The organism is Paracandidimonas lactea, assembly GCF_021653995.1.
GTDB classification, from domain to species: Bacteria; Pseudomonadota; Gammaproteobacteria; order Burkholderiales; family Burkholderiaceae_B; genus Allopusillimonas; species Allopusillimonas lactea.
Map to the genome: position 1 here is coordinate 57672 of NZ_JAJJOZ010000002.1, position 455456 is coordinate 513127.

The window sequence follows — 455456 nt, forward strand, 5'->3', positions numbered from 1 at the left end:
ATTGCGCCACGAGCGCCAGCAAAAACGCCATGCCTTGTGCATGGCGTTTTTGTTTCTGCGTCTCAAGAGGCTATCCAAAAAAGTACGGGATCGCTTCTGGAAGTATGGCTGAGCATGGCGCCTTGCTGCTTATCGGAGCACGCTGCTGGGTGCCGCCTTCCGCCTCTTGTAGTCGGTTGTGCAGCGCAGTGCGGGCGGCGCGTGTTCTGCGCATGCTATCGTGAAGGCGCCGCACAAGGGGTGGCGGAGGCCGTTGGGCGACCGCTCCATGTTAAGGCCCATGACGATCAAACGGTCCGCGCCGCATGCCGCCATTGGTCTGGCCCATTGCGGTTCATGAGGAGAGACACGTGGTGGCGAATCTGCGCAGAGGGTTGATAGCGTTACTGGCTGTGCTGTCATTATTGGTGGCGGGTGGGGCATATGGCGCCCAGGATAGTGCGACGCCGGCTGCGGAAAGCGATACTTGCAACAGCGGGCGACCCATCAGGCTGGCCGACCAAACCTGGGAAAGCGCTTCCTTCACAATGCACGTCATCAAGGCGTTGCTCGAGGCCGCCTTCGATTGCAAGACAGAGGTGGTGCCTGGTACGCCCGCCGCGATAGAGACCGCGTTGGCGCAGAACGATATACAGATCATTGCCGAGATCTGGACGGGTCGTTCGGAGATCATGACCAAAGCCATCGAGGCCGGACGGGCACAAGTGGTTGGGGACACGCTGGCTGGCGGTGCGGAGCAGGGCTGGTACGTGCCTGATTATGTTGTGCTGGGCGATCCCGCGCGAGGAATTGCACCCATGGCCCCCGACTTGCGCAGTTGGCATGACTTGCCCCGTTACAAGGCGCTTTTTCGAGATGAGGAAGTGCCAAGCAAGGGTCGCTTCTTGAATTGCCCATCGGGGTGGGTATGTGAGAAGACCAATACACGCCTGCTGCAACTGCACGGCCTGGACAAGGACTTCAACAACTTTCGCGCAGGTACCGGCGCAGCGCTCGACTCGGCCATCAGCTCGGCGTATGACCGCGGGCAGCCCATTCTGTTCTACTACTGGCAGCCGGCAGGCCTCATGGCCAAGTATCGTTTCTTCAAAATCGACCTAGGGCCCTTCAACCAGCAATGCTGGGACGTCATTGTGAGCGGCAAGGGCACGCTTTGCGCGTCGGACTTCCTGCGAGCACATCTGGGTGTGGGTTTATCAGTGCCCTTTGTGCAAGGCAACCAGGCGATTGTGCGCTTTCTTGAGCGGCTGCAGTTTGAACCTCCTCTGCTCAATCGGATGATTCTGCGGATGGCGGAAACGCGCGCCAGTGGCGCAGATATGGCTGCGACCTTCCTGCGTGAGCAATATCAAACCTGGGCAGCCTGGTTGCCCGCAGAGCAAGCATTGCATGCGGCACGAAAGCTGCGCATCGCCGTCGCCTCGGGCGGCGAAACGGTGAATGTACCTGCGATATCCGCCGGCGATGGATCTGCCCTCAGCGCGGCCCCGGCCTCCTCGGCCAGCAGGGATGCGCAACGCGAGCAGAAGGCCACAGCTGAGGCGCCATCCAGCGTAGATGTGCAGCACACACCGGGTAGCGGCTTCTTCCCCAATTGGTCCGCGGCCCAACACGTGAACGAACGCCTGGCGGCCGCAGTAAAGGCCTATGGCGACAGCCTGCGGGAAGTGAGTGGCCTCATTCTCACCGTTGTGCTGCTGCCGCTCGAAGGCCTTATGCAGGCGGTGCCGCCGTGGTTTTTCCTGTTTATTGTGGCGCTGCTTTCCTGGCATGCTACGCGCAAGCCTGTCGCGACCGTCTTGTATGTTGTGTGCCTATACCTGATCGGTGCTGTCGGCTTGTGGGACAAACTGATGCAGACCTTTGCACTGGTGCTGGCAGCTACATTGTTCGCCATCCTGATCGGCATACCGGTGGGCATACTGGCGGCGGCAAATCGGCCGTTACGACGTGTGCTGACACCCGTCATGGATGTCATGCAGACATTGCCCAGCTTCGTGTACCTGATTCCGGTGCTGATGCTGTTCGGCCTGGGCAAAGTACCCGCCTTGTTTGCCACAGTCGTCTATGCGGTGCCGCCGCTGATACGGCTGACAATACTGGGCTTGGCCCAGGTCGATCGCGGGGTGACCGAGGCCGCGCAGTCGTTTGGCGTGACGCCGTGGCAAATGCTCACCAAGGTAACCTTGCCACTGGCCAGGCCCAGTATCATGGCTGGCATCAACCAGACGACGATGATGGCGCTGGCGATGGTGGTGGTGGCCTCCATGATCGGTGCGCGGGGCCTGGGTGAGGACGTGCTCGCGGGTATCCAGACACTGGACGTTGGTCGGGGGCTGCAGGCGGGCGTGGCGATCGTTATCCTGGCGATCGTGATGGATCGGATCACCCAGGCCTATGGGCAGCCTTTGCGCAGGCGGCAGGCGGTGCGGCGCCGTGCTGAGGCCCTGACGCAGCCCACGGCAGGCCTCGCGGCCGCTACCGACGCGCAGCGCACCGAGGTTTCCAGCGACGACGGCACGCAGTTGCCGCAGGCAGCCTGGGACGGTCAGGCTGGTACGGCGGCGAGCTCCGGCGCCGTGGATGCGAGTGCCGTCAAGATCGCGATCCGCGATGTTTATAAAGTATTTGGTCGCAATGAACAGCGTGCAGTAGGCTTGTTGCGCCAGGGCGCCGATAAATCCACCGTGCAGGTGCAGACCGGTGTTAACGTTGGCCTGGCCGGGGTTGCGGTAGAGGTGCCGGCGGGTTGTATTACCTGCGTCATCGGCCTGTCGGGGTCGGGCAAGTCTACGCTTGTTCGGCATCTAAACCGCCTTATCGATCCCTCTGCCGGTGAGATCCTGGTGGATGGCGAGAATATCCTTGCCTTGAGTATGCCGCAGCTGCGTGCGCTGAGGCGCCACAAGGTAAGCATGGTGTTCCAGGGCTTTGGCCTGTTGCCGCATATCAATGTGCTCGACAATGTGGCGTTTGGCCTGGTGGTCCGTGGCGAAACACGTCAACGGGCGCGTGAGGCCGCCGCACGCTGGCTGGAGCGCGTGGGCCTGGCGGAATACGCGCGCAGCTATCCCGATGAGTTATCGGGAGGCATGTCGCAGCGCGTTGGGCTTGCGCGGGCCCTGGCGACGGATGCCGACGTGCTGTTGATGGACGAGGCATTCTCTGCGCTGGACCCGTTGATTAGAGACGAGATGCAGGACCAGCTGCTGGCTTTGCAGCAGCGCCTGCACAAAACCATCGTCTTCATTACGCACGATATCGACGAGGCGCTGCGGCTGGGACAGCATATCGTGATTCTGCGCGATGGCCGCATCGAGCAGGCAGGTACGCCAGAGGATATCCGCAAGCACCCGGCCAACGATTACGTGGCGCGTTTCGTGAGGCGCAGGAGCGCACAACCGTAAGCGCTTGCCACAAGAAGCGTTCTTCCCGCTTCTGGGTGTGATGGTGCGCGCGATCCAGCCACGGGCGACCGTTCACAGCTGAACACAGTGTTGCCGTGTGACAGCTTTCTTGCGTTCAACGTGTCGTTGGTGGAAGTCATGGGCGAGCGTTAGCGTGCAGTGCTTTCGGCGCCCTGGCTTTATTCTGAGCCTAGATGAACACCGTGCCTGCTCAGGTGCTTCAGTACGCGAGCCTGGTCGGCGCTGGCGCATTCCTGCATCAAGGTGATAAGCCGATTGGTCACTTCGGGATGCTGGCGCTGGCCACGTGCCGCGATGCCGATCTCGCGAAAAACGGTATCAGCGCCCATCGGCAGAACGCGTACCTGTTTCGAAAAGGGCAGGCAGGCGGACGCGGCCGGCACCATTGCCGCGCCTATGCCCATTTGAACCGCCCGAGCCAACCCTACAACCTCATCCAGCTCGATCGCCTCGTTCAGCGTGAGCTGCTGCCTGCGCAGGAAGAGGTCAATAGCGCGGCCGCCGAACGAGGATCGGTCATACCGGATGAACGGATACCGCATGAGCGCCTCACGCCAATCATTGCCTTCATGGCAGGCGGGCACCAACACCAAGAAGGGCTCGCGCAGCAGACTGTGCCAATGCACCTCAGGCGGTAGCACGTAGGGTGCGCGGATCATCACTGCCATGTCGAGCTCGCCGGTATCAACCTGACCCAGAATGTTGAGCGAAGCGCCCGGCAGCACGCGGACCGCGATGCCGGGAAACTCGCGCCGGAACCTGGCTAGTGCGTCCATGAGCCACGATTGCTGCGCCGAAGTAATCGCCCCGATGAGTAGGGTGCCGCGTCTGTCGTCAGCCGGCGCAACATCGCCAAGATGCGTAATGGCAGCGACGATTTCCAGGGCCCGTGCATGAACATCGCGGCCCATGTCGGTGAGGACGGCCTTGCGACCGGTACGGTCGAACAACTGCACGCCAATATGCTGTTCCAGGCGCTGAATCTGGCCGCTGACGGCTCCCTGCGTGAGGCCGATGTGAGCGCCGGCGCGTGCAAAGCTGCCGTGGCGTACGACGGCGATGAAAGTGCGTAGCTCTGTCAGCATGGTTTGGCTAGGGTCAGGGTGTTCATCCGCGGAACTCATCAGCAAAAATGATGATTAACATAAGAAATTATCGCTTTTTCTCTGCCAATTCTAATGTGAAACTGACGGTGAGCGGCATAAGCCCCTTATGGCGGCAAAAGCCCGTTACCACGGCAAAAGCCATGATCCCCCGCAAGCCGCCATCGCTTATGTCCCGTATCGCCAAAAAAAGATCCGAGAGGCCGGCGGCAGGCAGAGCGAGCGGCGGCCCGCCGTGCTGTATTCAACAACAGGAGCCCAGCATGACATTAGATAACCGGGCACTCGAGATCCTCCAGGAGGTGACGACTGCGACGATCACCACAGTACTGCTCAAGAAAGGCCTGCGCCACACCTGGCTGCGCGGTGCTCAGCCGCTGGCGCAAGGGCTGTCGCGCGTGGTGGGCCCCGCTTTCACGCTGCGCTTTATCCCGGCTCGCGAAGACTTGGCAACGCCAGAATCCTGGCGCTCGCCCACCTCTACCCGTGCAGCGATCGAGGCCATGCCGGAAGGCGTGGTGGCGGTGATCGACGCCTTCGGCACGACGGATGCCGGTGTCTGGGGCGACATTCTGTGCGAGCGTATGGTGCGGCGTAAGGTTGCGGGCATGGTGACCGATGGCGTAGTGCGCGACGCTGCAGGCGTGATCGCGTCGGGGCTGCCAGTGTGGTCGCGCGGGCAGGCGGCGCCGCCCTCCGTGGCAGGCCTGACGTTCGCCGGCTGGCAGGAGCCTATCGGCTGCGGCGGCGTGGCCGTTTACCCGGGGGACATCATTGTTGCTGACCAGGACGGTGTGGTGTCGATACCGGCTGCCTACCTGGACGACGTATTGGCCTTGGCGCCCGAACAGGAACGCCTGGAGGCATGGACCATCGAGCAGGTGCGCGCTGGCCATGCACTGCCAGGCCTGTATCCGGCCAACGAAGAAAACCTTGCGCGCTACGAGGCGTTCAAGCGTGGCGCGCAAGGTTAACGCATACAACGCATGAGCGTCCGCCAAGCACGACGCGGCCGACCCATTAATTTCAAGAGGCAAGACCATGGATTGGATCAGTGAAAAATTCAGGAAGCTGGGCACAGACGACGCGCCTGGCCAGGAGGTGCGGCAACAGAACGACAGAGCCGCACTGCAACTCAAGGGACACGACCTACCCGGCCGGCCGGTGGACTTCTCGCACGGCGATGTGGATGCATTCACGCCCATCCCGGGCGCCTTCGAAGCCTTTGCGGCAGGTGTTGAACGTGGGGGCGCACAAGCCTATACGGAATACCGTGGCGCTCTGGCGATCCGGCAGGATCTGGCCGCGAAGCTGACCGCCTTTACCGGCAGCCCGGTGCAGGGCGACGATGACATGATAATCACGTCGGGCACACAAGGCGCGCTGTTCCTGGCTGTGGCCTGCACAGTCGCGCGTGGCACCAAAGTGGCCATTGTCCAGCCCGACTATTTCGCCAACCGCAAGCTGGTGGAATTCTTCGAAGGCGACATGGTGCCGGTGCGCATGGATTACCTGGGCGCCCGGGCGGGTGCAGGCTTGGACCTCACGCAGTTGGAAGACGCTTTCAAGGCGGGGGTGAAAGTGTTTCTGTTCTCCAATCCTAACAATCCCGCCGGGGTCATCTACTCGTCCGGTGAAATCCGCGATATCGCATCGCTGGCGTCGCGCTATGGTGTCACGGTCATCGTGGACCAGCTATATTCCCGGCTGCTGTATTCCGATGCGGCCTACACGCATCTGCGCGCCCAGGCCGTCGACCAAGAGAACGTCATTACCATTATTGGCCCGTCCAAGACAGAGTCCATGAGCGGCTACCGCCTGGGTGTAGCGTTTGGCGCGCCCGCAATCATCAGCCGCATGGAGAAGCTGCAGGCCATCGTTTCATTGCGCGCGGCCGGCTACAATCAGGCGGTGCTCAAGACATGGTTTGATGAGCCAGCGGGCTGGATGACGCAGCGCATCGCATACCATCAAGCCATCCGCGACGACCTGCTGGCGCTGTTGCGGACGGTGGGTGGGCTCGAGGCGCGTACGCCCGAGGCCGGCAGTTATTTGTTCCCGCGTCTGCCCGAGCTGTCCATCCCGCCCGCCAATTTTGTGCGCGCCCTGCGTCTGCAAGCCGGGGTGACGGTCACGCCGGGCACAGAATTCAGCCCCCATGCAGCAAACAGCATACGTTTCAACTTTTCGCAGGATCACCAGGCGGCGGTACAGGCGGTCGAACGTACGGTTGCCCTGATCGCGCGATACCGTCGATAGGAACCCCACCACTCATGCCGCAAACCACCCAGTCACCCAAGCCGCAGGGCCGCTACGCGCCCGCCACCCGCGACGGCAACCGTATCTTCACCGCCGGCATGACGCCACGTCGTGATGGCGCCCTCATCATGCAAGGCAAGATCGATGCGCAGACGCCAGCCGAGCATTACCGGCCGGCGGTCGAGTTGGCGGCCGCCAACGCGCTGCGCGCTGCGCACGACTTGCTGGCCGATGGCGAGCGCATCGGCCGCGTGCTGAATATGACGGTATACGTGGCGGCCCAGGAGCCATTCACGACACATTCATCAATCGCCGATTTCGCTTCCGGCTATTTGTACGACACGCTGGGCGATGCCGGCATCGGCAGCCGCACCGCCATCGGCGTGCAGTCGCTGCCAGGTAATGCGCCGGTCGAGATCGCGCTGGTCGTGGCGGTGGCGGCGGGATGATCGGCCTGGCTGCCTGGCCCTTCCTCTTCAACTGAGCCCGGCGTCCGGCCGCCCGCTCATTCCGCCGTGGCAGCCCGGTTCGTCGCGTGCCTGTCGTTTTTCCACCAAGCAGGGGGGTGCGGGAGGGCGCAGCCGGCATTGCTGCTTGCTATCACCTATTGACTCATGCTAAATTACGAGGCTTAGCCAAAAAAGCTTTGGTTAAATAGATTCGTGTATGCAATGGCCCGCTGGTTGCACAGCGGGCGCATGTATACGGTAATTAGCCCCGACCAATCGCAGTCGGGAATGGAGAAAACAATGTCGAACCCGACACCTACGCCTGCCGCGCATCGGCTGGGCCTGGTAGGGCGTAAGGTCGGCATGACCCGTATTTTCACCGAGGAAGGCGAGTCCATCCCGGTGACTGTGCTGGACGTGTCGAACAACCGCGTTACCCAGGTCAAGTCGCCAGAAACCGATGGCTACGCTGCCATTCAGGTTGCCTACGGCACCCGTCGCGCCACGCGCGTGAACAAGGCCCTGGCAGGCCAATATGCCAAAGCCGGCGTCGAAGCTGGCAGCATCCTCAAAGAGTTTCGCCTCGATCCCGCCAAAGCGGCTGAATTCACAGCCGGTTCCGTTGTGGCCGTCGAAAGCGTATTCGAAGCCGGCCAAAAGGTCGACGTCACGGGCACCACGATCGGTAAAGGCTTTGCCGGTACCATCAAGCGCCACAACTTCAGTTCGCAGCGCGCGTCGCACGGTAACTCCCGTTCGCACCGCGTTCCGGGCTCGATCGGTCAGGCACAGGATCCGGGTCGCATCTTCCCCGGCAAGAAAATGTCCGGCCATCTGGGTGACGTTACCCGTACCGTTCAAAACCTCGACATCGTGCGTGTCGATGCCGAACGCGGTCTGCTTTTGGTCAAGGGCGCTGTCCCCGGCCACAAGAATTCCGACGTTGTCGTGCGTCCCGCCATCAAGATGTCGGCCAAGAAAGGAGCCTAAACATGGAACTCAAGCTCCTGAATGACAACGGTCAGGCTTCCACCGTTGCCGCGCCCGACACCATCTTCGGCCGCGACTTCAACGAAGCGCTCGTGCACCAGATCGTGGTGGCCTTCCAGGCCAATGCTCGTGCCGGCAACCGCGCGCAATTGACGCGCGCCGAAGTCAAGCACAGCACCAAGAAGCCATGGCGCCAGAAAGGCACGGGCCGCGCCCGCGCCGGTATGACGTCCTCGCCGCTGTGGCGTGGGGGTGGTCGCACATTCCCCAACTCGCCCGACGAGAACTTCTCGCAAAAGGTCAACAAGAAGATGTATCGCGCCGGCCTGCGTGCGATCCTCTCCCAGTTGGCGCGTGAAGACCGCATCGCCGTCGTCGACAGCTTCGCCCTCGAAGCCCCCAAGACCAAGCTTGCTGCACAAAAGCTGAAAGACCTTGGCCTGGAGTCGGTGCTCATCATCACCGACGCGCTCGACGAAAACGTTTACCTCGCTACGCGCAACCTGCCTCACGTTGCCGTGGTCGAACCGCGCTACGCCGATCCGCTTTCCCTGATCCACTACAAAAACGTGTTGATCACCAAGCCGGCTATCGCTCAACTCGAGGAGATGTTGGGATGAACGCCGCACGTCTGATGCAAATAATCCTGGCTCCGGTCGTGACTGAAAAAGCCACGTTCGTAGCAGAAAAGAACCAGCAGATCGCTTTCCGCGTCGTTCCCGACGCCACCAAGCAGGAAGTCAAGGCTGCCGTCGAGCTCCTCTTCAAGGTTGAGGTCGAGTCCGTGCAGGTCCTGAACCGCAAGGGTAAAGAAAAGCGTTTCGGCCGTTTTGTCGGTCGCCGCCGTAACGAACGCAAGGCTTATGTCTCGCTCAAAGACGGTCAGGAAATCGACTTTACGGAGGTGAACTAAATGGCACTCGTAAAAGTCAAGCCTACTTCGGCTGGCCGCCGCGGCATGATCAAGGTGGTACACCCTGAGCTGCACAAGGGCGCGCCCTACGCCGGTCTGGTCGAAAAGCAATCGCGCGGTTCCGGCCGCAACAACAATGGTCACGTCACGGTTCGCCACCGTGGGGGCGGTCACAAGCAACACTACCGCGTGGTCGATTTCCGTCGCAACAAAGACGGCATCCCCGCCAAGGTCGAGCGCCTCGAGTACGACCCCAACCGCACTGCGCACATTGCGCTGCTGTGCTACGCCGACGGCGAGCGCCGCTACATCATCGCCCCTCGTGGCCTTGAAGTCGGTGCAACGCTGCTCTCCGGCATGGATGCCCCCATCCGCGCTGGTAACACATTGCCTATCCGCAACATCCCCGTGGGTGCCACCATCCACTGCATCGAGATGCTGCCTGGCAAGGGTGCGCAAATGGCCCGTTCGGCCGGCGCATCCGCTGTGCTGCTGGCTCGCGAAGGCACCTACGCGCAGGTTCGCCTGCGTTCGGGCGAAGTCCGTCGCGTACACATCGACTGCCGCGCAACCATTGGCGAAGTCGGTAACGAAGATCACAGCTTGCGTCAATATGGCAAGGCTGGCGCCATGCGCTGGCGTGGTATCCGCCCGACCGTTCGTGGTGTTGCCATGAACCCGGTGGATCACCCGCACGGTGGTGGTGAAGGCCGTACCGGCGAGGGCCGCGAGCCGGTGTCCCCATGGGGTACACCGACCAAGGGCTATCGCACCCGTCGTAACAAGCGCACGGACAATATGATTGTCTCGCGTCGCAAGCGCAAGTAAGGGGCGAACACTATGTCACGTTCGATCAAGAAAGGCCCATTCGTCGATGCGCATCTGATCAAAAAGATCGATGCGGCCGTCGAAGGCAAAGACAAAAAGCCGATCAAAACCTGGTCGCGCCGTTCCACCATCCTGCCCGAGTTCATTGGGCTGACGATTGCTGTGCACAATGGCCGCCAGCACGTTCCCGTTTACATCAACGAGAACATGGTCGGTCACAAGCTCGGCGAGTTCGCGCTTACCCGTACGTTCAAGGGTCACGCCGCGGACAAAAAGTCCAAGAGGTAAGTGATGGAAACTACAGCAATTATCCGTGGCGTTCACATTTCGGCCCAGAAAACGCGCCTTGTTGCGGATCTCATCCGCGGCAAGTCCGTTGCCCAGGCGCTGAACATCCTGACGTTCACTCCCAAGAAAGCAGCGGGCATCCTCAAGAAGGCGCTGGAGTCCGCTATCGCCAACGCCGAGCACAACGACGGCGCTGACATCGATGAGCTCAAGGTCACGACTATCTACGTCGACAAGGGCGAATCGATGAAGCGTTTCTCCGCCCGTGCCAAGGGCCGCGGTAACCGTATCGAGAAGCAGACCTGCCACATTGTGGTCAAGGTCGGGGCTTAAGGAGTCGCAATGGGACAGAAAATTCACCCGATTGGGTTCCGCCTCGCCGTCAACCGCAACTGGAGCTCGCGCTGGTACGCCGACGACAAGCAGTTTGGCAGCATGCTCGGTGAAGATATCCGCGTCCGCGAATATCTCAAGAAGAAGCTCAAGAACGCTTCGGTTGGCCGCGTGGTCATCGAGCGCCCCGCCAAGAACGCACGCATCACGATTTTCTCGGCTCGCCCGGGCGTCGTGATCGGTAAGCGTGGCGAGGACATCGAAAGCCTGAAGTCCGATCTGCAGCGTCTGATGGGCGTGCCCGTGCACGTCAACATCGAAGAAGTGCGCAAGCCGGAAACCGATGCTCAACTGATCGCCGATTCCATTGCCCAGCAATTGGAAAAGCGCATTATGTTCCGCCGCGCCATGAAACGCGCCATGCAGAACGCCATGCGTCTGGGTGCCCAGGGCATCAAGATCATGAGTTCGGGTCGTCTGAACGGTATCGAAATCGCCCGTACCGAATGGTATCGCGAAGGCCGTGTGCCCCTGCACACCCTGCGCGCCAACATCGACTACGGCACGTCCGAAGCCCAGACGACGTACGGCATCATTGGTATCAAAGTGTGGGTCTACAAGGGCGACATGCTGCCCAACGGCGAATACCCCGCCGAGACCGCTGCACCGCGCGAAGACGAACGCCGTCCGCGCCGCCCCCGTGGCGAGCGCCCCGAAGGCCGTCGCCCCGGTGGCCGTGGTCGTGGCCCTCGTAAAGACGCTGGCGCACCGGGTGGTGCCGCGCCTGCCGCGTCCGAAGGAGAATAAAACATGCTGCAACCTTCCCGCAGGAAATACCGCAAAGAGCAAAAAGGCCGCAATACCGGTCTGGCTACGCGCGGTGCCCAGGTATCGTTCGGCGAGTTCGGTCTGAAGGCCACTGGTCGTGGCCGCCTGACGGCTCGCCAGATCGAAGCCGCTCGTCGTGCGATCAACCGTCACATCAAGCGTGGCGGCCGTATCTGGATCCGCATCTTTCCGGACAAGCCCATTTCGCAGAAGCCTGCCGAAGTTCGTATGGGTAACGGTAAGGGCAACCCGGAATATTGGGTCGCTGAAATTCAACCCGGCAAGGTGCTGTACGAGATGGAAGGCGTGAGCGAAGAACTCGCGCGTGAAGCTTTCCGCCTGGCCGCCGCCAAGCTGCCGATCAGCACCACGTTCGTGGCGCGTCACGTCGGCGCTTAAGGAGACCTGTAATGAAAGCCAGCGAACTCCGTTCCAAATCCGCCGCCGAGCTCAATACCGAGCTCGAAAGCCTGCTGAAGGCACAATTCAATCTGCGTATGCAGCGTGCCACCCAGCAGCTTTCCAACACCAGCCAGCTTGGTAAGGTTCGCCGCGATATCGCGCGCGTCCGCACCATCATGACTGAGAACGCAGGAAAGTAAAATGAGCGAAACCCAAACCAGCCAACCGGCTAAGCGTCAACGCACCCTCATTGGCCAGGTTGTGTCTAACAAGATGGACAAGACTGTCGTCGTGCGCGTTGAGCGCCGCGTCAAGCACCCCGTTCTTGGCAAGACGATCGTGCGCTCCAACAAATACAAAGCGCACGATGAAAACAACCAGTACAACGAAGGTGACACGGTCGAAATTGCAGAAGGTCGCCCGATCTCCCGCTCCAAGGCCTGGACCGTTGTGCGTCTTATCGAAGCCGCACGCGTGATCTAAGCACCGCTGTCAGGCTGGCCCCCAAGGCCCGCCGCACATCGCGGTACTGTGCTCCGCACAAAGAATAAGCCCTGGCATTTTGCCGGGGCTTATTCTATTGGGCCGGGGCCAATCAGGTATTCACGTGCAGCGTTACCGAGCTACCCGTCTTGATATCGCGCCTGTGTTGCTCCAGGAAATCGATGAATGCCCGCAAAGGCATCGGCATCTGCCGCCGGTTGGAGTAATGCAGGTACAGCGAACCGCGATAGCTCGACCATTCAGGTAGCAGTGGCACCAGGCGGCCATTGGCCAGGTACGCGGTAATCATGGGTTCGGGTAGGTAGCCGATGCCCATGCCTTCCAGTGCCGCCGTCAGCACCATATAGATGTCGTTCACGATCAGTGAGCCGTTGCCGTTGACGTCTAGTGTCTGCCCCGCCGCATTGCACAAACGCCAGCGCTGGATAGATCCATCCCAAGGCAGGCGCAGGCGAAGGCACTCATGCTGCTTTAGGTCTTCTGGCGTGGCCGGGTTGCCACGCCGCGCCAGGTAGGTGGGCGCAGCCACGGGCAACACGCGAAATGCTTTCAGGATGGGCACCGCAATCATGTCTTTCTCGATCTGCGGGGCGATGCGTATGCCGGCGTCGAAGCCGCTTCGCACAATATCGCGATTGCTGTCGTCGGCGGCGATCTCAAGCGCAATATCGGGGTACTGGGCCAGAAAAGCCGGTGCAATCTGTGCGATCAGCTCCGCAGCTACGGGCCGAATGGCCAGCAGGCGCAGGGTGCCTTTGGGCTTTTCACGAAACAGATTGACCCCTTCAAGTGTGTGATCAAGCAGGTTGAGCACCGATTGCATATTGGCTAGCAGGTTTTCCCCTGCTTCGGTGAGCGAAACGCTGCGCGTGGTGCGGTTAAGGAGCCGCACCCCCAACCGTTCTTCGAGCGCACGCACGGTCTGGCTGACGGTGGAAAGCGCCAGGCTGAGCTGGGCGGCGGCTTTGGTGAAGCTGCGCTGCTCGGCGACAGTGACAAACGTGTGTAGCTCGACGAAGTCCTGGCCTCGCATATTTGGTATCCATATTATGTGGTGTCATCGAATAGCGTATTCGTATTGTATGTCTATATCAAACAAATCACGCTCCCTAGAATGGTGACTCTTTTCGGAGGCCTGCCGTTGGGCAATACGCCTGGCGCTCGCGCCGCCGCGTCGCAATGATCTGGAGCCAATACGAATGACAGCAGCCGTCATCGCGGGTTATGCCCGTTCCCCCTTCACGCTCGCCAACAAGGGTGGGCTGGTGAAAGTACGCCCTGATGAACTCGCGGCCGAGGTGATACGGGCGCTGATAGCTCGCACCGGGGTCACACCAGCGGATATCGAGGATGTGCTGCTAGGCTGCGCCATCCCGGAAGGTGAGCAGGGGCTCAATATTGGGCGGCTTGCCGGCCTGATGGCGGGCTTGCCGCACACGGTCGGCGGCGCTACGATCAACCGCTTCTGCGGTTCCTCCATGCAGTCTGTACACCATGCGGTGGGTGCAATCGCGGCGGGTGCGGGCGACGTCTTCCTGTGTGCAGGGGTGGAGAGCATGAGTCGCGTCCCCATGACGGGGTTTAATCCTATGCCTCACCCGGGCTTTGCTAGCGCACACCCCCAAGCCTATATGAGCATGGGCCAGACGGCTGAGAACGTGGCCCGTCAGTGGGGGATCTCACGTGCCGAGCAGGAGGCCTTTGCGGTGGAGAGCCAGCGTAAGGCTGGCGCGGCGCAGGCACAAGGGTTGTTGAACGATGAAATTGCGCCGGTGGCGGGGGTGCACACAGATGGCTGCCTGCGGCCCGATACGACGTTGGACGACTTGGCGAGCCTGAAACTTGCCTTCGATCAGTTGGGCAGTGTGACGGCAGGCACGTCCTCGCCGCTGACCGACGGCGCAGCAGCAGTTCTGGTCACCAGCGAAGCTTACGCCAGGGAGCAGGGGCTGGATATCCTGGCGCGCGTGCGGTCGATCGCGGTTGCTGGCTGCGCACCCGATATCATGGGTATCGGCCCCGTGCCCGCCACCCGCAAGGCGCTGCACCGGGCCGGCTTGGCTGCGGATGCGCTTGACGTCATTGAACTGAATGAAGCCTTCGCCTCCCAGTCGCTGGCGTGCATACGCGACCTGGGGCTGGACGTCAGCCGCGTCAACATAGATGGTGGCGCAATCGCGATCGGGCATCCGTTGGGCGCAACGGGGGCTCGTTTGGTCGGCAAGGCTGCCTCTCTGCTCAAGCGCACCGGCGGTCGATATGCACTGGCCACCCAATGCATAGGCGGTGGCCAAGGCATTGCCACCATCCTGGAGGGTGCGTGATGGCGGGGCAAATCAATAAGGTTGCAGTCATCGGCGCGGGGGTCATGGGCGCGGGCATTGCCGCCCAAGTGGCCAATGCCGGGGTACCTGCAGTGTTGCTGGACGTGGTGCCCGAAGGCGCGGTAAACCGCAACCAGATTGCGGAGAAGGCGATCGCGGCATTGCTCAAAGCGCAGCCCGCCGCCTTCATGAGCAAAAAGGCGGCCCGGTTGGTAACGCCAGGTAATATCGAGGATCATCTGGCGCTGCTGGCCGACTGCGATTGGATCGTGGAAGCCGTGATCGAGAAGCTCGATATCAAGCACGCGCTGTACAAGAAAATTGACGCGTATCGCAAGCCCGGCTCCATCGTGTCGTCCAATACATCCACTATCCCCCTGGCCAGGTTGGTGCAGGGTATGGGCGACGCGTTTGCGGCCGATTTCTGCATTACGCACTTTTTCAATCCGCCGCGCTACCTGCGCCTGTTGGAGCTCGTCACCAGCCCTGCAAACCGACCGGAACAGATCTCCGCGCTGACGTCGTTCATCGACCTGGCGTTGGGCAAATCTGTGGTGCCCTGCAAGGATAGCCCGGGCTTTATCGCTAATCGCCTGGGCACCTTGTGGATCAAGGCTGCGCTTGCCAACGCGTTTACGCAGGGCATCGATGTCGAAGAAGCTGACGCCTTGCTGGGCAAGCCTTTCGGTGTTCCGAAAACAGGCATTTTCGGTCTGGTGGACCTGGTGGGGCTTGATTTGATGCGCTATGTGGACGCCAGCATGGCCGCGTTGCTGCCTGAGGGTGATCTGTTTCATCGTTTGGGGCAACCGCTGCCGCTGTTGGAAGAAATGGTGGCCGGCGGCTATACCGGCCGCAAGGGTAAGGGTGGCTTTTACCGCCTGAACCGCGAGGGCGGCGCCAAGGTTAAAGAGGTCATGGATCTTGCCACGGGTGTCTATCGCCTCCAGCGGCACGCCGCGCCGGCCTTGCTGAACGAGGCGCGCGGTGACTTGCGCGCCATCCTGTCGGCGCCAGATAAGTACGGCCGCTATACATGGTCGGTGATGGGGCCGGTGTTTGCCTATGCGGCCGCCTTAGTGGGCGAAGCGGCCGATGATATCGCCGCTATCGATGAAGCTATGCGCCTGGGCTACAACTGGCAGTACGGCCCCTTCGAGCTGATCGACCGCCTGGGTGCGGCTTGGGTGGCTGGGCGGCTGGCCGAAAATGGCATGCAGGTGCCTGCCTATCTGGCGCAGGCGGGTGAGCGCCCGCTGTATCAGGTAGCGCAGGGTCGCCGGCAGCACCTGGGTATGGATGGCCAGTACCGCGACCTTGCGCGGCCGCCGGGCGTGCTCATGCTCGAGGACGTGAAGCGTGTGTCCACGCCGCTGTTGCGCAATGCTTCGGCGGCGTTGTGGGATGTTGGCGACGGTGTGGCGTGCTTTGAGTTCACCAGCAAGATGAATGCACTGGATCAGGACATCCTCGCCTTGCTCAACCAGGCGATAGGCGTGGTCAAAGGTGGCTACAAGGCCATGGTTATCTACAACGAAGGCCGAAATTTTTCCGTCGGCGCTAACCTGGGCCTGGCCGCCTTTGCCGCCAACATTGCGGCTTGGGACATGATTGCGGAGATGGTAAGCGGTGGCCAGCAAACCTATCTGGCGCTCAAGTATGCACCCTTTCCGGTGGTGTCGGCGCCAGCCGGCATGGCGTTGGGCGGCGGCTGCGAGATCCTGCTGCATTCGGACGCGGTCCAGGCGTATGCCGAAAGCTATATCGGCCTGGTCGAATGCGGGGTAGGGCTCGTGCCGGCCTGGGGCGGCTGCAAAGAGATGCTGCATCGCTGGTCCACCAACCCTGCGTTTGCCAAGGGGCCGATGGCGCCCGTTGGCAAGGTGTTCGAGATGATCAGTACGGCAAAGGCCTCCACATCGGCCCAAGAGGCCAAAGAACTGTTGTTCCTGCGGCCAGGTGATCGCATCACCATGAACCGCTACCGCTTGCTGAGCGACGCCAAGGCGCTGGCACTCGAACTGGCGCAAGACTACGTCCCGCCTCAGCCACCCGAGCTGCGGCTGCCGGGCCCATCGGGCCGAGTCGCCCTCGAAGGGGCGGTGGACGATGCACGCCGCCGCGGGTTGGCAACCCGCCATGATGTCGTGGTATCCAAGGCATTGGCGGCGGTGCTCAGCGGCGGCGATGACGCAGATCCGCTGACACCGATGGCAGAGCAGGCGGTCATGGCGCTGGAGCGGCGGGCGTTTCTCAAGCTGTGCCGCCATCCCGATACCCTCGCCCGTGTCAGCCATATGCTGGAAACCGGTAAACCTTTGCGCAACTGAAGAGAATCGCCATGCCTCGATACACCGCTCCCTTGCGCGATATGCGCTTTGTACTGCACGAGCTGCACAATGATGCCGAGTTGGCTGCCCTGCCGGGTTATGCCGACATGACCGCTGATTTGATCGATCCTGTTCTGGAGGAGGCCGGCAAGTTTGCGGCCGAAGTGCTGCAGCCCCTGAATCGCTCGGGTGATGAGGAAGGCTGTCGTTTTGAGAACGGTGAAGTCTTTACGCCGAAAGGATTCCGGCAAGCCTACGAACAGTTCGCCGCCGGCGGTTGGGTCGGCATATCGTGTGCGCCCGAGCACGGGGGGCAGGGTATGCCGGTGTCGGTGCACATGATGATCGAAGAGATGATCAGCAGCGCCAACTTGGCCTTCGGCATGTATCCGGGGCTGACGCACGGCGCCTACAAGGCGCTCGAGGCGCATGCCACGCCCGCATTGCGCCAGATCTTTCTGCCCCGTATGGCGGCCGGGGAATGGGGCGGCACCATGTGCCTGACCGAGCCGCAATGTGGTACCGACCTGGGCCTGATCCGCACCCGCGCGGCGCCCCAGCCCGATGGCAGCTACCAGCTCACCGGCACCAAGATCTTCATTTCCTCGGGTGAGCACGACCTCACTGAAAACAATATTCATTTGGTGCTGGCTCGCATTGATGGCGCGCCCAGGGGTATCAAGGGCATCAGTCTGTTCGTGGTGCCCAAGTACCTGGTCAACGCCGATGGCAGCCTCGGCGCACGCAACCCCGTGGTCTGCGGTGCCATTGAACACAAGATGGGCATCAAGGCATCTTCAACCTGCGTCATGAATTTCGACGCGGCCACGGGTTGGCTGGTGGGTGAGCCCGACAAGGGGATGCGCGCCATGTTCACCATGATGAATGCCGCGCGCCAGGGGGTGGCCATCCAGGGCCTGGGTGTTGCCGAGGCGGCCTATCAGGGGGCGGTCGCCTATGCGCGCGAGCGCCTGCAGGGCCGTGCGCTGTCCGGCCCTCGCTATCCTGACCAGCCGGCCGATCCGCTGCTGGTGCATCCCGATGTGCGACGGATGCTGCTGACCATGCGCGCTAATATCGAGGGCGCACGCGCCCTGGGGGCCTGGGTGTCCAAGGCGTTGGATGTATCCATCAAGAGCGAAGACCCGGCTGCGCGGCAGGATGCCGACGACTTGGTCGCCCTGATGACGCCGGTGCTCAAGGCCAGCTTCACTGACATCGGCCTGGCATGCGCCAATATGGGCATGCAAGTGTTCGGCGGCCACGGCTACATCCGCGAGCATGGTATGGAGCAGCTCGTGCGCGACGCGCGTATCACGCTGATCTACGAGGGTACAAACGGTGTGCAGGCGCTGGATCTCGTCGGCCGCAAGCTTCCCGCCCATGGCGGGCGGCTGTTGCGTCAGTTCTTCCATCCCGTGTCGGCGTTCATCGAGGCGCATACGCAGGATGCCCAACTGGGTGTCATGGCGGGGCAGCTCGGCAAGGCGTTCGGGCGCCTGCAGCAGGCCACGGTGCACATCATGAAGGCGGGTCTTGTCACGCCCGAAGAGGCTGCGGCAGCCTCCAGCGAGTATCTGCGGCTGTTCGGCCTGGTGGCACAAGGGTATATGTGGGCGCGCATGGCGCAGTTGGCCATCCGCCACATCGAGGCAGGTGACGATGCCCAAGGCTTCTACCGCGCCAAGGCGGGCACCGCACGCTTCTTCTTCGAACGCCTGCTGCCCGAAACCGGCGCGCTGCTGTCCGCTATCCTGGCGGGAGGCGCCGCGATGCTGGAGTTTGACGACGCCTTATTCTGAGCCATGCCGCGTGCGCGCCACGGCGCGCACGCGGGGTCGTGTGGACGAAATGCGTTGGGTTACCGGCTTGCGCCCGCACTGAATGGGACGATGGGCACCCAGCAATGGCCGCAGCAATACGCCCAGCAATACGCCGCTTCACTGTGAAGCGGCGTATTCATTGATACTGGGCGTTATGCTTGTACTTTCTGTGTGCTGGCGACGGTATCGCGCTCGCCGTCCTTCAGCGCTCGCCGCAGCACCTTGCCCACATTGGTTCGCGGCAGGTCCTCGCGAAACTCTACGTATTTGGGCACCTTGTAGCCAGTAAGCTTGCTGCGCAGGTATTCGATGAGCATCTGTTCGGTCAGGGCCGGGTCTTTGCGGATGACGAACAGCTTGACCACTTCGCCGGAGTGTTCATCGGGCACGCCGATGGCGGCCGCTTCTTTCACGCCGGGGTGCTCCGCCGCCACCGCTTCGATCTCATTCGGATAGACATTGAAGCCTGAAACTAGAATCATGTCTTTCTTGCGGTCTAGCAGGAAGACGTAGCCCTCTTCGCTCACACGGGCGATGTCGCCCGTGCGCAGGAAACCGTCTTTGTCGAAGACCTTTTCAGTTTCATCCGGCCGATTCCAGTACCCCGGGGTAACCTGCGGCCCGCGCACGCACAGCTCGCCGCTTTCGCCCACGGGCATATCGTTGCCGTCCGCGTCGCGGATGGCGATGCTGGTGGACGGCACAGGCAGCCCGATCGAGCCCGTAAAAGTTTTGAGGTCGAGCGGGTTGATGGTGACCGCCGGCGAGGTTTCCGTCAGGCCGTAAGCCTGCGCCAGCGGCACGCCCGTGGCTGCCAGCCAACGCTGTGCGATAACCTCCTGCACGGCCATGCCGCCCCCCAGGGTGATCCTGAGCGTGGAAAAATCAAGTTTATTGAAGTCTTTATTGAGCAGCAGTGCATTGAAGAGAGTATTGACACCGGTAATAGCGGTGAATGGATACTTGCCCAGTTCTTTGACGACTGCGGGGATGTCGCGCGGATTGATGATGAGTAGATTGCTGGCGCCCAACACAACAAATACCAGGCAATTGGCTGTCAGTGCGAAGATGTGATAAAGCGGCAGGGCGGTAACGATAAGCTGGCGAGCGCCGCCCAGGTAGGGCGTTACCCATGCATGCGCCTGGCACACATTGGACACCATGTTGCCATGCGTGAGCATGGCGCCCTTGGCAATGCCGGTCGTGCCACCGGTGTATTGCAGCAGCGCCAGATCCTGGTGTGACAGCGTGGGCGGGCTGTAAGTGGCGCGCTCACCCTTATGCAGGCAATCCTTCAGGCGCAGGGCACCCGGCAGGGCGTATGGTTTTACCATTTTCTTGACATGCCGGATCACGAAGTTGGTGGCCATGCCTTTGATACCGCCCAGCAAGTCGCCGATGCCTGTGACAACAATCGTTTTGACGGCGGTGCCGGGCAGCGCGTCCTGCAGTGTATGAGCGAAATTTTCCGCGATGACGATAACCGTGGCGCCTGAGTCGGCGAGCTGATGATTGAGCTCGGAGGGGGTGTAGAGCGGGTTGGTATTGACCACCACCCCGCCCGCGCGCAGCACGCCGAACAGGCAGACCGGGTACTGGAACACATTGGGCATCATCAGCGCAACGCGATCCCCTTTGTTCAGGCCTATCGATTGCAGCCAGGCCGCGAAATAGCGCGAATATTCTTCGAGCTCGGCATAGCGCATACTGGCGCCAAGGCTGTAGTAGGCAGTGCGGTCAGCGTGCGCTGTGCAGCTTTCCTCGAACAGGGCGACCAGCGAACCGTAGCGTGCGGCGGCCTCGGTGATATCTGCCGGTATGCCGGGCGGGTAATGGTCAAGCCAGACGGGTTCCATGCTGTCTATCCTCTTTTATTGCCGTTGGCGCGCCGCGCCAGCCCCGGAGCGCCAACGACTCTCATCGACGCGATCATCAGAAACGGTACGATACCTGTACACCAATGATATTGGCATTCGAGTTGTATGTCCCGCGCACGATACCCTTGGTGGGGTCCGTATCGTTGTTGATGTCCGCGTCCCGCACGAAGAGGTGGGCATAGCCGATATCGATCGTGCCGCGCTCGCTGAAGTGATATTGTGCGCCGATCGACGCCCAGATGCGGTTGTTGTCAGGCAGCGAGGTGAGGCGGTAGGTTTCGCTGCGGATCGGAGACTGATCCCATGCCACGCCTGCCTTGAGCGTCCATGCCTGGTTCATGCGGTAGCGTGCGCCCAGTGCCAAGCGCCATGTATCACGAAAACGCAGTGTGAGGTCATCGGAGGGCAGAGGCCGTGTGTTCTCGATGTTCAGTGACTGCAGGCTGCTCCAGCCCGTCCATGAAATATCTGCCAGCACCTGCCATTGGCTGTTGATGTCATGGGCCAGGCTGAGCACGGCGGTGTCCGGTAGTGTGACTGAGGTGCTGGCCGCGACGCGCGCCAGGCTCCTGCCGCCCGCGGTATCAAGCTTGGTGTGTCCGTCGGCATCAATCTTCACGCGTGAGCGGTACGACAGACCGACGCGGGTAGCGGGCGTTATGTCATAGAGCAGGCCTGCGTTCCACCCCCAGCCGTCGCCGCGCAGGTTGGCCTGCGCACCCAGGTCGGGCGTACCCAGCGGCAGGCGCATGGCTGCCGCCGGGACGGCACGGCGGTATTCAGCATCGAGGTACATCCAGTTCAGCCCCGCACCCAACGACAGGCGATCAGAAACCTTATACGCGACTGAAGGATTGATATTGACGCTCTGGATCTCGAACTTGCGTGAATGATAGCGCCCGATCCAGTTGTCGTCATATTCGGTCATCAGCCCAAAGGGGGCGCCCACGCCCAGGCCTGCAAACCATTGAGGCGACAACTGCCAGGAGCCATACAGGTTGGGCACCACGCCGGCCGATCCGGCATCGCCGCCGTTGTTGGCGCCGAGCGGCATCCCGCCCGGGCCGCGGCTGCCATTGTTGTCGAACTTGAAGGACGGGCGTATTACATTGAATCCGCCCGATACATTGACGCCTTCCAGTTTGGTCATGCCGGCGGGGTTGTAATAGATTGTGCTGGCGTCGTCGGCCACGGCAGCCGAGCCTGCGTAGGCATTGCCCAACCCGCTGGCGTTCTGTTCCAGGAGCTGGAAGCCCGCTGCGTGGGCGCCGCCTGCGAACAGGCCTGAAATCAATACCGATACGACGCGCAGCGTTGCGCTGGTTTTCAGATCTTTCATGTGTCACCTCCTGTCTGCTTGCTTGATGAAAATACACGCTGGCGTTCTGTCCGCACCTTTCGCGTGGCGATGTTGATAATGACGATGCCGCCTGCTGCTGGTTTCATGCCGTGCATCGCTTGCGGCAATTTGCGAATCGATACGGCGCCTTCAAGCGGCACCGTCGGATCGTGTGGTAGATACCTGCGGCGGTGCATGCAGTGGGCCGCCCCTGAAGGGTGCGAAACCGGTGCCGAAAATTACTCCCGCGTCGGCAAGGTCTGCGTCGGCCACCACACCCTTGGCCAATTGCTCGCGCGTCTTTTCGATGAGGGGCGTGATCAGGCGTACGGCCAGGCCGTCTGGTACGGTGGTGGGGGTGTGCTTCTCCGGTTTGCCATCTTTCCAGCCATAAAAGCCTCGACCGGTTTTGCGGCCCAATTCGTTTCGGTGCAGATGTAGTGCAAGGCAGGCCGGCATGGCTGCCGCGTCCGATAGTTGTGCCCCCGCATCACGGGTGATGTCCAGGCCGACGGTATCGATCAGTTCGATTGGCCCCATGGGCATGCCCCAAGCCACCATTGCCGCATCAATGCTTTCGGGCAGCACGCCTTCGTCGACGCAGCGCATGGCTTCTAGCATGTAGGGGGCGAGCACGGCGTTGACCAGAAAACCAGGCGTGCTGTGCACCGGCAGGGGCAGCTTACCGATACGCACCACAAATCCGCAGGCTGCTGCGCGCGTCGCGCCAGCAGTGTCTTCGGTGTGTACGACTTCGACCAGCGGCATGCGGGCGACCGGGTTGAAGAAGTGCAGGCCGATGAAGCGTTCTGGCGCCGACAGTTCAGCCCGCAGCGCTTCGAGTGCCAAGCTGGAGGTATTTGTGGCCAGCAGGGCGCTGGGCTTCATGCGCGGCTCGAGCTGGCGATAGAGCGCGCGCTTGGCCTCGGCGTTTTCGGTGATGGCCTCTATGACGAGATCGGCACGGGGCACGCCATCGCCGTGTGAATCGGGTATCAGCCGGTCGAATGCGGCGCGTGCTTCGCGCGGGTTTTTCAGCTTGTGGGCGAACAGCGCGCCGGCGCGGCCCAGCGCGGCGGCGATGCGGGCCGCGTCCTGGTCTTGCAGCGTAACAGCTATGCCCCGCAGTGCGCACCATGCAGCGATGTCGCCGCCCATGACGCCTGCACCGACTACATGGACATGGCCCACAGAATGCGGAGGAGCCTCCCCCCGCTGCGGCTTGCCGAAAGCTTTGAGCCGTTCTTGAAGATGAAACACGCGCACCAGGTTGCGGGCAGTGGCGGAGCGCACGATGGCATCGATGCACTCAGGTGCTTCGAGCGCATTGCCGTCGTGGCGGGCCCAGATATCGAGAATGGCGCGGGGTGCGGGGTAATGCCCGCCTGGGTCGCGCTGCTGTACCTTGCGCACGGCCTGGCGCGCCACCAGCGGGCGGATGAAAGACAGGTTCAGCAAAGCCCCCACGCCGCGCGCCGTGCGGGCCTGGCGCCCGCTCAGTACTGTCATGGCGGCGGCCCGGCGGGCTAGGCGCTGCGGCACAAGCGCATCGGCCAGCCCTATGCTGACCGCGCGTCGCGCATCGGCGGAACGCCCGGTCAGCATCATGTCAAGGGCGATTGGCGCACCAACGAGGCGGGGCAGGCGCTGCATGCCGCCCCAGCCGGGGAAGATGCCCAGCATGACCTCGGGCAACGCCAGCTTGGTTTCGGGTTGATCTATCACCAGGCGGTAGCGGCAAGCCATGGCCAACTCAAGCCCGCCGCCCAGGCAATGCCCGTGGATCAGGGCGAGTGTCGGGTATGGGGCCGCAGCCAGCGTGTTGGCGATCCGCCATCCGCGTTCAACCAGCGCAATGGCTTGTTCACGCGTATCCAGCCCCGCGAATTCGCCGATATCCGCGCCAGCGATGAAGCCAGCCTTTTTGCCTGATCGAAGCACCAACCCTGCTGGCGGGTTGTTGGCGAGCCATTGCAGCGCGGCCTCGAGCTCGCGCATGACACCGGCAGACAACTGGTTGACGGTGTTGCCCGCGCAGTCGAACGTAAGCCAGCCTACATGCTGCTCGTCGGTGTGATAGCGGAAATTGACTAGCCCGAGGGTATCGAACGATGTGGCCATGTCAGACCTCGCTGTCGCAGGCTTCGACCATCATCGCACCGCCCTGCCCGCCGCCTATGCACAGTGCTGCCATGCCGCGCTTGAGACCGCGCTGGCGCAACGCCTGCAGCAGGTGCAGCACGATGCGCGCGCCGGAGGCGCCTACCGGGTGGCCGATTGCAATGGCGCCGCCATTCACATTCAGGCAGCCAGTGTCCAGCTCGCCCAATGCGCCGCGCCCCAAGTGCGCCTGGCACCACGCGTCGTCGCGCCATGCCGCCAGGCAGGCCAGCACCTGGGCTGCGAAGGCCTCGTTGATTTCCCAGAGATCAAGATCGTTCAGGCCAAGATGGTGGCGCTGCAAAATGGGCGTGGCGGCAAAGACGGGCCCCAAGCCCATTTCGGCGGGGTCAAGCGCGGCCCATTGCACGTCCGTGATGCGACCGATGGGCTGCAGACCCCACCGCTGAACGGCTGCATGCGATGCCAGCACCAACAGCGCTGCGCCATCGGTGACCTGCGAACTATTACCCGCCGTGATACTGCCCCAGGGCGGGTCGAATACGGGCTTCAACCTGGCCAGCCGCTCGGGCGTCGAATCATCCCGCACGCCGTCGTCGCTGGCGTATAGCTTACCTTGGCTGTCTATTAGCGGGACGATTTCGTCGAAGGCTCCATTCTGGCGGCCCGCCAGGGCGCGGCGATGGCTCAGTGCCGCATAGCGGTCCATCTCGTCGCGCCCGATGCCGAACTGATGCGCCAGGTTTTCTGCTGTCTGCCCCATGGAAAGGCCGACAACCGGATCGGTTAGCCCCCTGAGCAAGCCGATGACGGGAGCCAGCAACCTCGGCCGTAATTGCCGCAGCGCCCGCAGCCTCGCAGCTGCGCCACGGGCCTCTCTCCACGTGGCCAGCCACTTCACCATTTCATCGCTAAATAGCACCGGTGAGCGGGATAATGCATCGGTGCCGCCGGCCAGCACCACGTCGGAACGCCCCGTCTGGATGGACATAATGGCGGCATCGAGCGCTTGCATGCCAGACGCGCAGTTACGCATGACTGTCCACCCTGGTACGGCATGGCCGCAGCCCAGCCGCAGCGCGATGACGCGGCCGATATTGGTTTCGTCGGGTGACGGGGCGGCGCAGCCGATGATGACCTCGCTTAGATCGGTGGCGTTGAAACGCTGGCGCAGCAGCAGCGCCCGGCCGGCCTGTAGGGCGAGGTCAGAGGCGGAAAACGGCCCCGGTGCATTGCGCGCCTTCAGGAAGGGGCTGCGGGCGCCATCGATGACATAGACCGGTTGGAAAGCCATTTTCGCGTCCTTGCTCGTTAGGCTACCTGGCAGTGTGGATGCGCAGCGGCGTCGGCACCCGGCAAGGGTGCGCGCAACCCGCCCAGAAGAAAGCTCATCAGGCGGCCCTGTAGGCGTTGGATTGGGTCGCCGGCCTCGGCGCCCGAGGCCTGCCAGCCAATTGCCGTCTGCAGCACCTCGGTGCCCGCCAGCGCGTAGGAACAGGCGCCCAGCATGAAATGAAAGCGCCAGATGATCTCGACCTCGGGCACGCCGGGCAGGGCATGCAGCAGTGCCTGTTTGAAGCGGATGAACACGCTGGAGTGCTCATCGATGAGTGTGGCGCGGATGAAGCCCCCAGGGTCGGACATGCTGCGTTCGAGCAGGGGAACGAAGGCGCGGCCGTCGGATGTGCCGCTGTATGCATGGCGGATGAGCGGCCCGAAGAAGGCATCGACGATCTGGGACGGTTTGAGGGGTTCGCCGCCGGTTTCGTGCTCGAGCGCATCGAGCAGCGTCAGGCGCTCTTTATTAAGCGCTGCCACACGGCGCTGAAAGACGGCCTTGATCAAGCCGTCCTTGCTGCCGAAATGGTAGTTCACGGCAGAAAGATTGACCTGCGCGGCGCCGGTGATTTGCCGCATAGAGGTATTGTCGTGCCCATGCTGGGCGAACAGTAGCTCGGCAGCGTCAAGAATACGGCTACGGGTTGAATGCGTAGTGTGTTGTGTCATGCCGGATGTCTCGCTGTTGTTCTTGATTATGTGTTGATGCGTGACGGGATCAAACGCGATAAATCAAACGCAATAAATCAAACGTTTGTTTGAATCCTTGGGGTGTACTCTACCTTTGTGCTAGTACGTTTGGGTAGAGGGGGTTTGTACCTACGCGTGCCGTGCACGGAGCGTCGATGCCCGAGCGGAGGGGTCATCTGCACCTGCCCGCAAAAAAAAGCTACGCCGAGGCGTAGCCGTATTGGTTGGCGCTATTGGTGACCGGGCGTAGCCCGGCCCCTGCGTCTAGATGTGGGTGACGAACTTGGTAACGAGGTAGCCGTCGAAGGTTTCAAGGCCGCCTTCGCTGCCGATACCGCTGTCTTTAACACCGCCGAACGGGGTTTCGGGCAGCGCGCTGCCAAAATGGTTGATGTTGACCATGCCGGATTCGAGGTTATTGGACACCTTGGTGGCGGTCTGCAGCGAGTTGGTGAATACGTAAGACGACAGGCCGAAGGGCAGGGAGTTGGCTCGCCGGATCACGTCGTCGGTATCGTTGAAGCGCGTTATCGGCGCGATAGGCCCAAAGGGTTCTTCTGTCATCAGCATGGCATCTTCCGGCAGGTCGGTGACCACCGTGGGCGAGAAGAAATGCCCCGGCAGGTCGGGCGCATCGCCGCCCAGTACCACTTTGCCCCCGCGCTCGAGCGCATTTTCGACAAACTTGGCCATCATGGGTACCCGGCGCTCATGTGCGAGCGGGCCCATTTGCGTGTCGGCCGCCATGCCATCGCCTACTTTGATACCCTTGAGCGTGTCGACGAAGGTAGCCAGGAAGCGGTCGTACGCCTTGTCGTGCACATAGAACCGGGTGGGCGACACGCACACCTGGCCGGCGTTGCGGATCTTGAACTTGGCCAGCATCTTGGCGGCGCGATCGATATCGGCGTCATCGAACACCAGCACCGGCGAGTGCCCGCCCAATTCCATGGTGACACGCTTCATGTGCGCGCCGGCCAGCGCGGCAAGCTGCTTGCCCACCGGCACCGAGCCCGTGAACGACACCTTGCGCACAATAGGCGAACGGACGAGGTAATCAGAGACTTCGGCGGGCACGCCCCAGACGATATTCAGCACCCCGGGCGGGAGGCCCGCATCGTGGAACAGCCGCGCGATGGCCATCACGGCGCTGGGGGCGTCTTCGGGGCCCTTGAGAATGATGGTGCAGCCGGCGCCGACCGCGGCGCAGATCTTGCGGATGGCCTGGTTGAACGGGAAATTCCATGGCGTGAAGGCCGCGCACACCCCTACTGGTTCGCGCAGCACCATCTGCCGCACATCGGGATTGCGCGGCGGAACGATGCGACCGTAAATGCGGCGGCATTCTTCGGCGTGCCAGTCGGCGTGCTCGGAGCAGGTGGCGATCTCACCCACCGCCTCGGCCAGAGGCTTGCCTTGGTCTAGCGTAAGATTGCGGCCGATCTCCTGGGCGCGCTCGCGGGCAAGCTGGCCGACCTTGCGCAGGATCTCGGCGCGGTGCACGGGCGAGCTGTGGCGCCAGGTCTCGAATGCCCGGGCTGCAGCGGCCAGAGCGCGGTCCAGGTCTGCGGTAGTGGCGTGCGGCAACTGGCCCAGCACCTCGAGCGTTGCCGGGTTGGTGACCGGCTGGGTCTTGCGCCCATCGCCCTGAATGAACTCGCCGTCTATATATAATGCCAATGTCTCGTACATGCTGGTTCCTGCTCCTGATATGGATCTGAAGGTATCGATATAGTAGATAGATACGGGTGCCATGCGTTTGCTGTCGGCGCTGGCACGCAGCAAGCCACCATGCTACCGCGTAACGCCAAAATGGCGAAGCAGACAAAACACCACAGGCAAGCGGGCGCTCACCCAAAACGCGCCTAACTACTTGCAAACCAACGAAAACTAGAATACCATAGAGAACTTGCTGGCAAAAACCCGTGGTGCTTCATGCAGCATGAGCGCCGGCAAAGACAAAACGCGAAGCAAAACGCGGCACAATCTACGTGTTTTGAGCGCGATTTTTTAGCAAGATTTCAACCCAGGGCGACGGGCATTGGCCAATAGCCTGACGGGACCAAAACTGGTTGCGGGGAAGCCAATAGCCCTGGCGTCTCATGCAACTAAGTTGGAACAGGAAAAATCATGATCCAAATGCAGACCACGCTGGACGTGGCCGACAACACAGGTGCACGTTCAATCATGTGCATCAAAGTGCTGGGCGGCTCCAAGCGCCGTTATGCCGCAATCGGTGACATCATCAAAGTCAGCGTCAAGGATGCGGCTCCCCGCGGGCGCGTCAAGAAAGGCGAAATCTACAATGCCGTGGTGGTTCGTACCGCCAAGGGCGTTCGCCGCAAGGACGGCTCGCTGATCAAGTTCGGTGGCAATGCCGCCGTTCTGCTCAATGCCAAGCTGGAACCCATCGGCACGCGTATCTTCGGACCTGTCACGCGCGAACTGCGTACAGAAAAGTTCATGAAGATCGTGTCCCTGGCTCCCGAAGTGCTGTAAGGAGCGCACATGGAAAAGATCCGTAAAGGCGACGAGGTCATCGTACTGACCGGTCGCGACAAAAAACGCCGCGGCACGGTGCTGCAGCGCATCGACGCCGACCACGTGCTGGTCGAAGGCATCAATGTTGTCAAGAAGCATGTCAAGGCCAACCCGATGGCCGGCACGCAAGGCGGCATTGTCGACAAGACCATGCCCATCCACATTTCCAACATTGCGCTGTACAACCCCGAGTCCGGCAAGGCCGACAAGGTTGGCATCAAGGTTGTGGACGGCAACAAGGTTCGTGTATTCCGTTCCAACGGCGCTGTCGTTGGCGCCAAGGCTTAAGGGGCGTAGAACATGGCTCGTTTACAAGAGTTTTATCGCAGCAAGGTCATGGCCGACCTGCAAGCCAAGTTCGGCTACAAGAGCATCATGGAAGTGCCGCGCATCACCAAGATCACCCTGAACATGGGTGTGTCTGAAGCGGTTGCCGACAAGAAAGTCATCGAGCACGCTGTGGGCGACCTCACCAAGATCTCTGGCCAGAAGCCCGTCATCACCAAGACGCGCAAAGCTATCGCTGGCTTCAAGATCCGTGAAAACTATCCCATCGGCTGCATGGTCACCCTGCGTGGCCAACGCATGTACGAATTCCTCGACCGCCTGGTCGCCGTCGCGCTGCCGCGCGTACGCGATTTCCGCGGCGTGTCGGGTCGCGCCTTCGACGGCCGCGGCAACTACAACATCGGGGTGAAAGAGCAGATCATTTTCCCCGAAATCGAATATGACAAAATCGACGCCGTGCGTGGTATGAACATCAGCATCACCACCACTGCCAAGACCGACGAGGAAGCCAAGGCACTGCTGTCCGCCTTCAGTTTCCCGTTCCGCAACTAAGGGGCGATGACGTGGCAAAACTTTCCCTCATCAATCGCGATATCAAGCGCGCCAAGCTGGCAGAAAAATACGCCGCCAAGCGTGCTGCCCTGAAGGCTGTCATCGACGACCAATCCAAGTCTGACGAAGAACGCTACCAGGCTCGCCTGCAACTGCAACAACTGCCTCGCAACGCCAACCCCACGCGCCAGCGCAACCGCTGCGTCGTCACGGGTCGCCCGCGTGGCGTGTTCGCCAAGTTCGGTCTCACCCGTCACAAGCTGCGCGAAATGGCGCTGCGTGGCGAGATTCCGGGCATGACCAAAGCAAGCTGGTAGGAGAAATACACATGAGCATGAGCGATCCCATCGCCGACATGTTGACCCGTGTGCGCAACGCGCAGCAGGTCAACAAGACGTCGGTCAGCATGCCCTCCTCGAAGCTGAAGGCAGCCATTGCTGCCGTGCTGAAGGACGAAGGCTACATCGACGGTTTCCAAGTCATCGGCGAGAAATCCAAGCCTGTGCTGGAAATCACCCTGAAATACTACGCAGGTCGTCCGGTTATCGAGCGCATCGATCGCGTCTCGCGCCCCGGGCTGCGCATCTACAAGGGCAGCAAGTCCATTCCTCAGGTTATGAACGGCCTGGGCGTGGCTATTGTGTCCACCCCGCGCGGCGTCATGACCGATCGCAAGGCACGCGCCACTGGCGTGGGCGGCGAAGTGCTGTGCTACGTGGCGTAAGGAGAATCACATGTCACGTATAGCCAAGTATCCCGTTCCGGTGCCGCAAGGCGTCGAAGCCACCATCAGCGCCGGGCAGATCACGGTCAAGGGCCCACTGGGCACCCTGACACAAGACCTCACCGGCGACGTAGTGGTTCGCCAGGAAGACGGTCAGCTTACTTTTACTGTCGCCAACGATTCCCGCCACGCCAATGCGATGTCGGGCACCGTGCGCGCCCTGGTCGCCAATATGGTGACAGGTGTTAGCAAGGGCTTCGAGCGCAAGCTCAACCTGGTCGGCGTGGGTTTCCGCGCGCAGGTTCAAGGTAACGCGCTCAAGCTTCAGCTTGGTTTTTCCCACGACATCCTCCATCAGATGCCTGAAGGCATCAAGATTGAGTGCCCCACCCAGACCGAAATTGTGGTCAAGGGCGCCAACAAGCAGGTGGTTGGTCAGGTGGCCGCTGAGATCCGTGCATATCGCGAACCCGAGCCCTACAAGGGCAAGGGTGTGCGTTACGCGGACGAGCGCGTCATCATCAAGGAAACCAAGAAGAAATAAGCGCGCGGACAAGGACGAATTATGGACAAGAAACTCTCCCGTTTGCGTCGTGCGGTTGCAACTCGCCGGAAAATCGCCGAGCTGCGCGTACACCGTTTGTCGGTGCATCGCTCCAACCAGCACATCTACGCAAACATCATTTCGCCGGAAGGCGACCGTGTGCTCGTCAGCGCATCCACGCTCGAGCCCGAAGTGCGCAAGGCGCTGGTCGACCAGAAAGTCAACGGTGGCAATGCCGCCGCGGCTACGCTGGTGGGCAAGCGTGTTGCCGAAAAGGCAAAGGCGGCCGGCATCGAGCAGGTTGCATTTGATCGTTCGGGCTTCCGTTATCATGGCCGCGTCAAGGCGCTGGCCGAGGCCGCGCGTGAAGCCGGTCTGAAGTTCTAAGCAGGGGATTGTCAAATGGCTAAAGCACAAGGCAAGCACGCCGCCGAGCAAGAGCGCGACGACGGCCTGCGGGAAAAAATGATTGCGGTCAACCGCGTCAGCAAGGTGGTAAAGGGTGGTCGCACCATGAGCTTCGCCGCGCTGACCGTGGTTGGCGACGGCGATGGCCGTATCGGCATGGGCAAGGGCAAGGCCCGCGAAGTGCCTGTTGCCGTCCAGAAGGCGATGGAACAGGCCCGCCGCGGCCTGCTCAAGGTTGCCCTCAAGAACGGCACGCTGCATCACACAGTGGTCGGCAAGCATGGCGCCTCCACGGTTCTGATCTCGCCCGCTGCCGAAGGTACCGGCGTGATCGCCGGCGGCCCGATGCGCGCGATTTTCGAAGTGATGGGCGTACGCAACGTCGTTGCCAAGAGCCTCGGCTCCAGCAACCCCTACAACATGGTCCGCGCTACGCTGAATGGCCTGCGCGCCTGCTCGACCCCCGCCGAAATTGCCGCCAAGCGTGGCAAAACGGTGGAAGATATCCTGGGGTAAACCATGGCACAGAAGCAAATTAAAGTTACGCTCGTGCGCTCTGTGATCGGCACCAAGCAATCCCACCGCGATACCGTTCGCGGCCTGGGTCTGCGTGGCCTGAACAGCAGCCGCGTGTTGGTCGATACACCCGAGGTGCGTGGGATGATCCGCAAAGTGGATTACCTCGTCACCGTCTCGGAAGTCTGAAAGGAATCGGGATGTCACACACTCAACTCAATACGCTGAAGCCGGCCGAGGGTGCCAAGCACGCTCGTCGTCGTGTCGGCCGCGGTATTGGCTCCGGTCTGGGCAAAACTGCCGGCCGTGGCCACAAGGGTCAGAAGTCCCGCGCCGGTGGTTTCCACAAGGTCGGCTTCGAGGGCGGTCAAATGCCGCTGCAGCGTCGCCTGCCCAAGCGTGGCTTCACGTCGCTTAACCAGCATCTTTCCGCTGAAGTCCGCCTGTCCGACCTGCAGCGCCTGCCTGTCGACGAGATCGATGTCCAGGTGCTGAAGCAGGCCGGTGTGGTCGGCCAGCAGGTGCGCTATGCCAAAGTCATCAAGTCGGGCGAGTTGTCCCGCAAGGTGACGCTCAAGGGCATTGCCGCAACGGCCGGCGCGCGCGCCGCGATCGAAGCTGCTGGCGGTTCGCTGGCGTAAGGGGCGACGGTGGCTAAAGCTCAGGCTCAGGGTAAATCGGGTTCTCGTTACGCCGATCTCAAGCGGCGTATCGTGTTCCTGATCCTCGCCCTTGTGGTCTACCGGCTGGGCACGCATATCCCGGTGCCGGGCATCAATCCCGATGCCCTGGCAGACATGTTCCGCCAGAACCAGGGCGGTATCCTGGGGCTGTTCAACATGTTTTCGGGCGGCGCGCTCGAACGCTTCTCGGTGTTCGCGCTGGGTATCATGCCGTACATCTCTGCCTCCATCATCATGCAGTTGATGGCGGTGGTGGTGCCCTCGCTCGAGGCCATCAAGAAAGAAGGCGAATCCGGCCGCCGCAAGATCACGCAGTACACCCGCTACGGCACGGTGTTTCTCGCGTTGTTCCAAGCGGTGGGCATTTCGGTGGCGCTCGAATCGCAACCAGGCCTGGTCATCGATCCCGGCATGATGTTCCGCTTCACCACCATGGTGACGCTGGTGACGGGTACGATGTTCCTGATGTGGATCGGCGAGCAGATCACCGAGCGCGGCATGGGCAACGGGATCTCGATCCTGATCTTCGCGGGTATTGTTGCGGGTCTGCCTAGCGCGCTTACGGGTATGCTGGACTTGGTCCGTACAGATTCCATGTCTGTGCTGTCGGCGCTGTTTATCTTCGCCCTGGTGATTGCGGTTACGTATTTCGTGGTGTTCGTCGAGCGCGGCCAGCGCCGTCTCACGGTTAACTACGCGAAACGCCAGGTCGGCAACAAGATCTACGGCGGCCAGAGCTCGCATCTGCCGCTCAAGCTGAATATGTCCGGGGTGATCCCGCCCATTTTCGCGTCGTCGATCATTCTGCTGCCGGCCACGATCACCAGCTGGTTCTCGAGCAACCCGAACATGCGTTGGCTGGGTGACTTGGCCGCGGCGCTTTCGCCCGGGCAGCCCCTGTACATCACGCTGTACGCAGCCATGATCATCTTCTTTTGTTTCTTTTACACGGCGCTGGTGTTCAACAGCCGCGAGACTGCGGACAATCTGAAGAAGAGCGGTGCATTCGTTCCGGGCATTCGTCCAGGCGAACAGACGTCGCGCTACATCGACAAGATTCTGATGCGTCTGACACTGGCCGGTGCTATCTACATCACGGTGGTCTGCCTGTTGCCCGAGCTCATGCAGGCGCGCTGGAACGTACCGTTCTATTTCGGCGGCACATCCTTGCTGATTATCGTCGTGGTTGCCATGGATTTCATGGCCCAGGCGCAGGCTCAGATGATGTCACACCAGTACGAGTCGTTGCTCAAGAAGGCCAACTTCAAGGGCAATAGCCTACCACTGCGGTAAAAGAGCATGGCAAAAGACGACGTCATACAAATGCAGGGCGAGGTTCTCGAGAACCTTCCCAACGCAACTTTTCGCGTCAAGCTGGAAAACGGCCATGTGGTGCTTGGCCATATCTCGGGCAAGATGCGTATGCATTACATCCGGATCCTGCCGGGAGACAAGGTCACAGTGGAGCTCACGCCCTATGACCTGTCGCGCGCCAGGATAGTCTTCCGCTCTAAATAAGCGGCCGGTCACAGGAAACTAGGAGTCAACCATGAAGGTAATGGCATCGGTAAAGCGGATCTGCCGCAACTGCAAGATCATTAAACGTCACGGCGTGGTGCGCGTCATCTGCACTGATCCACGTCACAAGCAGCGTCAGGGCTAAGGCCGGGCGCAACGGATTTAACAAGGAAAAGTCATGGCCCGTATTGCTGGCATCAATATTCCGCCGCATCAACACGCCGAAATCGGACTTACCGCTATTTTCGGCATCGGTCGTACCCGTGCTCGCAAAATCTGCGAAGCAGCTGGTATCGAAGTTACCAAAAAGGTCAAGGATCTGACCGACGCCGAACTCGAGCGTATCCGCGAGCATGTTGGTGTGTTCACGGTCGAAGGCGACCTGCGTCGTGAAGTGCAACTGTCGATCAAGCGTCTGATCGACCTGGGAACTTATCGCGGTCTGCGCCACAAACGCGGCCTGCCCGTGCGCGGCCAGCGCACCCGCACCAACGCGCGTACCCGCAAGGGCCCGCGTCGTGCGGCGGCTTCCCTGAAGAAATAATCGAGGACTAGAAGATGGCGAAAGCTACTAACAGCGGCGCCTCGCGCGTACGCAAGAAGGTCAAGAAGAGCGTGTCTGACGGCATTGCGCACGTTCACGCTTCTTTCAACAACACGATCATCACCATTACCGACCGTCAGGGCAACGCCCTGTCGTGGGCAACCTCTGGTGGTGCTGGCTTCAAGGGTTCGCGCAAGTCCACGCCGTTCGCGGCGCAGGTTGCGGCCGAATCCGCGGGTCGCGTGGCCATGGAATACGGTATCAAGACGCTCGAAGTGCGCATCAAGGGCCCCGGCCCCGGTCGCGAATCCTCGGTGCGCGCGCTGAACGCGCTGGGCATCAAGATTTCCAGCATTTCGGACATCACGCCCGTGCCGCATAACGGCTGCCGTCCGCCCAAGCGTCGTCGTATCTAAGGGGAAGCATCTTGGCACGTTATATTGGACCTAAATGCAAGCTCTCGCGCCGCGAGGGCACCGACCTGTTTCTGAAGAGCGCTCGCCGCTCGCTGGATTCCAAGTGCAAGCTTGAATCCAAGCCTGGTCAGCACGGCCGCACCTCGGGCGCTCGCACGTCCGACTTCGGTCTGCAACTGCGCGAGAAGCAGAAACTCAAGCGCATGTACGGCGTTCTTGAAAAGCAATTCCGCAAGTACTTTACTGAAGCTGAGCGTCGCCGTGGCAACACGGGCGAGACCCTGATTCAATTGCTGGAATCGCGCCTGGACAACGTCGTTTATCGCATGGGCTTCGGCTCCACCCGCGCCGAAGCGCGTCAGCTGGTGAACCACCGCGCCATCGAACTGAACGGCCGCACTGCCGACATCGCCTCCATCATCGTGAAGGCAGGCGACGTCATCTCGGTGCGTGAAAAGGCCAAGTCGCAAGGCCGTATCCGCGAATCGCTGGATCTGGCCACTGGCCAAGGCCTGCCCCAGTGGGTCGAGGTCGACACCAGCAAGCTGGCTGGTACGTTCAAGCAGGCGCCGGATCGCGCTGATGTTGCACGCGACATCAACGAATCCATGGTCGTCGAACTGTACTCGCGCTAATTGTTGTATCCCACCGCCGGTTTGCGTGTTTATGCGCACACCGGCGGTGGTGCATTTTTTGCAGTCTTACCCCGCCGGTGTTTCGCCGGTTTTCCATCAGCCTTATCGGTGTAACGAGCCGAGGGTATTGAAAAGGAATATTCATGTCTCAAGGTTTTCTCAAGCCCCGCTCCATTGATGTCGAATCCGTTGGCAAGAATCACGCCCGGGTCATCATGGAGCCTTTTGAGCGCGGCTACGGCCACACGCTGGGCAACGCCCTGCGCCGTATCTTGCTGTCGTCCATGACAGGTTATGCGCCCACCGAAGTCCAGATGACGGGTGTGGTGCACGAGTACTCCACAATCGCCGGTGTGCGTGAAGACGTGGTCGACATTCTCCTGAACCTGAAAGGGGTCGTATTCAAGCTGCACAACCGTGAAGAAGTCACCCTGACGCTGCGCAAGCAGGGTCCGGGCGTGGTGGTGGCGGGCGATATCGAGCTGCCCCACGACGTCGAGATCATCAACCCTGATCACGTCATTGCAACGCTCACCGATGCCGGCAAGCTTGAAATGCAGATCAAGGTGGACCAGGGCCGCGGCTATGTGCCAGGCAACGTGCGCGCACTCGCCGACGATCGTACGCATACCATCGGTCGTATCGTTCTGGATGCATCCTACAGCCCGGTTCGCCGCGTCAGCTATGCGGTCGAGAACGCGCGTGTGGAACAGCGCACCGACCTGGATAAGCTGGTGCTCGACATCGAGACCAACGGCGTGATTTCTCCCGAGGAAGCGGTGCGCCAGTCGGCCCGTATCCTGATGGACCAGATCTCGGTGTTTGCATCCATGGTGGGTGATAGCGACGAATCCGTCAGCATGCCCGTCAGCGGTCGCCAGCAACAGATTGATCCCGTGCTGTTGCGCCCGGTGGACGACCTCGAACTCACGGTGCGTTCGGCCAACTGCCTCAAAGCCGAGAACATCTACTACATCGGGGATCTCATCCAGCGCACCGAGAACGAACTGCTCAAAACGCCCAATCTGGGCCGCAAGTCGCTTAACGAAATCAAAGAAGTGTTGGCCGCGCGCGGCCTGACGCTGGGTATGAAGCTCGAAAACTGGCCCCCGCTGGGCCTCGAGCGCCCCTGATCCCGGTGGGGCCTGCCGGCCCTCTGGGTTGCATCAAGCGGTGCATGCACCGCCCTTGTTTTAATGCCGTCCGCAAGCCCCAGCGTGGGCGGCATGCCGTACTGGAGCCCACGCCACTTTGTGGTAAAGTTCCACCCCTCAACCGGTCCGCAGCGTGCTGATAGAAGAGCCGGTTAACCGCGGATTCTCCGCTACCTAGATTCAAAGGAAATCACCATGCGTCACCGCAACGGTCTGCGTAAGCTCAATCGCACCAGCAGCCATCGTCTCGCCATGTTCCGCAACATGGCCGTCTCCCTCCTTACGCACGAAGCCATCAAGACCACGCTGCCCAAGGCCAAAGAATTGCGCCGCGTTGTCGAGCCGCTGATCACGCTGGGCAAAGAGCCCACGCTGGCCAACAAGCGCCTGGCATTTGCCCGCCTGCGCGACCGCGCTGCCGTGGTCAAGCTGTTCGAGGAAATCGGCCCCCGCTACAAGGCGCGCAACGGTGGTTACACCCGTGTACTGAAGATGGGCTTCCGCCAGGGCGACAACGCTCCCATGGCTTTCATGGAGCTGGTCGACCGTCCTGAAGTCGAAGAACAAGCGGCCGAGTAAAATCGGCAGCAGGCGGGCTTGCCCGCCACAGCAACACCTGAAGCGGGCCGCCTGGCCCGCTTTTTTGTTGTTCGCCGCTTCACCACGTTGTGGCGTTCAGCGCTCGCGTACCAGGGTGGTAGAGAACTGGTATCGATCGGCGGGGTGGTAAGAGGTTGAAGCGGCGATGACATGCTGTGCCGCGTCGCGGTACTGTCGCACGATGAACAGGCCCGGGGATCCGCGCGGTGCGTCGAGCTTGTCCGCCACGGCATCGGGCAGGATGCAGGCGCTGATATCTTGCTTGACCGATGCGATGCGCAAGCCGTATTTCTCTTCGATCAGCGAAGAGATAAGCGCGTCAGGGTTTGACCTGACGCGCTGCTTGATGCTGCCGTAGCGGCTGTCTACATAAACGTCGGTCAACACCATAGGCGCCCCGTCCAGCCCCTGGCGGGTCGAACTAAAACACACCCACCGGGTGCCCGGATCTACTTTCAGGGTGCGGGCGGTGTCCAGATCCATCACAACATCGCGCGCGGATTTCAACTGGCGCGGCTGCGTTGCCGCCAGCATCACCAGGTCTTCGAGCGAGCCCAGCGATTGCGCAAAGCCCGTTGGCGCAGTGCGGGCCTCGACCATGGTGCCGCTTCCACGACGTCGGGAAACGAGGCGGGCGTCCTGCAGCTGTTGAAGCGCCGCCCGGACGGTGTGGCGGCTGGTATCGAATTCGTCCATCAGGGCCTTTTCGGTGGGCATGAAGGAACCTACCGCGTAAAGGCCTTCGCTGATGCGACGGGCGAGAATGGCTGCAATATCGGTAAAACGCATCTGAAATTCGGGCAAGTGGAGAACGTGCAATATATACCGTATACGCCAGCAAACGGGCGCAGGCGCCGGCCTGCCGGTGCGACGCCAGACAGTATGCAGGCACGGGCGACTTCCGTCACGCGACGGCGCAAAAAAATTGACATGGCGCCCCGGCGCTATCTAAAATGTCCGAACAACTTATAAAGAGCGGACAACTAAATGTCGATTTCAATTCTAGAATCAAGCATCTTCAAGGACATGTTCGGCACCCCCGCGATGCGTGCCGTCTTTGATGATCAGGCAATGGTCGCCCGGTATGTCGAGACCGAGGTCGCGCTGGCCAAGGTCCAGGGCGAGATGGGCATTATTCCCGCCAGTGCCGCCCAGGCGATTGCGGAGCGGGCGGATGCATCGAAGATCGATTTCGACGAACTTAAGCGCGAAACCGAGATCGTCGGCTATCCGATCTTGCCGCTCGTGCACCAGCTTTCCAGGATCTGCGGGCGGGAGGGTGAATACCTGCACTGGGGCGCCACGACACAGGACATCATGGACACGGCAACAGTGCTCCAGGTGCGCGATGCGCTCGAGCTCGTCGACGCCGACCTGGCGGAGGTGGACGCGCTGTTGTCAGGGCTTGCCGGGCGGTATCGTGATACGCCCATGGCGGGCCGCACGCACCTGCAGCATGCCTTGCCGGTGACGTTCGGCTACAAGGCCGCAGTCTGGCTGCTGGCAGTGCGCCGCAACCGCGAGCGCCTGGCCCAACTCAAGCCGCGCGTACTTGTCGGCCAGTTCGGCGGCGCCGCGGGAACGCTGGCGTCGCTGGGTGACCAAGGGTTGGCCGTTAACGAGGCGCTCATGCGCGAGCTGGGCTTGGGGGCGTCGCCGGTCACCTGGCATGTGGCGCGTGACGGTTTGGCCGAAACGGTGCAGTTCCTGGGGCTGGTGACATCCGCGCTGGGAAAGATCGCCGTGGATGTGATGCTGATGATGACAAATGAGCTTGGCGAAGCATTCGAGCCGTTTGTGAAGGGACGGGGCGCGTCGAGCACCATGCCGCAGAAGCGAAATCCGATTTCCTGTGAACTGATCTGGAGCGCGGCCAAGACGGTGCGCCAGCATGCCGGCCTGGCCCTGGACGGCATGATGCATGATTTCGAACGCGCCACCGGACCCTGGCATATTGAATGGACTGCTATTCCCGAATCGTTCGTGCTGACGGCCGGCGCACTGAACCAGGCCAGGTTCATGCTTGCCGGGCTCGAAATCGACACGGAGCGGATGCGCAGCAACCTGGCATTGTCCGGCGGCCTGATCGTGGCCGAGGCGGTGATGATGGGCCTGGCCCCTCACCTGGGCCGCCAAACTGCGCACGACATTGTCTACGATGCGTGCCGTACGTCGGCAACGTCTCGCCAGCCGCTCGCCCAGGTTCTCTACGGCTGCGCCGAGGTAGCCGGCAAACTCGACCGCTCCACGATTGACCGGCTTTGCGATCCGGCGAACTACTTGGGCAGCGCCCCGGCGATGGTTGACCGGATGCTCGCATGGGGCGGCACCGGCGCTCGCACATAAATAAATGGCCCGGCAATCGGGCCACACTTGTACACACAGGAGACATACATGAAGAACTGGACCCGATTCATGGCGATCGCTGCCGCAACGGCCGCTTTCGCCGCCACCGCGCCCTCGTACGCAGAAGACAAGTATCCATCGCGGCAGATAAGCTGGATTGTTCCCTTCTCAGCGGGAGGGCCGACAGACTCCATGGCCCGCAATATCGCAAACCAAGTATCCCAGCGCTTGGGGCAGTCGATTGTGGTCGAGAATGCACCGGGTGCGGGCGGCACCATCGGCGCCACCCGCGCGGCGCGCGAGAAGCCAGACGGTTACACCTTCCTGGTTGGCCATATCGGCTACATGGCCGCCGCTCCGTCGCTCTATGAGAACCTGCGCTACGATCCCGTCAAGGATTTCGATGCTGTGTTTCGTTTTCCGGACACACCGCTTGTGCTGCTGGTAGGAGCAAAGTCGAAGTTCAAGGCCATTGGCGAACTCGTCGATTTTGCCCGGGCGAATCCGAAGGCGCTGAACTTCAGCAATGCGGGGGTGGGATCAACCTCACACCTCGTTGCGGCGATGTTCGCCAGCAAGGCCGGGATCGAGATACAGCCTATTGCCTATAAAGGCGCGGGGCCTGCGTTGAACGACCTGATGGGCGGCCAGGTGGATGCGATGTTCGACCAGACCAACACAGCCTTGCCTCAGGTAAAGGGCGGGCACGTGCGTGCGCTGGGGCTGACCTCCACCGATCGCATGCCGCAGTTCCCCGGTGTGCCTGCCATGACGGAAGCTGCGGTGCCGGGCTTCACCGTTGCCACCTGGTATGGCCTGTACGCACCGAAGGGCACGCCCCGGGAAGTCATCGACACCATGTATGCGGCATACCGGGAGGTCATGCGTGACGAGGCATTCACCAAATCGATGGCAGACCAGGGTATCCGGCTGCTGCCCGACGCCGAGTATGCGCCCGCCGCATTCCAGGCCTTCACCGCCGAAGAAGGCAAGCGGTGGGCGGAAGTGATAAAACAGGCGGGCATCCGGCTGAACTGATCGCACAGCTATTGCAAGCAGGCCCCACTTGTGCGCAAAAGGAGGCAGGATAGCGGGCCGCGGCCGGCCCTCTTGCCCACGCTGTTTGCATGCACGAGCATCTGTACCGGAGATAAGGAACGCATCATGGCACGTGGAATTGTCGAGGCCGAGGACATTGTGACCAGCATTGCCGCGGCCCTGCAGCACATCAGCTATTACCATCCAGCTGATTTCGTCCAGGCGCTGAAGCGCGCCTACGAGGCGGAACGCAGCGGGCCCGCCCGCAACGCGTTGATGCAGCTGCTGGTCAACAGCAAGATGTCTGCACGTGGCCACCGGCCGGTGTGCCAGGACACGGGGGTCGTCCACGTCTATGCCCGTCTCGGCATGGATGCGCGCATCGTCGATCGTTCATCGTCGCGCACCCCCAGCCTGCAGGCCCTGGCGAATCGGGCAGTGGCCCAGGCATACCTTGATCGGGCCAATCCCCTCAGGGCATCCATGATCCGCGACCCCCTCGGGGCGCGCACCAATACGGGCGACAATACGCCGGCGGTGCTGCACGTCGAACTCGTGGAAGGCGACTCGCTCGGTCTTACCGTGGTCGCCAAGGGTGGGGGGGGCGACGTCAAGGCCCGGTACGCCATGCTCAATCCCAGCGATTCCGTTGCGGACTGGGTGGTTTCGCAGATTCCCGGCATGGGCGCGGGCTGGTGTCCGCCGGGCGTGCTGGGAGTAGGGGTAGGGGGCAGCCCCGAGCAGGCGATGATGATGGCCAAGCAATCTCTGTTCGTACCGATCGATATCGACGAACTGAGGCGCCGGGGGCCGCGCGATGCGGCCGAGGCGCTGCGCCTGACCCTGTTTGAACGCATCAACGCGCTGGGCATCGGCGCCCAGGGCCTGGGGGGCGACACGACGGTGCTTGATGTGAAAGTCTCGCATGCGCCGTCGCACGCGGCATTGCTTCCCGTTGCGATCCTGCCCAATTGCGCCGCGACGCGTTACCTGTCGTTTGTCCTGGATGGCGACGGGCCGGCGCCTATGCCGGTCCCGGACCCCGCAATCTGGGCGGATATCCCCGACGAGATGCCGCCGCAAGGCGGGGTGCCGGTCGACCTGGACGAATTATCGGCGGAGACAGTGGCGCAATGGAAGGCCGGCGATGTGCTGTTGTTGTCGGGCAGGCTGGTGACGGGCCGCGATGCTGCGCATAAAAGGATGGCGGACAGCCTGGCGCGGGGCGAGCCCTTGCCGGTCGATCTGCGTGGGCGGGCGCTTTACTATGTCGGGCCGGTTGATCCGATCGCCGGCGAAGCGGTAGGCCCCGCGGGGCCGACGACGGCCACCCGCATGGACAAGTTCATGCCCGCGTTGCTGGAGAACGCGGGCCTGCTCGTCACCATAGGGAAGGCAGAACGCGGCGCCGTGGCAATTGACGCCATCCGGAAGGCGGGTGGCGCATACTTGATGGCGGTTGGCGGCGCGGCCTACCTTGTTTCCCGGTCGGTCCGGTCGGCGCGCGTACTGGCCTACGAAGACCTCGGCATGGAAGCAGTCTACGAATTCACGGTCGAGAACATGCCTGTGGTCGTCGCGGTGGACGCCACGGGAAAGGCGATTCACCGCACCGTGCCGATTACCCCCGCATCTTGACCTGGCGCAGGCAGGCGCGGCTCGCATCTGGGTACAATGAGGTTTGCCGCATTCCCGGAACCAGGTTCGTGAGCCCTAGTCCTACTTCTCAGGCTGATCCAGCCGGCGTCCTTCAATCTTGCGACGATGTCGTGGTGTTGTTGACCAACGCGCCAGACATGCTGCTCGCTAAGCGTATCGCCCATGTGTTGGTCGAAGAGCGCTACGCCGCGTGTGTGAACCTTGGCGCGCCGGGCCTGTCCATGTACATGTGGCAGGGGGGGCTCGAAGGTATCGAAGAGGTGCCCATGGTTATCAAGACCCATGCTTCGCGTGCGGAGGCGGCGGCGCAGCGGCTTCGGTCGCTGCATCCGTACGATGTGCCCGAGATCCTGGTGTTGCCGGTCGCCGGCGGCAGTGCCGCGTACCTCGACTGGGTGCGCGCGCAAACCGGGTCGGCGCATCCGCCTGGGGGCGGCGGCGTGCAATGTTGATCGCCCCCACCCTGCCAATACAGGTCTCGGCCTTTGCTGCGTGCAGCAACTCGGTGCGGGCGGGGCCATGGCGTTTCCGGGTTTTCAGCGCCAAGAACTCATCGATACAGGGATAAGGTAAAGATGTTGAATCCGCAGCTTGCTGCTAGAGCGATGCGGTCCGCTGGGCTGGCATTTTCTACGCGCTCCGGTGTCCAGTACGGCGAGTACGCCGACGCGCGGGGCAGTGCCCCCAGGGCGCGTATGCCAGGCGCGGAACGCTGGCGGCGGATCTTCGCGCTGCTGTGTCTGCTGTTGGCGGGCTGGCTGCATGCGGGGGTGGCTCAGGCCGAAGAAGAGTATCTGGATCCCGATAAGGCGTTTGCGTATTCGGCGGCGACGCAGCAGCCGGGTGAGCTGGCGGTGCATTTTGACATTGCGCCGGGCTATTACATGTACCGCAAGCGCTTCGAGTTTGCGGTCGAACCCGCCGGCGCTGCGGGCGCCGTGGGTGCGCCGGTATACCCTGCCGGCATTGTCAAGTATGACCCCACGTTCGAAGAGAACATGGAGGTGTATTACGACCAGGTCACGGTGCTGCTGCCGCTTGCCGCGGGCAAGGCGGCTGCGCCGCTCACGCTTTCGATCACCAGCCAGGGTTGCGCTGACGCGGGCCTGTGCTATCCGCCCGATACGCGTACGGTGACGCTGACGCCGGTGGCGGGCGGATACGCAGCCTCGGGCGACGGTATCAAGGCCAGCGTGCCACCGCCTGCGCCTCAAACCGCCAAGGGCAAGGGCAAAGGTGACGCGGCAGCGCCGGGGCTGGCGGGTGCGCTGAACCTCGGCGACACCGGTATCGCTTCGTATCTTGCCAGCGCGAGCGTGGTGCAGATTGTGCTGCTGTGCCTGGTATTGGGGCTGTTGTTGTCGTTCACGCCGTGCGTGCTGCCCATGGTGCCTATTTTGCTGGCGATATTGGCCGGCACGGCGGGTACGGGGCATAAGATATCGCGCTGGCGCGGCCTGTCGCTGGCGGCGATATTCGTACTCGGGATGTCGCTGGTGTATACCGTGCTGGGTGTCGTGGCCGGCCTTGTGGGCGCCGGCCTGGCGGCCTGGTTCCAGACACCATGGGTGCTGGGCGTGTTCGCCGTGTTGTTGGCGATCTTTGCATTGGCTATGTTCGATGTCTTCACGCTGCAGGCGCCAGCGGGCATGCAAACAGCATTGAACGCCCGGCTGTCGCGTATGCCGGGGGGCCACTACAGCGGTGTGTTCCTGATGGGCATGGTCTCCGCGCTGATTGTGGGGCCCTGCGTCGCCGCGCCGCTGGCCGGTGTGCTGCTGTTCATTTCCCAGACTGGCGACGTAGTGCTGGGAGGCTCGGCGCTTTTTGCGCTGGCCTGGGGTGAGGGCCTATTGTTGCTGGCGGTGGGGGCCTCGTCGGGGGTGCTGCTGCCCAAGGCCGGCCCTTGGATGAATGGCATCAAGTACCTGTTTGGTGTACTCCTGCTGGCAACGGCGTGGTGGATGGTCAACTCCGTGTTGCCGGGCTGGCTGTATATGCTTGGCTGGGCAGTCTTGGCGCTATGGAGCGCAGCCATGATGGGCGCGTTCCAGGCGGGAGCCGGCGTGGCAGGCCCCTGGGTGCAATTGCGCAAGGCCTTGGGCCTGCTATTGGCGGCCTGGGCGGTGCTGCTGCTGGTGGGGCTAGCCGCCGGTGGCCGCGATATTCTCCAGCCCTTGGCGCCGCTGGGCGCACGCGGTGGCGCCACCATATTGTCGGGGCAGGCGCAAGCTCCTGTGGCGGGTGGGCCAGTTCAGTTCACGCGGGTCGCCAGCGTGGACGAACTGGACAATCTGCTCGCCAATACCGGCCGGCCGGTGATGCTCGATTTTTATGCCGATTGGTGCGTTTCATGTGTCGAGATGGAGCGCTTCACGTTCAGCGACCCACGCGTGGCGCAACTCATGTCGCAGATGGTGCTGGTGCAGGCCGATGTCACCAAAAACAATGCGCAGGATCGTGCATTGCTCAAGCGCTTCAAGCTGTTCGGCCCGCCCGGGATTATTTTCTTCGATGCACAGGGCCGAGAGCTCACCGACATCCGGGTGGTGGGCTTTATGAAGGCCGCCCCGTTCGCCGCCAAGCTTGAGCAGGTGTTGGCCACCGGGGCTACGCGGCCGACAGGGGCGGTGGTGCCTGGTGCCGGTGCGGCGTCCAGCGCGGCGGTGTCGCCCGGTGTGCCGACGGGGCGTGACGCGGCAGTGGATGTGCCTACTCGTGACGGTGCTCAAGCTGTACTGCAGTTGGTGCGTTGACACCTGGCACTGGTGGCTCGCGGTGCCGCTGCGGCACTATGAACCTGCATCGGTTGATCAGCCGCATGCTGCCCATCACCGCGTGGTGCATGGCGGCCTTTGGGGCCCAGTACGAAGTGCCCCCCTTCCTCGTTGCGGCTAACTGCAGCCTCGTTAGCGGGCCGCTGGCGCGATAGGCACGCGTTTACTGGCGTAAGCGTCGCGCATCAGCGCGATGTGGTTTTCGGTGATGCGGGACTGCCCCGACGTTGACCAGATTAAATTTGTTACAGATTTCTGTGTGTGCGTAAATGGCAGGAAGCGGATATCGGCAATGCCGCTGCGCGCGAGGCAGGCCGGCACCAGCGATACACCCATTTCTTGCGACACCAGTGATACCACGCTGAGCCAGTGGCGCGACTCATACTTCACATTGGGCAGAAAGCCGGCATCCAGGCACATGGCCATCAGCGTCTCATAATAAACTGGAGAAAACGCGCGCGAGAAAAAAATGAAGTCATCACGCGCGAGATCGGCGAGGTCGGCATGCTTGCTGCGCGCCAGCCGGTGGTCGCGGTGCACGCAGATGCAGAACGGTTCGGCCACGAGCTGCACACACGATACGGTATCGGGCACGGGGTTGGCATGAATGAAGCCGATATCAAGGCCGCCGCGCGCCACCAGGTCGATCTGCTCGGCCGAGTTCAGCTCGTACAGGGCGTGGTCTACATTGGGGTATTGTTGCTTGCATAGCGCCAGCGCTTGCGGCAAGCCGCGGTACAGCATAGACCCTACGAAACCGACGGTAATCTGGCCTTCCAGGCCTGCATCGATACGCGCAATAAGGCTGCGCAGATCGGTGTCGCGCCGCAACCGGAAGAGAGCTTCGTTGTATAGCGTACGGCCGGCGGGTGTGAGTTCGACTTGCCGGCTGGTTCGGGTGAACAAGCGTGCACCCAGTTCTTCTTCGAGTTGCCTGATGGCATAACTGAGCGGCGGCTGCGAAATATGCAGGCGTGCGGCAGCGCGACTGAAGCTGAGGTCTTCGGCCACGGCTACAAAGTAACGAAGCAGGCGGGAGTCAATATCCATGGGCGCATGTATATTTTACAAGTATAGATTTGAATAAATATAGTATTTGTTCGAATAAATGTGGAGTCTTACCATGGGCTGATCCATAACCCGAGAGGCCGCCATGAATCAACCCGCTCCCCATCACGCCGTGCAAGTGGTCGAACCGGCGTCTAACATTCCCGATTCCGCCGGCCGGAATCTGTTCGGTGCCGATCCATTTGGGGAGGCCATGCTGCAGGCTTATCTGCCGGCTGACCTGTATGCACACCTGTTGCCGCACTTTACGGAGCTGGGGCGCTTGGCGGGGTCGACACTGGATGAGCTGGCAGCCGTGGCAGATCGCAATCCTCCTACACTTTCGGTGCGCAATCGCCGTGGCGTGGATGAGTCGCGCATTGACAAGCACCCGTCCTATGTGGAGTTGGAGCGGTATGCATACAGCCATTTCGGGTTGGCGGCCTTGGCGCACCGCCCGGGTGTATTGGGCTGGAACGCGCCCATGCCGCCAGCGGCCAAATACGCATTGACGTACCTGTTCGTGCAGGCCGAGTTCGGCCTATGCTGCCCTGTAAGCATGACCGATTCGCTGGCGCGTACGCTACGTAAGTTTGGCGATCCGGCGCTGGTCGAGCAGGTGCTGCCCCAGGTGGCGGCGCTGGATTTCGATGAGTTGCGCCAAGGGGCGATGTTCATGACTGAGCAGGCAGCCGGCTCGGACGTGGGCGGTACGCAGGCGCAGGCTGAAGCCCAGCCGGATGGCGGGTGGCGGCTGTATGGCGATAAATGGTTTTGCTCGAACCCCGATGCTGGCTTTGCCATGGTGCTGGCGCGCAGTGAGCCGGTGGAAGGGCTGGCGGGCGTGTCCCTGTTTCTGCTGCCCCGTGACCTGCCCGACGGCACGCATAATCACTACCGCATTTTGCGCCTGAAAGACAAGCTGGGCACGCGGTCCATGGCTAGCGGTGAGATTCGCCTGGAGGGTGCGCACGCGTGGCTGGTGGGTGAGCGCGGGCGCGGTTTTCAGCAGATGGCGGATATGGTCAACAATTCACGCTTGTCCAACGGCATGCGTGCAGCGGGGCTGATGCGTCGCGCGGTAGCCGAGGCGATGTATGTTGCTCGCAACCGGCGCGCCTTTGGTAAGCTGCTTGTCGAGCTGCCTTTGATGAAGCGCCAGTTGGCCAAGATGATCGTCAGCGCCGAGCAGGCCCGTTCGGTGATGTTCCAGACAGCACTGGCGCTGGAGAAGGCGGATACAGGTGATGCGCAAGCCAAGTCGCTGGCGCGCATTCTCACACCGCTGATCAAGTTCCGCGCCTGCCGGGATGCGCGCAAAGTGACGGGCGACGCCATGGAAGTTCGCGGCGGTTGCGGCTATATCGAAGAGTGGATAGAGCCTCGGCTTATGCGCGATGCGCATCTAGGGTCGATCTGGGAAGGCACCAGCAATATCGTGGCGCTCGATGTCCTGCGAGCCGTGCGGCGCAATAACTGTCTGCCCGCCTTGCGCACACATGTGGAACGTTTGCTGGAAGAGGGTAAGCCTTGCAGCGAAGCGCTGGCCGCGTTGCAGCGCGACAGTATAGAAAAGGCCTTTGCGCTGGCCCTGCACGCGGCGCCGGATGCCAATTCGCCGCTCGCGCGGCAGGCGGCATCGGCGTTGTACAACGTGGTGTCGCTGGCTGCCATGCGCTGGGAGGCCACCCGGCCTGGTCTGGCCGCCCGCGGCAGGCTGGCCGATATGGTGCTGGTGCACAAGCTGGCACCCTATGACCCTTGCGCGGCGACGGAAGATACCGGCCTGGACGAACTGCTGCATGAGGCCGGTTGAAGGCGGGTGATACTCGCATCCCACACGGGGCAACGCACCCTGTGTACCCAAGGCGCGTGCCTGGGCGTATGGCGCTGGCCGTACGACCACCTGGGCCGTCCACGACAACATCAAGGAGACAAACATCATGTTCAAAAAACTGCTGACGGCTGTTGCCGTCGCGGCTGTGACGCTGGCAGCGGCCGTACCTGGCCACGCGGCCGAGGCTTATCCAGATCAACCCATCCGGCTGATCGTGCCATTTCCGCCTGGGGGGCCGACCGACGCAATGGCCCGCCGGCTTGCCGAAGGTTTGGTCAAGCCGTTGGGGCAGACAGTAATCGTGGAGAACAAGGCGGGCGCTGGTGGCAACATCGGTGCCGAATACGTAGCCAATGCCAAGCCCGACGGCTACACGCTGCTATTCGGTACCTCGGGTCCGTTGGCCATCAACATCAGCCTGTACAAGAAGCTGGGCTACGATCCGCGCACCAGCTTTGCACCGATCGTACGCATCGGCTACCTGCCTAATATTCTGGTGGTCAACCCCAAGGTGCCGGCCAAAGACCTGAAGGAGCTAGTGCTCTACGCCAAGGCGCATCCCGATACGCTGAGCTTTGCGTCCTCGGGCAACGGTGCGTCGTCGCATTTGGCCGGCGTGCTTTTCAATGAGCTGGCGGGCACGAAGATCCTGCATGTGCCCTACCGCGGCACGGGGCCGGCGCTCAATGATTTGCTGGGCGGCCAGGTGTCTATGGCCTTCACCGATATCCTGACCGCGCTGCCGCACATCAAGAGCGGCACGCTGCGCCCCATAGGTTTGGCCACCGCCCAGCGCTCGCCCGTGCTGCCGGATCTGCCCACCCTGGCCGAACAAGGGCTCAATGGCTACGACGTCAGCGTCTTTTTTGGCATCGTTGCCCCCAAGGATACGCCCGCGGCGGTGGTTCAGAAACTGAATGCTGCCTTCAACCAGGCCATGTCGGATCCCGAAATCCAGAAGACATTGTCCGCGCAGGGGATTGTGCGCGCCGACGATACGACGCCCGAAGGTCTGGCAACCTTCATTGCCCAGGAAGTGGATAAATGGAGCAAAACGATCAAGTCGGCACACATCGCCTTGAACTGACCGAAAGCCGCCGGGTTGGCATGGGCGATGGCCGATGATCGCCCGGTTGGCCGCATGATGAGTGAATCGACTGCAGTGCTGTGCATGCCTGTTGCCGTGCGGCACTGCTTATGTATTGAGCGGAGCGACTGATGAACCAAACGACCGAAACGCACGGTGCCCTGCATGGCTGCAAGGTCGTGGACCTTTCCCGCGTGCTGGGCGGCCCTTACTGCACACAGATCCTGGCTGACCATGGCGCGGAGGTGCTCAAGATAGAGCCACCGGCGGGCGATGAGACGCGCGGCTGGGGGCCGCCGTTTCTGAATGGTACGGCCTCTTACTTTCTGGGCGTCAACCGCAATAAATATGGCCTGTCGGTAGACTTATCGCAGCCGGATGGGCAGGCGTTCCTGAAGGCGCTGCTGACGGACGCCGATGTGCTTGTGGAAAACTTCAAGCCGGGCACGCTGGAAAAATGGGGTCTGGGCCCTGACGTGTTGCGCGAGGCATTCCCGCGCCTGGTGCATTGCCGCATCAGCGGCTTTGGCGCCGACGGCCCGCTGGGCGGCCTGCCAGGCTATGACGCCTGCGCCCAGGCCATGTGCGGGCTCATGAGCGTAAACGGCGAAGCGGATGGCCCGCCGACGCGGGTGGGCCTGCCAGTGGTGGATATGGTGACGGGCCTGAACGCGGCGGTGGCGATCCTGATGGCGATCAATGAGCGTCAGCGCAGCGGCCTGGGGCAGTTTCTGGACATCACCCTGTTTGACTGTGCGATCTCGCTGCTGCACCCTCACGCGGCCAATTACTTTTTGAGTGGCAAGGTGCCGGGCCGCACTGGCAACGCGCATCCCAACATCGCGCCGTATGAGTCGTTCGCCACGCGCGTGGGCGAGATATTCTTGGCCGTGGGCAACAATCGCCAGTTTGCCCTCCTGGCGCAGGTGCTGGGCCAACCCGGGCTGAGCCAGGACGTGCGCTTTCTGGACAATGCAGATCGTCTGGCCAACCGGCCCGCGCTGCGCGAGGCCCTGGGCGCCCTGCTGGCCGGCCATGACGCCGCCGAGCTTGCGCAGGCGCTGCTGCGCAAGGGCGTGCCCGCCGCGCCCATCTTGAATGTAGAGGAGTTGCTTCAACATCCGCATACACAGCATCGTGGGATGGTGCTTGAATCGGGCGAATATCGTGCGATTGGCTCGCCCATCAAGCTGTCTCGCACGCCCGCCACACTGCGCCACCTGCCACCGGCGCTGGGGGAGCACACAGAAGCCATCCGCGCACGCACAACCCTTAAAGCATCTGATAGATAGAAAGCTTGCGGGCACGCATTACGCGGCGGTGCGTGCAATGCATGCCTGTTGCAAAGCGCTTGCAGGCTGCGGTGTCGAGCGGCCAGTGGATGGGGGCAGCGCCCGCCAGCGGGCGCGCTGGCGGTTGGCGAACTGCACCGATCGGCGACGCCAGCTTACTGCGCCTTGAGCAGCTTGGCCGCCTCGATGGCGAAGTAGGTAAGGATGCCGTCGCCACCCGCCCGTTTGAATGCGAGCAGGGACTCCATCATCACCTTGTCGTGGTCGAGCCAGCCATTGTTGCTGGCGGCCTTGATCATGGCGTACTCGCCGCTGACCTGATAGGCATAGGTGGGCAAGCCAAAGGCGTTCTTGACCTCGCGCAGCACGTCCAGATAGGGCATGCCTGGCTTGACCATAACCATGTCGGCGCCTTCACGGATGTCGGCTGCGACCTCGCGCAGGGCCTCAAGGCGGTTGGCCGGATCCATCTGGTAGGTGAACTTGTTGGACTTGCCCAGATTGGCGGCCGAGCCCACGGCGTCGCGGAACGGGCCGTAGAAGGCGCTGGCGTACTTGGCCGAGTAGGCCATGATGCGTGTGTAGATATGGTTATCGGCCTCGAGCGCTTGGCGAATGGCGCCGACGCGCCCATCCATCATGTCGCTGGGGGCGACGATATCGACGCCGGCCTGGGCCTGCACCAGAGCCTGGCGGGTGAGGATCTGCACCGTGGGCTCGTTGAGGACATAGCCATTGGTGTCGATCACGCCATCTTGCCCGTGGCTGGTGTAAGGATCGAGCGCGACGTCGGTGAGCACGCCCAATTCGGGAAAGTGTTTTTTGAGTGATGCCACAACGCGTGGCATCAGGCCCTCGGGGTTGGTGGCCTCGATGCCGTCTGGCGTCTTGAGCGAGGCATCAATCACCGGGAAGAGTGCCAGTACGGGTATGCCCAACGCCATGCATTCTTCTGCCACCTTGAGCACTGTGTCGGGCGAATAACGCACGATGCCGGGCATGGACGGGACGGGCTCCAGCACGCCCTGGCCCTCGCGCACGAATACTGGATAGATCAGGTCACTGGTGGTGAGTACGTTCTCGCGAACCAGGCGGCGCGAGAACTCATCGCGGCGGTTGCGGCGCAGTCGGGTGACGGGAAAGTCGGTGTGGGGCAGGAAAGCGGTCATGGCACTACCTTGGGTGAAATCCAGTTTTCGATTTGTTGCGTTGCTTCTTCCAGGCCGATGCGTTCGGTGGCGGAAAATGGCAGGGCGTTCAGGGCACCAATATCGGCCAGCTCTTTGCGTACGCGCTGCACAGCCTTGATGCGCTGGCCATAGGGCAGTTTATCCGCTTTCGTGAGCAGGGCGAGTACGGGGCGGCCAGACGGCGCCACCCAGTCCGCCAAGCGGCGGTCCAGCGTCGTGACACCGCGTCGGATGTCGATCAGCATGACAATGCCGGCCAGAGAAGGCCGCGCGCGCAGGTATTCACCCAGCACGTCGGCCCATTCTTCACGCGCCTCGCGGGCGACGGATGCATAGCCATAGCCAGGCAGATCGACCAGAAAGCCCAGAAAGGCGCCGGGTTCGACGGGATCGGGGATGCCGAACATATTGATCAGGCGCGTGCGGCCCGGCGTTTTGCTGGAAAAGGCCAGCCGACGCTGATTGGTGAGCACGTTGATGGCAGATGATTTGCCCGCATTGGAGCGGCCCACGAAGCAGACTTCGGCCGTGGTGGGCGGAGGAAGCTGATCGAGTCGGGCAGCCGACGTGGTAAAAGTAGCGCGGTGCAGAATGGACACGTAGTAGATCCAGAGGCGGTTTGTTTCAACCGCTATTGTATAATCGCGCATTTGAAACTGTTGCGTCTTTTCCCCGGTTGCGCATTTTAGGCGTCTCTCGGTTGCGAAATGGCGTCGTTACCGTGGTGTCTTGGCACCTTGATCGTCCATCGATCGTCCGTCGATCGTCGAGGTATTCATGAAGCACATGCTTTCCAGTATTGTCATGGCCAGCGGCTTACTGCTGGGTTCTTCGCTCGTTGCCACGGCGTGGGCCGCTGGTGCGCAGGGCGCCCCCAAGCCCGATGCGGCCAAAGGCGAGCAGTTGTACACCAACGGTGACCCGGCGCGCGGTATCCTGGCCTGTGTATCCTGTCACGGCGCGGGCGGAAACAGCGTCATTCCGCTCAATCCCAACCTGGCTGCCATGCCGCATGAGTACATCACCAAGCAGTTGGTCGATTTTGCGCCCAAGGGTGACACCGCACCCGCGCGTGGCGGTGCAAACGGCGCGCCGTCTGTCATGACGCCTTTCGCGTCGGCCCTGAACGAGCAAGACAGGCAGAACATTGCGCTGTATCTGGCTCAGCAGCCGCTGGATCCCGCCACTGCGGCCACTGCCACTAAAGAGGCAACCATGGAACGCGGCCAGAAGATCTGGCGCGGCGGCCTGCCCGACCGCGGCGTACCTGCCTGCGCGGGCTGCCACTCAGCCAACGGCGCCGGCCTGCCGGCCAGCTATCCCCGCCTTTCCGGCCAGCATGTCGAGTACCTTGCCACCCAACTCAAGCTGTTCCGCAGCGGCGAACGCAAGAACAACGACGTCATGACTGCCATCGCCGACCGCATGTCTGATGCCGACATCGCGGCGGTGGCCGACTACGCAGCCGGCCTGCGCTAGGCACGCATCCGCGCCGTGGGCGCGCAGGCCCGGCCTGATGCCGGGCCAAAACGTACCAACCAAGGGGAGGCTGAAGCCGGCGCTCCCCTTTTTTCATGAAGCTTCGATCTGTGTCTCAATCTTCTCACACGCGGCGTATTGGCCCCGATCTGATCGAACTGCTGGGTTCCATGCGGTTTGCGGTCAGCCTGTTGGTGTTTATCTGCGTGGCCAGTCTGATCGGCACGGTATTGCAGCAGAATCAGCCCGCCAATACCTATATTGATCGCTTCGGGCCATTCTGGTTCGAGGTATTCGACAAGTTCTCGATTTGGCAGATTTACAACAGTTGGTGGTTTCTGCTGATCATGACGTTTCTGGTGGTGTCCACCACCATTTGCGTGTTGCGCAACGCGCCCAAAATGCTGCGCGATGCGCGCACTTTCCGCGAGTACGTGCGCGCCAGCAGCTTGCGCGCTTTTCATCATCGCGTCGAGGCCGACTCTGGCCTGGCGCCTGATGCCGTGCTGGAACGCGCGCAGGGGTGGCTGCGCGCCAATGGTTATCGCTACAAGGTGCGCCGCGACGAGGCAGGCATGATGCTGGCCGCCAAGAAGGGGGGCGCTAATCGTTTGGGCTACATTTTTGCGCATACTGCAATCGTGGTGATCTGCCTGGGCGGCCTGCTTGACAGCGAGCTACCCGTGCGCATCCAGGCATGGTTGGGCGGCAAATCGCCGATCACCCAGAATATGCTGATCTCCGAAGTGCCAGAAAGCGGCCGGCTGCCAGCCGCCAATCCGAGCTTTCGCGCCAATATGATGGTGCCCGAGGGTTCCCGCAGCAGCACAGCCATTGTCACCGTCGACAACGGCGTATTGGTGCAGCCGCTGCCGTTCACGCTGAAGTTGGACAAGTTCCTGGTGGACTACTATTCCACCGGGATGCCCAGCAGCTTCAAGAGTGAGGTGGAGGTCACCGACCCTCAATCCGGCGACAGCTTCCGCCGCACGATCGAAGTCAATGAGCCGCTGCGCTACAAGGGCGTGACAGTGTATCAATCGGGTTTTGACGACGGCGGCAGCAAGCTGCGGCTTACCGGATACCCGCTGGTGGGGCCCGGCAGCGCACCCTTTGATGTGAGCGGTATCGTGGGCGAGGGCGCCGAGATCACGCCCACCGGCCAAGCCAAGACCGGGCCATTGCAGGTGAAGTTTACAGGCTTGCGCGTCATCAACGTGGAAAACCTGGGGACAGGCGAGGCGCCTCAGGCCAAACCCATGATGGAGCATGTGGCGGCCGTAACAGGCAGCGCGGCGGGCAGCAAGAACGAGAACCTTATTAACGTGGGCCCCAGTGTGCAGTACAGCATCACGGGCGCAGACGGGCAGTCGCATGAGTTTACGTCGTATATGCTGCCGATGACGCTCGACGACTCGTTGGTGTTTCTGGTGGGGGTGCGCAGGTCCGCCGCCGAACCGTTCCGCTACGTGCGCATCCCCGCAGATGAAAAAGGCTCGATGCGAGAGTTCATGCAATTGCGCGCCGCGCTGGCCAACCCGGCGCTCGTGGATGCCGCTGCACGGGGTTTCGCCGCGCGCAATGCCAATGGCACTCTGCAGGCCCCATTGCTTGAAAAGGCGGCCAAGGGCGCCTTGGATGCCTTCCGTACCGAGGGCTTTGACGGCATTATCGCGCGCGTGCCCGAACAGGAGCGAGAGCGGGTGTTGGGTTTCGCGGTCCCCATGATTCAGTTGTCTTTGGCCCAATTGCGCGATATCGTAAGGGAGCAGAACGGGCTCCCGCCGATCGATACCGCAGGCGACGGGGCTATTGCGGCAGACCGCTGGGTGCAAAGCGCACTGCTGGCGCTGGCCAACCTGCCCGATTTCCCCGCACCGGTGCTCATGACACTGACGTCGTTCGAGCATGTTCAGGCCAGTGTCTTCCAGGTTGCGCGCAGTCCGGGCAAGAATACGGTGTATCTGGGCAGCCTTTTCCTGATCATCGGTATCTTTACTATGTTCTATGTGCGCGATCGGCGGATCTGGATCTGGATCCGTCGGCGTGACGAGGGCAGCGGGCTGCTGGCGGCGATGACCTCCCAGCGCCGCACGCTCGATTTCAATCACGAGTTCGAGCGCTTCCGCGAGGCTTTCAAGCGCATCGTTACCTGAGAGGTTTATATGTCCGAGTCTACATTGCAAGGTCACGCGCCCATGTGGGAATCCACCATGTCGGCCAGCGGCGACGCGCGGGGCCGGCGCGGCCGCCCCGACTGGACGGATGCGGTTTTCTTCCTGCTGCTTGCCGTTGGCGCTGGGTTTGCCCTGTCGCGCTTTGGCTATGCCATGGATTATTACGAGAAGCTTATCCTGGCAGGCGCGGTGGTGCTGTTGTCGTGGATGGCCTGGCTATGGCGGCCATTGCGCACGTTAATGGTGGCCAGCGGCCTGAGCGCGCTGTTCGCCATCTGGCTATACAGTGCGGGCGGCGCTTTGGATCAGGGCGATATTTCGCGCGCCGAAAACGTGTTCTTCCTCAAGTACCTGTTTTCATCGCAATCGGCCATCCTGTGGATGTGTGCGCTCTTCGTGCTGGCCACGGTCTGTTATTGGGTCGGGTTCTTTAGCACCACCGCTGCATGGCTGGGTTCGGTTCTCACCTGGGGCGCTGTTTATGCAGGCACCACCGGTCTGCTTGTGCGTTGGCGCGAAGGCCATCTGCTGGGGCCCGACATCGGCCATATACCGGTCAGTAACCTGTACGAAGTCTTTGTGCTGTTTGCCCTGATCACTGCTTTGTTCTACTTGTATTATGAACGCCGCTACGCTACCCGCGCACTGGGCGGTTTTGTGCTGATGGTCATCAGTTCGGCGGTGGTTTTTCTGCTGTGGTATTCATTCACGCGAGATGCTTTCCAGATCCAGCCCTTGGTGCCGGCGCTCAAGAGCTGGTGGATGAAGCTGCATGTGCCTGCCAATTTCATTGGCTACGGCACGTTCTCGCTGGCGGCCATGGTGGGCTTTGCCTATCTGGTCAAAGAGCATGGCCAGACGCGTTCACTAGCCAAACTGGTACCCCTGTTCGTGCTGGGCGCCGTACTGTGCGCCGAACCCATGGTTTTCGGCTCGCGCGAGCTGTCGCCTACGTGGATGCTTTATTTTGGCTTGGGCGCCATTATCGTCGGTGCCATCCTGGCGTTGCGCGGCCCGATTTCGGCACGCCTGCCTTCGCTCGAGATACTGGACGACATCATGTACCGCGCTATCGCGGTGGGTTTTGCCTTTTTTACCATTGCTACTGTGCTGGGGGCGCTGTGGGCAGCAGATGCCTGGGGCACGTACTGGCAATGGGATCCGAAGGAAACCTGGGCGCTGATCGTGTGGCTGAACTACGCCGCCTGGCTGCATATGCGCCTGATGAAAGGCCTGCGCGGCACCATGGCGGCCTATTGGGCGTTGGCGGGGCTGCTGGTCACCAGCTTCGCCTTCCTGGGCGTGAATATGTTCCTGTCGGGCCTGCATTCGTACGGCGAGCTGTAAGCAGGCTGGCCCGGGCAGCGTCGGGCCCTACACAGGCACGGCTGCGGCCCGTCGCCGGGCCCGGCAAGCCGTTTTGCCGAATCGGTGCCTGATGGATGCCGGTGGATTAGGCCGCGCTTTGGCGGCCCATCGCACCTCAGGGCAGCACGGATTCGTTCTCGAACAGGCTGTCGACCGTTTCACGCGGGCGTACCACGTGCGCCTGATAGCCATCTACCATGACTTCGGCCGCCCGCGGCCGCGTGTTGTACTGACTGGACATGGTGAATGCATAGGCGCCTGCCGACATGACCGCCAGCAGATCGCCCTGTTGCAGCGCAAGGCTGCGGTCGCGCGCCAGCCAGTCGCCACTTTCGCACACCGGCCCGACCACGTCGTAAACGGCGGGCTTGGTATCGATGCGCGGCTTGACGGCCTCGACATCGTGCCAGGCTTCGTACAGCGTGGGGCGGATAAGGTCTGTCATGGCAGCATCGACAATGGCGAAATTCTTGGCGTCGCTGTGCTTGAGGTATTCGACCCGGGTCAATAGCACGCCGGCGTTACCCACTAGCGAACGGCCAGGCTCCAGCACCAGTTCGAGATGGCCCAGGCTATGGCGGTCGAGCATGGCGAACACCTGCGTGAGCAGCGTCGTGGGCGAGAGCAGGGTTTCGTCGGTATAGCGGATGCCAATGCCGCCGCCCAGATCCAAGTGGCGGATATGAATGCCTTCGCCGGCAAGGGCCTGGATCAGGCGGATTAGTTTGTCGAGCGCATCAAGGTAGGGCGCTGCCTCGGTAATTTGCGAGCCGATGTGGCAGTCGAGCCCGACGACCTTCACATTGGACATGCCGGCTGCACGCCGGTAGACGCGCAGTGCCTCGTCGATGGCAATACCAAATTTGTTTTCTTTCAGGCCGGTGGAGATGTAGGGATGTGTCTGGGCATCGACATCGGGGTTGACGCGCAGCGACATGGGCGCCACCAGACCCATCTCGCGCGCAACGGCGTCAAGACGTTCGAGCTCGGCTTCGGATTCGACATTGAAGCACTTGACGCCCGCCTTGAGCGCCGCCTGCATTTCCCAGACTTGCTTGCCTACACCCGAAAACACCACGCGGGCAGGATCGCCGCCGACGGCCAGCACGCGCGCCAGCTCGCCGCCCGAGACAATATCGAAACCCGAGCCCAGATTCTTGAACTCGTTCAGCACGGCCAGGTTGGAATTGGCTTTCATACCGTAGCAGACAAGCACCTTGCGGCCTTGGGCGGCGTCTTGGTAGGCCTGCCAGGCATCGCGCAATGCCTGGCGCGAATATACATACAGCGGCGTGCCGAACTGGTGGGCAAGCTCTGTGAGGGGGACGTTTTCGGCGTGCAGGACGCCATTTTGATGCTGGAAGTGCGGAGCGACGGTCATTGGGTATAGCCGGATGGAGCGGGAGCGGGCTGGGCCGCGGGTTGTACGGGCGAGGTTTGGACAGAGGATTCAGGCACCACATCGGGCGGCGCGGTGAGTGTTGCGCTGGGCGGTGGTGGAGGCGGGGGCATATAAAGCGGGCCCTTGTAGCCACAGGCAGCCAGGCCGGCCAGCAAGCCGGCCGCGCCGACATAGCGTACCGTGATCGCGGCCGCGCGGCGGTGCAGGGTAAACATGATGGATACTCCGGATTAAAGGATGATTATGCACTGTACGGTGGTGCTTTGTCCTGTGGGGAGGGCCGCAATAAAAAAGGCCCGCATCGCGGGCCGGAAGCCGTGGCGCCGGATCGGCGTCAGAAGGGCACGTTTGGCGGCGGTGGAACGTTGCCGCGGCGGCCTAGTTGGTTGAGCAGGTCGCCAATGCCGTCGAGCACGCCACCACGACCACCGGTGCCGGGCACAGGGAAGGTATCGACGTCGGACGGCGCGGGCAGGCCGACGCGTGCCACAGCCTGCCCTGGCGGGAACTCCGAGAAGTAGTAATCGCCGTTGATCTTGCTGAGCCCTTCGGGCATGGGACCGGGCTCTGTGGGCGGCACACGCTTCAGGGCCTCGTGCATATAGCCTGCCCAAATCGGCAGTGCGGCACCGCCGCCGGTTTCACCCTGGCCCATGGAGCGCGGCTGATCGAAGCCCATCCAGGCAATGCCGACCAGCTTGGGCGTGAAGCCGGCAAACCAGGCATCGTTGGAATCGTTGGTAGTGCCGGTCTTGCCACCGATATCGGTGCGTTTGAACTCCCGGCCTACACGTGCGGCGGTGCCGTATTTGGTCACGCCACGCATCAGGTCGTTCATGACGTAAGCCGTACGCGGGTCGATGACCCGGGCGGCGGCATCGCCGGCAACAACCGGTTTGGCCTGCATGATGACTTTGCCACTGCTGTCGGTGACGTGATCGATGAGATAGGGCGGAACGCGATAGCCGCCATTGGCGAATACCGAGAAGGCGCCCGCCAACTGAAGCGGCGTGACACTGCCCGCACCCAGTGCCAGTGGCAGCACGGCAGGCTGGCGCTCGCGGTCGAAGCCAAAACGGGTGATGTAGTCTTGCACGTATTTGGGGCCGACCGCCTGCATGATGCGGATGGACACCATGTTTTTCGATTTGTAGAGCCCTTCGCGCAGCGTCAGCATGGGCTCGTACTTGTTGCCGTAGTTCTTGGGCGTCCAGGCCTTGGAGCCCGTTTGCGCGGCTGTGAGCATGAAGGGTTCGTCGGAAACCTGCGTTGCCGGCGTCAGGCCGCGTTCGAGCGCCGAGGCGTAGATGAAGGGCTTGAACGCAGAGCCGGGCTGGCGCCATGCTTGTGTTACGCGATTGAATTTACCCTCGGCGAAGTCGAAGCCGCCCACCATGGATTGGATGGCGCCGTCTTGCGGGCGCACTGAGACAAATGCCGCCTGGATGGTTGGCATGTTGATGACTTCCCAGTGGTCGCCGTTCTTGTGTACATACACCACCGAGCCGCGCGAAATGCGGTACTGCTCCTTGGCGTTCTTGCCCAGGCCGCGGGCGACAATTTTGAGCGCGTCTTTGTCAGTGATCTCGATGATCTCTTTGGCCGAGCGCGCCACGCGGATTTTGCTGGGGTTGGCCTCGAGCACCACGGCTGTCAACAGATCGTCGTCGTCGGGGTATTTTTCTTGCAGCCCGTCGATCAGCGCATTGAACTCTTCGGGCTTGTTTTCAATGCCCGCAGGCAGGTCGATGGTTTCTTCGGGCCCCGGGTACACGGCGCGCCGGGTGTAGTCGAGAATGCCATCACGCACCGACTGGTAGGCGGCTTCCTGGTCGGTGGACAGCACCGTGGTATAGACGTTGAAACCGCGTGAATAGATGTTGTCTTGGTATACCGAGTAGAGTAGTTGGCGTGCCAGCTCGGCGACGTAATCGCCGTGGATGGCATAGCCGCCCGCAGGCGTGCCGGGTGCCGACTTGAGGATGATTTCTTGGTTTTTGGCCTGCTCGTATTCGGCATCGTTCAGGTAGCCCAGGCTGTGCATGCGGCTGAGCACATAAAGCTGGCGATCACGCGCGCGCTGGAAGCTGGCGATGGGGTTGAGCCGCGACGGGGCCTTGGGGATGCCGGCCAGCATGGCGGCTTCGGCGGGGGTGATGTCGGCCAACTGCTTGCCGAAGTATGTGCGCGACGCCGCTGCGAACCCGTATGCACGATGACCCAGGTAAATCTGGTTCATGTACAGGTCGAGGATCTGGTCTTTGGTGAGCGTGGCTTCGATCTTGAAGGTAAGCAGCAGCTCGTAGAACTTGCGGGTGTAGGTTTTTTCGGATGACAGGTAGAAATTGCGCGCCACCTGCATGGTGATGGTGCTGGCGCCCTGTGTCTTGGACATGTGGGTAAGGTTGGCCAGCGCTGCGCGCGCCACGCCGGTCCAGTCGATGCCGCCGTGCTTGTAAAAACTGTCGTCCTCGGCTGCTAGAATGGCCGATTTCATGACATCGGGGATTTCATCGAAACGCAGCACGTTGCGTCGCTCTTCGCCGAATTCGCCTATAAGGACTTTGTCGGCCGTATAGATGCGCAGGGGCACCCGGGGACGGTAGTCGATCATGGCGCTCAGGTCGGGCAGATTGGGCCATGCGAGCGCCAGCGCAAGCGACAGCAGTAATGCGCCGCAGACGCCTAGCCCCACCACGAAGATGGCCGCCTTGAACACGAAGCGGCCGATCCATGAATGGGGCGTGCCGGTGCTGTCGTTTTGGGAATTTGTAGAAGAACTCATCAAGGGCGATTTTAAGTCTAACCGCGATCAGACTATGATTTGCACAACAGGTTTATGTAACCGAGTGATGCTGGAAGGCCGGGACGGGCGGATTGCAAGTGGGATAATACACAAATGACTCATTCTTTACCTGACGGCGAGGCGGGGCCACAGCGCCAGCCTGCCACACCGGCCGCTAGCTGCCCGATATTTCTGGTTGGCATGATGGGGGCGGGCAAAACCACCATCGGCCGCCAGCTTGCACGCTTGCTGCATCGCGAGTTCATCGACCTGGATCATGAACTAGAAGCGCGCTGCGGCGTACGGGTTACGCTGATCTTCGACATTGAAGGCGAAGAAGGGTTCCGCAAACGCGAATCCAGTGTCCTCGAAGAATGCACCCGGCGCCGCGATATCGTACTGGCCACCGGCGGCGGCGCCGTGCTGGCACCTGAAAACCGTCGTCATCTCAAAGAGCGCGGGCTGGTCGTGTACCTGCGCGCCAGCGCGGATGAGCTCTATCGTCGTGTGGCGCGCGATCGCAGCCGCCCCCTGCTCCAGACGGCAGACCCAAAAGCGCGCCTGCGCGAACTGCTGGCTCAGCGCGAGCCCCTTTATGAAAGCGTGGCCCACATTACGGTCGACACCGGCGACACCCCCGTGGCGCAGATCGCCCGCAACCTGCTTACCTTGCTGCAGCAACATGAGGTCGAAACATGATTACCGTGCCTGTTGACACGCCGGGCGGCGCATATCCCATTCATATCGGTGCAGGCCGGCTCGATGCCCTGGCCCAGAGCATCCCGGCCGATGCTACCGCGATCGCCATCGTCACCAACCCCACCATTGCTGCGCTGTACGGCACACGTGCCGAGCGTGCCCTGGCGGCCGCGGGCAAGCCGGTGATCCGCATCGAGCTGCCCGATGGCGAAGCCCACAAAGACTGGCAGACCCTGAACTTGATCTTCGATGCGCTGCTGCGACACAAGTTCGACCGCAAGGCGGTTCTGGTGGCGCTGGGTGGCGGCGTCATCGGCGACATGTGCGGCTTCGCGGCCGCCAGCTATATGCGCGGCATCCGCTTCGTCCAAGTGCCCACCACGCTGCTGGCGCAGGTGGACTCCTCGGTGGGCGGCAAAACAGCCATCAATCATCCTTTGGGCAAGAACATGATCGGCGCGTTTTATCAGCCGATCGCGGTCGAGATCGATACAGACGTGCTGGCCAGCCTGCCCGCGCGCGAAATCTCCGCCGGCCTGGCCGAGGTGGTGAAGTATGGCCTGATCATCGACCGCTCGTTTTTCGAGTGGTGCGAGGCAAATGCGGCGGGTATGCGGGCCCTGGAGCCCGAGGCAATCGCCTATGCCATTCGTCGCTCATGTGAACTCAAGGCTTACGTGGTGTCGCAGGACGAACGCGAATCCGGACTGCGGGCCATTCTCAATCTGGGCCATACCTTCGGCCATGCGATCGAATCCGGCCTGGGCTATGGCGTATGGCTGCATGGCGAAGCCGTGGGCTGTGGCATGGTTCAGGCTGCGGAACTTTCCGCGTTGGAGCTGGGTCTGCCGCAGGCCGATGTGCAGCGGGTGCGCGACATGGTGCAGGCCATAGGCTGCCCTGTCTCGCCGCCTGATCTCGGCCTGGCCCGCTGGCTTGACTTGATGCAGGTGGATAAAAAGGCAGAGGGCGGGCAAATACGGTTTGTGTTGCTGCCCGAGGTCGGTAAAGCCTGCGTACAGCCGGCCGCCGAAGCGGCGCTGCACGAAGTGCTGGCCCGAGCGGGCGCGCCGGCCTGACGCGCCGGAGGCAAGAATGATTATGCTGGCGCCCTATGCGTGTCATCCCGAAGCCTCCCGCGGCCGTCGCCATACCGAGCCGCCTCCCACCGGGCGCAACGCCTTTCAGCGCGACCGTGATCGCATCATTCACTGCAACGCATTTCGCCTGCTCGAGTACAAAACCCAGGTTTTCATCAACCACGAAGGGGATCTGTTCCGCACACGGCTCACGCACAGCATCGAGGTGGCGCAGATTGCGCGCTCGCTGGCGCGTAATCTGGCGGTGCACGAAGACCTTACCGAGGCTATTTCCCTGGCGCACGATCTGGGTCATACGCCATTTGGTCATGCGGGCCAGGATGAGCTCAATGCCTGCATGCGCGAGTTGGCGCCGGAAGCAGGCGGTTTCGAGCACAACCTGCAGAGCCTGCGTGTGGTCGACGAGCTCGAAGAACGGTATGCCGCCTTCAATGGGCTGAACCTTTGCTTCGAAACGCGTGAAGGCATACTCAAGCATTGTTCGGTGTCGCATGCGCGCCTGCTGGGCGATGTGGGCGAGCGCTTCCTGCAGCGCACGCAACCGTCGCTGGAAGCCCAGATCGCCAACCTGGCCGATGAGATTGCCTACAACAATCACGATATCGACGACGGCGTGCGTTCCGGGCTGATCACTGTGGATCAACTGCTGGTGCTGGAACTGTTCGCCACACACCATGCCCAGGTGCGGCGCAAGTACCCCAACATCGACGACCGCCGCCTCGTGGCTGAGGTTGTGCGAGCCATGATCAATACGCTGGTGATCGACCTGACCGATACGACGCTGGCAAACATACGCCGCCATGGCCCGGCCAGCGCCGACGACGTGCGCGCGGCGCCGCCGTTGGCCGCCTTCTCGCCTGCGATGCGGCGCCAGGCCGACGCGCTCAAGCGCTTCCTGATGGACAATCTGTACCGGCACTACCGCGTGATGCGCATGACAACCAAGGCGCGGCAGATCGTGCGCGAACTCTTCACCGCCTTCATCGATGACCCCCGGCTACTCTCGCAGCAGTACCGTCGCGATGACGAAGTGGCGCAGGCGCGCGCCATCGCCGACTATATCGCGGGCATGACAGACCGCTTTGCCATTCGCGAGCACACCCAGTTGTTCAGGATGGGTGGTGACTCTCACCTGTAGAGGTCGGCACCGGGCCTGGTGAGGGCGTGTCTTGGTGGCGCCGCAGCAGCGGTGCAAGATAGCGGCCGGTGTGGCTGCCGGCCGTGGCTGCGATATCGCGCGGCGTACCCTGTGCAATGATGCGCCCGCCTCCGTCGCCGCCTTCGGGGCCCATGTCCACCACCCAATCCGCCGCCTTGATCATGTCCAGGTTGTGCTCAATGACGACAACCGTATTGCCGCCTTCCACCAGCTTGCGCAGCACATCCAGCAGCAGGGCAATATCCTGGAAATGCAGGCCCGTGGTGGGTTCGTCGAGAATGTACAGGGTGCGCCCGGTGCTGCGCTTGGATAATTCCAGCGAAAGCTTCACGCGTTGCGCTTCACCGCCCGACAGCGTGGTGGCGCTTTGGCCCAGCCGCAGATAAGACAGGCCAACGTCCATCAGCGTTGTCAGCTTGCGCGCCACCGAAGGCACGGCGTCGAAATAATCCAGCGCCTGCGCGACGGTCAGGTCCAGCACCTGGTTGATGTTGCGGCCGCGGTAGCGGATATCCAGGGTTTCGCGGTTGTAGCGCTTGCCGCTGCATACGTCGCAGGGCACATACATGTCGGGCAGAAAGTGCATCTCCACTTTGACCACACCGTCGCCCTGGCACGCTTCGCATCGGCCGCCCTTGACGTTGAACGAGAACCGGCCCGGGTCGTAGCCGCGCGTGCGTGACTCGGGCACACCGGCAAAGAGTTCGCGGATGGGTGTGAACATGCCCGTATACGTGGCCGGATTGCTGCGTGGCGTGCGGCCGATGGGGCTCTGGTCTACGTTGATGATTTTGTCGAAATGCTCCAGGCCTTCCAGTGTGTCGTAGGGCGCTGGCTCGGTCTGGGCGCGGTGCAGCTTCTGTGCCACAGCGGTGGCCAACGTGTCATTGATCAGGGTGGATTTACCCGACCCTGAGACGCCCGTGATGCACACCAGGCGCCCGGCGGGGATGGCCAGGTCGACGTTCTTCAGGTTATTGCCGCGCGCGCCCTTGAGCACCAGCCAGTCCTGGTCTGGTGTAACGGGCCGGTGCGTGCCGATATTGATACGGCGCGCGCCGGTAAGGTATTGGCCGGTCAGTGAGTTGGGGTTGGCGGCGAGCTCGATGGGGCTGCCTTGCGCCACGATCTGCCCGCCATGCTCGCCTGCGCCAGGCCCCATGTCCAACACAAAATCGGCGGCCCGTATCATGTCTTCGTCGTGTTCCACCACGATCACGCTGTTACCCAGGTCGCGCAGGTCATGCAGGGTGTGGATCAGGCGATCGTTGTCCCGCTGGTGCAGGCCGATAGAGGGCTCGTCCAGTACGTACATCACGCCCGTCAGGCCCGAGCCGATCTGGCTGGCCAGGCGGATGCGCTGCGCTTCGCCACCCGAGATCGTGTCGGCACTGCGGTCGAGCGACAGGTAATTGAGCCCGACATTATTCAGAAACTGCAGCCGAGCTTCGATTTCGCGCACAATGCGTTGGGCGATTTCTTTCTTGGCGCCCGTTAGCGCCAGATTCTGGAACCACGGCAGGCAAGTCGCCAGCGACAGTGCCTCGATTTCGTAGATCGCGCGACCGCCGTCGCCGGGCCCGCCGCCCAACAGCACGTTGCGTGCTTCGGGCCGCAGACGCGAGCCGTGGCAATCGGGGCACACTTTGATTTGGCGGTATTTGCCCAGCTCTTCGCGCACTGCGCTGGAGTCAGTTTCGCGCCAGCGACGCTCCAGATTGGGCAAGACGCCTTCAAATGGGTGCTTCTTGACGGTGGTGCGGCCTTTCTCGTTGATGTACAGAAACGATATCTGCTCGTCGCCCGAGCCGTACAGCACCCGCTGGCGGATGTCTTCCGGCAGCGCCTCAAAGGGTGTGTCCAGGTCGAAGCCGTAATGCGCGGCCAGGCTGGCAAGCAGCGTATGCGTAAAGGCATTGCGCTTGTCCCAGCCGCTGATAGCACCGCTGGCCAGACTAAGCTCAGGGAAGGCGACCACCCGCCTGGGATCGAACACTTCAACGACGCCCAGACCGTCACAGGTGGGGCAGGCGCCGATGGGATTGTTGAAACTGAACAGCCGCGGCTCGAGCTCAGTGAGGCTGTAATGGCAGACGGGGCAGGCGTAGCGGCTGGAAAACGGTATTTCCTCACCGTTGTCCATGTTGAGCGCAATGGCGCGCCCATCAGCCAGCTTGATTGCAGTTTCAAAGCTTTCGGCCAGGCGCTGCTGGCTTTCGGGCCGTATGCGCAGACGGTCCACCACAACGTCCAGGTCGTGCTTTTCGGTTTTCTTGAGCGGCGGCTGCTCGTCGATGGACACCATTTCGCCGTCGATGCGCAGGCGCACAAAGCCCTGTGCCTGCAACCCAGCGCATTCTTCTTCGAAACTGCCCTTGCGCGCGCGGGCAATGGGCGCCAGGATGGCCACCCTGGTTTCGGGAGCCAGAGCCAGCACCTTGTCGACCATCTGGCTCACACTCTGCGCCTGCAGGGGTAAGGCGTGATCAGGGCAATAGGGGGTGCCCACACGGGCGTACAGAAGGCGCAGGTAATCGTGGATTTCTGTGATCGTGCCCACAGTGGATCGCGGGTTGTGGCCCGCGGACTTCTGTTCGATCGAAATGGCCGGCGACAGGCCCTCGATCAAGTCCACGTCAGGCTTGTCCATCAGTTGCAGAAACTGGCGCGCATAGGCCGACAGGCTTTCGACGTAGCGCCGCTGGCCCTCCGCGTACAGCGTGTCAAATGCCAGCGACGACTTGCCCGAACCCGACAGCCCCGTGACCACGACCAGCTTGCGCCGGGGCAGATCCACGGAGATGTTCTTGAGGTTGTGCGTCCGGGCGCCACGGATGCGTATCGATTCCATATGCTTGCTGTCTGGCTCTGTCTGGCTGGTTGCGTGCGGGGATTTCAAAAGGCCAACTTGTTACTATAACGCGCCGGGCCATCCATCGCCCGTGCCACCCTGGCCGGCACGCGCGCGGCGGGCCTTATGGTTTAATTGATCGTTCCCTTATGAGCACGCACAACTCCTCCTCCACGCAAAGGCCTCGCGCCAAACTGCGGCTTACGCCTACAGAGCGCCGGGCCAGTGTCATGCTGGCCATGCTGTTTGCCGCCCGTATGCTGGGCCTGTTTCTGCTGACGCCGGTGTTCGCCGTGGTGGCGCAGACGCTGCCGGGGGGCAACGATGCCGCACGTGTCGGCCTGGCACTTGGGGCATACGGCCTTACCCAGGCTGTGATGCAGATTCCGCTCGGCATGGCGTCCGACCGCTACGGCCGCCGTCCGGTCATCATCTTCGGGATGCTGTTGTTCATCATCGGCGGGGTCATCTGTGCGCTGGCCGAAAACATCAACTGGGTGCTTGCCGGGCGCATCATCCAGGGCCTGGGCGCCGTATCGGCGGCCATCACCGCCTGGGTGGCCGATGCCACCCGCCCCGAGGTGCGCACACGCGCCATGGCCATGGTGGGCGGCTCTATCGGCATATCCTTCGCCGTATCGCTTGTGCTCTCGCCCATGCTGGTGGGCGAATTCGGCCTCTCGGGCCTGTTCTGGGCCATTAGCCTGCTGGGCTTCGCCTGTCTGTTGATCGCCGCCTTCGCGGTGCCGTCCGTGCCCCAGGCTGGCACGCCCATCGTGCAGGCCAGCCCGCGCGATGTACTCGGGCACACCGACCTGCTGCGCCTGAATTTCGGTGTGTTCTGCCTGCACTTCATCTTGATGGCGCTGTTCATCGTGGCGCCCGGCCTGCTTGAAAAGCTGGGTGGGTATGCGTCGTCCAGCCTATGGGAAGTCTACCTGCCTGTCATTTTGCTGTCCTTCGTGCTGATGGTGCCTGCGGTGTTCTACACCGAAACACGGCACGCCCACAAAGTCGCCCTTGAGATCTCGGTGGCGGCGCTGGTCGTGGTGCTGGCGCTCATGCCGCTGGCCAGCCAGAGCTTCCTGGCCATTGTTGTGGCCCTCATCGGTTTTTTTATCGCTTTCAATATTCTCGAAGCGCTGCAGCCTTCCCTGGTGTCGCGCGTTGCGCCGCCTGAATACAAAGGCTTGGCGCTGGGCTTCTATAACACGGCCCAGTCCCTGGGGGTTTTCCTGGGGGGCGCCACTGGCGGGCTACTGGCCGCGAGCGGCCGCAGCTCGGCGGTATTCCTGCTGGCCTCCGGCCTGGCTTTCGTCTGGTTTCTCACCTCGCGCGGCTTCCGTCAACCCAACTGACCAGGCGGGGCTGTTTTGTCATGCGTGCTTGTACCAAGGCTGGTGGAAAGGCGCGGATTTATCGTCGATAATGATGCATTGGCCGGCCGTGGTTTTCGCCCGGTCTTCTTCAAATAGCCGTCGTGGTTATTGCGCGCGCCGGTTTTCCAGTTCTCATAGGTATTACTGTCATGGCCTCAGTCAACAAAGTCATTCTCGTCGGCAACCTCGGCCGCGACCCCGAAGTCCGCTACAGCCCCGACGGCGCGGCTATCTGCAATGTTTCGATCGCCACCACATCGACATGGAAAGACAAGGCCACCGGCGAACGCCGTGAAGAAACCGAGTGGCACCGCGTCGTGTTCTACAACCGCCTGGCCGAAATCGCCGGCGAATACCTGCGCAAGGGCCGTTCCGTCTACGTCGAAGGCCGCCTCAAAACCCGCAAGTGGCAAGACAAAGAAACGGGGCAAGATCGCTTCAGCACCGATATCGTTGCCGACCAAATGCAGATGCTCGGCGGCCGTGAAGGCGGCGAAATGGGCGGCGGCGGTGGTGGCGGCGATTTCAACCAGGCACCTCCCCAGCGCAGCCAGCGCCCGGCGCAGCAGCAGCAACGTGGCGCCGCACCCCAGTCCGCCCCCGCAAACCTGGCCGACATGGACGACGATATTCCGTTCTAAGGTAGCCCCGGGGCAGCGTCGCGAACCAACCACCGGCGCGCCTTGGGCTTATGGTCTACGCCCCAAAAATTGAACATGGCTTCAATTTTTGGGGCGTTTTGCATGCAAAATGCGATAAAACGCCGTGCTGGGTGTACTTGAGCTTCATGCTCAGGTCATCAACCACCCGCCCGCCACATCCAGTATCTGGCCCGTTACAAACCGCGCTTGGTCTGACGCAAAAAAAACGCAGGCGTCCGCAACCTCCTCAGGCGTGCCCAGGCGTTTCAGGGCTGTGACCTGTGCGACAGCATCGTTGGTTTCCTGGGATACCATTTTCAGCAAGGGCGTGCTGATGCGGCCGGGCGCCAGGCCATTGACGGTGATGTTGTATTCGCCCAGGTCAGCGGCCCAGTGCCGTGTCGCTCCGATCAGTGCCGCCTTGGTGGCGGCGTAATGGGCGGCGACGATATCGCAGTAGGCCTTGCCTGCCACGGACGACATATTGATGATGCGCCCTTCGCGCTTGCGCATCATGTCCGGCGCGGCGAGCCGGGTCATATAGAAGGCGCTGTTCAGGTTGACCGACACCACGGTATCCCATTCCTGCGGCGGCATCTCCCAGACCTTTAATGCCCTGCCGTTCTGTTTGGGCGAGATGCCTACGTTATTGACCAGGATATCGACGGCGCCAAGCTCTGCCTTGATGGCGGAAAAAGCCGCTTCGCATTCGGTAAATTCGCCAACGTTGGCGCTTACGTACAGCACTTTGTGGCCGGCCGCCTTCAGTTCCGTTTCCAGGGCCTTGCCTGCACCGGCATTGGTGTCGACCATGCCCACGCGGGCGCCTTCGGTGACTAGGGCTCTGACGATGGCGGAACCGATGCCGCCCGCGGCGCCTGTGACCAGTGCAGTCTTATTCTCGAATTTCATGCTTCATCCTTGATGTTCAGCGCGGTCCTGCCGATATGCCGGTTGCTCGCCGCCGCCGCCGCCGTCGCCGTCGCAAATGGTCATGATCGATGCTTGACTGGCTTCAGCATGTTTACTTCCCGCTTGCTCTTAGTGGCCCAGATAGGCCTTTTTGATATGTGCGCTGCCCAGAAGCTCTTCACCGGTGCCCGTCATGACGATGGCGCCGTTCTCGAGTACGTAGCCGCGATCGGCCAGGCGCAGCGTCTTGAACACGTTCTGCTCAACAAGCAGTACAGTCACGCCGTGGTTGGTGATGTCGCGCACAATATCGAACATCTGTTGCACCAGAATCGGTGAGAGCCCGAGCGAGGGCTCGTCGAACATGAGCAGCTTGGGATCGGCCATCATTCCGCGTGCGATGGCCACCATTTGCTGTTCGCCGCCCGACAGGGAGCCTGCCAACTGGTTCAGGCGCTCCTTGACCCTAGGAAAGAGTTGCAGCACCTCTTCCATTTTCTGGTTGACGATAGGCCGTGCCGAGCGTTTGAACGAACCCATGATGAGGTTGTCGCGCACGGTGAAGTTGGGAAACAGCTGCCGCCCTTCAGGAATCATGCTGATGCCGCTTTCCACGATGTCATGGGTGTTTTTGCCGGCCAGATTCTGGCCTTCGAACTCTATGGTGCCCGACATGGCGGGAATAACGCCGCATAATGTTTTCAGCGTCGTAGTCTTGCCCGCGCCATTAGCGCCGATCAAGGTGACGATCTCGCCTTTGTTGACTTCAAAATTCAGGCCGTTGAGTATCTGTGTCTTGCCATAGCCCGAATGCAGATTGGAAACCTTAAGCATCGGCGAACTCCTTGCCCAGATATGCTTCGATGACGGCCGGGTTCTCGACCACTTCCTTGGGTGGCCCACTGACCAGAACTTTGCCTTCATTGATGACGATGATCCGGTCGGACAAGGCCATGGTGGCCTGCATCATGTGCTCAATGAGCAAGATGGATACCCCCGAGTCGCGGATGCGGCGCAGCATCTTGACGGCTTTTTCCAGGTCCGCTGGGTTCAAACCTGCCATGACCTCGTCCAGAAGCAGGACCTTGGGGCGGATGGCAAGCGCGCGGGCGATCTCCAGGCGCTTCATGCCGCCCACGGTCAGATTGCGCGCTTCGGTCTGCAGATACCGGGTCAGGTCGGTTTGCTCGGCGATCCGCAGGGCGACCTGTTCCGCCTCATCGCGATTGGAGGTGTTGATGAAGGCGCCCAGCATAATGTTCTCGAGCACCGTGAGCCCTGTGAATGGCTTTGCTGTCTGAAAGGTGCGGCCCAGCCCTCTATGTGCGAACTCGTCCGGTGTCTTGCTATGCACCCAGTTGCCTTCACGGTCGAGCAGCGAGACCGTGCCTTTGTCTGGCCGCAGAAACCCCGACATCTGGTTGAAGACTGTAGTCTTGCCTGCCCCGTTTGGCCCGATGATCGCCAGGATCTCGTTCTGATACAGCTCCAGAGAGACATCATCGGTAGCCTTCAGGCCGCCAAAGCTCTTGAAGAGCCTGTCGGCTTTCAGCACCACTTGCCCACGGTTTATGACATGGCCACTGGCCATTTCTTCCTTGTGCTCAACCCGTGTGGGCCGGGTGCCCAGGTAGGGAAGCCTGTTCAGCATCCGTTCGATGCGGGGGCCAAACGCACCCGCCAACCCATGGGGAATGGTCAATACCACGACGACCAGGATGATGCCGTAGACCAGGCCATGCATACCGTTGCCCACGGCGCTCAGCCAGCCGCGCGCAAGTTCCGCGACGGGTACGACGAGGAACGCGCCGGCAATTGGCCCCGAGATGGTACCCAGCCCACCAATCAGCGCGAACATGGCGATCTGGATCGACAACTCCAGCGAGAAGGCAGAGGCAGGATCGACAAAAGTCAGGTAGGTAATGTGGAAGGTGCCGATGACACTGGTGAGCATGGCGGAAATCACAGCGGCCCGGATCTTCATCCTGGCCGTTGCGATGCCCACGGCCATGGCGGCGTCCTCGCGTTCGCGAATAGCAATAAGGTAGTGGCCCATGCGCGACTTGCGCACCATCCATGAGGCCCATACGACCATGACGAAAAGAAAGAACGCGATGTAGACGTAGTTCATCTTTTCGCGGAACACGATCCAGGCCCAACCGATGTTAAGGGGCAGGCTGATGCCGCTCGAACCGCCCGTCCAGCTTTCTTCGTGGATCACGAGCAGACGCACCACCTCAAGGATGGCGATGGTGGCCAGGGCAAAGAAAGGCCCTTTCAGGCGCAAGGTGGGGTAGCTGATGATGACGGCCACCGCGCCTGAGATGATGGCGCCGGCAAACATCCCCACCCAAGGCGTGATACCAAAGTTTTGGGTGAGCAGTGTGGCGGTGTACCCGCCTATGCCATAGAACACGGCGTGCCCGAGCGATAGCTGGCCGGCGTAGCCGCCCACGATATTCCACGCTACCGACAGGGCGGAGAAGACAAAAAGCAGGACAAATAGATTGGTCCAGAATGCGGTGCCCATGATCACAGGGATCAGGAGCATGATGGCCATCAGAATGACGCTGACATAGGCCTTGGGGCTGCGAAAGTCGGGAAACAAGGCTCGCTCCTATTATTCTGTGCCAAAGCCGAACAGACCGTTAGGCTTGACGACAAGTATCAAGAGGAAAATGCCGAAGTAGACGACCTCCTTCAGGTCGGGAGCGATGTAATAGCCAGCCAACGTGTCAACGATACCGATGATCATGGAGCCGGCGACGGCGCCGTACAGGCTGCCCATGCCGCCCAGCACCACGATGACAAATGCGGTCAGAACAAAATAGGTGCCCACCGTCGGAAAGACGGGATACTGCGGCGCCAGCAAGCCTGCGGCGATCCCGACGAAGGCGGTGCCCAGCCCAAACGCGATGATATAGACATGCTTGACGTTCACGCCCATTAGCATGGCGGCATAACGATGCTGGGCCACGGCGCGCAGCGCGCGGCCAAGATAGGTGCGGTGCATGAATATATGCAGCAGTACGGCCAAGCCTATGGCTACCAGAAAGGTGAGGATCTGGCCCGAGACCATGGTATAGCCGCCGACAGAAATTGGCGTGATCCCGGTTTCGACGGATGCCCGAAACACGTTTGCCCCAAACACAACCAGTGCCAGGTTGAGCAGCATGGTGGACAGGCCGACCGTGGCGAAGATCTGTATGCTCTCGTCGGCGTCGAGCAGCGGCTCGATGATGACTTTCTGCGTGAGCGCACCCAGCGCAAACAGAATGATCGCTATGGGGACCAGGCCTGCATAGGGGTGAATTCCGATATTGGCGGCAAGCAGGTAAACCATATACATGCCGATCATCAGAAACTCACCGTGGGCAAAATTGACGACCCGCACGACGCCAAAAATCAGCGTCAGGCCGAGGCTGATGATGGTGTAGGCGCCACCCAACAGCAGTCCGTTGATGAGCAGCTGGATGAAGATATCCATGGCACAACCTCAAGTAATCAGAAAAAACCAGGCATCCCGAAGGATGCCCATGTTTTTTAAAGCGCAGCGATCATCATTGCTTATTGAAAATAGGCTTGCCCAGAGCGAGATCGGGAGGTGCAATAGTGACCAGTTTGTTATCCTGCCATTGCATCAGGTAGAACGTGGAGGCGTTGTTCTGGCCGTCTTCGCCGAATGAGAAGGCCCAGCCGTTGGCCGTGGTGCCAGGTGCTTTCTTGTATGCGAGGACGGCTTGGCGGATCTTGTCCGGGTTGGTGGATTTTGCATTGGCCATGGCTTCCAGAAAGGCTTTTGCGCCGACATAGTTGGCCAGGCTGTGACCCGATTGGGGCTCGGCGTTGTAGGCGGCCTTATAGGCGCTCAGGAACTCCTTGAGGCCGGGCGCGCCTGCGGGGTTGATCGATGCCTGCGGGAAGTCGAGATCGAACACGCCGTTGATGCCGGGCCCAACCGCCTTGGCAGTGTCGGCCAACGAATAACCGCCACCGGCGCCGATGATGATCTTGGGCTCGAAACCTGCTGCCTTGGCCTGGCTGAAGAACAGGATAGCGTCGTTCTGATATGCCGTGTGAAGCACGACGTTCACATTGGCGCCCTTGAGCCGCAGTATCAGGGATGATAGGTCAACGGTTTTGGCCGAATAGGGCAACACTTCGGCAACCTTGTAGCCCAGCTCGGCCGCGCGAGCTTTTTCGGTGGCTGCGACGTCGGTGCCGTAGGGGCCATCTTCGTGGATGATGCCGATGACGATGTTGTCCTTGTTCATGCCCATGCCCGGGGCAATGGTTTCATGCAGCGCATTGACGACGGAAACGCCATACAGCCCGGTATTGGGGTTGCTGCGGAACAGATACTTATAGCCCCGCGTCGTGATCTTGTGTGCTGTGGCCCCGAGCTCGAAATAGGGAATGCCTGCCAGCTCGGTGACGGGCGTTGCGGCATACGAAATACCCGAGGCGTAGCTGCCGAACACCGCCGCTACCCCCTGCGAGGTAAGCCGCTTGGTTTCGGATACAGCTTGCGTAGGATCAACGGCGTCGGCCTTGATGATATCGATCTTCTCGCCATTGAGCCCGCCGGCTTTGTTGACTTCGTTGACGGCGATTTCCAGTCCGCGGAAGCTTTCCTGACCCAGCAAGGCAAGGGCGCCGCTGAATGGATATACCGCACCGATCTTGACATCGGCAGACGCCGCGGTCGTCACGAGGACGCCACAGGTTGCGAATGCCAGCGCAAAGCTCTTCAACTTGATCATCATCTGCAGGCTCCTTTGTTCGTATGTAAGGTCAGCGAATTGCATCCCTACGTTTGTCTCAGAATATATGATATATGTTTATCAAAGGCACACCACCTCTTTCTTCATTCTAGTTATGGAGACATACCCGCGAATCGGGAGTTTCCCCTAGCGTTTGCGAGGAGCCTTTTTTGCACGGGCGGCGCCCGCCGGGGTGTCTGCAAGTACCTGCTCGGCTTCCCGCTCGGCCAGCCAATCGACCATTATTTTTCCACCCCACACCAGGTCTGCCTGAATCGCTTTTCTGGCCGCTTCGGGATCGTGTGCTTTAAGCGCATCAAGCACAGCCTCGTGGCGGTGCTTTCTGCCTGAGTAATCCAGGCCCGAGGTCTTTACGTGGAATATTTTCAGTATGGGGCCGGTAATCACCCAGAATGTCTCAACCGTGCTGATCAGCGTCGGCATACGGCTCGCTTCCAGGATGGCGAAATGAAATTTGCGATTCAGGTAACTGGCACGACCGGGGTTGGTTGAAGTCAGACTGATGAACTCGGCCTGTAGGGCCGTTAGATCGTCGAGCTCTTTGGTGGTGATCTTGCGCGCGGCCTCGGCGGCACCCATGCCTTCAAGATGAAAGCGGATCTGCTGGATTTCGGCCAGGCGCGCCGAATTCACAAAGGGCACATAGACTGCGGTAGCCGCCTGCATTTCCAGCCCTTGCTCGCTGATCAGGCGGAAAATGGCTTCGCGCACCGGAGTGATGGAAACCCCCATCTCGCGTGCAAGCTCGCCAATGACGAGCCGTTCGCCCGGCTCGTACTTTCCGTTAATCAGGGCCTCGCGTATCTGCTTATAAACCCTTATGGAAAGGTTTTCTTTCTGTATAGGCTTGAGACTGGGCATACGAAATACATTGAAGAATTGATCAGATTTTATCCGTATTCAATTTGCAATACGAGAACACCGTTGTATATCATATATCTTCGTGGGGTTATGTGCCCAATCATGCTTGGGAGCACAATAATCAAATCTCAACAGGAGGCAAGTAATGATACAAATAACGGGCCAAACAAAGCTGTTTGGCATCTTGGCGCACCCCATCCACCACGTGAAAACCCCGCAGCGCATGAACGAGTATTTTTCGCGCATTGGATACGATGGCGTGCTGGTCCCTTTTCATGCGACGCCGGAAAATCTGGCGACTGTCCTTGAAGGCTTGCGGCGACTGGAAAACCTTGTGGGTGTTATCGTCACCGTGCCGCATAAAACAACAGTGCTGGAACTGTGTGATGATGCCTCGGATACCACCCGCAAGATTGGCGCCGCAAATGTGGTGCGCCGCGAACCCGACGGCCGGCTGACCGCCCATATGTTGGATGGCGAAGGCTTTGTACGCGGCCTGCAGTCCTGTGGGCACGATATAAGGGGCAAATCGGCTTATATGGCGGGGGCCGGCGGTGCGGCCAACGCCATTGCCTTTGCGCTGGTGCAGTATGGGGTCAGCCGCCTGACGATTGCAAACCGTACCGCCGCCAAGGCCGAAGATCTCAAGGCACGCATTCTTGATATGCATCCGCAAGCGCGCATTGATATCGGCACACCCGACCCATCCGGCCATGATTTGGTCATCAATGCCACGTCGCTGGGGTTGAAGGAGGGCGACGCGCTGCCCATGGACGTCAACAAGCTGGAAGCGCGTCAATTGGTCTGCGACGTGATTATGCAGCCGGAAGAAACCGCGCTGCTGCGCGCCGCTCGCGAGCGTGGCTGCCCTGTGCATTACGGGGCGCCGATGTTGGCCTGTCAGATTGAGCTGATGGCCGAGTTCCTTGGTGTCTCGGCTGCGAAATAAATTATGGCCGATTACGATTACGTCATTGCAGGTGGCGGCACCGCTGGCTGCATCCTCGCCAACCGCCTGACCGCGTGCGGCCGGTATCGGGTTTTGCTACTTGAGGCGGGGCGCGACGCCAGCTCCATGTGGGTGCATATACCGGCCGGCTTCAGCAAGCTCATGGTCGATTCCCGCTTCAACTGGGGCTTCCAGACCGAGCCCGAAGATAATGTGCATGGCCGCAGCATTGCCGTGCCGCGCGGCAAGGGCCTGGGAGGCTCCACGCTGATCAACGGCATGATTTATGTTCGAGGCCAGGAACAGGACTATGACGCCTGGCAGGCTGTGGGCGCGCGGGGATGGGCCTTTGGCGATGTAGAGCCGTATTTTCGCAAGCTCGAAAACTATGCGAGAGGTGGCGAAGCGCGAGGCCATGACGGCCCCATGCATCTGGAGCAGGTAGCTGAACGTTTTCCGATAGCCGATGCCTTCCTGAAGGCGGCCGATGAAGACGGCCAACCGCGCAACGATGACTACAACGTCGGTGACCAAGAGGGTTTTGGCTACTATCAGGTGGTGCAGCACCGCGGCAGGCGTTGGAGCGTTGTTGACGGCTACCTGAACCCTGCCCGCCACCGCAAGAACCTTGTGATCGAGTGCGATGCGCATATTCTGCGGCTGACGTTCGAAGGCAAGCGGTGCTCGGGCCTGGTTTATCGCAAAAACGGGAAAGACGTAAGCATCAAAGCGGGCCGCGAGACGCTGGTGTGCCTGGGGGCGGTCCAGACGCCGCAATTACTGGAGTTGTCGGGTGTGGGTGACCCCGATGTTCTCCAAGCCCACGGAATCCCGCTGCAGCATGCGTTGAAAGGGGTGGGAAACAACTATATCGAGCACTTTGCCACGCGCATGAACTGGCGTGTCCGCAATACAACGACGCTCAATGAAATGTCGCGAGGCTGGTCGCTGGGCGGCCAGGTCGCGCGCTACTACCTGCAGCGCAAAGGGATACTGACACTCGGTACCGGCCTGGTCCATGGCTTCGTCAAAACTTCGAAGCAGCTCGAGACACCGGACGTGCAATACTTTTTTGTGCATGCAAGCTATGCCAACGCGGCCAATCGCGTGCTCGATAAAGAACCGGGCATGACAATAGGGGTTGCGCAGCTGCGTCCCCAGTCGCGCGGAACCATACATATCAAGTCGCCCGATCCATTCGCCAGCCCGGCCATCCGGCCCAACGTCCTGGACGTTGCCGCCGACCAGGAATCTCTTGTCAAAGGCATGCAGATCGCACGCCGTATCGTGGGCCAGCCGGCGATGCAGCGTTATGTGGCATCTGAAATGAACCCGGGCAAGGCCGTCAATACCTTCGATGAGTGGCTGGAGTTTGCGCGGCAAACTGGGCAGACCATTTACCACCCCATCGGTACATGCCGGATGGGCGTGGATGATGGCGTGGTTACTGATCCGCGCCTGCGGGTCAAGGGCATGGAGGCCCTGCGGATTGTCGACGCTTCCGTCATGCCGCTAATGGTGTCAGGCAATACCCAGGCAGCCGTCATGATGGTAGCCGAGAAGGGCGCCGACATGATCCTGCAGGACGCAAGATCTTAGGCTTCGTCCCGCCCGGGAAGTTGCCGGCTGGCTTCTGCTGCGACAACTAGGCGGGCGGGAACGCCAGATACGTGTTCAGACGCTCCGCCGCCTTGCGCAAATGGGTTTCAGCCGCCTTGGCCGCAGCCTCGGGATCCCTGGCCTCGATGGCATCGACGATGGCTTGATGTTCCTTCTGCACTTCTTCCACGAGATCGTGGTGATACTGCGCTGTATTGCTTCGGGCACTGCGGATCAGATGCCGAACATGCCGCTCCAGGTATTCGTTGAGCGCAATGAAGTGGGGATTGCGTGCTGCATCGACAATAGCCTGATGGAATGCGTAGTCTTCGGTGTCGCCCAGTTGGTCATTGACGATGGCGTACTGCATGCACACCAGCGCCCGCTTGATGTTCTTCAGGTCGTCCGATGTGCGGCGCAAGGCCGCGAGCCGGGCGGCAGCCACTTCGATTGCGATCAGGAGCTCCAGCACATAGGCCACGTCTTCCTTGTCGTCCAGGCGAGTGGGATCCAGCCTGAATGTCTGTCTGGTGCCCCGCTCGTTCACAAACACGCCCCGCCCCTGCTGCGAGATCACCAACCCTTCGGACTTCAGTTGCGATACGGCTTCGCGAACAACTGAGCGGCTGACGGAAAACTGTTCGCCGAGTTGTTTTTCGCTGGGCAGCTTGTCGCCCGGTTTAAGACGTTGTTGTTCTATCTCTTGGATCAGCCATTCGACAATAGGCGTGGTAAGAGAGGGCGTCGATGTGGAAGTGCTGCGGTCGTCCATGGCGTGTTGTGTTGCTTCGTTCTTGCGGGAGGCTCCCGGTATTGGCAGACGATCAGACGATATAAAGCCCGCCGTTGACGTGTATGGTTTCCCCGTTCACGAAACTGGCCAGTTCGGAACACAAAAACAAAATGACGTTGGCGACTTCATCGGCGCTGCCGAAGCGCTTGAGTGGCGTCGCCTCAATGAGGGCCTTGCCTTTCTGCTGCATCAGGCTGGACGCCATAGGGGTATCGATGATCCCGGGCGAAACAATATTGACGCGGGTCTTCGGGGCCAGCTCCAGTGCCAGGCTTTTGCTCAGGCTGGTCACCGCGCCTTTGGATGCGGAATAGTGAGCGTGCGAATGGCTGCCGCGGTGCCCCGCCATGGAGGCCAGGTTAACGATGGAGCTGTTCTCGGCAAGGTAAGGGATGACGGCTTGGCACATATGGAAAGTGCCATTCAGATTAATGCTCATGAGACGACCCCAATCATCCTCCGTCATATCGGCGACCAGCTTCTCGGGGTAAATGCCGGCGCAGTGCACAAGGTGATCGATCTTGCCATAGCGTTGCGCAACGTTGGCGACGGTCTGCTTGCAGGATTGTGCGTCGGCTACGTCTGTGCGGTATGCATTGACCGAGCCGGTGGCCCCAATTTCTTTGCGCACTGCCTCGACGGCCTCCAGGTTCACGTCGCAGATAGCAAGCTCGGCCCCGAGCGCTGCCATCTTCTTGGCTACTGCGTGGCCAATTCCGCCGGCTGCGCCGGTGATGAGTACCGTTTTTCCGGTGAAAGAAATCATTTTTGATGATTAGGGGTTTATCCCTATCCTCTCTAACTTATTGTTCTGAAAGAAAAATCAGGGTTTTTGGCTGCGAATGCCGTGCTTTCCGCAATCTGAGCTTTGACATGGTTTTTTCGCATACGTAGAATTTCTCCGCAACTTGTCTGATAAGTGAAAAATGTTATCAGACAAATAGAAAAATCAGAAGGTCGTGCCCTATGCACTGCATTTTTTTTAGAAGAGAACAGGAGATAACAGCATGAACTTTACCAAATTGACCTTGCCGATTTCGATTTGCGGCATGATCGCAATGGCTTCGGCCCAGGCCGCACCCCTGAAGATTGCCCTGGTTGAAACGCTTTCGGGTCCGCAGGCGTCGACGGGCCTGATGTATCGCAGCGCAGCCACCTACGGCCTGCAGCAACTGAACGACACAGGCGGCTGGAACGGTGCACCCATCCAGATAGCCGAATATGACAACCAGGGCGGGCCGGCTGGCGCATCCGACAAGGTCAAGGCGGCCATTGCCGATGGCGCCCGCATTATCATCCAAGGCTCTTCTTCCGCTGTCTCAGGGCAAATCACCGAGGACGTGCGCAAATACAACCTGCGCAACCCTGGCAAAGAAGTGCTGTTCCTGAATATGGGTGGCGAGGCGCTCGAACTGACGGGCGACAAATGCCACTTCTATCACTTCCGCTTCACGACGAATGCGCCTATTCGTGTCAAGGCGCTCGTCAATGCCATGAAGAAGTCGGGCGACCTGGGCACCAAAGTCTATTCGATGAACCAGAATTATTCCTGGGGCAACGACATGCAGACCTCAATCCAGGAATTTGCCAAAGAAGGTGGCTACGAGGTCGTGGAAAGCACGCTGCACGACGTCAACCGCATACAGGACTTCTCGCCCTATGCCGCCAAAATCAAGGCCAGCGGCGCGCAGACTGTCATGACAGGAAACTGGTCCAACGACTTGCTGCTGTTGATGAAAGCAACGCGCGGCGCCGGCCTGAATGTGCGGTTCGGCACGGTGTTTCTGGATCAGCCTGGCAACTTGGCCAATGCGGGCGAAACGGCGCTGGGCCACTATATCGCCAATGCGTTCAATATGGCTGCCAGCCCCGAAACCGAGAAATTTGGTGAAGAATACAAAGCCAAGACGGGGCACTATCCCACCTATATCGAACCGCAAACCGTGTTTGGCATCGAGATGCTGGCCGAAGCCTTGAAAGCGACGGCGCCGAAGAATGGCGAACTCGATGTAACCCAGCTTGCCCTGAATCTCGAGAAGGTCAAGATCACCACCCCCATGGGGGAGACATCGATCCGCGCCGAGGATCACCAGGTGATTCTGCCGATCGTGGTGTCCAAAGTCACCAAGGATGCCAAGTACAAGGCTGACGACACTGCCATGGGCTTCGAGGTGGTGGCGAAGTTCGCCGGCCCTGACGCGGTAAACCCGCTGCAGAAAACCTGCAAGATGAAGCGTCCCGCCTGATGTCGGTTCCGGCACTGGCGCAAGCCAGTGCCGGCAAGGTGAAGCCAGCGGCAGAAAGGTGCAATTATGGAATTTTTTACGGTTTCCCTATTGAATGGCACCGTGTATGGCTTATTGCTGTTCATGGTGTCAGCGGGGTTGACCCTGATCTTCGGGATGATGGGCGTCCTGAACTTCGCTCATACGTCGTTTTATATGGTGGGTGCCTACCTGGCCTACAGTCTTGAAAAAGTACTGGGGTTCTGGCCCGCGATTATTATTTCGCCGCTGATTGTGGGCGTGCTGGGTGCCGTGGTCGAGCGCTATCTGCTGCGCCGCGTCCATCGCTACGGCCACGGCCATCAGTTGCTGCTTACCTTCGGCGTGTCATTCATCATTGCTGAAGTCATCAAGCTGTTCTACGGCAACTATCCCGTCAATTATCGTGTGCCCGAGTCGCTGTCGTTCTCGGCCTTTTCGGTGTTTGGTGCGGACTATCCTTTCTATCGCCTGCTCATCGGCGGTACGTCCATCCTGATGTTCGTGCTGATTTACCTGCTCTTGACCAAAACAAGAGTGGGTATTGTGGTGCGCTCAGCCATCTATAAACCGCGCATGGTGGAGGCATTGGGACATAACGTGCCCATGGTATTCATGGGCGTGTTTGCCATCGGCGCTGGCTTGGCTGGCCTGGCAGGCGCTGTCGCGGGCGCGTTTTATACGACCAACCCCAATATGGCGCTGGAGCTTGGTGTGCTGGTATTCGTGGTCGTCGTGGTCGGCGGCCTGGGGTCGCTAGCGGGCGCCATGGTCGCATCGCTGCTTATCGGGCTGATCACCTCATTCTCCGTGGGGATCGACCATAGCCTTGCCGACTTGCTCGCTTATGTTGGCGCGCGTGAGTGGGCCGAAAGCGTGGGCGGCGTACTGACGCTGAAGGTGTCGTCACTGTCGGCAACGATTCCGTTCTTCCTGATGCTCTTGATTCTGATGCTTCGCCCATCCGGGCTCATGGGCGACAGGGAGTAGACAGATGAAATTATCACGACTCATTATTCTGTTGATCCTGTCCGGTTTGCTGCTGGCCCTACCGTTTTACCTGTCTGCCTCATTGGTCAATGCGGCGATTCAGATGCTGATCGCGGCATTGTTTGCAACGGCGTTCAATGTGCTCGCCGGGCAGGGAGGGATGCTCTCGTTTGGGCATTCCGCCTATTTCGCCATTGGTACGTTCGCAACCATCCATGCGATGAATGCCCTGGAAGGGACGGGCTTGCTTCCCACCCCCTTCATGCCCTTGATGGGGGCGCTGGCCGGTTGCGGTCTGGGGCTTGTCGCGGGATGGTCTTCAACGCAGCGTAGCGGCGTGTATTTTTCGATGATCACGCTGGCGTTGGCGGAGCTGCTGCATACGCTGGCACCCCATTTGAAGGGGGTCTTCGGAGGCGAGGGCGGCGTATCGGCAATGCGCATGCCTGCCTGGGGCTTGACGTTCGGCACGTCGGTCGAGGTGTATTACCTGACCTTGGCGTGGGTGGCGCTGGGTATTGCGCTTCTGTACTACTTCACGCGGACGCCGCTCGGCAGGCTGTGTCTCGGCCTGCGCGAGAACAGCCACAGGCTGAAGTTCCTGGGCTACAACGTGCACAAGCTGCGCACGCTGGTCTTTACCATCTCGGCCACATTTTCGGGGCTGGCCGGGGCCTTGTTGGCCATGAACAATGAAGCGGCCAACTATGTTTTGTTTGACATGAACCTGTCGGCCCAGGTCGTGCTGAACGCTTATATCGGCGGTATAGGTGCTTTCTTTGGGCCGGGGCTTGGCGCCGCCGTCATGACCTTCTTTGGGTATGCGGTCTCTGACATGACGCGCACCTGGTTGCTGTACCAAGGGGTCATTTTCGTCCTGGTCATGATGTTCATGCCCGCCGGCCTGTTCAGCGTAGGAAAGTGGTGGGGCGACAATCGGCGCCGCTTCAGTACCGCGCGATTGGCCAGCGTGCTATCGGGCTGGGTCATTGGTTGCATTGTGGCGGCGGCAGGCTTTGTGTTCCTGGTTGAGTTCCTTGCCTTGATACTGGCGCTTGATTATCAATCCAAGTTGGCGCCTGGGGCTGCCTGGCCTGGGGTGATGCTGTTTGACCATCAGTGGTTGCCGGGCGCATTCATGACATGGCTCGTGCCTATTGTCTTGATGGTTGTGGGGATCGCAATCATCCTGTACGTGAACCGCGCATGGCGGTTGCTGTGCGAGGAGAACGCATAATGAACCCATCAGTGAATGACGCCGGCAATCAGCCGGTGCTGAGCTTGCGCAATGTGCACAAGTCGTTCGGTGACACACAGATCATTCGTGGTGTGGATCTAGCGCTGCGCCAGGGCGAGCGCCATGCCATCATTGGTCCCAACGGCGCCGGGAAATCCACATTGTTTCATCTGATCTCGGGGCAGCTCCGGCCGTCTTCAGGCGAGATCTTTCTGCATGGAAATCCCATACACGGCCTGGATGCGCGCGTGATCAATCGCCTGGGCATGGCGCGCTCCTTCCAGATCACCAATATTTTTCCCGGGTTGACCGTATTCGAGAACCTGCGGTTTGGCGTCATGCGCCGGTACGGCCTGGAATACAACTTCTGGCGGCGTATTTCGGGTGCACGCACAGTGACGCGGGAAACCGAGAAATTGCTTGAGCGGGTCCGCCTGACACGGTGCCGCGATACGCTGGGCGGCGAACTGTCGTATTCCGAGCAGCGCTCTCTGGAAATCGGCATGTCGCTGGCATCGGATCCGCAAGTGCTGTTGTTGGACGAACCCATGGCGGGCATGTCCCGCGAGGAAACCGAGTACACCGTGGGATTGATACGCGAACTATCAGAAGGGCGGTCGCTGATGCTGGTCGAGCACGACATGGAGGTTGTGTTTTCTTTGAGCGACCGGATCAGCGTGCTGGTGTATGGAAAGATTATCGCTACCGGTGCGCCGGATGAGATCCGCAACAACGCACAAGTCCAGGAAGCTTATCTGGGCACGGAGGTAACGGCATGAGCGGGACAGGCGCAATGCCTTTGCTGTCGGTGCAGGATTTGCATGTGCACTATGGCAAAAGCCATATTCTTCACGGCGTGAGTTTTGATGTTCAAAAAGGCGAGGTCATGAGCCTGCTGGGCCGTAACGGCTCGGGGCGCTCGACCACGATCAAGTCCATCATGGGTCTCGTGCCACCCACTTCAGGCCAGATCAGGTTTGATGGTCAGGACATAGCGGGTGCACCGCCATATACGGTGGCACGGGCCGGCATGGCCTATGTGCCGGAGGAGCGTGATGTATTTGCCAACCTGACGGTAGACGAGAATCTCGTCATGGGCATGCAGCGTGCGCGCGATGGTGTTCCGGCATGGACCATCGAAGAAATGTTCAATTACTTTCCGCGCCTGAAAGAGCGTCGCAATACGCGGGCGGGCAACCTGTCCGGGGGAGAGCAGCAGATGCTCACGATCTGCCGCTCCTTGCTGGGGAATCCGCGGCTGATCATGATCGATGAACCGACCGAGGGTCTGGCGCCCAAGATCGTGGCGGTTGTGGGTGAAGCGATTCAGGATATTCACAGGCAAGGCGTGTCAGTCATACTGGTTGAGCAGAAGCTCACTATTGCCATGAAGATCTCCACGGCCGTGTGTTTGCTTGGCCATGGCAAGATCGTTTTTCGTGGTGGGCCTGATGAGCTGGCTGGCAACCCGCAACTGCTGAAGGACTGGTTGGCCGTATGACTGAGCAAACTATCGCTGCGCAAGTACTTGCCCGCCTTGCACAAGGCAAGGCGTTCCATGATCTTGCCGACAAGGTGGTATTCATTACCGGTGCTGGCAGCGGCATCGGGCTGGCCATGGCACGGGCATTTGCCGCGTGTGGCGCGCGCCTGGCGCTGCTGGATATCGACGATGCCGCGTTGCAGGCCGCATGCGTGGCCCTGCGGTCGGAATTCCCAGGCGTGCAGGCGCAGGGCTGGGCCGCGGCTGTCAATGACGAGGCTGCGGTAAATGATGCAGTCCGCGCGGCCCATGAGGCCTTTGGCCGCATCGATGTGTTGCTGAACAACGCAGGCATATCCATGAACCAGCCAACACTCGAGCTATCCGGCGCACAGTGGCGCAGGGCCATGGATGTCAATGTGAACGGTGTCTTTTACTGTGCCCAGGCGGTGGGGCGCTACATGGTCGAGCAGGGTAGCGGCGTCATCGTGAATATGTCGTCTATGTATGGCGTGGTTGCCGCACCCGAGCGAGCAGCCTATTGCACCAGCAAGGCCGCAGTGGCCATGCTGACGAAGGTTCTGGCGATTGAATGGGCCAGGCACGGCGTCAGGGTGAACGCCATTGCACCGGGCTACGTCAAGACGGCCCTGGTTGATGAATTGGTGGCTGCGGGTCGGATGGACCTGGGCGCCCTGTCACGGCGCACACCCGTCGGCCGCCTGGGCGAACCACACGAAATCGCCATGCTGGCCGTGTTTCTGGCCTCGGAACATGCAGCATTCATCAATGGCCACGTTGCCGTGGCCGACGGCGGCTGGTCTGCCTACAGCTATACCTGAATTTGAAGTACTTCGTCCGGAGACGACACTCATGCCTAAGATAATTGAACTTTCCCCATCATCCAGATGGGTTGAGCTGCACACCCTCAAAGAAGACTGGAAAAAGGCCAACCCGAAGCTGCTGGGGACGTTGCTGGTCCATATGCACCTGATCAGGGCATTTGAAGAGACGGTGCTCGACCTGGCCATGCAAGGGTTGGTGCATGGCCCGGCCCACTCCAGTATTGGCCAAGAGGGCGGCGCGGCAGGCTCAATCGTATCGTTGACGGTTGCAGACCAGGTCAATGGCTCGCATCGCGGCCATCACCAGTTCCTGAGCAAGGCGCTCGCATTTCTTACGCCGGGCGGGATTGACCCCAGGCTGGAACTGTCCGCCGATATCGATATGCTGCTGCAGCGTACGTTGGCGGAGATTATGGGCCTGGCCCAAGGGTTCTGCCGGGGGCGCGGCGGCTCGATGCACCTGCGCTGGGACGAAGCAGGTGTGCTGGGTACCAATGCGATTGTGGGCGGCGGCGTCCCGCTTGCCGCTGGTGCGGCCTGGGCGCACAAGCATGCAGGCACGGATGCGGTGGCTGTAACGTATTTCGGGGATGGCGCCACCAATATTGGCGCCGTCCTGGAAACCATGAATCTGGCCGCGGCATGGAAGCTGCCGTTGTGTTTCTTCATTGAGAACAACCGCTATGCGGTTGCTACACACGTTGAGGAGGCTACGGCGGAGCCTCGCCTGTCGGCGCGCGGTCAGGCCTTCAATATCCCGAGTTGGAAGGTTGACGGGATGGATCCGCTGGCGGTGCATCTGGCCATGGAGCAGGCGCTGCTTCACATGCGCGCGGGCCACGGGCCCACCATCATTGAGGCGGATGTATACCGCTACTTCCATCAAAATGGCGGCTTCCCTGGCAGCGCGTTCGGATATCGGACCAAAGAAGAAGAGCAGGCGTGGCGCCAGCGAGATCCGCTGGATGCGCTCGGTAAGCAGATGCTTGCGCGCAAACTGATTACCACCGAGGAAATCGCCGCGCTGCGCCAGCGCATGCAAGTGTCAATGCAGAAGGCGGTGACGGCGTTGACCGAGGCCGATCCTGACGGCAAGCGTGGCAAGAAGCGCATACGTCCCGACCTGTGGCCCAGTGCGGATTTCCGTGACGTAGGCATACGCGGCGACTTGTCAGAACTCGATGGTGCGCGGACTGAAGAGCAGGCTTCCTATCAGGGCAAACTGGCAGAACGCAAGTTCATCGATGTGGTTGCCGACGTGATGGCGCGGCGCATGGAAACGGATGAGGGTGTTGTCGTGATGGGCGAGGATGTGCATCGCCTGAAGGGCGGCACCAATGGTGCAACGCGTGGCCTGAAAGAACGGTTTCCGGGTCGGGTGCTGGGTACGCCCATCAGCGAGAATGCGTTCGTGGGGCTGGGCGGTGGTATGGCGATGGACGGGCGTTTCAAGCCTGTGGTCGAATTTATGTATCCCGACTTCATGTGGGTGGCCGCCGATCAGGTATTCAACCAGATTGGCAAGGCGCGTCATATGTTCGGCGGCGACATAGAAATGCCGTTGGTGCTGCGCAGCAAAGTGGCCATGGGCACGGGCTATGGGTCGCAGCACTCGATGGACCCCGTCGGCGTTTTCGCGACCAGCCCAGGCTGGCGCATTGTGGCCCCTTCCACGCCTTTCGATTACATAGGCTTGCTGAATGCCGCACTGGCATTGAAAGACCCCGTTCTGGTGATCGAGCACGTCGATCTCTATGCATCCAGCGGCATGGCGCCCGTTGATGATCTGGACTACCAGATCCCCTTTGGCAAGGCGGCTGTACGCCGCAGCGGCAGCGACGTGACGATTCTGACGTATCTTTCCATGGTTGCGCACAGCCTGGAAGCCATCGAACAGACCGGTGTGGACGCCGAAGTCATTGACCTGCGCTGGCTGGACCGCGCCAGCATCGACTGGGACACCATAGGCGCCAGCATACAGAAAACCAACAATGTGCTCATTGTGGAGCAAGGTGCTCAAGGTACTTCGTATGGCGGCTGGCTGTCGGACGAAATCCAGCGCCGCTTTTTCGACTGGCTGGATCAGCCCGTGCAGCGCGTCACGGGTGGCGAGGCGTCCCCGAGCATCAGCAAAGTGCTTGAACGGGCAGCATGCGCCCGTACCGAAGAAGTCGTTGCAGCGCTGCAAGCGTGCATGCGGGCGCAGGGCGCCGGCAGTGACAGAGCCTGAGGAGACAACCATGACACTGGAAATGGCATCGCCGCTCGAAGTCGGCATAGCCTGCCGCGATCTAACCCGGATGCGCAGGTTCTACGAGCAGGTACTGGGTTTCAGCTTTATCAGTGAATATCATGTTGCGGCCGATAAGGCGGCGGAATCGGCGTTGTCGGCGGGAAGCTACACGGTAGTCCGGCTGCAAACATCGAACGGTGAACGCATCAAGCTGCTGGCGCCCGCCACGCCCGTGCCGGCGGAGGCGCCGGCGGCTTACATCCTTGATAAATCGAACGCGACCTATCTGACGTTCATCATTGAGGATATTCAGGCGGCTATTGCACGACTCTTGCAGGAAGGCATCGTGTTCATGACCGGAGACAAGCCAGTGGAAGTGCGCCCCGGCGTTTACCTGGCCTTTTGCAGGGACCCCGAAGGCAATGTGCTTGAACTGGTGCAGTACGAAGACATCTCCACCTACCGCACCGATCTGAAACAAAGGAACTTCTGACATGGCGATTCTCATACGTATGCCCGAAGTGGCTGCCAACACGGATTCCGCTGTGATTGTGTCCTGGGCCAAGCATGAAGGAGAGGCGGTCGCACCGGGTGATTGCCTGGCGGAAATCGAAACCGAGAAAGCTGTCATTGAGTTCAACGCGGAAGATTCGGGCGTGTTGGGGAAGATACTGGTCCCGGCTGGCCAGGCAGCCGACGTGGGCACGCCTATTGCCGTTTTGTTTGCGCCGACAGAGACGGATGTGGATATCGCCGCACTGTTGTCTGATGGTGCCGGCGTGGGCAACGCCCCAGAAGCCAGGGTGGCGACGCCTGATACGGGCGGCGGGCAGCCAAACGCGCAGTCACCAGCTCCCGTCGCCACGGCCAGCCAAACGCGCATCTTCGCCAGTCCGCTGGCCAGGCGCCTGGCGGGTGCCGCCGGGATAGCGTTGTCAGGCCTGCGCGGCAGCGGCCCGAAAGGACGCATCGTCAAGCGCGATGTGCTGGCGGCGCAGTCTGCCAGCCGGGCGACGGAGGCTGTCATTCCGCTTCCTCACGCGACAGGCGGAGCAGTGCAGTCTTATACCGATGTCCCGCACACAAGCATGCGCCGCACGATTGCGCGCCGCCTGAGCGAGAGCAAGCAGACTGTGCCGCACTTCTACCTGCGTGCCGATTGCCGCATGGATGCCTTGCTGGCCATGCGCGCCCAAATAAACCATTCGGTCTCTCGCAAGGTTTCCGTCAATGACATCATTGTGAAAGCAGTGAGCGTCGCTTTGCGCGACCTGCCCGGGATGAACGTAAGCTGGACCGAATCCGCCTTGCGTCAATACCAGGACATTGACATATCGGTGGCTGTCTCTACGCCGGGCGGGCTGATCACGCCGGTGGTGAAGGGGGTGGATACCAAGCCTTTATCGCGTGTCAGCCTCGAGATTGCCGACTTGGCGCACAGAGCGCGGGAAGGCAAGCTGGCGCCGCAGGAGTATCAGGGCGGCAGCTTTACGGTCAGTAATCTGGGCATGTATGGCGTTCAGGAGTTCGCGGCCATCATCAACCCGCCGCAGGCAGCCATTCTTGCGGTAGGCAGTTTCGAGCAGCGGCCAGTCGTGGCCGACGGGACGCTGGGCATTGCCTCAGTCATGACTGTCACTTTGTCAGTGGATCATCGCGCCATCGATGGCGCGCTGGCGGCGAAGTGGCTGGGCATCTTCAAGTCGATTATCGAGAATCCTGTGGCCGCACTTATCTGAGCAAGACGTATGAAACCAGAGAATTTTGATGTCGTTGTCGTGGGCGCAGGCCCGGGCGGCTATGTGGCTGCAATCCGCGCAGCCCAGCTTGGCATGCGCACCGCCATCGTCGAGAAGTCGGAGTTGGGCGGCATATGCCTGAATTGGGGCTGCATTCCAACGAAGGCAATGCTGCGTTCGGCCGATGTGCTGCGTCTCATGCGACAGGCCGGCGAGTTCGGCATCAAGGCTGGTGAACCCGCAGCCGATCTGCAAGCCATCGTGGCACGTTCCCGCAAGGTGGCGGCACAGCTTCAGCGAGGGGTCGGCCATCTAATGAAGAAGAATGGCATCACCGTGATAAAGGGCCAGGCCCGGCTGGCGGGCAAAGGGCGTTTGGCCGTCTCGGGCGACGGCACTGACGCACTGATTAGTGCTTCGCATATTGTGTTGGCGACGGGCGCGCGGGCGCGGGTCTTGCCGGCGCTGGACGCGAACGCCGATAGCGTGTGGTATTACCGCGAGGCATTGACGCCATCCCGCCTGCCCCGGAGCATGCTGGTGGTGGGCGCGGGCGCCATCGGCATTGAGTTTGCCAGCTTCTATCACGCCCTGGGTGTGCAGGTGCAGGTTGTCGAGATGGCCGATCGCGTACTGCCGGTGGAAGATGCCGAGGTGTCTGAGTACGTGGGCCAAGCCTTGCGTAAGCAAGGCTTGGCGCTGCATCTGGGCAGTGGCATTGCCGACACGCAAAAGCACAGCGGTGGCTGGAAAGTCAAACTTGATGGCCAAGGCGGCAAAACGCTCGACGTCGAGGTCATTCTCGTTGCCGCCGGTATCGTCGGTAACGTCGAAGGGCTGGGCTTGGAAGGCACGGCCATCAAGGTAGAAAAAAGCCATATCGTCACAGACAGCTACGGTGCCACCGACGAGCCAGGCGTGTATGCCATTGGCGATGTGGCGGGCGCCCCGTGGCTGGCCCACAAGGCCTCGCACGAAGCCATGGTCTGCATTGAAAAAATTGCGGGCCTGTCACCGCAAGCCATTGATGCAAGCCGGATCCCCGCCTGCACTTACAGCCATCCGCAGGTGGCTCATGTAGGCCTGACTGAGCAGCAGGCCCGCGACGCGGGGCATTCCATAAGGGTGGGCAAGTTTCCGTTCTCGGCAAATGGCAAGGCCATTGCGTTGGGGGCGACCGAAGGCTTCGTCAAAGTGGTGTTTGATGCCAGCAGCGGCGAACTGCTCGGCGCCCACATGGTGGGCGACGAGGTCACCGAGATGATTCAGGGATACGTGGTGGCTAAACAGCTCGAAACCACTGAAGCCGAACTGATGCATGCGATCTTTCCGCACCCGACGCAATCCGAGGCCATGCATGAGGCGGTGCTGTCGGCCTATGAACGTGGCCTGCACTTTTGAACGCCGTGTCCGCTCGCCATACGTCCGCTTGCTGGCCGGGCGTGCCACACGACATTGCAGCATTGGTCTGTCAAGCGTAGCTAGGCCGCCAACGGTGCAGTGATGTCTGGCATGGCGGCCGCCTCATGCTTCAGCACGCTCGCTCGCGCGTCGGTCAAGGTGTCGGGCCAGTCGCAGTTGCAATGCGCACCGCGGCTTTCGTGGCGGGTGATGGCGCTGCGCACGATCAGTGCGGCGACTTGCAGAAGGTTGCGAAGTTCCAGCAGTTCGCGGCTCACGCCTTCGTTCCGCCACTGCCTGGCTGTGATGGCTTCCCATTGTGCAATGTGTTGTTCCGCGCGGGTCAGCGAGGCGTTGCTGCGCACGATGCCCACGTCGTTGCTCATCAGGGCCCGCAGGGCCTGGCGGGTGTGGGCGATTGTCTCGTCGGGCCGCTTGTCGGCCCGCATGTGCCAGGCCGGGGCATCAATGTGCGGCGCGTCAGTCGCCGTGGGCTGCTTGTTAGCCGTCATGGGCTGCGCCCGGATGGCCTGTGCAGCGGCCCGCCCCATCACCACACACTCCAGCAGCGAATTGCTGGCCAGCCGGTTGGCACCGTGCAGGCCCGTGCAGGCGGATTCTCCGATCGCATACAGGCCAGGTATGTCGGTTCGGCCATCCGGGCCGGTGACAATCCCACCGCAGGTGTAGTGGGCGGCGGGCACGACGGGGATCGGATCGGTGGCCATGTCGATGCCCTGACTCAGGCAGTGTGCGTAGATGTTGGGAAAGTGTGCCAGCAAGAAGTCGCGCGGCCGGTGGCTGATGTCCAGGTATACGCAGTTCAGGCTGTGGCGCTTGATTTCCCGGTCGATGGCGCGAGCCACGATGTCGCGCGGCGCCAATTCCGCGCGCGTGTCGTAGGCGGGCATGAAGCGTGTCCCATCGGGCAGGCGCAGCAGGCCGCCCTCGCCGCGCACGGCCTCGGAAATCAAAAAGGCATCGTCTGCAGGCGGGTACAGGCTGGTGGGGTGGAACTGGATGAATTCCATGTTGCTGACGCGGCAGCCGGCGCGCCAGGCCATGGCAATGCCGTCACCCGTTGCGATGGCGGGCGTGGTGGTGTGCGCATATACCTGCCCCGCGCCGCCGGTGGCCAGCACCACGTGCGGCGCTGTCAGGGTCGCGATGCGGCCATGCAGCAAGTCCAGCACATGCAGGCCTGCGCAGCGCACGCCGTGCGCGCTCGCGAGGTCGATGGCGCAGTGGTGTTCCATCAGGGTGATGTTGGGGTGCCGCCGCGCCTGTGCGGCCAAGGCGGCGACGACGACTCGACCGGTGGCGTCGTCGGCGTGCACGATACGGCGGCGGCCGTGGCCGCCTTCGCGGGTCAGGTCCAGCGCATCGCGACTGGAATCATCGGTGGAGAAACCTGCACCCAGGCCTTGAAGCCAACGGATGGCATCAGGTGCGCCGGCGGCAATCAGCCGCGTGGCCTGCGTATCGCACAGGCCCGCGCCGGCAACCAGGGTGTCGCGCACGTGTTCGTCCACGCTGTCTTGCGGATCCAGCGCAGCAGCGATACCGCCTTGCGCGCGATTGCTTGCGCTGTCATCGAACGCGCCCTTGGCGATGAGGGCTACGCGTTGATGCGGCGCCAGCTCCAGCGCAGCAGTCAGGCCCGCCAGGCCGCTGCCGATGATGATTGCGTCGTAGCGCATGCTGTGGGGCTCCTTGCGTCAGGCGGGGCCGACGCTGTCGAACAGTGCCATGTCGCGGGCAAGGTCGCCGCTGGCTTGCACGCGCTGCTTGCGTTGCTCGGCAAACGCAAGCATGCGGTCGATAGGTAACTTGGCGCGCCGGCCGAGCGCCGGATCCAGGGTGACTTCACCACGGCCGTGTTCCAGTACGTCGGCCAGGCCTGCCAACTCGTTCATGGCCATCCAGGGGCAGTGCGCGCAGCTTTTGCAAGTGGCGCTGTTGCCGGCCGTGGGGGCGGCAATAAATGTCTTGCCGGGTGCGGCGGCGCGCATCTTGTGCAGAATGCCTTGGTCGGTTGCTACGATGAAGGTTGACGCATCGCGCTTGCAAGCGGCGTCGATCAATTGCGTGGTCGAGCCCACCACATCGGCCTGAGCCAGCACAGATTCTGGCGACTCGGGATGCACCAGCACCTCGGCCCCGGGGTGATGTGCACGCAGTACTTCCAGCTCGGTGCCTTTGAATTCGTCATGGACAATGCAGGCGCCCTGCCACGAAATCATGTCGGCGCCGGTCTGGCGCTGTACATAGCTGCCCAGGTGTCGGTCAGGCGCCCACAGAATGCGTTCGCCGCGCGCGTGCAGGTCGGCCACCACATCCAGCGCGATCGATGAGGTGACGACCCAGTCCGCCCGTGCTTTGACCGCCGCGCTGGTGTTGGCATAGACGACCACGGTGCGATCGGGGTAGGCGTCGCACCAAGCGGTGAAAGCGTCGTCGGGGCAGCCGAGGTCCAACGAACAGGTGGCCTGCAGGTCTGGCATCAGGATGCGCTTGTCGGGACTCAAGATCTTGGCGGTTTCGCCCATGAAGCGCACGCCGGCCACCACCAGAGTTTCGGCTGTATGATCGCGGCCAAAGCGCGCCATTTCCAGCGAATCGCCCACGCAGCCTCCGGTGGCTTCAGCCAGATCCTGAAGGTCTGCATCGACGTAGTAGTGCGCCACCAGCACGGCGCGCTCGCGCGCTAGCAGCGCACGAATGCGTTCAATCAGCGCGGCCTTTTGCGCTGCCGGCACAGGCTGTGGCACGCGGGCCCAGGCCAGGCCCACTGGCGTGGGGCAGCTCGCGCCCGCTTGGTCTACTACCGCGGGCAGGTCGAATTCAACGGGGCGGGTAGCTAGCGATTCCATAGAGCAACGTCTCCTGGGGTGGGCAGCCGATGCGACTGCCAACTTATGCTCAGTTAGAGTATTTATGCGACAAAAAAGAAGCGCGTTGATGCGCGAATAGTTATGCTACTTCTGAGCATAAATCAGTGTCAACCCATCTTGTCGTTATGAACAGGATGGTGTTGCGTGGCAGGCGGGCATATAATTAATTCAATAAACGTTGTATTATTGAACAATGAATGAAGCGCAAACCGTTCGTGCACTCAGCGCCCTGGCCCACACACAGCGGCTACGCGTGTTTCGCGCCCTCGTCGCTCAGGGGGGCGAGGGCCTTACACCCAGCGCGCTGGCAGACCAGTTGGGCGTGGCCCGCAATGCCTTGTCTTTTCACTTGAAAGAGCTTGCCAATGCTGGTCTCGTCACGGTCGAGCAACAAGGCCGCAACCTGATCTACCGTGCCGATTTCCCGCAAATGAACAACCTGCTCGGTTATCTCACAGCGTATTGCTGTCAGGGCGAGGCCTGCGAGGTATCGGATATCTACAACAGCCACCCAGTGTCGTAAACACCTACCATGTCACACACACCCTATAACGTTCTATTTCTCTGCACGGGCAATTCCGCCCGTTCCATTCTTGCCGAGGGCATTCTCAATGGCTTGGCGAGCGATCGCTTTCACGCCTATTCCGCCGGCAGCATGCCTAAGGGGCAGGTGCACCCCATGGCCATCGGCACACTGAATGACTTGAGGCTGCCTGCGGAGGGTTATCGCAGCAAGAGCTGGGATGAGTTCGCGGCGTCGGACGCACCGCGCATGGATTTCATCATTACAGTGTGCGATAACGCGGCGGGTGAAGTGTGCCCTGTCTGGCCGGGCCAACCTATCACCGCGCACTGGGGTGTGCCCGACCCTGCCGCCCACACGGGCACCGAGGCGGAGCGAATCCAGGCCTTTCATGATGCCGCGCGCATGCTCAAGCGCCGTATCGAGCTGCTTCTTAGCCTGCCCTTCGAACGCCTGGATGCCATGTCGCTCCAGGCCGAATTGCGCGGCATTGGTCAGACGCGAGGTTGAGCCATGCAAGCAGGAGCGCAGAATGTCGCAACACTGCCCCGTCCGCAGCCGGCCATGAGCGTCTTTGAACGCTATCTCACGCTGTGGGTATTCTTGTGTATCGTACTGGGCGTCACATTGGGCCAGTGGCAGCCGTCAGCCTTCCAGGCGCTCGGGCGCATGGAAGTCGCGCAGGTCAACCTGCCGGTCGGCATCCTGATCTGGGTGATGATCATACCCATGCTGCTGAAAGTGGATTTTGGCGCGCTGGGCCAGGTGCGTCAGCATTGGCGCGGCATTGGCGTGACTTTGTTCATCAATTGGGCGGTCAAGCCTTTCTCCATGGCCCTGCTGGGCTGGCTGTTCATCCGTCACGTGTTCGCCCCCTGGCTGCCTGCGGGCGAGCTGGATAGCTACATTGCCGGTCTCATTCTGTTGGCGGCCGCTCCGTGCACGGCCATGGTGTTTGTCTGGAGCCGCCTCACTGGCGGCGACCCGGTATTCACGCTGTCTCAGGTGGCGCTCAATGACACCATCATGGTGTTTGCCTTCGCGCCCATCGTCGGCCTGTTGCTGGGGCTGTCGTCCATCACCGTGCCTTGGGATACGCTGCTCGTGTCCGTAGGGCTGTACATAGTGGTGCCTGTCATGCTGGCGCAATGGTGGCGCCGTGCGCTGCTGCGCAAGGGGCAGGCAGCCTTCGACGCGGCACTGGCGCGCCTGGGGCCACTGTCTATCGGGGCGCTGCTGCTCACGTTGGTGTTGCTGTTCGCCTTCCAAGGCGAAGCCATCATCCGCCAGCCGCTGGTCATTGCCATGCTGGCGGTACCCATCCTGATCCAGGTGTTCTTTAATGCCGGTCTGGCATACTGGCTCAACCGACGCGCGGGCGAGCAGCACAGCGTGGCCTGCCCCTCCGCGTTGATTGGCGCCAGCAACTTCTTCGAGCTGGCCGTAGCGGCTGCGATCAGCCTGTTCGGCTTCCAATCCGGGGCCGCGTTGGCTACTGTTGTGGGTGTGCTGATCGAAGTACCGGTGATGCTGCTGGTAGTGCGCATCGTCAACCAGAGCAAGGGTTGGTACGAAGCGGGCGCACAATGCGGGCGCACGCAGGCAGGCAGCGGTACGCCGTAAGCGCTAACACAAGCGGTGGCAGAGTCATGGCCCCGCGCGCGGTGTGCGTCATGCAATACACAGCGCGCGGTATGCTATTGCAGGCGTGCAAGCGTGCGCCGCACAGAAGCGTTCACTTCCCTCATGCAAGGAGATCGCCGTGGCATTGCTCATCATTGGCTGTGTATTGTTTTTCGGCGTACATTCGCTGCAAATCGTCTGGCCCGGCATCCGCCCGGCCGCGATTGCAAGGTTTGGTGAAGTACCCTGGAAGCTGGCGTATACGCTAATCGCCATAGCAGGCCTGATCGCCATTATTGTTGGATACGGCCAGGCCCGGATGGCCAGCACGCCGCTATACGCACCCGTTGGCGTGGGTCGGCACATCGCCATGTTACTCATGTTGCCTGTGTTTCCGCTTTTGGTAGCCGCCTATATGCCCGGCCGGATACAGCGCGCCATGCACCACCCGATGCTGTGGGCGACCGTACTTTGGGCCGGGGCGCACCTGCTGGTTAATGGCACGGTGGCAGACGTGGTGCTCTTTGGCTGTTTCGGCGTTTGGGCGCTGGCCGACTTGCTGTCCTTCACGTGGCGTGTTGCCCGCCCCATCCAGCAGGCGCCCGCCTGGCGCGGCAACGATGTGGTGGCCGTCGTGGCGGGCCTGGTCATCTACGCCGCCTTTGTGCTTACGCTGCATGGTTGGCTGATCGGCGTGCCGCTTTTTGCACGATGACCTCGCACTGCCCGTCGCGGCAAGGGGCCGATCCGTAACAATCGCCCTTGGATGATTGTCATTTTGTAAGTCGGCCCATGCGCTGCGTGCAGCCAGATTCCCCTCTTGATTTGGGCCATTCATCGGGGGGAGTCTGGCCGATTGTGGCGTTTCTTTCAATTACATTACAGTGCATGTGAGTAACACATGTATTGCTATGATTTTTAAGCGAAAACCGCCTAGCTTTTGCGGTTCTGCGCTATACGCGTCAATAACCAATACTAACAGCGCATCCTCGTTCCGCTCGCTTCAAAAACCACGCGAGCAAAAGGCCGGTTTCGTACATCGACCCTCACATCGACGCAAGTATTCAGAGGCCAGCCTCTGACGATATGAGTATGGCCAAGGGATGCCCCTGGGCCGATGATCGTCAACCATAGCCATTCGAACGTATTCATTTCCATTCGCAGCGTGACGCTGCGCGCACATCGTCGCCGATTGCTTGCCGCACTCTGTGTGGCAGGCGGCATGCTCGCGCCGCAAGCGCTGCTCGCCGCAGAGCGATCCCCGGCCGATAACTATGCATCTGCTGCGACGCAAGTGGCTTACCTTGATCTACCCGACAGTGCAACGCTGCCCGAGCCTGACAAGGACGGGTTGGCGGAAGAGGCACTGCAGTCGCTGGCTGATGAGGCCAGCAAGCAGGCGCAAACAAAGTATCTGGCGGCAAAATGGCGCAAGTCGCCGAACACGGTGCGTAAGTATGTGAATCTCGCCTGGGCGGAAGCGGACAAGCGCGAGGGGCTGGAGCCAGAGCTGATCATTGCAATCCTTCAAAAGGAAAGCGCATTGCGGCCGAATGTTCAAAGCAGCTACGGCGCGCAAGGCTTGATGCAGGTGGTGCGCCGGTGGCATCGGGACAAGGTCCAGCCATCGGAGTCGCTGTTTGACCCGGCGGTGAATATTCGCGTGGGGGCGCATATTCTGGAGGAGTACCTCGACCAGGCGGACGGGAACCTTTCCAAGGCGCTTGCGAAATATTCGGGGAATGCGCGGGGGTATGCGACGACCGTCATGAAGGAATCGCGCAAGCTCGCCCGGGTGGCAGAGCATGCAGCGGCGACGGTGGCTGCGGCGCAGAGTGCGGCTGCTTCAGGGTAAAAGGCCTTGTGGTTCCTGTTTTGAGCCGAGACGCTGCGATAAGCAGGCCAGGCGCTTAAGCCGCTCGCCCCCCGCTGCGAAGTGCAGCGAGCCATCCGCCGCCAAAAAAATCAAGACGGTGCCTAAGCCCTTGCTTACTACGATGGCGATCCATTCGCGACGTGACATCGAATAGATGCCTACGAATGGGAGGTACGTATCGATGGTGCCTCCTTCATGAGTGGACTCTCATGCATCCAGCTTCGCCGACTGACGCGACACTGAAACGGCTCGCCGATTTAGTGGAAGGTAGCTTGCATACTGATATTGGCTTGGGTAACTGGCTGCCGAGGCGAGGTTGAGTCGGTTCTATTTCACCGGTGCGTTCCGGTGGTATCAGTTGAAACCCAACCTCAACAAAGGGGATCATGATGAAGCAGTTTCAAGGTTTGGATTTTGCGTCGGAGCTTGATAGCCTGCGCCCCGCGCTGCGGTTGGATCGCCGGGGTTTCATCGCTGGCACGCTGGCGAGCGGTTTCGCCCTGGCGGCGGGGCCGGTGTGCGCTGACACCGTGGTCAAGACGCCCGATACCGGGCTGGAGACGGGGATGGTGGACGTGCCCGCGAAAGACGGAAAGCTGCCCGCCTACTATGCCATGCCGGCAGGCAAGACGGGGTTGCCGCTGGTATTGGTGGTGCATGAGATTTTCGGCGTGCACGAGTACATCAAGGATGTCTGCCGCCGCCTGGCACACCAAGGTTATATGGCTGTTGCGCCGCAATTGTTCTTTCGCCAGGGCGACCCATCGCGATACACCGAGATTGCGCCCTTGTTTCAGGAAGTCGTAAGCAAAGTACCCGACGCACAAGTCATGGCCGATCTCGATGCGTCAGCCGCCTGGGCCGGTGTCAATGGCGCTGATACCAGCCGGGTGGCCATCACAGGTTTTTGCTGGGGCGGACGTATTGTGTGGCTTTATGCGGCGCACCGCCCGGGCCTGAAAGCGGGGGTGGCCTGGTATGGCCGCCTGGATGGCCGCTCCGACGACCTGCACCCCAAGCAACCCGTGGACGTGATCGGCGCGCTGAAAGCGCCTGTCCTGGGGCTATACGGTGGAAAAGATACGGGCATCCCCGTCATGTCTGTCGAGGTGATGGAGATGAAACTGATGGATGGCTCGGAGGCCGCCGCCGACAGCCGCTTTCATATTTACCCTGAGGCGGGCCACGCTTTTCACGCCGACTATCGGCCCACCTATCGCAAAGATGCGGCCGAGGACGGGTGGCGACGCACCCTGGCCTGGTTTGGCGAGTATCTGTAGAGCTTGCGGTAATCGTACGTATCAGCCCCAAGGCGGCCGAACCGGCCGGTGCACTGAGACGGCGTATCAGGCCGCACTGCGGCCTGGCATACGATGCATCAGGCTGTCCAGTATGGAGGCCTCGGCTTCGCGTGTGAAGGCGTCGGCTTCAATCATGGACCACAGTTCTTTGACTGATACCAGCCTTATATCGCTGACTTCTCCGTCTTGGTTGGCAGGGCGGATGCCGTCGGCCAGCACGCAGTCACTCACCAGCACGTCTTCGACCTGATAGCCTTCGGGCAGGCGGCGATGGATGCGCACAACCATGCGCAAGGCACCACGACGGCTGATGTCAGGGGCGTTCAGGCCCGCTTCTTCGTGGCTTTCGCGCAACAGCGAGGTGTCGAGATCTTCGGCGGCGCTGGCGAGGCCGCCCACCAGGGTATCCCACATGCCGGGATCGGTGCCCTTGGTAAGCGCGCGCCGCGCTACCCACAGCCGGCCATCGCTCGACCAGGCATTAAGATGCACGGCCTTGGTCAGCAGGCCGAGCGGGCGAACGGCGGCGCGTTCAATGACGCCCAGACGACGGCCTTCGCCATACACATCGAGCAATTCATTGCGCCATGCACGCAGGCAATCGTTATCGCGCAGTGTTGTGGCGACCCGCTCCAGTACTGCGTCCAGGCGCATACGCTCGTGGGGGGCGGCGTTGATACGTACGGCTTCGTGTTCGATGCGCACACCCGGCAGCCCACGCAGGCAATCTGTGGCTCGCGCGGTGATCCAGCCCGCAACACGGCCCGCCACGGTAAGCGGCCGGCAGCCGATGGGTGGCAATTGTTGTATGCGCGGAGCGAGCTTGCGCTGACGCACGGCCAAGCCGTCGAGCGCGCTAGCGGGAAGGGAATTCATGCCGTAATTGTAGTGTATGCATGGGTGTGCGGTGATGCCGAATCGGGCGGCAACCATACTGCCACCGATGCTAAAACCCCACAGCGAATGTGAGTTCGCTATAATTCCGGCGGTCTTTACGTAAATTCGAGCAGGTATTCCCAGCAATACTAATTTTAAGCCTGCCATCCAATAATTCAGTGTTCTCCCGGGTTGATTTCGTCAGCAACCTTTGACCAGAATCAACCTTTGGTGAAGACACGCCGTAATCGAGGTCAGCATGAAGAAGTGGAGAGGGTGGTCCGGGGCGAGTGCATTGCTGATGGCAGGCATGGCGCAGGCGCAAGTCCAGGATATGCCGGGAGGCCCAAGAGTCAACCAGCTCAACCTGCACGAAGGTGTCACGGAAATTTCCCGGGACATCATGTGGGTGCACTGGATGATGATGATCATCTGTGCGGTGATTTTCGTCGTTGTATTTGGGGTGATGGTTTATTCCATCATCTATCACCGCAAGTCGCGCGGCGCTGTGGCATCCAAGTTCCACGAGCACGTCGGCATCGAAATCGCCTGGACGGTCATCCCTTTCCTGATCGTCATCGGCATGGCGCTGCCAGCCACGCGCACGGTGGTGGCCATGAAAGACACCAGCAGCGCCGACCTCACCGTCAAAGTTACCGGCTATCAGTGGAAGTGGGGTTACGAATACCTCGATGGCTCGGCACAGGGGGTGAAGTTCCTGTCCAACCTGGCAACGCCGCGCGATCAAATCGAAGGCAAGGCGCCCAAGGGCAACCTCTACCTGATGGAAGTCGACCGCCCGCTGGTCGTGCCGGTCGACAAGAAAGTACGTATCGTGCTCACAGCCAACGACGTCATCCACTCCTGGATGGTGCCTGAGTTCGGCGTGAAGCAGGATGCCATCCCGGGCTTCTTGCGCGATACTTGGTTCCGCGCCGAAAAGATCGGCACCTATCGTGGCCAGTGCGCGGAACTCTGCGGCAAGGATCACGCCTTCATGCCCATCGTGGTCGACGTCGTATCCCAGGCAGACTATGATAAGTGGGCCGCCGAGCAGAAAAAGGCCATGTCCGCGGTGGCGGACGATCCCAATAAAGCGTGGACTAAGGACGAGCTGATGGCTCGTGGTGAGAAGATCTACGCTACCACCTGTGTCGCCTGCCACCAGGCAAACGGCAAAGGCCTGCCCAACACCTTCCCTGCGCTCGACGGCAGCAAGATCGTCATGGGCGCCAAGAAAGATCAGATCCACACCGTGCTCAACGGCGCCCCAGGTACTGCCATGGCAGCGTTCAAGGATCAACTGAATGACGTCGAGATCGCCGCCGTCATCACCTACACCCGCAATTCCTGGGGTAATGCGGGCAAGGGTACCGATCCGGTCGTGCAGCCCAAGGATGTCACCGCGCAGCGTTGATGCGGCGCAGGTAAATACGAATTTCAACGATTTTCTGAAGGGCGGCGCCATCCACAGCCCGCCTGGTGGAGCAGGAAGGAGTACACAATGAGCAGTGTTACCGCCGATCACGTCCCGGCGAGTCACGGGCACGAAGATCACCACGATCACAAGCCGCATGGTTGGCGGCGTTGGCTGTTTGCCACCAACCACAAAGACATCGGCACGATGTATCTGTTGTTTTCGTTTTGCATGCTGCTCGAGGGCGGTGTGCTGGCGTTGCTGATACGCACGGAGCTGTTTGCGCCGGGGCTGCAGTTCTTCCAGCCTGAGTTGTTCAACCAGTTCACCACCATGCATGGCCTGATCATGATCTTTGGTGCGATCATGCCGGCGTTCGTGGGCTTCGCCAACTGGATGATTCCGCTGCAAATCGGGGCGTCCGACATGGCGTTTGCGCGGATGAACAACTTCAGCTTCTGGTTGCTGCCGATCGGCGCCATTCTGATGACGGTGTCGTTCTTCGTGCCAGGGGGGGCCAATGCCGCCGGCTGGACGATGTATGCGCCGCTGACGCTGCAGATGGGGCCTGGCATGGATTTCACCATCTTTGCCGTGCACATCCTGGGTGCGTCGTCCATCATGGGGGCGATCAATATCATCGTTACAGTATTGAATATGCGCGCGCCCGGCATGACGCTCATGAAGATGCCGTTGTTCTGCTGGACCTGGCTGATCACGGCGTATCTGCTTATTGCCGTGATGCCCGTGCTGGCCGCCGCCGTTACGATGCTGCTGACGGATCGCCACTTTGGCACCTCGTTCTTCAATGCGGCAGGCGGGGGCGATCCTGTGCTGTACCAGCACGTGTTCTGGTTCTTCGGCCACCCCGAGGTCTACATCATGATCCTGCCGGCCTTCGGGATCGTGTCGGCCGTGATTCCGGCCTTCGCCCGCAAGCCGCTGTTCGGCTATGCCTCCATGGTGTATGCCACCGCCGCCATCGCCATCCTGTCCTTCCTGGTGTGGGCGCACCACATGTTCGCTACCGGCATGCCTGTCACCGGTCAGCTCTACTTCATGTATGCCACCATGCTGATCTCCATCCCCACCGGGGTGAAGGTGTTCAACTGGGTGGCCACTATGTGGCGCGGTTCGCTCACATTTGAAACGCCCATGCTGTTCGCGGTTGGCTTCATCTTCGTGTTCACCATCGGCGGCTTCACCGGCCTGATCCTGGCCGTGGCGCCCATCGATATCGCGGTGCACGACACTTACTACGTAATTGCGCACTTCCATTACGTGATGGTGGCGGGCTCGCTGTTCGCGATGTTCGCGGGCGCCTATTACTGGCTGCCTAAATGGACGGGCCGCATGTATGACGAGAAACTGGGCAAGGTCCACTTCTGGTCGAGCATGATCTCGTTCAACCTCACTTTCTTCCCCATGCACTTCCTGGGCTTGGCCGGCATGCCCCGTCGCTATGCGGACTACGCCGCCCAGTTCACCAACTTCAACGAAATCGCCTCGATCGGCGCGTTCTGGTTCGGCCTGTCGCAGCTGCTGCTGCTGTACATCGCCGTCAAAGCCTGGCGCGGCCATGGCGATCCGGCGCCCGCCAAACCCTGGGAAGGCGCTACGGGCCTGGAGTGGACGGTGCCCTCGCCCGCGCCCTTCCATACGTTTGTCGAACCACCCATCGTGAAATAAAGGAGCAGCCATGACGCCTGAACAACGCCGCAAGAATCGCAACACTGCACTTGTTTTGGTGCTGGTGGTGATCGCGGTAGTCGTCTGGGCGGTCTGGCGCGGCGTGGGCACCGGCGGTTGATTGGTATGACCGATGACATCAACCGCCTCGCGCGGCGCAAGCTTAATTTCTTCCAGACGATGAAGGCGGTAGCGTGGGGTTTTTTCGGGGTGCGCAAGGGCAAGGGCTACAACGAGGATATCTCCAGCCTGAACCCGGTGCACCTCATCATTGCGGGCGTCATTGCCGCAGTGGTGTTTGTGGTGGGGCTGGTCCTGATTGCACGCTGGCTGACGTCCAGTCTGGCCTGAAACATTAAATTATTCGAACATTCGCAGGAGAACACCATGAGTGCAAGTCACTCGGCTCAGGGGAAAGAGGCACCTTACTATTACGTGCCGGCCGATTCGAAACACCCGGTTCGTGCAAGTTTCTGCTTGCTGCTCACACTGTTGGGCGCGGCGATGTGGATCAACAGCTCACAGGTTGGCTTCTGGCTGTTCCTGGTCGGTATTCTGGGCCTGTTCACCGTGTTGTATGGCTGGTTCGGCGATGCGATTCGCGAATCCGAAGGCGGCCTGAACAGCGCGCGCGTCGATCACTCCTACCGTTGGAGCATGGCTTGGTTTATCTTTTCCGAGGTCATGTTCTTTGCCGCTTTCTTCGGTTCGCTGTGGTATGCGCGCGAAGTCACGACGCCCTGGCTCAGCGACCTGGATCACCAAACGCTGCTGTGGCCAAACTTCAGCGGCGCCTGGCCGAACTTCGGCCCGGCCGGTACGGTACCCGAATTCCAGACCGTAGGCCCGTTCTGGCTGCCCACCATCAACACCGCGCTGCTGCTGACGTCGGGGCTGACGCTTACGATTTCGCACCATGCGCTGCGTGCCAGCAACCGCGGCAAGGCGATCTTCTGGCTGGCGCTCACCGTCATTCTGGGCGCATCATTCGTGGCGTGCCAGGCGTATGAGTACCACCATGCCTACACCGACCTGAACCTGCGGTTCAATTCAGGTGCTTATGGGTCGCTGTTTTACATGCTGACGGGCTTCCATGGCTTCCACGTGATTCTGGGCGCCACCTTTCTTACTGTTATTCTCGTGCGCCTGATCAGGGGCCACTTCACAGCCGACCATCACTTCGGTTTCGAAGGCGCGGCCTGGTACTGGCACTTTGTCGACGTTGTGTGGCTGGGCCTGTATTTGTTCGTATACTGGTTCTGACGGGCAACCGGTTGCCGCCCTTGGGGCGGCGGGCATTTCACACGCTAAGGCCGGCGCCGCCGGCCTTTGTGCTGCGTAGCGTATACAGCCTAGCGGCCTGGGATGCCGGTGCTGTCGATCCAGCCCATATGGTGCGCGAACAGCACAAAAAGAAACAGCGCAATCGAGAGGCCGATGCGCACAGTCAGCGCATTGACGGTGCGGTTGGTACCGCCCTTGTCGCGCATCAGGTAAACCAGGGCGGAGCCCAGGCTCCCGATAATGCCCAGGAAAACCAAGATGACGATGATGCGCATTATTTGCCTCCGAGAAATTTGAATTATCACAGACATGGTACGCCCACACATACGTTCTCGCACACTGGCCGCGCTGATAGTGCTGGCCGTGATGGCAGCCGTGTTTGTGGCGCTGGGAAACTGGCAGTTGCGGCGCGCCGCCGAGCGCACCGCCTTGCGTGCAAGCATTGAAGCAGGCCGCGCCGCAGCGCCGTTGGTGCTGGACGCGGCCACGCCGCCTGCCGCGCTGCAGCCCTGGCGGCCGGCAAGCGTGCGCGGCACATGGCGGCCTGAGCTAACGGTGTTGCTGGAAAATCGCAATCATGAAGGGCGTCCCGGCTACTGGGTGGCAACACCACTGCTGCTGCACGCGCACGAAAGTACAGCCGTGTTGGTATTGCGCGGTTGGCTACCCCGCTTTGGCGGCCCTGGGCCAGTTGGGCAGGCCGGGCAGCCGTCGGTGCAGCAGCCTCAAGAGGCGTCGGCTGCTCAGCGCCCGGCTGCGCGGTCGAATGCCTTTGGGGCCGAGGCTGACGCGCTGCGCGCCGATGCCATTGCACCCGGTTCGGGCGAGCACACCATACAGGGCGAACTGCTGGCGCGCGTACCGCGCCTGTTCGAGTTGGCATCATGGGCCGGCGGCGGCGCAGGGCTGCCCGTGCGGCTGCCGCGCGACAATGGCACCCTGCCCGTGCTTCAGAATCTAGACTTAGCCGACTACCAAGCTGCTACGGGTTTAAAATTGTTGCCAGCCGTGCTGGCGCAGACTGCGCCGCAAGACAGCGCGGCTTCATCAACGAACCAACCTGTATTGGTTCGCGACTGGCCCCAGCCTTCACTGGACGCCGACCAGAACCGCGGCTATGCGCTGCAATGGTTTGGCTTTGCCGCCATTGCTGCCGGGGCGTGGCTCACCATCGCCTGGCGCGCCCTGCGCCGGGCGCGCAAACCCTGACTTTACAAGGATCCATTGTGTCCAGCACGAACTCCCAGCCTTCGCAAGGCGCGCCGCGACAGCGCTCGATGCTGCCGCTGTACCTGATCGTCTTGATCTGCCTTGCGCCCATTGCATTTGCCCTGTTGGCTTATTACGTGCCGGCCTTGGGCTTGCGCCCCGAGGGCCATACCAATTATGGCTCCTTGGTTGACCCACAGCGCCCGATGCCGGCTGCCACTGCACTGCCGCTCAAGACGCTGCAGGGTGAAGCCTTTGATCTGGCGAGCCTGAAGGGGCAGTGGGTGCTGGTAAGCGCCGACGCCGCAGCCTGCCCGGAATCGTGCGTGCGCAAACTGTTCATTCTGCGCAACTCGCACGCCAGCCAGGGCAAGGAGGTGGAGCGTTTATCGCGCGTATGGTTTGTGCTGGATGATGGCCAGGTTCCTGAGCAAGTGCTTGAGGCATACCAGGGTACGCACATGGTGCGTGTGCACCCAGACCGCCTGGCGGCCTTCCTGGCGCCTGATGCCACGCCTGCGGAGCGCGAGGCGGCTCTCAAGCAGCCAATGTGGATCATCGACCCGCTGGGCAACCTGATGATGCAATACCCAGCCGATGCGGAGCCGACCGCCGTACGCGACGACCTGCGCAAGTTGATCCGCAATTCACGCATAGGCTGATTCACGCATGTCCCGCATTTTGCAGCGCTATCGCAAGACGGTTTTCCTGACGTGGTTTCTGACGCTGGACCTGATCATGTTCGGGGCGTTCGTGCGCCTGACTGATTCCGGGTTGGGCTGCCCGGACTGGCCGGGTTGTTACGGCAATGTCACGCCGTTCGGCGCCAGCGAGCATATCGAGCAGGCGCTGGCGTCCATGCCCTATGGCGCGGTCAGCCATTCCAAAGCCTGGATCGAGATGATCCACCGCTACGCGGGGTCCATCCTGGGCATGCTCATCATTGCCATCGTGTACATGGCCTGGCGCTATCGCCGCGAGCTGGGGCATACGCCTCGGCTGGCGGCCTGGACGCTGGTGGCCGTGTGCGTGCAGGGCGCGTTTGGCGCCTGGACGGTCACACACCAGCTCATGCCGCTTGTGGTCACTACGCACCTGTTGGGCGGCATGCTGCTGCTGGGGCTGATGACCTGGCTGGCCGCCCGCGAGAAAACGCACGATTCGGTGCCGGCATTCGCGCTGCGTTGGCGCCCCTGGATTGCCGGCGCTCTGGTGCTGTTGTTTATACAGATCGCCCTGGGTGGCTGGGTCAGTACCAATTATGCGGCGCTGGCCTGCATGGATTTTCCCACCTGCCATGGGCAATGGGTGCCCGAGATGGATTTCCAGGGCGGCTATTCGCTGGTGCGCGGCCTGGGCGTGCTGCCATCGGGGGAGATGATCTCCCAGCAAGCGCTCACGGCTATTCATTGGGTGCATCGTAATTTCGCGTTTGTGGTGTTTGTGTATATGGCTGCGCTGGCACTGCGCCTGCAGGCCATACCCGGCCTGCGTGGGCCAGCCCGCCTGTTGCTCGCGCTGCTGTTTGTGCAGCTGCTCACAGGCCTGACCACAATCTTCTTTCAGTGGCCGCTGCTGATCGCGGTATTGCACAATGGTGGCGCGGCCGGGCTGACACTGGCCACCGTTACGTTGATGGTGCGGGTTTCACGGGCCGGGGAGGCTAAAATAGCGTCATGACTACCGCCACTCTTTCTCACCAGTCGCTGCTGCGGCAGTACTTGGTGCTCACCAAGCCGCGTGTTACGCAACTAGCTGTATTTTGCGCCGTGATCGGTATGTTTCTTGCCACGCCGGGCATGCCCGACCTATGGCGCGTGCTGGCTGGCACTGTGGGCATCTGGCTGCTCGCCGCTGCCGCGTTTGCTGTTAACTGCCTGATCGAACAAGAAATCGACGCTCGCATGCTGCGCACCGCGCGGCGTGCCACGGCCCGCGGCACGATCAGCAATGTTCAGGTGCTCATGTTTTCGGGCCTGTTGGGCGGCCTGGGCATGCTGGTGCTCTACACGTTGGTCAACCCGCTCACCATGTGGCTCACGTTTGCCACTTTCGTGGGTTATGCCATCATCTATACCGTCATTCTCAAGCCCCGCACCTCGCAAAACATTGTCATCGGCGGCTTGTCGGGCGCCATGCCGCCGGCGCTGGGCTGGGCTACGGTAGCTGACGCGGTGCCGGCCGAGGCATGGATACTCGTCCTGATCATCTTTATCTGGACGCCGCCGCATTTCTGGGCACTGGCCCTCTACCGCAACAACGATTATGCCAAGTCGGGGCTGCCAATGCTGCCTGTCACGCATGGCCAGTCATTCACGCGCCTGCACATCCTGCTCTACAGCCTGACACTCTTCGCCGCAACCATGCTGCCCTTTGTCGTGCGCATGAGCGGGCTGTTCTATCTTGCCTGCGCTGTTGTACTCAGCGGCACCTTTGTGGCGTACGCATGGCGCCTGTATCGCAATTATTCCGACGCGCTCTCGCGCACGCTGTTTCGTTTCTCTATCTTGTATCTGGCGCTCCTGTTCGCAGCCTTGCTGGCAGACCACTGGTTGGCGCTGGTATGACCCTCGTGCGCCCAAGGGCGCATCCCCGGTTTTTTGTAGTGGAAGGTTTCATGTCTCGGTTCAATAGCAGGTTTTCTCAGGGGCGCCGTCTTCTGGCCGCTGCCACCGTAGTGTTAGCCACCGGGCTGGCAGCCTGCGGTGAAAAACCGCCGGCGTTTCGCGGCACGGATATATCGGGCACGCATTTGGGCAAGGATATGGCCATGCAGGATACTGCCGGCCAGCTACGTACACTGGCCGACTATAAAGGCAAGGTAACAGTGGTTTTCTTTGGCTATACGCAGTGCCCCGATGTCTGCCCAACGTCAATGGTCACGCTGGGCCAGGCCGTGGAGACGCTGGGTAGCAATGCCGGCCAGGTACAGGTGCTGATGATCACGGTGGATCCGGACCGCGACACGCCTGAAATCCTCGATGCCTACGTCAAGGCATTCAATCCGGCTTTCGTGGGCCTGCGCGGCACGCCACAGCAGACTGCTGACACGGCAAGATCATTCAAGGCCTTTTACGCCAAAGCCAAGGGCGCTGCGCCCGACCAGTACGCCATGGACCACGCGGCGTCGTATTACGTGCTGGACAAGAAGGGCGAAGCGCGGGTGCTGATCAGCAACAATGCGTCGCCTGAAGACATCGCGCACGATCTCAAACAGCTGATGTAAGCGGTGGTTGCCGCCGTTTGTTGTTGAGGCTGTGGCGCGGCCAATGGCAGTGCCACGCCGCCTGGCGTCACAGCTTGTTTACGACGGCTTCATCGCTTGAAGACGGGTTCGCCGGCCAGCCAATGGCCGTCTCATCGCTCGCCGGCGATGCATTCCCGGGTGGCTCATTCAGTTCGGGCAGCGGCTCGTGCTGACGTTCGCCCGACTGGAACTCGCGCCATACCTCCAGCGCGCGCAGGCGCTGCTTCACGATGGTGTCGATGCGCTCTTTAAGCGCAGGGTTGCGCTCCAGCAGCGTGTTGAAATCTTTTTCGCGCAACATCAGCAGGCGGCTGTAGCCTAGCGAGGTTGCCTTCAGCTCAAACGTCGAACCAGTTGCCAGGCTGATTTCGCCAAAGATTTCACCCGTGCCGAGCTCGACGGTGGAGTGGTCGGGCAGGTGCAGTGTGACCGCGCCAGAGGCGACGATGTACATAGCCCGGTAGCGCCCGAACTGCATCGTAATTTCCTGGTCGGGCACTGCTAGCCTGGGCTTGAGCACTTTGCACAGCGCCTGGATCTTCTCCTGCGGCAGCCTGTCGAACATAGGCACGCGCTTGATCAAGTCCGCCGCGGTCATGGCGATGTCGAGGCTGGGGCGTTGTTGCACGTGCTCCCAGCGCGCTTCTGTTTGTTTGATCAAGTCTGCATACATTTCACCTGTGATCAGAAACTGCGACAGCATGTCGCGGTAGCGCAGGCGCTCCAGGGCCCGCGCCATGCGGCCCAGGTAGGCTTCCTGGAGCCACAGGGCGAACTTGGGATACTGCAGGCTCATGGCCTGCAGGGCATGGTCGATCTGGGCCAGGCGGAATCTGTGTACGTCGGTGATCATGACGGTGGCCTCATCGCCCAGCAGCGGGGTGACTTCTTTCTGTGCAAACTCCACGATGTGGCGTGCCACGGTGCGCTTGCTCATCAGGTTGGTGAAACGCTTGGCCAGTTCACTGGCCAGCCAACCCTGGAAACCGAACAGGTAATGCACGCGCAAGGCCATCCTGAAGGCTGGCGAATAGCGAAGGTCTGCCGCAACGGCCGAATGAAAACCTGCCAGCCCGCCTGCACGCACGGCGTCGCTCATGCGTTCCGCGCGCGCTAGCAGGGATTCGGCTGCGCGCCAGTCCACAACCTGCGCCTTGAGCGTGTCGTAGAACATTTCTTCTTCGCGAGCAGCCAGTATGCCCAGCCCGATCGCCACTTTCTGGTCCACCGTCAGGCGCACGAGCTCGCCGCCGTCAATGCTGGCTTGGGTAGCGTCGAACACCGCGTCCACACTGTTGCGCGCGTTATCGCCCAGGTGCTCTTGGCGTGCGATCTCGGCGGTGTGTTCGCGTATGTCCTCCAGCGCGACCACAACGGCTTGATTGCGCAGCACGCGCTCCAGCAGCGGTAGTTCGTTGAGCCGCAGTTTGCGGATGAGCGGCCGCAGGCTTGTGCCATTGACGAACAGGGTCAGCAGCACGAAACCAGTGGTGGCCACGGCGATGAACTGACGTGCTTCATAAGGCACGTTGTGCTGTTCCGTTACCGCTAACGCCAATGCCAACGATACAGCGCCGCGCAGCCCGCCCCACCACATCACGATGCGATACGAGCGGCTTACCTTGGTGCCGAAGCGCGTAAGGCCCAGCAGCGGCAGCATGCCAAATACCATGAAGCCGCGCGCCATCAGGGTGACCGCAAACAACAGCACGATCAACAATACCTGGGTCCAACTGATGTCGGCCATCATCCTGGGGATGAGCATGGCCGCGAACACAAAGATCAGCGAGTTAGCCCAGAAACCCAACTGTGCCCACGCGGCAGCCAACTGTTCGAAGGTGGCCGGCGACATGCGGGTGCGCCCTGTGGTGCCCACGACCAAGCCTGCAATCACGGTTGCCACCACGCCGGATACACCCAGATAGTGCTCGGAGATATAGAACGCGAGATAGGCCAGCGCGATGGTAAGGGTGATCTCGGCTGTAGGCCAACCCCGCAACGCAATGAACAGCCCGCTGGCCAGCCGACCCATGAGCAGGCCCGCCAACCCGCCGCCCAGGAAGCTGACGACAAAGCTGGAGAATATCTTGCCCGTGGAGATAGGCCCGCCGCTGAAAATGACCGACAGCAGCACTGTATAGAGCGCGATGGACGCGGCGTCGTTGAACAAGGATTCGCCTTCGACCAGCGTGGTCAAGCGCTTGGGCGCGCCAACATCGCGAAAAACGCCTACCACGGCGGCCGGATCGGTGGTGGCAACGATGGCGCCCAGCATCAGGCACACCACCAGTCCGTAATCCGACACCATGCTCAGCGACATGCCGACTGCGACGGTGCAGACCACGACGGCGACGATAGCCATCATAAGGATGGGCCCGATGTCGTCCAGCAGGCGGCGCACGTTGAGCGCCAGCGCAGTTTCGAACAACAGGATGGGCAGGAAGACGAACAGGAAAGTCTCGGAAGAAACTTCGAAGTTCTGCAGGGAGTCGAGGAAGTCGGACATGACGACCGGCGCCCAGCTGTGCACGTGAATGATGAGGCCCAGCACAATGCCAACGATGGCAAGGAGTACGGAATAGGGCAAGCTGAGCCTGCCCGCGAGGGGCGGCATGAACGAAACCAGTGCGAGCAGGCCGGCGAGGCCAAATACCACGTGCCCGATATCCATGTGTAGCGGCGTTTAGTATGCGAGGAGTCTCAAGCATACTTTCTTTGCCAGTATGGTGGCGGTGCGGACGGGCATAAAAATGGGACACCCATGCAGGTGTCCCAAAAACATCCACTTCAATAGGGAGGGGAAGAGGAGAAGCCGAAGTGGATGGAGAACAATGGCTCGCGCATCGCAGCAGAAGCTTTGTTCACAGTGAATTAGGCTACGCGGGAATGGGGAAGTTCAATTTTTTGGGGCGAATGAGTAAGATATTGTTTCTCAATTCAATCCGTGGGCGACCCCGAAGGGGCAATACGCACGGGTGCGGGCGCTGCCGCAGCCTGCCCCGTCATGGCGCTCGGGTTAAGAAACGACATCTTCGGGCAATAAAAAAGGCCGCACTTGTTACCGAAGCGCGGCCGGGAAGCTGGGAAGAATCAGGCCGTGAGCGCAGTGCGCAGCTTTTTGAACGCGGCGGCTTCGATTTGGCGGATGCGTTCAGCGGAGACACCGAATTCGGCGGCGAGCTCATGCAGCGTGGCACCGCCCTCGTCTTGCAGCCAGCGTGCCTCAACAATGCGGCGCGAGCGGTCGTCCAATACACCCAACGCGTTGGCCAAGCCTTCGCCTTGCAATGTGTAGTAGGCATTGCGTTCAAGCACAGCGGAAGGCTCATGGTCGCCGTTGTCGGACAGGTACGAAATGGGCGCAAACGATGCGTCGTCGTCATCGCGGGTCTCGAGGGCCATTTCCTGGCCCATCATGCGCACCTCCATTTCGGAGACGTCCTGTGGGCGAACGTTGAGCTCGCGGGCGATCGCGTCTACTTGGTGCGAATCGAGGCTTTGGCCGCTGTCTTCGGGCCGCATGCGGCGCAGGTTGAAGAACAGCTTGCGCTGTGCCTTGGTGGTGGCTACTTTTACCAGCCGCCAGTTGCGCACGATGTATTCATGGATCTCTGCTTTGATCCAATGCACCGCGAAGGATACCAAGCGTACCCCGCGGTCAGGGTCGAAGCGCTTGACTGCCTTCATGAGGCCCACATTGCCTTCCTGGATCAGGTCGGCGTGCGCAAGGCCATAACCCAAGTACTGCCGGGCGATGGATACGACCAGGCGCAGGTGCGCGGTAATGAGTTGGCGTGCGGCATCGAGATCGGATTCGTCGCGCAAGCGCCGCCCCAGTTGCATTTCCTCGTCGTGGGTCAGCATGGGCAGGCGATTGACGGCACTGATATAGGCTTCGATCGTGCCGAGCGCACCAGGATTGGAAACGGCAACCGCCAACTGGGCGTTGGACAGGGCCAGCGAATGGGAGGATTGCGTCATCGTTATGGGTGTTCCTTACGGAAGTTCATAGCCAATATTAGCACTCTATGCGATCGAGTGCTAATGCCTGGAAAGAATTCAAAAAGATACCCATAAGAGCAGTTTTTTGATGAAAAAGTTCCGTTTTGAAGGGTATTTGTGTGCAGAATGCGCCCCAAACCAGCAACCCGTCGCAAGGGCTGCTATTAGCGAACCTGGGTAGTGATCCTTCGATGTTCCTTATGTCCGTATCGCCCACCAACTCGATCAGTTGGAACACCACACTGATGCGGTCGATTCTGCGAGTGCGGGGGCCGTACTTGAGGTATCTTTAGTGTTTCCCGGTTTCCTCATTATCTTGAAGGCATTCCCATCATGCGACTGAAGTTCCTGGCCTGCGCCACTGTACTGGCGGCCCTGGCGTCCGCTCCCGCGTTGGCGCAAGTAAAAATTGGTGTTATTACCTCGTCCACCGGGCCTACCGCTATGGTGGGCATCCCGCAAAAGAACGCAGTGGCCCTGCTGCCCAAGAAGTTCGGCGACCTGTCGGTTGAGTATATTTCTCTGGACGACGCGAGCGACACCACGCAGTCGGTCACCAGTTTCAAGAAGTTGATCACTGAAGAGAAAATCGATGCGCTGATCGGCCCCACGGGTTCGCCCAATATCATGAGCATGATCCAGTTCGCGGCCGAATCGGGTACGCCTGTGCTGGCGCCGGTAGGTACGGCTGCGGCGGTGCAGCCGATGACGCCCGAGAAAAAGTGGGTATTCAAGACCACGCAGAATGATGACATTATTGCCGAGGCCCTGGTTGGGCACATGGTGCGCAAGGGCGTAAAGACGCTGGCGTACATTGGTTTTAACGACGCCTATGGCGAAAACTGGCTGAAGGTAATCACAGGTCTGGCGCAAAAACATGGCATCAAGCTTGGGCCGGTTGAACGCTATCAACGCTCCGACAGTTCTGTCACCGGGCAATCGCTCAAGATCCTGGCGGCCAACCCCGATGCGGTGCTGGTGGGTGGCACGGGCACGGCAGCGGTGCTGCCGCAGGCCACCCTGGTCAAGCAAGGCTACAAAGGTCAGGTCTACCAAACCCACGGCGCGGCGCTGCCGGCCTTCCTGAAGATGGGCGGCAAGGACGTCGAGGGCACCATACTGGCGGCCAGCCCCATGCTGGTGTTGTCCGAGGTCGATGACAGCAATCTGTCCAAGAAGGTGGCCGAGGAGTTCGTCAAGCGCTACAAGGCGATCTATAACGAGCAGCCCGCAACCTTCGCTGCCAACGTATACGACGCTGGCTTGCTGCTTGAGCAGGCGGCGCCGCTGGCGGCCAAGGCGGGCAAGCCGGGCACGCCCGCATTCCGCAGTGCATTGCGCGATGCGTTGGAGCAAACCAAGGGTTTGGTGGCCACACAGGGCGTCTACAACATGACGCCGGAAGATCACAGCGGCTTCGACGAGCGCGGCCGTGTGCTCATTACGGTCAAGGACGGGCAGTGGCGTTTGCTGAAGGACTGAACGCCTGTAGAGGGGGCGGCGGGCGGTAAGGCCGCCGCCTGGTTCGTGGTCGGGGTTGATTAAGCGGGCCGGCCCGGCGCGTCAGTTGTGGCCCGAGCGACCGACGCATACCGTTCAGATGCCGCCGTCGTGGACACGGCGGGCGGCGTTGGTTATTTCGACGCTCAGGCCGGGTCAGAACTGGTGGAACAAACCGATCGCAACGCCGGACTGGTGGGTTTTGCCGCTGTCCAGTTTGTAGGCCGCGCCGCCGGTGTCGGAGGTGAAGCCCAGGTTGATGGGGCCGCTGCGGGCATGCACGGCCATCAAATAGACGTTGGTGCGCTTGCTGAAACGGTGCATGGCGCGCGCGGCAAACTGTTGCCAGGTGTCGTCCGTCAGGCCCAGGTACCCGGTGGGGGCGTTCTTGAAATGCTCGCGATAGTAGGCCAGCTCGATGCTATTGGCGGGCGTGAATTGATACATGGCGCCAAGCGAGAAAAAGTGGCTGACAATGTCCGCGGCTTGGCGTTGTTCAATTTCGCGATAGCGGTAGACGCCTGAAATCTTGTATGAGCCGAATTTTGCCTGCAGGCCCGCGAGATAATTGTCCGTGTCGCCGGTGCGTGTGGATGTCGGCGTTGCCTCCAGGTGGTCATAGCCAAGCATGGCGCGGATGGGGCCGAATTTATAGCTTGCCGCCGCGCCATAGGCGGACGTCTTGCCGGCATCGTAGCGCATCTGGTCTTCCTGGCTGCGGAAGCCGTAGTAGGCGCTGGCATCCAGTTTCTCGAAAGTACCGCGATACTTTACCGAGTTGTTGGAGCGCGAGGTCACATACCGTGAAATCGGGTCATACTGGCCAGACCATCCGAACGGTGTGAACGCGCCGGTGATGCTGAAGGCAGAGGTGTATTGCCGGCCGAGGGTGAGTTCGCCCCACTCGCCCTTCAGGCCGACCATGGATGTACGATTGAACAACCCGCTGCTGTCGCCCTTGCCGGTGCCGACGTTGAAGCCGCTCTCCAGGCGGAAAATGGTTTTCAGGCCATTGCCCAAGTCTTCGCTGCCATGCAGCCCCCAGCGTGTACCGCGCTGGCCGCTGGAGCGCATGCCTGTTTCCGTGCCGCCGGGCGCATTGTTGTAGCTTTCCACGCCGGCATCGACAATGCCATAGAGCGTTACCGAGCTGGCCTGGGCCATGCTGGCGGATGTCAGGCCGCACAAAGCCAGTGCGGCCACGGTGGCCGCGTTCGTGTACTTCATTGTGATGTCTCCCTGTGTTTATCGGAGGCGCCCGACGGAGAAGTCCGGATATGGGCGTTTGCGGGGAGGCCTTGCCTTTGCGTCAGGGCGTATCCCTTGAAGGGCCGCAATCTTGGCATCCGGAAAATAGCGTGGCAATCACAACCGCCCGCAATTCCGCACAGTGAAAATTTGAAGCTTCAGACACAGTAGAAACCCGTAGCCCCCGTAGCTTGCCCATGTGGTCTGCCGTAGCAGGTGACGAAACATGACGCCGTAGGACGCGAGACGCCACGGCTCCGGAAGTCGGACACAGGAAGATGCTAGTTGCTTAAATAATTTATAGGGAAAATACTGATATTTAAATATCAATAACTTAAAAGAGCTTCTTCCGCACAGCGGTATTTGATGGAAGAGTGTTTGGTGTTGTCGCAGTGCGCTGGCATTCTGACTCCACTTTCCGGTGGCGGGTTGCGTAGGCGCACAACAACCCCTTCCGTATAGTGAGATAAGACATGATCAAGCGCGCTGAGCACCAAGTCATTAATGCCGAAGAGTCCGAGCGTCGCAGTGAGCGCAAGTTTGTGACGGCGCTGGCCCGCGGGCTGCAGATTCTGGAATCATTTCATGCCGACCGTGAACTGGGTAACCATGACATCGCGCAACGCACAGGTCTGCCGCATACGACGGTGACACGATTGACCTACACCCTGACCGAACTGGGCTATTTGCGCCGGGCGGGGCACCACGGCAAGTACGTGGCGGGCGCGGGTTTTCTGGGCCTGAGCGCGTCGATCAACCGCAACCTCGGTGTGCAGCGTGTTGCCAGGCCTTATATGGAGCGGTTGTCGTCCAAGCTCGATTGCTCCGTCATCCTTGGCATGCGGGATCGGCTGTCGATGGTGTTTCTGGAAGTAGTGCGGCCCCAGCGCAGCCAATTGGTGGTCAACACGGATATCGGCTCTCGAGTGCCCATCACGACGACCGCGATTGGCTTGGCGTATTTGGTGGGCGCGCCCTTGGCGGATCGCACTCGGCTGCTCGCGCAGTTGCAGGCGGAGAGCAATGAGGACTGGGCGGAGGCGCGTGGCCGGATAGAGCGAGCCTATGCCAACTATGACCGCAGGCGCTTCGTGTTGCACGAGAAATCATGGTCGCGGGAAGTCAGTGCGGTTGCGACGCCGCTGGTGCATGGCGGAGACGGCAATGTGTATTCGTTCATGTGCGGTGGCCCCAGCAGCGCGATGACGCGCGCCAGGCTGATCAATGAAGTGGGGCCGTGCCTGGTCACGGCTGTCAATGAGATACGTGCGGCGCTGGCGCGTACCTCTATTCCGAAACTGCCCGCCGATACACATGTGGCATACGGGCGGCAGTAAACCGTTTGCAGGATTTTTACAATTTCGTTAGCAGGATTAGTACATCCATGAATCCCTATCGCTTTCCCGATTATCAGGTAACCGGCGACGCCGACACAACAGTGTTTCTGCTGCACGGCGCTTATGGTTCCAAAACATATTTCGAGCATGAGATCAACACCCTGGCGAGCAACGGCTACCGCGTTGTGGCCTGGGATGCACCGGGCTACGGTGTGAGCCCGCTGCCTGCGGACGGCTTGAGCATCGAGCGTCTTGCCGATACCGCAGCCACAATGGTGGAGCGCCTTGGCACCCGCCGTAATGTCGTGTTGGGCCACAGCATGGGCGGCATCATTGCCCCCGGCGTTGCGGTTCGCCTGCCCGGCAAGGTGCACGGGCTGGTGGTGTCGGCCACCGTCGCCAGCTTCAGCCGGAAAAGCGAGGAAGACAAGAAGACGTTTCTCGAAGAGCGCATCGCGCCGCTCAAGCAGGGCAAGTCTTTCCGCGAAACGGCGATGCCGGTGATCCTGTCCATGTTTGCGCCGGGCTCGTCGGGGCCGATGGTAGACCTGGTGCAGCGCATTGCCGCAGGCACCCACGCCGATACATTCTGCGCCGCAATCACAGCCATCACAAACTATGACGGGCTGGATACGCTCAAGCAGGTTGCTGTGCCGACATTGCTGTTGGCGGGGGCGCACGACAAGGTCGGCCGTCCAGATGGTATGGAGCAGCTTACCGAGCTGATCCCGCACGCCGAGTTCGTGTGTATTCCAGATGCGGCCCACTACGCTTTCGCCGAGCAGCATGATGCGTTCAACAGCCATGTGCTGCGGTTCTTGTCCGCGCTGAACTAAGCAGATTTTCCAGCCATTCTTCTGATTTATTGATGCGGCGAGATGCCGCACTGCTCAACCACCATGAAACTGTTCAATGTTAAGTTCGCCGCGGCGTTGGTCGCGGCGGTAGGGGGCTTTTGCGCCATCCAGCCCGCTTTTGCCGACGATGCCGCTACCTGGCCCACGCGCGATGTGCGCATGGTGGTGCCTTATCCTCCCGGCGGCCTGGCCGATTCAGTGACGCGTATTATTGCCGAGCAGATGGCCAAGGATACGGGGTACGGAGTCGTTGTCGAGAACAAGCCCGGCGCCAATGGCCAGATTGGCTTGAATGAAGTGATACGCGCGCCCAAGGATGGGCATACGCTTGGCCTGATCGTGCCCGCCACGATGATCACCCTGCCGTTGACGGACCCTAACTACAAAATCAAGCCGCTGTCGCAGCTCGAACCCCTGACCATCGCTGTCGATACGTACCTGACGTTGGTCGTCAACCCCGAAAGCGGGGCGAAGTCGATCAAGGAATTTGTCGAGTATGCCAAGTCCCAGAAGGAGCCGCTGATGTATGGCATCCCTGGCATCGGCTCGAGCTTTCACTTCAACAACGTGACCATGGCCCACAAGCTGGGCTACAAGGCGACCAGTGTGCCGTATACCGGCGAGTCGGCCATTTTGATCGACATCGCCGGCGGCCATATCGACTACGCCCTGGTGAGCAATGCCGGAAAGACGTATATCGAGGGCGGCAAAGTCACGCCGCTGGCTGTGACGTCCCGCAAGCGTGTTTCGGCGCTGCCGGATGTGCCGACCTTTAAAGAGCTCGGCTACGACTTTGTGTCTGACGGTTGGGTAGGGTACGCGGCGGCCGCCGGCACGCCGCAACCCGTGCTTGACAAGGTTAGCGCCGCGCTCGTCAAGGCACTGAAAGCGCCCCGCGTGCAGGAGCTGCTCGGCAACATGGGCTATACGGTGACCGCGAACTCGCGCCATGAGCTGACCGAGCTGATTATTGCACGCGGCCGCAGCTACTCCGACGTGATCAAGTCGGGCCAGATTGTACTGAAGGAAGAATAACGCCGGTCAGTATTCGGCGCATCGAGACAGCGACAACGTCGCCATTACTAAGCAAGGAAGAGACCATGTACGAAATAATCAACACGGTTGCCAGTTCATTGGATCCCAATACCGACCACCCGTTTCTGCGCGGCGCGTTTCAGCCCCAGTTCGACGAGGTAACGGCAAACACCGACACCATGAAAGTCATCGGCGAAATTCCAAAGGATCTTGCCGGCATCTACATCCGCAACACGCACAACCAGGTGCATGAGGCGCTGGATATTTATCACCCCTTCGATGGCGATGGCATGCTGCACGCCATGCATTTCCAGGATGGCAAGGCGACGTACCGCAACCGCTTTGTGCGCACCACCGGCTTTCTGGCGGAACAGGCCGCTGGCAAATCGCTGTGGCCCGGCATTCTGTCGCCGCAAAAATACACGCGCCGCGGCTGGGGCTCAATGGGGGCCATGAAGGACAACGCAGGCACGGACGTGATGGCGCACTGTGGCAAGCTGCTGGCGTCGATGTCGCAGGGCAGCGAGCCCTGGCGCCTGGATCCATTGTCGCTGGAAACGCTGGGTGTGGACGGCAACTGGGCTCAGCGCGTACCCGACGGCGTGGCGTCGCACTACAAAGTTGACCCTGCGACGGGCGAGATGATGTTCTTCAATTACCCTGAGCGCTGGCCGCACATGCACTACGGCGTGATCGACAAGAACAACCAACTGGTGCACTACGTGCCCATCGAGCTGCCCGGCGCGCGCTGGCCGCACGATATCGGTGTCACCAAGAACTACACCATTTTGCATGACCTGCCCTTCTTCTTCGATCCCGAACTGCTCAAGAAGGGCCAACGCAAGATTACGTTCTTCCCCGACGTCCCTGCCCGCTTCGGCATTCTGCCGCGCCATGGCGACAACTCGACCATCAAGTGGTTCGAGGGCACGCCCTGCCACATTCTTCACCTGGCGAACAGCTACGAGGACGGCGATGAAATAGTGATGGACGGTTGCATCATGCCCAATCCGCACAAGCCGGCCGTCGGCCAGACCGAAGGCGGGCGGCAGGGCGCCTACCAGCGCATCCGCGCGCACCTGGACAAGCACAACAACCCGACCCATATGTACCGCTGGCGCTTCAACCTGCGGACGGGACAGACGCGCGAAGAAATGATCGACGACGAGATCACCGAGTTCCCCGTGATCAGCAACGATTACGTTGGCCGGCCGTATCGCTACAGCTACAACGTGCTGTACGAAAAGGGCGAGTGGCTGTTCCGCGGCCTGAAGCGCTACGACATGCAGGATCGCAAGACGCAAACCTTCGAGTACGGCCCGGGCCGCTACGGTAGTGAGCCGCAAATTGCACGCCGCATCGGCGCCAAGGCGGAGGATGACGGCTATCTGCTGACCTTCCTGAACGATATGAACCTCAACCGTTCGGAGTGCCTGATCCTGGACGCCAGCAATATCTCGGCCGGCCCTGTCGCCCAGATCATTCTGCCGCACCGTATTTCGGCCGGGACGCACGCGTGTTGGGTGGAAGCCGATCGCATCAGCGGAGAAGGCCGCGATCCGGCTTACATTCCGGGCTAAGCCATGAAAACGCTCGTGTTGATTCCCGGCCTGAACAATACAGGCGCGGTATTTGATGGTGTGGCGGCGGCCATGCGTGAGTGTGCGGATGTTCGCACGCCCACGTGCGACGCGCTGCCGAGCGTTGAAGCCATTGCGGACGCGCTGGTGGTGGACTTGCCCGACCGTTTCTGGCTGGGCGGGTTTTCTTTCGGCGGCTACGTTGCCCTGGCGATGCTGGAGCGCTATCCGGAGCGCATCGAAGGCATCGCGTTGATCTGCACTGCGCCGTTCGCCGATGCACCGGCCCAGAAAACCCGACGCCAGCAGGCGATCGAACGGGCGCGGGCCGGTGGGTACAGCGAAATGATCGCGCAACAGGCTGCCAATGCGTTTCACCCGGACAGCCTGGCCGATGCATCACTGATGGCGGCGCGTTCGGCCATGGTTGCCGACTACGGTGCGGAGCGTTTCATCGCCCATACCGAAGCGGTCATGGCGCGGCCGGATCGGCAGTCGCTGCTGACGGGAGACATCCCGACGCTCGTGGTGGCGGCCAGCCATGACAAGGTATTTCCGCCTTCCAGCGTGACTGGCTTTGGGGCGGCGATACCGGGTGCCACCGTGGCCTGCATCGAGGGCGCAGGGCATCTGGCGCCGATGGAGCGGCCCCAAGCGCTGGCGGACACCTTGCGCGCCTGGATGAATGCCTGACCGCAAGACGCCACTTCGTCCCATTCACCGCGTCTGGTGGATGGGACACATTCAATGAAAAGTTAGGAGATAACGAGATGCAAAGGCGTGCCTTTTGCGTTGCCGCTGTCGTGGCGGCAGCTTCGATAACGTGGACGAGTGCGGCGCTTGCCGCATATCCTGATAAACCGATACGCGTTGTGGTGCCCTATCCGGCGGGCGGCGCCGCCGACACCATTGCACGGGTATTCGGCGAACGTCTGGCTGCCATTGCGGGCCAACCGGTCATTGTGGAGAACAAGGGCGGCGCATCGGGGATGATCGGCGCCGAGGCAGTTTTGCGAGCCGAGCCGGACGGATACACACTGTTGCTCACGCCGACCACGCAGTTGACCAACACAGGTTTCAATATCAAGCCGTCTTATGATGCCGTGGATGATTTCGCGCCTGTGGTCGGCCTCACGCGTGCGCCTATGGTGTTGGCGGCGGGCAAGCAGTCGGGCATCACGGATCTGGCCAGCTTGGCCGAAGCGGGCAAAAAGCGTCCGATCGCCTATGGCTCTTACGGCGCAGGCACCTCGACCCATATTGTGCTGGACGTGCTTAGCAAGCAACTAGGCCTGGACAGCACACATGTGCCGTACAAAGGCGAGGCGCCGATGCTCAACGACATGCTGGGTGGCCAGATCGACATTGGCCTGTATTCGGTCAGCGTTGCGCGCGCCCAGGCGCAGGCGGGCAAGCTGAACCTACTCGGGCTGCTGGGGATCGCGCGTAGCCAACTGCTGCCGCAGCTTGCCACTCTGCAAGAACTGGGGCTGCGGGACATGGACTGGCAGTATGGCGTGGGTGTGTATACGTCCTCCCGTGTTCCGGCGGCGCAGTTGACGAAGCTGCAGGCAATGTCGATGCAGGCTGTCCGCTCCGATGAGGTGGGTAAACGCTTTCAGGATCTTTCCCACGAGCGCTGGGCAGGCTCGCCCGAGGAGATGCAGGCATTGCTGATCAGTGACAGCAAGCGATGGGCCGCATTGATACAGCATGTTCAAGCAGGAGAACAGAAATGAGTGGAAACGGTGGCGAGGATCGTATGGGCGGCGGGCTGCCGCTGCCTGCAATGACACCGCAGGCTGGATATCGGCTGCTTGTGGTGGGGGGCTGCGGGGGGATGGGACGCCAGTTGGTTCGGGCCGGTGTGGGCCTTGGCCTGGACATCTGCGTGCTGGATCTGGAGGCTTCGTGCAGCCAGACGGAAAAGATTGCTGGCGTCGAGTATATCCCTTGCAATGTGTCCAGCGAGGCGGATGTGACCGCCGCATTTGCGCGGATCGGCGAGAAATGGGACGCCTTGGATGGATTGGTGAATCTGGTCGGCTATACCGGCGAGCGGGTTGCACTTGAAGACATGGAGACCGATGGCTGGCACGGCATCATTGATGCCAGCCTGCATGGCATGTTCTACGTGGCGCGGGCGGCTGCGCCACTGCTGCGGCGTGCACAAGAGCAGGGTCGACAGCCGGCTGCCGTGCTGGTTTCGTCGACGTTTGGCGTCCGCGTTGCGCACACGGGCTATGCCGCCTATGCGGTCGCCAAGGCGGGTGTGATGAATCTGGTACGCGCGTTAGCCAGCGAATGGTCGCCGGCGATTCGTGTCAACGGTATCGCGCCGGGCGTGATCGAGACAGCGTTCCTGAAAGGTGGAACTGGCCGCCCCGAGAAAAAGACACATCTGGATATTGATCGCTTTATGCATACCGTGCCAATGGAGCGGTTGGGCCAGCCAGAGGAGATCGTCTGGCCGACCCTGTTTTTGTTGGGAGCGGGCGCAGGCTATATCACTGGCCAGACGCTGCATGTGAACGGTGGAACATGGATGGCGGCATGATGCACAAACTTTCGATACCTGAGATTGTCACCAGCTATATCCAAGGTGGCTGGGAACCTGCGGGCAGCACGCGGCTGCCTGTGCTCAATCCTGCCACCGAAGAAACCATTGCCTGGGTGTCCGAAGCGGATGAAGCGCAGACCGCGCGTGCCGTCGAGGCCGCCCACGCCAGTTATCGTGCGGGGGTCTGGTCGCGGATGCCGGTCGCGCAGCGGCGTGCCGTATTCCGCCGCATTGCCGAGCTTACCGCGCAGCACTTTGACGAGCTGGCGGGCCTGGAGGTGATCAACACAGGCCTGCCCTTTGCATATGCGCGCAACCGGCAAATTCCGCGCATTGTGCGCAACTTTGAATTTTTTGCCGACTGGATGTCGCAGAACACAGAACGCAGCGGGATCCAGGACGATGCCTACCTGCGCTATGTGGTGCGTGTTCCGGCAGGCGTTGCGGCGCTCATATCGCCCTGGAATGCGCCGCTTGCGCTGGCGTCGACCAAGATTGCCGCCGCCCTGGCCTTCGGCAACAGTTGTGTGGTCAAAACGGCTGAGCAGACACCGCTTGCGGTGGCGCGTTTCATGGAGCTGCTGACTGAAGCGGGCGTGCCGCCGGGTGTGGTCAATATGGTCAACGGACGGGGCGATGTCACGGGCGATGCGCTGGTGCGTCATCCGCTGGTCAACGTCGTGTCGTTTACCGGCGGCACTCATACCGGCCGCATGATTGCTGCCGCCGCGTCGCCGCAGCTCAAGCGCGTGGATCTGGAACTCGGCGGCAAGTCTGCCAATATCATTACTGCGTCGGCTGATCTGGATGCGGCCCTGGACGGCGCCTTGAGCGCTATCTACACCAATAACGGCCAGCAATGCTTTGCGGGCTCGCGCATCCTGGTGCAGCGTGAGATTGCCGACGCCTTCATCGGTGCTTTTGTTGAGCGAGCACGCAGCATCCGGGTGGGCAGCCCCGACGACCCGGACACCGAATTGGGGCCTTTGGCGAACGCGCAGCACTATGCGCGTGTCATGTCGTTTGTCGAAACCGCCAAGGCCGAAGGTGCGCGGATTCTCACGGGCGGGCAGCGCCCCGCGCACTGCCCCAAGGGTTACTACATCGAGCCGACAGCGGTGCTTGTGGACTCGAATCAAAGTCGACTTTGCCAGGAAGAAATCTTCGGGCCATTTGCGGCAATTCAGATCTTCGACACATTTGACGAAGCAATCCGCATTGCCAACGACTCGGCGTTCGGCCTGGTTTCGTACCTGTGGTCCTCCGACCTGGAACAGTGTATGCGAGCCGGCAATGAGATCGAGGCGGGTGTGGTGCTGGTCAATACGCCGATGCTGCTTGACCTGCGCTTCCCTTTTGGTGGGTTCAAGGATTCGGGGTTGGGCCGCGAAGGCATAGAAGGCATGCGGCATTTCTATACCGAAGAGAAGACGGTCACGATTGCCCTGCGCAGGCCCGACATGGTCAGGTTTGGCGCATAAGGCTCGGGTGCCGGGCGCTGTGATCGCCCGGTGCCTGGCGCCTGGCATCGGGCGGGTGGGCAGCATGTACCGCGGCCCATCCGGCCTTGGTTTGCCAATCAGTATTCCGACGACTTGCCCGTCAGGGCCACGCCGATGCGCAGCATGAGGTAGGATAGGCCATCGATGAAGTGGCCGATTCTTCCGCGACGTTGTAGATCGGTGGGTGTGACGCGGCGTGCGTTGCGTGCGATTTCCTCTTCCAGTGTGCGTGCCAGTTGGGCGGCAAAGGCATCGTTGCGCACATATACATTGGCCTCGCGCGCGAGCAGCAGGCTGAACGGATCCAGGTTGGAGGATCCCACTAAAGCGCAATTATCGATGGCGGCTACTTTGGCGTGCAGATAACTGGCCGTGTATTCATACAGCTCAATCCGCGCGTCCAGCATTTTCCAGTACATGTATCGGGTGGCCCGATATTGCAGCAGGTATTCCGCATGCCCCTGCAGCAGCAGGCGCACGCGTACGCCGCGCGCCGCCGCATCAGCCAGGGCTTTGCGCAGCCGGCGGCCAGGCAAGAAATAGGCGTTGGCGATCAGCACGTTGTCTGTGGCGCTCGCCAGCGTGGCCAGATATACATGTTCTACAGTCTGGCGGTGCAGGATGTTGTCGCGCAGCAGCAGGGCCGCGCGCACGCCAGGCGTGAACACCGGCTGCTGCCGGCCCGCGCGCAACTGGCGCCCCTTGAGCCAGTTGCGGGTGCGCTGGTAGAACGCGGCCCAATCGTCCCGCCTGCGCCAGGCCATGCGCAGCCACAGCGCGCCCTGGGCGCGTATCAGGTCTTCCACAATGGGCCCCCGCAGGCACACGGCATAGTCGAAGCGCGGCTCAGGCCCACGGCCATTGTCGGGAAGGTCTGCGTAGTCGTCCAGGATGTTGATGCCGCCCACGAAGCCGGTCTGGCCGTCGATCACTGCTGTCTTGCGGTGCAGCCGCCGCAAGATGCGCATATTCAGCCGCACATGCCGCAGGCGTCGCGGCACCGGGCGGTAGACGCGGTATTGCGCCCCCATGGCTTCCAGGCGTGCGCAAACCTGTTCGACGTGGTCGCTGCTGCCGAAGCCGTCAATAACCACGCGCACCTTGACCCCGCGTTGGCATGCCCGCTCCAGGTGGTCAAGCACGGAACGTGCCGTGCGGTCGAACGAAAAAATATAGGTTTCCAGATGGACCAGGCTGTGCGCCCTGTCTATGGCGTCACACAGTGTAGGGAAGAACTGAACGCCGTTATGCAGCAGCGTAATCTCGTTGCCGTAGTGCCAGCCCAGGCGCAGATGTCGAGACGGCATCGTCTAGTCAATTGGCGCGCCCGCCAAGCCCCATGCTATGCAGGATGTGCCGGCTGATGGCTGACTCCACCTTCCGCAGTGCCATCAGCACATTAAAGTGGCTGGCGCCGGCCACTTCCAGCAGCGTCGCGGGGTAGCCAGCATCCAGCCATGCCTGGCCGTAGGCACGGCTCTGGCGCTTGAACTCATCCGTTTCATGTTCGCCCCAGGCCACCAGCAATGGGCGGCCGCGTTGCGGCAGGTGAAACTGCGGGCTCAGCGCAATGGCGGTGCGTTCATCCAACTGCGTCCATGCGTTGACATGCGTACCGATCAGCGGACGCAGGTCGAACAGCCCGCTGATCGGGCTGGCACTGTGCACGACGCTGTCGGGCAGGCCCAGGTCGGATTGCCAGCCGTCGGCCAGGAGCATGCCAGCCAATTGGCCGCCCGCTGAATGGCCGCTGACGTGTATGCGCGCCGGGTCGCCGCCGTAATGGGCGATGTTTTTCCATGTCCAGGCCAGTGCGCGACGGCACTGGTCAAGGATATGTGACAGCGTGACGGCGGGCGCGAGCGAATAATTGATCGTAACGACCATGGCGCCTGCCGACGTGAAAGCAGGTGCTATGAAGCTGGCATCGTCTTTTGACAGCGCTCGCCAGTAGCCGCCGTGGATAAAAAAGAAACAGGGTGCGGCGGCAGACCCGGGCGCGGGAAAGATGTCCAGGATTTCGTCAGGGTGGTCGCCATAGGGCACCGACTGCCAGCCGTCCACGCGCGACCAAGCCTGTGCGCTGAGGTCGGTGTACTCGCGCAATTGGTGCTCGCTATCGGGCACTGCGGCACGGGCATTGTATTGGCGGTCCATCTCTGCGGGCGAGTAGCCCATCGGATTGGCAGGCGGGAGGAGGCGGTTGGCGCCGGACGTTGGTGGGATGGACATCGGGCAGCGCTCCTGGTCAAGGGAGTTCAAGTTCCGCAAACAGCGGCGCGTGGTCGGAAATCTGTCGCCACGGCGCACCCTGCAGCACGCGCGCCTTGCGCACGGCAAACCCGCGTTGATAGATGCGATCGAGCCGCAGCCAGGGAAAGGCGGCGGGGAAAGTGCGGGGCGGTGGAGTAAGGCGGGCGGCGCCGTTTACACCGAGTTCGTGGATCGTTTTGGCGACTTGGGTGCGCTGCGGCATTTTGAGCAGCTTACTGACGGAATAGCGCAGTCGGCGCGGCGCGGTGTCATTGTGCGGGGCGATGGCGAAAACCTCGTACAGGCCTAACTGTTGGACGAACAGTGGCGCCAGGCGATTGTGCCAGTCGTTGAAGTCGCCCGCGATGAGCATGGGCTCGTCATCGGGCACCAGGCGGCGTATGCGTTCGACCAGCGCGGCCACCTGCCGTGACCGGCTGCCAGCAAACAGCCCCAGATGTACGACCAGGCAGTGTACGGGGGCGCCGTCCACGTCCACCACCGCATGTAGCAGGCCGCGCTGCTCCAGCCGATGGTCGGAGATATCCTGGTTTTCGTGCTTGAGGATGGCGAACCGCGACAACAGGGCGTTGCCGTGGTCAGTGCGGGTGCGTATGGCATTGCAGCCATAACAGGCGTTTAGCCCCAGGGCCGCGCCCAGCGATTCGTGCTGGGCGTTGAGGCTGAAGCGCTGCTCGTTGCGCCCCTGGATTTCTTGCAGGAAGAGCAAGTCGGGGCGCAGTGAATAAAGCCCAAGGCGCAAGTCGGCAAACGATTCGCGGGCACCGGTGGCGGAACGCCCTTTATGAATGTTGTAGCTGACGACCCGGATGACCGACACGGCGACCTCCTGAAGTGTTCTCCCTTACTTTACCTCTGTATTGCGCAGACGGATATGAAGCTCGCGCAATTGTTTTTCGTCTACCGCCGAGGGGGCCTGGGTAAGCAGGCACTGGGCGCGCTGCGTCTTGGGGAACGCAATGACGTCGCGGATAGACTCGGCGCCCGTCATCAGCGTGACCAGGCGATCGAGGCCGAATGCCACGCCGCCATGCGGCGGCGCACCGTACTGCAGCGCGTCGAGCAAGAAGCCGAACTTGACGCGTGCCTCTTCGGCGTCGATGTTAAGCGCGCTGAAGACTTTGCGCTGGATATCGGCGCGGTGGATACGTACCGAACCGCCGCCCAGTTCCCAGCCGTTGAGCACCATGTCGTAGGCCTTGGCCAGCGCTTTGCCGGGATCGGACTCGAGCAGGTTCTCGTGGCCGTCTTTGGGGCTGGTGAACGGATGGTGCGCGGCGAAATAGCGGCCTTCGTTCTCGTCGTATTCGAACATGGGGAAATCGATGACCCAGAGCGGCTGCCAGCCCGCTTCGAACAGGCCGCTTTCTTTGCCGAACTCGCTGTGGCCAATCTTGACGCGCAGCGCGCCAATGGCGTCGTTGACCACCTTGGCCTTGTCGGCACCGAAAAAGATCAGGTCGCCGCTCTGGGCGCCGGTGCGTTCGATGAGCTGGCGCAGCGCGTCGGTGTGGATGTTCTTGACGATGGGCGACTGCAAGCCTTCGGGAATGGCGGCGGCGTCGTTGACCTTGATGTAGGCCAGGCCCTTGGCGCCGTAGATGGCCACGAACTTGGTGTAGTTGTCGATCTCGCTGCGGGGCATGCTGGCACCGCCGGGCACGCGCAGGGCTACGACGCGGCTGGCCGGATCGTTGGCGGGGGCCGAGAACACCTTGAAGTCCACATCCGTCATCAGGTCGCCGACGTCGGTGAATTCGAGCTTGACGCGCAGGTCGGGTTTGTCGGAGCCATAGCGGCGCATGGCCTCGCCCCATGTCATGAGGGGGAAGGGGCTGGGCAGTTGGGTGTTTTGTGTGTTGGCGAAAACCTGGCGGATCATGCCTTCGAAGATCTCGCGGATCTGCTCTTCGTTCAGGAATGAGGTTTCGCAGTCGATCTGGGTGAATTCGGGCTGGCGGTCGGCGCGCAGGTCTTCATCGCGGAAGCACTTGGTGATCTGGTAATAGCGGTCGAAGCCCGACACCATGAGCATTTGCTTGAACAACTGCGGCGATTGCGGCAAGGCGTAGAATTCGCCAGCGTTGACGCGCGAGGGCACGAGGTAGTCGCGTGCGCCTTCAGGTGTGCTCTTGGTGAGCATGGGGGTTTCGATGTCGATGAAGCCCAGGGCGTCAAGGTATTTGCGCACTTCCATGGCTACGCGGTAGCGCAGCATCAGGTTGTTTTGCATATGCGGGCGGCGCAGGTCCAGCACGCGATGCGTCAATCGGGTAGTTTCAGACAGATTGTCGTCGTCGAGCTGGAACGGCGGCGTGACGGACGCGTTGAGCACTTCGATTTCGCGGCACAGGATCTCGACTTCGCCCGAGGCCAGATCAGTGTTGGTGGTGCCTGCCGGGCGCAGGCGCACCAGGCCAGTGACGCGCACGCAGAATTCGTTGCGGATGTTCTCGGCGGTGGAGAAGGCTTGGACGTTGTCGGGATCGACGACGATCTGGGCCATGCCAGCGCGGTCGCGCAGGTCGATGAAGATGACGCCCCCGTGATCGCGGCGGCGATGAACCCAGCCAAACAAGGTGACTGTCTGGTCAAGGTATTGTTTGTTGACCTCGCCGGTGTAGCAGGTACGCATCGAGGAATACTCCGTAGTGAAATTCTGGGTGGTGTTGGCGTGCGGGCGGCGGGGTGCTAGGCGGTAGTACCGGCGCTGCTGCTTGTGCTGGGGGCGGAGCTGGCTGAAGCATCGCTGGCGGTGCTGCCGGCCGATGCGCCGCCTTCGGTGGCCGACGAGGATGCGCTGGTGCCCTTGCTGCCGTTGTTGCGGAAGTCGGTTACATACCAGCCGGAGCCTTTGAGCTGGAAGCCGGCGGCGGTAACCTGTTTGGCATAAGTGCTTTGCCCGCATTCGGGGCAGACGGTGAGGACGGGGTCAGAGATTTTCTGCAGTACGTCTTGGGCGTGGCCACAGGCGGTGCATTTATAGGCGTAGATAGGCACGGTGGAAATCCCGAAAGATCCAGTAAGGCGCGCCTGTGACCGCCTACCGTGCTGAGAAAAACGGGCGAAACGCGGCTAGGCGCAAAAACATTGATTTTACCGTTTTTGAGGCAGGATCGCATGAACGCAGCAGCAGGACGAGTTTTGTGCCCCCGCAGGTTTCTTTGACCGGTCGCCGGCTTCGGTTTTCTTTCTTGACCCGTCGCTGTCGCCGCGCACGGGTTGGGGACCACTGCGGTGGCCTTTCAGGCTATCCGCGCAGGTGCCCTGAGCCGAGGCGCCCGGCAAACTCGGGCGATCAAGCGTCCCCCGGACACTCGAAAACGCCGCACTCAAACCGTACCGCGCTTGCACCCTCGTCCCAGGGCACCTAGGCGGCACCTACGTTAACCGCCCCGCCCCGCCACGGCGCCCTGGCTAAAGAACCCAGATCGCCGCAAGCACAAAACAAACCGCCCCGCTAAAGAACCCAAAAACCGGGTGGTATTCACGCACAATCCAGATTAAAATGTCTTTGGAATCATGAACATGCCGGCAGCGACCAGCGTGGGGACAATGGCCGCGCCCAGAAGCTTGATGGGAGAGATGGCACCGTCGGGGAACGTGCCCTTGAGGATGGCGAAGCCGGCCGGGTTGGGCGCGTTGGCAATCACCGTGAGGCCGCCGCCCGTGACCGCGCCGGCAACCAACATATAGCGCCAGATCTCATCAGTGCCCTCGACCAACGAACCCAGATAAGTGAGCGCCGCATTGTCAGTGACGGCCGTGAGCGCGGTAGCGCCCCAATACAGCACGATCGGTGACAGCCCGGCAAGCAAATCTTGCAGCCACCATTTTTGCAGGCCGCCGAGCAGCACCAGGCCCGCCAGAAAAAACCCGACCATCAGGCCTTCACGAATCAGCAGCGGGTTCTGGTAGCGGGCGTAAGCATGGGCGTAGCCGATAAAAAGCATCAACAGACCCAGGAAAATGACCGTATGGTGGGCGGCCAGCACAATGCCGACCAGGAATGCCGTATGAATGGCCATAACGATCACCGGCACAGGCGGACGCTCGCGGGTTTCGGGGCGCCGGCCAATTTCGCCGTCAAGCAGGTGCTTGCGGACGATGAGCGTGAGCAGCGCAGCGTTGATGATGACAGCCGCCGCAGCGCGCCAGCCGAAGTGGGAGAACATATAGGCGGTATCCCAGCCGAACGTACTGGCGACCATTAGCACGGGCGGCGCCGCATAGGCGGTGAGCACGCCGCCGATGGATACATTGACGAACAGCACGCCAAGGGTCAGGTACTTGAAGCCGGCCTGGCCGGAGCGGCCGAAGTAGGCATCGCGCAGCAGCAGGGCCGCCAGCGTCATGGCGGCCGGCTCGGTGATGAACGAACCCGCGAGCGGCACGAACGACATCGTGACGAAATACGTGGCCAACTCCTGCCGCACCGGCAGCACGCGCGAGAGCGCGCGCACGCCGATGTTCACCATTTCCAGGATCGGCCGGCTCGCCGCCACAACCATAATGGCAAACACAAATGCCGGTTCCGTGAAGTTGCGCGTGTCGACATACTCGACGGCCGTTCCCAAGCCCGACACCAGCGCCATGCAGGCCAGCATCACACAGGCCCAGACGCCGAACACGGCCTCAACCTCGGAAAGCATATGCCAGAGCCCCGAGTGAGGGCCATTGCGATTCGCCAGCCGGGCGAACACAGGGACGGAGAACGTATGGATAATGGCCAGTGCGAACAGTGCGGTGGCGAGATACTCGATAAACGTCGTCATGTCTGCCTTTTTGTTATGTCAGTGCTTGGATGCGCCACAGCCCCCGTGGATGCGATCGGGATGCCCTGGACGCACGGGTGGCGGCCGCGGCCGTCAAGGCGATGCTGCAAACGGTAACACGGTACCCGCCAGTGCGGCAGCCAGCAGCATGACGCCAACCGCCATATTGGACCGGAACAACATAAAGCTGCGATCTGGGCGAGACAGGCTGAACACACTCATCTGCCAGACGAAGTGGGCCGCGATCGCGCCGATAACCACGAAATAGGGCCAATGCATCCGCATCGCCCAGCCGCCATACGCCCACAGCACAATGGTGGCAATATAGAAGCCGCTGATCCAAACGCGGCCGTTGGTGCCAAAGCGCAGGGCGGTCGAGTGCAGGCCAAGCTTGATGTCGTCGCGGACGTCGACGTAAGCATAGATAGAGTCATAGCCCACCTGCCACAGCACCGCGCCCAGCCACATGGCCACCGCGGCGAGCGGCACCGTATTCTGCGTGTCGGACCATGCCATCAGCATGCCCCAATTGAAGGCAATGCCCAGCACAACCTGCGGCCAGTACGTGAAGCGTTTGCAAAGCGGGTAAATAATAGACAGCGGCACCACCGCAATCGCCAGCCATCGGCTGTATTCATTGATGGCGAACAGCAGCAGCGCGCACACGACCAACTGGCCCAACACAAACCACAGCGCGTTGCGCAGCGTCAGCTGGCCGCTGGTAAGGGGACGAAAGCGCGTACGCTCGACCTGATTGTCGAAATTGCGGTCGAAGATATCGTTGAAACTGCAGCCAATGCCCCGCATGAGCAGCGCGCCCAGCGAAAACACAATCACACGCAGCAGTGTGGGCCAGCCCTCAGCGGCCTGAACCAGTGCGGCCAGGCAGGGTAGCAGCGTGAGCCATGTACCCACCGGGCGGTCGATGCGACACAGGCGGGCGTAGGGCCCCCAAGAGCGAGGCAGCCAGCGCTCGACCCAGTCGTCGGGGCGCATGTCGGAAAGATCCGGCACGCCGGGCGTCTTGGCAAAGTTGGAGTTTTTTGGGGATGCGTCGCGAACCGGAGTCATGGGTGCAGGCAAAACCCGGGGCGTGCGCCCCGGGGTGGGTTATCAGCTTTCCTTGATCAATTGGCCCAGGATGGCGATGCCTTCGCGGATGCGCGCCTCGGATACGGTAACGAAGCTCAGGCGCAGCGTGTTGGCCTGTGGCTCGACACCGGCGAAGAACGGGGCGCCGGGGACGAAGGCAACGTTGCGTTCGATGGCGCGCGACAGCAGCTCGGACGAATCGATGTGCGCCGGGAGCGTCACCCAAATGAACATGCCGCCTTCAGGCCGTGTCCAGGTAACCGTATCGGGGAAGTCGCGGTCCATGGCGTCGAGCATGTAGCCGCACTGGTCTTGGTAAAGCTTGCGCACGACGGGCAGGTGTTCTGCCAACAAGCCGTCCTTGATGGTTTCGTAGACGGCCATCTGCGTCAGCGTGGCGGTATGCAGGTCGGTTGCCTGCTTGATCTGCACCAGCTTGGAGATGATGGGGCGCGGCGCGACGATGTAGCCCAGGCGCAGGCCCGGGGCCAGAACCTTGGAGAAGGTGCCCAGGCGGATCACCGTGGCGCCCACGGCGCGGCCCAGGCCCAGCAGGCCGGGCTGTGGCTCGCCGGCGTAGCGCAACTCGCCATAGGGGTCGTCTTCGATAATGGGCAGTTGCAGCGCCGCGCCGCGTTCGACCAATGCCTTGCGGCGCTCAAGGCTGAGCGTGAGCCCCGTGGGGTTCTGGAAATTGGGCAGCGCATAGATAAAGCGTGCACCAGCGGTGTGTTCGGCCGTGAGGGCTTCGGGGATCATGCCCCCGCCATCAGTAGGCACCGACACGTATTCGGGTTCGAACAGCGAGAACGATTGCAGCGCGCCAAGGTAGCTGGGCGCTTCGACCAACACTTTGCTGCCTGGATCGATGAACAGCTTGCCAAGCATGTCGAGCGCCTGCTGGGAGCCGGACACGATCAACACCTCGCCAGGCGAGATGTTGTCGGCACCGACACGTTTGAGATCCTGGGCGACCCATTCGCGCAGCGGGGCGTATCCTTCGGTGGGGCCATACTGCAGGGCGGATTCGGCCGATGCGGACAGCACGCGGTCGTAGGCTTGCTTGATGGCGTCTACCGGAAAGCCTTTGGGCGAAGGCAGGCCACCCGCAAACGAAATGACTTCAGGGCGTTCGGTGACTTTCAGGATTTCTCGGATGGCCGAACTGGTAAGTTGCTGTGCGCGTTGCGAAAACGTGTAGGGAAGGGTGTAGGAATCCATGATCAAGGCCGAGAGCCGCAAAAGAGCAAGTTGAAACGTGTAGAGTACCGCAAGTCATCGCGACCTGCAGGGAAATGTCGGGGATTTTGGGCGCCAGTTCACGTGATTCGGGTGCTGCTTCGCGTATCGGCGGCGCTGTCGGCGTGTGCCTGGTGTGGCTGCGCCGGTGTGGGTTTGCTGGCGTTGCCTTGGCGCTCGCGGCGCAGGCTGCGCACCAGCCAGGTGAACAGCGTCAGCGAACAGACCAGCCCCAGCGCGAAAATGGCCAGCACGATCCATTGGCCTGTCGTGATTGTCGTCATGCCTTCGTGGGCGTGGAAACGCCAGTAACGTGGAAACACGGGAACCAAATACCCCCGCGCTGACATGCCGAGCTTGGCCTGCGCGGGCAAGGATGCCGCATCTCTATATCTCATGGCCCGCACGGGCGCCTGCTCAGTATGCAGCATCGTTATTATTGTACGGCACGCGTTCAGGGTCGCCCGCCCTTCGCGTGGCGCATGGACGAAGCGCGCGCTTCGGTTTACGCTACTCATGCCGCTTGCCGGCCTTGCGGGCGGCGCCACTGCGCGGGTGGCTCAATATTCCCGTCAGAAGGAACACTCATGACTGCTCCCAACCAGAATCCCTTTGTGCTCCCCGGCCTGGGCCAGGGTGGCGATACCGCCAGCAATCCCTTGCTGGCCAGCATGGAAATGATGCGCCAGGCTTGGCAGGCTATGGCAGGCCTGGGAAGCCGGCTCGAACCAGGGCTGGGCGTACCCATGTCCGTAGAAGACCTCGATCAGCGCATCAGCGACCTGCGCGCGGTCGAGAACTGGCTGCGGCTCAATCTTTCTATGCTCTCCAACACCATACAGGGCCTGGAGGTGCAGCGCGCCACGCTGGCCACCTTCAAATCATTTATGGGGAGCGCTATGTCTGGTGGCGATGCGGGCACACATGCCGGCACCGCCGCAGCCGGTGCGGGGCGCTCGGCAGAGCCGGGCACCGGCGGCACGGCGGAGGCAGGCGCACCGTCGGCCGCCTCAATATGGCCGAACTGGCCCGCAGGCGCGGGTGATGATGTGCCTGCCTGGGCGCCGCCTGCCAATGCGGGGCCGTCGTCGGGCGCTGAAACGCCTGCTGGGGCGCAGTCGGCGGGCACGGCAGCCGGCGCGGGGGCCGCCCAAGGCGCTCCGGGGGCGGCGCCAGCGGGTGCAGGCAGGCCGGCAGCCGGCGCCCAGGCGGGCGACGCATCCGCCATGGCCGGGCTGTCGCCCGCGCTGGCCGAGCAGGCCATGGCCGCCTCCAAAGGCTGGTGGGATATGCTGCACACCCAATTCGATCAGCTCGCCGCCGCTACGGCTGCGACGCTGCAGGGCGCAGAAGCCGCCAAGGCGGGCCCGGGTGGGGCGGCACCGGCAACGCCGAAGGGTAGTGCCGGCAAGGCAGCTGCTGCAACGCAAAAACGTGGCGCTGGTATGAAGGGTTCATCCACGCCAAACGGGGGCGCCGCCAGGACGGCGTCCGCAGGCAGTGCGCCGCCAGAGGCAGCCCCGCAAGCGGGGCCAGCGGCACGCTCACGCAAGCGGGCCGTAACAAAACGCACCGCGAGCAAGGCAACAGCATCGGGCGATGCCGTCGCGCCTGCAGCCACGGCGCGTCGGCGTCCGGTGCGCAAAACGGGGGCATAGCCCAGCCGGGCGCCGGGGCCGGCGAATCGTCTGCCTGCGCCGGGGGCGTTCCCCCTGTTTCCCGGCGGGGCGCTATCTTGGGGAGGATGTTGCCGAGCAGCGGCTGGCCGTTCATGCACCAGCGTAACGGTTCACCCGTCCCGGCCGTTGTCGCCATGGCCTCTGTGCATGGTTCTCCACCGCGTGCGGGGTGATATGCGTGTGCGAGCCGCGTATGGTTGGCCGGCGCTACGCGGTGCGCCGCCCCGAAACAAAACCTTGCGTTTGAAAGGTTCCTGCCCATGCAGGATGCGGCGGACGCTGTGTATCATCTAGGCTGTCTCACACCACTACACGGCCAAATCACTCAATGCTGAACATCGTTATCCTGGCTGCCGGTCTAGGCAAGCGCATGCAATCCGACCTGCCCAAGGTCCTGCACCCACTGGCGGGCAAGCCTATGCTCGCCCATGTGCTGGACAATGCCCGCGAACTGAACCCCGACCGCGTTATTGTGGTGGTTGGCCATGGCGCCGAGCAGGTGCGGCAGGCGTTCGAGGGCCGAGAGGGCGTGGTGTTTGCCCTGCAGCGTCCGCAGCATGGCACGGGCCACGCGGTGCAGCAAGCCGTGCCCAGCCTGCTCCAGGGCGCGGCTGACGACGTCACCCTGGTGCTGTACGGTGACGTGCCACTGGTGCAGCCCGCCACGCTCAAGGCGCTGCTTGCAGCGCGCGAAGGCGGCATGGCTGTACTTACTGAAATACTAAGCGACCCCACAGGATACGGGCGCATTGTGCGCAACGCGCGCGGCGAAGTCGAACGTATTGTCGAACACAAAGATGCCAGCGCCGACGAGCAGCGCATCACCGAGGTCAACACAGGCATCATGGCGGTGCCCACCGCGCAGTTGAAAGACTGGCTCACTCGCATCGACAACAACAACGCGCAGGGCGAATACTACTTGACCGACGTGGTCGCGCTGTCCGTGCGCGATGGCATGCCCGTGCACGCGTCGCATCCCGGCGCATCGTGGGAAACACTGGGCGTCAACAGCCGCATCCAGCAAGCCGAACTCGAGCGCCGCTGGCAGGCCGAGCAGGCCCGCCGCCTGCTCGAGCAGGGCGTCACCATCGCCGATCCGGCCCGGTTCGACCTGCGTGGCAGCCTCACTTGCGGCCGCGACGTCTATATAGATGTTGGCTGTGTCTTCGAGGGCAAGGTCGAATTACACGATGGCGCTCGTGTCGGCCCGCATTGCGTACTGCGCGACGTGGTGGTGGGCAAGGGTACGCAGATCGATGCGTTCAGCCACCTCCAGGAGGCCACCATTGGCACGGATGCGCGGATCGGCCCCTACGCACGCCTGCGCCCGGGCGCCGAAATCGGCAACAGCGCTCATGTTGGCAACTTCGTCGAAATCAAAAAGAGCTCGCTGGGCGAGGGCGCCAAAGCCAACCACCTTGCCTACGTTGGCGATGCCCGGGTGGGCGCGCGCGTCAATATTGGCGCGGGTACCATCACCTGCAATTACGATGGTGCCAATAAATACCTCACCGTTATTGAAGACGACGCCTTCATTGGTTCGGACACCCAGCTCGTCGCGCCCGTCACGGTTGGTCGCGGCGCAACACTCGGTGCGGGCACCACATTGACGAAAGACGCGCCCGCAGGCAAGCTCACGTTATCTAGAGCCTCCCAGAAAACGATCGAAGGCTGGAGTCGCCCGGTCAAAAAAGCCTGAAGTGATCAACACCGAGATCCACGCCGAACAGCCTTCTATTTCTACAGTCACTCGCGGCGGCGCCGGCGCGCAGCCGCATACGACCTTATCGTCGCCCCCTGAGGGCGGCCAGGCGTCTGCCCGGCGCCAGCAGGGTGCGCGGTTATCAGAGCACACCCTGCCCGACGGCTTGCCCAAGCCCCGGCGCTATTGGGCGGCGGCCATGCTGCTGCTGGCCATTGCCATCACAGTGCTTGATGCCACCATGGTCAATGTGGCGCTGCCGGAAATCAGCCGTTCGCTCGGCATCGATCCGGCGCTGGTCGTATGGATCGTCATTGCTTACAGCCTGGTCGTGGTAACCAGCCTGTTGCCACTGTCCGCAGTGGCCGAAAGGGTCGGCTTTCGCCGCATGTTCGTCTGGGGTCTGGTGCTGTACATGCTGTCGTCCGTCACCTCGGCAACGGCTGCCTCGTTCACGTGGCTTGTGTTGTCGCGCATGGCGCAGGGCCTCAGTTCCGCCATGCTCATGTGTCTGTTTGGCGGGCTGGTGCGCAATATCTATCCGCTGCGCGGGCTCGCAAAGGGCATAAGTCTGAATGCCATGACGGTGGGCGTCATGGCGGTGCTGGGCCCTACCCTTGGCGCTTTTATTCTTGCGGCCGCGTCATGGCACTGGATCTTTCTGGTCAACGTCCCCTTATGCATTGCCGCTTTATGGGGTGCGCGCCACCTGCCCGATGTGCCGCGCAACGCGGGCCGGTTCGACTGGTGGGCCTGCCTGCTTAGCGTGCCGGTATTCGGGCTGTCGATTGCCGGCCTCGATATCCTGGTCACGGCGCCGGCTACCGGTATGTTGTGCCTGATGGGCGCCACGCTGGCCGGCTGGCTGCTGGTGCGACGATCGCGGGGCCAGCCGGCTCCATTGATGCCGGTCGACCTGCTCAGCATTACCCCCATTGCCTATGCCGTGGGCGCGTCCGCGTTTTCGTTCGCGGCGCAAATGGCTGCCTTTGTCGCCCTGCCGTTCTACTTCCAGAAAACGCTGCAGTATTCCTACGCCGAAGTCGGCATCCTGCTGGGCGCCTGGTCAGTGGGGGTGGCTGTTATGGCGCCGGTTTCCGCCGCTCTGTCCGAGCGTTATTCGATCGCGTTGCTTTGCGGCATCGGCGCGGGCAGTATGGCGCTGGGGGTAGGTTGGCTGCTGCTGTTCGGACCCGGGGTGGCATTTACTTGGCCCATGGTGGCCATGCTGCTTGGCGGTGTCGGGTTCGGCTTTTTCCAAACGCCCAATAACCGCGCCCTGCTGGGTGGCGCGCCCCGGCATCGCAGCGGTGCTGCCGGCGCCATACAGGCCACCACCCGCGTATTCGGGCAAAGCCTGGGGACGGCGCTGGTCGGTGTCGCTTTCACGGTAGGGCAGGCCGACGGGCTGATGTTGGGCGTGCTGGTTTCAGTAATCTGCGCCCTGGTGGCGATGGCAATCAATATTGCGAGGATGCTCAGCCCTGTTCCTGATCAGGAACTGTAAGGTCATGAAGATTCTGCACCTGAACTTCGAGCGTGGCTGGCGCGGCGGCGAGCGGCAGACATTGCTGTGCCTGCACGAAATGCAGGCTGCGGGCCACGAGGTGGCGCTGCTCGCCCGCGAAGGGGCCGAGCTGGCCACCCAGGCTCGTGCGGCGGGCTTTACCGTGCATGCCTTTGCGGGTGTCGCGGGCGTGGCCTGGTATTTGTTGCGCCACGGGCGGCAGTACCAGATTCTGCATGCACAAACCGCCAATATGGTGAGCTGGCTAGCCCTGCTCAGGCCCTGGCTGGGCACATGCGTGTTTACGCGCCGCACCGCTTTTCCCGTTAAATCCGGGCGCGAGGCGCGCACCGCCTGGAAGTGGCGGCGCGTGGATGCGGTGGTGGCTATCAGCGAAGCAGCCGCCGCCGAGCCACGGCGCCTGGGCCTTGACGTACACGTGATACCCAGTGCCGTGCCGGTGCGTCAGTTGGACCCGGCCCGCGCACGCGCCTTCGCTGCGTCCTTGCCGCTGGAGGGGCGGCGCGTGCTGGCCACCGCCGCTGCACTCACCCGCGAAAAAGACCCCTGCACCTTGCTGCGCGCTGTGCACCGCCTGCGCCAGCAACGCGACGATTTCGTATTCCTGCACCTGGGGGCGGGTGGCGATGCCGAGGCGCAGGCGCGTGCCTTGCATCACGAGCTTGGTCTGCAAGGCAGCTATATTTTTGCTGGCTTTCAGCCCCAGGCCGAAGATCTATACCCACTCATGGATGTATTCGTGCTGTGTTCACGCCACGAGGCGCTGGGCACCAGTGTGCTCGATGCATTTTTATACGGCGTGCCTGTGGTGGCCACCCGTACCGGCGGCTTGGCTGAAACCTTGGATGGCGGGCGCGGGCTGCTGTGCGAGGTGGGCGATGACGCTGGCCTGGCGGCGGCAATCAACCAGGTGCTGGATGATGATCGCCTGCGCGCCGACATCATCGCGCGAGCGCGCGACTACGTGCGACGCGAACACGACCCGGCGGCCATGGCGGCCAAGTATCTTGACCTGTATGCGCGGCTTATACGGGGATAATGGCGCGCGTCTCGAACTTCACGCGGTTGATTGAGAAAAAGCTTCGCACATTACGCACATTGGCTTGCGACGTAAACACCTCATGCGCGAGCGTATGGTAGGCGGGCATATCCGCCACCTGGGCGATCACGATAAAGTCGGGCCCCGGTGATACACGGTAGCACTGCAGCACCTCGCGCACGGGGGCAATCGCAACCTCGAAGGCGTCGTAGGCTTCTGCCGTCTGCACATCCAGTGTGATTTCAATGATGGCCGTTAGGCTGCTGCCTATCCGTGCCGGGTTTACCAGGACTACCTGCTTTTCGATAACGCCTTCTTCTACCAGCCGCCGCACCCGCCGCAGGCAGGTGGGCGCCGAGGCGTGCACCCGTTGCGCCAGCTCCTGGTTCGTCAGGCCACTGTCGGTTTGCATTTGTTCCAGAATGCGTCGATCCAGATCATCCAGAATCGTGAAATTGTCTTTGTTTGACATAATAATTAAAAGCAATCTTTATTATGAAATAAAATTGCGTAGTTATATGATACAGAAATAAAATATCAGATTAATGCAAAATAAGAAATCAAATTTCTTATGATTGCCCGCACAATAGCCCCGTCCTTCATTACTTACGGAGCTGTCTCCATGTGTGGCATTGTTGGCGCCGTTGCGCAACGCGACATCACCCCCATCCTGCTCGAAGGCCTCAAGCGCCTCGAATACCGCGGTTATGACTCCTGCGGCGTGGCCGTACATGCAGATGGCAAGCTTAGCCGCGCGCGCAGCACCGAGCGTGTTGCCGAGTTGCAAGAACAGGTCGCCAAGGATCACATCCAGGGCTACACCGGCATCGCCCATACCCGCTGGGCCACCCACGGCGCACCCGCCACGCATAATGCCCACCCGCACTTCTCGGGCCACGGCAAGGCTGAGGCGCGCATCGCGCTGGTGCACAACGGCATCATCGAAAACCACGACGAACTGCGCGAAGAGCTGCAGGCCGCCGGCTACGAGTTCACCAGCCAGACAGACACCGAAGTCATCGCCCACCTGGTGGACCACCTGTACAGCGGCGACCTGTACGAAGCGGTGCGCCAGGCGGTGCGCCGCCTGGCCGGCGCCTACGCCATTGCTGTCTTCTGCCGTGACGAGCCGCACCGCGTCGTCGGCGCACGCCAGGGCTCGCCCCTGGTCGTGGGCTTGGGCGAAAGCGAAAACTTCCTGGCTTCCGACGCCCTGGCCCTGGCCGGCACCACCGACCAGATCATCTACCTGGAAGACGGCGACATCGTCGACCTGCAGCTGGCGCGCGTGTGGATCACCGACCACGACGGCCGCCGCGTGGAACGCACCGTGCATACTGTGCAGGCACACACCGGTGCGGCCGAGCTCGGCCCCTACCGGCACTACATGCAGAAAGAAATTTTCGAGCAACCGCGCGCTGTTGGCGACACACTGCAAAACATCGAAAGTGTCACGCCCGAGTTGTTTGGCGACGCTGCCTACAAAGTATTCCAGGAAATCGACAACGTACTTATCCTCGCCTGCGGCACGAGCTATTACGCCGGCCTCACCGCTCGCTATTGGATAGAATCCATCGCCAAGCTGCCTGTCAACGTCGAAATCGCCAGCGAATACCGCTACCGCGACAGCGTGCCCAACCCGCGCACTTTGGTCGTCACCATCTCGCAGTCGGGCGAAACCGCTGACACCTTGGCGGCGTTGAAGCACGCGCGCGGTCTGGGTATGCAGCACACCCTCACCATCTGTAACGTCGCCACCAGCGCTATGGTGCGCGAGTGCAAGCTTAATTACATTACCCGCGCCGGCGTTGAGATTGGCGTGGCCTCAACCAAGGCATTCACCACACAGCTGACCGGCCTGTTTCTGCTCACCATGGCCCTGGCCCAAGTCAAAGGCCAATTGGATGACGAACGCGAAGCCGATATGCTCAAGGCCCTGCGCCACCTGCCCGTCGCCATCAGCGCCGTGCTGGCCCTGGAACCCCAGATCATGGCCTGGGCCGATCGCTTCGCCAGCAAAGAAAACGCCCTCTTCCTGGGGCGCGGCATGCACTACCCCATTGCCCTCGAGGGTGCGCTCAAGCTCAAGGAAATCAGCTACATCCACGCCGAAGCCTACCCGGCCGGCGAACTCAAGCACGGCCCGCTGGCCCTGGTAACCGAAGCCATGCCCGTCGTTACCATCGCCCCGCGCGACGAGCTGCTGGAAAAGCTCAAGTCCAACATGCAGGAAGTGCGCGCCCGCGGCGGCGAGCTCTACGTCTTCGCCGACGCCGACACGCGCATCAACAGCAGCGAAGGCATGCACGTGATCCGCATGCCGGAGCACTACGGCAAGCTGTCGCCGATCCTGCACACGATTCCGTTGCAGTTGCTGGCCTATCACACGGCATGCGCGCGAGGTACGGATGTGGACAAGCCGCGGAATCTGGCGAAGAGTGTGACGGTGGAGTGAGGAGGTGCATAGCTTACGCAGGCGCTGCAGCCGAGCGCCGCCGCCAATGCAATACCAAGCCAATCAGGATCAGCGCAAAACCCGTCGCATTCGCGATAGACCCCGGATAGACCAGCGCAAATCCAGCCACGATCATCAGCAGACGCTCCAGCTTGGTGCTGCGCTGCAGCAGCCAGCCCTGAAACCCCACCGCCAGCGCGAAGATGCCAACTGCCGCTGTTGCAGTTACCTGCAGGATTTCCAGCCAGTTCGCTGCCGCCAGTGCCTTGGTGGACCCCATCAGCAACAGGCTTTGTCCGCTGGGGTCGAGCACAAAGATGAAGGGCACCAGGAAGGCGGGGATGGTGTATTTCCAGCATTGCATGGTGGTCTTGTAGGGATCGCCGCCGGTGATGGCTGAGGCTGCAAAGGGCGATAAGGCGGTGGGGGGCGACACCTCCGACAGCACGGCGTAATAAAAAATGAACATGTGGGCCGCAAAATCCGGCACGCCCAGTTTGATGAGCGCGGGAGCGGTGATAACAGCGCAAATGATGTACGACGCGGTGACCGGCACGGCCAAGCCGATGATCCAAACCACCAACGCGGTATAGATGGCTGTCAATAGCAGCGAGCCGCCGGCGTAGTCGATGACGATGCCGCTGAATTTCAGACCCAGCCCGGTCAGTGTTACAACGCCCACGATGATGCCTGCACCGGCGCAGGTGGCGCCCACGCTCAACATGCCGACCGATCCCGCTCGCAGCGCCTGGATTAGCGGCGATTGGAAGAAGGTTTCTGACATGCTTCCCTTGCCTCGGAAGAAGTCATACGAAATCATGGCGGTATCCGATCGCAGAAAACTGGTCACGCCTGAAACGATGGTGGCCCAGAACACCGACATCACCGGCGAAAAGCCCCACATCATGAAGCCGACGATGGAGATAAGCGACAGGAAATGAAACCAGTAGCGCCGAGTCAGGTTCCAGACGGTATCGGCTTTCTTGAAGACAATGGTGCCCATGCCGTACTTGCCGACATCGATTTGCACCATCAGAAAGAGTGCAAGGTAGAACAGCAGGGTCGGGATGACCGCCATGAGCAGCACATCAAGATACGAGATCTTCAGGAACTCGGCGATGATGAAGGCAGCGGCTCCCATGACGGGGGGCGAAATGATGGCGCCCAACCCGCCGGCCGCCAGCAGTCCGCCCGCCGCGTTGCGTTCGTAGCCGACCTTGGCCAGCATGGGCCAGGCCACGGTGCCCAGGGTAACTGTGGTGGCGACGCCCGAGCCAGATGGGCCGCCCAGCAGGAAAGAGGCCAGCACGACAGTGCGCCCGGCGCCTGCGGGCTTGCCGCCCATGGCAGAAAACGAAAAATCGATATAGAACTTGCCCGCGCCCGAAAACTGCAGAAAAGCGCCGAAGAGCGTGAACAGAATGATCAGCGATGAGGAGACGTCGACGGCCACGCCGTAAATGCCCTCGAGCGTCATGTACATGAAGCCGACGACGCGCCCGATGTCGTAGCCCTTGTGGGTCCAGGGTTGTGGCAGATAGGCCCCCAGGAATGCATACAAGAGGAAGCAGATCGATATGGCGGGAAGTATCCAGCCTATCGTGCGGCGCATGGCTTCAAGCACAAGCAGGATCAGCGCTGTGCCGAAAAAGATGTCCCAGGCATTGGGCAGCGTATTGCGATCGGTAAACTCATCGCCACCTGCGATCAGGTACACGACGATGGCAATGGCCATGAGCGCCACCAGCCAGTCCCACCACATGATGCGGTGGCGGAAGCGCTTGCTGACGGGGAACAATAAAAAAGACAAGAACAGCACGAAGCCAACATGCACCGGGCGCAGCGTCTGGGTGGGCACGATGGCGTAGGCCGCATACATATGAAACAGCGACATGATGACGGCGGCGGCCGAAAGGGATACACCCAGCCATCCGCCGATGCGGTTCGCCGCGCCTTCTTCCTCTTCGATGTACTGTTCCGCCTTGTGCAAGGCTTCTTCGCTGATTATGGTGTCCGCATCCGATTCGATCCGTTCGCTCATGCTTGGGGGCCTCGTTAAATCAGCCAAAAGAAAACCCCAACCGTGCGCGGGTTGGGGCCGTGGGCAGGGCGTTTAGTCGAGTTTGACGCCGCGTTCGGTGAAATACTTGATGGCGCCAGGATGGAATGGAACGGGCGTTGCGGATGTCTTCTGGTTTTCGAGCTTGAACTCTGCCGTATCCTTGTGAACGGCAATCAAGTCGTCGCGGCTTTCGAAGATTGTTTTAACGATGTTGTAGGCGGTCTGGTCGCTCATTTTCTCGCTGGCGACCAGTATGTTCATGACCGTGGCCTGCTTGTTGTCAGCGTCCATGCCACGATAAGTGGATTTGGGTATGGTGTCGGCGACATAAAGATTTCCGTATTTCTTGTTCATGGCAGGAACCAGGTCGGCGTGGTCCAGCATTTTGATCTTGGTTCCCGGTGTGTTGGCCAGGTCGGTGACGGCGGCTGTGGGCAGGCCGCCCACCCAGAAGAAGGCATCGATCTTGTTATCTTTTACGCCATTGACCGACTCGGCCACGCTGAGCCGTTCACGTTTGACGTCCTTGTCTTTGTCCAGGCCTGCGGCCTCCAGCACGCGAAAGGCCATCACTTCGGTCGCACTGCCTGGCGAACCGGTAGAGATATGCTTGCCTTTCAGGTCTGCCATGGTATTGATATCGCGCCCGTCGACCGTGACCACATGCATGCGGTTGGGATACAGGATCATCAGTGTGCGCAGCGGCACTTTATGACCTTTGAATTTGTTTTCTCCTTTGTAGGCGTCCTGGCTCGCATCGGCCATGGCCAGCCCGATGTACGAGGTGTCGCCGTCGATCAGCTTGAGATTATCGACCGAGCCGCCGGTGACTTCGGCTGTGGCTTGCATGCCGGGGACTTTCTTGGACAATACCGAGGCAATGCCACCGCCGATCGGATAGTAGACGCCGCCGGTGCCGCCGGTCGCAATGGAGATGTTCTCTGCCATCGAGGGCTGTAAGGCCGCCAGCGAAAAACACAACATAAAGGCGAACTGCTTTACTGAGGTCTTCATACTGTCTCCTGGAGCGCTGCGGTTGATGTTGCGTTGTGTTGCGCAACAATTCTTCTACGAGTTATTCGAGCAATCCGATGCAAACTGGAGTGAGGCGTTTTTGTGTGTAACCCGTAGGGTTTGCCGCGTCAATTAGCGTTTGTATGGTGCCGGGCCGTGGGCGGCGAAGTGGGCGCCGTATGGTGGCAAATACAAAAGTAAATCTGGGCATAATGACTTTGCGTCTGATACTGGCGTTTATCATTGTGTTTCCCCCCGCACCTGCTCGATCTGGTATTTCGCCAATACGGTGGGGCGCGCTCCACATGTAATATGCGAGGCCACACGCCGTTTTCGTTTCGGCTAATATTTGTTTTCTTAACCGCTAGCGCTAGAGGGCGGCATGAGGCTGCTCATCGGGAGTTACAGGAAGAGCTCTTGCCGTGTGCCTTCGTCCTAACTTACGCTATCGTATGTCGCCTTATTCCACCGCACACCATTCATGAAAGCCATAAACAAGTCGGGCAAGCTGGCTCACGTTCTCTATGACATCCGGGGTCCCATCATGGATCGCGCCAAACAGATGGAAGATGAGGGCCAGCAGCTTATCAAGCTGAACATCGGCAACCTTGCCGTGTTCGGTTTCGATGCGCCGGAAGAGATCCAGCAGGACATGATCCGCAATCTGCCCAACTCGGCAGGCTATTCGGACAGCAAGGGCATCTTTGCGGCACGCAAGGCAGTCATGCATTACACACAGGCGCAGGGCATCCAGGGCGTTACGCTCGAAGACATCTATTTGGGCAATGGTGCATCGGATTTGATCGCGATGGCGACCAACGCACTGCTCGACGACGGCGATGAGCTGCTGCTGCCGGCGCCCGACTACCCCCTGTGGACGGCGGTTGCAAGCTTGTCGGGCGGCACGCCCGTGCACTACCTTTGCGACGAAGCCAACGGCTGGATCCCTGACCTGGACGATATCCGCGCGAAGATCACGCCGCGCACGAAAGGCATCGTGGTCATCAACCCCAACAACCCCACCGGCGTGCTCTATCCCGATCATGTGCTTCAAGAAATCATCGCGATTGCACGTGAGCACGGGCTGGTCATTCTGGCGGATGAGGTCTACGACAAAGTGCTGTACGACGGCGTTCAGCACACGGCAATGGCCAGCCTGTCCACCGATGTGCTCACGCTTACCTTCAACTCGCTGTCCAAGAGCTACCGTGCCTGCGGCTACCGGGCGGGCTGGATGGTGGTCTCAGGCGACAAGCGCGTCGCCCGCGACTATATCGAAGGCCTGAACATGCTGGCCAACATGAAGTTGTGCGCGAATGTGCCTGGGCAGTGGGCGATCCAGACCGCGCTGGGTGGCTACCAAAGCATCAACGACCTCGTGCGCGAGGGTGGCCGCCTGCGGGAGCAGCGTGATTTGGCCTACGACTTGATCACCGCCATTCCGGGCGTCACCTGCGTCAAGCCCCAGGCCGCGCTCTATATGTTTCCCCGGCTCGACCCTGATGTCTATCCTATCGAAGACGACCGCCAGTTCTTTCTGCAACTGCTTGAAGCGACGCGCGTAATGCTGGTGCAGGGCACAGGGTTCAATTGGCACCGTCCCGATCACTTCCGCATCGTGTTTTTGCCGCACGGGCCTGATTTGCGCGAAGCCATTGGCCGCATCGCCAAGTTCCTTGAAGAGTATCGGCTGAAGCAGCGCAGGAAAGCGCCACTGGCAGTTGCTGAAAACGAACAGTAAAAGTAGTTGAGGCGCCGCGTTTCATCTGCGCCTCTCGGGGCAGGCTTAGTCCCTGGAAAATGGCTTGCCTGTGAAGTCGACCGTAACCAGATTACCGTCTAGTTGGCCCATGCCTGGTGCATTCAGGGGCATGCCAGGCGCCGCCACCCCTTTCACCGATGAGTCGGCCAGCAGCTTGTTGACAACACTGGCCGGTACATGCCCTTCTATGATTTGGCCGGTAGCCTGAACCACACCGGTATGGCACGAACCAAGCTGCGATGGCACGCCGAGTTTCTGCTTCACCGAAGCCATGTCCGCAGTCTTGATTGCGGTGACGTTAAAACCAGCGTCACGCATATGCTCGACCCAGCCGTGACAACAGCCGCAGTTAGGGTCTTGGTATACGGTGATGGCGGTGCCCGACGCATACGAGAAGGATGATGCGGCCATCAACGCAGCAGAAGCCAGCCATAATTTCATGGAAACGCGCTCCAGAGAGGATGTAAATGTCGAAGTGTTCATAGTAGCGCGAAGACTGCGTGCGAGCAGTTTAGTTCTGTCGCTGCAAGGTTATGTCCAACCCCAATTCCAGCTCTGACGGCCCAGTCGGCGCATAGTACAAACATTCTAAACCGTTAGGGGGAATCGGGCTCACGGCGGGGAAATGGAAAATCGAACAAAGGCACGGAAAGTTCACCCATGTCGCAACGATTGATGACACGCTGGGTAGCTATTACGGCGTTAGCGCCAATATTGGTGCGAAGAAGGCCGGATCAGCGCAAGCCTTGTCAAAAGGAAAGGTGTCGCTCGTACTAACGGGGAAAGGCAAAGGATTTGACCTTGGCGTGGCTGTCAGCAGTTTTACGCTCAGCAAGAAAAGTGCGGCGCAGTAAATATCCAGAAAAAGCGTCGCCCTGCGCATTACCCGTGCGCTGTCGTTTCAAGAGCGCTGCTATCACATGAATGAAGGCTATTCCGTGCTTCTTGCACTCGAATTGCGGCGCATGAGCGAACATACACACGCGTCGGGTCTATACTGCCCAAACGCCCGTAGAGGCGGGCCATGATCAGCGCTCATATTCATTGGTGCGGCAGATCCTCGGCGATTTTTACCCCGAAAGACAGATCAAGAACCTGGCCAGGCCGGAGCGGCTGAATATGACGCGCCTTGTGTTTGGCTAAGGCGTTGGGCCGATCCGCCGCAATGAAACAACCGCCTAGCTCAACTGTCGGGTGATATGCGTTGCAAGATCCATGAGGCGTGGGACCAGTTCGTCTTGTAGAAAACGTTGGGTAATGATGAATGACGGCCCGCTGATCGATATAACGATCAGGTCAGTTCCGCCTTTCCAGTAGATGGGTGTTGCCGCTGCATTGACGTCCGAATTCCATTCGCCAAGGGAAAGGCAATGGCCTTCCGTTTCGAATCGCAGGAATTCTCGTTTTAACGCTGCCTGGTCCCGCGCATCGGCCTCCGGGTCGCTCTTCTGCCGTAGCGCCGAAAGTAGATATTCGCGCTCTTTATCAGGCAAGGCTGCAAGAAATGCCCTGCCTATCGAGGTGGTGACGATGGGCATCCGCACGCCACGCCGCATCTTTAATGTCATCGTGGTGTCGCTCGAGCAGGCTTCGAGATAAAGCATCGAAAGGCGATCTCGCGTGGCAAGCGAAATAAGGGCGCCGGTCGCATCCGCAAGCGCCTGCATATGGGGTCGAGCGATATCAGCCACGCGCAGGTTTGCCAATGCCGAGTACCCCAAGGCCAAAACTGACGGTCCTACGAAGTACTGCCTGTTCTTGGCGTCATGTCTCAGGTAGCCTAACTCCACCAGCGTTTTCGTCAGGCGAGAGACTGTTGACTTTGGCAACCCGGTGTGCATCGCCAGCTCACTGTTTGACAGACTGGGTTCGCGTGCCGAAAAGCATCTGAGGATCTCCAGCCCACGGGCCAGCGCGACGACGTTGGATGGGGAGAATACCGAATTTTGTTCCGTCATACGGAATTAGTTCCTTATTATGACCGACGAATGGAACGAAATTATAGATATACTACAAGCGCAAAAGCTATCCATTACATGAATAATTAACCAGTTTTTGAAGGGGGCTAGGGAAATAAATAATCAGCCAACTCAATGGCATCATGCCAAAGATTGTTTTTTATAGATAATGGGGACAAAAGTGAGTATTCAAAAGAAGTTTCTGAAAGCAGGTGTATTGGTTGCAATATGTGCAACGGCATTTTCCATGCCAGCGGCTGCGCAGGTAAAAATAGGTGTCATTAATAGCCTTTCAGGCAATTTTGCTGCGTTTGGCCAGCGATACAATACAGGCATGCAGGTAGCGTTGGAGGAAATCAACGCAAACGGTGGTATCAATGGAAAGAAGCTTGAATTAATCGTGCAGGATGATCGATCCGAAGCACAAAGCGCATTGGCGGCAGTAGAATCGCTGAATAAGCAAAATGTGCCGCTGATCATTGGCTCGTATGCATCCGGCATTACTGGCCCGGTATCGAAGCTGTCTACACGTCAGAAAATCCCGTTGATTGTGCTGGGTAGTGCCGATGATTCAATCACAAAGCCTGGCTCGGATTGGGTGTTTCGTGCCAAGCACAACTCTACGATCGTTGCGAACGTTTATTTTGATTATTTCGATAACCTGCGTAAAAACAATCCCGATCTGAAGAAGATTGCCGTTATGTATGGTAACGGCGCATGGCCTACATCCGTCAGCGAAGAGGGTATCCGCCAGGCAGAGAAACGTGGCTACAAAGTAGTTGGCAAGCAAGCATACGATCAAGGGACCACGGATTTCAGGCCCATCCTGAACAAGTTTCGCGCCGAGAGCCCCGATATTTTGCTGACGAGTTCTTACGCCGATGATGGCATTGCCATCGCCCGACAGATCAAGGAAGTAGGCCTTGATGCAAAAGTAGTGGCGATCGATACGGCCTCGTCAATGATCAGCTTTATCGAGCAAGTCGGCAAGCAATCGGAGAATATCGTTTCCGCGGTAAGCTGGAGCCCCGACGTCAAGTACGAAGGCACACCTGCGTTGTATAAGCGTTTGAAAGAAAAGGCGAAAGAGGAGCCGTCTTTCTATGAGGCTGAAGGATACCTGGCTTTAACCGTCGCCGCGGATGCACTGCGTAGGGCAAAATCCGAAGATCGCCAGAAGGTTCGAGACGCGCTCGCAAGCACCAACCTGAAGACCCCGGTCACCGATGTCAAGTTCGAAAACTATGACGGCTTCAAGGGACAAAATCCCATCAAGAGCGTGATCATTCAGATCCAGGATGGCAAGCACGTCACCGTTTATCCTGAAAACCTTGCATCTCAAAAGGCAAGGTTTTCCAGCCAGTAAAAATAAAAACTAAGCTCCGCATGCTGGCTTGCGCTGGCATGCGGCATCAGATCTACTGGCTGGCTTTTCGTCGCACTCATTTGTCCGGCTCATTCAGAACAGCCAAAGGACTTTCATGATCGATTATGTTTCTTTTTTTCAGAATCTCTCGAACGGGCTTCTGATCGGGGCTGTCTACGCGTTGATCGGCGTGGGGCTCACATTGGTTTTCGGTGTCATGCGAACCATTAATTTTGCCCACGGCGATTTTGTGGTGCTTGGCATGTACTTTGCCGTGGTGTTTAACGGAGTATTCGGTTGGGATCCGTATCTCAGCTTGGTTTTTGCAATTCCTCTTGGATTCCTGGTTGGCGCGCTTATACAAAGAGTTGTATTGGCACGGGTAATCGATGCAAAACCCGAAACGATGATGCTGGCAACACTGGGGATTTCCTTGGTGATCGGAAATTTCTTGTTGCTCGTCTTTGGTGGCGAGCCTAAGTCGGTGAATGTCGCTTATGCATCCAGCACACTGTCAGTGGGTGAAGTCAGGGTCTCCGTCGTGCTTCTGTTCGCTGGTTTGGCCACGCTTGCCGTTATTCTGGCACTGTACCTTCTATTGAACAGAACGGAAGTGGGGAGAGCCATCAAAGCGACGGCTGAAAATCGTCTAGGTGCAGAGCTCGTTGGGATTGATACTAAAAGAATTCAGGCCATCGTTTTCGGACTTGGAATGTCGTTGGCTGTTACCGCAGGGGTTTCTCTGATCCCGCTGCTGTTCGCATCACCTGTCACGACCGGAGCATTATTCACCCTGAAGGCCTTTGTCGTAACCGTACTGGGAGGTCTGGGGAATATTGGGGCGGCAATTATTGGAGGCCTGCTTCTGGGCGTTGTTGAGGTTATAGGCGCATCCTACCTGGATTCCGCTTACCGAGATGCATATGGGCTTTTGGTATTTATTATCGTGCTGTTGATCAAGCCGGAAGGCCTGTTTGGTAAATCGGTGAAGAGAGTATGAACAAAAATATACTGTTTCTTGCTGGGCTGGTTGTCCTTGCCGCCCTATATCCGATCACATCGTCAGCGTACATTACCGTTGGGATTTCGGTGCTGCTTTTCACGGGTTGGGCTGCTTCCTGGAATCTGTTGGGCGGTTGGGCAGGTCAGCTTAGCCTCGGCCACGCCAGTTTCGTAGGATTGGGGGCATACATCGTCGCGATCGGGGCTTCGCAATTTGGTTTGGCGCCTTGGTGGTCGATCTTGATCGCCCTAGCTGCCTCGGCGGTTATGGCCTACATATGGGGGAAACTGACATTCGGTTTGCGCGGCCCTTATTTTAGTCTGTCCACAATAGCGATTGCAGAAATCCTCAGGCTTGCTGCCATCAATGAAGGATGGCTCACTGGCGGTGCGTCGGGTGTTTTTATCGATACCTTACCCGAACCGTATGGGATTGATTTGTTTGACAAGACTACCCAGTATTACCTGGCTTTGATTTATGCAGCGATCACGATAGCCATCACGATATTTATATCAACGCGAAGATTTGGCTATCAGTTAAAAGCAGTGAGAGATAATGAAGAGGCCGCCATGGCGGCTGGGATAAATCCCAGCGCAGTGAAGCTGAAAGCCTTTGTTTTGTCGGGGATGTTGACGGCGTTGGGCGGTGGGGTCTATGGGATATTTCTCTCGTTCATAGAGCCTCATATCATATTCAATCTACTGTTTTCTATTCAAATTGCATTGACAGTGATTATTGGTGGGCGCGGAACCATCTGGGGGCCGGCGGTAGGGGCCGCCATACTGGTGATATCTGGTGAAGTTTTCAGAACTGTGTTTGCGCAAGCGAATATGCTGGTTTATGGAGTGCTGATATTGGTAGTTATCCTTGCGCTGCCACGCGGCATTGTCGGGGAGTATGCACATAAGCTAATCAGGAGAAAGTATGCCAACCGTGCTTAAGGCTGACAGTATAAAAGTTCAGTATGGCGGGTTGGTCGCCGTGAATAATGTATCTCTTTCGCTGGATCAAGGGCGCATACTCGGTTTGATTGGCCCTAATGGTGCTGGAAAGTCGACATTGTTTAACGCCATAACTGGGTTCGCGCCTATCAGCTCGGGCACGATCACGTTTCTTGATCAAGATGTCACGCGACTACCGGCGTACGTACGAACCAGAAACGGTATGGGGAGGACTTTTCAAACGGAGCGGCCCTATGAAGACCTGACTGTTCTGGAAAACGTTCTGGTGGCTGCTTTTTTGAAGAACCCCAAGCGCCAAGACGCAGAACGGGTGGCATTGTCTTCACTGGAAAAGGTTGGTTTGCTGGACAGGGCGAATCAGTTGTCGTCCGACCTGAATTTGGCGAGATTACGGCGACTGGAGCTGGCCAAAGCGTTAGCCCTCGAACCCCGGGTCTTGTTTCTGGACGAAATCATGGCAGGGCTAAACCCGCCGGCGCTGAAGGAGATGATTCAGTTTCTCCGCACGCTCACGGGGACGGGTATCTCAATCGTAATGGTCGAGCACATCATGGAGGCAATCATTCAACTTGCTGACCATGTCATTGTCCTCGCAAGTGGCAACAAGATCGCGGAAGGGACAGCCACTGATGTTATTAACGATGAAAGAGTTGTCGAGGCTTATCTGGGGACGGACTGACTCATATGAACAATGATAATGAAGTGGTATTGAAGATCGAAGGTGTTGATCTCGGATACGGTACCCTGCAGGTCGTCTTCGGTGTTTCTCTGGAGGTCCGGAAGAACGAGCTTGTCGGTTTGGTGGGCGGTAACGGCAGTGGTAAATCTACCATGTTGCGCGCTGTTTCCGGGATGATCCGGCCCTGGAAAGGGCGCATATTGTTCAAGGGTGAAGAGATCTCCAGGCTTGAGCCCCACCAGATGGCGGAAAGAGGCCTCGCGCACGTGCCAATGGGCCGCCAGCTATTTCCCAATCTTTCGGTCAGGGACAATATCCTGCTTGGCGGCTACCTCCCTCGATTGCGGGAGAACAGAAAAAGAAACCTCGACAAGGTGTTTTCGTTGTTCCCGGATATCCAGAAGTTCGCCAATACTGAAGCGGGGGCGCTGTCGGGCGGGCAGCAGCAGATGGTCGCCATTGGGCGTGCCTTGATGCTTGAGCCAGACTTGCTGATCATGGACGAACCAAGCCTTGGCCTCTCTCCTTTATATGTAAAGCAGGTCATGCACGCCATTCGCCAGATCGCAGATCTGGGTTTTCCTGTTCTATTGGTGGAGCAGAATATCAAGCAGGTGCTTCAGTTCAGCCATCGCACGTATGTTCTCGAAAATGGGAAGCTCGTTCTGGAAGGGCCGTCTGAAATGTTGCAAGGCCACCCCATGATTCGGAAAGCATACCTAGGTCTATAAATCCCTAGTCATTCTGTTTAATTTAATTACGGAGACGGAAGTAATGAACGATTTGCCGTTGGATCCATTCAGCGAGCGTGGTTTGGAGGGCTTTGCAGCAGACTTCCGTGCGGGGAAGGTGAGCTCGGAAGCAGTCACCAAAACCTATCTTGAGCGTATCCAGAAACTGGACGCAAAGCTGGGCGCGTTTGAATCGGTTGCACACGATAGTGCGCTGTCCACCGCCAGGGCGATGGATATATTGATCCGGTCAGGCACTGACCTGGGGCCGTTGATGGGCGTTCCCATCGCCATTAAAGATGTGTTTCGTATTGCAGGGATGCCGGCGCCTAAAGTCGGCTCCAATATGAAGCTTCCCGATATCCTCGGATCTAAAGAAGCGACGTTTATTCAAGCCCTTCGCAGAGCGGGCTGTGTGTTTCTGGGGCAGACCAAAGCGGTGGAGCTATGCCTGGGCATCACCGGCCACTCGTCACCGCGGGGCACGCCATGGAACGCATCTGATCTGGAAAATCATCGCGCGCCAGGCGGTTCGAGTTCTGGGTCTGCAGTCGCTATGGCCGCAGGGTTGTGCGCACTTGCCATAGGGTCGGATTCAGGCGGTTCCGTACGGGTCCCTGCAGCGTTCAACGGTGTGTTCGGCTTGAAAACAACCGCTGGTTTTTGGCCTGTGGACGGTGCATTCCCGCTGGATCCCCGGGTCGATACGATCGGGCTGCTGACACGGTCGGCAAAGGATGCGCTATTGGCGTTCAATACTGTTACCTCGATTCTGCGCGGATGCGCTTACCAGCCTCGCCCGTTAGGAGTCCGGCTGAATCGCCTGTGCCTCGGGGTGCCCAAGAATCATTTTGGCGAGAATGTTAACCCGCAAATCAGTGATGCGTTCCAGAACGCCAATCAGCAACTGCAAGACAAGGGTTGCATGCTGGAGGACGTGGTTGTACCCGAAGCGCCGGAACGTGCGGGATATTTTCCCGTTTCGATGCCGGCATCGTTGCTATCGGTGCTGGGCAAAGAGAACTTTCTTGCACAGAAGCATTTGATGGATCCGGTGATTGCAAAACGCGTGGAGTCGGGGCTCGAGGCGAAGGCATATGAGTTTCTTGCGCTGGAAGACAGGAGAACCAGAAGCAGGGAAGCCGTAGTTGATCGGTTTGTCGGATTCGACGCCTGGGTTAGCCCCACGGCTACGGATTTTCCGCCGTTGCTCACCGAGCTTGAGGAGCCTGAAAAAGGTATGCGTCTGGCCTTGGGCATGACACAGAATACGCAGCCAGCCAATTATCTCGGGTTGTGCGCGATATCCTTGCCATTGCCTGTGGACGGGCTGCCCATCGGTTATCAACTGATGGGCGCGCCGAACAACGATCAGAAATTGCTGGAAATCGCTGTTGAAATCGAGGCGTTGTTGGCCTCGCGTGTATGAGATGAGATATCACGGCGGGGCCGCGCGGCATATTCGGGCTGCGCGGTAGAGGGTGATGTTTCGCCAGGCCCGCCGCCAGCGCCGACCAATACCCGTTACCTCACCCGCCCCAAGCTCTCGCGCAGCAATACCCGGTGCGCCAGCGGCTGGGCGGGCGCTGGCTCGCGCCCTTCGATCAAGGCGACCATGCGGTGGGCGGCTTGTTCGCCGATTTCGCGGGCGGGCAGGCGTATGGTCGACAAGGCTGGCTGCATGAATTCGCCTTCCTCAATGCTGTCGAAGCCCAGTATCGATACCTCTTTTGGTACGTGCACGCCCATGCGGCGGGCTTCATACAAGGCGCCGATGGCTTGAAGGTCGGTGCCGAACAGGATGGCAGTGGGCCGCTGCGCTTGCGACCAGAGTTGGCGGAAGGCGTCGCGGCCGGCTTGGTAGGTGAGCGGTGTTTCCAGTATCCATGCGTCGGGCATGGCCAGGCCGTGTTCCGCCATGGCGGCCACGACGCCATTGCGGCGGCCGCGCGCTCGCTCGTTGTGGGCGGAGTATCCGCCGCAGACGGCGATGTGGCGGTGCCCGTGTTCCAGCACGACCTGGGTAAGGTCGTACATGGCCTGGAAGTTGGAGATGCCGACGCAGTGCGGGTAGTGCGATTCGTCGGTCGACCACGTAAGCACATAGGGCAGGTTGTGCTGGCGCAACAGTGTGTACACCTCTTCGCTATGGTCTGTACCCACAATAATCAGGCCATCTACACCGCGCTCCACAGTGGCGCGGATGACGGCCGGCTCGTCGTCAGTCTGGTATTCGTGGCTGGCGATGAGCAACTGATAGCCCAAACTCCACAATGTCTGCTGCATCGATTGCGTCGAGTGCGCGAAGATGGGGTTGTTCAGCGTGGGGTAGATCGCGGCAATGGTATGCGTGCGCCGGGACGCCAGCGCGCGTGCGGCGCCGTCGCGGATATAGCCCAGCTGCATCACGGCGCGTTCGACTTTTTCGCGGGTGGCGGGCTTGACCTGCTGCGGCATCGACAGCGCATGCGACGCGCTGCCCAGCGATACGCCGGCCAACCGGGCGACATCGGCCAAGGTGGGGCGGCGCTCGCGGGGCTTTTGCTTGGGCTTGGGTGGGTTCATGGTGTGGCTCGTTACAGGCGGCGCGTCAGTCGCCATCATACCGCCTCTTGAAGCGCTTCATTTTTGCTCTGCCCAACCAGTCTGCGCAATGGACGACATGCGAAGCCGTGCAGTACCCCCATCGCTATAAGGGTGGCCGCCGGCCCAAAAAGGTCGCGGGTGTTATGGTGATCGAATCAAGCAAAAACCACCATGCCGCCGGCCAACACCCAATCGGGCGTTTTGCCCGGCTGACGCCAACAGGAGCAATCATGCTGGTAAGTGCCATTTTGCCGATCGCGCGTAGAAGGCTGGCAACACTCGATGCGGCGGCGCCTGTCATCGAGGCGGCCAAGCTGCTCAGCCTGCCGGATATCCACCTCGTCGTGGCCTGCAGCCGAGAGGGGACCATGTCTGGCGTGTTGACCAAGGCGGATATTGTCCGACAGATCAGCCATTGCACCGGATGCGGCTGCACCGAGGGCGTGGCAGACATCATGACGCGTGCTGTCATCCATTGCATGCCTGAGGAAGACCTGCGTGCGGTATGGAATGTGATGAAAGACAACACCCTGAAGCAGATGCCGATCACCGATGCGCATGCGCGGCCGCTGGGCGTGCTGTATGCCAATGATGCATTGCAGGAACTGCTGAAGGAGGCGCAGCACGAAGAAGGCCTGTTGCGCGATTATGTGATGGGTGTTGGATATCGCTAGCGCGCACCGATACCTGTTGTGCCGAGGCGTTGGCAGTGGGCGGTTCCGCGAGGTGAACCCTTGGGCGAACGTTATTGGCCGGCCCGCTCCTCCATCAGTGTCCTGACGAACGCGCGCGCGTGCTCGGGCAGCGCGGCCATGGATCTGACCACAACCATCTGGTTGCGTTTTGCCCAGGGCTCGACCAACCGCACAATGCCGACCAGACCGCGGTCTGCCCAACTCTGGGCGAGAGAAAGCGGGACCATGCAGATCCCCGCCCCTTGTTGTACGCACCGCAACGCGGCTTCGAAGCTGGGCATGTGAACCCTTACCTTCAACCGCTTGCTCAGGTTTCCTGCAACCTGTTGAAGATACAGGAAGTTGCTGCTTTGTTTGCCCACGGACACCATTTCGTAATCAAGGGCCTTATCGATTGAGACACGTTTCCGGTGCGCGAGGGGGTGATCGAGCGCTGTCACCAACACGAGTTCATCCTGCGCGTACTGGAACGCTTCAAGGCGACTCAAGTGAGTGACGCTCGCGACCAGTCCGATATCGGCGATCCCCTCGTGCACGGCGCGTACGCTGACTTCGCTCAAGTGCTCTTCGAGTTCGATGTTGATGGTTGGGAACTTTGCCAGAAAGCGGCTCAGCGGGATGGGTAGGGCGTTCAGCGTGCTGCTGTTGGCGAAGATCTTTATATGCCCCGTGACGTCGGAATGGTACTTTGCCATCTCTGTTTGCAGCCCGTCTGCCTGGGCAAGCATGGCTTCGCCGTAGCGGTAAACGGCCTCACCGGCTGACGTCAGCGACATGCCTCTTGCTGTTCTCTCGAACAGCGAGACACCCAGGGAATGTTCGAGATTTTTTAATCTATAACTAGCGGACGGGGCGGCCATATGCATCGATACGGCGCCCGTCGTCAAGCTGCCGGCGTCCGCGATCGCCATGAATACGCGAATATCGGTTAGTTCGTATCGCATGTCAGCCTTCTGTTCCTCCTCTGGGAAAACCAGGGTAAAGGCATATGGTATTCGAATTTATCTAACGGGTAGCAGGATATTTCAACTGGACTGAGCTTGCAGTGCATCGATATATTGGTGGCGAACGTCTACGGGTCAGCGCACCAGCATAGATTCGACAACACCATACCAATACGAGGGGAACATGAAAGGCTTCATCAAGAAATTCTTGCCGGCGATTGCGCTGGCTTCGTTTGCACTGCCGGTGGCGGCGGCTTATCCCGACAAGCCGATCAAGCTTGTCGTTCCGTATGCGGCGGGCGGCCCGACTGACACATTCGCGCGTGTACTGGCCGATGTATGGGGCCAAAAGATCGGCGGGACATTCATCGTCGAGAACAAGGCGGGTGCGGGTACGGTTATCGGGACGGATTATGTCGCCCAGGCGCCGAACGATGGCTACACGGTGCTGATGTCGACCGTGGCGCATGCCGTGAGCCCAAGCCTGCATAAGAAGCTCAACTTTGATCCCGTGAAAGACTTCTCGTCAGTGGGCCTGGCTGCGAAGGCGCCGCTCGTGCTGGTCGTCAATAAAGACCTGCCGGTACAGAATCTGAAAGAGTTCATGGCGTACATTAAAGCGAACGCCGAAAAAACCGATTATGGTTCGGCTGGCATAGGCAGCGCGCCCCACCTCGGCGGCGCACTGCTGAATCATATGGGTAAATTCAAGGTGCGCCATATTCCCTACAAAGGAAGCGCACCCGCCATGGCGGATTTGATCGGCGGGCATGTGCAGTTCATGATGGACAGTGCGCCGACCGGGTTGGCGCAGGCCAACGCCGGTACCGTTCGCCTGATTGCCACCAGCATGCAAGAGCGCTTGCCGCAGACACCCGATACGCCGGCCATCGCGGAATTGCTGCCGGGTTACGAAGCATATACCTGGAATGCCATGCTGGTTCGGGCCGGTACGGATGCGAAAGTGATAAACACGCTGCGCGCAAGCCTGGAGCAAGCGCTGCACGACAAAGGCCTGAAGGCCAAGGCCGATCAAATGGGCCTGATGCTGGAACAGAAGCCGGATCCGAAGGCATTGGATATGTTTATTGCCGAGGAAATCAAGAAGTGGAGTACGGTGGTCGGCGCATCCGATATGCGTTCGAACTGATTGGCCAACGCGCAAGCCCCGACAACAACCAGAGAAAGGAAAAATACTCGTGAAGTCCCATTCGTTATGTGAGCAGCGCTACTTTGAAGATTTCAGGATAGGCGAGCGTTTCAACATCCCCTCACGGACGATGACCGACGCGCTGTTCGCGGCCTTTCAGATGGCCAGCGGCGATAACCACCCGGTGCATTACGACGTAGAGTACTGCCGCGCGCACGGCATGCCGCATATGCTGGCGCATGGTTTTCAGGTGCTGATTCAGTCCGCGGCGGGTGCCGGGCTTTTCCCGCACGCTGTTGAAGAGTCTCTGAAAGCCTTCATTGAGCAGAGCAGCAGGTTTCTCGCGCCAGTGTTTGTGGGCGATACGTTGTACCCCTCGCTGGAGGTTGTCGAGCTTGCTCCCAACCGTACGACGGGTGTGCTGGTGATGCGCTCCACCATCTATAACCAAAAGGATGTACTGGTCATGGAAGGCACACAGAAGTACCTGCTGCGCAAGCGCAACCCCGCCACACAAGCTTAGGCGTGTCCGGCAAGCAGCATTAAGGCAAGAATCGTCGGACGAGAGGCGGAAGTCATGTATCCATTGAAAGGAATACGCGTTCTGGACCTGAGCAAGGTGCTTGCGGGCCCTTTGTGCGCTCAGTACCTGGGTGACTTGGGGGCGGATGTCATCAAGGTCGAGCCACCCGGCGCGGGCGATGAAACCCGCAGCTGGACGCCCCAGCGCGATGGCGAAGCCGCGGCATTCATGGCGGTCAATCAGAACAAGCGCGGCATCGCGGTTGATATGAAGGTGCCGGAAGGGCTGGAGATCGTCAGGAAGCTTGTGCGCGAATCCGACGTCGTGATCCAGGGGTTTGCATCGGGCACTGCGCGCAAGCTGGGCGTGGATTACGAGTCGCTCAAGCAGGTGAACCCGCGTATCGTCTATTGCGAGATATCAGGCTATGGGCGCGAAGGGCCGATGGGCAATGAGCCCGGCTACGATGTCATGCTGCAGGCGTTCAGCGGGATGATCAGTACGATGGGGCAGCGCAATGGCGCGCCGGCCCGCGTGAGCTTTTCGCCGGTTGACCTGGGAACCGGTATGCACGCAACATCGGGCATCCTTGCGGGGCTCATGAACCGTGGCAATACCGGTGAAGGCTGCTATGTCGAAGTGTCTCTGCTGGATACCGCTATGGGGTACATGGGGTATATGGCAAGCAACTATTGGTTCTCCAATCGGGTTCCATCGCGCATGGGCACTGCGCATCCTTCGCTCTGCCCATATCAGGTTTTCCAGACTCGCGACGGTGAATTCATGCTGGGCGTTGGAAATGACCGGATGTGGAGAAAATTCTGCGCCGAGGCCGGCCTTGGCGCGTATGTGGAAGACGCGCGCTTCAGCACAAATGCGCAGCGCGTGGCGAACTTCGATGCGACATGCGAGATCGTACAGGCCAAGCTGCTGGAAGATACGACTGATGCGTGGATAAGCCGTTTGCGCGCCGCCGGCGTGCCAGTCGCGCCGCTGCATACGCTGGATCAGGCGCTTGCCCATGAGCAGGTCAGGGCGCGCAATCTTGTCGTTGAAAGCGAGCACCCGCGGCTTGGCACCCTCAAGCACGTGGCCTATCCGGTAACGTTCAACGGCGATAGTCGTAAGGTTCAACGCACGCCGCCCATGCTTGGTGAGCACACGCGCGAGGTGCTGCGCGAGTTGGGTTATTCGCAGGAGGCCGTCGATGCGATGGCCGGGGCGAGGGTCATTGCTTGCCAAGCCCATGCCGCCAAGCAATTCGACACGGCTTCTTGATCCCCGGATCTTGCCTGCCTGCGGACTGGCGCAAGGCAGGCGGTGTGACTGCGCGATCGCATGCTGCTGTCGCTGAGGCATCGGCGCGGGGCTGCGCCGCCCGCCGCCTGATGTGCATAGCGCCGCGTCAGTTGGGGTGGCTGCTCCTTACATGATGCCTCACCGCATCCGCGGAAACCCCCAGCTTCTCACCCGCGCTGAGTATTTCCTCCCAGGTGGTTTCATCCACGGGGATGCCGTCGGCATTGCGCTGGGCCAATGACTGGCGTTCGGGTTCGCCCGCGATGAGAACCCGTTCTACACCTGCTTGCGGCGGCGAGGCAGTGACCCACGCCAGGCAGGCTTCGGTTTGCTGCGCAAAGATTTCCGGATCCGCAATCTTGTCCGGATCGATCAGCACAGTGAGCATACCGTTCAGGATGCGCCGCTTGCCATCGGCCGGCCCGGTGGCCGCAAGGCCGGCCGCCAGCGCGCCGCCCAGAATCTCGCAGGCCAGCGACAAGCCAAAGCCTTTGTGCTCGCCGAAGGGGAGCAGGGCGCCCAAAGGGGGGACTACGCCATAGACGGGGTTGGTCGTTGGGCGGCCTTCGTTGTCCAGCATTTGGCCGGGCGCAAGCCCTACCCCTTTGTTGTAGGCGACGCGGGTTTTACCCTGGGCGATGATGCTGGTGGCAAGGTCGAGCACAATGGGTGCGGCGCCCGTGCGCGGGATACCGATCGCAAACGGATTGGTACCCAGCCGTGCGTCGGTGCCGCCCCACGGCGCCACAATCGGCCGTGAGATCACATTGACGAAATGAACGGACACCAAGCCTTCGGCAACGGCCATTTCCGCCCATTCGCCGATGCGGCCGAGGTGGTGTGTGTTGCCGAGCGCCATGATGCAGGTGCCCATTTCCTTCGCGCGGCTGATGCCCAGCCTCATCGCTTCGCTGCCGATGGCTTGCCCGAAGCCGGCCTGCCCGTCGAGCGCGATCATTGTCCCGTGATCGATGCAGGTTTTGATACGGGCATTGGGCTGCAGGTTGCCTTCCCGGTAGGCGTCGACATACCTGGGCAGCATCCCGACCCCATGTGAGTCATGGCCCATCAGGTTGGCGCGAACCAGATTATCGCTGACGAGATCAATTTCGCCGGGCTCGCTGCCGAACCCGCGCATGACTTCCTTGACTGCGCTTCGCAGCTGCGTTGGTTTGAATAGATGGACATTCGCCATATGTAATCCTCTTCGGTATCGATGACTGCGCACGATGTGGAAGCGTACATCAGCCAAGGTTGGTGTGTGGTGGGGCGGCCGCTACCCGCGCAATATCGTCACCCGCAATCCTGGCCCGAAATCGCTGGCTGCCTCGCGCATGCTGAACTGCACGATCAAGCCATGGTTCTGAGCGATCCGGCGGGCAATAGAGACGCCCAGGCCACTGCCGGACTCTTCATTGCCGGCGGCGCGCAGGAAGCGGTCTCCGAGCCTGGGTAGTACATCCGCCGCAACGCCTGTGCCTTCGTCGTCCACAAAGATGCGTGTTGCCGAGAACGTCAGGCGGACGCGACCGTGTTTCGGGCCGTATCGGATGGCGTTATCCAGCAGATTCTTGAGCATGATGGCCAAGGCGTCGGCATCGCCCGTGATCGGTAGCGGCATCTCGCCGGAGGTCGGCCACTCTAGTGCGATGTCGACATCGCGGCGATCAGCGATCCATAGGCAATCGCTGACGGCCTGCTCGGCCACAGCCCGCCAGTCGACCGGGCTGCCGAAACCCGTCATATTGGCGTTATCCAGCCGAGCCATGGTCAGTAGCTGAGAAACCAGCCTGTCCAGCCGCTCGATACCGCGCGTCACGCTTGCCTGCGCCTGGCGGCGCGCATCTGGATCGTGGGTTCTTTGGGCGACATCCCACTGCGCGCGCAGGGCGGCCAGTGGCGTGCGTAGTTCATGGGCCGCATCCGCGGTCAGGCGTCGTTCTTGGTTGATGAGTGTTGCGACGCGCGCCAGGAGGCCGTTCATTGCCTCCACCAGCACCTTAAGTTCGGCCGGCGTTTTCTCGGTGGGCAGCGGGCGCCCGTCATCGGGGCTGCGGTGCTCAAGCTGCGCGGACAGGTCGCGAACGGGCTTGAGTGCCTGCCGCACAGCCAGGATCATCAACGCGATCAACACCGGTAATACCAGAAGCCAGGGCAGGATCTGGCTGGCGATATATACCATCATCAACTCATGGCGTTCGCCAATGCGCTGGCCAACCGCCACACGAATCAGGCTGGAGTCATCGCCCAGGTAGTACAGCCGCCAGGGTACGCCATCGACGGTTTCGTTGAGAAAACCTGTGCTTGGCGCGTTGCGGGGAAGCTGGATCTCGCCGGGATTGGGCTGCAGGAGGGCATCGGGCCCGCGCCAGATGGCCACGGAGAAGTCGCCCAGGCCTGCTTCGCCCGAGTCCGCAGGCAAGTGTGCGGCAGGCCCTGGCGGGCGGGGCGGGGTTGACGGGGGGAGCAGCGCAGCTACTGCGAGCGTCTGCTGTGCGAGCCGGAGCATGTCGGTGTCGTAGAGTTCGTCGATCTCGTGCGATGCCCGCCAGTATGTCCCCGCCATGGCGAGCAGCCACGCCAGCGGCGCAGCCACCAACACCGCGATGATGAGCCTGCGCTGAAGCGTCATGAGTCGGCGTCCACGTGGCCAAGCGCGTATCCCGATCCGCGCACGGTGCGCACAATCTTGGGATGAATCTTCTTGCGCAGGTGATGCACGAAGACTTCCAGTGCGTTGCTTTCGAGCTCTGTGTCCCAGTCGTACAGCTTGTCGCGGATGAAATCGCGCGTTAGGACGCGGTGCGGATGCGTGAGGAACAGTTCCATCAGCAAGGCTTCGCGAGTCGTCAGGTCAACCCGCCGGCCTTTCCAGTGCACTTCGTGCGTAGCCGGATGGTAGTCAAGCTCGCCGTGTCGCCAGACGGGTTCAGGTTTTCCGGCGCCGCGTCGCGTCACCGCACGCAGACGCGCGGCGAGTTCGTCGAGGGAAATCGGCTTGATAAGGTAATCATCCGCGCCAGCGTCCAGGCCTGCAATGCGGCTTTCAACGGCGTCGCGGGCCGTCAGAATGACGACGGGTACGGTTTTGTTGGCGTGGCGCCAGCGGGTAAGGAGCGAAACGCCATCTTCGCCGGGCAGCCCGAGGTCGAGCACTACGGCATCGTAGTGCACGACGCGCAAGGCATTGTCGCCCTCCTCGCCGCTGGCAAAGCAGTCGACGGCATAGCCGAGCAGACGCAGGCCGTTCGTCAGGCCGTCGCCGATAAGCGGATCATCTTCAATGATGAGAATTCTCATTTGCTTTCTCTTGCCCCGCTGAGGTGCTGGGCAGCGCCGACGCACGTCGTTAATGTCCGATTAAGGTTGCTCGTCTACGCTGCGGTACATCATAAAGGGAAATGAATGACGCTCCTACCGCAAGCCCGCATGACGCAGTCCCGGCTTACCTCGCACCCCGCATGGCAGGCATCCGCCGTGCGGCGCCCGTCCCAGCCGTGCGCGCTGCATATCCATCAACCCGATGATCCGCTTCGCCCGCTTGTCGAATCATATATCCGCCAACGTTATCACCAACGGTTTGGTGCTTGCCTGAAGGAATGGATGCCAACCCTGGTCAGTGTGCAGGCCAATGGCGAAATTCTTGCCGCAGCCGGCTATCGTGGCGGCAGCGATCCGCTGTTTCTCGAGCGTTATCTTTCGGCACCCATTGAGCACTATCTGCGCGACAGCGGTACGCCCGTGGCGCGCCACCTGATCGTAGAGGCAGGGCAGTTCGCCGCGGTGCAGCCCGGCGCGGGGCGCCTGCTCGTGCCGTTGTTGGCGCAGCATCTGCGACAGCAAGGCTTTGACTGGGCCGTCAGTACCCTGACGAGTGAGCTCCACCATCTTTTCTTGCGCATGGGGTTGGCGCATCAACCGCTGTCGGCAGCCACGATGGAGCGTTTGGGCGAACACGAACGCGGAGATTGGGGAACTTACTACGCGCATGCGCCCCAGGTTTTCGCAGGACGACTGAGCGCCATTTTGGCGCGTTTTCCGGGGAACCGGGCATGAATACCATTGATTTCCTGGCATTGCTGGATAGCCCTGCCCGCAGTGGCCTTTCTGCGATACAAACAACATCGGAAACCATCAGCTACGGCGCATTGAGCGAGCGTGTACGGGGCCATGCCGATCGGCTCGTAGCGCATGGCACACGCGTTGCGGCGTCATTGCTGGACAATGGCCCTGGCTGGATCATCCATGATCTTGCCTGCCTGCGTGCCAGTGTTGTCCATGTGCCGCTGCCCTTGTTCTTTACCCCCGAGCAGTGGGGCGCCACGCTGAACGCTGCGGGTGTCGATACGGTCATCGCATCCGGGCCGCTCGGTGCCGTGCTTGCCGCGTTCGGGTTTGAAAGGGCAGGCGCGCTGCCGGCCGGTCAGTTTCTGTTCCGGCGTACGGCCGACGCATCGCTGCCTGCCGGTACCGCAAAGATCACGTTCACTTCGGGGTCGACAGGCAGCCCCAAAGGCGTGTGCCTGGCGGCGAGCGACATGCTCGCCGTGGCCGCAGGCGTGGCACAGGCGACGAAGCCGCTTGCCGTCCGGCGCCACCTGACGGCCCTGCCCTTGGCGATATTGCTGGAGAACATTGCTGGCGTCTATGCGCCCTTGATGGAAGGTGCCGCTGTCGTTGTGCGGCCGTTGGGCGAGGTGGGTTTACAGGGATCCTCGCACTTTGACCCGGGCCTGTTCCACGAGGCGCTCAACGGTTGCGGCGCTCACAGCGTCATTGTGATGCCGCAAATGTTGCGCGCATATGCCGGCTGGCTGCAGGCGGCGCGTGCCGCCGCGCCGGGAGCGTTGCGGCTGATGGCGGTCGGTGGTGCAGCAGTGGGCGCGCAGGTGCTGGGTGCGGCGCGCAGCCAGGGCATTCCGGCTTTCGAAGGCTATGGCCTGTCGGAAGCGTGCTCGGTACAGACCTTGAACCTGCCCGACGCCGACTGCTCGGGCTCTGCCGGTCGCCCTTTGCCGCATACGCGCGTGCGCATCGCCGACGATGGTGAAATAGAAGTCGCGGGCTGTCAGGCGCTCGGCTACCTGGGGCAGCCTTTTGCGCGTCGTGAGTGGCTGGCGACCGGCGACCTTGGTTTCCTGGATGATGCGGGCTTTCTGCATATTCGCGGCCGCAAGAAGAATGTGCTGGTGACCGGCTTCGGGCGGAATGTGTCGCCTGAATGGATAGAAGCCCAATTGGCCAGTCAGCCCGCCGTTGCCCAGGCAGTTGTACTGGGGGATGGCCAGCCGGCGTTGGGTGCCGTCCTTTGGCCGCTTGGTGATGCGAGCGATGACGTGCTCCGTGCCTGCATCGACCGTGTGAACCAGGACTTGCCCGACTATGCGCGCATCGGCCCATGGATGCGCGCGCATGCCGATTTTTCTACGGCCAGCGGGCTGGCAACCGCCAACGGCCGGCCGCGCCGCGATGCCGTGGCAGCGATGCACGCCGAACTTTTCCCGCGGGTTTCCGCTTAATACATGGCCTGAATCACTATGTCTTTCTATCAAACATTGCTCAAGAGGACCGAGGACAGCCGAGCGTCGCTGGTTGGTACGCCGATCATCCAGGACTGCCTGCATGGCGAGGTTGCGCTGCCGTCCTACATCGCGTTCCTGCGCGAGGCATATCACCATGTGAGCCAGACTGTGCCACTGATGCATGCCTGCCGCGCGCGTATTCCGCAGCGCCTGGGATGGCTGCACGCCGCGCTGGATGAGTACGCTGATGAGGAGATCGGGCACGATGAGTGGATACTGAACGATCTGCGCGCGCTGGGCCAGGATGCCGACGCGGTGCGTCGTGCGGGGCCGGGCCCCGACACCGAAATCATGGTGTCGTACGCGTACGACACGATCGCTCGCAAGAACCCGATGGGCTTCTTTGGTATGGTGCATGTGCTGGAGGGCACCAGCGTGGCGCTGGCGCTGAACGCCGCGGACCAGATACAGCGTTCACTCAATCTGCCGGCTAATGCCTTCAGCTATCTGCGATCGCATGGAGCGCTCGACGTTGGTCATACCGCGCATTTCGCCGAGTTGATGAACCGGCTGGACGACCAGGGGGATCGCGATGCGGTGATTCATGGCGCGCACATGTTCTATCGGCTGTACGGCGCCATTTTTCGTTCACTGCCGCGCGCCGTGGCGAACGAGGCATCAGCATGAAGGCCGCCGACGCATCAGTTGTCCTGACGGGCGCCTCGGGCGGCCTGGGCAGCGCCATTGCGCGCCAGCTTGTTGGTGAAGGCGCAAGCATGCTGCTGGTAGGGCGCAGCGCCGGCCCGCTACTTGAACTGGCCCAATCACTTGATGTGGGCGCGCACCGTCGTTCCCGCGTCGATGTGTTGATCGTGGACGTGACGACTGAGCACGGACGCGCCGCCATTATCGACGCGGCGGCGGCGCGGCGGGCCAATGTGCTGATTAACAATGCTGCCGTCGCCGCCTTTGGGCCCGCCCACGACCTGCAGGCCGATCATGCCAGGCAGATAGTCGATACCAACATTCTTGCGCCCATGCTGCTGGTTGCCGGCATGCTGCCCATGCTGCGGTCCAGGCCGCGGGCACAGATACTCAATATCGGTTCCACGCTGGGAAGCCTGGGCGTGCCGGGGTTCTCCGCCTACGGCGCAAGCAAGGCGGCGCTGCGGATCTACACGGAAGCGCTGCGGCGCGAACTGGCGGGCTCCGCGATTCGCGTCCAGTACTACGCGCCTCGAACCATTGATACGCGTTTCAACACGCCGCAGGTGATGGCTTTCAACAAGGCCACCGGCTCAACCAGCGACTCTCCGCAAGCCGTTGCGCGGCAAGTTGCGCGCATGCTGCGCACGGAATCGCGGCAGCGTTTTGCGGGCGGCATTGAGCCGCTGATTGCCCGCTTGAATGGCTTGTTTCCAGAATGGCTGGATGGCGTATTTGCCCGGCATCGGAAAGCGCTGGAATCCTTGCATCTACCTCCTGGAGCATCCTTATGATCCGAGATTTTCTTTTGCGCGGAATAGCCGCGACCCTGTTGGCGGGGGCATCCCTTTCATACCCGGCACACGCCCAAACTTCCGCCAGCGGCCTCGACGACGGTATCCGCACCCTTCAACAGGAATGGGCTGTCATTCAGTACAAGGTTCCGGAAGGGCAACGGACGGCCCGCTTCGAGGCACTGTCGCAGCAGGCACACGGGCTGACCAGCCGCTACGCCACCCGCGCCGAGCCGCATATCTGGGAGGGCATCATCCTGAGTTCGTGGGCTGGCGCCAAAGGCGGTACAGGCGCACTGGGCTTGGCCAAGCGCGCCAAGACAGAGTACGAAACCGCCATCCAGATCGACAGCAAGGCGCTGGATGGATCCGCCCTCAACAGCCTGGGCGTGCTCTATTACAAGGTGCCGGGATGGCCTATCGGCTTCGGCGACAACAAGAAAGCGGAAGTATTGCTCAAGCAGGCACTTGCCGTGAACCCCGACGGCATCGATCCCAATTACTTTTATGCCGACTACCTTGTCTACCGCAACCGTAAGGTTGAGGCGATCCCCTACCTTGAGAAGGCGCTGAAAGCGCCGCCCCGGCCAGGCCGGAAAGTGGCCGATGAGGGGCGGCGGGAGGAGGTGCGGGCGTTGCTCAAGAAAGTGCGCGGTTGAAGCGGAGCTGGGTGCCGCGGCCCTGAGGATATAGATTTATTGTTATTTTCGCAGCGGCAGCACCCTCTCGCTACAGCGTTTCTTCCGTACCCAACACCGCCGTGGACTGGCTGGATAGCGTACCGCCATTGCCGTTGACGACGGCCAGTTTCGCGTCTTTGACTTGGCGTTCGCCGCAGTCTCCCCGCAACTGGCGCACGGCTTCGATCAGAATGAAGATGCCGTACATGCCGGGGTGCACGCACGATAGGCCGCCCCCATTGGTGTTGACGGGCAGGCGTCCGCCCGGCGCGATGGCACCGTTGCTGACGAATTCACCACCTTCGCCCTTCTTGCAGAAGCCCAGGTCTTCCAGGAACAGAATGGTATTGATGGTGAATGCGTCGTACAGTTCCACGACATCGATGTCGGACGGCTTGACGCCTGCCATTTCGAAGGCGACGCGGCCGGACTGCTGTGCCGCGGTGACGGTAAGGTCATGCATGGACGAGATCTGGCGATTCCACACGGCGGTGGCGTTGCCCAGAACATAGACCGGCTTCTGCTTGAGCGAGCGGGCGCGGTCGGCGCGCACCAGCACATAGGCTCCGGCGCCATCAGTAACCAGACAGCAATCGCGCACAGTGAGCGGATCGGAAACCATGCGGGCGGACATGACGTCTTCAATGCTGAGCGGCCCGCGATCTTGCGCTTCGGGGTTGAGTTGCGCCCACTTGCGGGCAGCCACGGCGACTTCGGCAAGCTGCTCGCGGGTGGTGCCGTACTGGTGCATGTGGCGGCGTGCCGCCAGCGCATAGGAACTGAGCGGGTTCAGCGGGTTGTAGGGCTGCTCGTAGGGTTGTGGGTCGAGCTTGCGGCGTGCGGCCCCGATCTCGGCGCGGTTCAGCGTGGAGGTGCGCTGCGTGCTGCCGTAGCACACCAGTACGGCATTGCACTGGCCCGATTCCAGCGCCTGGATGGCCGGCATCAAATGCGCCACAAAGCTGGAGCCGCCCAGCATGGTGCTTTCGATGAAAGTGGGCCGGATGCCCAGGTGTTCGATCACCGGCATCGCCCACATGGTGGATGCGACGCTGGCGGTACAGATGCCGTCGATGTCCTGCATGGTGAGCCCGGCATCGGTGACGGCGCGATGCGCGGCCTGCACCAGGATTTCCATTTCGGTGTAGCCGTTGGCCTGGCCCAGCCCCGCGTGGCCAACGCCAACAACCGCGGCGGCGCCCCTGAGTCGTTCATTGATCATTATTTATCCCCCGCCACCGTGAACACGACCATCTTTCCGTCGCCGCCATCGACAACGCCCGCCTTGACCGGCATGCCGATCTGCACCGCGTCAGGTGCGATCCCGTCGACACGGCTCATCATGCGCACGCCTTCTTTAAGATCGATCAGTGCGACGTTGTAGTCGCCGCCGTGCTCGGGCTTGCGCCGCACGATCGTGGTCGAGTAGACCTCGCCTTCGCCCGAAGGTGTGTACCAAGTGAGATTGTCGCTGCCGCAGTGGGGGCAGAGCATGCGCGGATAGAAAACGCTGCGCTCACAGGACGCGCAGCGTTGGATCTGAAAGCTGCCCTGATCCAGTTGTGTGCGGTAGTACAGGTCGGCGCCGATATCTGACTGCGCATGCGAGGGCGATGCGTCTTGTTTGCTGGACATGGTGATTGGCTCGTTGAGAGGTGTTGTCATCGAATTGGTCGAGTTTTACTGCAATAGGCCGGTATGGCAATTTTGTTTTGCTTAGGCGGGGGTTTTGGCCTAGTTAACGAGTACAGGGCTGAGTACAGCGTCGCGAGTGGCCGCCTCGCTGCACTTAAGCCATACTTAACGGAGAGTTTTTGAAAGCCGAGTTCAGCCGGCGCTGGTTTTACCCTATGCTGGAACGCGGCCTGCGACAACGTCCGCCCTGTTATATGGCGTCGGGGCATATTTTGAACTGTATACACCAAGGAGATGGACATGAGTGGTTTGGTAGACGGTAAGGTGGCAGTCGTCACCGGCGCCGGGGGCGGAATCGGCCGGGGCATCGCGCTGGGCCTGGCTGCGGCGGGTGCGCGCGTGGTGGTCAATGACATCGGCGCCGAACCCGCCCAGCGCGTGGTCGATGAAATCAAGGCTGCCGGCGGTGAGGCGATCGCCAACACCGACAGCGTGGCAGGTCGCGAGAGCGCCCATCATATCGTCCAGGCTGCGGTGGATACCTTCGGCAAAATCGACATCATTGTGAACAATGCCGGTAATCTGCGCGACCGCTTGTTCCACAAGATGTCGGATGAAGAGTGGTCGCAGGTGCTGGACGTGCACCTGAACGGTTCTTTTTATGTCAGCCGCGCCGCGGCGCCGTTCTTCCGCGAGCAGGAGTCGGGCGCATATGTGCACATGACTTCCACTTCTGGCTTGATCGGCAATTTTGGCCAGGCGAATTATTCCGCCGCCAAGATGGGCATTGTGGGCTTGTCCAAGTCCATCGCTCTGGATATGTCGCGCTTCAACGTGCGCTCGAACTGCATCGCGCCGTTTGCCTGGACAGCCATGACCAGCTCCATTCCAGCCGAGACGCCCGAAGAAAAACTGCGTGTGCAGAAGCTGCAGAAGATGGAGGCCGGCAAGATTGCGCCGCTGGTCGTGTACTTGGGCAGCGATGCTGCCCGCGAAGTCACCGCCCAGATCTTCTCTGTGCGCGCCAACGAGATCATGCTGTTCAGCCAGCCCCGCCCGGTGCGGTCGGTGCATATGTCCGAAGGTTGGACGCCCGAGGGGATTGCCGAGATTGCCATCCCGGCCATGAAGAACAGCTTTTACAAACTGGAGCGCTCGCCCGAGGTGATCGGCTGGGATCCCATCTAAGGAGTACGCCATGCCGCTCGACTATGACCTGATCAAGAACTGGCATTTCCCCGAACTTCGTCATACGTACACTGAAAAGGATGTGATCCTTTACGCGCTGGGCATCGGCCTGGGGCATGATCCCATCGACCGCGACCAGCTTAAGTATGTCTACGAGGAGAACCTTGAGGTGTTCCCGTCCATGGCCGCGGTCTTGGGCTACCCGGGCTTCTGGATGAAAGATCCCAAGGCCGGCATATCGTGGATGAAGCTGGTGCATGGCGAGCAGCGCATGCATTTTCACGCGCCGTTCCCGGCCACCGGCACAGTCGTGGGCCGCAGCCACATCTCGCGCGTGATCGACAAAGGCGCCGATAAGGGTGCGCTGGTGGTTACCGAGCGCAAGGTGCACGACGCCGTCACCGATGCCCTGCTGGCCACTGTGGAGCATGTTACCTTCTGCCGCGCCGATGGCGGTTTTGGCGCGGGAGACGAGCCGACGGAAGCGCTGCCCAAGGTGCCAGACCGCGCCCCCGATGCGGTCTGCAAGCTGCCTACGCTTGCCCAGGCTGCGCTCCTGTACCGCCTGAGCGGTGACTACAACCCCCTGCATGCCGACCCGTCCGTGGCCGAGAAGGGAGGCTTTGCGCGTCCGATTCTTCATGGGCTGTGCACATACGGTGTGGCCGCGCACGCGCTCGTCAAAACGGTTTGCGGTTACGATAGCAAGCGCCTGGCCTACATGCACACGCGCTTTTCTTCTCCGGTCTATCCGGGCGAAACCCTGGCTGTCGAGATCTGGAATTCTGACGGCGGTGCGGTGCATTTCCAGGCGAGGGCGCTGGAGCGCGACGTTATCGTATTAAGCAATGGAATAGCAGGAGTCAGGTAATGGATGGCCGCAAGGCACCGCTGGACGGTGTGAAGATTCTGGATTTGTCTCGGGTGCTCGCGGGGCCGTGGTGCACGCAGAACCTGGCGGACTTGGGGGCCGACGTCATCAAGGTGGAGCGCCCGGGCGGCGGCGACGATACGCGCAGCTGGGGGCCGCCCTATCTGAAGGACGAGCAGGGCGCCGACACGACCGAGGCGGCGTACTATCTGAGCACGAATCGCAACAAGCGTTCGATCACGATCGATATCGCCACCCCCGAAGGCGCAGAGCTGGTGCGCAAAATGGCCGCCAAGTGCGATGTGCTGGTCGAGAACTTCAAGGTGGGTGGGCTCAAGAAGTACGGGCTCGATTATGAAAGCATCAAGGCGATTAACCCCTCGCTGGTGTACTGCTCGATCACTGGCTTCGGCCAGTCCGGGCCCATGGCCTCGCTGCCGGGCTACGATTTCATGATCCAGGGCATGGGGGGGCTGATGAGCATCACCGGCGAACGGGACGACCTGCCCGGCGGCGGCCCACAAAAGGCCGGCGTTGCAGTGACAGACATCATCACTGGCATGTATGCCACCGTTGCCGTGCTGGGTGCGTTGCACGAGCGGCATCGCAGCGGCCTGGGTCAGCATATCGATCTGGCCCTGCTGGACTGCCACGTGTCGATGCTTGCCAACCAGAACCTTAACTTCATGACCACCGGCGTCGCGCCCAAGCGTGCAGGCAATGCCCACCAGAACGTGGTGCCATACCAGGTGTTCGCGTCCAGCGACGGCCACCTTATCGTGGCAACGGGCAACGATTCGCAGTATCGGGCCTATTGCGGCGTCATCGGGCGGCCCGACCTCGCTACCCACCCCGACTACGTCACCAACAGCCAGCGGCTCAAGAACCGTGTGGCGCTGATTGCCGAGCTCGAGGCCATCATGGCCACGCGCAAGCGCGATGAATGGATTGCCGAACTGCAGAAGGTGGGGGTGCCCTGCGGCCCGATCAACAATATTGCGCAGGTGTTCGACAACGAGCAGGTCAAGCATCGCGGCATCTGGAAAACGCTGCCGCATCCGTTGGCGGGCACCGCGCCCACAACGGCAAGCCCCATGCGGTTTTCGGAGACGCCGGTGGAATACCGCATGGCGCCGCCGCTGCTCGGGCAACACACCGACGATATCCTTCGTGAGCTGGGCCTGCAAGGAAGTGCGGGCGCGAGCGCACCGGCCTGATGGGGCCGGTTTCCGGGCCGCAGTCGCGGGCCAGGCTTGCCGGCGCCCTCGCGCCGGATGGGCCGGCCTGATGCGGTGAGCCCCGGAAACCGCCACCGGCTCGAAGTAGGGGTACGGCAAACAATTCTAATCACCAGGGGAGACAACATCATGAATCGCATCAATCGGCGTCAGGCGTTGGCAGGCTTGGGGCTAGGCATGCTGGGCGCCGCCCTGCCCGGCGCCCGGGTCTGGGCCGCACAGGAAAAATGGCCCGGCAAACCCGTCAATTTCATCATTCCGTTCCCGGCGGGCGGCCCCGTCGACACCAGTGCGCGCTTTGTGGCCAAACCGCTCGGCGAAATGTGGGGACAGGCCGCAGTCATCGACAACAAGGCGGGCGCAGGCGGGATTGTGGCCGCGCGTCTGGCGGCCCGCGCCGCGCCGGATGGCTATAACTTCTTCTTCCCGGCAATTCACCATGCCGTCCATCCCAGCCTGCGCAATGATCTGGGCTACGACATCCAGGCCGACTTCGATCCCGTCGGCAAGGTTGCCCGCTTCCCCATTATTTTGTGCGCCCATCCATCGCTGGGCGTCAAGACAGTGCAAGACCTGGTGGAGAAAGCGAAGGCCAAGCCGGGCGACATTACCTTCAGTTCGTCGGGCACCGGTGGCGGCACACACCTGGCGGGTGAATTGTTCAACAGCCTGGCTGGTGTGAAGCTGCAGCACGTGCCTTATCGCGGCAGCGCGCCGGCCATGCAGGACTTGGTGGGCGGGCAGGTGGACCTGATGTTTGCCGATGCGCCGTCCGCCCTGCCGTTCATCGAAGGTGGCCGCATTATTCCGCTCGGCGTCGGCAACCCTGAGCCATCGGTGCTGGCGCCGAATGTGCCGCCCATCGCGAAAGCGGGCGTTGATGGCTACGAAGCGTATTCGTGGACGGCGCTGTGTGCACCCAAGGGTACGCCCAAGGAAATAATCGCGCAGCTCAGCGGCCAGCTTCAGTCGATACTCAAGGACCCAAAAATCGGGCCTGCCATGGCCGCGGCAGGCGCCGAGCCCATGCTGGGCACGCCTGAAGACTACGCGGTCTTCCTGGACGGGGAAATCAAGAAGTGGGCGAAGGTCATCAAAGAAGCCAATATCAAGATTGAGGGCTAAGGGCTAAGGGCTAAGGGCTAAGGGCTGAGGGCTAAGGGCTGAGGGCTAAGGGTTGAGGGCTAAGGGCTGAGGGCTGAGGCGCCCACCTCTTTATCTCTGGTACAAGGCTATACGCCCCACGTTCCGGACTTCGGTCCGGTGCGTGGCGGCGCTTTTCATGGGAAGGCGGGCATTGGCCAACCATGCGCCGCTGCAGTCAGCCAGCAGGCCGGCTTATCGCCAACAGATGCTCGTGGGCGCTTTGCATGCAGCCTCCAAACGTTAATCGACGCGGATGCCGGCCTTCTTGATCACATCGGCCCACAATGCATATTCTTTTTTGGCCCGCTCATGCAGGGCCGCGCCGCTGTATACATCGATCGTATAGCCGCCCTGCTTCATATTCTTCACGAATTCAGGATTCTTCGTGATGGTCTTCATCGCCGATTCGAGCCGCGCGCGCACATGCTCGGGCAGTTGTTTGGGCCCGATGAGTCCATACCAACCGGTTACGGCATAGTCTTTGACGCCGGCCTCGATCATCGTCGGCACATCGGGCAGGCCCTCGTTGCGTTCGCGCGATGTCACCGCCAGCGCCCGCACTCGGCCGCTGTCGATGTAGGTCTTCGCGGTGCTGATGATGTCGAACATGAAGGTGATCTTGCCACCGATCACATCCATCATGGCGGGCGAGTTGCCGCGATAGGGCACATGCAGCATGTTTGCATCGGTCTTCTGCTTGAGCAGTTCGGCCGACAGGTGATTGGATGCCCCCACGCCGGCCGATCCGAATGACACCGTATCGGGATTCTTTTTCGAGTGCGTGACCAGTTCCTGCACATTCTTGATCGGCAGGTCTTTGTTGATTACCAGAACATTGGTGTAGTCCACCATGGTGCCGATATAGGAGAAGTCATTGTCCAGATCCAGGCGGGCGCCTTTCTGGATGAGCGGCGTGATGGTCAGCGTCGGGCTGGCGACGAAATTGATGGTATAGCCGTCTGCAGGCGCGCGGGCGGTGGATTGTGCGGCGATCATGCCACTGGCGCCGGTGCGGTTCTCGACCACAACAGTCTGGCCGAGCTCTTCGCTCAGATACTTCGCAAAGGTGCGTGCCGTCGTGTCGACCGGGCCGCCGGGCGAATAGCCGACAACCAGCGTGAGGGGTTGGGTGGGCCAGTTGTCCGCGGCCTGCGTACCGCCTATCGCTATGGCGCCGGCACAGGCCAGCATCATGCATTTCCAGTTCATGAGTGTCTCCTTTCTACTTTCTAGTGAGGCTGAATCTATTCTTCTGGCTTGCCCGCGCGGCGATATTCCATACAGGCTGCCGCATGGGTAGGGTCTTGGTAAACCGGCCGCCTTCTTAGGTTGCGCACGTTGTGTGCAGCTGTTGCAGTGTGGAACGCTGGCCGGCGCTTGGCAATTCGGCTTTGATGAAGTGAGGTTCTTCTCCTGCCGATTTCCGTGATTACCCTGCTTTCACGCCTTGCGCCGGTTCGCTGCGCAATTCCCCGATGATGCGTTGCGACGGCGGAACGCCTGATTCTGGAAAGAGACGTTATTCGTACCCTTGCATCTTGCCAAAGGCACTATCGCCTTGGATATGGGGCGCGGCCGGTCGTTGCCAGTTGATTTCGTGTTCGTGTATCTGTGCGCTGATGTGGTCCATCAGGGCGCGGGTGGCGAGCGTGGGATAGCGATTGGGCGCAGTCAGTAGATACAGGCTGTCGCCGACGCCCTCTGGCTCATATTGGGGAAGGACTTCCCGCAGCGTGCCGGCTTGCAGTTGCCGCCATACGGCGTAGCGCGGCAGCAGTGCGATGCCCAGCCCGGCCAATGTGGCTTCCAGCAAATAGGGGTAATCGCCTGATTGCAGGCGTGGCGCCACGCGCAGCAACACGGGCGTATCGTCCATGTCCAGCTTGAGATCGAAGCTGCGGCCCATGGACGCGGGGGCAATCAGTGTGCGACGTGTGAGGTCTTGCAGCGTGACCACCGGCCCTGTCTGCGCCAGGAACGCGGGTGTGGCGCACAGGCACCAGGCAACGTCGCACAACTTGCGTGCCACGTGGTCGTCGGGCGGTGTGGACGAAATCTTGAGGGCGAGATCCACTTCGGCACCAATGAGATCGCCAATGTAGTCATTGATATGCACCCGCAGGCTTACATCGGGGTAGGCGTGTGCAAACTGCAGAAGCACCGACGCCAGGTAAAGGTGGCCCAGGCCGGTGGGCAGGCGGATGCGCACATCGCCGCGTACGGACTGCCCCAGGCTGTCGATCGACGTTTGGGCGGTATGGGCCTCTTCCAGAATACGCAAGCCATGCCCATACAGGATGCGGCCGGCCTCTGTAACCTCGGTATGGCGAGTGGTGCGCCTGAGCAGTTGGGCGCCAGTGGCGACTTCCAGCGCTTTGAGCTGGCGCGATGCGTTTGATCGCGTCATGCCGCAGCGCCGTGCGGCGGCGCTGAGTGTTTGGGTTTGCACCACGGCCACGAAGAGGCGTATCAGGTTCAAGTCGAGATCATTGTCCATTTTTTCTCAACACTCATGCCAGTTTATTTGGAATTGTAGACGGAGAGTGCCGATGCTAGGATGGTTTTACACCGTTATCACCCCGTTTATTCGTACGCATGCAAGCTGATCTGCCTTTCACCGGCCTCCGTATTCTCGATCTCAGCCAGGGCATCGCCGGGCCTTATTGCACCCAGATGCTCTGGCAGCAGGGGGCGGACGTCGTCAAGGTTGAACCCCCCCAGGGCGATTGGGGGCGGCATGTGGGCGTGACGGCCGCCGGGCACAGCGCCTTGTCGGTCAGCTATAACGCCGGCAAGCGCAGCCTGTGCGTCGATGCGCGTGTCGATTCAGGTCGTGCGCTGCTGCGCCGTCTGGCGTCGGGCGCGGATATCGTAGTGCAGAATTTTCGCCCAGGTGTTGCTGAACGCATGGGGATGGGATACGACGTGTTGGCTGCGGATGTGCCGGGTTTGATCTACGTGTCTATCAGCGGATACGGTGAAGACGGGCCTTGTGCCCAGGCGCCCGCGTCGGATTCAGTGATGCAGGCGGATTCGGGCCTGATGTTTGCCAACCAGGATGAGCACGGCATGCCGCGCCGGGTTGGCATCCTGCTGGCCGATATTGCCACCGCGCTTTATGCAGCCCAACAGACATCGGCGGCGTTGTACCGGCGCGCCCTCACCGGCCAGGGCGCGCATGTGCGCCTGAGCTTGTTCGAGGCATGCGCCGCGCTGCAGATCAATGATATTGCGGCCTACGCCCACACAGGCAGTCGGCGAGCCGAAGCAGTCAGTGCGCCGAACGGGGTCTTTGATACGGCTGATGGCCGGATCTCCGTGCTTGCGCTCAACGACGACCAGTTCGGCCGGCTCTGTCGGGCGTTGGGGCGCGAAGCCTGGCTCGATGATCCCCGCTTCGCAGGCAACGCGCTGCGCATGGCGCAACGCGACGTACTGCACGGCGAGATTGCGGCGCAGTTGAGTACGGCATCCACCGCGTCCTGGGTTGCACGCTTTGCGCAGCATGACGTGCTACATGCGCCGGTGCGAGATTACGCGCAACTCGCAGACCATCCGCAGGCCGGGCATCTGGGCGTGTTTCAGGACTTCGCCCAGCCGGGTTGGGGCATGGTGTCGTTGCCGGGCCTGCCCGGGACCGAATTGCGCCGGCCAATGCAGTGCGCCCCCGCCGTTGGCGAGCATACGCTGCAGATTTTGCAGGAAGCTGGCCTCGCGCGACATGAGATCGATGAACTGCTCGGCAGCGCGGTCGTGCGCCAGGCCGAGCCCGCCATACAAGAGGAATGACGGCATGTTGGCATTGCAGTGTGACGCGTTTGGCCCGGTGCAGGGCGTGCAACTGCGCGAATGCGCGGACCCCGGCGCGCCCGGCGCAGATGAGGTGGTCATTGATGTCTCCTATGCCAGCGTGAGCCATGCGACTGGCCTTATGGTTGAAGGCCGCTACCAGACCAAGCCGCCGCTGCCCTTCATTCCTGGTACGGAAGCAGTCGGCACCGTCGTGAGCGCAGGCGCGCGGGTCAGTCACGTAAAACCGGGCGATGCGGTGGTGGCCATTGCACGGTGGGGCTGTTACGCGCAGCGGCTGCTGCTGCCGGCCTACACGGTGTATCCCTTGCCCCAAGGGTTGCCACCATTGGCGGCGCTGCCTGTGCCTATTTCTTATGGCACTGCCTACACCGGCTTGATGTGGCGTTGTGGCTTGCAGCCGGAGGAAACCGTATTGGTGCTGGGCGCGGGCGCCGGCGTGGGCTTGGCTGCCGTCGAGATTGCGGCCCAGGTGGGCGCGGACGTTATTGCGTGTGCAAGCACACAGGCCAAGCGTGAGGCGGCGATGGCCCGCGGGGCGCGCGCGGCACTTGAGCCCGGGCCCGAGTTGGCGACGCAGGTGAAAACGCTGACCGCTGGCCGGGGTGCGGATGTCATCGTCGATCCGGTTGGCGGCGAGCTATTTGGCTATGCCGTGCGGGCCGCCGCACATAATGCGCAACTGCTCAGCATCGGTTTCGCCAGCGGCAGCATGCCAGCGGTGCAGCCCAATCTGCTGTTGGTCAAGAATTTGACGCTCCATGGTTTCTTCTATGGGCGTTATATCGGCTGGACACCGGCCGATGAGCGTGCCGTGCATGCGCCTGCACTGCAGCGCGCCATGCGAACGCTGCTGAGTTGGGCACGTAATGGGCGCATACGGCCCGAAGTAAGCAAGGTGTATCCAATGAACGGATTGCCCGATGCGCTGGCGGCGCTTCATGGCCGTCATGTCATCGGCAAGCTTGCACTTTCTATAAAACAGGAGACGACAACATGACTATTTTTCCCGTACAGACACTCAAGCGATGGCTCGGTGGATGCGCCGTGGCGGCACTGAGTCTGGCCGCCGCGCCGGCGCTGGCGCAGGGCGCCGACGCCTTTCCGGACAAGCCGGTCAGGATGGTGGTGCCGTATCCGCCCGGTGGGCCCACCGATCTGATGTCGCGTGCGGCGGCCCATGCCATGGGCAAGCAGATGAACCAGTCTGTGGTGGTGGAGAACAAGGCCGGTGCCAGCGGCATGATAGGCGCCGAGCAGGTGTCGCGTTCCGCGCCCGACGGCTACACCATTCTGGCCAATGCTTCACTGCATGTGATCAATCCACACGTCTACAAGAAGATGCCCTACGACTCCTTCAAGGATTTCGTGCCGGTAACGCAGCTAGCCGCGGTGCCGCTGGTGCTGGTGGTGCCGGCCACATCGCCGATCAAGTCGGTGTCTGATCTGGTGGCAAAGGCGCGGGCCAGTGATGCAGGGCTGAACTTCGGTTCGGCAGGCAGCGCCTCCGCGCAGCATTTGTCGGGCGAGTTGTTCAAGCACCTGGCCAAGCTCAAGATGCAGCATGTGCCCTACAAGGGCAGCTCGCCCGCATTGACAGACCTGGTGGGCGGCCAGCTCGACCTGATGTTCGACTCGATGCCCTCGGCCATGTCGTTCATCAAGTCCGGCAAGCTGCGTGCCATTGCAGTCACCACGCCCAAGCGCGTAGGGGTGCTGCCTGATGTTCCCACTATGGCCGAATCGGGTTTTCCTACCTTTGATACCAGCACCTGGTACGGCATCTGGGCGCCTGCGGGCACACCCGACGCTGTGGTGCGCAAGCTTGCGGATTACGCCCGCGCAGGCCTGAAAGACCCCGATCTGATCAAGCAATACGAAAGCCTGGGTGCCCAACCCGTGGGCAGCACACCGCAGGAGTTCTCCGCCTATAACAAGTCAGAGGAAAAGAAATGGGCTGAACTCATCAAGCTGGCTGGCGTACAGCCCCAGTAAGCAAGGAGCCCAGTGTCCGCCCTGCGTTCTGGTATTTGCCCTAATATTTGCCCGGGCGAAACAGCGGCGCGGCGGGGATGGGCTGTGTAGTCTCTGGTTGCAGCCGAAACTTTCGCAGATAATGTCCAAACTCGCGCGTAATGACGCGGGCACTATTCAAAGAACGAGACAGGAGACCGGGATGACTCCCATTGCACGCACGCTTTCGATCGGGCTTGTTGTTGCCGCTGCCATATGGGGGCAGGTGGCGCATGCCAAAGATGTCGCCATTGGCGCACTGTTTCCCATGAGCGGCCCCAATGCCACCTACGGCGATATCTTCGGCTCGGGCGTCAACCTGGCCGTGGAGCACATCAATGCGGACAAGCTGCTCGACGGCACGCTGTCCGTCAAATACGAGGACAGCCAAGCCTTGCCGCAGCAGGGCGTCATTGGGATGAACAAGCTGGTCAACGTCGAAGGCGTTCCTTATGTGCTTTCCGCCTTCACGGGCGTGTCCAAGGCGATTTCCACCACTGCCACTCGCACCAAGACGGTTGCCGTCAATGGCGGCGGCGTGGGGCCTGATCTGGCCAAGCTCGGGCCGTACTTCTGGAACGTGATCCCGCTGGCCAACGACGAAGTGCGGGCCATGCTGCCCTACCTGGTCAAAGAGCGCAAGCTTAAGCGCTTCGTGCTGGTGTATGTGGACGACCCGCTGGGCGCGGCGGTACGTGAGGATATCGGCACCGTGCTGCCCAAGGTGGGCGGCGAGCTGGCCGAAGCCTTGTCGGTGCCTACCACGGCGCAGCAGTTCAGCGGCATTGCCGCGCGGGTGCGCGCCGCCAATCCTGATGTGGTCTACATCGCATCGTATGGCGCCCAGCAGGCCCAGATCGTCAAGCAGTTTCGCGACAACGGCATCACGCAGCCGCTGGTCAGCTACAGCGCGTTTTCTATCCCGCAGATGATGACGCTGCCCGAAGCCAAGGGCGCCCTCTACACCACGCAAAGTGTGGATTGGAAGTCGTCTGATCCGGTCACCCAGCGTTTCGTGAAAGACTACGAGGCCAAGTACAAGAAATCGCCCACCGCGTACATCGCCAACTACTACAACGCTACGCGTCTGTTTGGCCTGCTTGGGCAGGCGCTGCAGAAAAAGGGCGAAGCCATCACCGGCGAAAACCTGCTCAAGCAGCGCAAGGAAACGCCTACGTTCGACATGGTGGGCGGCAAGCTCACGTTCCAGGATAACGGCACGGTGATCAGCCCCATGCAGATCAATGAAATCGTGGGCGGGGCTGAAGGCAGCAAGATCGTGACCGTCGTATCCGAAGCGCAGTAGACGGTTCATCATGCTGCTGCTTCAGTTGCTGGTCAATGGCGTCCAGGCGGGCGCCATGTATGCGCTCATTGCGGTCGGGTTCTCGCTGATCTTCGGCTCGACCCGGGTTTTCCACTTTGCGCACGGGGCCACATTCACCATTGCCGCCTATCTTTTCTATCACTTTTATTCGGTCGCTCAACTGCATTGGGTATTGGCGGTGCTGATCGCGGCTGCCGGCGCGGTGGCCTTCGGGGCGGCGATGGACCGCTGGGTGTATGCGCCCATACAGCGCCATGAGGGTTCCTTTTTCACGGTGTTCGTCGCTTCGCTGGGGGCAGGCATCGTTGTTCAGAACGTGATCGGTATGGTGTTCGGGCGGGGCTTCGTGTCCGTTTCCACACCGCTGTCCATGAGTATCGAGATCATACCGGGCCTGTTTGTGTCGCCGCTGTCCGGCATTGCCATACTTTGCGCGTTGGTGTTCTTCGCCGCGCTGCATGTGTTCCTGATGCGTACGCACATGGGGATGGGTTTGCGCGCGCTGTCTGAGAACCCTGATCTGGTGCGCATCTACGGTTTGAGCCCCAGGCGTCTTTCCACGATTGTTTTTGCACTGGGCTCGCTGTTGGTGGTGCCGGCCGCCATCCTGGGCGCGGCCAGCACCGGGCTTAATCCAGCCATCGGCCATCACATCGTGCTGGTCAGCCTGGCCGCTACGATTGTCGGCGGTGTCGGCAGCCTGCGCGGCGCCGCCTGTGCGGGCCTGCTGCTGGGTTTGAGCGAAAACCTGGCGCTGATCTACCTGGGGTCGCAATGGAGTGAGGCCGTTACTTTTGTCGTCCTGTTCCTGTTCATCCTGTTCCGCCCCGCTGGCTTCTTTGGCCGCGCCACCGTGTCCTGAGGAAATGCCATGCTCGCCTACATCCTCAACCTCGTTACCCTGATCAGCATCAATGCGGTACTCGCCATCACGCTGAATTTCATTATGGGCTACGCCGGCATTTTCTCGATGGCGCATGCAATCTTCTTTGGCGTGGGTGCATACACGGCGGCGTTCATGGCGCTGCATTACACGGCTTCACTCTTCCTGGCCGTACCTGCCGCCATGGTGGTCGCCGCGCTGCTTTCATTGGTGCTGGCGCTGCCTGCGCTGCGGGTGCGCGGCGAATACTTTGTTGCCGCCTCGCTGGGCCTGCAAGTACTCGGCGTTACCATCTTTGCCGAATGGAAGTCTTTCACGGGCGGCCTGGGCGGCATCATCGGCATCCCTCCAGTGGATATCTTTGGGTATGCCTTGGCGGATCCGAAGCAGTTCACGCTGCTCGCTGTTGCCTCGCTCGTCGTGGTCATCCTTATCACCAACGTCTTGCTGCGCTCCAGTTTTGGCCGCAATTTGAAGGCAATACGCGACAGTGAATCCGCCGCCCACGCATTTGGCAAGAATGTGGCCATCATCAAGACGCTGTCCGTGATGATCTCGTCGGCGCTCGCGGCCATTGCGGGCGCACTGTATGCGTTCTACCTGGGCTTCATCAATGTAGAGAGCTTCACGCTGGATACTTCGGTGCTGCTCATGGCCATGGTCATCATTGGCGGTACGGGAACGTTATTCGGTCCAGTGGTCGGTACGCTGATACTGGCGCTGCTGCCCAGCGTGTTCAGCTATATGTGGTTTCTGCCTTCCACTGAGGTCGGCGCAATTCAGCAGATCGCCTATGGCACCGCCATGGTGCTGCTCATGATCTTTCGCCCCGGCGGCCTGGTTGGCTCGTCCCGCCACAAGGAGGCGTCATGAGCGCGGATGACCGCGAGGTGCTGCTGCGCATCAGCAATCTGCGCAAGAATTTTGGCGGACTACAAGTGACCAATAATGTGAGCCTGGACATGCGGGCTGGCATCATCACGACGCTGGTGGGCCCCAATGGCGCAGGCAAGACCACGCTGTTCAACCTGATCACCGGCTATCTGCAGCCGACCGGCGGCGATATCCTCTGGCGAGGGCAGTCCATTGTTGGCCAGTCGAACTGGCAGATCGCCCGCAAGGGCATTGTGCGCACCTTCCAGGACCTGCGCCTGTTCGACCACATGACGGTGCAGGAAAACGTGCTGACGGTGATGGAGCCTGTATCGTGGCTGTGGCAGCCGGGCGGTCGCGCCGGGCGCAAAATGCGTGAAGAAAAAGTGGCCGACATCCTGGCGCGTGTGGGCCTGGCCGGCAAGGCCCGTTCTCGCGCCATTGATCTGGCCTATGCCGAGCGCAAGTTCCTGAGTATGGCGCGCATCATGGCCTCCGATGCCCGCATGTGGCTGCTGGACGAGCCCGCGTCGGGTCTGGATCGTGGCTCTTACGAACGCTTTCTGCGACTGTTGCGTACGGAGGTCGAGCAGGGCGTCACCGTATGCATCATCGAACACAATCTTGATATCGTCGTGAGCGTGTCTGACCGCATCGCCTTCCTGGACCAAGGGACGCTGCTGGCGGACGGCGATCCGGAGGCTGTGCTCAAGGATCCGCACCTGGCGGCTATTTATTTCGGAGAGCAGGCATGACGGCGCCGGTACTGCAAACCCGTGGGCTGGTGGTCGGCTACGGCGGCCGTCCGGTATTGGACGGCTTTGATGTCGAGCTTCGTGCGGGCGAAGTGCTGTGCCTGATCGGCCACAATGGCGCGGGTAAATCCACGCTGCTCAAGGCGCTGTTCGGCCTGGTGCCGCGCCAGGGCGGCGATATTCTTCTGGATGGCACGCCGCTCGGCAATATTCAGCCGCGCCAGCTCACCGCTGCCGGCTTGTCGCTGGTTCCGGAAGGCCGGGGAGTCTTCCCGGGCCTCACCGTTGCCGAGACGATGAGCATGGCCATGTGGGCCGCCGGCATCCCCAAGGATCAGCGCGCCGAAAGGCTGGATTGGGTAATGTCAGTGCTGCCGGCGATGGGGCAGTTCTATAGGCAGCGGGCGGGCACGCTATCGGGCGGGCAGCAGCAGATTGTGTCGCTTGGCCGCTCGCTGCTCAGCCGGCCGCGCTGTCTGCTCATGGACGAGCCGTCGATCGGCTTGGCGCCCAAGCTGTTCCAGGACTTGCTGCAACCCATACGCGAACTGCAGCAGCAGACCGGCATGTCTATTTTGCTGGTGGAGCAGAATGTGAAAGAAGCGCTCAAGATTTCGGATCGTGTCATCGTCATGAAGTCGGGCCGCATCATTACCGAGGCCTTGCCACAGGATCTGAGCGACAACGCAAAACTCATGGAGCTGTACTGAGTACGGCGTTCTATTGCACCCCGGGGGTAGTGCCTGAATGGCTTTGTTGACGAGTTTGCCTGAGCTGCTTGCACGCCAGGCTGCGCAGCGGCCCGACGCCGTTGCCTTTATCGAGGATGGCCGCGAGATCAGCTTCGGGCAGTTTGCGGCGATGTGCCGGCGTACCGCAGTGTGGCTGGCGCAGCATGGCATCGGACGGGACGACAGGGTCGCCGTGTGGATGGTGAACCGTGTGGAGTGGCTTGCACTGTACTTCGCGCTCAGCCACCTGGGCGCGGTGCTGGTCACCGTCAACACGCGCTACCGGGCGCACGAACTGGCTTTCATCCTTCAGTGCTCGCGCGCCCGCATGCTGGTGCTGGAGCCGGGTTTCCGCAAAATCGATTTTCCCACCGTGCTGTCGGGGGTGGATCCATCGGCTGCACGCCTGCTGGAATGTATTGCTGTGGTGCGGGCGCAAGGGGATGCCGGCCTTGCGCAGGCGGCGGCCGTACTGGGCCGCCCGGTGGTTGGATTCGATCTGGACAGCCTTCCCGATGGCGAGCCGCCATGCGCCGGCCATAGCCAGGCGTTCAATATTCTCTTTACCACCTCGGGTACGACAAGTGGCCCCAAGCTGGTGGTTCACCGCCAGTACAGCATCGCTGTGCACAGCCAGCATGTGGCCCATGCCTTTGGTCTGGGCCAGTCGGGCAGTGTGCTGCTGTCTACCCTGCCGCTATGCGGCGTGTTTGGCTTCAATGGTGTATTGGGCGCGTTTGCGGGTGGCAGGCCGACGGTGATCGCCAGCACTTTCGATGCCAATGAGGCCGCGCGGCTGGTGGTACAACACCAGGTCACCCATCTGTTCGGCAGCGATGAAATGTTTCATCGGCTCGTGGAGGCGGCGCCCGGCGTACGTCCTTTCCCTTCGTTGCGGGTGTGCGCATTCGCGTCCTTCCACCCCGGTGCGCAAGCGCTGGGCAATGAAGCTTGGGCACGGGGGATCCCGCTTACCGGCCTATACGGCTCCAGCGAGGTGCAGGCCCTGTTTTCATACAACCGGCAGGATCTGCCCATGGAAGAACGGCTCAAGGGGGGCGGGACGCCCAGCAATCCCGGCGCGCGCCTACGCATCCGTGACGCCGATACCGGCGCTTTGCTTGCACCCGGAAAAAGCGGCCTGATCGAAATCAAAGCCGACACCAACTTTGCGGAATACCTGGACAATCCGCAGGCCACGCGGGCCGCTATTGACGACGACGGTTATTTTCATACCGGCGATATCGGCTATCTGCGCGATGACGGCAGTTTTGTCTACCAGACTCGCCATGGCGACGCCATACGGCTGGCGGGTTTTTTGGTCGATCCGACCGAAATCGAGGAAGTCATCAAGCACCAGGCCGGTGTGGCCGACGCGCAGGTTGTCGCGGTCGAGACGCCCGGTGGGCAGCGGCGCTGCGCCGCTTTTGTCATTGCCAAAGCGGGTATTGCGCTGGATACCGCCGCATTGCAGGCGGCGCTTGCAGGCCTGCTGGCCGCATTCAAGGTGCCTGCATACATCTGGCAGGTGCAGGAATTTCCATCCACTCAAAGCTCCAACGGGGTGAAGATACAGCGTGCAAAGCTGCGCGACATGGCGCAGGCACGCATCGAGGACATGTGATGAGCACACACTATTTTGAAGACTTTTCACCGGGGCAGGTATTTGAGAGTGGCGGACGCACCCTGACGGAGACCGACCTTACTTTCTTTTCGATGCTGTCGGGCGATTGGAACCCTATCCATGCCGACGCTGAATATGCACGCGGCACCCGCTATGGCCAACGCGTTGTGCATGGTGCGCTGGGTATTGCCGTGAGTACCGGCATGCTGCACGAACTAGGGATTTTTCATGGCTCTGTGATCGCCATGCTGGGCTTTCGCAACTGGAATTTTCTTGCACCATTGCTGGTCAATGACACGATCCATCTGCGTCTGACCATTCTCGACGCGACGCTGGGGAAAAGCGGCCGCAGCGGTAAAGTGGGGCGGCGCTTCGAACTCATCAACCAGCGCGGCGAGGTTGCCCAGGAGGGTGAAAGCGACGTGCTGGTGCATACCCGCCACGGGGCTCAGGAAGCACGCACTTGATGCGCGGTGCCGCCCTGAAGGGTGGTGGCAACGTATTAATGCGGTCTACGAATGTGATCCACACACCTTGCTCAGGCGCGGCCGCAGCCAATGTGCGATGTTAGGCCGCACCTCGCTTGGTGCGGCGTGCCAGCGCCAGCACTGACTGCAGGAAGGGCGCATTGTCGTTGCGGCGCCAGCTGAGCATGATGGGTGAGGTGAAATCCGCATCGCGCACCGGCACGTAGCGGACGTCTTCGCGGTGCAGGGCGCGCACGCCGTCGGGGACGATGGCCACGCCCATGCCGGCGGCGACAAAGCCGATGGCGGTCTGCAGCTCGTTTACTTCTTGGGCGATATGCGGCTTGCACCCGTGTTTCTGGAACAGGGCCAGGATGTGGTCTGCGTAGCTGGGGCGGGGGCGCGCGGGGTACAGGATCAAGGGTTCGCTCTGGATTTCGCCCGCAGACACGTGCTTGCGGCGCACCCAGCGGTGGGTGGCGGGTATGGCCAGCGCAAGCGGCTCTTCCCACAGCACGAGGCGTTCGATTTCGTCGTCTTCGAGCAGCATGCGGCCGATGCCAATATCGATGCGTCCGGTTTTGAGCGCATTGAACTGCTCAAGCGTGATCATTTCGACAAAGCTGATTTCGGCATCGGGATCCAAGCTGCGCAGCTCGCGAATGAATGCGGGCATATAGCCATACAGGGTTGAGGGCACGAAGCCTACCCCAAGTCGCGGCCGTTGGTGGCGGCCGATGCGCTGGGTGGCCTGCACGGTTTCTTCGAGCTTTTGCGTGATGAGCTCGGTTTGGTCGCGGAAGTAGCGGCCCGCTTCGGTCAGCCGGATGCCGCGGCCGACGCGTTCGAACAGGTCTACGCCCAGGGTTTCTTCGAGCATTTTGATCTGCCGGCTGAGCGGGGGTTGCGCCATGTGCAGCACCTGAGCCGCCCGCGTGAAGCTGAGCTCGTCGGCAACGCACTGAAAGTATCGTATCTGCCTGAGGTCCATAATCCATACCCGATAGGTATCAATGATAACCAATATAGTCTTAGACATCGCCCGGACGCATGCGGATAATCCGCAACACATCTGCAACGTATTTATATGGGGCGAGTACGTACTGCCGGTCGTCGCAGAACCAGGGCAGCGATGTTGCGCTCCATCATATGCGCACCACGAAAGGAGAGAGTTGTGAGCATTATTCGTTCTCAGGAGACGGTGAAAACCATTATCGGCAAGGCGCGTCGCCACCTGTCGCTGTTTGCCTTGGCGGCTGCGATGGCCGCGCTGGCACAACCGTCTGCGTATGCCGCCGACGCGGCAAACTATCCTGACCACACCATTTCGTGGATTGTGCCCTTTCCGCCGGGTGGCGCCATGGACGCTATCGCGCGCGTGATCGGCGAAACGATGAGCAAGGAACTCGGCCAGAGTGTGGTGGTTGAAAACAAGCCGGGCGCCGGTGGCAATATCGGCGCCAGCTACGTCGCCAAAGCAGCGCCCGATGGCTATACCATCATGATCGCCGCCAATGGCATGGCGGTGAACTCCTCACTCTATAAAGCATTGAACTACGACCCGATCAAGGATTTCGAGCCCATTTCGCTGCTGGCGGCAGTCCCCAATATTCTCGTTACCCAAGCAAGCCGCGCGGATGTGAACGCGCTGCAGGACGTGATGCAGCAGGCGAAGGCAAAGCCGGGGCAGTACACCTATGCATCGGCGGGTGTGGGTACGTCCATTCACCTGGCGGGCGCCCTGTTCACTTACATGAGCAAGCTGGACATGCTGCACGTGCCCTACAAGGGTAGCGGCCCCGCTGTTTCCGATCTGGTGGGAGGCCAGGTGGATTACATGTTCGACAGCATCACCTCATCCAAGCCCTATATTGAATCGGGCCGCCTGAAGGCGTTGGCCATCACCACGGCCAAGCGGTCATCGGCCCTGCCCGATGTGCCCACCATGGCCGAAAGCGGTTTGCCGGGCTACGAGCTCACGCCCTGGTTCGCCGCCTTCGCGCCAGCGGGTACGCCGCCGCAGGTCATCGAGAAGCTCAACCAGGCCATGCTTAAAGCCATGGACAACGAGCGCGTAAAAAAGGTGTTTGCTACCATTGGTGCGGAACGCATCGGCAGTACGCCCGCCGAGCTGAAGACCTATCTGGCTGACGAAACCGGCAAGTGGCAGAAGATCATCAAGGAAACGGGGATTTCCATCAATTGATGGAAGCGCGGCGCGTGCTGTGCTTCAATGAAGCGGCACGCCCGCGGGCATGCCCGCAACCCCAACCCGCAACCCGTAACCCTCCGCAACCCGTAACGCGTAACCCATAAGGCAGACAGAAAATGTTGTTCATGGTTGAAATGACGGTCAATCTTCCCGCCGATATGCCGGCGTCCCAGGCAGACGACATCAAGGCGCGGGAAAAGGCGTATTCGCAGGATCTGCAGCGCGCCGGAAAATGGCCGCACATCTGGCGTATTGTGGGCGAGTACAAGAACGTCAGCATTTTCGACGTCGACAGCAATGACGAGTTGCATGCCCTGCTGAGCGGCCTGCCGCTCTTTCCCTACATGGATATCAAAGTAACAGCGCTGTGCCGCCACCCCTCCGCGATATGATGCGGCCGGCCTTTACTCCGGAGCTTGTCGCATGACTTCAGCCATGATCAACGGCGCGCAGTGCGCCTATACGCTGCGGGGGCCGGCTGGCGCGCCCGTTCTGGTGTTCTCAAATTCGCTGGGTGCCGACCAGTCCATGTGGGCGTCACAGGCTGTCTTGCAGGACGAGTTCCAACTGCTCACCTACGATACGCGGGGGCACGGCCAGTCCGGTGCGCCGGCTGGGCCGTACTCGCTCGAGCTTCTGGGGCGCGATGTGCTGGGGCTGCTTGATCATCTTGGCATTGGTCAGGCGGCCTTTTGCGGGATATCTATGGGCGGCTTGATTGGCCAGTGGCTTGGCATCTACGCGCCTGATCGGTTGTCGAGGCTGGTGGTGGCCAATACCGCCGCACGCGTCGGCAATGAGCAGGGCTGGCGTGATCGTGCCGCGCTTGTTCGCGCACAGGGTATCGGCCCTGTGGCCGACAACACGCTGCCTCGCTGGTTCACCCCCGGGTTCGTGGCGACGCAGTCCCCTGTCATTGCCGGCATGCTGGCTGTTCTGCGCGGCGTGTCGCCCGAGGGCTATGCTGCATGTTGCGATGCGCTCGCCGTCGCCGATCTGCGCGCGGATATCGCACGCATTTCCGTGCCAACACTGGTTATCGCGGGCGCCTTGGATCCGGTCACCACGCCTGCCGATGCGGACTTCATCGCGCAGCAGGTGACGGGTGCAAAGCGGGTAGACATGCCGGCATCGCATCTCTCGAATGTAGAAGCGCCTGAGCCGTTCAACCAGTCCTTGCGTTCGTTCCTTCAGGGCTGATCGGGCGCTTATATGCGCGACCGAACCCGAACGGTGTCCGGTTCCGCACAGTGCGTTGAAGCGAAAGGAGCGCCTTCTTCATGCTGAAGAAGGCGTTTTTTTATTTGGAGGATAGGAGGCGCCTGTGCAGGCGCCTGCGGGATCAGCCGCGCAGGTAGTGCTTTACCTTGTCTTCGTCCAGTGCGATGCCCAAGCCGGGGTTTCGCGGCAGCGTAAGCGTGAACTCGCTGTAGTCCAGCGGTTCGGTGAGGATGCTGTCTTTCATGAGCAGCGGCCCGAAGAGTTCTGTGCCCCATTCGAAGCTGTTCACTGTAGCAAATACGTGCGCGGAGGCGATGGTGGAAATCGGCCCTTCGAGCATGGTGCCCCCATACAGCGTGATGCCCGCCGCCTGCGCAATGCCAATCAGCTTCTGTGCGGCGCGCAAACCGCCGGCCTGTTCGATCTTGATGGCATAGACATTGGCGCACTCGCCTGTGGCCAGCGTCAAGCCGTCTTCGGGGCCCTTCAAGGCCTCGTCGGCCATGATGGGCAGTATCCCCAGCGCCGTCAGGCGCCGCATGCCGTTGAGGTTTTTTTCAGCAATCGGTTGCTCGATGAGGTCGATGCCTGCGTTGGCCATTGACCGCAGTGCCTGTTGGGCCTGCGTTTCGGTCCATCCCTGGTTCACATCGACACGGACACTGACATCGTCACCCAACGCAGCCTTGATGGCGGCGCAATGCTCGATATCCTCACGCAGCGGCCGCAGGCCGATCTTCAACTTGAAGATCGTATGGCGTCGGCGCTCAAGTAACTGCCGGGCTTCGGCAATGTCCCGCTGCGTGTCGCCGCTGGCCAGCGTCCAGGCCACGTCGAGTTTTTCATGGACGGCACCGCCCAGCAAGGTGCTGACGGGCACGCCCAGCCGCTTGCCGAGCAGGTCATAGAGTGCAGTTTCCACAGCGCTCTTGGCAAAGTGGTTGGCCTTGACCACCTTGTCGAGCCGGTTGCGCAGGGCGGCCGGGTTGTAGGACGGGCTCCCCACCAGCACAGGGGCGAAGTAGGTATCGATGTTCGCCTTGATGCTTTCAGGGCTTTCCGCACCATAGTTCAGCCCGCCTATTGTCGTGGCCTCGCCGATGCCTTCCAGGCCGTCGGAGTTTTTGATGCGCACGAGCACCATGCTTTGGTGCTCCATCGTTGCAACCGAGAGTTTGTGCGGCCTGATGGTGGGGATGTCGAGTATATGTGTGCTGACGCTGATGATGGTGGCTTTCATAATGCTTCTGTGCGGGATGCTGCGCGGGCTCCGGTATATGTCTGTTGTAGAGTCGGAGTATAGGTACGACGTCGCACAGGGTCTAATATGGATTTGGTCACGAACCATACTTTTAAGGTATGGGATTGGGCAGACAGATCCTCATTCCACACTTGGCTTGCAATCCGCGCTGCTTGTTCCCATCATGTCGCTGTGCCGAGAGCCCAAACCATGCGCACAAGGCGATTCAATACCGGGCGCGGCTATGCCCTTGGCATACACCACGGCAAACTCAAGGAGGAGCGCAATGTCGATGGCGTTCAACGAGGCGGCGGGAGAGCCGCGCGCGGGCATGAAGCGCCGTTCGTTTCTGAAGGCAGCCACCGGCGCCGCGGCGCTGGCCATGCCCATGATCTCGGGCGCGCGTACAGCGGCACAGCCGCATGTTGTGGTTGTGGGCGGCGGTTTCGGCGGTGCCACGGCCGCGAAATACCTGCGCTTGCTCAGCAAGGGCAAGCTGCGGGTAACACTGGTCGAGCCGGCCGCAGCGTTCGTTTCCTGCCCGATGTCCAATCTGGTGCTTGAAGGCCGCCTGGCAATGGCGGATATCTCGCGCGGCTATGATGGCCTGGCCCGACACGACGTCAGGCACGTGCGTGACCGCGCTGTGGGTGTCGATGCCGACAGACGCCGCTTGTTGCTGGCGCAGGGCGACGCCATGCAATGGGACAGGCTGATACTGGCCCCCGGCATCGGTTTCATGTTGGAAGACATACCCGGCCTTGCGTCCGACGCGGCCCGCCGCGCCATGCCGCACGCTTGGCAGGCAGGGCCGCAGACGCAGCTGCTGCGCGATCAGCTCGAGGCGATGCCCGACGGCGGCCGCTTCATCATTGCCATCCCAGAGGCCCCTTACCGTTGCCCACCCGCCCCGTATGAGCGCGCATGCCTCGTGGCGTCCTATTTCAAGCAGCACAAGCCGCGCGCCAAAGTCCATATATTCGATGCGAACGCAGACCTCACCGCCGAGGCCGCGCAGTTCCGGGCGGCATGGGATGATCGCTATGCAGGCATGATTGAATACTTTCCCGCCTTCAAGGCTGTGGACGTGGATGCGAACACGCGTACAGTGATCTTTGAATTGGGCGAAGAAGAGCAAGGCGATGTGGTCAATGTGCTGCCGCCTATGCGTGCGGGCGACATCGCTGTGCAGGCGGGGTTGGCCACCGCCAATGAGCGCTGGTGCGAGGTGGATTTCCTGACGTTTTCATCCATCGTCGAGCCGCGCATTCATGTGCTGGGCGATGCCATACAGATCGCGCCGGTCATGCCCAAGGCCGGCCATATGGCTTGGCAACATGGCAAGACGTGCGCGGCCGCCGTCGCCGCCCTGCTGCTGGGCGGCAAGGTCAATGACGATCCCGGCTATGACAGCACTTGCTACAGCTTCGTGGATGCGCGGCAGGCCATGCATGTCGCGAGTATGCACCGCTACAGCGCCGAACAGCGCACCATGCTGCCCGTGCCGGGCGCGGGCAGCGTTTCGCCGGCGCCTTCGGCTCGGGAAGGTGAGCAAGCCTTCGATTGGGCGCATGCCATCTGGGACGACATGCTGACATAAGTGCGTCCGCAGCCTTCCCGCAAACCGGGGGCGGCCTGCGCGCCGCCGGGGCGATGCGACGTCGTCCGCTTCGGCGGCGCAGCCTTGGATGACTCCCCAAGTCACTTAATGCCTACTTAATCTTTAATGCATAAACTTTATAGGCATTGGAAATTTGATACTGCAAAAGTTTCCATGCCGGATATGCAGGGATATCCCTTGTTTATATCTAAAAGTTATGTGCATATATTAATAAAGCAGTTGACAACTCATCCGGGAGCATCGAGTGAATCGGAGAGGAGACAAGCGGCCAGTTCCTATTGGCCGCCTCAGAAAGGCGCCGGAGAATTTCGTTCCCGACAGCCTGGCTACTGAAATCAACGCCAAAGGTGTGGACGATGTTCGCCGAGATTTTCTACGGCGCAGCTTTCTTGCGGCCGCCGCGGCCGCGACGACACCCGCGCTTGCGCAAGCTGCGGGTGCTGCGGCCGGCGATCCCATGATTCTGGAGCCGCGCCCCTGGAGTACCAAGCTTGGCAACCCAGTGGCCTTCCACCCCTACGGCCGGCCTTCGCCCTTTGAGGCCAACCTGCAGCGCAGGCAATCGCCGGGGCTTACCCAGACGCCCCAGGCATCGGTGGCATTTGCGCCGCTGCAGGGTTTCTTTGGCATCATCACGCCCTCGGGCCTGCACTTCGAGCGCCATCATCAGGGCTGGGTGGATGTGGACCCTGAGCAGCACAGGTTAATGGTCAACGGCATGGTGAAACAGGCCAAGGTCTATACCATGGACGATCTGATGCGCCTGCCGTCGGTATCGCGCATCCACTTCATCGAATGCGGCGCCAATACCGGCATGGAATGGGGCAATGCCGCAGTGCCCACGGTGCAGTACACGCACGGCATGCTGTCCTGTTGCGAGTACACAGGCGTGCCACTCAAGGTGCTGCTTGACGATTGCGGCGCTGACCTGAAGAACGCACGATTTGTGCTTGCCGAGGGCAACGACGGCTCCAGCATGACACGCACCATTTCGATGGACGCCGCGCTGGATGACGCCATGGTGGCGTGGGGCATGAATGGCGAGATGCTGCGGCCCGAAAACGGTTATCCGCTGCGCCTCGTCGTGCCTGGCGTGCAGGGCGTCTCATGGGTCAAGTGGCTGCGCCGCATCGAAGTCGGCGACAAGCCCTGGAATACCAAGGATGAGACCTCGCATTACGCTGATCTGATGCCCGACGGCATGCATAGGCAATACACCTCCATACAGGAGTGCAAGTCTGTCATCACGTCTCCGTCGGGCGGCCAGGCACTCATGGGCAAGGGCTACTACAACGTCAGCGGGCTGGCCTGGTCTGGGCGGGGCAAGATCAAGCAGGTGGATGTTTCCTTCGACGGTGGCAAGACATGGAAAACTGCGCGCCTTGAGACGCCTGTCCTGGATAAATGCCTGACACGCTTCAATATTGATTGGGTATGGGATGGCGGGCCAGCCATCCTGCAAAGCCGGGCCATTGACAGCACGGGCTTTGTCCAGCCGCGCTACCGGCAGTTGCGCGAGGTGCGGGGAACGCGCTCCACGTATCACAACAATGCGATCCAGTCGTGGCAAGTCGCGCAGAGCGGGGAGGTCTTCAATGTTCAGATGGACTAATCGCGCGTTGCTTACCTGCGTGCTGGGCTCGGCGCTCGGCGTTCCTGCGTCGCTTGCGCATGCCGCAAATGCGGGCGTCCCCGATGCAGGCACCCCTAATGCGGACGCCGCGGTCACTGCAGCGTTCAATATCGGCCGGCCCGCCACCGAGGCGGAAATCAAGGCCTGGGACATTGACGTGCGCCCTGACTTCAAAGGTCTGCCGCGTGGCAGCGGTACGGTCGATCAGGGGGCCGATATCTGGGATGCGTCCTGCGCGGCCTGCCATGGCTCTTTCGGTGAAAGCAATTCCGTGTTCACCCCACTGGTGGGTGGCACTACGCCCCAGGACATCGAGACCGGCAATGTGGCAGCGCTGAAGGGTGGCGGCCACCCTTCGCGCACCACGTTCATGAAAGTGTCGACCGTCTCCACGCTGTGGGATTACATCCATCGGGCCATGCCCTGGGACAACCCCAAGTCGCTCAAGCCGGACGAGGTCTATGCCGTGCTGGCCTATCTACTCAACCTGGCCGAGATCGTGCCGTCAGATTTCACGCTGAGCGACCAGAACATGGCCAAGGTGCAGGAAAGCATGCCCAACCGTAATGGCATGCAGTTCTGGGAAGGCCTGTGGACAGCTGATGGCAAGCCTGACACTGCGAATACGGCCTGTATGAAAGATTGCGCTGCGAGCACGGTGCCATCTTCGACGCTGCCTGATGTTGCGCGCGACGCACACGGCAACCTGGCGGCCCAGATGCGTATCGTGGGCCCGGTTCGCGGTGTGAACACTCTCGCGCCCGCACTGGCGGGTACGTCGGACCAGAATGTGGAGCAGGTGCGTGAACATGCGCGCGGCACGCTGGCTGCGGCGCAGCCGCCGACGTCCGCCGGCGCGAAAGACGCTCAGCCTGGTGATGCCGCGGGCGGCGACTTGGCTCTGTTGACGGAGAATGGCTGTATGGCCTGCCACGCCAAGGACAAGAAGATTCTGGGGCCGTCTTTTGCCGATATCGCCGGCAAGTACAAGGGCCAGGACGACGCCGCGCCGAAGCTGGCTGAAAAAGTGTTGAAGGGCGGTTCGGGAGTATGGGGTGCCGTGCCTATGCCCCCGCATCCGACGCTGCCGGCCGACAAGGCCAGAGAGATGGTCGACTGGATACTCGCCGCACCGGCGCAATAAGAACAGGCATGTGCGACTGGCGCACGGGAAAACCGCGGGCCGTCGCGCCCGATATTGAATCTATACAGCATGTGAAGGATCAGAGGAGACACCGCATGAATAAGCAGCGTAGAAACATACTCAAGCTGGGCACCGTTCTGGGCCTGGCGGTGACCGCCGGCATATTGCGCCCCGAACAGGCCTGGGCCGTACAGCAAGAGTGGAACAAGGATGCCTTTGCCGCCACCAAGGTGGACGACGTGGTGAAGGCGTTCGGAGGCGGGCAGGCGGGCGAAAGCGACAAGATCAAGCTTGTGGCCCCCGATATCGCCGAGAACGGTGCGGTGGTGCCGGTGAGCGTGGTCAGCGACCTGCCAGGCACCTCCCAGATATCAATCCTGGTGCCCAAAAACCCGAACGCGCTCAGCGCACATTTTGAGCTTGCCGCGGACACGATGCCCGAGGTGGCGACACGCATCAAGATGGGCGGCACGTCCGACATCTATGCGCTGGTCAAGGCTGACGGCAAGTTTTATACCGTGCACAAGGAAGTCAAGGTAACGCTGGGCGGCTGCGGCGGCTGAGCGGCGCACCAAAGGCATCTATATATATACAGAGGATAGGGGAGCAATCATGGCAACCAGACCCATGCGCATACGCGCGGTAGAAAAAGACGGCGTCACGGAAGTGAAAGCATTGATGAGCCACATCATGGAAACGGGGCAGCGCAAGGATAGCGAAGGCAATCTCGTGCCCGCCCACTTCATCGACTTGGTCGAAGCAAAGTGCAATGACAAGACCGTGCTGTCGGCGCAGTGGGGGCCAGCGGTCTCGCGCGACCCTTTTCTGTCGTTCAAGTTCAAGGGTGGCAAAAAGGGCGACAAGGTGGCGATCTCCTGGCGCGACAACAAGGGCGAGAGCCGTACAGACTCGACAGAGATCCGCTAGCTGAACCTGCCCGCGTAGACAACAAACAAAAGCAGCTGCGCAATGGGGCATAAACCAGGGAGTAGGAGACATGCGCATGAAACTGAGCAACGCCGCATTGATGGCGTTGGCCGCGGGTGTGGGGCTTGCCGCTCCCGCCGCCGCCGCGCCGCAGAGCACCGCTGATGGTATTGCGGAATACCGTGAAATGCTGGGCGAAGGCGGCAACCCCGCCGAACTCATCGAGATGACGGGCGAGGAACTGTGGGCCGAGAAGCGCGGGCCCAAGAAAGTGTCGCTCGAACAATGTGACTTGGGGATGGGGCCGGGCGTGATCAAGGATGCCTATGCCCATCTTCCGCGTTATTTCGATGATGCGGGGCGTGTCATGGATCTCGAAACGCGGCTGGTGCATTGCATGACCACGCTGCAGGGCATGAACGAGAAGGATCTCATCAAGAAGCCATTCTCGGGCCGTGGCGATTATGCGACCGACCTCGAGGCGCTGGTAGGTTATGTGGTCGGGCAGTCGCGGGGTACGCCGCTCGCCGTGCCGCAGGACCATCCGCAAGAGAAAGCGGCCTACGAACGCGGCAAGCAGATTTTCTATTTCCGGGGCGGGCCGTATGACTTCTCTTGCGCGTCTTGCCACAGCGTGGATGGCCAGCGCATTCGCCTGCAGGAACTGCCCAACCTGACCAAAGCGGAACCGGCGCGCGAGGCGTATACATCATGGCCCGCGTACAGAGTCTCCCAGGGTGCGCTGCGCTCTATGCAGTGGCGCCTGAATGACTGTGTGCGCCAGCAGCGCATGCCGTTTCTAAAGTACGGTTCGCAGGCGTCCATCGACCTGTCGATGTTTCTGGCGGTTAATGCCAACGGGGGCGATATGGATGCGCCCGGTCTGAAACGTTAAGCGGGGGCACTCATGAATAAATTCAACATCATGCCGTGTGCCGCGTTGGCCGCGACGCTGTGCTTGGCACCCGCCGCGCATGCCGATGAGCCGGTGACGGGAACCTCGCGCGAAGATGTGCTGGCCGTACTCAAAGCATCGTTTGAGCCCAAGGGCATTGCTGGCATGGACAGGCTCGATCAGTCGGCCATGCAGCAAGCCTGCTCGAAGGCGGAGATGACACGCACTGCGCTGTCAAAGGAAGAGGCTGCGAAGATTACGAAAGAAGCGCTCGCGTCTGTGAAACAGCCTGCCGATGGCCAGTATATGGGCGATTGGAAGGCCGGCGAGAAGGTTGCGCAGAACGGGCGCGGGCTGCAGTTCAGCGACAAACCGGGCGGCGTCAATGGCGGCAACTGCTACGCCTGCCATCAAATGACCAAGGCCGAAATATCTTTCGGCAACATTGGCCCCTCGCTGCTGCACTATGGCAAGCTGCGCGGATCTTCCAAGGAAATCGTGCAGTACACCTGGAACAAGATCTACAACTCGCATTCTTATGCGGCCTGTTCGACGATGCCGCGTTTTGGCGCCGCGGGGATCCTCACCGAGGCGCAGATCAAGGATGTCATGGCCTTGCTGTTCGACCCGGCTTCACCCGTAAACAAGGATGGCGGCACGCAATAGCCAGACACGCGGACACGATATGAGCATGTGGAAATCAGGTTGGTCGGCGAGCGTTCCTGCGCTGGTGCTGGCGCTGGGTGTGAGCCTGGTGACGGCCCCGGCGTGGGCCGCCGTCACGGTTGGTGACCAGGTCACGCTGCCGGAAATCAGGCTGATAGATGGCACGGTGCTGCCGACAGGGCATTTCAAGGGCAAGCCAGTCATCGTCGAGTACTGGGCGTCATGGTGCCCGTATTGCGCGCGCCAGAACCCATACATGCAGAAGCTCTGGCAGGCCGCGCAGGGTTCGGGGCTGGAGATCCTGACCGTAAGCATAGACCGCGTCGACAAAGACGCGGCGGACTACATGGGCAAGCATGCCTATACCTTTCCAGTCGCCATGGAAACGCCGGCATTGCGCGCGGTGCTGGGCAAGGTGAAAGTCATTCCCAATATTTATGTCATCGAGGCGGACGGCCGGGTGGCTGAGGTGATTCCCGGCGAGATGTTCGAGGAAGACGTGCTGGGCCTCATCAAGTATGCACCGCGCACGGCCAGCAAGCCCTGAGCGTTGCACGACAGCCCGGTCGGCGCCGCCGGCCTTCTTCGACCTTATTCAATACACAGGAAGTCGTTGTTATGATCAGCCGTCGTGAGTTTCTGCAAGTGCTTGGTATTGCCGCCGCGGGCGGGATGAGCTTTTCTCATTCCGCACGCGCGGCCGAGGCGGCTGCCGCCAGGTTTTATGATCTGCCACGCTTTGGCAATGTGCATTTTCTGCACTTTACGGACTGCCACGCGCAGCTGCGCCCCATCTACTTTCGCGAGCCTGGGGTCAATATCGGTTTGGGGGCCGCACTGAATCGGCCGCCGCATTTGGTGGGTGATCATTTCCTGGCGCACTACGGTGTGAAGCCAGGCAGCGCACAAGCCTATGCCTTTACGTGCGCGGATTTCAGCAATGCCGCCCGCCAGTACGGCAAGGTAGGCGGATTCGCGCACCTTGCCACGCTGGTCAAGCGGCTCAAGGCCGACAGGCCGGGCGCGCTGCTGCTGGACGGCGGCGATACCTGGCAAGGGTCGGCCACCGCGCTATGGACCGACGGCCAGGATATGGTGGATGCCTGCCTGGCGCTGGGTGTGGACATCATGACCGCGCACTGGGAGTTCACGCTAGGCGCCGAGCGCGTCGAGGAAATCATCGACAAAGACTTCAAGGGCAAGGTCGAATTCATTGCACAGAACGTCCAGACGGCGGATTTCGGCGATCCGGTATTCCCTTCGTATTCGCTGCGTGAGATGAATGGCGTGCCGGTGGCGATCATCGGGCAGGCATTTCCGTACACGCCGATCGCCAATCCCGGCTATATGGTGCCGGATTGGACCTTCGGCATCCGGGAGAGCGAACTGCAAGAGGTCATCGACGAAGTGCGCGGCAAGGGTGCACAGGCGGTGGTGCTGCTGTCTCACAACGGGATGGACGTGGACCTGAAGCTGGCATCCAGGGTGCGCGGCCTGGACGCCATTCTGGGCGGGCATACGCACGATGGCGTGCCCGAGCCGGTCATTGTGCAAAATACAGGCGGCAAGACGCTGGTCACCAATGCCGGGAGCAATGGCAAGTTCTTGGGTGTGCTGGATTTTGACGTGAAAGATGGCAAGGTCGCCGATTTCCGCTACAAGCTCCTGCCGGTGTTCGCGAACTTTCTGGATGCGGATCCTGAGATGGACGCGCTGATCGGCAGGATGCGTGCGCCGTTTGCAGACAAGCTGGCGGAAAAACTGGCCGTCACCGACGACCTCCTGTATAGGCGCGGCAATTTCAATGGCACCTTCGATCAACTGATTCTCGATGCGCTGATCGCACAGAAGGACGCGCAGATTGCGTTCTCGCCCGGTTTTCGCTGGGGTACCAGTCTGCTCCCTGGATCGGACATCACCATGGAACACCTCATGGACCAGACTGCGATCACCTACCCCCACACGACGCTCACCGAGATGCCGGGCAGTCAGATCAAAGTGGTGCTGGAAGACGTTGCGGACAATCTCTTCAACCCGGATCCCTATTATCAGCAGGGCGGGGATATGGTGCGGGTCGGCGGGTTGCAGTATGCGATTGATCCGCATCAGAAGGCGGGCCAGCGCATCAGCGATATGCGGCTGGATGGCAAGCCGATAGAGGCCGACAAAACCTACAAGGTGGCTGGCTGGGCGCCGGTGGCGGAGGGTGTCCAGGGCGAGCCCATCTGGGATGTCGTGGCCCGCCATCTGCGCGACAAAAAGACCATCTCGGCCGTCGCGCTGAACGAACCCTTGATCAAGGGCGTGGAGAACAATCAAGGCATTGCATGATGCAATGCTGCTTTTACAGGAGTAAGCCCTGATATGAACAAGATCGCTTCTTTTGCATTTGCGCTGGGCCTGGCGCTCTCGGGCGCACCCATGTTTGCGTCGGCGGCGCCGGGGGCGGGCGCCGCCGGCCAAGCCAAGGTCATCTATCACATCAACGATGCGGAAAGCCAGGCGCTGTCCGCCTTGCGCAATATGCGCAATCAACTCGATACCGCACCGGACACAAAGATCGTGGCGGTGACGCATGCGGACGGCATCGAGTTTCTGGAGACCGAGTACAAGGATGCCGCCACCGTCGGTCCGCTCATCGCGGGGCTGGCCGCGCGTGGTGTGACATTCGAAGTGTGCGAAATCACAATGAAGCGCAAGAACCTGAACAAGGATGACTTCGTGATGGAGGCGGAGTTCGTGCCCTCGGGCGTTGTGCGCATCACAGAATTGCAGGGCAAGGAGGGCTACGCGTACATCAAGCCCTGACGGGCATGATTTGGTAATCAAATTGCCATGAAATGATACAAAGTCGTTTCAAAGCCGTGCGCTGGTGTCAGGCTTTTTTCAGTGCGCTACAAACCCGCTGAAATCGCTTGTGGCGGATTGCCACAAGGCCTACGCTTCAGGCCGATGCCATTTGAACAGGAGCACGGCATGAATATTCGACAAAATCTGGGGCGTGTCACCATATTGAGCGTGATCGCGATTGCCCTGGCTGGCTGCGCCCCATACCATCAGCAGAGCCGCAAGACCAGCAATACGGTAATTGGCGCGGGCCTGGGCGGCGCCGCAGGTGCGGTGCTGTCTGGAGGCGACCCACTGACGACGGTGGGCGGCGCGGCGGCCGGCGGCCTGCTTGGCAACATCCTGACTGACGATGATCGCCGTTATGAGCGCCGCCGCTACTATGACGATGATTATGATGATGATCGCCGCTATCGCCGCCATCGCCGGCATTACCATGACGATTGATTGCCAAGGCCGCGCGCCAGGCGGGTGATGTCGGTGGCTTTTTCGGTGCTCAGGCCGGCCGCCGCATCCTCGCGGCGCATACGGCGTATAGGCTGGCTTCGGATGTAAGCGCCGATCTGCGCCCGCACCTTATCAACAAGCGCCTGATTCGAATTGCGGCTGGTCGTATCCATGCCGACAAGTTCGTCCAATCACTGACGGGCAGCCAATGCTTTTTCAACCTTGATTGAGCCCTTGATGCAACAAGAACGGCGACGGTGAAATGCCCTGCTTCGCCGGAATCTGGATTAAACTTATCATCGCCTGGGCTGAGGTGATTTTTTCTTCTAGTATTACAGGAGTACGGGCGGAAATATATTCCGCACTGCCTCGGCAGTAACAAGGTCTGGCGTTTTATTCCTCGTGCGTGCCACCAGGGTTCAACGCCATATCTTCATCACCCTCGATACAGAAACGTGGCAGTCATGGTCCTGTGCAATCAGATCGAACGCATTCTCAATCCTCGTTCGGTGGCGGTGATCGGCGCGTCTGGCGACTCTACAAAATGGGGCGACAGTGTGCTGGCCCTGATACGTGACGATGCCATGCTCAAGGGCCATATTGCGCTGATCAGCCAGAGCGAGGCACTGACAGGCGCCATGCTGGCGCACGCCTACGATATCGGCGCAGGCTTCAGTTTCTGCGTGTCGCTGGGCGATCAGGCTGACCTGGAAACCTGCGATTTTCTCGAATACGCCATTGCGGACGCCAACACCAAGGTGATGGCGCTGTATATCGAAGGCCTGAAGAACCCCGCACGGTTCAAGGCGCTGCTCGAGGCCGCCAGGCGGGCAGGCAAGCCGGTGCTGATCACCAAGGCCGGGCGCACGTCGTCAGGCGCCCGCGCCGTGCATTCGCACACCGCCAGCATGGCGGGCGCCTATCAGTCCTTTCGCGCCATGGTCGAGGGCCAGGCCGCCACCATCATCGACGACCCGCTGCAACTAGTGGCCGAGGCGGCCGTGTGGGATGCGCACCGGCCCATGCGAGGCGCCCGCGTTGCGGTGTTCTCCAGCTCGGGCGACGGCGGAGTGCTGGCTGTGGATGCGCTTGAGGACGCTGGCCTGATGGCAGCGACACTGTCTGACACCGGCGCACTGGCCCTTGGTCGGCTCGCTTCGTTGGCGACGGCCAGGCTGCCCCTCGATATTGGCGCAGTGCAAAGCAGCTTGCAGAAGACGGTGCACAGCGATAGTTGGCTCCAGGACGTGCTGGCCACCGTTATGGACGATGCACAGGTGGATGCTGGCCTGTACCTGATGACCACGCAGCCCGACATGGAGGGCGTCGCCAACGCCTTCGTACAGGCGCAGCACGCCAGCGCCAAGCCGCTGGTGTTTATCAACGCAGCGAGCAGTTGTGGCATCGAGGCCGTGGCGCGGATCAAAGCGAGCGGGCTGGCCCACTTCGCCAGCCTGCCGCAGGCCGCGCAGCATTTGCGCCATCGCTACCGCTACGCCAGCCACTGTGCCGACTTGGCCAACCCGGGGTCGTTGCCGCGGCTCGATGCGCAGGCACTTGAAAAGACGGTGGCGAAGCTGCCCGCTGGCATTGTGTCCGAGCCGCAGACCAAGGCGCTGTTGCATGCGGCGGGTGTGCCTGTCGCCCTGGGCCGGGTCGCCACGTCGGCGCCGGATGCCGTGGCGGCGGCGGAAAGCCTGGGCTACCCGGTGGTGATGAAGGTGGTGTCGCCGCAGATCACCCACAAAAGCGATATCGGTGGCGTGCTGGTGGGTGTGCGCACTGCCCAGGCCGTGCAAGAAGGCTTCGAGCGTATCCGCGGGGCGGCGGCTCGCGTTCCGGGTGCTCGGTTCGATGGCTGCCTGGTGCAGCGGATGGCTACGTCCGAAGCGGAACTGTTGGTGGGTACACACTGGGATGCGCAGCTGGGCGCGTTTCTTACCTTCGGGTTTGGCGGCACGCTGGTCGAACTGCACCGCGATACTTGCCTGCTGCCTGCCGACGCCGGCCCCGCGCAGGTGCGGCGTGCCTTGCCATCGCTGCGGCTGCATCCCACTCTCACCGGTTATCGCGGCCGGCAGCCGGCCGACCTGGAGGGCCTGGTCGACGTTATCTGCCGCATGGGCCGGCTTGCCGTTTATTTTGGTGAACGGCTGCAGGAATGCGAAGTCAATCCTTTGATGATCAACGGCGCGACGATCGTGGCCGCTGATGCCCGTGCTGTCTGGAAACCATGTCGATGACCCTGATCTCTTGCAAAGTCCGCAGCAACATCGCCCGCATCTGCCTGTATCGCCCCGAGCGGCACAATGCCATAAATACGCCTATGCAGCGCAGGCTGGCCTGCCCCACATAGGCAAGTTGAAGCGTCTGATGACGAGGCTGGGTGCCATAGATGGCTTCGTCGCTTATACATTTCATCGAGGATACTGTGGTTGAAATCGACAAAACCGACCGTGCGATACTGAAGATACTCCAGGAAGACGCCACGATTTCCATTGCGTCGTTGTCCGAGCGCGTAAATCTGTCGAGCACGCCATGCTGGCGGCGCATCCAGCGCTTGGAAAAAGAAGGCGTGATCAAAAAACGCGTGACGCTGCTGGACGCTGAGAAGATCAACGTTGGGGTCACCGTATTCGTTGCAATCAGGACGCAACAGCACAACGACAAGTGGCTGAAGAAGTTCAATGACGTTGTCACCGCCATGCCCGAGGTCGTCGAGTTGTACCGCATGAGCGGCGAGAACGATTACCTGCTGCGTGTGGTGGTGCCTGATATCAAGGCCTACGATGGCGTGTACAAGCGGTTGATCCGGGATATGGACTACCTGGACATTAACTCCAGCTTTGCGATGGAACAAATCAAGTTCACCACCGCGCTGCCGCTCGATTACACCGCGTGACCGAGCAAGGCATACGCCGCGGCTTCGCATCGAGGCGCGCCCGTATGGCGCGCATCACCGTCGCGGCGTGATGGCGCTTTGACGAGTTTCTGCGCGCGAAGCAATGGACAGAAAAGATCGCGCGCTGGATGTGATTTCTCGTGTTTCCGTGCGCCTGAAGCAATGGTTGAATGATTTTTTTTATATCGTTCCAATCGCGGAATAATTTTCTTCGAACGGCGTTCAGGCAAGTGTATTTTGACAAAAATCACCCAGGCCGCACATCTATACTGAACTTGTACTTTTCGCCGGGCCGGCATGGTGCCGTCCCGCGGCCCACACCATACAGGTTCTGCCATGAAAGAATGCACGCGGCTCGTGAATGCCGGTCGGGATCCCCAACGGTTTGAAGGCGTCGTCAATACGCCTGTTGTGCGCGGCTCGACGCTGCTCAGCCCCACGATGGCACATTGGCTCGACAAGCAGCACCGGCAGGCCGATGACGAGTTCGGCGTCAGCATTTATGGCCGTTTCGGAACTGCCACGCATCATGCCCTGCAATCGGCGATTTCGGAACTCAGCGGCGGCTACCGCTCCTTGCTTTATCCGTCGGGGCTGGCCGCTGTTGCGCACGTGCTCACCGCGCTGGTGTCGTCAGGCGATCATGTGCTGCTGACCGACAGCGTATATTCGGCCACTACGCAGTTTCTGGCGCGTACGCTGCAGCGCTTCGGTGTTAGCGTGACACGCTACGATCCGCGCATAGCGGGAGGTGTTGCCGCGCTCATCCAGCCTAACACCCGCGTCGTGTTTGTCGAATCGCCCGGCTCCGAAACCTTCGAGATGCAGGACATACCCGCCATTGCGCAGGCTGCGCACGCGTGTGGCGCCTATGTGGTGATGGACAACACTTGGGCGACGCCGCTGTTCTTCAAGGCATTCGAGCATGGCGTCGATGTGGCCATCCAGGCTGCCACAAAATATATCGTGGGTCATTCCGATGCCATGCTCGGTGTGGCAACCTGCAATCGCGCCACCTGGGACTTGGTGCGTGCAAGCTCGCAAGACTATGGTCAAACGTGCAGCCCCGATGACGCGTTTCTGGCGCTGCGCGGGCTGCGTACCATGGGCGTGCGGCTGCGCCAGCACTGGGCGTCGGGGGTTGAGGTGGCGCAATGGCTTGAGAGCCGGCCCGAAGTGGAGCGCGTACTGCATCCTGCCCTGCCCAGCCATCCTGGCCACGCGCTGTGGAAACGTGATTACACCGGCGCGCCTGGCCTGTTTGCCATGGCGCTCAAGCCTGTGCCAGAGCCGGCCCTGCACGCATTCATCGACAACCTGGCTTTGTTCGGCCTGGGGGTGTCATGGGGCGGCTATGAAAGCCTGGCGCTGCCATTCTCGCCCGTTGGCCGCACCACCACCCAATGGCCCTACTCAGGCCCAGGCGTGCGCCTGCATATCGGCCTTGAAGACCCGGCTGACCTGATCGCCGATCTCACGCGCGGGTTTGAGGCAATGGCCGAGGCTGCGTACGGGCACCGCAATCTTGATGTTCTGGCAGCAAGTGCATGAACCTGCTTGCTTAATTGCGTGACATGAGGCTGGCGCGCCGGAGATCAATGCCATTGACACGCCTTGTAGGCCAGCTTACTCTGCCGACAAATATTCCAGAACAATGGCCCGCCACACGGGCCCGGAGGAGATCACAATGCAAGTAGGCCATTGGTTGAAATCGTTGGCGCTCGCGGCGGTATTGTGCACAGGCGCAGCGCACGCACAGGTTAGCGTCATGCTGCCCGCCAATCCTGGTGGCGGCTGGGACAGCACCGGGCGGCAGGCCTTCCAGGCCATGAATAAAGCAGGCATTTATACCGGCACGGTAAATTTCACTAATAAGGGCGGCGCGGGCGGTACCATCGGCTTGGCCGATTTCCAGCGCTCGCAGCAAGGCAAGCCCGATGCCTTGGCCGTGTTTGGCGCTATTACAGTGGGGTCCATCACGCTGAACAAGTCGCCGGTCGATCTCAGCAAATTCAAGCCTGTTGCGCGTCTGACCGCAGAATATCTGGTGCTGGCGGTCAAGGCCGACGCGCCCTACAAAACGCTGGGCGAGTTCGTGTCGGCGCTCAAGCAAAATCCCGGCGCTACCGCGGTGGGCGGCGGGTCGGCAGGGGGCGTTGACCATATCGCCCTGGCCTTGCTGGCCAAGAGTGCGGGCGTTCCTGTGCCATCGCTGAACTACATTCCGCAGGCCGGGGGCGCGGATACCGTCATTGGCATCGTCAACGGAACACTCAAGGCGGGTATTTCAGGCGTTTCCGAGTTCCAGCAATTCGCCAAGGATGGCCGTATACGCATCCTCGGCATTACCACGGCCGAGCGCATGAAGGCGCTGGCCGACGTGCCCACATTCAAGGAAGCAGGGTACGACGTTGAAATCGCCAACTGGCGCGGCATTCTGGGGTCGGTGGACATGCCCGAAGCCAACTACAAAGAGTGGGTAGCGCGCTTTACCAAACTGAATGACAGCGACGCCTGGAAGTCAGTGCTGAAGACGCAAGGTTGGGAGGCCTATTTCCTGGCGGGAGAACCTTTCGGCGCATTCATCCAAAGCGAAAGTGCCCGCATTAACGCAATCCTGAAAGATGCAGGCCTGAGCAAGTAAGCCGCCGGCATGGGCACAGGCATGTCGATCGCATTGCTGCGCAAGGGGCCGTGGTGGTTGGGGCTGGCCGTGATGCTCATGGGGGCGGTGTGCCTTTATGCGTCATCCGAGCTGGCCGCCACCGCGCAATACGCGGCCATCGGCCCTGGCATGTTTGTCACCGGGGTGGGTGCCGGCCTGATCGGTTTGGGTGTATTGCTGTTGCTCCAGATCGCACGCGGTGAAGTATTCGAGCCCGAAGATGCGGAGCACGCCATACCCGGTCAGCCCATGGACAAGCGTGCATTCTGTACGGCATTGCTGGCGGCCATTGTGCCCGCGCTGACGATTCAAACCTTGGGTCTGCCGATCACCGCCATGCTGTCGTTCATGCTGGTGGCGCGTGCATTTGGCTCCAAACGCCTTGCCTCTGATCTTGTCGTCGGTCTGGTGCTGGGCATTGCAAGCTGGTTTCTGTTTGGTCGCCTGGGCCTGCAACTGGGCGGCTTCTTCCCACTGGCGGGTGTGTAATGGATACGCTGGCGCTGCTGATGCAGGGATTCGAGGTGGCGCTGACGCCCGCCAACCTGCTGTGGGCGCTGGTAGGTTCACTGTTGGGCACCGCTATCGGCATTTTGCCGGGCATCGGGCCTGCGCTGACGATTGCCTTGCTATTGCCAGTTACCGTATCGGTAGGGCCGGTATCGGCCTTCATCATGTTTGCGGGAGTGCTGTACGGCGCCATGTACGGCGGGTCGACCACCTCGATTCTGATCAACACGCCCGGCGAGGCGGGGTCAATGATGACGGCGCTCGAAGGCAACAAGATGGCGCGAGCGGGGCGGGGTGCCGCGGCGCTGGCGACGGCGGCCATTGGCTCTTTCGTTGCGGGCACTATCGCGACCATTGCCCTGACGTTTGCGGCGCCTGTTGTGGCGGAGTTGGCGTTTTTGCTCAAGCCCGCCGATTATTTCGCGCTTACTGTTCTTGCATTCACATCGGTGGCTGTGGTGATGGGGGCGTCACGGGTGCGTGGGTTCGTGTCACTGTTTATCGGCCTGGCCCTGGGCGTGATCGGCATTGATGCCATGACCGGGCAGCCGCGCATGACATTCGGCCTGCCAGCGCTGCTCGATGGCGTCGAACTCACGGTGGTGCTGGTGTCGCTGTTTGCCGTGGGAGAAATCCTGTACGTTGCCAGCCGCTACGTCCAAGGGCAGGACGAAATCATACCCATCAAGGGTAAGGCGTTCATGACACGCGACGACTGGCGACGCTCCTGGAAGCCATGGCTTCGGGGTACTGCCATAGGCTTCCCCATTGGCACAATCCCGGGTGGCGGCTCGGAAATTCCGACCATGCTGTCCTATACGCTGGAAAAGAAGCTGTGCCGAAACCCCGATGAGTTCGGCAAAGGGGCGATCGAAGGGGTAGCCGGGCCCGAGGCGGCCAACAACGCCTCGGCGGCCGGCGTCCTGGTCCCGCTGCTGACGCTGGGCCTGCCTACCTCGGCCACGGCGGCTATCCTGCTGGCGGCATTTCAGAATTATGGCTTGCAGCCTGGGCCATTTTTGTTCAGCAGCAAACCGGAGCTGGTCTGGGGCTTGATTGCTTCTCTGTACATTGGCAACGTTATGCTGCTGGTGCTGAATCTGCCCTTGGTGGGCATGTGGGTGAAGCTCTTGCAGATTCCACGGCCGCAACTGTACGCGGGTATTCTGGTGTTCGCCGTTATTGGTATCTGGGGGGTATCGGGCTCCGTGTTTGAGCTGGGGCTGATGGCGGGCCTGGGTGTGCTCGGCTATGTGATGCGAGTGTATGGCTTTCCGATCCCCCCCTTGCTGATTGGCCTGATCCTGGTGCCGCTGGCCGAAACCCAACTGCGTACTGCGCTGGCTGCGGGCCAGGGCAAGGTGTCGGTGTTGTTCGAAACCCCTGTTTCCGTGTCGCTCCTTCTGCTGGCTTTTCTTTTCCTGTTCGTACCTGCGCTGCTCAGCCGCCTGAAGGCGACAGCGTAGCGATTTAATGTCGATACGTTTGACTTGAAACAAGATACCCTACAGTGCGTACGGTATTCTAGCGACAGGCTTTTCTCCAGGATTGACCGCTATGTCAAGCATTCCCCTGCCCAGCCGTACAGACCAGCAACGCGCCCTGGTGCTCAGTACAGTAGCTTTCACAGTTTGCTTCGCCGTATGGACACTTTTTTCCATTATCGGCCTGTCGATCAAGGACGAGCTGGCGCTTTCCGAGTTCGAATACGGCGTTCTCATCGCTACGCCAGTGCTGACGGGGTCGCTGTCTCGCCTGATTCTGGGTGTGTGGACTGAACGCTATGGCGGGCGGCTGGTGTTTGCGATCCAGATGGTGCTGGCCGGCGCCGCCACTTTCGCACTGACCTGGGCCGACAGCTACCCTACCTTCCTGTTGGCCGCGCTCGGGGTTGGCCTGGCGGGCGGCGCCTTCATTATCGGCGTCACCTACGTCACAAAATGGTATCCACAATCCCAGCAAGGCACTGCGCTTGGCGTATTCGGCATGGGCAATATCGGCGCGGCAGTGACGACATTCCTCGCGCCCTTTGTGCTGATCTCCTGGGGCTGGCAAGGGGTGGCGCAAATCTGGGCGGTCGCGGTCGCCGTCACCGGCATCCTCTTTTTTCTGTTGGCCAGAGACGATCCTGATTTTGCGGCGCGGCGCGCTCAAGGCATCGCGGCTCCCAGCCTTGCGGAACAGTTCGCCCCCTTGAAAAAACTGCAGGTCTGGCGCTTTTCGCTTTATTACTTTTTTGTTTTCGGGGGCTTCGTTGCCCTGGCGCTGTGGCTTCCCTACTACATGGTGCAAGTCTATGGCGTAGACGTGCGCACGGCGGGTGTTGCCGCGTCGCTCTTCAGCCTCGCGGCCAGCCTGTTTCGCGCCTATGGCGGCGTCCTCTCTGACCGCTTCGGCGCCCGCGCCGTCATGTATTGGACGTTCGGATTTTCCCTGCTATTTCTGTTCATGCTGTCTTATCCGCCGACCGACTACGTCATCCGCGGAAAAGACGGCCCCATTGCGTTCTCGACAGAGGTCGGCCTGTGGCCTTTCGTCGCCGGGCTTTTCGGCCTCGGCTTCTTCATGAGCCTGGGCAAGGCAGCGGTGTTCCGGCACATCCCCGTCTATTATCCGAAACATGTCGGTTCGGTCGGCGGCTTGGTAGGCATGATAGGCGGGCTGGGTGGCTTCGTCCTGCCTATCATTTTCGGTGTGCTGCTTGATGTCACAGGCATCTGGACCTCGTCATTCCTGCTTCTGTTCCTGATAGTGCTGGTGTCGGTGAGCTGGATGCATCTGTCGATCCGGGCCATGGAGCGGCGGGCGCAAGGCCGTGCCCTGGACCGACTGCCGAACTTCCCCGAACTCGCGGATGTGCACGATCCGGAACGCACCGTCATGCCGCATGTGGTGCAGGACTGGCGGCCTGAAGATCCTGCATTCTGGAACGAAAAGGGCCGGCGTATCGCCAAGCGCAACCTGTGGATATCGATCCCGGCGCTGCTGCTTGCCTTCGCGGTATGGATGGTCTGGTCGGTGGTGGTTTCGAAACTGCCTTCCATCGGCTTCAAGTTCACACAAGACCAGCTATTCTGGCTGGCAGCCCTGCCGGCGCTGTCCGGGGCAACGCTGCGCATCTTCTATAGCTTCATGGTGCCGATCTTCGGCGGCCGGTTGTGGACCACACTCTCCACCGCGTCGCTGCTGCTTCCCGCGATGGGCATAGGGTATGCGGTGCAGGATCCCACCACGCCTTACTTGATCTTCGTGGTGCTGGCGCTGCTCTGTGGCTTCGGCGGCGGCAATTTCGCCTCATCCATGGCCAATATCAGCTTCTTCTTCCCACGCGCGGAAAAGGGCCACGCCATGGGCTTGAACGCGGGGCTGGGCAACCTCGGGGTCTCGGTCATGCAGTTCCTGGTGCCGCTGGTCATCACCGCTGGTGTATTCGGGGCGGTCGGCGGCGCGCCGCAAACGATGTCGGACGGCGGGCGCATCTGGATGCAGAATGCCGGCTTCATCTGGGTGCCCTTTATTCTCGCCTCCACCGTGGCCGCGTGGCTGGGCATGAACGACCTGGCCGACGCGCGCGCCAGCTTCCGAGAGCAGTCGATCATCTTCGGCCGCACCCAGACCTGGGTGATGTGCCTGCTGTATATCGGCACGTTCGGCAGTTTCATCGGCTATTCCGCAGGCTTCCCGCTGTTGTCCGGCCTGGTCTTCCCGCACGTTGACGCCTTGCAGTTTGTGTTTCTGGGGCCCTTGATCGGTGCGCTCAGCCGCGCCGGCAGTGGCTGGCTGGCAGACCGCATCGGCGGCGGTCGCGTCACTTTCTGGGTCTTTGTTGGCATGATCGTCTCCGTCCTGGTGGTGATCTGGGGGCTGCAGAACGCTTCCTTCAGCACTTTCTTCGCGGGCTTCATGGCGCTGTTCTTCTTCACCGGGATCGGCAACTCGTCCACCTTCCAGATGATCCCGGTCATTATGCGCAAGGAAATCGCCCGCCTGTATCCCGAGCAGAACGCCGACGCACAGCGCCGCCAGTCCGATCGCGAAGCAGCGGCCATTGTCGCCTTCACGAGCGCCATCGGCGGCTATGGCGGCTTCTTCATCCCCAAGGCCTATGGCACATCCATCGGCCTGACTGGCGCGCCGCTGGCAGCCTTGTGGAGCTTCTTCGCCTTTTACGTCCTCTGTCTATTCGTCACATGGGCCGTCTATACACGCCGCGGCGGCCTGTTGCATGACATCGAGCACCGCCGGCCCCTTCCCGTCGCGGTTTCCGCATAAATACACATCAATCCAGGAGAAAGCCATGAACCCAAGGAGACAGCCATGAGCCACTTGTTGGACCGACTGAACTTCCTGACTTCACTGCGCAAGGATACCTTCGCAGGCGGCCACGGCCAGACCACGATCGAGAACCGCGACTGGGAGGACGCCTATCGCCGCCGCTGGCAGCATGACAAGATCGTGCGTTCCACGCACGGCGTGAATTGCACGGGTTCCTGCTCCTGGAAAATCTACGTCAAATCGGGGATCGTCACCTGGGAGACGCAGCAGACCGACTATCCACGCACTCGGCCGGACCTGCCCAATCACGAGCCGCGCGGCTGTGCGCGCGGCGCCTCGTACAGCTGGTATCTGTACAGCGCCAACCGGATCAAGACCCCCCTGATTCGCGGTCGGTTAATGCGGCTGTGGCGCGAGAAGCGCAAGACCATGAGCCCCATCGAGGCCTGGGCCGCAATCCAGAACGATGCGGCCGCCCGCGCAAGCTATACGCGCACCCGCGGCAAGGGTGGTTTCGTGCGTGCAAGCTGGGACGAGGCGACTGAAATCGTCGCGGCCGCCAACGCTTACACCACACGCAAGTACGGCCCCGACCGCGTGTTCGGCTTTTCACCGATCCCGGCAATGTCCATGGTGTCCTATGCGGCGGGCACGCGCTACCTGTCCCTGCTGGGCGGCACCTGCATGTCGTTTTACGACTGGTACTGCGACCTGCCGCCCGCCAGCCCCCAGACCTGGGGCGAGCAGACCGACGTGCCCGAATCCGCCGACTGGTACAACGCGGGCTTCCTGCTGCTGTGGGGTTCGAACGTGCCGCAGACGCGCACGCCCGATGCCCACTTCTACACCGAGGTGCGCTACAAGGGCACCAAGAGCGCCGTGGTCTGCCCCGACTATTCCGAGGCCGCCAAGTTCTCGGACATTTGGCTCAACGCGAAGCAGGGCACGGATGCCGCGCTGGGCATGGCATTCGGCCATGTCATCCTGCGCGAGTTTCACCTTGACCGGCAAGTTCCTTACTTCGAGGAATACTGCCGCAAGTACTCCGACATGCCGATGCTGGTGTGCCTGGACCGCCAGGGCGGCCGGCTGGTTCCCGGAAGGCAGTTGCGGGCTGCCGACTTCGCCGATGATCTCGGTGAAGCCAACAATCCCGACTGGAAGACGGTGGGCCTGGATGAGCAATCCGGCAAGGTCGTGGTGCCAAACGGCTCCATCGGCTTTCGATGGGGCGAAACGGGCAAGTGGAATCTGGAGCAGAAGGCCGCGGGCGACGACGTTCGCCTCAAGCTCAGCCTGATTCTGGATGCAGACCATGACGAGATCGCGCCTGTCGACTTTCCGTTCTTCGGCGGCGCTGCCGCCAACGGCTTCGAAGTGGATGCGCGTGGCACGGTACTGACCCGCAATGTGCCGGCGAAGCGCCTCACGCTGGCCGATGGCAAAGAAGTGCTGGTTGCCACTGTCTTCGACTTGCTTTGCGCCAACTACAGCCTGGATCGCGATCTGGGCGGCGAGCATGTCGCGCGCGACTACGACGCCGATGAGCCGTTCACGCCAGCCTGGGCTGAGCGCATTACAGGGGTGCGCCGCGACAAGATCATCCAGGTTGCGCGCGAGTTCGCCGCCAATGCCGAAAAAACCAATGGCCGCTCCATGGTCATCATCGGCGCGGGTATGAACCACTGGTTCCACATGGACATGAATTACCGCGCTGTCATCAATATGCTGGTGATGTGCGGCTGTGTGGGCCAGTCGGGCGGCGGCTGGGCGCACTATGTGGGCCAGGAAAAGCTGCGCCCGCAAACAGGTTGGACGCCGCTGGCCTTTGCCCTGGACTGGGCGCGTCCCCCGCGCCACATGAATGCCACCAGCGCCTGGTACGCCCATACAGATCAATGGCGTTACGAAACCGTCAGCGCCGCCGAAATCCTGTCGCCCACGGCGCCTGCTGGCGATTGGAACAAGCTCAGCCTGATCGACTACAACATCCGTGCCGAGCGCATGGGTTGGCTGCCATCGGCGCCGCAATTGAAAACCAACCCGCTGGAAGTTGGCCGCGCCGCCAAGGCTGCGGGCGTCGATGTGAAAGACTACGTCGCTGAGCGACTGAAAACCGGCGCGCTGCAGATGTCCTGTGAGGACCCGGACGCGCCCGAGAACTGGCCACGCAACCTGTTCGTCTGGCGCTCCAACCTGTTGGGCTCCTCGGGCAAGGGCCATGAGTATTTCCTGAAGCATCTGCTCGGTACCGCGCACGGGGTGCAGGGCAAAGACCTGGGCGCCCAAGGCGGCGTGAAGCCCGTCGAAGCGGCCTGGCACGAAAATGCGCCCGAAGGAAAACTCGACCTGCTGGTGACCATTGATTTCCGCATGTCGACCACGGCCGTGTATGCCGACATCGTGCTGCCCACCGCAAGCTGGTACGAGAAGGACGATATGAACACGTCCGACATGCACCCCTTCATCCACCCGCTGCAGGCGGCCGTCGACCCGGCGTATGAGTCCAAGTCAGACTGGGAGATCTTCAAGGAGATCGCCAAAAAATTCTCTGAAGTCGCGCCCGACATCCTGGGCGTGGAAAATGACGTGGTGCAACTGCCTTTGCAGCACGACAGCCCGGGTGAATTGGCGCAGGGTGTGGTGCGCGACTGGAAACAGGGCCAATGCGAGCTGATCCCCGGCAAGACCGCGCCCGCCTACATCGCTGTTGAACGCGACTATCCCAACCTTTACAAGCGCTACACGGCGATCGGCCCCTTGATGGAGAAGATCGGCAATGGCGGCAAGGGTATCGCCTGGAACACAGAGACAGAGGTCCATCATCTCAAGGCCTTGAATGGCACCGTTACCGAGGAAGGTGCAACCAAGGGCATGGCGCGTCTGGACACGGCCATCGACGCCGCCGAGATGATCCTGATGCTGGCCCCCGAAACCAACGGCGAAGTGGCCGTCAAGGCGTGGGATGCGCTGGGCAAGGCAACCGGGCTGGATCATCGTCACTTGGCGGCCGTCAAGCAGGACGAGAAAATACGTTTCCGTGACATCGCCGCGCAGCCGCGCAAGATCATCTCCTCGCCCACGTGGTCGGGGATAGAAAGCGAAGAGGTCTGCTACAACGCCGGCTGGACCAACGTCCACGAACTCATCCCCTGGCGCACTGTCAGCGGACGCCAGCAGCTTTATCAAGATCATGAATGGATGCGTGCGTTCGGCGAAAGCTTTGTCACCTGGCGCCCGCCCGTAGACCTGAAAACTGTGGGCACGGCGGCAACGCGTTCACTGGCGAAAGACGAGCCGCACGTCGTCCTGAACTTCATTACGCCGCACCAGAAATGGGGCATACACTCCACCTACACCGACAACCTGTTGATGTTGACGCTGAACCGTGGCGGGCCCGTGGTATGGATCTCTGAAGTCGATGCCAGAAAGGCTGGTGTGGTCGACAACGACTGGGTCGAGGTGTTCAACACCAATGGTGCCATCACCGCACGCGCAGTCGTCAGCCAGCGGATGAAGGAAGGCTCACTGTTCATGTATCACGCCCAGGAGAAAATCGTGAACACCCCGGGCAGCCAGATCACCGGCCAGCGCGGCGGCATACATAACTCCGTGACCAGGATCGTACTCAAACCCACGCACATGATCGGCGGTTATGCCCAGCTCGCCTATGGCTTCAACTATTACGGCACGGTCGGCTCCAACCGCGATGAGTTCATCATTCTGCGCAAGCTGCCCAAAGTGGACTGGATGGACCAGCCCGTAACCGACATCGCGGAGGCAAGACAATGAAAATACGCGCCCAGATCGGAATGGTGCTCAACCTCGACAAATGCATTGGTTGCCACACCTGCTCTGTTACCTGCAAGAACGTCTGGACGAGCCGCGAAGGGGTCGAATACGCCTGGTTCAACAACGTCGAAACCAAGCCCGGCATCGGCTACCCCAAAGACTGGGAGAACCAGAAGCGCTGGAATGGTGGTTGGACCCGCACCAAGTCGGGTGCGCTGCACCCTCGGCAAGGCGGCAAGTGGCGCATTCTGGCCAACATTTTCGCCAACCCCGATCTTCCCGAAATCGACGATTTCTACGAGCCGTTCGACTTTGATTACGATCACCTGAAGTCCGCCCCCGAAATGCAGGCTTTCCCCACGGCAAGGCCGCGGTCGAAGATATCGGGCGAGCGCATGGAGAAAATCGAATGGGGCCCGAACTGGGAAGAAATCCTGGGCGGTGAGTTCGAGAAGCGCTCCAAGGACTACAACTTCGAGGGCATCCAAAAGGAAATCTACGGCCAGTACGAAAACACCTTCATGATGTACCTGCCCAGGCTGTGCGAGCATTGCCTCAATCCGGCCTGCGTCGCGTCCTGTCCATCTGGCGCAATCTACAAGCGCGAAGACGATGGCGTGGTCCTGATCGACCAGGAAAAATGCCGCGGCTGGCGCATGTGTGTCTCGGGCTGCCCCTACAAGAAGATCTACTACAACTGGTCTACAGGCAAATCCGAGAAGTGCACGCTGTGCTATCCCCGCCTGGAAAGCGGCCAGCCCACGGTGTGCTCTGAAACATGCGTGGGGCGCATCCGCTACCTTGGCGTCATGCTCTATGACGCCGACAAGATCGCCGAAGCCGCAAGCGTAGAAAACGAGAAAGACCTCTACGATGCCCAGCTCGGCGTCTTCCTTGACCCGCACGATCCTGAAGTGATTGCCCAAGCGCGCGCGGCAGGCATACCCGAGGACTGGATCAAGGGCGCGCAGAACTCGCCCATCTGGAAGATGGCGATGGAATGGAAGATCGCCTTCCCGCTGCACCCCGAGTATCGCACCCTGCCCATGGTCTGGTACGTGCCGCCGCTGTCGCCCATCCAGAACGCTGCCGAGGCGGGCAAGATTTCCGCACAGGATGACATGCCCGATGTCGGCTCGCTGCGCATCCCCGTGCGCTATCTTGCCAACATGCTGACAGCCGGGGATGAGGCGCCGGTCGTTTCCGCCCTGGAGCGAATGCTGGCCATGCGCGCCTACATGCGCGCCAAAACCATTGATGGCGTCATCAACCTGGGCGTGGCCCAGCGCGTCGGACTGAGCCCTCATCAGATCGACGAGATGTACCAGTTGCTGGCCATCGCCAACTATGAAGACCGTTTCGTCATCCCGACCACGCACCGTGAATTGGTCGAGGATGCCTACGACCTCAAGAGCGGATGTGGCTTCACTGACGGCAACGGCTGCTCGTCCGGCAGTTCGGGCACCTCAATGTTCGGCGGCAAGAAGAAGTTCCGCAGCCCGCAGGAGTTCATCGCATGAAGACGTTCAAAGCCCTGTCTTTGCTGCTCAGCTATCCCTCTACCGACCTTCAGCAGGCCATGCCCGCGATCCGCGAGCTGCTGGCTGCGGAAGGCATACTGGCACCCGCGGCCGTCGAGGCGCTAAACCCGCTGCTCCTGTCCCTGGAAACCGGCGATCTCTATGACATCCAGGAACGCTACGTCCTGCTGTTTGATCGTTCGCGCACCCTGTCGCTCAATCTATTCGAGCATATCCACGGCGAGAGCCGCGACAGGGGCGGCGCCATGGTCGACCTGCTCGCGACCTATCGCGCGGCCGGCTTCGACCTTGCCGCGTCAGAGCTGCCCGATCACCTGCCTGTGCTGCTGGAGTTTCTGTCCACCCGCTCGCTGGATGAGGCACGCGACATCCTGGCCGACGCGGGGCACATCCTCGTGGCCCTTGCCGAGCGCCTGGTACGGCGCGAAAGCATCTATGCCCCTGTGCTGCAGGCGCTGACGGCACTGTCCGCCGCTGATCCTGCAACCGAAGAGGCGCAAGCCCTGTTGACCCAACGGGACGACAACCCCGAAGACCTGGCTGCCCTGGATGCCGTGTGGGAGGAGGCCCAGGTTACCTTCGGCCCCGACCGGAGCGCAGGCTGCCCGAGCGACACCCAACCCATTAGCATCGTCCGCAAGAACCCCGCACCGGCTCCCGCCGTGCGCTGAACGGGAGGCTGGCATGAATAACTTCGTCTTTGGCATCTATCCCTATATCGCCCTTACCGTCATGGTGGTGGTCAGCATCGTCCGCTATGATCGCGATCCCTTTACCTGGAAATCAAAATCCAGTCAGCTTTTGCGCAAACGCCAGTTCGTCATTGGGTCGGTCCTGTTCCACGTTGGCGTGTTGATTATCTTCTTCGGCCATCTGGTCGGGCTGCTGACGCCGATCCAGCTCTTCGACATGCTTGGCATTGCCCACGGGGCCAAGCAAATCATGGCCATCGTCGTCGGCGGTGTGGCAGGCATTATGGCATTGGCGGGCGGCTGGCTGCTGCTGCACAGGCGCCTGTCCGACCCACGCATACGCGCCCACTCCACCTTCGCCGATACCGGCATCCTGGTGCTGCTGATGATTCAATTGGTGCTGGGGCTGGCGACCATCATCGTTTCACTGGGCCATCTCGACGGCAATGAAATGATCAAGCTGATGAACTGGGCCCAGGCAATCATCTATCTGCGTCCGGGCGCAGCCGCATACATGGCTGACGCGCACTGGCTGTTCAAGCTGCATATCATGATCGGCCTGACCATCTTCCTGCTGTTTCCCTTCACCCGGCTTGTCCATATTTTTTCCGCGCCTGTGCGCTACCTGTGGCGGCCCGGTTACCAGATCGTGCGCTCGCGCCGCGGCGCAAAGCCCGCGGCCAGCGGCCTGACGCCGCTGCCGCGCTCAGAAATGGGGCAAGGCAAATGAAAGTCGTCAACCATGCGCGCCAGCGGACTGGCGCTCCGGCCGGAGGCGTTGCTGTCGAGGGTGTTCCTGCAACGAGCGGCCCCGTCGGGGCAGAGTACATCCCCGCACAGCAGAGCCCTGCGGATGACACCATCGTGGGTGGCGTCGTCATCCCTGCCAAGCCGACTGTCATCCACCACGGCCATCCACCGGCCGGTGCCGCCGGCGGTGGGAATCACACTGCTGCGGCGCACCGAGCCATCCATCCCATCCCCGCACAGGCCGACATCACGGTCAATGATGTGACCATCGCCGCCGAAGCGATTGCTTCCGAGGCCCAGAACCACCCCGCGCCGCGCGGCAACCCCGGCTGGGCCCTGCAGGCGGCCGCCAAGGCGCTCGTGATGCGAGAACTCTTGCTGCAGGAGGCGGCGGCTTGCGGCATCGTGCCCGATCCCATCGAGCTCGAAGCCGGAAAACTGGAAACAAACGAGGAAGCGCTGATCCGCCAGTTGCTCGACCAGGCCATTGCGCCGGCAACCATAGACGATGCGCAGCTGCGCGCCGTCTATGACGCGGCGCCAGAACGCTTTCATGGCCCCTCGTTGTTCGAAGCCGCGCATATTCTGTTCCCCGCTCCCGCAGACGACCCTGCCGCGCGAGCGGCTGCACGCGAGCGCGCCACCGCTGTGCTGGACATACTGCGGCAGAAGCCTGACAGCTTTGCGTCGCTTGCCGCCGAACACAGCGCGTGTCCCTCGCGGGCCAATGGCGGCATGCTCGGCCAACTGGCATCGGGTGATACCGTGCCTGAATTCGAAGTCGTCCTCGGTACGATGGAAGAAGGAAGCATCGCTGATACGCCTGTGGAAACCCGTTACGGTGTTCACCTGATCCGGCTTGATGCCCGGATACGCGGCACACTATTGCCCTTTGATACCGTGCTGCCGCAATTGCGCGCCGCGCACGAGAAAGCCAACTGGGTGCGTGCCAGCCGCGCATACATCGAATCTCTGGCGGCTCGTGCCAAGATCACCGGGATAGACTTGGCGCAAACGCCCCAGGAAAAGGCGACCGCGCCGGCATGATCGCCGCGCGGCGCTTCTTCGGGATGTGAGTATCGCGATGAAACTTGGATACGTCTCCGTGCACGGCCGTGGCCGGATCGATCGTCTGCTCGCGGACGTTGTCGCCGAACTGGAAGCACAGGACGTCGCCCTGGCCGGAACCGTGCAGACCAATATCCATCGTGATGATCGTCCCGCATGCGATATGGACCTGCGCCTGCTGCCCGATGGGCCCGTGGTGCGCATCAGCGTCGACCTTGGACCCCATGCGCGCGGCTGTCGCCTGGACGCCGGCGCCCTGGAACAATCGGTGCTCTGGGTATCGGGCGCATTGGATGGCGCCGAGCTTGTGGTGATCAACAAATTCGGCAAGCGCGAAGCGGAGGGCAAAGGGCTGATCAACGTCATTGCCGACGCCCTGGAACGCGGCCTCCCCGTGCTGGTCGGTGTCAATCAACTGAACCTGCCCGCTTTCCTGGCCTTTTCCGCAGGCGCGGCCGTGGAACTGGCCCCCGAGGTCTCGCCCGTGACTGCATGGTGTCTGGCGGCGGCGGATCCAGGCCGGTCGTGATGACCTCGGTGGCTCTGGCGGGTACCTTGTTCGCGGCGCCTTCGAGGGCGCCGCGCTTTTCTGTGGAGAGGCCAGCCTAGTTGGTGGACGCGCCGGATTGCTTGACGGCCTTGCCCCATTTGGCGATTTCGCTGTCGATGAATTGGCGGCCCTGGGCCAGGTCGTACACCAGTGGTTGTGCGCCGCGGTCTTTCAAAGCCTTGTCGACGGCGGCCGATTTCAGGATGCCATTGATCTTGCCATTCAGATACGCAGTGATATCGGCCGGCGTTGATGCGGGTGCGAAGACGGCTGCCCAGCCTACTGCTTCGAAGCCCGGATAGCCTGACTCGGCCACGGTGGGGATATCTGGGATCTGGGCCACGCGCTCGCCTGTGGTAACGGCCAGTGCGCGTGCAGCGCCCGACTGGATATGCGGCAGTGCCGCCGTCACAGAATCCACCATGAGCGGCACGTGGTTGCCCAGGAAATCGGCCTGAGCGGGGCCGCTGCCCTTGTAGGGGATGTGGCGCATATCGATGCCGGCGTCGGCTTTGAACATTTCGGCGGACAGGTGCTGCGTACCACCTACGCCGGCGCTGGCGTAGGCGAGGTCGCCGGGTTTTGCCTTGGCACGTTCAACCAGTTGCGTCAGCGAGGAAATCCCGCTTTGAGGATTGGCCAGAAATACCAGCGGCACGGTAAAGATGCCGCCCACAGGCACGAAATCATTTTTCAGTGAATAGCCCGGATTGCTGTACAGCGTTTGGTTGACCGCGGCAGCGCTGCCACCGACCACCAGCGTGTAGCCATCGGGTTTGGCGCGCGCCACGAATTGCATACCGATATTGCTGCCCGCGCCCGCCTTGTTTTCGACAATGACAGACTGGCCTGTTTCGGTGGCCAAGTGTTCGGCGACAATGCGGGCGAAGATGTCGGTGGCTTGCCCCGGCGGGAACGGCACGATCATGGTGATGGGCCGATCGGGATAGGCGGCATGCGCCATCGTGGCGGATGCCGCCAACGCACAGGCCAGCAGTGTGCGGGTAAGGTTTTTGGATGTGGACATAAGCCAAGTCTCTCGTTGATGTTGTGATGTGTGATGCAGGGCGATTATAGGGAAGGCTGCATGTCGGGTCGGCGGGTGCGGCTCAGTGGTTCGGTTGGACAGCGTCTTCCCAGTCTACCCACGGCACATCATGGCTGGCCAGGTAGCCGCTGACGGCCTGGCCTAGGGTGGGGAAGAATCGCCTTTCGCCGAAGCGCTCGAACAGGCCGAAGCGTTTGAGTTTGTCCTTGACCGGGTCTTTCATTTCCGCGAAAACCAGCGTGATGCCGCGCGCCGCCAGGGCTTCGTCCAGCTCGGCCAGCATATCGGCCGAGGTGACGTCTACGCTGGTCACCGGCTCCGCGGCGACAACCAGCCACTTGATCGGCGTAGGGGCGCTGTTCACTGCGCCTTCCACCAGCCGGTGAAACCACTCTGCATTGGCGAAGAACAGCGGCGCGTCCCAACGGAACAGCAGCAGCCCCGGTACTTGCCTGGCATCCGGATGGCGCGTGATGTCGTGGTAGCCCTTCAGGGCGTGTACACGGCCAAGCACAGCAACATGCGGCCGCCAGCCGTCCCACAAGAACTCGATGATGGCGGCAACAATTGCGAGGCCGATGCCGGGGACGGGGCCAAGCAATACAACCCCTGCGGCGCAGCCTATCGACAACCAGAACTCCCAGCGCTGAATGCGGTAAATGCGTTTGAGGTCGGTAACCTCGAAGAGGGCAGCGGCCGAGAAGATGACGACGGCGGCCAGCGTGCTGGCGGGCAGGTGGCGCAGCAGGCCGGGTGCGAACATCAGCAAAGCCGACACAGCCAGTGCGCCCACGACGCAGGCCAACTGCGTCCTGGCACCCGTCGCTTCGGCAACGGGTGTGCGCGAGGCGCTGCTGCTGACCGGAAAGCCTTGGAACAGCCCCGCCGCCAGATTGGCCGCCCCCAGGCCGATCGCCTCTTCATTGGGTTCGACGCTCTCCTTGAGCTTTGCCCCATAGCTGCGCGACAGAATGCTGGTTTCAGCGAAGGACAGGACCGCTGCGGCTACACCACCCATGACGACAGGCCCAATATCTGCGGCAGCAATCAAAGGAAGGACGGGTGCGGGCAAGCCCTGCGGCAGCGTGCCCAACACGGCGACCCCATGCGCGCCCAGATCCATGAATTGCGCCAGCGCGGTTGTGCCGGCTACAGCCACCAGCGTGGCTGGGATGTACTTGCGTTTGCGCAGTGCTGCCATGATGGTAATGCTGATCAGGCCTATACCTACCGCCCATGCATTGGCGCTGCCATTCCAGATGCCCGACAGCGCACCCCAAAACCTTTCGGGAACACCTGGGGCGTTGACATCAAACCCGAACAGGGCGGGCAGTTGGCTGACCACCACCGTCAGGGCGATACCGTTCATGTATCCATAGCGGATGGGCTTGGAAAGCAGCTCTGTGACAAAGCCCAGCCGGGCAATGCCGGCCAGAACGCAGGTAATGCCGGACACGATGGCCATAGCCCCCGCCAGCGCGGCGGCGCGCGCTGGGTCGCCGCCGGAAAGCGGCAGGACGACGACCAGGATGATGGCGGCGAGTGCGGAATCGGGGCCGACGACCAGGATGCGGCTGGGCCCGAACAATGCATAGGCGAGAAGCGGAACGATGGTTGCGTAGAGCCCGTGGATGCCCGGCAGGCCGGCCGCGATGGCGTAGGCAATGCCCACGGGCACGAGCACAGCAGCGAGCGCAAGCCCCGATGCGATATCGTGGCGGAGCCAGCCTGCCTGGTACTGCTGCAAGACCCGCAGCCCGGGCATCCAGTCGCGCCAGCCCTTGCCCATCCCCGCTCCTTGTTCGTGCATCGTTATCGCATTGCAGACAGGGAGCGTAGCGCAAGACGGCGGTTGCCGCCACCGAGGATTCATCTATGACGAGGCAGGTGAAGCAGTGCCGGCCACAGTGTTGGCCAAGATGGGGCAGTAGCGGTGTAGCCGTCCGCCCGGCATGAAGATTGAATGGCGTGAGAGCCTTCTTCAGCCGCGGGCCCGGAAGCTGCTTTATACGGCGCCGCGCCGCAGGCGGCGCACGTTTTCCAGTGCTTCGGTCAGCGCCCGCTCCAGGTCTGCCAGTGCCCCGCCTGCGCCCATCCCCTCGCCGGTTGCGGCTGGCGTCGCCGACAATGCGGTTTGGGTAGCCGCCGGTGTGGTCGAGAGGCCCCGGGCGCGCCCAGCCATGGGTGCATGCTCTGGCAGGGCAAGCTGGATCTGTTCACCCCCTGGGTCCACATCCACATCGAACACCAGTTGCTCGGCCCGATGCCAGGTCGTAAACCACTCCAGCGGTTGCTCATGCTGATCCAGCCCCTGGCCCTCCAGCATCAGCAGGGGGCTGCCTTCCGTTACCCGCAGCACATGTGCCAACTCGGCGTCCGCGCCCACCGCACGGATTTGATTGCGTCCGCGCCCTGGCAGCAGCCCGTAGCGCTGGGTGATCGTGCGATGCAAAGAGGCATTGTGCAGTTCGTCGGCGCCCAGGCCGGGTACCCGCTGGCGTGGCAGCCAGGTGCGTACAAAGGCCAGCGGGCCGTCCCCCAGGCCGCGCACGCGCTCCAGCACCAGCGTGTCGTCGGTGCCGAAGAACGCGGCGACAGGCGGTGGTGGGTTTGCGGGTTCAAGCCGCAGCACTTGGGTGCGCAAAGCGGTGCCGGTGCTGGCGAATTGTTCGAACAGCCCGGTGGAGCGCTGCACAATGCGCCGATGCTCGACCGGTGCGGCCACAATCGGCGCGCGGCCCGCCTCGCGATGGATCAGGCCGCTGGCCGCCAGCTGGGCGAGCGCCTGCCGCACAACGCTGCGCGCCACGCCGAACTGCCGGCACAAGGTAGCCTCACTTGGCAAGGCGGCGCCAGGCGCCAGGCGCTTGGCGTCGATATCGTGGCGCAGGGCCAGCGCGATCTGCGCGTACAAGGGCTGTGCGCTGGAGCGATCCAGCGCAATGCCTGCCTGCGAGGCCTTATCCATGGCCTCAGCCGCCCGTGGTGTTGCGGGCGGTTTCCCACACATGCGACCAGCCCGGCGCCAGTGTTGCGGCACGTTCGGCTGCGAGGATCAGGCTGTCTTCACGCGCAATGCCTTTGCCGGCGATGTCGAACGCCGTGCCGTGGTCCACGGACACGCGTACAACGGGCAGGCCAACCGTGATGTTGACGCCATCGTCGCCATAGACCGACTTGAACGGGGCGTGGCCCTGGTCGTGATAGCAGGCGATGACGAATTTCCACTTACCGCGCACGGCCTGTGGAAACAGTGCGTCAGCGGGGATGGGGCCTGCGGCCAGAATGCCGGCCGTATTGGCTTCGGCAACGGCGGGCGCGAGGATCTCCGCATCTTCGGTCCCGAAGATGCCGTTCTCGCCAGCGTGCGGGTTCAGTCCGGCGACGGCAACCGGCTCATCCGCGCGCCCCAACGCTTGGGCGAACGAGCCGGCCAGGCGCAGTACGGCGCGCATGCGCTGTGGATTGACGTCTTCGATCGCCTGCCGCAGCGACACATGCGTGGTGGCATGAAAGATATACAGATCGCCGGCCGACAGTACCAGCGAGTAGGTTTTGACGCCGAACTCGTGCGCGAGCAGCTCGGTATGGCCGGGCCATTTGTGGCCGGCCAGGTGCATGGCTGCCTTGTTCAGCGGCGGCGTCACGATGCCATCGATGCGGCCTTCGCGCGCCAGGGCGCAGGCGGTAGTGACGAAACGCACCGAGCCGTCGCCGGCATCGGCACTCAGTTCGCCATAGGGCACGTGGGCCAGCGAAGGGCCCGCCTGCAGCACTTCGATGAGGCCCGGCGTGTTCTGTACCTGCTCGGGGCTGTCGACCACATGCACACGGCTTTCGTCCTGGCCCAGCAGCGCCACAGCCTTGCGCAGCGCGCCGGCATCGCCCACCACGAACAAGCGTGCGCGCTGGCGCAGATCGTCATGGCCCAGCAGCATCTTGGCGGTGATCTCGGGGCCGATGCCAGCGGCATCGCCCATGGTGACAGCCAGCAGAGGCAGGTGGCCGATAGTGTTTGTGCTCATCAGGTAAATCTCCGTTCCCGGACCGCGCGTGCGGCCCGGATCAATACATCATCCGCGCCAAAGCCACCGGCCTTGGTCACGATGGGCAGGCCGGCCGCCGGCCCGCCCGTCAGGGTGCCGACGGGTACGCCACCGGTCACTTCATCCGCCAGTGCAATGCCGCCGGCCTGCAGTGCATCGAGCACGGCGCTGGCGCCATCGCCGCCCGTGGCAACCACGCCCGCGGCGGAAAACGCCTGGATCATCCACCCGGCGAGAGCGCCCAGATGCGCGGCCACGGTATCCGCATCCACCTCGGGATGGCGTCCTTCGGGCGCCAGCAGCACCCATGGCGTCTGTACCGACGCCGCGACGGCCTCGTCGCACACCGTCGTGCGCCAGTCTTGCCAAGCCTGTTCGTCGGCGAGCTGCTGCAAGGTGGGCGACCAGACTTTTGCGCCCGCATCGGCCAGCGCCGCGGCCTGGCGGCGCGAGGCGCTGTGTTGCGATGTAATCACCACCAGCACAGGGCCTTGCGAGTCGGCTGCGGCCCACACACGCGCCAGCGGCGTTGCCAACCCGCCCGAACCCACCGGTAGGGCGCGCTCGCCGATCAGGCCGATGGCTTGCGCCAGTCTTTCCATGTCATCGGGGGTGACGGCGTCGACCGCTACCACGTTACCGACCTGTTCGATGCGCGCCGCCAGGGCATGGTGCGATTCGCCCGGGATGAGTGCCAAGTGCGCGGCGGCCAGCAGCGTGGGGATATGGCTTTCGGTGACTGGCGTTACCGGATCCGTTGCCGCGGACGTCTGGCTGACGGGTACGCCATCAACATACAGGATACCGTCTTTGACGGTACGGCCGGTGGCCGGGAAGGCCGGGCACACCACCGCGATAGCGTCGTCGCGCCAGGCCTGGCGCGCGGCGTCGATCTCGGCCTTGAAGGCGCCCCGCAGCGTGGAGTCCACTTTCTTGTACAGGCGGCGAACACCTGCGGCCCGCAGGGCGGCCAGGTCTTCACCCACCACCTGCGCGGCCTGCGCGGCCGGCAGTGCACGGCTGTGTGTGGTGACGGCCAGAACCTCGGCGCTGGCGGCACCCGGGTCGGCCAGCGCCTGCGCCGCGCGCCCCACCGACAGCTGAGTTTTCCAGCCGGCGCGCACGAACTGGACGGCGGTATCGCCCGAGCCGGTCAGGTCATCGGCCACCACCGCAATGAACGGGGTCGCCACAATCAGACCTTCGCGTCGGCCAGTTCGGTGGCATTGAAGTCGGCCGCCACGTCATCGGCCGGCTTCAGTTCACCCGCGCGCTTCAGGAAGTAAGAGGCGAGCACAGGGGCCAGGATAGAGCTGATCAGCACACATGCGGCCACCTGCGCAGTCGCGGTAGAGACATACTGCTGGAAGTTGGGGTCGGCCGCCGCGACCACGGCTGGCGTGGCGATCGCGTTGCCGGCTGTGGTGCCGGCCGCGAAGCCGATGCCGCTCTTGCCGCCGCGACGCAGAATGAAGCGATAGCCGAAGTAGACCAGCGCGCCAGTGATGGGGCTGATCAGCAGGCCCAGAATCAGGCCGGTTGTGCCGCCCGAAATGACCGCGCCCAGATTGATGCCGGTGCCCAGCGCGAAGGCGAAGAAGGGAATAACAATATTGGGGACGGGCTTGAGCGCATCGCGCCATTGCACATCCAGGTTGCCGACGACAACGCCCAGCAGGAAAGGCACCAGCGCGGCGACCAGTGCCACGACAGGGATGTCGGCCAGGCCCGATGCACCCAGGAACAGCAGGCTGAAGAAGGGGCCATCGTTGACTGCGCTGGCGACATAGGCGCCGCGGTCACGCTGGTCGCCATACTGGCCGGTATAGGCCAGCCACAGGCCGCCGTTACTGTTGTCGAACGCGGCCAGCATGGCAAGGATCGACACGCCGGCAATGCCGTTCAGGCCCACAAAGCTGCCCAGGATCACAATCAGCGTGGCGGGGATCAGCGTCTTGCAGAGCAGAATGGTGCCGGCGGTGGCCAGGATGGGGCCGCCCGTGCGCATGTTCACTTGGGTGCCGGTCGCGAAAATCAACAACGCGATCAGAGGCAGGGCGCTGTTCTTGAACAGGGCGGTGGTAAAGCCGCCGATGCCCAGGGCGTCGGGGAAAAACGTACCAATGATGGAACCAAGGATGAGCGGGATCAGCATGAGGCCGCCCGGCACCTTCATCATGGTGGAGTACATGGGGATACGTGAAACTTCGGTCGTCATCGGATGCTCCGGAAGCGACAGGACCTGGGAAGAGGCCTGGGAGGATAAAGGAAAGAAGCTTGAAAAATGGCGCAATTCTACACCTGTACGTACAACGTGTCCGTACAAAACTGCAGATTTGTGTCTAAAAATCACAACGCTGTCAACGCGAAGATATGCCAGGGGGACGATACGCGCCTTCCTAGCATTCATGGCATCATCGGGACGAACTACGCGTTCAACGACAAACGGGATGCGGGCGTGAGAGACATGGCCTATTCAACGTTTTTGCTGCGTCTGAATATGAATAATATGGTTGGCCACTTTTGCATTGAGCGCGGTGCCACCTGCTTCGGCGGCCTCCGGTTGTACGGCGCGCCGCACCGCCATTCTGAATGCGAACGCGCGGTTCAGATCCACCAACCAGGGTTGCCACTATGATGCACACGATTCCCGACGTCCTGTCCGCCGACCAGGTCGCGCAGTGTCGCACGGCGCTCGAACAGGCGCAGTGGGCAGATGGCCGCGTCACGGCCGGCCACGTGGCCATAAAGGCCAAGCACAATCTCCAGCTGCCGCTCGACCACCCGGTGGCGCGGCAACTGGGGCAGTTGATCATGGCGCAATTGGCCGGCAATACCGCATTCATTTCGGCGGCACTGCCGCTGCGCATACTGCCGCCGCGCTTCAATCGGTACGAAGGCGGGGGCAATTACGGCAACCATATCGACAATGCTATTTTCGGCGTGCCAGGCTCTGGCGAGCGCGTGCGCAGCGATGTTTCGAGCACGCTGTTCCTGTCCGACCCTGACGAGTACGACGGCGGTGAGCTGATCGTGGGCGACACCTTTGGCGAGCACCGCGTGAAGCTGCCGGCCGGCCATATGGTGGTGTATCCCGGCTCCAGCCTGCATCGCGTCACGCCGGTAACGCGCGGCACGCGCCTGGCGGCGTTCTTCTGGACGCAAAGCCTGGTGCGCGAAGACCACCGCCGCGCCCTGTTGTGGCAACTGGACGATGCCATACAGCAGCTCACAGCGAGCGCGCCGGACCACGGCAGCATCCCCGCACTGACGGGTGTGTATCACAACCTTGTACGCGAATGGTCGGAAACATGAGCGCGCCCGAACAGGCCGCGCCGCTGCCGCCGCTGGTGCGCATACCGTCCGACATCGCGGCCGTCACTGATTACGAACCCTACGCCCGTGACCGCATGACTGCATCCGCATGGGCGTACGTAAATGGCGGCGCGGCTGACGAGCTCACGCTCAACGATAACCAGGCTGCTTACCGGCGCATACGGCTGCGCCAGCGGGTGCTCAGGGACCTCGCTGGCGCGAGCACTGCGCTTACGCTGCTGGGCCGGGCCTTTGACAGCCCGATCATGCTTGCGCCTGTGGCCTGGCACAAACTGGCGCATCCCGAAGGCGAAGCGGCCACCGCACTGGGGGCGGCGGCGATGCGCGCCGGCATGGTAGTCAGCACTCAGGCCAGCCTCAGCCTTGAAGACGTGGCGCGCTTGGCCCAGGGGCCGCTCTGGTTTCAACTGTACGTGCAGACCGACCGTGCGTTCACCTTGTCGCTGGTGCGCCGAGCCGAAGCGGCGGGTTATGAGGCGCTGGTTCTAACCGTGGATGCGCCGGTCAGTGGCCTGCGCAACCGCGAGCAAAGGGCATGTTTCACGCTGCCTGCCGGTGTCGAAGCCGTCAACCTGCGCGGTATGAAAGCGCCCGCCCACACGGCGCAGGAAGGCGGCGGGGCGTTGTTCGGCAGCCCCCTGCTGGCGCATGCGCCTACCTGGAATGACCTGCACTGGCTGGCGCGGGCAACGCACTTGCCGGTGGTCGTCAAGGGTATTGTTCATCCCGACGACGCCCTGCGGGCACTTGACCACGGTGCCGCGGCCGTGGTGGTATCCAACCACGGTGGCCGCACACTAGATACGCTGCCCGCCACTATCGAACTGCTGCCCGGCGTCGTCCAGGCCCTCAACGGCCGTGCGCCAGTACTGGTCGATGGCGGCATCCGCCGGGGCAGCGATGTGTTCAAGGCGCTGGCGCTGGGCGCCAGCGCAGTGCTGGTGGGCCGCCCCTACATCCACGGGCTGGCTGCGGCCGGCGCGGCAGGCGTGGCCCATGTGCTGCATATGCTGCGCACCGAGCTGGAAGTCACTATGGCACTCGCGGGCACGCCCACCCTTGCCGATATCGATGCCTGCGCCATCCACCCGCGGGATCTCGCCGCGGTCGGCTATTCGTGGTCGTAGCAGGCGGCCTTTGGCAGAGAAGCCACGACGTGTCGTCTACCCGAGGCCATCGTAGTGCCTGCTGTCTTGTACAAGCACCTTCCCGCAGCGTTGCCGATAGACGAGCCGCGCGCGCCTGCCTGCGGGCGCTGGGCCGCGCCAAGACGCCGCCGGCCAAGTCACTATAGAATCACTCTCATACGATTACCCAGCAACTTACCGGCAACAACCACAGAAATGACGACGCAAACTTTCCTGGACAGCCTGGTCCAGCTTCTTGGCAAGGATATTGTTCTCACCAACCAGGCGGATATCGAACCCTGGCTGTCCGACTGGCGCGGGGTATACAAGGGGCAGGCGCAGGCGGTGGTGCGGCCGGTGAATACGCAGCAGGTGGCCGACTGTCTGCGTCTGTGCAACGAACACAAAGTGCCAGTGGTGCCGCGCGGCGGCAACACCGGGCTGTGCGGTGCGGCGACGCCGGATGCGTCTCCGGCCAATGTGATCCTGTCGCTGGACCGCATGAACGCAATTCGCTCGATCGATACGATTGCGAACACGCTGGTGGCCGATGCCGGCTGCATTCTCGGCAACCTGCGCCGCGCTGCAAACGAGGCGGATCGCCTGCTGCCACTGAGTCTGGCAGCCGAAGACTCCTCGCAGATCGGCGGTAATGTGGCCACCAACGCGGGCGGCGTCAATGTGGTGCGCTACGGCATGGCGCGCGAGTTGGTGCTGGGCATTGAGGCGGTGCTGCCCGATGGCCAGGTGTTCAATGGTCTGCAGACGCTGCGCAAAGACAATACTGGCTACGACCTGAAGCAGCTCTTCATCGGCTCCGAAGGCACGCTGGGCGTTATCACCGGTGTGGCGCTCAAGCTGCATGCGCCCACACACGTGCGGTCGGTGGTGCTGGTGGCGGTCGAATCCGCGCAGCAGGCTCTCGAGCTGTTTCGCCTGGTGTTTGGCGCCTGCGGTCCGCGTCTGCAGGCTTTTGAGTTTTTCACCGATGCCTGCCTCGATCTCGTGCTCACGCATGTCGATGGGCTTCAGCAGCCTTTTGCGGATCGCCATGGCGCCTATGTACTGATCGAGTTGGCCGATACGGCCAACGAAGAGGCGCTGCAGACACTGCTCGAAGAGGTGATTGGCCAGGCGCTGGAGCAAGGGCTGTGCCAGGATGCCGTCGTGTCGGCGTCGCTGCTCCAGCTGCAGACGCTGTGGCGGCTGCGCGAAGAAATCTCCGAGGCGCAGCGCGCCGACGGGCCGCACCTGAAACACGATATTTCGCTGCCGATCGAGCGCATCCCCGCATTTCTCGAAACGGCCGAACAGCGCCTGCGCGAGGTGGCGAGCGATTGCCGGCTGTTCATCTTCGGCCACTTCGGCGACGGCAACCTGCATTACAACGTGTCGCGCCCGCTGGGTGCGGACAAGTCCTGGGCGCACGATTGGGAAGAACGCATCGCTGACGTCGTGTTCGGTGAGGTGGCAGCCTATGCGGGCAGCATCAGCGCCGAGCACGGCATCGGCCAGCTCAAGCGCCGTTCTTTCCACCAGCATAAAGATCCGCTGCAAATAAGCCTGATGGAGCAGATCAAAAAGGTACTGGATCCGAACGGCATCATGAACCCGGGCAAGGTGCTTTGAAGGCCTGTTGCCCTGCTGTGCGCAGCCGTTGCCCGGCCCCGTGCAGCGGGGCTGCCGCATAATGTTTGGATGAGTGAATTGAACACAAAGCCGGGAGACTCTGCATGCGTGCAACGGTAGGGATGGTGGGCGTTGGCCTGATGGGCCACGGCATCGCAAAGAACATCGTCAGCAAGGGCTGGCCTTTGCAGTTCCTGGAACACCCGGGCAATCAGCCCGTGCAGGACCTGATAGCCAAAGGCGCCACATCCTGTGCGCACGTGGCCGAACTTGCGCAGGCCAGCAGTATCATCGTGCTGTGTGTGACGGGCACGCCCCAGGTAGAGGCAGTGCTGCTGGGTGAAAACGGCGCACTGGCCGCCATCCGGCCTGGCACCATCATCATCGATTGCTCCACCGCCATTCCCGCGTCCACCGAGGCCATCGCCAAGGCTGTGGCCCGTGCGGGCGGCCGCTTTATCGATGCCGCAATGACTCGCACGCCCCTGGAGGCCGAGCAAGGGCGGCTGAACCTGCTGGTGGGTGGAGAGCAGGCCGTCTATGAAGAGATGCTGCCGCTGCTGCGGGCCTTTGCCGAGAACATTTTCTATGCCGGGCCTGCGGGGTCGGGGCACAAGCTAAAGCTGCTGCACAATTATGTATCGCTGGGTTTTGCCACGCTTTTGGGCGAGGCGGCCGCCTGCGCGCGCGCAGGCGGCATAGACGCCAGCGTGCTGGTAGAGGCGTTGAGCCAAGGCGGCGGCTATGGCGCCGCGCTGGATCGCGTTGCGCCCTTCCTGCTGGAGGGCGATACGTCGCGCATGCAGTTCTCGGTGAGCAACGCCCTGAAGGACATCAGCTATTACAACAGCATGGCCGAAGGCTTGGCGGCCCAGCGCCACATCGCTGCGGGCTTGCGCGACGCGCTGTCCAGCCTGGTCGATGCAGGCTTCGGCAACGGCTACATCGCCGCTACGGCCGAGCAGTTCGGCAAGCTGCCGCAGCGCTGAGCCGGCCCCTTTTTCGCATACCGGCCTACGCGCGCCCGCTGCTAAGACGTCACGTGCAGATAGTGCCGGTGGCGTTCGTACTGGTCGAGGATGTCGCTGATGACGGCCTCCTGGCTCCAGCCCATGATGTCGTAATCCTGGCCGCCTTCGCGCAGGTGTACTTCGGCGCGGTAGTAGCGGCGCACTTCTTCGTCGCGTTCCTCGTCGGGCGTGAGGCTGGGGCGTATGAAGGCGCGCGGACGTACGGCATAGAAGAAGTCGAGATAGTCGCCATGCGAGACCTTCATGATGACGGAGCCGCTGCCCGCTTCCTGTTCGGTCACGACCACATACCCTTGCTGGCGCAGTTCTTCGGCAACAGCCTGCAGTGCCGGCAGGGCGGTTTCGTCGAGAAAGCGGCGCACTTGTGACTGGCCGGGCATGCGGATGATGTTGCGCAGGCGCTGCTCCCATGATGGCGCGCCGCGCATCGGGCGCGACAGCGCAAGCGATTGGTTGCCGATGCGGCGTTTGGTGGCGTCGAGCTTGAGCGCCCGCAGCAGGCCCCACACCGCCAGCAGCAGGATAATCGCAAAAGGCAGCGCGCTGGCGATAGTTGCGGTTTGCAATGCCGACAGGCCATCGGCCAGCAGCAGCGCAATGGCGACGGCGCCGGTGGACAATGACCAGAACATGCGTTGCCACACAGGTGTGCGTTCGGCGCCGCCCGATGCCAGCAAATCGACCACCAGCGCGCCCGAGTCGGCTGAGGTGACGAAGAAGATCACCACCATGGTGATCGCAACGAACGAGATGACGTTGCTCCAGGGCAGTTGCTCAAGGAAAACAAACAGCGCCAGCGATGAATCCGCTTTGACGACATCGGCGATGTTCTGCAGATGGTCGACCAGGATCATGTGAATGGCGGTATCGCCGAACACGGTCATCCACAGCAGCGTGAAGCCTGCGGGCACAAGCAGCACCCCCAGTACGAATTCGCGTATGGTGCGTCCGCGCGAGATGCGGGCGATGAACAGGCCGACGAATGGCGACCAAGCGATCCACCAGCCCCAGTAGAACAGCGTCCAGCCGCCTATCCAGTCGGTGGGTTCGTAGGCGAAGAGATTGAATGTCTTGTGGACGATATCCGAAAGATAGGCCCCCGTGTTCTCAACGAAGGTCTGGAGCAGGAACACGGTGGGGCCGAGTACCAGCACGAACAGCATCAGGATGACCGCCAGCGCCAGATTGATTTCGGACAGTATGCGTATGCCGCGGTCCAGGCCGCTGGCCACGGACAGCGTGGCCAGGCCGGAACTGAGGATGATGAGTACGATCTGCGCAGGGATGCCGACGGGTACGCCAAACAGATGGTTGAGCCCGCTGTTGATCTGCGCCACACCCAGGCCCAGTGAGGTTGCAATGCCGAGCACGGTGCCGATGATGGCGAAGATATCGACGGCATGACCGATGGGGCCATGAATGCGGTCGCCGATGAGTGGATACAGGGCGGAGCGCAGGGTGAGCGGCAAATTGTGGCGGTAGGAGAAATAAGCCAGCGTCAGTGCGACAATCGCATAGATGGCCCATGCATGCAGCCCCCAATGAAAGAAGGTGATGTTCATGGCCTCGCGCGCAGCGTCGGCCGTGCCACCCTCGCCCACAGGCGGCGCCATGAAATGCATGACCGGCTCGGCAACACCGAAGAACATCAGGCCGATACCCATGCCCGCCGAGAACAACATGGCGAACCAGGTGACATTGCGGTAGTCGGGCTCGCTATGGTCTGGCCCCAGTTTGATGTCGCCATAACGGCTGATGGCAATCAGCACGACAGAGAGCAAAATGATGGCGACAGCCAGGATATAAAACCAACTGGCGTTGCCGAGGATCCAGCCCTGCATGGCACTGAATACACGCTGCGCCAAACGCGGCGTTGTGATGGCGAAGGCGGTGAGCAGCAGGATGAATATCGCCGAGATGTAGAACACCGGCTTGTTGATAGTCATGCGGACTTGGGTCGGCATGCTGATCTCCTTGAAACCTCCCGGATACTGGTGCGCGACGCGGGCCGGGAGGGTGTTGAAACGTTTTTGTTGATTATGTTTCGCCTTGGAAACATTTTTGCCGGTCGCAGCCGTTATGGTAAAGGAGTCGGGGTGCGCTGGCGAGTCCAGCGAGCTCACGCTGACAGCAGTTTCCTTGCGCGCGGCGCTGCCGCATGCGCTACAAGCATTGTCGGGGGGGACGCAGCAAGCACATGGACAGTCCGAAACACGATCTGTGGCGACAGTACCAGGCGATACGCGCACATACTGAAAGCCTGGCGGCGCGGCTGTCCGCCGAAGACCAATGCGTGCAATCCATGCCAGATGCCAGCCCGACGAAATGGCATCTGGGGCATACGACATGGTTCTTCGAGACGCTAGTCTTGCGCGCGCACCTGCCGCATTACCAGGTGTTCGACAAAGACTTCCACTTCATCTTCAACTCTTATTACGAGTCGCTGGGCCCCAGGCAGCCCCGGCCGCGGCGCGGCATGTTGACACGGCCGGGGCGGGATGCGGTGCAGGCCTACCGCAGGCATGTGGACGCGGCCATCGAGCGCCTGCTGAGCGGCCATGAAGCCGTGGCGCTGGATGCGGTACGACCCGCGCTTGTGCTGGGTTTGCATCATGAGCAGCAGCATCAGGAACTGATCGTCACCGATATCGTGCACCTGTTTTCCTGTAACCCGCTGCTGCCCGCTTATCTTTCCACACCATTGCCTCGTTCCAATGCATGGGATGCCATGCACGGCGGTTCAGAACCCTCCACCGACCCCATCATCGATGCTGCGCCGTCCGGCAGCGCTGCGGCGAATGCCATCAACGTACCCGCAAACACGCGTGCAGGCGCCGTCCCCGCCGCTGGCATGCGGTGGCTGCATCACCACGGCGGCAAGGTGGACGTGGGCCATGCGGGCGCCGGCTTTGCTTTTGACAATGAAACCCCCCGGCATACCGTGTGGCTGCAGTCTTTCGACATCGCCGACAGATTGGTGAGTTGCGGCGAGTATCTGCGCTTCGTGCACGAGGGCGGCTACCGCAACGCGTCGTGGTGGCTGTCCGATGGGTGGGCCATGGCGCAGGATCAGGGCTGGCAGGCGCCCCCTTACTGGCTGTGCGCGAGCGACCCGCGTGTGCTGCATCACGCTGATAACGGGGGCTGCCAAGCGGCGCCTGAAGGAGGGCGGGACGACTGGGTGGTGTTTGGCCCTTACGGCGTGCAGCCGCTGGATCCCGATGCGCCGGTATCTGGATTGAGCTTTTACGAAGCTTGTGCTTACGCCGACTGGGCAGGCGCGCGCCTGCCCACAGAGTTCGAGTGGGAGGCCGCCTGCGATGCGGGCGGCATGGCCCAGGCCTATGACCATGTGTGGCAATGGACGCGATCTGCTTATGCGCCTTATCCGGGGTTTCGTCCGCTGGAAGGGCCGGCTGCGGAATACAACGGCAAGTTCATGGTGGGCCAGCAGGTGTTGCGCGGCGGCAGTGTTGCCACGCCGCCAGGGCATAGCCGCCCCACATACCGCAATTTTTTTCCGCCGTCGGCCAGATGGCAATTCACCGGCCTGCGCCTGGCGCGCGACGCCTGAGGGATAAACATGGATGTCCAGTCCACCGCCGCCACGGCACCCTGCTCCATCGATAGCGCCGCCTTTTTGCATGATCTGCTAGACGGCCTGGCCCGCCGTCCGCGCGCGATTTCACCCAAGTATTTCTATGATGCGGCGGGCTCGGCGCTGTTCGACCGCATCTGCGACCTGCCTGAGTATTACCCCATGCGCACTGAGGCAGGCATCCTGCGGCGCCATGGGGCGGACATCATGAGCAGGGTGGGTGCGGATATCGATCTTATCGAGTTCGGCGCCGGCTCGCTGGTGAAGGTGCGGCTGCTGCTTGGCGCGTGCCGGCGGCACATGCTGCCGGGTCATTATGTGCCCATCGATATATGCGGCGATCATCTGCGCGCTTCAGCGGCACGGCTGTCGGCCGAGTTTCCGACGCTCGATGTATGCCCTGTCGAGGCGGACTATACGGCGCTGGATGCGTTGTTGCTGCCGGGTGGAGAGGGCGCGCGCAAGGTGGGGTTTTTCCCTGGTTCGACCATTGGCAATATGGACCTGGATGAAGCGCTCGCCTTTCTGCACCATACCGCTGGCTTGCTAAGCGGGGGTGGGCTGCTGATCGGCGTGGACCTGGTGAAAGACCCTGCGCGTCTACATGCGGCCTATAACGATGCGCAGGGCATCACCGCGCAGTTCAACTTGAATGTACTGGCGCGCGCCAACCGCGAATTGGGTGCGGATTTTGACCTGGAGGGGTTTGCGCATTACGCGCTATACCAGCCGGTGATACGCCGCGTGGAAATGCACTTGGTCAGCCTTATGCCGCAGCGCGTGATGATCGCCGGCACGCCGTATGATTTCGACGAGGGCGATACCCTGCACACTGAGAATTCATACAAATACACGGTGCCTGGCTTTCAGGCGCTGGCGCGGCGCGCGGGCTACCGGCCCGAAGCGGTATGGCTGGATGAGGAGCGCCTGTTCAGCGTGCACTGGCTGCTGGCGCCATAGCGGCGCCGCTTGCATGGGCCGCCATCAACGCTGGCAGCTCGGCCATGTCGGTAAAGACAAAATGCACACCGGTCGCACGCAGTGCATCCGCATCGCTGTGCCCAGCGTTGCCGGGGCTGTAGCCGAACACCGTTGCGCCCGCCGCCACGCCCGCCGTGGCGCCGGTGACGGTGTCTTCCACCACCGCGCAGCGTACGGCCGGCACACCCAGCGCCTGCGCGGCTGCAAGGTACACGTCGGGAAATGGCTTGCTGCGCGGCATGTCCTGGCCGCTGAAGACCCGACTGCCGAAGCAATCCACCAGGCCAACTTTGGTGAGCTGCAGCCGCACTTTGTGCAGGTCTGCGCCCGAAGCTACCGCAATGCGGCCATTAAGCATTGCATGCAGTTCGCGCACGGCCTTCGGCGCGCCAGGGATTTCAGTGAGCTCGCGATCCAGCGCGTCGTTGCGTCGCTGGCGGAATTGCGCAGTCCAGGCGTCATCGATCTGCACGCCGGTGCGCGCGGCAATCAGGGCGGCTTCGTCGCGTACCGCCTTGCCGGCAAAGATGCGCATGCATTCTTCATGCGAGATGGACCAGCCCATCTCGCCCAGTATCTGGGCCAGTACGCGGTTGGTGATGGGTTCGGAGTCGACCAGCACGCCGTCGCAGTCAAACAGCACGGCATCGAAGGGGAAGTGTGTCATTGCAGATAAACGCGGCGGGTGCGCTTGCACAGGCCCACCATATATGTGCGGGGGAATGTCATAGCATAGCCGATACCGTGGCGCCCTGAGCCGTACGCGGGCGTGCGGCGGGCAGCCTGATGGTAAAGCAGGTTCGTATCGGGTCAGAGCTGGCGCTGATGGTGCCCGCATGCGCCTCGATGATGGACTTGACGATGGCAAGGCCGAGGCCGGCGCCTTCGCCGCCGCGCTGGCGCGAGGCGTCGGGCCGGTAGAAGCGTTCGAAAATATGTGGCAGGTGCTCAGGCGCGATGCCTGCGCCGGGGTTGGTCACGGTAATGCCGACGTGGTTGTCGTCCAGCGCCCGCAGTGTTACGGCTACTGATTCGCCGCGCGGCGTATGGCGCACGGCATTGGACAGCAGATTGCCCAGGGCGCGGCGCATCATCAGGCGGTCGCCCTCGATTTGTACGCTTGCGCCGGACAGCGCCAGATGGACGCCGCGTTCTTCAGCCCAGGCGTCGAAGTAGTCGAACAGGGCGCGCACCTCGTCGGCGAGGTCTATAGTGGCCAGCTCAGGCTTGAGCAGGTTGTTGTCGGCCTCGGCCAGAAACAGCATGTCGCCAACCATTTTTGCCATTCGCTCGTATTCTTCGAGATTGGAATACAGGATCTCGCGGTAATGCTCCACCGTGCGTGCTTGGGACAGCGCCACTTCGGTTTGTGTCTTGAGATTGGTGATGGGGGTGCGCAACTCGTGTGCGATGTCGCCCGAGAAGGCGGAAAGCCGCTGGAAGACATTCTCCAGGCGATCCAGCATGCCGTTGAATGAGTTCGCCAGTTCGGCCAACTCGGCCGGCACCTCGGCTGGCCGCAGCCGGATGTACAGCCGGCTGGAGCCAATCCGCCGCATTTCGCGGCTGATGCGCCGGATGGGAGCGTGACCGCGATACACGGCCAGCCAAGTGGCCGCGATCGCAATGAGACACGCCACCATCGTGGTGATCCAGAGGTAGGCGCGGAAGCTGTCCAGGTAATGCAAATGGAAGTCTATCCCCGTGACGACCGTGATGATGTAAGTGTGCCCGCTGGATGGGGGCCCGACGGGTACTGCCGTCACCGCCCCGCGGTAAGTCTGGCCAGCGTTTCGCCATATCCGCACTGTGCCAGTGGTGATGTGCGCCGTCACAGGCGCGCTGCGCGCAAGCGGCTCCAGATCAACCCCCGGCGTTGCATAGAGCGCCTCGCCGGTATCGGTGGCAAGGCGAAACAAGGCATTGTGATGCCCCGACACGGCGCCCGCCAGGCGCCGGCTCAATGCGGCTTCAGGTTCATTGGGCGGGGCAACAGCGAGCGCATGCGCGACCGCCTGCACCACGGCGTTGAGTTCATCGACGTCTTGCTTGATGAAGTGATTGTTGATGGAGCGCTGGATCAACCAGCCGAAAGCCAGCAGTACCACCGTGATTACCGCGCCGATCGAGACGGTCAGCCGGACTGCCAGCGAAGCGGGGCGCCGCATCGTGTCAGGTGCCCCGTGCGGCGTCGAGCACATAGCCCATGCCGCGTACGGTGTGGATGAGCTTAGGCTCGAAGTCGTCATCGATTTTCGCGCGCAGGCGGCGGATCGCCACATCAATGACGTTGGTGTCGCTGTCGAAGTTCATGTCCCATACTTGCGAGGCGATGAGCGAGCGGGGCAACACTTCGCCCTGGCGGCGCGCCAGCAATTCGAGCAGGGTGAATTCTTTGTTCGTGAGGTTGATGCGCACCCCCTTGCGCTGTGCGCGGCGGCGCGGGATATCAAGGACCAGGTCGGCCACCTGCAGCAGGTTGTCTTGTGCGGGCGTGGTGCCGCGCCTCAAGAGGGTGCGTACGCGCGCGAGCAGCTCAGAAAATGCAAAGGGCTTGACCAGATAGTCGTCGGCGCCAAGCTCCAGGCCCTTGACGCGATCCTCGACACTATCGCGCGCAGTGAGAAACAGGACAGGCACGTGCTGCCGAGCGGCACGCAATGCCTGGACGATGCGCCAGCCGTCGACGTCGGGCAGCATGACGTCAAGGATGATCAAGTCGTAGGCGCCCGTGAGGGCGAGATGATGCCCGTCGAGCCCTGTGCGTGCAAGGTCGACCACAAACCCGGCTTCGACCAGGCCCTGGTGGATATAGTCGCCGGTTTTGGTTTCGTCTTCTACAACAAGCAGCTTCATAGGGTGTCCTGGGCGATGACGCGCCGACTTGGCGGCGTGGGTGGCGCTGCCTGCGGGCGATGGCGCAACAATAGGCCATCGCGCATGACACGGGCATGACGCCAGCATCACGGGATTGTAATGTGCCAAGGATTACAAAAATGTAATGTTGAGGTCACCTTGGCGACAGCCTTCCGTGATTACAGTGGCCTCCAGGCGGTAAGCGCTGCCTGCCTGCTGCCGGGGCATATGGAAGCGTGTATGGTTGGCCAGGTTCTAGTGAAATAAGAATATGAGGCGCAAGGAATGGCCAGTAAAAAATGGATGATTTTGGTAGCGGGCCTTGCGGTGGCGGGCATCGCGTTGTTGTTGTATACCCTGCTGCGGGATCGGGGCCCCGCATTCATCGCCCCAACGGACAAAGCCATGGTGCTGCGGGGCAAAGCGCTCTATGCCGCCAACTGCGCGTCGTGCCACGGCGAAGCGCTGCAAGGCCAGCCGAACTGGCGCGAACGCCTGCCCAACGGCCGCCTGCCCGCGCCGCCGCACGATAAAACCGGCCATACCTGGCATCACCCCGACGCCATCCTGATCGATATCATCAAGCACGGGCTGGTGCCCGGCAGAACCGCCCCGCGCGGTTATCAAAGTGATATGCCAGCTTACGCAGGCATACTTTCGGATGACGAGATTATTGCCGTACTGGCTTACATCAAGGGCACTTGGCCGCCAGCGGTGCTTCAGGCACAGAAGGAAGTGACGCTGCAGAGCGCGCAGCGCTGAGCGTTGGGCAAAAGGTAGTGAAACGTGAAGCAGGCCGGATCATCAGGCTGGTCAGCGGCAGTGACCAGCCGTAGGCGGCATCGGCCCTGGAGGGCGCGTACATGCGCTCGATTGCGCCGTCCGGGCTGGCAATCAGACGGCGCGTGCAGGGTAGCCAGCCTCGCCCAGCGTTTTTTCGATCACCTCGCGCGGCAGCGTGGTGCTGATCTCGACGCGATGCGTGGGTGGATCAGCCTTTACGGTGGCTGCTGGGTCCACGGCGTGGATGGCTTTGGTGATCGTGGCCGCACAGTGGCCGCAGGTCATGTTTTCGACATGGAATTGCATCGCATTGCCTCATTGAACAAGATATATAAATGGGGATGTGAAATGCATGGTAAACCTTCCCATGGACGGAAGGTCAAGCGCGGGCCCGGCACCGTGCAGCGCGATGCCCAAGGCCCCAAGGCCTCAAGGCCCAAAGCCGTGGCAGCACGCATGCCCAACTAACTGCTAGGCGGCGAGCGGTCGGTGGAACGCGGCAGATGCCAACCCCTCACAGATTCTCGGGCGGCCGCAGATTGGCCTTCAGGAAGTCGATCAGCGCACGCGCCGCAGGGCTTTGATGTCGGGCCTGTGGCGTGATCAGAAAAATCTTCGAGCCGAACAGGCTGAGCTTGTAATACTCGAGCAAACGGGTAAGCACGCCGTCCCGCAATTCTTGCCTGATCATATAGCGTGGCAAGAAGCCCACGCCGAGGCCGCCCAGAATGGCCTGTTTCAGGAACAGGAAATTTTCGGACCGCAGCACGGGATCGAGTTCGACGCTGCGACTGCCGCCTTGGTAGCGGCCTTTTACCTTGAGGGCGGCATCGATGGCTGATGCGCACACGATATCGACATGCTGCAGGTCTTCCAGCACGGTAATACGCTTGCGCCCCTGTAGATAGACGGGGCTGGCGCAGGCCACCCATTCCACGTCGGCGAGCACGGTGGCGTTGACGTTGCGTGGCGGCACCGAGGTGACCCGCAGCGCGATATCGATGCCATCTTCCACCAGGTCAGCGATCTGGTTGCTGAAAACGACATCGAGCGTAACATCGGGGTGCTGGCGCTTGAAGGCAACAATAAGGTCCGACAGCACGAGATGCCCCAGGCCGGCGGACACGCTGAGCCCCACATGGCCGGCGACGGCGTTGGCCGCGCTGGACACCAGATCTTCCACCGCGGCCGCTTCGCTCAGCATACGGCGGCCGTGCTCATATATTTTTGCGCCAGTGTCTGTCAACTGCATGGATTTGGTGGTGCGCTGCAAAAGCTGTACGCCAAGTTGGTCTTCGAGCACCTTGAGCCGGTGGCTGAGATTGGCGCGTGACATCTTGCGCCGGCGCGCCGCAGCGCTCAGGCTGCCGGCGTCGACGATGTCGATGAAGAGGTGCAGGGCGTTCAGATCCATACGGGTGTGGCGATTAAGCAGAGACTGTCAAATTTTAATTGACAGTATGTTAAATCATTGAAAGGCCTGGTGTTTTGTCTATTATGGTGGGATCGCAAACTTTCAACAGGCCCAGCCATGGCTCTCGACGACGAAACCTTTTCCCTGCTGCGCGCCAGCGTGCAACGCTTTATCGACCAGCGCCTCGTACCCGCTGAAGACATTCTCGAGGAAACCGACGAAGTGCCGGCCGACATCGTGCAGGAGATGAAGGACATCGGCCTGTTCGGCATTTCCATTCCCGAAGCATACGGCGGCATTGGGCTGTCTATGGCGCAAGAGTGCGATGTCATCTTCGATATGGGCCATACCTCTTTTGCCTATCGCTCGGCATTCGGCACCAACGTCGGCATCGGTTCCCAAGGCATCCTGATGGATGGCACCGAGACCCAGAAAGCAGAGTGGCTGCCCCGCATCGCCTCGGGCGAGATGATCATCTCGTTCGCCCTGACAGAACCTGGCGCCGGCTCCGATGCCGCTTCGCTCAAGACCCGCGCCGTGCTCGAAGACGGCAAATATGTGATCAACGGCACCAAGCGCTTCATTACCAATGCGCCGCGCGCCCATGCCTTCACCCTGATGGCACGCACCGGCGACGAAGGCGCGGGCGGCATCACGGCCTTTGTGGTGCCCGCTGATTCGCCGGGGCTGTCGCTGGGCAAGCCGGACAAGAAAATGGGCCAGCGCGGCACCAAGACCTGCGATGTGATCCTGGACAATGTCAAGGTCGACCCCGCCAACATCATCGGCCTGAAGCCGGGCAAAGGTTTTTCCACCGCCATGAAGGTGCTGGACCGCGGCCGCCTGCATATTTCATCCCTTGCCTGCGGCATGGCCGACCGCTTGATCCGCGACGCGGTCGACTACGCCAAGCAGCGCAAACAGTTCGGCCAGCCCATCGCCGATTTCCAGCTTATCCAGGCCCTGCTGGCCGACAGCCAGGCGGAACTGTACGCCGGCCTGTCCATGGTGCGCGATTGCGCCCGCCGCTACGATGCCAACCCGGTCGGCCAGCGTAACAACGAACTGAGCATGCTGGCCTCATGCACCAAGATGTTCTGCACCGAAATGGTAGGCCGCGTGGCCGACCGCGCCGTGCAGATCCACGGCGGCTCGGGCTATATCAGTGAGTACAAGGTCGAACGCTTCTACCGCGACGTGCGCCTGCTGCGCCTGTACGAAGGCACCACGCAGATCCAGCAGCTCATCATCGCCAAGGAACTGTTGCGGCGTTAGGCGCGATTAGCGCACGGCCGGTCGCGGCGAGTAGAGCGTGTGCCGTGGGGCGGTATGGCCTTTCCCTCTCGTGCTCAGACTTCGCGGGCGCAGTTTCCAAGCACACGCTCCACCCAGGCGGCGTGGCTGAGCAGGGCGGCATCCTCTTTGACGTATCCAACAAGCTGTATCGCCAGCGGCAGCCCTGAGCTGCTGCGCGCTACGGGTAACGAAATTGACGGATTGTGCAGCAGGGACCATGGGCGGATGAATATCGAACTGCCGGTGGTTGATGCGGCGGGCGCCACTCCCAGCGTTGCCGGCATGACAATCGCGTCTAGATCATGAACAGCGTTATAAAACAAGCGGCGGCAGACATCGGCGGCGTCGAGCGCACGGGCGTAATCCTCGTCCGCATATCCCGCTCCTAGTTTCAGATAGGCCAGCAGTTCTGGATCGCAAAGTGCGGCATGGTTCCGCCTGATTTCCGCATACTCGCGATTCAGATCGTAGGCCATAATGACATCTTGAATGGCACCGATCTGTTCGAATTCGGCGGGCATGTGAAGGTCGGATGTGCTTGCGCCGGCCTCGGACAATCGTGCAACACTTCGTTCGAAGACTTGGATGGCTTCAGGCTCGGCGTCCTGCCAACCTTGGGGTCGCCATACGCCAAGCCGGCGGGGGCGGGCATGCAGCGAAGAGGGCTTGAACCTTGGGTCGCCCACGAAGGCATGCATGAAAAGCTGTGCATCCTCCACCGTTCTGGTTAGCGGGCCCACAACGTCAAGTGGGCGGGAGTACGTGCGTATCCCGACATAGGGGATCAGGTCGAGTGTAGGCTTGAAACCGACAGCACCGCAGAACGACGCCGGCCGCAGTATGGAGCCCGCTGTCTGCGTGCCGATCGATACCGGCGTCATGAAGTCTGCGACGGCCGCCGCGGATCCCGCAGAGGAAGCAGCGGGCGTTCGGCTGGTGTCATGCGGGTTTCTGCACGGGCCCGGCAGCATAATGGCATGCCGCGAAACGGTGTTTTTTCCAAGCAGTGCAAAGCCATGTCTGCGCGCTTGTGTGACGACGGGTGCGTCGATGGCGGGTTGGCGTCCGGGGAAAATCTCCGGATCTCCGAGCTCGGTGGGCATGTCCGCAGTGTCTATCGTGTCCTTCAAGCCCAGCGGTACGCCATCGAAAATGCCAGCACGGCCATGCTTGTCGCAGGCACGGGCATGCGCTAGCGCCGTGTCGGCGGCCACGTGAACCCAGGCCTTTACCACAGGGTTGCGCGCTTCAATCCGCTCCAGGCAGGCCGTCACCCATTTTTCGCAGGTCAGGCTGCCACTTTCCAGCGCGCGGATGCCTTCAGCCATGCTCATGGCGGCGATTGCCGAAGGGGCGGGACGAGTAGTCTGCCGGCCGCTGGGCGCCGATGCGGATGCGGCCGTTTCTGCGGCGGTATCGTCACGCATGTAAGTCTCCTTTATGGTTGGGGGATGCACCGCGGCCTATGTACAGGTCGGCCATTTCCTCATTGGCGAGAAGCCCGGCACCGGTATCCGTGAGCACGATCCTGCCCGAGTCCAGAATATAGCCGCGATCGCTGAAAGCCAGTGCCTGCCGTGCACGCTGCTCCACCATCAGCACAGCAACGTCCATGGCAGGCAGTCTTCGCACCTCGTCAAATACTTGGTTGGTCAGCGCCGGCGACAGGGCTGCGGAGGGTTCGTCCAACAGCATCAAGGCAGGCGATGGCATCAGCGCGCGTGCGAACGCCAATTGCTGGCGCTCGCCGCCCGAAAGGTTGCAGGCGTACGTTCCGCGTCGCGCAGCAAGCGCGGGAAATAGATCGTACATATCCTGGATGCGCTTGCGTTTGTCGGCAACCCGCTCAACCACCTGCAGGTTCTCCTGCACGGTCAGAGAGCCGAAGACATTGTGGACCTGAGGCACATAAGAGATACCATGGCTGATCCGGTCTTCCGTGCCTGTTTTGGTCAGGTCGACGAGGCGGAAATAGGCTTCGCCCGAGAGGCGGGGCAGCAGGCCCATAATGGCTTTGATGAGGGTTGACTTTCCTGCGCCGTTGGTGCCTGCGATAGTAACAATCTCGCGAGCACCGACGTACAGATCGATGCCGCAGATGATGTCGGTATCACCATAGCCACCCGAGAGATTCTTCAGACGCAGCAGGCGCTCGTCCGCTGGAGCCACATGTGTGGGGATGTTGGCGTTGTACGGGGTGGCACTCATATCACGCCTCCCATATAAGCTTCCCGGACGTCGTCGCGGCACAGAACGTTACTCGGCGTTCCTTCGGCGAGAACGCGGCCCCTGTCCATGACATACATTCTTGGTGTCAGGCGGGACAGTTCTTCGAGATTGTGCTCGATAACCAGTACTGTCATTCCTTTGCGATTGAGCGTCACGATGCGCTCGGCGATCTCCTGGATCAGGACCGGATTTACGCCCGCAAAGGGTTCGTCCAGCAGGATGCATAGCGGGTCTAGCATCAGCAGGCGGCCCAGTTCCAGCAGCTTTTTCTGACCACCCGAGAGCATGCCCGCCGGCTCATCCGCGACGCGGCTCAGATTCAGAAAGGCGAGCAGGTCGTTGGCCTTTTCCGCGTTTTCTGTCTCCTGACGCCTCACTGCACGGCCCTCGAAGAAGACAGAATACAGGCGCTCTCCGCGCGCATCGGGTACGGCTGCCATCATGTTGTCGAAGACCGTCAGTTGGGAGAACTCGCGAGGTACCTGGAACGTACGTGCAAGGCCGCGCCGGACGCGCCTGTGCACCGGCAGGGTGTCAATGTCTTCGTCGAGGAAATGGATAGTCCCGGCACGCTTTGGAATGTAGCCTGTGATCACTGAGAAAAGTGTGCTCTTGCCGGCACCATTCGTACCGATCAGGCCAAGCAGCTCGCCCTTTTTCAGCTCCAGGCTGACGTCGTCCAGCGCCAGAAACCCGCCGAAGCTTGCCTGTACGTTTTTTACGCTCAACATGGTCATGATTTTCTGCTCCTGACCGGTTTGCCGGCGAGGATGCCTTGAGGCCGGTACAGTACGATAAGAATCAGCGCCATGCCGATAATCCATATGCGGACGCTGGCCATCTGCACCTCCGATATCCCGCCCACAATGTCTGAGACAAAGCGCGAGCCTTCGAGAAAACCCATCAGAATGACGGTGCCGACGACAATGCCGCTCAGGCGGTTGACGCCGCCGATGAATACAGCGATCCAAATGTAGAAGGTGATCAGAGGCACGAACTGGTCGGGCGTAAGGAACGTGAGATAGTGAGATTGAAAGCCGCCCGCCAGGCCCGCCAACGCGGCGCCCAGTACCAGCGTGCGTGTTTTGAAACGCGCCGGATCCTTGCCTAGTGCTCGAACTGCCACTTCATTATCTCGTATGGCTTCGATCACGCGCCCGAAGGGGCTTTTTACTACCTTGGTCAGTAGCCAGAGCACGACCGCATTGGCGACCAGCAAGGCAATCAGTATCCAGAAATCGATCTGGTTTCCTGGCACGATACCGTCGAACATGCGCGGGATCCCAGGCAGACCGTGCATGCCGCGAGTGAGCCACTCTTCCGTTTGCAGCATATAGCGGACAGTTTCCGAGAATCCGAGTGTGACGATCGCCAGATAATCGCTGCCCAGCCGCAAAGCGATGATGCCCATTGGATATGCGCACGCTGCGGTCAGGACGACCGCAGCGGCCATGGCCAGCGGGATGGGTACGCCGTTTAAGGCCAGCAGAGCCGATGTATACGAGCCGATGGCAAAGAAGCCCACGTGGCCGAAGTTAACTAGGCCAGCAAAGCCGTAATGCAGTGAAAGGCCCAGTGCCAGCAGCAGGTAGATCAGAATGGCGATGGAGATTGCGATCAGATAAGCTTCCATATCCCTTTACCTCGCCGCCATCGGGCGTCCAAATATGCCCTGTGGGCGCACAAGCAGCACGAGAAGCAGGATTGCGAACGCCATGGGTATTTTGTAGGATGGGCCGACATAGAGGCTGGCAACCTCCTGCGCGATGCTGAATAGCAGCATGCCGATCACCGCGCCGATGGGGTGCCCGATGCCGCCCAATATGACCGCCGCGAACATGGGCATCAGAAGCTCGAATCCCAGATCCGGCACAACCACCGCTTTTATGCCCAGTAATACGCCGCCCAGGCCACAGAACAGGCCCGAAATCGTCCACAGCGACAGCATGACGCGTTTTGAGCGGATCCCGCTCGCCGCGGCCAGGTCGGCGTTGTCGGCCACAGCGCGCATGCGACGACCCAGCCCGGTGCCATGCAGAATATAGAACATGAGCGCAAGCGCTCCGGCCGCGACCAGCAGGATGTAAAGATCGGTGGGTAGGATGCGGATGCCGTTAAAGTTCCATGCGCGTACGAGAGGCATGCTGAGGTTGTATTGATCCTGGCCAGTAAAGAACGTGATGGTGTTTCGTACTACAAAGGCCACCCCAATCGACGCGATCAGCCTGGAAATGTTTGACCGCGAGGCGAGTGGGCGAAACACCCAGCCATAGAAGAACACAGAAACGGCGGCGGTCACGACTGCAGCGAGCGCCACGCTGGCGATCAGCGAGTCGCTGATGAAAGCCTGGGCGCCGACAGCACAGTATGCACCCAGCGTCATATAGTCGCCAGCGGCGGCATTAGGAAACCGGGCTATACCGAACACCATCGTGATGGCAAGTGCCGGCAGCGCCAGCAGCGTGCCGATCACGATGCCATTGATGACGGCGTTGATGAGGGTTATGGCATCCATTGTGTACGTCCCGATCCGTCAGGCCGAGCCTGGGATCGTCTCCTTGCGTACCAGTTCGCCGTTCTGTATCTCGAACACACCAAAGTCGGGCACGGTTTCGCCATGCGCGCCGAAATTCAATGCGGAGGAGGCACCTTCGTAGTTTATTTTTCCGCCTTTGCGCAAAATCTCTTTGCCTTGCGAGAAAGAGGATACTTTTTCACCATCACCTTGTGTTACGGTTTTGATGTGATTGTTGATAGTCTGGGTGTCGGCGTTTCGGCCCGCAGCCTCCATCGCCAGGGCAAGTGTCACCACCATGTCGTAGCTCTGTGCCGCAAATACATCGGGCTCCCGTTTCAATTTTGCCTGGATACGCTGGGCATAGCTTTGGTAGGCCGGTGAGTCGGTGTTGGCGACGTTCGAGATCGAAATAATGCCTTCCGTCGCTTCCTTGCCGATTGCCTTGACCAGATCTTTGTTCGCCGTCCAGCCCGGCATGATGAACTTGCATTCCTGGCCAGTCTGGAACCATTCTTTAAGAAGGATGGTCGCATCGGGCTTGTATGAACCCATTGCGATCACGTCGGGTTTCTTGGCCAATACTTTATTCAGCTCGGTGCGGTAGCTGGTCTGGTTGGGTTCATAGATCACCAGTTCGGCAAGCCTGTCGCCGCCGGCTTCCCAGGTTTTCTTGAAATAATCCGCAAGGCCCACAAAGGTGGAGTTGTTGAACGCCATGACGGCGGGCCGTTTGAAGCCTCGTCGGCGCGCAACTTCAGCAAACGCCTTTCCAAATACGGCATTGGATGCTTGAAACATCCAGGCTAGGCCGCGTTTGTTTTCTGTCTGCATTTCGGGGGCGCCGCATGTATTCATCATGATGAGGCCGGCATTGTTTGTGATCGGCATGACAGCCAGGCCGACCGCGGATGGCCAGATTCCTACGACAGCCTGGACGCGGTTTATCTCAATCAGTTTCTTTGCAGCCAGAACAGCGACATCTGCTTTGGTTTGATCATCTTCTGAGAACAGCACTATTTTTTTACCTGCTGCGCCACCCTGGCCATTGACCTCGTCAACCGCGAGGCGGATGGATTCGAGCATGGCCGGGCCATAGGGGCCGCCGATGCCCGTGATGGAGTTTAGCGAGCCGAGGCGGAACGTATCCGCATCCTGCGCGAACGCCCACTGCGGCAGCATGGCGGTGGCCGCCAGCGCACCGCCTGTGGAAAGAAAGTGGCGCCGCTTGGGGTTGGTGATCTGGTTCATGGTCTCTCCTTTGGTATAGGTATGCTTGTTATGTTGCGATAGCTCTATCGCCGGCATCGCTTGTCCGGTGCGCTATCGTCACTGTATTGCCATCGTTTCGCGCAGCTTGGCAATTCTGCTTTCCGACACACCGAATCTGCGCAAGACCTCTTCGGTGTGCTGACCGAGCAAGGGCGCGGGGCTGCGTACGCGTCCCGGTGTTCGGGAGAAATGGGACGGTACTCCTATCGTTTTCATACGGCCCAGCTTGGGATGTGTCACCTCCTGGATCATGCCGCGTGCCGCGTAGTGCGGATCGGACACCGCCTGGCCGAAGTCGTTGATGGGGCCGCACGGTACGCCGGCATTTTCACAGCGTGCGATCCAGGTTCCCGCGTCATCCTGCAAGAACACCTTCTCAAGAATGGTCTCCAGAGCTTCCACATTCGCCATGCGATCCGAGTTGGTGGCGAAACGCGGGTCGTTGATCAGATCCGGCCGCTCTAGGACATGTATGCAAAGGCTTTCCCAGGTGCGCTGGTTGGCCGCGCCGATGATGATATAGCCATTGCGAGTGTTGAACGCCTGGTAGGGGGCCGAGACGCGATGGCGGCTGCCGGTTGCTTGTGGCACCGTGCCTTCTGCAAAATAGGCGGCGGCTTCCCATACGAACCATGGAAGTCCGCACTCGGCCAGCGAGATGTCTATGTGCTGGCCCTCGCCAGTTTTCTGTTGATGCAGACAGGCCGCAAGGATGGAGTAGATAGCCGTGAGGCCGGCGCCCACGTCATAGATAGCGATGCCGGACTTGAGCGGCCGCCCGCCCGGTTCGCCGGTGATGCTCATGATGCCCGTCATGCCTTGTGCGACCAGATCGAATCCTCCGCGGCCCGCATATGGGCCGGTTTGGCCGAAGCCGGAAATGGAGCAATACACAAGCCTAGGGTTGATGCGGCTGAGCGATGCGTAGTCCACACCCAGCGAACGTGTTACGCCGACGCGGTAGTTTTCAACTACGACATCAGCCCAGCGAACCATGTCGTACAGGATTTCCCGTGCCGCCGGGTCTTTAAGGTTCAGCGAGATGCCGAGTTTGTTGCGATTGATCTGCGCAAAACAGCTTGATTCGCCATTCACATATGGTCCCATCTCGCGCGCATCATCACCTGTCAACGGTTTCTCGACTTTGATCACTTCTGCGCCCAAGTCGGCAAGCACCATGGTGCAGTAAGGGCCAGCCATAATCTGCGACAGATCGAGAACTTTCATACCTTCCAGCGGCGGGCGTGCGACGCCGCCATTGCCATTGCTGCTCATGGGTCTCCCCTCAATAACCTACAAACACGGGCTGGGTCTTGCTCAGAAATGCTTTCTGGCCGATACGGTAATCCTCGGTGTTGAAACACGCATACGCTTCGAGGCGATCCTGTGGGGTCAAGGAGGTTCCTTGAGCAAGCTGTCGCACAAACTTTTTGTGCCATCGATTTGTCAGCGGCGCCCCCGCGGCTATTCGCCGGGCTGTATCGTGAACGCGTTCAGCTAGATCTTCGTCGGGCACAACCTGGCTGAGCAGACCTTTGTGCATCGCCTCATCGGCACCGAAGATGCGGCCTTCCAGAAGTATCTCCAAGGTGGTGGCCGGCCCGACTAAGCTCACAATGTCATGAAGTTCGCGATGATCGAGTACGATACCGATTCGGTTCACAGGCACGCCGAAGCGTGCGCTATGCGCTGCGATCCTGATATCGCACAACGCAGCGATCTCGAGCCCGCCGCCCACGCACACGCCCTCGATGCATGCCACAGTGGGGTGGCGCGTCAGCTTCAGGCGGTCGGTGCAGTCGAGGGTGAGTTCGGCATACGCCCGAGCCTGTTCCGAGCCACTTCTATCTTCGTCAAAGGTTCCGATGTCGCTGCCGGAGCAGAAGGCTCCTCCGGCGCCGCGTATCACCACGCATCGCACGGCATCGTCGGCATCCAGCGCGTCAATCGCAGCGGCGAAATCGCGGTACATATCCAAAGTCATGGCGTTGCGCTTGGTTGGCCGATCCAGCCACACGGTCCATACGCCGGCCCCGTTGTTCTCTACGCGTATCGCCATGTCATGCATCCAGAAGCAGGCGAGTGCCGTCGAGCACGAGCTTGTCGTCGAGCCAGATTCGGGCCTCGGTGACGATCGTGTCGTAGTGGGCGGCCGCCTTGACCGTGCCGCCGATATATGCGCTCGTGCCCAATGCGAGCTGTACTGCGCCGTAAACACTTTCGTCGGATAGCATCGTGCCGTCGAGAGTGCAGTTCGGATTCATGCCTACGCCCAGTTCTCCCAGGTTGTAGACCTGAGGGTCGGCGAAGCTTTTCAGCATTTCGCGGAATCTCGCGGCTTCCCGTCCGCCCTCTATCGATACAGCAAGCCCCTTTTCGACCATGATCCGAACCGGCTCGTGTTCGATCAGCGAGACGCCGGGAATGCTTGCATTGACCACGATTACCCCTTCGGCGGTGCCCTCGACCGGCGCGAGACTGGCCTCAAGACAGTATCCCGCCGAAATATCGTCGGCGTTTGCAAAGCCGTGCAAGGCACGGCCACGGCGTCCCGCGATACTCATGGTTATATCGGTGCCTTCGCGACTGGTTACGCGTGCGGTTTTAGCCTGGGTGAGCGCCGCAGCCAAGCCTTCGATCTCGGGACGCAGACTGTTGAAATCGGCGTTCCAACCTTCGGCCATGAAAAAATTGGGTAGCGAAGATTCGGGCAGAACGATTACGCCCACACCCGCACGGGTAGCCTGTTGCCGTGCTTCAGTGTGGGCCGCATTGGCCTGGGTCAATGCAATAACCAGGTGGGACGACCGCATGGCCTGGGCGACGATGGGTGAGAACTGTTGGCCATGCCGCTTGGCGCCGGGTATTTGCAGCAGATGCAGGTTTGCGCCTGACTCCTGGACAGCGATGGCCAGCGCCTGTACGTTGTGCTCGGTGTGGAAGTCATACAGGACTAGCACATCCATACCGGGCTTGGCCGAACCCAGCAGATTGACTACTTTCCGTGCGTTATCCAGCTTCAGCAGTGTATTCATGCGGAAACCTCGGACGGTGTAGAGATGCCGACCGCTTGTATCGACGCGTCCAGAATATCCAGGCCCTCCTTGAGCTGATCGAGCGGGATATTGAGCGGCCCCAGAAAGCGCAGCACATTGCCCTCGGCACCCGCCTTCACCAAGATGAGCCCACGCTGATACGCATGCTCGACGATGCGGGCGGCGAGCTTGCCAGCGGGCTTGCGCGTTTCGCGGTCTTCGACGATCTCAATAGCGAGCATTGCGCCGAGACCCCGGACCTCGCCTATGATCGGATAGCGGTGCGCCCATTGTTCGAACCTGGCGCGAATGATGTTGCCGATGGCCCGGGCTTTTGCTGGATAGTCGTCGCGCTCCATGATGCGTAGGGTAGCCAGCGCAGCAGCGCACGAAAGCGGATTGCCCGCGTAGGTGCCGCCCAGCCCACCCACTTGTGGGGCATCCATCAGTTCGCTGCGGCCAACCACTGCGGCGATGGGCATGCCGCCTCCCATGGACTTCGCCAATGTGTACAGGTCCGCCTCAATGCCCGAGTGTTCGGTCGCAAACCATTCTCCTGTACGGCAAAAGCCTGATTGGATCTCGTCGGCGATCAATACGATGCCGTGCCGGCTGCAGTACGCACGCAATTGCCGCAGGAAACCGGGAGGAAATACGTGAAAGCCGCCTTCACCCTGGACGGGCTCGAAGATGATCGCTGCAACCTGCTGGGGCGTAATCTCGCTGTCGATCATGTGGGCAAAGTGCTCGAAGGCATCGTCGGAACTACCCGGAAACGGAGCGCGATAGACTTCGCTCGCCAAAGGCCCGAAGCCGCTCTTGTAGACGGGTGCCTTGGCGGTCAAGCTGAGCGCCATGAACGTGCGGCCATGAAAGGCGTTGCTGAAGGCGACGATGGCGGGACGGCCGGTGGCGCACCGTGCAATCTTGATAGCGTTTTCCACCGCTTCGGCGCCCGAGTTCTGCAGCATTGCTTTTTTGTCGGCCTGCCCCGGCACGCGCTTTACAAGCGCGTGGGCAAGATCAATATAGCCGGGGTACATGACGATATTGAAGCAAGTGTGCAGAAAAGCGTCGGCCTGGTCTTTGATCGCCTGCACCACTTCGGGATGTGCGTGCCCGACGTTGAGTGTGCCGATGCCACCGGCGAAATCAATGTAGCGGTGGCCGTCCAGGTCGACCAGTTCCGCACCTGCTGCAGACTTGGCGAAGATGGGCGGCCCGTTCGCTACGCCACGCGCAACCACGGTATTGCGTTGCTGCAGGTAGTCGGCACATGATGGTCCGGGCAGAGCTTTGCCGTGGGATGGATTCATGCTGATTGTCTCCTCTTGTCTTGAGTGTGCCGGCTGGAATTTTTGCTTTGGGCCGGGCGCTGATGCATACGCATTCGAGCGCATTATGTGGCTCAATACAATATTGTGTCAATAGTGCATGTTAACAACAATCCAAAATTGTGCACAATTCTGGATATAATAAAGCACGTCGAAAATCTCCTGTCCTGATACTATTGCCAGGCAAGTAACTACTGCAATTGCATATGGAAAATCGCATAAAGAACGTGTTGAAGGCAGGCCCCAAACCTGCGCGCGCTGCGGCCCAGAGTACAAGGTCTATCATCGCCGATCTGCGCCGCAGAATTTCCTCCCAGGAACTACTGCCGGGTTCCCGGATACCCGAAGAGGACCTGGCCGCGTCTTATGGCGTACCACGTGCCAAAGTACGCGAGGTGCTTGCCGTCTTGGAGGACAGGGGCTTGGTGGAGCGGATCCCTAACAAAGGGGCTGTCGTGTCATCTGTGGATATGGAAACCACATATCGCCTGTATGAGGTTCGCGAGGCACTCGATACGCTGACCGTGCGCCTGGCAATGCGCAATGCGAGCGATGACGATTGGCAGGAAATGGCCAACCTGCTGGGATCTGGGTTTGAAGAAAGCCTGCGTCAAGGCGATATTGCAACGCACGTAGCCGCGATTATGACATTCAGGGATCGCCTGAAAGAGATCGCCGGCAACCCGATTCTTTCAGATCTTATCGAGCGGGTATATGATCGGACCCGAGTAACGATGCGTCGGGTTGCGCTCTTGCCGGGCCGGGCAGAGATGGGTATTCATCAGTACCGCGATCTTCTGCAGGCCATGCAAAGTGGTGATATGGCTGCAGCAGACCGACGGGTGCAAGAACTGAATGAAAGCGCTCGTGAGTACATGGAGCGCTACAAGAATTACGTGCTTTAGCGGGGGCCGTTTTGTTTGAAGGCGGGGCCGATGGCACCGCCGCCGGGATTAAAACGTTGCCCACCCTGGCGCTGCCTGCACTAGCGCTTGGGCGGCAGCACCTGCAGCACGCGGTTCACGAACTGCTCGAACTCCACCATATACTTGCGCAGGAATTCTTCGGTCGCGGGGACGGTGACTGTGCCGTCGTCGGTGATCAGCCCTGGCGTGAAGTGGATGTAGGCTTCGGGCGAGTTCATCTGCGGCGAATTGCAGAAGCTGAGGGCGCTGCGCAGGCTTTGCTGCGCCACGGCGGTGCCGATGGACCCTGGCGAGGCGCCGATGACGGCGGATGGCTTGTGGGTGAATGAGTTGGTGCCATAGGGCCGGCTGGCCCAGTCAATGGCGTTCTTGAGCCCGCCGGGGATGCCGCGGTTGTATTCAGGGGTGACGAAGAGCAGGGCGTCCACGCCGGCAATGGCATCCTTGAACGCGCGTGCCACGGGCGGAAAATCGCTGTCGTAATCGTAGCTGTACAGCGGCAGGTCTTTGAACGAGATCTCGACGAATTCGAGATCCTTGGGCGCCAGGCGAATCAGCGCTTTGGCCAGTTTGCGGTTGATGGAGCCTTTGGCAAGGCTGCCGATCATGTAGCCGACTTTGTAGGTTGCCATGAACATCCCCTTTTCTTCGTGATGAGTACAGGTAGTGGAACCGGGTGTGCAAGCGTGGGCTCGACGCCGCTGATGCACAGTGTGCCGCGTCAGGATGACATTATCCTGAAGTCTGCCAGACGTGGTGGCGGGTGTATAGGCACACACGCGGCAATCGCTGTGCCTGGCGCCGCCGCGCACCCCTGGCGCATTGCCGTGAATACTGCCAAGCAGCTAACCCGCAGCCGGCAGACCCGCCGCGCCCGTCGCTTCCATGTGCCGCCTCAGCCGCCCAAGGCCTGGTCCAACCCCATTAGCGTGGCAGCAAGCACACGTGTGCCGTCCAGCAGTTGTTCAGGTTCAATCCACTCTTCCGGGCAGTGGCTGCGCCCGTTCAGGCAGGGGATGAACACCATACCCATGGGGCCACTGCAAGCCATATAGGCAGCGTCGTGGCCCGCGCCGCTGGGCATGGTGAGTGTGGCATAGCCCAACTGCCCTGCGGACTGCGTGATGGCATCCATGATCATTGGTGAGCAGGCAGTGGGGTGGGACCGGCTCAGCGCACGCATGCTCGCGGTGACGCGAACCTGTGCGAGCGCGCCACTATAGTCAGCCAGCAGGGCTTCAGGAAAGGTATCGAGCACAGCGTCGCTGTCGCTGCGCACTTCGAGCGTCAACACCGCTTTGCCAGGCACCGCATTGGGAGCGTTGGGGCTTATCTCGATGCGGCCCACCGTCGCCACGACATAATGCGGCTGGCCGCTCAGCGCACTAGCGCGCTGGTAGGCTGCGTCGATGAGCCGGGATGCCCCCACCAGCGCATCGCGACGCAGATCCATGGGCGTGGTGCCGGCGTGGTCGGGCTGGCCGACGATGTCGATCTGTACGCGGCGAATGCCGACGATGTGGCTGACAACGCCAATGGGAATTTGCCGCGCTTCCAGTACGGGCCCTTGCTCGATATGCAGCTCGACAAACGCCGCCGTGCCGCCGGCTAGCCTGGCGGGGGGTAAAAGCAGGCCCGGATTGGCGCCGATGCGCCGCATGCCTTGTGCCAGCGTTTCGCCATCGGCGCGTGTGCAGGCCAGCATGGCCTCGTCAAGCATACCGACAGCGCCGCGGCTGCCCACGCAGGAAATGCCGTAATCGCTGGGCTCCTCGGACAGAAAATCAACCACTTCGAAGGGGTGTTCAAGCGTGACGCTGGCGTCTTGCAGGGCGTGTGCCACCTCGATACCCGCCAACACACCGATAATGCCGTCGAACCGGCCGCCTGCGACCACCGTATCGCAATGCGAACCGGTGACGAGCGGGGCGGCGTCCGCGCGTGTGCCCGGCCGCCGTCCCACCAGGTTGCCGGCCGCGTCCAGCGCCACTCGCAGGCCTGCCGCCTCCATCTCCGCGCGCAGCCATGCGCGCGAGGCATCATGCAGCGGTGTGAAGGCGCGCCGTGTCCAGGGGCGGTTGGGTTCGGTGAAGGCTGACAGTGCCTCGATGCGGCGCCACAACCGTGCACTGTCCAGGTGCGCCAACACTGCAGCCTGCACGGTGGAGAGAGAATCGCGGGAAGGTGGTGTGTTCATAGCCGGTATCGTAATGTGCGCCGCTGGCGGCGAATGCCGCCGGGTGCACGCAATAGGTGTGTGCGATGCCTGTGTGCGATGCCGCGGGTCACGCCACTTGTGCGCGCGTCCATTCCACCAATGCGGCCGTCAGTGCGCCGAAGTCAGCCCGCAGCTTGTCGTATCCCGCACTCGGTCGCAGCAAAGCCTCGTCCATGTACAGCTTGCGGTTCACCTCGATCTGCAGGCTGTGGCGTCCCTGCGAAGGTTGGCCGTAGCGGCGTACGATCTCGACCCCTTTGTATGGATCATTCACGGCAACGTTGTAGCCACGCGCCCGCAGCCAGTCAGCCACAAAGGTATGAAATTCGGGGCCGGCGGTGGCGCCATCGCGGTCGCCCAGCACAAAATCGGGGTGGACCATGCCGGGTTTGTCGGTGGCGAACTGTGCCGCCACAGCGGGCATGGAATGGCAATTGATGTGCCATACCTTGCCGAAGCGTGCGTGGGCCGCATCCAGCGTTGCTTTGAGATGATCGTGATAGGGCACCCAGCACGCAGCGATCCGATGCCGTACTTCATCGTGAGACAGCTTGCGGTCATACAAAGGAGTGCCATCGTCCATCATGCGCCAGATCAGGCCTTTGCCCAGCTTTACCTTGGGCGAGTCGGGCAGCGGTTCTGGCCATGGTGTTTCGAACAGGGTCGAGTCAATCTCGTCGATATTGCGGTTGGCATCGATATAGCTGCGCGGAAATCGTGCGGCCAGCAGCGGTACGCCCTGCGCTGGCGCGTCGCCCCAAAGGTCGGCCACCCAGGTGTCTTCGGCGGTGCGCAGCACGCCATGTGCCAATGCGGGGGAGAAATCGGGTGGGTATTCGGTGCCGCTGTGCGGCGAGTCGAGCACCAGCGGGGCGCTGGGTTCGGCGTGGGGGTAGGCGTCGGGGGCGGTAAAACGGTAAGACAGCGGCTGTGTGGAGAAATGCATGATGTGTGTGTGCGCCAAGGCGGCGCAATGCCGCCCGGGCGCGAGCGAGGGGTTATTTAAGCTCGATATGGGCTTCCTTCACAATGCGCGCGTTACGTGCGATCGTGTCGGAGATGGTTTGTGCGAATGCCTCGGGGCTGTCGCCAACGGGTGTTGCGCCAAGTTTGGCCAGCTTGGCCTTGACATCATCCCTGGCCAGCAAGCCCACCGTAGCCTTGTTCAGCTTGGCAAGTACGTCTGGTGCGAGGCCGACTGGGGCGATCAGGCCGAACCACGATGCGTCATTCACCGGCTTGAGCCCCACTTCGGTGAAAGTAGGCACATCGGGCAAGGCACTGGAGCGCTCAGGGGCGGCCACGGCCAGCGCGCGCAGTTTGCCGGCAGTGACATGCGGCAAGGATGAAGGCAGGTTATCGAACAGCACGTTTACCTGGCCGGCCAACGTATCGGTAAGCGCGGGGCCAACACCACGGTACGGAACGTGCAGCAGGTCCACGCCTGCTGTCTTCTTGAACAGCTCGCCCATCATGTTGGACACCGAACCATTGCCGGCCGACGCGTAGCTGAACTTGCCGGGCGCCTGCTTTGCCAGGGCAAGAAATTCTTTCATGTTGTTGGCCGGCACGCTGGCGTTGACGACCATGATGTTAGGGACGGCGGCAAGATTGGTGATGGGCTGGAAATCTTTTTGCGCATCGAAGGGCAACTGCTTGTACACCACCGGGTTGATGCCGTGGGTGCTGACAGTGGCGATGCCCAGGGTGTAGCCGTCGGGCTTGGCGGCGGCCAGCGATGCCGTGCCAATAGAGCCGCCCGCGCCGGCGCGGTTTTCTACCACAATGGGCTGGCCCAGCGCCTTCCCGAGCTCATCGGACACAATGCGGCCGACGATGTCTGTGGTGCCGCCGGCGGCGAACGGTACGATCAGTGTGATGGGCTTGGCCGGGTAGTCGGCCGCTGCGGCGGCGCCTGCGAACGACACGGTAAAGGCGGCGCCCGCGATACAGAGGCGGCGGGCAAATGTGCGGTGATGCATGAGGTCTCCTGTATTGGAATAATGTCCCGGCGCGGAAGCATGCCCGCTCCAGGTCGAACGTATTGATTCTGGCCTCTGCGTAGCGCGTTGTGCAATCGAAAGATATTCAGTAATCTATTCCATTTGGTAATACCTGGATATTGCCTGAGATGGCGAGTCGGGCTGTCGCATGGCCGGGCGGGCAGGTGGTTGCTATCGGTTTATCTTGAGAATTAAAAGCTTATGCGCAGGTTTTGCCCGACGTTGACAGAGTTGCAAGCGTTTGAAGCAGCAGCGCGGCAAGGTAGTTTCACACGCGCCGCCCAGGAAATGTGCATCACTCAAGGGGCGATCAGCAAGCAGGTCAAGAACCTGGAGGAATTCCTTGGCGTTGATTTGTTCGTGCGTGGTCGCCACGGCTTGATGCTGACCAGTGCCGGCCGTCGTTATCTGCATGAAGTCGGCGGCAGCCTGAACCGCATTGAGGCCGCCACGCTGTCGCTGATGACGCAGCCGGGGCTGGGCGGGGTGCTCAGGCTTACCAGCATGCCATCTTTCGGCACCAAGTGGCTGATTCGCCGCTTGCCCGCGCTGCGCGAGCAATGTCCCGATCTGCAGATTGAATTTCTGCCGCACCGCATGGGCTATGACTTCTCGTCGCCCGAGGTGGATGCATCCATACGCTTTGGCAGTGGCGTGTGGCCCGACTGCCAGGCAGACTACATCGCCGGAAGGGAGGTGGTGCCGGTCTGCCATCCGGGCCTGTTCAGTGTGCCGCCGCGCACACCTCCAGATCTGTTGGCACAACCGCTGCTGCATCACACCACCGTCCAGCAGTCTTGGGCAGACTGGTTTGCATCGGCGGGCTTCGATAACGTCGCGGCGTGGGCTGGGCCGCGTTTCGATCAGTTCACGCTGTTGATCCAGGCTGCTATGGCCGGATTTGGCACCGCGTTGATCCCGCGCTGCCTGATCGAGGATGAGCTCGCAAGCGGTAAGCTGGTGGTGCCGCTGCGTATTCCAGCCGACGCCAAAAGCGCCTACTACCTGTGCTACCCGGAACACAAAAGCGTGTTGCCCACTGTGCAGGCTTTTCGCCGATGGCTACTGGACACCGCGGCCGTTGATGAACAAAAGAACGCGAGCTCGTACTTGGGCGGTTAATCTCTCCATCGTGCAGCCATCTTTCAAGTTCTGCCTTCTTCCGCCTTCATTAAGCGCATATCAGCGCGCTATATCATGCCATCGGTTGATTTTGCAAGGAGACGATGTGTTCTGATATTTGCCAGAAATCGTTGTAAGTTAACAACGTATTATGAATAGCATTGAGAATGATTCTAGTTAAGCAATAAGATGCTGAACTTTATTTCCAACTATTCAATAGAGCATCGTGGCCAACCCTATCCGATCTTCGCGCGCTATGGCGCTTGCCGCCCTTCCTCTTGCGCTTTCTCTCGTTTTTTCTGGCATCGCCCAGGCCCAGACGGTGCAAAGCTTGCCTAGTATCCGGGTCAAATCCAGCGGAACAGGCGAGGAAACCTACAATCCGCCTGTCGCCGCCAGCGCAACCAAGATTGACGCACCCCTGCGCGATATTCCCCAAACCGTGAACGTGGTGCCGCAGGCGGTGATCGAAGACCAGCGGGCATTGTCGCTGCAGGACGTGCTTAAGAACGTACCGGGGGTAGGGTTTTCGCACGGCGATGGCCAGCGCGATCAAGTGACGATACGCGGCTTTACCGCGATCGCCGACCAGTACGTGGATGGCTTTCGCGACGATGCGCTTTACTTCCGCGATCTGTCCAACATCGACCGCGTCGAAGTGATCAAGGGGCCGGCGGCCGTGCTGTACGGCCGCGGCTCTGCGGGTGGCCTGATCAATCGCATCACCAAGAAGCCTGGCATCGACATCACCGAAGGTGCGGTCAGTTACGGTTCGAACAAGGATCGCCGGGCCGAGTTCGATGTGGGCCGCGAGTCGAAAAACGGCAGCGTGGCATGGCGTTTGACCGGTGCGCGGCAAAAGAGCGATAGCTACCGCGACCAACAGTTTCTGGACCGTACGGCGATCTCGCCGTCGCTGGAATTCCGCCTCAATGAAGATAGCAAGCTGTTGCTGCAGGCCGATTATCTTGAAGACTCGCGCGTGACGGATTTTGGCGTGCCGGCCTTCCAGGGGCGGCCCGTGGATGTCGATCCATCCACCTACTACGGCGCCGGCAATGCGCGTGATGCAGATACGTCGACAGCGCGTGTGAAGTCGTTCACGGCGACCTTCACACACCGCTTCAACGACAACTGGTCTTTGCGCAACGGCCTGCGCTATTACCACTACACCCTGATCCGCGATAACACGCTGCCGCAAAGCGTCAACGAAGCCCGGCGCACTGTCACGCTAACGCGCTCCAATGTTCGCCGCGCGGAGCACGGCTGGTCCAACCAGACCGAACTGATGCAGAAGGCCGATTTCGCGGGCATGAAGCATCAGATCCTGTACGGCATGGAAATCGGCCAGCAGAACAAGGATGCGCGCGTGTGGTCCGCCGGTTCTGTGGCCACGGTGTCGCTGTTCAACCCCGTGCTGCCCAATCAGCCCGCAGGCGTGAGCGGGCGCATGTCGGCCGACAACCTGGGCACGTTCAACACGCTGGCCTTTTACACACAAGACCTGATCACGCTCAATGACCAGTGGAAGGCACTGGTTGGCTTGCGCCACGACCGTTACGAACAGCAGACCAATGATCGCCTGCCGGGGCGCAATGACCTCTCGCGTACCGACACGGCCTGGAGCCCGCGCGCGGGCCTGGTATGGCAGCCAGATGATGCGCAATCGTACTATCTGTCGTGGAGCCGTTCATTCCAGCCTTCGGGCGAGGCGTTCTCGGTGGCCGCCAACAATGCCGACCTGGGGCCCGAAACCACCACCAACACCGAAGTGGGCGCCAAGTATGACTTCTGGGGCGGCCGCGCAAGCGCAACCGTGTCGCTGTTCCGGCTGGAGCGCAAAGACATCAAGACCACTGACCCGGCCAACCCCACCCGGCTGGTGCCGATCGGCAAGCAACGCACCGATGGCCTGGAGCTGACCTTCTCGGGCGACCTGACCCGGGGTTGGAAAGTGCTGGCCGGCTATGCCTACCTGGATGCCCGCGTCATCGATTCGATCGGACGTGATGCCGGGCAGGATATCGAAGGCAAGCGCGCCACGCTGACACCGCGGCACAGTGGCAACCTGTGGTTGACCAAAGATTTTGCAAACGGTTTTGGCGCGGGCGGCGGCGTGAACCTGATCGGTGCGCGCTTCGCAAACCCAGGCAACACTGTGACGCTGCCGGGCTACATAACTGCCGATATTGCCGGCTGGTATCGCAACAAAAACGTCGAGGTGCAGCTCAACCTGAACAATGTCTTCGACACCGGCTACTACGTATCGGGCCATGGCACTAGCCCCAACCTGAATCTGCCTGGCGCGCCGCGCAACGTCATGCTGACGCTGCGCTATCGGATGTAAGGGGTAAGCGCGGCTTACCTGGAAACATCGCCAGTTCTATCGAAGGGCGCGTATTCGATAGGCACCCACGCATAGCCCTGCTGCTCTTTGCGTAAATGGCCCAGGCCTGGAAAGGGCAGGTGGGCGCCCGCCACCATCCAGCCTTGCGACGCGGCTTCCCTGAAGACCCGCGTGCGCGTGGTGATGGCGCTGGCCTGATTGGTGTCGAACTCTATCGATACCTCGGGGTGTCGAAACTGTACCGCATGCGCGTGCACAATGTCGCCCCAGATCAGCAGGGTCGCACCTTCCGATTGCAGCAGGTACGAGGTGTGACCCGGTGTGTGGCCATGTGTGGCCACGGCGTTCAGCCCTGGCACAACTTCGCCGCCGTCGAAGGTCTTGAATTTGCCCGCATCCACATAGGGTGCCACCGCTTTGCGCGCCATGTCGAAATACACGCGGGCGTCTTGCGGCGCGGCGGCAGCCACTTCAGGGCTCAACCAGTAGTCGCTGTCCGCGTTTGGCGCCCACATCGTGGCGTTGGGGTAGGCCGCAGCGCCGTCAGCGTTGATGGCGCCGCACACGTGATCGGGATGCAGGTGTGTCAGCACCACGTCGCTGATATCGCTAGGTTGGTATCCCGCAGCCTGGATGTTCTCGCCGATATGCCCAAGTGTGGCGCCAAGGCAGGACGAGGCGCCGGTATCGATCAGGATCAGCCTGTTACCTGTTTGCACGAGGTAACCATTGACGGCGGTTTGCACGCCGCCGTCATCCCGGCGCTGGAACATGCGTGCGATCAGCGTCTGGATGTCTTTCGTCTGTAAGCCATGCAGCATGGCCGGATTGACGCCAATGTAGCCATCATAAAGCGCGGTGACTGTAACGGCGCCGACTTGTTGCCGGTAGTAGCCGGGTACCTGCGTGGCGTGCGGCGCGCCGACTGACGTGGGTGCGGCGGGCGGGGTGGCTGCGGTGGCCAGAGGGGCGGTGGTACAGGCAATGCCCAGTGCGGCATGCGGCAGGATGGAGCGCAGTATGCGGCGCAGGGATGACATCATGGCGGTCTCCGGGGGATAGTGAACGCGAACACTGTATCAGGGGCTGCCGCATCATGGGAACCATTGCCGCACGAATCAGCCCTGGGCAGGGGTGGTTGCGCGGCGCGCTCATACCTGCATGAGAGGCCAGGCGCGAACCATGCCCGCAGGGGGATGAGCAGTCGCTGCCGGTTGGGTGATCGTGGTGTGGGCGCCTTTCATATATACTGTTTATTTGATCAGTATTTGGTGGCCATTATGAACCTGGCGCCGCTCAAGGGCCGAGGCAGCCTCAGTAATCGGTCCTCGCGATTCGACACCCATACCCGCGAAGCCGTGGACGACGGCTGGCCCGTTGAACCCGACGACAGCAGCGGCGCGCCGGGCCGTCCGCCCACTACGGTCACCAGCGAACTGGCGCGCGGCATCATCTCGCACAACGACTCCCCCGATATCCCCTTCGATCAGTCGGTCAACGTCTATCGGGGCTGCGAGCACGGCTGCATTTATTGTTATGCACGGCCCAGCCACGCCTATCTGAATCTTTCGCCGGGGCTGGATTTCGAAACCAAGTTGTTCGCCAAAACCAATGCGGCCCAGGTTCTGCGCGCATCGCTCTCCCGGCCCGCCTACCAGCCGCAGGTGATTGCCATGGGCACCAATACCGACCCATACCAACCCATCGAGCGGCGCTTGCGCCTGACGGCTGAGGTGCTCGATGTGCTCGAGGCTTTCGGTCATCCATTCACCATCACCACCAAATCGGCCGCAGTGACACGCGATCTTGATTTGCTTGCGCGGATGGCGCGGCGCAGGCTAGTACGTGTGTTCATGTCCATTGGCACGCTGGACAGGCATATCGCCCGTACCCTCGAGCCGCGCGCCAGTACGCCCATGGCGCGCATGGAGGCCGTGCGCGCCCTGAGTCAGGCGGGTGTGCCCACGGGGGTGTTGGTCTCGCCCCTCATCCCCGCCTTGAGCGACCACGATCTCGAAACTATTGTCTCGCTGGCTGGGCAGGCGGGGGCGCTTGATGCGCATTACACCGTGCTGCGGCTGCCGCGCGAAGTGGCCGGCCTGTTCGAAGAGTGGCTGCAGGCGCACTATCCACTCAAAGCAGCGCACGTCATGAACCTCTTGCGCGAGATGCGGGGAGGCAAAGTCTACGATGCCAACTTTGCTACACGCATGCGCGGCACGGGCATTTACGCCGACCTGCTGCGTCAGCGTTTTCGCCGCGCCTGCGCCCGCGCGGGGCTGAACGAGCGCCGCATTGATCTCGACCTCAGCCAGTTCCATCGCCCGGCGCCCGCCAGCCCCCAGCTGGATTTGTTCTGATTGTGCAGGCGCGGCTGCGTCGGCGTGGCGCCCTGCCCGGGCAGCAGCATAGGTTTCCCCTATTAGCGCCATGAAGATTAATCATTATCCTGTATTATTGGTAATAGCTATCATTTACTTATAGCTAATAAAGACCGGATATTGTCATGATGCTACTCGCCCAGAAAACCAGCCAGGTCGCCCTTCATATGTCGGTCGCGTTCGTCGTCATGTATGTGTTCACCGGCTCGATGGCCATGGGCGGCGTGGCAGCCGTGGTTGAGCCTGTCTGCAATGTATTGCTGCTGCCCTTGCATGATCGACTCTGGGGCAGGGTGCGCGCGCGCTACAAGCACAGCGCCTATACTACCCCTGCTGTCGGGTGATCACTTTGGGCATCCTGTTGGTGCTCACGTCCTACCACGCCTTATGAACTGCCGCCCTAACTGCGCCGCGTGCTGCATTGCGCCGTCGATATCCAGCCCCATCCCCGGCATGCCCCAGGGCAAGCCGGCCGGGGTTCGCTGCGTGCAGCTCGACGAGGCCAACCGGTGCCGGCTGTTCGGCAGCCCTTTACGGCCCGCCGTTTGTGGCTCGCTGCAGCCTGCGCTCGAGATGTGCGGCAGCAGCACCGAACATGCCTTGCGGTGGCTGGGATGGATGGAGGCGCAAACGTCGCCCGTCGCGCCGTCGAATCAGGCAGCGTAGGCCGTCCGGCAATAGCTGGCAGCGAGAGGCGCGTGTTTCCGAACGCGCTGCGCGCTTCGATTCTTCAACGCAAACGCGTTATCCTTGCCGGTATGGCGTCGGTCGAGGGCCTTGTCACGGGCTGTCAGGCCAGCGATTGTTATTGATCGTCCGGCCTGCCCGGCCATCTGCCGTTCTTTATCTCAAGGAGCTGCATCATGATTGAAATCGTCATCGATACCCGTAAGCATGATCTGGGCGGCGGGTTTGAGGTGGGGCGGGTGTTGCCGTTCCGGCAGCGGCGCATGGTGGGGCCGTTCATCTTCTTTGACCGCATGGGGCCACAAGCCCTCGCAGGGCCGGTGCCGGGCAAGCTTGACGTGCGGCCGCATCCGCATATTGGGCTGTCGACAGTCACCTATCTTTTTTCGGGCAGCATGACGCACCGCGACAGCCTGGGTGTAGAGCAAGTCATAGAACCGGGGGCGCTCAATTGGATGACGGCCGGTGCGGGTATCAGCCATTCCGAGCGCTTCGATCCGATGCGCGAGCAAGGCGGGCAGTTTGACGGCATACAGGCCTGGGTAGCCGTGCCTGAAACACATGAAGAAGACGCGGCGGCGTTCGATCATTATGGGGCGGGCGAACTTCCCATCCTGGAAGAAGACGGCTTGCGTATGCGGCTGATCGCGGGCAACGCCTTCGGGGTGGCCAGTCCGGCCAAAGTGCATTCGCCATTGTTTTATCTAGATGCGGAAGTGGCGGCGGGCGCGCGCGTGGCCTTGCCCGACGGGCATGCGGAGCGTGCGGTGTATGTGGCCCAGGGCGGGATCGAGGTAGCAGGGCAGCGTTATCTGCCTGGACAGATGGTCGTATTTGGCCCGGGTGATGTTCCCTGTATCAAGGCGGTGCAGGCATCGCGCCTGATGCTGCTGGGTGGCGAGCCGCTGGGCCCGCGCCATATCTGGTGGAATTTCGTGTCCTCGCGCAAGGAGCGCATCGAGCAGGCCAAAGCCGACTGGCAGGCGGGGCGAATTGCGCTGCCCCCCATGGACAATAAAGAGTTCATCCCCTTGCCCGACACCCCGTCCGCCCACCCCAAAAATGCGGTGGCATAACACACTGTTTTAGGCCCGAAGCGTGGATTGGCATAAAATAAATTACTTCAACTCAGAGAGAATCCATGTTTCCGCAACGACTTACCGAAGGCTATCAATCATTTCTTGAAGGACGTCTGGCACAGGAGCGTGAGCGATACGAAGAGTTGGCGGAAAAGGGGCAGCACCCCGAAATCATGATCATCGGCTGCGGCGATTCACGCGTTGCGCCGGAAACGATTTTTGATGCCGGCCCGGGCGAAATGTTCGTCATCCGCAATATCGCCAACATCGTTCCACCCTGTGAAGCAGACGTTGTTGAATCCTTCCACGGCACCAGTGCGGCTATCGAATTCGGCGTCAACGCGTTGCAAGTCAAGCATATCGTTGTTATGGGCCATGCCAGTTGCGGAGGGGTGCGAGCATTTGCCGATAAGGCGCCGCCGCTGTCCAAGCGCGACTTTATCGGCAAGTGGATGTCGCAGATCGCGCCGGTAGCCGAAAAGCTCGGCCCACCCACAGGCGATCGCCAAGCCTGGATACAGCAGCTGGAATGGGCAGTGGTGGAGCACAGCCTGAGCAACCTGCTTACTTTTCCCGCCGTGCGTGAGCGTGTCGATGCCGGCTTGCTGGAATTGCACGGTGCATACTTTGGTGTGGCCACGGGGGTGCTGTTCTTGCGCAACCGCAGAACGGGCCGCTTCGAGCCGTATACCGAAACCAAGTAATCTACTGCGCGAAAGCGTGATGGCGGAAGGCAACAGGAGTCGAACCTGCCCGGGAGCGTCTGACGCCCCCAACCGGGTTTGAAGCCCGGCCGTGTCACCGGACACGCCTGCCTTCCAGGGCGCCGCAGCTGTGCTGATCGCGGCGCCCGCCTATGATAGCCGCTGCCAGAATGCTGCGCTATCCGATCTTGGCACATGCTGGTCGCGCAGACGTCGCGTATAACCTGCGCGGTCAAAGAATTCCAGTATTTGCACGGCACGCTTGCGGCCGATGCCAGCGGCATCGCGAAACGCCGCCGCGTTGATGCCTTGCGAACCGTGCTGGGCCACCATTGCCGTCAGCGCTTCGATATGGTCGCGATGGTAGAACAGGTCATGCGTTATCTGGAATAGCTCGCCGCGGCGCACGAGCTTGCGTAAAACCATGCGCACCAATTCCTCGGGCGCGTCCAAGGCCTGTGCGTGGTCGCGCACCCAGGGCGGATCATAGGCGCCAGCCAGCGCGCGGGGCAGCAAACGCTGTGCGAGTGCGTCTTCGTCCGCCGACAGTGTGGCCGCATGGGCGGGATGATGCAGCCACGCGCCGCTGCGCCGCATTCGGCCTGTTTGGATCAGATCGTCGCGCAATGCCTGCCAATGTGCCTCGGGCAAGGCGGGCCATGCCATGCGGCGCAGCCTGCCGGTATCCAGGCCGGGCTCGTCGGGATGGCGCGCATGAAAAGCCTGCAGGACGCCGATGGTGTGCGCCGCCAGCGCTTCCCAGTGCGCATCCAGCACGAGCAGGCGGCCGCCGGCGCCTTGCAGCGGGATCCAGCGCGCGTTCGGGGGCGCGGCGATGCTGCTTGCGGGCCGTCCGGTCAGGCGCATCAGGCTGCGGGCATCCAGCCCCTGCGGCGCATGCTCAAGGAGCTGCGCCAGATCGCCGTCGCCTTTCATTGCCGCCACAGCAGCCAGCCATGCCAAGCGCTGCGGCGCGCGGCGCTTGCGGTCGGGGGCGTTGGGATCGAGCACCATGCCGCCGCCTATAGTGCGATTGGCCCGTGTGCTGCGCACAATAAAACGGTCACCAGGCAGCGCGCATACGGGCGCGTCGAACACCAATTGCACCCAGCCTGACTCGCCCGCCGCCAGCGCATCGGGCCCAAGCGGTACGGCATGGGCTGGGTAATGCGCCGCGCCCAGGTGCACATGCACGGGTGCCCAAGCGCGCAGGGCGGGATCGTCGCCCGGCAGCAGCGTCAAGTGCACGTCGATGTTGCGCCCTGGAACAAAGGTGTCGGAGTGCGCAATCCAGTCGCCGCGCGCAATGTCATCTTTATCTATGCCAACGAGATTCAGCGCGCAACGCTGACCGGCCCGCCCTGTGGTGGCGGACTGGTTCTGCGTATGCAGGCTGCGCACGCGGACAGGACGGCCTGAAGGAAACAGCCGTAGATCGGCGGCCGCGTCGTCCACCCGTATGCGGCCGGTGTGCACCGTGCCGGTGACGATGGTGCCGTGGCCCTTGAGTGTGAACGCCCGATCGATCGCCAGACGGAAGGGGCCGTCGTCGTGACGTACGGTTGCCAGTGCCGCAGCGCTGAACAGATGATCGCGCAGGGCGCCCACGCCCGGCATATACGGGCTTGCGGCGTCTGTGGGGAATACCGGCGCGCCCTCCAGGAACGTACCGCGCGTCAGGCCGGCCAAGTGCGTTCGCACGCTTGCCAAGGTGCCCGCATCGACACGGTCGGCCTTAGTGAGGGCCACAGCGCCGCGCTGTACGGCCAGCAATTGCAGGATGGCCAAGTGTTCCTGTGTCTGCGGCATGACGCCGTCGTCGGCGGCCACGACCAGCAGCCCGAAATCAATGCCGGTGGCGCCGGCAGCCATCGTGTGCACCAGGCGTTCATGGCCCGGCACGTCGATAAAGCCCAGGGTGTCGCCGTTGGGCAGAGGTAGATAGGCATAGCCCAGTTCGATGGAGATGCCGCGTGCTTTCTCTTCTTTCAGCCTATCGGTGTCTACACCCGTCAGGGCGCGCACCAGCGTCGTCTTGCCGTGATCAATATGGCCGGCCGTGCCTACGATCATGCGGTGGCACCCTCTCGCGGCGCGGCCAGTTGCGCGGCGAAGGCGGCTTCGTCGTGCCCCTCCAGGCAGCGCAAGTCCAGCCACAGCGCGTCCTGGGCAATGCGCCCGATGACGGGCCGAGGCAGGCCGCGCAGGCGGGCCTCGAAGGATTGCAGGGCGCGCCCCGGGCGCCCTGCGCCAGCGTGGCGAACGACCAAGCCGTAGCTGGGCAGTTGGTCCACCGGTAATGCACCGCTCCCGATCTGGCTGAACATGGGCGCGGTGTCGACGGCATAGCGAGGCCCCGCCATGTGCTGCAATATGGGCTGCAGCCGGTCCGCCTGGGCGCGCATCTGCGCCTGCGGCCGCGTGAGCAGGCGGAGTGTGGTCAGCCTTTCTGCAAGGTGTTCGGGCGCGCGGTACAGCCCCAGCACTGGTTCAAGCGCCGCCAGCGTGAGCTTGCCCACGCGCAAGGCGCGTTTGAGCGGGTTTTTCTTGATTTTGCGGATCAGGTCGGCCCGGCCTACCAGCAAGCCCGCCTGAGGGCCGCCCAACAACTTGTCGCCACTGAAGGTGACGATATCGGCGCCAGCCTCGACCGTGTCGCGCACGGTGGCTTCGCGCGGCAGCCCCCATTGCGTCATGTCCAGCAAGGTGCCGCTGCCTAGGTCGACGGCGGCGGGCAGGCTGTGGCGGTGAGCGATCGCGGCGACGTCGGCCACCTCGACGCTGCGTGTAAAGCCGCTGATGGCATAGTTGCTGCAATGCACTTTCAGCAGCATGGCGGTGCGCGGCCCCAGTGCCTGTTCGTAATCCGCGGGGTGGGTGCGGTTAGTGGTGCCGACCTCTTTCAGCCGGGCGCCAGCGCGCTGCATGATGTCGGGGATGCGGAAGGCGCCACCGATCTCGACCAGTTCGCCGCGCGACACGACGACTTCGCGCCGGTTGGCCAGGGCGTTGAGCATCAGCAGCACTGCCGCGGCATTATTGTTGACCACGGTAGCGGCTTCGGCGCCCGTCAGTTCGCACAACAGGTCTTCGATCAGGTCGTCGCGATCGCCGCGGCGGCCGGTGTCCAGGTCGTATTCGAGATTGGCTGGCGCAGTCAGCACGGCGGCCACGGCCTGCACGGCGGCATCGGGCAGCAGGGCGCGGCCCAGGTTGGTATGCAGGACCGTGCCTGTCAGGTTGAAGACGGTGCGCAAGCGTGGCTGGGACTGTTCCCGCAGCGTGCGTTCGGCGTGGCCCAGCAACTGGGTTTCGCGCAGCGCGCTGAGCGGCAAGCGCCCATCGCGTGCATGAACACGCAATTGCGCGATGTGTTCGCGCAGAATGGCTGTCAATCGCCCGCGGCCATACTGCGCGGCCAGGGCCGTGGCGGCCTCGCACGCCAGCACGCGATCCAGCGATGGGATATCGGCTGCCGTGGCCTGAGCCTCGGGCGTTTGCGGAATACCGGTGGATGTCGCGGGTGCGTCGGATTCTTGGGCAGCGCGCATTTAGAGGCTCGGCGACATTATCATAGGCAGGGCCGCGTCACGCGGGCGCGGTTGCACCGGGTGACCGCCCGGTTTCAGGCAGGCTCGGTATCTTGCCACAGAAAGGGGTTGCCGCTGGCGCGACTGTAGCCGGCTTCGCCCATCAGCATGTCCAGCGTCAGGCTGGCCAGGTCGTCGGCCACCGGGTCGGCGCCCAGCGCCTTTTCCTGGTAGAAGATTTTGCGGTAAGTGTGGCAATGGTCGCATGATTCCGCCTTGATGCCGTCGGGGCCGCCTTCGATGGCATGGTAGCCGATGTTCTTGGTGTTCTCGCAGTGGGAACAGGTAACCCGCACCAGATGCCACTCTGTGCTGCACAGCGGGCAGCACAGATAGCGGCAACTGTCGGCCTGCCCACCCACGCGCACCACGCTGGCCACTGGCAGCGTCCCGCATACCGGGCACACCCCGAAAGGGCTTGCCACGGGCATCTGACGCGCGTCGATATCGGCCGCCAGACTGGTCCAATACACTTGCAGCGCCGCCATCACAAAGGGCGCGGCAGCGCGGTCGCAGTCGTTGTGCTGCGCCAGCAGGGCGTCGGCCAGCGTATCGATGTCGTGAGGGGCGGTGTTGGTCTTGCGTCGCAAGGCCTGCACGACGACACGCGCCTCAGCGGGCAGCGAGTCCTGCACCAGCATGTGGTCCAGGATCGCGGCAAGCAGCCCTTGCCAGCCCGGATCGCGGTGCCCGCCCAGGGCCGGCAGCACTGGCATGCCGTGGCCCTGCGCAAGCGCGAGCTGCTGCGCCGATGCGCCCGGAAACTGTGCATGACGCAGAGCTTGATGCTGCGCATCAGCCAGCCCGGCCATAAGGTTGAGATAAGCGCCCACCGGGTTGCCAGCCGCGAGGCTGCGAAAGCGCGCAGCGCGGTCGGCAAAGATTGACGCCCTGACGGGCAGGCGCAGGCGCGGAATGGTCGTGTGATCGAGCGATTCGATATCGCCGCGGGCAAGGATGCGCTGCAAGAGGCTCTCTCCTGTGCAAAACGGCCGCCCCGCGCCAGACGCAAGACGGCCGTGCTTGGGAAGCGGGATGCGAAGACCGATTGTTAGTGCTACCTGTCTGTTGGTGTACCACGTACCGGCGCGCGCCGCACATCGGGGCTACCCCGCATCTGCCGGTACCACAGGCGGTGGTGCTTCCATGCCCAGCCGGGCGTGACGGTACCGCGCGTCATGGCCCGCACCGAGCCCTTCACCCATATACCGGCATAGATATGCACGATGATGGCGATAACCATCAACAGCGCAAACAGCGCATGCAGCACCGATGCGAGCCTTACCGCCCAGAGCGGAAAATACATCGTGAAGAACTCGCGCCACATCACCAGCCCCGTCAGCAGCAGCCCCAGCACCAACAGGATGAGGGCAAAAAACAGCACCTTCTGGCCGCCGTTGTAGCGGCCCGCAGGGGGCACCCTGTCCTCGCGGTTGGCCATGACGTCGCCGAAGTACCGCAGCCAGGCGCGGTCTTCGCGATGGATGAGGTTGTGGCGGAACATACGTGCCGCAAACACGCAAAAGACGACGACCAGCAGGATGCCCAGGAAGGGATGCAGGATGCGCGTCCAGGTGCCCCCGCCCAGCACATTGGAGAACCAATACATCGACGGATGGAACAGCGCCAGCCCCGAGAGGGCCAGCAGGACGAAGGTGATAGCGATGATCCAGTGGTTGAGGCGCTGGCTGGCGGTGTAGCGCTGGATCAGCCGGGTTTTAGCGGCGTCACTCATGGAGATCCTCCTGTGCCCTGCGTTCGTCGTCCTCGTCGGTTTCGTTCGGGCCGACGCGGATATAGTGGAAGAAGCCCACCAGCGCGCTGAGCACGATGGCAGCGACCCCGAGCGGCTTGGCCACCCCCTTCCAAAGCTCGACCATTGGGCTGATGGCCGGGTCTTTGGGCAGCCCATGGTACAGGCGGGGCTTGTCGGCATGGTGCAGCACATACATTACGTGCGTGCCGCCCACCCCCTCGGGGTCGTACAGCCCTGCGTTCTCGAAGCCGCGCGACTTCAGGTCCACAATGCGTTCGTCGGCATGCTGGATCATGTCTTCCTTGGTGCCGAACACAATTGCGCCCGTCGGGCAGGTCTTCACACAGGCGGGCTCCTGGCCGACAGCGACCCGGTCCGAGCACAGCGTGCATTTATAGGCCTTGCCATCCTTCTTGGAAATGCGTGGGATATCGAAGGGGCAACCTGTGATGCAGTAGCCGCAGCCAATGCAGTTCTCTTCGTGGAAGTCGACAATGCCGTTGTTGTACTGGATGATCGCCCCCGGCGCCGGGCAGGCCTTCAGGCAGCCCGGGTCTTCGCAGTGCATGCAGCCATCCTTGCGGATGAGCCATTCCAGTGTGCCAGCGTCGTTTTCCACTTCCGAAAAACGCATCACCGTCCACGATTCAGCCGTGAGATTAAGCGGGTTGTCGTAGACGCCGACGTTGTTGCCGATTTCGTCGCGTGTCTCGTTCCATTCCATGCAGGCCACCTGGCAGGCTTTGCAGCCTATGCACTTGGTGGTGTCGATCAGCTTGGCAACGCCGCCGCCCACCACCGCGTCACGCTGCCCGGGGGGCGGTGTGGTGGTCGCGGAGCGCCGCTTGATGTCCAGCGATTGCAGTGCCATGGCAGCGCTCCTATATCTTCTCGACCTTGACCAGGAAAGACTTGCTCTCCGGCGTGTACGTATTGCCATCACCTACCGGCGGCGTCAACGTATTGGCCAGAAAGCCTGGCTTGGCCAGCCCCACAAACCCCCAGTGCAGGGGGATGCCGACCTGGTGCACCGTCTTGCCGTCGATCTGCAGCGCCCGGATGCGCTTGGTCACCACCGCCACGGCCTTGATATAGCCACGGTTGGATGACACTTTCACCATGGAGCCGTTGGCGATGTCCAGTTCCTTGGCCAGCGCCTCGCCGATCTCCACGAATTGCTCGGGCTGCAGAATGGCATTGAGCCGCACGTGCTTGGTCCAGTAGTGGAAGTGCTCGGTCAGCCGGTAGGTCGTGCCCACGTGGGGGAAGGCGTCTACCTTGCCCATGGTTGCCAGATCGTCGTCGAAGATGCGGGCGGCGGGGTTGCTGACCACACGTTTTTCGTCGGGGTACAGCGGGTTGTAGCCCAGTGGGTTCTCAAAGGGCTCGTAGTGCACGGGGAAAGGGCCTTCGGCCATGCCTTTGCGGGCGAAGAAACGCGCAACGCCCTCAGGGTTCATGATGAAGGGGCCCATGCCGTTCGCTGGCGGCTCGTCGAGCTTGAAGTCGGGCGTATCGGCGCCCACCCACTTGCTTCCGTTCCAGTGGATCAGCGCGCGGCGTGGGTCAAAGGGCTGGCCGTTCAGGTCGCAGGAGGCGCGGTTGTACATAATGCGCCGGTTGGCCGGCCACGCCCAAGACCACTTCAGCGTCTGGCCGATGCCAGTCGGGTCGCTGTTGTCGCGCCGGGCCATCTGGTTTCCTTCAGGCGTCCAGCTGCCGGTGTAAATCCAGCACCCGCACAGTGTGCTGCCATCGTCGCGCAGCTCGCCGAAAGACGCCAGTTGCTCGCCGGCGCGCCGGGACGACGCCGCGCCGGGCGTCGGGCCCGGCAGGTCGCTGATAGCCTGGCCGTTGATTTCCATGGCCAATTCGGCGGCGCTGGGGTTCAGGGGGTTGGCGTAGGGCCAGCGCAGCTTGAGCAGCGGGTCCGGGTACTTGCCGCCCTCCTTGCGATAGAGACTGGCCAGCCGGTCATACAGCAGCGCCATGATTTCGATGTCGCTCTTGCCTTCGCCCGGCGGTTCTGCGCCCTTCCAGTGCCACTGCAGCCAGCGGCCCGAGTTCACCAGCGCGCCCTCCTCTTCGGCAAAACAGGTGGTGGGCAGGCGGAAGACCTCTGTCTGGATCTGCGACGAGTCGACATCGTTGTACTCACCCACATTTCGCCAGAACTCGGAGGTTTCGGTGATCAGCGGGTCCATGATCACCAGGAACTTCAGCTTGGAGAAGGCGGCCAGCAGTTTCTTCTTGTAGGGCGCGGCGGCCAGCGGGTTGAAGCCCTGGCAGATGTAGCCAGTCATCTTGCCTTTGTGCATCAACTCATAGACTTGCAGCATGTCGTACTGCCTGTCCATCTTGGGCAGATAGTCGTAGGCCCAGTTGTTTTCCGGTTGTGCGGCGGTGCCCCACCAGGCCTTCATCAGGCTGACGTGGAATTTCTTGTAATTGCGCCAGTAACTGAGCTGATTGGGCCGCAGCGGCTGCTGCGTGCGCCGCGCAATGTAGTCGTCGAACGACTGTTCACCGTCGCTGGGCAGCGTCAGGTAGCCCGGCAACAGGTTGGACATCAGGCCCAGGTCCGTCAGGCCCTGGATATTGGAGTGGCCGCGCAAGGCGTTCATACCGCCCCCCGGTATGCCAATGTTGCCCAGCAGCAGCTGCACCATGGCGCCTGTGCGAATGATCTGCGAGCCGATGCTATGCTGCGTCCAGCCCAGCGCATACATAATGGTGCCGGCGCGGTCTGGTGTGGAGGTGGACGCCAGCATCTCGCACACCGTCTTGAATGCATCCCGCGGTGTGCCGCATACACGTTCCACCATCTCGGGCGTGTAGCGCTCGTAGTGCTTCTTGAGCAACTGGTATACGCAGCGCGGGTGCTTCAGCGTGGCATCCACCTGTACATAGCCGTCCGCGCCCCGTTCGTATTCCCACGTTGTCTGGTCATACTTGCGGCTTGCTTCGTCGTAGCCTGAATACAGCCCATTCTCAAAGGCATAGTCTTCACGCACGATAAACGACATATCGGTATAGTTACGTACGTAATCGTGCTGGATTTTGTCGGTTTCGAGCAGATAGCGTATGACGCCACCCAGGAAGACAATATCCGTGCCGGTGCGTATGGGTGCATAGAAGTCGGCCACCGACGCCGAGCGCGTGAAGCGCGGGTCGACGACAATCAGCTTGGCCTTGTTGTGGGCCTTCGCTTCGGTCACCCACTTGAACCCGCAAGGGTGGGCTTCGGCGGCATTGCCGCCCATAATCAGCACAACATCCGCGTTCTTGATATCGACCCAATGGTTCGTCATCGCACCACGGCCAAACGTCGGGGCAAGACCTGCCACCGTCGGGCCATGTCAGACACGAGCCTGGTTGTCGAACCCCAGCGCACCCAGACTGCGGATGACTTTATGCGTGATGTAGGCGACTTCGTTCGAACTGGCCGATGCCGCCAGCATGCCGGTAGTCAGCCACCGATTGACCGTCTGGCCGGCCTCGTTGCGTTCGATGAAGTTGGCGTCCCGGTCGTCCTTCATGAGGCGCGCGATGCGGTCGAGCGCGTCATCCCACGACATGCGTTCCCATTTATCGGACCCGGGTTTGCGGTATTCGGGGTACTTGAGGCGGTTGGGGCTGTTGATGAAATCAGTGAGCGCCGCGCCCTTGGGACAGAGTGTGCCCCGATTGACCGGGTGATCGGGATCCCCTTCGATGTGCAGGATGCGGGGTTCGGCGTTTTTGGCGCCGTCGCCCAAGCTGTACATCAGGACACCACAAGCTACGGAACAGTAGGGACAGGTGTTGCGTGTTTCAGTCATGCGCGCCAGCTTGTACTGGCGCACTTCAGCGAGTGCCGGCATAGGGGCGGCCCCAAGCAGCGTGAGGCTGGACCCCGCCAGTGTTGCACCTGTCACCTTGAAGAATTGACGCCGGTTCATATCGACCATTGACGCTCTCCAGGAGTTGAAACAACGTATGGCGTTGCCGCAGCCACGGCAACGCATGTGTCTGACTCTGCGACAAGTATAGGAGTGTGCACTGTAAAAAGCCATACGCCGGGGAAAACGGCCGGGTCGCGCTGCGCGTTATGATTCGAGGATCAGGAGGTAACTATCGTGTCCACTCAGTCTGTCACCATTGCCGACGGCATCCACTGCGCCAACGATCAGCCATTTGTCCTGTTCGGCGGCATCAATGTGCTCGAGTCGCTCGATCTGGCTCTGCGCGCCTGCGAGGAATACCAGCGCGTCACGCAAAGGCTGGGCATCCCCTATGTGTTCAAGGCCTCGTTCGACAAGGCCAACCGTTCGTCCATTCATTCATATCGCGGGCCAGGCCTGGAAGAAGGCCTGCGCATCTTCGAGGCCGTCAAGAAGGAGTTCGGCGTGCCCGTCATTACCGACGTGCACGAGCCCGCCCAGGCCGTGCCGGTGGCCGAGGTGGCCGACGTTTTGCAACTGCCCGCCTTTCTCGCACGCCAGACCGACCTGGTCGTGGCGCTGGCCCGCACCGGGCGCGTGGTCAATATCAAAAAGCCCCAGTTTCTCAGCCCTGCGCAAACCCACAACATCGTCGAGAAATTTGTCGAGGCCGGCAACGGCAAGCTGATCCTGTGCGACCGCGGCACCTGCTTTGGCTATGACAACCTGGTGGTCGACATGCTGGGTTTTGGTGTCATGAAGAAGGTCTGCGACAACCGTCCGGTCATCTTCGATGTTACGCATGCGCTGCAGCAGCGCGATCCTATGGGCGCAGCCTCGGGTGGGCGGCGCGAGCAGGTGGCCGACCTGGCCCGCGCCGGCATGGCGGTGGGGCTGGCGGGGCTTTTTCTTGAGGCCCATCCCGATCCGCGCAATGCCAAGTGCGACGGCCCCAGCGCCCTGCCGCTGGACAAGCTTGAGCCCTTTCTGGCCCAGCTCAAGGCGCTGGATGAGCTGGTCAAGCGGTTCCCGGCGCTCGATATCCAGCCCTGATAGGCCCGCCGCCTGGCTGGCTCGGCCGGCGCGCGCCGGCCGCGATGCCTTGCCATTTCTGGGCAGGCATATGCCGAGGCAGACACATGCCGGGGAGAGCGTATGCCGGGGCCGCATGTAGGGGCGAGGCGACGTGCCGCTCTGTGTCAGCCGGGAGAGATCAGTGTGCCCAGGCGTTCCGGGTGTGCCAAGGTCTCGGTAAGAAAGTCAATGAATACCCGGCTCTTGGCCGGCATCAGGCGCGACGGAAACAGCGCCAGCAGCGGCAAGGGCTCGAATGTCCACTCAGGCAGCAGCCGCACCAGGTCGCGGCCTTCGTCCATGCGCAGCAGCGGGTGGGTCGACAACGGTACGATTCCCACGCCCAGAACCGCCATACGCGTCAGCATCACCACATGATTGATGGCGATGGGGCCGTCAACTTCGACAGCCGCCTGCGTCCCTTCATGATTGTGCAGACGCCACACGGTATCTTCGCGCGAGGTCGATGCGCGCAGGCAAATATGGGAAGCCAGTTCGGCAGGAGCAGCCGGTTGGCCATGTCGGCGCAGATAGTCAGGCGATGCGTAAAGCCCCAGGCTGACCGTCACCAGTGGGTGGGAAACAATACCCGAGCTGGGCTGTTTTCCATGACGCAGCACGATATCGACATGGTCTGAAAGGAAGTCGACTGGCTTGATGCTCATGTCATATTCGCAGGCGATATCGGGATACCGCTGATGGAACGCCAGTATGGCTAGCGGCATGAAGGTCATCGCAAAACTCGTCGGCATGGATACCCGCAGCAGGCCTTTGAGGTCGTGCGTGCTGCCGATCAACTGCTCATGCGCGATGCGCGCCTCTTCGATGATATGCCGGCACCGCGCAAAGTACTCGGCGCCTGCTTCCGTGAGCTCCACCTTGCGTGTGTTGCGGTGAAGCAGGCGCACGCCGATGCGCTGCTCCAGCAGGGCGATGCGGCGCGACAGCGTCGAGGCCGGCATAGCCAGCAGCGCGGCGGCCCGCGAAAAACTGAGGGTTTGGCCAACTTCAACAAACAAGGCGATGTCATCAAGTGAAGGTGTCATGGGCTATGTGGCAAGGTGGTGCGATCGTATGTTTGCGATTTGAAGGAAATGCAATGAAAAATGGAATTGTGAATTCGGCCGAGCCGTCTATATCCAACCATCCTATTGACACATACTGATTTCTGCCTAACCCATTGGTTGGGTGATTGTTCGGTCCTGACCGGCAGTCATACGCGGCAGGCCGACGCTGATGAAGGAGTGGATCATGAAGAAGAAAGCAGGAATTGCGGTCATGATTGCCTTGTGTGCTGTTGCCAGCGTGGCCAGCGCCGAGCCCGGCGCCGTCAAGTCACGAGCCGATGTGACAGCGGAGCTCGAGCGGGCTCGGTCGATGGGCCAGCTTAGTGCGGGTGAAGATGCTTATCCCGTGGCCGACAGGTCGTCCAGCGCACGCGCCCGCTCGGATGTCCAGGCCGAACTTGCCCGTGCTTTGCAGACGCGGGAAATCAGTGAGGGCGAGGCAGTCAACTACCCCATCTTACATGCGGGTCCGGGTAAAACGCGTGCGCAAGTCCAGGATGAACTACGGCAGTATCGGGCCAGCAGTCCCGATCAACCGGCAGCATAGTCTCGGCAATGCCTCCCTCGCCCTTATAATGGGCGGGCGCTAGAGCGCCGGCGCGTTTGCCGGAAGGGGGAGGTGCCATGCGATATCGATTGTCGGCGGCGGCCGGCACGCTGCCCATGCTGCTTGCCGCCTGCGCCGGGCCGGCGGGCCACACCGATGCCGGCAGCCTGATCACAGAGATGCCCCGCTACAGTGTCGTTTTGCTGGGTGAGATCCACGACAACGCTGCCGGTCATGCCTTCAGGCAAGCGGCACTCGAGAAGGCGCTGCGCGCTGGATGGCGCCCGGTGCTTGCGATGGAGCAGTTCGACCGCGAGCGGCAGGCCGATCTGGACCGGGCCGTAAAAACCTGTGCGGATGCCGCCTGCGTAATTGCCGCGGCCAGTGGCGCCAGAGGCTGGAACTGGGATTTCTACACCCCCCTCATTACCCTTGCGCTGCAATACAAGCTGCCGCTGATGGCAGCCAATCTTTCCCGCGCCGATGCGGCGCGTATCGTGCGCGACGGTCTGCCGGCAGTCTTCGACGCCGACGCCCTGCGTGCGCTGGGTCTGCAACCCGCACCGGCGGCAGCACTGATGCGCACGCAGGTGCAGGAGGTCGCCACCTCGCACTGCGGCATGTTGCCCGCCACACTGCATCAGCCTATGGCGACGGCCCAGGTGGCGCGTGATGCCGTCATGGCGCACGCCATACGCACTGCCGCCGCGGTGACGGGGCGGCCTGTCGTGCTGCTGGCCGGAGATGGGCACGTGCGCAAGGACATCGGCGTGCCGTATTGGCTGGCGCGGGGCACGCCACCCTTGGCGCCGGGGCGTTCGCTGTCAGTCGGCATCCTCGAGTCGGTACCCGCGCCCGGGCAGTACGACCGTGTGGTGCGCGTGGCGCCCCAGGCACGGCCAGACCCTTGCGCAGAGCTCAAGGCTGGTGTCACGCAGGGCAAGCAATAGTCGGGGTGGGTACGCCCCCCTCCGTTTCAGGGCCTGCCTGCGTGGGCTGCCCCCGGCGGTCTGGACTACAATCCCGTCCATGACATTCCGCCCCCGTCCGTTTTCCGAACTGCTCGAGCATGCCACACGCCTGGCCTGCGCGCAGGTCGTGCGTGCCATCGATCTCGATGTGCAGGACGTGGCCGAGCGCGAAGCCTACGCCCGGGCCAAGCCTGGCTAAGCCACGCCTCGGGTGCACGTAGCCCCCTTCTTCCGGCTTCCTTTTCCATTTTTGTTCGCGGCGCCGCATGATGCGGCCCGCGTTTTCGCACGCGCGCAGGCGCGCCCGCCAAGCCGCGGGCGCTGCAGTGATACGCGGGCGCTTCGTATTTCAAGCATAGACACATGCAACTCTCCAAGACTTTCGTCAAGGCAAAAAATCCATGCGCATCGGGCTATAAATGGTTCCTGCGGGACCACCATGGTCAGGGCGACTATCAGGAAATACTGGATGCGCTGGTGGCGGCCGGCAGGGTGGATGACGCCTGTTGGTTGCTGGACCAGTTTGGCGCCACCGATCTGATCCGTACCGTGGATGCCATTGATGCGCAGGCCATGGTGTTCTCGGGCACGCTGATTGTGCGCCAGGACATCATGGTGGACACGGTGGTGCGTTCGGGCGGCGCTATACGCTGCGGCGGAGGCATACGCGCCGGCACGGACGTGGTCGCGGGCACAGATCTGAACGCCGGCGGTGCGATTGTGTGCGGCGGCCACATCCGGGCGGGTGGTGACATTGTCGCGCAGTGGGGGATCGAAGCGGGCACACGCCTTGAAGGCGGCGGCCAGTTGCGCGCGGGTTGGGGTATTGAGGCTGGCCAGGGCATCTGCGCCGCAGGCGACATCCGGGCTGGCCACTCGATACGCGCGGGCGGGTCGCTCAGCTGTGCGCAGGGGGTGCGCGCGGGTGGCGACGTAGAGGCCGGGCATGACATTCACGTCGCCAGCGGCATTCAGGCGACGGCCTCCGTGCGCGCCGGGCATCACCTGGAGGTGGGGTGGGGGGTATTGTCGGGCAGCGATATCGTTGCGGACGGCGCCATTCGCGCCGGCGAAGGCCTTTGTGCGGCGGGACGTATCCAACCGGGCAGTGGCCACGGTGTGTATGCGGGCCTGCGGGTGCGCATGGATGCCTGGGAGGACGCCGCCCGCGTCATGGCCGAGGTGCGCCCCGAGGCGTTAGTAAGCGGACACTGGTGCGGCGCGCCAGCGAGCTGGCAAACCTTGGCCGCATAATTTACCCCGAGGCGAGCGTGGGTACGGGGTGCCGCGCGCCTGATGGGCTCTGCAGGTTTTTGACCGATTAGTTAACAATCGTCAAGAAACCGTCACAATAGGTGGACGGGGGGGATGCGCTATCAATAAGATGGATCGCAATCCGCCAACCCGACGGCTGGCCCTGCCATGCCGCCCCCCGACTGTGCCATGCCGAATTGTGATCCGCCATCTGCAGACTACTCCGGCGCCCCGCGCCTCAGCCTTGCTGTGCTGGAGGATGCGGGGCGTATTACCGCCGTCGCGGGTGAGTACACCGCAGCCGCCGTATTTGCCCTGGAAGGTGGCGATCGCGCCGGCGGCTTCGAGAGAGGCATAGATCTCATTATCCGGATGCTTGGTCGCGGCGGACGCCCCTTCCGGCCCCATGACTATCAATTGCATGGCGTCAGCCTCGAATGTTTCGTGATCCCGGGCCTGGACTACGTAGGCGGGCATAACGGCCAGCGTGATTATCTGCATCTGCATGGCCGACATGAAGACATCGCCGTGGCGCTTGCCAGCCTGGCGCTGACCGTGCGCAGCGACAGCTTGCATGAGTGCCGGCTGCAGGTCGTGGTGGCGGACGCGTGCGCCGCGCCTGCCGGTTGGGACTGGTACGGCGATACCCCCGCCTGTGAGCCGACGGGGTTCGCCCACGGTCCGGTACTGGCGCTGGCATCCGTTGGGGTCAGCATACTCGCTCTCTGAGCCCCGGGCCGTACGCTCGGGGTACGCCACCGGGGTGCGCCACACCAGCGACCGGCGACGCAAAACACGGCGCTGCGGTAAGGCCACGCGCGATACAACCGCCCGTTACAGGCGGACACACGAGATACGAATGGGCGCGCCATGGGGCGGGTAATGTAAAGCGTGTAAGATGATTCGTATTGCTGACCTGCAGCGAGGACTCACTACGTAGGAGGAAATGCGATGAATCACCCCAACAGTTTTGGCGCGCGTGCAACGCTCGATGTAAATGGCAAGTCTTACCGGGTCTATCGGTTGGATGCACTCCGGGAACAGGGCATGGATGTGGCCCGCTTGCCGTACGGGCTCAAGATTCTGCTGGAAAATCTCCTGCGCAACGAAGGCGGCGATGTCAGCGCCGATGACATCCGCGCGCTTGCCAGCTGGGATCCAGTCGCCGAGCCCAGCAAAGAGATCGCATTCACTCCCGCTCGTGTTGTGCTGCAGGATTTCACCGGCGTGCCGGCGGTGGTCGACCTCGCCGCCATGCGTGAGGCCATGCAGACGCTGGGCGGCAACCCGGCCAGCATCAACCCTCTGGCTCCCGTCGAGCTCGTGATCGACCACTCCGTCATCGTCGATGTGTTTGGCCGGCCCGATGCTTTCGAGCGCAACGTCGACATCGAATACGGTCGCAATATGGAGCGCTATCAGTTTCTGCGCTGGGGGCAGAGCGCATTCCATGATTTCCGCGTCGTGCCACCGGGCACGGGCATTGTGCACCAGGTCAACCTGGAGCACCTGTCGCGCGTGGTGTTCACGCGTCCGGGCGATGACATGCCTGACGCCTACCCCGACACCTGCGTGGGCACTGATTCACACACGCCGATGGTAAACGGGCTGGGGGTGGTGGCTTGGGGGGTGGGCGGTATCGAAGCCGAAGCCGCCATGTTGGGCCAACCTATTTCGATGCTGATCCCGCGTGTCGTGGGCTTCAAGCTTACCGGCTCGCTGCCTGAAGGCTCCACGGCAACTGATCTGGTGCTCACTATTACAGAAAGGCTGCGCGAACACGGCGTGGTCGGTAAGTTCGTCGAGTTCTACGGTCCGGGTGTGGCGGCGGTGCCGCTGGCCAACCGCGCCACCATCGGCAACATGAGCCCCGAATATGGCTCTACGATTTCTATCTTCCCTATCGATGACGTCACGTTGGCCTACCTGAAGCTCACGGGCCGGTCCGACGAGCAGATCGCCTTGGTCGAGGCATACGCAAAGGCCCAGGGCCTGTGGCACGATCCCAATCTTGAGCCGCAATATTCCGAGACGCTGGAGCTTGATCTTGCCACCGTGCAGCCGTCGATCGCCGGGCCCAAGCGGCCGCAGGACCGCATCGCCCTTGACGAAGCCCAGACAGCCTTCCATGGCGCCTTGGCCGTACTGACGGAAACCTCGGGCAAGCCCAAGGGCTACGATAAGGTGGTAGCGGAATCCTTCCCGGCTTCCGATCCCCCCTCGCGCGAAGAAGGCCCCGAAGGCGTCGCGGCGCCCACGGATCACGTACACGACGCGCCCGTAGACGCCGAGGTGCGGCCGCGACACCTGGTCCGGGTCGATTTTGCCGATGGCACTCAGGTAAAGATTGACCATGGCGCGGTGGTCATTGCTGCGATCACTTCGTGCACCAACACATCCAATCCCGCAGTCATGATGGCTGCGGCGCTGCTGGCCCGCAATGCGGTCAATGCCGGCCTGTCGCGCAAGCCGTGGGTCAAGACCAGCCTTGCGCCCGGGTCGCGCGTGGTCACTGATTACTACCGCAAGGCCGGCCTCACCCAGTATCTCGATGCTCTGGGGTTCGATCTGGTGGGCTACGGCTGTACCACCTGCATCGGCAACTCTGGCCCGTTGATTCCCGAAGTCAGCCAGGCGGTGGCTGCCAATGATCTGGCTGTGGTGTCAGTGCTGTCGGGCAACCGCAATTTCGAAGGCCGCATCCATGCCGAGGTCAAGCTCAACTACCTGATGTCGCCGCCGCTGGTGGTGGCCTATGCGTTGGCCGGCACGATGGACATCGACATGTACAACGATCCGCTGGGCGAGGGAAAGGATGGCCAGCCCGTCTATCTGCGCGATATCTGGCCGTCATCCGAAGAAGTAGCCCGTGTCGTGAATGCGTCGATCGCGTCCGACATGTACAAGGCCGGCTACGCCGACGTGTTCGCCGGTGACGAGCGCTGGCAAAAGCTGCCCACCCCCAAGGGCGACCTGTTTCAGTGGGACGCCGATTCCACCTATGTACGCCACCCGCCGTACTTTGAAAACATGCCGCGTGAGCCTGAACCTGTGCAGGACATCCGCGGTGCGCGTGTACTGGCCAAGCTGGGCGATTCCGTCACCACTGACCACATCAGCCCGGCGGGCTCCATTGCCAAGAACTCACCCGCCGCCGCCTACCTGCGCGAGCATGGTGTGGAACAAAAGGATTTCAACTCCTACGGTTCGCGGCGCGGCAATCACGAGGTGATGATACGGGGCACCTTTGCCAATGTGCGCCTGCGCAATCAATTGGCGCCGGGCACCGAAGGCGGCTATACGCGCGACTTTACCCAGGCCGATGGGCCGGTGACCACCATTTACGACGCTTCGCGCGCCTATCTGGCCAACAATGTGCCGCTGGTGATCCTTGCCGGCAAAGAGTACGGTTCGGGTTCGTCGCGCGACTGGGCGGCCAAGGGTACCGTCTTGTTGGGCGTGCGCGCGGTCATTGCCGAATCGTACGAGCGCATCCATCGCTCGAACTTGATCGGAATGGGGGTGCTGCCGCTGCAGTACCCAGACGGCCAGAATGCCCAGACGCTGGGGCTTACCGGCCACGAGGTCTTCGACATCGAAGGTGTGACGGTGCTCAACCAGGGCAAGACGCCGGCCAAGGTAAAGGTGCGTGCAGGCAAGATCGCGTTCGATGCACTGGTGCGCATCGATACTCCGAGCGAGGCCGATTATTATCGCCACGGTGGCATCATGCAGTATGTGCTGCGCAACCTGATGCAGCGCGCGCGCTGATTGCCGAGCCCAGCCCCTCCGTGCGGCTGGGCTCTTCTCGATCCGTTTCGGCACCGACGCCACGCGTTTCGCGTTGGCGTCGGTGCCAGCCCCGCAGTCTTCATTCTCACGCTTGCCGATGATACGATTTGTGCGTTGCACGAAAACCTCGGCCGGGTCGGGTGCCTGCGCGCGCCAGTTCCGGCATATCCCTGAAAATCGTTTTCCGGACAGGAGTCCCTGATGAGTGTTCACCGCCAGGCGCAGCGCGTCAGCGTCCCGCAACTGATGGCCTGCAAGGGCGAGCGCAAGATTGCCGCGCTCACGGCATATAGCGCCCCCTTTGCGCGCCTGCTCGACGATGCGCTGGACTTCATCCTGGTCGGCGATTCCACAGCCATGGTGGGCTATGGCCTGCCAGACACGCTTTCATTCACACCCGAGCAAATCACCGCCCACGCGGCAGCCGTGGTGCGGGTCACCGCGCATGCCTGTGTGGTGGCCGATATGCCCTTTGCCAGCTACCAGGAGTCGCCCGAACAAGCCTTCCGCAACGCGGCGCGCATGCTGGCAGGCAGCGGGGCGGGCGCGGTCAAGATGGAAGGCGGCGCGGTCATGGCGCCCACCACGCGTTTCCTGGTCGAGCGCGGCGTACCCGTGCTCGCGCACGTGGGCTTGATGCCGCAGTATGTAAACACCATGGGTGGCTTCAAGGCGCAAGGCATGACAGACGAGGCCGCCGAGCGCATCTTTCAGGATGCCTTGGCGCACCAGCAGGCAGGCGCGTTTGGCGTCGTGCTCGAAGGGGTGGCCGAATCGCTCGGCCGTCGCATCACCGAGGCGTTGGACATCCCCACCATAGGCATAGGCGCGTCGCCAGCCTGCGACGGGCAGATCCTGGTCACCGAGGATATCCTGGGGCTGAGCGGCGGGCGCATTCCCAAGTTTGCGCGGCAGTTCGCCGATGTGGGCGCGGTGATCACTGCAGCCGTACAGGAATACGCAGCCGATGTGCGCGCAGGGCGCTTTCCTGCCCTGGAAAACTGTTTCGGCGTCAAGAAAGGCTGAGCCAGGGCCGCCGCGCCGCATGTTGGCCGGGGCGCCCTTGCCTGGGTGTTGTGCCCCGGGGCGAGGGCAGAACGCCGCGCATCGCAGCGGGCCTGCTTCGCGTATCAGCGCATCGGCGGGTCTGCTTCGCGCATCAACGCCTGCCAGTGTATGCGCGACTGCTGCAACACCGTACGCGCTTCTTCGGGGCTGCCTCCGCCGGGGATCGCACCCAGGTCTTCAAGGCCGCGCCTGACGCTTTCGTCTGCCAGTGCCGCGTTCAAGGCCTCGTTGATATGCTGGATGACTGCATCGGGTGTCTGGGCGGGCGCCATCAAGGCCAGCCACACGCTGGACCGAAGCGGGGCGTATCCGGCTTCGTCGGCGGTGGGCACATCGGGCAGCGCGGGTATGCGCTGAGGGTTCATCAGGGCGAGCGGCCGTACCTCGCCGGTGCGTAGTTGCGGCAATATGGCCGGCACGACCTGGAACATTGCCTGGATCTGCCCCGAAATCAGATTGCTTACCGCGAGGCTGGCGGATGTGTATGGCACATGCACCATATTGCTGCCGGTTTGCTGCATATAGAGTTGGCCGGCAAGATGCATGGCCGAGCCGTGGCCAATAGAGCCGAAGTTGACTTCGCCGGGGTGGCGATGCACATAATCGGCAAATTGGGAGAGGTTCTTGACGGGTAGGTCGCGGTTGACCACCAGTATGCCCGGTAGCCGCGCCACCAGCGCAACGGGCTGGAGCGTCGCGCTGGCGCCGCCGTCTGCAGTTGGCAGCGAGGTGTCTTGCAGCAGCAGCGTGCTGCCATTGGCTGGCGCGGCAGCGACAAAGCCGGCGGCTGGCAGGCCGTGAGCAGGGGTATCGGCCGCCGTACTGAATTGCCCGCCTGCGTGTTGCTGCATGTGAGCGGCAAGCAGGCGGCTGATTTTCAGGCCGGCCTGGATACCCCCCGGCGCAGGCGCGAAAATCTGTACCGGCGCGTTTGGAGGCGGCCAGACTGTACCCGAGGCATGGGCGGCGCCGAGCAGCGCCCACGTCACCAGAGCGGCCACGCAGGCAATGGGGTTGCGCATGATACTGTCCGATGCTTGCTGTGCGGCTGGCGCCTGCCGGCGCCAGCCCCGTACGACTATGATTAGCGGTGTAATTTATCATGCCCCGCAATATGGGGATGGCAATCGCGCAACAATCTGGAACTTGAAATGATGGAATTGGCCTCGAATCTGGCGCCCGTCTGGCTGCTGTTGGGCGGTGTGGCGATAGGCGCCGTGCTCGCGGCCCTGGCGGCCGCCTGGCGGATGGCTGCGCTGCGGATCGAGCTGGTGCGTGGCGACGCAGCGATCGACGCGCTCGAGGCTCGATTGGCCGAAACGCGCGCCGCCCGAGACGACGGCGAGGCGCGCGCCCAGGCACAGATGCAGCGCGCAGCGGCGCTGGACCGCGAGCTTGCCGAGCTGCGTGCCGCCCATGCGGCCCGGCTCGAATCGATCCAGCAGTTGCAGGCCTCGTTCGATCAGTCGCGCGTCCAGCTTCGGCACGAGTTCCAGAGCCTGGCGAGCCAGATTCTGGAAGAGAAGGGTCGCCATTTCCAGCGTGACAGCCAACACTCGCTCGATGTCATGCTCAAGCCTCTGCGCGAGCAGATCGACCGTTTCCAGGCCCGTGTCAATCAGGTGCACGATGAAACCGTGCGCGGCAATGCGTCGCTGGGGGCGGAGATACGCCGCGTGGCCGAGCTGGGCCTGCGGATCAGCGATGAGGCCGGCAATCTGGCCACGGCGCTCAAAGGCCAGAAGAAAACCGCCGGCAATTGGGGCGAGGTACAACTTGAGCGGGCGCTGGAGCTGGCCGGGCTGATGAAGGGCGATCACTATGACGCGCAGCCGCGCATGCGCGACGGCCAGGGCGCCCAGCGGCAGCCCGATTTTGTCATTCGGCTGCCCGACGGCAAGCATATCGTGATCGACAGCAAGGTGTCGCTGGTGGACTACGAGCGCGCGGTGGCCGCGTCCGACGAAGCGGCGCTGCAGGCGTCGATGGATGCTCATGTGCGTGCGGTGCGCAACCACATCGATGACTTGAGCAACAAGGATTACAGCAATCTCGTGGGTGTGCGCAGCCCAGGCTTCGTGCTGATGTTCCTGCCAATCGAGCCGGCGTATATCGAAGCCATGAAACATAGCCGAGAGCTCTTCGACTACGGTTATCAGCGCAATGTCGTGATGGTGTCGCATACTACGCTGATGCCCATCCTGAAAACAGTGGCCAACCTGTGGATGGTGGCGCGCAGCAATGAACAGGCGCATGAACTGAGCGCGCGGGCCGGAGATGTATACAACCAGGTGGCGGTGGTGGCCGAGCGCCTGCGCAAACTTGGCGAAACGCTGGATACGGTGAGCCGGCACTACAACAGCGCGGTCACTGCCGTAGCGGGCCAGCAAGGCCTGTATGGCAAAGTGTCGCGGTTCGGCGAGCTGTCCTCGCGCGCCCATCGCAGCTTGCCCGCGCTCGAGCCGCTGAACGCCGATTTCGAGGTCGAGCGCCTGGTGCTTGCCGCATCCGAGGCGCCGAGCGATGTGATTTCCGACGCATCATCGGAGACATCTGCGGAAGCACCCTCGGAAGCACCGCCCGCGTATTCCACGTTTGACAGTTCCATGAAAACTAGGGCAAACCCCGATCCAAAAAACCTGTGACGAACTGTTAGACGTTGTAGGATACCCGGCTGGAAGCCAGCCGCGGAAACACTGCGGTGTACGCTAATGTATGCGGGCTACGAGCCGGCAACGACTACTACGTCAGGGAGATCAGTATGCATAAATTCTTCGCTTCTACGCTGGGCAGGCGCCTGGTTCTTTCCGCAGGTGCAGCCGCCATGGCAGCGGCCGTGGCCGCGCCGTTGCCGGCTGTGGCCCAACAGAAATTCGTCAGCATCGGCACCGGCGGTGTCACGGGTGTTTACTATGCCGCGGGCGGGGCGATCTGCCGACTGGTCAACAAAGACCGCGCCAAGCACGGCCTGCGCTGCTCGGTCGAATCCACCGGCGGCTCCGTGTTCAACGTAAACACCATTAAGGCGGGCGAGCTTGATCTGGGCGTGGTGCAGTCCGACGTCGGCTACAACGCATACAACGGCGAAAGCCAGTTCAAGGATGCAGGCGCGTTCAAGAAGTTGCGCTCGGTGTTCTCTATCCACCCCGAGCCGTTCACCGTGGTGGCGCGCAAAGAAGCCAACATCAAGTCCTTCGATGACTTCAAGGGCAAGCGTTTCAACGTGGGCAACCCCGGTTCGGGCACGCGTGCGTCCATGGATGTTCTGCTGAAAGCGCGCGGCGATGACTACAAGATGTTTGCGCTGGCGTCCGAACTGCGCCCCGATGAGCACGGCGCCGCACTGTGCGACGGCAAGATCGACGGCTTCTTCTATGGCGTGGGCCATCCCTCGGCCAACATTCAGGATCCCACCACCACCTGCGGCGCCCAATTGGTGCCCTTGACGGGCCCTGTGGTGGACAAGCTGGTTGCCGATCACTCCTATTACGCCAAGGCAACGATCCCGGGCGGTATGTACGCAGCCAACCCGCAGCCCACCGATACCTACGGTGTGCTGGCCACGTTCGTGACCTCGGCCGATGTGTCCGATGAGGCTGTCTATACCGTAGTCAAGGCGGTGTTCGACAACTTCGAAGACTTCAAGAAGCTGCACCCTGCACTGGCCCACCTGGATCCCAAGAAAATGGTGAAGGACGGCCTGACGGCACCGTTGCATCCGGGAGCCGAAAAGTACTTCAAGGAAAAGGGCCTGCTGTAAGCTGGCAGGCGGGTTTGCAGGTATATGGATGCGCAGGCACGCCCGCCCGGGCGTGCCGCATTCGCCACTCGCCAGGGTGGCGGCGTATCCCGATCGCTTCGTTTCATATCCTCACTGGGCGGCCACAAGCCGCCGCTTGCCGTCCAAGCACCGCACCGGCGGTGGCAATGTCCCCGACGGCCGCTAGACCGGCTCGCCGCGCGCGACGTGCGCGGCATCAATTCCAGGTACTCAATAGGAACATTCATGAGCACGCACACACAGCCGGCATCTGCTGAGCAACAGACGAATGCTCAACTCGAACAACTCGTGGCCGACGTTGATCGCGGCGGCCGCTCGGTGGGCGGCTTTACCGGCGCCGTACTTTTCATCGGCGCGATTGTTTGGTCGCTTTATCAACTCTGGTTCGCCTCGCCGCTGCCTTTCGCACTGAATTTCGGCATTTTCAACGATACCGAGGCGCGGGCTTTGCACTTGGGCACTGCCATGTTCCTGGGTTATCTGGCCTATCCCGCGCGCAAGCGTTCGCCGCGCGACAGGATGCCCTGGTACGACTGGGTGCTTGCGATCATCGCCGGTTTTTGCGGCGCCTATCTCTTTCTGTTCTACAAAGAGCTCGCTTCCCGGCCGGGTATTCCCACGACGATGGATATCGTCACGGCCTCGATTGGGCTACTGCTGTTGCTTGAAGTAACGCGGCGCTCGCTGGGTGCACCCATGGCGGTATTGGGCGCGGTGTTTGTCGCCTATGTGTTCCTGGGCCCATGGCTGCCCGACGCGCTGGCGCATCGCGGGGCGTCGCTCGAGCGTCTGGTGTCGCACATGTGGCTGACAACCGAAGGTGTATATGGGGTGGCGCTGGGCGTGTCGGTATCGTACATCTTCATTTTCGTGTTGCTCGGTTCGCTGTTGGACCGCTGCGGCGCAGGCAACTACATGATGCAAGTGTCGTTCGCGCTGTTGGGGCACCTGCGCGGCGGGCCGGCCAAAGTGGCGGTGGTGTCGTCTGCCGTCAATGGCATTGTGTCGGCCTCGTCGGTAGCCAACGTGGTGACGGGTGGCATTTTCACCATCCCGCTGATGAAGCGCGCCGGCTACGGCGGCATACGCGCGGGCGCAATCGAAACCGCATCGTCGGTCAATGGGCAGATCATGCCGCCGGTGATGGGCGCGGCCGCGTTCCTGATGATCGAATACGTGGGCATCCCTTATACCGACATCATTCGCCACGCCATTCTGCCCGCGACGATTTCCTACATCGCATTGTTCTACATCGTTCATCTGGAAGCGCTGAAGCTGGGCATCCAGCCCATGATGTCCACGGGCAAGCCGCGCACGCCGCTGCAGAAGATTGCCGGCTGGGGCATGGGTATCGCCGGTACACTCGTGGTAATGGGGCTGGTGTATTGGATAGGCGTAGGCGTGCAGGCGGCGGCTGGCGCGGCCGCAATCTGGATATTGCTGGCGCTGCTGGCCGTGCTGTATGTATGGCTGCTCAGGGTGGCTGCCGCGCACCCGGACCTGCCTACCGATATCAGTATCACCAACCCCGTACGGCCGGAACCCTGGCCGACGGTACGGGCCGGTCTTTATTACCTGATCCCCATTGGCATCCTGGTGTGGTGCCTCTCGGTGGAGCAGTTGTCGGCGGGCTTGTCGGCCTTCTGGGCGGCAGTGGGCATGTTGATCCAAATGGTGACGCAGCGGCCCATCATTGCCTGGTTCCGTGGGCAGCCCATGTGGCCTGGCATGCGCCAAGGTGTTGATGAGGCCGTCGTGGGCTTGCAGGAAGGCGCCCGCAATATGATCGGCATTGCCATTGCCTGCGGCACGGCCGGGCTGATCGTGGGTGCCATTACACTCACTGGCCTGGGTCTGCGCATGACGGCATTTGTTGAGCTGGTGTCGATGGGCAGTGTACTGGCCATGCTGTTCTTCACCGCGGCCGTCTGCCTGGTGCTTGGCCTGGGCATGCCCACCACCGCCAACTACATCCTGATGGCAACGCTGATGGCCCCGGTGGTGGTCGAACTGGGTGCGCAAAGTGGCTTGGTGATCCCGCTGATCGCTGTGCATATGTTCGTGTTCTATTACGGGATCATGGCCGACATCACGCCGCCTGTGGGGCTGGCCACGTTCGCCGCCGCAGCCATTTCGGGCGAAGATCCCATCAAGACCGGCATCCAGGGCGTCACCTACGCGCTGCGCACCGCAGTGCTGCCCTTCATGTTCATCTTCAACCCCATGCTGTTGCTGATCGGTGTCGACAACTGGTGGGAATTGGTACTGGTGGTAGGGGGGGCCACATTGGCGTCGCTCACCTTTGCGGCGGCGACGTTGTTCTGGATGCGTGTACGTTGCAATTGGGTCGAGATATTGTTGCTGTTCTTGGTTACCTTCATGCTGTTTCGCCCCGACTGGTTCATGAACTATGTTGCACCCAAATACGAGGCGCATCCGCCTTCGCAGCTTTACAAGATCTCCGAAGGAATGCGCGATGGTGGCCGCCTGGTGGCCGTGCTGAGCGGCATGAATCTGGAAGGGGAAGAGTTGCAGAAGACAGTGGCGGTGCCGCTGCCGGCGCTGCCCGAGGGCTCCTCGCTCAAAGGTGATGCGGCGGGCATGAAACGCTTGTCTGAGGCGGGTTTGACAGTCATGGCGATGGGTGACACGGCTCAGATTGCGGCTGTGCGTTTCGGCAGCCAAGCGCGCAAGGCGGGCTGGGAACAAGGTTGGGATATCAACAAGGTGCTGATCCCCAACCCCGCCCGGCCGTCTGACTTCTGGGTGTATGTGCCCGCGCTGCTGCTCCTGGCCTTGATCTGGTTCTGGCAGGGCGTGCGCATACGCCGTCAGGGTGGGCCCGGGCCTGCGGCGGCGTGATGGAGGATGCTTGCTCCTGCGTGGCTGGCACCGTGCAGCGACGTTTCCATCGTGGGTCGTAACTATCCCTCGGCGGGCGGTCGGCTGCCCGCCGCCGCGCCGCTGCCTGCCCGCGACGGCGTCGGCGCGAGCCGCGTCTATCTGCCTGATGGCCCCTGGCGAACGCTGGGCGACTACCTGCCAGGGCGCTTCCCCTTCATTGCGCCCGAGGTGCTGGCTGAGCGGCTGGCGCGCGGCGACATTGTCGACGCCGAGGGCGTGCCGCAGCGGGCCCACAGCCCTTATCGGCCGCGCACTTGGCTATGGTATTACCGCGAGGTGCCGAATGAGGCGGATGTGCCATTCAATATGTCCGTGCTGTTCCGCGACGACCGCCTGGTGGTGGTGGACAAGCCGCATTTTCTGGCCAGCACGCCCGGCGGACGGCATCTGCGGGAAACGGCGCTCACGCGTTTGCGGCGCGATCTAGAGGCGCCCTGGCTGACGCCTCTGCACCGGCTCGACCGCGAAACGGCGGGCGTGCTGGTGTTCTGTATCGATCCATCCGCACGCGGTGCCTACCAGTCACTATTCCAGTCGCGGGCGGTGGCCAAGGAGTATGAGGCGCTGGCGCCGGCGCGGGGCGCAGTGGGCGAGACGCTGGTCTATGAGGCCCGCATCGAGCCCGAGCCGGGGCGGTTGACGATGCGGGTGATGGAGGGTGCGCCCAACAGCCTGACCGAGGTGTCGCTGGTGGAGGTGCTGGGGCTGGATGCCGCGGCTTCGCAAAGGGCGGATGCGCCTGCTTCGGATGCCACATCTGAAGTATTGTCCGCCAATGGGCGTGTTTCCGAGGCCGTGCGCCCTGCGGCGCTTGGCCGCTATGTGCTGCGGCCGCTGACGGGGCGCAAGCATCAGTTGCGGGTGCATATGCGGGCGCTGGGGTGCCCTATTCTCAATGACACGCTGTATGGGGAAGGTGCCGCCGCGGGGGCTGCCCTTGATGCGGAAGATTATTCGCGCCCATTGCAGTTGTTGGCGCGGCGCATTGCGTTCGATGACCCGTTCACGGGCGACCGTCGTTGCTTCGAAAGCGGCTTGCGGCTGCTGGAGTAAGGGCGCACACCTCGCTTGTATATGAGTCAATAACGCTCAAAGAGTCCCTGGATCGCCGCCCGGTCGCCGGTTACGGTTAGAGCGAGCATCAAGAGGATGCGGGCTTTCTGCGGATTGAGCGTATTGGCACAGAGGGTACCCAGAGCGTCGTCGTCGCGGCTGTGGGTGACGGGGCCCGCACCGGTGCGGGTGCTGCGTATACAAAGCAGGCCATGTTCTGAGGCGGCCTTCACGCCCGCCTGCATGCCGGCGGACAGGCTGCCATTACCCATGGCAGCGATTACGATCCCGTCGACGCCGGCCTGGATGCTGGCCTGGCACAGATGAGCGCCAGCGTCCTGGTGATCGTAGAGGATGTCGACCCGGGGCAGGGCCTCGCCGCCGGCCAGCGCCTGTAGCGAGAATGGCGTTTCCATCGTGTGGGCGCGCAAGGCCGTGTGCCACAGCGAGACCACGCCACCCTGTATAGAGCCCATGCAGCCGGCCTCGCCCGACCAAAACGCCTGTACCTGCGTCGTGTGATGCTTGGAAACCTCCCGGGCGCCATGGATGGCGCCATTCATGGCCACCAGCACACCGTGGCCGCGCGCGGCTGGCGAGGCGGCCACGGCAACAGCGTCGAACAGATTCATGGGGCCGTCGGCACTCAAGGCCGAGGCCGGCCGCATCGCACCAGTGAGTACGACGGGCTTGGCGCTTTTGAGCATCAGGTTCAGGAAATAAGCTGTTTCCTCGATAGTGTCGGTGCCATGTGTGACGACAGCGCCGGCGATAGCGGGCTGGTCAAGCGCTGCCTGCACGGCCGCGCAGAGGCGCAGCAGATGGTCGCCGGTCATGTAGCGGCTATCGGTGTTGAACACCTGATGCGGGACGATATGCGCCAGCGTGGCAAGCTCGGGCACGACGGCGAGCAAAGCATCTACGCCTTCAGTGACATCGTAATCTGTGACAGCACTGGCATGCGCTGCCGTGGCGGCAATGGTGCCGCCGGTGCCCAGCAGCGCGATTGCAGGTAAGGTGGAGGCGGTCATAAGCGACGATCCGTTGTTCGCCCGCCTGGGATCGGCAAGGGGCAGTGAGCACCATTGTAGTCATGGGGTCTCATTGCGCGCTCCCGCCTGCGCATGGCGGTCCGACAGTGGAGAACCACAGGCTGGCGGGCGGCATGCGAGATATAGGCGCGTCGACTACGGCGCGCGGCGCAGCTCGGCGGGCGGGTACTTGATCTGGGCGCGGTATTTGGAAACCGTGCGGCGCGCCACCATGATGCCCTCTCGGGCAAGCATGCTCGCCAGCACCACGTCTGACAGTGGCTCGCGCGGGTTCTCCTCGTCGATCATCTCCTGGATCAATGCGCGCACCGCGCCGGCGGAGCAGGTGCCGCCGGATCGGGTTGCCAGCTCACGCGTAAAGAAATGCTTGAATTCATAAATGCCGCGCGGCGTGGCCAGATACTTATTGCTTGTGGCGCGCGAGACAGTGGACTCATGCATCTCCAGTTCCTGCGCGATTTCGCTGAGCATCAGGGGGCGCAGCGCCACATCGCCGTACTCGAAAAAGGTCTGTTGCCGCGCCACAATGGCCTGGGCCACGCGCTGTATCGTCTGGGTGCGCTGTTCCAGGCTGCGCATCAGCCAGCGCGCCTCCTGCAGCGCCTGTGACATCATCGCGCGGTCGCCGTGGCGCGTCTGGCGAAACAGCTTGGCGTAGGTATCGTTCAGGCGTGCGCGCGGCACTGCCTCCGGGTTGCTGGATGCGACCCAGGCTTTGCCCGCCTTGCGCACGAAGGCATCAGGTACCACATAACACGAGGGATCCACATCGCCGTAATCATGGCCCGGGCGCGGCGTGAGGCCGCGAATCAGCAGCCCACCTTCACGCGCTTCGGTTTCAGTGCAGCCAATGGCCCGCGCAATGCCCGCATAATCGCAGCGGCCCAGACGCTCAAGTTGATCCTGCACAATGCGCAAGGCGTGTCCGCGGCCTGGGGTATCCTCTTCCATGGCTTGTAACTGCAGCGTCAGGCATTCCGACAGCGTGCGCGCGCCAACGCCCGGTGCGCCCAGATGCTGCACCAGCCGCAGTGCGGTTTCCCATTCGGCGCGCTTGACCGGTGGCGCAAACGCCTCGGGGCCTGCCAGCTCTTCAAGCGGCGTACGCAAGTAGCCGTCGTCATCGATGGCTTCAATCACATAAATCGCCAGACAGCGATCACGCTCGCTGAGCGCAAAACCGCACAGATCGGCGAGCAGCGCGTCCTGCAGCGTGTATTCGCTGTGTGCCCATTGGCCCACGTCGGTGTCAGGCATGTCATCGCGCCGATTTGAAGGGTAGTCGCCTGCATACGCGGGCTGTTCGGCCGGCATGGCGTCCAGCTGTTGGATATCGGGGGATGCGGCGGCACTGTCGAACGCATCGTCGGCGGCGCTGCCAAGCGCGTCCGCATTCGAGGCTGCCACAGGGCGTTCCGCGTCGTCCTCCATGATCTGCGGTGTCGCGTGCGGATTCGCCGTATCTTCGGCGGAGGACGACTCTTCGTCGTGTTCTTCCAGAAAGGGATTGGAAGCAATGGCTTGTGCGACTTCGCGGTTGAAATCCAGCGTCGACATCTGAAGCAGCCGGACGGATTGTTGCAGGCGAGGCGTAAGGGTGGTCTGCTGTTTAGCCTGCAAGGCATAAGAAATTTGTGTCACCGTGATTCCCCTTCTTACTGTTCGTAATGGGTGCGCGTGCGGGTTTTCTTCCAATGGTACTGAAGCAATATCAGTGCCAGTTTCGGATATGCACGGCAATACACGGTTCTCCGGCAGGCATGCCTTGCCCAAGCTGCACAACAAGGCGCGAAAACTTACCGACTGATGTAAGAATATTCCATTGCTCAATGCTCGGAGGGCTCGTCAAACCGCTCCAGCCGGTTGTAAAGAGTTTTCGGGCTGATTCCCAGTGCGTGTGCAGTGCGGCGCTTGTCGCCCTGGAAATGTTCCAGCGTTGCCATGATCACGGCTCGCTGGGCGTGGCCCAGGGGCGTGCCCACTGGGATTTTCAGATAACCCTGTTTGACCTCCAGTTCGCCCGGCTGAAACTCGGGGCTCAGCGGGGAAATCCGCAATTCGTCATCGGCCAGGATAAACGCTCGGGTGATCGTGTTCTTGAGTTCCCGGATATTGCCCGGCCAGTTGTGATGCTCCAGGTTCTCAAGCGATGATTTGGAGAATGTCTTGGCTGTTTTTTCCTGTTCGTTGAGTTCATCCAGAAAGCGTTGCGCCAGATAAGGGATGTCCGATTTACGTTCGCGCAGCGAGGGCACGCGCAGCGGGAATACCGCCAGGCGATAGAGCAGATCGGCCCTGAAGCCGCCCGTGAGCACCGCCGTTTTTGGATCGCGGTTGGTGGCCGCAATGATGCGTAAATCCACCCGCAAGGGCTCGGACCCACCTACGCGGTTGTAGTACCCGCTTTCAAGCACACGCAGCAGCAGCACTTGCATGGAAAGCGGCATTTCCGTGATTTCGTCAAGAAACAGCGTACCGGGGTGGGCGCGTTCGAAGCAGCCCATGGTGGTGGCGGCGGCGCCCGTGAAGCTCCCCTTTTCGTGGCCGAACAGCTCGCTTTCGGCCAGCGAGGGGCTGATGGCGCCGCAATTTATGGCCACGAACGGCGCATCCTTGCGCAGGCTGCGTTCGTGGATGGTGCGTGCCACGATTTCCTTGCCGGTTCCGCTTTCACCGACAATGAATACCGATGCTTGCGTAGGCGCGGCTTTTACGATGCCGCGTGCCAGCTCATAGGCTGCATGCGAACGCCCCAGGATCTTGGCGGCGGTGTTCATGGTTGACGGCCTGCCAGGCAATGCCCTGTGAGGATAGCGCGAAAATATTTTGTATTTGGTGTAATCATTCCTTTCATTTGGGTGCGTGGAAACCGCGTACGATAGTGAAGGACTGTCAACTTGGGTAAGGAGTAGAAAGTATCCGCACGCGACCGGCGCCCGCCTTCACAGGGTTGCCGCCATTCAGGGGAAGCATGACGTGATCGTAATAAATTGTCGCATAAAGATATATGTCGCATCTTTTGATTGTTGACGATGACAACGCGGTCAGGGAACTGATCGTGGACATCGCCACCGAAGAGGGCTATACCACTGCGCAAGCCGGGAGCGTGCGGCAGGCCCGCATCCAGATCGAACGGCAGAAGCCCGATGTGGTGCTGCTTGATATGAATCTGCCCGATGGCGACGGTATGGCGTTTTGGCGCACTGTCGAGCAGCCCGGGACGCGGGTTGTGTTCATTACTGGCTATTCCAGTGTCGACAGCGCGATCGAAGCCTTGCGCTGCGGGGCGATCGACTATCTGCTCAAGCCAGTCAGCCTCAGGCGGCTGCGCGGCATTCTGGAGGAGCTCAGGCACGTCACGCCCGGACGCGACGCCGTCGGGGCGAGCGACTGCTTTGCAAAGATGATCGGTAGTTCGCGGGCGATGCAATTGCTCTGCGCGCATATCGAGAAGGTGGCGCCCACGCAGGCCACGGTCTTGCTGGTGGGCGAAAGCGGTACAGGCAAAGAATTGGCCGCCGAGGCGATACACTTGGCCAGCCCGCGCAGCGAAGGCCCCTTTATTGCCATCAACTGCGGCGCGATCTCGCCCAATTTGATCGAGAGCGAGCTCTTCGGGCACGAAAAAGGCAGTTTCACGGGCGCCGACAGGCAGCACAAAGGCTACTTCGAGCGAGCCCGGGGCGGCACCATTTTCCTCGATGAAATCACTGAAATGTCCATGGAGTTGCAGGTGCGTTTGCTGCGGGTGCTGGAAACCGGCCGCTTCATGCGGGTGGGCACGCACGAAGAAACCGTTGCCGATGTGCGTGTGGTAGCCGCCACCAACCGCAACCCTGAGCAGGCTGTCGCTGCCGGCAACCTGCGCGAGGATCTCTATCACCGCCTGAGTGTCTTTCCGCTCGAATTGCCGCCTTTGCGCGAACGCGATGACGACGTGGTGCTGCTGGCGGAGCATTTCCTGGGCCAGCTCAATCGCGAGCACCAGACTGCAAAGACCTTTGCGCCCGCCACGTTGGCTGCCATGAAGAAGCACGCATGGCCCGGCAATATCCGTGAACTGCGTAACTATGTCTATCGCAGCTACATCCTGAGCGACAATGTCATCGAGGGCGAGTTTTCCGCTTTCGAGTTGAGCATGCACACCACCAACGGGCCTTCCGATGTCATGGTGCCGGTGGGTTCGTCGCTGGCAGAGGCCAACCGGCAACTCATCCTGGCTACGCTCAAGCAATGCGGTGGCGTCAAGAAGGCCGCCGCCAGGATGCTGGGCATCAGTCTCAAGACACTCTACAACCGGCTCGAGGAATACGGCGAATCCACCGACACCGACGAGTCGGATTTCCGCTAGGTTGTTCATCTCGGTTTTCATCCGCCGCTCACGCGTTCATTAACGGAAGGTATCCCGTGCATGGTTCAACTGCGCCGCGGGTCGCGTACGTCATCGCGCCGTTCGCGGGGTGGCAGGTTGATATCACGTTCCGGGTCTTCCGCCGGAGGGCGTTCAGGCGGTATATCGGGATCCCGCTCCGGTGGAAAATCCGGCTCCTGTTCAGGGGGACGCTCGGGGGTCTGTCCCGGTGGCGTGGTCGGATCATAGCCGGGTGGTTCCGGTACGTGGGCCCGCCAGCTTCCGGGACGCTGGGCCCCGTTCAAGTGCTGTGTCATGGGCGCTCCGTAATGTGGTTGATCGGCGTCCCAGCAAGCGGAACGCATCATAAACAATAGCTTGCACCGCAAAGGGGCGGCCGCAGGCGCGCGACTGTCGGCAAACCGCATGCCTGGCTGTGCATGCCTCGATTGTTGTGTGGCGCGCGAGTTTTTCGGCACGAATATTGCTTTGAAGTAAAGCAGGGGCATTGTCGCCTGGGTGCGGGCTCCCCGGCCCGGTAAAGCTTTTACGACGGGCGGTAGTTTTTACAGGATGTGTTGGGCGGCACAGAATGCGTCCGGCGCTGAACAGCGCGCAGGTGCCAGGGGCGACGAGCATCGCATGGCATCGCGCTCAATGGGAGACTGATTGTGACATTGAACATACTTGCTGTGAGTGCTGAAGCATATCCGCTGGCAAAGACCGGCGGCCTGGGCGACGCCGTGAGCGGCATGGCGCAGGGGATTGCGATGGAGGGAGTGGCGATTACGCTGCTGCTTCCCGCCTATCCCGGCGCCATCGGACAATTGCTGGGCGCGCGTGAAGTGGCCGTGCTGGATGATTTGCCGGGCGGACGTGCGACACTCGTGGCGGGGCGCAGCCAGGCGCTGGATCTGCCTGTGCTGCTGCTGCGCAACGATGCTCTGTATGACAGAGAAGGGCTGTACGTGTCCGCCGACGGTGTGCCGTTTGATGACAACCATGTGCGGTTTGCCGCACTCTCGCACGCGGCGGTACATGTGGCGCGGGGCCTGGACGGTGTGCCGCGTCCGCATATTGTGCATGCGCACGATTGGCATACGGCGCTGGCACCTTGGCTGATGCGTCGCACGGGGCTGAGCGACGTTAAATCAGTGCTGACACTGCACAACATTGCATTCCAGGGCAACTTCAATGCCGACGTGGTGAAGGAGATCGGCATTGGCGCCGTGAGGGCCGCTTCCCTTATGCTGTATGGGCAGGTTAACTTTCTTGCCGCGGGCCTGCGCAGTGCGGATACGATCACTGTCGTCAGCCATAACTATGCACGAGAAATCCTGACGCCAGCATTCGGTTGCGGCCTGGAGGGGCTGCTGCAGTCGCGGCGCGAAGACATTGTGCCTATTGCCAACGGCATAGATTCGCAGACGTGGGATCCTGAAACCGACCGATATTTGAATGGCCATGCGTTCAGCCTGAATCGGTTGGATAACAAGGCACTGTGCAAGACCGATCTGCAGCATGCGTTCGGGCTCGACGAACGGCCCGATGCCACTGTGATGGCGGTCGGCAGCAGAATGACCGAACAGAAGATGGCGGACGTGCTCATTCCGGCGGTGCCGATGATGCTGGAAACGCATCCCGAGCTTCAAGTGTGCATCATGGGCAAGGGAGATCACGCGATCGAGGCGGGCCTGTGCGGCATGGCCAGCGCCTATCCGGGGCGTTGCGCCGTGTGGGTGGGTTTTGACGAAGCGCGATCGCACTTGCTGCATGCCGGCGCCGATATTCTGCTGCACGGGAGCCGTTTCGAACCCTTTGGGTTGACCCCGCTGTATGCCATGCGTTATGGCACTGTTCCCATTGGCTCCAGCGTCGGAGGTATGGTGGATACCATCGTTGATCCGGGCCCGGGCCTGCCGCCTGGCGCCATGCGCCGCGCGACCGGCGTCTTGTTCAGCGGCGAGACGCCTTTCGACATGGCGCGCGCGGTCAGCCGTGCCATGTCGCTACGGCGCATCCCCGAGGTATGGCGCATGATGCAGGCCAATGGCATGCGGGCTGATTTCAGTTGGAACAAAACCACGCCCGCATACCTGATGGCCTACCAGGCGCTGCGCCCCGATGTGGCTCTGGATCGTATTCCGGAGCGCCGTGGCGGCCTGCTCGGACGGCGCCGCTGGGGGGGGAGCGCGGCGCAGCAGGTAGCCGTGCCGGCGAGCCAGGCGCAGCGTGGCCGCGGCGCAGACTCCATCGCCATACGGTTGCGCGGCAACGGTGATCATTCGAGCACCACGCCGCGGGGCGCCTCAACGCTCTTTTGAGCGGGCCGGCGCCCGGCGCCGGCCCGCAGTGAGTTCAGCCGTGGTCGCCCAGCTGCATGGTGCTGTCGACGAGTATTCATTCGGGCCGAGTTTGCTGCCCGATGGGCGGGTGCGGTTCCGCCTCTGGGCGCCCGCGTGTGACGCGGTCGGGCTGGTGCTTGATGGTCATCCACCGTTGCCGATGGTGGCCGAGGGGGATGGCTTCTTCACGCTCACAGTCGCTTGTCCGCGTGGCAGCACCTATCGTTTTCGCGTAGGTGCGCTGGATGTGCCCGACCCCGCCTCACGCCAGCAGGATGGCGATGTGCACGATGCCAGTGTCGTGCCGGCTTCTGGCTATGCGTGGCAGAACCCCGGTTGGCAAGGCTTGCCCTGGCCGCGGACGGTGCTGTATGAGGTGCACGTAGGTTTGTTGGGTGGATTTCGGGGCGTGCAGGAGCGCCTGCCGGATCTCGCCGACCTGGGTGTGACAGCGCTTGAGCTGATGCCGGTGGCGGACTTTTCCGGGCCGCGTAATTGGGGTTATGACGGCGTGCTGCCCTACGCGCCCGACGGTGCCTATGGCACGCCCGACGATCTGCGCCAATTGGTGGATACCGCGCACGGTTTGGGTATACAGATGTTTCTCGATGTGGTGTACAACCACTTCGGCCCCGACGGCAATTACCTGCACACCTACGCACCGCACTTCTTTCGCGATGATGTGCATACCCCTTGGGGGCCAGCCATTGATTTTCGTCGCCCTCAGGTGCGCGAATTTTTTGCCGAGAACGCCCTTTATTGGCTGCGCGAATACCGTTTCGACGGCTTGCGGCTGGATGCTGTGCACGCCATTGCTGGCAAGGACTGGCTGGTGGAGATGGCCGCTTTCGTGCGCGCGCGTATTGAGCCAGGCCGGCATGTGCATTTGGTGCTCGAGAATGATGACAACGATGCGGGGCTGCTCAGGCATGATTTCGATGCGCAATGGAACGACGACTTGCATCATGTCCTGCATCACCTGCTCACCGGTGAGTCGCACCATTACTATGCCGACTACGCGCATGAACCGGCCCAGAGGTTGGCGCGTTGTCTGGCCGAAGGCTTTGATTATCAAGGCCAGCCCAGTCCATTCCGTGGCGGGCGCCCACGTGGTACGCCCAGCAAGTCGTTGCCGCCCACCGCCTTTGTGTCCTTTCTGCAGAACCACGACCAGACGGGCAACCGTACCCTGGGCGAGCGGCTGGCCACACTGTGCGTTGGCCGGCCCGCCGCGCTGCGTGCAGCCATCGCGTTGCAGTTACTGGCGCCGCACATCCCGCTGATATTCATGGGCGAAGAATACGGCGCCACGGCCCCGTTTCTGTACTTCACGAGTTTCGAGAATGCGGAACTCGCTCGTGCCGTATTCGACGGCCGGCGCCGGGAACACGCGGTGCATGAAGATGGCGCCATGCCGGTCGACGTGCCAGACCCGAATGCACGGACAACGTGGGAGGCCTCGCGCGCGCTGGCCGGCGACCATGTTCGGCATCAGGAGTGGCGAGCCTTGTACGCCGCGTTGTTGGGTGTGCGCCATACGCACATCGTCCCGCGGCTGGTGGGTGCACGCAGTGCGGGTGCTGACGCTATCGGCCCAGCCGCTGTGGCAGCCGCCTGGGTATTGGGAGACGACAGCCTCCTGCGCCTATACTGCAATTTGGGCGGAGGCGCGATTGCGCTGCCCGGCCCGGCTTGCCCTGCCGAAGCGGTCATCTATCCGGTTGCCACCCATAGCCGGGGCCATACACGGCCGGCGAGCCTGGCCGAGTACGAAACAATCGCCACGCTTACGCCGCGGGGGGCGTTATGAATAGTCTGCGTGCAACGGTCCGTCTGCAGTTGAATCAAGCCTTCACCTTTGATCAGGCCCGGGAGCGTCTGGGCTATTTCGATGCCCTGGGTATCAGCCATCTTTATCTGTCGCCCATCGCACAAGCGCGGCCGGGTTCGCCGCATGGTTATGACGTGGTAGATCATGCGCGCATTAACCCGGAACTAGGTGGCCAGGAAGCATTCATGCGGCTTGCCCAGGCCTGTCGCGATCGAGAAATGGGGATTGTGCTGGATATCGTGCCCAACCACATGGCTACGCACCCCGACAATGCCTGGTGGTGGGATGTGCTCAAACATGGTCGCGACAGTGCGTACGCACGATGGTTCGATATCGATTGGGAGCCGCCGTCACGCCAGTTGCGCGGGAAAGTGCTGGCCCCCTTTCTGAGCCAGCCTTATGGCCGCAGTATGGCGGCGGGGCAAATCCAGTTGGTGTTCGATCGAGACATCGGTGAATACTTCATCCGCGCGGCAGGCATGCGGTTTCCGCTTGCGCCCGGGTCGCTGGAAGATGATGACACCGGTTTGGCGCCCGACTTGCTGGCTCGGCGCTACGAGGCGACCACGCACGATGGCAGGCGGCGCCTGCGTCAATTGCTGGATCGCCAGCACTATCTGCTGGCCTGGTGGCGTTGTGCCGCGCGCTATGTGAATTGGCGCCGTTTTTTCGAGATCGGTGATCTGATTGGCGTACGGGTTGAGGATGCACGAGTGTTCGATGCCGTGCATGCGCTGACGCTGCGCCTGTATGCCGAGGGTCTGATCGACGGCGTGCGCGTTGACCATGTCGACGGTATGGCGGAGCCGCCTGCTTATTGCCGTGCGCTGCGCGCCGCGCTGGCGTCGCACCAGGGCCTGCGCCCACCAGGGCTGCGCAACAATCCGCCCTGGCTTGTTGTTGAAAAGATCTTTGCCTGGGGTGAATCGCTCGACGACAGTTGGGAGATCGACGGCACCACAGGCTACGATTTCATGGATCAGGCCAGTGCCGTCCTGCATGACCCTGGCGGTGAGCGCCCGCTTGCCGATGCGTGGAGCGAGGTTAGCGGTGATGCGCGCAGTGCTGCCGAGCATGTGTGCGATGCGCGCAAGCAGCTGTTGCGGCGCCACTTCGTGGCGGAGCGCAGCCTCTTGCTGCGCAGCATCGCTCAGGTATCGCCCAGCGAGGTGGAGCACTGGAGCCCAGCGCTGGCAGGCCGTATGGTAGACGGCATCCTGACGACGTTTCCGGTCTATCGCAGCTATGTCGACGCGCGGGTGGCGCCGCCCGGCCCGCTTCGCGAGGCGATACAGCGCTTTCAGCAGTTGACACCGCCGCTGGCCGCGAAGTCGCAGGAAGACACCATGTTCTACCGCTACGGCAGGCTGTTGTCGCGCAATGAGGTGGGCGCAGACCCTGATATGTTTGCGCTGTCGCCTGAGGCCTTCCACGCGCTGGCCGCGCGCCGCGTGCATGAAAGTCCACGTGGCATGATCACGACCGCCACGCACGATCATAAACGCGGCGAAGACGTGCGCGCCCGCCTGGCCGTACTCAGCGAGATGCCGGCTCGTTGGCGCGAGGCCGCCCTGCGCTGGCTCCACTGGTCGGATCCAGACGCGGCGCCCCTGGAGCCGCATCGCGCGGGCGAGCGGTATATGTTGTTGCAGACCATGATAGGCGCATGGCCGCCTGGGCTGGCCGTGGGAGACAGCGTCGGCGTGCGCGCTTATGTGCACCGGCTGGTGCAATGGCAAACCAAGGCGTTGCGCGAGGCCAAGCAGAATACAGGCTGGTTCAGGCCTGACCGCTGGTATGAGCAGATCGCGGAGGACTATCTGATCAGCCTCGTGCTGGAGCAGGGCAGGCACGCGCTGCTGCGCGAGATCGGTGAGTTTGCGCAGTACATCGCGCCGGCGGGCGCGGTCAACAGTTTCAGCCAGATGGTGCTCCGTATGACCGCGCCTGGCATACCTGATCTATATCAGGGCACCGAATGGTGGGACTTCAGCCTAGTAGACCCCGATAACCGCGCAGCAGTGGATTTCGATGCCCGTGCGCAAGCGCTTGTGCGCATCGATGACAGCTTGCGGGATCTGCTGATGGATTGGCGTTCTGGCTGCATCAAGCAGGCGCTGCTTGCACGGCTCCTGGGGCTGCGCCGCGAGGTGCCCGACGTGTTCGCGGGAGGCAATTATCTGCCGCTGGCAGTCACGGGAGAGCGCAGGGCGAATTTGATTGCCTATGCGCGCATCGTGGAGGGTGAAGCTATCGTCGTATTGGCGCCCCGGCTGTGCGCACACGCAGTGTGCGGAGCCGACCAGCCGGTTGTGCCCGCGGCGTTTTGGGGCGATACACGCATAGTGTTGCCGGCCGGCATGGGCGATGCGCCGTTCGAGGATGTCTTGGCGCGTACATGGCGGCGGGCGGGCCCGCAGGGTACCTTGCCTGTTACCCAGGTATTGGCACAACTGCCTGTGGCGGTACTGCGGCGGGCAGAATGACGTGCGGCCCCGCGTGGGGGGGGGGCCGCTGATGCGCGCCATTTGGCGCGCGCCTGGTATTGAGGCCCGCCCGGGCTGTGAACCGGGCGCGGCACACACGATGCATCAGGGGTATAGGCCGCGCACTTCGCGCGCTTCAAGGATGCGTGTGCATGCCGTGATGAACGCGGCAGTGCGCAAGCTGACCTTGTGCTCGGCCGCCACGGCCGCGACCGACGAATAGGCAGCGCGCATCATGGCTTCGAGGCGGTGGTTGATTTCAGCTTCGGTCCAGAAGAAACTGGAGAAATCCTGCACCCATTCGAAATAGCTGACCGTGACGCCGCCTGCGTTGGCGATGACGTCGGGCACAATGGTGGTGCCTTTGCTTGACAGGATGTCGTCGGCTTCGGGCGTTGTGGGGCCGTTGGCGCCTTCGATCACGATGCGGGCCCGCACGGAGCCGGCGTTATCGCCATTGAGTTGGCCTTCCAGCGCTGCGGGGATGAGCAGTTCGGTTTCGAGCGCCCAGAAGTCGGCATTGGAAATGGCGTCGGCATTGGGCGCGCCGGCAATGCCCTCGTGCTCTTGCGCATAGGCTTGCAGTGCGGGGATATCGAGGCCATTGGCATTGTGCAGGCCGCCGGTGTGGTCTTGCACCGCAATCACTTTGGCGCCGGCGTCGTGGAACAGGCGGGCAGCGGTGCCGCCGACGTTGCCGAAGCCCTGGATGACGATGCGTGCGCCCTGCACGTTGATGCCGGCATCGCGCGCCGCTTCGCAGCCCACCACATATACGCCGCGGCCGGTGGCTTCGACGCGCCCCAGGCTGCCGCCTAACGAGATCGGCTTGCCGGTGACGACGCCGGTGGCGGTGGCGCCTTCGTTCATGGAGTAGGTGTCCATCATCCACGCCATGGTCTGGGCGTTGGTGTTGACGTCAGGCGCGGGGATGTCTTTGTTGGGGCCGATGATCACCCCGATCTCGCTGGTATAGCGGCGCGTGATGCGTTCGAGTTCGCCGCGGGAGTAATTGTGCGGATCGATGCGGACGCCGCCCTTGGCGCCGCCGAAAGGCAGGTTGACGGCGGCGGACTTGACTGACATCCATGCCGCCAGCGCCATGACTTCGGACAGCGTGACATCTTGGTGGAAGCGCACGCCGCCCTTGCCGGGGCCGCGCGACGTGTTGTGCTGCACACGGTAGCCTTCGAAGTGGGCAATGGTGCCGTTGTCGAGTTCGACGGGGATATCGACAATGAGCGCGCGTTTGGGGCGCTTGAGGGTTTCGACCCATTTGGCGAGCTTGCCCAGATAAGGCGTGACGCGTTCGACCTGCTCCAGATAAATGCCCCACGGGCCCAGATGCTGGGGGTCGAGATAGGAGGGCAATGCATGCTTTGGGTTTTCGGACATGACTTATACCTTGCATATGGAAAGGGTGGGCGCAGCACGGGCAGGAGGCCGAGTGCCGGCATGCCTGTCGATTATTCTAAGCCATGGGAGGGTTTTCCCTCTAGTGCGTCCCTGTTTTTGTGGTGTTAAAAAAACTGGGGACGTAGCGTGGCGGCGCATGTACATGTACATGTGCAAGTGCATGCGCATGTGCGTACCGGGCGTGCCGTCAGATGCCGTATGCCTTCAGGCCTTCGAGGTCCAGTACCTGTACGGCGCCATACTCCACCTTTACCAGACGCGCAGCCTCGAGCGCGCCCAGGGCCTGATTGGTGCGTTGGCGCGAGGTGCGCGCCAGGTAGCCGATCTCTTCCTGTGTAATATCGAGCCGCATTTCGCCCTTGCCTGGATACAGCAGCGGGTTGAAGAGTTCAGCCAGGCAGCGTGCCACGCGCGCATCGGCGGCCAGCAGGCGGTCATGCTCGGCCTTGCCGATGAACTGGCCGACGCGTTCGTTGAGCTGGTGCAGCAGATATCGATTGAACGGGATGCTGTTGTCGAGCAGCCAGTTGAAGCTGGCTTCGGGCAGGCGCGCGATAACACTGTCGCGCAGCGCAACGACATCATATTTGCGTGCCTCATGCTTGAGCAGCGAACCTTCGCCTATCCAGCCGCCCGCGGGCACCCCAGTGAGCGACGCCATCTTGCCGTCGGCGTTCGACACCGATACTTTGATCAGCCCGCTGTGCACGCCTATCCATGCCCAGGCCTGGCCGCCCTTGTGCTCGACAATGGCGCCCGCAGGGTACTGTGTGAACTGGACATCGCGCAGTACACGCTCTTGCTGCGTTGGGTCGAGCAGCGAAAACCAGGCCGCGGTATCGCGCAGGGATTCTTTCGGGGGCATGAGGATTTACCCTAGTAAAACGGTGAATGTCATGTCGGTGACAGTTGAATAGAATCGCAGCTTATACCTTATCAGGCACAGAGAAGAAAAACAGCAGGCGAGACAACGGCAGGCGGGGTGGCGGACGACAAAACATGTGCCGCAACGATGATTGCGGCATCTATGCCGACAGGTCATACAACGCGCACTGCAATACGTACACGCCGCAACGCAACAAGCAACGCAACAAGCAGAGCAAAAGAAGATAAGGCAGCACAACCCTGTACATCATACCGTCCGTGCCCCGGCAACAGCGCCGGCCCGCGCGGCCGGTACGCCGGCAGGAAGGAGGAGACAACGTGGCGCAGATTATGTCTACGCAGTCAGCACAGCCGGAGACTTTCCCGGCGCTGGTGATGCATCACGCGGCCGTGCGCGGCAATCGGCCCGCCATGCGTGAGAAGGATCTGGGCATCTGGCAAACGATGACCTGGGCCGAACTGGCGCAACAAGTGCGCGAAGTGGCCAACGGCCTCGCGGCATTGGGCGTGCAACCTGGCGAGCACGTCGCAGTGGTCGGTGAAAACCGCCCGCGGCTGTATCTTGCCATGATGGCCGCGCAATGCATTGGCGCGATACCCGTGCCCCTGTACCAGGATGCTATCGCCCAGGAGATGCAATATGTGATGCAGGATGCAGCCATCCGCATCGCCGTGGTCGAAGACCAGGAGCAGGTCGACAAGATGCTGGAGATCGCGCCGCAGTGCCCCGATCTGCAAAAGGTGGTATACGACGACCCGCGCGGCCTGCGCAACTATGTCGAAGCCAACCTGCAGTCGTTCGATGCGCTGCAGGAAGCAGGGCGCGCATATGGCTTGCAGCATCCCAATCACGTTGATGATGCGATGGCCACCATTCGCCCCGATAGCCCGGCGGCAATGTTCTATACCTCTGGCACAACAGGCAAGCCCAAGGGCGTCGTGCTGTCGCATCATGCGCTCATTGATCGCGCCCGCGTCATCCAGGACATGGAGCGGCTCACCGATCATGAAGACGTGCTGGCCTACCTGCCGCCGGCCTGGATCGGCCAGAACATGTTTTCGTATACGCAGTTTCTGGTGACGGGCTTTACCGTCAACCATCCCGAGTCGCCCGAGACGGTGGCGATCGACATGCGAGACATCGGTCCCACCTATTATTTTGCGCCGCCCCGCGTGCTGGAAGGTTTGCTGACGCACGTGATGATACGCATGGAAGACGCAGGGGCCATCAAGCGCGCGCTGTTTCGCCGGTGCATGGCGCTGGCGCGCCGCGTTGGCGTGCGCATCCTCGATGGCGACACCCGTGTAGGCCTGTGGGATCGCATCAAGTACAGCGCGGGAAATCTGCTGGTCTACGGCCCGCTGCGCAACACGCTTGGCATGAGCCGTGTGCGTATTGCATACACCGCTGGCGAGGCCATCGGCCCCGATCTGTTCGAGTTCTACCGCTCCATCGGTGTGAACCTCAAGCAGTTGTATGGCTCCACGGAAACGTCGGTGTTCGTTTGTGTGCAGGCCGACGGCCATGTGCGCGCCGATACCGTGGGCCCCCCGGTCAGGGGGGTAGATATCCGCGTGGCCGACACCGGTGAAATCCAGCTGCGCAGCCCGGGCTTGTTCACCGCCTACTACCGCAACCCGCAAGCCACCGCCGAAGCCTTTACCGCAGACGGCTGGTTTCACACGGGCGATGCAGGTTTCCTGGATCACGACGGGCAGCTCAAGATCATCGATCGGGCCAAAGATGTGGGCAAGCTGGCTGATGGCAGTCTGTTCGCCCCCAAATACATCGAGAACAAGCTCAAGTTCTACCCCTACATCAAAGAGGTGGTCGCCTTCGGCAACGGCATGGAGCAGGTGTGCGCCTTCATCAATATCGACCTGGAGGCGGTAGGCAACTGGGCCGAGCGTCGCGGGCTGCCCTATGCGGGCTATACCGATTTAGCGGCCAAGCCCGAGGTGTACGAATTGATCCGGGATTGCGTCAACCACGTCAATGCCGATCTGGCCGCGGACGCGCAGTTGGGTAGTTCACAGGTAGCGCGTTTCCTGATCCTGCACAAGGAGTTGGATCCCGATGATGACGAGCTGACGCGCACCCGCAAAGTGCGCCGCGGATTCATCGCGCAGAAGTACGCCGTGTTGGTGGAGGCACTGTTTGCGGGCAAGGAACGCCAATACATCGAAACCGAGGTGAAGTTCGAGGATGGACGCACCGGCCGCATCGCCGCCGACCTGGTGATCGCCGGCGCCACGATGTATCCCGTCGCCAGGCCCGTCGTCGAAAAGAGAAAGGCCGCATGATGACTCAGACCGTCAGGGAAGACCGCATCGGGGAGGTTGTCCTCGATATGAAAAACATCTCGCTGGCTTTCGGCGGCGTCAAGGCGCTCACGGATATTTCGTTCAATGTGCGCGAGCATGAGATCCGCGCCATCATTGGCCCAAACGGCGCGGGCAAAAGCTCTATGCTGAATGTGATCAATGGCGTGTACACGCCGCAGGATGGTGAGATCCAACTGCGCGGCGAGCGCTTCACGCGGATGAACCCGCGCCGGGCTGCCGAGATGGGCATTGCGCGCACCTTCCAGAACCTGGCCTTGTTCAAAGGCATGAGCGTGCTGGACAACATCATGACAGGGCGCAACCTGCGCATGAAAAGCGGCGTGCTGGCGCAGGCGCTGCGGCTGGGGACAGCGGAGCGCGAAGAAATCGCCCATCGCGAGTTCGTCGAGAACATCATCGATTTCCTGGAAATCCAGGCGCATCGCAAGACACCTGTGGGCCGCTTGCCCTATGGCCTGCAAAAGCGTGTGGATCTTGGCCGCGCGCTGGCGATGGAGCCGCGCATCCTGCTGCTGGATGAGCCCATGGCGGGCATGAATATCGAGGAAAAGCAGGACATGAGTCGCTTCATCCTCGATGTGAACGACGAATACGGCACCACCATCGTGCTCATTGAGCACGACATGGGCGTGGTCATGGATATCTCTGATCGCGTCGTGGTGCTGGACTATGGCCGCAAGATCGGCGACGGCTCGCCGGACGATGTGCGCGGCAATCCCGAAGTGATACGCGCCTATCTCGGCGCGAGCCACTGAATCTGCGGAGACTGGCATGGCATTTTTTCTGGAAACCCTGATCGGTGGGCTGATGACGGGGATGCTGTATGCCCTCGTGGCATTGGGCTTCGTGCTCATCTTCAAGGCCTCGGGTGTATTCAATTTTGCGCAGGGCGCCATGGTGTTGATCGCAGCCCTGTGCATGGCGCGCATGTCGGAGTGGATTCCCGCTTCGCTGGGTGTGGAAAGCAAGCTGCTGGGTAATGTGCTCGCCTTCGTCGTGACGGCGCTGTTCATGTGGGCAATTGCCGTGCTGGTCGAGCGCTGGGTGCTGCGCTATCTGGTCAACCAGGAAGGCACGACGCTGCTGATGGCGACCATCGGCATCAGTTATCTGCTCGATGGCTTTGGCCAACTGGTCTTTGGCAGCAGCGTCTATACCATCGACGTGGGTATGCCCAAGGATCCCGCCTTGATTCTGGAGTCGATGTTCGAGGGCGGTGTGCTTATCAGTTTGGAAGACCTTACCGCGGCCGTGGTGGCGGCGGCGCTGGTGACAGTGTTGGCCTTCTTTTTTCAGTTTACGGCGGTGGGCCGCGCGCTGCGCGCAGTGGCCGATGATCACCAGGCGGCGCAGTCCATCGGTATTCCACTGAACCGCATCTGGGTCGTGGTATGGACGGTCGCGGGCTTGGTGGCGCTGGTGGCCGGGGTGGTGTGGGGGTCGAAGTTTGGCGTGCAGTTCACACTGTCCACAGCGGCGCTGCGGGCTTTGCCGGTGGTCATCCTGGGCGGGCTCACCTCTGTGCCGGGCGCCATCGTGGGTGGTTTGCTCATCGGCGTGGGCGAGAAACTGTCTGAGGTGTATCTGGGGCCCTTCGTAGGCGGTGGCATCGAGATCTGGTTTGCCTACATGCTGGCCCTGGTTTTCCTGCTGTTCCGTCCGCAGGGGCTGTTCGGCGAAAAGATCATCGACCGGGTATAGACAAGGTCACTCTTTCAAATCCATCCAGGCGCACGCACAGGGCGGGCGCCGGCAGAGCGGGATCCGATTATGTACTATCGCGAAAACGGCCAGTTCAAAAGCAGCTACCGCGCCGACCAGCAGATTTTCCCCATCCGTCAAGACCGCGTCTTCATGCTGGCCTTGCTGGCGGCGGCCTTTCTGCTCGTGCCGGCCCTGGCATCGGGCTATTTTCTGCAGGCCATCCTCATCCCCTTCCTGATCCTGTCGCTCGCCGCGATCGGGCTCAACATCCTGGTGGGTTATTGCGGCCAGATTTCCATTGGTTCTGGTGCGTTCATGGCGGTGGGCGCCTATGCGGCGTGGAATTTTGGTGTACGTCTACCGGGCCTGCCGCTGGTGGCGCAGATTCTGCTCGGGGGCGTCTTTGCGACGTTGGTGGGCGTGGTGTTCGGCGTGCCCAGCCTGCGTATACGCGGGCTCTATCTGGCCGTTACGACGCTGGCGGCACAGTTCTTCATTGACTGGGCCTTCCTGCGTATACCCTTCTTCACCAACTATTCTTCCTCAGGCAACGTGTCGGTTCCGGCACTGAGCGCATTTGGCCTGCCGGTGCAGACGCCGGTGCAGCGCTATCTCTTCGTGCTGGTGTTTGTGATCGTTTTTGCGCTGCTGGCCAAGAACCTCGTGCGCGGCGCCATTGGCCGCCAATGGATGGCCATCCGCGATATGGACGTTGCCGCCGCCGTCATCGGCATCCGGCCAGTCTATGCCAAGCTCACAGCTTTTGCGGTCAGTTCCTTCTACATAGGCGTCGCCGGCGCATTGTGGGCGTATGTCCACCTCGGTTCCTGGGAGCCGTTGGCCTTCGACCTCACCCGCTCGCTGCAGCTGCTGTTTATTGTCATTATCGGCGGGCTCGGCTCTATCGTAGGCAGCTTCTTCGGCGCGGCTTTCATGGTGCTGCTGCCGGTGTTCCTTACAAATGCGCCGCACCTGGTGGGCCTGAGCATTCCGGTTGACGTGGCCTCGCACATCGAGCACATGGTGTTCGGGGCGCTGATCGTGTTTTTCCTGATCGTCGAGCCGCATGGCCTGGCCAGGCTCTGGAGCATCGGAAAAGAAAAATTGCGCATCTGGCCGTTCCCGCACTGAAGCGCGGTGCGGTGGCAACTTTCAGCATGACAACCGGCGGGCATTGTCCGCCACAACAAACGGTGCATCAGACACCATCAGGAGGACTGGAGATGAAACCACGATTTTCGTTCGCAGCGGCTGCTTCCGCACTTGCGCTGGGCGCCGCGGTGGCGGGTGCCGTGCTGCCCGCGGCCGCCTCAGCGCAAGAAACGCAGTTCATTCCCTTGCTGGCGTATCGCACGGGCTCGTTCGCACCGCTGGGCATCCCTTGGGCTGACGGCAAAATGGACTACCTGAAGCTGGTCAATGAGCGTGACGGCGGCATCAATGGCGTGAAGATTGTGTACGAGGAATGCGAGACCGCCTACGCCACCGACAAGGGTGTTGAGTGTTATGAACGCCTGAAGGGCGCCAACGGCGGCGCATCCAGTTTCGATACGCAGTCCACTGGCATCACCTTTGCGGTTACGGATAAGGCTTTCCAGGACCACGTCTCCGTATTGACGGTGGGCTATGGCCTGTCGCAATCGGCCGATGGCACCGTGTTCAAGTGGAATTTCCCGCTGCTGGGCACATACTGGACCGCGGCCGACGTAATGATCCAGGACATCGCCAAAAAGCTGGGCGGCGAAGACAAGCTCAAGGGCAAGAAGATTGCACTCGTTTATCACGATTCGCCCTTCGGCAAAGAGCCTATCCCGCTGCTGGAGTCGCGTGCCAAGGCCAATGGCTATACCTTGCAGCTCTATCCAGTCACCGCACCAGGCGTGCAGCAGAAGTCGACCTGGCTGCAGATACGCAAGGAGCGTCCAGACTATGTATTGCTGTGGAGCGCGGGCATCATGACACCCACCGCCATCCGCGAAGCGCAGGCTGTCGGTTATCCGCGCGACAAGATGTACGGCATCTGGTGGGCGGCGTCTGAGCATGATGTGCGCGACTTGGGCGACATTGCCAAGGGCTACAACGGTGTCACCATCCACAATAGCGCCAGCCATGGCCGCGTGCACGACGACGTAAAAAAATATGTGTATGAAAAGGGCCTGGGCACGGACAGCGCCAAGAGCTCCTTCGGTTCTATTGGCCATACACGCGGCATGATGATTTCCATGCTGCAGGTCGAGGCCATCCGCGCCGCACAGGAAAAGTTCGGCAAGGGTAAGCACATGACGCCGGAGCAGGTGCAGTGGGGGCTGGAGCACCTGAACCTGACAGAAGAGCGGCTCAAGGAGCTGGGTTTTGCCAACCTGATGGTGCCGGTAAAAACCAGCTGCGCGGACCACATGGGCGACGATGCGGCGCGCGTGATTCAGTGGGACGGCAAGAAGTACAACGTGGTCTCCGACTGGTACCGCTCCGAGAAGAAATACGTGCGGCCGCTGGTGGAATCGCTGGGTGCCAAGTACGCCCAGGAGAAGAAACTGACGCAGCGTGACTGCGCCAAGGAGTCGTGATCGGCGCGATGTCATAGCCGGGACGCAAGCGGGTGACGCTTCAAGGGGCGCGGCGAAGGCACTTGCCGCGTCCCGCGATACGGTAAACAGGAATACAGGCAGGAAACCCATGAGTGCGAACCTCAACCCTACCGATGCCCCCTCCGCCGAAGGGCGCATCCTGCTCAATGTCAACGGCATCGAGGTGATCTATAACCACGTGATCCTGGTACTCAAGGGCGTCTCGCTGTGTGTGCCCGAGGGCAGCATCGTGGCGCTTCTGGGTGCCAACGGCGCCGGAAAGACCACCACGTTGCGCGCGGTGTCCAATCTGCTGCGCGCCGAACGCGGCGATGTCACCAAGGGCAATATTGATTATCGCGGCGAGCGCATCGACAGCCTGACGCCGGCCGACCTGGTCAAGCGCGGCGTGGTACAGGTGATGGAGGGGCGGCATTGTTTTGCGCACCTTACGATAGAGGAAAACCTGCTCACCGGCGCCTACACGCGGCGCTTGAGCCGGGGAGACCTGTCGGCCTCGCTGGACCGTGTGTATCAGTATTTTCCGCGGCTGAAGCAGCGCCGCGCCAGCCAGGCCGGCTATACCTCGGGCGGGGAGCAGCAGATGACCGCAATCGGCCGTGCACTGATGGCCGACCCAAGCATGATTCTGTTGGATGAGCCCTCGATGGGGCTTGCGCCGCAGATTGTGGAAGAGATCTTCGAGATCGTGCGCGGCTTGAATCAACGCGAGCGCGTCAGTTTTTTGCTGGCAGAGCAGAACACCAATATCGCACTCAAGTATGCCGATTACGGCTACATCCTGGAAAACGGGCGGGTGATGATGGATGGCCAGGCGTCGGTGCTGGCCGAGAACGAAGATGTGAAGGAATTTTACCTGGGGGTATCGAGCGGAGAGCGCAAGAGCTTTCGGGATACCAAGTTCTACCGCCGCCGCAAACGCTGGTTGGCGTAAGGCGGCGGCCGTGGGGACACGCCTTCGGGTGCGCAGATGTCGCGCGCCATAGGCGGGGGTTGGCCGCAAGTAAGGATGAGCCATGGAAAGTTATTACGAAGAGCGGGAAACCCTGGCGTGCACTGAGCGTGAACGCCTGCTGTTCGAGCGGCTGCCCGAGGCCCTGGCGCGGGCATGCCGGCGCGCGCCGGCTATCGCCGCGCAGTTGCAGGGCGTAGAGACGGACAGCATCCGCTCGCGTGCAGACTTGCAGCGCATCCCTGTGTTGCGCAAAAGTGAACTGCTGCAGGCCCAGCTCGCCGCGCGCCAGGCCAATGGCGCGTCGGGGATGTCGCCGGTTGCGCGCATCTTTGGCGGTTATTCGGCGATCGGTTGGGGCGAGGCAGCACGAGTGTTCGCATCGCCAGGGCCCATCTACGAGCCCGAGAGCCGCCGCGTCGATTACTGGGGATTTGCGCGCTCGCTGTATGCGGCGGGCTTCAGGCCTGGCGACTTGGTGTACAACTGCTTCTCGTATCATTTCACGCCTGCGGGGTCGATGATGGAGACCGCCGCCCACGCCGTGGGCTGCACCGTATTTCCGGGTGGCGTCGGCCAGACAGAGCTGCAGGTCCAGGCGATCGCGGATCTGCAGCCAGACGGTTACGTTGGTACGCCCAGCTTCCTGCGCATCATTCTTGAAAAGGCCGGGCAGATGGGGGTGGCGCTCCCTTCGCTGCAACGCGCGCTGTTTTCGGGTGAAGCTTTCACGCCGTCGCTGCGTCTTTGGTTTGCCGAGAGAGGCATAGATGGCTACCAAGCCTACGGCAGTGCCGACTTGGGCATGATGGCCTACGAAACCTCCGCGCGCGAGGGGCTGGTGGTGAATGAAGACATCGTTCTGGAGATCGTACGACCGGGTACCAACCAGGCGTTGCCCGATGGTGAAGTAGGCGAAGTCGTCGTGACGACGCTCAATCCCGACTACCCGCTCGTCCGCTTCGGTACCGGTGATCTATCCGCTGTCATGCCGGGCGCATCGTCCTGCGGGCGCGGCAACCTGCGCATCCGAGGCTGGATGGGGCGGGCCGATCAGACCACCAAGGTGCGCGGCATGTTCGTACACCCGGCTCAGGTTGCGGGTGTGTTGCGCCGCCACCCCGAGGTGCGCAAGGCGCGGCTGGAGGTAAGCGGCAGCATGGGCAATGATGTGATGGTGCTCAAAGCAGAAATGGACGCGCCCGGGCAGGATATCCTGGCCCGCGTGGCCGAATCGGTGCGCGAACTCACCAAGCTGCGCGCCGTAATCGAGCCTGTGCTGCCAGGCACCCTGCCTAACGATGGCAAAGTGATTGATGACCTGAGGAGCTACGATTAAGTCCAGCCGCATCGTCGTCCGTAATGGTCGAGTGCGGGGAGGTCGGGTGCAGAGAAGGGGCACGGCGCAGGCAGTGCGCACGCGGGCCCTTGGCCGCCGCGCCAAGGCGCGTCGGGGATGCTTTGGGGTAACATCGACGAAAAAGCCGGTCGCCGGCCAGTCGTGTTGCGGTTCGGCGCGCCATGAATCTCATTCATTTCAGGGGGAACCCCATGCGCAAACGCAGCACCATCAACTATGCCCTGGGCGCCATCCTGGCGCTGGCAGGCCTGCAAGCCGCACAGGCAGACACGCTGGATGTCGTCAAGCAGCGCGGCGTCGTCAATTGCGGCGTCACCACCGGCTTTGCAGGCTTTTCCGCGCCCGATGCCAAGGGCACCTGGCAAGGCCTGGATGTCGACATGTGCCGGGCTGTTGCCGCGGCCGTGCTGGGCGACGCCGCCAAGTTCAAGGCGGTGCCTCTCAATTCCCAGCAGCGTTTTACGGCGCTGCAGTCAGGCGAAATCGACCTGCTGGCGCGCAATACAACGGTCACCCAGCAACGGGATACTGCGTTGGGGGCGATATCGGCCGGCATCAATTTTTACGATGGCCAGGGTTTTCTGGTGCCCAAGTCGCTGGGCGTGAAGAGTGCCAAAGAAATCAGTGGCGCTTCGGTGTGCATGCAGACTGGCACCAGCAACGAAAACACCATGGCCGATTGGGCGCGCACCAACAAGGTTGAGTACAAGCCGGTTGTCATCGAGCAGTTCAATGAGGTGGTCAATGCCTTTGCCGCCGGGCGCTGCGATGTCTTTACCACCGATGCCTCGGGCTTGGCGTCCATCCGCATCTCTAAACTCGCCAAGCCCGACGACTACCTGGTGCTGCCCGAGATTATTTCCAAAGAACCGCTGGGGCCGTTCGTGCGCCAGGGCGACGACAAATGGCTCAATATCGTGAAATGGTCGCTGCAGGCCATGATCGGCGCCGAAGAGCTAGGCGTCACGTCCCAGAACGTGGATGATCAACTCAAGAGCGAAAACCCCAATATCCGCCGCATGCTGGGTGTGACCGAGGGCGCTGGCAAAAACATGGGCCTGGACGAAAAATGGGCCTACAACATCATCAAGCAGGTCGGTAACTACGGCGAAAGCTTCGAGCGCAATGTCGGGCAGGGCAGCCCACTCAAGATCCAGCGCGGCCTCAATGCACAATGGACCAACGGCGGCCTGATGTATGGGCTGCCGATACGCTGATGTAAGGGCGCGGCCGCCCTGCCACTGCGGGTGTCGCGGACTGGGGTGAATAGGGCGGGCGTTGCGCCCGCCCTGCTATCATCGCCTGCGGCGATAGGCCAGGGCGATGCGGGCAAAGGCGATCTGCAGTTCTCTTGTGCCGGCCTGGAAAACGACAGGTCGCCCCCGTGCCGGGAAGCACACCAGGCGCTTCGAGGCCACCAGCGGGATAAACTTGGCGTACTGGATCTGGTCCCAGGCGATTTCGCGCTTGCCCAGCCAGGTTTGTTCGATGCCGCTTTCGGTGATGCTTGTCTGTGACACGATCATGTAGCGCGCCAGCACGATCAACCCTGCGAAACACAGCACAATGCTGGCGCTGACAGCCGGGCTGATGTTTTGCCCGAGCGGGCTGGCGGCGATCTGGCCGATCTTGAGCCCGATCAGCGTCAGCACCACAACGGCCAGCACTTTGATCCAGGTAGGCCAGGCCTTGCCTTGCAGAGGCAGGGGGGCCAGTTCGGCCAGAAGTTGCGCGCGCGCTTGCGCATCGGGCGCTTGAAACCCCGGAAACACGATTACGCCGCCTGCCGCGCGGCCAGCGCATTGCCGGCGCGGCTGGCGCCCTTGCGGCCCATATGCTGGGAAATCCACTGGCCAGCCTCAACCACGGCGTTCAGGTCGACGCCGGTTTCGATGCCCAAGCCGTGCATCATGTACAGCACATCTTCGGTTGCCACGTTACCGGTGGCGCCCTTGGCATAGGGGCAGCCGCCCAGGCCCGACACCGAGCTGTGGAAGATGGAGATGCCGGCTTCCATGGCGGCCAGGATGTTGGCCAGCGCCTGGCCGTAGGTGTCGTGGAAATGGCCCGAGACGCGCGCCGGATCAATGACGTCGGTAACTGCGCGCATGACGCGGCCGACCTGCGCGGCCGTGCCGACGCCGATCGTGTCGGCCACGTCGATCTCATCGCAGCCCAGCGCCGCAAAGCGCCTTGCCACGTCTACCACGGACTCGACGGGCACCTCGCCCTGGTAAGGGCAGCCCAGCGCACAGCTGATGCTGGCGCGCAGACGCAGCCCGGCTTGTTTGGCGGCCTGCGCCACAGGCTCGAAGCGGGCGATGGATTCGGCGATTGAGCAATTGATGTTCTTCTGTGAGAACGCTTCGCTGGCGGCGCCGAAGATCACGACCTCGTCTGCGCGCGCGGCCAGCGCCGCCTCAAAGCCTTTCATATTGGGCGTGAGGGCCGAATAGAGGGTGCCGGGCTTGCGCCGGATGCCTGCCATCACCTCTGCCCCGTCGGCCATCTGCGGCACCCATTTGGGCGATACGAACGACGCCGCCTCGATATTGGGAAAGCCGGCGTCGGTCAGGCGGTCCACAAAGGCGATTTTTACAGCGGTGTCGATGAAGGCTTTTTCGTTCTGCAGGCCGTCGCGCGGGCCAACTTCGACAATTTTGACTTTACTGGGCAATGGCATGGTCTCGTCCTGTTATCCGTTGATATGTCGCTGCACTGCTTGGGCGGGATGATGGCAGCCCTGTGGCACGTGCGGTACTGGTTTGCGGCATGTGACGCCGCACGCCCGCAATCATCCATTTTATGCCGGTTGCGCACCGGTTTTGCAGTGCGTTACCCGGCTGCTCAGGGCTGCCAGCCGCGGATGAACACGTCGGCGAGCTGGCGTTTTCCGCCGGCCTTTTGCAGTTCGGTGATGCGTAGGACGCCATCAGCCGTGGCGATATCCACCCCCTCGTCACTGGCGTTGAGCACGCTGCCCGGTGATGCAGCCGACGCCGTGGCAGGCAGCGCGACAGCCTGCCACGCCTTGACGGGCTCTGCCAGGCCCGGCAGGCGCAGCGTGGCGCCTGGCACTGGGTTGAAGGCGCGCACGCGGCGTGCCAGCACATTTGCGGGCTGCGAGAAGTCCAGAGCGGCTTCAGCCTTGCTGAGCTTGGCGGCGTAGGTGACGCCGTCGGCCGGTTGCGGGCTGGCCTTGAGGGCGCCTCGTTCGAGTGCGGCAATGGCGTCGACAATGGCTTGCGCGCCCGAGGCCGCGAGTTCGTCGTGCAGGCGAGCGGCGGTGTGGCCGATGGTGATCGGCAGCCTATGCACCAGCAGCATGTCGCCGGTGTCCAGGCCGGCGTCCATCTGCATGATGGTGATGCCGGTTTCGGTGTCGCCTGCTTCGATGGCACGCTGGATGGGCGCGGCGCCGCGCCAGCGCGGCAGCAGGCTGGCATGGATGTTGAAGCAGCCATATGTGGGCAGATCGAGCACCCACTGCGGTAACAGCAAGCCGTAGGCGGCCACCACCATGAGCGCGGGCGCCGCCTGCTGCAGCGCGTCGCGTGCCTCGGCGGCTTCGTCCGGATACTTGCCGTCCAGACGCAGGCTGCGCGGCTGGCAAACGGGGATGCCTGCCGCCAGCGCGGCCGCCTTGACCGGGCTGGGCGTGAGTTTGAGACCCCGGCCGGCGGGCCGGTCGGGTTGAGTGAGCACGAGGGGGACGTCGTGGCCCGCGTCGAGAATGGCGCTCAGCGCCTGGCGGGCGAATTCGGGGGTGCCGGCGAAAACGATGCGCATGGCCGGCGTCAGGCGCGCAACGCTTCGCGCTCTTGCTTGCGCAGGCGGGTTTTGATGCGACCCTGTTTGAGGGAAGAGAGATATTCGACGAATACCTTGCCCATCAGGTGGTCGAGTTCGTGTTGCACACAGACGGCCAACAGCCCCTCGGCCTCGAATTCGTAGGCCTGCCCCTTTTCGTTCAGCGCCTTGACGTGCACACGCGCTGCGCGTTTGACTTCGTCATACACGCCGGGCACAGACAGGCAGCCTTCTTCGTATACCTGGGTGTCGTCGCTTTTCCAGGTGATTTCGGGGTTGATGAGAACTTTCAAGTCGTCGCCGTTTTCGGACACATCAATCACGACCACGCGCTCGTGGACGTCGACCTGCGTGGCGGCCAGCCCCACGCCGGGCGCCGCGTACATGGTTTCGGCCATGTCGCGAACCAGTTGACGAATGCGATCGTCAACTACCTGCACCGGCTTGGCCACCGTGTGCAGGCGTGGGTCCGGGTAGCGAAGGATAGGAAGGAGAGCCATGTGGGGATATCCGAAAACCGATTTGAATCAAGCTTATATGATAAATCAAAGCTGTCATTTTGACCGCTTCTGTGCGCATTTGGTTCACATTTCGTGGCAAACTACTCTGCTGTTTCAGCGTCTCGTCGCGAACACCCGGCAGGGGTTCGATCGCTGCCGGGGTTGCCTTGCCGCTGGTTTGCTGTGGCGCTGCTGTGGCCGTGCTGTGGCTAGGTTGCGGCCTTGCCGCGGTTCGGCCTTGCTTCGATCGTGGCGTACCGCCTCCGGCGGGTACGGCGTCCTTGCTGCTTTGTTGTGTCGTCGGCGGCTTTTCTTGCTTTTGTTCCAACCTCGTTCCTGCCCTTTCAATGCCTTCTTCCCTCTCCCAAACCGAGCTGTCCGCCTGGCTGCGTCTCTCCATGGAGCCTGGGCTGTCCAGTGCGGACGCGCGCCGGCTGCTGGCGGTGTTCGGGCTGCCGCAGGAGATCTACGGGGCCTCGATGGGGGCGCTGGCGCGGGTAGTGCCGGCGGAGCTGGTGGCGCAGATGCGCGGCGAGCCGCCTGAGCTCGCGGCGCGTTCCATTGAGCGCGCACTGGTCTGGGCTGACGAGCCCGGCCATCATGTCCTCACACTCGCCGATGCCGCGTACCCGCCCGCGTTGCTCGATACGCATGATCCACCGGTGCTGCTGTACGTCAATGGCGATGCCTCCCTGCTGTCCCGTCCGTCGATTGCCGTAGTGGGTGCGCGCAGCGCCACGCCCGGCGGGCTGGACAATGCCCGGGCCTTCGCACGGCACTTGGCTGGGCAGGGGTGGTGCGTGGTGAGCGGCCTGGCCCAGGGGGTGGATGCCGCCGCCCACGAGGGGGCCTTGGAAGCCTGCCCGTCGGGCGGCAGCACTGTGGCGGTGCTGGGCACGGGCATCGATATCGTTTACCCGGCCGCCAATCGGGCCCTGGCGCATCGTATTGCCGCCGCAGGGGCGCTTGTATCCGAGTTTCCCATGGGCATGCGCGCACTCAAATACAACTTCCCCCTGCGCAACCGGGTGGTGGCGGGCCTGTCGCGCGGTGTGCTGGTGGTCGAGGCGGCGCGCCAGAGTGGTTCGTTGATCACTGCCCGCCTGGCCTCCGAGTTCGGCCGCGAAGTGTTCGCTATCCCGGGCTCCATCCATTCGCCGCTCTCGCGCGGCTGCCACGCGCTGATCCGCCAGGGCGCTCGCCTGGTCGAATCCGGCCAGGATATCCTCGAAGAACTGGGCATGCCTCGGCAGGCCCGTCCGCTCACGTCATCGACATTACGCGGCGCGCAGGACGGGCAGGCCGATATGTTCGCAGCGTCAGGCGCCGCACGTGAAGTAGCGCCTGCGTCAGCCGCTCCAGCGGCGCCGCGGCGCAATGCAGGGGTTGGCGAAACCGCCGTTGTGGGGGCCGCGGCGCTGGGTGGTGCCTCGCTGGCAGCCAGCAGCGACGCCGGAAAAGTGCTCGTTGCCTTGGCGTATGACCCCGTACACATCGATGTCCTTGCCGCCCGATCGGGTCTGGACGTCAGCACCGTCAACGTCGCACTGCTCGATCTGGAGCTTTCTGGCGCAGTCGTGCGCCTGGGCAGCGGCCTGTTTCAGCGGACGGCCTAGAACAGGTCGGCATACGCCCTTTTGTGGTGACCACTGAATCACGTGCGCCGACGCATATGCGGCCCCACCTCAAGCCGCGAGGTCGTCCCCGTACAGGTCGTATTCGTCAGAATCAGTCACGCGCACGCGCACCATGTCGCCGGGCTTGAGCGTGCGGTTGGTGTTGATGAACACGTTGCCGTCGATCTCGGGCGCGTCCGCAGACGAGCGGCCGATGGGGCCGTCGTCGTCGATCTCGTCGATCAGCACATCGATTTCGCGGCCGATCTTTGTGGCCAGGCGGGCGGTGGAAATCGCCTGCTGGTGCGCCATGAAGCGGTCCCAGCGTTCCTGTTTGACCTCGTCCGGCACCGGATCGGCCAGCGCATTGGCGGCCGCGCCCTCCACCGGCGAATACTGAAAACAGCCCACCCGGTCCAGTTGCGCCTCACTCATCCAGTCCAGCAGGTACTGGAAGTCTTCTTCGGTTTCGCCCGGAAAACCCACAATGAATGTCGAGCGCAGCGTCAGGTCGGGACAGGCCTCGCGCCAGGCCTTGATGCGGGCCAGCGTGCGGTCTTCAAAGGCGGGGCGCTTCATGGCCTTGAGTACGCGAGGGCTGGCATGCTGGAAGGGGATGTCGAGATAGGGCAGGATCTTGCCCTCGGCCATCAGTGGGATGACCTCGTCCACATGCGGGTAGGGGTACACATAATGCAGCCGCGTCCACACGCCGAAATCGCTCAGGGCGGCGGCTAGTTGCGTCATGTGCGTCTTGATCGGCTTGCCGTTCCAGAAGCCGGTGCGGAACTTCACGTCTACGCCGTAGGCGCTGGTGTCTTGTGAAATAACCAACAACTCTTTGACGCCGGCCTTCACCAGGCGCTCGGCCTCACCCATGACGTCGCCGATCGGCCGGCTGACCAGGTTGCCGCGCATCGATGGAATGATACAGAAGCTGCAGCGGTGGTTGCACCCCTCGGAGATCTTGAGGTATGCGTAGTGGCGGGGCGTGAGCTTGATGCCCTGGGGCGGCACCAGGTCTACATAGGGGTCGTGATCGCGCTTTGGGGGCACAACCTCGTGTACCGCGCGCACCACTTGTTCATACTGCTGTGGGCCCGTAACGGCCAGCACGGCGGGGTGTACATTGCGGATGAGCGATTCGTCCACGCCCATACAGCCCGTGACGATCACCTTGCCGTTCTCCGCAATGGCCTCGCCAATGGCATCCAGCGATTCCGCCTTGGCGCTGTCGATGAAGCCACAGGTGTTGACGATCACCACATCGGCGTCGTTGTACTCGGGCGTAATGGCATAGCCTTCGGTGCGCAGCTGGGTAAGAATGCGCTCGGAATCGACCAGCGCTTTGGGGCAGCCCAGGGAGACTACACCGATTCGGGGGGAAGTGGACATCTGGAAGCGGGAAATTAGAAAAAACGCTAGATTTTACAGCTATTTACGGATGTGCGTAAGAATTCTGCGCCGCGCCGTGCTCCCGCGCAGCCGCCATATCGCAATGCGGCGCGGCGGGGTGACAGGTGGCAGGGGTGTCCGGGCAGGCCGGCCTGCATTAATGATAAAGTCGGGCCATTCACCGCATTTCACTCTGACCGCCCCGTGCCCCAATCCAAGACACCGCAGGCCGCTGCAGCGCAGGCGCGCAGCGCCGCATTGAGCGACACCATGATGGCTGCCGCGCATAATGTACGCGACGTGCTCGCCGGGCGTTCACTGTCCGACAGCCTCGCACAGACGCCCGCCGCACTGCGCGCCTCGGCGCAGGCCATTGCCTTTCACGTTATGCGGCGGCTGGGGCTGGCGCGCGAGCTCAGGCGTCTGCTGGTGCGCCGCACGCCGCCCGACCCTTTGTTCGATGCCCTGATGCTGACGGCGCTGGCGCTGGCCGATACCGCGGTGCGCTACGTCGCCAGCACCTCGGCGGCCGATGCTGCCGTCCGCCACCCCGGCAGCAGCCGTGCCGGCGATACCGCGACTCGCCACCAGCGTGACGAGCCCGCGCCACGCCATGTCCCCGTCTATGCCCCGCACACCGTGGTGGATCAGGCCGTACACGCCGCCGACCGCCAGCGCGGCATGCGGCCCTACAAGGCACTGCTCAACGGCGTGCTGCGCCGTTTTCTGCGTGAACGCGACGCGCTGCTGGAGCAGGCGGCCCGCCAGCCCGAAGCCCGCTACAACCATCCGGCCTGGTGGGTAGGGCAGGTGCGTGCGGCCTACCCTGCGCAATGGGAGGCCCTGCTCGATGCCGCCGACCTGCCCGGCCCCATGACACTGCGCGTGAATGCCAGGCGTTCGTCCGTGCCCGCCATGCAGGCCGCGCTGCGTGACGCAGGCATTGCGGCCGCCTCAGCCGGTGCAGATGCCGTGGTGCTGGCTGAAGCGCGGCCTGTGCAGGCCATCCCGGGGTTCAACGAGGGCTGGTGGTCGGTGCAGGATCTGGCCGCACAGCGGGCAGGGCAGCTGTTGCCGGTGGCCGACGGCATGCGTGTGCTGGATGCCTGCGCCGCGCCTGGTGGCAAAACCGCGCACTTGCTCGAACGCGCCAAGCTTGAACTCACCGCGCTGGATGCTGACCCGGCACGGCTTGAGCGGGTGGGCGAAAACCTGCGTCGTTTGGGGCTGGATGGCCCCAATGTGCACCTGCAATGCGCCGACGCGGCCGACCTGGCCGCCTGGTGGGACGGGCGGCCGTTCGATGCTGTGCTCGCCGATGTTCCCTGCACCGCGTCGGGCGTTGTCCGCCGCCACCCCGACATTCGCTGGCTGCGGCGCGAAGAAGACGTGCCGCGCACAGCGGCGTTGCAGGCGCGCATCGTGGATGCGCTGTGGCAAACCGTCAAACCCGGCGGGCACTTGCTGTACGCCACCTGCTCCATCTTCCCGCAAGAAGGCGAGCAGCAGGCCGAGGCCTTCGTACGGCGCCATGCCGACGCGATTCGCCTGCCAGCCCCTGGCCAGATGCTGCCTCTTCCTGCGCCCGGCGGCGGTGAGCCTGGCGGCGCCAGCGACCGTGGCAATCACCATAATCATGACGCGCTTGAGGGCTCTGAAGATCACCGCGACCGAGGTCATGCCGCCGCCACACCAGCCGCATCCGACGGTTTTTTCTATGCGCTGTTTGCCAAGAAGGCGTGAGTCGTCAAAAATAGCGCATTCCCCTGTATGGCCTTTACGAAATTCCTGGTGGGTTGATGCTCCGACTCCTGCTCCCCGTTCTGATGTCCCTGTTGCTGGTGGCCCAGGCTTATTCCCAGGTGCCGGCGCAAGCGGAGCGCGTGGTGCGCATTGAGCCCATCGTGCGGGACGGCAAACTGTATATCGATGCCGACATCGAGATGGCCGTCACGGGCGACGTGCGTAATGTCGCCGAAAAGGGTGTGCCGCTTTATTTCACCGCCGATCTTGAAATCATCGAGCCCCGTTGGTGGTGGCTCGATAAAACAGTGGTTGACGAACAGCTTACCTGGCGCATCGTCTACAACGCGCTGACGCGCCAGTGGCGCGCCGGCGCGGGCGACCTGTCCCTGCCCGAATCCTCGCTCGACGACGCCCTCTCCCTGGTGCGGCACATACGCGGCTGGGCAGTCGCCGACACGGAGCTGTTCGAACACGACAAGCAGTACCAAGGCAGGCTGCGTCTGCGCCTGGATACCTCTATGCTCGCACGGCCCTTCCAGGTCGACGCCTACAACAGCAGCGCCTGGTCACTCGCTACGCCATGGAAAGACTTCACCTTCACAATCTCCGTCGACGCGCCCCAACGCTGATACGCTGGGGCTTGCGCATCGCGCTGGTCGTCGCCGCCTGTAGTGCGCTGGCGCTGCTGGTGCTGCTCGGCTGGTCTACTGGCAATGCATCGCGCTATGCGCAGCAGTACGATAGCCTGCTCATCCTCAACGGCGTGTTCGCCGTGGCGCTGGTCTCGTGGGTGGTGGTGCTGGCGGCGCGTTTGGCCAACCAGGTTCGCAAGCGCCAGTTCGGCGCACGCCTCACAGCCCGTTTTGCACTTTATTTCGCGCTCATCGGTGTCGTGCCGGGGGCGCTCATTTACGTGCTGTCCGTGCAGTTCATGTCTCGCTCGATCGAGTCATGGTTCAACGTGCGCGTCGACAGCGCGCTCGAATCGGGCCTGAATCTTGGCCGCGCGGCCCTGGACACGCAGCTCGAATCGCTGAACGCGCGCGCCAAAGACATGGCGGCGCGCTTGTCCAATGCCAGCGATGAAGACATGGCGCTGGCCATTACGCGCTTGCGCGAGGCCGCCAATATGTCAGAAGCCATGGTGTTTACCGCCAGCGGGCGCCTGGTGGCGTTTTCGTCGTCAGCCTACGGTCAATTGCTGCCGGATATGCCGCCGCCCGCCATCATGAACCAGTTGCGGGTCTCCCGTTCGTATTCTGCCGCCGAGGCGGACGATATGAAGCCGGAGGACGGGCAGCAGGCGCCTGGCACCGGCCTGCACCTGCGTGTGGTGGTGCCGATCTCTATGCCCGAGCGCCTCACCGGCGTGTTGGGTGTATCGCAGGACACTCGCTGGCTGCAGGTGATAGAGGCAGTACCCGAACAGATTGCCCGCAACGCCAACCAGGTGCAGCAGGGCTTTCGCGACTATCAAGAGCTGGCCCTGTCGCGCCTTGGCCTGCGCAAGCTCTATGGCATCACGCTGACCCTAGCACTGATCCTGGCCGTGTTTGCCGCCATGGTGGTGGCACTGGCGGTATCGCGCCGACTTGTGCGGCCGCTGCTCACCCTGGCCGCAGGCACCCAGGCCGTAGGGGTGGGCGATTACCGCCCATTGCCCGAGCCGCCTGAGAAAGACGAGGTCGGCCAGCTTACCCGTTCGTTCAACGCTATGACGCGCCAGCTCGACGAGGCGCGGCAGATGGTGGAAACCAATCGACAGCAGCTTGAGCGATCCAACGTATATCTGGAGTCGGTATTGAGCCATATGTCGTCGGGCGTGCTGGTGTTCGATGAAGGCTTTCGCGTGACGATGTTCAACCAGGGCGCGCAAGATATCCTGCGTGCGGACCTGCGCTCCGTAAAGGGCCGGCCGCTCGAAACCGCCGATGGCGCGTTCGAGCTGGCCCAACATATACGCCAGGCCTTCGCATCGCATACGGCGGTCGGTTCGGAGCGCCTGTACTGGCAGCAGCAATTCGAACTCGAGCTCGAAGCGGCGTCAGACAACGAAAAGAAAAAACATATCGTCACCTTGCTCGCCCGCGGCACGCATCTGAGCGTGGACGGGCGCGGCAACGGTTACCTGGTGGTTTTTGACGACATCAGCGAAGTGATCTCGGCAAATCGCACGGTGGCTTGGGGTGAAGTGGCGCGCCGCTTGGCGCATGAAATCAAAAATCCGCTCACGCCCATCCAGTTGTCCGCCGAGCGGCTGGCCATGAAACTAGACGGAAAATTGTCGGCCGACGACGCGGCGATGGTGACACGCTCCACCGATACTATCGTCAATCAGGTTGCGTCGCTCAAGAAAATGGTCGACGACTTCCGCGAGTATGCACGCACGCCGCCCGCACAGATGCAGCCCATCGATTTCAATGCGCTGGTCGCCGATGTTCTGTCGCTGTACGGCTGGGATCCACACGGCACCGCCAACAATGGCACCATGCGGCATGTGCTGGGCATGGAGATCGATTTCGACCCCGCATTGCCACGCATCGAGGGCGATCCCACACAGTTGCGCCAGCTCATCCACAATCTGCTTGCCAATGCACGCGATGCGGCCACACAAGAGCAGCCCTTTGAGCAGGCGCGCGTTTACGTGCAGACCCGCCTCACCCACACCTCGACCGACGACGGCAAGGACCGGCCGGCGGTGCGCCTGATTGTGTCCGATAATGGCCCCGGCTTTGCGCCGCAGGTGATCACGCGCGTGTTCGAGCCCTACGTCACCACCAAGACGGGTGGAACAGGTCTAGGACTTGCTATAGTTAAAAAAATCGTTGAAGAGCATGGCGGGAAAATCGATGTGTCTAATCGCCGCGAGGGAGGCGCACGCATTTCGATACTCCTGACGCGGCTTGCTGGTTCATCGCCGGCGCTGGACGCCGTCACGCAACGAGACGATAATTCGCAAAATAAATAGGTGAAGCCATATGGCCAGAATTCTGGTTGTAGACGACGAAATTGGTATACGAGAACTCCTGTCCGAAATTCTCTACGACGAGGGGCACACGGTAGAACTCGCCGAAAATGCCGCGCAGGCGCGGGCTGCGCGTCTGCGAGCGCGGCCCGATCTCGTCCTGCTCGATATCTGGATGCCCGACACGGATGGCGTCAGCCTGCTCAAGGAATGGAGCTCTCAGGGCCTGCTTGACATGCCCGTCATCATGATGAGCGGCCATGCCACGGTCGATACCGCGGTCGAGGCGACACGCATCGGTGCGGTCGATTTTCTCGAAAAGCCGATTACGCTGCAAAAGCTGCTCAAGACGATTGCAGCCGGGCTGGCGCGGCCGGTTGCCGCCGCGCCTATCGCCACGTCGCGTACGTCCGACGCGGTGCCGTCGCAGGCGGCCCGCAACCAGCCGCTCACCACAACACCCATGCCCGAAATGGGCGGCGAGCCCCCCCAGCCGGCCAATGAGTCCCGCTTGGGCACCATCTCGCTCGATCAGCCGCTGCGCGACGCACGTGATGAATTCGAGCGCATTTACTTCGAATATCATCTGGGCCGCGAAAACCACAGCATGACACGCGTGTCCGAGAAAACCGGCCTCGAGCGTACGCACTTGTATCGCAAGCTCAAGCAGCTCGGTATTGATTCCTCGCGGCGCAAACAGTCCAGTCACTGACGCAGCCACATGCCCGCCCGCGATGGGCGGGCTGCGTTACGACGCCGTTGCTATCCTTGCGGATACCACGCCGCATCCGTGCGGCCGCTGGGTTATTCGTCGTAGCGCTTGCGCGGGCCAGAGGGAGGTTCAACCCAGGGTTCCTGGGGCACGCCGCGCCCGATCGAGCCAATCGAAATCCGGGTCTCGCCTGAAGCCAAGCGTCGGGAAGCCATGCGCCACGCATGGCCGTACGCGACCTCTACGCTCAGGTGGATGGTGCCATCGATATGGCGCTGTGTGGACAGCGCATCCAGCAGACGTTGATGCCAGCCGCGCCCCGCCAGGCCGGCGCGTCGGCCAAGGCTGGGGTTGCCGCCCAGCATCCGCAGGTCTTCCAGCAGCTTTTCAGGCGTGCGGTAGGTAAGGGTGATGGTTTCCTGGTCCATGACCGGGTCGGCAAAACCGTTTTCGATCAGCAGGTCGCCGAAGTCGTGCATGTCGACGAATTCGGGCATGGCGGTGCCCAGCTTCGCCTGTATTGCCGCATGGCGAAGCTCTTTGAACGAGCCCGGCCCCAGGCAGGAAAACATGGCAAGAGAGTTGGGCTTGAGTACGCGCCGCCATTCGGCAATTGCGCGGTGCGGCTCAGGGTGCCAGTGCAGTGCCATGTTGGACCACACAAGATCCTGGCTTTCGGGCGCCAGCACCGGTTCGCCAAGATCGCCGCAGACGAAGGCCACGGGCGGGGTAGGTTTGTTGCGCAGCTTTTGCCACAGGCTCGGTTTGGTCGCGTAGCGTTCGCGTGCGACGTCCAGCAGCGCCTCGCAGGCGTCCAGGCCTGTGTAATGCATGGCGGGGTAGCGCGCGCGCAGCGGTTCGATGGCATGACCGGCGCCGCAGCCAGCGTCCAGCACCGCCTGCGGGGTGATGCGAATGATGCTCAGGCGCTGCAGCATGCGCTGTGCGATTTCGCCATACAGAAACTGGGCGGCGTCCAGTGGGCTGCGGCGTGCGAACTGGCGGATGACGGCCGAAGAGGAAATACGCAGTGAAGGAGGCTGTGACATGACTAGGCGCACGGGGTGGCGGCAGAGAGGAAGACGTGCTCAGATACTGCGATGGCGCCCGCCCGCGTGAACACATGGCGGACGGCGGTGCGAGCCCGCTGGGCAGCTGGCCAAGCATTGCGTACCCGGGCCGCAGCCCGCAACCTGCCAGGAAAACTACCATTATGGCCTATCTACTTCGCCGGCGCGAATCCGGACCCATGACGCGTTCGTGGCTTTTATCGTCTGTGGCGAGGCCGCTCGCGTCGTCACCGCATGAGGTGGTCGACGCTGATATGGCGTCGGGTGGCAGGGTGTCGCATCGCAGCGATTTATACGAAGGGGCGTCGCAAGCGCACAGGTGCCAACGGGCAATGTTTTATGGCGTGTCGCGGCGCGGGTGGTTGGCGGCGGCATGGGCGGCGCCGCTGGCGCGCCTGCCGGGGCCGTGCCCTTTGTGCGGCGAGCGCGCGTACGGCGGCAGCCTATGCCCCGCCTGCACAGATGCGCTTCGCGACAGCGTGACTGCGGCGGGGCCGCGCTGCCTGCGCTGTTGCGCGCCGCTGCATAGTCCGAACTCCAGCGAACAAGCGAATAACCCAGACGCCAGCCAATACGCAAATAGCGCGGGCTCTCGCGAGCACGCTGATTGCCCGGACTGCGCGTCATTCAGGCCGGCGCCAGCCTTTGATCGTGTTATTGCTGCCTTCGACTATGCCGATCCGGGCGATATGCTGATTCATCAGTACAAGTCGGCCGGGCGCTTCGCGATGGCGCCCATGCTGGCCGGCCTGCTCGCCGATGCCGTGCGCGCTGCCAACCCGCCGCTCGCTGCGGCCACCATCTTGGTGCCCGTGCCAGCCCGGCGAACGGCGATTCTGCGGCGCGGGTTTCATCCCGCTGGCGAATTGGCGCGCTATCTTGGGCGCCAGTGCGCATGGCCGGTAAAATCACAATGGCTGCGCCGAACCCGCGAAGGCGCACGCCAGGCCACACTCACGCGGCCCGAGCGCCTGCGTGCCGCTGAAGGCCTGTACGCTTGCACGCGGCCGTTGGCGGGCGCAACTGTCGCTGTGGTCGACGATGTCCTCACCACGGGGGGCACCTTGCATGCCGCCGCGCAGGCGCTCAAGGCCGCCGGCGCGGCATCGGTCACTGGCTTGGTGCTGGCGCGTACACCGCGTGGTCGCACCCCGCTTTCCTCATTGCATCAGTCTGGCTGAATCCATGTTTCATATCGTACTTGTCGAACCCGAAATTCCGCCCAATACGGGCAATGTCATACGTCTGGCCGCCAATACCGGCGCGGGCCTGCACTTGGTGCGGCCATTAGGTTTTGAGCTCAACGATGTAAAGCTGAAGCGGGCGGGGCTCGACTATCACGAATGGGCGCGCCTGCGCGTGCACGACAGTCTGGGGCTGGCTTTTGCCGCTATTGGCGGCGACCCGGCCCGACGCTTTGCGATGACGACCAAGGGCAGCCGGTTGATTGGCGCAGAGCCATTGCGGCCCGGTGATGTGTTCGTGTTTGGCCGCGAAACAGCCGGGCTGTCGGCGGCGCAGCAGGCGCTCTTTCCCGACAGCCAGCGGCTCAGGCTGCCCATGATGCCCCACCAGCGCAGCCTGAACCTGTCGAACGCCGTCGCGGTAACCGTGTTCGAGGCCTGGCGCCAGTGCGGCTACGAGGGCGGGGTGTAAGCAAAAAGCTGGGCGATTGCGAGGCGCGCCCGCCCGTCTGAAGGGCGATTATTAGTCCAGTGATAGGCCAAGCCGTTCGATCACGGCTTCCCAGCGCTGCTTCTCGCTCACCACCAGGTTGGTCAAGCCCTCGGGCGTGGATGGCGCGGGGGTGAAATACAACGCAGCCATCTTCTGGCGCACATCGTCGCGTTTGAGGATCTTCTGCATTTCGGCGTTCAGGTGCTTGACGATCCCGTCAGGCGTGCCAGCGGGCACGAAGAGGGCATCCCACGAAATCGACTCGAAGCCGGGATACCCTTGCGAGGCCATGGTGGGTATGCCCGGCATCACATCGCTGGGCTCCAGGCTGGTAATGGCCAACGCGCGCACTTTGCCCGCGTTGATCTGGGGTGCGGCGATACCGGGCACCATGAAGCTTGCCTGCACGTCGTTATTGATGACGGCGCCTATCACTTGCGGAAAACCTGGATAGGGGATCTGCTCGAGCTTGATGCCTGCCGCGTGCTCCAGCATGGCCATGCCCAGGTGCGACGAGCTGCCGGGCCCGACCGTGCCGTAATTCAGTGCGCCTGGCTGCGCCTTGGCGGCGGCGACGAACTCCTGCACCGTTTTGGCGGGCGACGCGGCGGGCACCACCAACACGTTGGGGCTGGTGCCCACCAGCGAAATGGGGGCGAGGTCCTTGAGCGGGTCGTAGCCCAGCGTTTTCTTGTACAGCGCCGGGGCGGTCACCATGGGGCCGTTGATCGTGAGCAGCAGTGTGTAGCCGTCGGGCTTGGCGCGGCTGGCGTAGCGTGTGCCGATATTGCCGCCCGCGCCGGGCTTGTTCTCGACTACCACAGGCTGCCCCAGGCTGGCTGCGAGCGGTTCTGCGATGGCGCGGGCCAGCGTGTCGGGCGACGAGCCCGGTGGAAAGGGGACCACCATCTGCAGCGGCTTCTCGGGCCAGGCCGCATGCGCGGACATGGCCAGTGCGAATGCGCCTGCGCCGGCCAGCCATTTGAGCGCCCGGATGGCCCGGCCGCGGGAAGGAGAGTGGGCAATCATGAGAAGTGGTTCCTGTAAAGTTCGAAAAGTGGGCGCCAGGGCCTGCTTAGCGCGGCGCCTCTGGCCGTGCCTCACGCGACAACAGGCTGGACACCGCATCTCGCGGCGCAAGCCCCTCGAACAGCACCCGACAGACGGCGTCGGTGATGGGCATGTCCACGCCCAGCCGGCGCCCCAGCGCCTGCGCGGCACGCGCACAGCGCGCGCCTTCGGCCGTAATGCCGCCCGCCAGCGCTTGTTCGAGTGTATTGCCTTCGCCGATGGCCACGCCTACCTGCCGGTTGCGTGACAGTGGCCCAGTGGCGGTGAGGACGAGGTCGCCCAGCCCGGTGAGGCCGGCGAAAGTTTCGGCCAAGCCACCGAGTGCAAGGCCCAGGCGTTGCATTTCGGCCAGCCCGCGCGTGATCAGGGCGGCACGGGCGTTGGTGCCCAGCCCAAGGCCGTCGGAGATGCCGCAGGCGATGGCTATGATGTTCTTGAGCGCGCCACCCACTTCGACGCCGACGATATCCGGGCTGCTGTAGATGCGGGCCTGGCTGCCGTGCATGACCTCTGTGACGGCTTGTGCGGTAGCGGGATGGGTTGTGGCGATGGTGAGTGCGACAGGCAAGCCCTGCGCCACCTCGCGGGCGAAAGACGGCCCCGACAGCACACCCAGCCCTACGCCCGGCAGGCCGGCAAAGGCCGTCTGGGCGATTTCATGCGGAAGCTGCCCCGAATCGGGCTGAAAGCCTTTGCACGTCCAGACGATGCTGACGTCTTCGCGCGAATGTGCGGCCAGCAGGGCGGCGAGCGTGTCGCACAGCGCGGGCATGCCGGCAACGGGCACGCCCAGGATAATCAGCCGTATGCTTGTGCCGCCCAGCACATGCGCAACAGCGTCTTCGAGTGAGCTGGTGGCGCGCAGTGAGCCAGGGAGGGTTATGCCGGGCAGGTAGCGTGGGTTGGCGTGCTGCTGCGTAACAGCGTGTGCAGTATCGGTATCGCGGGCCCACAGCAGCGTGTCGGCGCGTGCACAGGCTAGCGCAGCCAGGGCCGTGCCCCAGCTGCCCGCACCCAGTACCGCGACGCGCCTGTGGCTGGCCTTGGTAGCCATGAACGGCTTATTGGCGGGTTGCGCCGGGAGGGATGTAAAGGCCCGAGTTCGCTTGGCCGTCTTTCTTTTGCTCTTCGGCGAGTTGGGCGACCCGTTGCTCGTACAGCGCCTGGAAGTTGACTTCGGTGAGGTGCAGGGCGGGCAGCGAGGTGCGGTTGATCGCGTCGGCGATATTGGCGCGCAGGTAGGGGTACAGCATGGTGGGGCACACGATGCCCAGCAGCGGGTCGAGCTGTTCGGCCGGAATGTTGGCGGCCTCGAAAATGCCGGCCTGGGTGGCCTCGACCAGGTACAGGACCTTGTCATCCACGCGCGTGGTGACTGTGGCGGTGACAGTGGCTTCGAACACCGTGTCGGCCAGGCGCTGGCCGCCGACATTGATCGATACTTCGACCGTGGGGGTTTCCTGCTCCAGGAAGATCTGCGGCGCATTCGGCATTTCGAGCGACAGGTCTTTCACATAGGTGCGCTGCAGGCCAAAGCTGGGTGCGTTTTCCTGCTGGTCGTGGGAGTTGGGTTGCTGTTCGTCTGCCATGAGAGTTCCGTGTTGTAGATTTAATAAGTGTGTAACAGGCGCTGCGCGGGCTCAGGCCGCGCGCAGCAGGGGCATCAGGTTGTCTGCGCGATCGAGTGCTGCCAGGTCGTCGTAGCCACCAACATGGGTGTCACCGATATAGATTTGCGGCACCGTGCGGCGGCCGGTGCGCGACATCATGTTCTCGCGTTCGCCGGGTTGCAGGTCGATACGTATTTTTTCGATTTCTTCCACACCGCGCTGCCTGAGCAGCATTTCGGCGCGCATGCAGTACGGGCACGTCGCGGTGCAGTACATCAAGACTTTGGCCATGGGGTATCCTTCGGTTGCAGGCTCAGTGTTTCTTGGACACCGGCATGCCGGCTTCCGTCCAGGCGCGCAGGCCGCCATCCAGGCAGACCGCCTGGCCGTAGCCCTGCTTGCGCAGTGCCGCAGCCAAGCGGCCGGATTCACGCCCTTGTTCGCAGAACAGAATGATTGGTTTGTCCTGCGGCAGTGATTTCAGTTTAGCTTGAATATCGGCGGCCGGCAGGTTGCGCGCCTGCGGGATCGTGCCGGCCTTGAAGGCGTCGGCCGGCCGCACATCCACGAACAGGCCCTGCTGCTGGTTGGCCAGCTGTACGGCCTGGCTGACGCCCACGCCGCGGCCGCCGCCCTTGAGCAGGTTGGGCAGCATCAGCATGACACCCGATGCTACTGCAGTGAAGATTAAAATGAGGTTGGTCTGGTCGAGAAAAAAGTCCACGATGCGTTCCGTTTGTGGCCTTGGCGCGGCCTTTGCCCAGCCCCCGAAGCGGGGCGGAATCCGGGGATTATAAAATGGTCGGCGATTTTCAACTTTTAGGCCTTGTCTGCTATGTATAAACTTGTTCTGATGCGCCACGGTGAAAGCCAGTGGAATCTCGAAAACCGCTTCACCGGCTGGAAAGACGTCGACCTTACCGACACAGGCCGCGAGCAGGCCAGGAAGGCGGGCGTGTTGCTCAAGGAAGAAGGCTACACCTTCGACCTCGCCTTCACCTCCGTGCTAAAGCGCGCCATCCGCACGCTTTGGATCGCGCTGGACGCGATGGATGCCATGTATACGCCCGTGGGCATCAGCTGGCGCCTGAACGAGCGCCACTACGGCGCGCTGCAGGGGCTGAACAAGGCCGAGACTGCCGCGAAGTTCGGCGACGAGCAAGTGCTGATCTGGCGCCGCGCCTATGCAATTGCGCCGCCGCCCATGGATATGGACGACGAGCGCCACCCCAGGTTCGATCCACGCTACAGCAAACTCACTCCCGAACAATTGCCTGCCACCGAGTGCCTGAAAGACACCGTGGCCCGCGTGCTGCCGTTCTGGAATGACTCTATCGCCCCGGCCGTCCGTTCTGGCCGCAAGGTGCTCATCGCCGCCCACGGCAACAGCCTGCGCGCGCTTATCAAGCACCTGGACAACATGTCCGACGACGACATCGTCAGTCTCAACATTCCCACCGGCCAGCCGCTGGTGTACGAGCTCGACGAAAACCTCAAGCCGCTGCGCCATTATTACCTGGGCGATGCCGAAGAAATCGAAGCCGCAATGGCGGCGGTCGCCAACCAGGGCAAGGCCAAGTAACGCATGCGGCGCGCCATGGTTGCGGGCCTGTTGGCCCTTTGGGCCTCGCAGGCCTGTGGGGCCGATGCCCCCCTCAAGGAGCAGCAGGCCGAAGCGCGCCGCCAGCAGGCCGACTTGCGCGAGCGCATCGATGCGCTGCGCAGCAAGATCGATGGGCAGGAGTCCGCCCGACGCGATGCGGCCACTGCGCTCAAAGAGTCGGAAACAGCGATTTCCGATATCAACCGCCGCCTGGTCGAGCTGGATGGGCGCCACAAAGAACTAAAAGCGCGTCTTGCCGACCTCGCGCACCAGACCGACCAACAGAAGGGCACGCTTGCGCAGCGCCAGGCCGAGTTGGGCGACCAGCTCCGGGCGCAATACGCGGGCGGGCTTTCGCCCTGGACAGCGCTGCTTTCCGGCGACGACCCTCAAGCCATCGGCCGCGAGCTGGGCTATTTGGGCTACATCACGCAAGCGCAAGCGCGCGCGGTGCGCGCAGTGCGCGAGGCGCTCGACGAGCTGGCGTCGTTGCGGCAGCGCACACACGAAAGCGAGCAGGAGTTGGCGGGCGTCATCAAAGAAACCGCAACCCGCAAGGCCGATCTCGAAACGCAGAAGGCAGAACGCGAAACGGTGCTGGCGCGCGTGGACGATGCCCTGAAAGAACAGCGCCGGCAGGCCGAACGCCTCACCCGCAACGATCAGCGTCTGGGCGAGTTGATCGAAGGGCTGGATGCCGAGATCGCGCGCCAGGCCGAGATTGCGCGTAAAGAAGCGGAAAGGCGCCGTGCCGAAGCGGCCCGCAAGGCCGAAGAGGCCCGGCGCGCGGCGCTTGAGCGACAGCGTGCGCTCGAGCGCGAACGCGAACGAGCCCGGCAGGCCGAGCTTGCCGCGCGCCAGGCTCGCGAAGAAGCCGAACGTGTGCGTCAGCAGCTCGAGGCAAGCAAGGCGCGCGAGCAGGTGGAAAATGCCCGCGAGGCCGCCCGGGAGGCGGAGCGGCTAGAGCGCGCCCGTGAGGCCGCACGCGAGGCAGAGCGTGAAGCAGAGCTTGCCCGCCGCCAGGCGCGGCAACAAGCCGAGGAAGACCGCCAGGTGCAGGCGCAGCGCGAAGCACGCCAACAGCCCGGCGCCACCCTGCGGGGCACCGCCGAAGGCCTGGCCCCTGGTCAGCCCTCGCAGGCTGCGCCGGCCAAGGCCGCCGCACCATCGCCTGCCGCGCTCAAGGGCCTGAGCAAGCACCTGCCCTATCCTGTTCGCGGCGATGTTCAGGGGCGCTTCGGTGCACAGCGCCCCGATGGCGGCGTGTGGCGCGGCATTGTGCTGCGCGCGCCCGAGGGCACACCGGTGCACGCCGTGGCGGCGGGGCGTGTGGTTTACGCCAACTGGTTGTCGGGCTTTGGCAATATCATGATCGTAGACCATGGCGCAAAAAACCTGACCGTGTATGCTTACAACCAGAGCCTGCTCAAGCGGGTGGGAGACATGGTTTCCGCGGGCGACACCATCGCCAGCGTGGGTGCGACAGGCGGGCAGGTAGAGCCCGGGCTGTATTTCGAAATCCGCCAGCAGGGCACGCCGGTAAATCCGCTGCTTTGGCTTGGGCGTTAATTTCGGTACTATTTCATTCGAAGCGGTAAGTTTTGGATTCACATCAGGAATATGCATGGGCACTCGCAGGATAGGCAGTATCGGTTTGGTCGTGGCGGGCGCGCTGGGCGGCGTGCTGGTCAGCCTCGGCATCACGGCGGCTGCGCAGCGCGGCGAGCCACTGCCGCTCAAGGATCTGCAGCAGTTCGCCAACGTTTTCAGCGCCATTAAAAGCAGCTATGTAGAGCCTGTGTCCGATGAGTTGCTGATCAACGACGCCATCAAAGGCATGTTCAGCGACCTGGACCCCCATTCGTCGTATCTGGACGCTGAGGCGTTCAAAGAGATGGAGGCCATCACGCAGGGTGGTTTTGGCGGGTTGGGCATCGAGATCGGCAGCGAAGACGGCATGCCCAAGGTGATCTCGCCCATCGAAGACACGCCGGCGGCCCGTGCGGGCATTCTTGCGGGCGATCTGATCACGCACATCAACGGCAAGCCCACCAAAGGCATGCAGTTGAACGAAGCCATCAAGCTCATGCGCGGCGAGCCCAAGACCAGCATCACGCTGACGATCCAGCGCAAGGGCCGCGACAAGCCGCTCGAGGTGCACATCGTGCGCGACTTGATCAAGGTGCGCAGTGTGCGCAGCAAAATGCTGCCTAACGAGATCGCCTATGTGCGCATTGCCCAGTTCCAGGAGCGCACGGTCGAAGACCTCACCCGCCAGCTCGGCACGCTCAGCGCCGGAAGCAAGCCCAAGGGGCTCGTACTCGACCTGCGCAACGATCCGGGCGGCCTGCTCGACAGCGCCATCGGCGTGTCCTCCGCCTTCTTGCCGCCCGACGTACTGGTGGTGTCCACCAAGGGGCGTATTCCGTCATCCAACCGCAGCTATCACGCCAAGCCTGCCGGCTACATGAGCGGCTATTTCGAGGCGTCGGCCGAGGGCGGCAAGCTGGCGGCCTGGGCCAAGAGCGTGCCCATGGTGGTATTGGTAAACGTCGGCTCCGCGTCGGCATCAGAGATCGTTGCTGGCGCGCTGCAAGACCACAAGCGCGCAACGGTGATGGGCAACCGCACCTTCGGCAAGGGTTCAGTGCAAAGTGTACTGCCGCTCAGCGAAAACACGGGCATCAAGCTCACTACGGCGCGCTATTACACGCCGGCCGGGCGCTCCATACAGGTCACAGGCGTAGAACCCGACATCATCGTCGACGATACTGCCCAGGGCAATCTGTTCCGCCTGCCGCGCGAGGTTGACCTCCAGCGTCACTTGGTGAATGGCAGCGAGCCCGAAGAAGCATCGACCATTCCCGAAATCGAGAAAACCGACGACGAGAGTGCGCCCAAGATGTTCGAATTCGGCGGCGCCGATGACTACCAGCTCAAGCAGGCCATCAATCAGCTCGAGGGGCGGCCCGTCAAGAAAAACAATCCGCAGCTCGTGGCCCAGGCCAAAGAAGCAAAAGCGGCCAATGATGAAAAATCGGCGGGCGCACCGGCGCAAGGTAAGAATTCCGGCGATAAGCCGGCGGCTGAAAAAAAAACACTAAAGAAATCAGGCAGTGAGACGGGCGGGGCGACAGAGCGCTACCGTATTACGCCCAGCGGCCTGGAGCCAATGGGGCAATGAACGACCAGCAACTCATGCGCTATGCCCGGCACATCCTCCTGGATGAGCTGGGTATAGAGGGGCAGCAGCGCCTGCTGGAGGCCACCGTGCTGATCGTTGGCGCCGGAGGGCTGGGGTCGCCAGCGGCGGCCTATCTGGCGGCGGCGGGCGTCGGGCGCCTGATCCTGGCCGACGACGATGAGGTCGACCTCAGCAATCTGCAGCGCCAGATCCTGCATACGACTGAACGCGTGGGCATGGCCAAAGCGCAGTCCGCCCGCATAGCGCTGGCGGCCATCAACCCCGAAATTCGCATCGATGCGGTGGTGGCGCGCCTGCAGGGCCAGGCCTTGGACGATCTGGTGGCCCAGGCCGACCTGGTGCTCGATTGCTGCGACAATTTCGCCACACGCCACAATGTAAACCGCGCTTGCGTGCGGGCGCGCAAGCCGCTCGTATCGGGGGCGGCCATCCGCTTTGCTGGGCAGGTCAGTGTGTACGACCTACGCCGCGACGATGCACCCTGCTACCACTGCCTGTTTCCGGAGCACGAAGGCGCGCGCGAGCTGCGCTGCGCCACCACGGGCGTACTGGGGCCGCTGGTGGGCATCATCGGCAGTGTGCAGGCGGCGGAGGCCATCAAGCTGCTGACGGGCATTGGTGAGCCGCTTACGGGCCGCCTGTTGTGCCTGGATGCCCTGACCATGCAGTGGCAGAGCCTGGGGTTCAGTCGCGACCCTGCCTGCCCGGTATGCGCGCACCGTGGCGCAGCATCAGAAGCTGACCCACCGCGTTGACGCGCACATCCACATAATGGCTGCGGCCCTTGTGCAGGGCGGAAAACGGTGTGCCTGGGTGGTATACATGCACGGTGCGCATCCCCGCCTGCCGGGCGCCGCGCAGGTTGCGCAGCGTATCCTCCACCAGCACCACGCGGTGCGCGGGCACGCCCAGGCGAGCCAGCACCTGGCGCATCAGCGCCACCGAAGGCTTCGGCCGCAGCCGGCCCTGCAGGTGCATGTGGTCTATGGCCCAGATACTATGGAAGCAGTGCAGGATGCCCAGCGTGCGGAGCACTTCGCGGGCATAGCTAAGCGGTGCGTTGGTTAGCACGATCTTGCGGCCGCACAGCTGCGCCAGCTTGCGCCCCAGGCCGGTTTCGCCATGCACCAGCGGGGCAATCTCGAAATCATGGCTCAGCGCCAGAAACTCATCGGCGCGTACGCCGTGGTGCCGCACCATGCCGATGACCGTGGCGCCATACCGTTGCCAGTACCGGCGGCGAACCTCGTCGGCGGTATCGGTGTCTACGCCCAGGCTCAGGCGCACGGCGTCCGACATGGCGTGATCAATCGCACCGAAGATGCCGCGTGAACAATCATGCAGGGTATTGTCGAGGTCGAACAGCCAGACGGGCTCGTTGCCGCCCAGGCGGCGCACGCGATGCCGGTTGGCCTTGCGTGACGCGGGCAAGGCCCGCGCCGCACCCTGAGTGTGTGGCACTAGACCGAACTGATCATCGTGCCCACGCCTCGGTCGGTCAGGATCTCGAGCAGCAGACAGTGCGGCACACGGCCGTCAACGATGTGTACCGAATTGACACCGTGGCGCGCGGCATCCAGAGCCGAGGAAATCTTGGGTAGCATGCCGCCCGAGATGGTGCCATCGGCGAACAGTTCGTCAATGGTTTGCGCAGACAGCGTGCGCAGAAGCTGCCCGTTCTTGTCTAGCACGCCGGGCGTGTTGGTCATCATCACGAGTTTTTCGGCGCCCAGTACTTCGGCCATCTTGCCGGCAACGAGGTCGGCATTGATGTTGTAGGCCGTACCGTCTTCGCCGTAGCCGATGGAGGAGATCACCGGAATGAACTGGTCGTCCTGCAGCGCCTTGACGACGGCGGGCTCGATCAGGGTGATGTCTCCTACAAAGCCGATGTCCAGCCATTGACCGGGGTGCTCGGCGTCTGCGACGAGTTTCTTTTTGGCCTGGATGAGACAACCGTCTTTGCCTGTGAGGCCAACGGCCTTGCCGCCAGCCTCGTTGATCATCATGACGATGTCCTGTTGCACCTGGCCGCCCAGCACCCATTCCACCACTTCCATGGTTTCGGCATCGGTGACGCGCATGCCCTGTACGAAGGTACCTTCTTTGCCTATCCGCTTGAGTGCGGCATTGATCTGTGGGCCTCCGCCGTGAATCACCACAGGGTTCAGGCCGACGAGCTTGAGCAGCACGACGTCGTGCGCGAAGCTGCGCTGGAGTTCTTCTTCGGTCATGGCGTTGCCGCCGTACTTGATGACGACGGTCTTGCCATGAAACCGGCGGATGTACGGCAGCGCTTCCGAAAGGACTTCAGCCTTTACGGCGGCTGACTGGCCTGCGGGATCGTTGGATGAAGTCATGTGCTTGAGTTAACCGGCCAATGCCTTGTTCACAGTGGTCAGGAACGCTGTTTCGTCGTAGTTGCCGAGATAGCGCTTGATGATGCGGCCTTGCTTGTCGATCAGGAAGGCCGTGGGGGTAAGCGTGACGTCGCCGAAGGCGCGCGCCAGCTCGCCGGTTGCGTCGATGGCAACCTTGAAGGGCAGCTTGCGGGTTTCGGCGAAATTGACGACATAATTGGGCGGATCATACTGCATCGCCACGGCGATGGTGTCGAAGCCCTTGGCCGACAGATCGTTGTAATGGGCGATGGTGCCCGGCATCTGTGCAATACAGGTGGTACAGCTGGTTGCCCAGAACTTGACCAGCACGACCTTGCCGCGCAGATCCTGCATGGTAGTCTTGTGGCCGCTCAGGTCGGTGAAGGTGACGTCGGGCGCCGATTGCGCATTGGCACCGGCGCCGAGTTGCCAAGCGCTAATGCCGGCGATCGCCAACACGGCGACCAGGCCGATGATGAGTTTTTTCATTGCACGGGCAAGGCCTGTGGGCCTGAATCCAGAGTGGTGCCCGGGGGAGCGCTTTGCGGGGCCGCAGAGGGGGTGCTCAGGGGTGAGGAGATCTCGGCGGGGTCGCGCAGGCTGGCGGGCGAAATAATGTCAAACAATTTTACTACTTTGGACACGCCAGGCACGCCCGCAGCAACCTTGCCGGCCCGCTCGCCCTCGGCTGCGGTGACCTTGCCCAGCAGATAGACCACGCCGCGCTCGGTCTGCACGACCATGGTGCGGCTGGGGACTTCTTTGGTGTTGATGAGATTGCCCCGCACCTTGGAGGTGATCCAGGTGTCGTTGGTGCGCACGCTCAATTCGGTGATGGGGCCGATGCGCAGCTCGTTGACGACGCGCCTTACCTTGGGTATGCGCGAGACGATTTCGCCGGCTTTTTGCTTTTGCTGCGCATTGGCGACGTCGCCCGTGAGCAGCACGAGGCCCGCATACGCGGTGGCGGCGACGCGGCCCTGTTCGCCCACTAACTGCCGCATTTCGGAACCGGCTTTGAGTTCGATGGATTCGTCGTCGAGTTGTTCGCCTGCTGTGCGGCGGTCGGTTGCAACCGCGGCGGCTGTGCCCGCGCCGCCCAGAACCATCAGCCCGCACCCTGACAGCGCAGTGGTGGCAGCCAGCAGAGCGCTGGCGATCATCAGGCGTTGGCGGTAGCGGCCGCGTACGGGGGGGGCAGCGGGCGTATCGGTATTGAAGGACAGGGTGGACTTGGCGGGCATATCGGCCATTAGAGCGTGTCTCCGAGCAATAGTGCATCGATGCCGTCGCACAGGGCGTGCAGCAGCACGATATGGACTTCCTGGATGCGCATGGTGCGGTCGTGCGGGACGCACAGATGCACATCGGTTTCGTGCAGCAGCGACGCAATCTTGCCGCCGCCTTTGCCCGTGAGTGCAATCACGGACATTTCGCGGTCATGGGCTGCTTCGATAGACCGGATGACGTTGGGAGAGTTCCCGCTGGTGGAAATGGCGACCAGCACATCGCCGGGTTGCCCCAGCGCGCTGACCTGGCGCTCGAAAATGGCGTCGAAGCCGTAATCGTTGCCAACAGCGGTAAGAATGGAGGTGTCGGTATTGAGGGCAACACCGGCCAGCGGCAGGCGGTCGCGCTCGAAGCGGCCGACGAGTTCGGCGATGAAGTGCTGGGCGTCAGCGGCTGAACCGCCGTTGCCGCATGCCAGGATTTTGCCGTCATTGGCCAAGGTGGCGAATACCATGTCGACGGCAGTGGCGAGCATCGGCGCGAGCTCTTGCGAACTGGCCCGCATGGTATCGATGGCGTCATCGAAATGGCTTGTCATATGGGAGGTCATGTCCATGGGCGCATTATCTCATGGTTCATGTTAATTCCATGCAAAGGGAAGTAAAGTCTGCAAGCAGGTGATTGCGTTGCAAAGGGCGGATAACCGGCAAAGGTTGGCGCGCCGAGCGCATGGCTGCAGGGGCTGTAGCGCTGTGTTCGGCGTGGCGCAACAGACGGCTACGACAGCCTGAACGCGTCGCGTATCCATTGGATTGTTGCGGTGTCGGGCGTGGCGGCGTCGATGCCGGCCTTGCCGGCATCAAGGCTGATGACATCGAACCTGCACGGCGGTGTGCGGCCACCGTAGCAGCACCTGACAAGCGCCGGGAGCCATGCCTGGGCAGCGCGTACGAGCCGCGCCTGCTTGTGCGGTGTAACGCTTGCGGCGGCGCCGCCGTGCGAGGCCGAGCGCCGGTATCTCACTTCGATGAACACCAGTGTGCCGGCGTCGTCCGCCGCCAGGTCAAGCTCTCCACGGCGCGTGCCCAGGTTTTGACCTAATATAGTCAACCCATGCGTTTCGAGATGGCGGCGGGCGAGGTCTTCGCACCGCGCACCCACCTGTTGCGTGGGTGAGTGTGCGGGCGTTGTGCCGCACACCGTGGCGGGTGCGTCGTTGGCCGCTTGCATGTAAGCGGGGTGTCGTACGCCACAACCGGGTTTTTCGGGCGGCCCGGCCAGGGCAGCCTTGCGAGCTCGCGCGGCTTTGCGCCGGCGCGCGCGGGCGGTGCGTGCGCATGCCGCGGCGGCAAGCGTGTAGGGCAGATCGATGTGGGCGTCGGATGGCATGGCCTGTGCCCTCCTTATCATTTGAGTTCGGGTTTCAAACATTATGCAAGATCTATCCAATGACGCCGGCGCGGCAGACGCTTGGCAGCGCATATTGGCGCGCATGGACGCGCAGCACTGGCCTGCAGCCACCTTGTACGTGGTGGCAACACCGATCGGCAACCTGGGAGACCTGACACTGCGCGCCTGGCAGGCGCTGTCGCGCTGCGATGTGATTGCCGCGGAAGACACCCGAGCAAGTCGTACGCTGCTGGATGCTTGGGGTGTGACGACGCCGCTCATGGCCGCACACCGGCACAATGAAGCCCAGGCGGCCGATGTCATTGTTGCGAGGCTGGCCAGAGGCGAGCGTGTAGCGCTGGTGTCCGACGCGGGTGCACCCGCCGTCAGCGATCCAGGGGCACGTATCGTACGCACGGTGCGCGAGGCGGGTTACGGGGTGGTGCCGTTGCCGGGCCCCAGTGCCGTCATTGCGGCGCTGATGGCCAGCGGCGCCACATCAGATGAGAATCCCGCGTTTGTGTTCGCCGGTTTCATGCCAGCCAAGGCAGCTGCGCGGCAAAAATGGCTACGCCAGTGGTGCGCCGTGCCGGCGCCCGTGGTGATGTTCGAATCGCCGCATCGGCTGGCGGCCGCCATCGGCGATCTGTGTACGCTGTGCGGGCCACATCGCCGTCTGACGCTGGCCCGCGAACTCACCAAGCGCTATGAACAGATCCATACCCTGCCGCTGGGCGAGGTGGCTGCCTGGCTCGCAGAAGACGCGCACCGCGGGCAAGGGGAGTTCGTGCTGATCGTTCACGAGGCACCGATCGAGACGGCGGACGCGACGGACGCGGCTGACCCGGCCACGCTATCGCTGCTGGATGCGCTGCTTGAAACCGTGAGCGTGCGAGACGCCGCTCGCGTGGCGGCCAAAGTCACAGGCCAGCCGCGCGATGTGCTGTATGCCCTCGCGCTGTCGCGCCAGCGGGGCGGGGCGCAGGGTGCTTAGCGCAAAGCCACGCTGGGGTTCATGCCGGTGGCTTCTTGAATACGATTGGCGGCGTTGACAGCCTCGGTGCGTGAGGCGTAGGGGCCGATGCGCACCCGGTACAGGCCGCCACTAGGCTGCACATGCGCCTGGCGGCGTTCTACGTCGTTAATGCGGGTATTAAGCTTGAGCGCCAGCTTATTGGCCGTTTCGTGAGCGCTGAAGGCGCCGAATTGCAGGAAGATAGTGCCAGAAGGCGTTGTATGCCGCTCAATTGCCTGCCCGCCGCTGTCAGGTGCGATGGCGTCGGCCCGCGCCAGCGCACTGTTTGGCGTGGGCATGGTGTCTACCCGCGACGGCGTCGACCTGCTGGCCCGCGGCTGGCCTGCGCCCGCCAGCGCCAATGCCTGCAACGCATCTGGAACGGGATCGCCCGCCTTATATGTCTGCCCGGCGGCAACACGCCCGTCGGGCGATACTGTACGCACCTGCAGCGAGGGCGCGGGCGCGGCCTTGGGGGCTGCCTTAGCAACCAAACGCGCCTCGGGCTGCGGCAGGTCGGGGACAATATCCGGCGCCTGTTTGCCCTCGCGTATCTCGTCGTTGGTGATCGCTTCGACGATTACCTTGCCGCTGCCGGCACCGATCAGCCCGAGCCTGGATGCGGCCACATAAGACAGATCGATGATGCGCGAGCTGTGGAAGGGGCCGCGGTCGTTGATGCGCACAATGACCGATTTGCCGGTGCCGGCCCGCGTGACACGGGCGTAGCTGGGCAGGGGCAGCGTGGGGTGGGCCGCCGTCATGGCATACATGTCATAGACTTCGCCGTTGGCTGTCTTGCGGCCATGAAACTTGCGCCCGTACCACGATGCCGTGCCCACTTCGCGGAAAGCGCTGTTGTCTTTGATGGGCACGTAGCGTTTGCCCATGGCGGTATAGGGCTTGAAATTGCCGGCAGCATGTTTTTCGACGCGTGGGATCGCGTCGGGTATGGCGTCGAGGTCGGCCGGAATATTGCTGCCGGGGCCGTCGTCCAGGTAGTAGCCGCCGCCTCGGCTGGCAGAGCTGGCTGACCCACTACTGGCGCTTTTCTTCGTGCCACCGGGACCGCTACAGGCGGCCAGCGCGGCAACACAGACAAGCGTGGCGAGTTTGAGCAGTGGGTGCGGTCTTATCATGGGAGTTCTGGCGGCGGCTGGTTTCGGTGCCTTATCAGTGGTGATTGATCAGCGAACCGCAACGCGAGTTGCTCGGTGACATATACCGAACGATGCTTGCCGCCTGTGCAACCTACGGCCACGGTCAGGTAACTGCGGGTGTCTTGCATGTAAAGCGGCAGCCAGCGCTGGATGAAGCCGGCAATGTCTTCGATCATGGTCTCGACGCTGCCGAATTGCGACAACCACTGCGCCACCGGCGCGTCGCGGCCAGTCAGTGGGCGTAGCTTGCTGTCGTAGTGAGGGTTCGGGAGACAGCGTACATCGAAAACCAGGTCTGCGTCACCTGGAACCCCGCGTTTGTAAGCAAATGATTCGAATGTGAGTACGACCGGCGCGCGGTCCGCCTGCACCAGGTCGCGCACCCACGCACGCAGTTGGCCTGGGGTAAGGTCTGAAGTGTCGATAACGTGTTCCTGCTCGCGCATGGGCGCCAACAGCTCCCGCTCGGTGTCTATGCATTCCTGCAGCGAGGGGGATTTACCGTCCTTGCGCAGGCGATCGCTGAGTGGGTGTCGGCGACGCGATTCGGAGTAGCGCGCTTGCAGCGTGTTGTCGTTGGCGTCCAGGAAAATAACCCGGAAAGCCACGCCCATCGCCCGCAGGCTGGTAATGATGCCGGGCAGTTCTACGATTTCGCCGGGCGTACGGACGTCGATGGCGACTGCCACGCGCTCGAGTGCACTTTCCCGTGTGCTGGCAATGAACTCGTGCAGGAAGCGCACGGGAAGGTTATCGACGCAGGTGTAGCCCGAGTCTTCCAGTAGCCGCAGGGCCACTGATTTTCCCGAACCAGAGATTCCCGTGATGAGTACGATCTTCAGCATGCTTGAAACAGTTGTTCCCGTTGCGGGCCGGTGCCAGCCCTTGCACCCGCCCGCGCGGCTTGTGTGGCTGCGGGCGGGGTGGCCGCCCTGCCTGCCCGGGGCGGTGGCGGGGCGGAATGCGGCATTAGTCGTTGCGGCCGCTGCTTTCCATAATGGCAATGGCCTGCCGTTCGATGAAATCGCCCATGGTGTCGATGCCGCGCAGTGTGAGGATGGTGTTGCGCACGGCGGCTTCGACCAGCACGGCGAGGTTGCGTCCGGCCGCAACCTGCAGCATCACTCGCCGGATGGGTGTGCCGAGAATATCTTCGGTCTGATCCTGCACTGGCAGGCGCTCGAACGCGTCTGGCGTGGAACGGATCAAATGCACGACCAGCTTGAGCTTCATTTTCCGGCGCACCGAGGTTTCGCCGAAAATAGTGCGGATGTCCAGCAGGCCCAGGCCGCGCACCTCGAGCAGGTTTTGCAGCAGGGCGGGGCATTGCCCTTCAATTACGCTGGGCGCTGTGCGTGAAAGCTCGACGGCGTCGTCGGCCACCAGACCGTGGCCGCGCGAAATCAGTTCGAGCGCCAGCTCGCTCTTGCCCAGGCCCGATTCGCCCGTGATCAGCACTCCCAGCCCGAGTACGTCCATGAACACGCCATGGGCGGTGGTGCGGGGTGCCAGGCGCTTGCCCAGATAGATACGCAGTAGGTCGATCAGTTGGGCAGCGTCTATGGGCGTGGCTAGCAGCGGGATTTGCTGCTGGTTGCAGAAGTCGCGCAGGTCGTCCGGCGGGGTGACGCCTTCGGCCATAAGGATGGCCGGCACACCGCCCGCCACCAGGTCTTCCATGTGATGCAGGCGGCGTTTGGTATCAAAGCGTGTGTAGTAGGAGAGCTCTTCGGCGCCAAAGACCTGGATGCGCGACGGATGGATGAGATTCAGGTGCCCGACAAGATCCGCGGCGGACATGCCCAAATCGGGGATCAGGCGATGGGCGGCGCTTTGCCCAGCCACCCATGAGAATGGAATTTTGTCCGCATTGTCGCTGACGAGTTCCTGGATGGTAAGCATGGCAAGCCTCAGGCTGGCCCGCTTGTGAGCAGGCGGTGAATGACGGCCGGATCGTTCTCGGTGGCCAAGGCCTGGCGCAGGGCCGGATCGGCCATCAGGCGTGCGATCTCGGCCAGAAGATCCAGGTGCAATTGGGTGGCGGTCTCGGGAACCAGCAAAACGAAGAGCAGATTGGCCATCCGGCCGTCGGTGCTGTCGAAACGGACCGGATCGACCAGGCGAATGAAGGCGGCACAGGGTTCTTTCAGGTCTTTGATGCGCCCGTGGGGGATGGCCACGTGGTGGCCCAGCGCGGTGGAACCCAGGCGCTCGCGTGCAATCAGGCTGTGGAAGACTGCAGTGCGTGCAATGCCATGGTGATTTTCGAACAGCAGGCCTGCCTGTTCGAATGCCCGTTTCTTGCTGGTGACTGCCAGGTCGAGCACGATATTCTGCAGGGGCAGGATACGCGACATTAAATTCATAAGCGCCATTATATGAGCTTGGTGCCAACGCGGAAAGTTAGCATAGATCGGAAGATTATGTCGTGGGAGGGGGCGGGCGTCATATTGGCGGCTGCCGGCCAGGACGCCAGAAACGCGAAGGCCCCAATCAGTGATTGAGGCCTCGTCCGCTATTGCCAACGTGCTCGGAGCCGGTTATGGCTGGCCTTGCGCTGGCTGGCTTTACGCCTATTGCTCGAGATTGGCAAAATCCTGACGCTTCACCGGGTCGTGCGCGTAGTTTTGCAATTGACTTTTGTATTTGATGACCTGGCGGTCGATTTTGTCCGCAACCAGATCAATGGCCGCATAGAGATTTTCGTCGACGGCTTGGCAATGGATGTCTTTGCCTGGCAGGTGCATGGTGATGTCGGCCGTGTGCCGGAGCGGTTCTGCCGAGAGAATTACCTGCGTATCGATCACGTTGTCGAAATGCCGTATTACCCGGGCCATTTTGTTGAGGACGTACTCACGGATGGCGGGGGTCACTTCAAGATGGCGCCCATTGATGCTCAGATTCATAAAAGGCTCTCCTTGGAAAAAAAATGCGCGATTGCGCGGGTGTGACGAGTGGGCTTCTCCTCTGTAACGTTGATGCAATGAATAGGGTGTATGACTTCAGTGTATAGATTGTGCGGCGTAAATCAAGGGGGGCGAAGACCCGTCGGGGGAAAGCCCTGATAAAGGTCAAATGCCTTTTACATCTTGAAGTTTTTGCCCAGGTAGACCTTGCGCACCGCCTCGTTGGCGATGATCTCGCTGGGGTGGCCATTGGTGAGCACTTTGCCTTCGCTGATGATGTAGGCGCGGTCGCAAATGCCCAGGGTTTCGCGCACGTTGTGGTCGGTGATCAGCACGCCGATATTGCGGTTTTTCAGGAAATGGACGATGCGCTGAATTTCGATCACGGCGATCGGGTCCACGCCGGCGAAGGGCTCGTCGAGCAGGATGAAGCGCGGCTGGGTGGCCAGCGCGCGGGCGATCTCTACCCGGCGGCGCTCCCCCCCCGACAGCGAGATCGCGGTGTTACGGCGAATATGCCCGATTTGCAGTTCGTCGATCAGCAGTTCGAGGTGTTCGCCGATCTGGGCGGACGACAAGGGGCGGCCGTTTTCGTTCTGCTGCAGCTCGAGCACGGCGCGGATGTTCTCTTCGACCGTCAGGCGCCGGAATACGGAGGCGTCCTGGGGCAGGTACGATAGCCCCAGACGGGCTCGCTTGTGCATGGGCATGCTGGTGATCGGGATGTCATCGATCTCGATGCGGCCGGCATCGGTGGGAACGATGCCCACGATCATGTAGAAACTGGTGGTTTTACCGGCCCCGTTGGGGCCCAGCAGGCCAACGACTTCGCCGCTGTCGACCGACAGGGAGACGTCTTGGACAACGGTGCGCTTGCCGTAGGTTTTACGCAGGCCGGTGGCGCGCAGGCTGCCGGGTTTGATGACCGGAGTCCGGGCGGCATCCGGTTTTTTCGAGGAAGGTTGGAGCATGTGTAGCGGTGGGGAGTGGCCGTCTGGCGGGAGTCAGCGCGCGGCGGGTTTTTGTGCGGGCGCGGATTTGCGTTGGCATTCGGCGCGCGCGGCGTCGATGCTTGCGCGCGGCTTGGCCAATGAGCGAACACGCCCGCCGGCCGCAGCCGAACGCGGCCCGCTGAAGGCTTCGTAGGTATCGGTTTTCTGGTGGTAGATGACGCGCTCGCCTTTGATGGTGTCAAACGGTTTGCCGCAGACATAGCGGGTGATGACGGCTTCGCCGATCATTTCCAGCTCTTCTTTCTTGCTGTCGTATTCGCCTCGCAGGCCCTCGGCCTGGATGACTTCGAACTTTTCAGGGTTTTCCTGGCGGATATGCACCAGTTTGTTCGCATTGGCAGTGGCGGTGCCGTACTGGAACCCCTGGGCGTCTTCGCGCATGACGAGTTTGTCGCTGGTGAGCTTCATCAGGCCGCGCGTCATGATGACATTGCCGGTGAATACACTTTCGCGCTTGACGTCGTCGTAATGCAGGGTGTCTGACAGGATGAGAGTGTCGGGCTCTTCGGCTGGCTTGGAGGAGCCTGAGCCCTGCGCCAGCGCGATACCGGCGGGACAGCACAGCATCGCGGCGAGCAGCCAGGCATGAAAGGGGAAGGCGCGTTGTAGTGTCATGGTTTTTGTGTGGTTCCCTGTTGACCGGAAGATGTGCTTGCAGCCGGCGCGTTCTGGGGCTGCCGGGGGCGCGATTCCGTGCCGGAGATTTTTACGTCTGTCGCCGAAAACACCCTGAGCTGACGGGTGTTGTTATCGTACCGCATGCCTTTGCCGTGCATCGTGGATTTACCGTGGACGACGAGTGCGGGTAAGGAGGTTTCAATGATGTTTTCGTCGGGCAGCAGGGTCAGTTGCTCGCTGGTAACGTCCAGCGGCGGGTTGTCGGCGTCGGGTACGCGGTGTAGCCGGGCGTTGCCCTTCATGATGATGCGCGCGCCGTCCTGGTCCATTGTGGCGGTATCGGATGTGCCGATGGTGACGGGTGACCCCGGTTTTTGGCCGACAGCGCGTGCGGCGGTTACCTGGTACGAGCCGTCGTCCGGAAAATGCAGCATGCGCTCGCCTTCGAGGCGGTTGTTGGCGATGCCGGCTGGGTCGGTGCGCACCATGACGAAATTGCTGGCCCAGGAATCGGGCTCGTGGGTGATGCGGCGCGGTGGGTCCATGGGCACGGCACGCTGCGCGTAATCGGCCGCCCACCATGTGCCAAGCACGAGGCCGAGCAGCAGGGCAATGGCGACAAGAGCGGGTGCGCGTTCTTTCATGGATAGTGCAAGTTACTGGATGGCGCCGTGTATCGTGAGCATGGCATTGGGCACGAAGAAGGCGCCCAAGCGCCGCTGTGAGGCGAGTATGAGGTCGCAGCATTCGCGCACCGCGCCCGAGCCTCCGGCGCGTTCGGCGACCCAGTGGGCGGCCTGCGAGACGTATGTGGGCGCGTTGGGTACACTGGCCGCGAAGCCGACGCGTTGCAGGGCGGCCAAATCGATGATGTCATCACCCATGTAGCCGACTTCGGACAGGCTGCAGCCGTGGCTGCGTGCCGCTTCTGTGATGGCCTGGATCTTGTCGCGCACACCCTGGCGTACGATGGCGACGCCCAGTTCGGCGGCGCGGCGCGCCACAATGGGGCCCTCGCGGCCTGTGATCAGGGCCACGCCAATGCCGCTTTCGGCAAGCAGCTTGAGGCCGTGCCCATCGAGCGCATTGAAGCGCTTGAGCTGCTCGCCGTGCTCGCCGTACCAGAGGCTGCCGTCGGTCAGCACGCCGTCGACGTCGAAGGCCATGAGGCGAACCTGGCGCGCGCGCTCGACCACGGCTGGCGCCACGCGGGCCAGAATCAGAGCTTCGGCGGGGTGAGCGATGTCTGGCAACGTCATGTTCGTAATCCTTAGATGACCTTGGCGGCGAGCAGGTCGTGCATATGTAAAGCGCCTAATAATAGCCCGGACTCATCCACGACCAGCATCTGGTTGATGCGGCCGGCATCCATGACGGTGGCGGCTTCCACCGCCAGCGCGCCCGGCCCGATGGACTTTGGCCCGCGCGTCATGCCGGCATCGACGGTGAGCGGCCGGATGTCGCCGTGGCTCGCGATCAGCCGCCGCAGGTCGCCGTCGGTGAAGATGCCAACAGCGCGGCCGTTGTCGTTGGCGATGATGGCCATGCCCATGCCCTTGGCGGACATTTCGACCAACGCCTCGGCGACTGCGGTGCCGGGCCGGACGATGGGCAGGGCATCGCCCTTGCGCATGACGTCGCTCACCAGAGTAAGCAGGCGGCGGCCCAAGGCGCCGCCCGGATGCGAACGCGCGAAGTCTTCACGGCTGAACCCGCGGGCATCCAGGCAGGCGACGGCGATGGCATCACCCAGCACAAGTGCGGCTGTCGTGCTGGCGGTGGGTGCCAGATTCAGCGGGCAGGCCTCTTGCTCGACGTGCGCGTCCAGGTGCAGGTCGGCGTTGCGGGCCAGGTCGGAGTCGGGGTGGCCGGTGATAGCAATGAGACGGGCGCCCATGCGTTTTACGACCGAAAGAACAGTAATGAGTTCCTGTGCCGCGCCTGAATAAGACAGGGCCAGCACGATGTCCTGGCTGGTGATCATGCCCAAGTCGCCGTGGATGGCTTCGGCGCCGTGCATGAAGAAGGCCGGCGTGCCGGTGGAGGCGAGTGTTGCGGCGATTTTGCGGGCGATATGGCCGGACTTTCCGATGCCGGTGACGACGACGCGGCCCTGGCAGGAAAGCAGCATGGCGACGGCCCGCTCGAAGCTGCTGTCGAGCCGGCTGTCCAGAGCTTGCAGGGCGGCGATTTCGATGGCGAAACTGCGGTGGGCCGATGCGAGTGTGCCGCCCGTCTCGGGTGCGGGTAAATTCTTCATCCGTGGATTTTAATCAATCTGCCGATGTGTGTTGCCGCGTTCATGTTTTTCATCATTAAAGGGTTATAGTGTCGGCTGCGTACCGGCCGCAATTCTCTGTTTGCCGGGTTTTACGCATTCCTCTTTTCGTCCTCCTGGGTCCCACCATGTATACTGATCCCGCCGTCTACGTCCGCAATGCGATACGTAGCGTTCCCGATTGGCCCAAACCGGGGGTTACGTTCCGCGACATCACGCCACTGCTCCAGGATCCGCGTTCATTCCGGGTGCTGGTTGACCTGTTCGTTTACCGTTATATGCGGCATCGGCTGGATCTGGTGGCGGGTATCGATGCGCGGGGTTTTATTCTGGGTTCGGTGCTGGCATACGAGCTGAATCTGGGGTTTGTGCCGGTGCGCAAGAGGGGTAAGCTGCCGTTTCGCACGGTGGCGGAGGAATACACGCTTGAATACGGCAATGCGTCGGTGGAGATGCATACCGACGCGGTGCGGCCGGGGCAGCGGGTGCTTCTGATCGACGATCTGATCGCGACAGGCGGCACGATGCTGGCGGCATCGAAATTATTGCAGCGGCTGGGGGCGAACGTAATCGAGGCGGCGGCGATTATTGATCTGCCGTTTCTGGGGGGCTCGAAGGCACTCCAGGAAACGGGCTTGCCGCTATATACGGTCTGTCAGTTCGAGAGCGAGGACGCATAGGCTTCGGTCGCGGCTGTTTCCCGGCTCAAGCAGGCGGGAACCCGAAAGGGCGAGCGATAGAAGCGATCAGCTTGCCCCGCCACGGCGCCCCGGCCAAAAAAGAGCCAGATGCGCGCCGTGGGCGTTTTATACCAAGACGCGCTCAATGCCCCCATTGTTAGCGTCGCGCACATAATTGGGCATCCAGTCCTCGCCCAGAATGTGCTTGGCCATCTCGATCACAATATAGTCCGCGTCCATCCCCGTGTCGCCCGTATAGCGCGACAAGCCCTGCAGGCACGATGGACAGGACGTCAGCATTTTGATCTCGCCCTCATAGCCATCCGCGCGCAGCGTAGCCATGTTCTTGCCCAATTCCTCTTCCTTGCGGAAACGTACCTGCGTGGAAATATCCGGCCGCGACACGGCCAGCGTGCCCGATTCGCCACAGCAGCGATCGGTCTTGATGGCCTCTTCACCCACCAGGCTGCGCACCGTCTTCATCGGATCCTGCAGCTTCATCGGCGTGTGACAGGGGTCGTGGTACATATAGCGTACCCCTTGCACGCCATCCAGCTTGATGTCTTTTTCCAGCAGATACTCGTGGATATCGATCAGCCGGCAGCCCGGGAAAATCTTGTCGAATTCATAACCTGCCAACTGGTCATAACACGTGCCGCAGCTTACGACGACCGTCTTGATATCCAGATAGTTGAGCGTCGTCGCCATGCGGTGGAAGAGCACCCGGTTATCGGTGATGATCTTCTCGGCCTTGTCATTCAGGCCATTGCCGCGCTGCGGATAGCCGCAGCAGAGGTAACCCGGCGGCAGCACGGTTTGCACGCCAGCGTGCCACAGCATGGCCTGGGTCGCCAGGCCTACCTGCGAAAACAGGCGCTCGGAGCCGCAGCCCGGAAAGTAGAAAACCGCCTCGGTGTCCGACGATGTCTTTCGCGGGTCGCGGATAATCGGCACATAGGAAGGGTCTTCGATATCCAGCAGCTTGCGGGCGGTCTGCTTGGGCAGGCCGCCAGGCATCTTGCGGTTGACGAAGTGGATGACCTGTTCGCGGATCGGCGCCTTGCCCACCGTAGCCGGCGGGTGGTTGGCCTGCTTGCGGGCAGGCGCTGCCATCACGTCGTGCGCCAGACGCTGGGCCTTATAGCCTAGGTCTATCATGGCCGTGCGGGTGGCCTTGATCACGCGTGGGTCTTTGGCGTTCAGGAAGAACATCGCCGCCGTGGTGCCGGGGTTGAACGATTTCTTGCCCATGCGGCGCAGCAGGGCGCGCATTTCCATGGACACATCGCCAAAATCGATATCCACCGGGCAGGGGTTGTAGCACTTGTGGCAAATCGTGCAGTGGTCGCCCACATCTTCGAACTCTTCCCAGTGCTTCAAACTCACGCCGCGGCGCGTCTGCTCTTCGTACAGGAAGGCTTCGATCAGCAACGACGTGGCCAGAATCTTGTTGCGTGGCGAATACAGCAAGTTGGCGCGCGGCACGTGGGTGGCGCACACCGGCTTGCACTTGCCGCAGCGCAGACAGTCTTTGATCGCATTGGAAATCGAGCCGATCTCGCTGCGCTGCATGATCAGCGATTCATGGCCCAGCAGGTTGAAGCTGGGCGTCCAGGCATTGCGAAGGTCGGCGCCTGGCAGCAGCTTGCCGGCGTTGAAGTGGCCATTGGGGTCGACGCGGCGCTTGTAGCCCTGGAAGGGGGCGAGCTCTTCATCGGTGAGGAACTCGTACTTTGTCAGGCCAATGCCGTGCTCGCCCGAGATGACGCCGTCCAGATTGCGGGCGATCTGCATGATGCGCGCAACGGCTTCATTGGCCTCGCGCAGCATGCCATAGTCGTCGGAATTGACGGGGATGTTGGTGTGCACGTTGCCATCGCCCGCATGCATATGCAGAGCCACAAAGACACGGCTCTTCAGGATGCGGTCATGCAAGGCCTGGATTTCGGCCAGCACGGCGGCATGGTCGGCGCCGGCGAAACAGCGCTCCATGGCGGCGCGCACTTCTGCCTTCCACGAGACGCGTATGGTGTGATCCTGTACCACGTTGAAGACTGTAGCGTCGGGCTGCACGCCCAGGCGCTGCCGCAGGTGTGGCAGTTGTTCTTCCAGGCCCAGCTTATCCAGGGTTTGCATGGCTTGTGCCAGCGGCAGATCCAGGTTGTCCAGCAGCCACTGCCAGCGTTGGCGTACGATACCAACATGGGTCAGCGCGTCCTGCCGGCGTTCGGCCAGGATTTCCTCGCGGGTGTGTTCCGCGTCTTCGTGGTCTTCGACCTTGCCGATGGGCAGTTCGCCATTCAGGAAGATGTCGAGTTCATCCAGAAAGCGCAGCTTGTTGCGGGTGGACAGCTCAATGTTGATGCGTTCGATGGCATCGGTGTATTCGCCCATGCGGTTGAGCGGTATCACCACATCTTCGTTGATCTTGAAGGCATTGGTGTGGCGAGCGATCGCGGCCGTTCGGGCGCGGTCGAGCCAGAATTTCTTGCGTGCTTCGGCACTTACCGCCACAAAGCCTTCGCCGTGGCGGGTATTGGCAATGCGCACCACCTCACTGGCGGCAGCCGCTACCGCATCGGCGTCGTCGCCGACGATGTCGCCGATCAACACCATTTTGGGCAGGCCGCCGCGCTTGCTTTTGGTGGCATAACCAACGGCGCGCAGATAGCGTTCGTCCAGGTGCTCGAGGCCGGCCAGGATGGCGCCGCGTTCGCGGCCCGGGCCGTCAAGGTAATTTTTGACTTCGACAATGGACGGCACGGCGTCCCGCGCCTGGCCGAAGAACTCCATACAGACAGTGCGCGTGTGCGCGGGCATGCGGTGCAGCACCCAGCGTGCGGCTGTGATCAGGCCGTCGCAGCCTTCTTTCTGGATGCCGGGCAGGCCAGCCAGGAATTTGTCGGTGACGTCTTTGCCCAGGCCAACTTTGCGGAAGGTAGAGCCGGGAATGGTGAGGGTTTCTTTGCGCAGGGGGATGACGCCTGGCGCGGCTGTGCCGTCTGACCAGGCCAGCTCGAAGCGAGCTTCGGCGGCGTCGTGGATTTTGCCCAGGTTGTGGTCCAGGCGGGTAACGTCGAGCCAATTGCCGTCTGGATCGACCATGCGCCACCAGGCCAGGTTGTCGAGCGCGGTGCCCCAGAGCACGGCTTTTTTGCCCCCCGCGTTCATGGCCACGTTGCCGCCCACACAGGAAGCATCGGCCGAGGTGGGGTCGACCGCAAAGACGTGGCCGACGGCTTCCGCGGCTTCGGCCACGCGCCGTGTGACAACCCCAGCCCCCGTCAGAATGGTACGCACGGGTTCGTTGACGCCGGGGAGCTCGGAAACTTCGACCGGGCCGATGGCGTCGAGCTTTTCAGTGTTGATGACCGCCGAACGGGCGGTGAGCGGGATGGCACCGCCGGTATAGCCGGTGCCGCCGCCGCGTGGGATGATGGTCAAGCCCAGTGCGATACAGGCGCGCACCAACGCGGCCATTTCGTTTTCGTGGTCGGGCGTGAGGACAACAAAGGGGTATTCCACGCGCCAATCGGTGGCATCAGTAACGTGCGACACACGTGACAGGCCGTCGAACTTGATATTTTGCTTGTGGGTGATGGCGGACAGCTTGCGCACCACTTTTTTGCGCAGTTCGCCCGTCTGGACGAAATCACGCTCGAAATCGGCCACCGCGGCACGGGCCGCAGCCAGCAGGCTGGCCACTTTGGCGTCGCGATCCGCCACGTGGTGCTCCCGTCGCTGGTCGATCGCGTTCAGGCGGTGATCAAGTGCTTCGGTGAGCTGGTGGCGGCGTTTTGGGTTTTCGAGCAGGTCGTCGAACAAATAAGGGTTGCGGCGCACTACCCAGATATCGCCCAGCACCTCGAACAGCATGCGCGCGGAGCGGCCGGTGCGGCGTTCGCTGCGCAGTTCGGACAACAGTTGCCACGCATCGTCGCCGAGCAGCCGACAGACGATTTCGCGATCGGAGTAGGAGGTGTAGTTATAGGGGATTTCGCGAAGGCGCGGCGCGGTGTGCGCCGCCTGAGTGGCGAGCAGATGGCTGGCGAGGGGGGCGTTCATGACCTAAAGTGAAAAGATTGGGCCCTTAAAGAGATAGTGTAAGGGAAAACGCGAAAGTTTATCCACACACGGCTTGGGCGTCACCCCAACGGCCGCACGGCCAGCCGCTGGCTCATCGATGGATCACGTTGGTCACGCCAGTTGCAGCGTGCCCAGCTGTCGCTGCATCAGGCGTATTTTTTTGCCCCCGCCACGCAGATCACGGCGGCCAGCGTGGCCAGCAGCATGCTCCAACTCACGTGTTCACGCAGCAGCAGGGCTGCCAGGCCAAGCCCCATGAAGGGCTGGAGCAGCTGTAGCTGGCCGACGGCCGCGATGCCGCCCTGCGCCAAGCCGCGATACCAGAAGACAAAGCCAATCAGCATGCTGAACAGCGAGACGTAGGCCAGGCCGAGCCATGCCGGCATGCCGACATGCTCGAATGATGCAGGCATGGTCAGCAGCGCAATCGCCAGCATGATGGGCAGCGACAGCACCAGCGCCCAACTGATGGCCTGCCAGCCGCCCAGCCTTCGGGAGAGGCGGGCGCCTTCGGCATAGCCCAGGCCGCAGGCGACGATCGCGCCCAGCATCAGCAAGTCTCCCTGAAGCGAGGCCTGAAAATCGGCCGTGGCTGCAAAGCCGGCGACGAAAGCGGCGCCGGCCATGGAAAACAGCCAGAAGGCGGGACGAGGGCGCTCACCACCGCGGATGACCGCAAAAACTGCCGTGCATAGCGGCAGCAGCCCGACGAAGACGATGGAATGCGCGGAGGTGATGTGCTGGAGTGCCAGCGCAGTCAGCAGCGGGAAGCCGACAACGACGCCCAGTGCGCTCACCGCGAGCGCGGGCACATCGGCCGCGCTGGGTCGAGGTTGCCGAAGCGCCAGCAGCAGCGCCAGGCCCAGCAGAGCGGCAATGGCCGCGCGCGCACTGGTGAGGAAAGCCGGGTCGAAGTCGGCAACGGCCGCGCGCGTTGCGGGCAGCGAGCCCGCGAAGATTGCAACGCCGATAAATCCGTTGACCCATCCGCTGCTTGTTTTATCCATCGAATGCTCCGTACTTGGCGGGGTATTAGTAAAGCATCGATGGAGAGCTTAAGCCAGATACGGCGTGGAGGGGACGCGGCTGCCTCGCCACACTATGAGGCATGGGCCAAGGTGTATCGCGTACAGGTGCGGGGGCGAGCGCCGGCCGGGCCCCACGCGCCAAGTAGAGCGTCGTATCGCGTACAGACGCGGGGCGCGCTGTACACATCGAATGGCCCGGACGTGGAGAAGCCTGGCGCCGCGCCCAAGCATATGCACAAGCGCGCAGTGCTCGCGCACTACGCGGCACTGCGCCGGGGCGGTGGGGCCAGCCTCAGTGCAGTACTTTCTCCAGGAAGTCGCGCGCGCGCTCGGAGCGGGGGCTGTTGAAGAAGGCCTCGGTGGTGTCGGTTTCGACGATGGCACCGGCATCCATAAACACGATTTTGTCGGCCACTTTCTTGGCAAAACCCATTTCATGGGTCACACAGAGCATCGTCATGCCTTCGTGGGCCAGTTCGACCATCACCGCGAGTACTTCGTTGATCATCTCCGGATCGAGTGCGGACGTGGGTTCGTCGAACAGCATCACTTCGGGATCCATGCACAGTGAACGGGCGATGGCCACGCGCTGCTGCTGTCCGCCTGAGAGCTGGCTGGGGTATTTGTGGGCGTGTGCTTCCAGGCCTACACGTTCGAGCAGGGCCTGGCCCTTCTTCTTTGCTGCGTCGGCCTTGCGCCCCAGCACTTTTTCCTGAGCGATGGTGAGGTTTTGCAGTACCGTCAGGTGGGGGAAAAGCTCGAAGTGCTGGAACACCATGCCGATGCGCTTGCGCAGGTCGGACAGCTTCATGCCGCCGCTGTGAATGGACTGGCCCTTGAACAGGATGTCGCCCTGCTGGAAATCTTCCAGGCCGTTGATAAGCTTGATGAGGGTGGACTTGCCGGAGCCCGACGGGCCACAGAACACCACGACCTCACCGGGCGCGACGCTGACGCTGCAGTCGCTCAGCGCCTGGAATTTCCCATACCATTTGGAAACGTTTTTGAGTTCTATCATGTTGCCTTGCGGTTTGTCGGAAGATTGCTTAGCCATGTTGTGTCCTTTGCTGAACCATTTTCACCAGGATGCTCAGGGTTGAGCAGATGGCCCAGTACACCAGGCCCGCGAACAGCAGCATTTGCACCAATGTGCCGTCGCGTTCGCCGATACTGACGGCGTTGCGGAAGAAGTCGCCCAAGGCGATGACATAGACCAGGGAGGTATCCTGGAAAATGACGATGCACTGGGTAAGCATGATGGGCATCATCGCTTTGAATGCCTGCGGCAGGATAATGTAGCGCATGGTTTGGAAGGGTGTCATGCCCAGTGAGCGGGCGGCGTAGAACTGCCCGCGGGAAAGGCCCAGGATGCCAGCGCGGACGATCTCTGCGAAGAAGGCGCCCTCAAGCAGCGAAAACGCGACCATGGCCGAAACCAGGCGGATGTCGACGCTTGGCGAAAGGTCGAAAACGGCTTTGAGCACCTGCGGCACGATCAGGAAGAACCACAGCAGCAGCATCACCAGCGGGATCGACCGGAACAGCGAGATATAACTCTGGGCGAGCAACACCAGTATGCGTGACTTGGACACGGCGCACAGCGCCAGTACCGTGCCCCAGGCGATGCCGCAGACGATGGCCACGAAAGTAACCTTGAGGGTGATCCAGGCGCCGACGATGAGGATGTCGCGCGAGGCGAACAGTGCGGAGAAGTCGAAGTGCAGCATGGCGGTTCTCCTAGTTGCCCATCAGGCCGGGGCGCACACTGCGTTGGCGAACCCAGCCCATGAAGCGGATGATGATGAAATTTATGAGCATATAAGCCAGCGTCACGACGATGAATGATTCGTACGGCTGCGCGGTGTAGTCGACCAGTTGGCGTGCCTGGCCGCTCAGCTCGAGCAGGCCGATGGTGGAGGCGACGGCGGAATTCTTGGAAATGATCAGGAACTCGGATGTCAGCGGTGGCAGGATGCGGCGAAACACCTGAGGCAGGATGATGTAGCGGTACGTCTGGGCCAGGGTGAAGCCTAGCGACATGCCGGCGTGCCGCTGCCCCCGGGGCAGGGCCTCAACGCCGGCGCGCAGTTGTTCGCAGATGCGCGAGCCGGTGTAGATGCCCAGCGCAAACACCGAGACGATGAAGAACTGCAGATTGGGCTCAATGCCCTTGATCCAGTCGCCCACGGAGGTGGGCAGTATTTCGGGTACCACGAAGTACCAGATGAAAAACTGCACGATCAGCGGGACGTTGCGAAAGACGGAGACGTAGGTGGTGCCGACAGCGCGTGGTAGGCGCCCCGGGAGGGTACGCAGAATGCCAAAGAGCGTGCCCGATGCCAGCGCCAGTATCCAGGCGCACACCGTCAGCGCGAAGGTGATGGCGAAGCCACTGAAGATCCATTGCAGATAGGTGGCGTCTTCGCCGGTCAAGACCGGCTGAAGCAGAACATGCCAGTTCCAGTTGTAATCCATGGGGCGTCCGTGAAAAAGAAGGGGACGTGCCGCCAGAGAGGCGGCCGGCGCCTGCGAGTGGCTCGGCGGTGCGGCAAGATGGCGGGCGCGGTTGGCGCGCGGGTTACGCCCGGGCGGCCGCGGCCTTGGGGGCCGTGCCCGCCCGGATCAGCGTTGTGCGATGCGGGCCGGCGCTGCCCGGCGCTCAGGGGGAGATTTTGTCGTTGGGGTTGGCGAACAGCGTCTTCATGGCGTCAGACATGGGGAAGTCCAGGTTCAGTTGCTTGGGAGGAATCGGGCTCATGAACCATTTTTTGTAAATGACTTCGCCCTTGCCCGACTTCTGGACGTCGGCGATGGCGCTGTCCAGCAGGGCCTTCATCTGCGCATCACCCTTGCGCACCATGCAGCCATAGGTTTCGTACGATTGCGGCGTGCCGGTGATGATGTAGTCGGCAGGATTCTTGGTTTTGGCGCGTTCGCCAGCCAGCAGAGCGTCGTCCATCATCATGGCCTTGGCGCGGCCCGTAGACAAGGTCAGGAAGGATTCGGCGTGATCCTTGGCGCTGATGATGCGCATGTCCATGTCCTTCTCGGCATTCAGTTTGCGCAGCAGGATTTCCGACGTTGTGCCGGCGCCCACGACGACATTCTTGCCTTTGAGATCGGAAAAGTCTTTGATGCCGGAACCATTGTGGGTAAGCAGCCGGGTGCTGATGATGAAAATGCTATTGGAGAAGTCGACCTGCTTCTCGCGCGATTCGTTATGCGTGGTCGTGTTGCATTCGAAGTCGATGGTGCCGTTCTGCAGCAGCGAGATGCGGTTCTGCGACGTAATGGGCAGGCGGCGCACCTGCAGATTGGGCAGGTTCAGTTCCTGCTTGATGCGATCCAGCACCAGATTGGTGAAATCGACCGAGTAGCCGATGGGCTGCTTGCTGTCGTCGTAGTACGAGAAGGGGATGGATGCCTCGCGGTAGCCCACGACGACCACGCCGTCGTCCTTGATCTTCTTGAGGGTGCCGGTAAGTTCGGCGGCGCTTGCCGACAGGGCGGGCAGCGCCAGCAGGCCGGCCGCGACGAAAGCGGCGCGAAGCAGCGGGGTAAGGGTGGGAGCCTTGCGGGCTTTTGCAGTGAGAGTAGTCATGATGTCTCCGGGTGGATGTTGGCCGTTCAGGCCTTGTTGACGAGGGTTGTGACGTCGATGATGTACATCTGGCGCTCGTGCTCGTGCACGGAATCGATGCATACCAGGTTGCCGTCGCGGCTCCAGCGCGGGTGCAGATCGCAACGGTTTTCTTTGCGCAGCTTGGGGTCGGTGTAGAAGCTGCCCAGGTCGTAGCGTACGTCGTTGTCGCAGTCGTACATGATCAGAATGCGCTCGTTGGTGACCGGATCTGGGTAGGTGTCGGTCAGCAGCCAACGCTTGCTCACTGGCGAGAAGGTCATGTGGCCGTTCTCGGTCAGGATGCCGTTGCCGATGACGCGGGCCTGAGCGGCGTCATTGTCGGTATATAGGTGGTAGTGGATGCTGCCGTTGTGCGGACCCCAGACAATGATATGGGTGTCGTCTTGCCACAGGGGGTGTGAAATCTGGTATTCGGACTTTTCGTAATCGTAGGTGCCCACGGCATTGGGGTCGAAATCGTCGGCCAATTGGGGCAGCGGGTGATCCGAGCATTCGAGCAGGCGCAGGTTGCCGCCGTCTGGGTCCATGGTGATCAGGCGGTGCAGAAAGCACGTTTCATCTTCAACGCGCTCGGTCCAGCGGTGCAGGAACAGGATGCGGTTGGAGGCCGGGTTGATCTCGATGTGGCTGATCCAGTGGATTGCCTTGTCCATGGACGCACGGTGGTGGAAATTCTTGAGCTGATCGTAGCTGACCAGCAGCCGTGTTTCGCCTGTGTTGAGATCGATGCCATGGATGCCGTCGTCGGCCGGGCACAGCGGCATGTTCTGGCGCTTTCCGCCCCGCTCGCTGTAGCCAATGGTTTCATGGGTGATGTACAGGCGGCTGTAATCGACCGTGACTGCATATTGGCTGTTGGGGGCGGCAACGTAGAAGGGGGTGTCGAGGTAGCGGGTTTCGCCGGTGGCCACGTTGTAAATGGCCGAGCCGAACCCTGGATAGACGCCGGTGTCGCTGTCGCGGCGCACGTTGTAGATGAATTGCAGGCCGTCCGCGCCGTCCAGCCATTGCAGTTGGCAGCCCATTTGCCAGTTCCAGGCGGTGGTGGTGCCGCAGCTGTAAAAGCGGTCGTTGTCTTGAAGGTCGAAATAACCGACCTCGGCCACGAGGTCTGGCGTGAGATCGGCATCCATCATGGCGACGCGATTGGCCAACATGTAGCGGTCGCTGCGATCCCAGACGGTTTTGTCGTAGTAACCGAAGAAATGATGCTTGCCGTCGTTGCCGACGCGGCGCACAGGACAGGGAAACTTTACGGGATGAAATGTGGTCATGGCGGGAGGCTGGGGCGATGTATGCCGCGTGGGCCGTCTTGCGGCTCAGGCGCGGGCCTGGTGGAATCGGTTGCTCGTTTTGCGCGCCAGCATGGGTATTGCAGGCTGCGCGGCTTCTGCGGGGAATTATAGGAATGGCAATGAATACGGGATAATTCTTTTTTGATCCATTGCTATTCAGTTTGGGTATACTGTCTTGCCAAGCTTGACGAGTGTGCGCCCGGTCTATTCACTGGGTAGTCGTGGCGCGTTGCCGGGCGTGCCCGTTTTCACGCTTTGGGCGGTCGTACGGGGCTTGCCAGCCTTGTGCACCGCCTGCCCTCACCGTTTACTGTTTCCGTCCGACATGTCGCGTCCCCTCAATTTCCAGCAGATCCAGGCCTTCAAGGCCGTCATGGAAACCGGCACTACCACCAAGGCCGCGCTCGCACTCAATACCACGCAGCCGTCCATCAGCCGCCGCCTTGCCGAGTTGCGTGCCGCCACGGGGTTGGAGCTGTTCGATCTGTACAACGGGCGCTTGCGCCCCACCCGCGAGGGCAGCCAGCTCTACCAGGCGGTACGCAAGCATTTTGACGGCCTTGAGAAAATCGAATCCGCAGTGCAGATCCTGCGCCGCTCGGGCACCGGCGTGCTGCGCATCGGCAGTACTCCCACGCTGGCGGCGGGCATGCTGCCTGACATCGTCGCCCGGTTCATGCGCCAGCATCCCGGCATCTACGTCAACCTGCAAACGCTGGGCACGCCCCAGCTTACCGAGCACCTGCGGCAGGGTTTGATCGATTTTGTGCTCACCACGGGTACGATCGAGCAGAACGACATTGTGTCGTCGCTACTGATGCGCGCCAGCGCGGTGTGTGTGATGCCGCGCGAGCATCCGCTTGCCAGCGTCGAGACGGTAGGCCTGGAAGGCCTGCACAAGCACAAGCTGATCCTGCTCAATGATACCGACGACATCGTGATCGCCATGCGCGCGCAACTGCGCAATCACGAGTATCCCGACGACATCGCAATCGAGACCAACTCGTCGATCACGATCTGTTCGCTGGTGGCGGCGGGCGCGGGCGTGGGTATCGTCAACCCTTTCGTGGCCAAGAGCTTTGCCGACCGGCTGGTGGTCAAGCCGCTGCGCCCAAGCATCGGTATGGAGGTCACGCTGGCACGCTCGGTGACACTGGCGCCGTCGGTGCTGGCCAACCGTTTCATTGAGCTCCTTGAGGCATCGCTGCGCGAGCTGCCGGGCTGAACAATGCTGTCATGCGGCCCGTTATGGCCGGCGGCTTGCGTGGGCCACTGGTGGTTGCGGGCCGAGGCATGCGCGGCTGGGTGTTGCGGGCGGGTGCCCAAAGGGCGAGGCGGCGTGCGCGGTGCGGTGAAGGCGTCAGGTGCCCGGCACCGCGCCGGGGAAGAACCACAGCAGGGCGCTGGTCATGACCAGATAGCGCAGGAATTTGCCGATGACCATGTAGATCATGCTGGGCCAGAAGCGCAGGCGCAGCCAGCCGGCCACCGCGCACAGTGGGTCGCCCACCACGGGCAACCATGAAAACAGCAGGGCTGGCGGGCCCAGACGGTGCAGCCAATAGCTGACATAGTCGTGCCAACGGCCGCCAGCCTTGGTGTGCGGGCGGTAGGGGTGCTTCTCGCGCCATTTTTCGACCGCCTGCTCAGCCCCCCGCCCCATCAGGTAGCTAATGGCGCCGCCTACAGTGTTGCCGGCGGTAGCCACCAGGATGGCAGCCCAGAACATGCCCGGTTCCAGCTTGACGTAGCCAAACACGGCGGGCTCCGAGCCCAGGGGCAGCAGCGTGGCCGACACCAGGCTGACAATGAAAATGGCACTGAGACCGACTTTTGGCAGTGCCAGCGTGACGAGCAGCCAGTGTATTGAGGATTGCAGCCAGGCTTCCATATTGGGCGCAGAGGGTAAGGGGTAACGAGGGCGTACGGGTATCGGTCGAGTGTGTTGCGGCTGGGGCGTGGCAAGGCCGTGGGTACGGTTCTTGGATGTTGCGGCGGTGCAGGCCGGCCCACGCAACATTGTTTTGGGGCCGACCTAGTGTAATGGTATTCTGTTCCCTTGCCGGGGCCGGCCTTTGGCTTGCCGGCAAGGCATTCACCCACGCATTGTGCGTAAACCGGGATAGCAACCGCTCTGCACCACGTCCGCACCCACTTTCTACCGCCACTTCATGTCAACCGACTACCTCAAGCGCATACTCACCGCCAAGGTGTATGACGTCGCCCACGAAACCCCCCTCGAACTCGCTCCCCAAGTCTCGGCCCGCACCGGCAACACCATTCTGCTCAAACGCGAAGACACGCAGCCCGTCTTCAGCTTCAAGTTGCGCGGCGCTTATAACAAGATGGCCAATCTCAGCGCGGCAGAGCTAAAGCGCGGGGTGATTGCGGCGTCGGCGGGCAACCACGCGCAAGGCGTCGCCCTGTCGGCGCGCAAGCTGGGCTGCCGGGCAGTCATCGTCATGCCGGTCACCACGCCGCAGGTCAAGGTGGACGCGGTACGCGGCTATGGTGCCGAGGTGGTGCTGTTCGGCGATAGTTTTTCCGATTCGGCCGTGCATGCCGCCGAACTCGAGAAAAAAGAAAAGCTCACCTTTGTGCACCCCTTCGACGACCCCGACGTGATCGCAGGTCAAGGCACGATTGCCATGGAAATCCTGCGCCAGCATACGGACCCAATCGACGCCATTTTCGTGGCCATCGGCGGGGGCGGCCTGATCAGCGGCGTGGCCGCCTACGTCAAGCAGCTTCGGCCCGACATCAAGGTCATTGGCGTACAGACAGAAGACTCCGATGCCATGATCCGCAGCATCAAGGCGGGCCGACGCATCACGCTCAGCGATGTGGGGCTGTTTTCGGACGGCACAGCCGTCAAGCAGGTAGGCCTCGAAACCTTCCGCATGGCGCGCGAATATGTCGATGATTATGTGCGGGTCGATACCGACGCGATCTGCGCGGCCATCAAGGATGTCTTCCAGGATACCCGCAGCGTGCTCGAACCGGCGGGTGCGCTGGCCCTGGCGGGTGCCAAGCGCTATGCGGCCGAGCACAAGCTCAAGGGCAAGACACTGGTCGCTATCACGTGCGGCGCCAACATGAACTTCGACCGCCTGCGCTTTGTGGCCGACCGCGCCGATGTCGGCGAAGCCCGAGAAGCGGTATTCGCGCTAACTATCCCCGAAAAGCGGGGCAGCTTTCTGCGTCTGTGCGAGGCTGTCGGGAACCGCAGCGTCACCGAGTTCAACTACCGCATTTCCGATCCCGAGACCGCACAAGTGTTCGTGGGCTTGCAGATCACCTCGGTGGCCGAGCAGGAGCGCTTGGCCGCCAACTTCCGCAAAAAGGGCTTCCCCACGCTGGACTTGTCTGGCAACGAGCTCGCCAAGACGCACTTGCGCTACATGGTGGGCGGGCACTCCACGCTGGCCGAACACGAAATGCTGTTCCGTTTCGAGTTCCCCGAGCGCCCGGGTGCGCTGACACGTTTTCTGGGCGCTATGAGCCCAGAGTGGAACATCAGCCTGTTCCACTACCGCAACCAGGGCGACGATTACGGCCGCATCCTGATTGGCATCCAGGTTCCCCCGGCAGACAAAAAAGCCTTCAAGGCCTTTCTCGATGGCTTGGGCTATCCGCACTGGAATGAAACCGACAATCCGGCTTACAGGTTGTTCCTGTAAGCCGGAAGCACAGCTAAAACGGGCGCCCATGCGTGGATGACACCCCAAAGGTTGGGCCGGCGTCCAACCCCCGGGGCCAGGCCAAGAGGCACGCCCGCTTTTTGTGGGTGTGCGCTTGCAGGGCTATCGCGCCAGCGCCGCGCGCAGCGGCGCCAGGGTTTCGTGCAGGGTGGCGAAGGCCGCCTCGCGGGCGATGTCCAGTGCCTGGGCCTGTTCCACCGTTACTTCCTCAAAGCGCAGGGTTTCGCCTGGCATGCGCTGGGCGACGTGCGGCAGGTCAACGCTGGCGACATGGCCGATCTTGGCATAACCGCCCACCGTCTGGCGGTCGGCCATCAGCACAATGGGCTGCCCATCGGCCGGCACCTGGATGCTCCCGGTGGCAGTCGCTTCCGAGAGCAACTGCGTCGGCTTGATCAAGCTCAGCGAGGGCCCCGTCAGGCGATAGCCCATGCGGTCGGCGTCTGCACTCACGGTAAAAGAGGCCGAAAACAGTGACTGTATTGCGTCTTGTGTAAACAGTACAGCGTGCGCGCCCCGGATCAGGCGCAGCGCGGCGCGTGGCTGCAGCGCCAGTGGTGCGGGCAGGTAGATCCTGATCTCCCATAGGCGGCGCGCCAGTGCGTCTAACCCCGTCGCCGGCAGTGGTGTGGCGAGTTTCAGCGTATCGCCCGTGCGCAGGGCACGCCCCGCCAACCCGCCAAAGCCACCGCGCAAGTAGGTGCTGTAGCTGCCCATGACGCGTGGCAGATCGAAGCCGCCATGCACGGCGAGGTAGGCGCGCAGCCCCGCCTCGCGCGCACCAAAGGCCAGGGTATCGCCGGCGCGTGCGATCAAGGGCCGATAATTTGGCACCGGCTCACCGTTCAGCCTGGCCCTCAGTTGCGCGCCGGCCAGGGCAAAACAGGCGGGGCTGTCAAAACGAAGCGTTGGCCCGCCAAAAGTAATCTCAAGCGCCGCGGCATCGCCATCGTTGCCGGCCAGCAGATTGGCCAGCCGGTGCGCGCGGCTGTCCATCGCCCCGCCGACTGAGATGCCCAAGTGCTGGAAGCCGGTGCGGCCCAGGTCTTGCACGGTGGTCAGCAGGCCCGGTTTCAGTACAGCGATGCTCATGCGTTCGCCTCCCGCGTATGTTGCAGCGCTGCGTACTCGCTGGCGCTGATGGGCCGAAAGCGCACTGTATCGCCGGGCGCCAACAGCGTCGCTGGATCGCGCTGCGGGTCGAACAGCACGACCGGCGTGCGGCCCAGGATATGCCAGCCGCCGGGGGATTCGTTGGGGTAGATCATGGTTTGGCGGTTGGCAATCGCCACCGAGCCGGCGGGGAGGCGCGTGCGCGGTGTTTCGCGTCGGCCGATGGCCAGGCGCTCGTCGTGCACGCCGATATAGGCGGCGCCGGGCGCAAAGCCCAGCATGAAGACATAGACGGGTTCGGCGCTGTGCAGGTTGATCACATCTTCGGGCGCCAGGCCGCAATGTGCCGCCACGTACTCAAGATCTGGCCCATATTCGCCGCCGTAGCACACAGGTATATCCACTGTGCGGCCGGGAGTATGGGCATCGTCCGCCGCCGGCAGCCCGCGCAGCACTTGTTCGATCTCTTCGCGCACCTGGACATGGCCGCCGCTGCCGAAGCGGCTCGGGTCTATATGCACCGCAACTGCATTGAAGGTGGGGATTAGGTCGGTGACGCCGGGGATGGCGGCATCGCGCAGTGCTTGCGCCACACGCGCGCAACGCCGTCCGGTACGTACATCAATGCCGCTGCCCAACCCGATCAGCAGGCAGCGGTCGCCCTGCGGCGTCAGTGACCAGGAGGCGGAAAGACTGTCGGCGGTGCCGGGCATGGCTGCTGTCTCCATTCTGGCGCCGGGGCTTGCCGCCTTGGTGGGCAAGTGCGCGGTGACATGTCGCGCCGGCGTGTAGGAATTTTATACCGGTATGAGAGGCGGGCCAGCGGGTTGCGCAGGGAGGCGAAGGCTTGGTGGAAAGCTTGCCGCGGCAGCCCTTGGGCGCGTCACGCGCGTCACGCGCAGAGGGCACGCCGGGCGCTCGCCAGGAGAGATACGTCGATCAGTCTTCTATATGAGCGACGCGGCTGCGCGGGAACACCAGCGAGAAGGTGCTGCCTGCGCCGAAGCGGCTCTGTATGCGCAACTCGGCGTTGTGCCGCATGGCCACATGCTTGGTGATGGCCAGCCCCAGCCCCGTGCCGCCTGTGGAGCGCGAACGGCCGCGGTCTACGCGATAGAAGCGCTCCGTCAGGCGGGGGATGTCCTGGCTGGCGATGCCAATGCCGGTGTCCTGGACGGAGTAGCAGGCGTCGCCGTCTTCATTGATATACCAACTGACGGTGATTGTGCCGTCCTTCGGGGTATAGCGGATCGCGTTGGTGATCAGATTGGATACCGCGGAGGCCAGTTCGGTATCGCTGCCCATGACGCCCAAGCCCTCGGCGACATTTTCAACGAAAACGTGCTGGCCGTTCGATAGTGCCCGGCCCTGCTGCAGCGCATTGTGGATCAGTGCGTCCATGCGCACCGGCTCGCCTTGGGCGTTGGGCGAGGATTCTAGCGTGGACAGGGTGAGCAGGTCGGCCACGATGGCCTGCATGCGTTGCGCCTGTTCCAGCATCAGGGTGTGGTAGCGCTGTTTCTGCTCGTCGCTCAGCGAGCCCGCTGGCATGTCCCGAAGGGTTTCCAGAAAGCCCGAAAGCACGGTCAGTGGCGTACGCAATTCGTGAGACACATTGGCCACGAAATCCTTGCGTGTGGTTTCCAGCCGTTCCATCTGCGTGACATCGCGTGTCACCAGCAGGTAACGATCGACACCGTAGCGGGTCAGTTGCACCAGCAAGGTTTTGTCCTGGCCGTCTCTGGACAAATGCAACAATACGGGCGCGGGCCAGTCGGGCTGGCGCGCGTAACGGGCAAACTCGGGCGAACGCAGGATGTTCAGCACGCTGTGCCCGCGGTCTTTTTCCAGATCCAGCCCGATGTGCTCGACGGCGGTCTGGTTGCACCAGGTGAGCTGCATGGCTTCATCCAGCGTGACCGCGCCATCGGGGAGCGCCTCGGCGGCAAGCATGATGCGCTCCAGCTGCAGGCCGAGAAAATCGATCTCTTGGCGGTCGCGGCGCAATTTGCGGTAAATGGGAGCGAGAATGTCGTCCCAGGGCCCCAGGGAAGGGGGCGGGGGCTGCTCAATGTCTTTGACCCACTCACGCAGGCGCGACAGTTGTTGCCCGCTGGCCAGCACCATCAGTACGGGCCCTAGCGAAAACACAGCCCAGCCGGCGGCGCTTCCGAACCATGTATGCACGATCCAGCCTAGCAGCGCAAAAAAACCGAGCAATACGAGGGTCCGGGTCATGGTGGCGGGTTTCCAGCGGGGGCGTTACGAAAAGCGATACACGAAACTGTGGTTGACGGGACGCTGCGCGGGCAGGCACGGCACGGGGCTGCGCCTGCCCCCGGCCTCAAGCCTGCCGGGGCGGCCGGCTGGTAAAGCGATACCCCGCGCCGCGCACTGTTTCGATGTGGTTCTCGTGGCCACCAGGTTCCAGTGCCTTGCGCAGGCGCCGGATATGCACATCGACGGTACGCTCTTCGACGAAAACGTGGTCGCCCCAGACTTGATCGAGCAATTGGGCGCGTGAGAACACGCGCTCGGTGTGCGTCATGAAAAAGTGTAGCAGGCGAAACTCCGTTGGCCCCAGTGACAGCATTTTTTCGCCGCTGGTGACGCGGTGAGTGGATGGATCCAGGCACAGCTTGTCGATGCGGATGATATCGTCTGTGAGCTGCGGCGCACGGCGGCGCAACACCGCCTTGATGCGGGCGATCAGCTCTTTGGGAGAAAAGGGTTTGGTGATGTAGTCGTCGGCGCCTGCTTCCAGCCCTTCTACCTTGTCGTGCTCGTCGCCTTTGGCGGTGAGCATGATGACGGGAACCTGGCGTGTGCGCTCGTCGTTGCGCAGCGTGCGCGCCAAAGTGATACCCGATGCGCCGGGCAACATCCAGTCCAGCAGAATCAGATCGGGCAGTTCGGCCCGAATCAGCGTTTGCGCCTGCTCCGCGTCAAAGGCGCGCAGCACTTTATGGCCGGCAAACGACAGATTGACGGAGATCAGTTCCTGGATGGCGGGCTCGTCTTCGACGACTAGAATCGTTGTGCTCATAGGGCGGGCGAATAATAGCGGCTGGTTTTCATATGGGGCATCTTATGGCGTAAATATTACGGGTTTGTGAAATTTTCGGATGCGCCCATCGAATGGTGCCTGCCGCCGGGGCAGGCGATACCATCGGAAGATGGCGGGAAACGCGCAGCCGCGCGGCCGAATGAGTTACGATAGATGTATCATGCAAAACACCGATCACACCGCCGCCCCGCGGGCCGGCGAGCCCAAGGGCGAAGCCAGCACCCACTTCGGTTTTCGTTCCGTACCCGAACGCGAAAAAGCCGGCAAGGTCGCCGAGGTATTTCACTCGGTCGCCGGCCGCTACGATCTCATGAACGACCTCATGTCGGCCGGGCTGCATCGCGTCTGGAAGGCATTTACCATTGGCCGAGCCGATGTCCGCCCCGGCATGAAAGTTCTCGACATCGCTGGCGGCACCGGCGATCTGGCGCGCGCCTTCGCCAAGCGGGCGGGGCCCTCCGGCGAGGTCTGGCTTACAGACATCAACGATTCCATGCTTAAGGTCGGGCGCGACCGCCTCACCGACCGCGGCCTGGTGGTGCCCGTGGCTGTGTGCGATGCCGAAATACTACCCTTTCCAACCGGCTACTTCGACCGGGTAACGGTGGCTTTCGGCCTGCGCAACATGACGCACAAGGATCGCGCCCTGGCCGAAATGCGCCGCGTGCTCAAGCCGGGCGGTAAATTGTTGGTGCTTGAGTTCTCGCATATCGCCAAGCCGCTCGCGCCGGCGTACGACTGGTATTCTTTCAATGTATTGCCCTGGCTGGGCAGCAGGGTGGCTGGCGATGCCGAAAGCTACCGCTACCTGGCCGAATCCATCCGCATGCATCCCGACCAGGCCACCCTGGCACGCATGCTCGAAGAGGCCGGCCTCTCCCGCGTCAAGTATTTCAACATGAACGCGGGCTTGGTGGCCCTGCACGAAGGGGTCAACCTGGGCTGACGCAGGCCCATCAGCCTTCGTCGCCACACAGGGCGCGCCAGCATCGCCGGTGCGCCCTGTGTGTTTCAAAAATCATGGCGAAGGCTGAACTTTCTTCTGGCTACCCTGTCAGAAACTATGCTAATGTTCAGCTTCCAGTAAGAATTGTCACCTTACTGCTCATTTATACCGATCTTCGCTGCATGGTGCGGCGAAAACAGGAGTTTTCCATGACCCATCGAGGTTCACGTCTGTTGGCTGCATTTGTGCTGGCTGTCTCAGCGGGTGCAATGATGTCCGCATCCTTTGACGCCGAGGCGCGCCGCGTTGGCGGCGGGCGCAGCCTGGGCCAACAATCCAGCAACGTCACACAGAATCGTTCGGCCACGACCGCGCCGTCTGCGTCGTCCACGACCACTGCGCGCAGTGCAGCCCCGGCTGCGGCGGGCGCTGCCACCGCAGGCGCCGCCACCGCCGCCAAGAGCGGCATGTCGCGTTGGCTGGGGCCAATCGCGGGTATCGCCGCCGGCTTGGGTATCGCAGCCTTGCTGTCCAGCCTTGGTCTTTCGGGGGCCTTTCTTGAGTTCATGTCCAGCCTGCTGCTGATCGGCCTGCTGGTCTTCGGTGTCATGTTCATTGTGCGCAAACTGCGCGGTGGGGCCGCCCGGCCCGCCATGCAGGCGGGCGGCGCGGGGTCTCTGCACCGCACGTCACACCAGGATGCGCCGCTGCAGCCCGCGGTGGCGCCCGCTCCAGCGGCACCTGCCGCTGTGCCTGCCGCTGTGCCTGCCGCACCTGCGGACAAATCCTGGTTCATCCCGGCTGATTTCGATACTGCGGCCTTCCTGGCCACTGCCAAGGCGCGGTTCATCGACCTCCAGGCGGTCTGGGACAGCGGCGATATTGCCAAGTTGAACGAGTACATGACGGATGACCTCATTGCCGAGGTCAAGCCCGAGCTCATGCAGCGCGCAGGCAACAACGTCACCGAGGTGGTGCTGCTGAATGCTGAACTGCTCGGCATCGAGCAGGTATCGGGCGGGCATCTGGCCAGCGTGCGCTTTTCCGGCATGCTGCGGGAATCCGCCGGGGCCGAGGCCTTCCGCTTCGAAGAAGTCTGGAATCTCTACAAGGCGGATAACGCCGGCTGGCTGCTCGCTGGTATCCAGCAGATTCCGGTCGAGTACGCCAGCTAAGGCGGCGTACGCCGGCATCCCCGCTATATGCGCGGTGCCGGCTGGCCTGCAACGTGGCGCCCCGTGGGGCGCCATTTTTGCGACGCGCCCGGTTGGGCACACACCAGAGGGTGCAAGTCCCTTACTCGCCTGGGGCCCAAAGACGGTAAACTTGGCATCTCGCCCTCAAGGCGCACTAAGGCTTATACGGTAGCGGCTCGGCCGCGCCTGTCGCATATGTTTTCCCTGCCCTTTCTGCCCGACCCAGCCACACTGTACCTGCAACCCCTCAATGCCCTGCTGCGGCGCGAGGACTGGGCGCGCGAGCGTCTGGCCCGCCATGCGGGCAAGTCGGTGCGTTTTCTGGCGGGGCCGGTCAAGGTCAACCTCTCCGTTCAGGCACAGGGGCTGGTCGGCCCTTGCGATCCGGCCGTTGTGCCCGATGTCATCCTTACCGTGCCAGCCAGCCAGTTCGTCAATTTGCCGGGCGTGCTGCGCAGCCGTGACCCGGCCACCATTGCCGATCTTATGCACATCGAGGGTGATGCCGGTCTGGCGCACGTAGTATCCGACCTGGCGCGCGATTTGCGCTGGGATCCCGAAGAAGACTTGGCGCGGGTGGTGGGCGATGTAGTCGCCAGCCGCGTGGCGTCCGGAGTACGCGGCGCGGCGGCCGGCCTGCGCGGCGCAGCCGAACGCCTGGCCGGCAATACGGTCGAGTATCTTACCGAAGAAAGCGGCCTGATGGCGGCCCGTCCGGCTTTTGAAGATTGGTCGGGCGGTGTGGCGCAGCTGGCCACGCGGCTCGACGCGCTGGAAGCGCGCATATCCTCGCATGAATACAGGGCCGGGCGGCCCGCATCCCGTTCGGTGTGAGCCCAGTCTATGTTCACGTTTCTGCGCCTGCTTCGCATCATATTCATCGCCTTGCGTTATCGGCTCGATGAGCTCGTGCTCTCCGGCATCAAGCATCCGGTGGCTTATGGCCTGCTGCGTGTTGTACGCTTCGGGCGCGAGCCGCAATTGGCGCGTGGGGTGCGCTTGCGCCGCGCGCTCGAATCGCTGGGGCCTATATTTGTCAAGTTCGGTCAGGTGCTCTCCACCCGCCGCGACCTGATTCCGCTGGATGTCGCGCTTGAGCTCGCGCTGCTGCAAGACCGGGTACCGCCATTCCCGTCCGATCAGGCCGCCGCGTGCATCGAGGCGGCGCTGGGTGCTTCGCCCCACACGCTGTTCAAGCATTTCGAAGTTGATCCTGTCGCGTCCGCCTCGATCGCACAGGTGCATTTTGCGGTGCTGCACGATGGGCGCGAGGTAGCAGTGAAGGTACTGCGCCCGGGCATGCGCGACATCATCGAGAAAGACCTCGCTTTGTTGGCGGTGCTGGCCGGGTTGGTTCAGCGCCTGGCGCCCGACGGCCGGCGGCTCAAGCCGCGCCAGGTGGTGGCCGAATTCGACAACTACCTGCACGACGAGCTTGATCTGATCCGCGAAGCGTCCAACTGCAGCCAGTTGCGGCGTAATTTTTCAGCCGAGAAGGGGCGTGAGCACCTGCTCATGGTGCCCGAGGTGGTGTGGGAATACTGCGCCACCACGGTATTTACCATGGAGCGCATGCGCGGCATCCCAGTCAGCCAGATCGAACGCTTGCGTGCCGCCAATATCGACACGCAGGAACTGGGCCGAAAAGGGGTCGAAATCTTCTTTACCCAGGTGTTTGCCGATGGGTTTTTTCATGCCGACATGCACCCCGGCAATATCTATGTGTCCGACCAGCCTGAAACCCTGGGCCGTTACATTGCCCTGGATTTCGGCATCGTGGGCTCCCTGTCCGAGTTCGACAAAAACTACCTCGCGCAGAATTTCCTGGCCTTTTTCCGACGCGACTACCATCGCGTTGCGCAATTGCACATCGAGTCGGGCTGGGTGCCGCCCACGACGCGCGAAGAAGAACTCGAAGGTGCCGTGCGGGCCGTATGCGAGCCTTACTTCGATCGGCCTTTGTCGGAGATATCCCTGGGGCAGGTGTTGCTAAGGCTGTTCCAGACGTCACGGCGCTTCAACGTCGAGATCCAGCCCCAACTGGTGTTGTTGCAAAAAACGCTCCTCAACGTTGAGGGCATGGGGCGCGAGCTCGACCCCAGCCTTGATCTCTGGAAAACCGCCAAGCCCTACCTCGAAAAATGGATGCACGAGCGGGTTGGTTTGGCCGGCCTGCGCCGCCAGCTCGACAAAGAAGCGGCGCAGTGGGCCCAGATCGTGCCGCAAATTCCGCGGCTGGTGCACGCACAGCTCAGCCGCCCCGCACTCGCGCCTGAGTTAAACTTAGAACTTGAGCGCCTGCGCCGCACGCAAGAGCAGACCAACCGGGTGCTGATGGTGTTGTGCGCCATACTGGCCACTGCAATTGGGGTGGCCATCTGGGCCCTCACTCGATAATGCAGATATATCCGGCTGTCCGCGGTGGGCGGGCGGGTGTCGCGGGGCACCTTCCTGTCATGACTGTCATATTCCTGTCAAACGCTCCCCTTACATTGCCGTGACACGGCGGGCGCGCACAGAGCGCCCTTACACAAGAGAGTTTTCCATGCTTTACCCCGAATTATTCAAGTCGATGGAAGCTGTGCGCTGGAACATGGCCACTGATGTTCCGTGGGATGATTTCGATGCGTCCAAGCTGTCCGACGATCAGGCCTATACCATCAAGATGAATGCCATCACGGAATGGTCGGCATTGCCCGCCACCGAAATGTTCCTGCGCGACAATCGTGACGACAGCGATTTTTCGGCTTTCATGTCGATCTGGTTCTTCGAGGAGCAGAAGCACTCGTTAGTGCTCATGGAGTACCTGCGGCGGTTCCGCCCTGAGCTGGTGCCCACCGAGCAAGAGCTGCACAAGGTGCGCTTCGAGTTCGACCCTGCGCCGGCGCTCGAAACGCTGATGCTGCATTTTTGCGGCGAGATCAGGCTCAATCACTGGTACCGGCGCGCAGCCGATTGGCACACTGAGCCCGTGATCAAGGCCATCTACAAGATTATCTCCAACGACGAAGCCCGTCACGCGGGGGCATATCTGCGCTACATGAAGCGCGCCCTGATCCATCAGGGCCGCGAAATCGGCGAGCAGGCTCAACTGGCGTTTTCCAAGATTGGTGTGCTCATGGCCTCGGCGCGCCGCACCTCGCAGGCGCTGCACCCCACCAATCTTCACGTCAATAAGGCGCTGTATCCGGACGACACCATCCAGTCGCGCCTGCCTTCACCCGAATGGCTGGAGCACTGGCTCGACAACCAGATCTGCTTCGACACCGAATGGGAAGGCAAGGTGTGCGGCCGGATTCTGCACAATCTATCCTTGCTGCTGGATAATACCTTTCATACGGCGCAGGATCTGAACCGCTATCGCAAGCAATTGATCAAATCCCTGTCTCCCTCGTCTTCCTCTGGCGAGTTGGCGTCGGCCTGAGCGGCCGGGCCCTTTCGCCGTGTGTCTATTGCCCGCCGTCTGGCGGGCATTTCGCGCCGTACCATTGTCTGCCATGCCTGCTCGCTTCGAAAAAAAAATCCTCACTCGCCAGGCCTGCGAGGCCGCCGTGCAGGCGGGCGGGTTGCCGCGCCCGCTGGTTTTCACCAATGGGGTATTCGATATCCTGCATCGCGGGCATGTCACCTATCTCGACCAGGCGGCGGCGCTGGGCGCCTGCCTTGTGGTGGCGCTAAACACGGACGCGTCAGTGCGTCGGCTTGGCAAGGGCGATGATCGCCCGCTCAACTCGCTGGCGGATCGCCAGGCGGTATTGGCGGCGCTGGGCTGCGTAGACGTGGTGACCGACTTCGATGAAGATACGCCGCAGGGGTTGATCGAGGCGTTGCGCCCGGATGTGATCGTGAAGGGCGGCGATTACGATATGGAAATACTGCCTGAGACGGCGAGTGTGCGTAGCTGGGGCGGTCGGGCAGTGGCGATCCCGTTCGAGCACGAGCGTTCGACCACGCGGCTGTTGAAAAAGATCCGGCAGTCAGAGTAAACGGCTTCCCGGTCCGCGTCGGGCCAAAAACCGGATCCCGTATTTCACTATTTTTTTGCCGGCGCCAACAGGGCATTGATGGCGATGATGTCCTGTTCTGACAAAATACCGCTTGCGGCCTTCAGGCGCAGCCCGTTCATGAGCGTATCGTAACGGGCCCGTGAAAGATTACGCCGGGTTTCATACAGCTGCTGTTGTGCATTGAGCACGTCGATATTGACGCGTACGCCGACCTCGTAGCCGGTTCGGTTGGCCTCCAGCGAAGCGAGGCTGGATTTTTCAGCAGCTTCGAGTACCTGGACACGGGCCAACCCTGAGGTGACCCCCGAGAAATAGCGCTGGGTGTCCTGTACAGCCAGCCGGCGCGCGTTTTCGAGTTCATAGCGAGCCTGCTGCAGGCGCGAGGCTTGTTCGCGCACAGCTGATGATATGCTGCCGCCCGCATAGAGCGGGATCGACAACTGCAGGCCTATGGTGCTGTCGAGCGAGCGCGGGCCGGGATCGCGCGGCGTCGTGCCGCTGTTGATGCCGCGATCGCTTGCCGTACCGGTCTGAGCCTGCAACTGCAGGGTGGGGTAGTGGCCGCTTTTGGCGATGTCGATCTGCTTGGCGGCGATGCGAGCGGCGAGGTCGGCCTGTGCCACGGCCAGGTTTGCCTGGCTGGATTGCTCTGTCCAGCGATCCAGGCGGTTGGGCTCGGGTGCCGGCAGGCGTGCGGCGGGGGCGAGCGTATCCAGCCGTGCAGGGCGTTGGGCGATGATACGGGCCAGGGTGTCCTGGCTGACCTGCAGATCGTTGCGTGCCGCCAGTTCGCTGGCGGTGGCCAGGTCGAGCCGGGCCTGTGCCTCGTAAGCGTCGGTAATTGTTGCGCCGCCGAGCTCGAACGCCTGCCTGGCTGCGCGCAATTGGTTCTCGATTGCGCTTTTCTCGGCCAGCAGGGCGCTCAGCGTATCTTGCGCGGCCAGTACGTCGAAATACGCCTGTGCAACGCGCAGGATGAGATCTTGGTAAGCGCCTGCGCGTGCCACGTCTGCCGCGCTGGCAATATAGCGCGACTGCTCGAGCGTATCCCATGCGCCGATGTCGATAATGGGCTGTGTGAGCGTAAGCGCCCATCCAGCGCTGCGTGCTGTGCGGCTGTCGCCCAAGGTGCGGGCGCGGCGGTTGTTGTCAAGGTCGGCGCCCGCGTCAGCGCTCAGTAAGGGCAGCAGGCGGGCGCGGGACTGGGGGATTTTTTCTTGTTGGGCGTCGCGCGCGGCTTGCGTGGCGGCGTAGATGGGATCGCGCCGCAGGGCCATCTGCCAGATATCGAGCAGATTTTCCGCGTGGCTGGGAAGCCCGGCTGCCGCAAGCAGCGCACAGGCCAGCCAGCGGCGCGCCCCGGCCATTCAGAACTTGAAATGAGAGAACGATACGCCACGCAAGGGTTTGATCACCGTATCGAACAGCGGGGTGGTTTCAAAACTTGCGGCGCTGGTGCGGGTGATGCGACAGGCGGTCATGACGGGATGTTGGCCTACGACGGCGACCAGGCGGCCGCCGACGGCGAGCTGGTACTTGAGCGCATCGGGTACCACGGGCACCGAGCCTGTGAGCAGGATGGCGTCGTATTCGGTGGTGCCCCAGCCGGCATGCGCGTCGCCGACTTCGACGGCAACGTTGTCGACATGATTACGCTGCAGGTTCTCTTGTGCGAAGGCCGCCAGGCGGCTGTCGACCTCGATGCTGACGACTTGTTGCGCCAGGCGGGACAGCAGCGCCGCCTGATAGCCCGAACCTGTGCCAATCTCGAGCACGCAGTCGGTGGGTTTCAGCTGAAGCTCTTGCGCGAGGCGTGCCTCAACCTTGGGCGAAAGCATGACTTCGCGAGTATCGACGGAGTTGATGATCAGCGGCAGCTCGGTATCCGAAAACGCCAGGCCCTGCATGGGGGCGGGCACGTAACGTTCACGCTGTACTTCGAACAACGCCTGCAGGACACGGAAATCGAGCACCTCCCAAGGGCGGATCTGTTGCTCGACCATGTTGTATCGAGCCTGTTCGATTTCAGAAAGCGCAGTGACGTTCATGGGTTATACAAAAATACGGTGGTGATGATGTGAAAGGGCGAGCCATTGGGCCCGCCGCCAGGGGCTGCAATGCCCCGTATCATGGGTACTATAGCGTATTTGGCGAGCGGATGTATCGGCTTGCAACGCCTGTGGCTTGATGTGTGTCAGGCCTGCACGAGGCGGCTTGCGAGGCATCTGCGGCTGTCGTTGCGCGGCCCGCAACAGCACGGGCCAGCGACCGGTACAACCTTGGTCAGTACAGCCTTGGGCCGGTATCAGGCGCCTGCAGCCGGCCACCAGTGATGGAAGTGCTGCACAGGCCCGTGGCCGCTGCCGACGTCGAGGTCGGACGCGCGGGCGATTGCTTGCACCAGATAGGCTTTTGCCTGGCGTGCCGCTTCGGGCACGTCGTTGGTGCGCGGCAGCAGCGCGGCCAGGGCGGCCGACAGCGTGCAGCCTGTGCCGTGCGTGTTGCGGGTTTCGATGCGACGGCCCGGCAGTTCGATCAGGCGGTCGCCGTCGTGCAATACGTCGATGGTGTCGTTGCCTGGCAGGTGGCCGCCTTTCAGGTACACCCAGCGCTCGCCGTTGTCGCTGAGCAGGCGGCGTAGCTTCTCGGCCATGCGGCGCATGTCTTTCAGTGTGTCGGCGGGCGTTGCGCCCAGCAGCACGCCAGCCTCGGGCAGGTTGGGGGTGATCAGGGTGCAGAGCGGGATCAGGCTTTCGCGCAGTTCATCGACCGCGGCGCGTTCGAGCAGGTGGTCGCCGCTTTTGGCGACCATGACCGGATCGAGCACGAGATGGGTGGGTTTCCAGTGTGCAAGGCGTTCGGCCACCACGCGGGTGACGGCCTTCTGCCCCAGCATGCCGATTTTGACGGCGTCGATGCGCACGTCGCTGAACAGCGTGTCGATCTGTTCGGCGACGAAGGCGGCCGGCACAGGTTGGATGCCCGTGACGGCGCGGGTGTTCTGCGCCGTGAGCGCCGCAATGACGGCAGTGCCATAGGCGCCCAGCGCGCTCATGGTCTTGATGTCGGCCAGCACGCCTGCCCCGCCCGAGGGGTCGACGCCGGCGATGGTCAGCGTGTTTGGAATCATGGTGTGTATTGTATTCGGGCCCCGAGGTGAGTGTAAGTATCGGCACGGGCGCGAGCACCGTCCAGCAGCGCGCACATGCGCTCCGCGGCATCGACCGCGCGCGGGCCGGGGCGGAAGAGCTGGTCGGGGTCGATACCGTATACCTGCCGCTCTGCGGCGGCGGCCAGGCCATCGGCGGCCCAGCGCATGCGCAAGGCTTCGATCTCGGCTGGATCCCGGCTGGGCGCGATCACCACCTCTGGCTGGCGCAGGAGTATGCTTTCGCGGCTCACCTGAGCCGCAGCGCCCGGCAGCCGGGCAAAAATATTGATGCCACCGCAGGCGCGCAACGCGTCATCGATGACTGGGTCGTTCGCCACCGCAAACAGGGGCGGGTTGCTGATTTCGATAAAGACGCGCATTGGGCGCCGGTTGGCATAGGTGCGGCGTAGTGTGGCAATGCGGTCGGCCAGCGCCTGGGCGGCCGGGACGGCCGCTGCGTCGGTGCCGAAGAGCACACCCATGCGGCGCAACTCGGCGGGGATGTCGTCCAGGGATCTGGGCGTAACGTACAGTGTGGGGATGCCTGCCCGCGCCAGGGCCGGTGCAAGCCGGCGTGCGGCGCCGCTTTCATACCAGGCCAGTACCACGTCGGGATGCAGCGCAAGCGTGGCTTCCAGGCTGACCGAGACGCCGTCGCCCACCCGTGCGATTCGGCGTGCGGCGGCGGGGTAGTCGCTGCGCGACACGGTGCCGGCAATGTGGCTGCCCGCGCCCGCCGCGAAGATGAGTTCGGTGATGTGCGGCGCCAGCGAGATGGCGCGCTGATACGCTGCCTGCTGGGCAGCCGCGCAGGGCAGCGCCAGCGCGGCCAGCAGCGTGAGCGCCACGCCGCGGCGTAGCGCTGAACGCAGTAACGAGCCCGGCGGGCAACGTGGCGAGCCCGCTGGCGCGCTGCCCAGCCGAGAGCGCGCCTCGGCCAGACAGCGCTTCAGGGTGGTGACCCAGGGTAGGCGCCATGCGGCAGGCAGGCCCGGCGGGCAATACTTTCCGTCGGAGCGGTGATGTGCCGGATGTGCCGTTGCCGTCATGCCGCTTGGGCCCTGTTACATCCGCAGTGACAGGTTCACGAACACTGTCGAGCCGGGTGTGTTGTAGCCGAAGGCGTTGGTGTATTGCTTATCAAGGACATTGTCCCAACGCACCTGCACGCTGGCGTTGCGCGTCAGCGGATACCCGGCCGTCAGGTTGACCAAGCTATAGCCGCCAAGGCGCACTTGGTTGGCCGTGTCGTCGTAGCGCTTGCCCACAAACATATACTCGGCGCCTACTTGCAGCGCGCCCACGTTCTGCAGCGCGTTCAGGCGGTATACCTGGCGCGCGCGCCGGTTGAGCACATTGCCGGTGTTGACGTCTTTCGGGTCCAGGAAGTCGGCGCTGGCGCCCAGGGTGGTGTTGCCCCAGGTGTACTCGCCCGTCAGTGTCAGGCCGCGCAGACGCGCGTCGTCTATGTTGATGCTGCGAAAGGTGCCGCTTTCCGAACCGATCATGTCGCGGATACGGTTTTGGAACAGTGTGGCACCCAGCGTCAGTGCGTCATCGGTATAGCGCACGCGCGCTTCGATATTGCGCGACTTTTCGGGCTTCAGGTCGGGGTTGCCGAAGTAGGGGTAGTACAGGTCGGAGAACGTAGGTGCGCGGAACCCGGTGTTGGCCGCCACGCCCACTGTCCATTGGTGGTTGAGGTCTAGGTTGTAGCCTACGCCGCCGGTGGTTTCGTTGCCGTAACCGCTGATGTTGTCGTTGCGCACGCTGGCCTGCAGGTGATGCGCGCCGAAGTCGCCGCGGTAGACGAGACCCGCCGAATTGGTGTCGCGGCGATCGATGGCGAAGTTCTCTGAATGCTGAGGCCGTTCTTCGAGCCGTTCGAGGATGGTAGAGAGGCGCTGGTGTTCGCCGAGCCGGAAGTTGTTTTGCCAGGTGTAGCTGCGCTGCAGTGTGGAGAAGATGCTGTTGAAGGCGCGATCTTCGTAGCCTGTTTTGCCGAGCCCCAGGCGCAGCACACTTTCCCAGTAGTCTGTGATGGTGTCGGTGCTGGTGACCGCGTACGTCTGCTGGCGGTTGAGACTGTAGGCGGGGTGCGCGAAGCTGCCCGCATCATAGTCGGCATTGATATAGCTGTCGAAGGCAGTCAGGCCGATGTGGTGGCCTGGCTGCCAGCGGTAGCCCAGCGACCCCGACAGCGCATGCTGGCGGTAGCCGTCTGTGTCTTTGTTATAGCTGAAAGGGCCTGCGTTGGGGTTGGTGGCGCTGAAGCCGTCGCTGTCGGTCATGCTGGCGGAAAAGGCGTAGTTCCAGCCATCTTGGGCGCCTGAGATGCCGGCGCCAGACTTGACGGTGCCGTGGCTGCCCAGGCCGAAATCGGCGTGGGCGGCAAGGGGGCGGTCTTCGCCGCCCTTGGCGGTAACGATGTTGATGACCCCGCCAATAGCGTCCGAACCATACAGGCTGCTGGCCGCGCCGCGCACGATCTCGATGCGTTCGATGATGGCCGGGTCCAGCGTGTTCCAGTTGAAGCCGCCTGCGATGGTGTCGTTGGCGCGCACGCCATCGATCAGCACCAGCGTCTGGGCAGGTTTGGCGCCGCGGAGAAATACGCCTGTGGGCGTTTGCGGCCCGCCGGAGTTATAGAACTGCAGGTCGGCTTCGCGCGACAGAACCTCGGCAACGCTATTGGCGCCGGCGCGCGAAAGCTTGTCGCGGCCGATAACGGTCACGTCGCCGATCACATTCTTTTCGAGTTCGGTGACACGGCTGGGCGTGACGACAACCTGGTCGAGCTGGGGTACGGACTGGGAGGGTGTTTGCGCTGCGACCGTGCCCAGAGGCAGGAAGCAGGCGAAGGCGGCGGCGCGCCGGTGATAAGGCAGAGGCATGATAGACCCTGTTGGACGCGCGTCCCCGCACGTCGTTGAATGAACGTCTCCGTCCGGCCGCGCGCATGCGATGATGACGGGCCAGGGCGTAAAACGGGTTTAGGGCGATCGAGGCTGGTGTCGGGCTGCATGCGATGCATGCTTACCGTTGCGGGGGCAGCACAGATTTGACCGCGCAGTGCGCGTGGTGTCTGTTTCCCATTTGACTTTCGCAGGGCGAGCCAAGCGTGGCACACCCCGAAAGCACCTCTTTCGTGACGAAATATAACACGCAGCGATACTGGGGCAGGCCCAGGCGCGACGGACAAGCGCCCTCGTCGATGGCCGCGCGGGGCACACGAAACCGCGCAGGGCAAGGTCTGCCCGAGGCGGGGCGCGGGCGAGAGGGCTACAATGCCAAGATTCCCAAATTGTTGATCTGAATTAGAAAAAGCCGTGTCTTATCCCAAGCTTCCCTATCCCATTTCCTCGTATACCCACGGGGCCGATTTCGCCCGCCTGCTGGGCGAGCGCATCCTGATCCTGGATGGCGCGATGGGGACCATGATCCAGCAGTACAAGCTGAGCGAGCAGGATTTCCGCGGCGAGCGCTTTGCCGATCATCACAAAGACGTAAAAGGCAATAACGAGCTTCTTAGTCTGGTGCGGCCCGACATCATCCGACAGATCCACGACCAGTACCTCGATGCCGGCGCGGACGTCATTGAAACCAACACCTTCGGTGCCACCTCGATTGCGCAGGGCGACTACGACCTGCCCGAGCTGGCCTATGAAATGAACCTGGAATCGGCGCGGCTGGCGCGCGCCGCCGCTGACGCCTACAGCACGCCGGAGCGCCCCCGTTTCGTGGCCGGCGCGCTGGGCCCGCAGCCCAAGACAGCGTCCATTTCGCCCGATGTGAATGACCCAGGCGCGCGCAATGTTACCTTCGAGCAGTTGCGCGATGCCTATGCCGAGCAGCTCAACGGCCTGATCGACGGCGGCATTGACCTTGTGCTGATCGAAACCATTTTCGACACGCTCAACGCCAAGGCGGCCATCTTCGCCGTGGAAACCGTATTCGAGGCGCGCGGCATCCGCCTGCCCGTCATGGTGTCAGGCACCGTCACCGATGCGTCGGGCCGTATTCTGTCGGGCCAGACGGTCGAGGCCTTCTGGAACTCGGTACGTCATGCGCGCCCCATCACCATCGGCCTGAACTGTGCGCTGGGCGCCGCCCTGATGCGTCCCTACGTGGCCGAGCTGGCCAAGCTTTGCGACACCTACGTCTGCGTCTATCCCAATGCGGGCCTGCCCAATCCCATGGCCGAAACGGGCTTCGATGAAACGCCCGCCGATACCTCCGCGCTGCTTGAAGAATTTGCGCAGGCCGGGCTGGTGAATATGGCAGGTGGTTGCTGCGGCACTACGCCTGACCACATCCGGGCCATTGCCCAAAAGGTGTCTGCGCTGCCCGTGCGGCTGCCGCCCGAGGTGCCGGTCAAAACCCGTCTCTCGGGCCTGGAGCCGCTCAATATCGATCACGACAGCCTGTTCATCAACGTGGGCGAGCGCACCAACGTTACCGGCAGCAAGATGTTCCTGCGCCTGATTCGCGAGGAAAAATACGAAGAGGCGCTGTCGGTGGCGCGCCAGCAGGTGGAAAACGGCGCCCAGATCATCGACGTGAACATGGACGAGGCCATGCTGGATTCGGCCGCCTGCATGCGGCGCTTCCTGAACATGATCGCATCCGAGCCCGACATCGCCCGGGTGCCTATCATGATCGATAGCTCCAAGTGGGAGGTGATCGAGCAGGGCCTGCGCGCTGTGCAGGGCAAGGCTGTGGTCAATTCCATCTCCATGAAGGAAGGCGAGGAGCCTTTTCTGGAGCATGCCCGCCTGTGCCGCAAATACGGTGCGGCTGTGGTGGTGATGGCATTTGACGAGCAGGGGCAGGCCGACAACCTCGAAAAACGCAAGACGATCTGCGAGCGTGCCTACAGGCTGCTGGTGGACGAAGTGGGTTTCCCGCCCGAAGACATTATCTTCGACCCTAACGTGTTCGCCATCGCCACTGGCATCGAAGAACACAACCATTATGCCGTGGACTTTATCGAAGCCACAGGCTGGATAACGCACAACCTGCCGCACGCCCGCGTGTCGGGCGGCATCTCAAACGTCAGTTTCTCCTTCCGCGGCAACGAGGCCATGCGCGAGGCGATTCATACCGTCTTCCTGTACTACGCGATCAAGGAAGGCCTGACGATGGGTATCGTCAATGCCGGTCAACTGGGCGTATACCAGGACATCGACAAGAAAGTGCTCGATATGGTCGAGGATGTGGTGCTGGATCGTCCGGTGCCGCTCGGCAAGACGGAGCCCACCGACGAGCGCACCAGCACCGAGCGCCTCGTTGAGCTGGCCGAGAGCGTCAAAGGGGCCGGCGCCAAGAAGGAAGAAGACCTCACCTGGCGTGAACAGCCTGTGGAGGCGCGCCTGTCGCATGCACTGGTGCATGGCATCACTACTTTCATCGTGGAAGATACCGAGGAAGTGCGCCAGAAGATCGCGGCGCAGGGCGGTCGCCCCATCCAGGTGATCGAAGGCCCGCTGATGGATGGCATGAACGTGGTGGGCGACCTGTTCGGCGCCGGCAAGATGTTCCTGCCACAGGTGGTGAAGTCTGCCCGCGTCATGAAGCAGGCCGTTGCGCACCTCATCCCCTTTATCGAAGAAGAGAAGCGCCAGATCCAGGCGGCCGGCGGTGATGTGCGCGCCAAGGGCAGGATTGTGATTGCCACCGTCAAGGGCGACGTGCACGACATCGGCAAAAATATCGTCACTGTGGTGCTTCAGTGTAATAACTTCGAAGTCGTCAACATGGGTGTGATGGTGCCCTGTGCCGACATCCTGGCCAAGGCCAAGGAAGAAAAAGCAGATATGGTAGGCCTTTCGGGCCTGATCACCCCCAGCCTCGAAGAAATGGCCTATGTCGCGTCCGAGATGCAGCGCGACGCTTATTTCCGCGAGCGCAAGCTGCCGCTGCTGGTGGGCGGCGCCACGACCAGCCGCGTGCATACGGCGGTAAAGATCGCGCCCAAGTACGAAGGGCCGGTGATCTACGTGCCCGATGCCAGCCGCTCGGTGGGTGTGGCCACCAACCTGATGTCCGACCAGGCGGATCAGTTCCTGGCCGAGGTGGCTGAAGAATACGAATTGGTGCGCACGCGCCACGCCAACCGCAAGGCTACCCCGCTGATATCGCTGGAAGCGGCGCGGGCGGACCGGCCGGCGATCGACTGGGCCAACTATGTGCCGCCGCGCCCCAAATACCTGGGTCGGCGCGTGTTCAAGAATTACGACCTGCGCGAGGTCGAGCAGTTTATAGATTGGACGCCATTTTTCCAGACCTGGAGCCTCTTTGGCCAATATCCGGCCATCCTGGAGGATAAGGTGGTGGGCGAGCAGGCGCGCAAGCTGCTTGCCGACGGGCAGGATATGTTGCGCCGAGTGATCGATGGGCGCTGGCTTACCGCCAGCGGTGTCGTGGGGTTCTACCCCGCCAATACCGTCAATGACGAAGACATCGAGGTCTATGCGGACGAAAACCGCTCCGATGTGCTGTTTACCTGGCGCAATGTGCGCCAGCAGACGGCCAAGCGCGAAGGCGTCGACAACAAGTGCCTGGCCGACTTCATTGCCCCCAAGGGCAGTGGCGTGGCTGATTACATTGGCGTGTTCGCCGTCACTGGCGGCCTGGGCATGGAAAAATACGAAAAAATGTTCATGGACGCCAACGATGATTATTCGGTGATCATGCTCAAGGCGATTGGCGACCGCCTCGCCGAAGGCTTTGCCGAATGCCTGCATGCGCGCGTGCGGCGCGACCTGTGGGGCTATGCGCCCGACGAGGCCATGAGCAACGAAGATGTTATCGCTGAAAAATACCAGGGCATTCGCCCTGCGCCGGGCTATCCGGCCTGCCCGGAGCACGTGGTAAAGAAAGACATGTTCCGCGTGCTCGAAGCTGAAGAGATCGGCATGCAATTGACGGATAGCTTCGCCATGTACCCCGCCTCCAGTGTCTCGGGTTTTTACCTCAGCCATCCGGCTTCCAAGTATTTCAACGTCGGCAACATTGGGGATGACCAACTGCGGGATTACATCCGCCGCAGCGGCCGCGACGAGCAGGATGTGCGCCGCACGCTGGCCAGCGTACTGGGATAGGCCATGAACCGGCGTGCCCTGGGTGATTTCGTGCGCCGCGCGCGCGAGCGGGTGCAGCCGGAAAGCGTGGGGCTGCCCGCCGGGTCGCGGCGCCGCACGCCTGGCCTGCGGCGCGAAGAGGTGGCGCAGCTGTGCGCCATCAGCGTCACTTGGTACACCTGGATTGAGCAGGGGCGCGACGTTTCCGTGTCGCCGGGCGTCTGGGCGCGCCTGGCCTCAGTGCTCTCGCTTTCGCGCGCCGAGCGCCAATATCTGTTCGAGCTGGCCGAATGCGCCGATCCAGAGCATGGCGGCGAACGTGCCACACCCTTGCCCGCCCATCTGGCCGACTGCGTGCACAGCATCACCGCGCCGGCCTACATCCTGGATCGCTGCTGGAATATCATGGCCCGCAACGCGCCCTTGCTGCGCCTGTTCGATGGCTGGCCGGATCGCGACGCGACACCCAATCTCCTGCGCTATATTTTCCTGGATCCAGCCGCACGGTCGCTGGTGGTTGACTGGGAGGAGCGCGCCAGCCGTGTAGTGGCCGAGTTTCGCGCCGATGCGGGCGTGCATGCGGACGAACCCGACGTGCAGGCGGTGCTGAACGAGCTGCTGCTGTCCAGCAGCGTATTTGCCCATTGGTGGGCGAGGCACAGCGTCGTGGATCGAGAGGGCGGTCTGCGCGCCTTCAACCATCCGCAGGACGGCGTCTTGCGTTACCAGCAGATCACGTTCCGCTTGGCAACCCGGCCCGACTGCAAGCTGGTCATGCTACTGCAGCCGTCCGAATCGTCGGGCTCGATCTTGACGACTGGCCCGGCTTCTTCGTCGTGAGGCACAAGGCCTCGACGGTGATGGCGCTGTGCGTAAACAGTAAAATAGCGGTCAGAAAGGCTCTTCCGGCGCCAAAGCGATCGGCGGTCCGGGGTCGAGTTGGGCAGGCAGCAGGCGGGCGGGTGCAGTACACTCGCTTTCATTGGTTAACCGACGTTATTTCCTGAATATTATGGCAAAGAGCTACGAGTCCGAAATCACCCAGTTCCTCAAGAAGTACAAGTCGGAGCATCCCGACACCGAGGCGCGCCAGCGTGAAGGCCGCGCCCGGCTGTGGGACAAATACATCGACCCAGAACTGCAGGAAGGCTATCGGGCCGGCCGTGTGGCCCAGAAACCTTACGTCTACCAGACGAACTGACGCACATCCATGGCTACGCCTGCGGACGCGGCCGGTGCACTGACTGCTTTGGTTGAGCCCGAGATCGACAGCACCCCCGACGTGATCGATCACGTCGCGCTCGCGCGCCTGTATGGCGAGCCTCTGTTTTCGCTGCCGCAGGATCTCTACATCCCGCCCGATGCCCTCGAAGTTTTTCTCGAAACCTTCGAAGGCCCGCTGGATCTCCTGCTATACCTCATCCGCAAGCAGAATTTCAATGTGCTCGACATCCCCATGGCCGAGGTCACGCGGCAATATCTGTCGTATGTCGAGCAGATTCGCCGTCACAATCTCGAGCTGGCGGGTGAGTATCTGCTCATGGCTGCTATGCTCATCGAGATCAAGTCGCGCATGCTGCTGCCTGTCAAAAAGGCTGACAGCGGCGAAGAGGTCGACGATCCGCGCGCTGAGCTGGTCCGCCGGCTGCTCGAATACGAGCAAATGAAGCTGGCGGCGCAAAAGCTGGACGCGCTGCCGCAGTTGGGGCGCGATTTCCAGCGCGCCCAGGCTTTTGCCGACCTGACCGTCGAGCAATCATTGCCCGATGTCACCGCCGATGACCTGCGCGCCGCGTGGCAAGATATCATGCGCCGCGCGCGCCTGAACGCACATCATCGCATCACCCGCGAGCAACTGTCGGTGCGCGACCACATGAGCCAGATACTGCGCCGTCTGGGCGATGTGCGGTTCATGGAGTTCACTGAGCTCTTTATGGAGCGCATCCATGAAGGCGACGGCCCGGCTGTCGTGGTGGTGCATTTCCTGGCCATGCTCGAGCTTGCGCGCGAATCGCTGCTCGAGATCACCCAGGCCGAGCCCTACGCCCCCATTTACGTGCGCCTGGCTTATGTCAGGGCCGCCGCTTGAGCGCCCCCCGCGTTCCGCCTAGCACCGGAGACACTCTTGAAAGTCGTACACACCATTGAAGACCTGCGTGATCAACTACGCGGCCAGTTGCGCGTGGCGTTCGTGCCGACCATGGGCAATCTGCACCGCGCCCATCTATCCCTGATGAAGCTCGCCCGCCAGCACGGGGATCCGGTCGTGGCCAGTATCTTCGTCAACCGGCTGCAGTTCGGGCCCAACGAAGACTTCGACCGCTACCCGCGCACATTGGCCGAAGACATCGAAAAGCTCGAGCGAGAACGCGACGTCTATGTGCTGTTCGCGCCCAACGAAAAAGAGATGTATCCCGAGCCGCAGAGCTTCAAGATCCAGCCGCCGCAGGACCTTGGCGGCATACTCGAAGGCGAGTTCCGCCCCGGGTTTTTCACCGGGGTGAGCACCGTCGTGCTGAAGCTGTTTTCGTGTGTGCAGCCGGCTGTGGCGGTATTCGGCAAGAAGGATTACCAACAGTTGATGGTGGTGCGCAACATGGTGCGCCAGTTCCAACTGCCGGTGCGCATCTATGCACACGAAACCGTGCGCGATGACGACGGCCTGGCGCTGTCCTCGCGCAATCGCTACCTGCAGCCGGCCGAACGGGCCGAGGCGCCCACGCTCTATGCCACCCTGCAAAAGGTGCAGGCCGATATCGCAGCCGGCAGTATCGATCGCGCCACCCTCGAAGGCCAGGCAACCGACGCGCTTGCGGCGCGCGGCTGGGAGGTTGACTACATCGCGCTACGGCGTCAGCGCGACCTGGGCATCCCCACCGAAGATGAAATCCGCGCGGGCGAACCGCTTGTGGTGCTGGCAGCCGCCAAGTTGGGGGCCACACGATTGATTGACAATCTGGAGATATGCAAGGGGTGACAGCAGACCGGCTGGGGCGGCTGTGACACCATGATTCTTGCACCCGCTTCACGCATGGGTGGCGGGGTGGTTGCACCGCCCCGGTGTCTCAGGAGCCTACGCGCATGAACCCTAGCCATCAACCGTCGTTGTTGCCCCGCCTTACCCCCCGCGAACGCGAAGTCATGGCCTATGTGGCGCGCGGCGAACTCAACAAGATCATCGCCGCCGAGCTGGGTGTATCACGCCGCACAATCGAAACCCACCGCGCTCGCATCTTCCAGAAAATGCAGGTGCGCAACGCCGTGCAGCTCACCCGCCGCATCCTGGGCGAACCGCCGAAGGGCTAACGCCGCAGCCGGGGCACCACAAGGGCGGCAGCGGCTGGGCCAACAGCTACAAGGGTGGCCGTGGTGCTGCGCCGCGTCGCACAAAAACGTAACGCGGCCCGCTGAGCGCCGTACCGGCTTTAGCCCGCCGGCCTGCAGGCCAGCGGGGCCTTGCCTTTCAGCTCGTCGATGCCATCGATATTAGCCTGCCGTGTCAGGCGGTATTCCACGCTGGGGCGGATGTTGTTCAGCATATTGATGCGCAGTACGTTGGCGCTGGTGAACGTGAGATCGGCCCTGTCGGCCTTGTTGGTGCCTTGAAGCAAAATGCGGGTGGGCTGCGCCCCGATCACTTGCCAGCAGCCTTGTTCGACAGTGTCAGGCTGTGCGGTGTCGCCCAAGTAGTGTGTGCGTGCACGCCATTCACCCGTTGGGGCGAGTGTAAGCGTCAGGCGCTGGGCGGGGCACCCGGCGGCACCGGTGAGGCAGGGTACGGTACCCAGGTATGTTTTGGCTTCGGCCAGCTCGCGCGGCGTGGCTGCGGCGGGCGCCGCTTCAGCCTGTGCCTGGCCTTGCTTTGCGGCCAGCTCGCCGCGCTGGTTGCCAAAGCCCAGCTGGATCTGCGCGGGCGCCTGCGTGTAATGGCCGCCCTGGGCCGACAACTGTGCGTCGGACTGGGTGCTCTCGCGGCCGGTATCGTAGTAGCCGGGTGCGCGGCTCTGGGCGCAGGCGGCCAGGGCGAGCAGCAGCGTTGCCGCGGTGATCGACGTGCGCAGTAGTCTGGAGGGCATTGCGGGGCGTTGCATGGCGGATTCCGTGGTATTTGTTCGTGTTGACTGCATTCTACCGCTCGCGGCCATGCTTGTTGTACATTCTTCGTTTCGGGCCGCGGGTTGAAGTCGCCGCTCTGTGGCCGGCGCGCAAAGGAGTGAAGTGCATGTACAAAATTGGCCTGACGGGCGGCATAGGCTCGGGCAAAAGCAGAGTCGCCGACATGCTGATGCAATGGGGTGCCGCGGTCATCGATACCGACGTGATCGCCCATGCGCTCACGGCGCCCGGCGGGCTGGCCATCGAACCCATACGGCAGCAGTTCGGGCCCGACGTGATCGCCGCCACGGGTGCGCTCGACCGCCAGGCCATGCGCGAATTGGCCTTCGACAGCCCCCAGGCGCGCGCCAAACTTGAAGCCATTCTGCATCCCCTCATCCGCCAGGAAACCGAAGCGCGCGCCGCACAGGCCACGGGTTGCTATCTTGTGTTCGTGGTGCCGCTGCTGGTAGAGTCTGAGCGATGGGCCGACCGCGTCGATCGCGTATGCGTGGTCGACTGTGATCCTGACACCCAGGTCCGCCGGGTTCAGGCCCGAAGCGGGCTGACGCCGGAGGCTATTGCGCGTATTATGTCAGCGCAGGCCTCTCGCGAGACGCGGCTGGCCGCCGCGGACGATATCATCGTCAACGATGGCCGCACCGATGCCGACGCGCTTGCGCGGCAGGTGCGCGCCTTGCACGATGCATGGTGCGAACAGGCCGGGCAGGCAGGTGGCTCCCGTCAATGAAATAAGGTTTTCGCTCGCGTGATCCTCTATGAATATCCCTGCAACGAACGTGTTCGCTCCCTCCTGAGGGTCGAGCATCTGTTCGATCGTCTGTTTTTCTTTGCTCGGGGTACCGATCCCCATCATCATCACGTGTGCGTCGCAACGCTGTTCGATCTGCTCGATATCAGCGATCGTACCGACCTGCGCGGCGCTGTGCTGCAGGATCTCGAGCGCCAGCGCGTCGCCCTGCAGGCATTGCACCAGCATCCTGGCGTCGATCCGGGCACGCTGGACACCATGCTGGCCGAAATCCAGGCAACAGCCAGTGAAGTGGCCGCTCAGGGCCGCATAGGGCAAGAGCTGCGCGACAACGAGTGGCTGGCAAGCCTGCGCGGCCGGGTTGCCGTGCCGGGCGGCTCCTCGCAGGTCGACATGCCGTCGTATTACTCTTGGCAATTGCGGCCGATCGAGTCGCGCGTGCGCGATCTGCAGCGCTGGATCTCGCCGTTCCTACCTTTGTACAAAGGCCTGGCCTTGATCCTGCGCGTCTTGCGCGACTCTGGCGATGTGGTCGATGTAGAGGCCCGCCAAGGCGCGTACCAGGAAATGTTGGGCGGCAAGGTGTTCCAGTTGCTCCGTGTCTGGGTCGATCCTGTGCTCGATATCTTCCCCGAGATCAGCGCCAACAAATACGTGGTATGGGTGCGTTTCGCGCAACAGGATTCCGAGCTCAAGCCGCACTCTGTTACCCAGGACGTTCCGTTCCGGCTGGCGCGCTGCAACCTATAGCCGGTACCGTCGCGCAATGCACATAGTTGTTGCGTGTTATTTCAAAACTATCGGGTCTGTGTCACGGTGGGGGGCTGATCGGCGACAATGACGCCTGTTTCCCCCAACGGAGTCCTGTATGCCCGAATCCCGGCCCGAGTCGCATGATCGCCGCCGTACCTGGGTGTGGCTGCTTGTCGCGTTGTTGCTGGTGGCGGGCGGGTACTACTGGTTCTTTATGCGTGGGCCTGCACAGGCGCCCCAAAACCCCTTCGGGCGTGCTGGCATGGCGGGTATGCCTGTGCCCGTCAAAGTGGCCCAGGTTGCGCAGAGTCGGCTCAATTATGTCGTTCGGGCGGCGGGTACGGTAACGGCCTATAACACGGTTACCGTGCGCAGCCAGGTGGATGGCGAACTGGTGGATATTGCATTTCAGGAAGGGCAGCAGGTCGAAAAAGGCGGCTTGCTCGCGCGCATCGATCCGCGCAGTTATCAGATCGCGCTTGATCAGGCGGTGGCGCAGCAGAAGCAGAACGAGGCGCAACTGCGCAATGCGCAGAGCGATCTCAAGCGCTACCAGCAGCTTCTCAGCCAGAACTCTATTGCGCGTCAGCAGGTCGATACCCAGTCGGCCCTGGTGCAGCAGCTGCAGGGGGCCGTCGCCGCCGACCGTGCCGCGGTCGACAAGGCTCGCTTGCAGTTGGGCTACACGCGCATTACCGCACCGATTTCAGGGCGCGTGGGGCTGCGCAGTGTCGATGTGGGCAACCTGGTCAGTGCGGCCGGCACCACCGGGCTAGTCACCATCACGCAAACGCGCCCTATCGCCGTGCTTTTCTCGGTTCCGCAGGCCTATCTGCCCGACATCTCCGCGCAAATGCGCGCCGGGCACACACTTGCGGTCGCGCTCTACGACAGCGCCGACGTGCGCCGCATCGCCGAGGGCGAGCTCGAGTCGGTCGACAACCAGATCGACGTGACCACCGGCACGGTGCGCCTGAAGGGCCGGGTTGCCAACGACAACGAAGGCCTGTTTCCCAATCAATTCGTCAATGTGCATCTTCGTGTGGATACGGTCGACACGCTGTCCATTCCTGCTGTTGCGGTCCAGCAGGGCAGTATTGGTGCGTTCGTTTATGTGCTGGACGAACAGGACAAGGCGCACATCCAGCGTATTGAAACAGGCCTGACGGACGACGGCCGCATCGGTGTGAAGCAGGGTCTGAAAGCGGGCCAGCGCGTGGTGATAGAGGGTGTGGACCGGCTGCGCGAGGGCGCGGCGGTGAATATAACCAACGACAGCGAGGCAACGCCCGGCGCCAGCGCGAAAGAGGCCGGCATGGCTACCCCGGCCACCGGCGCACCGGGCCGGCGTGGCGGGCGGTAGAGCTGCCGTGAATCTCTCCCGCCTCTTTATCCTGCGACCCGTGGCCACGACACTGGCCATGCTGGCCTTGCTGCTGGCCGGCTTGATCTCATATCGCGTGCTGCCGGTTGCTGCATTGCCGCAGGTCGACTATCCAACAATACAGGTTTCCACCCTGTACCCAGGCGCTAGCCCCGATGTGATGGCAGCGCTCGTTACCTCGCCGCTGGAGCGTCAGTTTGGCCAGATGGCGGGGCTCACACAGATGACGTCCACCAGTTCGGGGGGCGCGTCGCTGATTACACTGCAGTTCGACCTGACCCTGCCCTTGGATGTGGCGGAGCAGGAAGTGCAGGCCGCCATCAATGCGGCCTCCAACCTGCTGCCCAATGACCTGCCCGCGCCGCCAGTCTATAACAAGGTCAATCCAGCCGATACGCCGGTGATCAGCCTGGCGGTAACATCGCCCACGCTGCCGCTCTACGAGGTGCGCGATCTGATCGACATCCGTGTGGCGCAGAAGCTCTCGCAGATCACCGGCGTGGGGCTGGTAAGCATTGCGGGTGGGCAACGGCCCGCTGTGCGCGTGCAGGCTAACCCGCAGGCCTTGGCCGCGCATGGGCTCACGATGGCTGATCTGCGTACGGCGATCACCGCGGCAAACGTCAACCAGCCCAAAGGCACGCTCAATGGCCCGGAGCGTTCTACGACAATCAACGCCAATGACCAGCTGCGTTCGCGCGAAGACTACGAGAACCTCATCATCCGCTATGGTGATGGTGCGCCGCTGCGACTCAGGGACGTGGCCCAGGCGCGGCAGGATGCTGAGAACATCCGCCAGGCTGCGTGGCTGGGCGATACCCCCGCCATCCTGCTCAATATCCAGCGCCAGCCCGGCGCCAATGTCATCGACGTGGTCGATCGGGTAAAGCAACTACTGCCGGCGCTGCGCGAGGCGCTGCCAGTGGGCGTCGATGTGACGGTGGCGGCCGACCGCACGCACACCATCCGCGACGCGGTGGCACACGTCAAGGCCGAAATGCTTCTGGCCGTCGCCTTGGTAGTGCTGGTCACTTTTGTCTTCCTGCGTAGCTGGACGGCGACGCTGATACCCAGCGTCGTGGTGCCATTGTCGCTGGTGGGCACCTTCTGCATCATGTATCTGGCCGGTTTCAGCATCAACAACCTCACGCTGATGGCGCTCACCATCGCCACCGGTTTCGTGGTCGACGATGCCATCGTCATGATCGAAAACATCGCTCGCTATATCGAGCGCGGTGAAACCGCCCTCAAGGCGTCGCTGCTGGGCGCGCGCCAGATCGGTTTCACGCTGGTGTCGTTGACGCTGTCGCTGATCGCGGTGCTGATCCCGCTGCTGTTCATGAGCGATGTGATCGGGCGTCTGTTCCGCGAGTTCGCCATCACCCTGGCCGTGGCGATCCTGCTTTCGCTCGTGGTGTCGCTTACGCTCACACCCATGATGTGCGCGCGGCTGCTGCGGCCCGAGTCTGAGTCGCAAGAGGGGCGTTTTCAGCGCATGTTGGCGCATGGCATGGAAAGGCTGATCGCGGCCTATGCGCGCGGGCTGGACTGGGTGCTGGGCCACCAGCGCCTGACGCTGCTGGTGGCGCTGGGCACCCTGGCGCTCACGGCACTGCTGTATCTTGTTGTGCCCAAGGGCTTTTTTCCGCAGCAGGATACGGGCCTGATCCAGGCGCTGAGCCAGGGGCCTCAGACAGCCTCGTTCGGCGCCATGGCACAGCGGCAGGCGCAGGCAGTGGACCTCATCCGCCAGGATCCCGCGGTCGAGGCGGTGACCTCTTTCATCGGCATTGACGGCAACAATGCCACGCTCAACACCGGCACCATGCAGATCGCGCTCAAGCCCATTGGCGAGCGCGACGCGACTGCGGCGCAGGTTATCGCACGCCTGGGCGAGCGGCTTGCGGCCCTGCCCGAGATGGCTGTTTATATGCAGCCCGTGCAGGATCTCACGGTGGACGACCGCGTGGCGCGAGCGCAGTACCAGATGACGCTGTCTGACCCGGATGTCTCACAGCTGAAAGTGTGGACGCCGCGGCTGGTGCGTGCGCTGCGCGAACGGCCGGCCTTCAGGGATGTAAACGATAGCCTGCAGGCTGGCGGCCTGCAGACCGTGCTGCGCATAGACCGTGACGCCGCCGCGCGATTGGGTGTGACGATTGCCGCCATCGACGATGCGCTGTATGACGCCTTTGGCCAGCGCCTGATTTCGACGATATTCACCCAATCGGCCCAGTACCGGGTGGTGCTGGAGGTGGATGCGGCGTTCCGCGCGAGCCCGCAGGCACTCGACCGCATTTATGTAGCCACCAAGAGCGGTGGGCCGGTGCCGGTTAGCAGCCTGGCACGCATCGAAGAGCACAGCACACTGTTGGCGGTTGAACGTCTCGGTCAGTTTCCGGCGACGACGATTTCATTCAACCTGGCGCCAGGCGTGGCCCTTTCCGATGCGGTGGAGATGGTGCGGGAAACTCAGGCGGCAGTTGGCATGCCTGCGTCGCTTGACCTGCGGTTCCAGGGCGCGGCACGCGCCTTCCAGCTTTCGTTGTCGAGCACACTGTGGCTGATGCTGGCGGCCGTGGTCACCATGTATGTGGTGCTGGGCGTGCTGTATGAAAGCTTCATCCATCCGGTCACCATCCTCTCGACGCTGCCCTCGGCTGCTATCGGCGCACTGCTGGCGCTGTTGCTGCGCGGCACTGAACTGGACATGATAGGCGTCATTGGCATCATCCTGCTGATTGGCATCGTCAAGAAGAACGCGATCATGATGATCGACTTTGCGCTGGACGCCGAGCGCGGGCGGGGGCTGGCGCCGCGTGCGGCGATACGCGAAGCGGCGCTGCTGCGCTTCCGTCCCATACTGATGACCACCCTGGCAGCCCTGTTCAGTGCGATTCCGCTGATGTTCGCCACGGGTTCGGGCGCCGAGCTGCGCCAGCCGCTGGGCCTAGTGATGGTGGGCGGCCTGGTGTGCAGCCAGGTACTCACGCTTTTCACCACGCCGGTTATCTACCTGATGTTCGAGCGTGTGGCCAGCCACGCACGCGGTGGCGCGGCGCGGCGTGTGGCCGACGACGGGGCCGTGTGATGCGTTTCCTGGCCCTATTCATCCTGCGGCCGGTGGCGACCACGCTGTTATGCCTGGCCATGGTAGGGGTGGGTGGGCTGGCGTATATTTTTCTGCCCGTATCGCCGCTGCCGCAGATCGACTTTCCCATGATTTCGGTATCCGCCAGACTGGCCGGTGCCAGCCCCGAAACCATGGCTTCGAGCGTGGCGACGCCGCTGGAGCGTTCCCTGGGATCGATTTCGGGGATCAGTGAAATGTCCTCGCGCAGCACCGAAGGCAGCACGCGTGTATTCCTGATGTTCGATCTTTCACGCGACATCAACAGTGCGGCGCGCGACGTGCAGGGGGCTATCAACGCGGCGCGCACTCTGCTGCCGTCCAGCCTGCGCAATAATCCCACGTACCGCAAGGTCAACCCCAATTCGGCACCTATCATGGTGCTGGCGCTTACATCCGCCACGGCCACACAGGGGCAGCTTTACGACCTTGCCGATACAGTGCTGGCGCAGAAATTGTCGCAGGTGCCCGGGGTCGGCGAGGTCGAGGTAGGCGGCAGCTCGCTGCCGGCGGTGCGGGTCAGCCTAAACCCACATGCGCTCAATACCGCCGGCGTGTCTCTGGATGAGGTCCGCGCGGCGCTGGCTGGCGCCAACACGATGCGGCCCAATGGTTTCGTGGACAACGGCCAATACAGTTGGCAGGTAAATTCGGGAGGGCAGCTTTTCAAGGCCGAGCAGTACCGGCCGTTGATCGTGACCTGGCGCGATGGCGCACCCATCCGGCTGCGCGACGTGGCCCGCGTCGAGGATTCGGTCGAAAATACCTTCAACGTGGGTTTCTACAAAGACAAACAGGCGGTTTTGCTGCTGGTGCGGCGCCAGGCGGCCGCCAACATTATCGAAACCGTCGATGCCATCCGCGAGCGCTTTCCCGCCTTTGAGGCCATGCTGCCGGCCCATGTTTCGCTGACTGTGGCACAGGACCGTTCGCCCAGCATCCGTGCCTCGCTGCACGAGGCCGAGATCACGCTGCTGATCGCGGTGGCGTTGGTGGTGGGGGTTGTGTTGCTGTTCTTGCGCAATGCGCGCGCGGCGCTGATCCCGGCCATCGCCGTGCCGGCTTCACTGATCACCTCGTTCAGCTTCATGCTGTGGTTTGGCTATACCTTGAACACGGTGTCGCTGATGGCGCTCATCGTTGCCACCGGCTTCGTGGTCGATGATGCCATTGTGGTGTTGGAGACCATCATGCGCCATATCGAGCGCGGCGCCTCGCCGCTGCGCGCCTCGATCCGTGGCCTGCGCGAGGTGGGCTTCACTGTGGTGGCCATGAGCTTGTCGCTGGTCGCGGTTTTTATTCCCATGCTGCTCATGGGCGGATTAATGGGGCGTATGTTCCAGGAGTTCGCCGTCACGCTGTCGGTGGCGGTCCTGGTGTCGCTAGTGGTGTCGGTAACGCTCACCCCCATGATGTGCGCGCGTTTGCTGCAGCAGCGTGACGGCGCTGCGCGCGCGACGCGCGGGCGGCGTGCCTGCACGGCGCTGGGGCGGGGCGTATGCGCAGCCCTGGGAGGCCTGCGCCGTGCAGGGGGCGCAGTATTGAATATGTTCATGGCGCTGGGCGACTGGTGCCGGCATGGCTATGAGCGTTCGCTGCATTGGGCGCTGGCGCACAGCCGGTTGACGCTGCTCATTCTGTTTGCCACGATTGGCTTGAACATCTACCTGTACGCGGCGGTGCCCAAGAGTTTCCTGCCGCAGCAGGACACCGGGCAGTTACTGGGTTTCTTCCGTGTGGACCAGGGCACGTCGTTCTATGCCATGAAGCCCAAGCTGGACCGTTTTCGCGACATTCTGCTACAGGATCCCGCGGTACAAAGTGTGGCCGGGTTCGCCGGGGGGCGCGGCGGCAGCAACAGCACCTTTCTGATGATTCAGCTCAAGCCACGCGAGGAGCGCAAGGCCAGCGCTATGGAAGTGGTCAACCGCTTGCGGCCGCGCTTTGCGGGGCTGCCCGGTGCGCGCCTGACGCTGGTGCCTCAGCAGGACATCTTCCTGGGCGGCATGCAGGGGGGTAGCGGCAGCTACAGTTATTCACTGTTGGGCAGTGATCTGGATGTCATCAAGGCCTGGCTGCCGCGTGTACAGCGTGCGCTGGCTGCGCTGCCTGAGCTGACGGACGTGGATACGGATATCGAGGACAAGGGCCGGCGCGTGGAGCTGGTCGTCGACCGCGATGCGGCGGCCCGCGTGGGCGTTGACATGGCGATGATCGCCAGTACGTTGAACAATTCCTTCAGCATGCGGCAGGTGTCGGTGATTTATGGGCCGCTCAATCAGTATCACGTGGTGATGGGGGTGGATGAGCGTTATGCCACGGATGTGGACTCGCTCAAGCGCATCGAGGTGGTGACAGCGGACGGCAGCCGCGTACCCTTGTCGGCCTTTGCGCGGTTCGAGATGGGCAATGCGCCGCTCAGTGTGAGGCATACTGGCTTGCTGGCGTCGGAGTCAATTTCCTTCAGCCTGGCGCCAGGCGTTGCGCTTGAGCAGGCGACCGCGGCCGTCGAGCAGGCAGTGGCGCGCACGGGCTTGCCTACTGACCAGATACAAGCGGGCTTTGAAGGCGAGGCCGGCGAGCTGCAGAAAACGCTGGGGCAGCAGCCATGGCTGATTCTGGCTGCTCTGCTGACCATGTATATCGTGCTTGGCATCCTGTATGAAAGCTATATTCATCCGCTGACGATTCTATCGACGTTGCCGTCGGCGGGGATTGGCGCGCTGTTGGCACTGTTGGCGGTGAAGGAGCCGTTTTCGCTCATTGCCTTCATTGGCGTGTTCCTGCTGATTGGCATCGTGAAGAAGAATGCCATCATGATGGTGGACTACGCCTTGCTGCTGGAGCGGCGCGACGGCTATGCGTCGCGCGAGGCGATCTTCCAGGCCTGCCTGGTGCGCTTCCGGCCCATCATGATGACGACGATCTCGGCCATGCTGGGCGCGCTGCCGCTGATTCTGTCCAATGGCGCCGGGGCTGAAATGCGGCGCCCGCTGGGCTTGACGATCGTGGGCGGCCTGCTGATCAGCCAAGTGCTCACCCTGTATACGACGCCGGTGGTGTATCTGTATCTGGATCGCCTTCGTCTGTGGGTTGCGCGGCGGCGCAGGCCGGTGGCCGCGGATGTGCGTCCGAGGGAGGCGTAATGGTGAGCGCATGGCTTACTGGCGCCGATGGGTTGAGGCCGGCAATCGACGTATGTCGCGCAGGCCTGGCCGCGCAAGCGGCCGGTGGCAGGGAAGAACACGTGACGGATAGTTGGGGTTCCATGAACAAGGCGAGTGTGAGCGCAACGACAAAAGGCAGTGGACAAGGCGCGCGGCGCCGCAGTGCAGCGGGGCGGCCTGTGTGGGTAGCCGCGCTGCTGGCGCTGCTGGCAGGTTGTGCCGTCGGGCCTGATTACCATAGGCCCGATCTGGAGGTGGGCGCTGCCTACAAGGAACTGCCCGCGCAAGGCGCCGAAACGCGGGCGCCGGGCTCGTCTGCCTATGGCGCCGCGCCGGTTCCTGAAGGCCAGGATGCTATGTCGTCGGGTGCCTCAACGCAGGCGGCGGGCGGTGGTGCTTTCCCCGGTTGGGTGCGCGCACAGCCGGCCGATACGGCCCTGCCCTCGGAATGGTGGTCGCTGTATGCGGACGGCGTGCTCTCTGGCTTGATGGCGCGCCTGGCGCAAGGCAACTTCGATATCGCCCAGGCCGAGGCTAAGTACAGGCAGGCGCGGGCGGCGCTCGGCGCAGCGCGCGCGGGGTTGTTTCCCACTGTCGGTACGTCGGCTTCGGCTACCCGTTCGGGGGGCGGGGCTTCGGGCGGCGGCATAGGCGACGTGGGCAATCAATATAGTCTGTCGGGTACGTTGAGCTGGGAAGTTGATTTGTGGGGCAAGGTGCGCAGGTCAGTGCAGGCCAGCCACGCAGGTTTCGAGGCCAGCGGCGCAGACTTGGCGGCGGCGCGGCTCAGCCTGCAATCCACCCTGGCGCAAAGCTACTTCAACCTGCGCATGGCCGATGTGCAATTTCGCCTGCTGGCGGAAACCGTTGCGGCGTATGAACGTTCGCTGACGACGACGCAGAACCGTTACGCGGTGGGCGTGGCTGGGCAGGCTGATGTCGAGGCGGCACGTGTGCAACTCGAAAATGCCCGGGTACAGCAGTTGGCGTTGGCGGCACAGCGTGCGCAGCTCGAACATGCCATTGCTGTGCTGGTGGGTGTGCCTCCCTCGCAGTTTGCGCTGCCCGAGGCGCCGGCCGTGGCTTTGGCCGTGCCCGAGATTCCGGTGGGCCTGCCGTCTCAACTGCTGCAGAGGCGCCCGGATATTGCCGCTGCGGAGCGGCGCGCAGCCCAGGCTAACGCCCAGATCGGCGTGGCACAGGCAGCCTGGTTTCCCGCGCTCACGCTCAGCGCACAGGGCGGTTTTCGCAGTGGCGAGTGGGCACAGTGGTTGACGGCACCGGCGCGCTTCTGGTCGCTGGGCCCCGCGTTGGCGTTGACGGTGTTCGACGCAGGCGCGCGCAGCGCCCAGGTGGAGCAGGCACGGGCCAATTTCGACGCGCAGGCGGCGGTATATCGGCAGACTGTATTGACGGCGCTGCGCGAGGTGGAAGACTACCTTGTGGCACTGGATGCGCTGGGCCGGGAGCAGGTCGCGCAAGATCGTGCCCTGGCGGCGGCCCGCGAGTCGCTGCGCCTGACGCAGAACCAGTATGATGCTGGCCTGATCGACTACCTGAGCGTGGTGCAGGTGCAGACAGCGGCGCTGTCCGCTGAACGGTCGGCGCTGCAATTGCGCGCCGATCGCTTGGTTGCCAGCGCCCAGCTTATTGCCGCGCTGGGTGGGGGATGGGATGCGACGGCGTTGAGCACGCGCTGAGCCCGCGTATGCCGGCGATGCCATGCGCGCCATGCGCGCGGGCCTCGTTGAGCGTGGCGGGCGACTGGCCCCCGATGGCGTACACCGGCAGCGCTGCCTGCTGGGCCAATGCGGCAAAGGCTGGCCAGCCTATACCCGGCACGCCAGGGTGCGAGGGGGTGTCAAGCACATGGCCCACCACCACAAAATCCGCATCCAGCGCCCGTGCGGCCTGTAGTTCTTGTGCCGTATGGGCGGAAACGCCCAATAGATGGCCATTGCGGCCCGAGGCGCCCGGTGGTGCCTCCTGGGGCGGCGGGGTGGGGGCGTGCCGAGGCGCGCGGGCCAGGGCGTCTTGCGCACGCATGTGCACGCCATCGGCCTCGGCCCACCATGCCTCGGGGTGGATGCTGTTGATCAGGCAGCGTGCGCCATGGGCGTGGCAGCATTGCAGCACCTGCCGGAAGGCATCCAGGCATTGCGCCTCGTTGGCCGCCAGGCCGGGTTCGCGAAATTGCACCAGCCGCACGCCTTTGCGCAGCGCGGTGTCGAGGGTGGCAAGGTAGCGAGGCAGCGCCGCAGCATGACCGATCGAGGTAATGAGGTAGTGCGCGGGCAACTGTGCCCAGCGCATGGGGGGGTGGGTGGCTGGCAGCAGCGGTTGGACGGGCAGCGGCTGCGCCTGCGGATCGACCCATGCCAGTTGCTGGCCTTCCAGGCCTTGCGGCTCGCCTTCCCAGCCAGTGACGCGGCAGAAAGAAAGGCGAACGATATTTTTGCTGTATTCGTGCGTATAGGTGACCCAGGGCGTGGCTTGGGTGACGCGGATGCCGAGTTCTTCGTGCAACTCGCGCGCCAGGGCCTGCAGCACTGTTTCGCCAGGCTCGAGCTTGCCGCCCGGCAGCTCCCACCAGCCCGGCCAAGGCTTGTCGGCAGGCCGCTGGGCCAGCAGTACCGCGCCATCGTGGCGCAGGATCAGCCCGGCGGCAACCTCGACAAAGGGTTTGGTCATGAACGGCCTTGAGAGCGGCCCGTATCGGACCGGGGCGGGTTGGTGCCGGCCAGCGAGGCGCGGCGGCGTGCCAGTGCGCCGGCGCGACCGTTGAGCGCGATGCGTTGACGGGAAGTGCGGGAAGGCGAGGGAGTGCTAGGTTTGAACATGACCAGGGTTCAGGGTGGTAAAAAAAACGGTTCATGCCCGCCGTTGGGCGGGTACTGCGGTATTGAATTGGACGCGTGGCGGATCAGGTGTGGCGCGCGGCCCAGTCGCGCGCAAACTGACGCGCCACGCGCCCGGAGCGCGAGCCACGCTCGAGCGCCCACTGCAGCGCCTCGGTGCGCGAGGCGTCGATGTCTTGCTGTGTACAGCCGTGCTGCGCCAGCCAGTAGTTGACGATGTCGAGGTAGTCATCCTGGCGGAAGGGGTAGAACGACAGCCAGATGCCGAAGCGTTCGGACAGTGAGATTTTTTCTTCGACTGTTTCGCCTGGGTGGATTTCGCCGTCGCTTTGATGCTGCGCCGCCAGGTTTTCGCTCATGTATTCGGGCATGAGGTGGCGGCGGTTGGACGTTGCGTAGATGAGCACGTTGTCGCCGGAGGACGATACCGAGCCGTCGAGCACGGATTTGAGCGCCTTATAGCCGGCTTCGCCTTCCTCGAAGGAAAGGTCGTCGCTGAAAATGATGAAGCGCTCGGGCCGGCCGGCGACCATGTCGACGATGTCGCCCAGATCGCCCATGTCGGATTTGTCGACCTCGATCAGGCGCAGGCCGCGGCTGCCGTAGGCGGCCAGCATCGCCTTGACCAGTGAGCTTTTCCCCGTGCCGCGTGCACCGGTCATGAGTACGTTGTTGGCCGGCTTGCCTTCCAGAAAGTGCAGCGTGTTGCGTTCGATGACCGCCTTTTGCCGGTCGATGTGCTGCAGATCTTCGGTATGGATGGTGGCTACATGGCGAATGGCGTCGAGCCAGCCGCGCGCACCTTGCTTGCGCCAGCGGTACGCATGAGCGGACCAGTCGGTGTCGGGTGGCGCGGGGGGCAGCCAGGCCTCGAGTTGCGCCAGCACGCGCTCCGCGCGGGCAACCAGGGTGCCAAGATCTGGGGAAGTCAACGGAATTCTCCGATATCCGGAAGGCAGAAAAACTATTATTATCGCGCATTTGACGCAGGTCGGCATCCGGCGGCCTGGGCACCGCGTGGCTTGGGTGCCTCACGTATAATCCTAGCCTTGATATTTCGGGCTTTGCGCCGCCCCAACCTTGTTCCGGACAACGTTTTGAGCCTCACAGAGTTAATTACCCCGATTTCGGATGACATGAAGGCAGTCGATGCCGTCATTCGCGCACGCCTCAACTCCGACGTCGTCCTGATTCGCACTATCGGCGATTACATCATCGGCGCTGGCGGCAAGCGTATGCGTCCGGCCATGCTGCTGCTCGTGGCCAATGCGTTGGGTTACAGCGGCCGCAATCATCATCTGCTGGCCGCTGTGGTCGAGTTCATCCACACGGCTACCTTGCTGCACGACGACGTGGTCGACGAATCCGATCTGCGGCGCGGGCGCAGCACCGCCAATGCCATGTTCGGCAACGCCGCCAGCGTGCTGGTGGGCGACTATCTCTATTCGCGCTCGTTCGAAATGATGGTCGAATCCGGCTCTATGCCCGCGATGACGGTGCTGTCCGGCGCCACCACCATAATTGCCGAGGGTGAAGTGCTGCAACTGCTCAACGTGCACGACCCCGATGTATCGCTCGATCGCTACCTTCAGGTTGTGCGCTACAAAACCGCCAAGCTGTTCGAGGCGGCTGCTGAGGTGGGCGCCATCGTGGCCGGCGCCACTGCCGGGCAACAGGCGGCGGCTGCCGCCTACGGCCGCCACATCGGCACCGCCTTCCAGCTCATCGACGACGTACTGGATTACTCCGGCGACGTTCATGTGCTGGGCAAGAGCCTGGGCGACGACCTGCGCGAAGGCAAGCCTACACTGCCGCTTATCCGCGTCATGGAAACCGGCACAGCCGAGCAGCGCGAGTTGGTGCGCAATGCCATCAGCGAAGGCGCGGGCGATTTCACCGCCGTGGCCCGCGCCATCCAGCAAACCGATGCACTCGAATACACCCGCCAGGCCGCCCTCGCCGAGGCCGAACTGGCTCGCCAGGCGCTCGAAGGCCTGCCCGTTTCCGTTCATCGTGAAACTTTGCTAAAATTCTGTTCCTTCGCGGTCGATCGGGACCGTTAAGCAAAAATCCCGCGCCACGGGTAACAGGCCGCACCGCAAGGTGTCGCCGCCGCGGCAAAGCTTCAAATCGGGGCGTAGCTCAGCCTGGTAGAGTACTGCGTTCGGGACGCAGGAGTCGCATGTTCGAATCATGTCGCCCCGACCACCGTTTTTCAAACAAAAAGCCCTTGGCAAAAAATCGCCAAGGGCTTTTTGTTTTTGGTACGCGGTGCGTAAACCCGGTTATTACGGTTTCTCTACTGCCCAGGCCGCTGTTCAGCCCCTAAGCACGGCACACTATTTTGAATGCGCCTGCCAAGAAGCAACACGAGTCGCCCAAACAGGCGGAGCGACGATCCCTGACCTCTGCGCGGCACCGCATGCTGGCGGCATTGCGTGCTGGCCTTTGCATGGTATTCGGGCGATACTGGCAAAATGTTGATTTTTCTGAGTTTTTTCTAAATGTTCGGGGATGCGCCTGCGGGCCGACCCGGATATCACACCCGCATAGAACGCGTAGCGATTCCTGATGGCGAGGATCTGTGGATCCGGTCTCTGCGCGATCGGCAGCAGTTCCACGATCCTGACGGCCAAGCCCTGCGCCTGGGCATTTGTTCGGCCTCGTGGCCGCTGTTCGGCTTGATCTGGCCATCCAGCCTGATATTGGCCGCGCGGCTGTCGCGGCGCAGTGTCTGCCCTGACGAGCGCGTGCTGGAAATTGGCTGTGGCCTAGGCATTCCTACGCTGGTTGGGCGCCGCCGCGGGGCGTGCATGACGGCGAGTGACCGTCATCCGCTGGCGCAGCGCTTTCTGGAGATCAATGCGCGGCTTAACGACGTACCGGCGGTCAAGTATCGGCATGGGCAATGGGGTGAAGGGCGCGATATATGCGTACGCGACATTGGCATTGAGCCGCTCAGTGCCCGATACGATCTTATCCTTGGCAGTGATCTGCTCTACGACCGCAACGCCCCGGCGGCGCTTGCGGACTTCCTGGATGATCATGCCGCGGCCAGCGCCGAGGTCTGGATCATCGACCCTGATCGGGGCCACAGGCCGGCGTTCAACCGCCATATGGCTGGCTTCGGCTTCGAATTGGTAGAGCAAGAGCGGCTGGACGCTGTTGCAGCCCCGGCATCGGGGCAGCCGTACAAGGGGCGGCTGCTGGTTTATTGCCGCGGCTGAGCCGCTCCGCCGTTAATTTCCTGTTGCATTCTTTGCTATTGTTTTCCCGTGATTTTGCGCCTGCATACTTGTTTTTGCCAAGATCGGAACGCATGATAGGCACACCCCAATCCGGGGCGGCTCATCTGGAGATCTCTTATGCGTACCGTTTCACTGCGAACCCTATTGTTTGCCGCGCTGCTCGGCGGTGCGATGGCCCTGCCGGCCGCAGCGCAACCGTCGGCAGCCAAAGAGGCAGGTGCCGCCTCTTCTGGCAAGCCGCTGACGGCACAACAGCAGCGCATGGCAACCTGCAACAATCAGGCCAAAGGCAAGGCGGGCGAGGAGCGCAAGGCTTTCATGAGCCGCTGTCTGAAAGGTGAAAACGGCACCCCGGACAAGGCATTAACGGCACAGCAGCAGCGCATGAAGGATTGCAATGCGCAGGCCAGCAGCAAAAGCCTTAAGGGCGACGCTCGCAAGGCATTCATGAGCACTTGCTTGAAGGGGTAGGCGCGGCCTGGGGCGTTGCTGCGGCCTGTACGTCGCTGTCGTGAAACGTCACGAACTCGTCCAGGGCGATACGCTCTGGGCGGTAGCGGTTGGCGGGGCAGTCGGGGTCTTCGTAGCCGATGGAAATGCCGCAGATGACAGTCTGGTCGTCGGCAATGCCCAGTACTTGTTTGACCAGATCGGGGTAGTTGGCCAGGGCGGCTTGGGGGCAGGTGTGCAGGCCCACGCCGCGCGCGGCGATCATGATGTTCTGCAGGAACATGCCGTAATCCAGCCAGCTCCCTTTCTCCAGATCGTTGTCGATGGTGAAGAGCAATACGACGGGGGCGTCGAAAAACTGATAATTGCGGCCGTGCTGGGCGGCGCTGGCGGCGCGGTCGCCCTTCTGGATGCCCAGTGTGCTGTACAGGCCCCATCCGGTTTCACGCCGGCGCGCCAGATACGGTTGGCGCCAGTTTACGGGGTAGTACTCGTACTCGCGCCGCGCGGGCTCGCCGCGATCATGGGCGTCGCTCAACAGTTCGGACAGCCGGCGGCGCGCGTCTCCTTGCACCACGTGCACTTTCCAGGGCTGAATGTTGCTGCCGCTGGGTGCATGGCGGGCGATATTCAGAATATCCTGGATGAGCCGCGGCTCGACGGCCCGCGGCAGAAAGCCGCGTACGCTGCGGCGCGAGGTGATGGCTTCTGCGACGCAATTGGATGCGGGCATGGGGGTGTCTCCTGAAGGTGGGCGGCTTCAGTCCGCCAGAGCGCGTTCCAGTACGCATGCGATATGCACGGCCTTGCGCGAGGGCTCGCCCCGGGTGCCGTCAGCGATCTGGTGGCGGCAGCTGGTGCCGTCTGCCACGATGAGCGTTTCGGCGGAGGTGGCGCGCACCGCCGGCAGCAGCGCGAGTTCTGCCATGCGCATTGAGACATTGTAATGCGCGGCGTCGTAGCCAAAGCTGCCCGCCATGCCACAGCAGCTTGATTCGATCAGGCTGGCTTCAAGCTCCGGAATCAACCGCAGGATGCGCAGTGCCGGTTGCACCGCGTCGAATGCTTTCTGATGACAGTGTCCGTGCAGCAAGGCTTTGCGTTCCGGCAGTGCTTTGAGTTTCAGTGTGGCACGACCCGCTTCGATCTCGCGCGCCAGGAACTCTTCGAACAGGAATGACTGGCGGGCCAGTGTTTGCGCGGCATCGCCCAGGCCCAGTGCCAGATATTCGTCGCGCAGCCCGAGCAGACAGGAGGGCTCCAGGCCCACGATGGGTACACCGCGCTCGGCGAAAGGCAGCAGTGCATCGATCATGCGGTGGGCTTCGCCGCGGGCGTCGTCCACGAGCCCCGCGGCCAGGTAGGTGCGGCCGCAGCAGAGCGGCCGGCCAGGCTGGCGGTCGGCGGCCGAAGGCCGAGCAACGTATACCTGGTAGCCAGCGGCGCGCAGAACGCGCAGCGCCGCGTGCGCGTTCTCAGCGTCGAAGTAATTGTTGAACGTATCGGCGAACAATACGACATCCGCCTCGCGCGCATCGGCGGAGTTGGCGTGGTCGAGAAAGGTGCGGCGGCGCCAGGCCGGCAATGTGCGCTGCGCCGAGAAGCCCAGCAGTTTTTCGGAGAGCCTTGCCATGCCGGGCAGCGTATCGCGCAGGTTGGCAAGCCACGGCAGACGCGCCGCCCATGGTGCCCAGCGCGGCAGTGTGGCGATGATCCTGTCCTTGAGCGGAACGCCATGTTTGCGGTGGCGCTGGTGCAGCACTTCGATTTTCATGCGCGCCATATCGATGCCTGTGGGGCAGTCGCGCTTGCAGCCCTTGCAACTGACGCACAGATCCAGGGCCTCGCGCACGGCATCCCCCTGCAGCGCGTCGGGCCCGAGCTGCCCCGAAAGTGCCATGCGCAGCGTGTTGGCGCGGCCTCGAGTCAGGTGCTGCTCATCAAGGGTGACACGGTAGCTTGGGCACATAGTGCCGGCGTCGAATTTGCGGCAGTGGCCATTGTTGTTGCACATTTCAACCGCCTTGGCCAGGCCGCCAGTGCTGTCGCCGCCGCTGCCCGGTTTGCCGGTCGCACCTGTGGCTGCGTCGGCCTGAACATTCCATGCCGACCAGTCCAATGCGGGCTTGATGGTGATGGTGCGATAGTTGGGTGGGAAGCGGAACGTGGTGCGATCATCCATTTTTCCGCAGTGCACGATTTTTCCTGGGTTCATCAGCCCATCGGGATCGAACAGATCTTTGACTTCTTCGAACGCGCGCGTCAGCCGCGGGCCGAACTGCCACGACACCCATTCGCTGCGTACCAGGCCGTCGCCATGTTCGCCTGAAAACGCGCCTTTGTATTCGCGCACTAAGGCGCTGGCCTCTTCGGCGATGGCACGCATGCGCTGCGCGCCGTCGCGCCGCATGTCGAGAATCGGCCGCACATGCAGGGTGCCGACGGATGCATGGGCATACCAGGTGCCGCGCGTGCCGTGCTTCTCGAATACTTCTGTCAGGCGGCGAGTGTATTCGGCCAGGTGTTCAAGCGGTACGGCGCAGTCTTCGATGAACGAAACCGGCTTGCCGTCACCGCGCATGCTCATCATGATATTCAACCCTGCCTTGCGTACGTCCCACAGGGCTTTTTGCTGCGCGGCATCCGGCATGCGCACGACCGCATCCGGCAGACCCAGGCTAGCCATGAGATCGACCAAATCGTCCAGGCGCGCGCGGTCGCGTTCGGGATTGTCGCTGGCGAACTCGACCAATAATATGGCCTGCGGCTCGCCGATCAGGGCGCGATCGATCACAGGCCGGAAGGCGGGGTTTTCGCGCGCCAGGTCGATCATCGTGCGATCCACCAGTTCGACGGCACAGGGCTCGAGCTGCACAATGTGCCGCGTCATGTCCATGGCTTGATAGAACGTCGGGAAATTGACCACGCCCAACGTCTTGCTGGATGGCAGCCGTGCAAGCTTGAGGGTAATCTGGCGGGTATATGCCAGCGTTCCTTCACTGCCCACGAGCAGGTGTGCCAGATTGACGCTGCCGGGCGGCCCATAGGGGCGGGGGTTGCGGGGCTGGTAAATATCCAGGTTATAGCCGCCTACGCGGCGCAGCACTGCGGGTACACGCCGCGCGATCTCGGCCTGTTCGCGCGCCGCGATGCCCGAGAGCCCTTCCATGATGCGGCGTACACGATCAGGTGTGTTCCGCATCTGCTCGACGTTGGTAAAACAGGCCAAGGTGCCGTCCATGAGTTCGGCATCGATGCCGAGCACGTTGTGCACCATATTGCCGTAGGCGATCGAACGAGAACCGCATGAGTTGTTGCCTGCCATACCGCCGATCGTGCATTGGGCCGCTGTGCTGACATCTACGGGAAACCAGAGGCCGTGCGGCTTGAGCCAGGCATTTAGGTGGTCGAGCACAATGCCGGGCTGTACGGTGACCGTCATGGCCTGCGCATCGAAATCCATGATCTGGTTCAGGTGCTTGCTGTTATCGATGACCAGCGCCGCGCCCACTGTCTGACCGCACTGCGAGGTGCCCGCGCCGCGTGCCAGCACCGGCACGCCGAGTTCGCGGCATAGGGCCAGCGCGGCGGACACATCGTCCACCGATTGGGGGATCAGCACGCCTACCGGGTCGATCTGGTAAATCGATGCATCAGTGGCATAGCGACCGCGGTCGGCGGCGCCAAACAGCACATCACCTGCCACCGCGCGGCGCAAGCGCAGCGCCAGCTCGCGTTGTTGGGCGTAGGGAGACGGGGGGATCAGGTGAGAGTGGGGCGCGTTCATCAGGAGCTCCTGCGGTGGATCGCCGCCAGCGTCAGCGGGATTGGTGAGGCGGTGTGTTCATGGGCGTGAAGTCTTCGAGCACGGTTTCAAGTTTGTGCTTGAGATGGCGTTCCATGATGTCCGCAAGCCGCTGCGCGTCGCGCGCTTCAAGTGCATCCACCATGGCCAGGTGTTCGGCCATGGCGTTGTTCCACTTTTCGCGCACCAGGTTGGAACGAAAGCGTACATTTTGCAGCCGCAGGTTGATGCCCTGGTACACCCGCACGAGCAGCGCGTTGTGGCCGGCGGCGCTTATGCGGTCGTGGATCTCGCGGTTGACGCGGTAATACGCGGGCAGATCCTGACGGGCGTGCGAGGCCTGCATCTCGAAGGTAAGTGCGCGGATCTCGGTGATTTCCTGGTCGCTGATGCGTTCGCAGGCCAAGCGGCCTGACAGCGCCTCGAGCGCGCCCAGTACTTCAAAACTTTCGCGAATATCGTCTTCGGAGAGCGCGATGACTTGGGCGCCGCGGTTGGGCTGTATGTCGATCAGGCCGTCTGCGTGGAGCAGGCGGAACGCTTCGCGCAATGGTGTGCGGGAAACCTGGAGTTGATTGCACAGTGCCCGCTCGTTCAAGCGGGTGCCGGCGACGAGCGTGCCTTCGATGATCATGTCGCGCAGGCGCTCGGCGACTGTTCCAGGCAGCGTTTGTCTGTTCAACGGTTCAATGTCGGATGCTGTGTCGGCCAGCAAGGCGGTGTCTGCGTCGTTTATTTTCATTGGTATACCAAATTTTGACATGTGGGCTGAAAATTCCCTTGCCTTTTGGTTTGACTGGTGTTTATTATTCCCGAACGTTGGAATTTTGTATACCAGATTGGCTATGCATCATTTCACGCAGCGTCAACCGTCGGCATAAATAAAGCATTATTTTCCGGAATACGGCAAAGGCGCCTGCTTCCGGCCCATGTTTTGATCAAGAACCCGGCCGCTGTCATAACAGGGTTCCCTCGCATAAGAATGAATCGGCACGATACCGCTCATATAAGGGCGGCGATGCAGTTAATCGAAGAGGAGACATCCATGAAGCACGCAACCCTGAAGCCATCCCGCACATCCGTTGCTCTTGCCTCGCTGTTGGCGCTGGCGGGTATCGCCGCCACGCCCGCCCATGCCTGGGAGCCTACCCGCAATGTGGAGATTATCGTTCCGGCAGGGGCAGGCGGCGCGTCTGACCAGATGGCGCGCACGATTCAAAGCATTATCCTCAAACATAAGCTGATGAACCAATCCACATTGGTTCTGAACAAGGGCGGTGCCAGTGGTGCTGAAGGGATCATGGACACCAAGGCGTCGCCGGGTAATCCGCACAAGCTGATGGTGGCCTTCTCGGCCATCTACACACTACCCATCGCGGTGAAGCTGCCGTTCAACTGGCGCGATTTGAACCCGGTGGCCATGATCGCCAAGGATGAGTTCCTGCTCTGGACCAATGCCGAAACACCCTACAAAACGGCGGGTGATTATTTGAAGGCGGTCAAGGAAAAGCCCGCCGGTAGCTTCAAGATGGGCGGCACGGGTGCCAAGCGCGAAGACCAGATCGTTACCATTGCGCTGGAGAAAGCCTCGGGTGCCAAGTTTACCTACGTGCCCTATAAAAGCGGCGGGGAAGCGGCAACCCAATTAGTGGGCAAGCACACGGATTCCAACGTCAACAACCCCAGTGAAAACATCGCACAATGGCGCGCCGGGCAGATCAATGCGCTCTGTGTGTTTTCCGATGCGCGCATGCACTATACCGACAAGGTCACGACAAGCCAGTCGTGGTCCGACATCCCCACATGCAAAGAGCAGGGCTATGACGTGCAGTACCAGATGCTGCGCGGTTTCTTCCTGCCGCCTGACACCACGCCGGAACAGGCTCAATACTACGCGGGCGTGCTGCGCAAGGTCAGTGAAACGTCGGAGTGGAAGGATTACCTGAACAAGCAGGCGCTCAATGGCCAATTCCTGGAAGGCAAGGATTATGTAGCCTTTCTGGAAAAGGACGAGGCATACCACAAGACGCTGATGAATGAAGCCGGCTTGGCTGCGAAGTAATCCAAGTTGTCGAACGGGCGAGCCGGGCAATCGACCCGCCCGGTGATCGACAAGCCGGGTAACCGACAAGCCGCGGGATCGTCGCGCCGAGTGATGGACAAGGTGCATGATCGGCAAGGCAGCCAACCGGCTGGCCGGTCAACCGGCAAGTCGGCAGATCGGCAATCTCTCCAGGAGGTTTGATATGGCGCAAGAATCGGCGCGCGAGGACGCTCAGCATGCGCGCAGCGGCATTCTGAGCACCTGCGTGGTGGACGCCCTCACGGCAGTGGCGGTGTTTCTGATCGGTGTGGTGATGATGGTAGACAACACCAAACTGGGCGTCAGTTGGGGCGAAACCGGCCCGCAATCAGGTTACTTCCCCTATCACATAGGCGCGATCCTGTGCATCGCCAGCGTAGCGGTGTTGTGCAGCGCACTCTTTGGCAAACGGCGCAATCGCGAGCCTTTTGTGGCGTGGTCGCGTTTCAGGCTGGTGCTGGCGGTCCTGGTGCCCACCATCGTGTATGTGCTGTTGATTCAGTTCATGGGTATATACGTGGCGTCAGTGCTGTTCATAGCGGGCTTCATGCGGGTGCTGGGGCGTATAGGCTGGCTCAAGACTGTGCTGGTCAGCGTGGGCGTGAATGTGCTGCTGTTCTGGATGTTTGAAGTGCAATTCATGGTTCCGCTGCCGAAAGGGCCGCTGGAGGCCTACTTCGGTTACTGAGCATTTTTCAGTGCGGCGTTTGCAGTGTTTGCCGCGGATTCAGCAATCTGTGCGAGTGCAGAAGATTCCTCGTTTGCGACAGCTTCAGCGTTTACAGCAGTTCCAGTGATTGCAGCAATTTCAGCGATTGACGTGATTGAAGCAGTTGCGGCCGTTGCGGCAGCTGCGGCGATTCAAGCACACAGACCCGGAGAATCGTTGTGGATGAACTAGGCGCGTTGTTTCATGGTTTTGGCACGGTGCTGAGCTGGTACAACATTGGCATGATGTTGATCGGGCTGGTGTTGGGCGTGGTGATTGGTGTGCTGCCCGGCCTTGGCGGGCCCAACGGTGTGGCGATCCTGTTGCCGCTCACGTTCACCATGCCGCCCACGTCCGCCATCATCATGCTGTCCTGTATCTATTGGGGGTCGCTCTTTGCAGGCGCAATCACCTCAATACTCTTTAATATTCCCGGCGAGACGTCATCGGTGGCCACCACATTCGACGGCTATCCGCTGGCGCAGCAAGGCAAGGCCGGCAATGCACTCACCGCCTCGTTCACCGGGTCGTTCGTGGGCGCGTTGTCGGGCGTGCTTCTGATTACCTTCTTGGCGCCCATGGTTTCGCGGTTCGCATTGCAGTTTGGTCCGGCGGAATTTTTCGCCGTCTTCCTGCTGACGTTTTGCAGCTTTGTGGGCACTGACAAGAAGACGCCGTTCAAGACGGTGATTGCCATGATGCTGGGTTTCGGCCTGGCCGCCATCGGCATGGATACTGTGAGCGGCGAACTGCGCATGACGTTTGGCATGCCGGGTCTGTTGCGCGGGATTGATTTTCTGGTGGTGGTGATCGGTCTGTTCGGCATCGGGGAGATTCTGGTCAGCATGGAGGAGGGCCTGAAGTTCGAAGGCAAGAACGGCCGCATCAACTTGAAAGTCGTGCTGCAAACCTGGCGCGAGCTGCCCCGTTACTGGGCCACGCTGATACGCAGCACGCTGGTGGGGTGCTGGATGGGCGTGACGCCGGGCGGCGCCACGGCCGCATCATTCATGGGTTATGGGCTGGCACAGCGCTTTTCGCGCAATGGCCACAAGTTCGGCACCGGCGAACTGGAAGGCGTGGTGGCGCCCGAAACGGCGGCGCACGCATCGGGCACATCTGCCCTGCTGCCCATGCTGGCGCTCGGCATCCCGGGCTCGGCCACTGCGGCGGTGCTGCTGGGCGGGCTGATGATCTGGGGCTTGCAGCCCGGCCCGCTGTTGTTCGTGGAGCAGAAAGAGTTTGTCTGGAGCCTGATCGCCAGCATGTATCTGGGCAATTTCGTAGGTTTGATCATTGTGCTCAGTACGGTGCCGCTGTTCGCGGCGATTCTGCGCATTCCGTTCGCGATTGTGGCTCCCATCATTATTGTGGTGTGCGCGATTGGCGCCTACTCGGTCAACAATGCCATGCTGGATGTCTGGTACATGCTGTTGTTCGGGGTGGTCGGCTACGTGCTCAAGAAGCTCAACTATCCGCTCGCGCCCCTGGTGCTGGCACTGGTGCTGGGCGACAGAATGGAAGACGCCTTCCGGCAGGCGATGTTGGGCCCCGGCACTGGTCTGCACTTGTTCTGGTCTAATTCGCTGGTTGGCACAATCACCACGCTGGCGCTGGCCATGCTGTTCTGGCCGCTTTTGGCGCTGGTGTGGCGAAGGGTGCGTGGCCTGCGCAATGGGCGGGGCGCCATGGGTTCCGGCTTGATGAAACAGTGAGGTGCGGGTTGCGTGAGGTACGGGTTGTTGCCGCCGCGTCAGCTCTCGGCGGCAACCTCCAGCAGCCATTCGCGGAACGCAGATAGTGCGGGATGATGGCTGTGCCGCTCTGGGTAGCACAGTACATAGCCATGCTGAATCGAAACCGGGATATCGAACGGTACGGCGACGTGGCCCGATTCGATTTCGTCGTGCACAAGGCAGCGCTGCAGCACAGCGATGCCCATGTCAGCCATGACGGCGCGCACAATGATGGATACTTGGTCCATCCCCGTGGACAGCGTGGGCGTGGTGTCGACGCCCACGGCGGCGAACCACTGCCGCCAGTTCTCGCGCGCGTTGGCATGGTAAAGCAGCGGTTCGTCCAGCAGTTCGGCCGGTTTCTTCCAGCGGCCAACAGCGCGCCGTGCCTTGAGCCTATCGGGGTGGCAGATGACCACCACATCGCGGCCAATGATGTAATCGCAATGCAGCCGCGGCCATTGGCCCGGTACACCGGCCAATATCGCGGCATCTGGCGCAAGCCCCGAAAAATCCTCATCACGCCGGTAGGCGGCGAATGTCAGCGCGATGTCGGGATGGCGCTGATGGAAGGCGGGTAGGCGCGGCACCAGCCACACGCTGGCCAGTGTCGGGACGACAGCCAAACACAAGGCATCGCGCGAATAGCCTGCCCGCAACTGGGCCGACACCCCCTCGATAACCTGTAAGGGCTGCGCCACGGCGTCAAGCAGTTGTTGGCCCGCAGCGGTGAGTGCAAGCCCGTGTGCGTTCCGCTGCAACAGCGGCTGGCCGAAGTGCGCTTCCAGGCGAGCGATGGCCCGGCTGATCGCACCCTGTGTCAGGCACAATGCGTCGGCTGCCCGGGTAAAACTGCCCAGCCGTACCGCGGTAACGAAGGCATGTAGTTCGGACATGGACGGCGAGTGTATGCGCATGGACGGAAGTTGAAACGCGTCGGTAAATACAGGAAGCCGCGTTGAACGCAGCCCGCGAAAAACAGGTACATGAATGCCGCGGCATCGCCAGCCCGGGCGATTACCCGATGACATATCAGACAATCGACCGAACATGACAGAATGTAATGATAACTTGCATTCTAGTCGTTTGTTGCGGCCACCTGAATTGCCGATACTTCAACATCATTACTACTACTCATTGGGGAACCGTATGTCTGCTTATCGTTCGAAGTTGGCCTGTCTGGCGTTTGCGGGCGCCACGCTGTCCACATTTGGCGTTATGCCGGCCGCTGTCGCGGCGGACGCCTATCCCTCACATGCCATTCGCCTGATTGTGCCGTTCGCGGCTGGCGGCTCCACAGACCTGGTGGGGCGCCTGATCGCCGAGTATCTCAGCAAGGATCTGGGGCAGTCGGTGGTGGTCGAGAACAAGGCAGGCGCGGGCGGCGCGCTGGGTGCGGAGCAGATTGCGCGCGCCCAGCCTGATGGCTATACCATCGGCATGGCAACGGTAAGCACGCACGGTTCCAACCCGGCCATTTATCCCAACCTGAAATACGATCCCATCAAGGATTTTGCGCCCATTTCCAACGTGATGGGTGTTCCCAGCGTGTTTGCCGTCAACCCCAAGGTGCCGGCCAAGACGATGAAGGAATTCGTTGCGCTGGCCAAGGCCCAGCCGGGCAAGTATTCGTTCGCCTCGCCGGGCGTGGCCTCTTTGGGCCATGCCAACATCGAGAACTTCATGATGCTGTCGGGTATCGATCTGCTGCATGTGCCCTACCGCGGCGCGGGCCCGGCACTGAACGACGCGCTGGCCGGCCAGGTGGATTCGATCACCGACAACCTGTCTTCGACGCTTCCGCATCTGCAGGAAGGGCGCTTGCGCCCCTTGGCTGTGCTGGGCGCAGAACGCAGCAAAGTGCTGCCTGATGTGCCTACCTACGCTGAGCTTGGCTACCCCGAAATGGGCACGGGCGGCTGGTTCGGCCTGGTGGCGCCCGCGGGCACACCCAAGGCGGTCATTGAGAAGCTGAACGCATCGGTGCGCAAAGTGACGCAAGACCCGGCCTTCCAGGAACGCGCGGCCAATGTGGGCGCGACGATCATGACTAACTCGCCGGAAGCGTTTGCCGCGCAGATGAAGGCAGCCATTGAGCGTTATACCTTGGTAGCGCAAAAAGCCAACATTCAAGTTCAGGCAAACAAGAAATGATGTCAGGCACGGGCCCGAATCCGCCATTCATTCGTATTGACCCGGCGGGGCCGGTGATCCCTTTGGTGTGCGACTCGCCGCACAGCGGCACGGTGTATCCGGCCGACTTCAACGCGGCGGCGCCCATGGCGCTGCTGCGCCAGGGCGAGGATACACATGTGGACCAGCTCTGGGAGGCTGCCCCGCGTGTTGGCGCCACACTCATTGCAGCTACATTCCCACGCACGTATATCGACCCTAACCGTACGCTCCAGGACTTGGATCCGGACGCATTGGACGGTGTGTGGCATGAGCCGTTGCAGCCGGGAGAGAAGACGCGCCTGGGCAAGGGGCTGGTGTGGACACGCATGGATCCGCGCACGCCGATCTATGACCGCCGCCTGACGGTTGCACAGGTGCGCACCCGCATCGAGCATTATTATCGTCCCTATCATGCAGCGATTGCGCAGGCGGTCAAGGAGCGTTACGAGGCCTTTGGCGCATTGTGGCACCTGAACCTGCATTCCATGCCCAACGATGCCTACGCGCGGCTGGGCATGGACAGCAGCCGACCGTTGGCGGATTTTGTGCTGGGCGACCGCGATGGCACAACCTGTGAGCCCGGATTCGTGGGCTGTATTGAAGATTGCCTGCGCGATCTGGGCTATACGGTTGCGCGCAACGACCCCTACAAAGGCGTGCAGCTCATCGCCCAGATCGGCCAGCCGGCGCAGCGGCGGCACAGTCTGCAGATCGAGATACGCCGGCCTGTCTACATGGATGAAGCCACGCGCGAGCGCAATGAGGGCTTCGTCACCCTGCAGCGGAACCTGGGAGCCTTGTTGGCGGAAGTGGCGGGGTATATCCGGCGCCGCATATAGCTTGGCGCGCCGGCCCGCGCTCGCTGGCTGGCTGCGATGCGGCTACCAGAACCTCACAACGACGTAGGATGATTAGCCATAAGGCCATCTGTGTACAGCCTTGCATTTGGCGCTAAGCTATATCCAGTAGGTCAGGATGTTTCCCGCCATGGGCAGCGCACTGGCAGGCATTGCGCGTTGCCGTGTTCAATTCGCAAGGAGCGTACACATGTTACGTCGAATAGCCGTGCATCTGGATCTTGGCGCCGACAGCCGGCGCCGCCTGGAGTTTGCGCTGGCCATGGCTACCCGCCATCAGGCCGTTCTGCTTGGCCTATACGCCAGCTATCTGCTGCCTGCCTACACGCCTGCGGCGGAAGGCATGATGCGGCAGGCGCTCGACATTCTCGAAGCCAAGCAGAAACAGGAAAAAGCACGCGTCGAGCACGAGTTCCACGGGCTTGCCAAGCACCACGGTGTGCAGTCCACGTGGCTGACGGGAACCGGCACGCCGGCACAGTTCCTGGCGCGCCAGGCGCGCTATGCGGACGTTCTCGTCATCAGCCAGGAAAACATCGACGACCGCGAGGCTGGCAGCGGCCCCGGGTTTGTGGCCGAGGTGTTGATGTCTACTGGGCGGCCGGTGGTGATGGTGCCTTCGGCCGGTACCTTCAACAAGGCCGTGGGTGAGCGCGTGTTGTGCTGCTGGGACGGCGGGCGCGAGTCGGCCCGCGCGCTGGGTGATGCCGCACCGATCCTGCAGCATGCCAGCAAGCTGTTTGTCCTGGGCATGGATGCGGGTTCTACGCGCATGCGGCACTATGCCGAAAACGGGGGCGAGCTGGTGGCCTATTGCGCGGCCCATGGTTACCCGACACCGAAACAGATCACTCGCGACACCAGCGCTACGGGCGTGGGCGAGACCATCCTGAACACAGCCGCGGACAATGATGCGGATCTGATTGTGATGGGGGCCTATGGCCACAGCCGCCTGCGCGAGTGGGTGTTGGGTGGTGCCACCAACACCATACTGGAAAGCATGACAATACCGGTGTTGTTTTCGCGCTGAGTGCAACCCGCCCGACCGCCACTGCGCTTGTCGCGTGCGCGCCTATTGCGCCCGTGCGTACGGCTCCCGCATTTACTGCACCTGAATCAGGCCGGGGTTATCGGCCTGTTCCAGGATGCGGCGCACGCGATCCTGCCACATGTCTGCGAAAGCGCGCGCCTGCTCGGGTGTGCCGGTGCCCTCAACAGATGCCAGTAGGGCAGGCAGCATCTCGGCGGGGGCGGGCACAAGGCCGGCATTGAACGACACGGTAACGCTGTGCCCCGTGTCCTGCCGGGTAAAGCGGATGCTGCCGTTGATCGGCGCATCGAAGAACAACAGATTGCGGCGGTCGTGGTGGCCGCGGATACCCTTGAAGCCGTTATCGGCTGTGGCGCCCGTAATGAAGCTGACCACATTGGCCACCACCCCCGTGGTGCCATTGAGTTGGCCATCACGAAACTCGGCCTTGATGGCGCCGCGCTGCGCGGGTGCATCGCCGTAGAGCGCCCGCAGCGCCGCGCGCGTCATCAGATACGCGCCCGCCACCGTTGGGCAAGAGTGGCCGGCCAGGCGAACCACGTCGGCATATCCGTAGCGGATCTGGCCGTCATCGCTGGCGCCCAGCAAATGCGCCAGCGGATCGTGCAGGGTAATGGCGGGGACGGTGTCGTAGAATGCGGGGAATGTCATGAGCGAGCCCGTGGAGAATAAAGGTGGCTGCGCCGGCCCGAGCACGGGCCGGATTCATGCTGCCACTATAGCGCTGCCGGGCCGCTGGCCGCCGATAGACCCGGTGGCCAGCGTGGTCTGCGTATCAGCCTCGACCGATATACGGCATTTTGGTGGCCATGACGGTCATGAACTGCACGTTTGCGTCGAGCGGCAGGCTGGCCATATAGACCACAGCCCGGGCCACATGGGACACGTCCATGCGCGGTTCCGCGCGGGTGGCGCCGTCTGCCTGCAGTACACCGGTGTTCATGGCCTGCGTCATCTCGCTGGCGGCATTGCCGATGTCGATCTGGCCGCAGGCAATATCGTATTTGCGGCCGTCCAGCGACGTGGCTTTGGTCAGGCCCGTGATGGCATGCTTGGTGGCTGTGTACGATACCGCGTGCGGCCGCGGTGTGTAGGCGGAAATCGAGCCGTTGTTGATGATGCGCCCCCCGCGGGGATTCTGGTCGCGCATCATGCGAAATGCCCCCTGGGTGCACAGAAATACGCCGGTCAGGTTGATATCGACAGCCTTTTTCCAGTCTTCATACGGCAGCTCTTCGAGCGAAACGGGGCGGTTGAAGATCCCGGCGTTGTTGAACAGCAGGTCGAGCCGGCCCCAGGCGTCTTTGATGGTGGCGAACAAGTGATCCACAGAGGCCGGATCACTCACGTCGGTCGGCACGACCAGTGCCTCGCCGCCCACGGCGCGGCCTTCCTGCTCAGTGGCCCGCAGGGCGTCTTCGCGGCGGCCTGCCAGCGCCACAGCGTAGCCGTCGGCCATCAGGGCCAGTGCAACGCTTTTGCCGATGCCGGAACCGGCGCCGGTCACCAGTGCGGTTTTCTTCAAAGTCATGGTCTCTTCCTGGTTTTATCAATCATGAAGGGTGCAAATACCGTGTGTACCGTGAATGCTGCGCGCTCCGTTGCTGCATAGCCGCGCGCCGCGCATGTGCCGCTGTGCCTGAGGCATTGCGGCGCATCCCGCGCTGCTAGTGTAGCCGCGTCTGCTTCAATGCATTTGACCATTCCCAAGCCAAGTCGCGCCGCGCCAGCAGATTGATTGCGAGTGTAAGCACAATGGCAATCAGCGCCCCCAGCCCAGCCAGCGCCATGTCTTTGTGCGAATCCCATATATCGCCTTGTGTGCCCAGGTACTGCATGCCAAGATCGCCGCCGAAAATCTCCGCGGCGCCCCACTCAATAAGCTCATAGAGTGCAGAAGTGCTGAGGGTGAAATCCAGCGGCAGAAAATAGGCCCAGAAACCGCGTACCTCGACGATGCGCAGGAAAAACTCGCGTATGGGATAGGCCAGCAGCAGACCGTAGGCAAAATGCACGAGGCGGTCGTAGTGGTTGCGTTCCCAGCCAAATACGCTGTTCAGACTGTGGCCGGCCAACGTTGTCCACCATTGGTCGTACGGCACGTTGGAGTAGGTGTAGTGCGCGCCGACGGCATGCAGCGACAGAAAGCCAAGGATAAGCAGCAGCGCCACATTGGAAAACTGGAACAGCCGCCGTGTAGCCCAGAGTATCGCGGCCAGTGCGATGACGATGGCGTTTTCAAGCATCCAGGTTGGGCGGTCGGCGGGATGCAGGGCCAAGACGAGCCAGAGTGCGAGATAAGCCCCGGCGGCGATATACACGGTACAGGTGCTGAGTTTGCGGCGGTTGGGAGCGTGCATGCCTGGTTCTTCGGTTATGAGGCTGTGAAAAGAGGTGAAGCAGTTGGCGCTTGGGCAGCCAAGAGGCGGCGCAGCAAGAATGTGACGCTGCAAGCAGATGACGCTGCAAGTATAGGAAAAAAGCAGTTTCCAGCAATGTGTTGTCGTGAAGCCGCATCCTGCCCGGTAATGGTTGATACCTGATGCTACGACAGGGCGCGCTCACACGCCAGGCCGTCTCAGGGCGCGGCAATTCGACACGGCTGCTTACATGGTCAAGGCGTTGGTGCGCGAGCAGGTGGTATAAAAAATCGACGAGCAGGCCGTGTGGCCTGGAACAAAAATGCAAGGAGTCTCCATGAACCGTACCCTCACCGCCACCCTGGGTCTTGTGCTGTGCGCCGGCCTGGCGGCCTGCGGCACCACGCGCGATAAAGATAATCTTGCGCAAAAGACCGCCGAGTACGACTGCGACGCCGGCAGCAAGGCGCTGTCCGCGCAGTACACTTTCCAGGGGCAGGAAGCCCTGAGCGCCCGCGTTCTCTTTGACAATCAGGTGGTCGACCTTACGCGCGCCACCAGTAGCAATGCGGATATGGTCGGCAATACTTTCCGTGGCAATGGCTACACCTGGACCACCGAGAAATTCACCTATGACACCGTCGGCGAAGCGAACGGTCGGATGCTTACACGGGATACGCAGGCGGCATATCCCGGCGCCAGCCAACAGGCGGCGCAAGGCGCGGCAACCGTTGTCGCGCGCGATTGCACGGTCAAGGGCATCAAAGGCTGATCCTCCAACGCGGCACAATGCCGGACGATCGATTCGAGCTAAACTGGCGCGCATCGATCGTCCTTTTTTTGTGCCATGCGCATTCTGCTTATTGAAGATGAAAGCGAGCTTGCCCGCTGGCTGACGCGCAGCCTGGCTCGCCACGGCGGGTTCATCGCCGATTGGGCCGACGATGCCGAGCTTGCCGAGCGCCGCATGGCGGTCGAAGAGTTCGATGCAATCATTCTTGATCTGGGCCTGCCCGGCATGGATGGCCACAGCTTTCTGTCGCGCCTGCGCGCGCGCGACGACCGCACCCCCGTGCTGGTACTCACCGCGCGCGATTCCCTGGTCGAACGCATCGATACGCTGCACAAGGGGGCGGACGACTTCCTGCGCAAGCCTTTTGTTATCGAAGAGCTGGAGGCGCGGCTGGTGGCGCTGATACGGCGCAGCCGTGGGCGCGAGCATCCTCGGCTGGCGTTGGGGGATTTGGTGCTCGACACGTCCGCACAGCGCTTTCTGGCCGCCGGGCAGCCGCTGGCGCTTTCGCCGCGCGAATTCGCGCTGCTCAAGGTGCTGATCCAGAAAAGTGGCGAGCCCGTCTCCAAGCAGCACATCCTGGACCGCATCAGCCCCGACGACCACGACATCAACATTGAGGCCATCGAGGTGCTGGTGCATCGGCTGCGCAAAAAGCTGGTCAATACCGGCACGCACATCGAGACGCTGCGCGGCATGGGCTATTGCCTGGAGCCGGCGCGTGAGGCCTGAACGGTCAACGGGCGGCGCGCGCAGCCTCAAATCCATCCTGCTCTGGGCGCTTGTGCCGGCGCTGGTGGTATTCATGACGGCCGCGCTGTGGCTGTCCAATCACGAACTGCGCAAGCAGATCGATATCGCCTACGACCGCTCGCTGGCCGGCGCGCTGCGTTCCATCGATCATCTGATTTCCACGCAAAGCGGCGGCTTGTCGGTGGAGCTGCCCTACCAGATGCTCGAGTTCTTCGAGCTGACGGCCAACGAGAACGTCTACTACCGCGTCATGACAGAAGATGGCCTGGCCGAGATCGGCAACCAGCAGTTGCCGCTGCCGGATGAAGCGCTGCAATCCCACGTGCCCCGCTTCTACACCGTCACTTATCTCGGCGAGCGCATACGCATTGCCGCCATGGCGCGCCCCATGGATCCGCCGCTGTTCAACAATCCGGGCGGGCGTGTAATCGTGCTGGTGGGCGAAGACATCTCTACGCGCGAAGTGTTCATTACCTCGATGATGTGGCGCTCAGTGGAGCGCGATCTGGTGGGCGTGCTGACGGTAATCCTGACTGTGGTGCTGGGTGTGCTGTTTGCTGTGCGGCCGCTCACACGGCTGGAACAGGAACTGGAGGGGCGCAGCGCCGACGACCTCAGGCCGATTGATGCGCACAATATCCCCGCCGAAGTGCAGCCGCTGGTGAAGGCGGTCAACCTGCATATGGCCCGTTACGAGCGGCAGGCCAGCCTGCAGAGCCAATTCCTGGACGATGCGTCGCATCAACTGCGAACCCCGCTCACCGTGCTGCGCGCCCAACTGGGCTATGCCCTGCGCGAATCCGATCCGGGCGAGATACGGGCTGCACTCAAAGCCATGGAAGAAGGGCTGGTGCGCACTGAGCGTACCGCCAACCAATTGCTTTCGCTGGCGCGGGCGCGTGATTTGTCCGCGCTCGTCGATGAGCCCGAGGACACGGATCTTGTTGCACTGGCGCACGACGTGGTGCGCCAGCTCTATCCGGCGGCGCGGGCCCGGCGGCAGGATCTGGGCCTGGATTGCCCCGATGGCGCGGTGCGCATCGCCGCGCCCGAATGGCTGCTGCGCGAGGCGGTCTCCAACTTGGTCGATAACGCCATTCGCTATACGCCCGTTGGCGGCATCGTGACGCTTGCCGTGCGCGCCGAAGACGGCCGCGCGTACGTCACGGTGGAGGACAACGGGCCGGGCATGACAGCCGATGACATCGAGAAGGCCGGCGTGCGCTTCCGGCGCGGCAAAGCCGGCAAAAACACCTCGGGCGCAGGCCTGGGCCTGGCCATCGTCAACGCCATCATGCAGCAGCTCAATGGCGAGTTCCGGATCGAATCCGGGGGCCGTGGCTGTCGTGCAACCCTAGTATTTTCCCTAGGTTCCCCCCTTGAAGAGGCGTCGGATCAAAGAAAGCTGTCAATCTGAAAGCCACTGGAAAGGTTTACTTGCGTACGCTTGCCCGTCGAGCTGCCCCATAAGGGGCAGTGCCGATTGCTGATTGTCTGAACGCCTTTGCGGCAGAGCAAAGGCGAGAACACATCGACTGGAGACGAACCATGAAACCTTCCATGCTCAATAAACTGCTCTCTGGCCTGTTGCTGGCCGGCGGTGTAATGGCTGCGGGGGCCGCTGCGGCCGCCGATGCGCCGCGCCGCCCCGAATGTATCGCGCCCGCCCAGCCGGGCGGTGGTTTCGACCTCACCTGCCGCCTGGCGCAGGAAGGCCTGGAAGCCACCAAGCAGATCACCGAACCTATGCGCATCATCTATATGCCGGGCGGCATCGGCGCGGTGGCCTACAACCACGTTGTGGGCCAGAAGCCTGATGCCGCCAACGCCATTGTGGCGTTCTCGGGCGGTTCGCTGCTCAACCTCGCGCAAGGCAAGTTCGGCAAGTACAACGTCAATGACGTGCGCTGGCTCGCGGCCGTTGGCGCCGACTACGGCGTGGCCATCGTGCGCGACGATTCCCCCTACAAGACGCTGGGCGAGTTGATGGCCGCGCTCAAGCAGGACCCCACCAAGATTGTGCTGGGCGCCGGCGGCACCGTCGGCAGCCAGGACTGGATGAAAGCCGCATTGACGGCGCGCGCCGCGGGCGTGGATTTCCGCAAGATGCGCTTTGTTGCGTTTGAGGGCGGCGGCGAATCGGCCACCGCACTGCGCGGCGGCCATATCCAGGCCTATATGGGCGACGCGGCCGAAGCCTATAACCTGCTGCAGGGCGGTGCGCCGGTGCGTGTACTGGCCGTGTTCAGCCAAGAGCGCCTGCCGGGTGAAATGTCCCACATCCCCACCGCGAAGGAGCAGGGCTTCGATATCGATTGGCCCATCATCCGTGGCTTCTATGTCGGCCCCAAAGTGTCTGACGAGGCCTACAACTGGTGGGTGCAGGCCTTCCGCAACATGGAACAAGACCCCAAGTTCGCCGAACTGCAGAAGAAGCTTGGCCTGTTCCCCTTCCGCAAGTCGGGCGATGATCTCGACAAGTTCGTGAAGGAGCGTGTCAAGGCCTACGCCGCCCAGGCGCACGAATTTGGCCTGATCAAGAAGTAAATCATGACTGACCGCTATCTTGGGTTCGCCGCGCTTGTCTTTGCGGCGCTCATGGCCTGGTTCGGCTGGGGCATCGAGGCACCGTTCTCGTATGAACCTGTCGGGCCGCGCACCTTCCCGATGCTGCTGGCATTGTGCATTGGGTTGTGCGGGCTGTGGCTGCTCCTGAAGGGGCAGTTCACGGCCGAGCGCAACCCGTCGGGCGCCAACACGCGCATCATGCTCATGGTGGTGTACTGCATCGCCTATGCGCTGCTGTTCAATGTGTTGGGCTTCATCATCGCTACGCTGCTGGTTACTGTCCTCATCGGCCGCCTGTTCGGCGGCGCATGGGGCAAGGTAGCGCTGGGCGGCTTGATCATGAGCGTTTTCTTCTTCGTCCTGTTTGATCGAGTGCTCGACGTTGTACTGCCGCTCGGTCTGCTGGAGGTATTCCTGTGAGCGACATCCTTTCTCACCTCCAACTGGGCTTCGGGGTTGCCTTTTCCTGGTCCAACCTGGCCGTGGCGCTCATCGGCGCTTTTCTGGGCACCATGGTCGGCGTGCTGCCGGGCCTGGGCCCGATCAATGGGGTGGCAATGCTGATCCCCATCGCGTTCGCGATGAACCTGCCGCCCGAAACCGCGCTGATCCTGCTTGCCGCCGTGTATGTGGGCGCCGAGTACGGCGGCCGCATCACCGCCATCCTGATCAACGTGCCGGGCGAGGCCAGTGCCATCATGACCACGCTCGACGGCTATCCGCTGGCGCGCCAGGGGCTGGCCAATGTGGCGCTTTCGTTGTCGGCCTGGTCGGCTTTCTGCGGGTCGTTCGTTTCGGTGTTCGGCATTGTGCTGCTGGCGCCGCTGCTGGCAAAGTGGGCATTGGCCTTCGGCCCGGCCGAATACTTCGCGCTCATGATCTTTGCTTTCTGCTGCCTGACCAGCCTGCTGGGCAACCAGCCGGTCAAAGGCGCGCTGTCTGCCATGATAGGTCTGGCGATTGCAACGGTGGGCGTCGATTCAAACTCGGGCGTCTATCGCTACACCTTTGATTCGGTGCATTTGTTCGACGGCATCGATTTCGTGGTCGTGGTGATTGCGCTGTTCGCCATTGCCGAGCTGCTCGAAATGCTCGAAAAAGTGGTGTCGGGCCAGCATGTGGAAGTGGAGTCATCAGGCCGCAAGCTGTTCAACCTGAAAGAGCTTATCTTCACCAGATGGAGCGTCGCGCGCAGTGCCTTTATTGGCTTTTTGGTCGGCGTGCTGCCGGGTGCGGGAGCTAGTGTGGCCGCGGCGGTGGCGTACTCCAACGAAAAGCGCATCGTCGAAGCCAAGGATCCCGATGCCAAGTTCGGCAGGGGCGACATGCGCGGCGTGGTGGCCCCCGAGGCGGCGGCCACGGCATCCGCAGTGGGTTCGTTTGTGCCCATGCTCACGCTGGGGGTGCCGGGTTCGGGCACCACGGCGGTGATGATGGGCGCGCTCACGCTGTACAACATTACGCCGGGGCCGGTTCTGTTCGATACCAAACCTGAACTGGTGTGGGGCCTGATCGCATCGCTGTTTATCGCCAACGTCATTCTGTTCGTCATGAACGTGCCGATGGTGCGGGTGTTCTCCAAGGTGTTGTCGGTACCGGGTTGGCTGATGGTGCCGGGCATTCTGGCCATCAGCTATATCGGTGTGTATGCCATCAACGCAGGCACCTTCGACCTGACCATGGCCGCTGTGATCGGCAGCATCGGCTACCTGCTGCGCAAGGCCGGCCTGCCGATGGCGCCGCTGGTGCTGGGTGTAGTGCTGGGCGATATGATGGAGCAGAACCTGCGCCGTGCGCTATCCATTACCAACGGCGAGCTGTCAATTCTGGTCGAAAGCCCCATTTCCAAGGGCTTGTGGATCGTGTCGCTGTTTATTGTTGTCGTGCCGCCGCTGCTGCGCTACCTGCGCAAGCGCAAGGGTATCGCCACAGCTTCTTTGGCAACAGACGACTGATACACGCGGCTCGCCAAGTTACAAGCACGGCCGCACCTTGAGCCGCACCCCAAAGGTTGGATGTAGGTCCAACCTTTGGGGTATTTTTATGGCCGGGTTTTTGGAGGGCGCACGCGCTTAGTGCGTACCGCAAACGGTGAGCGGCGCACGCTCAAGCCTCGGTGGGCCAAGTAGCCTCGCTGCCGCGCAGGGCGCTCGCGGGTGTGTCCCAGCGCATGGGAGCACCTTCGATCTGGCAAGGAGGGCGCAGGCGATGCGCGGGGCCCCAAGCGGTATATTCCGTCGCGGGGGCGAGGTCCGCATCGGTTTCGGGCGCCAGCGGGCCGGCATCGCCGGCCTGTCGGGTAACCAGCAGTTCGCCCATGCGCGCCAGCGATAACCGGGTGGCGCTGCCCTGCCGTTGCGCCAGGCGCATGGACAGGCCTCTCAGCGCCGCGGCGGCCATGAGGTAGCCGCACGCTTGGTCCAGGCATTGCGCGGGCAGGGGCGTGGGGCGGTCCTTGCCATAATGCGACATGCCGGCGTGGGCTATGCCATTGCTCATCTGCACCAGGCTGTCGAATCCGCGTCGCGCGCGCCATGGGCCTGTCCAGCCATAGGCATTCAGGCATACATCCACGAGGCCGGGGCGTATCGCCTGGCGTTCGCGCTCGCCCAGGCCCAGCCGCTCCAGCGCGTCGGCGCGGTAGCCATGCACCAGCACATCCGCGCCTGTCAGCAGCGCCAGCAGGGTTTCACGCTGGCGCGGGTCGCGGATGTCCAGTTCTGTGCAGCGTTTTCCCACCGTTACTTCGGGCACCATGCCCGGTTCCGACCACCAGGGCGGATCGACGCGCAGCACGGTGGCGCCATAGCCAGCCAGAAAGCGCGTGGCCACTGGGCCAGCCAGCACGCGCGTGAGATCCAGCACCCGCAAACCCGCCAATGGCCGCGCGGGGCAGGCGAGGGTCGCATGCCCACCGTCCTCTTCCCGCCAGGCGGGTGTGCCCGTGGCGGACGCGGCGCTGGCGCCCGCATCAGTGTGCTTGGTGGCACCACGGATGGCGCCGCCCGCTGCTTTGCTACGTGCATCAGTATCAGCAGCGCTTTCGGCGCCCGGATCCGCGGCTACGTAGCGGGTGATGTGGTAGAGCGGCTCGGCCATCACGGCCCGGCCCTGCTCGTGTTCCATCCACTGCGTGCGCGAGCGCATGGCGGCGGCGCAGGCATGCGCGGCCACTAGCTCTCGCTCCAGCGGCTCCGCGTCCCAGTGGGCAATGGCTGCTGCCACTGCGTCGCGTTCGGGGGCGCAGCCCAGCACTGCAATAGCCGCCTGGCGGTGATGCGCCATGTTGGCGTGAATGCGTATCCAGCCATCACGGGTAGGGTAATCGCCAGTGACGGCATCGCGCACGGCAGGCACTGTCCAGCCTATGGGCCTGAGCGAAGTCTGGAACCAGAACGAAGCAAGGCGCGCGTCGGTGCTGACCTCGGGCCGCCGGCCCCAGCGTAGCGCGATGTAGTCTGCCAATGCGCTGGCGGCGGTGCCGATGGCCGCTGTCGCAAAAGGGGTAACTGCATAGACGGAGGGCAGGGCGCCTTCGCCGGTCAGCAGGGGTAGACGCGAGGCTGTGGAACTCGAGGAGGCTGCGGGCAGCATGGCCCGCATGAAATATGCAAACGTTTCACGGTGACTCATCGCATTCTCCATTGCGATTGCCGACGGCACAGCCAACGGCGTTGCCGCTACGCTAGTGCCTTGGCCGCTCATCAGCGCCTGGTGGCAGGGGCGCCGGCGGCCGTTGCCGGGCCCCGCCCGGTCCCTGTGCTGGCGGTGTGTTGTTCTACTGTATCGCAGCAAAGGCATGTCGCGTCAGACGTATCCTCAGACATGTCGCCCGGCGTGTCGGGACGTAAGCCTGGAAATGATTTCTGATGAAATGATAGACATGCAAATGATATAGCAGTAGAATGCTGGCAGTCATTACCCGGCAGCCCTGCAATCATCGCGGGCGGTATCAACCGGTAATGTTTTTTGGGGGGCAACCCTCAGTCAATTGGCCGCTACGCAGTGGCCCGGCTTCACGCCGAAACCCGTACACCCGGCCTCAATCAGGCCGCGGAACAACCGTCCAGCCCTTTATGGCTGGCGCCGCAGTATCAGGCTTTCTTGACGCATACCGGCTTCGTCGGCGCGTGCGTTTGCATTTGCCTGCTGCTGCAGACTAGGCACCAAAGATGTGTCGTCCATGCCGGACCGCAGGGTAGCCCCCGCGCGGGCCAGCCGGCTTGCGCGCGTCCGGCGCCTGCATGCAACACAAAGGAGAAACATCGCTATGCATGAGGGTGATTTTTTTCAGCTCTCCACATCGTCCACCTTGCTTTTGCTGGTGGGGTTCTATGGCTTGACCTTCCTGATGTCGCTGCTGATTGGGCAAAAGAAAGAAAACGTGGACGGCTATATGGTCGCCAATAATTCGGTGGGCTTTGGCCTCTCGGCCGCCAGTATGATCGCCACCTGGATCTGGGCCGCCTCGTTCTACGCCAGCGCGACTTCGGGCTACAAATACGGCCTCTCGGGTCCGCTGCATTACGGCATGTGGGGCGCACTGATGATTCTGTTCATCTACCCCTTCGGGCGCCGCTTTCGCGCGCTGGCCCCGCGCGCCCATACGCTGGCCGAGGTGCTGCAGGCACGTCATGGCCGCTCCAGCCAGCTGATCATGGCCGTCTCGAACCTGGTGGGCAGCTGTATCAGCTTGATGGTCAACTTCACGGCGGCCGGCGCGCTGGTGTCGGTATTGAGCCCGCTCAGTTTCATCCAGGGCGTATTGATCGCCGGCTTGGGCGTGCTGTCGTATACCTTGTGGTCGGGCTTTCGCGCATCGGTGATGACAGACTTCGCGCAACTCGTGGCCATGATTTTGGCGGCGGTGGTCATTATTCCGGTGATTTTCTTCAACGCGGGTGGCACCGACATGCTGATCGCCAATATGCACAACCTGTCGCTGGAGCAGCAGGATTTCTTCTCCACACAGGCGATTCTGGAGCAGGGCGCACCGTATTTCGTGGCCGTGCTGGCCTATGCGATCGGCAATCAGACCATTGCGCAGCGTCTTTTCGCGGTGCGCGAAGACTTGATCAAGCCTACCTTTCTCACTGCCACGCTGGGCTATGGCGCGGTGGTCATCGGGCTGGGCATGCTGGGCCTGCTAGCGTTGTTCGTTGGCCTGCAGCCGGCCGATGGCGACATGAACAACATCATCCCGCAGATGGCGTCCACGTATCTGCCGCCAGCGGGTATTGCACTGTTCTTTATCCTGGTGATCGGCTCGCTCTCGTCCACAGCCGACTCTGATCTGGCTGCGCTGTCGTCCATCATGATGACGGATATCTATGGCAAGAACATCGCCAAGGGTAAGGTTGACCCTGCGCGCATGCTGTGGTGGGGCCGCGCCACGATGGTGGTGGCAACCATGCTGGGTGTGGTGTTCGCAAGCCTGAAGCTCGACATCCTGGTGATGCTGGTGTTTGTGGGTGCGTTGTGGGGTGCCATCGTGTTCCCGGTGATTGCCAGCTTTTACTGGGGCAAGGTTACCAACCGCGCGTTTACGACGTCGGTGATTGTGGCCGTATTGCTGTTTACGGTGGCGCGCTTTGAACTGCTGCCCCTCGATGGCCTGGCTGGCCTGTTCTTTGAGTTGTGCGCAACGGTCGGCCTTGCCGTGGTGATTGGTCTCATGGCGTTTGCGTTCTTCAAGCCCCGCATCGCTATTGCGCTGGGCCTGCTGGCCGGCGCCATTGCGCTGCCCTACACCATCGGCTTTCTGCGCGACTACACCGTGCTGTTGGGTTCGCTGACCGCCTATGGCGTGAGTGCGTTCATTTGCACGGCCATGAGCTGGCGCAGCAATGAAAACTTTGACTTCAGTCTGCTGAATGAGCGCGTCACCTCCTTCGATGAGGAGACGCAGGCGGCGGAACCCGTATCTGCGCAGGGCCGCGCCGCCGCCGAGCTGGCGCATGCGCGCGGGTAGCAAAGTGACGGGGCATGCCGCCTTTGGCGGCTGCCTCGATACTGTCCTAGGCGCTTTTAGTGTTGGTTAACGACGATTGAGGAGAATGTTTATGTCCCTATTGCTTTCAAGCTATGTTCTGATCTGGCCGTTGCTGTCCGCGGGTGTTCTGGCCATGCTGCTGATCAGCCTGGTCCGCGATATGCGGGCGGCGCGCCGCAACGGCGATTCGATGATTTGATCATGCGGTGTGCGCGGGGCCAACCGAAAGCGCGTGGCCGCGCGCACCCGCCCGTGGCAGGCCCATTGTGCATGGGTCAGCCCGAATTGCGCAGCCCCGCCGCAATACCGTTGATCGTCATGTGGATGGCGCGCTGGCTGCGGCTTTCTTCGTCGCTTTCCTTGCCGGGCTTGCCGACCTCCTGGCGATGGCGGCGCAGCAGCTCTACCTGCAGGTGGTTGAGCGGATCAATATACGCAAAGCGCTCGGTCAGCGCCGCCCGAAGAGTCGGTTCTTCATCCAGCAGCTCGCGCTGTGCCACGTCGCTAAACATCTTGAGCGTGAGCGCAAACTCGGCTTCGATCTGCGAGAAAACCTTTTTGCGCAGCCGAGCATCGGGCACCAGCGCGGCATAGCGACGGCCAATTTCCAGATCGGTCTTGGCCAGTACCTGCTCCATGTTGGAGATCAGGGTACGGAAGAACGGCCATACCTGTGCCATCTCGCGCAATTGCGCCAAGCGCTTGGCGGGCGTGGCGGGTGCGCTGTCGCAGCCTTGCTCGACATACGCGCGCAGCGCGGAACCCATGCCATACCAGCCGGTGAGCATCACACGGCATTGCGCCCACGAGAACCCCCACGGAATCGCGCGAAGATCTTCAATTCGCTGGTTGGCCTTGCGCGAGGCGGGGCGCGAGCCGATGTTCAGGCCGGCGATTTCGAGTATGGGCGTGGAAGCGAAGAAATAGTCGTTGAACCCTTCGGTGCCATAAACCAGATCCCGATAGCTGCGCTCGGCGATGTCGGACATGAAGGTGAGTGCGCTGCCAAAGCGCGCCATGTTGTCGTCTTCTGCCTGTGCGCTGGATGACGCGGGGGCAAGGCTGGCCTCGAGTGTGGCCGCGACGATATTGGCCAGGTGCCAGCGGCCCACTTCGGCGTCTTTGTACTTGGCCTGAATCACTTCGCCCTGTTCGGTAAGCCGTATCTGCCCGTTTACGGTGCCAGGCGGCTGCGCCACGATGGCATCGAAGCTCGAACCGCCGCCACGCGCCACCGAACCGCCCCGGCCGTGGAACAGCCGCAGGCGCGTCTTGCGCGTGTCGAAAACCTGCACCAGCCGGCGTTCTGCGCAGTACAGCGACCAATTCGACGTCAGGTAGCCGCCGTCTTTGTTGCTGTCCGAATACCCAAGCATGACTTCCTGGATACCGTGCTGCGCGCCGCGCACGCGCGCCGCCACGTCGGGAATATCGAGCCAGGCGGCCATGATGTCGGGACCGCGCGCCAAGTCGGGTATGGTTTCGAACAGGGGTACCACCATCAGCCCCGCCGGGGCGTCATCGCCATCGCGCATGGGGGCGATGAGCCCTGTTTCCTGCTGCAGTACCAGTACTTCCAGCAGATCGCTCAAGGTTTCGGTGTGCGAGACGATGGCTTGTTGAATGGCGGCATGCCCGTATTTGTGCCGGCAGGCGGCGGCCATACGCAAAATGGCCAGTTCTTTTTCGGTTTCGGGTGTATAGGCAATCCATGGCGATACCAGCGGACGCAGCTCGCGGATTTCGCGGCGCAGCAACGCGACGCGATCCTCCTCGTTCAGCTTGGTGTAGTCGGCGGGTTTGCCGTTCCATTGCACGCCGGCTTTGTGCAGCAGCTCGGTGATCACGCGTTCATGCACGTCGGAGCTCTGGCGCAGGTCGACCGTGGCGAGGTGAAAACCGAAGATGGCGACGGCCTGTATCAGGCCCGCAAGGCGCAACTGCGCGATGACGGCGCCGTGGTGTCTGTCGAGCGAGTCCGCAATTACTTGCAGATCGTGTTGAAAGGCCTCGGGGCCCGCATAGGCGGGCGCGTCGTAAGTGGGCCGCGTGGCGAGCGCGCGGCCAGTGAGCGCCTGCGCCGTGGCAGCCAGCCTGGCGTAGATATGGATGCAGGCGCGTCGATAGGGCTCGTCGGCGCGATGGGCGGAGGCGTCCTGGCTGGCAAGCGATAGTGCAAAGAGCTCGGGGCTCGCGTTCTCCAGCGCGCGGGACAGCGACAACTCGGTGCCCAGCGTAATCATCTCATCGAGATAATGGCGCATGATGACGGTGGATTGGCGCAGCAGCGCCTGCTCCAGCGTGGCCGCGTCGACATTTGGGTTGCCGTCGCGGTCGCCGCCTATCCAGCTGCCCATGCGCAGAAACGGCGGCAGCGGGGCGGCCTTGACATCGAAGGCTGACCCTGCGGGCGGGTTCAGGCACTCGCCCAGGTCTTGGTACAGCCGCGGCAGGGCGTTCAGGAACGTGCTGTGGTAGTAGCTCAGGGCATTGTCGATCTCGTCGACGACGGTCAGTTTCTGGCGGCGCAGCATGCGCGTCTGCCACAACGTGGACACCAGGCCCGTCAGGCGAAGCTGGGCGTGCCGTTGTTCGGCGGGTGTAAGCGTATCGTCCGCGTGGGCCAGTAGCGCGGCAATCTCGCGGTGTAGGTCCAGCGTGCTCTTGCGCTGTACTTCAGTGGGGTGGGCAGTGAGCACGGGCACGATACACGTCTGCGCCAGAAACCGCTGCACCTTGCGGCTGCTGATGCCCTGCTCATGCAGCAGGGCCAACGCGTGTCGCAGGCTGCCGCGGGTGGGTGCGCCGTCCGCCAGATCGTGCGTGCGTTGGCGCCGGTTCTGGTCGCGGTCTTCGGCCAGGTTCGAAAGATGCAGAAAATAGCTGAACGCGCGCGCCACGGAATTCGAGTCTTCGTCCGCCAGGCGCTGTATCTGCCGCGCCAGCGTGCGGCTGTCGCGGGGGTCTCCTTCGCGGCGGAACTTCACCGCCGCTCGCCTCAGCTTTTCGATGGCTTCATACACCGTCTTGCCTTCGCACTCTCTGATGACTTCCCCCAGGGTTTTACCGAGGCGGCGGATGTCTTGACGCAAGGCGAGGGGTTCCCGGGGGGAAGCGGCGGGCTGAGTCACGTTGTCTCCTGAGGGTTGAATTTGAATGGATTATCATAAGGCTCTTTTCACCTGCCGCACTGGCAGCCGTTCAACTCCGAGAATCTCATGCCGCAATATCGCTCACGCACCTCGACCCATGGTCGCAACATGGCCGGCGCGCGCGCCCTCTGGCGCGCCACCGGTATGCAGGATGGCGACTTCAACAAGCCCATCATTGCCGTCGTCAACTCCTTCACACAGTTCGTTCCCGGCCACGTGCACCTGAAAGACATGGGGCAGCTCGTGGCGCGCCAGATCGAGGCGGCGGGCGGTGTGGCCAAAGAATTCAACACCATTGCCGTGGACGACGGCATTGCCATGGGGCACGGCGGCATGCTGTACTCGCTGCCCTCGCGCGAACTGATTGCCGACTCGGTCGAGTACATGGTCAACGCCCATTGCGCCGACGCCATGGTGTGTATCTCCAACTGCGACAAGATCACGCCGGGGATGCTGATGGCCGCCATGCGCCTGAACATCCCGGTGGTGTTTGTTTCCGGCGGCCCGATGGAAGCCGGCAAGGTATACGAGCCGGGCACTATGAATGTGGTCGAAAAGCTCGACCTCATTGACGCCATGATCCGCGCCGCTGACCCCAATGTGTCGGACGCCGAAGCTGCCGAGGTCGAGCGCAACGCCTGTCCCACCTGCGGATCGTGCTCGGGCATGTTCACAGCCAATTCCATGAACTGTCTCACCGAGGCCATGGGGCTGGCGCTGCCGGGCAACGGCACCATTGTGGCCACCCATGCGCGGCGCAAGGGCCTGTTCGAGCAGGCCGGCACGCTCATCGTTGAGCTGTGCAAGCGCTATTACGAGCAGGACGACGACTCGGTGCTTCCGCGCCGCATCGCGTCGTTCGGCGCATTCGAAAACGCCATGACGCTGGACGTGGCCATGGGCGGTTCCACCAATACCGTGCTGCATCTGCTGGCTGCGGCACAAGAAGCCGGCGTGGATTTCACCATGTCCGACATCGACCGCATCTCGCGCCGCGTGCCCTGCCTGTGCAAGGTTGCGCCCGCCACCAACAAGTACCACATCGAAGACGTGCATCGCGCTGGGGGCATTTTCGGCATCCTGGGCGAACTGGGCCGCGCCGGTCTGCTCAACCTGGACGCGGGCAACGTGCACAGTGGCACGCTGGGCAAGGCCATCGAAAACTGGGACGTTAGCCAGCCCAATGCTTCTGAAGACCTGCAAACCTTCTTCAAGACGGCGCCCGGCGGCGTGCGCAGCAAGGTGGCCTTCAGCCAAGACAACTATTACAAGCAACTTGACCTGAACCGCGAAAAAGGGTGCATCCGCAGCCGGGAGCATGCCTACTCGCAGGACGGCGGCCTGGCGGTGCTGTATGGCAATGTGGCAGTCAACGGTTGCATCGTCAAGACCGCAGGCGTTGACGAGCGCATTCTGCGCTACACCGGCGTGGCCCGCGTTTATGAAAGCCAGGAAGACGCGGTGGAAGGCATCCTGGGCGACCAGGTCAAGGCCGGCGATGTGGTCATCATCCGCTATGAAGGCCCCAAGGGGGGGCCCGGCATGCAGGAAATGCTGTATCCCACTTCCTACCTCAAGTCCAAGGGCCTGGGTGCCAGCGCCGCGCTGCTGACAGACGGGCGCTTTTCGGGCGGTTCGTCGGGCCTGGTGATCGGCCATGCCTCGCCCGAAGCGGCCGAGGGCGGCACGATCGGGCTGGTGGAAGACGGCGATACCATTGAGATCGATATCCCGGCGCGCACGATCCACCTGGCTGTGTCCGACGAGGTGCTGGCCCAACGCCGCGCAGCCATGGAGGCGCGCGGCAGCCAAGCCTGGAAGCCCGTAGGCCGGGAGCGCGTGGTGTCGCAGGCCTTGCGCGCCTATGCTGCGCTGGCCACATCCGCCGATCGCGGCGCGGTGCGCGACGTTTCGCAATTGGGGTAAGAGGCCATCACGGCTGAGCAGTAACAAAGCAAGGGCGGCCCGCATGAGCCGCCCTTTTTCTTGGGGCCTGCATGAACCGACCCATAAACGTTCGGCACTGATCCAGCCTCTGGGGCCGGTGCATGGCGGGGCGAACGCTTGCGCGCGCGCCCCGTCATGCAGTTACCAGTGCAGGTAGAACATGGCCTTGGCAAGAAATACGATGCCCACCACATGGCAGAACACGCTGATATGGATGCGCTGCGAATGGATGGCTCGCATCTTGCCGGTGCGCATTAGTGTCATGGCGGTGATGAAGTGAGCGAGCACGCTCAGGGCCAGGAGGATTTTTATGGTGAGCAGCAGGCCGAAGCTGCTGGCGAAGGGGTGGGCCAACACTGCCCTGTGCTGGTAGGCCATGCCGATGCCCGCGCCGTACAAAACCAGCAGCACCCAGGGCATGACGCGGCGCGCCACCGTGCCGATGGCGACTTCCATGGTGCGCATGACCTCGCGCGGAACGCGCTTGCGCACCGCTTCCAGGATGATGACCTCGAAAAATACAGTGCCGACGAACATAATGGCGGCGAACAGGTGCAGCGTGAGCAGAAGCGAGTAGTTCATGGGGGGCTTGCCCGAGGGCTGGGTGCATCAAGGTAACGAGAATGCGTTTTAGTTTTGAATCATTTCATGATGACGGGGCTGCAGCCATGATGCAAATCAAATCTGGCGCCGGCATTGCGTCGGCGCAACGGGCGTCGGGCATCGGTAAACGGAGAAGGGCAAACCGATAACGGGAAACCGGAAACCGGAAACCGGAAATGGGAAACGGGCTGGCGCGGGTCGCTGCGGTTAAACTGGGCAAAACGCCAAAGCAATATACCCAGCCCGCTCATGCGGGCGGGCCACACGGCCGGCGGCCGGCCGCAACCAGGAGACTGCAGCATGACTACCCCGCGACGCCTGCGTTCCGCGCACATCACACAGGGCCCGGAACGCGCGCCCAACCGCTCCATGTATTATGCGCTGGGCTACAAAGAAGAAGACTTCAACAACCCCATGGTGGGCGTGGCCAATGGCTACAGCACCATTACCCCATGCAACAGCGGCCTGCAAAAGCTCGCCGATGCGGCAATCGCTGCAATCAAAGAGGCGGGCGGCAATCCGCAGGTGTTTGGCACACCCACGATTTCCGACGGCATGGCCATGGGTACCGAGGGCATGAAGTATTCGCTGGTGTCGCGCGAGGTGATTGCCGATTGCGTGGAAACCTGTGTGCAGGGCCAATGGATGGACGGCGTGGTGGTGATCGGCGGCTGCGACAAGAACATGCCCGGCGGCATGATGGGCATGCTGCGCGCCAATGTGCCGGCCATCTATGTATACGGCGGCACGATTTTGCCCGGCAAGCTGGATGGCAAAGACCTGAACATTGTTAGCGTGTTCGAGGCTGTAGGCGAGAACGCCGCCGGTCGCCTGAGCGACCATGAGCTCAAGCGCATCGAGCTGCACGCTATCCCGGGGCCCGGCTCCTGCGGCGGCATGTATACGGCCAACACCATGAGTTCGGCGTTCGAGGCCATGGGCATGAGCCTGCCCTATTCCTCCACCATGGCCAATGTGCACGACGAAAAAACGCAGTCGGCTGCTGAGTCGGCGCGCGTGCTGCTGCAGGCGATCAAGCGCGATCTCAAGCCGCGCGACATCGTGACGCGTCAGTCGATCGAGAACGCTGTCAGCGTCATCATGGCCACGGGCGGCTCGACCAATGCAGTGCTGCACTTGCTGGCCATTGCCCATGCGGCAGGTGTGGAATGGACCATTGACGACTTCGAGCGCGTGCGCAAGCGCGTGCCGGTCATCTGCGATCTGAAGCCCAGCGGCAAGTATCTGGCGGTGGATTTCCATAAGGCGGGCGGTGTGCCCCAGGTGATGAAGATTCTGCTCAACGCGGGGCTGATCAATCCTGATTGCATCACGATCACGGGGCAGACTATCGGCGAGATCCTGAAAGATGTGCCAGATGAGCCGGCGGCCGATCAGCACGTCATCAAGCCCATCAGCCAGGCTCTTTACAAGCAGGGGCACCTTGCCATTCTCAAGGGCAACCTTGCGCCGGAAGGTGCGGTGGCCAAGATCACGGGGTTGAAGAACCCGGTGATCACTGGGCCTGCGCGGGTATTTGAGGACGAGCAGTCGGCGCTCAAAGCCATCCTAGACGGCAAGATCAAGGCGGGCGACGTCATGGTGTTGCGCTACCTGGGCCCCAAGGGTGGGCCGGGCATGCCCGAGATGCTGGCCCCCACGGGCGCGCTGATCGGCGAAGGGCTGGGCGATTCAGTCGGCCTGATTACCGACGGCCGCTTTTCGGGCGGTACCTGGGGCATGGTGGTGGGCCATGTCGCGCCCGAAGCGGCGGTGGGCGGCCTGATTGCCTTGGTGCATGAAGGCGATTCCATCACCATCGATGCGCATCAGCTGTTGCTGCACCTGAATGTGCCCGACGATGAAATCGAGAAACGCCGCGCGCAATGGAAGGCACCTGCGCCGCGCTACACACGGGGCGTGCAAGCCAAGTTCGCGTTTAACGCCTCCACCGCCAGCACGGGCGCTGTGCTCGATCGGTTCTGATCCCGCGCGCCAGGCCAGCCACACCGGCCGTGCGCGGCGTTCGTGCTAAAGCGGCGCATATAGGGCAGCGCCGGTGGCGGCCAGCATGCTTGCGCATGGCCGCCATCCGGGCGAATGCATGATGGGGCGAGTTTTCCCGCGTGCGGGCCGCGGCCTCGTCTTCGCTTATGATTGTGGCTGGCGCAGGCGGCGGGCGCAGGGCCCGCCGCCTGCGCAGGGGCGGCACGCACGGGCCGCAAAGGATACGAGGATGCTTACTCAAGAACAGCGCGCCGAGCAGCGGCGCATTATCAATGAACTGGAGGTGGTCGCGGATTTCGACGCCGAGCGCGAAGTAACGCGCCGGGTGGCGTTCCTGGCCGACTACCTGCGGCGTACGGGCATGCGCAGCTATGTGCTGGGTATCAGCGGCGGCGTGGATTCGCTCGTCGGCGGTTGTCTGGCGCAGCGCGCTGTTGAGCGGATACGCGCCGAGGGCGGCCAGGCTACGTTTGTGGCCATGCGCTTGCCGTATGGCGAGCAGCGTGACGAGGTTGACGCGCAGGCCTCGCTGGAAGTCATCAAGGCCGACGAGGTGCTCACCGTGAACGTGAAGCCCGCAGCTGATGACATGCTCGCGTCGCTGTTGGCCGGCGGCCTGGCGTTTCGCGATGAAAACCAGCAGGATTTCCTCATGGGAAACATCAAGGCGCGCCAGCGGATGATTGCGCAATATGCGGTGGCCGGCGCGCGCAGCGGCCTGGTGATTGGCACCGATCACGCCGCCGAAGCATTGATGGGGTTTTTCACCAAATTTGGCGATGGCGCGGCTGACGTCACGCCGCTCCAAGGCCTGAACAAGCGCCGCGTGCGGGCGCTGGCTATGGCAATGGGCGCCAATGAAGCGCTGGCCATGAAAATACCCACAGCCGATCTCGAAACGCTGCGCCCGCTGCGGCCTGACGAGCATGCTTTTGGCGTTACCTATCAGATCATCGATGACTTCCTGGAAGGCAAGGATGTGACGCCCAACGACTACGAAGTGATCCTGCGCACTTACCACGCCAGCGCGCACAAGCGGGCGCTGCCTGTGGCGCCAGGGCAGGCCTGAGCCACGCAGCATGAACCGCGTGGCTTGCGCTGCGCGGGCCAAGCGCGCTGTTGCGTTTCGCTGGGCGCGGCCGGGGGCGTTTACTTGCCTTGCAGCTCAAACACCAACGTGTCCAAGTGCTCCAGTCCGCGATCCTTGAACTTCGGCTCCTTGTCGATGATGTCGCGCTGGTCGAGCAGGCGGACGTCGGTGTGTGGCGCATACAGCTCCCGTACTTCGGCTTCGTCCACCGCAAAAGGCGGCCCTTCCATGCGCAATTGGTCGTAGTTCAGCGTGAGCAGCAGCCCACGGTAGCCGGGCGCCAATTGGCCGTACACGTGGCCCACATAGCGCTGGCGCATGTCGGCGGGCAGCGCAACCAGGGCGGCGCGGTCATAGGCGCCGGCGCAGCCACCCAGTATGTCCGCATCCAGGTCAAAGATGTCGCCGCACAGGATCTCGATACGGCCGCTTTTGTAATGGCGGCCCAGTGCTGACTCGGTGATTACCGGCGTCAATGCATTTTCTTCAAAAAAGCGCTCCACCGCGATGGGTGAAAGCTCGATGCCCAGGACCGAATGGCCTTGATCAGCCAGCCAGACCATATCCAACGATTTTCCGCACAGCGGCACCAGCACCTTGCAGCCGGGTGGCAGGCCTAACAGCGGCCAGTACTTCTGCAGCAGCGGTGTGACGCGCTCCATATGAAAGTGCGTGCGTCCTTCGCGCCAGCGTTCAAGCCAGAATTCGGTTTCCATCCCTATCCTTTAGTGTTGCCACGAATAAATCCAAACAAAGCCAACGCGATGCAAAACGATGCATAGGCGTCTCCACGCGCTGCCATTCAAAGGTGTACACGGACTGTGCTGCGCGCGGAAAATGCGTCCAGTGTCTGCCGGTTGCCGTCGGTGCCAGGTATGTGCGCATTGAGCGTCGGCGGTGTATTGATCCACACATGGCCGGGCACAAACCCTGCGGCGATGCGATGTGCGCGCGCAAGCTTAGTGGCCCAGATGCTGGCCGCCAGGGCGCCGGCCCTGGTGTTCACGCGCGCGATGACTTCTTCGTCGGCATCGAACGGGGCCACATGGCACACCGGCCCCGGTGGCATGCCGAGCAGGCTGTATGCCGTCTCCGGCAGGCCTGCCAGGATTGTGGGCAGTACATGCGCGCCGTCATCGCGGGCATCGCCAAACACCGGTATGGTGCCGCCGCTGAGTACGGTCGCCCCTTCTTCGCGGGCCAGGGTGATGCGGGCCAGCAGCGTGTCGCGGTGATCGCGCGAGATCAGTGGCCCGAGGTCTACATCGGGTGCCTGCGGATAACCTGGCACCAGCCGTTCGCATCGTGCCTGCAGGGCAGCCACGAAACGCGCATACAGAGGCCGCTCGATATACACGTGCGCGGCGCCCAGGCACGCATGGCCAGTGTGCGTAAAACAGCTGCGCAGTACGCTGTCGAGCGCCGCGTCGATGTCTGCATCTGCACAGACCACGGTGGCGTGCTTGCCGCCCAACTCAAAAATCACGGGCCTAACGCCGCGCGCCACCGCCTGCATGACGGCCGCGCCGGTCTGCGCTTCGCCGCTGAATGCAATGGCGTCAATATCGGGATGTGCGGCCAGGAACTGGCCCGCCGACCCTGGGCCGTGCCCATGTATAAGATTGAATACCCCGTGCGGAAGGCCAGCCTTGCGGATCACTTCGGCGAGTAAGGTGGCCGAGGAAGGGGTGCGCGCCGACGGCTTGGCCACTGCGCAGTTGCCCATGGCCAGTGCAGGCGCAAGTGAGGCGGCCAGCAGCAGCAAGGGCTGGTTCCAGGCCGGAATGAGAGCCACGACGCCCAAGGGCTTGCGTTGCAGGTAGGTGATGAGGCCCGCGTTGTCGGGCCCATTGCTTTCGTGGACCTCGTCGCCCATAGCGTTGATCAGGTCTGCGAAGGCGCGAAAGCGGGCAATGCTGCGCTGTATATCGTGTGTGCGCGCTTGCTGGATAGGCCGGCCGGTATCCTGTACCTCGGCCACCACGAAGTCGTCGAAACGTTCTGCGATGCCGTCGGCAATTCGGCGCAGTACGGCGGCGCGCTCGACGACAGTGAGTGCGCCCCAGGGGCCCAGCCGCGCGGCCCGCGCCGCTTTGACGGCGCGATCCACCAGTGTCGCATCGGCCTCGCAGATCTGGCCAATGGTTTCGCCGTTCACGGGATTGATGTTCGGTATGCGCTTGCGCGTCGTGATCCATTCGCCATCGACGAGGCAGCGCCGCACCGGCATTTTTGCCATGTTGTCTCCATCCGTGCTGGCGCATGCCACGCACTGGGTTCCTCTGCCACATGCGGGCCATTTGAGGCAGACGCCGCCCATGCGGCGCAGCGCCTGCGTCGGACAGCATGCCTGATCCGGCTATTCTAGTTTGATTGCTCGCGTCACGCAGCGCGCGGCAGCCAAGTCCCAGGCCGCACAGCCTACTGTTTTGAAGATCATGGCTTGGCCGGCTGGCGGCGGTTGGTCGAGTGCGCTGGACAGCGGCGTGACCGTCTGCCAGTCTACGCCCGCCTGCAGGAAGTCGCCGGCTTCGTGGCGCGCGCCCGCGAGGTCGTCGGCATATAAACGGCTGCCTGCGATGGTGGCGGGGCCGATCTCGGCCAGGTCGGGTCGGTAAGCGCCCACGCCGATGACGAGGCGGCCGGCTTGCGGCGCCGCATCGTAGACCGGTGTAGCGCTAGTGGTGACAGTGATGACCACCTGGGTATCGTTGGGTACCCGTTCGGCGGGCAGCAGTTCAGCTTGCAGGCCAGGTGTGTGCATGGCGGAAAATGCCTGGGCCCGTTCCAGGCGCCTGCCGATGACGGCGATACGCAAGCCCGGGTACAAGGCCGCGAGTGCTTCGGCATGGCTGGCGGCTTCGGTACCCGTGCCAATGATGGCTGCGTGGGTGATCGTGCCCGGCATCAGGGTGCGCAGGCCCAGCATCGATATGCCGGCAGTGCGCCGTGCCGTCACCGTAGGGCCGTCCAGTACGAAACGGGCGCAGCCCGTGGCGCCGTCGTAGGCGGTGACAATGCCGTTGATGGTAGGCAGGCCGATGTCTCGATTGGCAGGCACCACATTCACCAGCTTGTGCACGCCGATGTCGCGTGCGGTGGCTGGCATGGACAACATGACGCCGCCACCGGGGTACTCAAGCACTTGCCGTTCGGGGGCATGGATGGCGCCTGCGGCCAGGTCACGGGCGGCCTGGGCCAAGTCGTCCAGCAGCAGCGCGAAAGGCAGGCGCAGCGCCGTCTGCGCCGCGTCGTAGACGGTAATCGCTCCTTTAGTCATCGTGTTCTCCAGTCGTGCGGCATGCGCGCCGCCAACTTCTGTTCGGCCATCGCTGATCTGTAGTGCTTGCTGTGAATCAAGTTGTTGCTCCATCGTTAGTTGTTCCGGCGTACGGATGTATTCGAATGATTATTACCGCGGGCATCACCAGATATTCTGTTCAACGATGGGTGTGCCATCGAGTATGCGCCGCCAGCCCAGGCGCCGCAGGTCCAGCGTGCGAAACTCGCCGTAGGCGATGAGCTCGGACAGCGCGCGCCCGATGGCTGGCGACTGCTGCAGCCCATGCCCGCTGAAGCCATTGGCAAAGTAGAGGTTGTCTACGTCTGGATGCAAGCCCAGGATCACATTCTGGTCCACAACATTGAAATCGTAATGGCCGGCCCAACTGCGCATCACGCGCAAGGCCTCGAAGCCGGGTACACGCGCGGCCAGTATCGGCCACAGCAGTTCGTCGAACAGCGCGTACTGCACGTCAAAGTCGTGGCTTTCAGGGTCTTGGTCTGGCGGCGGGTTGATGCCGGTGAGAAAGCCTTGGCCCTCGGGCCGGAAGTACGCGCCGGAGGGGTCGATGACCATAGGACAGCCCGGCGGCACCGCCGGCGTGTGAACGAAAAAAACACTGCGCTTGCGTGGCTGCACCGGCAGGGCAATGCCCGCCAGGCGTGCCAGTTCAGGTGCGCCGCTGCCAGCAGCGTTGATCAGTGCGCCGCACTCGATCACATCGCCACTGTCCAGGGCCACTGCGGTCACGCGCCTTCCCTGGCGACTTACATCCACCACCTTGTGATTGATACTGACAGCACCCTGCGACAGCGCTTTGTGGCGCAAAGCCTGCATATAGCCATAGGCATCGAACCAGCCTTCGCCCGTCAGACCCAGCGTGCCGGCTGCCAAGTCGTCTGTGCGCAGCCACGGAAACCGCGTCTTCAGGGCATTGCGATCCAGCAGGGCAATATCCGCGCCCAGCCCGGCCTGCAGCGCATGGTTCGTGCGCAGTTGCGCTTCGCCTTCGATAGACGCCAGAAACAGATAGCCGCCTTCGTGAAAAGCGGGATCGGGCCGTTGGCCATCCACCGCCAGCGTGGTGCCCAAGTGGCGCAGGAAGGCGGTGCCGAACAGCGACATCTGTATATTCTCGGGCGTGGAAAACTGATGCCTGATCGAGGCTGCGGACAGTGTCGTGGCGCAGCGCTGAAACGTGCAATCCTGTTCGACGATGGCTACGGTGCCATTGAAGTCGGGATTGGCCGTCAGGAAGTAGGCGGCGGCGCTGCCCGTCGCCGCGCCGCCTGCGATCACGATGTCGTAGCGCTGTTGTGGCATGGCGCCATGCTCCTGTCTGTGTGCGATATGGCCATGTACGGCGTACGGGCATATGCCGTGCCAGGCCGGCAAATTCAAACCTATTGTGGCGCTAAAAATGGCGTGCCGCCTTAGGGATTTTCCCCTGCGCGAGGTGTGTTCAGCGGCCTCAAAATGCTGTGCTACCCTGAAGAAAAATACGTTATTGGAGACTAGGCCATGACAACGCAAGCCTTGCTGCAATCCCTCGGGCTGGCGCCCGACGCGCTCACCGGCGGCGACATCCCGGTGCGCTCGCCCATAGACGGCGCCATCATCGCGCGGCTGCGCTCGCACAGCGCGGCGGATGCCGAAGCTGCTATTGCGCAAGCCAGCACGGCCTTCCAGCTGTGGCGCCGCGTGCCCGCGCCGCGCCGCGGCGAGCTGGTGCGCCTATTGGGTGAAGAGTTGCGCGCGCACAAGCAGGCGCTTGGCCGGCTGGTGTCGATAGAGACCGGTAAGATACTTGCCGAAGGCGAGGGTGAAGTGCAGGAGATGATCGACATCTGCGACTTTGCGGTGGGGTTGTCGCGCCAGCTTTACGGCCTCACGATTGCGTCCGAGCGTCCGGGGCACCGCATGATGGAAACATGGCATCCGCTGGGCGTCGTGGGGGTGATTTCGGCCTTCAATTTCCCGGTTGCTGTGTGGTCATGGAATGCCGCTCTGGCGTTGGTGTGCGGCGATCCAGTGGTGTGGAAGCCTTCCGAGAAAACGCCGCTCACGGCGTTGGCCTGCCAGGCTTTGTTCGCGCGCGCGCTGGCGCGTTTTGGCGATGCGCCCGAAGGCCTGCTGCACGTATTGGTGGGCGCGCATGAGCTCGGCGAAAAACTGTCCGACGACCCACGTATCTCCTTGCTTTCAGCTACTGGCTCCACGCGCATGGGCCGGCAGGTGGGGCCGCGCGTGGCACAGCGTTTCGGCCGCTGCCTGCTGGAGCTGGGTGGTAACAATGCGATTGTCGTGGCGCCGTCGGCCGACCTGGAGATGGCCGTGCGCGGCATCCTGTTTGGCGCGGTGGGCACAGCGGGGCAGCGCTGCACCACCACGCGGCGCCTGATCGTGCACGACAGCGTGGCCGATGGCCTGCTGGCGCGCCTCAAGGCCGCCTATGCCAGTGCCCGCATTGGCAACCCGCTGGAGGCGGGCACCTTGGTTGGGCCGCTGATCGACCGTGCCGCCTTTGACGCCATGCAGGCAGCGCTGGCGCAGGCGCGCGCCGAAGGCGGCAAGATCAGCGGCGGCGAGCGCCAGCTTGCCGATACCTGGCCCGAGGCCTGGTATGTATCGCCCGCGCTGGCCGAGATGCCGGGGCAGTCCGCAGTGGTGTGCCGGGAAACCTTTGCACCCATCCTGTACGTGATGCGCTATCAATCGTTCGACGAGGCCCTGGCCATGCACAATGCCGTGCCGCAGGGCTTGTCGTCTGCGCTATTCACCACCGACTTGCGCGAAGCGGAGCGCTTCACCGGGCCCGAAGGCTCGGACTGCGGTATTGCCAACATCAACATCGGCACCTCTGGGGCGGAAATCGGCGGAGCCTTTGGCGGTGAAAAAGAAACGGGCGGCGGCCGCGAATCGGGTTCCGATGCCTGGAAAGCCTACATGCGGCGTGCCACCAACACCATCAATTACTCCAACGAACTGCCCCTGGCCCAGGGCATCAGGTTCGGTGATCGTTAATCAACGGCTTTCACCATGTCTTCGATCACCTTCTTGGCATCGCCGAACACCATCATGGTCTTGTCCATGTAGAACAGTTCGTTGTCCAACCCGGCATAACCGGCGGCCATCGAGCGTTTGTTTACGATGACGGTGCGCGCCTTGTACGCCTCCAGGATGGGCATGCCCGCGATTGGCGAGGACGGATCGTTCTTGGCCGCCGGGTTCACCACGTCGTTGGCGCCCAGCACCAGCACTACGTCGGTTTGTGCGAACTCGCTGTTGATGTCCTCCATCTCGAAGACCTGGTCGTAGGGCACCTCGGCCTCGGCAAGCAGCACGTTCATGTGGCCCGGCATGCGGCCCGCCACCGGGTGAATGGCGTACTTCACCGTCACGCCCTTTTCTGTCAGCTTGTCGGTGAGTTCCTTGAGCGCGTGCTGGGCGCGGGCGACCGCCAGGCCGTAGCCCGGCACAATCGTCACCGTCTCGGCGTTGCTCATCAGGAAGGCGGCGTCATCCGGGCTGCCCGATTTGACGCTGCGCTGCGCGTCCGAACCGCCGGCCGCAGCCGCGCCAGGCGCGGCCCCGAAGCCGCCCAGGATCACGTTGAAGAACGAGCGGTTCATTGCCTTGCACATGATGTAGGACAGAATCGCGCCCGAGGACCCCACCAGCGAGCCGGCGATGATCAGCATCGGGTTGTTCAGCGAAAAGCCGATACCCGCCGCCGCCCAGCCTGAGTAGCTGTTGAGCATGGACACCACCACTGGCATGTCCGCCCCGCCAATCGGGATAATGATCAGCACGCCAAGAATGAACGCCAGCGCCGTCATGATGATGAAGGGCAGCCAGGCCTGCGTGGCCATGAACCACAGGCCGCAGGCAATCATGGCCAACGCAATGGCCAGATTCAGCATGTGCTGCCCGGCAAACACCACCGGCGCGCCCTGGAACAGGCGGAACTTGTACTTGCCCGCCAGCTTGCCAAAGGCGATGACCGAACCCGAGAAGGTGATCGCGCCAACAAAGGTGCCAATGAACAGTTCCAGCCGGTTGCCGGTGGGGATGGGCGCGCCCGCCGCGGCAATGCCAAAGGCATGTGGCTCGGCCACGATGGCGATGGCGATCGCCACCGCCGCCAGGCCGATCATGCTGTGCATGAAGGCCACCAACTCGGGCATCTTGGTCATCTCGACCCGCTTGGCCATGAGGGTGCCTACCGTGCCGCCGATCAGCAACCCAAGCAGCACGCGGCCCAGCCCGATGGTGGCAGTGCCCGCAGTGGCCAGGCTCAGGATCAGCGCCGCCGTGGTGAGGATGGCGATCGCCATGCCGACCATGCCGAAGGCGTTGCCTCGGCGCGACGTGGTGGGGTGTGACAGGCCCTTGAGCGCCTGGATAAAGCACACCGAGGCGATCAGGTACAACAGGGTAACCAGGTTGGTCGATATCATGCTTCGCCTCCGCGCTTTTTCTCTTTCTTCTTGAACATCTCCAGCATGCGGCGTGTGACAAGAAAGCCGCCGAATACATTGACCGCGGCCAGCGCCACGGCAAAGATGCCCATGCCGTGCGCCAAGCCGCCCTCGGTGAGCGCAGCGGCCAGCATGGCGCCAACGATGATGATGGCCGAGATGGCGTTGGTGACGGCCATCAGTGGCGTGTGCAGCGCCGGGGTGACATTCCAGACCACGTGGTAGCCCACGTACACGGCCAGCACAAAAATGATGACGTTGATCAGGGTAGGGCTTACGGCTTCCATCAATTGCTCCTCAGTACCTTGCCGTCGCGGCATACCATGCAGGCTGCCACGATTTCGTCGTCGGCCTTGATATCGGCCTCGCCTTGCGCATTCACAATCAACTTCAGGAAGTCGAGTACGTTGCGCGCATACAGCGCCGAAGCGTCCTGCGCCACTAGCGCTGGCAGGTTGCTCAGGCCAATCAGCGTGACGCCATGCGCCTGCACGACCTGGTCTTTGACCGACAGCGGGCAGTTGCCCCCGCGCTCGACGGCCATGTCTACGATGACCGAGCCCGGCTTCATGCCTTGCACCGTCTCGGCGCTGATCAGGGTCGGGGCGGGGCGCCCGGGAATGAGCGCAGTGCTGATCACGATATCGGCCTGCATGCAGCGCTCTGCCACCAGCGCACCCTGGCGCGCCATCCAAGCCGGCGGCATGGGGCGCGCATAGCCGCCCACACCTTCGGCGATCTCGCGTTCTTCATCGGTTTCGAACGGCACGTCGATGAACTTGGCCCCCAGGGACTCGACCTGCTCTTTGGCAGCCGGGCGTACGTCTGAGGCTTCGACCACCGCACCCAGCCGCTTGGCCGTGGCAATCGCCTGCAGGCCCGCCACGCCAGCGCCCAGCACCACCACGCGCGCGGCTTTGATCGTCCCCGCAGCCGTCATCATCATGGGCATGAGACGCCCGTAGTGATTGGCCGCCAGGATGACGGCCTTGTACCCGGCCAGGTTGGCCTGCGACGAAAGCACGTCCAGGCTTTGCGCGCGCGTAATGCGCGGTGCGGCCTCGAGCGCGAAGGCCGTTAGGCCCGCGCCGGCCAGGGCGGACAGCACCTCGGCGTTGAACGGATCGAGCATGCCGACGAGCAGCGTGCCGGGCTTCATCTGGGCGCGCTCGGCTTCGTCCGGGGCGCGCACCTTGAGCACCAGTGCCGCCCCAAGGGCTTGGGGCTGATCACCCAGCGTGGCGCCGGCCTGCTCATAGGCCTGATCGGGGAAGTTTGCCGTGGCGCCCGCCCCGCGTTCAACGATGACAGTGTGGCCTGCCGCTGTGTACTTCTTGACCGTTTCCGGTGTGGCGGCCACGCGTGTCTCGCCGGGCAGGCGCTCGCGCGGAATTCCAATTTGCATGGTGTTTCTCTCCTCCTCAATGATGAATGCTTGCGGCAGGGGCGTGCCCCATGCGGCGGCTGCACAGTGTGCCGCCGCATGTCCCGCCGTGTTCCCCCGGATGCTTGCCGGGGGCTGCACGGGTGTCAGCCCTTGCTGGCGGCCAGCGCCTGCTCCAGGTCGGCCAGAATGTCGTCGATATGCTCGATGCCGATAGACAGGCGGATCATGTCTTCGCCAACGCCCGCTGCGGCGAGTTCTTCGGGATTGAGCTGGCGGTGCGTGGTGGTGGCGGGGTGGCAGGCCAGCGACTTTGCGTCGCCGATGTTGACCAGGCGCAGGATGAGCTTGAGCGCATCGATGAAGCGCGCGCCCGCTTCGCGGCCGCCTTCGATGCCGAAGGACAGAATGCTGGCGGGCTTGCCGCCGAAATATTTCTGCGCCACCGCATGTTCGGGGTGATCGTCCAGGCCCGCGTATTGCACCCACGAGACATGCGGGTGGTGCTTGAGGAAGCGGGCGACCGCCAGCGCGTTTTCAGTGTGGCGGGCCATGCGCAGCGACAGGGTTTCGATGCCTTGCAGGATCAGGAAGGCGTTGAAGGGCGACAGCGCGGCGCCGGTATTGCGCAGCGGCACGACGCGGCAGCGCCCGATGAATGCAGCCGGGCCGAAGGCTTCGGTGTAGACCACGCCGTGGTAGGACGGGTCTGGCTCGTTGAGCATGGGGAAACGGTCTTTGTGCTCGGCCCAGGGGAACTTGCCCGAGTCGACCACTGCGCCGGCGATAGTGGTGCCATGGCCGCCCATGTATTTGGTGAGCGCATGCACGACGATATCGGCGCCATGTTCAAAGGGGCGGCACAGTGCGGGCGAGGCAACGGTGTTGTCCACGATCAGGGGTACGCCGTGGCGGTGTGCGGCATCAGCCAGCGCCTGGATGTCGACCACGTTGCCGGCGGGGTTGCCGATGGATTCGCAGAACACGGCACGGGTTTTGTCGTCGATCAGGGCTTCGAGCGCCGCGATATCGTTGTGCGGCGCAAACTTTACGGTGATGCCCTGGCGGGGAAACGTGTGGGCGAACAGGTTATATGTGCCGCCATACAGCTTGGAGACAGAGACGATATTGTCGCCCGCTTGCGCGATGGTCTGGATGGCATAGGTAACAGCGGCCATGCCCGACGCGACGGCCAGGGCGGCGACGCCGCCTTCAAGTGCGGCCACGCGCTCTTCCAGCACCGCATTGGTGGGGTTCATGATGCGGGTATAGATATTGCCTGGCACTTTGAGGTCGAACAGGTCTGCCCCGTGCTGCGTGCTATCGAACGCGTATGACGTTGTCTGGTAGATGGGAACCGCCACCGCTTTCGTGGTGGGATCGGGTTGATAGCCGGCGTGGATGGCAAGTGTTTCGAATTTCATTTTTGTCTCGTGTGTTTACGTCGTGAAATCAATGAGGCATCACGCCGCATGGTACTGTCCATATACCCGCGCGGCTAGAGATTTTTTGTCGAACTACATATCCCAAAGTAATAACGTTGTAATTTTCCGGCTTTCCATCGGCGAGGAGGGCGGTGCGGGACGGCAGGCATTGCTGTGCGATGACCAGTTTAGCGCCGGGTGGGGCATCAGCCGTCCATACACTGACGAGTGCGCGTTACATGGGTTAGCATTCATATTCTTTGCCATAAACGGTGCAGGGGGTAACCTCGTGGTTTCAGAGGCCGATTAATGAAAGTCTGGTTCAAGCGGGTACTGTTCAGTCTCGTTGTGGTGGCGATTGTCGCGTTGGTCGGCGTGGCCATCTTTTTGCTTACGTTCGACCCGAACGCATATAAAACCAAGATTGAAGAGATTGTTTACAACCGGTACCAGCGCACGCTCGCCATCAAGGGCGATATTCAGCTTTCGCTGTTTCCCCGCATCGGCCTCGCGGTGCAGGACGTCTCTTTGTCCAATCGTAACAGTCCTGACACCTTTGCATCCATAGACAGCGCCCGGTTCGCCGTGGCCATCTGGCCGCTGCTGTTCAACCGCTTCGTGGTGGATCATGTGGCGGTCACGGGCTTCAAGGCCTGGATCAAGCGTGACGAGGCCGGTCAGTTCAATTTCAGCGACCTGCTGCGCGCGTCCGCATCGCGGCTCGGCGGCATGGCGCCTGCGCTGGCCCTGCCGGCATTGGCTTCCTCAGCCCTGCAGGCCGCGCAGCAAAACGGTCCGCCGGCGGAAAGCGCTTCCGCGCCCGATCATTCTCTGCTTGCCCTCTCGCCGCTGGCCACTGCGGTCGCCCAGGAAGCCGTCGAGAGCACAGATTTTGATATCGACATTGCCGGCCTGGACCTGAAGGGTGGGGAGATCCACCTGCACGACAGCAAGACGGGCGCCGTCGCACGCATCGAGAAACTCGACATTGATACCGGGCGGGTCACATTCAACCAGGCCTTCGATGTCACCTTCAAGGGCCGCCTGATGGGCGAATACCCCGCGGCTGACGCAAGTCTGGCGGGGCAGGGCCTGTTGCGCCTCAATCCCCACGATCGCATCTATTCGGCGCAGAAGTTCAGCCTTCAGGCCAGCGGCGTGCTCGGCCCGCTCAAGGCCAAAACCGCCACAGTGCGCGGCAACTTTGCCTACAACGCCCTGTCCGAGCTGCTCGATGTCAGCAACATCGAGGTCTTGGTTCAGGGTGAGGCCAGCGGCGAGCAAGCCCTTACGGGGCTCGAGACCACGCTCAGTGTGCCGCGTCTGCGGATGGACCGCGGTCGCGCCGAGCTGAGTGTCGAAAAGCTCGCCTATCGCGCCAAAGGCAAACGGGGCGTCGAAGATTTCGATATCGCCATCGACGCGCCCAGGCTGGCCATTTCGCCCGAGTCGGCAAAAGGGGAGCCTGTGCACGCCACCGCCAAGTTCACACAGCCCGCCCGGGTGCTAGCCGTGGCGTTGAATATGAACGGGTTGGGGGGCAACGCCTCGCGGTTGTCCCTCAAAGAGCTCAAGATCGAAGCGGGCCTCAAGCAGGGCGAACGGCTGATTCAATTGAACATGTCCTCGCCGGCCACATGGGATGTCTTCCGTCAGCT

General features: G+C 62.0%; 409 protein-coding genes, 2 tRNA genes and 1 riboswitch (1 of these 412 only partly in view). Of the genes, 245 read left to right on the top strand and 166 right to left on the bottom strand.

All coding sequences use genetic code 11. The features are described from left to right. Window positions 1–350: 350 nt before the first annotated feature. Window positions 351–3407, top strand: coding sequence for a glycine betaine ABC transporter substrate-binding protein (locus tag LOL23_RS04190; protein ID WP_369414087.1), 3057 nt, complete (start codon window positions 351–353; stop codon window positions 3405–3407). A 179-nt stretch (window positions 3408–3586) separates the two neighbouring features. On the opposite strand, the gene LOL23_RS04200 is transcribed toward LOL23_RS04190, so the two are convergent. Then, window positions 3587–4552: a LysR substrate-binding domain-containing protein gene (locus LOL23_RS04200; RefSeq protein ID WP_160977556.1), complete on the bottom strand. Its 966-nt coding sequence runs from the start codon at window positions 4550–4552 to the stop codon at window positions 3587–3589. 242 nt (window positions 4553–4794) lie between these two features. Between LOL23_RS04200 and LOL23_RS04205 the strand changes: the two genes are divergently transcribed. The 13 genes from LOL23_RS04205 (at window position 4795) to rpsQ (ending at window position 12304) form a co-directional block, all read left to right on the top strand. Continuing rightward, the gene (locus tag LOL23_RS04205; protein ID WP_237173209.1) at window positions 4795–5505 is read left to right on the top strand and encodes a ribonuclease activity regulator RraA; all 711 of its coding nucleotides are present in this window, start codon (window positions 4795–4797) and stop codon (window positions 5503–5505) included. A 67-nt stretch (window positions 5506–5572) separates the two neighbouring features. Then, complete coding sequence (locus LOL23_RS04210; protein WP_160977560.1) at window positions 5573–6790, top strand: pyridoxal phosphate-dependent aminotransferase; 1218 nt, start codon at window positions 5573–5575, stop codon at window positions 6788–6790. 14 nt (window positions 6791–6804) lie between these two features. Continuing rightward, the gene (locus tag LOL23_RS04215; RefSeq protein ID WP_160977562.1) at window positions 6805–7239 is read left to right on the top strand and encodes a RidA family protein; all 435 of its coding nucleotides are present in this window, start codon (window positions 6805–6807) and stop codon (window positions 7237–7239) included. 300 nt (window positions 7240–7539) lie between these two features. After that, the gene (gene rplC / locus LOL23_RS04220; RefSeq protein ID WP_160977564.1) at window positions 7540–8229 is read left to right on the top strand and encodes a 50S ribosomal protein L3; all 690 of its coding nucleotides are present in this window, start codon (window positions 7540–7542) and stop codon (window positions 8227–8229) included. Window positions 8230–8231: 2 nt separating this feature from the next. Next, window positions 8232–8849 carry a 50S ribosomal protein L4 gene (gene rplD, locus LOL23_RS04225; RefSeq protein ID WP_160977566.1) on the top strand — a complete coding sequence of 206 codons (618 nt, stop codon included), beginning with the start codon at window positions 8232–8234 and terminating at the stop codon, window positions 8847–8849. Further along, complete coding sequence (gene rplW / locus LOL23_RS04230; RefSeq protein ID WP_160977568.1) at window positions 8846–9142, top strand: 50S ribosomal protein L23; 297 nt, start codon at window positions 8846–8848, stop codon at window positions 9140–9142. Before rplD ends, rplW begins: the two co-directional genes overlap by 4 nt. Next, window positions 9143–9970 carry a 50S ribosomal protein L2 gene (rplB, locus tag LOL23_RS04235; protein ID WP_160977570.1) on the top strand — a complete coding sequence of 276 codons (828 nt, stop codon included), beginning with the start codon at window positions 9143–9145 and terminating at the stop codon, window positions 9968–9970. A 12-nt stretch (window positions 9971–9982) separates the two neighbouring features. After that, the gene (rpsS, locus tag LOL23_RS04240; RefSeq protein WP_160977572.1) at window positions 9983–10258 is read left to right on the top strand and encodes a 30S ribosomal protein S19; all 276 of its coding nucleotides are present in this window, start codon (window positions 9983–9985) and stop codon (window positions 10256–10258) included. Between the two features lie 3 nt (window positions 10259–10261). After that, window positions 10262–10591 carry a 50S ribosomal protein L22 gene (gene rplV / locus LOL23_RS04245; protein ID WP_128355939.1) on the top strand — a complete coding sequence of 110 codons (330 nt, stop codon included), beginning with the start codon at window positions 10262–10264 and terminating at the stop codon, window positions 10589–10591. A 9-nt stretch (window positions 10592–10600) separates the two neighbouring features. After that, entirely contained in the window at window positions 10601–11398 is a 798-nt protein-coding gene (gene rpsC, locus LOL23_RS04250) for a 30S ribosomal protein S3 (protein ID WP_160977574.1), read from the top strand. A gap of 3 nt (window positions 11399–11401) precedes the next feature. Next, window positions 11402–11818: a 50S ribosomal protein L16 gene (gene rplP, locus LOL23_RS04255; protein WP_160977576.1), complete on the top strand. Its 417-nt coding sequence runs from the start codon at window positions 11402–11404 to the stop codon at window positions 11816–11818. 11 nt (window positions 11819–11829) lie between these two features. Then, window positions 11830–12021 carry a 50S ribosomal protein L29 gene (gene rpmC / locus LOL23_RS04260; protein WP_160977578.1) on the top strand — a complete coding sequence of 64 codons (192 nt, stop codon included), beginning with the start codon at window positions 11830–11832 and terminating at the stop codon, window positions 12019–12021. A gap of 1 nt (window position 12022) precedes the next feature. Next, window positions 12023–12304 carry a 30S ribosomal protein S17 gene (gene rpsQ / locus LOL23_RS04265; RefSeq protein ID WP_160977580.1) on the top strand — a complete coding sequence of 94 codons (282 nt, stop codon included), beginning with the start codon at window positions 12023–12025 and terminating at the stop codon, window positions 12302–12304. A 112-nt stretch (window positions 12305–12416) separates the two neighbouring features. Here the strand turns inward: rpsQ and LOL23_RS04270 are convergent, their stop codons facing one another. Continuing rightward, window positions 12417–13358: a LysR family transcriptional regulator gene (locus LOL23_RS04270; RefSeq protein ID WP_160977582.1), complete on the bottom strand. Its 942-nt coding sequence runs from the start codon at window positions 13356–13358 to the stop codon at window positions 12417–12419. A 166-nt stretch (window positions 13359–13524) separates the two neighbouring features. On the opposite strand from LOL23_RS04270, the gene LOL23_RS04275 reads away from it, so the two are divergent. The 3 genes from LOL23_RS04275 to LOL23_RS04285 are packed head-to-tail and all read left to right on the top strand — an operon-like array spanning window position 13525 to window position 18781. Then, window positions 13525–14649, top strand: a complete 1125-nt coding sequence (locus tag LOL23_RS04275; RefSeq protein ID WP_160977584.1) for a thiolase family protein — start codon at window positions 13525–13527, stop codon at window positions 14647–14649. Further along, complete coding sequence (locus tag LOL23_RS04280) at window positions 14649–16979, top strand: 3-hydroxyacyl-CoA dehydrogenase/enoyl-CoA hydratase family protein (protein WP_160977586.1); 2331 nt, start codon at window positions 14649–14651, stop codon at window positions 16977–16979. Before LOL23_RS04275 ends, LOL23_RS04280 begins: the two co-directional genes overlap by 1 nt. Window positions 16980–16990: 11 nt before the next feature. Next, window positions 16991–18781 carry an acyl-CoA dehydrogenase C-terminal domain-containing protein gene (locus LOL23_RS04285; protein WP_160977588.1) on the top strand — a complete coding sequence of 597 codons (1791 nt, stop codon included), beginning with the start codon at window positions 16991–16993 and terminating at the stop codon, window positions 18779–18781. Window positions 18782–18954: 173 nt separating this feature from the next. Here the strand turns inward: LOL23_RS04285 and LOL23_RS04290 are convergent, their stop codons facing one another. The 6 genes from LOL23_RS04290 to LOL23_RS04315 form a co-directional block, all read right to left on the bottom strand. Next, window positions 18955–20658 carry an AMP-binding protein gene (locus LOL23_RS04290; protein ID WP_237173210.1) on the bottom strand — a complete coding sequence of 568 codons (1704 nt, stop codon included), beginning with the start codon at window positions 20656–20658 and terminating at the stop codon, window positions 18955–18957. Window positions 20659–20734: 76 nt separating this feature from the next. Further along, window positions 20735–22018 carry an OmpP1/FadL family transporter gene (locus LOL23_RS04295; protein WP_160977592.1) on the bottom strand — a complete coding sequence of 428 codons (1284 nt, stop codon included), beginning with the start codon at window positions 22016–22018 and terminating at the stop codon, window positions 20735–20737. A gap of 150 nt (window positions 22019–22168) precedes the next feature. Next, a complete protein-coding gene (locus tag LOL23_RS04300; protein ID WP_237173211.1) occupies window positions 22169–24139 on the bottom strand; it encodes a 3-hydroxyacyl-CoA dehydrogenase NAD-binding domain-containing protein in 1971 nt (656 codons plus the stop codon). A gap of 1 nt (window position 24140) precedes the next feature. Continuing rightward, on the bottom strand, window positions 24141–25433 hold the full coding sequence (locus LOL23_RS04305; RefSeq protein WP_160977596.1) for an acetyl-CoA C-acetyltransferase: 1293 nt from the start codon (window positions 25431–25433) through the stop codon (window positions 24141–24143). Window positions 25434–25450: 17 nt separating this feature from the next. Further along, window positions 25451–26146 (bottom strand): TetR/AcrR family transcriptional regulator, encoded by a 696-nt coding sequence (locus LOL23_RS04310; RefSeq protein ID WP_237173212.1) that lies wholly within the window; start codon window positions 26144–26146, stop codon window positions 25451–25453. A 285-nt stretch (window positions 26147–26431) separates the two neighbouring features. After that, window positions 26432–27859, bottom strand: coding sequence for an NAD-dependent succinate-semialdehyde dehydrogenase (locus LOL23_RS04315; RefSeq protein WP_160977600.1), 1428 nt, complete (start codon window positions 27857–27859; stop codon window positions 26432–26434). 438 nt (window positions 27860–28297) lie between these two features. Here LOL23_RS04315 and rplN point away from each other — a divergent pair, with 438 nt between their 5' ends. The 18 genes from rplN to rplQ all read left to right on the top strand — a co-directional run bounded on the left by rplN (window position 28298) and on the right by rplQ (window position 37269). Continuing rightward, on the top strand, window positions 28298–28666 hold the full coding sequence (gene rplN / locus LOL23_RS04320; RefSeq protein ID WP_013743946.1) for a 50S ribosomal protein L14: 369 nt from the start codon (window positions 28298–28300) through the stop codon (window positions 28664–28666). Window positions 28667–28675: 9 nt separating this feature from the next. Next, on the top strand, window positions 28676–28996 hold the full coding sequence (gene rplX / locus LOL23_RS04325) for a 50S ribosomal protein L24 (protein ID WP_160977602.1): 321 nt from the start codon (window positions 28676–28678) through the stop codon (window positions 28994–28996). Window positions 28997–29008: 12 nt separating this feature from the next. Then, window positions 29009–29548 (top strand): 50S ribosomal protein L5, encoded by a 540-nt coding sequence (gene rplE, locus LOL23_RS04330; protein ID WP_160977604.1) that lies wholly within the window; start codon window positions 29009–29011, stop codon window positions 29546–29548. A gap of 11 nt (window positions 29549–29559) precedes the next feature. Further along, window positions 29560–29865 carry a 30S ribosomal protein S14 gene (gene rpsN, locus LOL23_RS04335; RefSeq protein ID WP_237173213.1) on the top strand — a complete coding sequence of 102 codons (306 nt, stop codon included), beginning with the start codon at window positions 29560–29562 and terminating at the stop codon, window positions 29863–29865. Between the two features lie 11 nt (window positions 29866–29876). Beyond that, complete coding sequence (gene rpsH / locus LOL23_RS04340; protein ID WP_160977608.1) at window positions 29877–30272, top strand: 30S ribosomal protein S8; 396 nt, start codon at window positions 29877–29879, stop codon at window positions 30270–30272. A gap of 10 nt (window positions 30273–30282) precedes the next feature. Then, complete coding sequence (rplF, locus tag LOL23_RS04345; protein WP_160977610.1) at window positions 30283–30816, top strand: 50S ribosomal protein L6; 534 nt, start codon at window positions 30283–30285, stop codon at window positions 30814–30816. A gap of 21 nt (window positions 30817–30837) precedes the next feature. Next, window positions 30838–31203, top strand: coding sequence for a 50S ribosomal protein L18 (rplR, locus tag LOL23_RS04350; RefSeq protein ID WP_160977612.1), 366 nt, complete (start codon window positions 30838–30840; stop codon window positions 31201–31203). A 15-nt stretch (window positions 31204–31218) separates the two neighbouring features. Further along, on the top strand, window positions 31219–31740 hold the full coding sequence (rpsE, locus tag LOL23_RS04355) for a 30S ribosomal protein S5 (RefSeq protein ID WP_160977614.1): 522 nt from the start codon (window positions 31219–31221) through the stop codon (window positions 31738–31740). 3 nt (window positions 31741–31743) lie between these two features. After that, on the top strand, window positions 31744–31929 hold the full coding sequence (gene rpmD / locus LOL23_RS04360; protein ID WP_160977616.1) for a 50S ribosomal protein L30: 186 nt from the start codon (window positions 31744–31746) through the stop codon (window positions 31927–31929). A gap of 11 nt (window positions 31930–31940) precedes the next feature. After that, window positions 31941–32381 (top strand): 50S ribosomal protein L15, encoded by a 441-nt coding sequence (gene rplO / locus LOL23_RS04365; protein WP_160977618.1) that lies wholly within the window; start codon window positions 31941–31943, stop codon window positions 32379–32381. Between the two features lie 9 nt (window positions 32382–32390). Next, window positions 32391–33716 carry a preprotein translocase subunit SecY gene (gene secY, locus LOL23_RS04370; RefSeq protein ID WP_160977620.1) on the top strand — a complete coding sequence of 442 codons (1326 nt, stop codon included), beginning with the start codon at window positions 32391–32393 and terminating at the stop codon, window positions 33714–33716. A gap of 6 nt (window positions 33717–33722) precedes the next feature. Continuing rightward, window positions 33723–33941 (top strand): translation initiation factor IF-1, encoded by a 219-nt coding sequence (infA, locus tag LOL23_RS04375; protein ID WP_009523889.1) that lies wholly within the window; start codon window positions 33723–33725, stop codon window positions 33939–33941. A gap of 31 nt (window positions 33942–33972) precedes the next feature. Continuing rightward, window positions 33973–34086 (top strand): 50S ribosomal protein L36, encoded by a 114-nt coding sequence (rpmJ, locus tag LOL23_RS04380; protein ID WP_003805360.1) that lies wholly within the window; start codon window positions 33973–33975, stop codon window positions 34084–34086. Window positions 34087–34119: 33 nt separating this feature from the next. Further along, window positions 34120–34485: a 30S ribosomal protein S13 gene (rpsM, locus tag LOL23_RS04385; protein WP_160977622.1), complete on the top strand. Its 366-nt coding sequence runs from the start codon at window positions 34120–34122 to the stop codon at window positions 34483–34485. 14 nt (window positions 34486–34499) lie between these two features. Then, window positions 34500–34901, top strand: coding sequence for a 30S ribosomal protein S11 (gene rpsK / locus LOL23_RS04390; RefSeq protein ID WP_160977624.1), 402 nt, complete (start codon window positions 34500–34502; stop codon window positions 34899–34901). A gap of 11 nt (window positions 34902–34912) precedes the next feature. Continuing rightward, the gene (rpsD, locus tag LOL23_RS04395; protein ID WP_160977626.1) at window positions 34913–35536 is read left to right on the top strand and encodes a 30S ribosomal protein S4; all 624 of its coding nucleotides are present in this window, start codon (window positions 34913–34915) and stop codon (window positions 35534–35536) included. Window positions 35537–35679: 143 nt separating this feature from the next. Beyond that, entirely contained in the window at window positions 35680–36669 is a 990-nt protein-coding gene (locus LOL23_RS04400) for a DNA-directed RNA polymerase subunit alpha (RefSeq protein WP_160977628.1), read from the top strand. A gap of 216 nt (window positions 36670–36885) precedes the next feature. Then, window positions 36886–37269 carry a 50S ribosomal protein L17 gene (gene rplQ / locus LOL23_RS04405; protein ID WP_160977630.1) on the top strand — a complete coding sequence of 128 codons (384 nt, stop codon included), beginning with the start codon at window positions 36886–36888 and terminating at the stop codon, window positions 37267–37269. 96 nt (window positions 37270–37365) lie between these two features. Here rplQ and LOL23_RS04410 read toward each other — a convergent pair whose 3' ends face one another. Continuing rightward, complete coding sequence (locus LOL23_RS04410; protein ID WP_160977632.1) at window positions 37366–38079, bottom strand: GntR family transcriptional regulator; 714 nt, start codon at window positions 38077–38079, stop codon at window positions 37366–37368. A 198-nt stretch (window positions 38080–38277) separates the two neighbouring features. Between LOL23_RS04410 and LOL23_RS04415 the strand changes: the two genes are divergently transcribed. From LOL23_RS04415 to dsbD, 5 genes are all read left to right on the top strand, one after another. Continuing rightward, entirely contained in the window at window positions 38278–39636 is a 1359-nt protein-coding gene (locus LOL23_RS04415) for a class-II fumarase/aspartase family protein (RefSeq protein ID WP_160977634.1), read from the top strand. Window positions 39637–39684: 48 nt separating this feature from the next. Continuing rightward, window positions 39685–40674, top strand: a complete 990-nt coding sequence (locus LOL23_RS04420; protein WP_160977636.1) for a Bug family tripartite tricarboxylate transporter substrate binding protein — start codon at window positions 39685–39687, stop codon at window positions 40672–40674. A 126-nt stretch (window positions 40675–40800) separates the two neighbouring features. Further along, a complete protein-coding gene (locus LOL23_RS04425; RefSeq protein ID WP_160977638.1) occupies window positions 40801–42312 on the top strand; it encodes a fumarate hydratase in 1512 nt (503 codons plus the stop codon). Between the two features lie 68 nt (window positions 42313–42380). Then, window positions 42381–42785 (top strand): divalent-cation tolerance protein CutA, encoded by a 405-nt coding sequence (gene cutA / locus LOL23_RS04430; RefSeq protein WP_369414090.1) that lies wholly within the window; start codon window positions 42381–42383, stop codon window positions 42783–42785. Between the two features lie 243 nt (window positions 42786–43028). Then, on the top strand, window positions 43029–45089 hold the full coding sequence (gene dsbD, locus LOL23_RS04435; RefSeq protein WP_237173320.1) for a protein-disulfide reductase DsbD: 2061 nt from the start codon (window positions 43029–43031) through the stop codon (window positions 45087–45089). Between the two features lie 153 nt (window positions 45090–45242). Here the strand turns inward: dsbD and LOL23_RS04440 are convergent, their stop codons facing one another. Further along, the gene (locus tag LOL23_RS04440) at window positions 45243–46160 is read right to left on the bottom strand and encodes a LysR family transcriptional regulator (protein ID WP_202411624.1); all 918 of its coding nucleotides are present in this window, start codon (window positions 46158–46160) and stop codon (window positions 45243–45245) included. Between the two features lie 103 nt (window positions 46161–46263). On the opposite strand from LOL23_RS04440, the gene LOL23_RS04445 reads away from it, so the two are divergent. The 3 genes from LOL23_RS04445 to LOL23_RS04455 all read left to right on the top strand — a co-directional run bounded on the left by LOL23_RS04445 (window position 46264) and on the right by LOL23_RS04455 (window position 50373). Continuing rightward, complete coding sequence (locus LOL23_RS04445; protein WP_160977640.1) at window positions 46264–47973, top strand: acyl-CoA dehydrogenase family protein; 1710 nt, start codon at window positions 46264–46266, stop codon at window positions 47971–47973. 127 nt (window positions 47974–48100) lie between these two features. Next, window positions 48101–49081 (top strand): Bug family tripartite tricarboxylate transporter substrate binding protein, encoded by a 981-nt coding sequence (locus LOL23_RS04450; RefSeq protein ID WP_237173214.1) that lies wholly within the window; start codon window positions 48101–48103, stop codon window positions 49079–49081. Between the two features lie 131 nt (window positions 49082–49212). Then, on the top strand, window positions 49213–50373 hold the full coding sequence (locus LOL23_RS04455; protein ID WP_160977644.1) for a CaiB/BaiF CoA transferase family protein: 1161 nt from the start codon (window positions 49213–49215) through the stop codon (window positions 50371–50373). A gap of 155 nt (window positions 50374–50528) precedes the next feature. Here the strand turns inward: LOL23_RS04455 and hemB are convergent, their stop codons facing one another. Continuing rightward, window positions 50529–51542 carry a porphobilinogen synthase gene (gene hemB / locus LOL23_RS04460; RefSeq protein WP_160977646.1) on the bottom strand — a complete coding sequence of 338 codons (1014 nt, stop codon included), beginning with the start codon at window positions 51540–51542 and terminating at the stop codon, window positions 50529–50531. Further along, a complete protein-coding gene (gene yihA, locus LOL23_RS04465; RefSeq protein WP_160977845.1) occupies window positions 51539–52162 on the bottom strand; it encodes a ribosome biogenesis GTP-binding protein YihA/YsxC in 624 nt (207 codons plus the stop codon). Before yihA ends, hemB begins: the two co-directional genes overlap by 4 nt. Window positions 52163–52340: 178 nt before the next feature. Here yihA and LOL23_RS04470 point away from each other — a divergent pair, with 178 nt between their 5' ends. The 3 genes from LOL23_RS04470 to ccsB all read left to right on the top strand — a co-directional run bounded on the left by LOL23_RS04470 (window position 52341) and on the right by ccsB (window position 56566). Continuing rightward, the gene (locus LOL23_RS04470; RefSeq protein ID WP_160977648.1) at window positions 52341–53042 is read left to right on the top strand and encodes a c-type cytochrome; all 702 of its coding nucleotides are present in this window, start codon (window positions 52341–52343) and stop codon (window positions 53040–53042) included. A 170-nt stretch (window positions 53043–53212) separates the two neighbouring features. Then, window positions 53213–55198 (top strand): cytochrome c biogenesis protein ResB, encoded by a 1986-nt coding sequence (locus LOL23_RS04475; RefSeq protein WP_160977847.1) that lies wholly within the window; start codon window positions 53213–53215, stop codon window positions 55196–55198. Between the two features lie 9 nt (window positions 55199–55207). After that, entirely contained in the window at window positions 55208–56566 is a 1359-nt protein-coding gene (gene ccsB / locus LOL23_RS04480) for a c-type cytochrome biogenesis protein CcsB (RefSeq protein ID WP_160977650.1), read from the top strand. A gap of 136 nt (window positions 56567–56702) precedes the next feature. Here the strand turns inward: ccsB and lysA are convergent, their stop codons facing one another. The 3 genes from lysA to LOL23_RS04495 form a co-directional block, all read right to left on the bottom strand. Next, window positions 56703–57968 (bottom strand): diaminopimelate decarboxylase, encoded by a 1266-nt coding sequence (gene lysA, locus LOL23_RS04485; protein WP_160977652.1) that lies wholly within the window; start codon window positions 57966–57968, stop codon window positions 56703–56705. Further along, the gene (gene lptM / locus LOL23_RS04490; protein ID WP_160977654.1) at window positions 57965–58204 is read right to left on the bottom strand and encodes an LPS translocon maturation chaperone LptM; all 240 of its coding nucleotides are present in this window, start codon (window positions 58202–58204) and stop codon (window positions 57965–57967) included. Before lptM ends, lysA begins: the two co-directional genes overlap by 4 nt. A 119-nt stretch (window positions 58205–58323) precedes the next feature. Further along, window positions 58324–60774 (bottom strand): penicillin-binding protein 1A, encoded by a 2451-nt coding sequence (locus tag LOL23_RS04495; protein WP_160977656.1) that lies wholly within the window; start codon window positions 60772–60774, stop codon window positions 58324–58326. Between the two features lie 114 nt (window positions 60775–60888). On the opposite strand from LOL23_RS04495, the gene LOL23_RS04500 reads away from it, so the two are divergent. The 3 genes from LOL23_RS04500 to LOL23_RS04510 are packed head-to-tail and all read left to right on the top strand — an operon-like array spanning window position 60889 to window position 63711. Beyond that, entirely contained in the window at window positions 60889–61473 is a 585-nt protein-coding gene (locus tag LOL23_RS04500) for a shikimate kinase (RefSeq protein ID WP_160977658.1), read from the top strand. Continuing rightward, window positions 61470–62552 (top strand): 3-dehydroquinate synthase, encoded by a 1083-nt coding sequence (aroB, locus tag LOL23_RS04505; RefSeq protein ID WP_160977660.1) that lies wholly within the window; start codon window positions 61470–61472, stop codon window positions 62550–62552. Before LOL23_RS04500 ends, aroB begins: the two co-directional genes overlap by 4 nt. A gap of 16 nt (window positions 62553–62568) precedes the next feature. After that, window positions 62569–63711 (top strand): deoxyguanosinetriphosphate triphosphohydrolase, encoded by a 1143-nt coding sequence (locus LOL23_RS04510; protein WP_160977662.1) that lies wholly within the window; start codon window positions 62569–62571, stop codon window positions 63709–63711. Here LOL23_RS04510 and uvrA read toward each other — a convergent pair. Next, on the bottom strand, window positions 63683–66583 hold the full coding sequence (gene uvrA, locus LOL23_RS04515; RefSeq protein ID WP_237173215.1) for an excinuclease ABC subunit UvrA: 2901 nt from the start codon (window positions 66581–66583) through the stop codon (window positions 63683–63685). The two genes, LOL23_RS04510 and uvrA, sit on opposite strands and share 29 nt — an antisense overlap. Before the next feature lie 149 nt (window positions 66584–66732). On the opposite strand from uvrA, the gene LOL23_RS04520 reads away from it, so the two are divergent. Together LOL23_RS04520 and ssb are read left to right on the top strand one after the other, a co-directional pair. After that, window positions 66733–67941 (top strand): MFS transporter, encoded by a 1209-nt coding sequence (locus LOL23_RS04520; RefSeq protein WP_160977666.1) that lies wholly within the window; start codon window positions 66733–66735, stop codon window positions 67939–67941. Between the two features lie 170 nt (window positions 67942–68111). Then, a complete protein-coding gene (gene ssb / locus LOL23_RS04525; protein WP_160977668.1) occupies window positions 68112–68603 on the top strand; it encodes a single-stranded DNA-binding protein in 492 nt (163 codons plus the stop codon). Window positions 68604–68753: 150 nt separating this feature from the next. Here ssb and LOL23_RS04530 read toward each other — a convergent pair whose 3' ends face one another. The 6 genes from LOL23_RS04530 to LOL23_RS04555 all read right to left on the bottom strand — a co-directional run bounded on the left by LOL23_RS04530 (window position 68754) and on the right by LOL23_RS04555 (window position 75160). Further along, window positions 68754–69515, bottom strand: coding sequence for an SDR family oxidoreductase (locus tag LOL23_RS04530; protein WP_160977670.1), 762 nt, complete (start codon window positions 69513–69515; stop codon window positions 68754–68756). 129 nt (window positions 69516–69644) lie between these two features. Further along, a complete protein-coding gene (locus tag LOL23_RS04535; protein WP_160977672.1) occupies window positions 69645–70349 on the bottom strand; it encodes an ABC transporter ATP-binding protein in 705 nt (234 codons plus the stop codon). Continuing rightward, complete coding sequence (locus LOL23_RS04540; RefSeq protein WP_160977674.1) at window positions 70342–72123, bottom strand: branched-chain amino acid ABC transporter ATP-binding protein/permease; 1782 nt, start codon at window positions 72121–72123, stop codon at window positions 70342–70344. Before LOL23_RS04540 ends, LOL23_RS04535 begins: the two co-directional genes overlap by 8 nt. A gap of 12 nt (window positions 72124–72135) precedes the next feature. Beyond that, window positions 72136–73002: a branched-chain amino acid ABC transporter permease gene (locus LOL23_RS04545; protein ID WP_160977676.1), complete on the bottom strand. Its 867-nt coding sequence runs from the start codon at window positions 73000–73002 to the stop codon at window positions 72136–72138. A gap of 73 nt (window positions 73003–73075) precedes the next feature. Continuing rightward, the gene (locus LOL23_RS04550; RefSeq protein WP_160977849.1) at window positions 73076–74278 is read right to left on the bottom strand and encodes an ABC transporter substrate-binding protein; all 1203 of its coding nucleotides are present in this window, start codon (window positions 74276–74278) and stop codon (window positions 73076–73078) included. A 147-nt stretch (window positions 74279–74425) separates the two neighbouring features. After that, window positions 74426–75160, bottom strand: coding sequence for a GntR family transcriptional regulator (locus LOL23_RS04555; protein ID WP_160977678.1), 735 nt, complete (start codon window positions 75158–75160; stop codon window positions 74426–74428). Between the two features lie 145 nt (window positions 75161–75305). Between LOL23_RS04555 and LOL23_RS04560 the strand changes: the two genes are divergently transcribed. Both LOL23_RS04560 and LOL23_RS04565 read left to right on the top strand, forming a co-directional pair. Further along, window positions 75306–76109, top strand: coding sequence for a shikimate dehydrogenase family protein (locus LOL23_RS04560; protein WP_237173216.1), 804 nt, complete (start codon window positions 75306–75308; stop codon window positions 76107–76109). Window positions 76110–76112: 3 nt separating this feature from the next. Next, entirely contained in the window at window positions 76113–77708 is a 1596-nt protein-coding gene (locus LOL23_RS04565; protein WP_160977682.1) for a GMC family oxidoreductase, read from the top strand. 46 nt (window positions 77709–77754) lie between these two features. On the opposite strand, the gene LOL23_RS04570 is transcribed toward LOL23_RS04565, so the two are convergent. Together LOL23_RS04570 and LOL23_RS04575 are read right to left on the bottom strand one after the other, a co-directional pair. Then, window positions 77755–78480, bottom strand: a complete 726-nt coding sequence (locus tag LOL23_RS04570) for a FadR/GntR family transcriptional regulator (RefSeq protein ID WP_160977684.1) — start codon at window positions 78478–78480, stop codon at window positions 77755–77757. A gap of 52 nt (window positions 78481–78532) precedes the next feature. Next, complete coding sequence (locus LOL23_RS04575; protein ID WP_160977686.1) at window positions 78533–79267, bottom strand: SDR family NAD(P)-dependent oxidoreductase; 735 nt, start codon at window positions 79265–79267, stop codon at window positions 78533–78535. Between the two features lie 241 nt (window positions 79268–79508). Between LOL23_RS04575 and LOL23_RS04580 the strand changes: the two genes are divergently transcribed. The 10 genes from LOL23_RS04580 to lpdA all read left to right on the top strand — a co-directional run bounded on the left by LOL23_RS04580 (window position 79509) and on the right by lpdA (window position 90693). Beyond that, window positions 79509–80747 carry a branched-chain amino acid ABC transporter substrate-binding protein gene (locus LOL23_RS04580; RefSeq protein WP_160977688.1) on the top strand — a complete coding sequence of 413 codons (1239 nt, stop codon included), beginning with the start codon at window positions 79509–79511 and terminating at the stop codon, window positions 80745–80747. 66 nt (window positions 80748–80813) lie between these two features. Continuing rightward, the gene (locus tag LOL23_RS04585) at window positions 80814–81755 is read left to right on the top strand and encodes a branched-chain amino acid ABC transporter permease (RefSeq protein WP_160977690.1); all 942 of its coding nucleotides are present in this window, start codon (window positions 80814–80816) and stop codon (window positions 81753–81755) included. A gap of 4 nt (window positions 81756–81759) precedes the next feature. Further along, window positions 81760–82992 carry a branched-chain amino acid ABC transporter permease gene (locus LOL23_RS04590; protein ID WP_160977692.1) on the top strand — a complete coding sequence of 411 codons (1233 nt, stop codon included), beginning with the start codon at window positions 81760–81762 and terminating at the stop codon, window positions 82990–82992. Next, window positions 82992–83771: an ABC transporter ATP-binding protein gene (locus LOL23_RS04595; protein WP_160977694.1), complete on the top strand. Its 780-nt coding sequence runs from the start codon at window positions 82992–82994 to the stop codon at window positions 83769–83771. Before LOL23_RS04590 ends, LOL23_RS04595 begins: the two co-directional genes overlap by 1 nt. Then, window positions 83768–84493, top strand: coding sequence for an ABC transporter ATP-binding protein (locus LOL23_RS04600; protein ID WP_160977696.1), 726 nt, complete (start codon window positions 83768–83770; stop codon window positions 84491–84493). Before LOL23_RS04595 ends, LOL23_RS04600 begins: the two co-directional genes overlap by 4 nt. Then, complete coding sequence (locus LOL23_RS04605) at window positions 84490–85317, top strand: SDR family NAD(P)-dependent oxidoreductase (RefSeq protein WP_237173217.1); 828 nt, start codon at window positions 84490–84492, stop codon at window positions 85315–85317. The genes LOL23_RS04600 and LOL23_RS04605 overlap by 4 nt, the downstream gene beginning before the upstream one ends. Before the next feature lie 31 nt (window positions 85318–85348). After that, window positions 85349–87550 carry an alpha-ketoacid dehydrogenase subunit alpha/beta gene (locus LOL23_RS04610; RefSeq protein ID WP_237173218.1) on the top strand — a complete coding sequence of 734 codons (2202 nt, stop codon included), beginning with the start codon at window positions 85349–85351 and terminating at the stop codon, window positions 87548–87550. A gap of 10 nt (window positions 87551–87560) precedes the next feature. After that, window positions 87561–88046: a VOC family protein gene (locus LOL23_RS04615; RefSeq protein WP_160977702.1), complete on the top strand. Its 486-nt coding sequence runs from the start codon at window positions 87561–87563 to the stop codon at window positions 88044–88046. Window position 88047: 1 nt separating this feature from the next. Continuing rightward, window positions 88048–89292, top strand: coding sequence for a pyruvate dehydrogenase complex dihydrolipoamide acetyltransferase (locus tag LOL23_RS04620; RefSeq protein ID WP_237173219.1), 1245 nt, complete (start codon window positions 88048–88050; stop codon window positions 89290–89292). 9 nt (window positions 89293–89301) lie between these two features. Next, window positions 89302–90693, top strand: coding sequence for a dihydrolipoyl dehydrogenase (lpdA, locus tag LOL23_RS04625; protein ID WP_160977707.1), 1392 nt, complete (start codon window positions 89302–89304; stop codon window positions 90691–90693). An 80-nt stretch (window positions 90694–90773) separates the two neighbouring features. Here the strand turns inward: lpdA and nadB are convergent, their stop codons facing one another. Further along, a complete protein-coding gene (nadB, locus tag LOL23_RS04630; protein ID WP_160977709.1) occupies window positions 90774–92393 on the bottom strand; it encodes an L-aspartate oxidase in 1620 nt (539 codons plus the stop codon). Between the two features lie 18 nt (window positions 92394–92411). Further along, window positions 92412–93566, bottom strand: a complete 1155-nt coding sequence (gene nadA / locus LOL23_RS04635) for a quinolinate synthase NadA (RefSeq protein WP_160977711.1) — start codon at window positions 93564–93566, stop codon at window positions 92412–92414. 214 nt (window positions 93567–93780) lie between these two features. Between nadA and LOL23_RS04640 the strand changes: the two genes are divergently transcribed. The 6 genes from LOL23_RS04640 (at window position 93781) to LOL23_RS04665 (ending at window position 98889) form a co-directional block, all read left to right on the top strand. Next, the gene (locus LOL23_RS04640) at window positions 93781–94110 is read left to right on the top strand and encodes an ArsR/SmtB family transcription factor (RefSeq protein WP_160977713.1); all 330 of its coding nucleotides are present in this window, start codon (window positions 93781–93783) and stop codon (window positions 94108–94110) included. A gap of 9 nt (window positions 94111–94119) precedes the next feature. Next, entirely contained in the window at window positions 94120–94620 is a 501-nt protein-coding gene (locus LOL23_RS04645; protein WP_160977715.1) for an arsenate reductase ArsC, read from the top strand. 54 nt (window positions 94621–94674) lie between these two features. Beyond that, a complete protein-coding gene (gene arsB, locus LOL23_RS04650; RefSeq protein ID WP_369414091.1) occupies window positions 94675–95733 on the top strand; it encodes an ACR3 family arsenite efflux transporter in 1059 nt (352 codons plus the stop codon). Window positions 95734–95872: 139 nt separating this feature from the next. Next, window positions 95873–96448 (top strand): NnrU family protein, encoded by a 576-nt coding sequence (locus LOL23_RS04655; RefSeq protein ID WP_160977719.1) that lies wholly within the window; start codon window positions 95873–95875, stop codon window positions 96446–96448. Between the two features lie 402 nt (window positions 96449–96850). Further along, complete coding sequence (locus tag LOL23_RS04660; RefSeq protein WP_237173220.1) at window positions 96851–97588, top strand: lytic transglycosylase domain-containing protein; 738 nt, start codon at window positions 96851–96853, stop codon at window positions 97586–97588. 410 nt (window positions 97589–97998) lie between these two features. Next, the gene (locus LOL23_RS04665; protein ID WP_237173221.1) at window positions 97999–98889 is read left to right on the top strand and encodes a dienelactone hydrolase family protein; all 891 of its coding nucleotides are present in this window, start codon (window positions 97999–98001) and stop codon (window positions 98887–98889) included. Window positions 98890–98955: 66 nt separating this feature from the next. Here the strand turns inward: LOL23_RS04665 and LOL23_RS04670 are convergent, their stop codons facing one another. After that, window positions 98956–99786, bottom strand: a complete 831-nt coding sequence (locus tag LOL23_RS04670; RefSeq protein WP_160977723.1) for an NUDIX hydrolase — start codon at window positions 99784–99786, stop codon at window positions 98956–98958. A gap of 259 nt (window positions 99787–100045) precedes the next feature. Here LOL23_RS04670 and coxB point away from each other — a divergent pair, with 259 nt between their 5' ends. The 4 genes from coxB (at window position 100046) to LOL23_RS04690 (ending at window position 104155) form a co-directional block, all read left to right on the top strand. After that, window positions 100046–101203, top strand: coding sequence for a cytochrome c oxidase subunit II (gene coxB, locus LOL23_RS04675; RefSeq protein WP_160977725.1), 1158 nt, complete (start codon window positions 100046–100048; stop codon window positions 101201–101203). Between the two features lie 87 nt (window positions 101204–101290). Continuing rightward, window positions 101291–102892: a cytochrome c oxidase subunit I gene (gene ctaD / locus LOL23_RS04680; protein WP_160977727.1), complete on the top strand. Its 1602-nt coding sequence runs from the start codon at window positions 101291–101293 to the stop codon at window positions 102890–102892. A gap of 126 nt (window positions 102893–103018) precedes the next feature. Further along, window positions 103019–103243: a DUF2970 domain-containing protein gene (locus LOL23_RS04685; protein WP_160977729.1), complete on the top strand. Its 225-nt coding sequence runs from the start codon at window positions 103019–103021 to the stop codon at window positions 103241–103243. Window positions 103244–103279: 36 nt separating this feature from the next. Beyond that, window positions 103280–104155, top strand: coding sequence for a cytochrome c oxidase subunit 3 (locus LOL23_RS04690; RefSeq protein WP_160977731.1), 876 nt, complete (start codon window positions 103280–103282; stop codon window positions 104153–104155). 89 nt (window positions 104156–104244) lie between these two features. Here LOL23_RS04690 and LOL23_RS04695 read toward each other — a convergent pair whose 3' ends face one another. Further along, window positions 104245–104451 carry a twin transmembrane helix small protein gene (locus LOL23_RS04695; RefSeq protein WP_160977733.1) on the bottom strand — a complete coding sequence of 69 codons (207 nt, stop codon included), beginning with the start codon at window positions 104449–104451 and terminating at the stop codon, window positions 104245–104247. 34 nt (window positions 104452–104485) lie between these two features. On the opposite strand from LOL23_RS04695, the gene LOL23_RS04700 reads away from it, so the two are divergent. The 5 genes from LOL23_RS04700 to LOL23_RS04720 all read left to right on the top strand — a co-directional run bounded on the left by LOL23_RS04700 (window position 104486) and on the right by LOL23_RS04720 (window position 108611). After that, window positions 104486–105385 carry an SURF1 family protein gene (locus tag LOL23_RS04700; RefSeq protein ID WP_160977735.1) on the top strand — a complete coding sequence of 300 codons (900 nt, stop codon included), beginning with the start codon at window positions 104486–104488 and terminating at the stop codon, window positions 105383–105385. Between the two features lie 68 nt (window positions 105386–105453). Continuing rightward, window positions 105454–106047: an SCO family protein gene (locus LOL23_RS04705; RefSeq protein ID WP_237173322.1), complete on the top strand. Its 594-nt coding sequence runs from the start codon at window positions 105454–105456 to the stop codon at window positions 106045–106047. 7 nt (window positions 106048–106054) lie between these two features. Continuing rightward, window positions 106055–107065 (top strand): COX15/CtaA family protein, encoded by a 1011-nt coding sequence (locus LOL23_RS04710; RefSeq protein ID WP_160977737.1) that lies wholly within the window; start codon window positions 106055–106057, stop codon window positions 107063–107065. After that, complete coding sequence (gene cyoE, locus LOL23_RS04715; protein WP_160977739.1) at window positions 107062–107952, top strand: heme o synthase; 891 nt, start codon at window positions 107062–107064, stop codon at window positions 107950–107952. The genes LOL23_RS04710 and cyoE overlap by 4 nt, the downstream gene beginning before the upstream one ends. 50 nt (window positions 107953–108002) lie before the next feature. After that, the gene (locus LOL23_RS04720; protein ID WP_237173222.1) at window positions 108003–108611 is read left to right on the top strand and encodes an SCO family protein; all 609 of its coding nucleotides are present in this window, start codon (window positions 108003–108005) and stop codon (window positions 108609–108611) included. A gap of 67 nt (window positions 108612–108678) precedes the next feature. Here LOL23_RS04720 and LOL23_RS04725 read toward each other — a convergent pair whose 3' ends face one another. Both LOL23_RS04725 and rpoH read right to left on the bottom strand, forming a co-directional pair. After that, window positions 108679–111303 carry a cation:proton antiporter gene (locus tag LOL23_RS04725; protein ID WP_237173223.1) on the bottom strand — a complete coding sequence of 875 codons (2625 nt, stop codon included), beginning with the start codon at window positions 111301–111303 and terminating at the stop codon, window positions 108679–108681. A 419-nt stretch (window positions 111304–111722) separates the two neighbouring features. Next, window positions 111723–112613, bottom strand: coding sequence for an RNA polymerase sigma factor RpoH (gene rpoH / locus LOL23_RS04730; RefSeq protein WP_160977745.1), 891 nt, complete (start codon window positions 112611–112613; stop codon window positions 111723–111725). A 354-nt stretch (window positions 112614–112967) separates the two neighbouring features. Between rpoH and LOL23_RS04735 the strand changes: the two genes are divergently transcribed. Beyond that, window positions 112968–114116, top strand: coding sequence for an ABC transporter substrate-binding protein (locus LOL23_RS04735; protein ID WP_237173224.1), 1149 nt, complete (start codon window positions 112968–112970; stop codon window positions 114114–114116). Between the two features lie 174 nt (window positions 114117–114290). Here the strand turns inward: LOL23_RS04735 and LOL23_RS04740 are convergent, their stop codons facing one another. Beyond that, window positions 114291–115361, bottom strand: coding sequence for a porin (locus LOL23_RS04740; protein ID WP_237173225.1), 1071 nt, complete (start codon window positions 115359–115361; stop codon window positions 114291–114293). Window positions 115362–115855: 494 nt separating this feature from the next. Between LOL23_RS04740 and LOL23_RS04745 the strand changes: the two genes are divergently transcribed. From LOL23_RS04745 to LOL23_RS04780, 8 genes are all read left to right on the top strand, one after another. Further along, complete coding sequence (locus LOL23_RS04745; RefSeq protein WP_160977751.1) at window positions 115856–116719, top strand: IclR family transcriptional regulator; 864 nt, start codon at window positions 115856–115858, stop codon at window positions 116717–116719. A gap of 47 nt (window positions 116720–116766) precedes the next feature. Beyond that, the gene (locus LOL23_RS04750) at window positions 116767–117555 is read left to right on the top strand and encodes an alpha/beta fold hydrolase (protein ID WP_202411626.1); all 789 of its coding nucleotides are present in this window, start codon (window positions 116767–116769) and stop codon (window positions 117553–117555) included. A 63-nt stretch (window positions 117556–117618) separates the two neighbouring features. Further along, a complete protein-coding gene (locus tag LOL23_RS04755; RefSeq protein ID WP_160977753.1) occupies window positions 117619–118611 on the top strand; it encodes a Bug family tripartite tricarboxylate transporter substrate binding protein in 993 nt (330 codons plus the stop codon). A gap of 65 nt (window positions 118612–118676) precedes the next feature. Then, entirely contained in the window at window positions 118677–120191 is a 1515-nt protein-coding gene (locus LOL23_RS04760; protein WP_160977755.1) for a carotenoid oxygenase family protein, read from the top strand. A 3-nt stretch (window positions 120192–120194) separates the two neighbouring features. Beyond that, a complete protein-coding gene (locus LOL23_RS04765) occupies window positions 120195–120884 on the top strand; it encodes an alpha/beta fold hydrolase (RefSeq protein ID WP_160977757.1) in 690 nt (229 codons plus the stop codon). Between the two features lie 77 nt (window positions 120885–120961). Continuing rightward, window positions 120962–121930 (top strand): tripartite tricarboxylate transporter substrate binding protein, encoded by a 969-nt coding sequence (locus tag LOL23_RS04770; protein ID WP_237173226.1) that lies wholly within the window; start codon window positions 120962–120964, stop codon window positions 121928–121930. After that, on the top strand, window positions 121927–122748 hold the full coding sequence (locus LOL23_RS04775; RefSeq protein WP_237173227.1) for an SDR family NAD(P)-dependent oxidoreductase: 822 nt from the start codon (window positions 121927–121929) through the stop codon (window positions 122746–122748). Before LOL23_RS04770 ends, LOL23_RS04775 begins: the two co-directional genes overlap by 4 nt. Further along, a complete protein-coding gene (locus tag LOL23_RS04780) occupies window positions 122745–124232 on the top strand; it encodes an aldehyde dehydrogenase (RefSeq protein ID WP_237173228.1) in 1488 nt (495 codons plus the stop codon). The genes LOL23_RS04775 and LOL23_RS04780 overlap by 4 nt, the downstream gene beginning before the upstream one ends. A 98-nt stretch (window positions 124233–124330) precedes the next feature. On the opposite strand, the gene clsB is transcribed toward LOL23_RS04780, so the two are convergent. From clsB to LOL23_RS04825, 9 genes are all read right to left on the bottom strand, one after another. Then, window positions 124331–125560 carry a cardiolipin synthase ClsB gene (gene clsB / locus LOL23_RS04785; RefSeq protein WP_237173229.1) on the bottom strand — a complete coding sequence of 410 codons (1230 nt, stop codon included), beginning with the start codon at window positions 125558–125560 and terminating at the stop codon, window positions 124331–124333. Window positions 125561–125567: 7 nt separating this feature from the next. Continuing rightward, entirely contained in the window at window positions 125568–126485 is a 918-nt protein-coding gene (locus LOL23_RS04790) for an alpha/beta hydrolase (RefSeq protein WP_439652071.1), read from the bottom strand. A gap of 16 nt (window positions 126486–126501) precedes the next feature. Further along, window positions 126502–127347: an endonuclease/exonuclease/phosphatase family protein gene (locus tag LOL23_RS04795; protein WP_160977763.1), complete on the bottom strand. Its 846-nt coding sequence runs from the start codon at window positions 127345–127347 to the stop codon at window positions 126502–126504. Between the two features lie 24 nt (window positions 127348–127371). Further along, on the bottom strand, window positions 127372–129162 hold the full coding sequence (gene aspS, locus LOL23_RS04800; RefSeq protein ID WP_160977765.1) for an aspartate--tRNA ligase: 1791 nt from the start codon (window positions 129160–129162) through the stop codon (window positions 127372–127374). A 56-nt stretch (window positions 129163–129218) separates the two neighbouring features. After that, window positions 129219–129527, bottom strand: coding sequence for an FmdB family zinc ribbon protein (locus LOL23_RS19010; protein ID WP_160977767.1), 309 nt, complete (start codon window positions 129525–129527; stop codon window positions 129219–129221). 503 nt (window positions 129528–130030) lie between these two features. Next, window positions 130031–131302, bottom strand: a complete 1272-nt coding sequence (locus LOL23_RS04810; protein WP_160977769.1) for a putative Na+/H+ antiporter — start codon at window positions 131300–131302, stop codon at window positions 130031–130033. 93 nt (window positions 131303–131395) lie between these two features. Beyond that, window positions 131396–132298 carry a 4-hydroxybenzoate octaprenyltransferase gene (ubiA, locus tag LOL23_RS04815; RefSeq protein ID WP_237173323.1) on the bottom strand — a complete coding sequence of 301 codons (903 nt, stop codon included), beginning with the start codon at window positions 132296–132298 and terminating at the stop codon, window positions 131396–131398. 117 nt (window positions 132299–132415) lie between these two features. Continuing rightward, window positions 132416–133615, bottom strand: a complete 1200-nt coding sequence (locus LOL23_RS04820; RefSeq protein WP_237173230.1) for an aminotransferase-like domain-containing protein — start codon at window positions 133613–133615, stop codon at window positions 132416–132418. 98 nt (window positions 133616–133713) lie between these two features. After that, complete coding sequence (locus LOL23_RS04825; RefSeq protein ID WP_202411627.1) at window positions 133714–134031, bottom strand: hypothetical protein; 318 nt, start codon at window positions 134029–134031, stop codon at window positions 133714–133716. Between the two features lie 189 nt (window positions 134032–134220). Between LOL23_RS04825 and LOL23_RS04830 the strand changes: the two genes are divergently transcribed. From LOL23_RS04830 to LOL23_RS04845, 4 genes are all read left to right on the top strand, one after another. After that, window positions 134221–135291, top strand: coding sequence for a PhaM family polyhydroxyalkanoate granule multifunctional regulatory protein (locus tag LOL23_RS04830; protein ID WP_237173231.1), 1071 nt, complete (start codon window positions 134221–134223; stop codon window positions 135289–135291). Between the two features lie 349 nt (window positions 135292–135640). Next, on the top strand, window positions 135641–137011 hold the full coding sequence (glmU, locus tag LOL23_RS04835; RefSeq protein ID WP_160978584.1) for a bifunctional UDP-N-acetylglucosamine diphosphorylase/glucosamine-1-phosphate N-acetyltransferase GlmU: 1371 nt from the start codon (window positions 135641–135643) through the stop codon (window positions 137009–137011). Window positions 137012–137168: 157 nt separating this feature from the next. Then, a complete protein-coding gene (locus LOL23_RS04840) occupies window positions 137169–138521 on the top strand; it encodes an MFS transporter (protein ID WP_237173324.1) in 1353 nt (450 codons plus the stop codon). A gap of 4 nt (window positions 138522–138525) precedes the next feature. Further along, complete coding sequence (locus tag LOL23_RS04845) at window positions 138526–139581, top strand: glycosyltransferase family 4 protein (RefSeq protein WP_160978582.1); 1056 nt, start codon at window positions 138526–138528, stop codon at window positions 139579–139581. Here LOL23_RS04845 and LOL23_RS04850 read toward each other — a convergent pair. Next, on the bottom strand, window positions 139568–140053 hold the full coding sequence (locus tag LOL23_RS04850; protein WP_237173232.1) for an Lrp/AsnC family transcriptional regulator: 486 nt from the start codon (window positions 140051–140053) through the stop codon (window positions 139568–139570). The genes LOL23_RS04845 and LOL23_RS04850 overlap by 14 nt on opposite strands. 150 nt (window positions 140054–140203) lie before the next feature. On the opposite strand from LOL23_RS04850, the gene glmS reads away from it, so the two are divergent. Next, window positions 140204–142036 (top strand): glutamine--fructose-6-phosphate transaminase (isomerizing), encoded by a 1833-nt coding sequence (gene glmS, locus LOL23_RS04855; RefSeq protein WP_160978578.1) that lies wholly within the window; start codon window positions 140204–140206, stop codon window positions 142034–142036. A gap of 13 nt (window positions 142037–142049) precedes the next feature. On the opposite strand, the gene LOL23_RS04860 is transcribed toward glmS, so the two are convergent. Together LOL23_RS04860 and LOL23_RS04865 are read right to left on the bottom strand one after the other, a co-directional pair. Further along, on the bottom strand, window positions 142050–144077 hold the full coding sequence (locus LOL23_RS04860; RefSeq protein ID WP_160978576.1) for a TRAP transporter permease: 2028 nt from the start codon (window positions 144075–144077) through the stop codon (window positions 142050–142052). Window positions 144078–144149: 72 nt separating this feature from the next. After that, complete coding sequence (locus LOL23_RS04865; RefSeq protein WP_160978574.1) at window positions 144150–145112, bottom strand: TAXI family TRAP transporter solute-binding subunit; 963 nt, start codon at window positions 145110–145112, stop codon at window positions 144150–144152. Window positions 145113–145593: 481 nt separating this feature from the next. Here LOL23_RS04865 and LOL23_RS04870 point away from each other — a divergent pair, with 481 nt between their 5' ends. After that, on the top strand, window positions 145594–146853 hold the full coding sequence (locus LOL23_RS04870; protein WP_160978572.1) for a pyridoxal phosphate-dependent aminotransferase: 1260 nt from the start codon (window positions 145594–145596) through the stop codon (window positions 146851–146853). A gap of 45 nt (window positions 146854–146898) precedes the next feature. On the opposite strand, the gene LOL23_RS04875 is transcribed toward LOL23_RS04870, so the two are convergent. The 3 genes from LOL23_RS04875 to LOL23_RS04885 form a co-directional block, all read right to left on the bottom strand. Beyond that, a complete protein-coding gene (locus tag LOL23_RS04875; protein ID WP_160978570.1) occupies window positions 146899–147315 on the bottom strand; it encodes a DUF411 domain-containing protein in 417 nt (138 codons plus the stop codon). A 332-nt stretch (window positions 147316–147647) separates the two neighbouring features. After that, window positions 147648–147851: a hypothetical protein gene (locus LOL23_RS04880; RefSeq protein ID WP_160978568.1), complete on the bottom strand. Its 204-nt coding sequence runs from the start codon at window positions 147849–147851 to the stop codon at window positions 147648–147650. A 201-nt stretch (window positions 147852–148052) separates the two neighbouring features. Beyond that, window positions 148053–148832 carry an IclR family transcriptional regulator gene (locus tag LOL23_RS04885; RefSeq protein WP_160978566.1) on the bottom strand — a complete coding sequence of 260 codons (780 nt, stop codon included), beginning with the start codon at window positions 148830–148832 and terminating at the stop codon, window positions 148053–148055. A 181-nt stretch (window positions 148833–149013) separates the two neighbouring features. On the opposite strand from LOL23_RS04885, the gene LOL23_RS04890 reads away from it, so the two are divergent. From LOL23_RS04890 to LOL23_RS04915, 6 genes are all read left to right on the top strand, one after another. After that, window positions 149014–150198 (top strand): ABC transporter substrate-binding protein, encoded by a 1185-nt coding sequence (locus LOL23_RS04890; protein ID WP_202411665.1) that lies wholly within the window; start codon window positions 149014–149016, stop codon window positions 150196–150198. 115 nt (window positions 150199–150313) lie between these two features. Beyond that, complete coding sequence (locus LOL23_RS04895) at window positions 150314–151198, top strand: branched-chain amino acid ABC transporter permease (RefSeq protein WP_160978562.1); 885 nt, start codon at window positions 150314–150316, stop codon at window positions 151196–151198. After that, entirely contained in the window at window positions 151195–152142 is a 948-nt protein-coding gene (locus tag LOL23_RS04900; protein ID WP_160978560.1) for a branched-chain amino acid ABC transporter permease, read from the top strand. Before LOL23_RS04895 ends, LOL23_RS04900 begins: the two co-directional genes overlap by 4 nt. Beyond that, the gene (locus LOL23_RS04905; protein WP_160978558.1) at window positions 152126–152842 is read left to right on the top strand and encodes an ABC transporter ATP-binding protein; all 717 of its coding nucleotides are present in this window, start codon (window positions 152126–152128) and stop codon (window positions 152840–152842) included. Before LOL23_RS04900 ends, LOL23_RS04905 begins: the two co-directional genes overlap by 17 nt. A 5-nt stretch (window positions 152843–152847) precedes the next feature. Continuing rightward, on the top strand, window positions 152848–153573 hold the full coding sequence (locus LOL23_RS04910; RefSeq protein WP_160978556.1) for an ABC transporter ATP-binding protein: 726 nt from the start codon (window positions 152848–152850) through the stop codon (window positions 153571–153573). A gap of 43 nt (window positions 153574–153616) precedes the next feature. Beyond that, window positions 153617–155002, top strand: coding sequence for an amidase (locus LOL23_RS04915; protein WP_160978554.1), 1386 nt, complete (start codon window positions 153617–153619; stop codon window positions 155000–155002). 95 nt (window positions 155003–155097) lie between these two features. On the opposite strand, the gene LOL23_RS04920 is transcribed toward LOL23_RS04915, so the two are convergent. Then, complete coding sequence (locus LOL23_RS04920; RefSeq protein WP_160978552.1) at window positions 155098–156138, bottom strand: LacI family DNA-binding transcriptional regulator; 1041 nt, start codon at window positions 156136–156138, stop codon at window positions 155098–155100. Between the two features lie 47 nt (window positions 156139–156185). Here LOL23_RS04920 and LOL23_RS04925 point away from each other — a divergent pair, with 47 nt between their 5' ends. Beyond that, window positions 156186–156833 (top strand): CBS domain-containing protein, encoded by a 648-nt coding sequence (locus LOL23_RS04925; protein ID WP_237173233.1) that lies wholly within the window; start codon window positions 156186–156188, stop codon window positions 156831–156833. 71 nt (window positions 156834–156904) lie between these two features. Here LOL23_RS04925 and LOL23_RS04930 read toward each other — a convergent pair whose 3' ends face one another. Further along, window positions 156905–157798 carry a LysR substrate-binding domain-containing protein gene (locus LOL23_RS04930; RefSeq protein ID WP_237173234.1) on the bottom strand — a complete coding sequence of 298 codons (894 nt, stop codon included), beginning with the start codon at window positions 157796–157798 and terminating at the stop codon, window positions 156905–156907. Window positions 157799–157982: 184 nt separating this feature from the next. Here LOL23_RS04930 and LOL23_RS04935 point away from each other — a divergent pair, with 184 nt between their 5' ends. Genes LOL23_RS04935 through LOL23_RS04945 form a run of 3 tightly spaced genes read left to right on the top strand, consistent with a single transcriptional unit; the run spans window position 157983 to window position 160749 of the window. Next, on the top strand, window positions 157983–158948 hold the full coding sequence (locus LOL23_RS04935; RefSeq protein WP_160978548.1) for a Bug family tripartite tricarboxylate transporter substrate binding protein: 966 nt from the start codon (window positions 157983–157985) through the stop codon (window positions 158946–158948). Window positions 158949–158997: 49 nt separating this feature from the next. Beyond that, window positions 158998–159471 carry a MaoC family dehydratase gene (locus tag LOL23_RS04940; RefSeq protein WP_160978546.1) on the top strand — a complete coding sequence of 158 codons (474 nt, stop codon included), beginning with the start codon at window positions 158998–159000 and terminating at the stop codon, window positions 159469–159471. A 54-nt stretch (window positions 159472–159525) separates the two neighbouring features. Next, complete coding sequence (locus tag LOL23_RS04945; RefSeq protein ID WP_237173235.1) at window positions 159526–160749, top strand: CaiB/BaiF CoA transferase family protein; 1224 nt, start codon at window positions 159526–159528, stop codon at window positions 160747–160749. A gap of 127 nt (window positions 160750–160876) precedes the next feature. On the opposite strand, the gene LOL23_RS04950 is transcribed toward LOL23_RS04945, so the two are convergent. From LOL23_RS04950 to LOL23_RS04960, 3 genes are all read right to left on the bottom strand, one after another. Continuing rightward, a complete protein-coding gene (locus tag LOL23_RS04950; protein WP_160978542.1) occupies window positions 160877–161965 on the bottom strand; it encodes a malate/lactate/ureidoglycolate dehydrogenase in 1089 nt (362 codons plus the stop codon). Between the two features lie 81 nt (window positions 161966–162046). Then, a complete protein-coding gene (locus tag LOL23_RS04955; protein ID WP_237173236.1) occupies window positions 162047–163402 on the bottom strand; it encodes an ATP-binding protein in 1356 nt (451 codons plus the stop codon). Continuing rightward, window positions 163399–164070 carry a response regulator gene (locus LOL23_RS04960; RefSeq protein ID WP_160978538.1) on the bottom strand — a complete coding sequence of 224 codons (672 nt, stop codon included), beginning with the start codon at window positions 164068–164070 and terminating at the stop codon, window positions 163399–163401. Before LOL23_RS04960 ends, LOL23_RS04955 begins: the two co-directional genes overlap by 4 nt. A 105-nt stretch (window positions 164071–164175) precedes the next feature. Between LOL23_RS04960 and LOL23_RS04965 the strand changes: the two genes are divergently transcribed. The 5 genes from LOL23_RS04965 to LOL23_RS04985 are packed head-to-tail and all read left to right on the top strand — an operon-like array spanning window position 164176 to window position 168450. Then, window positions 164176–164826 (top strand): thermostable hemolysin, encoded by a 651-nt coding sequence (locus LOL23_RS04965; RefSeq protein WP_237173237.1) that lies wholly within the window; start codon window positions 164176–164178, stop codon window positions 164824–164826. Next, the gene (locus LOL23_RS04970; protein ID WP_237173238.1) at window positions 164823–166289 is read left to right on the top strand and encodes an AMP-binding protein; all 1467 of its coding nucleotides are present in this window, start codon (window positions 164823–164825) and stop codon (window positions 166287–166289) included. Before LOL23_RS04965 ends, LOL23_RS04970 begins: the two co-directional genes overlap by 4 nt. An 18-nt stretch (window positions 166290–166307) precedes the next feature. Next, the gene (locus LOL23_RS04975; protein ID WP_160978534.1) at window positions 166308–166979 is read left to right on the top strand and encodes an iron-containing redox enzyme family protein; all 672 of its coding nucleotides are present in this window, start codon (window positions 166308–166310) and stop codon (window positions 166977–166979) included. Beyond that, window positions 166976–167791, top strand: coding sequence for an SDR family oxidoreductase (locus LOL23_RS04980; protein WP_160978532.1), 816 nt, complete (start codon window positions 166976–166978; stop codon window positions 167789–167791). The genes LOL23_RS04975 and LOL23_RS04980 overlap by 4 nt, the downstream gene beginning before the upstream one ends. Then, the gene (locus LOL23_RS04985; protein WP_237173239.1) at window positions 167788–168450 is read left to right on the top strand and encodes a tetratricopeptide repeat protein; all 663 of its coding nucleotides are present in this window, start codon (window positions 167788–167790) and stop codon (window positions 168448–168450) included. The genes LOL23_RS04980 and LOL23_RS04985 overlap by 4 nt, the downstream gene beginning before the upstream one ends. 70 nt (window positions 168451–168520) lie before the next feature. On the opposite strand, the gene LOL23_RS04990 is transcribed toward LOL23_RS04985, so the two are convergent. Both LOL23_RS04990 and LOL23_RS04995 read right to left on the bottom strand, forming a co-directional pair. Then, a complete protein-coding gene (locus tag LOL23_RS04990; RefSeq protein WP_160978528.1) occupies window positions 168521–169693 on the bottom strand; it encodes a thiolase family protein in 1173 nt (390 codons plus the stop codon). Beyond that, window positions 169693–170106, bottom strand: a complete 414-nt coding sequence (locus tag LOL23_RS04995) for a Zn-ribbon domain-containing OB-fold protein (RefSeq protein ID WP_160978526.1) — start codon at window positions 170104–170106, stop codon at window positions 169693–169695. The genes LOL23_RS04990 and LOL23_RS04995 overlap by 1 nt, the downstream gene beginning before the upstream one ends. A 300-nt stretch (window positions 170107–170406) precedes the next feature. Here LOL23_RS04995 and LOL23_RS05000 point away from each other — a divergent pair, with 300 nt between their 5' ends. The 4 genes from LOL23_RS05000 (at window position 170407) to LOL23_RS05015 (ending at window position 174528) form a co-directional block, all read left to right on the top strand. Then, window positions 170407–171294: an SDR family NAD(P)-dependent oxidoreductase gene (locus LOL23_RS05000; RefSeq protein WP_160978524.1), complete on the top strand. Its 888-nt coding sequence runs from the start codon at window positions 170407–170409 to the stop codon at window positions 171292–171294. 10 nt (window positions 171295–171304) lie between these two features. After that, a complete protein-coding gene (locus LOL23_RS05005; protein WP_160978522.1) occupies window positions 171305–172165 on the top strand; it encodes a MaoC/PaaZ C-terminal domain-containing protein in 861 nt (286 codons plus the stop codon). Continuing rightward, window positions 172165–173382: a CaiB/BaiF CoA transferase family protein gene (locus LOL23_RS05010; RefSeq protein WP_160978520.1), complete on the top strand. Its 1218-nt coding sequence runs from the start codon at window positions 172165–172167 to the stop codon at window positions 173380–173382. Before LOL23_RS05005 ends, LOL23_RS05010 begins: the two co-directional genes overlap by 1 nt. A 150-nt stretch (window positions 173383–173532) precedes the next feature. Beyond that, entirely contained in the window at window positions 173533–174528 is a 996-nt protein-coding gene (locus LOL23_RS05015) for a Bug family tripartite tricarboxylate transporter substrate binding protein (protein ID WP_160978518.1), read from the top strand. Window positions 174529–174789: 261 nt separating this feature from the next. On the opposite strand, the gene LOL23_RS05020 is transcribed toward LOL23_RS05015, so the two are convergent. Both LOL23_RS05020 and LOL23_RS05025 read right to left on the bottom strand, forming a co-directional pair. Then, window positions 174790–175758, bottom strand: coding sequence for a Bug family tripartite tricarboxylate transporter substrate binding protein (locus LOL23_RS05020; RefSeq protein ID WP_237173240.1), 969 nt, complete (start codon window positions 175756–175758; stop codon window positions 174790–174792). A 310-nt stretch (window positions 175759–176068) separates the two neighbouring features. Further along, complete coding sequence (locus LOL23_RS05025) at window positions 176069–177046, bottom strand: LysR family transcriptional regulator (RefSeq protein WP_237173241.1); 978 nt, start codon at window positions 177044–177046, stop codon at window positions 176069–176071. A 98-nt stretch (window positions 177047–177144) separates the two neighbouring features. Between LOL23_RS05025 and LOL23_RS05030 the strand changes: the two genes are divergently transcribed. From LOL23_RS05030 to LOL23_RS05075, 10 genes are all read left to right on the top strand, one after another. Beyond that, a complete protein-coding gene (locus LOL23_RS05030) occupies window positions 177145–178338 on the top strand; it encodes a CaiB/BaiF CoA transferase family protein (RefSeq protein ID WP_160978512.1) in 1194 nt (397 codons plus the stop codon). Window positions 178339–178342: 4 nt separating this feature from the next. After that, window positions 178343–179359 (top strand): NADPH:quinone oxidoreductase family protein, encoded by a 1017-nt coding sequence (locus LOL23_RS05035; RefSeq protein ID WP_160978510.1) that lies wholly within the window; start codon window positions 178343–178345, stop codon window positions 179357–179359. After that, entirely contained in the window at window positions 179356–180354 is a 999-nt protein-coding gene (locus LOL23_RS05040; protein WP_160978508.1) for a tripartite tricarboxylate transporter substrate binding protein, read from the top strand. The genes LOL23_RS05035 and LOL23_RS05040 overlap by 4 nt, the downstream gene beginning before the upstream one ends. Window positions 180355–180535: 181 nt before the next feature. After that, window positions 180536–181678, top strand: coding sequence for an ABC transporter substrate-binding protein (locus LOL23_RS05045; RefSeq protein ID WP_237173242.1), 1143 nt, complete (start codon window positions 180536–180538; stop codon window positions 181676–181678). Window positions 181679–181688: 10 nt separating this feature from the next. Continuing rightward, on the top strand, window positions 181689–182561 hold the full coding sequence (locus tag LOL23_RS05050; protein ID WP_237173243.1) for a branched-chain amino acid ABC transporter permease: 873 nt from the start codon (window positions 181689–181691) through the stop codon (window positions 182559–182561). 9 nt (window positions 182562–182570) lie between these two features. Further along, on the top strand, window positions 182571–183455 hold the full coding sequence (locus tag LOL23_RS05055; protein WP_160978502.1) for a branched-chain amino acid ABC transporter permease: 885 nt from the start codon (window positions 182571–182573) through the stop codon (window positions 183453–183455). Then, window positions 183452–184210: an ABC transporter ATP-binding protein gene (locus tag LOL23_RS05060; protein ID WP_160978500.1), complete on the top strand. Its 759-nt coding sequence runs from the start codon at window positions 183452–183454 to the stop codon at window positions 184208–184210. The genes LOL23_RS05055 and LOL23_RS05060 overlap by 4 nt, the downstream gene beginning before the upstream one ends. Next, window positions 184207–184920 (top strand): ABC transporter ATP-binding protein, encoded by a 714-nt coding sequence (locus LOL23_RS05065; protein ID WP_160978498.1) that lies wholly within the window; start codon window positions 184207–184209, stop codon window positions 184918–184920. The genes LOL23_RS05060 and LOL23_RS05065 overlap by 4 nt, the downstream gene beginning before the upstream one ends. A gap of 37 nt (window positions 184921–184957) precedes the next feature. After that, the gene (locus LOL23_RS05070) at window positions 184958–186565 is read left to right on the top strand and encodes an AMP-binding protein (protein ID WP_237173244.1); all 1608 of its coding nucleotides are present in this window, start codon (window positions 184958–184960) and stop codon (window positions 186563–186565) included. Further along, entirely contained in the window at window positions 186565–187032 is a 468-nt protein-coding gene (locus LOL23_RS05075; RefSeq protein WP_160978494.1) for a MaoC/PaaZ C-terminal domain-containing protein, read from the top strand. The genes LOL23_RS05070 and LOL23_RS05075 overlap by 1 nt, the downstream gene beginning before the upstream one ends. Window positions 187033–187132: 100 nt before the next feature. On the opposite strand, the gene LOL23_RS05080 is transcribed toward LOL23_RS05075, so the two are convergent. Next, window positions 187133–188071 (bottom strand): LysR family transcriptional regulator, encoded by a 939-nt coding sequence (locus LOL23_RS05080; protein WP_369414093.1) that lies wholly within the window; start codon window positions 188069–188071, stop codon window positions 187133–187135. Between the two features lie 222 nt (window positions 188072–188293). On the opposite strand from LOL23_RS05080, the gene LOL23_RS05085 reads away from it, so the two are divergent. The 3 genes from LOL23_RS05085 (at window position 188294) to pcaD (ending at window position 190444) form a co-directional block, all read left to right on the top strand. Further along, a complete protein-coding gene (locus LOL23_RS05085) occupies window positions 188294–189238 on the top strand; it encodes a Bug family tripartite tricarboxylate transporter substrate binding protein (protein ID WP_160978666.1) in 945 nt (314 codons plus the stop codon). A 122-nt stretch (window positions 189239–189360) separates the two neighbouring features. Then, the gene (catC, locus tag LOL23_RS05090; protein WP_160978492.1) at window positions 189361–189636 is read left to right on the top strand and encodes a muconolactone Delta-isomerase; all 276 of its coding nucleotides are present in this window, start codon (window positions 189361–189363) and stop codon (window positions 189634–189636) included. Between the two features lie 31 nt (window positions 189637–189667). Further along, complete coding sequence (gene pcaD / locus LOL23_RS05095) at window positions 189668–190444, top strand: 3-oxoadipate enol-lactonase (protein ID WP_160978490.1); 777 nt, start codon at window positions 189668–189670, stop codon at window positions 190442–190444. A 142-nt stretch (window positions 190445–190586) separates the two neighbouring features. Here the strand turns inward: pcaD and LOL23_RS05100 are convergent, their stop codons facing one another. Then, entirely contained in the window at window positions 190587–191705 is a 1119-nt protein-coding gene (locus tag LOL23_RS05100; RefSeq protein WP_237173245.1) for a muconate/chloromuconate family cycloisomerase, read from the bottom strand. 331 nt (window positions 191706–192036) lie between these two features. Here LOL23_RS05100 and LOL23_RS05105 point away from each other — a divergent pair, with 331 nt between their 5' ends. From LOL23_RS05105 to LOL23_RS05155, 11 genes are all read left to right on the top strand, one after another. Next, a complete protein-coding gene (locus LOL23_RS05105) occupies window positions 192037–193305 on the top strand; it encodes an NAD(P)/FAD-dependent oxidoreductase (protein WP_237173326.1) in 1269 nt (422 codons plus the stop codon). Between the two features lie 265 nt (window positions 193306–193570). Next, window positions 193571–194938, top strand: a complete 1368-nt coding sequence (soxC, locus tag LOL23_RS05110; protein WP_160978486.1) for a sulfite dehydrogenase — start codon at window positions 193571–193573, stop codon at window positions 194936–194938. Beyond that, window positions 194922–196103: a c-type cytochrome gene (locus tag LOL23_RS05115; RefSeq protein WP_237173246.1), complete on the top strand. Its 1182-nt coding sequence runs from the start codon at window positions 194922–194924 to the stop codon at window positions 196101–196103. The genes soxC and LOL23_RS05115 overlap by 17 nt, the downstream gene beginning before the upstream one ends. A 95-nt stretch (window positions 196104–196198) precedes the next feature. Further along, on the top strand, window positions 196199–196666 hold the full coding sequence (soxY, locus tag LOL23_RS05120) for a thiosulfate oxidation carrier protein SoxY (RefSeq protein WP_160978482.1): 468 nt from the start codon (window positions 196199–196201) through the stop codon (window positions 196664–196666). Between the two features lie 49 nt (window positions 196667–196715). Continuing rightward, window positions 196716–197030 carry a thiosulfate oxidation carrier complex protein SoxZ gene (gene soxZ, locus LOL23_RS05125; RefSeq protein ID WP_160978480.1) on the top strand — a complete coding sequence of 105 codons (315 nt, stop codon included), beginning with the start codon at window positions 196716–196718 and terminating at the stop codon, window positions 197028–197030. Between the two features lie 70 nt (window positions 197031–197100). Beyond that, window positions 197101–197925 (top strand): sulfur oxidation c-type cytochrome SoxA, encoded by an 825-nt coding sequence (gene soxA / locus LOL23_RS05130; protein WP_202411663.1) that lies wholly within the window; start codon window positions 197101–197103, stop codon window positions 197923–197925. A 12-nt stretch (window positions 197926–197937) separates the two neighbouring features. After that, window positions 197938–198591 carry a sulfur oxidation c-type cytochrome SoxX gene (soxX, locus tag LOL23_RS05135; protein ID WP_160978478.1) on the top strand — a complete coding sequence of 218 codons (654 nt, stop codon included), beginning with the start codon at window positions 197938–197940 and terminating at the stop codon, window positions 198589–198591. 25 nt (window positions 198592–198616) lie between these two features. Next, complete coding sequence (locus tag LOL23_RS05140; RefSeq protein WP_160978476.1) at window positions 198617–199138, top strand: TlpA disulfide reductase family protein; 522 nt, start codon at window positions 198617–198619, stop codon at window positions 199136–199138. 74 nt (window positions 199139–199212) lie between these two features. Then, window positions 199213–200922, top strand: coding sequence for a thiosulfohydrolase SoxB (gene soxB / locus LOL23_RS05145; protein WP_160978660.1), 1710 nt, complete (start codon window positions 199213–199215; stop codon window positions 200920–200922). Between the two features lie 33 nt (window positions 200923–200955). After that, entirely contained in the window at window positions 200956–201399 is a 444-nt protein-coding gene (locus LOL23_RS05150; protein WP_160978474.1) for a DsrE family protein, read from the top strand. 168 nt (window positions 201400–201567) lie between these two features. Then, the gene (locus LOL23_RS05155) at window positions 201568–201885 is read left to right on the top strand and encodes a YMGG-like glycine zipper-containing protein (RefSeq protein ID WP_160978472.1); all 318 of its coding nucleotides are present in this window, start codon (window positions 201568–201570) and stop codon (window positions 201883–201885) included. Here LOL23_RS05155 and LOL23_RS05160 read toward each other — a convergent pair. Beyond that, window positions 201870–202058 (bottom strand): hypothetical protein, encoded by a 189-nt coding sequence (locus LOL23_RS05160; protein ID WP_237173247.1) that lies wholly within the window; start codon window positions 202056–202058, stop codon window positions 201870–201872. The two genes, LOL23_RS05155 and LOL23_RS05160, sit on opposite strands and share 16 nt — an antisense overlap. Window positions 202059–202349: 291 nt before the next feature. Here LOL23_RS05160 and LOL23_RS05165 point away from each other — a divergent pair, with 291 nt between their 5' ends. From LOL23_RS05165 to LOL23_RS05225, 13 genes are all read left to right on the top strand, one after another. Further along, window positions 202350–204128 carry an acetate--CoA ligase family protein gene (locus LOL23_RS05165; RefSeq protein WP_237173327.1) on the top strand — a complete coding sequence of 593 codons (1779 nt, stop codon included), beginning with the start codon at window positions 202350–202352 and terminating at the stop codon, window positions 204126–204128. Window positions 204129–204325: 197 nt separating this feature from the next. Beyond that, window positions 204326–204787, top strand: a complete 462-nt coding sequence (locus LOL23_RS05170) for an Lrp/AsnC family transcriptional regulator (RefSeq protein WP_160978658.1) — start codon at window positions 204326–204328, stop codon at window positions 204785–204787. Window positions 204788–205123: 336 nt separating this feature from the next. Continuing rightward, window positions 205124–206338 (top strand): cystathionine beta-lyase, encoded by a 1215-nt coding sequence (metC, locus tag LOL23_RS05175; protein WP_160978466.1) that lies wholly within the window; start codon window positions 205124–205126, stop codon window positions 206336–206338. A 136-nt stretch (window positions 206339–206474) separates the two neighbouring features. Continuing rightward, entirely contained in the window at window positions 206475–207431 is a 957-nt protein-coding gene (locus LOL23_RS05180) for a Bug family tripartite tricarboxylate transporter substrate binding protein (protein ID WP_160978464.1), read from the top strand. Window positions 207432–207452: 21 nt separating this feature from the next. Next, on the top strand, window positions 207453–207941 hold the full coding sequence (locus LOL23_RS05185) for a tripartite tricarboxylate transporter TctB family protein (RefSeq protein ID WP_202411660.1): 489 nt from the start codon (window positions 207453–207455) through the stop codon (window positions 207939–207941). Next, a complete protein-coding gene (locus LOL23_RS05190; protein WP_160978462.1) occupies window positions 207941–209428 on the top strand; it encodes a tripartite tricarboxylate transporter permease in 1488 nt (495 codons plus the stop codon). Before LOL23_RS05185 ends, LOL23_RS05190 begins: the two co-directional genes overlap by 1 nt. 91 nt (window positions 209429–209519) lie before the next feature. Next, window positions 209520–212234: a nitrate/nitrite transporter gene (locus tag LOL23_RS05195; protein WP_160978460.1), complete on the top strand. Its 2715-nt coding sequence runs from the start codon at window positions 209520–209522 to the stop codon at window positions 212232–212234. A gap of 45 nt (window positions 212235–212279) precedes the next feature. Beyond that, entirely contained in the window at window positions 212280–216029 is a 3750-nt protein-coding gene (locus tag LOL23_RS05200; RefSeq protein WP_237173248.1) for a nitrate reductase subunit alpha, read from the top strand. Beyond that, a complete protein-coding gene (gene narH, locus LOL23_RS05205; protein WP_160978456.1) occupies window positions 216026–217549 on the top strand; it encodes a nitrate reductase subunit beta in 1524 nt (507 codons plus the stop codon). Before LOL23_RS05200 ends, narH begins: the two co-directional genes overlap by 4 nt. Beyond that, window positions 217546–218241: a nitrate reductase molybdenum cofactor assembly chaperone gene (narJ, locus tag LOL23_RS05210; protein ID WP_160978454.1), complete on the top strand. Its 696-nt coding sequence runs from the start codon at window positions 217546–217548 to the stop codon at window positions 218239–218241. Before narH ends, narJ begins: the two co-directional genes overlap by 4 nt. A 13-nt stretch (window positions 218242–218254) precedes the next feature. Then, window positions 218255–218992, top strand: coding sequence for a respiratory nitrate reductase subunit gamma (narI, locus tag LOL23_RS05215; protein ID WP_160978452.1), 738 nt, complete (start codon window positions 218255–218257; stop codon window positions 218990–218992). Further along, entirely contained in the window at window positions 218989–220059 is a 1071-nt protein-coding gene (locus LOL23_RS05220) for a peptidylprolyl isomerase (protein WP_160978450.1), read from the top strand. Before narI ends, LOL23_RS05220 begins: the two co-directional genes overlap by 4 nt. Window positions 220060–220096: 37 nt before the next feature. After that, on the top strand, window positions 220097–220609 hold the full coding sequence (locus tag LOL23_RS05225; protein WP_160978448.1) for a DUF2478 domain-containing protein: 513 nt from the start codon (window positions 220097–220099) through the stop codon (window positions 220607–220609). Window positions 220610–220685: 76 nt separating this feature from the next. Here LOL23_RS05225 and LOL23_RS05230 read toward each other — a convergent pair whose 3' ends face one another. The 7 genes from LOL23_RS05230 to LOL23_RS05260 form a co-directional block, all read right to left on the bottom strand. After that, entirely contained in the window at window positions 220686–221657 is a 972-nt protein-coding gene (locus tag LOL23_RS05230; protein WP_160978446.1) for a Bug family tripartite tricarboxylate transporter substrate binding protein, read from the bottom strand. A gap of 82 nt (window positions 221658–221739) precedes the next feature. Further along, on the bottom strand, window positions 221740–223488 hold the full coding sequence (locus tag LOL23_RS05235; protein WP_237173249.1) for a SulP family inorganic anion transporter: 1749 nt from the start codon (window positions 223486–223488) through the stop codon (window positions 221740–221742). A gap of 195 nt (window positions 223489–223683) precedes the next feature. Next, window positions 223684–224646, bottom strand: a complete 963-nt coding sequence (locus LOL23_RS05240) for a GntR family transcriptional regulator (protein ID WP_237173250.1) — start codon at window positions 224644–224646, stop codon at window positions 223684–223686. 4 nt (window positions 224647–224650) lie between these two features. Further along, a complete protein-coding gene (gene pdxA, locus LOL23_RS05245; protein ID WP_237173251.1) occupies window positions 224651–225703 on the bottom strand; it encodes a 4-hydroxythreonine-4-phosphate dehydrogenase PdxA in 1053 nt (350 codons plus the stop codon). Next, complete coding sequence (locus LOL23_RS05250) at window positions 225703–226917, bottom strand: four-carbon acid sugar kinase family protein (protein WP_160978440.1); 1215 nt, start codon at window positions 226915–226917, stop codon at window positions 225703–225705. Before LOL23_RS05250 ends, pdxA begins: the two co-directional genes overlap by 1 nt. Before the next feature lie 2 nt (window positions 226918–226919). Further along, window positions 226920–227942 carry a 2-keto-3-deoxygluconate permease gene (locus tag LOL23_RS05255; RefSeq protein ID WP_237173252.1) on the bottom strand — a complete coding sequence of 341 codons (1023 nt, stop codon included), beginning with the start codon at window positions 227940–227942 and terminating at the stop codon, window positions 226920–226922. Between the two features lie 258 nt (window positions 227943–228200). Next, window positions 228201–228344, bottom strand: a complete 144-nt coding sequence (locus tag LOL23_RS05260) for a hypothetical protein (RefSeq protein ID WP_237173253.1) — start codon at window positions 228342–228344, stop codon at window positions 228201–228203. Between the two features lie 14 nt (window positions 228345–228358). Here LOL23_RS05260 and LOL23_RS05265 point away from each other — a divergent pair, with 14 nt between their 5' ends. The 4 genes from LOL23_RS05265 (at window position 228359) to LOL23_RS05280 (ending at window position 232805) form a co-directional block, all read left to right on the top strand. Next, complete coding sequence (locus LOL23_RS05265) at window positions 228359–229039, top strand: Fe2+-dependent dioxygenase (RefSeq protein WP_160978437.1); 681 nt, start codon at window positions 228359–228361, stop codon at window positions 229037–229039. Continuing rightward, window positions 229036–230187, top strand: coding sequence for an alpha-hydroxy acid oxidase (locus LOL23_RS05270; RefSeq protein WP_237173254.1), 1152 nt, complete (start codon window positions 229036–229038; stop codon window positions 230185–230187). Before LOL23_RS05265 ends, LOL23_RS05270 begins: the two co-directional genes overlap by 4 nt. Window positions 230188–230403: 216 nt before the next feature. Next, complete coding sequence (locus LOL23_RS05275; RefSeq protein ID WP_160978435.1) at window positions 230404–231816, top strand: FAD-binding oxidoreductase; 1413 nt, start codon at window positions 230404–230406, stop codon at window positions 231814–231816. 104 nt (window positions 231817–231920) lie between these two features. Continuing rightward, window positions 231921–232805 (top strand): NAD(P)-dependent oxidoreductase, encoded by an 885-nt coding sequence (locus tag LOL23_RS05280; RefSeq protein WP_160978434.1) that lies wholly within the window; start codon window positions 231921–231923, stop codon window positions 232803–232805. A gap of 41 nt (window positions 232806–232846) precedes the next feature. Here the strand turns inward: LOL23_RS05280 and LOL23_RS05285 are convergent, their stop codons facing one another. After that, window positions 232847–234811, bottom strand: coding sequence for a BCCT family transporter (locus LOL23_RS05285; RefSeq protein WP_160978433.1), 1965 nt, complete (start codon window positions 234809–234811; stop codon window positions 232847–232849). A gap of 233 nt (window positions 234812–235044) precedes the next feature. Here LOL23_RS05285 and egtB point away from each other — a divergent pair, with 233 nt between their 5' ends. Both egtB and egtD read left to right on the top strand, forming a co-directional pair. Further along, on the top strand, window positions 235045–236421 hold the full coding sequence (egtB, locus tag LOL23_RS05290; protein ID WP_160978432.1) for an ergothioneine biosynthesis protein EgtB: 1377 nt from the start codon (window positions 235045–235047) through the stop codon (window positions 236419–236421). A 9-nt stretch (window positions 236422–236430) separates the two neighbouring features. After that, the gene (egtD, locus tag LOL23_RS05295; RefSeq protein ID WP_160978430.1) at window positions 236431–237405 is read left to right on the top strand and encodes an L-histidine N(alpha)-methyltransferase; all 975 of its coding nucleotides are present in this window, start codon (window positions 236431–236433) and stop codon (window positions 237403–237405) included. Here egtD and LOL23_RS05300 read toward each other — a convergent pair. Genes LOL23_RS05300 through LOL23_RS05310 form a run of 3 tightly spaced genes read right to left on the bottom strand, consistent with a single transcriptional unit; the run spans window position 237377 to window position 240282 of the window. Further along, a complete protein-coding gene (locus LOL23_RS05300) occupies window positions 237377–238093 on the bottom strand; it encodes an HAD family hydrolase (RefSeq protein WP_237173255.1) in 717 nt (238 codons plus the stop codon). The two genes, egtD and LOL23_RS05300, sit on opposite strands and share 29 nt — an antisense overlap. Before the next feature lie 58 nt (window positions 238094–238151). Next, the gene (locus LOL23_RS05305; protein WP_160978426.1) at window positions 238152–239594 is read right to left on the bottom strand and encodes a Cu(+)/Ag(+) sensor histidine kinase; all 1443 of its coding nucleotides are present in this window, start codon (window positions 239592–239594) and stop codon (window positions 238152–238154) included. Window positions 239595–239598: 4 nt separating this feature from the next. Continuing rightward, window positions 239599–240282 (bottom strand): heavy metal response regulator transcription factor, encoded by a 684-nt coding sequence (locus LOL23_RS05310; RefSeq protein ID WP_160978424.1) that lies wholly within the window; start codon window positions 240280–240282, stop codon window positions 239599–239601. A 285-nt stretch (window positions 240283–240567) separates the two neighbouring features. On the opposite strand from LOL23_RS05310, the gene LOL23_RS05315 reads away from it, so the two are divergent. Continuing rightward, on the top strand, window positions 240568–241044 hold the full coding sequence (locus LOL23_RS05315) for a c-type cytochrome (protein WP_160978422.1): 477 nt from the start codon (window positions 240568–240570) through the stop codon (window positions 241042–241044). Between the two features lie 132 nt (window positions 241045–241176). Here the strand turns inward: LOL23_RS05315 and LOL23_RS05320 are convergent, their stop codons facing one another. Further along, the gene (locus LOL23_RS05320; RefSeq protein WP_160978420.1) at window positions 241177–241371 is read right to left on the bottom strand and encodes a heavy-metal-associated domain-containing protein; all 195 of its coding nucleotides are present in this window, start codon (window positions 241369–241371) and stop codon (window positions 241177–241179) included. Window positions 241372–241579: 208 nt separating this feature from the next. Then, window positions 241580–242479: a LysR family transcriptional regulator gene (locus LOL23_RS05325; protein ID WP_237173256.1), complete on the bottom strand. Its 900-nt coding sequence runs from the start codon at window positions 242477–242479 to the stop codon at window positions 241580–241582. Window positions 242480–242596: 117 nt separating this feature from the next. On the opposite strand from LOL23_RS05325, the gene LOL23_RS05330 reads away from it, so the two are divergent. After that, the gene (locus tag LOL23_RS05330) at window positions 242597–243754 is read left to right on the top strand and encodes an acyl-CoA dehydrogenase family protein (RefSeq protein WP_160978416.1); all 1158 of its coding nucleotides are present in this window, start codon (window positions 242597–242599) and stop codon (window positions 243752–243754) included. A 74-nt stretch (window positions 243755–243828) separates the two neighbouring features. On the opposite strand, the gene LOL23_RS05335 is transcribed toward LOL23_RS05330, so the two are convergent. The 10 genes from LOL23_RS05335 to gabT all read right to left on the bottom strand — a co-directional run bounded on the left by LOL23_RS05335 (window position 243829) and on the right by gabT (window position 254142). After that, window positions 243829–245202, bottom strand: coding sequence for an amidase (locus tag LOL23_RS05335; RefSeq protein WP_237173257.1), 1374 nt, complete (start codon window positions 245200–245202; stop codon window positions 243829–243831). After that, window positions 245195–245983: an ABC transporter ATP-binding protein gene (locus tag LOL23_RS05340; protein WP_160978412.1), complete on the bottom strand. Its 789-nt coding sequence runs from the start codon at window positions 245981–245983 to the stop codon at window positions 245195–245197. Before LOL23_RS05340 ends, LOL23_RS05335 begins: the two co-directional genes overlap by 8 nt. Next, window positions 245980–246741: an ABC transporter ATP-binding protein gene (locus tag LOL23_RS05345; protein ID WP_160978410.1), complete on the bottom strand. Its 762-nt coding sequence runs from the start codon at window positions 246739–246741 to the stop codon at window positions 245980–245982. Before LOL23_RS05345 ends, LOL23_RS05340 begins: the two co-directional genes overlap by 4 nt. Next, a complete protein-coding gene (locus tag LOL23_RS05350) occupies window positions 246738–247637 on the bottom strand; it encodes a branched-chain amino acid ABC transporter permease (protein ID WP_160978408.1) in 900 nt (299 codons plus the stop codon). The genes LOL23_RS05345 and LOL23_RS05350 overlap by 4 nt, the downstream gene beginning before the upstream one ends. A gap of 6 nt (window positions 247638–247643) precedes the next feature. Next, complete coding sequence (locus LOL23_RS05355; RefSeq protein WP_160978406.1) at window positions 247644–248519, bottom strand: branched-chain amino acid ABC transporter permease; 876 nt, start codon at window positions 248517–248519, stop codon at window positions 247644–247646. Window positions 248520–248537: 18 nt separating this feature from the next. Next, window positions 248538–249770, bottom strand: a complete 1233-nt coding sequence (locus LOL23_RS05360; RefSeq protein WP_160978404.1) for an ABC transporter substrate-binding protein — start codon at window positions 249768–249770, stop codon at window positions 248538–248540. Window positions 249771–249848: 78 nt separating this feature from the next. Next, the gene (locus tag LOL23_RS05365; protein WP_160978402.1) at window positions 249849–251066 is read right to left on the bottom strand and encodes a CaiB/BaiF CoA transferase family protein; all 1218 of its coding nucleotides are present in this window, start codon (window positions 251064–251066) and stop codon (window positions 249849–249851) included. A gap of 10 nt (window positions 251067–251076) precedes the next feature. Further along, window positions 251077–251850, bottom strand: coding sequence for an enoyl-CoA hydratase-related protein (locus tag LOL23_RS05370; protein ID WP_160978400.1), 774 nt, complete (start codon window positions 251848–251850; stop codon window positions 251077–251079). Window position 251851: 1 nt separating this feature from the next. Beyond that, window positions 251852–252826 carry an aminopeptidase gene (locus tag LOL23_RS05375; RefSeq protein WP_160978398.1) on the bottom strand — a complete coding sequence of 325 codons (975 nt, stop codon included), beginning with the start codon at window positions 252824–252826 and terminating at the stop codon, window positions 251852–251854. Next, window positions 252823–254142, bottom strand: a complete 1320-nt coding sequence (gabT, locus tag LOL23_RS05380) for a 4-aminobutyrate--2-oxoglutarate transaminase (RefSeq protein WP_160978396.1) — start codon at window positions 254140–254142, stop codon at window positions 252823–252825. Before gabT ends, LOL23_RS05375 begins: the two co-directional genes overlap by 4 nt. A gap of 224 nt (window positions 254143–254366) precedes the next feature. Between gabT and LOL23_RS05385 the strand changes: the two genes are divergently transcribed. Next, a complete protein-coding gene (locus LOL23_RS05385; protein ID WP_237173258.1) occupies window positions 254367–255065 on the top strand; it encodes a GntR family transcriptional regulator in 699 nt (232 codons plus the stop codon). Between the two features lie 80 nt (window positions 255066–255145). On the opposite strand, the gene LOL23_RS05390 is transcribed toward LOL23_RS05385, so the two are convergent. The 4 genes from LOL23_RS05390 to LOL23_RS05405 form a co-directional block, all read right to left on the bottom strand. Beyond that, window positions 255146–255718, bottom strand: a complete 573-nt coding sequence (locus tag LOL23_RS05390) for an NADPH-dependent FMN reductase (RefSeq protein ID WP_160978392.1) — start codon at window positions 255716–255718, stop codon at window positions 255146–255148. A gap of 263 nt (window positions 255719–255981) precedes the next feature. After that, window positions 255982–257283, bottom strand: coding sequence for an N-carbamyl-l-glutamate amidohydrolase ErtE (gene ertE, locus LOL23_RS05395; protein WP_160978390.1), 1302 nt, complete (start codon window positions 257281–257283; stop codon window positions 255982–255984). An 88-nt stretch (window positions 257284–257371) separates the two neighbouring features. Further along, a complete protein-coding gene (locus tag LOL23_RS05400) occupies window positions 257372–258250 on the bottom strand; it encodes an N-formylglutamate amidohydrolase (RefSeq protein ID WP_160978388.1) in 879 nt (292 codons plus the stop codon). A gap of 52 nt (window positions 258251–258302) precedes the next feature. Beyond that, a complete protein-coding gene (locus LOL23_RS05405; protein WP_237173259.1) occupies window positions 258303–259286 on the bottom strand; it encodes a Bug family tripartite tricarboxylate transporter substrate binding protein in 984 nt (327 codons plus the stop codon). A 222-nt stretch (window positions 259287–259508) separates the two neighbouring features. Between LOL23_RS05405 and LOL23_RS05410 the strand changes: the two genes are divergently transcribed. Together LOL23_RS05410 and LOL23_RS05415 are read left to right on the top strand one after the other, a co-directional pair. Beyond that, a complete protein-coding gene (locus tag LOL23_RS05410) occupies window positions 259509–260429 on the top strand; it encodes a LysR substrate-binding domain-containing protein (RefSeq protein ID WP_160978384.1) in 921 nt (306 codons plus the stop codon). A gap of 256 nt (window positions 260430–260685) precedes the next feature. Beyond that, window positions 260686–262776, top strand: a complete 2091-nt coding sequence (locus LOL23_RS05415; protein WP_237173328.1) for a TonB-dependent receptor — start codon at window positions 260686–260688, stop codon at window positions 262774–262776. A 14-nt stretch (window positions 262777–262790) separates the two neighbouring features. Here the strand turns inward: LOL23_RS05415 and LOL23_RS05420 are convergent, their stop codons facing one another. After that, entirely contained in the window at window positions 262791–263819 is a 1029-nt protein-coding gene (locus tag LOL23_RS05420) for an MBL fold metallo-hydrolase (protein ID WP_202411659.1), read from the bottom strand. Between the two features lie 237 nt (window positions 263820–264056). Between LOL23_RS05420 and LOL23_RS05425 the strand changes: the two genes are divergently transcribed. The 5 genes from LOL23_RS05425 (at window position 264057) to LOL23_RS05445 (ending at window position 267627) form a co-directional block, all read left to right on the top strand. Further along, the gene (locus LOL23_RS05425; RefSeq protein WP_160978650.1) at window positions 264057–265136 is read left to right on the top strand and encodes a PA0069 family radical SAM protein; all 1080 of its coding nucleotides are present in this window, start codon (window positions 264057–264059) and stop codon (window positions 265134–265136) included. 146 nt (window positions 265137–265282) lie between these two features. Further along, a complete protein-coding gene (locus LOL23_RS05430; protein WP_237173260.1) occupies window positions 265283–265501 on the top strand; it encodes a DUF2061 domain-containing protein in 219 nt (72 codons plus the stop codon). Window positions 265502–265544: 43 nt separating this feature from the next. Next, the gene (locus LOL23_RS05435; protein WP_160978364.1) at window positions 265545–265823 is read left to right on the top strand and encodes a YkgJ family cysteine cluster protein; all 279 of its coding nucleotides are present in this window, start codon (window positions 265545–265547) and stop codon (window positions 265821–265823) included. Window positions 265824–266020: 197 nt separating this feature from the next. Further along, window positions 266021–266920 carry a pirin family protein gene (locus LOL23_RS05440; protein ID WP_160978362.1) on the top strand — a complete coding sequence of 300 codons (900 nt, stop codon included), beginning with the start codon at window positions 266021–266023 and terminating at the stop codon, window positions 266918–266920. Between the two features lie 65 nt (window positions 266921–266985). Continuing rightward, window positions 266986–267627: a carbonic anhydrase gene (locus LOL23_RS05445; RefSeq protein WP_160978360.1), complete on the top strand. Its 642-nt coding sequence runs from the start codon at window positions 266986–266988 to the stop codon at window positions 267625–267627. A gap of 20 nt (window positions 267628–267647) precedes the next feature. Here LOL23_RS05445 and LOL23_RS05450 read toward each other — a convergent pair. The 7 genes from LOL23_RS05450 to fdnG form a co-directional block, all read right to left on the bottom strand. After that, window positions 267648–267743 (bottom strand) — tRNA-Sec (locus LOL23_RS05450). A 34-nt stretch (window positions 267744–267777) separates the two neighbouring features. After that, window positions 267778–269700: a selenocysteine-specific translation elongation factor gene (gene selB / locus LOL23_RS05455; protein ID WP_160978358.1), complete on the bottom strand. Its 1923-nt coding sequence runs from the start codon at window positions 269698–269700 to the stop codon at window positions 267778–267780. Further along, window positions 269697–271178: an L-seryl-tRNA(Sec) selenium transferase gene (gene selA / locus LOL23_RS05460; RefSeq protein ID WP_160978356.1), complete on the bottom strand. Its 1482-nt coding sequence runs from the start codon at window positions 271176–271178 to the stop codon at window positions 269697–269699. Before selA ends, selB begins: the two co-directional genes overlap by 4 nt. A 74-nt stretch (window positions 271179–271252) precedes the next feature. After that, entirely contained in the window at window positions 271253–272185 is a 933-nt protein-coding gene (gene fdhE / locus LOL23_RS05465) for a formate dehydrogenase accessory protein FdhE (RefSeq protein ID WP_160978354.1), read from the bottom strand. Window positions 272186–272274: 89 nt separating this feature from the next. Continuing rightward, window positions 272275–272952, bottom strand: a complete 678-nt coding sequence (locus LOL23_RS05470) for a formate dehydrogenase subunit gamma (protein ID WP_160978352.1) — start codon at window positions 272950–272952, stop codon at window positions 272275–272277. Continuing rightward, a complete protein-coding gene (gene fdxH / locus LOL23_RS05475; protein WP_160978350.1) occupies window positions 272945–273844 on the bottom strand; it encodes a formate dehydrogenase subunit beta in 900 nt (299 codons plus the stop codon). Before fdxH ends, LOL23_RS05470 begins: the two co-directional genes overlap by 8 nt. Before the next feature lie 10 nt (window positions 273845–273854). After that, entirely contained in the window at window positions 273855–276923 is a 3069-nt protein-coding gene (gene fdnG, locus LOL23_RS05480; RefSeq protein WP_160978348.1) for a formate dehydrogenase-N subunit alpha, read from the bottom strand. Between the two features lie 168 nt (window positions 276924–277091). Here fdnG and kdsA point away from each other — a divergent pair, with 168 nt between their 5' ends. Beyond that, entirely contained in the window at window positions 277092–277949 is an 858-nt protein-coding gene (gene kdsA / locus LOL23_RS05485) for a 3-deoxy-8-phosphooctulonate synthase (protein ID WP_160978346.1), read from the top strand. A gap of 146 nt (window positions 277950–278095) precedes the next feature. On the opposite strand, the gene LOL23_RS05490 is transcribed toward kdsA, so the two are convergent. Then, window positions 278096–279016, bottom strand: coding sequence for a LysR family transcriptional regulator (locus tag LOL23_RS05490; RefSeq protein ID WP_160978344.1), 921 nt, complete (start codon window positions 279014–279016; stop codon window positions 278096–278098). Between the two features lie 205 nt (window positions 279017–279221). Between LOL23_RS05490 and LOL23_RS05495 the strand changes: the two genes are divergently transcribed. The 7 genes from LOL23_RS05495 to panB all read left to right on the top strand — a co-directional run bounded on the left by LOL23_RS05495 (window position 279222) and on the right by panB (window position 286627). Next, the gene (locus LOL23_RS05495; protein WP_160978342.1) at window positions 279222–279584 is read left to right on the top strand and encodes a DUF4148 domain-containing protein; all 363 of its coding nucleotides are present in this window, start codon (window positions 279222–279224) and stop codon (window positions 279582–279584) included. 77 nt (window positions 279585–279661) lie between these two features. Next, a complete protein-coding gene (locus LOL23_RS05500) occupies window positions 279662–280534 on the top strand; it encodes a ChaN family lipoprotein (protein WP_160978340.1) in 873 nt (290 codons plus the stop codon). A 79-nt stretch (window positions 280535–280613) separates the two neighbouring features. Further along, window positions 280614–280754 (top strand): hypothetical protein, encoded by a 141-nt coding sequence (locus tag LOL23_RS05505; RefSeq protein WP_160978338.1) that lies wholly within the window; start codon window positions 280614–280616, stop codon window positions 280752–280754. Between the two features lie 164 nt (window positions 280755–280918). Further along, a complete protein-coding gene (locus LOL23_RS05510; RefSeq protein WP_160978336.1) occupies window positions 280919–281809 on the top strand; it encodes a DUF342 domain-containing protein in 891 nt (296 codons plus the stop codon). A gap of 189 nt (window positions 281810–281998) precedes the next feature. Continuing rightward, window positions 281999–282538: a hypothetical protein gene (locus tag LOL23_RS05515; protein WP_160978334.1), complete on the top strand. Its 540-nt coding sequence runs from the start codon at window positions 281999–282001 to the stop codon at window positions 282536–282538. 222 nt (window positions 282539–282760) lie between these two features. After that, window positions 282761–285580, top strand: a complete 2820-nt coding sequence (locus LOL23_RS05520) for an aconitate hydratase (protein WP_160978332.1) — start codon at window positions 282761–282763, stop codon at window positions 285578–285580. Between the two features lie 222 nt (window positions 285581–285802). Beyond that, window positions 285803–286627 (top strand): 3-methyl-2-oxobutanoate hydroxymethyltransferase, encoded by an 825-nt coding sequence (gene panB, locus LOL23_RS05525; RefSeq protein ID WP_160978330.1) that lies wholly within the window; start codon window positions 285803–285805, stop codon window positions 286625–286627. A gap of 104 nt (window positions 286628–286731) precedes the next feature. On the opposite strand, the gene LOL23_RS05530 is transcribed toward panB, so the two are convergent. Next, window positions 286732–287691: a Bug family tripartite tricarboxylate transporter substrate binding protein gene (locus LOL23_RS05530; RefSeq protein WP_160978328.1), complete on the bottom strand. Its 960-nt coding sequence runs from the start codon at window positions 287689–287691 to the stop codon at window positions 286732–286734. A 129-nt stretch (window positions 287692–287820) separates the two neighbouring features. Here LOL23_RS05530 and LOL23_RS05535 point away from each other — a divergent pair, with 129 nt between their 5' ends. From LOL23_RS05535 to LOL23_RS05550, 4 genes are all read left to right on the top strand, one after another. Then, entirely contained in the window at window positions 287821–289314 is a 1494-nt protein-coding gene (locus LOL23_RS05535; protein ID WP_160978326.1) for a DNA recombination protein RmuC, read from the top strand. A gap of 116 nt (window positions 289315–289430) precedes the next feature. Beyond that, a complete protein-coding gene (locus LOL23_RS05540) occupies window positions 289431–290429 on the top strand; it encodes a TAXI family TRAP transporter solute-binding subunit (RefSeq protein WP_160978324.1) in 999 nt (332 codons plus the stop codon). 246 nt (window positions 290430–290675) lie between these two features. After that, on the top strand, window positions 290676–293312 hold the full coding sequence (locus LOL23_RS05545; protein WP_237173261.1) for a TRAP transporter permease: 2637 nt from the start codon (window positions 290676–290678) through the stop codon (window positions 293310–293312). Window positions 293313–293318: 6 nt separating this feature from the next. Continuing rightward, a complete protein-coding gene (locus LOL23_RS05550) occupies window positions 293319–294407 on the top strand; it encodes a pseudouridine synthase (protein ID WP_160978648.1) in 1089 nt (362 codons plus the stop codon). Window positions 294408–294433: 26 nt separating this feature from the next. Here LOL23_RS05550 and LOL23_RS05555 read toward each other — a convergent pair whose 3' ends face one another. The 3 genes from LOL23_RS05555 to LOL23_RS05565 all read right to left on the bottom strand — a co-directional run bounded on the left by LOL23_RS05555 (window position 294434) and on the right by LOL23_RS05565 (window position 298236). Next, window positions 294434–295438, bottom strand: a complete 1005-nt coding sequence (locus LOL23_RS05555; RefSeq protein ID WP_160978320.1) for an asparaginase — start codon at window positions 295436–295438, stop codon at window positions 294434–294436. Window positions 295439–295594: 156 nt separating this feature from the next. Then, entirely contained in the window at window positions 295595–297100 is a 1506-nt protein-coding gene (locus tag LOL23_RS05560; RefSeq protein WP_160978318.1) for an RNA polymerase factor sigma-54, read from the bottom strand. 185 nt (window positions 297101–297285) lie between these two features. Next, window positions 297286–298236, bottom strand: a complete 951-nt coding sequence (locus tag LOL23_RS05565) for a sigma-54 interaction domain-containing protein (protein WP_160978316.1) — start codon at window positions 298234–298236, stop codon at window positions 297286–297288. A 230-nt stretch (window positions 298237–298466) separates the two neighbouring features. Between LOL23_RS05565 and LOL23_RS05570 the strand changes: the two genes are divergently transcribed. Beyond that, window positions 298467–299810 carry a sigma-54-dependent transcriptional regulator gene (locus LOL23_RS05570; RefSeq protein WP_160978314.1) on the top strand — a complete coding sequence of 448 codons (1344 nt, stop codon included), beginning with the start codon at window positions 298467–298469 and terminating at the stop codon, window positions 299808–299810. Between the two features lie 65 nt (window positions 299811–299875). Here LOL23_RS05570 and LOL23_RS05575 read toward each other — a convergent pair whose 3' ends face one another. Then, a complete protein-coding gene (locus LOL23_RS05575; protein WP_237173262.1) occupies window positions 299876–300127 on the bottom strand; it encodes a hypothetical protein in 252 nt (83 codons plus the stop codon). A 354-nt stretch (window positions 300128–300481) separates the two neighbouring features. Here LOL23_RS05575 and glgA point away from each other — a divergent pair, with 354 nt between their 5' ends. The 3 genes from glgA to treY are packed head-to-tail and all read left to right on the top strand — an operon-like array spanning window position 300482 to window position 306472. Further along, window positions 300482–302134: a glycogen synthase GlgA gene (glgA, locus tag LOL23_RS05580; RefSeq protein ID WP_160978312.1), complete on the top strand. Its 1653-nt coding sequence runs from the start codon at window positions 300482–300484 to the stop codon at window positions 302132–302134. Window positions 302135–302162: 28 nt separating this feature from the next. Then, a complete protein-coding gene (gene treZ, locus LOL23_RS05585; protein WP_237173263.1) occupies window positions 302163–303965 on the top strand; it encodes a malto-oligosyltrehalose trehalohydrolase in 1803 nt (600 codons plus the stop codon). Next, on the top strand, window positions 303962–306472 hold the full coding sequence (treY, locus tag LOL23_RS05590; protein WP_237173264.1) for a malto-oligosyltrehalose synthase: 2511 nt from the start codon (window positions 303962–303964) through the stop codon (window positions 306470–306472). Before treZ ends, treY begins: the two co-directional genes overlap by 4 nt. A 105-nt stretch (window positions 306473–306577) precedes the next feature. Here the strand turns inward: treY and LOL23_RS05595 are convergent, their stop codons facing one another. Both LOL23_RS05595 and LOL23_RS05600 read right to left on the bottom strand, forming a co-directional pair. Then, window positions 306578–307867 carry a Glu/Leu/Phe/Val family dehydrogenase gene (locus LOL23_RS05595; RefSeq protein ID WP_160978308.1) on the bottom strand — a complete coding sequence of 430 codons (1290 nt, stop codon included), beginning with the start codon at window positions 307865–307867 and terminating at the stop codon, window positions 306578–306580. A gap of 208 nt (window positions 307868–308075) precedes the next feature. Beyond that, on the bottom strand, window positions 308076–308753 hold the full coding sequence (locus tag LOL23_RS05600) for a Crp/Fnr family transcriptional regulator (protein ID WP_160978306.1): 678 nt from the start codon (window positions 308751–308753) through the stop codon (window positions 308076–308078). Window positions 308754–309103: 350 nt separating this feature from the next. Here LOL23_RS05600 and LOL23_RS05605 point away from each other — a divergent pair, with 350 nt between their 5' ends. From LOL23_RS05605 to LOL23_RS05640, 8 genes are all read left to right on the top strand, one after another. Beyond that, complete coding sequence (locus tag LOL23_RS05605) at window positions 309104–311077, top strand: AMP-dependent synthetase/ligase (protein ID WP_160978304.1); 1974 nt, start codon at window positions 309104–309106, stop codon at window positions 311075–311077. Further along, window positions 311077–311874 (top strand): ABC transporter ATP-binding protein, encoded by a 798-nt coding sequence (locus LOL23_RS05610; RefSeq protein WP_160978644.1) that lies wholly within the window; start codon window positions 311077–311079, stop codon window positions 311872–311874. The genes LOL23_RS05605 and LOL23_RS05610 overlap by 1 nt, the downstream gene beginning before the upstream one ends. 16 nt (window positions 311875–311890) lie before the next feature. Next, a complete protein-coding gene (locus LOL23_RS05615; protein WP_160978302.1) occupies window positions 311891–312820 on the top strand; it encodes a branched-chain amino acid ABC transporter permease in 930 nt (309 codons plus the stop codon). Between the two features lie 69 nt (window positions 312821–312889). Next, on the top strand, window positions 312890–313954 hold the full coding sequence (locus tag LOL23_RS05620) for a branched-chain amino acid ABC transporter permease (protein ID WP_160978300.1): 1065 nt from the start codon (window positions 312890–312892) through the stop codon (window positions 313952–313954). Between the two features lie 92 nt (window positions 313955–314046). After that, window positions 314047–315390 carry an ABC transporter substrate-binding protein gene (locus LOL23_RS05625; protein WP_160978298.1) on the top strand — a complete coding sequence of 448 codons (1344 nt, stop codon included), beginning with the start codon at window positions 314047–314049 and terminating at the stop codon, window positions 315388–315390. A 109-nt stretch (window positions 315391–315499) separates the two neighbouring features. Further along, window positions 315500–316345: an ABC transporter ATP-binding protein gene (locus LOL23_RS05630; RefSeq protein WP_160978296.1), complete on the top strand. Its 846-nt coding sequence runs from the start codon at window positions 315500–315502 to the stop codon at window positions 316343–316345. An 82-nt stretch (window positions 316346–316427) separates the two neighbouring features. Then, the gene (locus LOL23_RS05635) at window positions 316428–317702 is read left to right on the top strand and encodes a phenylacetate--CoA ligase family protein (RefSeq protein WP_160978294.1); all 1275 of its coding nucleotides are present in this window, start codon (window positions 316428–316430) and stop codon (window positions 317700–317702) included. A 212-nt stretch (window positions 317703–317914) separates the two neighbouring features. Then, window positions 317915–318940 carry an amino acid ABC transporter substrate-binding protein gene (locus LOL23_RS05640; RefSeq protein WP_237173265.1) on the top strand — a complete coding sequence of 342 codons (1026 nt, stop codon included), beginning with the start codon at window positions 317915–317917 and terminating at the stop codon, window positions 318938–318940. Between the two features lie 78 nt (window positions 318941–319018). Here the strand turns inward: LOL23_RS05640 and LOL23_RS05645 are convergent, their stop codons facing one another. The 4 genes from LOL23_RS05645 to def all read right to left on the bottom strand — a co-directional run bounded on the left by LOL23_RS05645 (window position 319019) and on the right by def (window position 322033). Further along, a complete protein-coding gene (locus LOL23_RS05645; RefSeq protein WP_160978290.1) occupies window positions 319019–319495 on the bottom strand; it encodes a hypothetical protein in 477 nt (158 codons plus the stop codon). 2 nt (window positions 319496–319497) lie between these two features. Beyond that, entirely contained in the window at window positions 319498–320406 is a 909-nt protein-coding gene (locus LOL23_RS05650) for a hydroxymethylglutaryl-CoA lyase (RefSeq protein WP_160978288.1), read from the bottom strand. 164 nt (window positions 320407–320570) lie between these two features. After that, window positions 320571–321512: a methionyl-tRNA formyltransferase gene (fmt, locus tag LOL23_RS05655; RefSeq protein ID WP_160978286.1), complete on the bottom strand. Its 942-nt coding sequence runs from the start codon at window positions 321510–321512 to the stop codon at window positions 320571–320573. A gap of 8 nt (window positions 321513–321520) precedes the next feature. Continuing rightward, window positions 321521–322033 (bottom strand): peptide deformylase, encoded by a 513-nt coding sequence (gene def, locus LOL23_RS05660; RefSeq protein WP_160978284.1) that lies wholly within the window; start codon window positions 322031–322033, stop codon window positions 321521–321523. 347 nt (window positions 322034–322380) lie between these two features. Between def and dprA the strand changes: the two genes are divergently transcribed. Beyond that, window positions 322381–323649, top strand: coding sequence for a DNA-processing protein DprA (gene dprA, locus LOL23_RS05665; RefSeq protein WP_160978282.1), 1269 nt, complete (start codon window positions 322381–322383; stop codon window positions 323647–323649). Between the two features lie 69 nt (window positions 323650–323718). Here the strand turns inward: dprA and rimO are convergent, their stop codons facing one another. After that, entirely contained in the window at window positions 323719–325044 is a 1326-nt protein-coding gene (gene rimO / locus LOL23_RS05670; protein WP_237173266.1) for a 30S ribosomal protein S12 methylthiotransferase RimO, read from the bottom strand. Window positions 325045–325314: 270 nt separating this feature from the next. On the opposite strand from rimO, the gene rsmB reads away from it, so the two are divergent. From rsmB to LOL23_RS05690, 4 genes are read left to right on the top strand one after another with little or no spacing between them, the layout of a single operon-like run. Next, window positions 325315–326787, top strand: coding sequence for a 16S rRNA (cytosine(967)-C(5))-methyltransferase RsmB (rsmB, locus tag LOL23_RS05675; RefSeq protein WP_160978642.1), 1473 nt, complete (start codon window positions 325315–325317; stop codon window positions 326785–326787). A gap of 56 nt (window positions 326788–326843) precedes the next feature. Then, window positions 326844–327419: a DUF4390 domain-containing protein gene (locus tag LOL23_RS05680; RefSeq protein ID WP_160978278.1), complete on the top strand. Its 576-nt coding sequence runs from the start codon at window positions 326844–326846 to the stop codon at window positions 327417–327419. After that, window positions 327419–329758 (top strand): sensor histidine kinase, encoded by a 2340-nt coding sequence (locus LOL23_RS05685; RefSeq protein ID WP_160978640.1) that lies wholly within the window; start codon window positions 327419–327421, stop codon window positions 329756–329758. Before LOL23_RS05680 ends, LOL23_RS05685 begins: the two co-directional genes overlap by 1 nt. 10 nt (window positions 329759–329768) lie before the next feature. Further along, a complete protein-coding gene (locus tag LOL23_RS05690) occupies window positions 329769–330467 on the top strand; it encodes a response regulator (protein ID WP_160978276.1) in 699 nt (232 codons plus the stop codon). 92 nt (window positions 330468–330559) lie between these two features. Here the strand turns inward: LOL23_RS05690 and LOL23_RS05695 are convergent, their stop codons facing one another. Then, window positions 330560–331516, bottom strand: a complete 957-nt coding sequence (locus tag LOL23_RS05695) for a methyltransferase domain-containing protein (RefSeq protein ID WP_160978274.1) — start codon at window positions 331514–331516, stop codon at window positions 330560–330562. Window positions 331517–331680: 164 nt separating this feature from the next. Between LOL23_RS05695 and LOL23_RS05700 the strand changes: the two genes are divergently transcribed. Next, complete coding sequence (locus tag LOL23_RS05700; RefSeq protein WP_237173267.1) at window positions 331681–332718, top strand: ComF family protein; 1038 nt, start codon at window positions 331681–331683, stop codon at window positions 332716–332718. Window positions 332719–332722: 4 nt separating this feature from the next. Beyond that, window positions 332723–333193 (top strand): tRNA (cytidine(34)-2'-O)-methyltransferase, encoded by a 471-nt coding sequence (locus LOL23_RS05705; protein ID WP_237173268.1) that lies wholly within the window; start codon window positions 332723–332725, stop codon window positions 333191–333193. 51 nt (window positions 333194–333244) lie between these two features. Here the strand turns inward: LOL23_RS05705 and LOL23_RS05710 are convergent, their stop codons facing one another. From LOL23_RS05710 to LOL23_RS19055, 5 genes are read right to left on the bottom strand one after another with little or no spacing between them, the layout of a single operon-like run. Next, complete coding sequence (locus LOL23_RS05710; RefSeq protein ID WP_160978270.1) at window positions 333245–334243, bottom strand: Bug family tripartite tricarboxylate transporter substrate binding protein; 999 nt, start codon at window positions 334241–334243, stop codon at window positions 333245–333247. A gap of 46 nt (window positions 334244–334289) precedes the next feature. Next, on the bottom strand, window positions 334290–335339 hold the full coding sequence (locus tag LOL23_RS05715; protein WP_160978268.1) for an NAD(P)H-dependent glycerol-3-phosphate dehydrogenase: 1050 nt from the start codon (window positions 335337–335339) through the stop codon (window positions 334290–334292). Between the two features lie 7 nt (window positions 335340–335346). After that, window positions 335347–335874 (bottom strand): protein-export chaperone SecB, encoded by a 528-nt coding sequence (gene secB, locus LOL23_RS05720; protein WP_160978266.1) that lies wholly within the window; start codon window positions 335872–335874, stop codon window positions 335347–335349. A gap of 51 nt (window positions 335875–335925) precedes the next feature. Then, window positions 335926–336186, bottom strand: coding sequence for a glutaredoxin 3 (gene grxC, locus LOL23_RS05725; RefSeq protein ID WP_160978264.1), 261 nt, complete (start codon window positions 336184–336186; stop codon window positions 335926–335928). Window positions 336187–336208: 22 nt separating this feature from the next. Next, complete coding sequence (locus tag LOL23_RS19055; RefSeq protein ID WP_237173269.1) at window positions 336209–336757, bottom strand: rhodanese-like domain-containing protein; 549 nt, start codon at window positions 336755–336757, stop codon at window positions 336209–336211. Here LOL23_RS19055 and gpmA point away from each other — a divergent pair. The 4 genes from gpmA to LOL23_RS05750 are packed head-to-tail and all read left to right on the top strand — an operon-like array spanning window position 336731 to window position 341458. Beyond that, complete coding sequence (gene gpmA, locus LOL23_RS05735; RefSeq protein WP_160978262.1) at window positions 336731–337477, top strand: 2,3-diphosphoglycerate-dependent phosphoglycerate mutase; 747 nt, start codon at window positions 336731–336733, stop codon at window positions 337475–337477. The two genes, LOL23_RS19055 and gpmA, sit on opposite strands and share 27 nt — an antisense overlap. 3 nt (window positions 337478–337480) lie before the next feature. Continuing rightward, window positions 337481–339067: a murein hydrolase activator EnvC family protein gene (locus LOL23_RS05740; RefSeq protein WP_160978260.1), complete on the top strand. Its 1587-nt coding sequence runs from the start codon at window positions 337481–337483 to the stop codon at window positions 339065–339067. 55 nt (window positions 339068–339122) lie between these two features. Then, complete coding sequence (locus tag LOL23_RS05745) at window positions 339123–340682, top strand: S41 family peptidase (RefSeq protein WP_160978258.1); 1560 nt, start codon at window positions 339123–339125, stop codon at window positions 340680–340682. After that, a complete protein-coding gene (locus tag LOL23_RS05750) occupies window positions 340679–341458 on the top strand; it encodes a HesA/MoeB/ThiF family protein (RefSeq protein ID WP_160978256.1) in 780 nt (259 codons plus the stop codon). The genes LOL23_RS05745 and LOL23_RS05750 overlap by 4 nt, the downstream gene beginning before the upstream one ends. On the opposite strand, the gene LOL23_RS05755 is transcribed toward LOL23_RS05750, so the two are convergent. The 6 genes from LOL23_RS05755 to LOL23_RS05780 all read right to left on the bottom strand — a co-directional run bounded on the left by LOL23_RS05755 (window position 341388) and on the right by LOL23_RS05780 (window position 345703). After that, window positions 341388–342134: a pyrimidine 5'-nucleotidase gene (locus tag LOL23_RS05755; RefSeq protein ID WP_160978254.1), complete on the bottom strand. Its 747-nt coding sequence runs from the start codon at window positions 342132–342134 to the stop codon at window positions 341388–341390. The genes LOL23_RS05750 and LOL23_RS05755 overlap by 71 nt on opposite strands. 29 nt (window positions 342135–342163) lie before the next feature. Then, window positions 342164–343063, bottom strand: coding sequence for an acetylglutamate kinase (argB, locus tag LOL23_RS05760; protein ID WP_160978252.1), 900 nt, complete (start codon window positions 343061–343063; stop codon window positions 342164–342166). 9 nt (window positions 343064–343072) lie between these two features. After that, window positions 343073–343573 (bottom strand): peroxiredoxin family protein, encoded by a 501-nt coding sequence (locus tag LOL23_RS05765; RefSeq protein WP_160978250.1) that lies wholly within the window; start codon window positions 343571–343573, stop codon window positions 343073–343075. Further along, window positions 343570–344337, bottom strand: coding sequence for a BON domain-containing protein (locus LOL23_RS05770; RefSeq protein ID WP_237173270.1), 768 nt, complete (start codon window positions 344335–344337; stop codon window positions 343570–343572). Before LOL23_RS05770 ends, LOL23_RS05765 begins: the two co-directional genes overlap by 4 nt. Next, window positions 344337–344930, bottom strand: a complete 594-nt coding sequence (locus LOL23_RS05775) for a phosphoheptose isomerase (RefSeq protein WP_160978248.1) — start codon at window positions 344928–344930, stop codon at window positions 344337–344339. Before LOL23_RS05775 ends, LOL23_RS05770 begins: the two co-directional genes overlap by 1 nt. A 161-nt stretch (window positions 344931–345091) precedes the next feature. Next, the gene (locus tag LOL23_RS05780) at window positions 345092–345703 is read right to left on the bottom strand and encodes a YraN family protein (protein WP_202411657.1); all 612 of its coding nucleotides are present in this window, start codon (window positions 345701–345703) and stop codon (window positions 345092–345094) included. A 43-nt stretch (window positions 345704–345746) separates the two neighbouring features. On the opposite strand from LOL23_RS05780, the gene rsmI reads away from it, so the two are divergent. Then, window positions 345747–346697 carry a 16S rRNA (cytidine(1402)-2'-O)-methyltransferase gene (gene rsmI, locus LOL23_RS05785; protein WP_160978246.1) on the top strand — a complete coding sequence of 317 codons (951 nt, stop codon included), beginning with the start codon at window positions 345747–345749 and terminating at the stop codon, window positions 346695–346697. Here rsmI and LOL23_RS05790 read toward each other — a convergent pair. The 10 genes from LOL23_RS05790 to LOL23_RS05835 form a co-directional block, all read right to left on the bottom strand. Next, window positions 346694–347857, bottom strand: a complete 1164-nt coding sequence (locus tag LOL23_RS05790) for a septal ring lytic transglycosylase RlpA family protein (protein ID WP_160978244.1) — start codon at window positions 347855–347857, stop codon at window positions 346694–346696. The two genes, rsmI and LOL23_RS05790, sit on opposite strands and share 4 nt — an antisense overlap. Further along, complete coding sequence (gene rapZ, locus LOL23_RS05795) at window positions 347854–348723, bottom strand: RNase adapter RapZ (RefSeq protein ID WP_160978242.1); 870 nt, start codon at window positions 348721–348723, stop codon at window positions 347854–347856. Before rapZ ends, LOL23_RS05790 begins: the two co-directional genes overlap by 4 nt. Window positions 348724–348847: 124 nt before the next feature. Next, window positions 348848–349780 (bottom strand): HPr(Ser) kinase/phosphatase, encoded by a 933-nt coding sequence (gene hprK, locus LOL23_RS05800; RefSeq protein WP_160978240.1) that lies wholly within the window; start codon window positions 349778–349780, stop codon window positions 348848–348850. Between the two features lie 8 nt (window positions 349781–349788). Further along, a complete protein-coding gene (locus LOL23_RS05805; RefSeq protein WP_160978238.1) occupies window positions 349789–350244 on the bottom strand; it encodes a PTS sugar transporter subunit IIA in 456 nt (151 codons plus the stop codon). Window positions 350245–350451: 207 nt separating this feature from the next. Beyond that, window positions 350452–350784: a ribosome hibernation-promoting factor, HPF/YfiA family gene (gene hpf, locus LOL23_RS05810; protein WP_160978236.1), complete on the bottom strand. Its 333-nt coding sequence runs from the start codon at window positions 350782–350784 to the stop codon at window positions 350452–350454. A gap of 176 nt (window positions 350785–350960) precedes the next feature. Beyond that, window positions 350961–351755 carry an LPS export ABC transporter ATP-binding protein gene (gene lptB, locus LOL23_RS05815; RefSeq protein ID WP_160978234.1) on the bottom strand — a complete coding sequence of 265 codons (795 nt, stop codon included), beginning with the start codon at window positions 351753–351755 and terminating at the stop codon, window positions 350961–350963. A 33-nt stretch (window positions 351756–351788) separates the two neighbouring features. Next, window positions 351789–352412 carry a lipopolysaccharide transport periplasmic protein LptA gene (gene lptA, locus LOL23_RS05820; RefSeq protein WP_160978232.1) on the bottom strand — a complete coding sequence of 208 codons (624 nt, stop codon included), beginning with the start codon at window positions 352410–352412 and terminating at the stop codon, window positions 351789–351791. Then, on the bottom strand, window positions 352409–353059 hold the full coding sequence (gene lptC / locus LOL23_RS05825; RefSeq protein ID WP_160978230.1) for an LPS export ABC transporter periplasmic protein LptC: 651 nt from the start codon (window positions 353057–353059) through the stop codon (window positions 352409–352411). The genes lptA and lptC overlap by 4 nt, the downstream gene beginning before the upstream one ends. Before the next feature lie 12 nt (window positions 353060–353071). Then, window positions 353072–353674, bottom strand: a complete 603-nt coding sequence (locus tag LOL23_RS05830) for a KdsC family phosphatase (protein WP_160978228.1) — start codon at window positions 353672–353674, stop codon at window positions 353072–353074. 11 nt (window positions 353675–353685) lie between these two features. Next, complete coding sequence (locus LOL23_RS05835; protein WP_160978226.1) at window positions 353686–354675, bottom strand: KpsF/GutQ family sugar-phosphate isomerase; 990 nt, start codon at window positions 354673–354675, stop codon at window positions 353686–353688. Between the two features lie 146 nt (window positions 354676–354821). Here LOL23_RS05835 and LOL23_RS05840 point away from each other — a divergent pair, with 146 nt between their 5' ends. Further along, complete coding sequence (locus tag LOL23_RS05840; RefSeq protein WP_237173271.1) at window positions 354822–355373, top strand: adenine phosphoribosyltransferase; 552 nt, start codon at window positions 354822–354824, stop codon at window positions 355371–355373. A gap of 126 nt (window positions 355374–355499) precedes the next feature. Here the strand turns inward: LOL23_RS05840 and LOL23_RS05845 are convergent, their stop codons facing one another. The 7 genes from LOL23_RS05845 to LOL23_RS05875 all read right to left on the bottom strand — a co-directional run bounded on the left by LOL23_RS05845 (window position 355500) and on the right by LOL23_RS05875 (window position 365404). Further along, entirely contained in the window at window positions 355500–359438 is a 3939-nt protein-coding gene (locus LOL23_RS05845; RefSeq protein WP_237173272.1) for a DUF3683 domain-containing protein, read from the bottom strand. Window positions 359439–359605: 167 nt separating this feature from the next. Then, complete coding sequence (locus LOL23_RS05850; RefSeq protein ID WP_237173273.1) at window positions 359606–360466, bottom strand: DMT family transporter; 861 nt, start codon at window positions 360464–360466, stop codon at window positions 359606–359608. A gap of 313 nt (window positions 360467–360779) precedes the next feature. Further along, window positions 360780–361505, bottom strand: a complete 726-nt coding sequence (locus LOL23_RS05855; protein ID WP_160978630.1) for an amino acid ABC transporter ATP-binding protein — start codon at window positions 361503–361505, stop codon at window positions 360780–360782. Between the two features lie 28 nt (window positions 361506–361533). Further along, the gene (locus LOL23_RS05860; RefSeq protein WP_160978218.1) at window positions 361534–362214 is read right to left on the bottom strand and encodes an ABC transporter permease subunit; all 681 of its coding nucleotides are present in this window, start codon (window positions 362212–362214) and stop codon (window positions 361534–361536) included. A gap of 10 nt (window positions 362215–362224) precedes the next feature. Next, window positions 362225–362962 carry an amino acid ABC transporter permease gene (locus LOL23_RS05865; RefSeq protein ID WP_160978216.1) on the bottom strand — a complete coding sequence of 246 codons (738 nt, stop codon included), beginning with the start codon at window positions 362960–362962 and terminating at the stop codon, window positions 362225–362227. Window positions 362963–363146: 184 nt separating this feature from the next. Next, entirely contained in the window at window positions 363147–364088 is a 942-nt protein-coding gene (locus LOL23_RS05870) for a glutamate/aspartate ABC transporter substrate-binding protein (protein ID WP_160978214.1), read from the bottom strand. Window positions 364089–364114: 26 nt separating this feature from the next. Then, a complete protein-coding gene (locus LOL23_RS05875; RefSeq protein WP_160978212.1) occupies window positions 364115–365404 on the bottom strand; it encodes a hypothetical protein in 1290 nt (429 codons plus the stop codon). A gap of 346 nt (window positions 365405–365750) precedes the next feature. Here LOL23_RS05875 and LOL23_RS05880 point away from each other — a divergent pair, with 346 nt between their 5' ends. Then, window positions 365751–366650: a LysR family transcriptional regulator gene (locus LOL23_RS05880; protein ID WP_160978210.1), complete on the top strand. Its 900-nt coding sequence runs from the start codon at window positions 365751–365753 to the stop codon at window positions 366648–366650. Window positions 366651–366785: 135 nt separating this feature from the next. Here LOL23_RS05880 and LOL23_RS05885 read toward each other — a convergent pair whose 3' ends face one another. Beyond that, the gene (locus tag LOL23_RS05885; RefSeq protein WP_160978208.1) at window positions 366786–367316 is read right to left on the bottom strand and encodes a YqaA family protein; all 531 of its coding nucleotides are present in this window, start codon (window positions 367314–367316) and stop codon (window positions 366786–366788) included. A 280-nt stretch (window positions 367317–367596) separates the two neighbouring features. Here LOL23_RS05885 and ilvA point away from each other — a divergent pair, with 280 nt between their 5' ends. Beyond that, window positions 367597–369105, top strand: a complete 1509-nt coding sequence (gene ilvA / locus LOL23_RS05890; RefSeq protein ID WP_237173274.1) for a threonine ammonia-lyase, biosynthetic — start codon at window positions 367597–367599, stop codon at window positions 369103–369105. Between the two features lie 123 nt (window positions 369106–369228). Here the strand turns inward: ilvA and LOL23_RS05895 are convergent, their stop codons facing one another. The 4 genes from LOL23_RS05895 to phoB form a co-directional block, all read right to left on the bottom strand. Then, complete coding sequence (locus LOL23_RS05895; RefSeq protein ID WP_160978204.1) at window positions 369229–370218, bottom strand: 5-oxoprolinase subunit C family protein; 990 nt, start codon at window positions 370216–370218, stop codon at window positions 369229–369231. After that, window positions 370215–370952 carry a 5-oxoprolinase subunit PxpB gene (gene pxpB / locus LOL23_RS05900; RefSeq protein WP_237173275.1) on the bottom strand — a complete coding sequence of 246 codons (738 nt, stop codon included), beginning with the start codon at window positions 370950–370952 and terminating at the stop codon, window positions 370215–370217. Before pxpB ends, LOL23_RS05895 begins: the two co-directional genes overlap by 4 nt. Window positions 370953–371178: 226 nt before the next feature. Further along, the gene (gene phoR / locus LOL23_RS05905; protein WP_160978200.1) at window positions 371179–372477 is read right to left on the bottom strand and encodes a phosphate regulon sensor histidine kinase PhoR; all 1299 of its coding nucleotides are present in this window, start codon (window positions 372475–372477) and stop codon (window positions 371179–371181) included. 106 nt (window positions 372478–372583) lie between these two features. Then, the gene (phoB, locus tag LOL23_RS05910) at window positions 372584–373285 is read right to left on the bottom strand and encodes a phosphate regulon transcriptional regulator PhoB (RefSeq protein ID WP_160978198.1); all 702 of its coding nucleotides are present in this window, start codon (window positions 373283–373285) and stop codon (window positions 372584–372586) included. A 181-nt stretch (window positions 373286–373466) separates the two neighbouring features. Between phoB and ubiE the strand changes: the two genes are divergently transcribed. The 6 genes from ubiE to rfaE2 all read left to right on the top strand — a co-directional run bounded on the left by ubiE (window position 373467) and on the right by rfaE2 (window position 379434). Further along, a complete protein-coding gene (ubiE, locus tag LOL23_RS05915) occupies window positions 373467–374252 on the top strand; it encodes a bifunctional demethylmenaquinone methyltransferase/2-methoxy-6-polyprenyl-1,4-benzoquinol methylase UbiE (protein ID WP_160978195.1) in 786 nt (261 codons plus the stop codon). A gap of 209 nt (window positions 374253–374461) precedes the next feature. Continuing rightward, the gene (locus LOL23_RS05920) at window positions 374462–375427 is read left to right on the top strand and encodes a Tim44 domain-containing protein (protein ID WP_237173276.1); all 966 of its coding nucleotides are present in this window, start codon (window positions 374462–374464) and stop codon (window positions 375425–375427) included. Window positions 375428–375643: 216 nt separating this feature from the next. Next, on the top strand, window positions 375644–376282 hold the full coding sequence (locus LOL23_RS05925) for a ubiquinone biosynthesis accessory factor UbiJ (protein WP_160978191.1): 639 nt from the start codon (window positions 375644–375646) through the stop codon (window positions 376280–376282). Between the two features lie 9 nt (window positions 376283–376291). Next, window positions 376292–377845 (top strand): ubiquinone biosynthesis regulatory protein kinase UbiB, encoded by a 1554-nt coding sequence (gene ubiB, locus LOL23_RS05930; RefSeq protein ID WP_160978189.1) that lies wholly within the window; start codon window positions 376292–376294, stop codon window positions 377843–377845. A 148-nt stretch (window positions 377846–377993) separates the two neighbouring features. Continuing rightward, window positions 377994–378872 carry a ferritin family protein gene (locus LOL23_RS05935; RefSeq protein ID WP_160978187.1) on the top strand — a complete coding sequence of 293 codons (879 nt, stop codon included), beginning with the start codon at window positions 377994–377996 and terminating at the stop codon, window positions 378870–378872. A 73-nt stretch (window positions 378873–378945) separates the two neighbouring features. Next, a complete protein-coding gene (gene rfaE2, locus LOL23_RS05940; RefSeq protein WP_160978185.1) occupies window positions 378946–379434 on the top strand; it encodes a D-glycero-beta-D-manno-heptose 1-phosphate adenylyltransferase in 489 nt (162 codons plus the stop codon). A gap of 47 nt (window positions 379435–379481) precedes the next feature. Here rfaE2 and LOL23_RS05945 read toward each other — a convergent pair whose 3' ends face one another. The 5 genes from LOL23_RS05945 to LOL23_RS05965 form a co-directional block, all read right to left on the bottom strand. Next, the gene (locus tag LOL23_RS05945) at window positions 379482–380822 is read right to left on the bottom strand and encodes a TolC family outer membrane protein (RefSeq protein ID WP_237173277.1); all 1341 of its coding nucleotides are present in this window, start codon (window positions 380820–380822) and stop codon (window positions 379482–379484) included. Beyond that, window positions 380823–381503, bottom strand: coding sequence for a protein-L-isoaspartate O-methyltransferase family protein (locus LOL23_RS05950; protein ID WP_160978181.1), 681 nt, complete (start codon window positions 381501–381503; stop codon window positions 380823–380825). 257 nt (window positions 381504–381760) lie between these two features. Further along, window positions 381761–382585 carry a bifunctional hydroxymethylpyrimidine kinase/phosphomethylpyrimidine kinase gene (gene thiD, locus LOL23_RS05955; protein ID WP_160978179.1) on the bottom strand — a complete coding sequence of 275 codons (825 nt, stop codon included), beginning with the start codon at window positions 382583–382585 and terminating at the stop codon, window positions 381761–381763. Beyond that, window positions 382582–383655 (bottom strand): helical backbone metal receptor, encoded by a 1074-nt coding sequence (locus LOL23_RS05960; protein WP_160978177.1) that lies wholly within the window; start codon window positions 383653–383655, stop codon window positions 382582–382584. The genes thiD and LOL23_RS05960 overlap by 4 nt, the downstream gene beginning before the upstream one ends. A gap of 15 nt (window positions 383656–383670) precedes the next feature. Further along, a complete protein-coding gene (locus tag LOL23_RS05965; RefSeq protein WP_255772686.1) occupies window positions 383671–385500 on the bottom strand; it encodes a TonB-dependent receptor domain-containing protein in 1830 nt (609 codons plus the stop codon). 95 nt (window positions 385501–385595) lie between these two features. Continuing rightward, window positions 385596–385766: riboswitch (cobalamin riboswitch) on the bottom strand. Between the two features lie 169 nt (window positions 385767–385935). On the opposite strand from LOL23_RS05965, the gene metH reads away from it, so the two are divergent. From metH to LOL23_RS06005, 6 genes are all read left to right on the top strand, one after another. Beyond that, on the top strand, window positions 385936–389709 hold the full coding sequence (gene metH, locus LOL23_RS05980; RefSeq protein WP_160978173.1) for a methionine synthase: 3774 nt from the start codon (window positions 385936–385938) through the stop codon (window positions 389707–389709). A gap of 3 nt (window positions 389710–389712) precedes the next feature. After that, complete coding sequence (locus LOL23_RS05985) at window positions 389713–390528, top strand: helix-turn-helix transcriptional regulator (protein WP_160978171.1); 816 nt, start codon at window positions 389713–389715, stop codon at window positions 390526–390528. Between the two features lie 172 nt (window positions 390529–390700). Next, a complete protein-coding gene (locus LOL23_RS05990; protein WP_160978169.1) occupies window positions 390701–390889 on the top strand; it encodes a DUF3460 family protein in 189 nt (62 codons plus the stop codon). 9 nt (window positions 390890–390898) lie between these two features. After that, window positions 390899–391777 (top strand): segregation and condensation protein A, encoded by an 879-nt coding sequence (locus LOL23_RS05995; RefSeq protein WP_160978167.1) that lies wholly within the window; start codon window positions 390899–390901, stop codon window positions 391775–391777. Window positions 391778–391813: 36 nt separating this feature from the next. Beyond that, window positions 391814–392665, top strand: coding sequence for a pantoate--beta-alanine ligase (gene panC / locus LOL23_RS06000; protein WP_160978165.1), 852 nt, complete (start codon window positions 391814–391816; stop codon window positions 392663–392665). Window positions 392666–392769: 104 nt separating this feature from the next. Continuing rightward, window positions 392770–392994 (top strand): response regulator transcription factor, encoded by a 225-nt coding sequence (locus tag LOL23_RS06005; protein ID WP_160978163.1) that lies wholly within the window; start codon window positions 392770–392772, stop codon window positions 392992–392994. Between the two features lie 119 nt (window positions 392995–393113). Here LOL23_RS06005 and LOL23_RS06010 read toward each other — a convergent pair whose 3' ends face one another. Beyond that, entirely contained in the window at window positions 393114–393779 is a 666-nt protein-coding gene (locus LOL23_RS06010; protein WP_237173278.1) for a copper resistance protein NlpE N-terminal domain-containing protein, read from the bottom strand. A 131-nt stretch (window positions 393780–393910) separates the two neighbouring features. Here LOL23_RS06010 and coaE point away from each other — a divergent pair, with 131 nt between their 5' ends. The 6 genes from coaE (at window position 393911) to LOL23_RS06040 (ending at window position 404689) form a co-directional block, all read left to right on the top strand. Beyond that, entirely contained in the window at window positions 393911–394534 is a 624-nt protein-coding gene (gene coaE / locus LOL23_RS06015; RefSeq protein ID WP_237173279.1) for a dephospho-CoA kinase, read from the top strand. A gap of 18 nt (window positions 394535–394552) precedes the next feature. Next, the gene (gene zapD / locus LOL23_RS06020; RefSeq protein WP_160978157.1) at window positions 394553–395305 is read left to right on the top strand and encodes a cell division protein ZapD; all 753 of its coding nucleotides are present in this window, start codon (window positions 394553–394555) and stop codon (window positions 395303–395305) included. Between the two features lie 118 nt (window positions 395306–395423). Beyond that, a complete protein-coding gene (locus tag LOL23_RS06025) occupies window positions 395424–396671 on the top strand; it encodes an MdtA/MuxA family multidrug efflux RND transporter periplasmic adaptor subunit (protein WP_160978155.1) in 1248 nt (415 codons plus the stop codon). A 7-nt stretch (window positions 396672–396678) separates the two neighbouring features. Continuing rightward, entirely contained in the window at window positions 396679–399783 is a 3105-nt protein-coding gene (locus LOL23_RS06030; RefSeq protein WP_237173280.1) for a multidrug efflux RND transporter permease subunit, read from the top strand. Then, a complete protein-coding gene (locus tag LOL23_RS06035) occupies window positions 399783–402968 on the top strand; it encodes an efflux RND transporter permease subunit (protein ID WP_160978151.1) in 3186 nt (1061 codons plus the stop codon). The genes LOL23_RS06030 and LOL23_RS06035 overlap by 1 nt, the downstream gene beginning before the upstream one ends. 122 nt (window positions 402969–403090) lie before the next feature. Continuing rightward, window positions 403091–404689: an efflux transporter outer membrane subunit gene (locus tag LOL23_RS06040; RefSeq protein ID WP_160978628.1), complete on the top strand. Its 1599-nt coding sequence runs from the start codon at window positions 403091–403093 to the stop codon at window positions 404687–404689. On the opposite strand, the gene LOL23_RS06045 is transcribed toward LOL23_RS06040, so the two are convergent. Together LOL23_RS06045 and LOL23_RS06050 are read right to left on the bottom strand one after the other, a co-directional pair. Then, a complete protein-coding gene (locus tag LOL23_RS06045) occupies window positions 404637–405680 on the bottom strand; it encodes a Nudix family hydrolase (RefSeq protein WP_160978149.1) in 1044 nt (347 codons plus the stop codon). The genes LOL23_RS06040 and LOL23_RS06045 overlap by 53 nt on opposite strands. Window positions 405681–405912: 232 nt before the next feature. After that, window positions 405913–406779 carry an ATP-binding protein gene (locus tag LOL23_RS06050; protein WP_160978147.1) on the bottom strand — a complete coding sequence of 289 codons (867 nt, stop codon included), beginning with the start codon at window positions 406777–406779 and terminating at the stop codon, window positions 405913–405915. Between the two features lie 165 nt (window positions 406780–406944). Between LOL23_RS06050 and LOL23_RS06055 the strand changes: the two genes are divergently transcribed. The 4 genes from LOL23_RS06055 to LOL23_RS06070 all read left to right on the top strand — a co-directional run bounded on the left by LOL23_RS06055 (window position 406945) and on the right by LOL23_RS06070 (window position 409566). Continuing rightward, window positions 406945–407910: a polyprenyl synthetase family protein gene (locus tag LOL23_RS06055; protein WP_202411656.1), complete on the top strand. Its 966-nt coding sequence runs from the start codon at window positions 406945–406947 to the stop codon at window positions 407908–407910. A gap of 68 nt (window positions 407911–407978) precedes the next feature. Beyond that, window positions 407979–408055: transfer RNA gene (locus LOL23_RS06060), tRNA-Pro, on the top strand. A 296-nt stretch (window positions 408056–408351) separates the two neighbouring features. Beyond that, on the top strand, window positions 408352–409074 hold the full coding sequence (locus LOL23_RS06065; protein ID WP_160978143.1) for a class I SAM-dependent methyltransferase: 723 nt from the start codon (window positions 408352–408354) through the stop codon (window positions 409072–409074). A gap of 192 nt (window positions 409075–409266) precedes the next feature. Next, the gene (locus LOL23_RS06070) at window positions 409267–409566 is read left to right on the top strand and encodes a PsiF family protein (RefSeq protein ID WP_202411673.1); all 300 of its coding nucleotides are present in this window, start codon (window positions 409267–409269) and stop codon (window positions 409564–409566) included. Here the strand turns inward: LOL23_RS06070 and LOL23_RS06075 are convergent. Genes LOL23_RS06075 through LOL23_RS06085 form a run of 3 tightly spaced genes read right to left on the bottom strand, consistent with a single transcriptional unit; the run spans window position 409541 to window position 414092 of the window. Continuing rightward, window positions 409541–410278, bottom strand: a complete 738-nt coding sequence (locus LOL23_RS06075; RefSeq protein ID WP_160978139.1) for a nitroreductase — start codon at window positions 410276–410278, stop codon at window positions 409541–409543. The genes LOL23_RS06070 and LOL23_RS06075 overlap by 26 nt on opposite strands. A 27-nt stretch (window positions 410279–410305) precedes the next feature. Then, a complete protein-coding gene (locus LOL23_RS06080) occupies window positions 410306–413332 on the bottom strand; it encodes an FAD-binding and (Fe-S)-binding domain-containing protein (protein ID WP_237173282.1) in 3027 nt (1008 codons plus the stop codon). Between the two features lie 31 nt (window positions 413333–413363). Further along, on the bottom strand, window positions 413364–414092 hold the full coding sequence (locus LOL23_RS06085) for a GntR family transcriptional regulator (RefSeq protein WP_160978135.1): 729 nt from the start codon (window positions 414090–414092) through the stop codon (window positions 413364–413366). 303 nt (window positions 414093–414395) lie between these two features. Here LOL23_RS06085 and LOL23_RS06090 point away from each other — a divergent pair, with 303 nt between their 5' ends. The 3 genes from LOL23_RS06090 (at window position 414396) to LOL23_RS06100 (ending at window position 417857) form a co-directional block, all read left to right on the top strand. Beyond that, entirely contained in the window at window positions 414396–415412 is a 1017-nt protein-coding gene (locus LOL23_RS06090) for a Bug family tripartite tricarboxylate transporter substrate binding protein (RefSeq protein WP_160978133.1), read from the top strand. Window positions 415413–415596: 184 nt separating this feature from the next. Next, window positions 415597–416121 (top strand): tripartite tricarboxylate transporter TctB family protein, encoded by a 525-nt coding sequence (locus tag LOL23_RS06095; RefSeq protein ID WP_160978131.1) that lies wholly within the window; start codon window positions 415597–415599, stop codon window positions 416119–416121. 200 nt (window positions 416122–416321) lie between these two features. After that, complete coding sequence (locus tag LOL23_RS06100; protein WP_160978129.1) at window positions 416322–417857, top strand: tripartite tricarboxylate transporter permease; 1536 nt, start codon at window positions 416322–416324, stop codon at window positions 417855–417857. A 38-nt stretch (window positions 417858–417895) separates the two neighbouring features. Here the strand turns inward: LOL23_RS06100 and LOL23_RS06105 are convergent, their stop codons facing one another. Next, entirely contained in the window at window positions 417896–418795 is a 900-nt protein-coding gene (locus LOL23_RS06105) for a LysR substrate-binding domain-containing protein (protein ID WP_160978127.1), read from the bottom strand. A 232-nt stretch (window positions 418796–419027) separates the two neighbouring features. Between LOL23_RS06105 and LOL23_RS06110 the strand changes: the two genes are divergently transcribed. From LOL23_RS06110 to LOL23_RS06120, 3 genes are all read left to right on the top strand, one after another. Next, a complete protein-coding gene (locus LOL23_RS06110) occupies window positions 419028–420032 on the top strand; it encodes a tripartite tricarboxylate transporter substrate binding protein BugE (protein WP_160978125.1) in 1005 nt (334 codons plus the stop codon). Further along, window positions 420029–420892: an N-formylglutamate amidohydrolase gene (locus LOL23_RS06115; protein ID WP_160978123.1), complete on the top strand. Its 864-nt coding sequence runs from the start codon at window positions 420029–420031 to the stop codon at window positions 420890–420892. Before LOL23_RS06110 ends, LOL23_RS06115 begins: the two co-directional genes overlap by 4 nt. A 208-nt stretch (window positions 420893–421100) precedes the next feature. After that, window positions 421101–421940, top strand: coding sequence for a universal stress protein (locus LOL23_RS06120; protein ID WP_160978121.1), 840 nt, complete (start codon window positions 421101–421103; stop codon window positions 421938–421940). A 72-nt stretch (window positions 421941–422012) separates the two neighbouring features. Here the strand turns inward: LOL23_RS06120 and LOL23_RS06125 are convergent, their stop codons facing one another. From LOL23_RS06125 to LOL23_RS06135, 3 genes are all read right to left on the bottom strand, one after another. Next, window positions 422013–422612 carry an FmdE family protein gene (locus LOL23_RS06125; RefSeq protein WP_160978119.1) on the bottom strand — a complete coding sequence of 200 codons (600 nt, stop codon included), beginning with the start codon at window positions 422610–422612 and terminating at the stop codon, window positions 422013–422015. Window positions 422613–422736: 124 nt separating this feature from the next. Continuing rightward, entirely contained in the window at window positions 422737–423492 is a 756-nt protein-coding gene (locus tag LOL23_RS06130; protein ID WP_160978117.1) for an SDR family oxidoreductase, read from the bottom strand. 136 nt (window positions 423493–423628) lie between these two features. Continuing rightward, window positions 423629–424321 (bottom strand): DUF2238 domain-containing protein, encoded by a 693-nt coding sequence (locus LOL23_RS06135; protein WP_160978115.1) that lies wholly within the window; start codon window positions 424319–424321, stop codon window positions 423629–423631. 337 nt (window positions 424322–424658) lie between these two features. Here LOL23_RS06135 and LOL23_RS06140 point away from each other — a divergent pair, with 337 nt between their 5' ends. From LOL23_RS06140 to LOL23_RS06165, 6 genes are all read left to right on the top strand, one after another. Continuing rightward, window positions 424659–425093 (top strand): ACP-like domain-containing protein, encoded by a 435-nt coding sequence (locus tag LOL23_RS06140; RefSeq protein ID WP_160978113.1) that lies wholly within the window; start codon window positions 424659–424661, stop codon window positions 425091–425093. A 75-nt stretch (window positions 425094–425168) separates the two neighbouring features. Next, complete coding sequence (locus LOL23_RS06145; protein ID WP_160978111.1) at window positions 425169–425846, top strand: response regulator; 678 nt, start codon at window positions 425169–425171, stop codon at window positions 425844–425846. Window positions 425847–425919: 73 nt separating this feature from the next. Next, window positions 425920–427284, top strand: a complete 1365-nt coding sequence (locus LOL23_RS06150) for a sensor histidine kinase (RefSeq protein ID WP_160978626.1) — start codon at window positions 425920–425922, stop codon at window positions 427282–427284. Window positions 427285–427427: 143 nt separating this feature from the next. Further along, window positions 427428–428414 (top strand): Bug family tripartite tricarboxylate transporter substrate binding protein, encoded by a 987-nt coding sequence (locus tag LOL23_RS06155; RefSeq protein WP_237173332.1) that lies wholly within the window; start codon window positions 427428–427430, stop codon window positions 428412–428414. Between the two features lie 3 nt (window positions 428415–428417). Next, entirely contained in the window at window positions 428418–428855 is a 438-nt protein-coding gene (locus LOL23_RS06160; protein ID WP_160978107.1) for a tripartite tricarboxylate transporter TctB family protein, read from the top strand. Beyond that, entirely contained in the window at window positions 428852–430390 is a 1539-nt protein-coding gene (locus LOL23_RS06165; RefSeq protein ID WP_160978105.1) for a tripartite tricarboxylate transporter permease, read from the top strand. The genes LOL23_RS06160 and LOL23_RS06165 overlap by 4 nt, the downstream gene beginning before the upstream one ends. A gap of 151 nt (window positions 430391–430541) precedes the next feature. Here LOL23_RS06165 and LOL23_RS06170 read toward each other — a convergent pair whose 3' ends face one another. Next, a complete protein-coding gene (locus LOL23_RS06170; protein WP_237173283.1) occupies window positions 430542–432068 on the bottom strand; it encodes a CoA transferase in 1527 nt (508 codons plus the stop codon). 637 nt (window positions 432069–432705) lie between these two features. Between LOL23_RS06170 and LOL23_RS06175 the strand changes: the two genes are divergently transcribed. Next, a complete protein-coding gene (locus tag LOL23_RS06175; RefSeq protein WP_160978103.1) occupies window positions 432706–434406 on the top strand; it encodes a sodium:solute symporter family protein in 1701 nt (566 codons plus the stop codon). Window positions 434407–434497: 91 nt separating this feature from the next. Further along, on the top strand, window positions 434498–434626 hold the full coding sequence (locus LOL23_RS06180; RefSeq protein ID WP_237173284.1) for a putative transporter small subunit: 129 nt from the start codon (window positions 434498–434500) through the stop codon (window positions 434624–434626). 76 nt (window positions 434627–434702) lie between these two features. Here LOL23_RS06180 and ppc read toward each other — a convergent pair whose 3' ends face one another. Next, window positions 434703–437558, bottom strand: a complete 2856-nt coding sequence (gene ppc, locus LOL23_RS06185) for a phosphoenolpyruvate carboxylase (RefSeq protein WP_237173285.1) — start codon at window positions 437556–437558, stop codon at window positions 434703–434705. 87 nt (window positions 437559–437645) lie between these two features. On the opposite strand from ppc, the gene ilvD (LOL23_RS06190) reads away from it, so the two are divergent. Then, window positions 437646–439505, top strand: a complete 1860-nt coding sequence (ilvD, locus tag LOL23_RS06190; protein ID WP_160978099.1) for a dihydroxy-acid dehydratase — start codon at window positions 437646–437648, stop codon at window positions 439503–439505. 162 nt (window positions 439506–439667) lie between these two features. On the opposite strand, the gene LOL23_RS06195 is transcribed toward ilvD (LOL23_RS06190), so the two are convergent. Then, window positions 439668–440108 carry a CopD family copper resistance protein gene (locus tag LOL23_RS06195; protein WP_160978097.1) on the bottom strand — a complete coding sequence of 147 codons (441 nt, stop codon included), beginning with the start codon at window positions 440106–440108 and terminating at the stop codon, window positions 439668–439670. Window positions 440109–440429: 321 nt separating this feature from the next. Here LOL23_RS06195 and ilvD (LOL23_RS06200) point away from each other — a divergent pair, with 321 nt between their 5' ends. Beyond that, window positions 440430–442115, top strand: a complete 1686-nt coding sequence (ilvD, locus tag LOL23_RS06200; RefSeq protein WP_160978095.1) for a dihydroxy-acid dehydratase — start codon at window positions 440430–440432, stop codon at window positions 442113–442115. 250 nt (window positions 442116–442365) lie between these two features. Then, complete coding sequence (gene nadE / locus LOL23_RS06205; RefSeq protein WP_160978093.1) at window positions 442366–443205, top strand: NAD(+) synthase; 840 nt, start codon at window positions 442366–442368, stop codon at window positions 443203–443205. Between the two features lie 80 nt (window positions 443206–443285). Here the strand turns inward: nadE and LOL23_RS06210 are convergent, their stop codons facing one another. From LOL23_RS06210 to LOL23_RS06225, 4 genes are all read right to left on the bottom strand, one after another. Next, on the bottom strand, window positions 443286–443942 hold the full coding sequence (locus LOL23_RS06210) for a thiopurine S-methyltransferase (RefSeq protein WP_160978091.1): 657 nt from the start codon (window positions 443940–443942) through the stop codon (window positions 443286–443288). An 86-nt stretch (window positions 443943–444028) separates the two neighbouring features. Then, window positions 444029–445465 carry an aldehyde dehydrogenase family protein gene (locus LOL23_RS06215; RefSeq protein ID WP_237173286.1) on the bottom strand — a complete coding sequence of 479 codons (1437 nt, stop codon included), beginning with the start codon at window positions 445463–445465 and terminating at the stop codon, window positions 444029–444031. 120 nt (window positions 445466–445585) lie between these two features. Further along, window positions 445586–446506, bottom strand: coding sequence for a delta(1)-pyrroline-2-carboxylate reductase family protein (locus tag LOL23_RS06220; protein ID WP_160978087.1), 921 nt, complete (start codon window positions 446504–446506; stop codon window positions 445586–445588). A gap of 144 nt (window positions 446507–446650) precedes the next feature. Beyond that, a complete protein-coding gene (locus LOL23_RS06225) occupies window positions 446651–447832 on the bottom strand; it encodes an NAD(P)/FAD-dependent oxidoreductase (RefSeq protein WP_160978085.1) in 1182 nt (393 codons plus the stop codon). 198 nt (window positions 447833–448030) lie between these two features. On the opposite strand from LOL23_RS06225, the gene amaB reads away from it, so the two are divergent. Next, complete coding sequence (amaB, locus tag LOL23_RS06230) at window positions 448031–449533, top strand: L-piperidine-6-carboxylate dehydrogenase (RefSeq protein ID WP_237173287.1); 1503 nt, start codon at window positions 448031–448033, stop codon at window positions 449531–449533. On the opposite strand, the gene LOL23_RS06235 is transcribed toward amaB, so the two are convergent. The 4 genes from LOL23_RS06235 to LOL23_RS06250 all read right to left on the bottom strand — a co-directional run bounded on the left by LOL23_RS06235 (window position 449530) and on the right by LOL23_RS06250 (window position 453798). Next, on the bottom strand, window positions 449530–450969 hold the full coding sequence (locus LOL23_RS06235) for an NAD(P)(+) transhydrogenase (Re/Si-specific) subunit beta (protein WP_160978081.1): 1440 nt from the start codon (window positions 450967–450969) through the stop codon (window positions 449530–449532). The genes amaB and LOL23_RS06235 overlap by 4 nt on opposite strands. Then, entirely contained in the window at window positions 450966–451277 is a 312-nt protein-coding gene (locus LOL23_RS06240) for an NAD(P) transhydrogenase subunit alpha part 2 (protein WP_160978079.1), read from the bottom strand. The genes LOL23_RS06235 and LOL23_RS06240 overlap by 4 nt, the downstream gene beginning before the upstream one ends. Next, a complete protein-coding gene (locus tag LOL23_RS06245; protein WP_160978077.1) occupies window positions 451277–452395 on the bottom strand; it encodes a Re/Si-specific NAD(P)(+) transhydrogenase subunit alpha in 1119 nt (372 codons plus the stop codon). Before LOL23_RS06245 ends, LOL23_RS06240 begins: the two co-directional genes overlap by 1 nt. A 125-nt stretch (window positions 452396–452520) precedes the next feature. Then, the gene (locus LOL23_RS06250) at window positions 452521–453798 is read right to left on the bottom strand and encodes a bifunctional O-acetylhomoserine aminocarboxypropyltransferase/cysteine synthase (RefSeq protein WP_160978075.1); all 1278 of its coding nucleotides are present in this window, start codon (window positions 453796–453798) and stop codon (window positions 452521–452523) included. A gap of 309 nt (window positions 453799–454107) precedes the next feature. Between LOL23_RS06250 and LOL23_RS06255 the strand changes: the two genes are divergently transcribed. Next, window positions 454108–455456, top strand: the 5' portion of a protein-coding gene (locus LOL23_RS06255; RefSeq protein WP_237173288.1) for an AsmA family protein. The gene runs 1306 nt beyond the window's last position; only the first 1349 of its 2655 coding nucleotides appear in the window; its start codon is at window positions 454108–454110; its stop codon lies beyond the right edge, outside the window.

What these genes read in the sequence shown, in the direction of transcription:
- LOL23_RS04200 (WP_160977556.1), bottom strand. Translation starts at nt 4,552, where the DNA reads ATGAGTTCCGCGGATGAACACCCTGACCCTAGCCAAACCATGCTGACA.
- LOL23_RS04205 (WP_237173209.1), top strand. Translation starts at nt 4,795, where the DNA reads ATGACATTAGATAACCGGGCACTCGAGATCCTCCAGGAGGTGACGACT.
- LOL23_RS04210 (WP_160977560.1), top strand. Translation starts at nt 5,573, where the DNA reads ATGGATTGGATCAGTGAAAAATTCAGGAAGCTGGGCACAGACGACGCG.
- LOL23_RS04215 (WP_160977562.1), top strand. Translation starts at nt 6,805, where the DNA reads ATGCCGCAAACCACCCAGTCACCCAAGCCGCAGGGCCGCTACGCGCCC.
- rplC (WP_160977564.1), top strand. Translation starts at nt 7,540, where the DNA reads ATGTCGAACCCGACACCTACGCCTGCCGCGCATCGGCTGGGCCTGGTA.
- rplD (WP_160977566.1), top strand. Translation starts at nt 8,232, where the DNA reads ATGGAACTCAAGCTCCTGAATGACAACGGTCAGGCTTCCACCGTTGCC.
- rplW (WP_160977568.1), top strand. Translation starts at nt 8,846, where the DNA reads ATGAACGCCGCACGTCTGATGCAAATAATCCTGGCTCCGGTCGTGACT.
- rplB (WP_160977570.1), top strand. Translation starts at nt 9,143, where the DNA reads ATGGCACTCGTAAAAGTCAAGCCTACTTCGGCTGGCCGCCGCGGCATG.
- rpsS (WP_160977572.1), top strand. Translation starts at nt 9,983, where the DNA reads ATGTCACGTTCGATCAAGAAAGGCCCATTCGTCGATGCGCATCTGATC.
- rplV (WP_128355939.1), top strand. Translation starts at nt 10,262, where the DNA reads ATGGAAACTACAGCAATTATCCGTGGCGTTCACATTTCGGCCCAGAAA.
- rpsC (WP_160977574.1), top strand. Translation starts at nt 10,601, where the DNA reads ATGGGACAGAAAATTCACCCGATTGGGTTCCGCCTCGCCGTCAACCGC.
- rplP (WP_160977576.1), top strand. Translation starts at nt 11,402, where the DNA reads ATGCTGCAACCTTCCCGCAGGAAATACCGCAAAGAGCAAAAAGGCCGC.
- rpmC (WP_160977578.1), top strand. Translation starts at nt 11,830, where the DNA reads ATGAAAGCCAGCGAACTCCGTTCCAAATCCGCCGCCGAGCTCAATACC.
- rpsQ (WP_160977580.1), top strand. Translation starts at nt 12,023, where the DNA reads ATGAGCGAAACCCAAACCAGCCAACCGGCTAAGCGTCAACGCACCCTC.
- LOL23_RS04270 (WP_160977582.1), bottom strand. Translation starts at nt 13,358, where the DNA reads ATGCGAGGCCAGGACTTCGTCGAGCTACACACGTTTGTCACTGTCGCC.
- LOL23_RS04275 (WP_160977584.1), top strand. Translation starts at nt 13,525, where the DNA reads ATGACAGCAGCCGTCATCGCGGGTTATGCCCGTTCCCCCTTCACGCTC.
- LOL23_RS04280 (WP_160977586.1), top strand. Translation starts at nt 14,649, where the DNA reads ATGGCGGGGCAAATCAATAAGGTTGCAGTCATCGGCGCGGGGGTCATG.
- LOL23_RS04285 (WP_160977588.1), top strand. Translation starts at nt 16,991, where the DNA reads ATGCCTCGATACACCGCTCCCTTGCGCGATATGCGCTTTGTACTGCAC.
- LOL23_RS04290 (WP_237173210.1), bottom strand. Translation starts at nt 20,658, where the DNA reads ATGGAACCCGTCTGGCTTGACCATTACCCGCCCGGCATACCGGCAGAT.
- LOL23_RS04295 (WP_160977592.1), bottom strand. Translation starts at nt 22,018, where the DNA reads ATGAAAGATCTGAAAACCAGCGCAACGCTGCGCGTCGTATCGGTATTG.
- LOL23_RS04300 (WP_237173211.1), bottom strand. Translation starts at nt 24,139, where the DNA reads ATGGCCACATCGTTCGATACCCTCGGGCTAGTCAATTTCCGCTATCAC.
- LOL23_RS04305 (WP_160977596.1), bottom strand. Translation starts at nt 25,433, where the DNA reads ATGGCTTTCCAACCGGTCTATGTCATCGATGGCGCCCGCAGCCCCTTC.
- LOL23_RS04310 (WP_237173212.1), bottom strand. Translation starts at nt 26,146, where the DNA reads ATGACACAACACACTACGCATTCAACCCGTAGCCGTATTCTTGACGCT.
- LOL23_RS04315 (WP_160977600.1), bottom strand. Translation starts at nt 27,859, where the DNA reads ATGTACGAGACATTGGCATTATATATAGACGGCGAGTTCATTCAGGGC.
- rplN (WP_013743946.1), top strand. Translation starts at nt 28,298, where the DNA reads ATGATCCAAATGCAGACCACGCTGGACGTGGCCGACAACACAGGTGCA.
- rplX (WP_160977602.1), top strand. Translation starts at nt 28,676, where the DNA reads ATGGAAAAGATCCGTAAAGGCGACGAGGTCATCGTACTGACCGGTCGC.
- rplE (WP_160977604.1), top strand. Translation starts at nt 29,009, where the DNA reads ATGGCTCGTTTACAAGAGTTTTATCGCAGCAAGGTCATGGCCGACCTG.
- rpsH (WP_160977608.1), top strand. Translation starts at nt 29,877, where the DNA reads ATGAGCATGAGCGATCCCATCGCCGACATGTTGACCCGTGTGCGCAAC.
- rplF (WP_160977610.1), top strand. Translation starts at nt 30,283, where the DNA reads ATGTCACGTATAGCCAAGTATCCCGTTCCGGTGCCGCAAGGCGTCGAA.
- rplR (WP_160977612.1), top strand. Translation starts at nt 30,838, where the DNA reads ATGGACAAGAAACTCTCCCGTTTGCGTCGTGCGGTTGCAACTCGCCGG.
- rpsE (WP_160977614.1), top strand. Translation starts at nt 31,219, where the DNA reads ATGGCTAAAGCACAAGGCAAGCACGCCGCCGAGCAAGAGCGCGACGAC.
- rpmD (WP_160977616.1), top strand. Translation starts at nt 31,744, where the DNA reads ATGGCACAGAAGCAAATTAAAGTTACGCTCGTGCGCTCTGTGATCGGC.
- rplO (WP_160977618.1), top strand. Translation starts at nt 31,941, where the DNA reads ATGTCACACACTCAACTCAATACGCTGAAGCCGGCCGAGGGTGCCAAG.
- infA (WP_009523889.1), top strand. Translation starts at nt 33,723, where the DNA reads ATGGCAAAAGACGACGTCATACAAATGCAGGGCGAGGTTCTCGAGAAC.
- rpmJ (WP_003805360.1), top strand. Translation starts at nt 33,973, where the DNA reads ATGAAGGTAATGGCATCGGTAAAGCGGATCTGCCGCAACTGCAAGATC.
- rpsM (WP_160977622.1), top strand. Translation starts at nt 34,120, where the DNA reads ATGGCCCGTATTGCTGGCATCAATATTCCGCCGCATCAACACGCCGAA.
- rpsK (WP_160977624.1), top strand. Translation starts at nt 34,500, where the DNA reads ATGGCGAAAGCTACTAACAGCGGCGCCTCGCGCGTACGCAAGAAGGTC.
- LOL23_RS04400 (WP_160977628.1), top strand. Translation starts at nt 35,680, where the DNA reads ATGTCTCAAGGTTTTCTCAAGCCCCGCTCCATTGATGTCGAATCCGTT.
- rplQ (WP_160977630.1), top strand. Translation starts at nt 36,886, where the DNA reads ATGCGTCACCGCAACGGTCTGCGTAAGCTCAATCGCACCAGCAGCCAT.
- LOL23_RS04410 (WP_160977632.1), bottom strand. Translation starts at nt 38,079, where the DNA reads ATGCGTTTTACCGATATTGCAGCCATTCTCGCCCGTCGCATCAGCGAA.
- LOL23_RS04415 (WP_160977634.1), top strand. Translation starts at nt 38,278, where the DNA reads ATGTCGATTTCAATTCTAGAATCAAGCATCTTCAAGGACATGTTCGGC.
- LOL23_RS04420 (WP_160977636.1), top strand. Translation starts at nt 39,685, where the DNA reads ATGAAGAACTGGACCCGATTCATGGCGATCGCTGCCGCAACGGCCGCT.
- LOL23_RS04425 (WP_160977638.1), top strand. Translation starts at nt 40,801, where the DNA reads ATGGCACGTGGAATTGTCGAGGCCGAGGACATTGTGACCAGCATTGCC.
- dsbD (WP_237173320.1), top strand. Translation starts at nt 43,029, where the DNA reads ATGCCAGGCGCGGAACGCTGGCGGCGGATCTTCGCGCTGCTGTGTCTG.
- LOL23_RS04440 (WP_202411624.1), bottom strand. Translation starts at nt 46,160, where the DNA reads ATGGATATTGACTCCCGCCTGCTTCGTTACTTTGTAGCCGTGGCCGAA.
- LOL23_RS04445 (WP_160977640.1), top strand. Translation starts at nt 46,264, where the DNA reads ATGAATCAACCCGCTCCCCATCACGCCGTGCAAGTGGTCGAACCGGCG.
- LOL23_RS04450 (WP_237173214.1), top strand. Translation starts at nt 48,101, where the DNA reads ATGTTCAAAAAACTGCTGACGGCTGTTGCCGTCGCGGCTGTGACGCTG.
- LOL23_RS04455 (WP_160977644.1), top strand. Translation starts at nt 49,213, where the DNA reads ATGAACCAAACGACCGAAACGCACGGTGCCCTGCATGGCTGCAAGGTC.
- hemB (WP_160977646.1), bottom strand. Translation starts at nt 51,542, where the DNA reads ATGACCGCTTTCCTGCCCCACACCGACTTTCCCGTCACCCGACTGCGC.
- LOL23_RS04470 (WP_160977648.1), top strand. Translation starts at nt 52,341, where the DNA reads ATGAAGCACATGCTTTCCAGTATTGTCATGGCCAGCGGCTTACTGCTG.
- LOL23_RS04475 (WP_160977847.1), top strand. Translation starts at nt 53,213, where the DNA reads ATGCGGTTTGCGGTCAGCCTGTTGGTGTTTATCTGCGTGGCCAGTCTG.
- ccsB (WP_160977650.1), top strand. Translation starts at nt 55,208, where the DNA reads ATGTCCGAGTCTACATTGCAAGGTCACGCGCCCATGTGGGAATCCACC.
- lysA (WP_160977652.1), bottom strand. Translation starts at nt 57,968, where the DNA reads ATGACCGTCGCTCCGCACTTCCAGCATCAAAATGGCGTCCTGCACGCC.
- lptM (WP_160977654.1), bottom strand. Translation starts at nt 58,204, where the DNA reads ATGTTTACCCTGCACCGCCGCGCGGCCGCGATCACGGTACGCTATGTC.
- LOL23_RS04495 (WP_160977656.1), bottom strand. Translation starts at nt 60,774, where the DNA reads ATGAGTTCTTCTACAAATTCCCAAAACGACAGCACCGGCACGCCCCAT.
- LOL23_RS04500 (WP_160977658.1), top strand. Translation starts at nt 60,889, where the DNA reads ATGACTCATTCTTTACCTGACGGCGAGGCGGGGCCACAGCGCCAGCCT.
- aroB (WP_160977660.1), top strand. Translation starts at nt 61,470, where the DNA reads ATGATTACCGTGCCTGTTGACACGCCGGGCGGCGCATATCCCATTCAT.
- LOL23_RS04510 (WP_160977662.1), top strand. Translation starts at nt 62,569, where the DNA reads ATGATTATGCTGGCGCCCTATGCGTGTCATCCCGAAGCCTCCCGCGGC.
- uvrA (WP_237173215.1), bottom strand. Translation starts at nt 66,583, where the DNA reads ATGGAATCGATACGCATCCGTGGCGCCCGGACGCACAACCTCAAGAAC.
- LOL23_RS04520 (WP_160977666.1), top strand. Translation starts at nt 66,733, where the DNA reads ATGAGCACGCACAACTCCTCCTCCACGCAAAGGCCTCGCGCCAAACTG.
- ssb (WP_160977668.1), top strand. Translation starts at nt 68,112, where the DNA reads ATGGCCTCAGTCAACAAAGTCATTCTCGTCGGCAACCTCGGCCGCGAC.
- LOL23_RS04530 (WP_160977670.1), bottom strand. Translation starts at nt 69,515, where the DNA reads ATGAAATTCGAGAATAAGACTGCACTGGTCACAGGCGCCGCGGGCGGC.
- LOL23_RS04535 (WP_160977672.1), bottom strand. Translation starts at nt 70,349, where the DNA reads ATGCTTAAGGTTTCCAATCTGCATTCGGGCTATGGCAAGACACAGATA.
- LOL23_RS04545 (WP_160977676.1), bottom strand. Translation starts at nt 73,002, where the DNA reads ATGGATATCTTCATCCAGCTGCTCATCAACGGACTGCTGTTGGGTGGC.
- LOL23_RS04550 (WP_160977849.1), bottom strand. Translation starts at nt 74,278, where the DNA reads ATGATCAAGTTGAAGAGCTTTGCGCTGGCATTCGCAACCTGTGGCGTC.
- LOL23_RS04555 (WP_160977678.1), bottom strand. Translation starts at nt 75,160, where the DNA reads ATGCCCAGTCTCAAGCCTATACAGAAAGAAAACCTTTCCATAAGGGTT.
- LOL23_RS04560 (WP_237173216.1), top strand. Translation starts at nt 75,306, where the DNA reads ATGATACAAATAACGGGCCAAACAAAGCTGTTTGGCATCTTGGCGCAC.
- LOL23_RS04565 (WP_160977682.1), top strand. Translation starts at nt 76,113, where the DNA reads ATGGCCGATTACGATTACGTCATTGCAGGTGGCGGCACCGCTGGCTGC.
- LOL23_RS04570 (WP_160977684.1), bottom strand. Translation starts at nt 78,480, where the DNA reads ATGGACGACCGCAGCACTTCCACATCGACGCCCTCTCTTACCACGCCT.
- LOL23_RS04575 (WP_160977686.1), bottom strand. Translation starts at nt 79,267, where the DNA reads ATGATTTCTTTCACCGGAAAAACGGTACTCATCACCGGCGCAGCCGGC.
- LOL23_RS04580 (WP_160977688.1), top strand. Translation starts at nt 79,509, where the DNA reads ATGAACTTTACCAAATTGACCTTGCCGATTTCGATTTGCGGCATGATC.
- LOL23_RS04585 (WP_160977690.1), top strand. Translation starts at nt 80,814, where the DNA reads ATGGAATTTTTTACGGTTTCCCTATTGAATGGCACCGTGTATGGCTTA.
- LOL23_RS04590 (WP_160977692.1), top strand. Translation starts at nt 81,760, where the DNA reads ATGAAATTATCACGACTCATTATTCTGTTGATCCTGTCCGGTTTGCTG.
- LOL23_RS04595 (WP_160977694.1), top strand. Translation starts at nt 82,992, where the DNA reads ATGAACCCATCAGTGAATGACGCCGGCAATCAGCCGGTGCTGAGCTTG.
- LOL23_RS04600 (WP_160977696.1), top strand. Translation starts at nt 83,768, where the DNA reads ATGAGCGGGACAGGCGCAATGCCTTTGCTGTCGGTGCAGGATTTGCAT.
- LOL23_RS04605 (WP_237173217.1), top strand. Translation starts at nt 84,490, where the DNA reads ATGACTGAGCAAACTATCGCTGCGCAAGTACTTGCCCGCCTTGCACAA.
- LOL23_RS04610 (WP_237173218.1), top strand. Translation starts at nt 85,349, where the DNA reads ATGCCTAAGATAATTGAACTTTCCCCATCATCCAGATGGGTTGAGCTG.
- LOL23_RS04615 (WP_160977702.1), top strand. Translation starts at nt 87,561, where the DNA reads ATGACACTGGAAATGGCATCGCCGCTCGAAGTCGGCATAGCCTGCCGC.
- LOL23_RS04620 (WP_237173219.1), top strand. Translation starts at nt 88,048, where the DNA reads ATGGCGATTCTCATACGTATGCCCGAAGTGGCTGCCAACACGGATTCC.
- lpdA (WP_160977707.1), top strand. Translation starts at nt 89,302, where the DNA reads ATGAAACCAGAGAATTTTGATGTCGTTGTCGTGGGCGCAGGCCCGGGC.
- nadB (WP_160977709.1), bottom strand. Translation starts at nt 92,393, where the DNA reads ATGCGCTACGACGCAATCATCATCGGCAGCGGCCTGGCGGGCCTGACT.
- nadA (WP_160977711.1), bottom strand. Translation starts at nt 93,566, where the DNA reads ATGGAATCGCTAGCTACCCGCCCCGTTGAATTCGACCTGCCCGCGGTA.
- LOL23_RS04640 (WP_160977713.1), top strand. Translation starts at nt 93,781, where the DNA reads ATGAATGAAGCGCAAACCGTTCGTGCACTCAGCGCCCTGGCCCACACA.
- LOL23_RS04645 (WP_160977715.1), top strand. Translation starts at nt 94,120, where the DNA reads ATGTCACACACACCCTATAACGTTCTATTTCTCTGCACGGGCAATTCC.
- arsB (WP_369414091.1), top strand. Translation starts at nt 94,675, where the DNA reads ATGAGCGTCTTTGAACGCTATCTCACGCTGTGGGTATTCTTGTGTATC.
- LOL23_RS04660 (WP_237173220.1), top strand. Translation starts at nt 96,851, where the DNA reads ATGATCGTCAACCATAGCCATTCGAACGTATTCATTTCCATTCGCAGC.
- LOL23_RS04665 (WP_237173221.1), top strand. Translation starts at nt 97,999, where the DNA reads ATGAAGCAGTTTCAAGGTTTGGATTTTGCGTCGGAGCTTGATAGCCTG.
- LOL23_RS04670 (WP_160977723.1), bottom strand. Translation starts at nt 99,786, where the DNA reads ATGAATTCCCTTCCCGCTAGCGCGCTCGACGGCTTGGCCGTGCGTCAG.
- coxB (WP_160977725.1), top strand. Translation starts at nt 100,046, where the DNA reads ATGAAGAAGTGGAGAGGGTGGTCCGGGGCGAGTGCATTGCTGATGGCA.
- ctaD (WP_160977727.1), top strand. Translation starts at nt 101,291, where the DNA reads ATGAGCAGTGTTACCGCCGATCACGTCCCGGCGAGTCACGGGCACGAA.
- LOL23_RS04685 (WP_160977729.1), top strand. Translation starts at nt 103,019, where the DNA reads ATGACCGATGACATCAACCGCCTCGCGCGGCGCAAGCTTAATTTCTTC.
- LOL23_RS04690 (WP_160977731.1), top strand. Translation starts at nt 103,280, where the DNA reads ATGAGTGCAAGTCACTCGGCTCAGGGGAAAGAGGCACCTTACTATTAC.
- LOL23_RS04695 (WP_160977733.1), bottom strand. Translation starts at nt 104,451, where the DNA reads ATGCGCATCATCGTCATCTTGGTTTTCCTGGGCATTATCGGGAGCCTG.
- LOL23_RS04700 (WP_160977735.1), top strand. Translation starts at nt 104,486, where the DNA reads ATGGTACGCCCACACATACGTTCTCGCACACTGGCCGCGCTGATAGTG.
- LOL23_RS04705 (WP_237173322.1), top strand. Translation starts at nt 105,454, where the DNA reads ATGCTGCCGCTGTACCTGATCGTCTTGATCTGCCTTGCGCCCATTGCA.
- LOL23_RS04710 (WP_160977737.1), top strand. Translation starts at nt 106,055, where the DNA reads ATGTCCCGCATTTTGCAGCGCTATCGCAAGACGGTTTTCCTGACGTGG.
- cyoE (WP_160977739.1), top strand. Translation starts at nt 107,062, where the DNA reads ATGACTACCGCCACTCTTTCTCACCAGTCGCTGCTGCGGCAGTACTTG.
- LOL23_RS04720 (WP_237173222.1), top strand. Translation starts at nt 108,003, where the DNA reads ATGTCTCGGTTCAATAGCAGGTTTTCTCAGGGGCGCCGTCTTCTGGCC.
- LOL23_RS04725 (WP_237173223.1), bottom strand. Translation starts at nt 111,303, where the DNA reads ATGGATATCGGGCACGTGGTATTTGGCCTCGCCGGCCTGCTCGCACTG.
- rpoH (WP_160977745.1), bottom strand. Translation starts at nt 112,613, where the DNA reads ATGACGCAATCCTCCCATTCGCTGGCCCTGTCCAACGCCCAGTTGGCG.
- LOL23_RS04735 (WP_237173224.1), top strand. Translation starts at nt 112,968, where the DNA reads ATGCGACTGAAGTTCCTGGCCTGCGCCACTGTACTGGCGGCCCTGGCG.
- LOL23_RS04740 (WP_237173225.1), bottom strand. Translation starts at nt 115,361, where the DNA reads ATGAAGTACACGAACGCGGCCACCGTGGCCGCACTGGCTTTGTGCGGC.
- LOL23_RS04745 (WP_160977751.1), top strand. Translation starts at nt 115,856, where the DNA reads ATGATCAAGCGCGCTGAGCACCAAGTCATTAATGCCGAAGAGTCCGAG.
- LOL23_RS04750 (WP_202411626.1), top strand. Translation starts at nt 116,767, where the DNA reads ATGAATCCCTATCGCTTTCCCGATTATCAGGTAACCGGCGACGCCGAC.
- LOL23_RS04755 (WP_160977753.1), top strand. Translation starts at nt 117,619, where the DNA reads ATGAAACTGTTCAATGTTAAGTTCGCCGCGGCGTTGGTCGCGGCGGTA.
- LOL23_RS04760 (WP_160977755.1), top strand. Translation starts at nt 118,677, where the DNA reads ATGTACGAAATAATCAACACGGTTGCCAGTTCATTGGATCCCAATACC.
- LOL23_RS04765 (WP_160977757.1), top strand. Translation starts at nt 120,195, where the DNA reads ATGAAAACGCTCGTGTTGATTCCCGGCCTGAACAATACAGGCGCGGTA.
- LOL23_RS04770 (WP_237173226.1), top strand. Translation starts at nt 120,962, where the DNA reads ATGCAAAGGCGTGCCTTTTGCGTTGCCGCTGTCGTGGCGGCAGCTTCG.
- LOL23_RS04775 (WP_237173227.1), top strand. Translation starts at nt 121,927, where the DNA reads ATGAGTGGAAACGGTGGCGAGGATCGTATGGGCGGCGGGCTGCCGCTG.
- LOL23_RS04780 (WP_237173228.1), top strand. Translation starts at nt 122,745, where the DNA reads ATGATGCACAAACTTTCGATACCTGAGATTGTCACCAGCTATATCCAA.
- clsB (WP_237173229.1), bottom strand. Translation starts at nt 125,560, where the DNA reads ATGCCGTCTCGACATCTGCGCCTGGGCTGGCACTACGGCAACGAGATT.
- LOL23_RS04790 (WP_439652071.1), bottom strand. Translation starts at nt 126,485, where the DNA reads ATGTCCATCCCACCAACGTCCGGCGCCAACCGCCTCCTCCCGCCTGCC.
- aspS (WP_160977765.1), bottom strand. Translation starts at nt 129,162, where the DNA reads ATGCGTACCTGCTACACCGGCGAGGTCAACAAACAATACCTTGACCAG.
- LOL23_RS04810 (WP_160977769.1), bottom strand. Translation starts at nt 131,302, where the DNA reads ATGACGACGTTTATCGAGTATCTCGCCACCGCACTGTTCGCACTGGCC.
- ubiA (WP_237173323.1), bottom strand. Translation starts at nt 132,298, where the DNA reads ATGCGCCCCGACGACTGGGTCGAGCGCTGGCTGCCTCGCTCTTGGGGG.
- LOL23_RS04820 (WP_237173230.1), bottom strand. Translation starts at nt 133,615, where the DNA reads ATGGATTCCTACACCCTTCCCTACACGTTTTCGCAACGCGCACAGCAA.
- LOL23_RS04825 (WP_202411627.1), bottom strand. Translation starts at nt 134,031, where the DNA reads ATGAGATATAGAGATGCGGCATCCTTGCCCGCGCAGGCCAAGCTCGGC.
- LOL23_RS04830 (WP_237173231.1), top strand. Translation starts at nt 134,221, where the DNA reads ATGACTGCTCCCAACCAGAATCCCTTTGTGCTCCCCGGCCTGGGCCAG.
- glmU (WP_160978584.1), top strand. Translation starts at nt 135,641, where the DNA reads ATGCTGAACATCGTTATCCTGGCTGCCGGTCTAGGCAAGCGCATGCAA.
- LOL23_RS04845 (WP_160978582.1), top strand. Translation starts at nt 138,526, where the DNA reads ATGAAGATTCTGCACCTGAACTTCGAGCGTGGCTGGCGCGGCGGCGAG.
- LOL23_RS04850 (WP_237173232.1), bottom strand. Translation starts at nt 140,053, where the DNA reads ATGTCAAACAAAGACAATTTCACGATTCTGGATGATCTGGATCGACGC.
- glmS (WP_160978578.1), top strand. Translation starts at nt 140,204, where the DNA reads ATGTGTGGCATTGTTGGCGCCGTTGCGCAACGCGACATCACCCCCATC.
- LOL23_RS04860 (WP_160978576.1), bottom strand. Translation starts at nt 144,077, where the DNA reads ATGAGCGAACGGATCGAATCGGATGCGGACACCATAATCAGCGAAGAA.
- LOL23_RS04865 (WP_160978574.1), bottom strand. Translation starts at nt 145,112, where the DNA reads ATGAAGACCTCAGTAAAGCAGTTCGCCTTTATGTTGTGTTTTTCGCTG.
- LOL23_RS04870 (WP_160978572.1), top strand. Translation starts at nt 145,594, where the DNA reads ATGAAAGCCATAAACAAGTCGGGCAAGCTGGCTCACGTTCTCTATGAC.
- LOL23_RS04875 (WP_160978570.1), bottom strand. Translation starts at nt 147,315, where the DNA reads ATGAAATTATGGCTGGCTTCTGCTGCGTTGATGGCCGCATCATCCTTC.
- LOL23_RS04880 (WP_160978568.1), bottom strand. Translation starts at nt 147,851, where the DNA reads ATGTTCGCTCATGCGCCGCAATTCGAGTGCAAGAAGCACGGAATAGCC.
- LOL23_RS04885 (WP_160978566.1), bottom strand. Translation starts at nt 148,832, where the DNA reads ATGACGGAACAAAATTCGGTATTCTCCCCATCCAACGTCGTCGCGCTG.
- LOL23_RS04895 (WP_160978562.1), top strand. Translation starts at nt 150,314, where the DNA reads ATGATCGATTATGTTTCTTTTTTTCAGAATCTCTCGAACGGGCTTCTG.
- LOL23_RS04900 (WP_160978560.1), top strand. Translation starts at nt 151,195, where the DNA reads ATGAACAAAAATATACTGTTTCTTGCTGGGCTGGTTGTCCTTGCCGCC.
- LOL23_RS04905 (WP_160978558.1), top strand. Translation starts at nt 152,126, where the DNA reads ATGCCAACCGTGCTTAAGGCTGACAGTATAAAAGTTCAGTATGGCGGG.
- LOL23_RS04910 (WP_160978556.1), top strand. Translation starts at nt 152,848, where the DNA reads ATGAACAATGATAATGAAGTGGTATTGAAGATCGAAGGTGTTGATCTC.
- LOL23_RS04915 (WP_160978554.1), top strand. Translation starts at nt 153,617, where the DNA reads ATGAACGATTTGCCGTTGGATCCATTCAGCGAGCGTGGTTTGGAGGGC.
- LOL23_RS04920 (WP_160978552.1), bottom strand. Translation starts at nt 156,138, where the DNA reads ATGAACCCACCCAAGCCCAAGCAAAAGCCCCGCGAGCGCCGCCCCACC.
- LOL23_RS04930 (WP_237173234.1), bottom strand. Translation starts at nt 157,798, where the DNA reads ATGCGATACGAACTAACCGATATTCGCGTATTCATGGCGATCGCGGAC.
- LOL23_RS04935 (WP_160978548.1), top strand. Translation starts at nt 157,983, where the DNA reads ATGAAAGGCTTCATCAAGAAATTCTTGCCGGCGATTGCGCTGGCTTCG.
- LOL23_RS04945 (WP_237173235.1), top strand. Translation starts at nt 159,526, where the DNA reads ATGTATCCATTGAAAGGAATACGCGTTCTGGACCTGAGCAAGGTGCTT.
- LOL23_RS04950 (WP_160978542.1), bottom strand. Translation starts at nt 161,965, where the DNA reads ATGGCGAATGTCCATCTATTCAAACCAACGCAGCTGCGAAGCGCAGTC.
- LOL23_RS04955 (WP_237173236.1), bottom strand. Translation starts at nt 163,402, where the DNA reads ATGACGCTTCAGCGCAGGCTCATCATCGCGGTGTTGGTGGCTGCGCCG.
- LOL23_RS04960 (WP_160978538.1), bottom strand. Translation starts at nt 164,070, where the DNA reads ATGAGAATTCTCATCATTGAAGATGATCCGCTTATCGGCGACGGCCTG.
- LOL23_RS04965 (WP_237173237.1), top strand. Translation starts at nt 164,176, where the DNA reads ATGACGCTCCTACCGCAAGCCCGCATGACGCAGTCCCGGCTTACCTCG.
- LOL23_RS04970 (WP_237173238.1), top strand. Translation starts at nt 164,823, where the DNA reads ATGAATACCATTGATTTCCTGGCATTGCTGGATAGCCCTGCCCGCAGT.
- LOL23_RS04975 (WP_160978534.1), top strand. Translation starts at nt 166,308, where the DNA reads ATGTCTTTCTATCAAACATTGCTCAAGAGGACCGAGGACAGCCGAGCG.
- LOL23_RS04980 (WP_160978532.1), top strand. Translation starts at nt 166,976, where the DNA reads ATGAAGGCCGCCGACGCATCAGTTGTCCTGACGGGCGCCTCGGGCGGC.
- LOL23_RS04985 (WP_237173239.1), top strand. Translation starts at nt 167,788, where the DNA reads ATGATCCGAGATTTTCTTTTGCGCGGAATAGCCGCGACCCTGTTGGCG.
- LOL23_RS04990 (WP_160978528.1), bottom strand. Translation starts at nt 169,693, where the DNA reads ATGATCAATGAACGACTCAGGGGCGCCGCCGCGGTTGTTGGCGTTGGC.
- LOL23_RS04995 (WP_160978526.1), bottom strand. Translation starts at nt 170,106, where the DNA reads ATGTCCAGCAAACAAGACGCATCGCCCTCGCATGCGCAGTCAGATATC.
- LOL23_RS05000 (WP_160978524.1), top strand. Translation starts at nt 170,407, where the DNA reads ATGAGTGGTTTGGTAGACGGTAAGGTGGCAGTCGTCACCGGCGCCGGG.
- LOL23_RS05005 (WP_160978522.1), top strand. Translation starts at nt 171,305, where the DNA reads ATGCCGCTCGACTATGACCTGATCAAGAACTGGCATTTCCCCGAACTT.
- LOL23_RS05010 (WP_160978520.1), top strand. Translation starts at nt 172,165, where the DNA reads ATGGATGGCCGCAAGGCACCGCTGGACGGTGTGAAGATTCTGGATTTG.
- LOL23_RS05015 (WP_160978518.1), top strand. Translation starts at nt 173,533, where the DNA reads ATGAATCGCATCAATCGGCGTCAGGCGTTGGCAGGCTTGGGGCTAGGC.
- LOL23_RS05020 (WP_237173240.1), bottom strand. Translation starts at nt 175,758, where the DNA reads ATGAACTGGAAATGCATGATGCTGGCCTGTGCCGGCGCCATAGCGATA.
- LOL23_RS05025 (WP_237173241.1), bottom strand. Translation starts at nt 177,046, where the DNA reads ATGGACAATGATCTCGACTTGAACCTGATACGCCTCTTCGTGGCCGTG.
- LOL23_RS05030 (WP_160978512.1), top strand. Translation starts at nt 177,145, where the DNA reads ATGCAAGCTGATCTGCCTTTCACCGGCCTCCGTATTCTCGATCTCAGC.
- LOL23_RS05035 (WP_160978510.1), top strand. Translation starts at nt 178,343, where the DNA reads ATGTTGGCATTGCAGTGTGACGCGTTTGGCCCGGTGCAGGGCGTGCAA.
- LOL23_RS05040 (WP_160978508.1), top strand. Translation starts at nt 179,356, where the DNA reads ATGACTATTTTTCCCGTACAGACACTCAAGCGATGGCTCGGTGGATGC.
- LOL23_RS05045 (WP_237173242.1), top strand. Translation starts at nt 180,536, where the DNA reads ATGACTCCCATTGCACGCACGCTTTCGATCGGGCTTGTTGTTGCCGCT.
- LOL23_RS05050 (WP_237173243.1), top strand. Translation starts at nt 181,689, where the DNA reads ATGCTGCTGCTTCAGTTGCTGGTCAATGGCGTCCAGGCGGGCGCCATG.
- LOL23_RS05055 (WP_160978502.1), top strand. Translation starts at nt 182,571, where the DNA reads ATGCTCGCCTACATCCTCAACCTCGTTACCCTGATCAGCATCAATGCG.
- LOL23_RS05060 (WP_160978500.1), top strand. Translation starts at nt 183,452, where the DNA reads ATGAGCGCGGATGACCGCGAGGTGCTGCTGCGCATCAGCAATCTGCGC.
- LOL23_RS05065 (WP_160978498.1), top strand. Translation starts at nt 184,207, where the DNA reads ATGACGGCGCCGGTACTGCAAACCCGTGGGCTGGTGGTCGGCTACGGC.
- LOL23_RS05070 (WP_237173244.1), top strand. Translation starts at nt 184,958, where the DNA reads ATGGCTTTGTTGACGAGTTTGCCTGAGCTGCTTGCACGCCAGGCTGCG.
- LOL23_RS05075 (WP_160978494.1), top strand. Translation starts at nt 186,565, where the DNA reads ATGAGCACACACTATTTTGAAGACTTTTCACCGGGGCAGGTATTTGAG.
- LOL23_RS05080 (WP_369414093.1), bottom strand. Translation starts at nt 188,071, where the DNA reads ATGTCTAAGACTATATTGGTTATCATTGATACCTATCGGGTATGGATT.
- LOL23_RS05085 (WP_160978666.1), top strand. Translation starts at nt 188,294, where the DNA reads ATGGCCGCGCTGGCACAACCGTCTGCGTATGCCGCCGACGCGGCAAAC.
- catC (WP_160978492.1), top strand. Translation starts at nt 189,361, where the DNA reads ATGTTGTTCATGGTTGAAATGACGGTCAATCTTCCCGCCGATATGCCG.
- pcaD (WP_160978490.1), top strand. Translation starts at nt 189,668, where the DNA reads ATGACTTCAGCCATGATCAACGGCGCGCAGTGCGCCTATACGCTGCGG.
- LOL23_RS05100 (WP_237173245.1), bottom strand. Translation starts at nt 191,705, where the DNA reads ATGAAAGCCACCATCATCAGCGTCAGCACACATATACTCGACATCCCC.
- LOL23_RS05105 (WP_237173326.1), top strand. Translation starts at nt 192,037, where the DNA reads ATGAAGCGCCGTTCGTTTCTGAAGGCAGCCACCGGCGCCGCGGCGCTG.
- LOL23_RS05115 (WP_237173246.1), top strand. Translation starts at nt 194,922, where the DNA reads ATGTTCAGATGGACTAATCGCGCGTTGCTTACCTGCGTGCTGGGCTCG.
- soxY (WP_160978482.1), top strand. Translation starts at nt 196,199, where the DNA reads ATGAATAAGCAGCGTAGAAACATACTCAAGCTGGGCACCGTTCTGGGC.
- soxZ (WP_160978480.1), top strand. Translation starts at nt 196,716, where the DNA reads ATGGCAACCAGACCCATGCGCATACGCGCGGTAGAAAAAGACGGCGTC.
- soxA (WP_202411663.1), top strand. Translation starts at nt 197,101, where the DNA reads ATGCGCATGAAACTGAGCAACGCCGCATTGATGGCGTTGGCCGCGGGT.
- soxX (WP_160978478.1), top strand. Translation starts at nt 197,938, where the DNA reads ATGAATAAATTCAACATCATGCCGTGTGCCGCGTTGGCCGCGACGCTG.
- LOL23_RS05140 (WP_160978476.1), top strand. Translation starts at nt 198,617, where the DNA reads ATGTGGAAATCAGGTTGGTCGGCGAGCGTTCCTGCGCTGGTGCTGGCG.
- LOL23_RS05150 (WP_160978474.1), top strand. Translation starts at nt 200,956, where the DNA reads ATGAACAAGATCGCTTCTTTTGCATTTGCGCTGGGCCTGGCGCTCTCG.
- LOL23_RS05155 (WP_160978472.1), top strand. Translation starts at nt 201,568, where the DNA reads ATGAATATTCGACAAAATCTGGGGCGTGTCACCATATTGAGCGTGATC.
- LOL23_RS05160 (WP_237173247.1), bottom strand. Translation starts at nt 202,058, where the DNA reads ATGGATACGACCAGCCGCAATTCGAATCAGGCGCTTGTTGATAAGGTG.
- LOL23_RS05165 (WP_237173327.1), top strand. Translation starts at nt 202,350, where the DNA reads ATGGTCCTGTGCAATCAGATCGAACGCATTCTCAATCCTCGTTCGGTG.
- metC (WP_160978466.1), top strand. Translation starts at nt 205,124, where the DNA reads ATGAAAGAATGCACGCGGCTCGTGAATGCCGGTCGGGATCCCCAACGG.
- LOL23_RS05180 (WP_160978464.1), top strand. Translation starts at nt 206,475, where the DNA reads ATGCAAGTAGGCCATTGGTTGAAATCGTTGGCGCTCGCGGCGGTATTG.
- LOL23_RS05185 (WP_202411660.1), top strand. Translation starts at nt 207,453, where the DNA reads ATGTCGATCGCATTGCTGCGCAAGGGGCCGTGGTGGTTGGGGCTGGCC.
- LOL23_RS05190 (WP_160978462.1), top strand. Translation starts at nt 207,941, where the DNA reads ATGGATACGCTGGCGCTGCTGATGCAGGGATTCGAGGTGGCGCTGACG.
- LOL23_RS05195 (WP_160978460.1), top strand. Translation starts at nt 209,520, where the DNA reads ATGTCAAGCATTCCCCTGCCCAGCCGTACAGACCAGCAACGCGCCCTG.
- LOL23_RS05200 (WP_237173248.1), top strand. Translation starts at nt 212,280, where the DNA reads ATGAGCCACTTGTTGGACCGACTGAACTTCCTGACTTCACTGCGCAAG.
- narH (WP_160978456.1), top strand. Translation starts at nt 216,026, where the DNA reads ATGAAAATACGCGCCCAGATCGGAATGGTGCTCAACCTCGACAAATGC.
- narJ (WP_160978454.1), top strand. Translation starts at nt 217,546, where the DNA reads ATGAAGACGTTCAAAGCCCTGTCTTTGCTGCTCAGCTATCCCTCTACC.
- narI (WP_160978452.1), top strand. Translation starts at nt 218,255, where the DNA reads ATGAATAACTTCGTCTTTGGCATCTATCCCTATATCGCCCTTACCGTC.
- LOL23_RS05220 (WP_160978450.1), top strand. Translation starts at nt 218,989, where the DNA reads ATGAAAGTCGTCAACCATGCGCGCCAGCGGACTGGCGCTCCGGCCGGA.
- LOL23_RS05225 (WP_160978448.1), top strand. Translation starts at nt 220,097, where the DNA reads ATGAAACTTGGATACGTCTCCGTGCACGGCCGTGGCCGGATCGATCGT.
- LOL23_RS05230 (WP_160978446.1), bottom strand. Translation starts at nt 221,657, where the DNA reads ATGTCCACATCCAAAAACCTTACCCGCACACTGCTGGCCTGTGCGTTG.
- LOL23_RS05235 (WP_237173249.1), bottom strand. Translation starts at nt 223,488, where the DNA reads ATGCACGAACAAGGAGCGGGGATGGGCAAGGGCTGGCGCGACTGGATG.
- LOL23_RS05240 (WP_237173250.1), bottom strand. Translation starts at nt 224,646, where the DNA reads ATGGATAAGGCCTCGCAGGCAGGCATTGCGCTGGATCGCTCCAGCGCA.
- pdxA (WP_237173251.1), bottom strand. Translation starts at nt 225,703, where the DNA reads ATGAGCACAAACACTATCGGCCACCTGCCTCTGCTGGCTGTCACCATG.
- LOL23_RS05255 (WP_237173252.1), bottom strand. Translation starts at nt 227,942, where the DNA reads ATGACGACCGAAGTTTCACGTATCCCCATGTACTCCACCATGATGAAG.
- LOL23_RS05265 (WP_160978437.1), top strand. Translation starts at nt 228,359, where the DNA reads ATGATGCACACGATTCCCGACGTCCTGTCCGCCGACCAGGTCGCGCAG.
- LOL23_RS05270 (WP_237173254.1), top strand. Translation starts at nt 229,036, where the DNA reads ATGAGCGCGCCCGAACAGGCCGCGCCGCTGCCGCCGCTGGTGCGCATA.
- LOL23_RS05275 (WP_160978435.1), top strand. Translation starts at nt 230,404, where the DNA reads ATGACGACGCAAACTTTCCTGGACAGCCTGGTCCAGCTTCTTGGCAAG.
- LOL23_RS05280 (WP_160978434.1), top strand. Translation starts at nt 231,921, where the DNA reads ATGCGTGCAACGGTAGGGATGGTGGGCGTTGGCCTGATGGGCCACGGC.
- LOL23_RS05285 (WP_160978433.1), bottom strand. Translation starts at nt 234,811, where the DNA reads ATGCCGACCCAAGTCCGCATGACTATCAACAAGCCGGTGTTCTACATC.
- egtB (WP_160978432.1), top strand. Translation starts at nt 235,045, where the DNA reads ATGGACAGTCCGAAACACGATCTGTGGCGACAGTACCAGGCGATACGC.
- egtD (WP_160978430.1), top strand. Translation starts at nt 236,431, where the DNA reads ATGGATGTCCAGTCCACCGCCGCCACGGCACCCTGCTCCATCGATAGC.
- LOL23_RS05300 (WP_237173255.1), bottom strand. Translation starts at nt 238,093, where the DNA reads ATGACACACTTCCCCTTCGATGCCGTGCTGTTTGACTGCGACGGCGTG.
- LOL23_RS05305 (WP_160978426.1), bottom strand. Translation starts at nt 239,594, where the DNA reads ATGCGGCGCCCCGCTTCGCTGGCAGTCCGGCTGACCGTCTCGATCGGC.
- LOL23_RS05310 (WP_160978424.1), bottom strand. Translation starts at nt 240,282, where the DNA reads ATGAAGCTGCTTGTTGTAGAAGACGAAACCAAAACCGGCGACTATATC.
- LOL23_RS05315 (WP_160978422.1), top strand. Translation starts at nt 240,568, where the DNA reads ATGGCCAGTAAAAAATGGATGATTTTGGTAGCGGGCCTTGCGGTGGCG.
- LOL23_RS05320 (WP_160978420.1), bottom strand. Translation starts at nt 241,371, where the DNA reads ATGCAATTCCATGTCGAAAACATGACCTGCGGCCACTGTGCGGCCACG.
- LOL23_RS05325 (WP_237173256.1), bottom strand. Translation starts at nt 242,479, where the DNA reads ATGGATCTGAACGCCCTGCACCTCTTCATCGACATCGTCGACGCCGGC.
- LOL23_RS05330 (WP_160978416.1), top strand. Translation starts at nt 242,597, where the DNA reads ATGGCTCTCGACGACGAAACCTTTTCCCTGCTGCGCGCCAGCGTGCAA.
- LOL23_RS05335 (WP_237173257.1), bottom strand. Translation starts at nt 245,202, where the DNA reads ATGCGTGACGATACCGCCGCAGAAACGGCCGCATCCGCATCGGCGCCC.
- LOL23_RS05340 (WP_160978412.1), bottom strand. Translation starts at nt 245,983, where the DNA reads ATGAGTGCCACCCCGTACAACGCCAACATCCCCACACATGTGGCTCCA.
- LOL23_RS05345 (WP_160978410.1), bottom strand. Translation starts at nt 246,741, where the DNA reads ATGACCATGTTGAGCGTAAAAAACGTACAGGCAAGCTTCGGCGGGTTT.
- LOL23_RS05350 (WP_160978408.1), bottom strand. Translation starts at nt 247,637, where the DNA reads ATGGAAGCTTATCTGATCGCAATCTCCATCGCCATTCTGATCTACCTG.
- LOL23_RS05355 (WP_160978406.1), bottom strand. Translation starts at nt 248,519, where the DNA reads ATGGATGCCATAACCCTCATCAACGCCGTCATCAATGGCATCGTGATC.
- LOL23_RS05360 (WP_160978404.1), bottom strand. Translation starts at nt 249,770, where the DNA reads ATGAACCAGATCACCAACCCCAAGCGGCGCCACTTTCTTTCCACAGGC.
- LOL23_RS05365 (WP_160978402.1), bottom strand. Translation starts at nt 251,066, where the DNA reads ATGAGCAGCAATGGCAATGGCGGCGTCGCACGCCCGCCGCTGGAAGGT.
- LOL23_RS05370 (WP_160978400.1), bottom strand. Translation starts at nt 251,850, where the DNA reads ATGGCGATACGCGTAGAGAACAACGGGGCCGGCGTATGGACCGTGTGG.
- LOL23_RS05375 (WP_160978398.1), bottom strand. Translation starts at nt 252,826, where the DNA reads ATGAATACACTGCTGAAGCTGGATAACGCACGGAAAGTAGTCAATCTG.
- gabT (WP_160978396.1), bottom strand. Translation starts at nt 254,142, where the DNA reads ATGAATCCATCCCACGGCAAAGCTCTGCCCGGACCATCATGTGCCGAC.
- LOL23_RS05385 (WP_237173258.1), top strand. Translation starts at nt 254,367, where the DNA reads ATGGAAAATCGCATAAAGAACGTGTTGAAGGCAGGCCCCAAACCTGCG.
- LOL23_RS05390 (WP_160978392.1), bottom strand. Translation starts at nt 255,718, where the DNA reads ATGGCAACCTACAAAGTCGGCTACATGATCGGCAGCCTTGCCAAAGGC.
- ertE (WP_160978390.1), bottom strand. Translation starts at nt 257,283, where the DNA reads ATGAACACACCACCTTCCCGCGATTCTCTCTCCACCGTGCAGGCTGCA.
- LOL23_RS05400 (WP_160978388.1), bottom strand. Translation starts at nt 258,250, where the DNA reads ATGCATTTCTCCACACAGCCGCTGTCTTACCGTTTTACCGCCCCCGAC.
- LOL23_RS05405 (WP_237173259.1), bottom strand. Translation starts at nt 259,286, where the DNA reads ATGCATCACCGCACATTTGCCCGCCGCCTCTGTATCGCGGGCGCCGCC.
- LOL23_RS05410 (WP_160978384.1), top strand. Translation starts at nt 259,509, where the DNA reads ATGCGCAGGTTTTGCCCGACGTTGACAGAGTTGCAAGCGTTTGAAGCA.
- LOL23_RS05415 (WP_237173328.1), top strand. Translation starts at nt 260,686, where the DNA reads ATGGCGCTTGCCGCCCTTCCTCTTGCGCTTTCTCTCGTTTTTTCTGGC.
- LOL23_RS05420 (WP_202411659.1), bottom strand. Translation starts at nt 263,819, where the DNA reads ATGATGTCATCCCTGCGCCGCATACTGCGCTCCATCCTGCCGCATGCC.
- LOL23_RS05425 (WP_160978650.1), top strand. Translation starts at nt 264,057, where the DNA reads ATGAACCTGGCGCCGCTCAAGGGCCGAGGCAGCCTCAGTAATCGGTCC.
- LOL23_RS05430 (WP_237173260.1), top strand. Translation starts at nt 265,283, where the DNA reads ATGATGCTACTCGCCCAGAAAACCAGCCAGGTCGCCCTTCATATGTCG.
- LOL23_RS05435 (WP_160978364.1), top strand. Translation starts at nt 265,545, where the DNA reads ATGAACTGCCGCCCTAACTGCGCCGCGTGCTGCATTGCGCCGTCGATA.
- LOL23_RS05440 (WP_160978362.1), top strand. Translation starts at nt 266,021, where the DNA reads ATGATTGAAATCGTCATCGATACCCGTAAGCATGATCTGGGCGGCGGG.
- LOL23_RS05445 (WP_160978360.1), top strand. Translation starts at nt 266,986, where the DNA reads ATGTTTCCGCAACGACTTACCGAAGGCTATCAATCATTTCTTGAAGGA.
- selB (WP_160978358.1), bottom strand. Translation starts at nt 269,700, where the DNA reads ATGATCGTAGGCACGGCCGGCCATATTGATCACGGCAAGACGACGCTG.
- selA (WP_160978356.1), bottom strand. Translation starts at nt 271,178, where the DNA reads ATGCGCGCTGCCCAAGAATCCGACGCACCCGCGACATCCACCGGTATT.
- LOL23_RS05470 (WP_160978352.1), bottom strand. Translation starts at nt 272,952, where the DNA reads ATGAGTGACGCCGCTAAAACCCGGCTGATCCAGCGCTACACCGCCAGC.
- fdxH (WP_160978350.1), bottom strand. Translation starts at nt 273,844, where the DNA reads ATGGCACTGCAATCGCTGGACATCAAGCGGCGCTCCGCGACCACCACA.
- LOL23_RS05490 (WP_160978344.1), bottom strand. Translation starts at nt 279,016, where the DNA reads ATGACACCTTCACTTGATGACATCGCCTTGTTTGTTGAAGTTGGCCAA.
- LOL23_RS05495 (WP_160978342.1), top strand. Translation starts at nt 279,222, where the DNA reads ATGAAGAAGAAAGCAGGAATTGCGGTCATGATTGCCTTGTGTGCTGTT.
- LOL23_RS05500 (WP_160978340.1), top strand. Translation starts at nt 279,662, where the DNA reads ATGCGATATCGATTGTCGGCGGCGGCCGGCACGCTGCCCATGCTGCTT.
- LOL23_RS05505 (WP_160978338.1), top strand. Translation starts at nt 280,614, where the DNA reads ATGACATTCCGCCCCCGTCCGTTTTCCGAACTGCTCGAGCATGCCACA.
- LOL23_RS05510 (WP_160978336.1), top strand. Translation starts at nt 280,919, where the DNA reads ATGCAACTCTCCAAGACTTTCGTCAAGGCAAAAAATCCATGCGCATCG.
- LOL23_RS05515 (WP_160978334.1), top strand. Translation starts at nt 281,999, where the DNA reads ATGCCGAATTGTGATCCGCCATCTGCAGACTACTCCGGCGCCCCGCGC.
- LOL23_RS05520 (WP_160978332.1), top strand. Translation starts at nt 282,761, where the DNA reads ATGAATCACCCCAACAGTTTTGGCGCGCGTGCAACGCTCGATGTAAAT.
- panB (WP_160978330.1), top strand. Translation starts at nt 285,803, where the DNA reads ATGAGTGTTCACCGCCAGGCGCAGCGCGTCAGCGTCCCGCAACTGATG.
- LOL23_RS05530 (WP_160978328.1), bottom strand. Translation starts at nt 287,691, where the DNA reads ATGCGCAACCCCATTGCCTGCGTGGCCGCTCTGGTGACGTGGGCGCTG.
- LOL23_RS05535 (WP_160978326.1), top strand. Translation starts at nt 287,821, where the DNA reads ATGATGGAATTGGCCTCGAATCTGGCGCCCGTCTGGCTGCTGTTGGGC.
- LOL23_RS05540 (WP_160978324.1), top strand. Translation starts at nt 289,431, where the DNA reads ATGCATAAATTCTTCGCTTCTACGCTGGGCAGGCGCCTGGTTCTTTCC.
- LOL23_RS05545 (WP_237173261.1), top strand. Translation starts at nt 290,676, where the DNA reads ATGAGCACGCACACACAGCCGGCATCTGCTGAGCAACAGACGAATGCT.
- LOL23_RS05550 (WP_160978648.1), top strand. Translation starts at nt 293,319, where the DNA reads ATGCTTGCTCCTGCGTGGCTGGCACCGTGCAGCGACGTTTCCATCGTG.
- LOL23_RS05555 (WP_160978320.1), bottom strand. Translation starts at nt 295,438, where the DNA reads ATGACCGCCTCCACCTTACCTGCAATCGCGCTGCTGGGCACCGGCGGC.
- LOL23_RS05565 (WP_160978316.1), bottom strand. Translation starts at nt 298,236, where the DNA reads ATGAACACCGCCGCCAAGATCCTGGGGCGTTCGCATGCAGCCTATGAG.
- LOL23_RS05570 (WP_160978314.1), top strand. Translation starts at nt 298,467, where the DNA reads ATGTCGCATCTTTTGATTGTTGACGATGACAACGCGGTCAGGGAACTG.
- LOL23_RS05575 (WP_237173262.1), bottom strand. Translation starts at nt 300,127, where the DNA reads ATGACACAGCACTTGAACGGGGCCCAGCGTCCCGGAAGCTGGCGGGCC.
- treY (WP_237173264.1), top strand. Translation starts at nt 303,962, where the DNA reads ATGAATAGTCTGCGTGCAACGGTCCGTCTGCAGTTGAATCAAGCCTTC.
- LOL23_RS05595 (WP_160978308.1), bottom strand. Translation starts at nt 307,867, where the DNA reads ATGTCCGAAAACCCAAAGCATGCATTGCCCTCCTATCTCGACCCCCAG.
- LOL23_RS05600 (WP_160978306.1), bottom strand. Translation starts at nt 308,753, where the DNA reads ATGCCCCCGAAAGAATCCCTGCGCGATACCGCGGCCTGGTTTTCGCTG.
- LOL23_RS05605 (WP_160978304.1), top strand. Translation starts at nt 309,104, where the DNA reads ATGTCTACGCAGTCAGCACAGCCGGAGACTTTCCCGGCGCTGGTGATG.
- LOL23_RS05610 (WP_160978644.1), top strand. Translation starts at nt 311,077, where the DNA reads ATGACTCAGACCGTCAGGGAAGACCGCATCGGGGAGGTTGTCCTCGAT.
- LOL23_RS05615 (WP_160978302.1), top strand. Translation starts at nt 311,891, where the DNA reads ATGGCATTTTTTCTGGAAACCCTGATCGGTGGGCTGATGACGGGGATG.
- LOL23_RS05620 (WP_160978300.1), top strand. Translation starts at nt 312,890, where the DNA reads ATGTACTATCGCGAAAACGGCCAGTTCAAAAGCAGCTACCGCGCCGAC.
- LOL23_RS05625 (WP_160978298.1), top strand. Translation starts at nt 314,047, where the DNA reads ATGAAACCACGATTTTCGTTCGCAGCGGCTGCTTCCGCACTTGCGCTG.
- LOL23_RS05630 (WP_160978296.1), top strand. Translation starts at nt 315,500, where the DNA reads ATGAGTGCGAACCTCAACCCTACCGATGCCCCCTCCGCCGAAGGGCGC.
- LOL23_RS05635 (WP_160978294.1), top strand. Translation starts at nt 316,428, where the DNA reads ATGGAAAGTTATTACGAAGAGCGGGAAACCCTGGCGTGCACTGAGCGT.
- LOL23_RS05640 (WP_237173265.1), top strand. Translation starts at nt 317,915, where the DNA reads ATGCGCAAACGCAGCACCATCAACTATGCCCTGGGCGCCATCCTGGCG.
- LOL23_RS05650 (WP_160978288.1), bottom strand. Translation starts at nt 320,406, where the DNA reads ATGCCATTGCCCAGTAAAGTCAAAATTGTCGAAGTTGGCCCGCGCGAC.
- fmt (WP_160978286.1), bottom strand. Translation starts at nt 321,512, where the DNA reads ATGCGCATCGTTTTCGCCGGCACCCCCGAATTCGCCCGCCAGGCGCTG.
- def (WP_160978284.1), bottom strand. Translation starts at nt 322,033, where the DNA reads ATGGCTCTCCTTCCTATCCTTCGCTACCCGGACCCACGCCTGCACACG.
- dprA (WP_160978282.1), top strand. Translation starts at nt 322,381, where the DNA reads ATGCCTTCTTCCCTCTCCCAAACCGAGCTGTCCGCCTGGCTGCGTCTC.
- rimO (WP_237173266.1), bottom strand. Translation starts at nt 325,044, where the DNA reads ATGTCCACTTCCCCCCGAATCGGTGTAGTCTCCCTGGGCTGCCCCAAA.
- rsmB (WP_160978642.1), top strand. Translation starts at nt 325,315, where the DNA reads ATGATGGCTGCCGCGCATAATGTACGCGACGTGCTCGCCGGGCGTTCA.
- LOL23_RS05680 (WP_160978278.1), top strand. Translation starts at nt 326,844, where the DNA reads ATGCTCCGACTCCTGCTCCCCGTTCTGATGTCCCTGTTGCTGGTGGCC.
- LOL23_RS05690 (WP_160978276.1), top strand. Translation starts at nt 329,769, where the DNA reads ATGGCCAGAATTCTGGTTGTAGACGACGAAATTGGTATACGAGAACTC.
- LOL23_RS05695 (WP_160978274.1), bottom strand. Translation starts at nt 331,516, where the DNA reads ATGTCACAGCCTCCTTCACTGCGTATTTCCTCTTCGGCCGTCATCCGC.
- LOL23_RS05700 (WP_237173267.1), top strand. Translation starts at nt 331,681, where the DNA reads ATGGCCTATCTACTTCGCCGGCGCGAATCCGGACCCATGACGCGTTCG.
- LOL23_RS05705 (WP_237173268.1), top strand. Translation starts at nt 332,723, where the DNA reads ATGTTTCATATCGTACTTGTCGAACCCGAAATTCCGCCCAATACGGGC.
- LOL23_RS05710 (WP_160978270.1), bottom strand. Translation starts at nt 334,243, where the DNA reads ATGATTGCCCACTCTCCTTCCCGCGGCCGGGCCATCCGGGCGCTCAAA.
- LOL23_RS05715 (WP_160978268.1), bottom strand. Translation starts at nt 335,339, where the DNA reads ATGGCTACCAAGGCCAGCCACAGGCGCGTCGCGGTACTGGGTGCGGGC.
- secB (WP_160978266.1), bottom strand. Translation starts at nt 335,874, where the DNA reads ATGGCAGACGAACAGCAACCCAACTCCCACGACCAGCAGGAAAACGCA.
- grxC (WP_160978264.1), bottom strand. Translation starts at nt 336,186, where the DNA reads ATGGCCAAAGTCTTGATGTACTGCACCGCGACGTGCCCGTACTGCATG.
- gpmA (WP_160978262.1), top strand. Translation starts at nt 336,731, where the DNA reads ATGTATAAACTTGTTCTGATGCGCCACGGTGAAAGCCAGTGGAATCTC.
- LOL23_RS05740 (WP_160978260.1), top strand. Translation starts at nt 337,481, where the DNA reads ATGCGGCGCGCCATGGTTGCGGGCCTGTTGGCCCTTTGGGCCTCGCAG.
- LOL23_RS05745 (WP_160978258.1), top strand. Translation starts at nt 339,123, where the DNA reads ATGGGCACTCGCAGGATAGGCAGTATCGGTTTGGTCGTGGCGGGCGCG.
- LOL23_RS05750 (WP_160978256.1), top strand. Translation starts at nt 340,679, where the DNA reads ATGAACGACCAGCAACTCATGCGCTATGCCCGGCACATCCTCCTGGAT.
- argB (WP_160978252.1), bottom strand. Translation starts at nt 343,063, where the DNA reads ATGACTTCATCCAACGATCCCGCAGGCCAGTCAGCCGCCGTAAAGGCT.
- LOL23_RS05765 (WP_160978250.1), bottom strand. Translation starts at nt 343,573, where the DNA reads ATGAAAAAACTCATCATCGGCCTGGTCGCCGTGTTGGCGATCGCCGGC.
- LOL23_RS05770 (WP_237173270.1), bottom strand. Translation starts at nt 344,337, where the DNA reads ATGGCCGATATGCCCGCCAAGTCCACCCTGTCCTTCAATACCGATACG.
- LOL23_RS05775 (WP_160978248.1), bottom strand. Translation starts at nt 344,930, where the DNA reads ATGGACATGACCTCCCATATGACAAGCCATTTCGATGACGCCATCGAT.
- LOL23_RS05780 (WP_202411657.1), bottom strand. Translation starts at nt 345,703, where the DNA reads ATGCCATCCGACGCCCACATCGATCTGCCCTACACGCTTGCCGCCGCG.
- rsmI (WP_160978246.1), top strand. Translation starts at nt 345,747, where the DNA reads ATGCAAGATCTATCCAATGACGCCGGCGCGGCAGACGCTTGGCAGCGC.
- LOL23_RS05790 (WP_160978244.1), bottom strand. Translation starts at nt 347,857, where the DNA reads ATGATAAGACCGCACCCACTGCTCAAACTCGCCACGCTTGTCTGTGTT.
- rapZ (WP_160978242.1), bottom strand. Translation starts at nt 348,723, where the DNA reads ATGCTGAAGATCGTACTCATCACGGGAATCTCTGGTTCGGGAAAATCA.
- hprK (WP_160978240.1), bottom strand. Translation starts at nt 349,780, where the DNA reads ATGCTTACCATCCAGGAACTCGTCAGCGACAATGCGGACAAAATTCCA.
- LOL23_RS05805 (WP_160978238.1), bottom strand. Translation starts at nt 350,244, where the DNA reads ATGAATTTAATGTCGCGTATCCTGCCCCTGCAGAATATCGTGCTCGAC.
- hpf (WP_160978236.1), bottom strand. Translation starts at nt 350,784, where the DNA reads ATGAATCTGAGCATCAATGGGCGCCATCTTGAAGTGACCCCCGCCATC.
- lptB (WP_160978234.1), bottom strand. Translation starts at nt 351,755, where the DNA reads ATGCTCCAACCTTCCTCGAAAAAACCGGATGCCGCCCGGACTCCGGTC.
- lptA (WP_160978232.1), bottom strand. Translation starts at nt 352,412, where the DNA reads ATGACACTACAACGCGCCTTCCCCTTTCATGCCTGGCTGCTCGCCGCG.
- lptC (WP_160978230.1), bottom strand. Translation starts at nt 353,059, where the DNA reads ATGAAAGAACGCGCACCCGCTCTTGTCGCCATTGCCCTGCTGCTCGGC.
- LOL23_RS05830 (WP_160978228.1), bottom strand. Translation starts at nt 353,674, where the DNA reads ATGACGTTGCCAGACATCGCTCACCCCGCCGAAGCTCTGATTCTGGCC.
- LOL23_RS05835 (WP_160978226.1), bottom strand. Translation starts at nt 354,675, where the DNA reads ATGAAGAATTTACCCGCACCCGAGACGGGCGGCACACTCGCATCGGCC.
- LOL23_RS05840 (WP_237173271.1), top strand. Translation starts at nt 354,822, where the DNA reads ATGTATACTGATCCCGCCGTCTACGTCCGCAATGCGATACGTAGCGTT.
- LOL23_RS05845 (WP_237173272.1), bottom strand. Translation starts at nt 359,438, where the DNA reads ATGAACGCCCCCCTCGCCAGCCATCTGCTCGCCACTCAGGCGGCGCAC.
- LOL23_RS05850 (WP_237173273.1), bottom strand. Translation starts at nt 360,466, where the DNA reads ATGGATAAAACAAGCAGCGGATGGGTCAACGGATTTATCGGCGTTGCA.
- LOL23_RS05855 (WP_160978630.1), bottom strand. Translation starts at nt 361,505, where the DNA reads ATGATAGAACTCAAAAACGTTTCCAAATGGTATGGGAAATTCCAGGCG.
- LOL23_RS05860 (WP_160978218.1), bottom strand. Translation starts at nt 362,214, where the DNA reads ATGCTGCACTTCGACTTCTCCGCACTGTTCGCCTCGCGCGACATCCTC.
- LOL23_RS05865 (WP_160978216.1), bottom strand. Translation starts at nt 362,962, where the DNA reads ATGGATTACAACTGGAACTGGCATGTTCTGCTTCAGCCGGTCTTGACC.
- LOL23_RS05870 (WP_160978214.1), bottom strand. Translation starts at nt 364,088, where the DNA reads ATGACTACTCTCACTGCAAAAGCCCGCAAGGCTCCCACCCTTACCCCG.
- LOL23_RS05875 (WP_160978212.1), bottom strand. Translation starts at nt 365,404, where the DNA reads ATGACCACATTTCATCCCGTAAAGTTTCCCTGTCCTGTGCGCCGCGTC.
- LOL23_RS05880 (WP_160978210.1), top strand. Translation starts at nt 365,751, where the DNA reads ATGTCGCGTCCCCTCAATTTCCAGCAGATCCAGGCCTTCAAGGCCGTC.
- LOL23_RS05885 (WP_160978208.1), bottom strand. Translation starts at nt 367,316, where the DNA reads ATGGAAGCCTGGCTGCAATCCTCAATACACTGGCTGCTCGTCACGCTG.
- ilvA (WP_237173274.1), top strand. Translation starts at nt 367,597, where the DNA reads ATGTCAACCGACTACCTCAAGCGCATACTCACCGCCAAGGTGTATGAC.
- LOL23_RS05895 (WP_160978204.1), bottom strand. Translation starts at nt 370,218, where the DNA reads ATGAGCATCGCTGTACTGAAACCGGGCCTGCTGACCACCGTGCAAGAC.
- pxpB (WP_237173275.1), bottom strand. Translation starts at nt 370,952, where the DNA reads ATGCCCGGCACCGCCGACAGTCTTTCCGCCTCCTGGTCACTGACGCCG.
- phoR (WP_160978200.1), bottom strand. Translation starts at nt 372,477, where the DNA reads ATGACCCGGACCCTCGTATTGCTCGGTTTTTTTGCGCTGCTAGGCTGG.
- phoB (WP_160978198.1), bottom strand. Translation starts at nt 373,285, where the DNA reads ATGAGCACAACGATTCTAGTCGTCGAAGACGAGCCCGCCATCCAGGAA.
- ubiE (WP_160978195.1), top strand. Translation starts at nt 373,467, where the DNA reads ATGCAAAACACCGATCACACCGCCGCCCCGCGGGCCGGCGAGCCCAAG.
- LOL23_RS05920 (WP_237173276.1), top strand. Translation starts at nt 374,462, where the DNA reads ATGACCCATCGAGGTTCACGTCTGTTGGCTGCATTTGTGCTGGCTGTC.
- LOL23_RS05925 (WP_160978191.1), top strand. Translation starts at nt 375,644, where the DNA reads ATGTTTTCCCTGCCCTTTCTGCCCGACCCAGCCACACTGTACCTGCAA.
- ubiB (WP_160978189.1), top strand. Translation starts at nt 376,292, where the DNA reads ATGTTCACGTTTCTGCGCCTGCTTCGCATCATATTCATCGCCTTGCGT.
- LOL23_RS05935 (WP_160978187.1), top strand. Translation starts at nt 377,994, where the DNA reads ATGCTTTACCCCGAATTATTCAAGTCGATGGAAGCTGTGCGCTGGAAC.
- rfaE2 (WP_160978185.1), top strand. Translation starts at nt 378,946, where the DNA reads ATGCCTGCTCGCTTCGAAAAAAAAATCCTCACTCGCCAGGCCTGCGAG.
- LOL23_RS05945 (WP_237173277.1), bottom strand. Translation starts at nt 380,822, where the DNA reads ATGGCCGGGGCGCGCCGCTGGCTGGCCTGTGCGCTGCTTGCGGCAGCC.
- LOL23_RS05950 (WP_160978181.1), bottom strand. Translation starts at nt 381,503, where the DNA reads ATGAACGTCACTGCGCTTTCTGAAATCGAACAGGCTCGATACAACATG.
- thiD (WP_160978179.1), bottom strand. Translation starts at nt 382,585, where the DNA reads ATGATTCCAAACACGCTGACCATCGCCGGCGTCGACCCCTCGGGCGGG.
- LOL23_RS05960 (WP_160978177.1), bottom strand. Translation starts at nt 383,655, where the DNA reads ATGACGGCAACGGCACATCCGGCACATCACCGCTCCGACGGAAAGTAT.
- LOL23_RS05965 (WP_255772686.1), bottom strand. Translation starts at nt 385,500, where the DNA reads ATGCCTCTGCCTTATCACCGGCGCGCCGCCGCCTTCGCCTGCTTCCTG.
- LOL23_RS05985 (WP_160978171.1), top strand. Translation starts at nt 389,713, where the DNA reads ATGAACCGGCGTGCCCTGGGTGATTTCGTGCGCCGCGCGCGCGAGCGG.
- LOL23_RS05990 (WP_160978169.1), top strand. Translation starts at nt 390,701, where the DNA reads ATGGCAAAGAGCTACGAGTCCGAAATCACCCAGTTCCTCAAGAAGTAC.
- LOL23_RS05995 (WP_160978167.1), top strand. Translation starts at nt 390,899, where the DNA reads ATGGCTACGCCTGCGGACGCGGCCGGTGCACTGACTGCTTTGGTTGAG.
- LOL23_RS06005 (WP_160978163.1), top strand. Translation starts at nt 392,770, where the DNA reads ATGAACCCTAGCCATCAACCGTCGTTGTTGCCCCGCCTTACCCCCCGC.
- LOL23_RS06010 (WP_237173278.1), bottom strand. Translation starts at nt 393,779, where the DNA reads ATGCAACGCCCCGCAATGCCCTCCAGACTACTGCGCACGTCGATCACC.
- coaE (WP_237173279.1), top strand. Translation starts at nt 393,911, where the DNA reads ATGTACAAAATTGGCCTGACGGGCGGCATAGGCTCGGGCAAAAGCAGA.
- LOL23_RS06025 (WP_160978155.1), top strand. Translation starts at nt 395,424, where the DNA reads ATGCCCGAATCCCGGCCCGAGTCGCATGATCGCCGCCGTACCTGGGTG.
- LOL23_RS06035 (WP_160978151.1), top strand. Translation starts at nt 399,783, where the DNA reads ATGCGTTTCCTGGCCCTATTCATCCTGCGGCCGGTGGCGACCACGCTG.
- LOL23_RS06040 (WP_160978628.1), top strand. Translation starts at nt 403,091, where the DNA reads ATGAACAAGGCGAGTGTGAGCGCAACGACAAAAGGCAGTGGACAAGGC.
- LOL23_RS06045 (WP_160978149.1), bottom strand. Translation starts at nt 405,680, where the DNA reads ATGACCAAACCCTTTGTCGAGGTTGCCGCCGGGCTGATCCTGCGCCAC.
- LOL23_RS06065 (WP_160978143.1), top strand. Translation starts at nt 408,352, where the DNA reads ATGTTCGGGGATGCGCCTGCGGGCCGACCCGGATATCACACCCGCATA.
- LOL23_RS06070 (WP_202411673.1), top strand. Translation starts at nt 409,267, where the DNA reads ATGGCCCTGCCGGCCGCAGCGCAACCGTCGGCAGCCAAAGAGGCAGGT.
- LOL23_RS06075 (WP_160978139.1), bottom strand. Translation starts at nt 410,278, where the DNA reads ATGCCCGCATCCAATTGCGTCGCAGAAGCCATCACCTCGCGCCGCAGC.
- LOL23_RS06080 (WP_237173282.1), bottom strand. Translation starts at nt 413,332, where the DNA reads ATGAACGCGCCCCACTCTCACCTGATCCCCCCGTCTCCCTACGCCCAA.
- LOL23_RS06085 (WP_160978135.1), bottom strand. Translation starts at nt 414,092, where the DNA reads ATGAAAATAAACGACGCAGACACCGCCTTGCTGGCCGACACAGCATCC.
- LOL23_RS06090 (WP_160978133.1), top strand. Translation starts at nt 414,396, where the DNA reads ATGAAGCACGCAACCCTGAAGCCATCCCGCACATCCGTTGCTCTTGCC.
- LOL23_RS06095 (WP_160978131.1), top strand. Translation starts at nt 415,597, where the DNA reads ATGGCGCAAGAATCGGCGCGCGAGGACGCTCAGCATGCGCGCAGCGGC.
- LOL23_RS06105 (WP_160978127.1), bottom strand. Translation starts at nt 418,795, where the DNA reads ATGCGCATACACTCGCCGTCCATGTCCGAACTACATGCCTTCGTTACC.
- LOL23_RS06110 (WP_160978125.1), top strand. Translation starts at nt 419,028, where the DNA reads ATGTCTGCTTATCGTTCGAAGTTGGCCTGTCTGGCGTTTGCGGGCGCC.
- LOL23_RS06115 (WP_160978123.1), top strand. Translation starts at nt 420,029, where the DNA reads ATGATGTCAGGCACGGGCCCGAATCCGCCATTCATTCGTATTGACCCG.
- LOL23_RS06120 (WP_160978121.1), top strand. Translation starts at nt 421,101, where the DNA reads ATGTTACGTCGAATAGCCGTGCATCTGGATCTTGGCGCCGACAGCCGG.
- LOL23_RS06125 (WP_160978119.1), bottom strand. Translation starts at nt 422,612, where the DNA reads ATGACATTCCCCGCATTCTACGACACCGTCCCCGCCATTACCCTGCAC.
- LOL23_RS06130 (WP_160978117.1), bottom strand. Translation starts at nt 423,492, where the DNA reads ATGACTTTGAAGAAAACCGCACTGGTGACCGGCGCCGGTTCCGGCATC.
- LOL23_RS06135 (WP_160978115.1), bottom strand. Translation starts at nt 424,321, where the DNA reads ATGCACGCTCCCAACCGCCGCAAACTCAGCACCTGTACCGTGTATATC.
- LOL23_RS06140 (WP_160978113.1), top strand. Translation starts at nt 424,659, where the DNA reads ATGAACCGTACCCTCACCGCCACCCTGGGTCTTGTGCTGTGCGCCGGC.
- LOL23_RS06145 (WP_160978111.1), top strand. Translation starts at nt 425,169, where the DNA reads ATGCGCATTCTGCTTATTGAAGATGAAAGCGAGCTTGCCCGCTGGCTG.
- LOL23_RS06150 (WP_160978626.1), top strand. Translation starts at nt 425,920, where the DNA reads ATGACGGCCGCGCTGTGGCTGTCCAATCACGAACTGCGCAAGCAGATC.
- LOL23_RS06155 (WP_237173332.1), top strand. Translation starts at nt 427,428, where the DNA reads ATGCTCAATAAACTGCTCTCTGGCCTGTTGCTGGCCGGCGGTGTAATG.
- LOL23_RS06160 (WP_160978107.1), top strand. Translation starts at nt 428,418, where the DNA reads ATGACTGACCGCTATCTTGGGTTCGCCGCGCTTGTCTTTGCGGCGCTC.
- LOL23_RS06170 (WP_237173283.1), bottom strand. Translation starts at nt 432,068, where the DNA reads ATGAGTCACCGTGAAACGTTTGCATATTTCATGCGGGCCATGCTGCCC.
- LOL23_RS06175 (WP_160978103.1), top strand. Translation starts at nt 432,706, where the DNA reads ATGCATGAGGGTGATTTTTTTCAGCTCTCCACATCGTCCACCTTGCTT.
- LOL23_RS06180 (WP_237173284.1), top strand. Translation starts at nt 434,498, where the DNA reads ATGTCCCTATTGCTTTCAAGCTATGTTCTGATCTGGCCGTTGCTGTCC.
- ilvD (WP_160978099.1), top strand. Translation starts at nt 437,646, where the DNA reads ATGCCGCAATATCGCTCACGCACCTCGACCCATGGTCGCAACATGGCC.
- LOL23_RS06195 (WP_160978097.1), bottom strand. Translation starts at nt 440,108, where the DNA reads ATGAACTACTCGCTTCTGCTCACGCTGCACCTGTTCGCCGCCATTATG.
- ilvD (WP_160978095.1), top strand. Translation starts at nt 440,430, where the DNA reads ATGACTACCCCGCGACGCCTGCGTTCCGCGCACATCACACAGGGCCCG.
- nadE (WP_160978093.1), top strand. Translation starts at nt 442,366, where the DNA reads ATGCTTACTCAAGAACAGCGCGCCGAGCAGCGGCGCATTATCAATGAA.
- LOL23_RS06210 (WP_160978091.1), bottom strand. Translation starts at nt 443,942, where the DNA reads ATGGAAACCGAATTCTGGCTTGAACGCTGGCGCGAAGGACGCACGCAC.
- LOL23_RS06215 (WP_237173286.1), bottom strand. Translation starts at nt 445,465, where the DNA reads ATGGCAAAAATGCCGGTGCGGCGCTGCCTCGTCGATGGCGAATGGATC.
- LOL23_RS06220 (WP_160978087.1), bottom strand. Translation starts at nt 446,506, where the DNA reads ATGACTAAAGGAGCGATTACCGTCTACGACGCGGCGCAGACGGCGCTG.
- LOL23_RS06225 (WP_160978085.1), bottom strand. Translation starts at nt 447,832, where the DNA reads ATGCCACAACAGCGCTACGACATCGTGATCGCAGGCGGCGCGGCGACG.
- amaB (WP_237173287.1), top strand. Translation starts at nt 448,031, where the DNA reads ATGACAACGCAAGCCTTGCTGCAATCCCTCGGGCTGGCGCCCGACGCG.
- LOL23_RS06235 (WP_160978081.1), bottom strand. Translation starts at nt 450,969, where the DNA reads ATGATATCGACCAACCTGGTTACCCTGTTGTACCTGATCGCCTCGGTG.
- LOL23_RS06240 (WP_160978079.1), bottom strand. Translation starts at nt 451,277, where the DNA reads ATGGAAGCCGTAAGCCCTACCCTGATCAACGTCATCATTTTTGTGCTG.
- LOL23_RS06245 (WP_160978077.1), bottom strand. Translation starts at nt 452,395, where the DNA reads ATGCAAATTGGAATTCCGCGCGAGCGCCTGCCCGGCGAGACACGCGTG.
- LOL23_RS06250 (WP_160978075.1), bottom strand. Translation starts at nt 453,798, where the DNA reads ATGAAATTCGAAACACTTGCCATCCACGCCGGCTATCAACCCGATCCC.